397 protein-coding genes, 7 pseudogenes and 4 riboswitches (2 of these 408 only partly in view) are annotated in these 458,508 nt (G+C 74.4%); of the genes and pseudogenes, 163 read left to right on the top strand and 241 right to left on the bottom strand.

The window, feature by feature from the left end; all coding sequences use genetic code 11:
• Positions 1-1,072, top strand: partial view of a glutamate--cysteine ligase gene (locus tag OG994_RS07345; RefSeq protein ID WP_328852620.1) — the 3' portion only. Its footprint begins 407 nt before the window's first position; only the last 1,072 of its 1,479 coding nucleotides appear in the window; the start codon falls outside the window, past its left edge; it ends in the stop codon at positions 1,070-1,072.
• Positions 1,073-1,093: 21 nt separating this feature from the next.
• Here OG994_RS07345 and OG994_RS07340 read toward each other — a convergent pair whose 3' ends face one another.
• The 5 genes from OG994_RS07340 to OG994_RS07320 form a co-directional block, all read right to left on the bottom strand.
• Positions 1,094-2,038 (bottom strand): ion transporter, encoded by a 945-nt coding sequence (locus tag OG994_RS07340; protein ID WP_120326931.1) that lies wholly within the window; start codon positions 2,036-2,038, stop codon positions 1,094-1,096.
• Between the two features lie 85 nt (positions 2,039-2,123).
• Positions 2,124-3,296 (bottom strand): zinc-dependent alcohol dehydrogenase, encoded by a 1,173-nt coding sequence (locus OG994_RS07335; protein WP_328852619.1) that lies wholly within the window; start codon positions 3,294-3,296, stop codon positions 2,124-2,126.
• A gap of 26 nt (positions 3,297-3,322) precedes the next feature.
• Positions 3,323-4,279, bottom strand: a complete 957-nt coding sequence (locus OG994_RS07330) for an SRPBCC family protein (RefSeq protein ID WP_328852618.1) — start codon at positions 4,277-4,279, stop codon at positions 3,323-3,325.
• Between the two features lie 208 nt (positions 4,280-4,487).
• Entirely contained in the window at positions 4,488-9,761 is a 5,274-nt protein-coding gene (locus tag OG994_RS07325; RefSeq protein ID WP_328852617.1) for a PxKF domain-containing protein, read from the bottom strand.
• A gap of 280 nt (positions 9,762-10,041) precedes the next feature.
• Positions 10,042-11,073 (bottom strand): LacI family DNA-binding transcriptional regulator, encoded by a 1,032-nt coding sequence (locus OG994_RS07320; protein WP_120326928.1) that lies wholly within the window; start codon positions 11,071-11,073, stop codon positions 10,042-10,044.
• Positions 11,074-11,354: 281 nt separating this feature from the next.
• Here OG994_RS07320 and OG994_RS07315 point away from each other — a divergent pair, with 281 nt between their 5' ends.
• From OG994_RS07315 to OG994_RS07295, 5 genes are all read left to right on the top strand, one after another.
• The gene (locus OG994_RS07315; RefSeq protein ID WP_328852616.1) at positions 11,355-12,653 is read left to right on the top strand and encodes an ABC transporter substrate-binding protein; all 1,299 of its coding nucleotides are present in this window, start codon (positions 11,355-11,357) and stop codon (positions 12,651-12,653) included.
• A 102-nt stretch (positions 12,654-12,755) separates the two neighbouring features.
• Positions 12,756-13,685 (top strand): carbohydrate ABC transporter permease, encoded by a 930-nt coding sequence (locus OG994_RS07310; RefSeq protein ID WP_120326927.1) that lies wholly within the window; start codon positions 12,756-12,758, stop codon positions 13,683-13,685.
• A 7-nt stretch (positions 13,686-13,692) separates the two neighbouring features.
• Complete coding sequence (locus OG994_RS07305) at positions 13,693-14,652, top strand: carbohydrate ABC transporter permease (protein ID WP_120326926.1); 960 nt, start codon at positions 13,693-13,695, stop codon at positions 14,650-14,652.
• A gap of 8 nt (positions 14,653-14,660) precedes the next feature.
• On the top strand, positions 14,661-16,676 hold the full coding sequence (locus OG994_RS07300; RefSeq protein ID WP_328852615.1) for a glycoside hydrolase family 127 protein: 2,016 nt from the start codon (positions 14,661-14,663) through the stop codon (positions 16,674-16,676).
• A 16-nt stretch (positions 16,677-16,692) separates the two neighbouring features.
• Positions 16,693-20,391: an OmpL47-type beta-barrel domain-containing protein gene (locus OG994_RS07295; protein WP_328852614.1), complete on the top strand. Its 3,699-nt coding sequence runs from the start codon at positions 16,693-16,695 to the stop codon at positions 20,389-20,391.
• 108 nt (positions 20,392-20,499) lie between these two features.
• Here the strand turns inward: OG994_RS07295 and OG994_RS07290 are convergent, their stop codons facing one another.
• A complete protein-coding gene (locus tag OG994_RS07290; RefSeq protein WP_328852613.1) occupies positions 20,500-23,400 on the bottom strand; it encodes a beta-L-arabinofuranosidase domain-containing protein in 2,901 nt (966 codons plus the stop codon).
• Positions 23,401-23,692: 292 nt separating this feature from the next.
• A complete protein-coding gene (locus tag OG994_RS07285) occupies positions 23,693-26,791 on the bottom strand; it encodes a beta-L-arabinofuranosidase domain-containing protein (protein WP_328852612.1) in 3,099 nt (1,032 codons plus the stop codon).
• A 419-nt stretch (positions 26,792-27,210) separates the two neighbouring features.
• Here OG994_RS07285 and OG994_RS07280 point away from each other — a divergent pair, with 419 nt between their 5' ends.
• Complete coding sequence (locus OG994_RS07280) at positions 27,211-28,401, top strand: cytochrome P450 family protein (protein WP_328852611.1); 1,191 nt, start codon at positions 27,211-27,213, stop codon at positions 28,399-28,401.
• A 219-nt stretch (positions 28,402-28,620) separates the two neighbouring features.
• Here OG994_RS07280 and araA read toward each other — a convergent pair whose 3' ends face one another.
• The 9 genes from araA to OG994_RS07235 all read right to left on the bottom strand — a co-directional run bounded on the left by araA (position 28,621) and on the right by OG994_RS07235 (position 39,290).
• A complete protein-coding gene (gene araA / locus OG994_RS07275) occupies positions 28,621-30,132 on the bottom strand; it encodes an L-arabinose isomerase (RefSeq protein ID WP_328852610.1) in 1,512 nt (503 codons plus the stop codon).
• Between the two features lie 29 nt (positions 30,133-30,161).
• Positions 30,162-30,839 carry an L-ribulose-5-phosphate 4-epimerase gene (locus OG994_RS07270; protein ID WP_120326919.1) on the bottom strand — a complete coding sequence of 226 codons (678 nt, stop codon included), beginning with the start codon at positions 30,837-30,839 and terminating at the stop codon, positions 30,162-30,164.
• A gap of 1 nt (position 30,840) precedes the next feature.
• Positions 30,841-32,517, bottom strand: coding sequence for a ribulokinase (araB, locus tag OG994_RS07265; RefSeq protein ID WP_120326918.1), 1,677 nt, complete (start codon positions 32,515-32,517; stop codon positions 30,841-30,843).
• Positions 32,514-33,536 (bottom strand): LacI family DNA-binding transcriptional regulator, encoded by a 1,023-nt coding sequence (locus tag OG994_RS07260; protein WP_328852609.1) that lies wholly within the window; start codon positions 33,534-33,536, stop codon positions 32,514-32,516. Before OG994_RS07260 ends, araB begins: the two co-directional genes overlap by 4 nt.
• The gene (yjfF, locus tag OG994_RS07255; RefSeq protein WP_328852608.1) at positions 33,533-34,543 is read right to left on the bottom strand and encodes a galactofuranose ABC transporter, permease protein YjfF; all 1,011 of its coding nucleotides are present in this window, start codon (positions 34,541-34,543) and stop codon (positions 33,533-33,535) included. Before yjfF ends, OG994_RS07260 begins: the two co-directional genes overlap by 4 nt.
• On the bottom strand, positions 34,540-35,646 hold the full coding sequence (locus OG994_RS07250) for an ABC transporter permease (RefSeq protein WP_120326916.1): 1,107 nt from the start codon (positions 35,644-35,646) through the stop codon (positions 34,540-34,542). The genes yjfF and OG994_RS07250 overlap by 4 nt, the downstream gene beginning before the upstream one ends.
• Positions 35,643-37,202: a sugar ABC transporter ATP-binding protein gene (locus OG994_RS07245; protein WP_204985150.1), complete on the bottom strand. Its 1,560-nt coding sequence runs from the start codon at positions 37,200-37,202 to the stop codon at positions 35,643-35,645. Before OG994_RS07245 ends, OG994_RS07250 begins: the two co-directional genes overlap by 4 nt.
• Positions 37,203-37,320: 118 nt before the next feature.
• Positions 37,321-38,301 (bottom strand): ABC transporter substrate-binding protein, encoded by a 981-nt coding sequence (locus tag OG994_RS07240; RefSeq protein ID WP_120326915.1) that lies wholly within the window; start codon positions 38,299-38,301, stop codon positions 37,321-37,323.
• A 275-nt stretch (positions 38,302-38,576) separates the two neighbouring features.
• Positions 38,577-39,290: a DUF305 domain-containing protein gene (locus OG994_RS07235; protein WP_328852607.1), complete on the bottom strand. Its 714-nt coding sequence runs from the start codon at positions 39,288-39,290 to the stop codon at positions 38,577-38,579.
• A gap of 246 nt (positions 39,291-39,536) precedes the next feature.
• Here OG994_RS07235 and OG994_RS07230 point away from each other — a divergent pair, with 246 nt between their 5' ends.
• On the top strand, positions 39,537-41,303 hold the full coding sequence (locus OG994_RS07230) for an LVIVD repeat-containing protein (RefSeq protein WP_407942571.1): 1,767 nt from the start codon (positions 39,537-39,539) through the stop codon (positions 41,301-41,303).
• Positions 41,304-41,378: 75 nt separating this feature from the next.
• Here OG994_RS07230 and OG994_RS07225 read toward each other — a convergent pair whose 3' ends face one another.
• The 3 genes from OG994_RS07225 to OG994_RS07215 are packed head-to-tail and all read right to left on the bottom strand — an operon-like array spanning position 41,379 to position 43,934.
• Positions 41,379-42,089: a hypothetical protein gene (locus OG994_RS07225; protein ID WP_120326913.1), complete on the bottom strand. Its 711-nt coding sequence runs from the start codon at positions 42,087-42,089 to the stop codon at positions 41,379-41,381.
• Positions 42,086-42,997: an ATP-binding cassette domain-containing protein gene (locus tag OG994_RS07220; RefSeq protein ID WP_328852605.1), complete on the bottom strand. Its 912-nt coding sequence runs from the start codon at positions 42,995-42,997 to the stop codon at positions 42,086-42,088. Before OG994_RS07220 ends, OG994_RS07225 begins: the two co-directional genes overlap by 4 nt.
• Positions 42,998-43,022: 25 nt before the next feature.
• Positions 43,023-43,934 carry a hypothetical protein gene (locus tag OG994_RS07215; RefSeq protein WP_328852604.1) on the bottom strand — a complete coding sequence of 304 codons (912 nt, stop codon included), beginning with the start codon at positions 43,932-43,934 and terminating at the stop codon, positions 43,023-43,025.
• Positions 43,935-44,077: 143 nt separating this feature from the next.
• On the opposite strand from OG994_RS07215, the gene OG994_RS07210 reads away from it, so the two are divergent.
• Together OG994_RS07210 and OG994_RS07205 are read left to right on the top strand one after the other, a co-directional pair.
• Positions 44,078-45,262, top strand: coding sequence for a sensor histidine kinase (locus tag OG994_RS07210; RefSeq protein WP_328852603.1), 1,185 nt, complete (start codon positions 44,078-44,080; stop codon positions 45,260-45,262).
• Positions 45,246-45,905, top strand: coding sequence for a response regulator (locus OG994_RS07205; RefSeq protein WP_120326909.1), 660 nt, complete (start codon positions 45,246-45,248; stop codon positions 45,903-45,905). Before OG994_RS07210 ends, OG994_RS07205 begins: the two co-directional genes overlap by 17 nt.
• Positions 45,906-46,024: 119 nt before the next feature.
• Here OG994_RS07205 and OG994_RS07200 read toward each other — a convergent pair whose 3' ends face one another.
• Positions 46,025-46,999, bottom strand: coding sequence for a GlxA family transcriptional regulator (locus tag OG994_RS07200; protein WP_328852602.1), 975 nt, complete (start codon positions 46,997-46,999; stop codon positions 46,025-46,027).
• A gap of 326 nt (positions 47,000-47,325) precedes the next feature.
• On the opposite strand from OG994_RS07200, the gene OG994_RS07195 reads away from it, so the two are divergent.
• Together OG994_RS07195 and OG994_RS07190 are read left to right on the top strand one after the other, a co-directional pair.
• Positions 47,326-47,964 (top strand): HD domain-containing protein, encoded by a 639-nt coding sequence (locus OG994_RS07195; protein WP_120326907.1) that lies wholly within the window; start codon positions 47,326-47,328, stop codon positions 47,962-47,964.
• A 76-nt stretch (positions 47,965-48,040) separates the two neighbouring features.
• Entirely contained in the window at positions 48,041-48,979 is a 939-nt protein-coding gene (locus tag OG994_RS07190) for an NADP-dependent oxidoreductase (RefSeq protein WP_328852601.1), read from the top strand.
• A gap of 12 nt (positions 48,980-48,991) precedes the next feature.
• On the opposite strand, the gene OG994_RS07185 is transcribed toward OG994_RS07190, so the two are convergent.
• Genes OG994_RS07185 through OG994_RS07170 form a run of 4 tightly spaced genes read right to left on the bottom strand, consistent with a single transcriptional unit; the run spans position 48,992 to position 54,103 of the window.
• On the bottom strand, positions 48,992-49,636 hold the full coding sequence (locus tag OG994_RS07185; protein WP_120326905.1) for a response regulator transcription factor: 645 nt from the start codon (positions 49,634-49,636) through the stop codon (positions 48,992-48,994).
• Entirely contained in the window at positions 49,624-50,844 is a 1,221-nt protein-coding gene (locus OG994_RS07180; protein ID WP_240032781.1) for a sensor histidine kinase, read from the bottom strand. The genes OG994_RS07185 and OG994_RS07180 overlap by 13 nt, the downstream gene beginning before the upstream one ends.
• 23 nt (positions 50,845-50,867) lie before the next feature.
• Positions 50,868-53,378 (bottom strand): ABC transporter permease, encoded by a 2,511-nt coding sequence (locus OG994_RS07175; RefSeq protein ID WP_328852600.1) that lies wholly within the window; start codon positions 53,376-53,378, stop codon positions 50,868-50,870.
• A complete protein-coding gene (locus OG994_RS07170) occupies positions 53,375-54,103 on the bottom strand; it encodes an ABC transporter ATP-binding protein (protein ID WP_328852599.1) in 729 nt (242 codons plus the stop codon). The genes OG994_RS07175 and OG994_RS07170 overlap by 4 nt, the downstream gene beginning before the upstream one ends.
• A 126-nt stretch (positions 54,104-54,229) precedes the next feature.
• Between OG994_RS07170 and OG994_RS07165 the strand changes: the two genes are divergently transcribed.
• From OG994_RS07165 to OG994_RS07155, 3 genes are all read left to right on the top strand, one after another.
• Positions 54,230-54,664 (top strand): nucleoside deaminase, encoded by a 435-nt coding sequence (locus OG994_RS07165; RefSeq protein WP_120326901.1) that lies wholly within the window; start codon positions 54,230-54,232, stop codon positions 54,662-54,664.
• A gap of 105 nt (positions 54,665-54,769) precedes the next feature.
• Positions 54,770-55,438, top strand: coding sequence for a HEAT repeat domain-containing protein (locus OG994_RS07160; protein WP_328852598.1), 669 nt, complete (start codon positions 54,770-54,772; stop codon positions 55,436-55,438).
• Between the two features lie 6 nt (positions 55,439-55,444).
• Entirely contained in the window at positions 55,445-56,449 is a 1,005-nt protein-coding gene (locus OG994_RS07155; protein WP_328852597.1) for a HEAT repeat domain-containing protein, read from the top strand.
• A gap of 165 nt (positions 56,450-56,614) precedes the next feature.
• On the opposite strand, the gene OG994_RS07150 is transcribed toward OG994_RS07155, so the two are convergent.
• Both OG994_RS07150 and OG994_RS07145 read right to left on the bottom strand, forming a co-directional pair.
• Positions 56,615-58,441, bottom strand: a complete 1,827-nt coding sequence (locus tag OG994_RS07150; RefSeq protein WP_328852596.1) for a CocE/NonD family hydrolase — start codon at positions 58,439-58,441, stop codon at positions 56,615-56,617.
• Between the two features lie 191 nt (positions 58,442-58,632).
• Positions 58,633-58,893, bottom strand: coding sequence for a hypothetical protein (locus OG994_RS07145; RefSeq protein WP_328852595.1), 261 nt, complete (start codon positions 58,891-58,893; stop codon positions 58,633-58,635).
• A 402-nt stretch (positions 58,894-59,295) separates the two neighbouring features.
• Between OG994_RS07145 and OG994_RS07140 the strand changes: the two genes are divergently transcribed.
• Positions 59,296-59,499 carry a DUF397 domain-containing protein gene (locus tag OG994_RS07140; RefSeq protein WP_120326896.1) on the top strand — a complete coding sequence of 68 codons (204 nt, stop codon included), beginning with the start codon at positions 59,296-59,298 and terminating at the stop codon, positions 59,497-59,499.
• Between the two features lie 94 nt (positions 59,500-59,593).
• Here the strand turns inward: OG994_RS07140 and OG994_RS07135 are convergent, their stop codons facing one another.
• The 4 genes and pseudogenes from OG994_RS07135 to OG994_RS07120 form a co-directional block, all read right to left on the bottom strand.
• On the bottom strand, positions 59,594-60,508 hold the full coding sequence (locus tag OG994_RS07135) for an IS5 family transposase (protein WP_396844139.1): 915 nt from the start codon (positions 60,506-60,508) through the stop codon (positions 59,594-59,596).
• Between the two features lie 102 nt (positions 60,509-60,610).
• Positions 60,611-61,436: pseudogene (locus OG994_RS07130) on the bottom strand (SAM-dependent methyltransferase); the annotation flags it as partial.
• A gap of 57 nt (positions 61,437-61,493) precedes the next feature.
• Positions 61,494-62,315 carry a helix-turn-helix domain-containing protein gene (locus tag OG994_RS07125; protein WP_147427226.1) on the bottom strand — a complete coding sequence of 274 codons (822 nt, stop codon included), beginning with the start codon at positions 62,313-62,315 and terminating at the stop codon, positions 61,494-61,496.
• Positions 62,227-63,561 carry an MFS transporter gene (locus OG994_RS07120; protein WP_328852594.1) on the bottom strand — a complete coding sequence of 445 codons (1,335 nt, stop codon included), beginning with the start codon at positions 63,559-63,561 and terminating at the stop codon, positions 62,227-62,229. The genes OG994_RS07125 and OG994_RS07120 overlap by 89 nt, the downstream gene beginning before the upstream one ends.
• Positions 63,562-63,615: 54 nt before the next feature.
• Between OG994_RS07120 and OG994_RS07115 the strand changes: the two genes are divergently transcribed.
• On the top strand, positions 63,616-64,359 hold the full coding sequence (locus OG994_RS07115; RefSeq protein WP_120326893.1) for an AraC family transcriptional regulator: 744 nt from the start codon (positions 63,616-63,618) through the stop codon (positions 64,357-64,359).
• A 52-nt stretch (positions 64,360-64,411) separates the two neighbouring features.
• On the opposite strand, the gene OG994_RS07110 is transcribed toward OG994_RS07115, so the two are convergent.
• Complete coding sequence (locus OG994_RS07110) at positions 64,412-65,176, bottom strand: sensor domain-containing protein (RefSeq protein ID WP_120326892.1); 765 nt, start codon at positions 65,174-65,176, stop codon at positions 64,412-64,414.
• A gap of 164 nt (positions 65,177-65,340) precedes the next feature.
• Between OG994_RS07110 and OG994_RS07105 the strand changes: the two genes are divergently transcribed.
• Complete coding sequence (locus OG994_RS07105; RefSeq protein ID WP_328852593.1) at positions 65,341-65,715, top strand: VOC family protein; 375 nt, start codon at positions 65,341-65,343, stop codon at positions 65,713-65,715.
• 176 nt (positions 65,716-65,891) lie between these two features.
• Positions 65,892-66,527: a hypothetical protein gene (locus tag OG994_RS07100; RefSeq protein WP_120326890.1), complete on the top strand. Its 636-nt coding sequence runs from the start codon at positions 65,892-65,894 to the stop codon at positions 66,525-66,527.
• Positions 66,528-66,699: 172 nt separating this feature from the next.
• Here OG994_RS07100 and OG994_RS07095 read toward each other — a convergent pair whose 3' ends face one another.
• Positions 66,700-67,134: a nuclear transport factor 2 family protein gene (locus OG994_RS07095; protein WP_120326889.1), complete on the bottom strand. Its 435-nt coding sequence runs from the start codon at positions 67,132-67,134 to the stop codon at positions 66,700-66,702.
• A 227-nt stretch (positions 67,135-67,361) separates the two neighbouring features.
• Here OG994_RS07095 and OG994_RS07090 point away from each other — a divergent pair, with 227 nt between their 5' ends.
• The 3 genes from OG994_RS07090 (at position 67,362) to OG994_RS07080 (ending at position 69,967) form a co-directional block, all read left to right on the top strand.
• The gene (locus OG994_RS07090; protein WP_328852592.1) at positions 67,362-67,931 is read left to right on the top strand and encodes a MarR family winged helix-turn-helix transcriptional regulator; all 570 of its coding nucleotides are present in this window, start codon (positions 67,362-67,364) and stop codon (positions 67,929-67,931) included.
• A gap of 246 nt (positions 67,932-68,177) precedes the next feature.
• On the top strand, positions 68,178-69,368 hold the full coding sequence (locus OG994_RS07085) for a tetratricopeptide repeat protein (protein WP_328852591.1): 1,191 nt from the start codon (positions 68,178-68,180) through the stop codon (positions 69,366-69,368).
• Between the two features lie 104 nt (positions 69,369-69,472).
• Positions 69,473-69,967: a hypothetical protein gene (locus tag OG994_RS07080; RefSeq protein WP_120326886.1), complete on the top strand. Its 495-nt coding sequence runs from the start codon at positions 69,473-69,475 to the stop codon at positions 69,965-69,967.
• Positions 69,968-69,987: 20 nt separating this feature from the next.
• Here OG994_RS07080 and OG994_RS07075 read toward each other — a convergent pair whose 3' ends face one another.
• Entirely contained in the window at positions 69,988-70,845 is an 858-nt protein-coding gene (locus OG994_RS07075; protein WP_328852590.1) for a GNAT family N-acetyltransferase, read from the bottom strand.
• Positions 70,846-71,040: 195 nt separating this feature from the next.
• On the opposite strand from OG994_RS07075, the gene OG994_RS07070 reads away from it, so the two are divergent.
• Complete coding sequence (locus tag OG994_RS07070; RefSeq protein ID WP_120326884.1) at positions 71,041-72,093, top strand: hypothetical protein; 1,053 nt, start codon at positions 71,041-71,043, stop codon at positions 72,091-72,093.
• Positions 72,094-72,130: 37 nt separating this feature from the next.
• Here OG994_RS07070 and OG994_RS31535 read toward each other — a convergent pair whose 3' ends face one another.
• From OG994_RS31535 to OG994_RS07060, 3 genes and pseudogenes are all read right to left on the bottom strand, one after another.
• Entirely contained in the window at positions 72,131-72,220 is a 90-nt protein-coding gene (locus tag OG994_RS31535) for a mycothiol transferase (protein ID WP_407942600.1), read from the bottom strand.
• A gap of 122 nt (positions 72,221-72,342) precedes the next feature.
• Positions 72,343-72,627 (bottom strand): annotated as a pseudogene (locus OG994_RS31530) (mycothiol transferase); the annotation flags it as partial.
• Between the two features lie 60 nt (positions 72,628-72,687).
• Complete coding sequence (locus OG994_RS07060) at positions 72,688-73,275, bottom strand: hypothetical protein (protein ID WP_328852589.1); 588 nt, start codon at positions 73,273-73,275, stop codon at positions 72,688-72,690.
• Between the two features lie 298 nt (positions 73,276-73,573).
• Positions 73,574-73,783: riboswitch (cobalamin riboswitch) on the top strand.
• A 198-nt stretch (positions 73,784-73,981) separates the two neighbouring features.
• Between OG994_RS07060 and OG994_RS07055 the strand changes: the two genes are divergently transcribed.
• Positions 73,982-76,303, top strand: a complete 2,322-nt coding sequence (locus OG994_RS07055; protein ID WP_407942599.1) for a ribonucleoside-diphosphate reductase subunit alpha — start codon at positions 73,982-73,984, stop codon at positions 76,301-76,303.
• Positions 76,304-76,338: 35 nt separating this feature from the next.
• Positions 76,339-77,334 (top strand): ribonucleotide-diphosphate reductase subunit beta, encoded by a 996-nt coding sequence (locus tag OG994_RS07050; RefSeq protein WP_120327081.1) that lies wholly within the window; start codon positions 76,339-76,341, stop codon positions 77,332-77,334.
• Positions 77,335-77,423: 89 nt separating this feature from the next.
• On the opposite strand, the gene OG994_RS07045 is transcribed toward OG994_RS07050, so the two are convergent.
• Positions 77,424-77,981 (bottom strand): TetR/AcrR family transcriptional regulator, encoded by a 558-nt coding sequence (locus tag OG994_RS07045; RefSeq protein WP_120326880.1) that lies wholly within the window; start codon positions 77,979-77,981, stop codon positions 77,424-77,426.
• Positions 77,982-78,084: 103 nt separating this feature from the next.
• Between OG994_RS07045 and OG994_RS07040 the strand changes: the two genes are divergently transcribed.
• Positions 78,085-79,596, top strand: a complete 1,512-nt coding sequence (locus OG994_RS07040) for an MFS transporter (protein WP_328852587.1) — start codon at positions 78,085-78,087, stop codon at positions 79,594-79,596.
• Between the two features lie 120 nt (positions 79,597-79,716).
• Here OG994_RS07040 and OG994_RS07035 read toward each other — a convergent pair whose 3' ends face one another.
• Positions 79,717-80,739, bottom strand: a complete 1,023-nt coding sequence (locus OG994_RS07035) for a zinc-dependent alcohol dehydrogenase family protein (protein ID WP_120326878.1) — start codon at positions 80,737-80,739, stop codon at positions 79,717-79,719.
• Between the two features lie 245 nt (positions 80,740-80,984).
• On the opposite strand from OG994_RS07035, the gene OG994_RS07030 reads away from it, so the two are divergent.
• Together OG994_RS07030 and coaD are read left to right on the top strand one after the other, a co-directional pair.
• Positions 80,985-81,875 (top strand): helix-turn-helix transcriptional regulator, encoded by an 891-nt coding sequence (locus OG994_RS07030; protein ID WP_120326877.1) that lies wholly within the window; start codon positions 80,985-80,987, stop codon positions 81,873-81,875.
• 105 nt (positions 81,876-81,980) lie between these two features.
• A complete protein-coding gene (gene coaD / locus OG994_RS07025) occupies positions 81,981-82,463 on the top strand; it encodes a pantetheine-phosphate adenylyltransferase (RefSeq protein ID WP_328852586.1) in 483 nt (160 codons plus the stop codon).
• 96 nt (positions 82,464-82,559) lie between these two features.
• Here the strand turns inward: coaD and OG994_RS07020 are convergent, their stop codons facing one another.
• Positions 82,560-82,940: an ArsR/SmtB family transcription factor gene (locus OG994_RS07020; protein ID WP_120326875.1), complete on the bottom strand. Its 381-nt coding sequence runs from the start codon at positions 82,938-82,940 to the stop codon at positions 82,560-82,562.
• Positions 82,941-83,024: 84 nt separating this feature from the next.
• On the opposite strand from OG994_RS07020, the gene OG994_RS07015 reads away from it, so the two are divergent.
• The 4 genes from OG994_RS07015 to OG994_RS07000 all read left to right on the top strand — a co-directional run bounded on the left by OG994_RS07015 (position 83,025) and on the right by OG994_RS07000 (position 87,746).
• Positions 83,025-84,998, top strand: coding sequence for a heavy metal translocating P-type ATPase (locus OG994_RS07015; RefSeq protein ID WP_328852585.1), 1,974 nt, complete (start codon positions 83,025-83,027; stop codon positions 84,996-84,998).
• A gap of 1 nt (position 84,999) precedes the next feature.
• The gene (locus tag OG994_RS07010; protein WP_328852584.1) at positions 85,000-85,623 is read left to right on the top strand and encodes a methyltransferase family protein; all 624 of its coding nucleotides are present in this window, start codon (positions 85,000-85,002) and stop codon (positions 85,621-85,623) included.
• A 248-nt stretch (positions 85,624-85,871) separates the two neighbouring features.
• The gene (locus OG994_RS07005; protein WP_120326872.1) at positions 85,872-87,083 is read left to right on the top strand and encodes a globin domain-containing protein; all 1,212 of its coding nucleotides are present in this window, start codon (positions 85,872-85,874) and stop codon (positions 87,081-87,083) included.
• Positions 87,084-87,167: 84 nt separating this feature from the next.
• Positions 87,168-87,746 (top strand): GNAT family N-acetyltransferase, encoded by a 579-nt coding sequence (locus tag OG994_RS07000; RefSeq protein ID WP_204985148.1) that lies wholly within the window; start codon positions 87,168-87,170, stop codon positions 87,744-87,746.
• 81 nt (positions 87,747-87,827) lie between these two features.
• Here the strand turns inward: OG994_RS07000 and OG994_RS06995 are convergent, their stop codons facing one another.
• Together OG994_RS06995 and OG994_RS06990 are read right to left on the bottom strand one after the other, a co-directional pair.
• Positions 87,828-88,625, bottom strand: a complete 798-nt coding sequence (locus OG994_RS06995) for a YwiC-like family protein (protein WP_328852583.1) — start codon at positions 88,623-88,625, stop codon at positions 87,828-87,830.
• Positions 88,622-89,320, bottom strand: a complete 699-nt coding sequence (locus OG994_RS06990) for a helix-turn-helix transcriptional regulator (RefSeq protein WP_328853682.1) — start codon at positions 89,318-89,320, stop codon at positions 88,622-88,624. Before OG994_RS06990 ends, OG994_RS06995 begins: the two co-directional genes overlap by 4 nt.
• 125 nt (positions 89,321-89,445) lie before the next feature.
• Here OG994_RS06990 and OG994_RS06985 point away from each other — a divergent pair, with 125 nt between their 5' ends.
• On the top strand, positions 89,446-89,895 hold the full coding sequence (locus tag OG994_RS06985; RefSeq protein ID WP_328852582.1) for an SRPBCC family protein: 450 nt from the start codon (positions 89,446-89,448) through the stop codon (positions 89,893-89,895).
• A 95-nt stretch (positions 89,896-89,990) separates the two neighbouring features.
• On the opposite strand, the gene treZ is transcribed toward OG994_RS06985, so the two are convergent.
• The 3 genes from treZ to glgX are packed head-to-tail and all read right to left on the bottom strand — an operon-like array spanning position 89,991 to position 96,164.
• On the bottom strand, positions 89,991-91,727 hold the full coding sequence (gene treZ, locus OG994_RS06980; protein ID WP_328852581.1) for a malto-oligosyltrehalose trehalohydrolase: 1,737 nt from the start codon (positions 91,725-91,727) through the stop codon (positions 89,991-89,993).
• Positions 91,724-94,045: a malto-oligosyltrehalose synthase gene (treY, locus tag OG994_RS06975; RefSeq protein ID WP_328852580.1), complete on the bottom strand. Its 2,322-nt coding sequence runs from the start codon at positions 94,043-94,045 to the stop codon at positions 91,724-91,726. The genes treZ and treY overlap by 4 nt, the downstream gene beginning before the upstream one ends.
• 1 nt (position 94,046) lies before the next feature.
• Positions 94,047-96,164, bottom strand: coding sequence for a glycogen debranching protein GlgX (gene glgX, locus OG994_RS06970; protein WP_328852579.1), 2,118 nt, complete (start codon positions 96,162-96,164; stop codon positions 94,047-94,049).
• 323 nt (positions 96,165-96,487) lie between these two features.
• Between glgX and OG994_RS06965 the strand changes: the two genes are divergently transcribed.
• Positions 96,488-97,885: a glycosyltransferase family 4 protein gene (locus tag OG994_RS06965; RefSeq protein ID WP_120326864.1), complete on the top strand. Its 1,398-nt coding sequence runs from the start codon at positions 96,488-96,490 to the stop codon at positions 97,883-97,885.
• 220 nt (positions 97,886-98,105) lie between these two features.
• Here the strand turns inward: OG994_RS06965 and OG994_RS06960 are convergent, their stop codons facing one another.
• The 4 genes from OG994_RS06960 to OG994_RS06945 all read right to left on the bottom strand — a co-directional run bounded on the left by OG994_RS06960 (position 98,106) and on the right by OG994_RS06945 (position 103,203).
• Positions 98,106-99,389 carry a citrate synthase gene (locus OG994_RS06960; protein ID WP_120326863.1) on the bottom strand — a complete coding sequence of 428 codons (1,284 nt, stop codon included), beginning with the start codon at positions 99,387-99,389 and terminating at the stop codon, positions 98,106-98,108.
• 159 nt (positions 99,390-99,548) lie between these two features.
• Complete coding sequence (locus tag OG994_RS06955; RefSeq protein WP_328852578.1) at positions 99,549-101,624, bottom strand: sulfatase-like hydrolase/transferase; 2,076 nt, start codon at positions 101,622-101,624, stop codon at positions 99,549-99,551.
• Positions 101,617-103,041: a methyltransferase domain-containing protein gene (locus tag OG994_RS06950; protein ID WP_328852577.1), complete on the bottom strand. Its 1,425-nt coding sequence runs from the start codon at positions 103,039-103,041 to the stop codon at positions 101,617-101,619. The genes OG994_RS06955 and OG994_RS06950 overlap by 8 nt, the downstream gene beginning before the upstream one ends.
• Before the next feature lie 12 nt (positions 103,042-103,053).
• A complete protein-coding gene (locus tag OG994_RS06945) occupies positions 103,054-103,203 on the bottom strand; it encodes a hypothetical protein (RefSeq protein WP_192902051.1) in 150 nt (49 codons plus the stop codon).
• 188 nt (positions 103,204-103,391) lie between these two features.
• Between OG994_RS06945 and OG994_RS06940 the strand changes: the two genes are divergently transcribed.
• Positions 103,392-103,790 carry a VOC family protein gene (locus tag OG994_RS06940; RefSeq protein ID WP_328852576.1) on the top strand — a complete coding sequence of 133 codons (399 nt, stop codon included), beginning with the start codon at positions 103,392-103,394 and terminating at the stop codon, positions 103,788-103,790.
• 33 nt (positions 103,791-103,823) lie between these two features.
• Here the strand turns inward: OG994_RS06940 and OG994_RS06935 are convergent, their stop codons facing one another.
• Positions 103,824-104,513 carry a helix-turn-helix transcriptional regulator gene (locus OG994_RS06935; RefSeq protein ID WP_328852575.1) on the bottom strand — a complete coding sequence of 230 codons (690 nt, stop codon included), beginning with the start codon at positions 104,511-104,513 and terminating at the stop codon, positions 103,824-103,826.
• Between the two features lie 77 nt (positions 104,514-104,590).
• On the opposite strand from OG994_RS06935, the gene OG994_RS06930 reads away from it, so the two are divergent.
• Positions 104,591-105,442 carry an arginase family protein gene (locus OG994_RS06930; RefSeq protein WP_328852574.1) on the top strand — a complete coding sequence of 284 codons (852 nt, stop codon included), beginning with the start codon at positions 104,591-104,593 and terminating at the stop codon, positions 105,440-105,442.
• Between the two features lie 18 nt (positions 105,443-105,460).
• Here the strand turns inward: OG994_RS06930 and OG994_RS06925 are convergent, their stop codons facing one another.
• From OG994_RS06925 to OG994_RS06915, 3 genes are all read right to left on the bottom strand, one after another.
• Entirely contained in the window at positions 105,461-106,891 is a 1,431-nt protein-coding gene (locus tag OG994_RS06925) for a HAMP domain-containing sensor histidine kinase (protein ID WP_328853681.1), read from the bottom strand.
• A 43-nt stretch (positions 106,892-106,934) separates the two neighbouring features.
• The gene (locus OG994_RS06920) at positions 106,935-107,678 is read right to left on the bottom strand and encodes a response regulator transcription factor (protein WP_120326856.1); all 744 of its coding nucleotides are present in this window, start codon (positions 107,676-107,678) and stop codon (positions 106,935-106,937) included.
• A gap of 73 nt (positions 107,679-107,751) precedes the next feature.
• Complete coding sequence (locus OG994_RS06915; RefSeq protein WP_120326855.1) at positions 107,752-107,982, bottom strand: hypothetical protein; 231 nt, start codon at positions 107,980-107,982, stop codon at positions 107,752-107,754.
• 192 nt (positions 107,983-108,174) lie between these two features.
• Here OG994_RS06915 and OG994_RS06910 point away from each other — a divergent pair, with 192 nt between their 5' ends.
• The 3 genes from OG994_RS06910 (at position 108,175) to OG994_RS06900 (ending at position 110,929) form a co-directional block, all read left to right on the top strand.
• Positions 108,175-109,128 (top strand): serine/threonine-protein kinase, encoded by a 954-nt coding sequence (locus OG994_RS06910; RefSeq protein ID WP_328852573.1) that lies wholly within the window; start codon positions 108,175-108,177, stop codon positions 109,126-109,128.
• A 122-nt stretch (positions 109,129-109,250) separates the two neighbouring features.
• Complete coding sequence (locus tag OG994_RS06905) at positions 109,251-109,676, top strand: OsmC family protein (RefSeq protein WP_120326853.1); 426 nt, start codon at positions 109,251-109,253, stop codon at positions 109,674-109,676.
• A 398-nt stretch (positions 109,677-110,074) separates the two neighbouring features.
• Positions 110,075-110,929 carry a hypothetical protein gene (locus OG994_RS06900; protein WP_328852572.1) on the top strand — a complete coding sequence of 285 codons (855 nt, stop codon included), beginning with the start codon at positions 110,075-110,077 and terminating at the stop codon, positions 110,927-110,929.
• Between the two features lie 7 nt (positions 110,930-110,936).
• Here the strand turns inward: OG994_RS06900 and OG994_RS06895 are convergent, their stop codons facing one another.
• From OG994_RS06895 to OG994_RS06875, 5 genes are all read right to left on the bottom strand, one after another.
• Positions 110,937-111,479 carry an ATPase gene (locus tag OG994_RS06895; protein ID WP_328852571.1) on the bottom strand — a complete coding sequence of 181 codons (543 nt, stop codon included), beginning with the start codon at positions 111,477-111,479 and terminating at the stop codon, positions 110,937-110,939.
• Positions 111,480-111,622: 143 nt separating this feature from the next.
• Positions 111,623-112,069, bottom strand: a complete 447-nt coding sequence (locus tag OG994_RS06890; protein WP_120326850.1) for a response regulator — start codon at positions 112,067-112,069, stop codon at positions 111,623-111,625.
• A gap of 67 nt (positions 112,070-112,136) precedes the next feature.
• Positions 112,137-112,487, bottom strand: coding sequence for an STAS domain-containing protein (locus tag OG994_RS06885; RefSeq protein ID WP_407942570.1), 351 nt, complete (start codon positions 112,485-112,487; stop codon positions 112,137-112,139).
• A gap of 67 nt (positions 112,488-112,554) precedes the next feature.
• Positions 112,555-113,595 carry a cobalamin B12-binding domain-containing protein gene (locus tag OG994_RS06880; protein ID WP_328852570.1) on the bottom strand — a complete coding sequence of 347 codons (1,041 nt, stop codon included), beginning with the start codon at positions 113,593-113,595 and terminating at the stop codon, positions 112,555-112,557.
• Positions 113,592-115,154 (bottom strand): PP2C family protein-serine/threonine phosphatase, encoded by a 1,563-nt coding sequence (locus tag OG994_RS06875; RefSeq protein WP_328852569.1) that lies wholly within the window; start codon positions 115,152-115,154, stop codon positions 113,592-113,594. The genes OG994_RS06880 and OG994_RS06875 overlap by 4 nt, the downstream gene beginning before the upstream one ends.
• Before the next feature lie 355 nt (positions 115,155-115,509).
• Here OG994_RS06875 and OG994_RS06870 point away from each other — a divergent pair, with 355 nt between their 5' ends.
• Positions 115,510-115,902: an STAS domain-containing protein gene (locus OG994_RS06870; protein ID WP_120326847.1), complete on the top strand. Its 393-nt coding sequence runs from the start codon at positions 115,510-115,512 to the stop codon at positions 115,900-115,902.
• A gap of 204 nt (positions 115,903-116,106) precedes the next feature.
• Here the strand turns inward: OG994_RS06870 and OG994_RS06865 are convergent, their stop codons facing one another.
• Positions 116,107-116,424, bottom strand: coding sequence for a hypothetical protein (locus OG994_RS06865; RefSeq protein ID WP_120326846.1), 318 nt, complete (start codon positions 116,422-116,424; stop codon positions 116,107-116,109).
• A gap of 201 nt (positions 116,425-116,625) precedes the next feature.
• On the opposite strand from OG994_RS06865, the gene OG994_RS06860 reads away from it, so the two are divergent.
• The 3 genes from OG994_RS06860 to OG994_RS06850 all read left to right on the top strand — a co-directional run bounded on the left by OG994_RS06860 (position 116,626) and on the right by OG994_RS06850 (position 119,609).
• The gene (locus OG994_RS06860; RefSeq protein ID WP_120326845.1) at positions 116,626-117,606 is read left to right on the top strand and encodes a DUF2267 domain-containing protein; all 981 of its coding nucleotides are present in this window, start codon (positions 116,626-116,628) and stop codon (positions 117,604-117,606) included.
• A 105-nt stretch (positions 117,607-117,711) separates the two neighbouring features.
• Positions 117,712-118,500 (top strand): spermidine synthase, encoded by a 789-nt coding sequence (locus OG994_RS06855; RefSeq protein WP_328852568.1) that lies wholly within the window; start codon positions 117,712-117,714, stop codon positions 118,498-118,500.
• Between the two features lie 50 nt (positions 118,501-118,550).
• A complete protein-coding gene (locus OG994_RS06850) occupies positions 118,551-119,609 on the top strand; it encodes an AI-2E family transporter (RefSeq protein ID WP_120326843.1) in 1,059 nt (352 codons plus the stop codon).
• 135 nt (positions 119,610-119,744) lie between these two features.
• Here the strand turns inward: OG994_RS06850 and OG994_RS06845 are convergent, their stop codons facing one another.
• Entirely contained in the window at positions 119,745-121,046 is a 1,302-nt protein-coding gene (locus OG994_RS06845; protein ID WP_240032790.1) for an NAD(P)/FAD-dependent oxidoreductase, read from the bottom strand.
• 41 nt (positions 121,047-121,087) lie between these two features.
• Positions 121,088-123,238, bottom strand: a complete 2,151-nt coding sequence (locus OG994_RS06840) for an amylo-alpha-1,6-glucosidase (protein WP_328852567.1) — start codon at positions 123,236-123,238, stop codon at positions 121,088-121,090.
• A 118-nt stretch (positions 123,239-123,356) separates the two neighbouring features.
• On the opposite strand from OG994_RS06840, the gene OG994_RS06835 reads away from it, so the two are divergent.
• Together OG994_RS06835 and OG994_RS06830 are read left to right on the top strand one after the other, a co-directional pair.
• The gene (locus tag OG994_RS06835) at positions 123,357-124,802 is read left to right on the top strand and encodes a M28 family metallopeptidase (RefSeq protein WP_328852566.1); all 1,446 of its coding nucleotides are present in this window, start codon (positions 123,357-123,359) and stop codon (positions 124,800-124,802) included.
• Between the two features lie 94 nt (positions 124,803-124,896).
• Positions 124,897-125,061 (top strand): hypothetical protein, encoded by a 165-nt coding sequence (locus OG994_RS06830; protein ID WP_158610067.1) that lies wholly within the window; start codon positions 124,897-124,899, stop codon positions 125,059-125,061.
• 108 nt (positions 125,062-125,169) lie between these two features.
• On the opposite strand, the gene OG994_RS06825 is transcribed toward OG994_RS06830, so the two are convergent.
• The 7 genes from OG994_RS06825 to OG994_RS06795 all read right to left on the bottom strand — a co-directional run bounded on the left by OG994_RS06825 (position 125,170) and on the right by OG994_RS06795 (position 130,924).
• Complete coding sequence (locus OG994_RS06825) at positions 125,170-125,463, bottom strand: DUF6510 family protein (RefSeq protein WP_120326840.1); 294 nt, start codon at positions 125,461-125,463, stop codon at positions 125,170-125,172.
• 17 nt (positions 125,464-125,480) lie between these two features.
• Positions 125,481-126,260, bottom strand: a complete 780-nt coding sequence (locus OG994_RS06820) for a ferredoxin reductase (protein ID WP_396844500.1) — start codon at positions 126,258-126,260, stop codon at positions 125,481-125,483.
• Entirely contained in the window at positions 126,253-126,852 is a 600-nt protein-coding gene (locus OG994_RS06815; protein WP_120326839.1) for a sulfite oxidase-like oxidoreductase, read from the bottom strand. The genes OG994_RS06820 and OG994_RS06815 overlap by 8 nt, the downstream gene beginning before the upstream one ends.
• Positions 126,853-126,938: 86 nt before the next feature.
• On the bottom strand, positions 126,939-127,955 hold the full coding sequence (locus OG994_RS06810; protein WP_328852565.1) for a TerC/Alx family metal homeostasis membrane protein: 1,017 nt from the start codon (positions 127,953-127,955) through the stop codon (positions 126,939-126,941).
• A gap of 195 nt (positions 127,956-128,150) precedes the next feature.
• A complete protein-coding gene (locus tag OG994_RS06805) occupies positions 128,151-129,167 on the bottom strand; it encodes a glycosyltransferase family 9 protein (RefSeq protein WP_328852564.1) in 1,017 nt (338 codons plus the stop codon).
• Positions 129,160-130,305: a glycosyltransferase gene (locus OG994_RS06800; RefSeq protein ID WP_328853680.1), complete on the bottom strand. Its 1,146-nt coding sequence runs from the start codon at positions 130,303-130,305 to the stop codon at positions 129,160-129,162. The genes OG994_RS06805 and OG994_RS06800 overlap by 8 nt, the downstream gene beginning before the upstream one ends.
• Before the next feature lie 205 nt (positions 130,306-130,510).
• The gene (locus OG994_RS06795; RefSeq protein ID WP_120326835.1) at positions 130,511-130,924 is read right to left on the bottom strand and encodes a DUF2267 domain-containing protein; all 414 of its coding nucleotides are present in this window, start codon (positions 130,922-130,924) and stop codon (positions 130,511-130,513) included.
• A gap of 217 nt (positions 130,925-131,141) precedes the next feature.
• Between OG994_RS06795 and OG994_RS06790 the strand changes: the two genes are divergently transcribed.
• Both OG994_RS06790 and OG994_RS06785 read left to right on the top strand, forming a co-directional pair.
• A complete protein-coding gene (locus OG994_RS06790) occupies positions 131,142-131,411 on the top strand; it encodes a DUF2795 domain-containing protein (protein WP_120326834.1) in 270 nt (89 codons plus the stop codon).
• A gap of 47 nt (positions 131,412-131,458) precedes the next feature.
• Entirely contained in the window at positions 131,459-132,121 is a 663-nt protein-coding gene (locus OG994_RS06785) for a DUF1345 domain-containing protein (protein ID WP_120326833.1), read from the top strand.
• A gap of 279 nt (positions 132,122-132,400) precedes the next feature.
• Here OG994_RS06785 and OG994_RS06780 read toward each other — a convergent pair whose 3' ends face one another.
• The 5 genes from OG994_RS06780 to OG994_RS06760 form a co-directional block, all read right to left on the bottom strand.
• On the bottom strand, positions 132,401-133,057 hold the full coding sequence (locus OG994_RS06780; protein WP_120327076.1) for a nucleoside triphosphate pyrophosphohydrolase family protein: 657 nt from the start codon (positions 133,055-133,057) through the stop codon (positions 132,401-132,403).
• 169 nt (positions 133,058-133,226) lie between these two features.
• Positions 133,227-134,198, bottom strand: coding sequence for a pirin family protein (locus OG994_RS06775; RefSeq protein ID WP_328852563.1), 972 nt, complete (start codon positions 134,196-134,198; stop codon positions 133,227-133,229).
• A 321-nt stretch (positions 134,199-134,519) separates the two neighbouring features.
• Positions 134,520-135,155: a hypothetical protein gene (locus tag OG994_RS06770; protein ID WP_328852562.1), complete on the bottom strand. Its 636-nt coding sequence runs from the start codon at positions 135,153-135,155 to the stop codon at positions 134,520-134,522.
• 13 nt (positions 135,156-135,168) lie between these two features.
• A complete protein-coding gene (locus OG994_RS06765) occupies positions 135,169-136,884 on the bottom strand; it encodes a DUF4012 domain-containing protein (RefSeq protein WP_328852561.1) in 1,716 nt (571 codons plus the stop codon).
• A 199-nt stretch (positions 136,885-137,083) separates the two neighbouring features.
• Entirely contained in the window at positions 137,084-138,298 is a 1,215-nt protein-coding gene (locus tag OG994_RS06760; protein ID WP_120327075.1) for a glycosyltransferase family 4 protein, read from the bottom strand.
• A 165-nt stretch (positions 138,299-138,463) separates the two neighbouring features.
• On the opposite strand from OG994_RS06760, the gene OG994_RS06755 reads away from it, so the two are divergent.
• Positions 138,464-139,018, top strand: coding sequence for an arsenate reductase/protein-tyrosine-phosphatase family protein (locus tag OG994_RS06755; RefSeq protein ID WP_328852560.1), 555 nt, complete (start codon positions 138,464-138,466; stop codon positions 139,016-139,018).
• On the opposite strand, the gene OG994_RS06750 is transcribed toward OG994_RS06755, so the two are convergent.
• Positions 138,999-140,453 carry a polysaccharide biosynthesis tyrosine autokinase gene (locus tag OG994_RS06750; protein WP_120326828.1) on the bottom strand — a complete coding sequence of 485 codons (1,455 nt, stop codon included), beginning with the start codon at positions 140,451-140,453 and terminating at the stop codon, positions 138,999-139,001. The two genes, OG994_RS06755 and OG994_RS06750, sit on opposite strands and share 20 nt — an antisense overlap.
• 446 nt (positions 140,454-140,899) lie before the next feature.
• The gene (locus tag OG994_RS06745) at positions 140,900-141,355 is read right to left on the bottom strand and encodes a MarR family winged helix-turn-helix transcriptional regulator (RefSeq protein ID WP_328852559.1); all 456 of its coding nucleotides are present in this window, start codon (positions 141,353-141,355) and stop codon (positions 140,900-140,902) included.
• 71 nt (positions 141,356-141,426) lie between these two features.
• On the opposite strand from OG994_RS06745, the gene OG994_RS06740 reads away from it, so the two are divergent.
• A complete protein-coding gene (locus tag OG994_RS06740) occupies positions 141,427-142,371 on the top strand; it encodes an NAD-dependent epimerase/dehydratase family protein (protein ID WP_328852558.1) in 945 nt (314 codons plus the stop codon).
• Between the two features lie 345 nt (positions 142,372-142,716).
• On the opposite strand, the gene OG994_RS06735 is transcribed toward OG994_RS06740, so the two are convergent.
• The 8 genes from OG994_RS06735 to OG994_RS06700 form a co-directional block, all read right to left on the bottom strand.
• Positions 142,717-142,914 carry a hypothetical protein gene (locus OG994_RS06735; RefSeq protein WP_120326827.1) on the bottom strand — a complete coding sequence of 66 codons (198 nt, stop codon included), beginning with the start codon at positions 142,912-142,914 and terminating at the stop codon, positions 142,717-142,719.
• 116 nt (positions 142,915-143,030) lie between these two features.
• Complete coding sequence (locus tag OG994_RS06730) at positions 143,031-143,618, bottom strand: TMEM165/GDT1 family protein (RefSeq protein ID WP_328852557.1); 588 nt, start codon at positions 143,616-143,618, stop codon at positions 143,031-143,033.
• 216 nt (positions 143,619-143,834) lie between these two features.
• A complete protein-coding gene (gene egtD / locus OG994_RS06725) occupies positions 143,835-144,806 on the bottom strand; it encodes an L-histidine N(alpha)-methyltransferase (protein ID WP_120326825.1) in 972 nt (323 codons plus the stop codon).
• Between the two features lie 51 nt (positions 144,807-144,857).
• Positions 144,858-145,598 (bottom strand): ergothioneine biosynthesis protein EgtC, encoded by a 741-nt coding sequence (gene egtC, locus OG994_RS06720; RefSeq protein ID WP_328852556.1) that lies wholly within the window; start codon positions 145,596-145,598, stop codon positions 144,858-144,860.
• A 49-nt stretch (positions 145,599-145,647) separates the two neighbouring features.
• Entirely contained in the window at positions 145,648-146,985 is a 1,338-nt protein-coding gene (gene egtB / locus OG994_RS06715; RefSeq protein WP_328852555.1) for an ergothioneine biosynthesis protein EgtB, read from the bottom strand.
• Positions 146,982-148,217 carry an ergothioneine biosynthesis glutamate--cysteine ligase EgtA gene (egtA, locus tag OG994_RS06710; protein WP_328852554.1) on the bottom strand — a complete coding sequence of 412 codons (1,236 nt, stop codon included), beginning with the start codon at positions 148,215-148,217 and terminating at the stop codon, positions 146,982-146,984. Before egtA ends, egtB begins: the two co-directional genes overlap by 4 nt.
• A 243-nt stretch (positions 148,218-148,460) precedes the next feature.
• On the bottom strand, positions 148,461-149,453 hold the full coding sequence (locus tag OG994_RS06705) for a hypothetical protein (protein ID WP_328852553.1): 993 nt from the start codon (positions 149,451-149,453) through the stop codon (positions 148,461-148,463).
• Between the two features lie 16 nt (positions 149,454-149,469).
• Positions 149,470-150,096 (bottom strand): RNA polymerase sigma factor, encoded by a 627-nt coding sequence (locus OG994_RS06700; RefSeq protein WP_120326820.1) that lies wholly within the window; start codon positions 150,094-150,096, stop codon positions 149,470-149,472.
• A 509-nt stretch (positions 150,097-150,605) separates the two neighbouring features.
• Here OG994_RS06700 and OG994_RS06695 point away from each other — a divergent pair.
• A complete protein-coding gene (locus tag OG994_RS06695; protein ID WP_192902049.1) occupies positions 150,606-151,961 on the top strand; it encodes a serine/threonine-protein kinase in 1,356 nt (451 codons plus the stop codon).
• Between the two features lie 154 nt (positions 151,962-152,115).
• On the top strand, positions 152,116-153,378 hold the full coding sequence (locus tag OG994_RS06690; RefSeq protein WP_120326818.1) for a nucleotide sugar dehydrogenase: 1,263 nt from the start codon (positions 152,116-152,118) through the stop codon (positions 153,376-153,378).
• A 79-nt stretch (positions 153,379-153,457) separates the two neighbouring features.
• Here OG994_RS06690 and OG994_RS06685 read toward each other — a convergent pair whose 3' ends face one another.
• From OG994_RS06685 to OG994_RS06665, 5 genes are all read right to left on the bottom strand, one after another.
• Positions 153,458-155,941, bottom strand: coding sequence for an ABC transporter permease (locus OG994_RS06685; RefSeq protein WP_328852552.1), 2,484 nt, complete (start codon positions 155,939-155,941; stop codon positions 153,458-153,460).
• A 5-nt stretch (positions 155,942-155,946) separates the two neighbouring features.
• Entirely contained in the window at positions 155,947-156,768 is an 822-nt protein-coding gene (locus tag OG994_RS06680) for an ABC transporter ATP-binding protein (RefSeq protein ID WP_407942569.1), read from the bottom strand.
• Positions 156,769-156,915: 147 nt separating this feature from the next.
• A complete protein-coding gene (locus OG994_RS06675; protein WP_120326816.1) occupies positions 156,916-157,581 on the bottom strand; it encodes a response regulator in 666 nt (221 codons plus the stop codon).
• Positions 157,578-158,834: a sensor histidine kinase gene (locus tag OG994_RS06670; protein ID WP_328852551.1), complete on the bottom strand. Its 1,257-nt coding sequence runs from the start codon at positions 158,832-158,834 to the stop codon at positions 157,578-157,580. The genes OG994_RS06675 and OG994_RS06670 overlap by 4 nt, the downstream gene beginning before the upstream one ends.
• A gap of 63 nt (positions 158,835-158,897) precedes the next feature.
• Positions 158,898-159,593: a DUF305 domain-containing protein gene (locus OG994_RS06665; RefSeq protein WP_120326814.1), complete on the bottom strand. Its 696-nt coding sequence runs from the start codon at positions 159,591-159,593 to the stop codon at positions 158,898-158,900.
• 140 nt (positions 159,594-159,733) lie between these two features.
• On the opposite strand from OG994_RS06665, the gene OG994_RS06660 reads away from it, so the two are divergent.
• Entirely contained in the window at positions 159,734-161,176 is a 1,443-nt protein-coding gene (locus OG994_RS06660; RefSeq protein WP_120326813.1) for an LVIVD repeat-containing protein, read from the top strand.
• Between the two features lie 157 nt (positions 161,177-161,333).
• On the opposite strand, the gene OG994_RS06655 is transcribed toward OG994_RS06660, so the two are convergent.
• The 8 genes and pseudogenes from OG994_RS06655 to OG994_RS06620 all read right to left on the bottom strand — a co-directional run bounded on the left by OG994_RS06655 (position 161,334) and on the right by OG994_RS06620 (position 169,578).
• A complete protein-coding gene (locus OG994_RS06655) occupies positions 161,334-162,338 on the bottom strand; it encodes a linear amide C-N hydrolase (protein ID WP_120326812.1) in 1,005 nt (334 codons plus the stop codon).
• 81 nt (positions 162,339-162,419) lie between these two features.
• Complete coding sequence (locus tag OG994_RS06650) at positions 162,420-163,352, bottom strand: PfkB family carbohydrate kinase (RefSeq protein WP_120326811.1); 933 nt, start codon at positions 163,350-163,352, stop codon at positions 162,420-162,422.
• Between the two features lie 80 nt (positions 163,353-163,432).
• Positions 163,433-163,909 (bottom strand): DUF1203 domain-containing protein, encoded by a 477-nt coding sequence (locus tag OG994_RS06645; RefSeq protein ID WP_120326810.1) that lies wholly within the window; start codon positions 163,907-163,909, stop codon positions 163,433-163,435.
• Positions 163,910-164,094: 185 nt separating this feature from the next.
• Positions 164,095-165,699: pseudogene (locus tag OG994_RS06640) on the bottom strand (asparagine synthetase B family protein); the annotation flags it as partial.
• A 4-nt stretch (positions 165,700-165,703) separates the two neighbouring features.
• Positions 165,704-166,663 carry a DUF5715 family protein gene (locus OG994_RS06635; RefSeq protein ID WP_120326808.1) on the bottom strand — a complete coding sequence of 320 codons (960 nt, stop codon included), beginning with the start codon at positions 166,661-166,663 and terminating at the stop codon, positions 165,704-165,706.
• Positions 166,664-166,778: 115 nt separating this feature from the next.
• The gene (locus OG994_RS06630; RefSeq protein WP_328852550.1) at positions 166,779-167,657 is read right to left on the bottom strand and encodes an isocitrate lyase/PEP mutase family protein; all 879 of its coding nucleotides are present in this window, start codon (positions 167,655-167,657) and stop codon (positions 166,779-166,781) included.
• On the bottom strand, positions 167,654-168,754 hold the full coding sequence (locus OG994_RS06625) for a cytochrome P450 (protein WP_328852549.1): 1,101 nt from the start codon (positions 168,752-168,754) through the stop codon (positions 167,654-167,656). The genes OG994_RS06630 and OG994_RS06625 overlap by 4 nt, the downstream gene beginning before the upstream one ends.
• Positions 168,755-168,831: 77 nt before the next feature.
• The gene (locus OG994_RS06620; RefSeq protein WP_328852548.1) at positions 168,832-169,578 is read right to left on the bottom strand and encodes an ArsR/SmtB family transcription factor; all 747 of its coding nucleotides are present in this window, start codon (positions 169,576-169,578) and stop codon (positions 168,832-168,834) included.
• A 119-nt stretch (positions 169,579-169,697) separates the two neighbouring features.
• On the opposite strand from OG994_RS06620, the gene OG994_RS06615 reads away from it, so the two are divergent.
• Positions 169,698-171,926 carry a family 43 glycosylhydrolase gene (locus OG994_RS06615; RefSeq protein ID WP_328852547.1) on the top strand — a complete coding sequence of 743 codons (2,229 nt, stop codon included), beginning with the start codon at positions 169,698-169,700 and terminating at the stop codon, positions 171,924-171,926.
• Positions 171,927-171,978: 52 nt separating this feature from the next.
• On the opposite strand, the gene OG994_RS06610 is transcribed toward OG994_RS06615, so the two are convergent.
• Positions 171,979-172,488 (bottom strand): 2'-5' RNA ligase family protein, encoded by a 510-nt coding sequence (locus OG994_RS06610; RefSeq protein WP_328852546.1) that lies wholly within the window; start codon positions 172,486-172,488, stop codon positions 171,979-171,981.
• A 156-nt stretch (positions 172,489-172,644) separates the two neighbouring features.
• On the opposite strand from OG994_RS06610, the gene OG994_RS06605 reads away from it, so the two are divergent.
• Positions 172,645-174,450 (top strand): DEAD/DEAH box helicase, encoded by a 1,806-nt coding sequence (locus OG994_RS06605; RefSeq protein WP_328852545.1) that lies wholly within the window; start codon positions 172,645-172,647, stop codon positions 174,448-174,450.
• A gap of 56 nt (positions 174,451-174,506) precedes the next feature.
• Here OG994_RS06605 and lon read toward each other — a convergent pair whose 3' ends face one another.
• From lon to OG994_RS06580, 5 genes are all read right to left on the bottom strand, one after another.
• Positions 174,507-176,843 (bottom strand): endopeptidase La, encoded by a 2,337-nt coding sequence (gene lon / locus OG994_RS06600; RefSeq protein WP_328852544.1) that lies wholly within the window; start codon positions 176,841-176,843, stop codon positions 174,507-174,509.
• A gap of 38 nt (positions 176,844-176,881) precedes the next feature.
• Positions 176,882-177,145 carry a hypothetical protein gene (locus OG994_RS06595; RefSeq protein ID WP_120326803.1) on the bottom strand — a complete coding sequence of 88 codons (264 nt, stop codon included), beginning with the start codon at positions 177,143-177,145 and terminating at the stop codon, positions 176,882-176,884.
• Positions 177,146-177,160: 15 nt separating this feature from the next.
• Positions 177,161-178,291, bottom strand: a complete 1,131-nt coding sequence (locus OG994_RS06590; RefSeq protein WP_120326802.1) for a putative manganese transporter — start codon at positions 178,289-178,291, stop codon at positions 177,161-177,163.
• A gap of 69 nt (positions 178,292-178,360) precedes the next feature.
• Positions 178,361-179,230 carry a manganese catalase family protein gene (locus OG994_RS06585; RefSeq protein WP_120326801.1) on the bottom strand — a complete coding sequence of 290 codons (870 nt, stop codon included), beginning with the start codon at positions 179,228-179,230 and terminating at the stop codon, positions 178,361-178,363.
• Between the two features lie 88 nt (positions 179,231-179,318).
• Positions 179,319-180,053: a sensor histidine kinase gene (locus OG994_RS06580; protein ID WP_147427223.1), complete on the bottom strand. Its 735-nt coding sequence runs from the start codon at positions 180,051-180,053 to the stop codon at positions 179,319-179,321.
• A gap of 67 nt (positions 180,054-180,120) precedes the next feature.
• Here OG994_RS06580 and OG994_RS06575 point away from each other — a divergent pair, with 67 nt between their 5' ends.
• On the top strand, positions 180,121-180,762 hold the full coding sequence (locus OG994_RS06575) for a response regulator transcription factor (protein WP_328852543.1): 642 nt from the start codon (positions 180,121-180,123) through the stop codon (positions 180,760-180,762).
• Positions 180,763-180,994: 232 nt separating this feature from the next.
• Positions 180,995-181,339 (top strand): histone-like nucleoid-structuring protein Lsr2, encoded by a 345-nt coding sequence (locus OG994_RS06570; RefSeq protein WP_120326798.1) that lies wholly within the window; start codon positions 180,995-180,997, stop codon positions 181,337-181,339.
• A gap of 220 nt (positions 181,340-181,559) precedes the next feature.
• Here the strand turns inward: OG994_RS06570 and OG994_RS06565 are convergent, their stop codons facing one another.
• Together OG994_RS06565 and OG994_RS06560 are read right to left on the bottom strand one after the other, a co-directional pair.
• On the bottom strand, positions 181,560-182,831 hold the full coding sequence (locus OG994_RS06565; RefSeq protein WP_328852542.1) for a hypothetical protein: 1,272 nt from the start codon (positions 182,829-182,831) through the stop codon (positions 181,560-181,562).
• Between the two features lie 373 nt (positions 182,832-183,204).
• On the bottom strand, positions 183,205-184,086 hold the full coding sequence (locus tag OG994_RS06560) for a DUF2726 domain-containing protein (RefSeq protein ID WP_328852541.1): 882 nt from the start codon (positions 184,084-184,086) through the stop codon (positions 183,205-183,207).
• Positions 184,087-184,271: 185 nt separating this feature from the next.
• On the opposite strand from OG994_RS06560, the gene OG994_RS06555 reads away from it, so the two are divergent.
• The 5 genes from OG994_RS06555 to OG994_RS06535 are packed head-to-tail and all read left to right on the top strand — an operon-like array spanning position 184,272 to position 186,721.
• Positions 184,272-184,454 (top strand): hypothetical protein, encoded by a 183-nt coding sequence (locus OG994_RS06555; protein ID WP_328852540.1) that lies wholly within the window; start codon positions 184,272-184,274, stop codon positions 184,452-184,454.
• A gap of 15 nt (positions 184,455-184,469) precedes the next feature.
• The gene (locus OG994_RS06550; RefSeq protein WP_328852539.1) at positions 184,470-184,805 is read left to right on the top strand and encodes an Asp23/Gls24 family envelope stress response protein; all 336 of its coding nucleotides are present in this window, start codon (positions 184,470-184,472) and stop codon (positions 184,803-184,805) included.
• Positions 184,806-184,826: 21 nt separating this feature from the next.
• Positions 184,827-185,342, top strand: coding sequence for a DUF6286 domain-containing protein (locus OG994_RS06545; RefSeq protein WP_328852538.1), 516 nt, complete (start codon positions 184,827-184,829; stop codon positions 185,340-185,342).
• Positions 185,339-185,980 carry a hypothetical protein gene (locus OG994_RS06540; RefSeq protein WP_328852537.1) on the top strand — a complete coding sequence of 214 codons (642 nt, stop codon included), beginning with the start codon at positions 185,339-185,341 and terminating at the stop codon, positions 185,978-185,980. Before OG994_RS06545 ends, OG994_RS06540 begins: the two co-directional genes overlap by 4 nt.
• Before the next feature lie 12 nt (positions 185,981-185,992).
• Positions 185,993-186,721 (top strand): helical backbone metal receptor, encoded by a 729-nt coding sequence (locus OG994_RS06535; protein ID WP_328852536.1) that lies wholly within the window; start codon positions 185,993-185,995, stop codon positions 186,719-186,721.
• An 84-nt stretch (positions 186,722-186,805) separates the two neighbouring features.
• Here the strand turns inward: OG994_RS06535 and OG994_RS06530 are convergent, their stop codons facing one another.
• The gene (locus tag OG994_RS06530; protein WP_328853678.1) at positions 186,806-187,771 is read right to left on the bottom strand and encodes a TerC family protein; all 966 of its coding nucleotides are present in this window, start codon (positions 187,769-187,771) and stop codon (positions 186,806-186,808) included.
• 288 nt (positions 187,772-188,059) lie between these two features.
• Positions 188,060-188,752, bottom strand: coding sequence for a CBS domain-containing protein (locus OG994_RS06525; RefSeq protein ID WP_328852535.1), 693 nt, complete (start codon positions 188,750-188,752; stop codon positions 188,060-188,062).
• A 217-nt stretch (positions 188,753-188,969) separates the two neighbouring features.
• Between OG994_RS06525 and OG994_RS06520 the strand changes: the two genes are divergently transcribed.
• Positions 188,970-189,527 (top strand): DoxX family membrane protein, encoded by a 558-nt coding sequence (locus tag OG994_RS06520; RefSeq protein WP_192902048.1) that lies wholly within the window; start codon positions 188,970-188,972, stop codon positions 189,525-189,527.
• A 181-nt stretch (positions 189,528-189,708) separates the two neighbouring features.
• Positions 189,709-190,101, top strand: a complete 393-nt coding sequence (locus OG994_RS06515) for an FKBP-type peptidyl-prolyl cis-trans isomerase (protein ID WP_120326789.1) — start codon at positions 189,709-189,711, stop codon at positions 190,099-190,101.
• Between the two features lie 355 nt (positions 190,102-190,456).
• Here the strand turns inward: OG994_RS06515 and OG994_RS06510 are convergent.
• Both OG994_RS06510 and OG994_RS06505 read right to left on the bottom strand, forming a co-directional pair.
• Positions 190,457-190,771: pseudogene (locus OG994_RS06510) on the bottom strand (STAS domain-containing protein); the annotation flags it as partial.
• A gap of 273 nt (positions 190,772-191,044) precedes the next feature.
• A complete protein-coding gene (locus tag OG994_RS06505; RefSeq protein ID WP_120326787.1) occupies positions 191,045-192,310 on the bottom strand; it encodes a L,D-transpeptidase in 1,266 nt (421 codons plus the stop codon).
• Between the two features lie 560 nt (positions 192,311-192,870).
• On the opposite strand from OG994_RS06505, the gene OG994_RS06500 reads away from it, so the two are divergent.
• Both OG994_RS06500 and OG994_RS06495 read left to right on the top strand, forming a co-directional pair.
• Positions 192,871-193,833: a sugar phosphate isomerase/epimerase family protein gene (locus OG994_RS06500; protein ID WP_328852534.1), complete on the top strand. Its 963-nt coding sequence runs from the start codon at positions 192,871-192,873 to the stop codon at positions 193,831-193,833.
• A gap of 23 nt (positions 193,834-193,856) precedes the next feature.
• Positions 193,857-195,962, top strand: a complete 2,106-nt coding sequence (locus tag OG994_RS06495; RefSeq protein ID WP_328852533.1) for a PQQ-dependent sugar dehydrogenase — start codon at positions 193,857-193,859, stop codon at positions 195,960-195,962.
• A gap of 105 nt (positions 195,963-196,067) precedes the next feature.
• Here the strand turns inward: OG994_RS06495 and OG994_RS06490 are convergent, their stop codons facing one another.
• The 3 genes from OG994_RS06490 to pdhA form a co-directional block, all read right to left on the bottom strand.
• A complete protein-coding gene (locus OG994_RS06490) occupies positions 196,068-197,435 on the bottom strand; it encodes a dihydrolipoamide acetyltransferase family protein (protein ID WP_328852532.1) in 1,368 nt (455 codons plus the stop codon).
• A gap of 156 nt (positions 197,436-197,591) precedes the next feature.
• The gene (locus OG994_RS06485; protein WP_328853677.1) at positions 197,592-198,614 is read right to left on the bottom strand and encodes an alpha-ketoacid dehydrogenase subunit beta; all 1,023 of its coding nucleotides are present in this window, start codon (positions 198,612-198,614) and stop codon (positions 197,592-197,594) included.
• Positions 198,611-199,774, bottom strand: a complete 1,164-nt coding sequence (gene pdhA, locus OG994_RS06480; RefSeq protein WP_328852531.1) for a pyruvate dehydrogenase (acetyl-transferring) E1 component subunit alpha — start codon at positions 199,772-199,774, stop codon at positions 198,611-198,613. The genes OG994_RS06485 and pdhA overlap by 4 nt, the downstream gene beginning before the upstream one ends.
• Positions 199,775-199,879: 105 nt before the next feature.
• On the opposite strand from pdhA, the gene OG994_RS06475 reads away from it, so the two are divergent.
• Positions 199,880-200,386: an Lrp/AsnC family transcriptional regulator gene (locus OG994_RS06475; protein ID WP_120326782.1), complete on the top strand. Its 507-nt coding sequence runs from the start codon at positions 199,880-199,882 to the stop codon at positions 200,384-200,386.
• A gap of 15 nt (positions 200,387-200,401) precedes the next feature.
• Here the strand turns inward: OG994_RS06475 and OG994_RS06470 are convergent, their stop codons facing one another.
• Positions 200,402-201,370 (bottom strand): DNA polymerase domain-containing protein, encoded by a 969-nt coding sequence (locus OG994_RS06470; protein ID WP_120326781.1) that lies wholly within the window; start codon positions 201,368-201,370, stop codon positions 200,402-200,404.
• 174 nt (positions 201,371-201,544) lie between these two features.
• The gene (locus OG994_RS06465) at positions 201,545-201,775 is read right to left on the bottom strand and encodes a hypothetical protein (RefSeq protein WP_120327068.1); all 231 of its coding nucleotides are present in this window, start codon (positions 201,773-201,775) and stop codon (positions 201,545-201,547) included.
• A 128-nt stretch (positions 201,776-201,903) separates the two neighbouring features.
• On the opposite strand from OG994_RS06465, the gene OG994_RS06460 reads away from it, so the two are divergent.
• The 5 genes from OG994_RS06460 (at position 201,904) to OG994_RS06440 (ending at position 207,563) form a co-directional block, all read left to right on the top strand.
• Complete coding sequence (locus OG994_RS06460) at positions 201,904-202,635, top strand: histidine phosphatase family protein (RefSeq protein WP_328852530.1); 732 nt, start codon at positions 201,904-201,906, stop codon at positions 202,633-202,635.
• A complete protein-coding gene (locus OG994_RS06455; RefSeq protein WP_120326779.1) occupies positions 202,619-203,488 on the top strand; it encodes an NAD(P)H-hydrate dehydratase in 870 nt (289 codons plus the stop codon). Before OG994_RS06460 ends, OG994_RS06455 begins: the two co-directional genes overlap by 17 nt.
• A gap of 148 nt (positions 203,489-203,636) precedes the next feature.
• Positions 203,637-205,124 (top strand): S8 family peptidase, encoded by a 1,488-nt coding sequence (locus OG994_RS06450; protein ID WP_328852529.1) that lies wholly within the window; start codon positions 203,637-203,639, stop codon positions 205,122-205,124.
• A gap of 113 nt (positions 205,125-205,237) precedes the next feature.
• Positions 205,238-205,738, top strand: coding sequence for a hemerythrin domain-containing protein (locus tag OG994_RS06445; RefSeq protein ID WP_120326777.1), 501 nt, complete (start codon positions 205,238-205,240; stop codon positions 205,736-205,738).
• A 277-nt stretch (positions 205,739-206,015) separates the two neighbouring features.
• A riboswitch (ZMP/ZTP riboswitch) is annotated at positions 206,016-206,105 on the top strand.
• 18 nt (positions 206,106-206,123) lie between these two features.
• Positions 206,124-207,563, top strand: a complete 1,440-nt coding sequence (locus OG994_RS06440; RefSeq protein WP_120326776.1) for a glycine hydroxymethyltransferase — start codon at positions 206,124-206,126, stop codon at positions 207,561-207,563.
• Positions 207,564-207,743: 180 nt separating this feature from the next.
• Here OG994_RS06440 and OG994_RS06435 read toward each other — a convergent pair whose 3' ends face one another.
• Both OG994_RS06435 and OG994_RS06430 read right to left on the bottom strand, forming a co-directional pair.
• A complete protein-coding gene (locus OG994_RS06435) occupies positions 207,744-208,004 on the bottom strand; it encodes a hypothetical protein (protein WP_120326775.1) in 261 nt (86 codons plus the stop codon).
• A gap of 82 nt (positions 208,005-208,086) precedes the next feature.
• Positions 208,087-209,202, bottom strand: a complete 1,116-nt coding sequence (locus OG994_RS06430; protein WP_120326774.1) for an alpha-hydroxy acid oxidase — start codon at positions 209,200-209,202, stop codon at positions 208,087-208,089.
• 154 nt (positions 209,203-209,356) lie between these two features.
• Between OG994_RS06430 and OG994_RS06425 the strand changes: the two genes are divergently transcribed.
• The gene (locus tag OG994_RS06425; protein ID WP_120326773.1) at positions 209,357-209,761 is read left to right on the top strand and encodes an MmcQ/YjbR family DNA-binding protein; all 405 of its coding nucleotides are present in this window, start codon (positions 209,357-209,359) and stop codon (positions 209,759-209,761) included.
• Positions 209,762-209,787: 26 nt separating this feature from the next.
• Here the strand turns inward: OG994_RS06425 and OG994_RS06420 are convergent, their stop codons facing one another.
• The 10 genes from OG994_RS06420 to OG994_RS06375 all read right to left on the bottom strand — a co-directional run bounded on the left by OG994_RS06420 (position 209,788) and on the right by OG994_RS06375 (position 218,502).
• Positions 209,788-210,261, bottom strand: a complete 474-nt coding sequence (locus tag OG994_RS06420; RefSeq protein WP_328852528.1) for an SLOG cluster 4 domain-containing protein — start codon at positions 210,259-210,261, stop codon at positions 209,788-209,790.
• Positions 210,262-210,332: 71 nt separating this feature from the next.
• Positions 210,333-210,650: an antibiotic biosynthesis monooxygenase family protein gene (locus OG994_RS06415; protein ID WP_120326772.1), complete on the bottom strand. Its 318-nt coding sequence runs from the start codon at positions 210,648-210,650 to the stop codon at positions 210,333-210,335.
• Positions 210,643-211,893 carry a beta-ketoacyl synthase N-terminal-like domain-containing protein gene (locus OG994_RS06410; protein WP_328852527.1) on the bottom strand — a complete coding sequence of 417 codons (1,251 nt, stop codon included), beginning with the start codon at positions 211,891-211,893 and terminating at the stop codon, positions 210,643-210,645. The genes OG994_RS06415 and OG994_RS06410 overlap by 8 nt, the downstream gene beginning before the upstream one ends.
• Entirely contained in the window at positions 211,890-213,161 is a 1,272-nt protein-coding gene (locus tag OG994_RS06405; RefSeq protein WP_328852526.1) for a beta-ketoacyl-[acyl-carrier-protein] synthase family protein, read from the bottom strand. Before OG994_RS06405 ends, OG994_RS06410 begins: the two co-directional genes overlap by 4 nt.
• A gap of 175 nt (positions 213,162-213,336) precedes the next feature.
• Entirely contained in the window at positions 213,337-213,741 is a 405-nt protein-coding gene (locus tag OG994_RS06400) for a cupin domain-containing protein (protein WP_328852525.1), read from the bottom strand.
• Positions 213,734-214,471 (bottom strand): SRPBCC family protein, encoded by a 738-nt coding sequence (locus OG994_RS06395; RefSeq protein WP_120326769.1) that lies wholly within the window; start codon positions 214,469-214,471, stop codon positions 213,734-213,736. The genes OG994_RS06400 and OG994_RS06395 overlap by 8 nt, the downstream gene beginning before the upstream one ends.
• A 14-nt stretch (positions 214,472-214,485) precedes the next feature.
• Positions 214,486-215,889 carry an acetyl-CoA carboxylase biotin carboxylase subunit gene (locus OG994_RS06390; RefSeq protein ID WP_328852524.1) on the bottom strand — a complete coding sequence of 468 codons (1,404 nt, stop codon included), beginning with the start codon at positions 215,887-215,889 and terminating at the stop codon, positions 214,486-214,488.
• An 11-nt stretch (positions 215,890-215,900) separates the two neighbouring features.
• Complete coding sequence (gene accB / locus OG994_RS06385; protein ID WP_328852523.1) at positions 215,901-216,437, bottom strand: acetyl-CoA carboxylase biotin carboxyl carrier protein; 537 nt, start codon at positions 216,435-216,437, stop codon at positions 215,901-215,903.
• On the bottom strand, positions 216,434-218,164 hold the full coding sequence (locus OG994_RS06380; protein WP_328852522.1) for an acetyl-CoA carboxylase carboxyltransferase subunit alpha: 1,731 nt from the start codon (positions 218,162-218,164) through the stop codon (positions 216,434-216,436). The genes accB and OG994_RS06380 overlap by 4 nt, the downstream gene beginning before the upstream one ends.
• Positions 218,161-218,502 carry a TcmI family type II polyketide cyclase gene (locus OG994_RS06375; protein WP_328852521.1) on the bottom strand — a complete coding sequence of 114 codons (342 nt, stop codon included), beginning with the start codon at positions 218,500-218,502 and terminating at the stop codon, positions 218,161-218,163. Before OG994_RS06375 ends, OG994_RS06380 begins: the two co-directional genes overlap by 4 nt.
• Positions 218,503-218,929: 427 nt before the next feature.
• Between OG994_RS06375 and OG994_RS06370 the strand changes: the two genes are divergently transcribed.
• From OG994_RS06370 to OG994_RS06355, 4 genes are all read left to right on the top strand, one after another.
• On the top strand, positions 218,930-219,772 hold the full coding sequence (locus tag OG994_RS06370) for an AfsR/SARP family transcriptional regulator (protein WP_328852520.1): 843 nt from the start codon (positions 218,930-218,932) through the stop codon (positions 219,770-219,772).
• Between the two features lie 84 nt (positions 219,773-219,856).
• Positions 219,857-220,204, top strand: coding sequence for a TcmI family type II polyketide cyclase (locus OG994_RS06365; RefSeq protein ID WP_120326765.1), 348 nt, complete (start codon positions 219,857-219,859; stop codon positions 220,202-220,204).
• Positions 220,205-220,213: 9 nt separating this feature from the next.
• Complete coding sequence (locus tag OG994_RS06360) at positions 220,214-221,563, top strand: FAD-dependent oxidoreductase (RefSeq protein ID WP_328852519.1); 1,350 nt, start codon at positions 220,214-220,216, stop codon at positions 221,561-221,563.
• Positions 221,564-221,844: 281 nt separating this feature from the next.
• Positions 221,845-222,903 carry a helix-hairpin-helix domain-containing protein gene (locus OG994_RS06355; protein ID WP_328852518.1) on the top strand — a complete coding sequence of 353 codons (1,059 nt, stop codon included), beginning with the start codon at positions 221,845-221,847 and terminating at the stop codon, positions 222,901-222,903.
• A gap of 93 nt (positions 222,904-222,996) precedes the next feature.
• Here OG994_RS06355 and OG994_RS06350 read toward each other — a convergent pair whose 3' ends face one another.
• Entirely contained in the window at positions 222,997-223,824 is an 828-nt protein-coding gene (locus OG994_RS06350) for a hypothetical protein (protein WP_328852517.1), read from the bottom strand.
• Positions 223,825-224,077: 253 nt separating this feature from the next.
• Here OG994_RS06350 and OG994_RS06345 point away from each other — a divergent pair, with 253 nt between their 5' ends.
• Complete coding sequence (locus OG994_RS06345) at positions 224,078-224,284, top strand: hypothetical protein (protein WP_120326762.1); 207 nt, start codon at positions 224,078-224,080, stop codon at positions 224,282-224,284.
• Positions 224,285-224,703: 419 nt separating this feature from the next.
• Complete coding sequence (locus tag OG994_RS06340) at positions 224,704-225,663, top strand: TIGR03557 family F420-dependent LLM class oxidoreductase (RefSeq protein ID WP_120326761.1); 960 nt, start codon at positions 224,704-224,706, stop codon at positions 225,661-225,663.
• Positions 225,664-225,780: 117 nt separating this feature from the next.
• Here OG994_RS06340 and OG994_RS06335 read toward each other — a convergent pair whose 3' ends face one another.
• The 4 genes from OG994_RS06335 to OG994_RS06320 all read right to left on the bottom strand — a co-directional run bounded on the left by OG994_RS06335 (position 225,781) and on the right by OG994_RS06320 (position 234,014).
• Positions 225,781-227,343 carry a hypothetical protein gene (locus OG994_RS06335; protein WP_328852516.1) on the bottom strand — a complete coding sequence of 521 codons (1,563 nt, stop codon included), beginning with the start codon at positions 227,341-227,343 and terminating at the stop codon, positions 225,781-225,783.
• Positions 227,344-227,547: 204 nt separating this feature from the next.
• Positions 227,548-229,635 (bottom strand): APC family permease, encoded by a 2,088-nt coding sequence (locus OG994_RS06330; RefSeq protein WP_328852515.1) that lies wholly within the window; start codon positions 229,633-229,635, stop codon positions 227,548-227,550.
• A gap of 591 nt (positions 229,636-230,226) precedes the next feature.
• A complete protein-coding gene (locus tag OG994_RS06325; protein ID WP_120326759.1) occupies positions 230,227-230,997 on the bottom strand; it encodes a DUF5995 family protein in 771 nt (256 codons plus the stop codon).
• Between the two features lie 116 nt (positions 230,998-231,113).
• Positions 231,114-234,014, bottom strand: coding sequence for a helix-turn-helix transcriptional regulator (locus tag OG994_RS06320; protein WP_328852514.1), 2,901 nt, complete (start codon positions 234,012-234,014; stop codon positions 231,114-231,116).
• Between the two features lie 194 nt (positions 234,015-234,208).
• On the opposite strand from OG994_RS06320, the gene OG994_RS06315 reads away from it, so the two are divergent.
• A complete protein-coding gene (locus OG994_RS06315; RefSeq protein WP_328852513.1) occupies positions 234,209-236,440 on the top strand; it encodes an AAA family ATPase in 2,232 nt (743 codons plus the stop codon).
• A gap of 43 nt (positions 236,441-236,483) precedes the next feature.
• On the opposite strand, the gene OG994_RS06310 is transcribed toward OG994_RS06315, so the two are convergent.
• The 6 genes from OG994_RS06310 to OG994_RS06285 form a co-directional block, all read right to left on the bottom strand.
• Positions 236,484-237,068, bottom strand: coding sequence for a dienelactone hydrolase family protein (locus OG994_RS06310; protein WP_120326757.1), 585 nt, complete (start codon positions 237,066-237,068; stop codon positions 236,484-236,486).
• Between the two features lie 147 nt (positions 237,069-237,215).
• The gene (locus OG994_RS06305; protein WP_328852512.1) at positions 237,216-238,325 is read right to left on the bottom strand and encodes a nucleotide disphospho-sugar-binding domain-containing protein; all 1,110 of its coding nucleotides are present in this window, start codon (positions 238,323-238,325) and stop codon (positions 237,216-237,218) included.
• Positions 238,326-238,376: 51 nt separating this feature from the next.
• Positions 238,377-238,793, bottom strand: a complete 417-nt coding sequence (gene paaI / locus OG994_RS06300; RefSeq protein WP_328853676.1) for a hydroxyphenylacetyl-CoA thioesterase PaaI — start codon at positions 238,791-238,793, stop codon at positions 238,377-238,379.
• A 31-nt stretch (positions 238,794-238,824) separates the two neighbouring features.
• Positions 238,825-240,132, bottom strand: a complete 1,308-nt coding sequence (gene paaK / locus OG994_RS06295) for a phenylacetate--CoA ligase PaaK (RefSeq protein ID WP_328852511.1) — start codon at positions 240,130-240,132, stop codon at positions 238,825-238,827.
• A gap of 119 nt (positions 240,133-240,251) precedes the next feature.
• On the bottom strand, positions 240,252-240,701 hold the full coding sequence (locus OG994_RS06290) for a DUF6766 family protein (protein ID WP_120326754.1): 450 nt from the start codon (positions 240,699-240,701) through the stop codon (positions 240,252-240,254).
• Between the two features lie 151 nt (positions 240,702-240,852).
• On the bottom strand, positions 240,853-241,302 hold the full coding sequence (locus OG994_RS06285; protein ID WP_328852510.1) for a MarR family winged helix-turn-helix transcriptional regulator: 450 nt from the start codon (positions 241,300-241,302) through the stop codon (positions 240,853-240,855).
• Positions 241,303-241,435: 133 nt separating this feature from the next.
• On the opposite strand from OG994_RS06285, the gene OG994_RS06280 reads away from it, so the two are divergent.
• The 4 genes from OG994_RS06280 to crcB all read left to right on the top strand — a co-directional run bounded on the left by OG994_RS06280 (position 241,436) and on the right by crcB (position 244,517).
• Complete coding sequence (locus OG994_RS06280) at positions 241,436-242,656, top strand: MFS transporter (RefSeq protein WP_240032775.1); 1,221 nt, start codon at positions 241,436-241,438, stop codon at positions 242,654-242,656.
• A gap of 100 nt (positions 242,657-242,756) precedes the next feature.
• The gene (locus OG994_RS06275) at positions 242,757-243,515 is read left to right on the top strand and encodes a class I SAM-dependent methyltransferase (RefSeq protein ID WP_120326752.1); all 759 of its coding nucleotides are present in this window, start codon (positions 242,757-242,759) and stop codon (positions 243,513-243,515) included.
• Between the two features lie 169 nt (positions 243,516-243,684).
• Positions 243,685-244,158, top strand: a complete 474-nt coding sequence (locus tag OG994_RS06270) for a FluC/FEX family fluoride channel (protein ID WP_328852509.1) — start codon at positions 243,685-243,687, stop codon at positions 244,156-244,158.
• Positions 244,155-244,517 carry a fluoride efflux transporter CrcB gene (gene crcB / locus OG994_RS06265; protein WP_328852508.1) on the top strand — a complete coding sequence of 121 codons (363 nt, stop codon included), beginning with the start codon at positions 244,155-244,157 and terminating at the stop codon, positions 244,515-244,517. The genes OG994_RS06270 and crcB overlap by 4 nt, the downstream gene beginning before the upstream one ends.
• A 47-nt stretch (positions 244,518-244,564) precedes the next feature.
• Here crcB and OG994_RS06260 read toward each other — a convergent pair whose 3' ends face one another.
• The 5 genes and pseudogenes from OG994_RS06260 to cobN all read right to left on the bottom strand — a co-directional run bounded on the left by OG994_RS06260 (position 244,565) and on the right by cobN (position 253,806).
• Entirely contained in the window at positions 244,565-245,647 is a 1,083-nt protein-coding gene (locus tag OG994_RS06260) for a HoxN/HupN/NixA family nickel/cobalt transporter (protein WP_328852507.1), read from the bottom strand.
• 44 nt (positions 245,648-245,691) lie between these two features.
• Complete coding sequence (locus OG994_RS06255) at positions 245,692-247,029, bottom strand: cobyrinate a,c-diamide synthase (protein ID WP_240032789.1); 1,338 nt, start codon at positions 247,027-247,029, stop codon at positions 245,692-245,694.
• A gap of 140 nt (positions 247,030-247,169) precedes the next feature.
• Complete coding sequence (gene cobO / locus OG994_RS06250; RefSeq protein WP_120326748.1) at positions 247,170-247,781, bottom strand: cob(I)yrinic acid a,c-diamide adenosyltransferase; 612 nt, start codon at positions 247,779-247,781, stop codon at positions 247,170-247,172.
• 137 nt (positions 247,782-247,918) lie between these two features.
• Positions 247,919-250,108 (bottom strand): annotated as a pseudogene (locus OG994_RS06245) (VWA domain-containing protein); the annotation flags it as partial.
• Between the two features lie 29 nt (positions 250,109-250,137).
• Complete coding sequence (gene cobN / locus OG994_RS06240) at positions 250,138-253,806, bottom strand: cobaltochelatase subunit CobN (RefSeq protein ID WP_328852506.1); 3,669 nt, start codon at positions 253,804-253,806, stop codon at positions 250,138-250,140.
• A 468-nt stretch (positions 253,807-254,274) separates the two neighbouring features.
• A riboswitch (cobalamin riboswitch) is annotated at positions 254,275-254,404 on the bottom strand.
• Between the two features lie 365 nt (positions 254,405-254,769).
• Here cobN and OG994_RS06235 point away from each other — a divergent pair.
• Positions 254,770-255,477, top strand: a complete 708-nt coding sequence (locus OG994_RS06235) for an MBL fold metallo-hydrolase (protein WP_328852505.1) — start codon at positions 254,770-254,772, stop codon at positions 255,475-255,477.
• A 144-nt stretch (positions 255,478-255,621) separates the two neighbouring features.
• On the opposite strand, the gene OG994_RS06230 is transcribed toward OG994_RS06235, so the two are convergent.
• Positions 255,622-255,954, bottom strand: coding sequence for a hypothetical protein (locus OG994_RS06230; RefSeq protein WP_120326744.1), 333 nt, complete (start codon positions 255,952-255,954; stop codon positions 255,622-255,624).
• Positions 255,955-256,074: 120 nt separating this feature from the next.
• Between OG994_RS06230 and OG994_RS06225 the strand changes: the two genes are divergently transcribed.
• Positions 256,075-256,761: a hypothetical protein gene (locus OG994_RS06225; RefSeq protein WP_328852504.1), complete on the top strand. Its 687-nt coding sequence runs from the start codon at positions 256,075-256,077 to the stop codon at positions 256,759-256,761.
• Between the two features lie 156 nt (positions 256,762-256,917).
• On the opposite strand, the gene OG994_RS06220 is transcribed toward OG994_RS06225, so the two are convergent.
• Together OG994_RS06220 and OG994_RS06215 are read right to left on the bottom strand one after the other, a co-directional pair.
• A complete protein-coding gene (locus tag OG994_RS06220; RefSeq protein ID WP_328852503.1) occupies positions 256,918-257,814 on the bottom strand; it encodes an aldo/keto reductase in 897 nt (298 codons plus the stop codon).
• 108 nt (positions 257,815-257,922) lie between these two features.
• Positions 257,923-259,161 carry an MFS transporter gene (locus OG994_RS06215; RefSeq protein WP_328852502.1) on the bottom strand — a complete coding sequence of 413 codons (1,239 nt, stop codon included), beginning with the start codon at positions 259,159-259,161 and terminating at the stop codon, positions 257,923-257,925.
• Between the two features lie 147 nt (positions 259,162-259,308).
• On the opposite strand from OG994_RS06215, the gene OG994_RS06210 reads away from it, so the two are divergent.
• Both OG994_RS06210 and OG994_RS06205 read left to right on the top strand, forming a co-directional pair.
• Entirely contained in the window at positions 259,309-260,298 is a 990-nt protein-coding gene (locus tag OG994_RS06210) for a LacI family DNA-binding transcriptional regulator (protein ID WP_328853675.1), read from the top strand.
• 196 nt (positions 260,299-260,494) lie between these two features.
• Positions 260,495-261,199 carry an alpha/beta hydrolase gene (locus OG994_RS06205; protein WP_328852501.1) on the top strand — a complete coding sequence of 235 codons (705 nt, stop codon included), beginning with the start codon at positions 260,495-260,497 and terminating at the stop codon, positions 261,197-261,199.
• Between the two features lie 3 nt (positions 261,200-261,202).
• Here the strand turns inward: OG994_RS06205 and OG994_RS06200 are convergent, their stop codons facing one another.
• A complete protein-coding gene (locus OG994_RS06200; protein WP_328852500.1) occupies positions 261,203-262,327 on the bottom strand; it encodes an FUSC family protein in 1,125 nt (374 codons plus the stop codon).
• Positions 262,328-262,441: 114 nt separating this feature from the next.
• Between OG994_RS06200 and OG994_RS06195 the strand changes: the two genes are divergently transcribed.
• Both OG994_RS06195 and OG994_RS06190 read left to right on the top strand, forming a co-directional pair.
• On the top strand, positions 262,442-263,170 hold the full coding sequence (locus tag OG994_RS06195) for an HD domain-containing protein (protein WP_328852499.1): 729 nt from the start codon (positions 262,442-262,444) through the stop codon (positions 263,168-263,170).
• Between the two features lie 272 nt (positions 263,171-263,442).
• The gene (locus tag OG994_RS06190; RefSeq protein ID WP_328852498.1) at positions 263,443-264,402 is read left to right on the top strand and encodes a hypothetical protein; all 960 of its coding nucleotides are present in this window, start codon (positions 263,443-263,445) and stop codon (positions 264,400-264,402) included.
• A 13-nt stretch (positions 264,403-264,415) separates the two neighbouring features.
• Here OG994_RS06190 and OG994_RS06185 read toward each other — a convergent pair whose 3' ends face one another.
• Complete coding sequence (locus OG994_RS06185; RefSeq protein ID WP_204985146.1) at positions 264,416-265,864, bottom strand: Gfo/Idh/MocA family oxidoreductase; 1,449 nt, start codon at positions 265,862-265,864, stop codon at positions 264,416-264,418.
• A gap of 292 nt (positions 265,865-266,156) precedes the next feature.
• Between OG994_RS06185 and OG994_RS06180 the strand changes: the two genes are divergently transcribed.
• Positions 266,157-267,080, top strand: a complete 924-nt coding sequence (locus OG994_RS06180) for a 1-phosphofructokinase family hexose kinase (protein ID WP_240032774.1) — start codon at positions 266,157-266,159, stop codon at positions 267,078-267,080.
• Between the two features lie 28 nt (positions 267,081-267,108).
• Entirely contained in the window at positions 267,109-267,942 is an 834-nt protein-coding gene (locus tag OG994_RS06175; protein WP_120326734.1) for a DeoR/GlpR family DNA-binding transcription regulator, read from the top strand.
• A 53-nt stretch (positions 267,943-267,995) separates the two neighbouring features.
• Here OG994_RS06175 and OG994_RS06170 read toward each other — a convergent pair whose 3' ends face one another.
• On the bottom strand, positions 267,996-268,235 hold the full coding sequence (locus tag OG994_RS06170; protein ID WP_328852497.1) for a winged helix-turn-helix domain-containing protein: 240 nt from the start codon (positions 268,233-268,235) through the stop codon (positions 267,996-267,998).
• A gap of 312 nt (positions 268,236-268,547) precedes the next feature.
• On the opposite strand from OG994_RS06170, the gene OG994_RS06165 reads away from it, so the two are divergent.
• Complete coding sequence (locus tag OG994_RS06165; protein ID WP_407942568.1) at positions 268,548-268,823, top strand: DivIVA domain-containing protein; 276 nt, start codon at positions 268,548-268,550, stop codon at positions 268,821-268,823.
• A 113-nt stretch (positions 268,824-268,936) separates the two neighbouring features.
• Here the strand turns inward: OG994_RS06165 and OG994_RS06160 are convergent, their stop codons facing one another.
• Entirely contained in the window at positions 268,937-269,893 is a 957-nt protein-coding gene (locus tag OG994_RS06160) for a DUF559 domain-containing protein (protein WP_328852496.1), read from the bottom strand.
• 199 nt (positions 269,894-270,092) lie between these two features.
• Between OG994_RS06160 and OG994_RS06155 the strand changes: the two genes are divergently transcribed.
• Genes OG994_RS06155 through OG994_RS06145 form a run of 3 tightly spaced genes read left to right on the top strand, consistent with a single transcriptional unit; the run spans position 270,093 to position 271,817 of the window.
• A complete protein-coding gene (locus tag OG994_RS06155; protein WP_328852495.1) occupies positions 270,093-271,091 on the top strand; it encodes an RNA polymerase subunit sigma-70 in 999 nt (332 codons plus the stop codon).
• 5 nt (positions 271,092-271,096) lie between these two features.
• Positions 271,097-271,372: a hypothetical protein gene (locus OG994_RS06150; RefSeq protein ID WP_328852494.1), complete on the top strand. Its 276-nt coding sequence runs from the start codon at positions 271,097-271,099 to the stop codon at positions 271,370-271,372.
• Positions 271,356-271,817 carry a DUF6069 family protein gene (locus OG994_RS06145; RefSeq protein WP_328852493.1) on the top strand — a complete coding sequence of 154 codons (462 nt, stop codon included), beginning with the start codon at positions 271,356-271,358 and terminating at the stop codon, positions 271,815-271,817. Before OG994_RS06150 ends, OG994_RS06145 begins: the two co-directional genes overlap by 17 nt.
• A 171-nt stretch (positions 271,818-271,988) precedes the next feature.
• Here OG994_RS06145 and OG994_RS06140 read toward each other — a convergent pair whose 3' ends face one another.
• The 4 genes from OG994_RS06140 to OG994_RS06125 form a co-directional block, all read right to left on the bottom strand.
• Positions 271,989-272,459 (bottom strand): hypothetical protein, encoded by a 471-nt coding sequence (locus OG994_RS06140; protein ID WP_328852492.1) that lies wholly within the window; start codon positions 272,457-272,459, stop codon positions 271,989-271,991.
• A 281-nt stretch (positions 272,460-272,740) separates the two neighbouring features.
• Positions 272,741-275,395: a M14 family zinc carboxypeptidase gene (locus OG994_RS06135; RefSeq protein WP_328852491.1), complete on the bottom strand. Its 2,655-nt coding sequence runs from the start codon at positions 275,393-275,395 to the stop codon at positions 272,741-272,743.
• A gap of 218 nt (positions 275,396-275,613) precedes the next feature.
• Positions 275,614-277,239, bottom strand: coding sequence for an ABC transporter permease (locus tag OG994_RS06130; RefSeq protein WP_328852490.1), 1,626 nt, complete (start codon positions 277,237-277,239; stop codon positions 275,614-275,616).
• Entirely contained in the window at positions 277,236-278,180 is a 945-nt protein-coding gene (locus OG994_RS06125) for an ABC transporter ATP-binding protein (protein ID WP_328852489.1), read from the bottom strand. Before OG994_RS06125 ends, OG994_RS06130 begins: the two co-directional genes overlap by 4 nt.
• 130 nt (positions 278,181-278,310) lie before the next feature.
• Between OG994_RS06125 and OG994_RS06120 the strand changes: the two genes are divergently transcribed.
• The gene (locus OG994_RS06120) at positions 278,311-279,183 is read left to right on the top strand and encodes a TetR family transcriptional regulator (RefSeq protein WP_120326265.1); all 873 of its coding nucleotides are present in this window, start codon (positions 278,311-278,313) and stop codon (positions 279,181-279,183) included.
• A 17-nt stretch (positions 279,184-279,200) separates the two neighbouring features.
• Here OG994_RS06120 and OG994_RS06115 read toward each other — a convergent pair whose 3' ends face one another.
• Positions 279,201-279,695, bottom strand: a complete 495-nt coding sequence (locus OG994_RS06115) for a MarR family winged helix-turn-helix transcriptional regulator (protein WP_120326266.1) — start codon at positions 279,693-279,695, stop codon at positions 279,201-279,203.
• 138 nt (positions 279,696-279,833) lie between these two features.
• Between OG994_RS06115 and OG994_RS06110 the strand changes: the two genes are divergently transcribed.
• Complete coding sequence (locus OG994_RS06110; RefSeq protein WP_120326267.1) at positions 279,834-280,394, top strand: NADPH-dependent FMN reductase; 561 nt, start codon at positions 279,834-279,836, stop codon at positions 280,392-280,394.
• 62 nt (positions 280,395-280,456) lie between these two features.
• Here the strand turns inward: OG994_RS06110 and OG994_RS06105 are convergent, their stop codons facing one another.
• A complete protein-coding gene (locus tag OG994_RS06105) occupies positions 280,457-282,250 on the bottom strand; it encodes an ABC transporter ATP-binding protein (protein WP_328852488.1) in 1,794 nt (597 codons plus the stop codon).
• Positions 282,251-282,332: 82 nt separating this feature from the next.
• Here OG994_RS06105 and OG994_RS06100 point away from each other — a divergent pair, with 82 nt between their 5' ends.
• Positions 282,333-282,755: a MarR family winged helix-turn-helix transcriptional regulator gene (locus tag OG994_RS06100; RefSeq protein ID WP_120326269.1), complete on the top strand. Its 423-nt coding sequence runs from the start codon at positions 282,333-282,335 to the stop codon at positions 282,753-282,755.
• A gap of 135 nt (positions 282,756-282,890) precedes the next feature.
• Positions 282,891-284,675: an N-acetylglutaminylglutamine amidotransferase gene (locus OG994_RS06095; protein ID WP_328852487.1), complete on the top strand. Its 1,785-nt coding sequence runs from the start codon at positions 282,891-282,893 to the stop codon at positions 284,673-284,675.
• 59 nt (positions 284,676-284,734) lie between these two features.
• On the opposite strand, the gene OG994_RS06090 is transcribed toward OG994_RS06095, so the two are convergent.
• The 4 genes from OG994_RS06090 to OG994_RS06075 all read right to left on the bottom strand — a co-directional run bounded on the left by OG994_RS06090 (position 284,735) and on the right by OG994_RS06075 (position 299,942).
• Positions 284,735-285,868 carry a carboxylate-amine ligase gene (locus OG994_RS06090; RefSeq protein ID WP_120326271.1) on the bottom strand — a complete coding sequence of 378 codons (1,134 nt, stop codon included), beginning with the start codon at positions 285,866-285,868 and terminating at the stop codon, positions 284,735-284,737.
• 139 nt (positions 285,869-286,007) lie between these two features.
• The gene (locus tag OG994_RS06085) at positions 286,008-295,661 is read right to left on the bottom strand and encodes a calcium-binding protein (RefSeq protein ID WP_328852486.1); all 9,654 of its coding nucleotides are present in this window, start codon (positions 295,659-295,661) and stop codon (positions 286,008-286,010) included.
• A 219-nt stretch (positions 295,662-295,880) separates the two neighbouring features.
• Positions 295,881-298,511 carry a discoidin domain-containing protein gene (locus OG994_RS06080; RefSeq protein ID WP_328852485.1) on the bottom strand — a complete coding sequence of 877 codons (2,631 nt, stop codon included), beginning with the start codon at positions 298,509-298,511 and terminating at the stop codon, positions 295,881-295,883.
• A 231-nt stretch (positions 298,512-298,742) separates the two neighbouring features.
• Positions 298,743-299,942, bottom strand: coding sequence for an ROK family transcriptional regulator (locus tag OG994_RS06075; protein WP_328852484.1), 1,200 nt, complete (start codon positions 299,940-299,942; stop codon positions 298,743-298,745).
• Positions 299,943-300,173: 231 nt separating this feature from the next.
• Between OG994_RS06075 and OG994_RS06070 the strand changes: the two genes are divergently transcribed.
• The 6 genes from OG994_RS06070 to OG994_RS06045 all read left to right on the top strand — a co-directional run bounded on the left by OG994_RS06070 (position 300,174) and on the right by OG994_RS06045 (position 307,161).
• Positions 300,174-301,475, top strand: a complete 1,302-nt coding sequence (locus tag OG994_RS06070) for an ABC transporter substrate-binding protein (protein WP_328852483.1) — start codon at positions 300,174-300,176, stop codon at positions 301,473-301,475.
• A gap of 64 nt (positions 301,476-301,539) precedes the next feature.
• On the top strand, positions 301,540-302,529 hold the full coding sequence (locus OG994_RS06065) for a carbohydrate ABC transporter permease (protein WP_120326276.1): 990 nt from the start codon (positions 301,540-301,542) through the stop codon (positions 302,527-302,529).
• Positions 302,522-303,361 carry a carbohydrate ABC transporter permease gene (locus OG994_RS06060; RefSeq protein WP_120326277.1) on the top strand — a complete coding sequence of 280 codons (840 nt, stop codon included), beginning with the start codon at positions 302,522-302,524 and terminating at the stop codon, positions 303,359-303,361. Before OG994_RS06065 ends, OG994_RS06060 begins: the two co-directional genes overlap by 8 nt.
• Positions 303,362-303,390: 29 nt before the next feature.
• Positions 303,391-304,767: a GH1 family beta-glucosidase gene (locus OG994_RS06055; protein WP_120326278.1), complete on the top strand. Its 1,377-nt coding sequence runs from the start codon at positions 303,391-303,393 to the stop codon at positions 304,765-304,767.
• A 200-nt stretch (positions 304,768-304,967) separates the two neighbouring features.
• Entirely contained in the window at positions 304,968-305,657 is a 690-nt protein-coding gene (locus tag OG994_RS06050; RefSeq protein ID WP_328852482.1) for a TMEM175 family protein, read from the top strand.
• 274 nt (positions 305,658-305,931) lie between these two features.
• Positions 305,932-307,161 (top strand): ricin-type beta-trefoil lectin domain protein, encoded by a 1,230-nt coding sequence (locus OG994_RS06045; RefSeq protein WP_328852481.1) that lies wholly within the window; start codon positions 305,932-305,934, stop codon positions 307,159-307,161.
• Positions 307,162-307,299: 138 nt separating this feature from the next.
• On the opposite strand, the gene OG994_RS06040 is transcribed toward OG994_RS06045, so the two are convergent.
• Positions 307,300-307,707: a cupin domain-containing protein gene (locus tag OG994_RS06040; RefSeq protein ID WP_328852480.1), complete on the bottom strand. Its 408-nt coding sequence runs from the start codon at positions 307,705-307,707 to the stop codon at positions 307,300-307,302.
• A 137-nt stretch (positions 307,708-307,844) separates the two neighbouring features.
• On the opposite strand from OG994_RS06040, the gene OG994_RS06035 reads away from it, so the two are divergent.
• From OG994_RS06035 to OG994_RS06005, 7 genes are all read left to right on the top strand, one after another.
• The gene (locus OG994_RS06035) at positions 307,845-308,780 is read left to right on the top strand and encodes a helix-turn-helix domain-containing protein (protein WP_407942598.1); all 936 of its coding nucleotides are present in this window, start codon (positions 307,845-307,847) and stop codon (positions 308,778-308,780) included.
• A 47-nt stretch (positions 308,781-308,827) separates the two neighbouring features.
• A complete protein-coding gene (locus OG994_RS06030; RefSeq protein ID WP_328852478.1) occupies positions 308,828-309,379 on the top strand; it encodes a 2Fe-2S iron-sulfur cluster-binding protein in 552 nt (183 codons plus the stop codon).
• A complete protein-coding gene (locus tag OG994_RS06025) occupies positions 309,376-310,365 on the top strand; it encodes an FAD binding domain-containing protein (protein ID WP_328852477.1) in 990 nt (329 codons plus the stop codon). Before OG994_RS06030 ends, OG994_RS06025 begins: the two co-directional genes overlap by 4 nt.
• A gap of 156 nt (positions 310,366-310,521) precedes the next feature.
• Complete coding sequence (locus OG994_RS06020; protein WP_328852476.1) at positions 310,522-312,612, top strand: xanthine dehydrogenase family protein molybdopterin-binding subunit; 2,091 nt, start codon at positions 310,522-310,524, stop codon at positions 312,610-312,612.
• Between the two features lie 27 nt (positions 312,613-312,639).
• Positions 312,640-313,047 (top strand): ArsR/SmtB family transcription factor, encoded by a 408-nt coding sequence (locus tag OG994_RS06015; RefSeq protein ID WP_328852475.1) that lies wholly within the window; start codon positions 312,640-312,642, stop codon positions 313,045-313,047.
• A complete protein-coding gene (locus OG994_RS06010; protein WP_120326282.1) occupies positions 313,044-313,682 on the top strand; it encodes an SRPBCC family protein in 639 nt (212 codons plus the stop codon). The genes OG994_RS06015 and OG994_RS06010 overlap by 4 nt, the downstream gene beginning before the upstream one ends.
• 220 nt (positions 313,683-313,902) lie before the next feature.
• Positions 313,903-314,412: an NUDIX domain-containing protein gene (locus OG994_RS06005; RefSeq protein ID WP_120326283.1), complete on the top strand. Its 510-nt coding sequence runs from the start codon at positions 313,903-313,905 to the stop codon at positions 314,410-314,412.
• 145 nt (positions 314,413-314,557) lie between these two features.
• Here OG994_RS06005 and OG994_RS06000 read toward each other — a convergent pair whose 3' ends face one another.
• From OG994_RS06000 to OG994_RS05990, 3 genes are all read right to left on the bottom strand, one after another.
• Positions 314,558-316,525 carry an ABC transporter ATP-binding protein gene (locus OG994_RS06000; RefSeq protein ID WP_396844168.1) on the bottom strand — a complete coding sequence of 656 codons (1,968 nt, stop codon included), beginning with the start codon at positions 316,523-316,525 and terminating at the stop codon, positions 314,558-314,560.
• 168 nt (positions 316,526-316,693) lie between these two features.
• Positions 316,694-318,151 (bottom strand): ATP-binding protein, encoded by a 1,458-nt coding sequence (locus OG994_RS05995; RefSeq protein WP_328852474.1) that lies wholly within the window; start codon positions 318,149-318,151, stop codon positions 316,694-316,696.
• Positions 318,148-319,815 carry an FAD-dependent oxidoreductase gene (locus OG994_RS05990; RefSeq protein ID WP_240032719.1) on the bottom strand — a complete coding sequence of 556 codons (1,668 nt, stop codon included), beginning with the start codon at positions 319,813-319,815 and terminating at the stop codon, positions 318,148-318,150. Before OG994_RS05990 ends, OG994_RS05995 begins: the two co-directional genes overlap by 4 nt.
• A 161-nt stretch (positions 319,816-319,976) precedes the next feature.
• On the opposite strand from OG994_RS05990, the gene OG994_RS05985 reads away from it, so the two are divergent.
• Complete coding sequence (locus tag OG994_RS05985) at positions 319,977-322,214, top strand: hypothetical protein (RefSeq protein WP_328852473.1); 2,238 nt, start codon at positions 319,977-319,979, stop codon at positions 322,212-322,214.
• Between the two features lie 16 nt (positions 322,215-322,230).
• On the opposite strand, the gene OG994_RS05980 is transcribed toward OG994_RS05985, so the two are convergent.
• Together OG994_RS05980 and OG994_RS05975 are read right to left on the bottom strand one after the other, a co-directional pair.
• On the bottom strand, positions 322,231-322,644 hold the full coding sequence (locus OG994_RS05980; RefSeq protein WP_328852472.1) for a RidA family protein: 414 nt from the start codon (positions 322,642-322,644) through the stop codon (positions 322,231-322,233).
• Entirely contained in the window at positions 322,641-323,459 is an 819-nt protein-coding gene (locus OG994_RS05975; RefSeq protein ID WP_328852471.1) for an NAD(P)-dependent oxidoreductase, read from the bottom strand. The genes OG994_RS05980 and OG994_RS05975 overlap by 4 nt, the downstream gene beginning before the upstream one ends.
• 94 nt (positions 323,460-323,553) lie before the next feature.
• Between OG994_RS05975 and OG994_RS05970 the strand changes: the two genes are divergently transcribed.
• From OG994_RS05970 to OG994_RS05940, 7 genes are all read left to right on the top strand, one after another.
• Entirely contained in the window at positions 323,554-324,447 is an 894-nt protein-coding gene (locus tag OG994_RS05970; RefSeq protein WP_328852470.1) for a LysR family transcriptional regulator, read from the top strand.
• Positions 324,448-324,581: 134 nt separating this feature from the next.
• Entirely contained in the window at positions 324,582-325,073 is a 492-nt protein-coding gene (gene smpB / locus OG994_RS05965) for an SsrA-binding protein SmpB (RefSeq protein WP_120326289.1), read from the top strand.
• A 324-nt stretch (positions 325,074-325,397) separates the two neighbouring features.
• Entirely contained in the window at positions 325,398-325,790 is a 393-nt protein-coding gene (locus OG994_RS05960) for an SCO5389 family protein (RefSeq protein ID WP_120326290.1), read from the top strand.
• 141 nt (positions 325,791-325,931) lie between these two features.
• Positions 325,932-326,357, top strand: a complete 426-nt coding sequence (locus OG994_RS05955) for a TOBE domain-containing protein (protein WP_328852469.1) — start codon at positions 325,932-325,934, stop codon at positions 326,355-326,357.
• Positions 326,354-327,136: a molybdate ABC transporter substrate-binding protein gene (gene modA / locus OG994_RS05950; RefSeq protein ID WP_328852468.1), complete on the top strand. Its 783-nt coding sequence runs from the start codon at positions 326,354-326,356 to the stop codon at positions 327,134-327,136. Before OG994_RS05955 ends, modA begins: the two co-directional genes overlap by 4 nt.
• Positions 327,133-327,972, top strand: coding sequence for an ABC transporter permease (locus OG994_RS05945; protein WP_120326293.1), 840 nt, complete (start codon positions 327,133-327,135; stop codon positions 327,970-327,972). Before modA ends, OG994_RS05945 begins: the two co-directional genes overlap by 4 nt.
• On the top strand, positions 327,969-329,036 hold the full coding sequence (locus OG994_RS05940; protein ID WP_328852467.1) for an ABC transporter ATP-binding protein: 1,068 nt from the start codon (positions 327,969-327,971) through the stop codon (positions 329,034-329,036). Before OG994_RS05945 ends, OG994_RS05940 begins: the two co-directional genes overlap by 4 nt.
• A 61-nt stretch (positions 329,037-329,097) precedes the next feature.
• Here OG994_RS05940 and OG994_RS05935 read toward each other — a convergent pair whose 3' ends face one another.
• A complete protein-coding gene (locus OG994_RS05935; protein WP_328852466.1) occupies positions 329,098-329,511 on the bottom strand; it encodes a type II toxin-antitoxin system Phd/YefM family antitoxin in 414 nt (137 codons plus the stop codon).
• A 121-nt stretch (positions 329,512-329,632) separates the two neighbouring features.
• Between OG994_RS05935 and OG994_RS05930 the strand changes: the two genes are divergently transcribed.
• Positions 329,633-331,084, top strand: a complete 1,452-nt coding sequence (locus tag OG994_RS05930; protein WP_328852465.1) for a chitinase — start codon at positions 329,633-329,635, stop codon at positions 331,082-331,084.
• Between the two features lie 8 nt (positions 331,085-331,092).
• Here OG994_RS05930 and OG994_RS05925 read toward each other — a convergent pair whose 3' ends face one another.
• The gene (locus tag OG994_RS05925) at positions 331,093-331,668 is read right to left on the bottom strand and encodes a GNAT family N-acetyltransferase (RefSeq protein ID WP_120326297.1); all 576 of its coding nucleotides are present in this window, start codon (positions 331,666-331,668) and stop codon (positions 331,093-331,095) included.
• A 245-nt stretch (positions 331,669-331,913) separates the two neighbouring features.
• On the opposite strand from OG994_RS05925, the gene OG994_RS05920 reads away from it, so the two are divergent.
• From OG994_RS05920 to OG994_RS05905, 4 genes are all read left to right on the top strand, one after another.
• Entirely contained in the window at positions 331,914-332,927 is a 1,014-nt protein-coding gene (locus tag OG994_RS05920) for a phosphotransferase family protein (RefSeq protein ID WP_120326298.1), read from the top strand.
• Between the two features lie 100 nt (positions 332,928-333,027).
• A complete protein-coding gene (locus OG994_RS05915; RefSeq protein ID WP_120326299.1) occupies positions 333,028-333,363 on the top strand; it encodes an ArsR/SmtB family transcription factor in 336 nt (111 codons plus the stop codon).
• On the top strand, positions 333,363-333,677 hold the full coding sequence (locus OG994_RS05910; RefSeq protein WP_120326300.1) for a hypothetical protein: 315 nt from the start codon (positions 333,363-333,365) through the stop codon (positions 333,675-333,677). Before OG994_RS05915 ends, OG994_RS05910 begins: the two co-directional genes overlap by 1 nt.
• A gap of 8 nt (positions 333,678-333,685) precedes the next feature.
• Positions 333,686-335,326: a serine hydrolase domain-containing protein gene (locus tag OG994_RS05905; protein WP_328852464.1), complete on the top strand. Its 1,641-nt coding sequence runs from the start codon at positions 333,686-333,688 to the stop codon at positions 335,324-335,326.
• Here OG994_RS05905 and OG994_RS05900 read toward each other — a convergent pair.
• The 7 genes from OG994_RS05900 to OG994_RS05870 all read right to left on the bottom strand — a co-directional run bounded on the left by OG994_RS05900 (position 335,286) and on the right by OG994_RS05870 (position 343,123).
• Positions 335,286-335,786 (bottom strand): anthrone oxygenase family protein, encoded by a 501-nt coding sequence (locus tag OG994_RS05900; protein WP_328852463.1) that lies wholly within the window; start codon positions 335,784-335,786, stop codon positions 335,286-335,288. The genes OG994_RS05905 and OG994_RS05900 overlap by 41 nt on opposite strands.
• 62 nt (positions 335,787-335,848) lie before the next feature.
• A complete protein-coding gene (locus tag OG994_RS05895; RefSeq protein WP_328852462.1) occupies positions 335,849-337,666 on the bottom strand; it encodes an IucA/IucC family protein in 1,818 nt (605 codons plus the stop codon).
• Positions 337,663-338,268 (bottom strand): GNAT family N-acetyltransferase, encoded by a 606-nt coding sequence (locus OG994_RS05890; protein ID WP_328852461.1) that lies wholly within the window; start codon positions 338,266-338,268, stop codon positions 337,663-337,665. The genes OG994_RS05895 and OG994_RS05890 overlap by 4 nt, the downstream gene beginning before the upstream one ends.
• The gene (locus OG994_RS05885; RefSeq protein ID WP_120326670.1) at positions 338,265-339,560 is read right to left on the bottom strand and encodes a lysine N(6)-hydroxylase/L-ornithine N(5)-oxygenase family protein; all 1,296 of its coding nucleotides are present in this window, start codon (positions 339,558-339,560) and stop codon (positions 338,265-338,267) included. The genes OG994_RS05890 and OG994_RS05885 overlap by 4 nt, the downstream gene beginning before the upstream one ends.
• 26 nt (positions 339,561-339,586) lie before the next feature.
• Positions 339,587-341,119 (bottom strand): pyridoxal phosphate-dependent decarboxylase family protein, encoded by a 1,533-nt coding sequence (locus OG994_RS05880; RefSeq protein WP_328852460.1) that lies wholly within the window; start codon positions 341,117-341,119, stop codon positions 339,587-339,589.
• A gap of 127 nt (positions 341,120-341,246) precedes the next feature.
• The gene (locus OG994_RS05875; RefSeq protein WP_328852459.1) at positions 341,247-342,092 is read right to left on the bottom strand and encodes a siderophore-interacting protein; all 846 of its coding nucleotides are present in this window, start codon (positions 342,090-342,092) and stop codon (positions 341,247-341,249) included.
• The gene (locus OG994_RS05870) at positions 342,092-343,123 is read right to left on the bottom strand and encodes an ABC transporter substrate-binding protein (RefSeq protein WP_328852458.1); all 1,032 of its coding nucleotides are present in this window, start codon (positions 343,121-343,123) and stop codon (positions 342,092-342,094) included. Before OG994_RS05870 ends, OG994_RS05875 begins: the two co-directional genes overlap by 1 nt.
• Positions 343,124-343,338: 215 nt before the next feature.
• On the opposite strand from OG994_RS05870, the gene OG994_RS05865 reads away from it, so the two are divergent.
• The 5 genes from OG994_RS05865 (at position 343,339) to OG994_RS05845 (ending at position 348,850) form a co-directional block, all read left to right on the top strand.
• Positions 343,339-344,286: a FecCD family ABC transporter permease gene (locus OG994_RS05865; protein WP_407942566.1), complete on the top strand. Its 948-nt coding sequence runs from the start codon at positions 343,339-343,341 to the stop codon at positions 344,284-344,286.
• Positions 344,283-345,311, top strand: a complete 1,029-nt coding sequence (locus OG994_RS05860; RefSeq protein WP_328852457.1) for a FecCD family ABC transporter permease — start codon at positions 344,283-344,285, stop codon at positions 345,309-345,311. The genes OG994_RS05865 and OG994_RS05860 overlap by 4 nt, the downstream gene beginning before the upstream one ends.
• 110 nt (positions 345,312-345,421) lie before the next feature.
• Positions 345,422-346,210, top strand: coding sequence for an ABC transporter ATP-binding protein (locus OG994_RS05855; protein WP_328853672.1), 789 nt, complete (start codon positions 345,422-345,424; stop codon positions 346,208-346,210).
• Positions 346,207-348,264, top strand: coding sequence for a penicillin acylase family protein (locus OG994_RS05850; RefSeq protein WP_328852456.1), 2,058 nt, complete (start codon positions 346,207-346,209; stop codon positions 348,262-348,264). The genes OG994_RS05855 and OG994_RS05850 overlap by 4 nt, the downstream gene beginning before the upstream one ends.
• Positions 348,254-348,850, top strand: coding sequence for a GNAT family N-acetyltransferase (locus OG994_RS05845; RefSeq protein WP_328852455.1), 597 nt, complete (start codon positions 348,254-348,256; stop codon positions 348,848-348,850). Before OG994_RS05850 ends, OG994_RS05845 begins: the two co-directional genes overlap by 11 nt.
• Positions 348,851-348,923: 73 nt before the next feature.
• Here OG994_RS05845 and OG994_RS05840 read toward each other — a convergent pair whose 3' ends face one another.
• The 8 genes from OG994_RS05840 to OG994_RS05805 form a co-directional block, all read right to left on the bottom strand.
• Positions 348,924-349,793, bottom strand: a complete 870-nt coding sequence (locus tag OG994_RS05840) for a S1 family peptidase (protein ID WP_328852454.1) — start codon at positions 349,791-349,793, stop codon at positions 348,924-348,926.
• Positions 349,794-349,872: 79 nt separating this feature from the next.
• A complete protein-coding gene (locus tag OG994_RS05835; protein WP_328852453.1) occupies positions 349,873-350,703 on the bottom strand; it encodes a metallophosphoesterase family protein in 831 nt (276 codons plus the stop codon).
• Positions 350,704-350,864: 161 nt separating this feature from the next.
• Positions 350,865-351,437: a nucleosidase gene (locus tag OG994_RS05830; protein ID WP_240032720.1), complete on the bottom strand. Its 573-nt coding sequence runs from the start codon at positions 351,435-351,437 to the stop codon at positions 350,865-350,867.
• Positions 351,438-351,549: 112 nt separating this feature from the next.
• Positions 351,550-352,425 (bottom strand): SMP-30/gluconolactonase/LRE family protein, encoded by an 876-nt coding sequence (locus OG994_RS05825; protein WP_328852452.1) that lies wholly within the window; start codon positions 352,423-352,425, stop codon positions 351,550-351,552.
• Positions 352,416-353,282: a hypothetical protein gene (locus OG994_RS05820; RefSeq protein ID WP_328852451.1), complete on the bottom strand. Its 867-nt coding sequence runs from the start codon at positions 353,280-353,282 to the stop codon at positions 352,416-352,418. The genes OG994_RS05825 and OG994_RS05820 overlap by 10 nt, the downstream gene beginning before the upstream one ends.
• Before the next feature lie 53 nt (positions 353,283-353,335).
• Complete coding sequence (gene dgoD, locus OG994_RS05815) at positions 353,336-354,481, bottom strand: galactonate dehydratase (protein ID WP_328852450.1); 1,146 nt, start codon at positions 354,479-354,481, stop codon at positions 353,336-353,338.
• 100 nt (positions 354,482-354,581) lie between these two features.
• Positions 354,582-355,289 carry a FadR/GntR family transcriptional regulator gene (locus OG994_RS05810; protein ID WP_328852449.1) on the bottom strand — a complete coding sequence of 236 codons (708 nt, stop codon included), beginning with the start codon at positions 355,287-355,289 and terminating at the stop codon, positions 354,582-354,584.
• Positions 355,290-355,328: 39 nt separating this feature from the next.
• Entirely contained in the window at positions 355,329-356,087 is a 759-nt protein-coding gene (locus tag OG994_RS05805; protein ID WP_328852448.1) for an SDR family NAD(P)-dependent oxidoreductase, read from the bottom strand.
• A gap of 142 nt (positions 356,088-356,229) precedes the next feature.
• Between OG994_RS05805 and OG994_RS05800 the strand changes: the two genes are divergently transcribed.
• From OG994_RS05800 to OG994_RS05785, 4 genes are read left to right on the top strand one after another with little or no spacing between them, the layout of a single operon-like run.
• Complete coding sequence (locus OG994_RS05800; protein ID WP_328852447.1) at positions 356,230-357,525, top strand: ABC transporter substrate-binding protein; 1,296 nt, start codon at positions 356,230-356,232, stop codon at positions 357,523-357,525.
• Between the two features lies 1 nt (position 357,526).
• Positions 357,527-358,468, top strand: a complete 942-nt coding sequence (locus tag OG994_RS05795; protein ID WP_328852446.1) for a carbohydrate ABC transporter permease — start codon at positions 357,527-357,529, stop codon at positions 358,466-358,468.
• Positions 358,465-359,289 carry a carbohydrate ABC transporter permease gene (locus OG994_RS05790; protein ID WP_240032722.1) on the top strand — a complete coding sequence of 275 codons (825 nt, stop codon included), beginning with the start codon at positions 358,465-358,467 and terminating at the stop codon, positions 359,287-359,289. The genes OG994_RS05795 and OG994_RS05790 overlap by 4 nt, the downstream gene beginning before the upstream one ends.
• Positions 359,286-361,370, top strand: a complete 2,085-nt coding sequence (locus tag OG994_RS05785) for an alpha-galactosidase (RefSeq protein ID WP_328852445.1) — start codon at positions 359,286-359,288, stop codon at positions 361,368-361,370. Before OG994_RS05790 ends, OG994_RS05785 begins: the two co-directional genes overlap by 4 nt.
• 45 nt (positions 361,371-361,415) lie before the next feature.
• Here the strand turns inward: OG994_RS05785 and OG994_RS05780 are convergent, their stop codons facing one another.
• Both OG994_RS05780 and OG994_RS05775 read right to left on the bottom strand, forming a co-directional pair.
• Positions 361,416-362,015 (bottom strand): class I SAM-dependent methyltransferase, encoded by a 600-nt coding sequence (locus OG994_RS05780; protein ID WP_147427215.1) that lies wholly within the window; start codon positions 362,013-362,015, stop codon positions 361,416-361,418.
• Positions 362,016-362,122: 107 nt separating this feature from the next.
• The gene (locus OG994_RS05775; protein ID WP_328852444.1) at positions 362,123-365,197 is read right to left on the bottom strand and encodes an Hsp70 family protein; all 3,075 of its coding nucleotides are present in this window, start codon (positions 365,195-365,197) and stop codon (positions 362,123-362,125) included.
• A 180-nt stretch (positions 365,198-365,377) separates the two neighbouring features.
• Between OG994_RS05775 and OG994_RS05770 the strand changes: the two genes are divergently transcribed.
• Positions 365,378-366,070 (top strand): response regulator transcription factor, encoded by a 693-nt coding sequence (locus tag OG994_RS05770; protein WP_120326323.1) that lies wholly within the window; start codon positions 365,378-365,380, stop codon positions 366,068-366,070.
• A complete protein-coding gene (locus OG994_RS05765; protein WP_328852443.1) occupies positions 366,063-367,076 on the top strand; it encodes a sensor histidine kinase in 1,014 nt (337 codons plus the stop codon). Before OG994_RS05770 ends, OG994_RS05765 begins: the two co-directional genes overlap by 8 nt.
• 45 nt (positions 367,077-367,121) lie before the next feature.
• On the opposite strand, the gene OG994_RS05760 is transcribed toward OG994_RS05765, so the two are convergent.
• The 3 genes from OG994_RS05760 to OG994_RS05750 are packed head-to-tail and all read right to left on the bottom strand — an operon-like array spanning position 367,122 to position 369,171.
• Entirely contained in the window at positions 367,122-367,799 is a 678-nt protein-coding gene (locus OG994_RS05760; protein WP_328852442.1) for a class I SAM-dependent methyltransferase, read from the bottom strand.
• Positions 367,796-368,476: a TIGR04282 family arsenosugar biosynthesis glycosyltransferase gene (locus OG994_RS05755; protein ID WP_328852441.1), complete on the bottom strand. Its 681-nt coding sequence runs from the start codon at positions 368,474-368,476 to the stop codon at positions 367,796-367,798. The genes OG994_RS05760 and OG994_RS05755 overlap by 4 nt, the downstream gene beginning before the upstream one ends.
• Complete coding sequence (locus tag OG994_RS05750; protein WP_328852440.1) at positions 368,473-369,171, bottom strand: glycosyltransferase family 2 protein; 699 nt, start codon at positions 369,169-369,171, stop codon at positions 368,473-368,475. Before OG994_RS05750 ends, OG994_RS05755 begins: the two co-directional genes overlap by 4 nt.
• A 145-nt stretch (positions 369,172-369,316) precedes the next feature.
• Between OG994_RS05750 and OG994_RS05745 the strand changes: the two genes are divergently transcribed.
• Positions 369,317-370,705, top strand: coding sequence for a hypothetical protein (locus OG994_RS05745; RefSeq protein WP_120326328.1), 1,389 nt, complete (start codon positions 369,317-369,319; stop codon positions 370,703-370,705).
• Between the two features lie 120 nt (positions 370,706-370,825).
• Here OG994_RS05745 and OG994_RS05740 read toward each other — a convergent pair whose 3' ends face one another.
• Positions 370,826-371,890, bottom strand: a complete 1,065-nt coding sequence (locus tag OG994_RS05740) for an NAD-dependent epimerase/dehydratase family protein (protein WP_328852439.1) — start codon at positions 371,888-371,890, stop codon at positions 370,826-370,828.
• A 283-nt stretch (positions 371,891-372,173) separates the two neighbouring features.
• Here OG994_RS05740 and OG994_RS05735 point away from each other — a divergent pair, with 283 nt between their 5' ends.
• The 3 genes from OG994_RS05735 to OG994_RS05725 all read left to right on the top strand — a co-directional run bounded on the left by OG994_RS05735 (position 372,174) and on the right by OG994_RS05725 (position 375,233).
• Positions 372,174-373,523, top strand: coding sequence for a molybdopterin-dependent oxidoreductase (locus OG994_RS05735; RefSeq protein ID WP_328852438.1), 1,350 nt, complete (start codon positions 372,174-372,176; stop codon positions 373,521-373,523).
• A complete protein-coding gene (locus tag OG994_RS05730) occupies positions 373,516-374,007 on the top strand; it encodes a hypothetical protein (protein ID WP_328852437.1) in 492 nt (163 codons plus the stop codon). Before OG994_RS05735 ends, OG994_RS05730 begins: the two co-directional genes overlap by 8 nt.
• Positions 374,008-374,144: 137 nt before the next feature.
• The gene (locus OG994_RS05725; RefSeq protein ID WP_328852436.1) at positions 374,145-375,233 is read left to right on the top strand and encodes an L-dopachrome tautomerase-related protein; all 1,089 of its coding nucleotides are present in this window, start codon (positions 374,145-374,147) and stop codon (positions 375,231-375,233) included.
• Between the two features lie 179 nt (positions 375,234-375,412).
• Here OG994_RS05725 and OG994_RS05720 read toward each other — a convergent pair whose 3' ends face one another.
• The 8 genes from OG994_RS05720 to OG994_RS05685 form a co-directional block, all read right to left on the bottom strand.
• Positions 375,413-377,104, bottom strand: a complete 1,692-nt coding sequence (locus tag OG994_RS05720) for a sugar ABC transporter permease (RefSeq protein ID WP_328852435.1) — start codon at positions 377,102-377,104, stop codon at positions 375,413-375,415.
• A 126-nt stretch (positions 377,105-377,230) separates the two neighbouring features.
• Positions 377,231-377,929: a RibD family protein gene (locus tag OG994_RS05715; protein ID WP_120326334.1), complete on the bottom strand. Its 699-nt coding sequence runs from the start codon at positions 377,927-377,929 to the stop codon at positions 377,231-377,233.
• On the bottom strand, positions 377,926-378,579 hold the full coding sequence (locus OG994_RS05710; protein WP_120326335.1) for a GTP cyclohydrolase II: 654 nt from the start codon (positions 378,577-378,579) through the stop codon (positions 377,926-377,928). Before OG994_RS05710 ends, OG994_RS05715 begins: the two co-directional genes overlap by 4 nt.
• 59 nt (positions 378,580-378,638) lie before the next feature.
• Positions 378,639-379,571, bottom strand: a complete 933-nt coding sequence (locus OG994_RS05705; RefSeq protein ID WP_328852434.1) for a lysylphosphatidylglycerol synthase transmembrane domain-containing protein — start codon at positions 379,569-379,571, stop codon at positions 378,639-378,641.
• Between the two features lie 65 nt (positions 379,572-379,636).
• A complete protein-coding gene (locus tag OG994_RS05700; protein ID WP_328852433.1) occupies positions 379,637-380,446 on the bottom strand; it encodes a class I SAM-dependent methyltransferase in 810 nt (269 codons plus the stop codon).
• The gene (locus OG994_RS05695; RefSeq protein ID WP_328853671.1) at positions 380,443-381,477 is read right to left on the bottom strand and encodes a glycosyltransferase family 4 protein; all 1,035 of its coding nucleotides are present in this window, start codon (positions 381,475-381,477) and stop codon (positions 380,443-380,445) included. The genes OG994_RS05700 and OG994_RS05695 overlap by 4 nt, the downstream gene beginning before the upstream one ends.
• A 44-nt stretch (positions 381,478-381,521) precedes the next feature.
• Positions 381,522-381,920, bottom strand: a complete 399-nt coding sequence (locus tag OG994_RS05690; protein ID WP_120326338.1) for a 6-pyruvoyl trahydropterin synthase family protein — start codon at positions 381,918-381,920, stop codon at positions 381,522-381,524.
• Between the two features lie 3 nt (positions 381,921-381,923).
• On the bottom strand, positions 381,924-382,904 hold the full coding sequence (locus OG994_RS05685) for a zinc-dependent alcohol dehydrogenase (RefSeq protein WP_328852432.1): 981 nt from the start codon (positions 382,902-382,904) through the stop codon (positions 381,924-381,926).
• Positions 382,905-382,995: 91 nt separating this feature from the next.
• Between OG994_RS05685 and OG994_RS05680 the strand changes: the two are divergent.
• The 4 genes and pseudogenes from OG994_RS05680 to OG994_RS05665 all read left to right on the top strand — a co-directional run.
• Positions 382,996-383,766 (top strand): annotated as a pseudogene (locus tag OG994_RS05680) (CDP-alcohol phosphatidyltransferase family protein); the annotation flags it as partial.
• Between the two features lie 179 nt (positions 383,767-383,945).
• The gene (locus tag OG994_RS05675; RefSeq protein WP_407942565.1) at positions 383,946-385,622 is read left to right on the top strand and encodes a sulfatase-like hydrolase/transferase; all 1,677 of its coding nucleotides are present in this window, start codon (positions 383,946-383,948) and stop codon (positions 385,620-385,622) included.
• Between the two features lie 73 nt (positions 385,623-385,695).
• The gene (locus tag OG994_RS05670) at positions 385,696-386,139 is read left to right on the top strand and encodes a MarR family winged helix-turn-helix transcriptional regulator (RefSeq protein WP_328852431.1); all 444 of its coding nucleotides are present in this window, start codon (positions 385,696-385,698) and stop codon (positions 386,137-386,139) included.
• A gap of 208 nt (positions 386,140-386,347) precedes the next feature.
• Positions 386,348-386,929 carry a hydrolase gene (locus OG994_RS05665; RefSeq protein WP_328852430.1) on the top strand — a complete coding sequence of 194 codons (582 nt, stop codon included), beginning with the start codon at positions 386,348-386,350 and terminating at the stop codon, positions 386,927-386,929.
• 18 nt (positions 386,930-386,947) lie between these two features.
• On the opposite strand, the gene OG994_RS05660 is transcribed toward OG994_RS05665, so the two are convergent.
• From OG994_RS05660 to OG994_RS05640, 5 genes are all read right to left on the bottom strand, one after another.
• Entirely contained in the window at positions 386,948-387,592 is a 645-nt protein-coding gene (locus OG994_RS05660) for a dihydrofolate reductase family protein (protein WP_328852429.1), read from the bottom strand.
• A 117-nt stretch (positions 387,593-387,709) separates the two neighbouring features.
• Positions 387,710-388,393 carry an ABC transporter permease gene (locus tag OG994_RS05655; RefSeq protein ID WP_120326344.1) on the bottom strand — a complete coding sequence of 228 codons (684 nt, stop codon included), beginning with the start codon at positions 388,391-388,393 and terminating at the stop codon, positions 387,710-387,712.
• Positions 388,390-389,217: an ATP-binding cassette domain-containing protein gene (locus OG994_RS05650; protein ID WP_328852428.1), complete on the bottom strand. Its 828-nt coding sequence runs from the start codon at positions 389,215-389,217 to the stop codon at positions 388,390-388,392. Before OG994_RS05650 ends, OG994_RS05655 begins: the two co-directional genes overlap by 4 nt.
• Positions 389,214-389,552, bottom strand: a complete 339-nt coding sequence (locus OG994_RS05645; protein ID WP_120326346.1) for a PadR family transcriptional regulator — start codon at positions 389,550-389,552, stop codon at positions 389,214-389,216. The genes OG994_RS05650 and OG994_RS05645 overlap by 4 nt, the downstream gene beginning before the upstream one ends.
• A gap of 149 nt (positions 389,553-389,701) precedes the next feature.
• A complete protein-coding gene (locus OG994_RS05640) occupies positions 389,702-390,463 on the bottom strand; it encodes a DNA-formamidopyrimidine glycosylase family protein (RefSeq protein WP_120326347.1) in 762 nt (253 codons plus the stop codon).
• A gap of 113 nt (positions 390,464-390,576) precedes the next feature.
• Here OG994_RS05640 and OG994_RS05635 point away from each other — a divergent pair, with 113 nt between their 5' ends.
• The gene (locus OG994_RS05635; protein ID WP_328852427.1) at positions 390,577-390,846 is read left to right on the top strand and encodes a hypothetical protein; all 270 of its coding nucleotides are present in this window, start codon (positions 390,577-390,579) and stop codon (positions 390,844-390,846) included.
• Positions 390,847-390,849: 3 nt separating this feature from the next.
• Here the strand turns inward: OG994_RS05635 and OG994_RS05630 are convergent, their stop codons facing one another.
• The 4 genes from OG994_RS05630 to OG994_RS05615 are packed head-to-tail and all read right to left on the bottom strand — an operon-like array spanning position 390,850 to position 395,212.
• Positions 390,850-392,397, bottom strand: a complete 1,548-nt coding sequence (locus OG994_RS05630) for a long-chain-fatty-acid--CoA ligase (RefSeq protein ID WP_328852426.1) — start codon at positions 392,395-392,397, stop codon at positions 390,850-390,852.
• Positions 392,397-392,858 (bottom strand): MaoC family dehydratase, encoded by a 462-nt coding sequence (locus OG994_RS05625; protein WP_328852425.1) that lies wholly within the window; start codon positions 392,856-392,858, stop codon positions 392,397-392,399. Before OG994_RS05625 ends, OG994_RS05630 begins: the two co-directional genes overlap by 1 nt.
• The gene (locus tag OG994_RS05620) at positions 392,855-394,027 is read right to left on the bottom strand and encodes an acyl-CoA dehydrogenase family protein (protein WP_120326351.1); all 1,173 of its coding nucleotides are present in this window, start codon (positions 394,025-394,027) and stop codon (positions 392,855-392,857) included. The genes OG994_RS05625 and OG994_RS05620 overlap by 4 nt, the downstream gene beginning before the upstream one ends.
• Positions 394,028-394,063: 36 nt before the next feature.
• Positions 394,064-395,212: an acyl-CoA dehydrogenase family protein gene (locus tag OG994_RS05615; RefSeq protein ID WP_328852424.1), complete on the bottom strand. Its 1,149-nt coding sequence runs from the start codon at positions 395,210-395,212 to the stop codon at positions 394,064-394,066.
• 209 nt (positions 395,213-395,421) lie between these two features.
• Here OG994_RS05615 and OG994_RS05610 point away from each other — a divergent pair, with 209 nt between their 5' ends.
• From OG994_RS05610 to OG994_RS05595, 4 genes are all read left to right on the top strand, one after another.
• Positions 395,422-396,087, top strand: a complete 666-nt coding sequence (locus OG994_RS05610; protein ID WP_328852423.1) for a TetR/AcrR family transcriptional regulator — start codon at positions 395,422-395,424, stop codon at positions 396,085-396,087.
• Positions 396,088-396,133: 46 nt separating this feature from the next.
• Complete coding sequence (locus OG994_RS05605) at positions 396,134-397,552, top strand: aldehyde dehydrogenase family protein (protein ID WP_328852422.1); 1,419 nt, start codon at positions 396,134-396,136, stop codon at positions 397,550-397,552.
• Positions 397,549-398,622 (top strand): alcohol dehydrogenase catalytic domain-containing protein, encoded by a 1,074-nt coding sequence (locus OG994_RS05600; protein ID WP_328852421.1) that lies wholly within the window; start codon positions 397,549-397,551, stop codon positions 398,620-398,622. The genes OG994_RS05605 and OG994_RS05600 overlap by 4 nt, the downstream gene beginning before the upstream one ends.
• 147 nt (positions 398,623-398,769) lie before the next feature.
• On the top strand, positions 398,770-399,567 hold the full coding sequence (locus OG994_RS05595) for an inositol monophosphatase family protein (RefSeq protein ID WP_328852420.1): 798 nt from the start codon (positions 398,770-398,772) through the stop codon (positions 399,565-399,567).
• Here the strand turns inward: OG994_RS05595 and OG994_RS05590 are convergent.
• The 10 genes and pseudogenes from OG994_RS05590 to OG994_RS05545 form a co-directional block, all read right to left on the bottom strand.
• The gene (locus OG994_RS05590) at positions 399,539-402,328 is read right to left on the bottom strand and encodes a helix-turn-helix transcriptional regulator (protein WP_328852419.1); all 2,790 of its coding nucleotides are present in this window, start codon (positions 402,326-402,328) and stop codon (positions 399,539-399,541) included. The genes OG994_RS05595 and OG994_RS05590 overlap by 29 nt on opposite strands.
• A gap of 67 nt (positions 402,329-402,395) precedes the next feature.
• Positions 402,396-403,007, bottom strand: coding sequence for a TetR/AcrR family transcriptional regulator (locus OG994_RS05585; RefSeq protein WP_328853670.1), 612 nt, complete (start codon positions 403,005-403,007; stop codon positions 402,396-402,398).
• 90 nt (positions 403,008-403,097) lie between these two features.
• Positions 403,098-403,418, bottom strand: coding sequence for an SDR family NAD(P)-dependent oxidoreductase (locus OG994_RS05580; protein ID WP_328852418.1), 321 nt, complete (start codon positions 403,416-403,418; stop codon positions 403,098-403,100).
• 145 nt (positions 403,419-403,563) lie between these two features.
• On the bottom strand, positions 403,564-404,850 hold the full coding sequence (locus tag OG994_RS05575) for an ABC transporter substrate-binding protein (RefSeq protein WP_120326360.1): 1,287 nt from the start codon (positions 404,848-404,850) through the stop codon (positions 403,564-403,566).
• A 77-nt stretch (positions 404,851-404,927) separates the two neighbouring features.
• Positions 404,928-406,043, bottom strand: a complete 1,116-nt coding sequence (locus tag OG994_RS05570; protein WP_328852417.1) for a branched-chain amino acid ABC transporter permease — start codon at positions 406,041-406,043, stop codon at positions 404,928-404,930.
• A complete protein-coding gene (locus OG994_RS05565) occupies positions 406,040-406,918 on the bottom strand; it encodes a branched-chain amino acid ABC transporter permease (protein WP_328852416.1) in 879 nt (292 codons plus the stop codon). The genes OG994_RS05570 and OG994_RS05565 overlap by 4 nt, the downstream gene beginning before the upstream one ends.
• Positions 406,919-406,938: 20 nt before the next feature.
• A complete protein-coding gene (locus OG994_RS05560) occupies positions 406,939-407,664 on the bottom strand; it encodes an ABC transporter ATP-binding protein (protein ID WP_192902034.1) in 726 nt (241 codons plus the stop codon).
• A gap of 156 nt (positions 407,665-407,820) precedes the next feature.
• Positions 407,821-408,606 (bottom strand): ABC transporter ATP-binding protein, encoded by a 786-nt coding sequence (locus tag OG994_RS05555; RefSeq protein ID WP_120326364.1) that lies wholly within the window; start codon positions 408,604-408,606, stop codon positions 407,821-407,823.
• Positions 408,607-408,751: 145 nt separating this feature from the next.
• Positions 408,752-409,655 (bottom strand): annotated as a pseudogene (locus OG994_RS05550) (alpha/beta hydrolase family protein).
• A gap of 133 nt (positions 409,656-409,788) precedes the next feature.
• Entirely contained in the window at positions 409,789-410,523 is a 735-nt protein-coding gene (locus tag OG994_RS05545) for a YqjF family protein (protein WP_328852415.1), read from the bottom strand.
• A 244-nt stretch (positions 410,524-410,767) separates the two neighbouring features.
• On the opposite strand from OG994_RS05545, the gene OG994_RS05540 reads away from it, so the two are divergent.
• Positions 410,768-411,946 (top strand): low temperature requirement protein A, encoded by a 1,179-nt coding sequence (locus OG994_RS05540; RefSeq protein WP_120326367.1) that lies wholly within the window; start codon positions 410,768-410,770, stop codon positions 411,944-411,946.
• A gap of 9 nt (positions 411,947-411,955) precedes the next feature.
• On the opposite strand, the gene OG994_RS05535 is transcribed toward OG994_RS05540, so the two are convergent.
• Positions 411,956-413,149 carry a low temperature requirement protein A gene (locus OG994_RS05535; protein ID WP_328852414.1) on the bottom strand — a complete coding sequence of 398 codons (1,194 nt, stop codon included), beginning with the start codon at positions 413,147-413,149 and terminating at the stop codon, positions 411,956-411,958.
• A 194-nt stretch (positions 413,150-413,343) separates the two neighbouring features.
• Here OG994_RS05535 and OG994_RS05530 point away from each other — a divergent pair, with 194 nt between their 5' ends.
• Both OG994_RS05530 and OG994_RS05525 read left to right on the top strand, forming a co-directional pair.
• Positions 413,344-415,710, top strand: a complete 2,367-nt coding sequence (locus OG994_RS05530; RefSeq protein ID WP_328852413.1) for a discoidin domain-containing protein — start codon at positions 413,344-413,346, stop codon at positions 415,708-415,710.
• A 65-nt stretch (positions 415,711-415,775) separates the two neighbouring features.
• Positions 415,776-417,830, top strand: coding sequence for a glycosyl hydrolase family 28-related protein (locus OG994_RS05525; RefSeq protein ID WP_328852412.1), 2,055 nt, complete (start codon positions 415,776-415,778; stop codon positions 417,828-417,830).
• A gap of 116 nt (positions 417,831-417,946) precedes the next feature.
• Here OG994_RS05525 and OG994_RS05520 read toward each other — a convergent pair whose 3' ends face one another.
• Positions 417,947-419,521 (bottom strand): Na+/H+ antiporter, encoded by a 1,575-nt coding sequence (locus OG994_RS05520; RefSeq protein WP_192902035.1) that lies wholly within the window; start codon positions 419,519-419,521, stop codon positions 417,947-417,949.
• Positions 419,522-419,766: 245 nt separating this feature from the next.
• On the opposite strand from OG994_RS05520, the gene OG994_RS05515 reads away from it, so the two are divergent.
• The gene (locus tag OG994_RS05515) at positions 419,767-421,926 is read left to right on the top strand and encodes an amylo-alpha-1,6-glucosidase (RefSeq protein ID WP_328852411.1); all 2,160 of its coding nucleotides are present in this window, start codon (positions 419,767-419,769) and stop codon (positions 421,924-421,926) included.
• Positions 421,927-422,031: 105 nt separating this feature from the next.
• On the opposite strand, the gene OG994_RS05510 is transcribed toward OG994_RS05515, so the two are convergent.
• Entirely contained in the window at positions 422,032-423,297 is a 1,266-nt protein-coding gene (locus tag OG994_RS05510) for an MFS transporter (protein WP_328852410.1), read from the bottom strand.
• Positions 423,298-423,334: 37 nt separating this feature from the next.
• Here OG994_RS05510 and OG994_RS05505 point away from each other — a divergent pair, with 37 nt between their 5' ends.
• Positions 423,335-424,387 (top strand): LacI family DNA-binding transcriptional regulator, encoded by a 1,053-nt coding sequence (locus tag OG994_RS05505; RefSeq protein ID WP_328852409.1) that lies wholly within the window; start codon positions 423,335-423,337, stop codon positions 424,385-424,387.
• A gap of 19 nt (positions 424,388-424,406) precedes the next feature.
• Here the strand turns inward: OG994_RS05505 and OG994_RS05500 are convergent, their stop codons facing one another.
• Together OG994_RS05500 and OG994_RS05495 are read right to left on the bottom strand one after the other, a co-directional pair.
• Entirely contained in the window at positions 424,407-424,844 is a 438-nt protein-coding gene (locus OG994_RS05500; protein ID WP_328852408.1) for a nuclear transport factor 2 family protein, read from the bottom strand.
• A 90-nt stretch (positions 424,845-424,934) separates the two neighbouring features.
• Complete coding sequence (locus OG994_RS05495) at positions 424,935-425,342, bottom strand: ChaB family protein (RefSeq protein ID WP_328853669.1); 408 nt, start codon at positions 425,340-425,342, stop codon at positions 424,935-424,937.
• 291 nt (positions 425,343-425,633) lie between these two features.
• A riboswitch (SAM riboswitch) is annotated at positions 425,634-425,746 on the top strand.
• A 288-nt stretch (positions 425,747-426,034) separates the two neighbouring features.
• On the opposite strand from OG994_RS05495, the gene OG994_RS05490 reads away from it, so the two are divergent.
• From OG994_RS05490 to OG994_RS05480, 3 genes are read left to right on the top strand one after another with little or no spacing between them, the layout of a single operon-like run.
• A complete protein-coding gene (locus OG994_RS05490) occupies positions 426,035-426,907 on the top strand; it encodes an ABC transporter substrate-binding protein (RefSeq protein ID WP_328852407.1) in 873 nt (290 codons plus the stop codon).
• A gap of 40 nt (positions 426,908-426,947) precedes the next feature.
• Positions 426,948-427,727, top strand: coding sequence for an amino acid ABC transporter permease (locus tag OG994_RS05485; protein WP_120326374.1), 780 nt, complete (start codon positions 426,948-426,950; stop codon positions 427,725-427,727).
• Between the two features lie 2 nt (positions 427,728-427,729).
• Positions 427,730-428,467, top strand: a complete 738-nt coding sequence (locus OG994_RS05480) for an amino acid ABC transporter ATP-binding protein (RefSeq protein WP_328853668.1) — start codon at positions 427,730-427,732, stop codon at positions 428,465-428,467.
• An 8-nt stretch (positions 428,468-428,475) separates the two neighbouring features.
• Here the strand turns inward: OG994_RS05480 and OG994_RS05475 are convergent, their stop codons facing one another.
• The 3 genes from OG994_RS05475 to OG994_RS05465 all read right to left on the bottom strand — a co-directional run bounded on the left by OG994_RS05475 (position 428,476) and on the right by OG994_RS05465 (position 431,701).
• On the bottom strand, positions 428,476-429,297 hold the full coding sequence (locus OG994_RS05475) for a sugar phosphate isomerase/epimerase family protein (RefSeq protein WP_328853667.1): 822 nt from the start codon (positions 429,295-429,297) through the stop codon (positions 428,476-428,478).
• 92 nt (positions 429,298-429,389) lie between these two features.
• Positions 429,390-430,553, bottom strand: coding sequence for a dihydrodipicolinate synthase family protein (locus OG994_RS05470; protein WP_328852406.1), 1,164 nt, complete (start codon positions 430,551-430,553; stop codon positions 429,390-429,392).
• Complete coding sequence (locus OG994_RS05465) at positions 430,550-431,701, bottom strand: Gfo/Idh/MocA family protein (protein WP_120326376.1); 1,152 nt, start codon at positions 431,699-431,701, stop codon at positions 430,550-430,552. The genes OG994_RS05470 and OG994_RS05465 overlap by 4 nt, the downstream gene beginning before the upstream one ends.
• Positions 431,702-431,910: 209 nt before the next feature.
• Between OG994_RS05465 and OG994_RS05460 the strand changes: the two genes are divergently transcribed.
• On the top strand, positions 431,911-432,939 hold the full coding sequence (locus tag OG994_RS05460) for a LacI family DNA-binding transcriptional regulator (RefSeq protein ID WP_120326377.1): 1,029 nt from the start codon (positions 431,911-431,913) through the stop codon (positions 432,937-432,939).
• 82 nt (positions 432,940-433,021) lie between these two features.
• On the opposite strand, the gene OG994_RS05455 is transcribed toward OG994_RS05460, so the two are convergent.
• From OG994_RS05455 to OG994_RS05425, 7 genes are all read right to left on the bottom strand, one after another.
• Positions 433,022-435,118, bottom strand: a complete 2,097-nt coding sequence (locus OG994_RS05455) for a PQQ-dependent sugar dehydrogenase (RefSeq protein WP_328852405.1) — start codon at positions 435,116-435,118, stop codon at positions 433,022-433,024.
• Positions 435,119-435,168: 50 nt separating this feature from the next.
• Complete coding sequence (locus OG994_RS05450) at positions 435,169-436,131, bottom strand: LamG-like jellyroll fold domain-containing protein (RefSeq protein WP_120326682.1); 963 nt, start codon at positions 436,129-436,131, stop codon at positions 435,169-435,171.
• Between the two features lie 104 nt (positions 436,132-436,235).
• Positions 436,236-436,985: an ABC transporter ATP-binding protein gene (locus OG994_RS05445; RefSeq protein WP_120326379.1), complete on the bottom strand. Its 750-nt coding sequence runs from the start codon at positions 436,983-436,985 to the stop codon at positions 436,236-436,238.
• Positions 436,975-437,718, bottom strand: coding sequence for an ABC transporter ATP-binding protein (locus OG994_RS05440; RefSeq protein WP_120326380.1), 744 nt, complete (start codon positions 437,716-437,718; stop codon positions 436,975-436,977). Before OG994_RS05440 ends, OG994_RS05445 begins: the two co-directional genes overlap by 11 nt.
• A 236-nt stretch (positions 437,719-437,954) precedes the next feature.
• On the bottom strand, positions 437,955-439,076 hold the full coding sequence (locus OG994_RS05435; RefSeq protein WP_240032725.1) for a branched-chain amino acid ABC transporter permease: 1,122 nt from the start codon (positions 439,074-439,076) through the stop codon (positions 437,955-437,957).
• Complete coding sequence (locus OG994_RS05430) at positions 439,060-439,947, bottom strand: branched-chain amino acid ABC transporter permease (protein WP_328852404.1); 888 nt, start codon at positions 439,945-439,947, stop codon at positions 439,060-439,062. The genes OG994_RS05435 and OG994_RS05430 overlap by 17 nt, the downstream gene beginning before the upstream one ends.
• 6 nt (positions 439,948-439,953) lie before the next feature.
• The gene (locus OG994_RS05425) at positions 439,954-441,177 is read right to left on the bottom strand and encodes an amino acid ABC transporter substrate-binding protein (protein WP_240032726.1); all 1,224 of its coding nucleotides are present in this window, start codon (positions 441,175-441,177) and stop codon (positions 439,954-439,956) included.
• Positions 441,178-441,300: 123 nt separating this feature from the next.
• Here OG994_RS05425 and OG994_RS05420 point away from each other — a divergent pair, with 123 nt between their 5' ends.
• Positions 441,301-442,332, top strand: coding sequence for a LacI family DNA-binding transcriptional regulator (locus OG994_RS05420; protein WP_120326382.1), 1,032 nt, complete (start codon positions 441,301-441,303; stop codon positions 442,330-442,332).
• 96 nt (positions 442,333-442,428) lie between these two features.
• On the opposite strand, the gene OG994_RS05415 is transcribed toward OG994_RS05420, so the two are convergent.
• On the bottom strand, positions 442,429-443,220 hold the full coding sequence (locus tag OG994_RS05415) for a maleylpyruvate isomerase family mycothiol-dependent enzyme (protein WP_120326383.1): 792 nt from the start codon (positions 443,218-443,220) through the stop codon (positions 442,429-442,431).
• A gap of 280 nt (positions 443,221-443,500) precedes the next feature.
• On the opposite strand from OG994_RS05415, the gene OG994_RS05410 reads away from it, so the two are divergent.
• Positions 443,501-445,054 (top strand): coiled-coil domain-containing protein, encoded by a 1,554-nt coding sequence (locus OG994_RS05410; protein ID WP_328852403.1) that lies wholly within the window; start codon positions 443,501-443,503, stop codon positions 445,052-445,054.
• A gap of 38 nt (positions 445,055-445,092) precedes the next feature.
• Here the strand turns inward: OG994_RS05410 and OG994_RS05405 are convergent, their stop codons facing one another.
• The 5 genes from OG994_RS05405 to OG994_RS05385 all read right to left on the bottom strand — a co-directional run bounded on the left by OG994_RS05405 (position 445,093) and on the right by OG994_RS05385 (position 449,164).
• Positions 445,093-445,473 carry a DUF2267 domain-containing protein gene (locus OG994_RS05405; RefSeq protein ID WP_120326384.1) on the bottom strand — a complete coding sequence of 127 codons (381 nt, stop codon included), beginning with the start codon at positions 445,471-445,473 and terminating at the stop codon, positions 445,093-445,095.
• A 183-nt stretch (positions 445,474-445,656) separates the two neighbouring features.
• Complete coding sequence (locus OG994_RS05400; protein WP_328852402.1) at positions 445,657-446,388, bottom strand: phosphatase PAP2 family protein; 732 nt, start codon at positions 446,386-446,388, stop codon at positions 445,657-445,659.
• 129 nt (positions 446,389-446,517) lie between these two features.
• Positions 446,518-446,958 (bottom strand): VOC family protein, encoded by a 441-nt coding sequence (locus tag OG994_RS05395; RefSeq protein ID WP_328852401.1) that lies wholly within the window; start codon positions 446,956-446,958, stop codon positions 446,518-446,520.
• 61 nt (positions 446,959-447,019) lie between these two features.
• The gene (locus OG994_RS05390; RefSeq protein WP_275670802.1) at positions 447,020-447,823 is read right to left on the bottom strand and encodes an SAM-dependent methyltransferase; all 804 of its coding nucleotides are present in this window, start codon (positions 447,821-447,823) and stop codon (positions 447,020-447,022) included.
• 117 nt (positions 447,824-447,940) lie between these two features.
• Positions 447,941-449,164: a multidrug effflux MFS transporter gene (locus tag OG994_RS05385; protein ID WP_406109188.1), complete on the bottom strand. Its 1,224-nt coding sequence runs from the start codon at positions 449,162-449,164 to the stop codon at positions 447,941-447,943.
• 321 nt (positions 449,165-449,485) lie between these two features.
• Between OG994_RS05385 and OG994_RS05380 the strand changes: the two genes are divergently transcribed.
• Both OG994_RS05380 and OG994_RS05375 read left to right on the top strand, forming a co-directional pair.
• A complete protein-coding gene (locus OG994_RS05380) occupies positions 449,486-449,695 on the top strand; it encodes a hypothetical protein (RefSeq protein ID WP_120326387.1) in 210 nt (69 codons plus the stop codon).
• 74 nt (positions 449,696-449,769) lie between these two features.
• Complete coding sequence (locus tag OG994_RS05375) at positions 449,770-451,209, top strand: nitroreductase family protein (RefSeq protein ID WP_328852399.1); 1,440 nt, start codon at positions 449,770-449,772, stop codon at positions 451,207-451,209.
• Positions 451,210-451,230: 21 nt separating this feature from the next.
• On the opposite strand, the gene OG994_RS05370 is transcribed toward OG994_RS05375, so the two are convergent.
• A complete protein-coding gene (locus OG994_RS05370) occupies positions 451,231-452,727 on the bottom strand; it encodes a hypothetical protein (RefSeq protein ID WP_328852398.1) in 1,497 nt (498 codons plus the stop codon).
• A 185-nt stretch (positions 452,728-452,912) separates the two neighbouring features.
• On the bottom strand, positions 452,913-454,697 hold the full coding sequence (locus tag OG994_RS05365; RefSeq protein ID WP_328852397.1) for an ABC transporter ATP-binding protein: 1,785 nt from the start codon (positions 454,695-454,697) through the stop codon (positions 452,913-452,915).
• Positions 454,698-454,771: 74 nt separating this feature from the next.
• Between OG994_RS05365 and OG994_RS05360 the strand changes: the two genes are divergently transcribed.
• Positions 454,772-455,344 carry a TetR/AcrR family transcriptional regulator gene (locus tag OG994_RS05360; RefSeq protein WP_328852395.1) on the top strand — a complete coding sequence of 191 codons (573 nt, stop codon included), beginning with the start codon at positions 454,772-454,774 and terminating at the stop codon, positions 455,342-455,344.
• Between the two features lie 21 nt (positions 455,345-455,365).
• Here OG994_RS05360 and OG994_RS05355 read toward each other — a convergent pair whose 3' ends face one another.
• The 5 genes in view from OG994_RS05355 to OG994_RS05335 are tightly spaced (at most 39 nt apart) and all read right to left on the bottom strand, a layout consistent with a single transcriptional unit that may run on beyond the window.
• Positions 455,366-455,707, bottom strand: coding sequence for an MmcQ/YjbR family DNA-binding protein (locus OG994_RS05355; RefSeq protein WP_328852394.1), 342 nt, complete (start codon positions 455,705-455,707; stop codon positions 455,366-455,368).
• 37 nt (positions 455,708-455,744) lie between these two features.
• On the bottom strand, positions 455,745-456,290 hold the full coding sequence (locus tag OG994_RS05350; protein WP_120326392.1) for a gluconokinase: 546 nt from the start codon (positions 456,288-456,290) through the stop codon (positions 455,745-455,747).
• Positions 456,280-457,509 (bottom strand): D-mannonate dehydratase ManD, encoded by a 1,230-nt coding sequence (manD, locus tag OG994_RS05345; protein ID WP_120326393.1) that lies wholly within the window; start codon positions 457,507-457,509, stop codon positions 456,280-456,282. The genes OG994_RS05350 and manD overlap by 11 nt, the downstream gene beginning before the upstream one ends.
• Before the next feature lie 39 nt (positions 457,510-457,548).
• A complete protein-coding gene (locus OG994_RS05340; RefSeq protein WP_328852393.1) occupies positions 457,549-458,502 on the bottom strand; it encodes a sugar kinase in 954 nt (317 codons plus the stop codon).
• Positions 458,499-458,508: the 3' end of a bifunctional 4-hydroxy-2-oxoglutarate aldolase/2-dehydro-3-deoxy-phosphogluconate aldolase gene (locus OG994_RS05335; RefSeq protein WP_240032730.1), read on the bottom strand. The gene runs 626 nt beyond the window's last position; only the last 10 of its 636 coding nucleotides appear in the window; the start codon falls outside the window, past its right edge — the gene reads right to left on this strand; it ends in the stop codon at positions 458,499-458,501. Before OG994_RS05335 ends, OG994_RS05340 begins: the two co-directional genes overlap by 4 nt.

Below are 458,508 nucleotides of genomic sequence, written 5' to 3'. Positions count from 1 at the left end.
CCACCTCACCGCCCGGACGCTCTCGGCCAACCCCCGCTACGAGCTGCTCAACGAGCAGATCTTCGCCACCCGCGGCGAGGATCTGCGGATCGCCATCAACGGCGTGGAGCGGCTGGCGGTCACGGCCGACACCATCACCCCGGAGGCGGCCTGCACCAGCACGCAGTTCCATCTCCAGGTCAGCCCGCCGCAGTTCGCCGACTACTGGAACGCCGCCCAGGTCGTGGCCGGCGTCCAGGTGGCGCTCGGCGCCAACTCGCCGCTCTTCTTCGGGCGGGAGCTGTGGCGGGAGACGCGGATCCCGCTGTTCCAGCAGGCCACCGACACCCGGCCCGAGGAGATCAAGGCGCAGGGCGTACGCCCCCGGGTGTGGTTCGGCGAACGCTGGATCACGAGCGTGTTCGACCTGTTCGAGGAGAACGTGCGCTACTTCCCGGCGCTGCTGCCGGTCTGCGATCCGGAGGACCCGGCCGAGGCGCTGGCGGCCGGCGGCGTGCCGAAGCTCGCCGAGCTGCGGCTGCACAACGGCACGATCTACCGGTGGAACCGGCCGGTGTACGACGTGCTGCGCGGCCGGCCGCACCTGCGCGTCGAGAACCGGGTGCTGCCCGCCGGGCCGACCGTCGTCGACACGGTCGCCAACGGCGCCTTCTACTTCGGGCTGGTGCGGGCCCTGGCCGAGGCCGACCGGCCGCTGTGGTCGCAGATGTCGTTCAGCGCCGCCGAGGAGAACTTCACGAGCTGCGCCCGGTACGGCATCGAGGCGCAGGTGTTCTGGCCGGGCCTGGGCTACCTGCCGGTGACCGAGCTGGTGCTGCGCCGGCTGCTGCCGCTGGCCCACCACGGCCTCGACCGGTGGGGTGTGGACCCGCGGGAGCGGGACCGGCTGCTCGGCATCGTCGAGCAGCGCTGCCTGACCGGGCGCAACGGGGCGACCTGGCAGGTGGAGACGCTGCACCGGCTGGAGTCCGCCGACCACCTGGACCGGCCGGCGGCCCTGCGCGAGGTGGTGCGCCACTACGTCGACCTCATGCACAGCAACCGGCCCGTGCACGAGTGGCCGCTGCCCTGACCGGTCGGCCCGCGTCGCCCGTCAGCCGGCCGACGGCCGGCCCGTCCCCTGCCGGGCGTGCCCGTCCTCGCGGTCGATGCGCAGTTCCCGCTCCAGCTCCGCGACGACGGCCCGCAGGTCGTCCAGCCGCTGGGTCAGCGCGATGCGGTCCACCTCGTCGGGTACGCCGTCGCCGTCCTCGTCGTACCCGGGCGCCAGGCGCTCGGTCATCTCCAGACGCCGGGCCTCCTCCATGGAGTTCACGATGACCGCGATGAGGATGTTGAGCAGCAGGTTGACGGTGATGACCACGTAGCTGACGTAGTAGAGCAGCGTCCACGGGGACACGGCCATGCCCTGCTCGATCAGGTCGGGCAGGGTCTCCAGCGACAGCAGCACGAACAGGGTCAGCAGGGAGCGGCCGATGTCGCCGTACTGCTCCGGGTACGTGTCGGCGAAGATCAGCCAGCCGACCATGCCGTAGACGTACAGCGTCACCACGGCCAGCGCGAGGAACCCGGCGACGCCGGGGAGGCTGCGCAGCAGTGCCGCCACGATCGTGCGCAGCCCCGGGGAGAAGCGCACGAGGCGCAGCACCCGGGCCACGCGCAGCACCCGCAGCAGCGCCGGGTCGCCGTGCAGGCCGGGCACGAAGATCGCCAGCGTGACGAGGAAGTCGAAGATGTTCCAGCCGTGCCGGAAGAAGTCCTGCGGGCGGCGTCCGTAGGCGAGCAGCCGGATGGCGATCTCGGTGACGAACGCGACCCGGAACGCGAGTTCCAGCCAGCGCAGCACCGGCCCGGCCGTGCCGAGGTGCGGGAACGTCTCGACGCCGAGCACGACCCCGTTGGCCACGATGAGGACGACGATGGCGACCTCGAACGGCCGGGACCGCACGGCCCGGGCGCAGCGGTCGGACAGCGTCGGCCGGCCGGACGTGGACGCGCCGGTCCCCCGCCGCGGCCGGGGCACGGGGGTGCCGCTCACCGGCCGATCGGCTCCGCCACCAGCGTCCCGACACGGCGATCATGGGTGGTGGCGCGCATGGCGACAGCCTAGCGAGCCCCGGCGGTCAGACCGAGAGCAGCACCTTGGAGCACTCGTCCTGCTTCTTCTGGAAGATCTTGTAACCCTTCGGCGCGTCCTTGAGCGGCATCCGGTGGCTCACGATGAAGCTGGGGTCGATCTCCCCGCGCTGGATGCGCTCCAGCAGCGGCCGGGTGTAGCGCTGCACGTGGCACTGCCCGGCGCGCATGATCAGCGACCGGTTCATGAAGGCGCCCATCGGGAACTTGTCGACCATCCCCCCGTACGCGCCCACCACCGAGACCACGCCGCCGCTGCGGCAGGCCAGGATCGCCTGCCGCAGCGCGAAGGGGCGCTCGGTCTCCGCGCGGACCGCCTGCTTGGCCCGGTCGTACGCGTAGATGGCCGCGTTGCCGTGGTGCCCCTCCAGGCCGACGGCGTCGACGCAGGCGTCCGGGCCCCGTCCCGCGGTCAGTTCGTTGAGCGCGTCGAGCACGTCGGTGTCCTCGTAGTTGATGGTCTCGGCGCCCACGTGCTCGCGCGCGAGCCGCAGCCGGTACGGGTACCGGTCGATGACGAACACCCGCTCGGCGCCGAGCAGACGCGCGCTGGCCGCCGCGAGCAGGCCCACGGGTCCCGCGCCCCAGATCGCGACGACGTGCCCGGGCTTGATGTCGCACATCTCCGCGCCCATGTAGCCGGTGGGGAGGACGTCGGCGAGCATCACCGCCTGGTCGTCGGGCACCTCGTCGGGCACCTTCACCGGGCCGACGTCGGCGAACGGCACGCGGGCGTACTCGGCCTGGCCGCCGGCGTATCCGCCGAGCAGGTGGGAGTAGCCGAAGATGCCGGCCGGCGAGTGACCCATGATCTTCTCGGCGACGCCCGCGTTGGGGTTGGAGTTCTCGCAGACGGAGAAGAGGCCGCGCTGGCAGGAGTTGCAGTGCCCGCAGGCGATCGGGAACGGGACCACCACCCGGTCGCCGGGGCGCAGGTTGCGCACCTGGGGGCCCACCTCGACGACCTCGCCCATGAACTCGTGCCCGAGGATGTCGCCCTTGCGCATGGTGGGGATGTAGCCGTGGTAGAGGTGCAGGTCGGAGCCGCAGATCGCGGTCGTCGTGATCCGTACGATCGCGTCGCGCGGATTCATGATCGACGGCTCCGGCACGTCGATGACCTTGACCTTGTCCTTGCCCATCCAGGCGGTGGCCTTCATCGTTCCCCTCCTCGCACTCGCCCGGTTCAGCGCCGCAGGCCGGCCGGCAGCGGCTGCGCGGGCCGCTGCATGACCTGTTGCCGCACCGAGATCCCGTCGGGGCTGCCCTCGGACCGCACCACGTCCCCGGTCTCCAGCACCTGCTTGAAGCGGCGCAGGTCGTCGCGGACCTGCTGCTCGGGCTCCTCGCCGAAGAGCTTCGCCACGGCCCGGCCCACCGCGCCGCCGGGCGGCGCGTAGCCGAGCTGCACCCGGACCTCGGTGCCGCGGTCGCCGGGCGCGGGCACGAACCGGACCCGGCCGGCGTTGGGCACCCGGGCGCCGGGCAGCGACCGCCAGGCGATCGACCGGTTCGGCTGGTCGTCGACGATCTCCGCGTCCCACTCGATGTGCCGGCCGGCCGGGCCGCGTGCGATCCAGTGCGAGCGGCGCAGGTCGTCGGCGCGGACGGCCTCCAGGTGGGACAGGAAGCGGGGCAGGTTCTCGACGTCGCGCCAGTACCGGTACGCCTCGGCCGGGGTGCGGTTGACCGTCACCCCGAGGTCGACGCGGATCATCCGGCCCCGGGCGCGGTGGGCCCGGGTGGCGCCGACCGCCGCGATCAGGTCGAGGGCCGTGATGCCGGCGACGACGGCCCCGGTGAGGGCGACGCGGCGGCGCCGCTCGCCGATCCGGTCCGCCCAGGCGCGGGCGAGCAGGGTGAGATCCACGGCGTCGCCCGCCACCCGGCTCCAGGCCCAGCCGGCCCGGCCGCCGCTGAGGACGAGCCCGAGGCCGTGCCCCAGCTCGCGGGCGCCGACGGCGGGGATCAGCGTACGGGCCTGGGGTGAGTCGTCCACGCCGGTCAGCCGGGCGAGCGGGCCGGTCGCGGCCACGGCGCCCGCTCCGAGCGCGAGGCTCAGCCAGCCGAGCGCCCGGGGCAGCAGGGGGTCACGGGTCGGATCCTCCAGCTCGGGCAGGAGCACTCCGTCGATACGGTTCACGTCGGTTCCTCCACCGGGGCGGGGCCGCCGGACGGGCGGCCGGCGGTCGCGCCGCCACCGTGACGCTATGCCCTGCGCCGACCCGATGCGCCCGGTTCCGCCGATAACGCCCTGTCCCTACCCACGGGCCGGCGGCCGCTCGGTGCGAGCCGGGCGGGCAGGCGGAGGGGCCGCACGAGGCGGCCCCTCCGCGTGGGTACGTCGGTCGTTACCGGAGCGCGAACAGCGCGGTGACGCTCGACCCGTCACGTGCCGTGGCCGTGACCGTGTAGCAGGCGCCGGGGGTGGCCGGCGTCTTCCAGTTGTAGACGAACTGGCCGGCGTCCGGGTCGTACCTCAGCCCGGTGGCGCCGCTGGTGACCGTCTCGACGTCGTCCGTCCCGGTGGCGTCGCCGCACGCTACCCGCTCGGCGGCCATCGTCACGAGCGCGGGGTCGGTCAGCTCGGTGTCGCCCGAGAACACCTCGAACTTCAGGGGCACCGTGCTGCCGCCCTTGACCGTGTTGACGGCACCGCCCATGTCGACCGGCTCGTGGAAGCCCTTCACCGTCCACGGCAGCACCGTGTACGTCTGCGTGGCCGTGCCCACGTTGCCGGCGACGTCGGTCGCCGTGGCCGTGAGGGTGTGCGTGCCGACGTCGGTGCGGTAGCCCGTGACCACGCAGCCCGCCGGCCCGGAGGTGGCGTCGCTCGCGCTGCACGTCGGAGCGGGCGGCACCGCCCCGAACCGGACGATGCCGAGGGTGGCGTCGAACCTCGCGGTCGGCGCGACCGTGTCGACCTTGATCGTGACGGCCTTCGCCTCCTCGACGTTGCCGCGCTCGTCGGTCGAGCGGTACTCCACCCGGTGGCTGCCCTGCTGGTCGACCACGACCGGGCTGCCCGGGTAGGTCGTCCACGGCCCGTCGTCGAGCCGGTACTCCGTGCGGGCCACGGCGAAGGCGTCCGTCGCGGCCAGCGTGAAGGACGGGACGCTCGTGTACCAGCCGTCGCTGCCGTCCGGCTGCGCCGGCGACCGGGTGAGCGCCGTCGTGGGGGCCACCGTGTCCTCGCCGACGGTCAGCGTCAGCGTGGTCCGCGTCGCGCCGGCCTCGCTGACGTAGTCGGGCAGGACCAGGTCGCCGATGACGGTGTGACGGCCGGGCGTGTCGACCACGCTCCGGTCGAAGCGCCACTCGACGCCGATGGCCTGGTTGTCCCGGGAGCCGTCGTTGTAGGACACCTCCACCTTGTCGGGCAGGTAGGGCAGCTCACCCACCTCCACGGTCTGCGCGAACGTCTCGACGCCCTGGATCGAGATGCCGCCGTGGGACATCTCGGGCCGCACGTAGACGCGGGCCTCGGCGACCAGTCCGTACGCGTCGTTCGTGCCGTAGACCACGAACGGATCGACGTTGGGCTCGGCCACCATCTCGGGCGTGATCTCCTGCCACCTGAACGCGGCCTTGCCGCGGGCGCCGCTCGCGTAGACCGCGTCGAGCTCGCTCGGCAGGGTGGGCACCTGGCCCACCCCGGTCCGGATCAGCACGGGTGAGCGCACCGAGTCGACCGTCTCGCCGTTGGCGCGCCAGCGCAGCACACCGGTGCCCGCGCCGCTGCCCATGACGCCCCAGATGCGGATGCGCAACCGGCTCGTCGTGATCGGCGCGAAGTCGAGGTGGTTGTAGGCGTTGAGGGCCAGACCACCCGCGTACGTCGACCCCTTGGTGAGGGTGACCGGCGTCCACGTGGTGCCGTCCGAGGAGGTCTCGACGGCGTACGTCGTGGCCGTCGGCCGGCGGGTGCCGCCGTTGTCGTCGTACCAGTAGATGTCGGTGGAGGACAGCCGCACCGGCGAGGTCCAGCTGTACTGGATCCACGCCTCCCGGGCGACGCTCGTGCCGTTCTGCGGCTGGCCCCAGTTGCCCCAGCCGTTGCCGGTGCCCGGGTTCGAGTTGGCCGGGTTGGTGGCCTCGTTGACCCGCTGGTGGTTCTCCCACGACGCCGTGCCGCTGGTGGTGACCGTCGCCGAGGAGCCGAACTCCGCGGAGACCGCCCGCCTCGTGAGGGTCACGGCGACGGTCGCCTCCGACCGCTTGTCGCCGTCGTCGGCGACGAACCGGAACACGTAGTCGCCGGGTACGGTGCCGGTCACCCGGGTGGCCAGCGCCTTCGGGTCGGAGAAGATGACGCCGGCCCCCTCCGGCGCCGAGGCGGTCTCCCAGCCGAAGCGCAGTTCGTCGTCGTAGGGGATGCCGTCGTCGGACGCCGTGCCGACCAGGCGGGTGGACAGGTTGCCGTCCGCCGAGGCGTCGCGGGTGGCCGTGACGACCGGCGCCTGGTTGGCGACGGGCGGCACCTCACGGCCGGAGTCGAACACCTGGATCTCGGAGATCGCGGTGTAGTACGTCGGGCTGTTGGTGAAGGCGACGCGCAGCTTGTCCGAGGTCACGGTCGTGAAGAGCGCCTCGTTGAACTTGGCCGCCGGGACGGTCGGGTTCTTGAACTGGCCCGGCACCTCCTTCCACCCTCCGTCGCCGTCGGGCACCTGGACCCACCAGCGCGCGGGTTCGTGGTAGCCGCCGGCCTGCCGGTCGCTGACGAAGGTCACCTTCACGTTGTCGAACGCCTTGGGCGATCCCAGGTCGAGTTCGACGTAGCCGTTCTTCTCGGTGGTGCCGTGGTTGCCCCAGTACGGCTCGTTGGCGGTCACGCCGTCGGTCACGGCGGACAGGGACACCGGCCGTTCCGTCTCCCTGATCGCGCCGGGCGTGTAGTTCATCGAGGTGGTGCTCCACCCCGGCGTGTGGAACTGCCGCCACGGGGTCGGCCGGGCGCCCTGCTGGGTGTACGACGAGCTCAGCTCCGCGCCCGCCGCCAGGTTCGGCGCGTCCTCGGTGAGGTCGATGCCGGCCGTCTTGAGGTACGTGACGACCCGGTCGTCGGTGATCGGGGTGTCCACGGCGCTCGGGAACGTGGTCCCGCCGGACGCGGTGAAGGTGACGGTCAGACCGTCCTCGGCCTCCACCCTGTTGGTGTTCGGGTCGTAGGTGAGCCGGCCGAGCTTGTCGGTGCTGACCTTCTTCTCGCCGTCGAGGAACAGGCTGTAGCCGGCGCCGAGACCGTACCTGCTGCCGTCCGGGTCCCACACGACGGTGACGTCGTGCCCGTGGTAGCGCAGGTTGTTGACCATGAAGTGGTCGTAGCCGAACCGGATCGGCCACAGCTCGATCCTGTCGTCGGAGCGTGGCTGGAGACCGGCCATGTCCTCGACGAAGATGTAGTTCATGTTCCCGAGCATCACGTGGTTCGGGTTGTTGCGGTTGTAGGTCCTCGTGGTCGGGTTCCAGTTGGAGTAGTACTCCGCCTGGTTCGGGGCGCGCAGGTCGGCGTTCGGGTAGATGCTCCAGGCCATCCAGTCGAGCAGCCGCTTGGCGTACGCCGGGGTGATGTACTTCTGCTCCGGGTCGTAGTGGCGCAGCGCCGAGCGGACGCCGCGGTACTGCACCGTGAAGTTGATGTTGGAGAAGTTGTTGGAGCCGCCGATCCCGTAGGCCGCCCGGTCGTACTGGTTGGCGGTGTAGAACGGGAAGATCGGGAAGTTGTCGCCGTAGGTCAGGAACCGGAAGCCGTCGACGTACTTCTGCCACTCGTCGAACGGGATGAGGTTCTCGGCGTAGACGTCGTAGAGGTTCGACTCCTTGGCCGGGATCAGGTCGCGGGCGTCCGCGGGCAGCGGGTTCGGCCGGCCGTTGGAGCTGGCCGCCGAGGTGGCGCCGTGCGAGGTGCCGGCGAGGAACATCCGCATGTCGGGGCTCCACAGCCGGCCGAGGACGGCCGCGCGGATCTCGTCGGCCCGGGCCGCCATGGCGTCCACCGTGGCCCGGTCGGCGCCGGAGAGCTGGTACAGCTGGCGGGCGGCGTCGAACGCGCCCCAGACGTACGCCGACTCGGGACGCTCGATGGTCCGCGCACCGGGCGCGCCGGCGTTGGCCTTCGGGAAGCCGAAGCTGATGGCGTCCGCGTCGTTGCCCGGCATGTAGTTGGTGTCGTAGGCGATGAGGTTGTCGTCGTTGCCGTCGTAGTGCTCGAGCTGACCGACGCCGTCACCCTCGAAGTAGTGCGCGAACTTCCGGGCGATCTCCCGGCCACCGCCGTGCACGTTGTACGCCTCGAGCCCCGCCGTGCCGAGGTACTGCGAGTAGTGGTTGTTCCAGCTCGTGTGGCCCGGGCTGTCGAGGAAGGCCGAGGAGCCGGACAGCTCACCGATGTTGAGGATCTGGCCGTACGGCAGGTACGGCGTCCGCAGCCACTTGGTGTCCTGCAGGTGCATCGGCTGGGTCAGGGCCACGGCGTTCTGGTAGAGGTGCGACCCCTCGACCGTCGTGGGGTACTGGTAGACGTAGCCGGGCGCGTTGGCGTCGAGGGTGTTGTAGCGCTCGCCCCACCAGCGGTAGACGATGGCCTTCTCGAGCGCGGCGTCGGGCACGTCGATGTAGGGGACGTCCTGGGCCCAGCGGCGGTGGAACTCGGTGATGCCGGTGCGCACCGCCTCGGCCGGCGGCATCTGCGCGTACTGCCGGTAGCTCGTGACCGTCCCGGGCAGCGTCGCCGACGAGACGGCGCCCACGACCGACAGCGACACGGACCCGCCGGCGGGCACGGTGACCTGCCGGTCGAGGTTGCTGCCGTCGCGGGTGAAGCCGGCGCCGGTGAGGTCGATCGTGACGGTGTTCCAGGGCGTGTCGACCAGGCCGTTGTTGGCGCCGCTGGTGATGGTGCGGGTGCCGGTGAGCTCGGCCGCGCCGTCTCCGGCCCGGGTGGCCAGCGGCGAGGCGGCGCGGACGGTGAAGGTCGCCGGGGAACTGCCGGGGTTGCTGAAGTCGATGGCGGTGACCGCGACGTTGTCGTACGTGATGAACTTCGTGAGGTCGGCCGTGACTCCGGTCGTGCCGATCGTGTACCGGCTCCTCGCGTGGCTCGGCGCGTTGAACCGGTTGGCGTTGACCTCGGTGACCGTCTGGCCGGGCACCGTGACGGTGTACAGGTTGCCGAGGTTGTTGGGCCCGCCGACGTACGTGCTGCCGGCGAAGCCCATGACGGTGAAGTTGTTGTTGCTCGCGCCGCGCATGTACAGGGAGCGGCCTCGGGTCATCAGCACCGCTGACCCGAGGGTTCCGCGCACCCCGAGGACGCGGTCGAGGTAGTAGTCGGTCCCGCCGGCGGCCAGGTCCTTTTCGAAGATCGACTGGTGCATGTTGCCGGCGGTGAACGGGACCCCGGGTGCGAGCTGCGCGGCGACGTCGCCGACATTGCTGTAGACGGGGTCGCCGATGTCCATGACATGGCTTCGCCCGTCGGTGTAGCGCCCGATGTCGCTCTCGTTGCCGGGCAGGACGGGGCCGTCGGCGTGGGCGGCGGAGGGCAGCCCGACGATCCCTCCCACCATGAGCGCGGCCAGGGCCGTCCAGACCGGCCCTCTCCGCGTGCGTCTACTGGTCATCTCCTACCTCCGTGAGCCGGTGTGGGGACGGCGACGCACGGGCGCGGGGGGTCCGCCGGGATGGGAAGCAGTGGTGGTCGGACACGCTCCGTGCGTTCACGTGACCGGAGTCACTAGCGCTCACCTTGGCGTACGAAAACCTTTTCGGCAAGATGCCCGCCGATGTCAATTCGGCCGCGACGGGGTCACGGGTCCACCGGGGCGACGCCGGCGTCACCCCGCACGGCGAGGCGGCCCCCGCCGCGGCCGGGGCCGCCCGTCGCCCGCGGCGGTGGTCAGGTCACCGGCGGGCCACCGTGGAGCCACGGATGACCAGGCGGGGCGCCTGGGTGTGTACGCCCCTGCCCAGGTCCTCGCCGTCGAGGGCGGCGAACACGCGCTGGGCCGCGGACCGGCCGAGCAGTTGCAGGTTCGGGTCGATGCTCGTCAGCTCCGGCCGGGAGTTGGTGACCATCTCGTCCCAGTTGTCGAACCCGATGACCGCGATGTCGCCCGGCACCTTGCGGCCCTGGTCCCGGGCGGTGTCCAACGCGCCCCGGGCGATCTGGTCCGAGCCGCACAGGACCGCGTCGATGTCCGGGTGGCGTTCGAGCAGCACGGCGGTGGCGTCGCGGCCCCAGCGCTCCGACCACTCCGAGTACATCACCTCGCCGACCAGTTCCAGACCGGCGGCGTCGAGCGCCTCCAGGGCGCCCCGTACCCGGTCCTGGGCCGCCGCGTAGGAGGGGTCGCCCGTCACGTGCGCGATGCGCTGGCGCCCGCAGCTGATGAGGTGCTCGACGGCGAGCCGCCCGGCGGCGACGTTGTCCGGCACGAGCGACAGGTCCTCCGGATCCTCGGACGGGGCGTACACGTACACGACGGGAACCGGCAGGTCGTGGCCGATGGACGGGCGCGCGTCGGTCCGGCTCCCGACCACGATGAGGCCGTCGACCCGGCGGCTCAGCAGCGCCTTGAGCTGGTGCTGCTCGCGGATGGTGTCGCCGCGCGCGTCACACAGGAAGACGTTGACCCGGCCCGCCCCGAAGGCGTCCTCGGCGCCCATGAGGATGGGGATGACGAACCGGCCCTGAAGGTCGCTGGTGAGCAGGCCGACCGTGCCGGTGCGGCCCACCAGCAGGCCCTGCGCGAGCGTGTTGGGGACGAAGGACAGCTGCTCAGCCGCCTGCAGCACGCGGGCCCGCGTCCGCGGCGCCACCTGGCTGCGCCCGTTGAGCGCCTTCGACGCCGTGGCCACCGAGACGCCGGCAACCCGTGCCACGTCCGTCAGGGTCACGGCCTTGCCGCCCCCGGCCTGGTCCTTGCCCGCCATGCGCTCTCCTCCATCGTTGCGGCCGCTCCCTGCGTCAGGACGCCGAGTGCTTGACGAGGGTGACGTCGGCCACTACTTTACACGAAACGAAAAGGATTTCGGTGCTTTCGGCGACAGGCACCGATCACGGTTCGTTACGCGATCTTCGACGACAACGACGGACTCCGACGCATCCCGGGCCACCCGTACCGGCATCGTCGCGGGGCCGGCAAGACGGGGGCACCACACCACCACCGGGGCCGTGCAGCGGCTCCCGCTCACCGATGGGCGAAGGAGTAGCGATGAAGATATTCCACCGGCGTGGCGGTCTGCGGGCCGCCATGACACTCGGGCTCAGCGCGGCCGTCCTCGCGCTGGCCGCCTGCGGCGGCGGAGGAAACGGGACGCCGGGAGCGGCGGTCAGCGTCGCCGCGGAGGGGACCGACGACGGCAGCGAACTCACGCTCTGGACGCGCGCGCCCCTGGAGAAGCAGGCCAAGCTCCTCGTCGAGGCCTACAACAAGAGCCACAAGAACCAGGTCTCCCTCACCGTCGTCCCGAACGACGACTACGTCGCCAAGGTGGGCGCCGCGGCCGGTTCCGGCGGGCTGCCGGACCTCTTCGCCGCCGACATCGTGTACGTGCCGAACTGGGTCCGGCAGGGCCTGTTCCGCGACATCAGCGCCAACATCGACGGGCTGAGCTTCAAGGACTCGATCAACAAGGGGCACCTCGGCGCGGGCACGGTGGACGGCAAGGAGCACGTCCTGCCGTTCGTGCTCGACCTGTCGATGCTGTTCTGGAACAAGGCGCTGTTCAAGGAGGCCGGGCTCGACCCCGAGAAGGCGCCGGCGACGCTCGAGGAGTACGCCGACGCCGCCAAGAAGATCCAGGCCCTGGGCAAGAAGGACGTGTACGGGACGGCCACGGGCCTCAACTGCGGCGGGTGCCTCGTCTTCACCTGGTTCCCGAGCATCTGGGCCGCCGGCGGCCAGGTGATGAACAGCGAGGGCACGCAGGCCACCTTCACGAGCGAGCAGAGCACGAAGGTCCTCGACACGTGGCGGGACCTCTGGAAGTCCGGCGCCGTGCTGCCGTCGTCGAAGGACGAGACCGGCGCCACCTGGACCGCGGGGTTCACCGAGGGCAAGGTGGGCCTGATGTTCTACCCGGCCACGCTGCTCTCCTCGACCCCGTTCGACGCCGGCGTGGCCGGCATCCCCGGTCCCGGCGGCGGTGCGTCCACGTTCGTCGGTGGCGACGGCATCGGCATCTCGAAGGACTCCAAGAAGGCCGCGCAGGCCTGGAACTTCCTCAACTGGATGATGTCGGAGGAGGCCCAGGTCGAGGTGCTGGCCAAGAACAACGACGTCGTCTCCCGCGAGGACCTGGCCAACAACACGTACGCCGCCAAGGACCCGCGCCTCGTGACGATCAACGAGGTGGCCGGCAAGGGCCAGACGCCCGTCGCGACGAACTTCCAGCAGGCGTACAACGCCGCGAACAGCCCGTGGCTGAGCCTGGTGCGTGACTACGTGCTCGGCGACGGCGGCAAACTCCAGTCGAACAACGAGCAGATCACCTCGGTGCTGTCCCAGTAGCAGCCCACCGCCCCCGGCGCCGGGCCCGGTCCGTCGACCGTCCGGGTCCGGCGCCGCCGTGTCCCGCTCCCCCGCCCCCGCAGTTCTCTTGGAGGCCACACCATGAGTGTGTCCATGATGTCCGGCCGAGCCGGACGGTCCCGCCGGCGCTCCGGCCCGGCATCACCCGCACGACGCGGTCAGGCCGTCAAGGGGTGGCTCTACGTCTCGCCGACCGCGGTGTTCGTCGCGGTCCTGTTCGTCGTGCCGCTGCTCCTCGTCGTCAGGATGTCGCTGTCGCGCTGGCCGCTGCTCACCGGCGACCAGGGCTTCAACGCCCCGGACAACTACACGAAGGTCCTCGACAACCGGTTCTTCGCCGACTCGGTGGTCTTCACGGTCAAGTACACCGTCCTGGCCACCGTCCTGCTCATCGCGCTCGGCCTGGGCCTGGCCCTGCTCGTGCAGGAGTCCAGCCGCTGGAAGGGGCTGCTGCGGGCGTCCTTCCTGATCCCCAGCGCCCTCGGGCTCGCCTCCGCGTCCCTGCTGTTCTACGTGCTCTACTCACCGATCGCCGGTCCCGCCGCGGACCTCATGGCGAACTTCGGCTGGACGTTCCTCGGCAGCCCGAACGCCGCCCTGTTCTCCACGGTGTTCCTCATCGTCTGGCGGTTCGCCGGCTTCTACATGCTGCTGATGCTGGTGGGTCTTCAGGGCATCCCGTCCGAGCTCTACGAGGCGGCGCGGATCGACGGCGCGTCCCGCTGGCAGACGTTCCGGCGGATCACCCTGCCGCTGCTGAGGCCCACGCTGGCGTTGACCACGATCATGTGCGTCACCGGCTCGCTGCTGGCCTTCGAGCAGTTCTACATCCTCACCAAGGGCGGGCCGGACAACAGCACCATCACGGTCGTCCAGCTCATCTACATCATGGCCTTCCAGGGGCAGAACGACCTGGGCGTGGCGGCCGCGCTGTCGGTCATCGCCCTCATCGCCCTGGTCGTCATCAACGCCGTCCAGCTACGGGCCTTCCACAACCCGGACGAGAAGTGAGGGCGACATGAGCACCCACGTACCCACCCCGGCCGGCGCCCCGGTCGCCACCGAACCGGACGCCGGCCCGTCGGCACACCCCCTGCCCGGCGCCGCGAGGCCCGCGCCGCCACGCCGCCGTCCCGTCCGCCGTGCCCCCACGACCCGCGTGGCCGGCCTGGTCCTGCGCACCCCGTACTGGATCTTCACCGGGAGCCTGGCCGTCATCTTCCTGTTCCCGCTGGTCTGGACGGCCGTCTCGTCCGTGTCGCCGCAGGCCGGCACCAACCAGACCGACGGGTGGGGAGTCGGCAACTACCGCACGCTGGCCGACTACCAGGCCGGTATCTGGCAGTACCTCGCCAACTCGGCGTTCGTCTCGCTGACCACCGTCGTGCTCACGCTGGCGATCTCCCTGCTCGGCGGGTACGCGTTCGCCCGCTTCAGCTTCCCCGGCCGGAACATCCTGTTCCTCACCACCCTGGCGATCCTCATGGTCCCGTACGCGACCATGCTGATCCCCCTCTACGTCCTGCTCAACGAGCTGAACCTGCAGAACTCGCTCATCGGCGTGGCCCTGGTCCTCACGATGTTCCAGCTGCCGTTCTCCACCTTCATGATGCGGATCTCGTTCGAGGCCATCCCGCGCGAACTGGACGAGGCGGCCCTCGTCGACGGGTGCTCCTCCTGGGCCGCGTTGTGGCGGGTGCTGCTCCCGGCCGTCAAACCCGGCCTGATCACCGTCGGCCTCTTCGCCTTCCTGACGGCGTGGAACGACTTCATGGCACCGCTGATCCTGATCAACGACTCCGACAAGCTCACCCTGCCGCTCGCCGTCTCCAACCTGCGCGGGCAGGTGCAGGGAGTCGTCGACTACGGGGCCACGGAGGCCGGGGTGGTGGTGCTGGCCCTGCCCTGCATCGTCCTGTTCCTGCTTCTGCAACGTCACTACGTCCGCGGCTTCATGTCCGGCGCCTTCAAAGGATGAACCCCACGATGACCATCGCAGATCCACGGACCGCCCGCCGTCGGGCCGGGTTCGTCCCCGCCGCTCCCACGACCGGGCGGCTGCGCCCGTTGGGCCTGGACGAGGTCCACATCACCGGCGGTTTCTGGGCCCAGCGGCAGTCGGTCAACCACCGGCACACCCTGGCGCACATCGGCCACTGGCTGGAGCGGGAGGGCTGGCTCCCGAACTTCGACCGGGCCGCCGCCGGCTCCCTGCCCGAGGGCCGGCGCGGGCGGGAGTTCTCCGACTCCGAGGTCTACAAGTACCTCGAGGCGCTGGCATGGGAGATCGGCCGCACCGGCGACGACGCGCTGGAGGCCACCTTCCGGGCCGCGGTCGACCGGGTGGCCCGCGCCCAGGAGCCCGACGGCTACCTCAACACCAACTTCGGGCGGCCCGGGCAGGCGCCCCGCTGGTCCGACCTGGAGTGGGGCCACGAGCTGTACTGCCTCGGCCACCTGTTCCAGGCCGCCGTGGCCCGGGGCCGCACCCGGCCGGACGCCGACGACGGCCTGCTGGCCGTCGCCTGCCGCGCCGCCGACCTGGTCTGCGCGGTGTTCGGCCCCGACGGCGTCCAGGGCGTGTGCGGGCACCCCGAGATCGAGGTCGGTCTCGCGGAGCTGGCCCGCCTCACCGGCGAACCGCGCTACCTGCGGCAGGCCGAACTGTTCGTCGCTCGCCGCGGCACCGGCACGCTGCGCCCGATCGAGTGGGGCCAGCAGTACTTCCAGGACGACGTGCCGGTCCGCCGGGCCACGGTGCTGCGCGGTCACGCCGTCCGGGCCAACTACCTGGCGGCCGGCGCGGTCGACGTGGCCGTCGACACCGGCGACGAGGAGCTGCTCGCCGCCCTGGCCACCCAGTGGGACAACACGGTGGCCCGGCGTACGTACATCACCGGAGGCCAGGGCTCCCACCACCAGGACGAGGCCTTCGGCGAGGACTGGGTCCTCCCACCGGACCGGGCCTACTCCGAGACCTGCGCCGCCATCGCCTCGATCATGTTCAGCTGGCGGCTGTCGCTGGCCCGCGGCGACACGCGCTACGGCGACCTCATCGAGCGGACGCTCTACAACGTGGTCGCCACGTCCCCCTCGGCGGGGGGAACCGCGTTCTACTACGCCAACACCCTGCACCAGCGCACTCCCGGCACCGTGCCGGACCCGGACACGGCATCGCTGCGCGCCGAGTCCTCCCTCCGGGCCCCCTGGTTCGGGGTCTCCTGCTGCCCCCCGAACGTGGCACGCACCTTCGCCAGCCTCGACGCGCTCGTCGCCACGACCGACCCGCAGGGCGTCCAGGTCCACCAGTTCGCCACCTGCGAGATCCGGACCCGGCTGGACAGCGGCGAGGTCGTGGCCCTCGACGTGGAGACCGACTATCCCCGCTCCGGCTCGGTCCGCGTCACCGCGAGGCGCGACGCCGTCGACCCCTGGACGCTCTCGATCCGCGTGCCCGCGTGGGCCGGCGGGGCGCGACTGGTGGTGCACGACGCGGCCGGCGACGTCAGCACCGAGTCCGCCGCCCCGGGGTGGGTCACCGTGCGTCGCGCCTTCCGTGCCGGGGACGTGGTCGAGCTGGTCCTCCCGATGCGGCCCCGGCTCACCCACCCCGATCCCCGGATCGACGCGGTCCGCGGCAGCGTCGCCGTCGAGCGGGGACCCGAGGTCTGCTGCCTCGAGTCCGTCGACCTGGACCGCGCGAGCCACGGCACCGTCACCGACGTCGCCGACGTCCGGATCGACACCGCCGCCGGCGTCGACGACCAGGACGGGCGGCCGCTGGTGCGTCTCGTCGCGGCGCCGGGCGCCGGGCGGGACCGCCCCTGGCCGTACGCCGAGCGGCCGCTGGAGCCGGCGCCGTCGGTGTCGTTCGACGTGCCGCTCATCCCGTACCACGAGTGGGCCGAACGCGGCCCGTCCACCATGCGCGTGTGGTTGCCCGTCGCCACGCCGCCGGTCACGGCGGACACCACCGACGACCAGGGCTCGGCGCAGTCGTGACGAGGAGGTCGGAACCGTGAACAGCATCCGGCGCGACGCCGCGCCACGGACCCGCGGACCGGTGAGCCGCTTCCGCGCCGCGCTCGCCGCGGCGGCGGTGGCCGGTCTCGTCGCCGGCGGCATCACCGGGGTCGCCACGCCGGCCCACGCCGCCGACTCGTACACCTTCACCAACACCGGCAACCCGATCCTCGGCGACGGCAGCTACTACTCCGCCGACCCGGCGCCCGTGGTCGTGCCGGCCGGCGCCCCCGGCAACGACAGCGGCCGGGACCAGCTCTACATCTACACCGGCCACGACCAGGCCGGGCCGTCCACGAACGACTTCGTCATGAACGAGTGGGGCGCGTTCCGGACCGGCGACGTCGCGTCCGGGCAGTGGACCCACTTCCCGTCACTGATGCGCCCGGAGGCGGTCTTCGCCTGGGCGACACCGGGCCGCGCGTACGCCGGGCAGATGATCCAGGGCGTGGACGGCCGCTACTACTGGTACGTCCCGGTCTACGAACGGGACAGCCCGGCGGCCGACAGGTTCGCCATCGGGTTGGCCGTCTCCGACAGCCCGACCGGCCCGTGGAGTGACCACGTGGGCGGCCCGCTGATCTCCCAGCGGGTGCCCACGGCGAACACCATCCAGAACATCGACCCGACGATCCTCATCGACGGTGCCGCCCCGAACCAGCGGGTGTACGTCTACTGGGGCACGTTCGGCCAGCTGCGGATGCTCGAGTTCGCGCAGGACATGAAGACGCCGGTCGGCACCCAGCGTGCCGTCTCCGGCCTGACCGGCTTCTTCGAGGCGCCCTGGATCTTCAAGCGCGACGGCACCTACTACCTGGCGTACGCCGGCAACAACGCCGGCCCGACCTCGCCGTGCACCCCGGCGAACTACCACGCCTGCATCGCGTACGCGACGGCGTCGTCGCCCACCGGGCCGTGGACCTACCGGGGCACCATCCTGCGGCCGGTCTCCTCGACGACGAGCCACCCCGGCATCGTGGAGTTCGACGGCCGGTGGTACCTGGCGTACCACACCGCCGACGCCGTGGGCGGCGGCCACTTCCGCCGGTCCGTGGCGATCGACAGGCTCGAGTGGGACGACAGCCTCACCCCGCCGCGGATCAGGCCGGTCACGCCGACGCCCGTCAAGGGGCGCGACCTCACCCCTCGGCCGAACATCGCCCAGGAGGCGACGGTCACCGTCTCCAACGAGCCCGTACCCACCCAGTACTGGGTGAAGGCGCTCAACGACGAGATCGTCCGGTCCAACCCGCTGCCACCGGACATGTGGGGCACGTGGACCGGTGACAACCCGCCGCAGCAGTGGGTGCAGTACACGTGGGACCAGCCGATGCGGATCTCCGGTTCCCAGATCGACTTCTGGAACGACCAGCCGCAGGGCACCGGCGTGGGCGTCGCGGCGCCCGCGCGCTGGCGCATCCAGTACTGGAACCTCGCCACCGGGCAGTGGGTCGACGTGCCGAACCCGAGCGGCTACCCGACCGGCACCCGAGGCTTCCAGGACACCACGTTCGACCCGGTGACCACCACGCAGGTGCGGGCGATCTTCGACGCGTCGACCAACGGCAGCACCTACTCGGCCGTCGCCGTCGAGGAGTGGAAGATCCTCGCCGCACAACCGCCGTCGGTCACCCCACCGCCGATGACGGTCGAGGTGGGCGAGACCGACCTGCCCGGCACCGTCCCGGTGTCGTTCGGCGACGAGACGCTGCGGGTGCCGGTCTTCTGGGACCCGGTGACACCCGAGCAGGTCGCCGCCCCCGGCACGTTCACCGTCCGGGGCACCGTGCTCGGCTACGCCGCCGACCGCGTCGCCGCGCAGGTCACCGTGATCTCACCGGGCGACACCGAGGGCGACGAGACGGCGCCGACCCTGACCCTCACGCCCGTCGGCAGCGCCGGCGCGGCCGGGTGGTTCCGGTCCGCCGTACGGGTGCGGGTCGCGGCGGTCGACGACCGTGGCGGCCGGATGACCATCACCGCCCGCCTGGACGACGGGGAGCCGGCCGTCGCCACCGACGTGCGGTACGTCGACGTCACCGTCTCCGGAGACGGACGGCACACGGTCACGGCGACCGCGACCGACCGCGCGGGCAACGTGTCGGCGGTCGCGGACCTCGCCGTACGGATCGACGCCACCGCGCCGGTCAGCACGGGCACCGTGGACGGCGACACCCGCACGGTCACGGTGACCGCGAGCGACGCGACCTCCGGGGTGGCCCGCATCGAGTACGCCATCGGCGCCGGAGCGTGGACCACCTACACCGGCCCGATCGCGGCGCCCGACGCCGACCGGCACACCGTGTCGTTCCGCGCGGTCGACGTGGCGGGCAACCTGGGCACCGCCAGGACGGTCACCGTCCCGGCGGACCTGTCGGGGCCGCTCACCGGCAACATCGCCCCGCTCGCGACGCCGTCCGCGTCCTACACCGCCGGCTGGAACAGCCTCACCGCGCTCAACGACGGCGCCGACCCGCCGAACCCGAGCCAGGCGCAGATCTGGGGCACCTGGTCCGGCAGCCGCCCGGCGACGCAGTGGGTCCAGTACGACTGGTCCCGCCCGGTGCGGATCACCGGGACGGAGCTGAAGTTCTGGCGCGACTCGAACCGCGGCAGCGGAGAGGGCGTCGCCGAGCCCGACGGGTGGGTGCTGCAGTACTGGGACGAGGCCGGCTCCACCTGGCGCGACGTGCCCGGCGCGTCCGGCTACGGCACGAGCACGACGGCGTTCAACACCGTGACGTTCGACCCGGTCACCACGCCCCGCGTGCGGGCCACCATCCGGGCCAACGGCAACGGCACCACCTGGTCCGCGGTGGCGCTCACCGACTGGCGGGTCTTCGCCGACGACCCGGGCGACACGGTGGCGCCGACGACGACCGTGGCCTGGTCGCCGGCGGAACCGGACGGCGACGACGGGTGGTACCGGACCGTCCCGTCCTTCACGCTCACCGCGACGGACGCGTTCGGCGTGGCCGACACCCGGTACCGGATCGACGGCGGCGAGTGGACGGCGTACCCCGGCACGGCGGTCCCGGTCGACCAGCAGGGCACCCACCGCGTGGAGTACCGCTCCACCGACCGCCGCGGCAACGTCGAGGAGCCGGGATCGGCGACGGTCCGGGTGGACACGGTCGCACCGACCGCGACCTTCGACTCCACCATCGGCGTCGTCCACTTCGGCTCCGTGCCGCCCGCCCCCACGTGCACGGCGAGCGACACCACCTCCGGTCCGGCGGGGTGCGTCGTGAGCGGCTACCGCACCACCGTCGGGACGCACACGGTCACGGCCACGGCGACCGACGTCGCGGGCAACACCGCGACGGCGACGCAGACGTACACGGTGCTGCCCTGGACCGCGAAGGGGTTCCACCAGCCGGTCGAGATGGACGGCGTGCGCAACCAGGTCAGGGCGGGCAGCACCGTGCCCCTGAAGTTCGAGCTGTTCGCGGCCGACGAGATCACCGACACCGACGCCGTGACCATGACGGCCGCGCGGATCGACTGCGCCACCTCGTCCGGCGTCGAGGCCGTCGAGGTCCCCACCCCGGGCAGCACCGCCCTGCGCTACGACACCACGGCCGGGCAGTTCGTCTTCACCTGGAAGACACCCACCACGCCCGGCGCCTGCTACGCGGTCACCGCCACGGCGGACGACGGGACCGCCCTCCGGGCGCTGTTCCACCTTCGATGACGGCGAGCTGACACACGGGCGGAGGGGCTGCTCCCGGCAGCCCCTCCGCCCGTGTCGGGACGGGCCCTTCGACCGCGCGCCCGATCCCGACGTGTCTCCGGACCGGGGTCAGCCGCGCAGGTCCCGTTCGGCCCGCGCGGCGCCGGCGAGGATCGCCTGGCGTTGCTCCCGCGTGTGGCGGCCGGCCGCGAGCCACTGGCCGGAGACCTCCTCCACGCGGCGGACGAACTGGCCGTGGTTGGCGAACGGCGCCGCCTCCCAGACCCGGTCCAGGAAGGTCTCGCCGTCCTCGTCGCGGATGCCGTCGTTCGGCACACCCGTCCTGACCGATCCGAACACGACCTCCGGCTCCACCCGCTTCACGTAGGGGTGGTAGGCGTTGAACTCGCCGGGGACCGGGTCGGAGACGTAGTACGGGGCCAGCGTGTAACCGTGCGTCGTGAAGTGCATCGGGACGTCGGTCGGCGCGATGGCGGGGGCCAGGTCCCCGTCCAGCTTGAGGTCCTTGTAGAAGCTGAACTGCCGGTAGCTCGGTGTGTCGTCACGGACGACCATGAGCGTCGGCCCGTAGAGGATCGACTGGATGGCCCTGTCGTCGAGCGCCTTCTCGACGCGGAAGCTGAAGGGCATGGAGACGTCGACCACGTCCCCCTCCGTCCAGTGCCGGTCCAGCGTGACGTACGTGCCCGGAGCGGCGTCCAGGGCCTGGCGGACGCCGTTGACCGTCACCGTGTAGCCCTTGCGGGCCCAGGAGGGCACGCGGAGCTTGATCTGGAGTGGGCCGTCGCCCGTGTCGAACCTCAGCCTGGTGGCCCCCCGGGTCGGGTAGGCGGTGTCCTGGGTGATGACGAATCCCCGGCTCGGCCAGGTGAGCGTGGACGCGATGCACAGGTTGACGTAGAGCGTCGACTCGTCGGCGGACCTGAAGTAGATCGACTCCTGGTACTTCGTGTGGCTCTCCAGGCCGGTCCCGTTGCAGCAGCTGCCGTTGCCGCCGTAACGGCTGTACTCGATGACGTTTCCGATCCTGCGCGACCTGCCCGGCCACATGTTCTGGTGATAGGTCACCTCGGTGCTCGTGACGCTGTCGATGTCGCGCCGTGAACTCAGGATCTGGTTGTGCAGGGCCTTCTCGTAGTAGTCCATGTACGCCGGATCCTGCTCGTGGAAGAACAGGTTCCTCGTGAGGCGGAGCATGTTGTACGCGCAGCACGTCTCGGCGTGTCGCGGGTCCGACGAGGAGGTGAATCCGGAGGTGATGGAACCTCGCTGACGGAAGTGCTCACTCCGGCCCGCGCCGCCGTTGCTGAAGATCCGGTGCGGGACGACCATGGACCAGAAGTTCCGGGCCGCCGTGTGGTAGTCCGCCTCGCCGGTCTGCTCGTAGATCCGCAGGTACCCGATGTTGGGGGCCATGTACTGGTTGGCGTGGCGTCCGTTCAGTTCGTCGCGTCCCGCCACGGAGGCGTCGAACAGCGTGTCGAAGGTGAAGGCCTTCGCCGTCGCGAGGTAGCGGGCCTTCCGGTCCTCGTCCGACGCGAGCGCCGCGAGTTCCGCCATCACCTCGTTCATCGACCCGGCCTCGCCCGCGCTGTAGATGTCCCACATGCGGTTGAGGTCGTCCCGGCTGATGCGGCTCAGTCGCTGGTGGGCCCAGTCGCCCATCCGGAACGCGATGTCGAGGGCCTCCTCGTTGCCGGTCAGGTCGTAGGCGTTCAGGAGGCCTCTCATGATCTTGTGGCAGGTGTACCAGGGGGCCCAGACCGCGTTCGGGCCGCTGTTCGGTTGGAAGGTGGGCGGTTCGAGCCGGACGAACTGGCCCTCCGGGAACGCCGCCAGGAAGCCGGGGTAGCCGACGCCGACGATGCGGGCGTCACGGTGGTTCGCCGAGTGGTCGACGGCCGTCTCACCCTCGTCGTCGAAGCGGTACCACGCCACGAGGTCGGAGGGGGCCGGCGCGCCGTCCGAGTGCAGCGCCTGGACCTCCGCGGGGTCGAGCGCCCGGCGGTAGAGCCGGAAGTCGTCGACGGTGGCGTTCAGGAAGGGGTCGTTGTCGTTCCGGGACCGTCCGATCCAGTTGTCGACGGTCCGTCCCAGCGCGGCGGCGGTCAGCGCGAGCACCTTGGCGCCGGCCTCGACCCCGTTGACGTAGACCCGGCCGACGCCGGTCGGCGAGAGCGTCACCGCGAGGTGTGTCCACTGGCCGGCGGGAATCCCCGTGTTGCTGGTGATCTGCTGCTCGTTGGCGCTGCCGAGGTTGGTGATGGCGAACCGCGGGCCCGCGCTGTCCGCGGTCAGGGACAGGTACGAGGTGGGACTCGCGCCGAAGTGGGCGATCCGGGCGCCGGTCTGCGCGACGGCCGGGTTCACCCAGACGGCGATGGTGAGTTCGGTGACGCCGTCGAGCATGCCCGCCGGTAGCTGCACGTACTGGTTCGGGTGCGGGTCGCCGAGGCGGACCGCCCTGCCGGACCTGCCCGGCACGCGACCGAGGTTCCGCTTGTCCAGTTCCCGCTGGCACTTGCCGAGTTCCTCGACCAGATAGTCGAGCTTGTCGACGAAGACGTCCTCGCCGGTGGCGGCGTACGCCTGGGCGAGCAGCGTCAGGTAGTGACCGGTGAAGTGGCCGCGCAGCAGATGGCACGGGGTGTCCCAGCCGCCCGGGTAGGTGCCGGGGGCGGGAAGCCCGGCGTTGGCGCGGAACAGGTGCAGCATCCGGTCGGGCCCGTCGAGGACGCCTCCGGTGCCGGGGTAGTGCCGGGCGTAGTGGAGCATCCGGTCGCGCTTCTGCTGGAAGATGCCGTCCCGCAGCGCCACCTGGTTGAGCGCGAACGGTGTGACGGACCAGTTCGGGCCGACCCAGCCGGGTCGGGGGACGGTCGTGGCCGGGTCCGTGGTGGAACGTGCCCCGTGGGCGGCGGTGGCCGGAAGCAGCGACGCCACGGCGGGAGCCGAGGCGGCCAACGCACCGAGGCGCAGGGCCGACCGGCGGGAGAACTGCTTGCTCATCTCACACTCCTCATGTTCGGGTCGCCTCCACGTCCTGGAGGCGCCAGCACTGGTCGTGCCGCCGGCCCTACGCCCGGGCCCGGCGGGCAGCGGCGGTCCGTGCGGCGACGTGCCGGCGCGTGCGCGAGCTGCCGACGGCCTTCCCGCCTGGGGCGGTGTGCGGAAGGAGTGGAGACTGCCCGGCTCGCCGCCGGCAGGGGGTGGCACGGCGGTCTGACCGACGAGAGTCGGTCAGACCGCCGTCTGGCTCACGACGTCGGTCGCCACACGGTTGGCGGCGACCGCGGTGCTCCTACGGGGCGAGTTCCCTGCTCGCCCGGGCGGCGTGCGAGACCACGACGTCCTTCTCGGCGTCGGTGAAGACTCCCGCCTCGACGAACGCCTCGGCGGTGCGGGCGACGGTGGAGACGAACGCGCCGTGGGTGGCGAAGGGCGCCTCGTCCCACACCAGGTCGAGGAAGGTCGGGCCGTCGGTGCCGGGCGACGGGATGCCCGCCACGGGGACGTCGTAGTTCGGAAGGCCGTCGTTGCGCTTGCGGTTCGGCACGCCCGTGTCGACGGACCCGAACACGATGGTCGGCTCGACCCGCCGGAAGTACGACGAGACGGGCTGGGTGTCACTGATGTAGTAGGGCCGCAGGGTGAAGCCGTGGGTGGTGAAGAGCATGTCACCGGCCGGCGTGGTGCTCGCGTGGGTGATGGCCGCGCGGGCGTAGTCGCCGTCCCGCTTGAGGTACCGGTAGAGGGACAGTTCGCGGTAGCTGCCCGCCCCCGGGTTCCCGAGGATCTGCAGGAGGGTCGGGCCCCAGAAGATCGCCTGCGTGTCGGGACGGTCGATCGCCCGCTCGATCCGGATGCTGAACGGCATGCGGACCTCGATCGTGTCGCCCGGCTCCCAGTCGCGGCTCAGCGTGAGGTAGCTGCCCGGCGTGGCGTCGACGTCCTGCGCGACGCCGTTGACCGTGACGAAGAAGCCCCGCCGCACCCAGCCCGGCACCCGCAGCTTGATGTCGAGCCGGCCGCGGCCGTCGACGGTCAGCCTGGTGTGGTCCTCGCGCGGGTAGTTCGTCTCCTGGGTGACGACGAAGCCCTTGTCGGCCCACGTCAGCGTCGACGCCAGGAACAGGTTGACCCAGAGCGTCCCGCCGTCGGCGGACCTGAAGTAGATCGTGTCCTGGTACTTGGTGTGGTTCTCCAGGCCGGTCCCGCCGCAGCAGGTGCCGGTGTTGCCGTAGCTGCGGCTGGCGCCCGGCGTCAACGGCTGGAAGTAGGTGACCTGCGGGTTGCTGACGCTGGAGGTGTCGGCCCGCGAGCCGGCGATCTGGTTGATGAGGCCCCGCTCGTAGTAGTCCATGTACGCGGGGTCGTGCTCGTGCAGGAAGAGGTTGCGCGCCAGCTTGCCCAGGTTGTACGCGCTGCAGGTCTCCGCGCCGCCCTGGGCGATCGAGTTCGCGATGTTGTCCCGGTTCTGGAACATCTCGATGTTGTTGTTGGAGCCGGGGAAGTTGCCGCCCGTGCCGCCGTTCGCGTACATGCGGTGCGGGACGACCATCTTGAAGAAGTTCTTGGCGGCCTGGAAGTACTCCGGGTCCCCGCTGTGCTCGTAGACGCGCATGTATCCGACGAACTGCGGGACGTGCTGGTTGACGTGCAGGCGGTCCGGGCGGCGCCGGCCGGGGCGTGTCTGTGGCGTCGTGACGAGGATGTCGCGGTTCTCCACACAGGCCTGGAACAGCGACTCCCGGTTGTCGAAGAACCTGGCGGTCTCCAGGTGCTTCCCGTCGCCGGTGAGCGCGTAGATCTCGGGGAAGACCTCGTTCGCGCCCCCGGACTCGCCGGCGATGTAGAGGTCCCACATGTAGTTCAGGTTGTCCCGGGTGATGGGGCCGGTGTAGTCGGGGTGGTTCTTGTCCCCGACGGTCAGCGCCAGGTGGGCCCAGTTGGCCATCTTGACTACCACGTCGAGCGCCTTCTGGTTGCCGGTGTGGTAGTAGGCGTCGAGCAACCCGCGCATGATCTTGTGCTGCGTGTACCAGGGGGCCCAGGTGTTGGTGTCCTTGTTGCCGCCGTAGACCGCCCACCTGGGCGGGCCGAGCCGGAGCACCGTGTCCTCCGGGAGCGCCCCCAGATAGCCGGGGTGGGTCGGGACCCACAGCTCGGTCCCGCTCTGCACGGCCACGACTCCCGCGTCCCGGCCGTTGGGCGAGGAGTCCGTGAGGGTGGTCCCGCCCTCCTCGTCGAACCGGTACCAGGCGATCGTCCCGCCACCGGTGGTGCCGGCCGGCGAGTCCAGCAGCGACTCGACCTCCTGCTGGCTCAGCGCCCGGTCGAAGACGTGGAACTCGTCGATGGTCGCGTCCAGGAACGGGTCGCCGTACTGCGAGCGGCCGATCCACCGGTTGCCCGGGTTGCCGAGGTGCGACGGGTTGAGCGTCATGTTCGTGTTCCGGCCGGCGACCCGGCCGTTCACGTAAAGGGTGCCGGTGTTCTGCGACAGCGTGACGGCCAGGTGCACCCACTCGTTGATCGGCAGTGCCGCGTCGCCGTTGATCTGCTGCTCGCCGCCGGAACCGCTGGTCGTGATCGCGAACCGCGGCGCGTTGCCGGTGACGCCGGCGCGCGCGGTCAGGAACATGTTGACGGTGGTGTTCTGGCCGAAGTCGAACACCCGGCTCCAGTTCTGGGCGGAGGCCAGGTTCACCCAGGTGGCGATCGTGAAGTTGCCGAGCTGGCTGATCGTTTCCTGGGGAAGGGCCACGTGCTGTGCGGCGCTCGGGCCGTTCAGGCGGAGGCCCCGGCCGAACCTGCCGGGCACCCGGCCGATCGCCGGCGCCTGTGGATCCGCACCGCCCGAACCACCACCGGTGCCCATCCGGGCGGTGATCGCCTCCTGGCACGCGGCGAGTTCGTCGACCATCCAGTCGAGCTTGCTCTTGAAGATCGGTTCGCCCTGGTCGGCGTAGCTCTGCGCGAGCGCCGTCATGAAGTGCCCGGCCCAGTGGCCGCTGAGCAGGCCGCCGTCCTCCCAGCCCCCGGGGACGGAGACGCCCGGCGGGTTGGGCCGCCCGGCCTGGTTGTTGAACAGCACGAGGAAGCGCCGTTCGTCGTACTGCCGGAGGAAGTTCTTCATGCGGTCGCGCTTCTCCTGGAGCAGGCCGTCGCCCAGCCGCACGTCGCGCAGCGGGAACGGTCTGACGGGAGCGGTGCCGCCGGGACCGGGGTCCGGTGGGGTCACACCGAGCGGTGAGGGGCCGGACGCCGCCCCGGCCTCCGGCGCCGCGTGGGCGGCCGCCGTCGGGAGAGCGGTGGTGGCGGCGACGGCCACCACCCCGGCCGCCGATGCCTGGAGCAGTTGACGTCGATTGACGGAGACCTTGTCGGATTGGGCCACTTCTGGGTCAGTCCTTCCAGTGGTGTGGGGGCCAGGTCGCCGGTCGGAACGGCTCCTGGCACATCGGCATCCGCAGGACGGGTTGGCCGCGCGCGCGACGCGGCGAGCGTGCGTTCCGGGGTCCGGTCAGGAGGGTGGACGCCCCCGCCGTCCACCGCGGACCCTCGGCAGCCGAGCTCGGCCGTTGCCAGGAGTGTGAGCGTTAACAAACCCCGTCGTCAATCCCCTACGTACAAGTAGGTCTATCGATTGACACGTCCTGGAAACGCACATATGTTAACGCTCACCTTCCCCGTCGGACGGTCCTGCGGGCTGCCCTGTCGCGCCCCGCGACACCCCCCGGCGCGCCGACGCGACCTCCGGACGCGCCGGCGCGCGGTCCGCACGCCGGGCCGGATCGGACGCCCTGAGGAGGCGGTGTGGCGGCCACGTTCGGCATCTCCGAGTTGTGGGACCCGGCGGTCCGCCGCGACCCGCACGCCTTCTACGACCGGGTGCGGGACAACCCGGGGCCGGTCCTGCAGATCGATCCGGCCGGCAACCGGTTCTGGGTCGTGGCCGGACACGCCGACGTGCTGGCGGGACTGCGTCACCCGGCGATCGGGCACGAGGTCCACCGCCACCACCCCGGCCTGCCCGAGCCCGCCCGGCACCACCTGCCCGAGGTGGCGAGGATCGAGTCCCGCCAGCTCATCAACCTCGACCCACCCGACCACACCCGGTTGCGGGGGCTGGTCAGCGGCGCCTTCACCGCCCGGGCGGTGGCCCGGTTGGAGCCGTGGATCGGCGACCTCGCCGACCGGCTGGTCCGGGACGCCCGGCGGCGGGGCCGCATCGACGCGGTCACCCACCTCGCGGACCCGGTGCCGGTCAACGTCATCGCGGAGCTGGTCGGCATTCCCGAGGCGGACCGGTCACGCTTCCGCGCCTGGTCCGCCGCGATCGTGTCGGCCAGCGCGGACGGCCCGGCGGCCACCCTGGAGTTCGGCGCGTACCTCGACGAGCTGGCGGCCCGCCGCCGGGCGGCCCCGGAGGACGACCTCGTGTCCGAGCTCGTGGCGCGCTCGGACCAGGCCGACCAGCTCGACCGGGACGAGCTGGTGGCCCTGGTGCAACTGCTGCTCATCGCGGGGCAGGAGACCACCGTCGACCTGATCGTCAACGGCCTCCGCCTGCTGCTCACCCACCCCGCGCAGTGGCGGGCGCTGCGGGACGACCCGTCGCTGGCGGACGCGGTCGTCGAGGAGACGCTGCGGTTCCGGGGCCCGGTCGAGATCGTGCCACCCCGGTTCGCGTTCGAGGACGTCGCGCTGGCCGGCGGAGTGGTCCCCGCGTACGACCGGGTGGCGCTGTCGCTGTGGGGCGCCAACCGCGACCCCGCCGTCTTCGACCGGCCGCACGTGTTCGACATCCACCGCGGCGACGTCCGCCGGCACCTCGCCTTCGGCTACGGCATCCACTTCTGCCTCGGGGCGCACCTGGCGCGGCTGGAGAGCCGCATCATGGTCGAGCGGATCGCGCGGCAGCTTCCCGATCTCCGGCTCGCGGCCGACCCCGGCGCCCTCGGATCCTTCCGGCTGCACCAGGACGGGCTGCCGCTGGAGGTCTGAGCGCGCCCGGCGGGTGGCGGCCCCCCGGGTCGCCCGGACGCCTCGCGGCCGGTCGTGCCTGAGCGTCGGCGGGTTCGGGCAGCGCCGCGCAGGGCGCTGCCCGAACCCCCGGCTCAGAGCCGCACGTGCGTGCTGCCCTCCGGCACCGTCACCGTGCGGGGCTGCCCCTTGCCGGTGAAGACGCGGTGCGAACGGGTGGTCCCGGTGGTCGGGGCGGGGTTACAGGCGAGCGGCGAGGCGGTGGTACGCGGCCGTCCAGCGGAGTTCGCGCTGGAGGGCCTCGGGCGTGGTGCCGGCGTCGATGACGACGAGTTCGGTGCGCAGCATCTCGGCCAGTTCGCGGAACTCCTCGGTGCCCACCGCGCGGGAGAGGACGGTGTGGTGCGGACCGCCGGCGAGCAGCCAGCACTCGGCGGAGGTCGACAGGCTGGGCCGGGGCCGCCACACGGCGCACGCGACCGGCAGCTTCGGCAGCGCCTCGTCGGGCTCGACGACGTCGACCTCGTTGAGCGTCAGGCGGAACCGGTCACCCAGGTCGGCGATGCCCACCACCACGGCGGGGCCGGGTGCCGCGGTGAACCGCAGACGCACCGGGTCCTCCCGGTTGCCGATACCGAGCGGGTGGATCTCCAGGGTCGGCTTCCGGCCGGCGATGCTGGGGCAGACCTCCAGCATGTGGGCTCCGAGGATCTTCTCCTGCCCCGGAACGAGGTGGTAGGTGTAGTCCTCCATGAAGCTGGTGCCGCCGGGCCGGCCGGCCTCCATGGCCTTGGTGGTGCGGAGCATGACGGAGGTCTTCCAGTCGCCCTCGCCGCCGAAGCCGTAACCGTCGGCCATGAGCCGCTGCACGGCGAGGCCGGGCAGTTGGCGCAGGCCGCCGAGGTCCTCGAAGTTGGTCGTGAAGGCCCGGAAGCCGCCGTCGGTGAGGAAGGTCCGCAGGCCGGCCTCGATCCGGGCGCCGTAGCGCAGGGACTCGTGGCGGTCCCCGCCCGGGCGCAGCTCGGCCGTCACGTCGTAGCTGTCGAGGTACTCGGTCACCAGGTCGTCGACCACCGCGTCGGGAACCTGGTCGACCAGCTCGACCAGGTCGCTCACCCCGTACGTGTTGACGGACACCCCGAACCGCAGCTGCGCCTCGACCTTGTCGCCCTCGGTGACGGCCACGTCGCGCATGTTGTCGCCGAACCGCGCGAGCCGCAGCGTCCGCAGCTCGTGCGCGCCGAGCGCCGCCCGGGCCCAGGCGGCGACGCGTTCCACCACGCGCGGGTTGCTCACGTGCCCGGCGACGATCTTGCGGGCCACACCGAGGCGGGCCGTGAGGTATCCGAACTCCCGGTCGCCGTGGGCGGCCTGGTTGAGGTTCATGAAGTCCATGTCGATGGTGGACCACGGCAGCTCGGCGCCGGCCTGCGTGTGCAGGTGCAGCATCGGCTTGCGCAACGCGTCCATCCCGGCGATCCACATCTTCGCCGGCGAGAACGTGTGCATCCACGTGACCACACCGATGCACCGTGTCGCCGCGTTCGCCTCGAGCACCTGGGCGTGGATCGCGGCCGAGTCGGTGAGGACCGGCTTCCAGACCACCTTCGCGGGCACGACCCCGCTGGCGTCGAGCTGCTTGGCGATGGCCTGCGACTGTTCGGCGACCTGACGCAGCGTCTCCTCGCCGTACAGGTGCTGGCTACCGGTCAGGAACCACAACTCGGGGGCGTACTGGGGGTCAGCAGGCATGGGTGGATCTCCTCGCGTAGCCGGGCGGGTCAGCGCTGCCCGTAGACGTTCTGGTAACGGTCGTAGAGGGAGTCGATGTCGCGTGTGTCGATGGGCAGCGGCTGACCCAGCTGCCGGGCGATGTGGACGGTGCGGGCCACGTCCTCGCACATCACGGCGGCCTTGACGGCGGCCCGGGCCGTCGGGCCGATGGTGAAGACGCCGTGGTTGCGCATGAGCACGGCGGGCGACCGGCTGTGCGCGAGGGTCTCGACGATCCCGCGCCCGATGGAGTCGTCGCCGATGAGCGCGAACGGGCCGACCGGGATGTCGCCGCCGAACTCGTCGGCCATCATCGTCAGCACACAGGGGATCGGCTCGCCCCGCGCGGCCCAGGCCGTGGCGTACGTCGAGTGGGTGTGCACCACGCCGCCGACGTGGGGCATGTGGCGGTAGACGTACGCCTGGGCGTCGGTGTCGGACGAGGGGGCCAGTCCCCCGTCGACGACCCGGCCGTACAGGTCGCAGACGACCATGTTCTCCGGTGTCAGCCTGTCGTAGGCGACCCCGCTCGGCTTGATGACCAGGAGGTCGCGGTCCGGCACCCGCGCCGACACGTTGCCGGCGGTCCACACCACGAGCTCGTAGCGCGTCAGCTCGGCGTGCAGCCGGCACACCTCCTCGCGCAGGCTCCGGATCGTCGCGTCGACGTCGGCCAGGACGGTCACGTCAGCTCTCCTCTCGACCGGCGGAGATCCGGGCGGAACGGCGGATCTCCTTGAGCCGCTTCATGACGGGATTCGCTCCCCGGCCGAAGTAGTCGTGGAGCGTCAGGTACTCGGCGTACAGCGCGTCGTAGGCCGCCGCCCGCTCCGGGTCGGGCAGGTACGCGGCCCGGGTGACCCGGCCCATGGTCTTGGCCGCCGCGGTGATACCGGGGTACGCGCCGGCGGCGACCGCGGCGTGGATCGCGGAGCCGAGCGCCGGGCCCTGCTCGGAGGCGAGGACCGACAGCGGCATCCGCGTCACGTCGGCGTAGATCTGCATGAGCAGCCGGTTCCTGGTGAGGCCGCCGGCGACGATGAGTTCCTCGACCGGGACGCCGCTGTCGCGGAACGTCTCGAGGATCACCCGGGTGCCGTAGGCGGTGGCCTCGAGCAGCGCCCGGTAGGTGTCCTCCGGGCGGGTGGCCAGGGTCTGCCCGACGACGACCCCGGAGAGTTCGTGGTCGACGAGGACGGACCGGTTGCCGCTGTGCCAGTCGAGCGCCACGAGCCCGTGCTCACCCACCGCCTGGCGGGCGGCCCGCTCAGTCAGCAGGTCGTGCACCGAGATGCCGCGTCGCGCCGCCTCGGCCTCGTACGCCGCGGGCACGCCGGTCCGGGTGAACCAGCCGAAGATGTCCCCCACACCGGACTGCCCGGCCTCGTAGCCCCACAGCCCCGCGATGATCCCGCCGTCGACGACGCCGCACATGCCGGGCACCTCCCGCAGGACGGTGCTCGACATGACGTGGCACGTCGAGGTGCCCATGATGGCCACCATCTGGCCGGGCTCGGTGGCCTGGGCGGCGGGGGCCGTGACGTGGGCGTCGACGTTGCCGACGGCCACGGCGATGCCCTCGGGCAGGCCGGTCCAGGCGGCCGCCTGCGCGGTGAGCCGGCCGGCGGCCTCGCCGAGCTGGCCGATGGGATGTTCGAGCTTGTCGGCGACGAAGCCCGCGAAGGCGGGGTTCAGTCCGGCGAGGAACTCCGGTGACGGGTACGCGCCGTCCTGGAGGATGCCCTTGTAGCCGGCGGTGCAGGCGTTGCGGACGTACCGGCCGCACAGCTGCCACACGATCCAGTCGGCGGCCTCCACCCAGCGCTCGGTCGCCGCGTACACCTCGGGGTCCTCCTCGAGGACCTGCAGCGCCTTGGCGAACTCCCACTCGGAGGAGATGAGCCCGCCGTAGCGCGGCAGCCACGCCTCACCGCGCCGGCGTGCCAGCTCGTTGATGCGGTCGGCCTGCCCCTGGGCGGCGTGGTGCTTCCACAGCTTCACGTAGGCGTGCGGCCGGCGGGCGTACGCCGGCAGCTCGCACAGGGGGGTGCCGTCGGCCGTGGTCGGGAGCACCGTGCACGCCGTGAAGTCGGTGGCGATGCCGATGACGTCGGCCGGGTCGATCCCCGACGCCTCGACGGCCCGCGGCACCGCCACCCGCAGGACCTCGCGGTAGTCCTGGGGCACCTGAAGCGCCCACTCGGGAGGCAGCGTCTCCCCGGTGGGCAGGGCGTCGGTGACCACGGCGTGGGGATACTCGTGCACGGCCGACCCCAGCTCGGCGCCGTCGGAGACCCGGACCACCAGGGCCCGTCCCGACAGCGTGCCGAAGTCGACACCCACCACGTACCTGTCGTCGCTCATGTCTCGGTCCTTGTCGGAGTCGCGGTGCTCTCGCGCACCACGAGGGTGGGAACGACCAACGGCGACGGGTGCAACTCCACACCCCGGATCGCCTGCGTGACAACCTCGATCGCCCGGCGACCGACGGCCTCGAAGTCCTGCCGGATCGTGGTCAACGGAGGAATCAGATACGCCGCCTCCGGCACATCATCGAACCCCACCACCGAGATGTCCCCCGGCACCCGACGACCACACTCCTGCAACGCCCGCAACACACCGATCGCCATCTGATCATTGGCCGCGAACACCGCCGTCACCCCCGGCATCTCACAGATCCGCCGCCCCGCCACATAACCACTACGGGAACTCCAGTCCCCCGACACCGGCTCCACCGGACGCAGACCCGCCCCACCCATCGCCAGACGCCACCCGTCCACCCGCGCCCGCGCCTCCGCCCAGTTCAGCGGACCACTCACATGCACCACCTCACGATGCCCGAGCCCCAGCAGATGCTCCGTCGCCATCCGCGCACCCAGCACCTGATCCACCCCGACGGTCAGCGACGCCTTCGACAGATCCCCCTCCACCACCACGAACGGCACCCGCGACCGCTGCGTCCGCACCACCTCCAACGCCTCGTCATGACCGGCGATCATCACGATCCCCTCCACACCGACACGCATCAGATGCTCCGTGGCATCACTGAGAGCCTGCCGCGTCACCTCCGACAAACTCACCGACGTCGCGAAAAACCCCGCCGCCCGCGCCGCGTCCTCCACCGTCCGATGAATACTCATCGGACCGAACAACGTCCGGGCCGTACCGATGACGCCGATGATGCCGGAGCGCCCGCGCACGAGCGCACGGGCCGCCGTGTTGGGGCGGTAGCCGAGCCGTTCGATGGCCTGCAACACCCGCTCACGGGTCTCCGGTTTGATGCTGGACGAGCCGTTGATGACCCGGGACACCGTCTGATGCGACACGCCCGCCAAACGAGCGACATCCGCCATCACCGGCGCCTTGGCGGCGGACGTCGTCACGGCTGCCGCCGCATGAAGACCCGCTGCATCACGATGAAGAGGAGCAGCAGGGTGCCGATGGCGATCTTCGTCCACCAGGAGCTGAGCGTTCCCTGGAACGAGATCAGTGTCTGGATGACACCCAGGACGAGGACGCCGAGCAGGGAGCCGAGGACGTAACCGGCGCCGCCGGACAGCAGCGTGCCGCCGATGACGACGGCGGCGATGGCGTCCAGCTCCATCCCGACGGCGTGCAGGCCGTAGCCGGAGAGCATGTAGAGGCTGAAGAGCAGGCCGGCGATGGCCGAGCAGAGCCCGCTGATGACGTAGACGCCGACCTTGACCCGGGCGACCGGCAGACCCATGAGCATCGCCGAGTTCTCGTTGCCGCCGACCGCGTACGCCGTCCGTCCGAAGCGGGTGCGGTGCAGCACCCACACGGCGACCGCCACGATCGCCAGGGCGATCACCACACTCCAGGTGATCGAGACCGTGCCGGACAGCGGGATGGCGGCGGTGGCGAAGGTGCGGAAGGTGGGGTCCTTGATGGAGATCGACTCGACGCCGACGACGAAGCACAGCCCGCGGGCGAGGAACATGCCGGCGAGCGTGACGATGAACGGCTGGATCTCGAAGTAGTGGATGACCAGGCCCATGAGCAGGCCGAGCGTCGACCCCATGGCCAGCACGAGCAGCACCACGAGCGGGGCCGGGAGCCCGGCCTGGAGGCCGGCGGCGGTCACCATCGTCGACAGGGCGACGACCGCGCCCACCGACAGGTCGATGCCGCCGGTGACGATGACGAAGGTCATGCCGACGGCCAGGACGATGAGGAAGGCGTTGTCGATGAAGAGGTTGGCCACGACCTGGCCGGACAGGAAGCCGTCGTAGCGGGCGGTGCCCACCCCGAAGAGGAGCACGAACAGCACGAACGTGGCGATCACCGGGACGACGCGGCCGGGGACGGAGCGGCGGCCGGGGAGCGCGAGCGGGCTCTTGCCCTTGACGGGCGTCGCTGAGGTCGTCATGGCTGGGCCACCTTCTCCACCATCGCTGAGGTCGGGGTGTGCGTGCTCGGCCGCCCCGCGGCCTCGGCGTCGGGATCGGGGGGCGTGTGCCGTCGCCGGGTGCGGCGCAGCAGCACGGCCCGCGCCTTGGGCGCCTGCAGGAGGCACACCGCGATGACGACGACGGCCTTGAAGACGAGCGTGATCTCGGGCGCGATGCCCATGCTGTACACCGTCGTGGTGAGTGTCTGGATGATCAGGGCGCCGAGCATGGTGCCGGTGAGGCTGTAGCGGCCGCCGGCCAGCGAGGTGCCGCCGATCACCACGGCGAGGATGGCGTCCATCTCGATCCAGAGGCCGGCGTTGTTGGCGTCGGCCGCGCTGACGTTCGAACTGATCATCAGGCCCGCGACGCCCGCGCAGATCGCGGCGAACACGTAGACGGTCCACCGGATGGTGCGGGCGCGCAGACCGGCCAGGCGGCTGGCCTCGGGGTTGATGCCGACGGACTCGATGAGCAGGCCCAGGGCGGTCCTCCTGGTCACGAGCGCGACGAGCGCGAACACGGCGACGGCGATGAGGATCGAGACGGGCAGCAGCAGGAAGCCGGCGCCGACGGTGCGGTACGCCGGGTTGCGTACGGTGATGATCTGGCCGTCGGTGATGAGCATCGCGATGCCCCGCCCGGCCGTCATGAGGACGAGCGTCGCGATGATCGGCTGGATGCCCACGACGGCGACGAGGAACCCGTTCCAGAGGCCGAGGACGGCGCACAGCGCCAGCGCGATGCCCATGCCGGCGAAGGCCGCCCCGGCGCCGGTGGGGTCGCCCGCTCCCGCGATGTACGAGCAGGTGACCGCGCCGGAGATGGCCACGACCGCGCCGACCGACAGGTCGATGCCCCGGGTCGCGATGACCAGGCACATGCCGAGCGCGATGAGCATGGTCGGCGCGCCGTTCTTGAGGATGTCGACGAGGCTGCCGTAGAGGTGGCCGTCCTGGATCCGCAGGGCCAGGAACGACGGGCGTACGACGGCGTTGGCCGCGAGCAGCACCAGGAGGGCGACGAGGGGCCAGAGCAGGCCACTGGCGCGGAAGCGGTCCAGGGGGCGGGTGGAGGTCATGCCGCCACCGCCTCGGGACGCTCGTCGACGTGGGCGATGAGCCGCATGATGTCGTCCACTGTCGCGTTCTGGTCCAGCTCGGCGACCTTGGCCCGGTCCTTCATCACCACGACGCGGTGGCTCAGGCGCACCACCTCCTCGAGTTCGGCGGAGATGTAGACCACGGCCATGCCTTCCTGGGCGAGCTCGGCGACGAGCTTCTGGATCTGGGTCTTGGCCCCGATGTCGATGCCCCGGGTGGGCTCGTCGAGGATGAGCAGCTTCGGTTCGGTGACCAACCAGCGGGCGAGCAGCACCTTCTGCTGGTTGCCGCCGGAGAGCTTGCCGACGAGCGCGTCGGGGTTCGCCGGCCGGATGTCGAGCGCCTTGATCCACTTCTCGACGAGCTGGTCCTTGACCCGGCGAGGAATCGGGCGGGCCCAGCCGTTGGCGGCCTGCATGGCGAGGATCAGGTTGTCGCGGATGCTGAGGTCGGCCACCACGCCCTCGCCCTTGCGGTCCTCGGAGCAGAAGGCGATTCCGGCGGCGATCGCGGCGCGGGGGCCGCGCAGGTGCAGGGCCCTGCCGTCGACGGTCACCTGGCCGCTGTCGGGGCGGTCCGCGCCGAAGAGCAGCCGCGCGAGTTCGGTGCGACCGGAGCCGAGGAGACCGGCCAGGCCGACCACCTCGCCGCGGTTGATCCGCAGGTCGAACGGCGCGACCGAGCCCTTGCGACCGACTCCCCTGGCCTCCAGCACCGGAACGGTCGAGGCCTCCTCACCGGCCTGTCCGGCGAGCCGTTCGACCTCGGCCAGCGCGCCGAGTTCCCGGCCGATCATGAGAGAGACCAGGTCGAGGCGGCTGAGCTCGCTGGTGCGGTGCTCCCCCACCAGCCGGCCGTTGCGCAGCACCGTCATCCGGTCGGAGATCTCGTAGACCTGCTCCAGGAAGTGCGACACGAAGAGGATGGCGACGCCCCGGTCCCGCAGGTGGCGCATGATGCGGAAGAGTTCGGCGACCTCGTCCTGGTCGAGGCTGGAGGTCGGCTCGTCGAGGATGAGGACCTTGGCGTCCACGGCGACGGCGCGGGCGATCGCCACGAGTTGCTGGACGGCGATGGGGTGCTCGGCGAGGACCGAGCCGGGGTCGATGTGGAGGCCCATGTCGGCGAGCAGCTCGGCGGCGCGGGCCCGGGTCGCCCGCCCGTCGACGGCGCCGAAGCGCCGCGGTTCCCGACCGAGCAGGATGTTCTCGGCGACCGTCAGGTTGGGGCAGAGATTGACCTCCTGGTAGACGGTGCTGATGCCGGCCGCCTGGGCCTCGGCGGGCCCGGAGAACGACACCTCCCGCCCGTCGAGGGTGGTGACCCCGGCGGCCGGGGTGTAGACGCCGGTCAACGCCTTGATGAGGGTCGACTTGCCGGCGCCGTTCTCCCCCATCAGGGCGTGCACCTCGCCGGGGAACAGCCGGAAGTCCACCTCCTGGAGGGCCTTCACACCGGGGAACTCCACCGAGATCCCGCGCATCCGCACGAGCGGGGTGGGTTCGGCCGGTGCCTGCTTCGCGTCCACCGACATGGTGGTCCTCCATCACGTGCTGCGGGCCATGGCCCGGCCGCGGGGCCGGGCGCCGGGGTTGCGGCCCCCGCCATCGGTGTGATGGCGGGGTCACCGGTGGGCGGAGGTCCGCCCGGTCTCAGTACTTGCGGTTGGGCAGCTCGGCCTTCGCCTGCTCCTGGGTGAACGTCGTCTCCTCCGTCACCACGCGCTCGGGCACCTGCTCGCCGTTGACGACCTTCTTGGCGAGGTCCATGAGCTGGGGGCCGAGGAGCGGGTTGCACTCGACGATGAAGTTGATCTTGCCGTCGGCGAGGGCCTGCATGCCGTCGCGCACCGCGTCGACGGTGATGATCTTGATGTCGACGCCCGGCTTCTTGCCCGCCGCCTCGATGGCCTCGATGGCGCCCAGGCCCATGTCGTCGTTGTGGGCGTAGACCACGTCGATCTTCGGGTTGGACTTGAGGAAGGCCTCCATCACCTGCTTGCCACCGGACCGGGTGAAGTCACCCGTCTGGGAGGCGACGACCTTGATCTGCGGGGCCGCCTTGATGGCCTCGGCGAAGCCCTCCTTGCGGTCGATGGCGGGGGCGGCGCCGGTCGTGCCCTGGAGCTCGACGACGTTCACCTCGCTCTTGCCCGCGGACTCCTTGACCAGCCACTCGCCGGCCTTCTTGCCCTCCTCGACGAAGTCGGACCCGAGGAAGGTCTTGTAGAGCGACGTGTCCTCCGAGTCCACGGCGCGGTCGGTGAGGATCACCGGGATGTTGGCGCGCTTGGCCTCGAGCAGCACGGCGTCCCAACCGGTCTCGACGACCGGGCTGAACGCGATGACGTCCACCTTCTGCTGGATGTAGCTCCGGATCGCCTTGATCTGGTTCTCCTGCTTCTGCTGCGCGTCGGAGAACTTGAGCTCGATCCCGGCCTCCTTGGCCGAGTCCTGGATGGACTTGGTGTTGGCGGTACGCCACCCGGACTCGGCACCCACCTGGGCGAAGCCCATCGTGATGGTGCCGTCGTCGGATCCGCCTCCACCGGACGCGGACGAATCCCCGCCGCACCCGGTCAGGCCGACGGCCAGCACCACACCGGCGACGGCCGCGAGGAACCTCTTCGACATTGGACTGTCCTCCACCTTTCTGACGCCATGGTGGGCCCTCCCGTGCGGCCGGCCCTGACTCCGCCGCCTGGCAGCCACTGCCCATCTGGCGCAGAAGTGTGAGCGTTAACATCAGGAGATGTCAACCCCTCATGTCCTCTTTGTCAACGGGAGATATCAGCGCAGGTAGGACTATTGACACGATCGGAAGTCGTGCGTATGTTAGCGCTCACTTGCGGCCGTGTTAACGTTCACTTCGCCGGGCCCAACCCCGGCGGGCGTACGCGGAGCGCAGCTCAGCGCGCGGCCTCCAGCACCTGGCGCATCCGGTTGATCTCGGCCCCCTGCTCGACGACCACGCCGCTGGCCAGCTCGTTGACGATGCCGTCCACCCCGAGGGCCAGCACCTCCCCGGCCATGTCGATCGCGCCCTGGTGGTGGTCGGTCATCATGCTCACGAACATCCGGTCGAAGTCGGCGCCGCGCGCGGCGGTGAGGCGGTCCAGCGCCTCCGCCGACTGCATCCCCCGCATCGCGTGCTGGTGGTTCCCGCCGGACGTGCGGTCCAGGCCGCGGTCCGTCAACCAGGTCTCGAGCGTCCTGATCTCCGGCTCCTGAGCGGCCAGGATCCGGTCGGCGATGATCTTCAGCTGCGGGTTCCCGCTCCGCTCCCCGACGAGCCGGGCCATCACCAGCGCCTGCTCGTGGTGGGGGATCATCATCGTGACGAAGCGGATGTCGGCGTTGTTGTACGACGCGCGCGGCGCGGGCGTCATCTCGTTCGCCCGGCGACTCTCCGCCGGTTCGCCGGGACGCCCGGGCATCAGCACCGGCGCGGTGGAGTCCGGCAGGCCGGGCAGGTCGATCGACTGCGGCGCGTTCGTCCTCGCCGCCGGCCGCGGGTCACCGTCGGGCCACCAGACGGCGACCGCCGCCGCGACCGCGACGATCACGACGACGGCCAGCTCGACCAGCACGATCGTCCGCGACTGCCGGGAGAAGACCCGCATCCGTCCACCTGCCACCACTCGACTCCCGCCCTACGCCCGAGGTTGGCGGGATGGTAGCGCGGCGTTGACCAGCGACGGCAGCCTCACCGGTAGCGAAAAGGCTCGATTGCCTGACCTGCGGATATTTGAGCCGCCACAAAGTCGGCCGTGTTGCCGAAGCGTGATCTAAACCCACGCCGACTGAGTTTCGAGTCAGGGTTATCGTCCCGCTACCCATTGCTCACCCGCGACGAAGGGTGTCACTACATGTCCCAACCGATCCCCCGAGGGAGCAGGAAGCTGGCCGTCGGCCTCGCCGCCACCGGCGCCCTGCTCCTCACCGCCGTCGGCGCCGCGGCGCCGGCCAGCGGCGCCGACTCGACGGGAGCCGCAGACAACTGCGAGTCCTTCCGGGCCGCCGGAGACAACTTCGCCGAGTACTGCATCGCGGAGGAGGCGGCCAACGACGTGACCGCCGCCGCCGAGATCCCCGGCGTCGACGAGATCTCCAGCAGCGACAACATCCGGCAGATCGCCAACATCCCGAAGTTCGGCGGTTTCGCCAGCGAGGGCGCGTACAACTCGGACCTGGCCTTCCAGGGCAACTACGTCTTCGCCGGCAACTACGAGGGCTTCAACGTCTTCGACGTCAGCGACCCCACCTCGCCCGAGGTGGTCAGCCAGGTGGTCTGCTCCGGCTCGCAGGGCGACCCGTCGGTCTTCGGCAACCTGCTGTTCCTCGCTGTCGACGCGCCCCGGAGCAACGACTCGTGCAGCAGCACGAGCGCGTCCTCCGCCCTCGAGAGTTCCTGGGAGGGCATCCGGATCTTCGACATCAGCGACAAGGCGAACCCGCGGTACATCAAGTCGGTCCGGACCGACTGCGGCTCGCACACCCAGACGCTGGTGCCGAGCAAGGACGGCAAGAGCGTCTACGTCTACATCCAGTCGTACGGCCCGTCGAACGGCGCGTTCTACTGCAAGCCCCCGCACGACAAGATCTCGATCGTCAAGGTGCCGCTGGACAACCCGACCAGCGCCGCCGTGGTGGCCACCCCGGTCCTCTTCCCGGGCACCACCGGCGCCGGCTCCACGAGCGGCTGCCACGACATCACCGCGTACCCGGAGCTGGACCTGGCCGCCGGCGCCTGCATGGGTGACGGCGTCCTGTTCGACATCTCCGACCGCGAGAACCCGGTGGTCCTCAGCCAGGTCCGGGACACGAACTTCGCGTTCTGGCACTCGGCCACGTTCAACAACACCGGCACCAAGGTCGTCTTCACCGACGAGCTGGGCGGCGGCAGCAGCGCGATCTGCACCAGCAGCTACCGGACCAACCAGGGCGCCGACGCGATCTACGACATCGTGGGCTCCGGCGCCGACCGTGAGCTGGTGTTCCGGAGCTACTTCAAGATTCCGCGGTTGAACACGACCCTGGAGAACTGCGTCGCGCACAACGGCTCGCTGATCCCGGCCATGGGCCGCGACATCATGGTCCAGGCCTGGTACCAGGGCGGCATCTCGGTGATCGACTTCACCGACTCGGCCAACCCGGTCGAGATCGCCTACTGGGAGCGCGGCCCGCTCTCGGAGACCCGCCGCATCCTCGGTGGGGCCTGGTCGACGTACTACCACAACGGATACATCTACTCGAACGACATCCAGAAGGGCCTGGACGTCCTGAAGCTGGACGACCCGCGGACGAACAACGCCCGGGCGTTCTCCTTCGCGGAGCTGAACGTGCAGACCCAGCCCAGCTACCCGGCCTGCACCACCGTTCTGAGCACGCGGCAGAACGGCGGCCTCACGGTCAGCTCGGGCGTCACCTGCCTGGACGGGGCCACCGTGAACGGCGCGATCAAGGTCGCTCCGGGCGCGGGCCTGATCGCCTTCGACTCGACGCTCAACGGCTCCCTCCACGCCGCCGGCGCCTCCGTGGTGTCGATCGTGGAGAGCCGGGTGAACGGCTCGGTGGACGCCATCGGCGCCACCGTGCGCGACAGCGAGGTGAGCGGTTCGGTGCGGACGAGCTGATCGTCCGACCCGAGTGACACTCCGGCCCGGCGGGACTCCGCCGGGCCGGAGCCCACCTCGCGCCGTCACGGAGACTCAGGCGAGGTCGCGGCGTCTCCCGACGAGCAGGGCGACACCCACCGCGCCGGCGACGTACAGGCACAGGAGTCCGAACGCCACCGGCAGCGGCACGGTGCCGCCCAGGTGCGCGACCGTCGTGACGAGGCGGATCGGCAGGTAGTCGCCGATGCCGAGGGCCGTCCCGAGCAGCATCTCGACGATCTGCCACCCGATCACCGCCCCGACGGCGACGGCCGGGTGGGGCACCAGCACACCGACGGCGGCGCCCAGCGCGCTGAGGGCGGCCACGGCGGCGGTCACCGCCAGGACGCGCAGGACGGCGTCGCCCGGGCCGTCGAGCACGACGTCGCGCCCCAGGGCGATCGGTGCGGCCACGACCGTGGCCAGCAGCGCGGACAGCAGCCCGAGGACGGCGCCGACGCCGGCGAAGGCCGACACCTTGGCGGCGAGCACGGGGACGCGCCTCGGCACCGCCAGGTAGTCGAGCCCCACGGTCCGGCGGACGAACTCGCCGCCGACCAGCGCCGCCGCGAAGGCGGCCACGACCACGCTCACCACGGCGAGTGAGACGTCCATGAAGTCGACGATGCGCGTGTTGTGCTCCACGGGGTCCAGCGCGGCGTCCATCAGGGTGACGACAGCCACGACCGGCAGGACGAGGAGCACCACCCAGGTCGACCGGAGGGTGCGGAGCTTCATGAGCTCGGCGCGGGTCAGTGCGCTCATCGGATCGATTCCTTTCCAGCGGTGAGGCGGAAGTAGGCCTCTTCCAGCGAGGGCTCCTCGACGAGGAGACGGTCCACCCCGATGTCGTGGTCGAAGGCGACCCTCCCGACGGCGCGGGCGTCGTCGCCCCCGACGGTGACGGTGTCCCCGGCGCGCCCGAGGACCCGGTGGCCCCGTTCGGCCAGCAGGGCGGCGAGGCGGTCGGGCTCGGGGACGCTGATGCGCACCGTCCGGCCGCCCGCGAGCCTTCGCAGCTCGGCCAGGGGCTGCTGGACGACGAGCCGGCCGTGCGCGACGACGACGGCCTCGTCCACCATCAGCGCGAGCTCGGCCAGCCCGTGGCTCGACACGAGCACGGACCGCCCCTCGGCGGCGAGGCCGCGCAGGAACTCACGCAGCCAGCGGATGCCCTCGGGGTCGAGCCCGTTGGCGGGCTCGTCGAGCATCAGGATCGCGGGATCGCCGAGCAGCGCCGCGGCCAGGGCGAGCCGCTGGCGCATGCCGAGGGAGTAGCCACCCACCCGGCGGTCGGCCGCGCGACCGAGACCGACTCCGTCGATGACCGCCTCGACGCGTCGCGCGGGAATCCCGCCCTGGCGGGCCAGGATCCGCAGGTGGTTCCGGCCGCTGCGGCCCGGGTGCATGGCGCCGGCCTCCAGGACGGCGCCGACGGTGCCCAGCGGGTCGGTCAGCTCCCGGTAGGGTCGTCCGGCCACGTGCGCGCGGCCGGTGTCCGGCCGGATGTGGCCGACGAGGGCGCGCATGGTGGTGGTCTTGCCGGCGCCGTTGGGGCCGATGAAGCCGACCACGCGGCCGTACTCGGCGGTGAAGCTCAGTCCGTCGACGGCCTTGAGCCGACCGAACGTCTTCGTCAGGGTGTCGACCTCTATGGCGTACGCACTGCTCACGGGTTGTCTCCTTCTGGTGGGGGTGTCAGACGTTGCCGGCCGGCGGCGCGAGCACCACGCCGGGCGCCGGACGCGCGGCCCCGGTGGACGCGGTCCGCGGGGTACGGCGGGGCTCGCCCTTCGGACGCCCCCACCGGGTCCGGCCGCCGGGCTTGAAGACGGAGAGGATCACCGCGGTCCACAGCAGGGCGGCGAACAGCCCCATGGCACCGGTCAGCAGCAGCCCCGTCGTACCGGTCTCGATCACGCCGTCCGCGCTGCGGGCCTCGAGCTCCTCGATCCAGGGCCCCTCGAACGACGCGAGGAGCGGCAGGGCGAGCGCGATGGCCAGCTTGGCGAGCACCCACCAGTGCCGGAGCAGACCCCAGGGCGTGCCGAGTGAGACCACGACACCGGTGATGATCGACAGGAAGGCGCTCGGGATCGCGAGGAGAAGGTCGAACCGGTGCAGCATCAGGTAGGCGCCGTGCTGCGTCTCGTGGGTGTCGGCCGTCGCCCCGATGATCGCCAGCGCCAGCATGCCGGTGGCCACGCCCAACCAGCCGACCCCGATGCCGACGTGCAGCGTCAGCCACACCTTGCGCGACGTCCGCCCCAGCCGCGGGAAGCGGGGCCGCTGGCTGACCACGATCGCCGAGGACAGCGCCATGCCCAGCCACGGCAGCTCGTGGGCCAGCAGGAACAGGAACTGCGCCGGCACGAAGATCAGGTGGAAGACGATCAGAACCCGCCGGGCGTACGCGGCGGTCGCGGGGCGCCCCAACGCGAACCAGCCGACGATCGACAGCACGGCCGCGACCGCGTAGCCGTAGGTCGCCGCGGTCGTGAACAGCGGGTGGGGCGGGTCGGGGCGCTGCGCGGTCAGGGTGCCCGCGATGAGGGCGAAGGCTCCGAAGACGAGCTGCAGCCCTCGCGGGTCGAGGCGTTTTCTTCCCATGTGCCGAGCGTCGCCGTCGGCGGCCGCGCGGACATCGGCGGATCCGGGATGGCCGCTCGTCGGGTCGGTGAGAATCCGCGCAGGTGGCGTACAACTTTCGGCCGACGCCGGTGGCTGTCGGCGGACCCTAGGGTGGGAGCACGATGACCTCGCCTCGTCTGCACCAGGTGGTGCGTTGGTCCCGCCGCCGTCCGGTGATCGACGCGGTGGTGGCGTCCGCCGCGGCGCTGTGCGTGGCGACGGGCCAGTTCGGGGTCGACTTCTTCGGGCCCACCCTCGCCGGGTTCGAGCCGGGCCTTCCCCCGGCGTGGCTCGGCGTTCCCCTCGGCGTCGCGGTCGGCGTGCTGTCCTGGCGGCGCCGCCGGACCCCGGCGATCATGCTGGCCGGCACGCTCGTGGCCAACGTCCTCGTGCCGGCCCAGGTGGCCGTCATGCTGGCGCTCTACACGCTGGCCGACCGCACGACGGCGTGGCCGAAGGTCGCCGTCAGCATCCTGGTCTCGGTGGTCCTGGTCGGCGTCCCGATCTGGTGGTACGCCGGCGCGGACGGGGCCATCCCGGTCACCGTCGCGGTGTGCGTCGCGCCGGCGCTGCTCGGTCTGTACGTCGGCACCCGGCGCAACCTGGTCGAACGGATCCGGGAACGGGCCGAGCGGCTCGAACGCGAACAACACGAGCGGGTGGCGCAGGCCCGTAGCGACGAACGGGCCCAGATCGCCCGCGACATGCACGACGTCGTCACCCACCGGGTGTCGCTGATGGTGCTGCACGCCACCGCGCTGGAAGCGTCCGGGGGCGAGAACGCCGTGCGGATGGGGCGGCAGATCGGCGCGATCGGGCGCGCCGCGCTCGCGGAACTGCGCTCCCTCGTCGCGGTCCTCCGCGCCGACGACGACATGCCGCTGGCTCCGCAGGCCGGCCTCGCCGACCTGGCGGCGCTGGTCGACGAGTCCCGGCGGCTCGGCGTACCGGTCACCCTGGAGATGGAGAACGCCACCGGCGCGCGTCCGCCGCTCCTCGTCGAGCACGCCGTGTACCGCGTCGTGCAGGAGGCCCTGACCAACGTGCACCGGCACGCTCCGGGCGCCCGGACCCGCGTCCGCGTCCAGCAGACGCGGCGGTCGCTGCGGGTTACGATCAGCAACGGCCGCGGCCGGCCCACCCCCGGTGCGGCCCTGCCCGCCGGCGGCCACGGGCTGCTCGGCCTCGGCGAGCGCGTACGCCTGATCGGCGGGACACTCACCGCGGGCCCCACCGCCGACGGCGCGTTCGAGCTGGTTGCCGAGATGCCGATCGCACCCGAGGCGGACGATGACCGCACCGACTAGGACGCTGATCGTCGACGACGAGTGGATGGTGCGTGCCATGCTGCGCACCATCCTCGAGGCCGCCCCCGACATCACGGTGGTGGGCGAGGCCTCCGACGGCGCCGAGGCCGTCGAGCTCGCCCGGACGCTCCGGCCGGACGTGGTCCTCATGGACATCCGCATGCCGCGGACCGACGGGCTGACGGCGACCGGGCGGATCGCGAGACTCGACCGGCCGCCCTACGTCGTCGTCCTCACCACGTTCGACCTCGACGAGTACGTGCACACCGCGCTCCGCAACGGCGCCGTCGGGTTCCTGCTCAAGGACGCCTCGGCCGACGACATGCTCGCCGCCGTGCGCAGCGCGGCACGCGGTGACGCGATGATCTCGCCCCGGGTCACGCGCCGGCTCATCCGGACGTTCGCCGAGCCCACACCGGACCGTCGCGGCGACGCCGAACGGCGGCTCGCGGTGCTCACGGACAAGGAGCGGGAGGTGCTGGTCACCATCGGCCGGGGCATGTCCAACAGCGAGATCGCGGCGACGCTCTACATGAGCGAGGCGACGGCGAAGACCCACGTCAGCCGGATCCTGGCGAAGCTGGACCTCGCCAACCGGGTCCAGGCCGCGATCCTCGCCCACCAGGCCGGACTGCTCGACTGAGTGCCGCGCCCCATCCGGCGCGCGGGCGGCACCAAGCGCCTCGCAGCTGGCGGCCGGCGCGCCCGCTCCGTCAGGTCATGTCGTCACACAACCTCAACCAACGTGCCGGGGCGGGACAGCTAGCCCGCGCCGGGGCGGCGGGTCGTGCGGAACCGGCGCTGGTAGGCGGCGGGGCTGATGGACAGCTTCCGGGCAAAGACCCGTCGCATGCTCTCGTAGCTGGGGAACCCGGCGAGGGTCGCGGCCTGCGTCGCGGTGTGTCCCTGGTCGAGCAGTGCCCTGGCCATGTCGAATCGGATGCTCTCGACGTAGCGGGCCGGCGTCGTGGACAGCTCGTCGTGGAAGAGCCGGGTGAGGTGCCGGGGGCTCACGTTGAGGTGTCTCGCGAGTTCGCCGAGGGAGTGGTCCCTGCGGGGGTTCGCCGTCACCAGGTCGGTGATCCTGCGCAGAGCCGGCGAGCGGGGCGGCGGCCCCTGCAACGGCGCCGAGAACTGGGACTGGTCGCCCGCGCGCTGCATGTACACCACGAGGGCCCGGGCGACCTCGCGGGCCAGGTCGGGCCCGTGGTCCTCCTCGACGAGGGCGAGCGCCAGGTCGATGCCGGCCGTCACGCCCGCCGAGGTGTACGTGGCGCCGTCGCGGACGTAGATCGCGTCGGCCTCGACCCGGCACGTCGGGCACCACGCGGCGAGCTGGTGCGCGACCTGCCAGTGGGTGGTGGCCCGCTTCCCGTCGAGGAGACCGGCGGCGGCGAGGACGAACGCACCGGTGCAGACCGACGCGACCCGGCCGGCGGTGGCCGCCGGTATCCGCGTGGCGTCCGCCAGGTCGCCGGGGACACGGGCGCGCGGGTAGCGGTCGGATCCGGCCACCAGCAGGGTGTCCGCGGCCGGCTCCGAGGCGACGGCGCCGTCGACGGCGATGCGGACCCCGAGGTTCGACGTGACGTCCGCGCCGGTCGGCGACAGGAACACGATCCGGTAGTCGGCGCCGAACCGGTTCGCCTCCTTGAACACCTCCGCGGGACCGGCGACGTCCAGCAGGGTCACCCCGTCGTAGACGAGGACCGCGACGCGGTGGGGGGCGCTGCTCACCACCGCGCCACCCCCGGATCGGCGCGTACCTCGGAACCGGGGTCCACGCGGCGACCTGCCGGACCCTGGCCGCCGCCCGGGCGGCGACGTGGGGGGCGTGACACCGTTCATTGGTAGCACGCTCCGCGCCGGCGACGACGGGGATCCCTCCCCGGGGGTGGCTTCGGACCGCCGGTGGCGGGTGGGGCGGTGGTGCGTCCTCGTCATGTCCGGATATCGGTGGTTCCTGGCCGGAGGAAGGCGGCACCGCGGCCGGGTCGGTGGGCAGCATGAAAGTCGCCCATCCGGGCCACACCACCAGCCACGCTCCTGGAAAGTCTGAGGTCATGCCAGAGGTCATCGCGGGACTGGAGATTCCTGAGACGGCGGCGGTCGCCGAAGCGACCCGGCTCGTGCGGGAGACGACCAGCCCTCTCATCTACCACCACTCCCGGCGGGTCTTCCTCTTCGGCCTGATGCACGCCCGCGCGCTCGGCGCGGAACCGGACCCGGAGCTGCTCTACCTGTCGGCCCTGTTCCACGACGTCGGCCTCGCGAACCCCTTCTCCGACGTCGAGCAGCGGTTCGAGGTCGACGGCGCCGACCACGCGCGGAGGTTCCTGCTGGAGCGGGGGTTCCCGACGGCCGCCGCCGAGACGGTCTGGACGGCGATCGCGCTGCACACCACACCGGGCATTCCCGACCGGATGGGTCCGGAGATCGCGATCACGCAGCTCGGCGTCCTGACCGACGTGATCGGCCTCGGTCTCGACGGGCTGGAGCGGGACCGGGTGGCGGAGATCGTCGCCGTCCACCCCCGCGGGGACTTCAAGAACGAGTTCCTGCGCGCCCAGTTCGACGGGTTCAAGGACCGGCCGGAGACCACGAACGGCACCGTGAACTCCGACATCATCGAGCACTTCATCCCCGGTTTCCGGCGTACGACGACGGTCGAGCGCATCATCGGCGCGCCCTGGCCGAGCTGACCGAACAGCCAGCAGACACCCAACCCGGCGGTCGGTGCGGCACGCCGAGCCGGCCACCGCTCCCGGAAGGACTCGCATGCGAGCGATCACCGTACGAGACCGTGACGCCGGCGTCGGCGGCCTCACCCTGACGGACATGCCCCACCCCCACGCGGCGGAGAACGACGTCATCGTGCGCGTGCACGCCGCGGGCTTCACCTCCGGAGAGCTCGACTGGCCCGCCACCTGGACCGATCGCTCCGGCCGCGACCGGACACCCAGCATCCCGGGGCACGAGCTGTCCGGAACCGTGGTGGAACTCGGCTACGGCACCACCGGCCTCACGGTGGGCCAGCGGGTGTTCGGGTTGACCGACTGGGCCCGCAACGGAACGCTCGCCGAGTACACGGCGGTGGAGGCGCGCAACCTCGCGCCCCTCGCGGCCGACATCGACCACACCGTGGCCGCCGCGCTGCCCATCTCCGGACTGACCGCCTGGCAGGGGCTCTTCGACCACGGCCACCTCACGACCGGACAGACCGTCCTCGTCCACGGCGCCGCGGGCGGCGTGGGCTCGATCGCCGTCCAACTCGCCCGCGAGGTGGGCGCCCACGTGATCGGCACCGGCCGCGCCGACCACCGCGAGGTCGCGCTCGACCTCGGCGCGCACGCCTTCCTCGACCTGGACGCCGACGACCTGCGGGACGCCGGCGAGGTGGACGTGGTCCTCGACGTCATCGGCGGTGACGTCCTGGAACGGTCGACCGAACTGGTACGCCCCGGCGGCACCGTCGTCACCATCGCCGCGCCGCCCACCGTGCGGCCGCGGGACGGGCGAGCGATCTTCTTCGTCGTCGAACCCGATCGCGCCCGGCTGGCCGACCTCGCCCAGCGGGTGCGCGCCGGACGGCTCCGGCCCGTCGTGGGCGCCGTGCTGCCGCTGTCCGAGGCGGCCTCGGCGTTCGCCGGCCGCCGCCGTACGCCCGGCCGGACGATCATCCAGGTCGCGGACGAGTCGGGGTCGCGGCACCCGTGACCCGGGTGGGGGTCACTGGTTGAGGTAGGCCAGGACGGCACGGACCCGGCGGTGCGCGTCGTCGTCCGGCGGCAGGTCGAGCTTCGCGAAGATGTTCGTGATGTGCTTCTCGACCGACACCGGCGCGAGGACCAGCGCGGCGCAGATCGCCGCGTTGGACAGGCCCTGGGCCATCAGGCCGAGGACCTCCCGCTCGCGCGGGGTGAGCGCCCCGACGCCGCTCGTGCGGCTGTTGCGGGTGAACAGCTGCCGGACCACCTCCGGGTCCATCACGGTGCCGCCGGCCGCCACCCGGTCGATCGCGTCGAGGAACTCGTCGAGCGCGGTCACCCGGTCCTTGAGCAGGTACCCGACCCCGCCCCGGCCGTCCGCCAGCAGCTCCGCGGCGTACGTCCGCTCCACGTACTGGGACAGGATCAGCACCCGCCCGTCCGGGTCCCGGGCGCGGAGGTGGAGCGCGGCGCGCAGCCCCTCGTCGCGGAAGCCCGGCGGCAGCCGTACGTCGACGACGGCCAGGTCCGGCCGGTGCTCGTCGTACGCGGCGAGCAGGTCGGGCGCGGTGTCCACCGCGGCGACGACCGTGTGACCGGTGTCGGTGAGCAGCCGCACGATGCCGTCGCGCAGCAGCAGCAGGTCTTCGGCGATCACGATGCGCATGGGAACTCCGCCCGCAGTACGGTCGGCCCGCCGGGCGGGCTGGTGATGGTCAGCGTGCCGTCGAGGGCCTCCACGCGCCGGCGCAGGCCGTCGAGGCCGGCGCCGGAGGGGTCGGCGCCGCCGCGGCCGTCGTCGGTGAGCGTCACGACGATCGCCGCGTCGGTCCGGGTCAGGTCGACGACGCAGGTGGCCGCGTCGGCGTGCTTGGCGGCGTTGGCGAGGCCCTCGGCGACGACGAAGTAGGCGGCGGACTCCACGGCCGCTGGGTACCGCGCCTGCCGGTCGCCGCGCACCTCGACGGCCAGCGGGCTGTCGGCGGCCAGCGCCGCGAGGGCCGCGTGCAGGCCGCGGTCGGTCAGGATCGGCGGGTGGATGCCGCGCACCAGCCGGCGCAGCTCGGCGAGGGCCTCGTCGAGCTGGCGCCGGGCCAGCTCGACGTCGGGTCCGGCCGCCCCGCCGGTGCGCAGCTTGCGGGCCGCGAGCGCCAGGGTCATGCCCGCGGCCACGATCCGGGCCTGGGCACCGTCGTGCAGGTCGCGCTCGATCCGGCGCAGTTCCGCGGCCTGGGCGTCGACCACCCGGGCCCGGGTCTGCGCGAGCCGGGCGGCCTCCTGGACCAGCTGCGCGTGCAGGCCGGGCGCCAGCAGCGCGCGGGCGGCGGCGGTCTGGGCGCGGGCCAGGGTGCGCAGCAGCCACACGGCCAGGGGCAGCAGCGCGAGCCCGATCAGGGTGAGCCCGAAGCGGCCCGGCGTGGTGGTGAGCAGCGGCTTCATGGGAAACGGCGCGTGCGGGTTCGGCACCGCCCAGGCCCACGCCGGCGCGGTGACGGCGCCCAGGTCGACGGCCGCGATCACCGTGCCGGCGACACCGCCGGCGAGGCCGATCGGGAACAGCACCACCAGCCAGGCCACGTCCCGCCAGGTGGCCGGCTGGCCGGCGACCGCGGCGACCCGCCGCCCCACGGTGTCGGCGGTGACCGGGACGTAGGGCGACGTGATCGGCCGGTCGAGGACCCAACCGGCCCGCCGCCGCTCCAGGGTGGCGAGCCGACGGGTGACCCAGGCGGCGCCGAGGAAGGCCGGTCCGCCGAGGTGGGTCACGGCGAGCAGGCCGACCACCAGGGTCGCCGCCAGGGTCCAGACGAGACCCACCACCCCGGCGGGCACACCGCTGGCCAGGTATCCCAGCGCCCGCCCGGTCGTCCTCACCGGCACCAGGATAGCCACCATGATCAGCGACCGTCGGCCACGGCGGGCAGCGCGCGGCGGCGCAGGACCAGCCGGATCGGCAGGGCGCCGGCGACCATGCCCAGGGCCGCGACCCCGGCCAGCATGCCGGCGTACGTCACCGGGTCCACGATCAACCGGAAGACCCCGTCCTGGGCCGTGCTGAACGCGCCCACCACGATCCCGGCGACCGCCGCGCCGAGCAGCAGCCCGACGGCCACGGTGATCGCCGCCTCGCCGGTGACCATGCGGTGCACCTGGCCGGCCGTCGCCCCGGCCAGCCGCAGGTCGGCGTACTCCCGCCGGCGGGCCGCGGTGGCGATCGCGAACGTGTTGACCACGGCGATGGCGGTGAAGCCGAGGGAGATGACCACCATCAGTTCCCAGGCGCCCTGCTGGTTCTGCGCGTCACCGGCGCGGACCGCCTCGGCCGTCGGGGTGACCCGCAGCGCCGGCCACCGCTCCCGGATGCGGGACGCCACGTCTCCGTCGTAGCGCAGCGCCACGGCCGCGACCAGGCCGCGCGGGTCGTGCGCGGCGACCAGGCCGGCGGGCAGCGCCATGTCGCCGAAGCCCCGGGCCCGCTCGTACACCGCGGCCAGGCGCAGCGTGACCTGGTACCCGTCGGCCAGCCAGATCGGCACCTCGTCGCCGACCCGCCAGCCGTACTGCCGCACGAGGTAGGAGCTGGCCGCGAAGGTGTCGTCGCCACCGATCCGCCCCTCCCGGACGCCAAGGTCGATGGCCGCCTCCCGGCCGGCCAGGAACAGCCCCTGCGAGGGGTGGTCCTCCGGCTTGCCGCCCTGCGCGACGATCGCCCGGGTGGGCAGCGTCGCGGCGGCTCCGGTGACGCCGGGCAGCGCGGCCAGGTCGCCGACCGCGTCCAGTGGCAGACCGGCCGGGCCGGTCACCTGGCCGGTCGCGGGCGCGTTCCGGGCGGCGTGCTCGTCGGCGGTGAGCCTGCCGAGCAGCGAGCTGTTCAGCAGCATCGTGGCGTTGACGGCGAACATCAGCACCAGTGGCACGGCGACGGCGGCGACGCGCCGGCTCTCCACCCGGGCGACCGTGCCGGCCAGCCAGCCGGTCACCCCGGCGACCCGCGTCAGGCGGCCGACGACGGCGGTCAGGGCGCGCACCAGCACCGGGCCGAGCGCGGCCACCGCGCACAGCAGCAGCGCGGACGACACGAAGCTCATGCCCATGCCGAGCGGCCCGCCCAGCGGCACGAAGCTGAGCACCGCGACCGCCCCGCCCGCGGTGACCAGGGCGGCGAGAACGCGGACGAGTAGGCCGCCGCGCGGGGCGGTGGCGGTCTCGACCAGTGCCTGCGTCGGCGCGATCCGCACCGCCCGCCGGCCGGCGATCCGGGCCGCGACGAACGTCACGAGCACGCCGGCCGCGGCCGCCCCGCCGAGGACCAGGACGTTCACGCCGACGGTGAACTGCGCCGGCACCGCGCCGAGGGCGCGGAACCGGGCGGCCACCACCCGGGCCACCACGACACCGAGCGGCATCGCCGGCACCGCCGCGACGGCCGCGAGCACCACGCTCTCCAGCCCGAGCAGGCGGCGCAGCTGCCCCGGGGTCGCCCCCGCCGTGCGCAGCAGGGCCAGCTCGCGCAGCCGCTGCCGCACACCCAGCGCGACCGTGCCGGTGAGCACGAAGACGGCGGCGAACGCGGTGATCCCGATCGTGAAGCCGAAGATGGAGATCGGGCCGATGTAGTCCGGCAGCGCCCCGGGCAGGTCACCGCGCACCTTGTCGGCGCCGGTGAGCAGGGTCGCGTCGCCGGCCACGGCGCGTACCGCCGCCGCGAGCGCGGCGGGGTCCGCACCCGGCGCGGCGAGCACTCCGATCGCGGTGGGACCGGCCAGGCCGGACACGGCGGGGACCTCCCGGTCGGCGAGGAACACGGCGCCCTGGGCGGGCAGGCCGTCCCGTCCGGCGGGAGCGGCGACGCCGGACACGCGCAGCGTCCGTACGCCCGTCCTGGTCGTGATCGGGACCTGGTCCCCGGTGGAGAGGCCGCCGCGGGCGGCCAGGTCCGCGTCGACCACCACCTCGCCCGCCGCCGGCGGGCGGCCCTGCTCCAGGGTGTACGGGGTGAGCGCGGCGGACGCCCACCCGTGGCCGACGACGGGGGCGCCGTCCTCGCCCCGCACCGGGAACGCCACCGGGAACGCGTAGTCGGCGACCGCGTCCGCGACCCCCGGCACCGCGGCGATCCGCCCGGCCAGGTCGACCGGCAGCGTGCCGGCGCCGGTCAGCCGCTCGCTCTTGGTCTTCGTCTTGACCTTGTCCTTCTTCTTCCTGACCGTCTGGAGGGTGACCTCGCGATCGCCGGAGAGCACCACGGCGGTGGCGGCGAACCGATCGGCCGGCGGCTTGGCGGTCAGCACCGAGAAGAGCAGCAGGCCGGCGCCGGCCAGCAGCGCCACCGCCAGGAAGGCCGCGAGGAAGGTGCCCAGGTACGCGCCGCGGTGCCGGCGCAGCGAGCCGAGCGCGAGCCGCATCATCGGGCGCTCACCGCCGTCATCTGCGCCGCCACCTTCTCGACCGTGGGGTCCGCCAGCTCAGCCACGATGCGGCCGTCGGCGAGAAAGACGACGCGATCCGCCCACGCGGCGGCGGCCGGGTCGTGGGTGACCATGATGACGGCGGTGCCGAAGCCGTCCACGGCCTCGCGCAGCAGCGCCAGCACCTCGCGTCCGGTGGAGAGGTCGAGGGCGCCGGTGGGCTCGTCCGCGAAGATCACTTCCGGGCGCCCGGCCAGCGCCCGGGCGAGCGCGACACGCTGCCGCTGGCCACCGGAGAGCTGGCCCGGCCGGTCGTTCTCCCGGCCGGCGAGCCCCACCCGCCGCATGACCTCGCGCGCCCAGGAACGATCCGGCCGCACGCCCGCCAGCCGCTGCGGCAGCAGGACGTTGTGCCAGACGGACAGCGAGTCCATCAGGTTGTACGACTGGAACACGAAGCCGACCCGCCGGCGCCGCACGGTGGTCAGCTTCGGCTCGCGGAGCCCGCTGATCTCCTGCCCGGCCAGCAGCACGCGTCCGCTGTCCGGCCGGTCGAGGCCGGCCGCGCAGTGCAGCAGCGTCGACTTCCCGGACCCGGAGGGGCCCATCACGGCGCAGAACGTGCCGGCGGCGAAGCCCACCGACACACCGTCGAGGGCGCGCACGCCGGCGCTGCCCGGGTAGCTCTTCGTCACGTCGAGGACCTCGACGACCGTTGGTGTCATGGTGATCAGCCTGGTCGGCGGAGGCGCCGCACGACACATGGCGACCTTGGATCCTCGGGGTAGGGCCAGCCCTACCGTAGCCTGGCAGGCGCCGACCGCCCTGGCCCCACACCGGAGGACACGACCGTGATCACGACTGCCGACGAGGAACTCCTGCGGCGTGCCATCGCCATCGCGGCGCACGCCGTCACCCTGGGCGACGCGCCCTACGGCTCGCTGCTGGCCGGGCCGGACGGCACGATCCTCGCCGAGGCGCACAACACCGTACGGCGCGACGACGACATCAGCGCCCACCCGGAACTGAAGCTCGCCCGCTGGGCGGCCCGTGAACTGGACCCGGAGACGGCGCGGCGCACGACCATGTACACGAGCTGCCAGCCGTGCGGCATGTGCGCGGGCGGCATCGTCCGCTCCGGACTGGGCCGGGTCGTCTACGCACTGGCCACCGAGCAGCTCGTCGAGCTCAACCCGGCCTCGGGCGCCTGGCCGACCGTGACGCAGGACGGTCCCGCGCTGTTCGACGAGGCGCGCGTACCCGTCGAGGCCTACTACCGCGCCTGAGAGCGGCGCCGCTCCCCCCGGCAGGCGCGTGCCCGTCCCGCGGCGCGGCCGCGCTTGACCTTGACATAGTGACAAGGTCTTCACTGGGCCGCGGAGGTGGTCCCCATGACCGTGCCGGCGGAGGACGCGAACACGGCGCGCACACTCCAGGGGCTGGCGAACAGCAGCTCGTCGGTGCGGCTCCAGGCGGCGCTGGCGGCCGGCACGACCCCGGCGGAGCGGCTCGTCGGCCCGCTCGTCGAGCGGTGCGCGGTCGAGCCCGACTTCTACGTGCGCGACATGCTCACGTGGGCGCTCACCCGTCACCCGTCGTCGGTGACGGTGCCGAAGCTCGTCGACGAACTCCGCTCCGAGCGGGCGCAGGCACGGAGCCAGGCGTTGCACACACTGTCCAAGATCGGGGACCGGCGGGCGTGGCCGGCCATCACCCGGGCGCTCCTGACCGACGCCGACGACGAGGTGGCGCGCAGCGCCTGGCGAGCGGCCGTCGTCCTCGTGCCCGAGGGTGCGGAAGCCGGGTTGGCCGCAGTGTTGGTGACACAGCTCGGGCGCGGCGCACGCGAGACGCAGTTGAGCCTCAGCCGCGCGCTGGTCGCGCTCGGTGAGGTGGTCGTGCCGTCCCTGCGCGCCGCCTTGACGCATGCCGACCCTCGGGTGCGCCAGCACGCGAGGGCCACGGAACGGCTGCTGCGCGACCCGGACGCCGGGTTCGAGTTCGCGATCGAGGAGGCGAAGCGCGTCGTGGCCCTCGGCCCGACCGCCCAGGAGGGGTGACAGGCAGTGTTGATCGGTGACGTGGCACGACGCTCCGGGGTGAGCGCCCGCATGCTCCGGCACTACGAGTCGCTCGGCCTGGTCCGGCCGACGGGGCGCACCGGGTCCGGTTACCGCGAGTACTCGGGCGAGGACATCCGGCGCATCTTCCACATCGAGAGCCTGCGGTCGTTGGGGTTGTCGCTGCGCGAGGTCGGACGGGCGCTGGACGATCCCGGTTTCACGCCCTCGGCGCTCGTCGACGACCTCGTCCGCCGGACGCTCGCGCGCATCGCGGCGGAGACGGAACTGCTCACGCGTCTGCGCCGGATCGGCGCCGCGGAACCCGCCGACTGGGAGGACGTCCTCCACGTCGTCGCGCTCCTCCAGGCCCTCGCGTCGGACAGCGCCGGGCAGCGCCAGCGCGCCGCCCTGTCCTCGGTCGACGGGGTCCCGGTGCCGGTGGACGCCCTGGTCGAGGCCGCGTTGCACGAGACGGACCCGAACGTCGCCGGTGCCCTCCGATGGGCCCTCGCGCAGTCGGGCGACAGCGCGGTGGCGCCGCTGGCCGAGGGCCTCCGCTCGCCGAAGGCCGAGGTGCGGGAACGGGCGGTGCGGGCCATCGCCGAGATCCCGACCGACGAGGCGACGACACGACTGCGGGACGCCCTCACGGACTCCGACGTGGCGGTCCGCAGGTCCGCGGCTCTGGCGCTCGGGTCGCGTCGGGTGCCCGACGCGATCCCGACGCTCGTCGACATGGTCGTCGAGGAGGCGAACGACGTCGACGCCGCCGACGCGCTGGGCACGCTGGCGGGCGACCCCGCGGTGGCGGAGCAGATCGCCACCAGGATCGCCGACCGCCTCACGCACGGCGCCGTCGGACCGCCCGCGCGTCGGCGGCTGGCGCAGGCGCTCGCGGACATCCCGGGGGCCACGGCGTCCCGGGTCCTCGCCGACCTGTCCCGGGACGAGGACCGTGCCGTCGCGCTGACCGCCACGTACGTCCTCACGCTGCGCGACGCACGATGAGCGACGCCGCCCGAGCCGCCGTCAGGTGTGCGGGGTCGCGGCGCCCGACGGAGACCGGGGCCGCGACGGCGGGGGCCGCACCGGATGCCCGGTGCGGCCCCCGCGCCGGTCGCACGCTCCGCGCCCGGACGGCTGCCCGGCAGGGTGCCGGGCAGCCGCCGCCGGTCAGCCCTTCTTCGACACCCTCAACGGGAAGGTGGGGGCGCCGATGCTGTCGAGCGTGATGGTGTTCGCCGCCACGTACCGGTCCAGGTACGGCGACCGGTCACCCTGGGTGGGCCGGTCGGACCGCGGGTCCTGCACCTCCAGGGCGAGTCGCGCGTCGGTGACCGTGACGGTCTGACCGGAGGGAACGGGTCGCCACCCCCTCGACATGATGGTCCCGATCTGCACGCCCAGCCGGTGCCCTCGCGCGAAGGTCCAGTCCGTCGCCTTGAGGGCGAACGAGGTGGACCCGCTGGCGTCGAGCACGGCGACGTTCTCGTTGAACATCGTCGCCGTGCCGTCCGGAGCGACGTCCCACAGCCGTACCCAGACGTTGCCCTGCCCCCTGGTCTTCAGGGTGATCTCCGGCGTGCCGGTGAGCCGCACCTGCGTGGCGGCAGGCGTCGAGAAGGTCCAGTAGCTGTTGCCGGGCGCGTCGGCGCTGAGCGCCTCCGTCCGGGCGGTCGGCAGTGAGCCGGCCTCCGGCGCGTACTCGATGTCCCAGCCGTCGGCCTGCGACGTCGTCATCGGCTGGGCGGTGCGCTGCGTCTGGCCGCCGTCGTCGACGTACCGCCCGGGCGACAGCCGCGCCCTGTACGAGTCGTTGACCACCGGCCAGGTCCGCTGGGCGCGCCAGTTGCCGAGGCTGTCCTCGACCGAGAACGCCGGGTCGGTCACCGCCGGCCTGATGCCGCGCAGGTGCTGGTCGTAGAAGCGCATCACCTCGTCGAACCAGCCCGCCCGACCCATCTTGAGCCGGCCCTCGGCGTCGGTCTCGTTGCCGCGCACGTGCTCCCACTGCCCGAGCCACCCGCGTTCCGGACCGTGGTGGTTGGCCAGGTACTTCTGCATGTCCTCGGGCTTGGTGTTGTCCTCGATGAAGCCCGACGTGACGAACAGCGGCGTGTGGGACCCGGCGGCCCGCGAGGCGAAGTCACGGACACGCCAGAACTCCGACTTCGGGTCGGGGTTCTGCGTGTTGGTGCGGTTGTCGATCTCGCACTCGGGGTGGTTCTTCTCGTACTCGGCGTTCGCCCTGTAGCGGTCGCTGTCGTCGGCGAGCGGCGGCATCGTCGCGATCGAGTAGTAGCTCCGGGGGCTGCTGGTCGCGTTGGAACGCGGCACGCCGTTGCTGAACAGGTAGTTGTACCGGTTCCACGTCGGCTCCTGCGCGACGATGGCCCGCAGCGGCTTGAGCTTGAGGACGTTGGCCGCCAGCCCGGTGTTGGCGTCGTACGACTTGCCGTACATGCCCACCTTGCCGGTCGACCACGGCTGCCTCGCCGCCCACTCGACGGCCGCCTTGATGTCGGCCTGCTCCCCCGGCCCGAGGAAGTCCAGGCAGCCCGTGCTGCCGCCGAAGCCGCGCAGGTCGACCATCACGAAGGTGTATCCGCGCTCCATGAGCCGCGCGCCGTCGATGAAGTCCTGGAAGCGCGCCGACGGCCCGACCCGGTCCCACCCGCCGGGCGACGTCTCCCCCGCGTGCGAGAAGTACGGGCCCACCGACAGGATCACCGGCGTCTTCGCGTGCGGCGGCAGGTGCGCCGGGCGCAGCACGTCGGCGTGCAGCTCGACGTCGCTGCCGTCCGAGGACGGGAAGTACGCCTCCGTCCACGCGGCTCCCTTGGGAACGCGCGGGTTCTCCTCGTGGGTGATCGGGGCGTCGGCCGCCGCGGACGCCGGAGCGGCCTGCGCCACCGAGGGCAGGCCCGTGGTGAGGCTCGTGATGATGGCCAGTGCACCGGCCGCCGCGACGGGCGAGACCACCCTCCTCCGAATGTTCATCCACTCTCCACCTAACTCCAGACGAGATCGCCTGGTCAGCCACCGAGGCTAGCGATCATCGCCGCACATGGATCCCTGAGTTACCTCCCCGTGACCTTTTCTCCGGGGCACGGGCCACTCGGGACGGTGCGTGCGTGAGGAGGGCGGCGGAGGCGGGCGGCGCTGGCGGTGGAGGGTGCGGATCGCGGCGGTCAGGCGCGGAGATCCGTGGAGGTCGCCGGCTGGCGGGTGGCGAGGACCGGCGGCGGCCGGTCCGGGTCCGCCGGCGGGACGTCGTCGAGGTAGGGGTCCTCGTCGTGGCGGGGACGCAGGCTGTGCGAGGTGACCGTGTCCACCGCGGTGCCGACGGTCTCCGCCGGGCGGTACCGCAGCGTGGCGGCGGACCTGCTGGAGCAGAGGATGACGCCGGGACGCCACGAGTCGTCCCGACGTACCCACACGCGGTCGCCCACGCCGAACTCCTGTGCCGAGGCTGGGGACGTCGTCGGATGGTCCTGTGGGCGCAGCGGTGGCGCGGACATCGTCGCCCTCCTTGGTTCCACTGTGGCGGGTGCGCACCGATGAGCATGGCAGCGCAAGCCGCACCGTGCAAGATTTCACGGAGACGACATGTCACGGTGAACTCGTGCAGCCGAGCGGTCATCAGTTACTCTACGTGCGGCGCGATCTTCGAGTGAGGGCGCGCATCCAGGACGCGAGGGTCAGAGAATGGCTGATGTGCTGGGGAAACGTTCCCGATTGACCCTCGCCGCTCTCCGCGGCCGGTCACCCAAAGTGATCGCGTCGTGTGTGATTGCACAGGGGCAAGCAACGTTCGAGACGGCCGGAAACGACCGTCCACAGAGGAGCAACTGATGCCTGACAGCGATGGGTGGATGATGTCCAGCAGGTCGACGGGCAACGGTGGCAGTTGTGTCGAGGCTCGCCGTCACGCCGGGATGATCGAGGTGCGCAACAGCAAGAACCCCGCGGCCGGCATCGTGCGGTTCACTGTCGAGGAGTGGGACTCGTTCCTCTACGGCGCCAAGCGGGGAGAGTTCGACCGCTTGCTGGGCTGAGATCGCGGTCGGACGACGTCGCTCGTCCGCCCACGACGACAGGCACGACGGAGCCCGCCGGCTTCCACCGGCGGGCTCCGTCGGTCGGTCGCGACTAGGTCGTGTCTCGAAGTGCGCGTAGCCATTCGTTGATGGCGGTGACGTGGATGGTGGCTTCGTAGCGGACGGCCAGCTTGTCGTACCTAGTGGCCAGACCACGGTGGCGTTTGAGCCGATTGATGCCGCATTCGACGGCGTGGCGCTGCCGGTAAACCTCCGGGTCGAAGGCAGGTGGCCGGCCGCCTGCGGAGCCTTTGGCGCGGCGGTGCGCGTCCTGATCGACCTTGCTGGGGATGCATGCCTTGATCCCCCGGCGGCGCAGGTAGGCGCGGTTGGCGCGGGACGTGTAGGCGCGGTCGGCGATCACCCGGTCTGGTCGCACGCGAGGCCGGCCGGTGCCAAGCCGAGGCACCCGGATACCGGCCAGCACCCCAGTGAACTGCGGGCTGTCACCGCGGTGCCCCGCGGTGAGCAGCATCGACAACGGCTTGCCGCCCTGCTCGCAGGCCAGGTGCAGCTTCGTGGTCCACCCGCCGCGGGAACGCCCGAGGGCATGGTCGGCGGGCTCCGTCGCCACCCCACCGGGCGGTTCGATCTGCTGCTGTGGGCACCGGCGTGCGCCGGCGGCGTGCTGGTGGGCCCGAGCGATAGTCGAATCGACGCTGACATCCCAGGTGATCAAGCCAACCGCGTCGGCGCGGGCCTGCAATCCGGTCACGATCTGCTGCCAGACCCCGGCCCGCTGCCAACGCCGGAACAACGCGTATACCGCTTGCCAGGAGCCATAACACGCCGGCACGTCCCGCCACGGCGCACCGACCCGCACCCGCCACCGGATGCCGTCGATGAGCTGCCGCTTGCTCCACTGCGACGGTCGACCCGGCCGCTTACCCACAGGCAGCAGCGACGCCAGCACCGCCCACTGCGCGTCGGTCAGGTCGTGCCGCCTCGTCACCGCTATGGTGGCCACGAGGTCTCCGGTATTCAGGTTCTTCTTGGTCGATGAACCCTCTACCGGAGACCTCGCCATCTATCGACCACCGACACGCCGCACCCGACTTCGAGACACTGCCTAGGGGATCCGACCGACTCCGCCCAGCCCTGAGCTGAGCTTCGGGTCGTCGGCGAAGTACTGCGGGTCGTCCGGAGCCGGCCGCCACAGTGGAAGCCAGACCAGGCCCGGCTCCACCAGGTCGAGCCCGGTGAAGAACCGCTCGACCTGGGACCGGGTGCGCAGGCCGAGCGGCGTCGCGGTCTTCCGCCGGTAGATGTCGTGGGCGACGTCCAGCTCGTCCTGCTCGTGCGGCGCGTCATCCGCTGTCGCGTGCGACACGAGCAGGTAGCTCCCCGGCGCGAGCGCCGCGCGCAGCTGCCCCACCGCGTCGTACGCCACCTCGTCGTCGGGCACGAAGTGCAGGACGGCGCCGAGCAGCAGGCCGATCGGCCGGGTGAAGTCGAGCATCGACGTGACCTGCGGGTGCGACAGGATCGACCGGGGGTCGCGCAGGTCGCCCGTGATGGCGGTGGCCAGCTCGTTGCCCTCCAGGAGCTCCAGGCTCTCCGCGACCGCCACGGGGTCGATGTCCACGTAGACGACGCGCGCGTCGGGCGCGACCTGCTGGACGATCTCGTGGACGTTGCCCTCGGTGGGGATGCCCGAGCCGACGTCGAGGAACTGCCGCACCCCGGACTCGGCTAGGTGGCGCACGGCACGCCGCAGGAAGGCGCGGTTCGTCCTGGCCAGTTGCGGACCCAGCGGCAGCACCTGGAGCATCGCCTGCGCGGCCTCGCGGTCGGCCGGGAAGTTGTGGGTGCCGCCGAGGTAGTAGTCGTAGATCCTGGCCGCGGTCGCCGGCTTCGCCTCGCCGTCGCCACTCACACCAGTCATGCCGCCTCTTTCGTGGGTAGTAGTGGTACCGCCCCGGCCGTCAGGGGCCGGGCGTGTCGTCCGCGGGCTACCGGTGCTCGTCCAGCGGAACGGCTGCGTCGTGGACGAGCTGGAAGATCCGCCGGTACTCGTCCACCTCGTGCGGCTCCTCCAGGTAGAGCGCGCCGACGTGGGACTCCAGGTAGACCGTGTCCGGGTCGTCGGGGTCGTCGAAGTCCAGAATGCGGAACGCGCCGGCCATCGCCGCGTGCGCGCCGACCGAGAACGGCAGGATGCGGATCTCCGCGGCGCCGCTCGCGGCCACGTCCCACAGGTGCTTCCGCTGCTCCTCCATGACCGTCTCGCCGCCGACCGGCCGCGCCAGCACGTTCTCTCCGAGGACGAACACCAGCCGCGGCGCGGGACGGCGCGCGAACAGCGCCCTCTGCCGCTGCATCCGCAGCTTGACGTGTCGCCGCGCCGTCTCGTCGTCGGTCACCCCCTCGGCCGCGAACACGGCCAGCGCGTACCGCTCGGTCTGCAACTCGCCGGGGATGATCTCGCCGTAGTAGGTGTGGATCCGTGTGGCGCTGGCCTCCAGGCCGACGTAGAGCTTGAACCAGTCGGGGATCACCGGGTTGGCGTCCCACCACTCCTCCTGCGAGGTCCCCAGCGCCAGTTCGGCGAGGACGTCGGTGACGCTCTGGTCGACGCCGTACAGCCAGCACAGCGCCCGCACGTTCGCGGGCGTCACCGGCACCTTGCCCGTCTCGATCCGGTGCAGCGTCGGCTCGGAGATGCCCAGCCTCGCCTCGGCCACCTCACGCCGGGTCTTGCCGCTGGCCTGCCGGAGCCGGGTCAGACGTCGCCCGAGGGTCCGCCGTACCACCCGCTGACCTGTGATCGGCATGCCCGCCTCCCGCCCACCGAGCCGGTCCACCTGAGACGATCCGAGACCTTACCGCCTCCGCGTCGCCGGCGGGCGTCCCGTCGCCGGCGGGCGTCTCCACCGCGAACCGCGGCGGGGCGGGTTCGGGCAGGGTCCGGAACAGCAGCCAGCTCAGCGCCGGCATCACGACCAGGAGTGCCAGGGCCGTCCGCAGGGACGTCGCGTCCGCGACGCGGCCGACGACGGGGCTCACCAGGCCGCCGACGCTCACGGCGAGACCGAGGGTGATCCCGCTCGCGGTGCCGACCCGCGAGGGCAGGTAGTCCTGGCCGAGCGTGACCTGGAGGGAGAACGGCACGTACAGACCGGCCGAGGTCAGCGCCACGAACAGGTAGAGAGCCGGGCCCGGCACGAACACCACGCCCGCGACCGCTCCCACCGTGAGGAGGTACGACCAGCCGGAGACGGTGACCCGGTCCCACCGGTTCGCCAACGCGCCGCCCAGCACCGAGCCCACCGCCCCGCCGAGGTAGAGCACGAACAGGGCCGCCGTGCCCGCCGCGGTGCTGCCACCCATCCGCTGCTGGGCGTGCAGCGAGATGAAGGTGCTCAGGCCGACGAAGACGATCGAGCGGCACATCACGGCGAGCGACAGCTTCACGAAGGAGGCTCTGTCGTCGTCGCCGGCGCGCGTCGCCGTGGCGGTGCCGTGGGCCTGCCGCTGCCGTAGCGCGTGCAGCACGGGCAGGCACAGCACGGCGCCGACGAGCGCCGGCAGCACCAGCAGCGGGGTCCGGCGCAGCCCGCCGGCGGCCAGGACGGCGCCGACCATGAGCGGGGCCAGCGCGAAGCCGAGATTCCCGCCCACCGAGAACCAACCCATGGCGCTGTGCCGGCCCTGGCTGGCGAGCCGGGTCACCCGCGCGGACTCCGGGTGGTACGCGGCCACACCGATCCCGGAGACCGCCACGAACAGGAGGGTGAGCCCGTAGGAGCCGGAGGCTCCGCTCGCGGCGATGCCGACACCGCCGAGCAGCGTGCCGACCGGCAGCAGCCACGGCATCGCCCGCCGGTCCGTGAGGGCGCCGAACACGGGCTGGACCACCGACGACAACAGGGAGGCCGCCAGCACGACGCCCGCCACGGTGGCGTAGCCGTACCCGCGCTCGGCGACGAAGAACGGGATCAGGGCTGCCACGGCACCCTGGTACACGTCGACGCACGCGTGTCCGACGGACAGCAGACCGATTGACGTACTCCTTCGCACCTGGTCATGATCGGCGCGCGGTGCCGCGTCTCACTTCCGATAAACTGCCGAAGGATGACGCAAATCCGCCACCAGCCGGTCGCTCCGACCGACACCCGCCGGCTGGCGTCCGGCGGCGCGATCGACGCCCACCGGCACGACGACCACCAGATCGTCTACGCCCGCCGCGGAGTGCTGACGGTCACCACCAGCGCGGGCACGTGGGTCGCCCCGGCGACCCGGGCCATCTGGGTGCCGGCCGGCACCGTGCACGCCCACCAGGCCCACGGGGAACTCGAACTGCATCTGGTCGGCCTACCCGCGACCGAGAACCCGCTCGCTCTGGACGTGCCGACCGTGCTCGCCGTGAGCCCGCTGCTGCGGGAGTTGATCGTCGCCTTCACCCGGAGCCCGGACGACGACAGCCCGGAACGGGCCCGGCTGCGCGCGGTGTTGCTCGACCAGTTGCGGGCCTCACCCCAGCAACCGCTCCACCTGCCCACCCCCGCCTCTCCCCTGCTGCGGGCGGTGTGCGACATCCTCCGCGCCGACCCCGCCGACGGGCGTACCCTCGCCCAGCTGGGCCGGGAGGTCGGCGCGAGCGCGCGCACGCTGTCGCGGCTGTTCCGCGCCGACCTCGGCATGACGTTCCCACAGTGGCGCACCCAGCTACGGCTTCACGTCGCGCTGGTCCTGCTGGCCGAGAGGACGCCGGTCACCGCCGTCGCGCACCGGTGCGGTTGGTCGTCGGCCAGCGCCTTCATCGACGTCTTCCGGCGCACGTTCGGGCACACGCCGGGCTCCCACCCCACGGGTTGACCGTGCTGCGGTCACCCGTCCGCGCCGTGGAGAGTGCCGGCGACGGGGCCCGTCAGGCCGTTCCGGATCCGGTCGCCTGGTACCGGCGGACCGCGGCTTCGGCGAGCGGGACGAGGTACCTCTCGCCACCGGGTTCGTTGCCCTCCTCCTTGACGACCACCAGAGTGGTGCCGACCCGGACGAGAAGGCCGTCGCAGCCCAACGTGTGCGGACCGGACGTCATGCGGCAGCTGACGTGGACACTCTCGTCGCCCAGCCGCGGCCCCGGCGTCACCGCGAAGCGCCACGTGTCCTCGCCGCCGGGCGACACGACCGTCGGGCAGCGGCCGACGAGGGTCCGCAGGTCGGTCATCGCCCGCCGCGCACCGTCGTCGGCGTAGGTCCGGAGGACTTCGCTCCCCACCCAGAGGCTGTCGGGACCCGCGTCAAGGCTGAGGACGGCCGCGGCCATCGCTGACGGCGTCCCGGTCAGCCGTGCGGCCGACAGCAGCGGGATCATGCCGCCCGCGCAGGAGTCGGCGACGCCCGGGCGATGGTCTCCGGCGTCCGGCGACATGGTCGTCGCGATCTCGACGTCGAATCCGGGCGGCGCCGAGTCCGGGGACAGCAGGCGTGCGGACAGCGCGGCGGAGTAGCCGGGGCCGCCGGTCGGCGGGACCGCGTACGCGGGCTTCGTGGCGGTGGCCGAGCCCGTCGCCGTTGCCGTTGCCGTTGAGGGGATCCCGTCGCTCTCGGGACGAGCCGATGGCGGACCGCAGGCTGCCGCCAGGCAGACGGCCCCCACCGCGACCAACCTCCAGAGCACCAACCTGGGCACCGGGCAGACTCCACCTCTCGCGCGGGACGCGTCAGGCTACCAGCGCCGGTCACGTCGGTCGCACCCGAAACGGCGTCCGTCGTCCCGCCCGAGCGAGGATGCCGTCACCTGCGCGGACGCGGCCGGCGCGCCGCTCACGTCGGTGCCGTCGGTTAGGGTGGCGCATGATCCTCCGCCACGTCACGGTCGACTGCGCCGATCCCTACCGCCTCGCCACCTTCTGGAGCGAGGTGACCGGATGGCTGGTGTCCGACGTGGACGAGCCGGGCGACGACGAGGTGCTCGTCGAAGCGCCCTCCCCCGTGCCCGGCATCCTGTTCATCCGGGTGCCCGAGGCCAAGACGGTGAAGAACCGGGTCCACCTCGACTGGCAGCCGACCGAACGCAGCCGCGACGACGAGGTGGAACGCGTCATCGCCCTCGGCGCGAAGCTCCACGAGGACCACCGCACCGCGGACGGACGCGGCTGGGTCACGCTGCGCGACCCGGAGGGCAACGAGTTCTGCGTCGAGCAGGGTAAGGGCCGGTCGCCGGCCTGACCGGCGGCGCGTAGCGTCCGTCGTCGGTCGTCCTGGTCGCGTCCCGGGTCGGAGCACGCAGCCCGCGTTCCGAGGCGAGCCGCAGGTACGCGCGCTGCTGCGTTCCGTCGAGCGCGGTGGCCAGGGCGGCGAGCCGGTCGTCGGCTCCCGTGCGGGTGGCTGAGAGACTGCGCTCCGTGGGGAACTCGGCTGTCTACCGGATACACACCAGTGACGACCGTGAGGCCGCGTACGCGATGGCACAGCGCCTGGTGGCCCTCAGGTCGATCGACTGCCGCTGCCCCCAGGACGTCAGTGCCCGGGTGGAGACCGACAGCCATGATCTGGACCGGTACCTGGGCGTTGGACCCGCGTTCCTCGCTCTGTCCATCCCGGCCCGCTCGCTCGGCCCGGTCACGGGCGCGCTGCTGCCCCATCTGCCGGCGGGCGACCGGCCGAGCCGGGACGGCGACGGCAACGGCTACCTCGTCACGGACATGACGCCCCACATCGTGGCCGTACTCCGTCGACTGCCACGAATCGACGCCGAGGTCTCCACTCCCGAACACCCGCTGCCGAACACCGTGGCCCGCACCGTCCTCGCCGCCACGAACACCGACCCCGCGTCGATCTCGTGGCACACGTGCTGGCCGGGCCAGCACAACCGCTGCGGGTTCGAACTCGCCGTCAACGGCGCCGAACTGTGGCACGCTCCCGCACCGGCAGGCCACAGCGTCTACGTGCACGTCCACCCCGCACGACCGGAGCTCGCGTACGACCTTGCCGCGGCAGTCGGAGGCGAGGTCATGGGCCAGCCGGCGCTGGGCTGGTGACGAGCGGACACGTCCGCCTGGGGTGGTTCGTGGTGCGGCGGGCGCGAGCGCGCCGGGCCCCCACGCGCCTCTCGGCGCCACGGGCACGACGGCCCGGCGCGACTCGGCGAAGGCGCACGGCCCGCCGGCCGCGAACTCCCGGACGCCGGGGGCTCGCGGCCGGCAGGGACCCCTAGAGGGCTCGGCCGAGGGCTTCGGTCAGGGCGACCGGGGCGACCACGAGGCGGTCGAAGCGCCAGCCGTCCGCGGTGCGGCGCGCCTCGTAGTGGTGGACACCGGCCGCGACGGCCTCGGTCTTGTCGTCGATGACGAACACGGCGACGTCGTGGGCCCGCACCGTGGCGGTGTCGCCGTCGACCTCGATGACGAGGTTGGACTTGCTGTGCAGGGTGCGGGCATAGGTGTCGTGGCCGGCGCGCACGAGGTGGACGAGCGCCTCGATGCCGCGGGCCTCCCCGCGCGGCGACGTGACGACGACGTCCTCGGTGAAGAGGCGGTCGGTCTCGCCGTAGCGGCGCTCGTCGATCCAGAGACTGTGGCGGGCGACCAGGTCGGCGAGTTCGGCGCGGTCGGCGAGGGTGCGGATGACGGTTTCGGTGCTGGTCATGATGGCCTCTCAGTTCGACCAGGTGACGTTCGTGTCACTCGATGTGGGTGCGGAAGAGTTCCTCGGCGGACAGGTGCGGCACCTCCAGGCGATGTCGGCCCGAGGGACGCGGCGTGCGGTCCCGGCTCGAGGATCCAGTCGGCTTCCTAACGTTTATATGACTAACGTTTGTGCCGCGAACGGTAGCACAGTCGTTGGTGCTCCGAACGATTGGTTAGACTCGTCACATGGAGAACCCGCCCGAGGAGACGCCCGCCACCTGGGAGAGCCTGCCCAGTTGGCTGCTCACCCAGACCGCCGGCCACGCGCACCGCCTGGTGGCCGAGGGGTTCTCGTCGGTCGGCGCCCGCGGTTACCACTACCGCCTGCTCGCGACGCTGGAGCGGTTCGGTCCGGCCAGCCAGGCCGCGCTGGGCCGGCGTAGCGGCATCCACCTCAGCGACATGGTGGCGACGATCAACGAACTCGCCGACCGCGAACTGGTCGAGCGCTCCCCGGATCCCGCCGATCGGCGGCGCAACATCATCACGCTGACCGCCGCGGGCAGGCGGCAGCTGCGGCGACTGGAGAAGCGGCTCGCCGAGACCCAGGACGAACTACTGGCTCCGCTGTCACCCGAGGAGCGGCAGCGCTTGACCGAGCTGCTGACCAGGCTGTTGCACCACCACACCGGGCGAACCGGCACCGGCGACGCCGACACCGGAACGCTGGACACCCCGGTCCGCTCCCCCGGGCCTGCGCCGGCCGCCGGCCGCCGCGCGCGCGATCGAGGAAGGACCGGGTCGCGGGGAGCGTAGGCGGCCGCCTGCGCCCGTCCGAGACGCCGGGCAGCGTCCCGGACGGCCCACGGAGGCCCCCGGTTTCCGGGGCGGCGGGAGACGGGAGGCGCCAGCCTCGACGTCGCCCGACACCCGCACGCACTCGGTCCCGGCGGCGCGCCACCGCCTGAACGGCGGGTCAGGCCGGCGGGTGCCAGTTGCCGGGTCATCGCGCGCACGGCGACGCGCGCCGGGGTCAGCCGCATCAGGACGTCGCGGACCGCGATGGCCGCCGGGTGGCGCAGTTGCTGGCCGAGCCGCCCCGCCCGCCACGACGCGCGGGCGACGGCCTGGGTGCGGGGCCGGCGCAACCGGTCGTACGCGGCCAGCGCACAGTTCGTCGCGTTCGTCGACGGACTGCTCTTCGACCGGCTGGTCGGCGCGGGCGCGCTCAGCACTCCCGAGCCCGGCACGCCGGACAGCGCACACGCCGAGCCAGCTGCCCGTCGGTGGGAAACCATGACCGCGGAAATCGGGTACGGCCGTCGCACATCCAGGTCGTATGGTGCCGTCATGATCGATGGGCCGAGTGCTCCGGACGACCGCGCCGACTGGCTGGTCGAGCGGGGACGGGTGGACGAGGCGATCACGATTCTCGAGGCCCGGGCCCGCAACGGGGACTGGCGGGACGTGGACCGCCTGACCGACCTCCTCCTGGAGAACGGCCGTGTCGAGGAGGCGGAGGCGCGATGGCGGGCCGCCATCGAGGCCGGCCTGCCTGGAGCGTACGGCGGCCTCGCGGACATGCTGGCGGATGCCGGCCGCACCGAGGAGGCCATCGCCGCATGGCGGGCAGCGCTGGAGGCGGGCGAGCCACACGCTCGGTCCCGTCTCGCCGCGTTGCTCGCCAAGACAGGCCGCGTGGACGAGGCGGTCGCCGCGTACCGGACAGCCATCGCGGCCGGGGACGCGACGGCGGGTGTCGGACTGGCCAAGGTGCACGCTCGGGCGGACCAGATGGAAGAGGCGGTTCACGCCTACCGGTCAGCGATCGGTACGAAGGGTGTTCCGCGATGGCCCCTCGGTGTCCTGTTGGAGAAGCTCGGCCGCTCCGACGAGGCCGTGGCCGCCTACCGATCGGCCGTCGACGCGGGCGAGGAGCACGTTCGCGTGCGGCTACTGGCGGCACAGGGCCGCCTGGAGGAGGCGACCCAGCTCGTCCGGGACCTGCTCGCCGAACCGGGCCACAACCCTTCCTACCGGCAGCTCGGCTGGCTGCTGGCCGAGCAGCGGCGCTTCGAGGAGATCGAGGCCGAGGCGGCGCGGCTCAGCGGCAACCTGGTGGGGCTGTCGTACCTCCTCGCCGGCGCGCGGCAGTCCGCGAACTACCACGTGGACTGCCCGTCCGGCTGCACAGGCAGCACGCGGGTGGTGCGGCACCTCCCGGGGCGCTGGGACGACGTGCGGCGGGCCTGAGTGCCGGTCGCCGTGGCCGGCGCGCTTGTCGGTCCCCCTCGTGGGGGAGCCGGTTGGTTCCCCGGAGGGATGTTCCGCGGCCCGGGCCGCAGTGGAATCAGCGCATGACCTCGACGACGACGCCCAAGATCGTCTGGCTCGGGATCGCCGCGCTGGCTCCCTACGTCCTGATGAAGACCTACTGGGCGTTCGGCGGGAACGCCGGCCGGCCACCCGGTGACCTCGCCGCCGCACTGCGCGCGGACGGCGCGCCGGAGGTGCTCGTGTGGATGGAGCGGCACGGCATCGACTTCACCGTGCTGGGCGCTCTCGCCGGGGTACTGCTGCTGGCGGCGCTGACCCGGCCCTGGGGCGAGCGGTTGCCACGCCGGGCGCTGCTCGTCCTGGGCGGCGCCGGCGCCGTGACCCTGACCCCCTACGGTTTCGCCACCATCGTCGCCACAGCCGCCGGCTTCACGGTCGGCGACGTCGAGGGCTGGTCCCCGTGGGTCGGCCACGTGGGCGGACTCGCCTTCGCCGGCCTGGGTCTCTCCCTCGCCCACGGCGCCCGCTTCCACGTGCGCCGCACCCGCCGACCGTCCGTCCTCGCCCACACCTGACCACCGTCACTGCGAACACCTCAGGCGGCGGCGCGGTGCAGGTCCCGTCTCTCGGGCAACCGCTCCAGGCCCGCCGACCGGTACGTGGCGACGGCGCCCACGTTGGCGCTGGGGGTGCACACGACGACGCTGGACGAACCCAACTCCTGGAGCGCGCGGGCCGCGGCCATCGTGATCGCTCGGCCGTGTCCGTGACCGCGGTGTGCCCGGTGCACGCCCATCGGCTCGATCAGCCCGGGCCTGCCGTCGCCCGCCGACCACACCGCCACGGCCGCCACCGCCTCGCCCCGCTCGTCGCGAACGACCAGGCACCGCGCGCCGGCGTACGGCACACCTGACGCCATCGCGTGCCAGCGCTCCTCGGTGAACGTCGACCCGTCGAACGACGCCCGCACGACGGCGGCCCACTCGTGCGCCCGTTCCGGCCCGATCACCTCGACCCGAGCACCGGGATCCGGCACCGGCACGCCGAGGTCACGCCGCAGCAGCGTCCACGGCTCACCGCTCTCCCAGCCGTGCGTGGACAACAGGTCCTGGACGAGTGCGCCCACCGGCACCTCGACGGACACGGCGCCCTCGGGCAGCACCCCACGCTCGGGCGCCGACACGTCCTCGACCACCCGCCGCGCCAGCTCCTCGTCCCGTAGGGCGTCCGGCGCGAACGCCAACCGCACCAGGTCCGCGCCGTCCAGCAGTCCGACCGCCAGAACGTCCCCGGCCCGGCTCCACGTCCGCGTGGCCGTCGCCGTCCGCTCCGCACCGAACCGCCAGAACCACCCCACATCTCCCGGATGCAGCTGCACGGGCCCGCCGTCGTGCTGCCACTCCCCCAACACTCGCAGCACGTCGCCGAGTTCGTCGACCGCCGGCGTACCCATCGTGATGCCATCCCTCGATCACAGACCACCCCACCGGCCCTCGCACCCGGATTTCCCGCCGGCGGTCGGCGACCGGCGTCACCGCGACCACAGTCAGCCGTCGCCCAGCCTGCCGACGGGCCGCTCCCGGCGGCGAGGCACCGGGGATGGACGCCGGCCGCCACAATGCGTGAGGTACCAGCGAAGGAGGGCCCGGTGGACCGTACGCCGTCTCTACTGGTCGACACGTCGACCCTGCTGTGGCTGCGCCTGGACAGCTTCGCCCCCGCGCGGCACACGCCGCCGTGGGAGGCCGCGGCTCTCGAGTGTCTCGTGCTGTTCGACCGTGTCCTGCTCGACGGACCGACGATCCACGCCAACCGCGAACGACTCCAGTGGACCACCGACGTCGGCCCCGGCTTCCAGATCCTCGACCTGGACCCGCAGGCGGTCTCGGATCTCTACCTGCGCGGGGCCGAACTGTTCCAGCAGATGCCAGACGTGCGGCTCCGCGACGTCCTGCCCGGCGGTCACACACCCCCGGCGCTCGCCGCCGAGTATCCCGGGACCCACTTCTATCCGTCGACCTACTGGGACGACGTGGTGCGCGGCCTGGACCGCCGCGAAGAGACCCGCGGCGTGCTGCGGGCCTTCACCAGCGCGTTCGGGTCGCAGCCGCGCGTGTTCGGGCACGGCCCGCTGCTGCTCATCCGGCTCTTCTACTACCTCGCGCTACAGGAGAGTGCCGGCTCGGCGCTCCTGCTCGACCGCAGCAAGGCCTACCACGACGACTCGCCCGAGTACGGTCACGCCTCCCGCATCCTCGGCGTCTTCACCGAGCAGGTGCGGGCCGCCTACCTGCAGCGCAAGGAGAAGTGGCTGGGCGCCGCCCAGCCCGCCGTGCCCACGCCCGTGCTCGCGCACTACGTCAAGGCAACGGCCGAACGCCGCGGCTGGAGCCTCGGCCGCGTCATCGCCTGGCTACGCGAACAGCCCGAGGTGCACGCGTTCCGGGCCGGCATGGCCGCGCTCACGGACGCCACCGAACGCGGCGACGCGCGCACCATCGACGAGATCATGGCCGAGCTCGACGAGGCGGCGCAGCAGTGGAGCGTACGGCTCGGCACGCCGGTCCACCGGCGCACCATCCCGGTCACCGTGGCGCTGCCGTTCGTGGAGAGCCAGGTACGGGTGCCGCTACCCAACCTGCCCCGTACCCCGGGCCGCAAGCTGCTCGTCTTCATCAACATGCTCCTGAGCAGCGACTGACGACGCCCTGCCGGCGGCATGAGGCGGCGTCCACGCGCTACCGGTCGAGGAGCTGTTCCCGGAGGATGTCCGCGTGCCCGCAGTGCTGGGCGAGCTCCCGCAGCACGTGGAGATACACCCACCGCAGCGGGAGCGGGCCGCGCCGGTGCCCGCGGAGGATGTCGTCCAGACCCAGCGACGACGTCGCCCGCGGGACGCCTCGCAGGCTTCGCGGTGCGCGCGCTGGACGCTGGCGATCGTGTCGTCGTCGTCGAGGACGAACGACTCCTCCGACGTCTCGGGAATGCCGATCTCGGCGCGCGACCGGCCCGTGACGGCCTCGTCGAACCAGACCTTCTCGACGAAGGTCGCGTGCTTCACGAGACCCAGCAGCGTGGTCCGGGAGGCCACCAACGACCGGCGCGCCTGTTCCTCCGTCAACCCGTCCAGGCAGGCGTTGAGCGCGGCTCGGTGCTCGTCGAGGAACGCCTCGAACTGGGCGTGGGCGGGCAGTGCGATGATCTCGTCGGCGAAGGTGGGCGGGAAGGAAGGCATGGGCGAAGCATCCCAGATCGCCGCCCGGGGGGAGCCAGCGGACACTGCCTGGCTCGTCGATCAGCGGTACCAGGGCTGCGGGTCTGCCGGCCGGGCCGGTACGACGTCGAGCCGCGGGTCACCGACGAGCGCGTCGACGGCGGCCCGCTCGGCGCCGATGCCGGCCCAGTGCGGGTCGACGTCGCTGGCGAAGCACCAGCTGTGGTCGGCCGGCCAGACGAAGGCCGGCGGTGCGATGTTCTGCCCGCCGCCGAGGTCCGCCTCCCAGGCGTCGATGTCGGCCAGCGAACCGCGCAGCAGGGCGTAGCGGCGGTGGGGCAGCTCGACCAGTCGGCCGTGTTGCACCTCGGGCGGCAGCGGGGCGTCGGAGTATCCCTCCCAGAGGCAGAAGTAGCACTCGTCCGGGGTGGACGTGAACGGCGCGAGGAGGCGCAGCGCCCGCCGCGTCTGCGCGATGTCCGTGGGGTGGTCGTCGGGAACGTCGGCGTCCGCCTCCTGCTGGCCGGGACGGGTGGGATCAGGGATGAAGCGAAGCCGCGCGAACGCCTCGAACCCCGACGGCCCGAAAGTGATCAACTGCTCGGCGGGCGTGTCCGATCCCACGAGCCAGTCGGCGGGGGTCGTGTCCTGGCAGTAGCTGAGTCTCATCGGTAACGCCTCACCGTGCCTGGGCGGGGTCGCCTCGTCCGGGTGTCGCGCGTGCGGCGCCGCGTTCGCGGTCGGCCGGGCCCGCGGAGTATCGCCTTCAGTAGACCACGCGGGTCGCCGGCGCCCGACGCCCACGCGACGGACGACGGCGCGCCGCGGATCCCCGGGGCGGCGACACGGCCGACCCCGACCTCGGGTCACCGTCCATCGACGACCTGTGCGAGTCCCGGGTCCGCGGTGATACTGGCGACACGCCAGACACACCATGTGGTGTTGCCATGTTGGGGGCGCACCCATATATGGTGTCCGTGCAGCTGGTTCGGCCACCGGTCCACGGTGGTCGAGGCAAGAGGGAAGCCGGTGGGAATCCGGGACTGCCCCGCAGCGGTGAGTGGGAACGACCGCCGTCACCACAGCACTGGGCCACGAGGTCTGGGAAGCGACGGCCAGTAGGCGACCTCCGGTCACGCCCACGAGTCCGAAGACCTGCCAGCGCGCCGCACGCGTCGCGTGTGGCGGTCGGAGGCCGCGCGGGACGGCCGACGCCCTGAGACGCCGGTCCCCCCGACCGGCTCGCCGCCCGGCGACCAGTGGCGTTCCTCCTGCGCGCCCGTCGACCTCGGGACAGGCGTGAGGAGGGGACGTGACGGCGACACAGGACGTGGCGGTGGCCGATCAGGCGGCACCGGAGCAGCGTCGGCAGGCGATGCGGGTCCGCAAGCGCGACGGCGACACCGAGCCGGTGGACGTCAACAAGATCGTCAGGGCGGTCGAGCGCTGGGTCGCCGACCTGGACGAGGTCGACCCGCTGCGGGTCGCCACCCGAACGATCAGCGGGCTGTACGACGGGGCGAGCACCGCCGAGCTGGACAAGCTGTCGATCCAGACGGCGGCGGAGCTGATCGGCGAGGAGCCGCAGTACTCGCGGCTCGCGGCACGGCTGCTGGCCGCGTACGTGGACAAGGAGGTCCGCGGGCAGGGCGTGGCGAGCTTCAGCCAGGCGATCGCGTACGCCCACGGACTGGGACTGATCGGGGACGCCACCGCGGCGTTCGTCGCCCGCAACGCCCGCAAGCTCGACGACGCCGTCGACCCGGACGGGGATCTCCGGTTCGAGTACTTCGGCCTGCGCACGGTCACGGACCGGTACCTGTTGCGGCATCCGGAGTCCCGACTCGTCGTGGAGACGCCGCAGTACTGGCTGCTGCGGGTCGCGTGCGGGTTGTCGGAGACGCCCGGCGAGGCGATCGGGTTCTACCGGCTGATGTCGAGCCTGGCGTACCTGCCGAGTTCGCCGACCCTCTTCAACTCCGGGACGCGGCACACCCAGATGTCGTCGTGCTTCCTGGTCGACTCGCCCCGGGACGAGCTGGACTCGATCTACGAGCGGTACCACCAGGTCGCGAAGCTGTCGAAGTTCTCCGGTGGGATCGGGATCTCCTGGTCGCGCGTCCGCGGCCGCGGTGCGCTGATCCGGGGCACGAACGGCAGGTCCAACGGCATCGTGCCGTTCCTCAAGACCCTCGACGCCGGTGTGGCGGCGGTGAACCAGGGCGGCCGGCGCAAGGGGGCGGCCTGCGTCTACCTCGAACCCTGGCATCCGGACATCGAGGAGTTCCTGGAGCTGCGGGACAACACCGGCGAGGAGTCGAGGCGTACGCACAACCTCAATCTGGCGAACTGGATCCCGGACGAGTTCATGCGCCGCGTCGAGGCGGACGAGGAGTGGTCGCTGATCGACCCGTCCGACGCCCCCGAGCTGCCCGACCTGTTCGGCGAGGCGTTCGACGAGGCGTACCGCGCGGCCGAGAAGAAGGCCGTCCGCAGGGTCCGGGCCCGGGATCTGTACGGACGGATGATGCGGACGCTCGCGCAGACCGGCAACGGATGGATGACGTTCAAGGATGCCGCGAACCGGCTGTCGAACCAGACCGGCGCCCCCGGCAACACGATCCACCTGTCGAACCTGTGCACCGAGATCCTGGAGGTGAACGACGACACCGAGACCGCGGTGTGCAACCTGGGGTCGGTCAACCTGGCCGCCCACGTCACCACCTCCGGTGTGGACTGGGAGAAGCTGCGGGCGACGGTACGCACGGCGGTGGTGTTCCTGGACCGGGTGATCGACATCAACTACTACCCGTCGGCGCAGGCGGCGGCCTCGAACCCTCGCTGGCGACCGGTGGGACTCGGGCTCATGGGCCTGCAGGACGCCTTCTTCACGCTGCGCCTGCCGTTCGACTCCGCCGGGGCGCGCGAGCTGTCGACCCGGGTGCAGGAGGAGATCTTCCTGACCGCCCTGGAGACGTCGGCCGGGCTCGCGGAACGGTTCGGCCCGCACCCCGCGTACGCCGAAACCCGTGCCGCGAAGGGCGACCTGCACCCGGACCTGTGGGGCGTCGCACCGGCGCAGACCGAGCGGTGGGCCGCGCTGCGGTCGGCGGTCGCCGCACACGGGCTCCGGAACTCCCTGCTCGTCGCGATCGCGCCGACCGCCACGATCGCCTCGATCGCCGGCTGCTACGAGTGCATCGAGCCGCAGGTGTCCAACCTGTTCAAGCGCGAGACCATGTCCGGTGAGTTCCTCCAGGTCAACACGTACCTGGTCCGGGAGTTGAAGGCGCGGGGGCTGTGGACCCCGGCGGTCCGGGAGCAGATCAAGCGCGCCGAGGGCTCGGTGCAGGGGATCACGGACCTGCCCGCCGACGTGCGGGAACTGTTCCGCACCGCCTGGGAGCTGCCGCAACGGGCGCTGATCGACCTGGCCGCCGCCCGCGCGCCGTTCGTCGACCAGTCGCAGTCGCTGAACCTGTTCCTCGCCGCCCCGACCATCGGGAAGCTCTCGTCGATGTACCTGTACGCCTGGAAGTCCGGGCTGAAGACCACCTACTACCTGCGGTCGCGTCCGGCGACCCGCATCCAGCAGGCCACCGTCGCGCCGGTGATCAGCCCGGTCGTCGCGCCGAGCGACGCGGCGGCGCTGGCCTGCTCCCTGGAGAACCCCGACAGCTGCGAGGCCTGCCAGTGACCACCATTCCCGAACCGCGCACCGGCGAGCGGCACATGCTGCTCGACCCCGGCATGGACCTGACCCTGCGGCCGATGCGCTATCCGCACTTCTTCGACCGGTTCAAGGACGCCATCCGGAACACCTGGACCGTCGAGGAGGTCGACCTGCACTCCGACCTGCCCGACCTGGCCCGGCTGTCACCCGCCGAGCGGCACCTGGTGTCCCGGCTCGTGGCGTTCTTCGCCACCGGCGACACCATCGTCGCCAACAACCTCGTGCTCAACCTCTACCAGCACGTCAACTCCCCGGAAGGCCGGCTCTACCTCTCCCGGCAGCTCTTCGAGGAGGCGGTGCACGTCCAGTTCTACCTGAACCTGCTCGACACGTACGTGCCGGACGAGAGGGAACGGTTCGAGGCGTTCGCGGCGGTGGAGAACATCCCGTCGATCGCCCGCAAGGCGGAGTTCTGCTTCAAGTGGATCGACTCCATCTTCGCCCTGCGGGAACTCCGGACCCGGGAGGACCGTCGGGCCTTCCTGTTGAACCTGATCTGCTTCGCGGCCTGCATCGAGGGGCTGTTCTTCTACGGCGCGTTCGCCTACGTCTACTTCCTGCGCTCCCGGGGCGTGCTGCACGGCCTCGCCTCGGGGACCAACTGGGTGTTCCGCGACGAGTCGATGCACATGGCGTTCGCCTTCGACGTGGTGGACACGGTACGCGCCGAGGAGCCGGACCTGTTCGACGCCGAGATGGAGCGGCAGGTCAGGGACATGCTGGCCGAGGCGGTGGAGTGCGAGGTGCAGTTCGCCGCCGACCTGCTGGAGCAGGGTGTCTCCGGGTTGTCGCTGGCCGACATGCGCGAGTACCTCCAGCACGTCGCCGACCGGCGCCTGGCCGTCCTCGGCATCGCGCCGATGTACGGCAGCCGCAACCCGTTCGCGTTCATGGAGTTGCAGGACGTCCAGGAGCTGTCGAACTTCTTCGAGCGGCGGGTGTCCGCGTACCAGGTGGGCGTGACCGGCACGGTCAGCTTCGACGACGACTTCTGACCGGCTGATCGGGGCTGCCGTCCCGGGCGCGGCGCTGCCCTCGCCCCGGACGGCAGCGCCGGTCCCGGACGCTCGTGGCCCGGCAGGGGTCAGGTGGGGTCGAGCGTCAGGTCGATGAGCTGGCGGGCGAGTTCCTCCTTCTCCGCTTCGCTTGGCTCTCCGCCCCACAGGACGGCCATGCTCGCGCCGTCGGCGGCGGCCATGACGAGGCTGACGACGCGGCCGGGCAGGCCGTCCGCGGTGAGGTCGTCACGCCATCGCCGGGCGTCGGAACGGGCGATGTCGATCACCGCGGGGTTCGTGATCAACTGGGCGATCAGGATGGTGTCCTCGCGTACGGCTCCGGGATCCTGCACGTGCAGACAGGCGCGCACGTAGGCGCGGGCGAGCCGTCCGGGGCGGTCGTCGTCCGGATCGAGATGCTCGTGGACCGCGCGGCGGAACGCGTCGAGCAGCGACTCGACGAGTGCCGTGATGAGGTGGTCCTTGCTGGGGAAGTGGTAGATCAGCCCGCCCTTGGACACGCCGGCGTGCTGAGCGATCGCGTCGAGCGTGGCGGCCATCCCACGGCGGAGGAACAGGTCACGCGCGGCGTCGAGCACCATGCCGCGGGTGTCTCCCGCACTGCGACCTGCCGTTCGGCCCATCGGCAACACCTCTCCGGCACACGATGGTCAGGTGATGGATCCCACGTGGCGGGTCCACGCGAACCCGCCTAACTATACCGACCAGACGGTACAGTTTTCTGCCATGGGACTCCACGACCCCACGCCGGTGGTCACCGGCACCACCCCCCACCGTCGGCGCTGGGCCGCCCTCGGCGTGCTGGTCATCGCGATCCTGCTGCTGGCCATCGACGGGACCGTCCTGTACCTCGCGGTACCGGCGCTGACGCAGGACCTGTCGCCGAACGCGACACAGATCCTGTGGATCGGGGACGTGTACTCCCTCGCCCTGGCCGGGCTGCTCGTGACGGCGGGCAACCTGGCCGACCGCGTCGGGCGCAAGAAGACGCTGCTCGTCGGCGCTGTCGGCTTCGGGCTCGCCTCCGTGCTGGCCGCCTACGCCCCGAACGCGGGAACGTTGATCGTGGCCCGCCTGCTGCTCGGCGTCGCCGCCGCGACGATCATGCCGTCGACGCTGTCGATCATCCGCAACCTGTTCACCGACGCCCGCGAACGGACCCGCGCCATCGCCGTGTGGTCGGCCGCCTTCGCGGGCGGAGCCGCCCTGGGCCCCCTGGTCGGCGGGTTCCTGCTCGAGCACTACTGGTGGGGATCGGTGTTCCTCATCAACGTGCCGGTCATGATCGTCCTCCTGGCCCTGGGCGCGATCCTGCTGCCGGAATCCAGCGACCCGTCACCGGGCCGGTTCGACCTCCTGTCCGCGGCGCTGTCCATGGCAGCGGTCGTACCGTTCGTCTACGCGGTCAAGGATCTCGCCAAGTCGGGTCCGGACGCCGTCACCGCCGTGTCGCTCGTGGCCGCGGTGGTCGCCGGCTACCTGTTCGCCCGCCGCCAGCGGCGACTCGCCACGCCGCTGTTGGACATCAGCCTGTTCCGCCGTCCGGCGTTCTCCGGCGCCGTGCTGGCCAACTTCGTGGCGGTCTTCGCGCTGACCGGTCTGTTGTTCTTCTTCTCGCAGTACCTGCAACTGGCCCGCGAGTACGGCCCGCTGCGGGCCGGCCTCGCCGAGCTGCCGGCGACCATCGCGGCGATCGGGGCCATCGCCGTGGTCGGGCTGGTCGTGGCGCGGCTCGGCGCGGGACGCGCCATCGGGATCGGACTCGTACTCACGGCACTGGGACTGGTCGCGGTCGCCGGGGCCGAGGGCGCGGAGCACTACCTGTGGCTCGGGCTTGCGCTGGTACCCATCGGCCTGGGCGTCGGCATCGCCCAGACCCTCACCGTCGACGTGGTCGTCTCCGCGGTCCCGCCCCGCCGAGCCGGCGCCGCCTCCGCCGTCTCCGAGACGGCCTACGAACTCGGGGTCGCCCTCGGCATCGCGGTCCTCGGCTCGCTCGTCACCTTCCTGTACCGCGCGAACCTGACCCTGCCGCGCGGCCTGCCGGCCGGCGACCGCACCATGATCGAGGACTCCCTCGCCTCCGCCCTCACCGTCACCCCACCGGACTCCGCGCTCGCTCACCACGCGCGCGAGGCGTTCACGGCCGCGATGCAGACCACCTCGCTGGTCGCGGCGGCGATCACCGTCGCCGCCGCCGTCGTGGCGTGGCGCACCATCCCCTCGCACCGTGCCTGACGCCGCCGCGCCCACCGCCCGTCCCACCCCTCCCGCGACACGGCCGCCAGCGGGTTCCTGCCCCGCGCGGTGGCGCATCCGGCCCGTACGCCGCGCGTGGGTGCGGCCGGAGGGTGGCCGTCACGGGTTGAGGAGGACCTTGACGGCCCGGCGTTCGTCCATGGCCCGGTACCCCTCGGCAGCCTGGTCGAGGGGCAGGGTGAGGTCGAAGACCTTGCCAGGGTCGATCTGCCGGTTCCAGATGAGGTCGATCAGTTCGGGCAGGAAACGACGCACCGGCGCGGGGCCGCCGTGCAGGTGGACGTGGGAGAAGAACAACTCGTCGCCGGGCAGGCGCACGTCGTGGGCCACCCCGACGTAGCCGACATGCCCGCCCGGACGGGTGGCGCGGATGGCCTGCATCATCGACTCCTGGGTGCCGACCGCCTCGATGACCGAGTGCGCCCCGAGGCCGTCCGTGAGTTCCTTGACGCGGGCGACGCCCTCGTCGCCGCGCTCGGTGACGATGTGGGTCGCGCCGTAGTCGGCCGCCAGCTTCTGGCGGGGCTCGTGCCGGCTCATCGCGATGATGCGTTCGGCGCCGAGTTGCCTGGCCGCCAGCACGGCGAGCAGGCCGACGGCGCCGTCACCGACGACGGCGACGGTCTTGCCCGGCCCGACCTCGGCGGCCACGGCCCCGAACCAGCCGGTGCCCAGTACGTCCGAGGCCGCCAGGAGGCTCGGGATCAGGTCGTCCGGCGGGGTGTCGGGCGTGGCCACCAGGGTGCCGTCGGCCAACGGCACGCGCAGGTACTCGGCCTGGGCGCCGAGCCCGCCGACCGGCTCCCGGTGGACGCAGGAGGACTGATAGCCGGCCCGGCAGATGACACAGGTGTTGTCCGAGGCGAAGAACGAGCCGATCACGAACTGGCCCGGTGTGACGTTCCTGACCTCGCTGCCGACGTCCTGGACGACGCCGACGTACTCGTGGCCCATCGGCGCCGGCCCCTTGACCGCCTCGACGCCGCGGTAGGGCCACAGGTCCGAACCGCAGATGCAGGTCGCGGACAAGCGGATGATCGCGTCGGTCGGGAGAAGGATGCGCGGATCTTCGCGCTCCTCGACCCGGACGTCACCGGCGCCGTAGAGGACAGCACCACGCATGGGGATCTTCCTTTCGAGTTCGGAGTCCGGCCGAAACGGGCCACCCGTCCCGCATACCCCGGCAGGACGGGGGATTGCCGCCATCCGGGGAGTGATCAGCCGAGACGTGAGCGGCTCACCGGAGGGCCGGTGCTCGTGTGCGACGCCGTCCAGCAAACCCCGGCCGGCCCGCCTCAGGGAGTTTCCCCTGACAGGTGTACCGACAGGGCACCCTCTGGCGGAGCGGCGGCACGTACGGTCGAGACGTGGACAACCGCACCGAGGTCCGCGAGTTCCTGGTCTCGCGGCGCGCCAAGATCAGCCCGCAGCGGGCGGGACTGCCCGCCGGCACGAACCGGCGCGTGCCGGGACTGCGCCGCAGCGAGGTCGCCGCGCTGGCCGGCGTGAGCATCGAGTACTACGCGAAACTCGAACGCGGGGCCCTCGCGGGCGTCTCCCCCGGCGTCCTGAACGCCATCGCCCGTGCGCTCCAGCTCGACGACGCGGAGCGGGCGCACCTGTTCGACCTCGCCCGGGCCGCGGACGGCAGCGCCGCCCTCATGCGGCCGCGCCGCCGCACCGCCCGGCAGTGGTCGGTACGCCCCAGCCTCCAGTGGACCCTCGACGCGGTCACCGAGGGGCCCGCCTTCGTCCGCAACGGCCGCCTGGACCTGCTCGCCGCGAACCGGCTCGCCCGCGCGTTCTACGCCGAGGCGTACGCCCAGCCGCAGCGCCCCGCCAACATCGCCCGGCACACGTTCCTGGACGAGAAGGCCCACCGCTTCTACCCGGAGTGGGACCTCGCCGCCGACATCTGCGTCGCCATCCTCCGCACCGAAGCCGGCCGCGACCCCTACGACAAGGACCTCCACGACCTCGTGGGTGAACTCTCCACCCGGAGCACGGAGTTCCGCAGGCGATGGGGCGCGCACGACGTCCGGCACCACGGCACCGGCGTGAAGCACTTCCACCACCACGTCGTCGGCGACCTGACCGTCGCCTACGAGGGGCTGGAGATGGCCGCCGAGCCGGGCCTCACCCTCACCATCTACACCGCCGAGCCCGCCTCCCCGTCCGAGGACGCGCTGCGCCTGCTCGCCTCCTGGGCCGCGTCGCAGGAGGCGGACACCGACGCGCCGACACGTCTCGCCGAGTGATCGGAAGCGGCGCGGTCGTCCGCGTCGGTGCCAGGTTCGACGCCGCCTGACCGGGGCTGCCGTCCCGGGGGTCGCCCCCGACGGCGGCGAGGGAGAATGCCCCACGTGGCTCACCTTCGGTCGCTCGCGGACACGGGCGGCGTGGACGGCGTCGCGCAGCACCGTGTGGTGGCGCACCGGCGCGTGCGAGCCGTCTACCCCGGCAGCTTCGATCCCTTCACCGCCGGACACCTGAACGTGGTGGACCGGGCACGCCACCTCTTCGACGAGGTGGTCGTCCTCGTCGCGGTCAACGGCGCCAAGCACCCGCGCGCCGACGCGGAGGAGCGAGCGGCCGCCGTCCGGGCCGTCCTGCCGGCCGACTGGACCACCATCACCGTGGTGGCCTGGAGCGGGTTGACCGCTGCCTGGTGCCGTCACCACGAGGTGGGGGTGATCGTCCGCGGGGTGCGCAACACCAGCGACCTGCAGACCGAGTCCCGGCTCGCCGCGATGAACCAGTCGCTGGGCGTTCCCACGGTGTTTCTGCCCGCGCATCCCGACCTGGCCGCGGTGTCCTCGACCGCCGCGCGCAGCCGGGGGGCCTGAGGTTCGTCCAGGCCGCGGCCGGACGTCGGCGCACCCGTCGTCGGGCGGTCGCCGGTCGACCTCCCTGGACCTGCCGCGACGATCGCGCGGCCGCGGTCAGCCGCGGCTGGCCGCCGGCCTCGGCTCGTGCACGTGCGGCTGGTCGTCGTGCCGGTCGGGGTTGTCCGCGTGGTCGGCGTGGAACAGCGCTTCGGCGAGCAGGGCGCGTACGTGGCTGTCGGCCGCGGAGTAGTGCACGAAGGTGCCTTCCCGGCGACCCTTCACGAGGCCCGCGAGGCGCAGCTTGGCGAGGTGCTGGCTGACGGCGGTGGGGCTTGCTCCGACCAGGTCCGCGAGGCACGCGACGGATGACTCTCCCTGGAGCAGCGCCCAGAGGATCTTGATCCTCGTCGGGTCGGCGAGCAGCCGGAAGCCCTCGGCGGCCAGGTGGACCTGCTCCTCGTTCGGCATCTGGAAGTCGGGCAGTGACGTGTGCACGCGCCAACCATAGCCCGCTACCCCACTACTCGTCTGCATGGCTGCTTGTTTACCTTCGCATGCACGCAGGTATTGTGGTTCCTCGTGACCAGCTCGACGCTCTCGCCACCGGTCAGCGCCACCCGCCCCGCCGGGCCCGGCCTCGTCGCCCGCCTCTGGGCTCTGCCCGAGGTGCGGTGGGCCGTGGTCGCCACCGGACTGTTCGCGCTCGGCGGTGCGGCCCAGCTGCTCGGCTCGCCTCCCGCGCTGTGGTGGGCGCTCTACCTCGGGTGCTACGCGGCCGGGGGCTGGGAACCGGCACGTGCCGGCCTGCGCGCGCTCCGCGCGCGGACCCTGGACGTCGACCTGCTGATGATCGTGGCGGCGATCGGCGCGGCGAGCATCGGGCAGGTGTTCGACGGCGCGTTGCTGATCGTCATCTTCGCCACCTCCGGCGCGTTGGAGGCCGTCGCGACGGCACGGACCGCCGACTCGGTGCGCGCCCTGCTCGACCTGGCCCCCGAACGGGCCACCCGGCTCCTGCCCGACGGCGGCGAGGAGGTGGTCGACACCGCCGGCCTGACCGTGGGCGACGTCATCCGGATCCGGCCCGGCGAACGGATCGGCGCCGACGCGCTGGTGCTGGACGGCGTCAGCGACGTCGACCAGGCCACCATCACCGGGGAGCCCCTGCCGGTGACCAAGGCGGCCGGGGACGAGGTGTTCGCGGGCACGCTCAACGGGACCGGCGCGCTCGTGGCCCGGGTGCACCGGCCGGTCGGCGAGTCGGTGATCGCCCGCATCGTCGCGCTGGTCGACGAGGCCTCGGCCACCAAGGCGAAGACCCAGTTGTTCATCGAGAAGGTCGAGCAGCGCTACTCGGTGGCCGTGGTCGTGGCGACCCTCGCCCTGTTCGGCATCCCACTCGCCGTCGGGGCCGAGTTCCAGCCCACCCTGCTGCGCGCCATGACGTTCATGATCGTCGCCTCCCCCTGCGCGGTGGTGCTGGCGACCATGCCGCCCCTGCTGTCCGCCATCGCGCTCGCCGGCCGCAACGGAGTGCTCGTCAAGTCCGCCGTCGTCATGGAACGACTCGCCGACACCACCCTGGTGGCGTTCGACAAGACCGGCACCCTCACCACCGGAACCCCGCGCCTCGCCGGCGTCCACCCCGCGGCCGGCGTCGACGCCACCGAACTGCTGCGGCTGGCCGCCGGCGCCGAGAACCCCAGCGAGCACCCCCTCGCCGTGGCGGTCGTGACCGCCGCGCGGGACCGCGGAGTGCCGGTCCCGCCCGCCGGCGACTTCGGCTCCGCCCCGGGCCGCGGCGTCTCCGCCCTCGTCGAGGGCAGGCGCGTCACCGTCGGCCGGCCCGGCCCGCCCGACGAACGACCCGACCGCGACGCCGCCGACGTCCGGCGGGCGGTCGCCGACGTGCAGGACGCCGGCCACACCGCCGTCGTGGTGGCCGTCGACGGGCGGCCGTGGGGCGTGCTCGCCTTCACCGACCGTATCCGGCCGCGGGCCGCCGCCACGGTCGCGTCCCTCACCGCCCTCACCGGCGCCACACCCGTCCTGCTCACCGGGGACAACCCCGGCGCGGCCCGGCGGCTCGCGGCAGAGGCCGGCATCGCCGAGACCCACGCCGGCCTCCTCCCCGCCGGCAAGGCCGAGCGGGTACGCGAGTTCCAGGCCCGGGGACAGCGGGTCCTCCTCGTCGGCGACGGCGTCAACGACGCCCCCGCGCTCGCCACGGCCGACCTCGGCGTCGCCATGGGTCGCCACGGATCGGACCTGGCCCTGCACACGGCCGACGCCGTACTCGTCCACGACGACCTGGGCACCCTGCCGGCCCTGATCGCCCTGTCCCGCCGAGCGCGGCGGGTCGTCAAGGCCAACCTCCTGATCGCCGCCGCCTTCATCGTCGTCCTGGTGACCTGGGACCTCGTCGGCGACCTGCCCCTACCCCTGGGCGTCGCCGGCCACGAAGGGTCCACCGTCATCGTCGGCCTCAACGGCCTGCGGCTCCTGCGCCGGTCCGCCTGGCGGCGGGCCACGCCGACACCCCTGGGAGACTGACGTGCCCTGGCTCGCGCTGCTGCTCTACCTGCTCGGACTGCTGCTCGCGTTCGGCTGGCGCACCCTGTCGCAGTGGCGCCGCACCAGCGACACCGGCCTGCGCCTCGACGCCGGTCCGCCCGGAACCCTGCGGTGGTGGGCCAAACTGCTGTTCCTCGCCAGCCTCGTGCTCGGCTTCGCGGGCCCGGCAGCCGCCCTCGCGGGCCTGCCGGCACTGCCCGGAATCGACGAGCGGTGGCTGCACGTGGCCGGCCTCGTCGTGGCCGTCGCCGGCATCGCCGCCACGCTCGCCGCCCAGCTCGCCATGGGCACCTCGTGGCGGGTCGGCGTCGACCCGGCCGAGCGCACCGACCTGGTCACCGGCGGGGCGTTCGCGCTCGTACGCAACCCCATCTTCACCGCGATGGCGGCCACCACCCTCGGCCTCACCCTCATGGTGCCCAACGCCGTCGCCCTGGCCGCCTGGCTCGTCCTGATCCTCGCACTGCAACTACAGGTCCGCGCGGTCGAGGAGCCCCACCTCGTCGCCACCCACGGCGAGGCCTACCGCCGCTACGCCGCCCGGGTCGGACGCTTCCTCCCCGGCGTGGGACGGTGCGCCACCCGGCCCGGCACCTCGGCGTGATCCCCGCACCGGCCACCACGGCGGCCGGCGGCCGCGTACGGGCCGACGTCCACCGCGCTGCCCGGCGCATCGCGGTCACCGCGCGTCCGAGACCGCCCGCCGGCCCCTGCCGGCCGCGCCGCCGGTCGTCGCGGGCGCGGGGGCGGGTGTGAGCGGCGCTACGCGGTCCCGGGACCTTCGGCCCTGATCCGCGGTGTTGCGTTTCTGTTCCGTGGAGGTCGACCTCATCCACGCCGGAAGGAGTAGTCGTGCTCTCGGAATCCTCAGCCGCGGTGGTCACCGCGACCCTGCCCGCCGTCCAGGCCCACGGGGAGGCGATCACGGGCCGGTTCTACCAGCGCATGTTCGACGCCCACCCCGAACTGCTGGACGTCTTCAACCGGGGCAACCAGGCGACCGGGCAGCAGAAGGCCGCCCTCGCCGCCGCCGTGGTCGCCTACGCCGAGCACCTGACCGGCGACGGGCGCGTGCCGTGGGGTCCGATCCTGGACCGGATCGCGCACAAGCACGCCTCGCTGGGCATCACGGCCACCCAGTACACGATCGTCGGGCGGCACCTGCTCGCCGCCGTCGGCGAGGTGCTGGGCGACGCCGTCACCGCCGAGGTCGCGGCCGCCTGGGACGAGGTGTACTGGCTGCTCGCCTGCGAGCTGATCGCCCGGGAGGCCCGCCTCTACACCCTGGCCGGGGTGGCCGAGGACGGGGCGGTGTGGCGGGACTGGCGGGTGGTGGCCCGGACCCGGGAGACGGCCGACGTCGTCTCGTTCACCCTGGTCCCGGCCGACGGCGCTCCCGCGCCCGCGTTCACGCCGGGGCAGTACGTCTCGGTGGCGGTCGACCTGGACGGCGGTCGGGGGCAGCAGATCCGGCAGTACAGCCTCTCCGGCCGGCCGGGCGCTCCCGACTGGCGGATCACCGTCAAGCGCGTACGCGGCGCCGGTGACGCGCCGGACGGCATGGTCTCCACGTACCTGCACGAGCGGGTGGCCGCGGGCGACACACTGCGGCTGAGCCCGCCGTTCGGCGAGGTCAGCGCGCTCGGCGACGGCGGTCCGCTGCTGCTCGTGAGCGCCGGCATCGGGCTCACCCCGGCCCTGTCGGCGCTGGAACACCTCGCGGCCACGGAGCCGGAGCGGGAGGTGGTGCTCGTGCACGCCGACCGGACGCCCTCCGCGCACGCGCGCCGCGAGGAGTTGCCCCGGCTCCAGGAGCGGCTGCCGAACCTGTCCGTACGGCTGTGGTACGAGGACGCGACCGACGGGGAGCTGGCCGGGCTGAAGGCCGAGGTGGCCGAGGGGCTGGTCGACCCGGCCCGGATCCCGCTCTCCCCCGGGGCGCGGGTGCATCTGTGCGGGCCGGTGCCGTTCATGAGCCTGGTCCGGGGCGGCCTGCTGCGCCGGGGTGTGCCGCCGGAGCGCATCGCGTACGAGGTGTTCGGGCCGGGGATGCTGCGCGACTGACGGTCCCCGACCAGCGCACCGCGGCGGCCGGTGTCGGGAGCGCCGGCACCGGCCCGACCGTCCCGCCCTGGGAGGATGGACGCCATGGGCGGCAACGAAGAACTGTCGACCGCGCGGTTGTCCCTGCGGCGCCCCACCCCCGCCGACATCGGCGCCATCTACCGCGTCCACAGTGACCGGAGGGCATGCGCGCACAACCCGGCTGACCTGCTCACCAGCCAGGCGGACGCGGAGGACCTCTACCGCCGGTGGGACCAGCACTGGCGACACCACGGTTTCGGCTACTGGGTCGTCCACCCCCGGGAGGCCGACGACGAGCGCCTCAGCCTCGGCTTCTGCGGCCTCAAGGTGATGCACCTGGCCGGTCGTGAGGTGCTCAACCTCTTCTACCGCCTGGCCCCCGCCGCCTGGGGCGACGGGGTGGCCACGGAAGCCGCGACCGCGGTCGTCGACTGGGCCGCCACGCATCTGCCGGGTCGCCCCGTCATCGCGCGGGTCCGGCCCGCGAACGTCGCCTCCGCCACGGTCGCCACACGCAGCGGGCTGCGACGCGCCGCGTGCCTCGACACCGCCGGTGAGGACGGCCTCGACTGGATCTTCACGAAGAACTGGCCGGACGGCCGGCCGCAGTCGTCCGGCTCAGGGATCAGGGCAGGGGACTGAGCGCGGCGGCGGTCGGCACGAAGCCCACGACACCGTCCCGGCCGGTCCGGGCGGACGCGACGGTGCGGGGCCGGCCGTCGGTCAGGACGCGACCAGCACGGCGGCGAGCACGAGCAGGGAGCAGACGATCTCGATGACGCCGACCTGGGCGGGCCGCAGCCGACGGGCCGGGAGGACCGCCGCCCGGACGAGCAGCACCAGGAAGACCGGCGCGAGCAGCACGTCGAGCAGGGTCGCCGCCACGAGCGCCGCCAGGTGGTACGCGATCGAGGCGCGCAGGTAGGTGGTGCTCCCCCGCTCCCGGATCATGGTCTTGACGTAGAGGACCGTGCCGGCCAGGTAGAGCAGCAGGGCCGCCAACGCCGGCAGGACCCGCACCGGCGCCACGCCGGCGACGGTGGCCACGACGAGGAGCATCACGCCGCTCAGCGCCACGGAGGCGAGGTCGTTCAGCAGGGCCCGCTCGCGTCGCCTCCAGGCGTACCAGGCGTTGATGGCGAGCAGCACGGCGTAGGCGGGGGCGTACCAGAGCACGGCGGGCCGGGCGACGACCACCGTCAGCGCGAGGGGCGCCGTGACGAGCGCGTACACCCGCAGTTGCGCGGCGAAGCGGCGCGGCCGGCGGCTCTTGACGGCCTGGAAGGCGTAGTACGACAGCAGGTAGCCGGCCAGCCAGGCGACGAGCAGCGGCAGATGCGGCCAGCGCGGCCCGACCAGCGCGACCCCGACGACGTACGGCAGCAGCAGCATCGCCCAGGCGCCGTGCTGCGGGGGCACGAACCGGCGCACCAGGCGGCCGGGGTTGGCGCTGCGGCCGCCTGGGTCGGCCGGCGGGTGGGTACGCCGCCCCGGGCGCGTCGTGTCCGGTCGGGTGGTCATGCCGGTGGGCGGACGCTCGGCGGCAGGGTGAGTCGCACCACGCAGGCGGTCGGCGCGCCGAACGGTTCCAGCACGGCTCCGCTCGTCCCGGCCCCGGCGTGGTCGAGGACGCCGCGCACGACGCCGACGTGCAGCGCGCAGATGGCGTCGGGGTTGCGGTTCACCAGTTCGAGGAACGGACAGGTGGACAGGTGGATCTCGGTGCTCCCGTCCGCCGTGGGGTGCAGGCCGGGGTTGAAGCCCAGGCCACGGAGCACCGCCAGCAGGGTGTCGACGGGGTTCCCGCCCGCCGGGGTGGCCGCGGCGAGGTGGCGGCCCCAGTCCTGCCCGGCGCGGGTGGCCTCGGCCCGGACGTCACCCCGGCCCTGACGGGCGAGGTGGTCGAGCAGGGCGGCGGCGAGCGCCCGGTACGGCGCCGGTGCAGGGGCCTCCCCCGTGGCGGCCCGGTAGCGCCACGCCGGCCGTCCGGGCTGCCCGCCACTGGCGCGCGCCTTGACGAGGAGACCGGCGTCCACGAGCCGGTCGAGGTGGCTGCGCGCGGTGGAGGGGTGCAGCCCGGTCCGCTCGCCCACCTCGGCGATCGTCAGGCCGCCGCCGGCTTCACGCACGAGTTCGAGGATCGAGGCGCGGCTCGCGGTGCCGAGGGCCCGGTGCCGGGTGGGATCGATGGTCTCCCCGACGGGCCCCGCTCCCAGGGTTTTCACGATGAATGACGTTACAACGGCGTCCGTCGTCGGAACCACCGGGAGGAGGCAGGTCACACCGCCGTCGTTTGCCCCGGCACGGACCGGGAAGGCGTACGGCACGCGGAGGAGACGTGATGATCGAAGTCAGTCGGACCATCCGTACCTCGCCCGAGCGGGTCTTCGCCGTGCTCGCGGATGGTTGGAGCTACGCCAGTTGGGTCGTCGGCGCCGCGCACGTGCGGGCCGTCGACGAACGCTGGCCGGCGGTCGGCGCGCGGGTGCACCACCGGATCGGCCCGTGGCCCGTGCAGATCGAGGACCAGACGGTGGTCCGCGCCATGGAGCCGAACCGGCTGCTCGAACTCGAGGCGCACGCCGGACCGCTCGGCACCGCGCGGGTCCGGCTCACGCTGGAGCCGGTCTCGGACACCGCGACCCGGCTCCGGATGGGCTGGATGGCGGCCGCCGGCGTCACCCGCCTCGTTCCCGAGGCCGTGCTGTCGCTGATCCTGCGGCCGCGGAACGCGGAGACGCTGCACCGCGTGGACGACATCGCCATGCACCGGCAACTGCGCGCGGCCTAGCCGCGACACCGCCCGTCCCGCCGTGCCGGGCGGTTCCCTCGTGGTGCGCCCGCCGGCCGCTTTCCTGGTGGTGGGCCCGCCGCCTGCCGACCCCGCTACAGCGCCACGACGGCCGCCGTCTCCGCCGGCAGCTCGATCCGGTCGCGCATCACGGTGACGCCGTTCCCGGTGGCCAGCAGCACCTTCCGCACCACTCCCGGCAGCGTGATCCGCTGCGCCTTGCCGGCCAGGTTCGCCGCCACGAGGCAGTCACCCCGGCGCATCAGCAGGAACTGGTCCCCGTGCCGGACGTCGACCGCGTGCAGCCGCGGGTCCGACAGGTCGGCCCGGCTCTTCCGCAGCGCGATGAGCCGCCGGTGGAACTCGTACATCTCCCGGTGCTCGGGCTTGTCCAGCTCGGCCCAGTCGAGCCGGGAGCGGGCGAAGGTCTGCGGGTCCTGCGGGTCGGGCACCTCCCCGGGCGGCCAGCCGTGCGCGGCGAACTCCCGCCGGCGTCCGGACGCGACGGCCGCCGCCAGCTCCGGCTCGGGGTGGCTGGTGAAGAACTGCCAGGGCGTGGAGGCGGCCCACTCCTCCCCCATGAACAGCATCGGCGTGAAGGGCGCCGTCATGAGCAGCGTCGCCCCGACCCGCAGCAGGGCCGGCGACAGCGACGTGGAGATCCGGTCCCCGGTCGCCCGGTTCCCGATCTGGTCGTGGTTCTGCAGGTACGCCACGAACCGGTGCCCCGGCGTCCGCTGCCGGTCCACCGGCCGCCCGTGGTGCCGCTGCCGGAAGCTGGACCAGGTGCCGGCGTGGAAGAAGCCGCCGGTCAGCACGTCGGTGAGCGCCTCCAGCGACCCGAAGTCGGCGTAGTAGCCCTGCCGCTCCCCGGTGAGCAGCGTGTGCAGGGCATGGTGGGCGTCGTCGTTCCACTGGGCGTGCAGCCCGTACCCGCCCGCCTCGCGGGGCGTGATGAGCCGCGGGTCGTTGAGGTCGGACTCGGCGATCAGCGACAGCGGCCGACCGAGGTGCGTGGACAGGGCCTCCACCTCGGCGGCGATCTCCTCGAGCAGGTGCACGGCGCGGGTGTCGGGCATGGCGTGCACGGCGTCCAGGCGCAGCCCGTCGACGTGGTAGTCCCGCAGCCACATGAGCACCGAGTCGACGATGTAGCGGCGCACGCCGTCGGAGTGCGGGCCGTCGAGGTTGACCGTGCGGCCCCACGGGTTGCTCTGTTCGCTGAGGTAGGGCGCGAACATCGGCGCGTAGGCCCCGGAGGGCCCGAAATGGTTGTAGACGACGTCGAGGATCACCCCCAGCCCCCTGGCATGGGCCGCGTCGACCAGCCGCTTCAGCCCGTCCGGGCCGCCGTAGGGCTGGTGCGGCGCGTACCAGCAGACGCCGTCGTACCCCCAGTTGTGCTCGCCGTTGAAGGCATTGACCGGCAGCAGCTCGATCAGGTCGACGCCAAGGTCGACCAGGTGGTCGAGCTTGCCGATGGCCGCGTCGAAGGTGCCCTCCGGGGTGAAGGTGCCCACGTGCAGCTCGTAGAGGACGCTGCCGGGCAGCTGCCGGCCGGTCCACGACCCGTCGGTCCAGGCGAAGGCGTCGTGGGAGTAGACCCGGCTCGGCCCGTGCACGCCGTCGGGCTGCCAGAGGGAGCGCGGGTCGGGCAGGGCGAAGTCGTCGTCGTCGTCGAGGAGGAAGGCGTAGTCGGTGCCGGGGCCGGCGTCGGGCACCTCGGCCCGCCACCACCCGCCGGCGTCGGCGCGCATCTCGTGGTCGGCGCGGCCGAACAGGCGCAGCCGGACCCGGGCGGCTTCGGGCGCCCACACCGTGAACTCGGTCATCGGGCAGCCTCCACGGAATCGGTGGGAGCGAGGAGGGCGACGGGATAGGTGCTCAGCAGATCATGAACGAGCAGCTCAGACCCACTGTAGACCCGCCCGGTGAACATGTCGGTCACAGTGTGTCCGGGAAGTGACAGAAACGTGTCGCGCCAGCCACCGTCGCGGGTCAGCCGCAGCGGCAGCCGGGTGGCCACGGCGAGCGCGCCGCCCCGGTCGAACGCGACGGCGTGCCGTGCCGCCGGGCCGTGCGCCGGCACCGGGCGGTAGCCGGTGAACAGCTCCGGACGGTCGCGCCGCAGCCGCAGGGTCCGCGACACGACGAGCAGCTTCGCCGCTCCGCCGGCGTCGACCGGCGGGCGCCAGCCCGCGTCGAGCCGGGCCAGCAGCTCCCGGCGTACGTCGACGTCGACCGGCCGGCGGTTGTCCGGGTCGACCAGCGAGTTGTCCCACAGCTCGGTGCCCTGGTAGGTGTCGGGCACCCCCGGCAGGGCCAGCTGCACGAGCTTCTGGCCGAGGGAGTTCGACCAGCCGGCCGGCGTGATCTCCCGGGCGAACGCGGTCAGCTCGGCGTGCAGCTCCGGGTCGTCGTACATGCGGTCGACGACCGCGTGCAGGGCCCGTTCGAAGGCCGCGTCGGGGTCGGTCCAGCTCGTCGACACGGCGGCCTCGCGGGCGGCCTTCTCGGCGTACGCGTGCAGCCGCTCGCGCTCGATGGGCCACGCGCCGACGGCGGTCTGCCAGAGCAGGTGCGCGAACGCCGGGTCGGGCAGCGGGACGCGGGCCGTCCACCCGGCGACGAGCCCGGCCCACCGGTCCGGCAGCTCGCTGAGGACGGCGAGGCGGGCCCGCACGTCCTCCGACCGCTTCGTGTCGTGGGTGGAGAGGGTGGTCATCGCGGCCGGCCAGCGGACGTGCCGCGCGGCGGCGAACCGGTGGAACTCGGCGGGCGGGGTGCCGAAGTGGGCGGGGCTGCCGCCGACCTCGTTGAGCGCCACGAAGCGGCTCCACCGGTAGAAGGCGGTGTCCTCGACGCCCTTGGCCATCACGGCGCCGGTGAACTGGGGGAACCGGCACGCCAGCTCGTCGTCGGGATCCCGCAGGCGGCGGGTGAGCGCGTCCAGCACGCCGGTCAGGTCGGGGCGGCGGCGACCGGCCTCCGCACGGGCCGCGGCGAGGTGCCGGGCGCCCTCGGGCGGGTAGCCCCGGTAGACCGGGAACGCGGCCGCCAGCTCGGCGAGCCCCGCACGCGCCGCCGCCGGCTCCAGGTCGGGGGCGAGCGCGGCGAGCCGGCCCAGCTCGGCGGCGAGCAGCCGGGTGGCGGCGGCGAGCTTGGTGTCGTGGATGAGATCCGGCCAGGAGGTGCGCCGGCCGGTGAGCCGGGTGTCCAGCGCCGTGAAGTCGGCCTCGGCGTCGGGGTCGACGAAGAGACCGGAGACCGCCGCGAGGGCCTCGTAGCCGGTGGTGCCGTCGACCGGCCAGTCCGGCAGCTCCTCCCCGTACTCCAGGATCTTCTCCACGACGAGCCAGACGGGCCCGGCGGCGTCCCGTAGCCGGGTGAGGTAGCCGGCGGGGTCGCGCAGCCCGTCGGGGTGGTCGACCCGGATGCCGTCGACCTCCCCCGCCGTGGCCCACCGCAGGATCAGCTCGTGGGTGGCGGCGAAGACCTCCGGGTCCTCGACCCGCAGGCCGGCGAGGCCGGAGACGGCGAAGAACCGGCGGTACGTCAGCTCGGCGTCGCCGCGCCGCCACGAGACCAGCTCGTAGTGCTGCCGGTCGTGCACCTCCCGCGGGCTGCCGTCGCCCGTGCCGTCGGCGATCGGGAAGCGGTGCTCGTGGTAGCGCAGCTCGCCGTCGACGACCGCGAGGTCGTCGAGGGCGTCGGGCGTGTCGGCGAGCACCGGCAGCAGCAGCCGCCCCCGCTCCCAGTCGATGTCGAACCAGGAGGCGTACGCCGACGCGCGGCCGCGGCGCAGCACGTCCCACCAGGCGGGGTTGGCGGCCGGCACGGCCACCCCCGCGTGGTTCGGCACGATGTCCACGACGAGGCCCAGCCCCACGGCGCGCAGGGCCCGCAGCAGCCGCTGCCGGCCCGCCTCGCCGCCGAGTTCCGGGTTGACGGCCCGGTGGTCGACGACGTCGTAGCCGTGCGCCGAGCCGGGGGCGGCGGCGAGCAGCGGCGCGCTGTAGAGGTGCGTCACGCCGAGGTCGGCGAGGTAGCCGGCGAGCCCGGCGGTGGCGTCGAGGTCGAAGTCGGGGCGGACCTGCACCCGGTAGGTGGCGCGCACCCGCGGCACGTCCGGTCGAGGGGTGGTGGACATGTCAGCCGGCCCTCTTCAGCACCACGAGGGAGCGGTCCGGCACGCACAGCGCCCCGCCCGCCTCGACCACCGTCGTCTTCTCGGCGTCGGGTTCGGCGGTGCTGATCTCCACCTGCCAGCGCTGCCCGAACTCGGCCGGTGGGAGGGTGAAGTCCAGCGGCGCGTCGTGGGCGTTGAAGCAGAGCACGAACGAGTCGTCGTGGTGGCGCTGGCCGTACGCGCCGCGCTCGCGGATGCCCTCCCCGTTGACGAACAGCGCCACCGACCGCCCGAAGTCGTTGCCCCAGTCCTCGCCGGTCATCTCCCGACCGTCCGGCGTGTACCAGGCCAGGTCCGGCAGGGGGGCGCCGACGTCCCGGCCGCCGACCGGCAGCCCGGTGAAGAAGCGGCGGCGGCGGAACACCTGGTGGCTCCGGCGGAACGCCACCAACCGTCGGACGAACTCCAGCAGCCCCTCGTCGGCGTGCTCCCAGTCGATCCAGGTCAGCTCGCTGTCCTGGCAGTACGCGTTGTTGTTGCCCCGCTGCGTGCGCCCCAGCTCGTCGCCGTGGCCGATCATCGGGACGCCCTGGGAGAGCAGCAGGGTGGCCAGGAAGTTGCGGCGCTGCCGGGCGCGCAGGGCGCGTACGGCCTCGTCGTCGGTGGGCCCCTCCACGCCGCAGTTCCACGACCGGTTGTGGCTCTCCCCGTCCCGGTTCTCCTCGCCGTTGGCCTCGTTGTGCTTGTCGTTGTACGACACCAGGTCGGTGAGCGTGAACCCGTCGTGGCAGGTGACGAAGTTGATGCTGTGGAACGGGCGGCGCCCGTCGTCCTGGTAGAGGTCGGCCGAGCCGGAGATCCGCGAGGCGAACTCGGCCAGGGTGGCCGGCTCGCCCCGCCAGAAGTCGCGCACGGTGTCCCGGTACTTGCCGTTCCACTCCGTCCACTCCGGCGGGAAGTTGCCGACCTGGTAGCCGCCGGGGCCCACGTCCCACGGTTCGGCGATCAGCTTCACCTGGCTCACCACCGGGTCCTGCTGCACCACCTCGAAGAACGTGGAGAGGCGGTCGACCTCGTAGAACTCGCGGGCCAGGGTGGCCGCGAGGTCGAAGCGGAAGCCGTCGACGTGCATCTCGGTCACCCAGTACCGCAGCGAATCCATGATCAGTTGCAGTGAGTGGGGGCTGCGGACGTTGAGGCTGTTGCCGGTGCCGGTGTAGTCGACGAAGTACCGCCGGTCGGACTCCGAGAGGCGGTAGTAGCTCGGGGCGTCGATGCCCTTGAAGCTGAGCGTGGGGCCGAGGTGGTTGCCCTCGGCCGTGTGGTTGTAGACCACGTCGAGGATCACCTCGATGCCGGCCGCGTGCAGCGCCCGCACCATGCCGCGGAACTCCTGCACCTGCTGGCCGAGCCGGCCCATCGCCGAGTAGCCGTGGTGCGGGGCGAAGAAGCCGATCGTGTTGTAGCCCCAGTAGTTGCGCAGCCCCAGGTCGGCGAGGCGGTGGTCGTGCACGAACTGGTGCACGGGCATCAGCTCGATGGCCGTCACCCCGAGCCGGTTCAGGTGCTCGATCATGGGCGGCGAGCCGATGGCCGCGTACGTGCCGCGCAGCTCCTCGGGGATGTCGGGGTGGCGCATGGTCAGGCCGCGCACGTGCGCCTCGTAGATCACCGAGTGGTGGTAGGGGGTGCGCGGCGGGGAGTCGTTGCCCCAGTCGAAGTACGGGTTGACCACCACCGACTTCGGCATGAACGGCGCCGAGTCGGCGGTGCTCATGCGCTCCGGGTCGCCGTGCTCGTAGTCGTAGACCGCCGGATCCCACGTCACGTCGCCGTCGACGGCCTTCGCGTACGGGTCGAGCAGCAGCTTGTGCGGGTTGCAGCGCAGGCCGTTCGCCGGGTCGTACGGGCCGTGGACGCGGTAGCCGTACCGCTGCCCGGGCCCGATCCCCGGCAGGTACGCGTGCCAGACGTACGCGTCCACCTCGCGCAGCTCCACCCGGCGCTCCGCGCCGGTGTCCCACTCGTCGAAGAGACACAGCTCGACCTTCTCCGCCACCTGGCTGAAGATCGCGAAGTTGGTGCCCATCCCGTCGTACGTGGCGCCGAGGGGGTAGCGCTCGCCCGGCCAGACCTGCATGTCGCTCCTTCGTCCCGGTCATGAGCGCGCCCGCGCGTCATGAGCGCACCTCACGGCGGGCCGGGCGGTGCGCAGGCCGGGTATTGCCCCGCCACCGCCCCGCCCAATCCTGCGGCCGACACCCACAAATCCGTACGACCCGGGCGGGTCACCCGTTCGGGTGTCGTCGGTCACCCGGGCTCTCCTCGAGATGCGGTTCGTGCCCCGATGCCCTTTGCTGGTGCGGGGGACGCGCGCCCGCGCGTCGGCACCCCGGCCATCCATCACGCAACCGCGCCGCCACCGCCGCCGGCGCGTACGCCCCTGCCTGGACGGAGACGAATGTGACGACGCTGCGGGTCGGCGAGAAGCTCGCCACCGCCACGGACCGCACCTGCCGGCCCACCCCGACGCGGTCCCCGACCCCGCCGCCGGCCGGCCCCGGGACGCCCCCGCCGGCGCGGCGGATCCTCATGCTGTCGTGGGAGTACCCGCCGGTGCTCGTCGGCGGACTCGGCCGACACGTCCACGCCCTCTCCACCGCCCTCGCCGCCGCCGGCCACCACGTCACCGTCGTCACCCGCCACACCGACGGCGCACCCACCGAGGAATACACCGACGGCGTCCGCATCATCCGCGCCACCGAAGACCCCGTCACCTTCCCCCTGGCCACCCCCAGCCTCCTCGCCTGGACCATGGCCTTCAACCACACCCTCACCCGCGCCGCCCTCCACGCCACCACCACCGACACCTACGACGTCATCCACGCCCACGACTGGCTCGTCGCCCACACCGCCATCACCCTCCGCGAACACCTCGACCTCCCCCTCGTCACCACCATCCACGCCACCGAAGCCGGCCGACACCAAGGCTGGCTCCCCGACGAGATGAACCGCACCATCCACGCCGTCGAACACTGGCTCACCACCGAATCCGGCCGCGTCATCGCCTGCTCCGGCTACATGCGCAACGAGGTGACGGCCCTGTTCGGGGTGCCGGCCCCGCGGGTGGACGTCGTGCCGAACGGCGTCGAGCCGCACCGCTGGCAGGCGCCGCGGCGGGCCGTGGACGCGGCGCGGGCCCGGTACGCCGGGGACGGCCCGCTGGTCACCTTCGCCGGACGGCTGGTCTACGAGAAGGGCGTGCAGGACCTGCTCGCCGGGCTGCCGCGGCTGCGGGAGCGGCACCCGGGGCTGCGCGTGGTGATCGCCGGCGACGGCCCGTACCGGGACGAGCTGGAGGCGCTCGTGCACCGGCTCGACCTGGCCGGCGCCGTGAGCATGCCGGGCTTCCTCGGCGACGACCTGCCCGCCGTGATGGCCGCGTCGGACTGCTTCGCGGTGCCGAGCATCTACGAGCCGTTCGGCATGGTGGCGCTGGAGGGCGCGGCGGCCGGCGCGCCGCTCGCCGTGGCGGCCACCGGCGGCCTCGCCGAGATCGTCGAGCCCGGCGTCACCGGCATGACCTTCCGGCCGGGGGATCCGGACGGGCTGGCCGAGGCCGTCCACGCGCTGCTGGTCGACCGGGACCGGGCGTCAGCGCTCGCCCGCCGGGCGCGGTCGGTGGTGCGGAAGCGGTACGGCTGGCCGGCCATCGCCCAGCGCACCGCCGCCACGTACGCGGCCGCCATCGCCGGCGACCCGGCGTTCACGGCCGCCCGCACCGCCGAACGGATGGCCCAGGGCCGCGCCCTCCCGCCGGTACCCGACGGCAACCTGCTGGCCGCAGCCAACCTCCGCTGACCGCCCCACCCCCTCCCCGCGCCCGCGCCCCGCGCCCCGCGCCCCGCGCCCGCGCCGGTGATCATGAGGTTGGCGGGCCGGGATGTCCGGTTCGTCCCCGCCAACCTCATGATCACCGGGGGCAGAGGCGGGGGCAGGGACGGGCGCGGGGGGCGGGTGAGACGCGAGCGGCCGCCGGGCCCCTTCGGGGGCCGGCGGCCGCTCGTCGCTGTGGCTTGGGTCAGCGCTCGTTCAGCGGGACGAAGTTCCGCTCGGAGTAGCCGGTGTAGACCTGCCGCGGACGGCCGATCTTGGTCTCCGGGTCGTTGATCATCTCGCGCCACTGGGCGATCCAGCCCGGGAGCCGGCCCAGGGCGAACAGCACCGTGAACATCTTCGTCGGGAAGCCCATGGCCTTGTAGATGAGGCCGGTGTAGAAGTCCACGTTCGGGTAGAGCCGCCGGGACACGAAGAAGTCGTCGGCGAGGGCGATCTCCTCCAGCTGCATGGCGATGTCCAGCAGCGGGTCCGGCTTGGCCATGCGGCCGAGCACGTCCTGGGCGGCCTTCTTCACGATGGCCGCGCGCGGGTCGTAGTTCTTGTAGACCCGGTGGCCGAAGCCCATGAGCTTCACGCCGTCCTGCCGGTCCTTGACCTTCTGCACGAAGGTCCGGACGTCACCGCCGTCGGCCTGGATGCGCTGGAGCATTTCGAGGACGGCCTGGTTGGCGCCGCCGTGCAGCGGGCCGAAGAGGGCGTTCACGCCGGCGGAGACGGAAGCGAAGAGGTTGGCGTTGCTGGAACCCACGAGCCGGACGGTCGAGGTGGAGCAGTTCTGCTCGTGGTCGGCGTGCAGGATGAAGAGCATGTCGAGCACGCGGGCCATCACCGGGTCGACCTCGTACGGCTCCGCCGGCACGCCGAAGGTCAGCCGCAGGAAGTTCTCCACGTAGCCGAGCGAGTTGTCCGGGTACAGCAGCGGCTGCCCGATCGACTTCTTGTAGGCGTACGAGGCGATGGTGGGGACCTTCGCCATCAGCCGCACGGTGGAGATCTCCACGTGCTCGGAGTCGAACGGGTCCAGGCTGTCCTGGTAGAAGGTCGAGATCGCGCTGACCGCGGAGGAGAGCACCGCCATCGGGTGCGCGTCCCGCGGGAAGCCGTCGAAGAAGCGCCGCATCTCCTCGTGCAGCAGCGAGTGCCGGCGGATCCACTCGGTGAACTCGCTGAGCTGCTGATCGGTGGGCAGCTCCCCGTAGATGAGCAGGTAGGAGACCTCCAGGAAGGAGGACTTCTCGGCCAGCTGCTCGATCGGGTAGCCACGGTAACGCAGGATCCCCGCGTCGCCGTCGATGTAGGTGATCGCGGACGAGCAGGCCGCGGTGTTGACGAAACCGGGGTCGTACGTCGTCAGCCCGGTCTCTTTCAGCAGCTTGCTCACCCCGATACCGGCGGGGCCCTCGACCGCGGCGTGTACCGGCATCGACAGCTGCCCACCGGGGTGATCGAGCTTGACTTCCGTCATGTGGTTCCTCGCTTCGCCGGCGAATCTTCGTTGAATTGCCTTCGCTTTTACCGTAATCGTGGTTGCGGGGACACCGCCTGCGGTGGTTCGGGGGTGAGGTATGCGTCACCCGATTCCCGACCGCCCGGCTGGGGAAACCGGCGAATCGCGCGTCCGTGCTCAGGAGAGCGCGAGGTGGCGCAACCCACCGTCGGCGGCGATCTGGTAGACGTCGAGTCGATTCTTCCCCGCGTGGAAGAGCCGGTCGTCGGCGATCAGCGCGGCGAAGCGGCGCCCGCCCGGGTCGGGGGGCACGACCGGCACGACCGCGCCCACGCGCCCGTTCACGGCCACGGCGAGCAGCGTGCCGTCGGGGACGTCGTCCGGGACGGTGCCCCAGACCAGCGCCGGCAGCGCGCCGGCGTCGGGATCGATGTCGCGGAACGCGGCGAGGTCGGCCACCCGGGCGCTCCCGCCCGCCGGTCGCTGGCTCACGGTGGTGCCGACCAGCGGGTGTACGGCCGGCAGGGGCGGCGGCTTCGGCACCCCGTCCGGGATGGGCGTCGGCTCCCCCGGGCGGTCGTAGAAGTGCTTCTGTCCCGCCGGGCGGGGGGTGGCCCGGGCGGAACGGCCGTCCACCCGCCACGGCAGCCGGATGCCGGCCGCGTCCGCCACCGTCGGCAGCAGGTCGACGTGCTCCCAGTTGCGGTCGTCGACCCGTCCGGCGCGCTGGCCGGGCTCCTTCACGAACATCGGCACCCAGGCGACCTCGCCGGGCGCGGCCTTGATGGCGTCCATGCCGCGGCCCTGGAAGCCGGGGGTGAAGCTCACCCCGTGGTCGGCGGTGACCACCACGAGCGCCTGGTCGTAGAGGCCGGTGGCACGCAGCGTCCGCAGGGTCTCCCCGATCAGCCGGTCGGTGTAGCCGAGCTGCGCGAGGTGCCGCTGCCGGGCCAGCTCCACCCAGCCGTGGCCGTCGTTCGGCAGGTCCTCCGGGCCGTCGTAGCGCGCCCCGGAGGGCAGGAACGCCCACGGCGAGTGCGGCATGAGCAGGTGCAGGAAGTGCAGCGTGGGTCGGGACGCCGGCTTCAGCCCGGCCAGGAAGCTCGTGAACCGGGCCGGCTGGTTGTCGTCCAGGCTGTCCCAGCGGAACGTCGGGTCGTCCGGGATCGGCTCGGCCGCGTCGAGCCCGGCCTCGGCCGCGGTCTGCTCCCGGTAGGAGTCCTCGGGGTCGACGAGGCTGTCCCGCGGCGCGGTGACCTGGCCGAGCAGCCGGCCGGTCTCGCGGACCAGCACCCCGAGCCCCTGCTCGGGGGCGACCGGCTGCTCGCAGCGGCTGGGCGGGCAGAGCCGGGTGATGCTCTCCTCGGCGCGGATGTCGTACAGGCCGCCGAACGCGGTGAACAGGTTCTCCGGGTACTGCGAGTAGTGCGGGGCGACGCCCCGCTCCGGGTACCGGCCGGTGAGCATGGCCGGCAGGGCGTACGGGGTCCAGCCGCTGACCCCGGTGGCGTCGCGGTACCAGGTCGATCCGGCGGCGAGCTCGGCGAAGTGTGGGAATCGGGTCGCGTCGATGCGCCCGTCGGCGCCGAGCAGGGAGACCAGCGGCAGTTCGTCGAGGACGATCATGACCACGGGCGGGTGGACGTCGGTGGCCGCCGTGCCGGTCGCCTCGCCAGCCGCCCGGGGCAGCACGAGCACCGAGGTCGGCGACACGAGCAGGAAGAGCGCCACGAACACCGGCGGCCCGGCGGCGGCGACCCGCAGCACCCGGCCGGGTGTCCGCCACCGCCGGTGGGCCGCCGCGCCGGCCGCGCCGACCACGGCCGCGGCCAGCAGCAGCGGTACGCCCCGCAGCGGTGTGCCGTGCCGGCCGACCTGGACGGCGAGCGCGGCGAGCAGCAGCCCGACCAGCACCGTGTGCGTCACCGAACGGGCCGCCCGGCCGGCGAGGCGGGTGAGTGCGCCGAAGAGCACGACCGGCACCGTGGGCGCCAGCGCGACCAGGGCCACCAGTTGCAGGATCTGCTCCCGGTCGGCGCGGTGGAACAGGAAGAAGTCGGGGCTGTGGCCGAGCACGTCCAGCAGCGGCTGGGTGACCACGAGCCCGACGAGCGCAACGACCTCCAGCACCCGGCCCAGCTCGGACCGGAACGCCGCCGTCCACCGGGCGCGACGCCCGGCCGGGGCCGTCCCGGCGGCCGGGGTGTCCCCGCCCGGACCGGCCTCGGGCCCGTCGGTCGCCGGGTCAGCCACCCACGACCACCGTGTAGAGCGTCCGGGTGCCCGAGGGCAGTTCCTCGCGCCGCGCGATCCGGCCGCGCGTCGCGAGCAGCCGCTCGAACTCCGCCCGGTGGTAGTCGGGGAAGAGCCCCTCGGGCTTGTTGGCCAGCAGGCGGCGCGCCATCGGGTCCTCGGGGTGCACGAACTCGACGACGACGCGGCCGCCGGGCGCGCAGAGGTCGGCGAGCCACGCGACCACCTCGGGCAGCGGCACGTTCCGGCCGATCGCGAGGTGGTGCACCACGGCCAGGGCGAGCACCGCGTCCGCGGCGGCCCGGTCGGCGAAGGAGGCCCGCTCGGTGCCGCGCCATCCGCCGCCGGGCGACGGGTCGGCGAGGTCCATGACGAGCGGCAGGACGCGCCGTTCGCCCTCGTCGCGCAGCGTCCGGTAGAGGGTGTCGACGACCGCCGGGTCCTGCTCGACGGCGACCACGTGGTCGGCGTGGCGTGCGGCGAGGCGGGCGTACCGGCCGTCGTTGGCGCCGAGGTCGAGCACGAGGCGGGGCCGGGGCCCGTCGGCCAGCGCGGCGGACACGAACCGCTCCTTGCCCACCCGGTCCTCGGCGGAGTAGCCGCAGGTGCGCTGGTAGTCGTTCCAGTGGCTGGCCGACGAGGTCGGCTCCAGCCGGCGGACGAGCTTCTCGATGCCGCGTACGGTGGCGAGCGCGAGTTCCCGGGAGTAGCCGGCGGCGCGCAGTTGGGCGCGGACGTCGGTGGTGGTGGCCTCGGCGTGCCGGTTCTGCATGGCGGCGTGCAGGTGCAGGTGGGTCGGCACGCCGCGCCGGAGCCGCCGGAGGCCCCGGAACAGCGGCCGCAGCGCGTCGGCCTCGATCCCGTCGACCCGGGCCCGCAGCCAGGGCTGGAAGTCCACGCCGAGGTGCGCGGTGAGCAGCAGCGGGTAGAGCATGGTCTGGCAGAACTGGCGGTAGCCCGCCCACGGTTCCCCGTCGCGCACCGGCTCGAAGGAGCCGACGTCGATGAAGACGGGCGCGCTGCCGCGCCACTGGAGGTTGTAGGCCGACCCGTCCTTCGTGGTGAACCCGGCCGGCAGCGCGGCGCGAAGGATCTCCAGGTGCAGCAGCGCGGCGTCGCGCAGCATGGTGAAGGACCACTCGTACGGGTGGGAGACGAACGGGATGCGCTCGTGCCGCAGCACGGCCGCCCACGCCGAGTCGGCCGGGACCCGGGCGGGCTCCAGCACCTCGGTGGCGCAGACCTTGCCGGTCGCCAGCAGGGACGTGAAGAACTCGCTGCCGGCCAGCGCCCGCCAGTGCTCGGCGGCCCGCGCGTCGAGCCCGCGCAGCACCTCGTCGCCGACGTGGAAGACCCGGTTGGCCGGGTCGCGGAAGGAGCCGGGCTCGGGCCGTACGCCCGCGGGGGAGATCGCCATCGCCGGCCCGGGTCAGCGCTGGTCGGTGGGCTGGCGCCGGAACCGGTCGACCAGCCGCCGCCAGTAGAGCTTGGCGGCCACCGCGACGCCCGCCACCCCGCCGACCACCGCCTGCACGATCAGGCTGCCGGATCCCGCGTCCAGGTAGGCCAGATGGTTCACCGAGCGCTCCTTCCCTCACCGTCACGACACCGGCGTCCCGGAGGTGCAGCGCTGCGGCTTTTGACCCGGAAGGCCGGACTTTCCCCACCGTACGCCGATCACCGCCGCCGTGCGGCCACACCGGGGAGTCCGCGGCGGTCCGATTCGTTCAAGACACCCGGCGGGAGGACTTCCTAGGGTCGGGCACCATGACGCCTCGATTCGACCTGATCGGATTCGCCACCACCGACATGGCGCGGACGCTGGACTTCTACCGCCGCCTCGGCCTGGACATCCCGGCCGGTGCCGAGACCGAGCCGCACGTGGAGGTCACCCTGCCGGGTGGCCTGCGGCTCGCCTGGGACGACGTCACGATGGTGCGCTCCTTCGACCCGGACTGGACGCCGCCGACCGGCAGCCCCCGCGCCAACCTCGCCTTCCGCTGCGCCGACCCGGCCGAGGTGGACCGGTGGTACGCCGAACTGACCGACGCCGGCTACCACGGGCACCTGAAGCCGTGGGACGCCTTCTGGGGGCAGCGGTACGCGGTGCTGCACGACCCCGACGGCAACGGCGTCGACCTCTTCGCGCCCCTCCCGACCGACTGAGCCCGGCCGGCCGGCGGTCGCGCCCCGGCCGGGTCAGCCGGCGCCGAGCAGGACGGCCGGCGGCACCCCCGCGAGATCCCGCACGTCCCGGGTCAGGTGCGGCTGGTCGGCGTACCCGCAGGCGGCGGCCACCTCGGCCAGCGGCGTGCCGGACCGGGCCAGGGACAGCGCCCGGCGCATCCGCAGGATCCGGGCGAGGGTCTTCGGGCCGTACCCGAACAGGGCCCGGGACCGGCGCAGCAGGGCACGCGGGTCGAGCCCGACCTCGGCGGCGATGGCGGCCACCGGGACACCGGCCGCCGCGGCGGCCGCCACCCGGGCGCCGAGCGGATCCGGGCCGCCGGCCGCGCGGAGCCGCCGCGCGGCGAGCGCCGTCAACGTGGACGCCGGATCGGCCGCCGCCCGCTCGGCGAGCTCGGCCACCGCCCGGTCACCCCAGAGCGCCGCCAGCGGCACCCGGGTGTCCCGCAGTTCGTCGGCGGGCACGCCGAGCACGGCGGGGCCGACGCCCGGGGGCAGGCGCAACCCCACCCACCGCTCCCCGGGCGCGCTGACGCTCAGGAAGGCCGTCCGGTCGGGGCCGGCCACCCGCAGGCCGGCCCGGCTGGACCACAGCAGGTCGACGCAGCCGTCGGGAAGCACCCGGCCGGTCCGCGTGCCGCCCGGGTTGGCGCTGGTCCACAGCGTGCCGCCGGTGACACCGGCGGGACGTTCCCGGTACACGTGCCCAGCCTGCCACGGGTGGACGCGACCGGGCGAAGCGGCCACACCGCGGGCGAGGATGCCGGTACCGTGCCGGTGTGCGCTGGACCGTGGTGGACGCGCCGCTGGACTCGTCCGGCCGGGGGCGGGGCGAGCAGGAGGCGCCGGCGGCGCTGCGCCGGGCCGGCCTGCTCTCGGCGCTGCCCGCCGAGGACGGCGGCGCGGTCGACGCCCGCGTGGACGATCCCACCCGCGACCCGGAGAGCGGCCTCGTCGGCGCCGCCGCCGTCCGCCGGGCCGGCGACGCCATCGCCGCGCGGGTCGCCGACCTGCTCGCCGCCGGCCGGCGACCGCTGGTCGTGGGTGGGGACTGCGCCATCCTGCCGGGCATCTGCCGGGCCCTGCCCTTCGGGACGGACCTGTGGTTCGTGGACGCCCACCCGGATTTCTTCGACGGCGCGACCTCCGAGACCGGCGAGGGCGCCGACATGGACCTCAGCGTGGTCACCGGGCACGGTCCGGCCGCCGCCGCGGGCGTCGACGGCCCGCTGGTCGACCCGGGTCGCGTCCACCTGCTCGGGCACCGCCCGCCCACCGACGAGGCCAGCCGGGTGGAGGCGGCCCGCGTCGACCCGCGGATCCGCCAGGTGCCGGCCGCCGAGCTGCGCCGGCGCGGCCCCGGCACCGTCGGCGCGGCGCTGGCCGCCGGCGCCGGCCCCGCCTGGCTGCACCTCGACCTCGACGCGGTCGACCCGGCCGACCTTCCGGCGGTCACCTACCCGGTGCCGGGCGGGCTGCGCTGGCCCGAACTGGTCGCGCTCGTCGCGCCACTGGCCCGCGCCGAACGGCTGCTGGGGATGAGCGTGACCGACCTGAACGTCGACGAGGACCCCGACGGACGCCACACGCGGCGCGTCGTCGACGTGCTCGCCGAGGCGCTCGGCCGCTGACCACCCCACCCGTCCCGATTACGGCGAGGGGGCGGGGGACGGCAGTCGTACGGTGAACACCGTCCGGCCGGGGTGGCTGTCCACGGTGACCGTGCCGTGGTGCGCCTCCACGACGGCCGCCACGATGGACAGGCCGAGGCCCGTGCTGCCGTGCGCGCGTGAGCGGGAGCTGTCGCCGCGCGTGAACCGCTCGAAGATCTCCGCCCGCAGCGTCGGGGGCACCCCGGGACCGTCGTCGGCGACGCGGAGCACGGCCGCGTCCGGCTCGCCGCGCAGCGTGGTGGTGACCGTGGTGCCGGGTGGTGTGTGCACGCGGGCGTTGGCCAGCAGGTTGGCGACCACCTGGTGCAGGCGGGCGGCGTCACCGGTGACGGTCAGCGGCTCGTCGGGCAGGTCGAGCTGCCACCGGTGCTCCGGCCCGGCCACGTGCGCGTCGCTCACCGCGTCGACCACGAGGGCGGTGAGGTCGACCGGCTCGGCGACGAGGGGCCGGCCGGAGTCCAGCCGGGCGAGCAGGAGCAGGTCGTCGACGAGGTGGGTCATCCGGGTGCTCTCGGACTCCACCCGGCGCAGCGCGTGGGCGACGTCCGGCGGCACCTCGTCACGACCGCGTCGGGCCACCTCGGCGTACCCCCGGATGGCGGCCAGCGGGGTGCGCAGCTCGTGGCTCGCGTCGGCCACGAACTGACGGACCCGGGTCTCGCTGGCCTGCCGGGCGGCGAGCGCGGCGGCGACGTGCCCGAGCATCCGGTTGAGGGCGCCGCCCACCTGCCCCACCTCGGTCCGCGGGTCGGTGTCGGATTCGGGCACCCGTTCGGAGAGCGCCACCTCGCCCCGGTCCAGCGTCAGCTCGCTGACGCGGCCGGCGGTGGCCGCGACGCGCCGCAGCGGGCGCAGCGTGGCCCGTACGACCAGCGCGCCGGCGGTGCCGGCGACGAGCAGCCCGGCGGTGGCCACGCCGGCCTGGGCGACGATCATCCACCAGACGGTCTCCCGCACACCGGACAGCGGCAGCGCGACCACCTGGGCCCGGTCGCCGGGCCCCGCCCGGGCGACCGCCCGGTAGTCGCCCCGCTCACCCAGGTCGACGGTGCGGGGCCGGCCGTCGACGGGCAGGCGGGACAGCGCCGCGACCTCGTCGACCGGCAACGACTCCCCGCCGGGCTGGTTTCCGGTCTGGGTGAACGCGGTGGCCACCTCGCCGCCGGTGACGGTGGCGACCACCGACCCCGGCGGCAGGCCGGGTGGGATCTGCGCCCGGGCGGGATCCGGCGCCCACCGCCACGGACGTTCCGGCCCCCGCACGGCGGGAACGAGTTGGGCGTCGACCCGGTCGATCAGGACGTGCCGCAGCGCCACGGTGGTGAGCGCGCCGGTCCCCAGACAGACCAGGGCCAGCAGGGCGACCAGCGTGACGACGAGCCGGGTCCGCAGCGTCCAGCCGGACAGTCGGCGGCGCAGCGCGCCGGCGACCCGGCGCGGCAGCCCGGTGTCACTCCGCGGGCTTGAGGACATACCCCGCGCCGCGCAACGTGTGGATCATCGGCGTCCGGCCCGCGTCGATCTTCTTCCGCAGGTACGAGATGTAGAGCTCGACCACGTTGGCCTGCCCGCCGAAGTCGTAGTTCCAGACCCGGTCGAGGATCTGCGCCTTGCTCAGCACCCGGCGTGGGTTGCGCATGAGGTAACGCAGCAGCTCGAACTCGGTGGCCGTCAGTGTGACCGGCTGCCCGCCGCGGCGCACCTCGTGGCTGTCCTCGTCCAGGGTGAGGTCACCGACGGTGAGCAGCGCGTCCCGGGCGGCGACCGCGAGACCGGAGCGGCGCAGCAGCGCACGCAGCCGGGCGATCACCTCCTCCAGGCTGAACGGCTTGGTCACGTAGTCGTCCCCGCCGACGGTGAGCCCGGCGATGCGCTCCTCCACGGCGTCACGGGCGGTCAGGAAGAGCACCGGCACGGTGGGCGCGTGCTCGCGCATGCGCCGCAGCACCTGGAAGCCGTCCAGGTCGGGCAGCATCACGTCGAGCACCACGGCGTCCGGCTGGAACTGCCGGGCCGTGGCGAGCGCGCCCGTCCCGTCGTTCGCGCTGCGCACCTGCCAGCCCTCGTACCGCAGAGCCATCGAGAGCAGGTCGGTCAACGTCGGTTCGTCGTCGACCACCAGCACCCGGACCGGCTCGCCGTCGGGGCGGCGCAGTTCGATGCGGCCGTGCGCGGCCTGCCCGTCTGAGACCATGCCCCCATCGTGGGACGCTTTCCTGTGCCGCGCCCCTGTGGAACCTGTGCGCGCGCTGTGTGCCGGCCGGGAGCTACTCGGTGACCCCGATGGGGTCGGTGCGCACGTACCGCATGGTCCAGGTGCCGGTCCCGTCGGGCCGCTCGCGCTCGTACAGGTGGTCGGGGCCCCCGTCGACGGGAGCGTCCTGCCCCGGGTGCCGCATGATCCAGCGGACGGGCGGGGCACCGTCGGGGCCGGCCGGCAGGGCCCGGACCAGGTCGTGGGCCGGCCCGCCCACGAACCGTACGCGCACCTCGCTCATCGCCGCCCCCTCGCCGTGCCGGCGTCCGGCGTGACGCCGCCCCCGCGTCGGAAGCTACCGCACCCGGGTGCGACCCGCAGCGCCTCACGGTCCACCGCGCTCCGATGATCACCACGGTTTGCCCTGCTCCGGGCCCGGGTACCGCGACCGGAGGCGCCCACGGGCGGAAGGACGAGGACGAGGAGCCGGTCGATGCGGACGTTGGACGGGCGGTACCGGCTCGAACAGCGCATCGGCGTCGGCGGGATGTCCGAGGTGTGGCGCGCCCACGACGTGGTGCTGGACCGGCCGGTCGCCGTGAAGGTGATCTCCCCCGGGCAGGACGACGCGGACTCCTCGGTGGGGCGCATCCGCGCGGAGGCCCGTTCGGCGGCCCGCCTCGTGCACCCGAACGTGGCGAGCGTCCACGACTTCGGCACCTGCGGCACCCCACCCGGCCCGCGGACGCCGTACATCGTCATGGAACTCGTCGAGGGCGAGACGCTCGCCGCCCACCTGCGGACCGGTGCGCTGGACTGGCGCATCGCGGTGCGGGTCTGCGCCGAGGTCTGCGCGGCGCTGGCCGCGGCGCACGCGCACGGCATCGTCCACCGCGACGTCAAGCCGGCGAACGTCATCCTCACCCCGGCCGGGGCGAAGGTGCTCGACTTCGGCATCGCCACGCCGGCGGGCGCGCCCGACCCGACGCCGGACGGGATGGTGGTGGGCACCCCCGCGTACCTCGCCCCGGAGCAGCTGGACCGGGCGCCGGTCACGCCGGCCGTCGACCTGTACGCCCTCGGTGTGCTGCTCTACCACTGCCTCTCCGGACGGCTGCCGTACGAGGCGAGCACCGCCACGCAGCTGCTCGGGCTGCGCCGCCGGGAACCACCCCGGCCGCTGCCGGAGATCGACGGCCTGCCGCGGGAGGTGGCCGAGCTGTGCCGGCGCTGCCTGGCCGCCGCCCCGACGGAGCGGCCCAGCAGCCTCGTCGCCGCACTGCTGCTCGCCGAGGCCGTGGACGCCCGGGTGTACGTGCCGATGCCGCTGTTCACGGCACCCCGCCCACGGCGCGCGGTGGTGTCCCCGTGGAGTGAGCGGGCGGCGACGGCGGTCACCGAGGCCGTCGCGGTGCCCGAGCGCCCCGACGGGCGCCGGGAGGCCTGAGCCCGACGGGCGCCGGGAGGCCTGAGGCCGACGGGCCGGCGCACGCCCGCGGGCGGCGTCGACGCCGGTTTCACCGGTCGAGGGCCGGGTAGCCGGGCGGGTGACTGACGGGAGGAACGCCCATGTCGGACCCGAGTTCCTGGCTGCATGAGGCCGCCGCGACCGCCGAGGGCGGCCACGTACGTACCGACGACGGCGGGCTCTCCAGCTCGCTGGCGTCCCCGCTCGCGGCGCACTGCACGGGCCTGCGCCCGGAGCAGCTGCTGGCCGCGGCGTTCGCGTCCTGCCTGCACCACGCGGCCGTCGAGGCGGCCGGTCGGATCACCGACGAGGCGCACACCGTCAAGGTGCGGGCCGAGGCGAAGCTCGGGCGCGACGCCGACGGGCGCTACCGGGCCGACGTGCACGCCTCGATCGCGTCCGCCGGGCTGACCCGGCAGCAGCTGGCCGACCTGGTCGAACACGCCGACCGACTCTGGCCGTTCTCCAGCGGCGACAACAGCCGGCACCGGCTCACGGTCACGCCGGCGGAGAACGGCCGGCGCTGACGCGGCCGGGAAGACCGGCGCGGAGAACGTCCGGCGCTGACGCCGGCCGGGACCGGCGTGGTGCCCAGCCGGCGGGGTACCGGGCCGGCGTGCCGGGAGTGCCGGGTCCGGGGGACGCCGCCCGATGGGGCGTCCGTCCCACCCGGCGGGTGACCGTACGGCCGGTCGTCGTATCGGCCGTACGGCCGAGGTGCGGGACGGCGTGGGTGCGCCTGACCAAGATCACCCATCCGCCCGGCTCATCCCCCTGTTCCGGCTATATCCGCGATATCGGACAGGAGCGCTTCACCCTCTTCCTGGTCGGGTGCCCCCGATGATCCGGTAGAAGGTGGCAAATTGTGACGCATGCCACCAACCAGGCGGGTGGCTTCTGGCCGCCGACTTTTTAGCCTCGGCGGGTGCATCCCGACGACCCCTCCGAGCAGAAGCAACAGGATCCCCAGCCCACGACCCGGTCCACCGACCCGGCATCCACCGAACGGACGACTGGTCGGCACCGCGCGCCGGAACCCCCTCCGCGCCGCGGGCGGAGGCTGTTGACCTCGACGCCCGTCCGGGCCGCCCTCGCCGCCGGCGTCACCTGCTGCCTGGGTGTGGCCGCGTACGCCGGCACCCGGGACGACACCGTCGAGCGGAGGGAGCCGCTGGCGGAGGCCGTCGCCGACCGGGCGGCACTGGCCGACCAGCGGGCCTCCCGGTCGCTGGAGCGGACCGCCGCACCGACCCCCACCCCCACCAGCGCCAGCCCCAGCCCCACGCCCAGCCCGACCGCCACGAAGAAGAAGGCGCCGAAGAAGCCCCCGAAGCCGCGCAAGCCGCGGCCGGTCGCCGGGCTCACGCAGGCGCAGATGGACAACGCGAAGATCATCGTCGACGTCGGCCGCGAACTCGACGTCCCCAAGCGGGGCCTGGTCATCGCCGTGGCGACCGCCATGCAGGAGAGCAACCTCTACAACTACGCCAGCGGCGTGCTGCCCGAGTCGCAGAACTACCCCCACCAGGCCATCGGCTGGGACCACGACTCGGTCGGCCTGTTCCAGCAGCGGCCCAGCAGCGGCTGGGGCACGGTGCAGGACCTCATGCGGCCGGCGTACGCCGCGAAGGCGTTCTACCTGGCGCTGCTCGAGGTGCCCGGCTGGCAGGACATGAGCCTCACGGTCGCCGCCCAGACGGTCCAGGTCTCCGCGTTCCCCGACGCGTACGCCCAGCACGAGGAGCGGGCCACCACCGTCGTCGAGGCGCTCACCAGCTGAGCGCCGGTCAGCCCGCCCGGGCCTCGTCGCGCCCGCCGGGCGGGTCGCCCGCGCCGACGGCCGCCCCGCGGGTCGCCGGCACCCCCGACCCGGTCGTCGCGGCCGCCGCGGTCGGGGTGTCCACGGGCACCGGCTCGACGGTCACGCCGCCGAGGATCTCGTCCGCGCGCGCCTCGCGCCGGCGGCGGGCCTGCAACGCCGCCTCGAACTCCCGGCGGGCCTGCACGGCCTCGGCGTACGCCCGCTCGCGCACCTGCCGGGCCTCCTCGCGCGCCGCGTCCAGCTCGAAGCGCGCCCGGGCGAGGATCGCCGCCGCCTCCCGTTCCACCTCACCGGCGTGGCGCCCGACCACGACTGCGTCGTCCACGTCGTACCGGCGCAGCAGGCCGCAGAGCCCGGCCGCCTCCCGCCGGATCCGGTCCCACTCCCGCCCCGTCCCCGCGGTGCTCTCCGCCCACGCCGCGAGCCGGGTCAACCGGACACCCAGCTCATCGAGGCAGGAGTCGACCTGCCGCCGGTCGTAGCCGATCTCGACCACCGAGAACCTCATGCTGTCGCCCCCCAGGCAGCTGGAAACTCTTCCCCACCTGGATCCTCCGGCGCGAGGGGCGGCGGCGCGGGCGTTCGGGAGAAATGTTCAGCATCCGAGAGGCCGCCCGGCACACGGCCGGTCGCCCACCCCGGGCGTCCGGCTCAGCGGCGCCGCGGCAGCACGACGACCCGTCCGAAGAACTCGTCGATGCGGTGCACCACGTCGTTGAAGTCGTCCAGGTCGATGGGCTTGGTGACGTACGCGTTGGCCTGCAGCGTGTAGCTGCCCAGCACGTCGGTGTCGGCGTTCGAGGTGGTCAGCACGACGATCGGGATCGTCCGCAGGTCCTCGTCCTGCTTGACCTCGCCGAGCACCTGGCGACCGTCCATCCGGGGCATGTTGAGGTCGAGCAGGATGACGTCCGGCCGGACGGCGTCGCTGTGCCGGCCCTCCCGCCGGAGGAACTCCATGGCCTCCTGCCCGTCGCCGACGACGTCGATGATCTTCTCGACCTCGGAGTCCTGGAGGGCCTCCTCGATCATGAGCACGTCACCCGGGTCGTCGTCCACCACGAGGATGCGGACCGGGTTCGGGCTGTCTGCGCCCATGAGCTACCTGCCTCTGGTCGGTGGAACGGGACATCACGGTCACGTGCCGGCGGGGAAATCTAACCGATCAGGGAGCCGCTCGCGGCGCCGGGTCGCCCGCCCTCGCGTCGTAGGCGAGCACCTGGGCGACGCCGGTCAGCCGCAGCACCCGGTCGACGGCGCCGGACGCGCCGGTCAACCGCAGCCACCCGCCCTCGGCGGCGGCGCGGTGGTCACCGCGGAGGAAGGCCGCGATGCCGGTGGAGTCGCAGAACGTGAGCTCGGTGAGGTCGACCAGGAGGCGACGCTCGCCGGCGGCGGTCAGGCGGTCGACCGCCGCGTTGAACTCCTCCGCGGTGCTCATGTCGAGCTCCCCCGTGAGGCGCAGGCACGTGCCACCGCCGTCGCGCTCGGCGTACGTGACGGTGAACGGCACCATGCTCTCCTCGTCGGGGACGTTTGCAGTGGCGCAAGTATACGCAGCGGGCCCGGCAGCGCCGCCCACCTCAACGCCCGACCGGCTCGGCGGCGGACGCGAGCAGCGCCCGGCCGCCGTCGAGGAAGCCGGCCGCGCGGGGAAACTCGCGCAGCACCCCGCCGTAGTGCTCCAGCGTCGCTGCCAGCGCGGCGGCGGGCACCCCGCGGCTGGTCAGGACGGTCACCAGCCACCGCACGAACTCCGTGAAGAGGGAGCCGTCGTCCACATAGAGCGCCGCCGCCAGGAAGTCCAGGATGTGGCCGAGGTCGCTCACCGTCGCGTCGAGCCGCGCCCGGTCGTACGCCCGGGTCGCCGGCACCCGCTCCCGCAGGTCGGCCAGGGCACCGTCGACGAGTTCGGCCCGGCGCGCGACGAGCGCCGCGTACTCGTCGTCGGCCAGGTGGTCCAGACGCGCCAGCAGCAGGCGCGACAGCGCCCGCGCGTCGGCGACCAGGTCGGCCGCGGCCGGCGCGTCGGGCGCCCACAGCATGCCCAGCCGGTCTGCCCACCGGCCGTCGGCCCCGAAGCCACGCCCGCCCACCAGCACCGGGACGTCGGCGAGGCGGCACGCCTCCACCATGCGGTGGGCCTGCGGCAGCCGCACCGGCACCGCGCAGGCCAGCGCGACGGCGTGCGCGTCGTGCCGGTGCAGGTACGACACGAGGTGCGCGGCCGGGACGCTGGCCCCGAGGAACGTCACCCGCCAGCCGCGCAGCCGGAGCACCTCGGCCACGAGCCGGGGCGGCAGGGCGTGCCACTCCCCGTCCATGCAGGCCACCACGATCCGGCCGCGGGTCGGCGCGGCCCGCGTACGGCCGGCGAGCGCCGCCACCACCCGCTCGCTGACGTGGGTGGCCGCGTGCTCCTGCGCCACGCTCCACTCGTTGCGCGCCCACCGCTCCCCCACGTCCTCCTGGGCGGGCGCGACGAGGTCCAGGAGCACCCGTTCGGCCGGCACGCCGGCGTCGAGCAGGTCGACGGCGACGCCGATGGCGCCGCTCTCGTCCGCCTCGGCGAGGTGGTCCAGGTAGTCGGCGTACGCGGCGGCCGGCGTGCGGGCGGCGGTCACCGGGATCTCCCCGGCTGCCCGGCCGGGGCTGGCACCGCGTGCAGGTGCCGGCCGGGCCCCACGGCGCGGACGGCCAGCACGGCCACGTCGTCGTGGTCGCCGCGGGTCAGCCAGTCCCCGGCCACCTGCGCGATCCGCTCGGCGAGGGCGGACGCCGGCATCCGGTGGCAGCCGGTCAGGGTGTCCACGAGCCGTTGCGGCCCGAACTGCTGGTCGCCCCGGGGACCGCCGCGGGCCTCGGTGACACCGTCGCTGTAGAGCACGCACGTCTCGCCGGGCGCCAGCCGTACCGTCGCCTCCCCGATGCGCGGGTCGCCGACCACGCCGATGAGCATCCCCCGCAGCGGCACCGTCTCCACCTCACCGCCGCCGCGCAGCACCAGCGGCGGCAGGTGCCCCCCGCCGGCCATGGTGAGCGTGAGGCCCCCGTCGCGGCACGGCCGCGCCACCCCGAGCACCAGCGTCGCGAAGCGGCCCTGGCCGTGCGCCTGGACGGTCTCCAGCAGGGTGTCGTTCAACAGGGCGAGCAGCGGGCCCGGCCGCGACTCCACCCGGTGCAGCGCGTGCAGGCACTGCCGTAGCTGGCCGGTGAACACGGCGGCCTCCACGCCCTTGCCCGACACGTCGCCGAGGAAGAAGAGCGCGCCCCCGTCGGCGAGCGGGTGCGCGCCGTAGAAGTCGCCGCCGATGCGGAGCCCGGCCTGCGCCGGCCGGTACGCCGTACCCCACTGGATGCCCGGGACGCCGGGCGGCTCCACCGGCAGCAGGCTGCTCTGGAGGGTCTCGGCGACCTCGGCCTGGTCGCGGTAGAGCGCGGCGGCGGTCAGCGCGGCACCCGCCCGGGCGGCGAACGCGTCCAGCAGCTCGGTCCCGTCCTCGTCGGGCGACCCGCCGGGCGGTGGGGTGACGAGCAGGACGCCGGCCGGGGTGTCGACGCCGGGCAGCGGCACGAGCCGCGCGTGGGTGCCACCGGGGGCGGCACCGGGCAGCCAGCCGGCGCCCGTCGCCTGCTCCGACGGCCAGTCCACCGCGTGCGCTCGCACGCCGCCGAGCGCGTCGGCGACGGCCTGCGGCAGGTCACCGGCGGCCAGCACGCCGCCGTCCACCGCCGGGGCCTCGTCGCCGGACCGCCCGGCGCGCCACCAGCGCACCCGGCCGGCCCGGGGTGCGAGCACCAGCACCGCCGCGTCGGCCAGGACGGGCACGGCCAGCCGGACCACCGCCGCGGCGGCCCGGTCGGGGTGGAGCAGGCTGCCGAGCGTCGTGCCGACACCGGCCAGGAACGACGCGCGGGCGCGCTCGGCGAGCAGGGCGTCGGCGCGGTCGACGTGGTCCGTGACGTCCTCGACGTACCAGCAGCAGCGTCCGTCGGACAGCGCGACCCGGCGGGCGGTCAGCCGGCGCGACCGGTGCCCGAAACCGGCCGGGTCCGTGGTGATTGCCGGCACGCCGGCCGCGAGGGGCGTACCGGGGACGAGTTCGGGCAGCAGGCGTGCGGCCACCGGGTTGACGTGCCGCACGACGCCGCCGGCGTCGCACACGACGAGGCCCTCGCGCACATGCGGGACCACCTCGGACCAGTCGGGGGCCACGGGCGGACGGCCACCGCCGGGTTGGGAGGGAACGCCCGTGGCGGAGGGAGCGCCGGACGCTCGGGCGCCGCCCCGGCGCGTGCTCCGCCCGTCGCCCGGATCCCCGTTCCTGACGTCGGCAACAGCCACCGGGTGAGCCCCACTCCTCGTCGTCCCGCAGGTCACGGGACCGGGCTCCAGGGTCGGATCCCTGCACCCACCCTACGCCCGACCGCGTCGCCACCCCACGCGCTGGTGAACCCGCCGGTCGGCGCCGGGCGGGCCGCGCCTCCGGTTGTTACGATCCCCCCGACCCGGGCCGACCGGCGGGCTGTGGAAAGGCGTGACCGTGCTGTCCCACGGGCGGACATCCGAGACGACCCCGCTCCGCCTGTCCGTCGACCGCTCGGACCCGGCGGCGCCGCTCGTCCGGGTGGCCGGCGACCTGGCGTACGCGACGGCGGCACCGCTCCGCGAGGAGATCGACCGGCTGCTCGCCACGGCCCCGCCGGTCGTGGCCCTGGACTTCGCCGACCTGCTCTTCATCGACAGCACGGGCCTCGCCGTGATCGTGCACGCGTGGCGCGAGGGCGAGGACCGGGGCACCGCGCTCGAGCTGCGGCAGGTCCCCCGCTTCCTCCGCGCGATCCTCGACATGACCGGGGTGACCGGCCTGCTCGCCCGCCCGTCGCCGCCGGTCCGCCCGGAGACCGCCCGGCCCACGCCGAGCGCCTGACCGTACGGGGTCGCCGCCAGGACGGGGTCCCGTACCGGCGATCCGCCCGGCCGGTGACCGTCGGCGCGCCCGTGCCCGGACGTCGCCGATCGTGTCGCCGGGCCTGCGGATGAGCCCCGGCGCGGGCCGCCCCGATGTGGGGCGGCCCGGCGCGCGGGGTGGCCCCCGACCCTGGGACCGGGGGTCAGGGGCCCGGAGGATGGTCTAGGTGGCCGTCACCGGCTGGAGCCGTGGCCCGTCGCCGCGCTGCTCGCCCGCCGAGGGCGGTGGCTCCGCGTCCTCGGGAGGGCCGGTGTCCGGCGTCTGGAACAGGTACCGGACGAACTCCCCACCGGCCTCGTTGTCGTCCGCACCGGGCCACTGGCCGATGCAGTCGACGCCGATGACCTCCCGGCCCGTGCCGTCGGCCTCCTCCAGCAGGGCCCACAGGCTCACCGGGTAGCAGCGGGTGGTTCCGGGTGAGATCCGCCAGCGGGCGTACCAGCCCGGCCGTGCCGGGACGATCTCGACGATCCGCTTCATGACGACCTTCCCTTCCGCGTACCTCGGAAGAACTCCGGTCCTGATCCGATCCTGTGGCCGGGACGGGTGAGCGTCCCTCACCCCCGGCGGATGAAGCCGCCGCCGAGGCGGCCCGCGCCGGGCCCCCGGCGTCCGTTTCGTGGTCGGCGACGCCGGGAAGGCGACCGGCGGAACCACGATCCCCAGCGGAAGGGGTGCCAGATGCGCAAGCAGATGGAGGGCGACAACCAACGTCGCCGGGCGCTCGCCCGGCAGGCTCGGGAGCGGGGCCGGCAGCCGAGCGAGACGGGCGCCAGCCTGAGCGCTTCCAAGCAGCTCACCCACCTCGACCGGGCCAAGCGCGCCGGACCGCCGCCGGCGGGCAGCCGGCACAAACCGGACGCCACGCGCGGCGGGCCGGCCCCGCCGCCGGCCGGCGCGCCGGAGAACCCCCGGCCGCGGGCGGCGCCGGACGTGAACGCGGGCGGCACGACGACCGTGGGCTACCACGACCTCGTCGACGGCGTCCGCCGCCGCGCCGGCGTCGACTTCCGCACGGCCAAGGTCGGAGCCGAGGCCACGGTGCTGGTGCTGGCCTTCGCCCTGGACGAGGCCGAACGGCAGCGCCTGCTCGCCGCCGTGCCGAGGTCCCTGCACGACGTGCTCCCGGTGGGCGGCATCCCGCGCCGCCGCGACCTGCCCGGCTTCCTCGCCGAGGTGGGGCGGATCAGCGGCAACAGCCCGGAGCAGGCCCGGTACCAGGCCCAGGCGACGCTGGCCGCGCTCGCCGACGCCGACGGCGACCTCGTCGAGTCGCTGCACGTGCCGGACAGCCTGCGGGAGCTCCTGGAACCGCCGCCGGCCGGCGGCGGCGTGGTCGGGGCCGACACCTCGACGCCGCCGCTCAGCGAGGCGGACCGCGCCGCGGCGCTGGCCGACCTGCCGTACTGGTCCGGTGACGGCGGCGCGCTGCACCGGGTGGTGGCGCTGCCCGCGGACAACCTCGACCGCGTGCTGGACCGCCTCGAACGGCTGCGGCAGGAGACCGGACGGGCGCCGACGATCTCCCGACCCGGTCCGACGGCGGCCGTGCTGACCGTCCGGTCCCGGCAGGCCGGCGCGGTGACCGCCGCCGACGTGGATCTCGCCCGGAGCATCGACGCCGCCATCGACGAGGCGGGCGCCGGGATCAACGCCGGCTGACGGCGGGACCGGCGGGCCGACGCGGCCCGCCGGTCACCCCCGGGCCCGCCGTGGGGCCGGAGCCCCCGGCGGGCCGCCGGCGCGGGATCGGCTAGCGTGCCGGGCATGGACCACGCGGCCGACCGGCTGGAGCTGGTCGCCGACCCGGTACGGCGCACCGGTCGTCTCCTGCTCGCCGCCGGGGTCGAGCAGTCGTACGTCGACGTCGCCGACCCCCGCTACCTGCACTTCGAGTACGTCCGCCGGATGGCCGCCGTGGCCGACGCCGCCGCACCCCGGGGCGCGGCCCTGTCCGTGCTGCACCTGGGCGGCGGCGCGCTCACTCTCCCCCGGTACCTGGCCGCCACCCGGCCTGGGTCGCGCCAGCTGGTGATCGAGCGCGAGCCCGCGGTGGTGGAGCTCGTCACCCGCAAACTGCCGCCGCTGCCGCCCGACGTGCGCATCCAGGTCGGCGACGCCCGCGACGCGGTCGCTGACGCCCCGCCGGCCACGTACGACCTCGTGCTCGCCGACATCTACCGCGCGGCGCGGATGCCGCGGCACGTGCGGACGGTGGAGTTCGCCGCCGAGGTGGCCGCGACCCTGCGACCCGATGGCATCTACCTGGTCAACCTCACCGACCTGCCGCCCCTGGTGGCGACCCGGGTGCAGGTCGCCACGCTGCGCGAGGTGTTCGCCGACATCTGCCTGCTCGCCGACCGGCGGATGCTGCGCGGCCGGCGGTACGGCAACCTCGTGCTCGCCGCCGCTCCGACGCCCGGCCGGCTGCCGGTGGCGCGGCTGGTCACTGCGGCGGTCCGGGACCCACTGCCCGGTGTCGTGCTGCACGGCACGGCCCTGGACACGTTCGTGGCCGGCACCCTGCCCACCACGGACGCGGACACCCGCGACTGAACCTCGCCCCCAGCGGGTTTCCGGGCGTCCCGCCCGGGTAGCCGCGCCGGATGAACGACGCCGACGACGACCGGAGGACCGCCCGCCGGGCGTTGATCGTCATCGGGCTGCTGCTGGCCACCGTGCTCGCGCTGGGGCTGGTCTACGCCACCCGCCGGGTGCTGATCTGGGGCCTGGTCGCGGCGTTCTTCGCGGTGGCGCTCAAACCCCTGGTCGACCGGCTGCAACGGCGGCTGGTCCACCGGCGCGCCCTGGCCACGCTGCTGGTCTTCGTGGTCGCCTTCGTCGTGCTCGCCGCGCTCGCCGCGCTGATCGTCGTCCCGCTCGTCGACGACGTCACCCGGTTCGCCCAGCGCGCCCCCGAGATGCTGCGGGAGGCCCGGGCGGGCCAGGGCCCGGTGGGACGGCTGCTGGACCGCGTCGGCGCCCGGAACTTCCTGGCCGGCCATTCCGACGAGATCGCCCGGTACGCCGAGCGGCTGCGCCAGCCCGCGGTCGGCGTCCTGCGGAGCGTGGCGGAGGGCGTCATCGGCCTCATCACCGTCATCGTGCTGTCGTACCTCATGGTGCTGGAGGCCCCCCGGATCACCGGGTCGGTGATGGCGGCGGCCGGAGAGGCGCGGGCCGCCCGGTGGCAGCGGATCGGTCGGGAGGTCTCCCGCACGGTCAACGGCTACCTCACCGGCAACCTGCTCATCAGCCTGATCTGCGGGCTGCTGACGTTCCTGGTGCTGCTGCTGACCGGCGTGCCGTTCGCCGCGGTGATCGCCCTGCTGGTGGCCATCGCCGACCTGATCCCGCTCGTGGGCGCCACGCTCGGCACCATCATCGCGGCCCTGGCGGCGTTCGTGCACTCCCCCACCGCCGGCATCGTCGTGCTGGTCTTCTTCGTGATCTACCAACAGGTGGAGAACCACCTGCTGTGGCCGGTCATCCTGTCCCGCGCGGTCCGGTTGAACCCGCTGACCGTGCTGGTCAGCCTGCTGCTCGCCGCGGAACTCGCCGGCCTGGTGGGCGCCCTGCTGGCGATCCCCGCCGCCGGCATCGTGCAGGTCCTGCTCCGCGAGTACGCCCCGTTCCGTCGCCCACCGCCACCGCCGGCCGGCTGACGGCGGCCGGACCGGGGCCCGGGGGCGGACGTCCCGACGGCCGCCGGCTGCTGACCGGCGCCGGGGGCGGCGGACGCCTGGCGGCCGGCGGACGCGACGGGAGTGGCCGCCGGAACGGCCACTCCCCTCAGAACGTCAGCGGACGCGGACGGGCATCTCCGGCGCGGCGCTCTCCAGCGGCACGGCGTTCGCCGGCACCAGCCCGAGCTGCACCGCCGGCCGGGGCAGCGTCGCGTCGAGCAGCCAGTCGGCGCTGATCCGGGTCCGGTTGGCCGGCATGGCCAGCAGGTGGTAGCCCCGGGTGACCGCCTTCGCCGGCAGCCCCGCCATGTTGAGCTTCAACGGGTTGGCCGCCGCGTCCTTGCCGCCGAGGTCGACCACCCAACCGAGGTCGTGGTGCCGGTACGGCCGGCGGCGGCCGTGGCCGTACGACGCCGCGATGTTGTGGGCCGCGAGCTTCCCCTGGCGCTGCGCGTGCTGTGCGGTCATCGCGCAGATCTGACCGGGCCGCGTCAGGTCGGGCACGGCCGCCGCGTCGCCACAGGCGAACACCTCCGGGAACCCGGGGACGTTCAGGTACTCGTCGACGACGAGCCGTCCCCGCTCGGTCCGCAGGCCCAGTTCCTCGACGAACGGGTCGGGGCGCACACCGACGCACCAGACCAGCGAACAGGTCGGCACGTACTCGCCGTCGGTGAGCTTCACCCCGTCGGCGGTCGCCTCGGCCACGGAGGTGCCCATCCGCACGTCGACGCCGCGCCGCTGGAGGACCCGCTGTGCGGTCTCCGACATCCGCTTGTCGAGTTCGGGCAGCACGCGCGGCGCGATGTCGAGCAGCATCCACCGTGGGCGGACGGTCAGCCGCGGCCGTTGGGCGTGCAGCGCGTCGGTGAAGAGCTGACCGTGGGCGGCCACCTCGGTGCCGGTGTAGCCGGCGCCCACCACCACGAACGTGGCGCGCGCCTGCTGCTCGGCCGGGTCCTCGGCCTGCTCGGCAAGCTCGATCTGCCGCACCACGTGGTCGTGCAGGTAGAGCGCCTCGGGCAGGCCGCGGAACCCGTGGGCGTACTCGGTCACGCCGGGGATCGGCAGAAGCTTGTTGACGCTGCCGACGGCGAGCACCAGCCGGTCGTACGCGAGGCGGTTGCGGTCCCCCTCCGGCTGGGTGAAGCCCACCCACCGGTTCTGCAGGTCCACCTCGTCGGCCTCGCCGATGACCACCCGTACGCCTCGCAGCGTGCCGGCGAGCGGCACCGCGATCCGGGTGGGCTCCACCACCCCGGCCGCCACCTCGGGCAGCAGCGGCAGGTAGAGGAAGTAGTCGGTCGAGTTGAGCACCACGATCTCGGCCCGGTCGCCGGCCAGCCGGCTCAACGTCTTCGCCGCGTGGTAACCGGCGAACCCGGCCCCCACGATCACCACACGAGGCTTCGTCATTCCGCCCCGGTTCCCGGGCAGCGGCCGGACAAACGTGCGCCTCAGCCGGAGGCGAGCCGGACATGCCCGCTGGTGTCGACCGCCTCGATCTCCCACAGCTTGCCGAAGGCCCGGATCCGGTCGGCGGTGATCCGGCCCAGCTCGGCCGGAATGTCCGGGTCGACGACCAGCTTTCCGTCGACGGGCTCGATCCCCACCATCGACCGGACCAGCGCCAGCGGGGTGCCGGTGGCCCAGGCCTGCGGGCTGCACGCCGTCGGGTATGGCACCGGGAAGATGATCCGCTCCCGCTGGAACCCGGTCAGCGCCTCCGGCAGCCGGTAGTCGAAGTGCTCGGCGGCCTCCAGCAGCGCCAAACTGATCCGGTTCGCCTCGGTGCGGTAGCCGTAGCGGGTCAGACCGAGCACCGCGATGGAGTTGTCGTGCGGCCAGACCGTGCCCAGGTGATAGCCGATGGCGTTGTACCGCCGCTCGGCGCGGGACAGGGTGCGGATGCCCCACCCGGAGAACATGTCCTCCGCCATGAGCTGCCGTACCACGGTGTCGGCCCGCTCCCGCGGCACGATCCCGCTCCACAGCAGGTGCCCCATGTTCGAGGTGATGGAGTCGATCGGGGTCTTGTCGCCGTCCAGGCCGACGGCGTAGTAGCCGCCCCGCTCCTCGATCCAGAAGTCCCGGTTGAACCGCTGGTAGAGGGCGGCCGCGTCGGCGCGCAACCGCCGGGCGAGCCCCGGGTCGGCGAGCGGCCCGTCGGCCAGTTCGGCCAGACGCAGCTTCGCGTCGTACGTGTAGCCCTGGAGGTCGCTGGTGGCGATCGGGAGCACGGGGATCCGCCCGTCGGCGAAGCAGACGCCGTCCGGGGAGTCGCGCCAGCACTGGTTGCCCAGCCCTTCCGGGGACCGGGTGGCGTACTCCACGTAGCCGTCCCCGTCCCGGTCGCCGTAGTTGTCGATCCAGTGCAACGCCGCGATCGCGTTGTCCCGCAGGAACTGGACCGTCTCCTCGTCGTGGGTCCAGCGCCAGTACTCGGAGAGCAGGATCAGCCAGAGCTGGGTGGCGTCGGCGGTGCCGTAGTACGGCGTGTAGGGCTTCACCCCGGTCCGGGTCAACTCGCCGCTGCGCACCTCGTGCAGGATCTTGCCGGGCTCCTCGTCGGTGAAGTCGTCGCAGCGCCGACCCTGGAGGCGGGCCAGCGCGAGCAGGGCGCCGTGAGCCAGCATCGGCCCGCCCACGAGCGTCTGGTACGCGGTGATCAGCGTGTCCCGGCCGAAGACGGTGAGGAACCAGGGCAGCCCGGCGCCGGGCAGCAGGATGCGCTGCCCCTTCACCTCCAGGTCCAGCCGCAGGGCCGCGAGGTCGTCCCGTGACTGCCGGACGGTGCGCTCCAGCCCCTGATGGTCACTGCGCAGGACGGCCCGCTCCTCCGCCCAGCGGCGCAGCGGATCCTCGACCCGCCGGTGGAAGACGTCGGCGATGTCCCCCCGGATCGGTTCCACCACGCCCATCCCCGGTGGAAGGGGCACGTGCAGGTCCACCTCCCACTCCTGGCGTGAGGACAGCTCGATCTCCCAGACCAGCTGGTCGCCCTCGACCCGGTCGGCGGGCACGGAGGAGCGGACCCGGGTCTCGGCGGAGAACCCGTCGGCGGCGTAGGAGAAGCAGAGCCCCGCGCCGTCCGGACAGTGGTCGCGGGTGATCTGCGCCGAGCGGTCCCGGACCCCCGACTTCACCTCGAACAGGTCGGCGAAGTCGGCGTTCACGGCGAGCCGCAGCTCGAAGCGGACCTGCTCCGGCCGGAACGACACCAGGCTCACCCGCTCGTGAAAGCCGTCGGCCACGTAGCGTTGCCGGCGGATGCCCAGGCTGTCCGCGGGCAGGCCGCACGCCTCGGGGACGGTGAGCACGTACTCCGCCGCGTAGTGCTCGAGCGTCCCCGCGCGCAGCGCCAGCAACCGCGAGCCGTTGATCGAGAGCACCCACTCGCTGACCAGCCGGGTGTCCAGGTGCACGAGGCCGCCGATGCTTCCGGGTGGCACGTCCCCGCACCGGTCGGCGTACATGAAGGTGGGGCCGCTCAGGACCGCCATCGAGTCGGGTCCGAGCTCCGGCGGCAGGGCCCGCTGGTCACCGGCCTCCCGGGCGGCGACCAGTCCCGGCGTGGGATCCGCGGGCGTCGGGCGTACGGAGGTCATGCCCTCACCGTAGGAAGGCGCCGGTCCGGGAGTCATCACCCGACCCGGGTGAAAGGTCGTGGAACATCCACGCCGAACGATGTAGACAGATACGGTCGTCGATGGCGAGGATGCCGTCATGGGAACTGACGACAGCGGCCGGCCGCCCACGAGGCCCACGCGCCGCACCTTCCTGACCGCCGCCACCGCCGCCACGGCCGCCACCGTTGCCGTACCGGCGCTGGCCGACCCGGCCGCCGCGTCCGGCGGCGGTGCCCCGCCGGGCCCCGGTCACCCGGTGCGGCCGCAACCGCCGGACCGTGAGCTGCGCGACCTGCTCCGCGCCGTCGACCAGGATCGGATCGAGGCGATCGTCCGGAGGCTGGCCGCCTTCGGAACCCGGCACACCCTCTCCGCCCAGGACGACCCCGAGCGCGGCATCGGCGCCGCGCGGGACTGGATCTACGACCGGATGCGGGAGTACGCCGCGGCCTCCGGCGGGCGGATGACCGTCGAGCTCCAGTCGTACGTCCAGCAACCCGCCTCCCGCATCCCGGTGCCGACCCGGATCACCAACGTCGTGGCGACCCTGCGCGGGGAGACGTCGCCGAACCGGACGTACGTGGTGACCGGCCACTACGACTCGCGCGCCTCGGACGTGATGGACGCGGTGAGCGACGCGCCGGGCGCCGACGACGACGCCTCCGGGGTGGCCCTCGTGATGGAGCTGGCCCGGCTGATGGCCACCCGCCGCACGGCGGCGACCATCGTCTTCGCCGCCGTGGCCGGCGAGGAGCAGGGCCTCTACGGCTCCGCCCACCTCGCCCAGCAGCTCAAGGCGGCCGGCGCCGACGTGCAGGGGATGTTCAGCGACGACATCGTGGGCAGCAGCACGGCCGACGACGGCACCCGCGACCCGCGCACGGTGCGGCTCTTCGCCGAGGGCGTGCCGACCGCCGAGACGCCCGCCGAGGCGAACACCCGCCGGTCCGTCGGCGGCGAGAACGACTCGCCGTCGCGTCAGCTCGCCCGGTTCGTGAAGGACGTCGCCGAGAACGGCGCGACCGGCATGCGGGTCCGGGTGATCTACCGGCGGGACCGCTACCTGCGCGGCAGCGACCACATCTCGTTCCTGGAGCAGGGCTGGCCCGCGGGCCGGTTCACCGAGCCGAACGAGGACTTCGCCCACCAGCACCAGGACGTGCGGGTCGTCGACGGGCGGCAGTACGGCGACCTGCCGGAGTTCTGCGACTTCGCCTACATCACGCGGGTGGCCCGGGTGAACGGCGCGGCGCTGTGGTCGCTCGCGCAGGCGCCCGGCACGCCGAAGGGGGTCGTCATCGTCACCAGCGACCTCACCAACAACACCACGCTGCGCTGGCGGCGCGGCGACGAACCCGACCTGGCCGGGTACGAGGTGGTCTGGCGGGAGACCACCGCCGCGGAGTGGCAGAAGGTGATCCCCGTGGGCGACGTGACCCAGGTGACCATCGACCTGTCCAAGGACAACGTCTTCTTCGGCGTCCGGGCGGTGGGCCGCGGCGGCCTGCGCAGCCCCGTGGCGTTCCCCCGGCCGGGAAGCTGACGTCCCCTCACCCGTGGTGGGTGGGGCCGGCTCACCCGCCGCCGCGGCAACCTGTGGACGCACGTGTCGGCGCACCGAGGAGGAGGCGGCGTCCATGAACAGCATGCCGATGTCCAACGACCAGCGGCAGCCGATCTACCTGCGGCAGAGTGGGCGCAAGCAGCTCACGGCGCGGCAGCGGCGGCGGGTCGAGCAGAAGCAGGGCCGCATCGAGCGTCTGGGCGGACAGTTCAGGGAGGCACGCGGCCCGGGCCGCTGATCCACGCGGTCGGGCGGGAGTCGCCGAATCGGCGCTCCCGCCCGTCGGGTGGTGCACCTCGCGGCTGCGTGCGGCGGCCGCGACGAACCACCGCGACGCACCGAGCGCTCAGAGGGGACGGGGATGCGGCTGGTCGAGGGGCACGGGCACCTGGAGGAACGTGGTCCCGCGCAGGTCGAGCCGCGCCCAGGAGGGCGAGCGGACCAGCCGCAGCATCACCTCGGCGCAGCTCGGACAGCGCCCCACGAGGCCCGGCGCGTGCGAGTACACGCGCAGCGTGCCCATCGGGCCGACCACCCCGCAGTTCTCGCAGCGGCCGGTGGCTCCGCTCACGTCCACGGCGAACAGCTCCCGCAGCGGCCCGTCGAGCATGTTGCCGTCCAGGAAGGACATCTCCGTCATTGCTGCCTCCTCGCCGGTCAGCCGGTCGGGCCGAAGCGTTCGGTCTTCACCCGCCGTGGCTGGTGTCCCAGGCCGACGAGCAGGTCGGCCACGGTCTCCACGAACCCCGTCGGGCCGCACACGTAGTTGATCGGCTGCAGATCGGCCGGCCACCCGTGGTTGTTCACGTCGGCCAGCCCGATCCGGTGCGGTTCGCCCCGCCACCCCTCCGGCGCCCGGCGCGTGTAGAGGTACGCCACGTCCAGGCCCAGGTCGTCGCGGGCACGGCGGCGCAGCTCGTCGGCATAGATGACGTCGTCGGGCGTACGCACCGAGTAGAGCAGCCGGAACGGCACCCGGCTGCCGGCCGACCGGCGCGCCCGCAGCATCGCCATGAGGGGCACGATCCCCGAGCCGCCCGCGACCAGCAGCACGGGGGCGGTCTCCTCCGGGCGCCAGACGAACCAGCCGCCGACCGGCCCGCGCACCTCGACCGGGTCGCCCTCGGCGTAGGTGTCGATGAGGTACGGCGACACCTCCCCGTCGGGCACCCGCTGCACCGTCAGCTCGATGCGGGGCCCCGCGGGGCCGTCGACGACCGGCCCGGCCAGGGAGTACGAGCGGGCGGTCTGGTAGCCGTCGGCGGCGGTGAGCCGGACGTCCAGGTGCTGCCCCGGCAGGTGCCCGGGCCAGTCCGGCACCTCCAGCACCAGGGTGTGCGCGGTCGGGGTCTCCACCCGGCGCTCCACGAGCCGGGCCACCCGCCAGGTGAGCGGCGCGCGCGCCGGAGGGCGCACCGCCGCGGCGCGCTCAGTCACCCTGGTACCGCTGTTCGCGCCAGGGGTCGCCGTAGTCGTGGTAGCCGGCGGTCTCCCAGAAGCCGGGCTCGTCGGTGGTCATGAGCCGCAGACCGCGCACCCACTTGGCCGACTTCCAGAAGTAGAGGTGCGGCACCAGCAGGCGGGCCGGCCCGCCGTGCTCCCCCGGCAGTTCCTCACCCTCGAAGGTGTGCGCCACCCAGGCCCGCCCGCCCCGCAGGTCCTCCAGCGGGAGGTTGGTCGTGTACCCGCCGTACGAGTGCGCCATGACGTAGTCCGCGTCGGTGTCGACGCCGTCGAGCAGCGTGTCGAGCGAGACGCCCTGCCAGGTGGTGCCGAGCTTGGACCAGCGGGTGACGCAGTGGATGTCGACCTGCGGCGTCTCCTGCGGCAACGCCATCAGCTCCGACCAGGACCAGCGGTACTCCGCGCCGGTCTCGGTGGTGATGACGAACTCCCAGGTGTCCAGCGGCACCCGGGGCGTCGGGCCGGCGGAGAGCACCGGGAAGTCCTGCGTCAGGTACTGGCCGGGTGGCAGGGCGGGCTCCGACGAGCGGGGCCGACCCTGGAAGCCGGGCGATACGATTCCCACCCGTCAGTCGTACCACCTGCGCGGCCCACGGTGGAATCGTTCCGCGTACCACCCCGGTGTGGGGCGCGCAGCGCGCCCCGTCGCCGTCACCGCTGCTCGACGATCTCCCGCTGCCCCGGTTCGCTCTGCCGGGTGGCCCGCAGGCTGGTGAGCGTGACCACCACGAGGACGCCGATGATGACGCCGAGCGACGCCAGGGTGGGGATCTCCGGCACGCCCTTCCAGATGCCGTGCGCCCAGTGCAGGCCGAGCTTGACGCCGATGAACGCCAGGATGATCGCGAGGCCGTAGCTGAGGTGCACGAGCCGGCTGAGCGCCGCGTGCAGGACGAAGTAGAGCGCGCGCAGGCCGAGCAGGGCGAACGCGTTGGTGGCGAAGACCAGGTACGGGTCCTCGGTGATGCCGTAGACGGCCGGCACCGAGTCGACGGCGAAGACCACGTCGGTGGCGAGCACCGCCACCACCACGAGCGCCAGCGGGGTGAGCGCCCGCCGCCCGCCCTGCCGGACGGTCATCCGCGTGCCCTGGTACTCGTCGGTGACCGGCATGAACCGGCGCAGCAGGCGGACCGAGCGCATCCTGTTGATGTCCACCTCCTGCTCGTGGCCGGTGAGGGCGTCACGGAGCAGCTTCACGGCGGTGGCGATGAGGATGATCGCGAAGAGCAGGAAGGCGAAGTCGAGCGTCTCCAGCGCCGCCGCGCCCAGGGCGATGAAGACGGCCCGCAGCACCAGGGCGCCGGCGATGCCGTAGAGGAGCACCCGCTGGGCGAGCACCGCCGGCACCGCGAACGCGGCCAGCAGCAGCATGAAGACGAAGAGGTTGTCGACGGAGAGGGACTTCTCCACGAGGTAGCCGGTGAGGTACTGCACGCCCAGCTCGCCGCCGTAGCGGTTCCAGACCCAGGCGCCGAAGGCGAGCGGCAGGGCGATGTAGAACGCCGACCAGCCGATCGCCTCGCGCATGGACACCTCGTGCGGGCGGCGGGTGACGAGGAAGTCCAGGACCAGCAGCGCGAGCACGCCGACGATGGTCACCGTCCAGAGCGTGGGGGTGCCGACGGACGACAGGTCGGCGGCGGACAGGTACGACAGCTCGGTCATGGGGCCTCCTCGAACACGGTGCCATGTCCGAGGTCTCCTTCACCCACATCCGTGGGCAACCACCCGAGGCGTGCCGGGCACGCCGTACTGACCGGAATGGTTCGTGGGAAGTACTCCCCTCGCCGGGACAAGGTTAGGCCAGGCTCAGTCGACATGCCAGGGCGGGGGCGTCGCGCGTGTCGATGGTTGCCCAGGTCAACCGCTGTGCCCGGGCCGCCGTCCGACCACCGCCCCCACGGCGTCGGCCACCCGCGCCGGGTCCAGATCGGCCATGCAGGCAGGTCCGGACGGGTCCAGCGGGCAGCGCGCCTGCCACCAGCAGGGCTGCTCGGTGATGGCGGTGGGCTGCCGGTACGGGCAGTCGGGCAGCCCCTGGAGGTCGACGCCGCCGATGCCGTACCGGCGCGCGTCGGTGGGACCGAACAGCGCCACCGTGGCCGCGCCGGCGGCGGCGGCGAGCCGGACCGGGCCGGTGTCCGGGCCGACCACCACGCCGCCGCGGCGGGCGACCGCGGCGAACTGCCCGGCCAGGGTGGGCAGGTCGGCGCGGGGCAGCGGCGACCCGACGGGGGCCGCGACCTCCGCCGGCCCGACGGCGAGCACCGGATGCCCGCTCCCGGCCAGCGCGGCGGCGAGCCGCCGCCAGTGCCCGCGCGGCCAGTGCTTCACGGCCATCCCCGCGTCGGTGACCAGGACCACCGGGGGCGCCGGTGGGTCACCGGCCAGCCGGGCGAGGACCCGCTCGCCCGCGGCGCGGGCGTCCCTTCCCAGGTGGACGCGGGGCCGGGCCGCCCGGTCGGCGTCGGCGAGCAACCCCTCGGCGTGCAGGATCTCCAGGTAACGCTCCCCCACCGGCTGGTCCGGCGGCGGGTCGCGCCACAGGTTCGTCACCGCCCGGCCCGCCCCCTCCTCCAGCAGTCGCGGGATGTCGTCGTACCGGGTGGTGCTCACCGCGAGGTCGGGCCGGCGGGCCGCGAGCGCCTCGACCACCGCCGCGCGCTCCGCGCCCGCCCGGCCGTGCCGCGGCGTCCGCACCTCGGTGACCGCCGGATCGGCGCGGATCAGCTCGGCGCCGGGCTCGTGGGTGAGCACCCGCAGCCGCGCGCCGGGGTGGCGGCGCGCGAGGCCGTGCACGGCGGGCAGCAGCATGAGCAGGTCGCCGATGCCGCCCAGCAGGTCCACCACGAGGATGTCGGCGTACGGCTCACGCATCGACCCGCCCCAGGGTCCGCGCGTACAGGTCCCGGTGCGCGGCGGCGACACGCGGCCAGGAGTACGCGGCCGCGAACGCCCGCCCGCGCTCGGCGAGCCGCCGGCGCAGCACCGGGTCGGTGAGCAGCTTCCCCACCGTACGGACGATGGCCCCGCTGTCACGCCGTTGCCCGATCACCGCCACCGCGCCGCTGCGCCGCAACTCCGTGTCGCCGTCGGGCACCGTGACCGCCGTCGGCACCCCGTGCGCGAGCGCGGCCAGCAGCGCGCCGCTCTTCGTGCTGGCGCCCTCGGTGAACGGAAGCACCACCGCGTCGGCCGCGTGCAGCGCGGCGGACACCCGGTCGACCGGCACGTGCCCGGTGAACGTGACCGCCTCGGCGACCCCGCACCGGCGGGCCAGCGCCTCCAGCTCGGCGCGGAACGCCCGCGCCTCGGCCTCCGGCAGCGCCTGCGAGGTGAAGCCGCCCACCACGAGCAGACGCAGGTCCGGGTGGGCGCGCCGCAGGTCGGGCAGCGCCTCGATGAGCTGCCGCACCCCCTTCACGGGGTGCACGAAGCCGAAGAACGCCAGCAGCGGCGCCCCCTCCGGCAGCCCCAGTTCCGCCCGCAGTCGCCGCCCGGCGGTGGCCGCGCCGACCTGGTCGGCCACGTTCGGCGCGATCGGGATGTGCGCCGGGCCGCGGCGGGCACGCGTGGCCACCAGCGCCGCGTGGGCCGGGTTGGTGACGATGACCTCGGCGCTGGCCGGCACCAGCCGTCCGGTCTCCCGGTCCCAGAGCCCGGTCCGCTCCACAAGGGTCCACAACGGTCGGGGCAGCCAGGCCGGCGCCGCCCACCACCCGTACTCGTGGACGGTGGTGACCAGCGGGACGTCCCGGGGCAGCCGCAGCGGCAGCAGCCCGGGATGGCCGGAGAACCGGTACGCCGACGGCGCGAACTGCACGTGGACCAGGTCCGGCCGCAGCCGGCGCACGGTCCGGGCCGCGTACGCGGTGGCGGCCCGCCAACCGGCCGGGCCGTGGGGACGCACCGGGACCGGGGTCACCACCACCCCGACGTCGTCGAGCGCGCGGGCGAGGTTCACCACGTAGTCGCTCACCCCGTCGGCGTCCGGCCGACCGGGCCCGTGCAGCATGGCCACCCTGATCCGCTCCCCGACCAAGGCCACCTCCCCGCGTCGGCACGCGGTTTCCCGTACCCGTCGGGGGCAAACGCGCCGACGCGGTCCGCGCCCGGTCGTGGCGCCTCTGTCGGCGCGGTCACCGGTCGTCCGCGGTCGTCCGCCGGTCCGCGCGGTCGCCGCCCGGCCGCGGTCGTCCGCCGGTCCGCGCGGTCGCCGTTCAGCCGGCCCGGCGGAGCCCGGCCCCGGGCGCCATGGCCGGCTCGACCATCTCCCGGTAGTCGCGTGGAAGCTGGCTCATCACGTCGTCGAACTCGCCCCGCGTGATCGCCTCCCGCAGCGTGGTGAGCACGGCGCGGACGCCGCCGCGGGCCGTGTTCTCGTCGACACCGGCGCGCAGCGCGACCCGCGCCGCGAACTCCGCGGCCCCGAACCGCTCCGCCGCCTCGGTACGCGGGCTCGGCTTCAACACCACCTGCAACGGCTTCGGCAACTGGGCCGCCAGGTCCAGCACCTCGCCCCCGGTCAACCGCTCGGACAGCGTCTCCAGGGTCGCGGCCGTGAGGGCGGCGGCCCGCTCCTCGGGTGCCCTCGTCCGCTGCGCCACCTGGTCGATGAAGGTGTCGTAGTCCATCGCGTGCTCCTCGCCGGGCTGCGTCGGGGCCCGCGAGTACCCGCCGACCGCCCCGGGAAACGGTCACCCGGCGGACGGCGCCGGTCGATCTCCCGCGCGGACGGCGCCGGCGGATCTCCTGCCCGAGCGGATTTTCCCGCGCTGGCGGCGTGAGCGGCCGGGTGGCGGGTAACCGCCGCCGGTCGTGACCGGATCGATCCCCGGAGGAGTCGACACCATGGCGAGTTACGCCGACGTCCTGCAGTACCTGTCGAGCCTGGACTACCCGGCCGACAAGGACGACGTGATCCGGGAGGCCGAACGGGAGGGCGCGCCGCCGGACGTGTTGCGTGCCCTGCGGGCGCTGCCGCCGGTGGACTACGCCAACGGCAACGAGGTCGCCCGCTCCGCGGGCATCGAGGCCGCCCCGGAGGTCGGCCGGTCGCAGCGGGCGGCCCAGGCACGCGAACCACACACGCGGGTCTCGCAGCACCTGCGCGGCATCTGACCGACCGTGCCCGCGCCGACGGTCGACGGCGGCACGGGTGGCGGCGGATGAGCGCCTTCGTCCGGCCCCGCGCGCCGGACGGTCACACGCCGGCCGTCGCCCAGATCGCCATCGTGGCGCTGGTCGGGCTGGGTGTCGGCGTCGGCTTCGGCCTCCTCGTCTCGCCGCTGCTCGCCCCGCTGGCCGGCTGGGACGTGGCGGCGGCCACCTGGCTGGCCATCGTGTGGAGCAAGATCTGGCCGATGGACGCCGCCCGGACGGCCCGGCTGGCCGCGTTCGAGGACCCGAACCGCGCCATCCGCGACATCGTGCTGGTGGGCGCCGGTGTGGCGAGCCTGCTCGCCGTGGTCATGGTGATCGCTGCCGCCGCCATGGCGCCGCGGGGCGTGCCGCGTGACCTGTACGGCGCGGCCGGGGTGGTGAGCGTGCTGCTCTCCTGGCTCGTCGTGCACACCGTCTTCACCGCCCGGTACGCCCGCGTCTACTACACGGGTCCGGACGGGGGCGTCGACTTCCACCAGGCGGAGCCGCCGTGCTACGCGGACTTCGCGTACCTGGCGTTCACGGTCGGCGCGACCTTCCAGGTCTCCGACACGAACCTCACCAGCCCGGAGATGCGCCGGACCGTCCTCATGCACTCGCTTCTGTCGTACCTGTTCGGCGCGTTCGTCGTCGCGGTGACCGTGAACCTGCTGGCCGGCCTGGCGTGAGCGCGTCACGAGCCGGGGATCCGGCGCGCCGCCGCCGACCGGGGGCCGCGGGTGCCGCCGACCGGGCCCCGAAGACAGGCGGGCGCCCCGGGCCGCGAACCGCGACCTGGGGCGCCACACAGAACCTGTCCCGGTGCCGGACGAGCCCGAACCGGGCCGCAGCCGCCGGGTGGTTGATACGCCCGAACCGGGCGGGCCTGACGACCGCGATCATCATACAATGCGCATCAGCCGAATGGTCAAGAAAATTCGGCCTGTGGGCCTGGCCACTCGCACCGATCAGCTCATGACCTCCGCGTACCGCTTCTCCAGGTCGACCCGCGCCAGCGCGCCCACCAGCCAGGCCAGCCGCTCCGACTCGCCACTGCCCGCGAGCCCGGCCAGGTCGCCGGCGGAGCGTCCGAGCCCGAGCCGGCGCGCCGCGGCCAGCGCACGGCGGTCGGCGACCGGAGCCACCTCGCGCCACAGCGCCTGCGCCTCCCGCAGGAACAGGTCGACGACCTGACCGTCCACGCCGGGCAGCTCGGCGAGCAGCTCCCGCTCCAGGCGAGGGTCGTAGTGCGCCGCGGCCCGCAGCCGGCGCAGGTCGCCCCGGTACCGGTCGACGACCGTACGGGCGAGATCGCCGAGCGTGTCGGCGAGCGCGGCGACGTCACCCCGCTGCCCGGCCTCGCGCAGTACGCGCACCCGGTCCTCGTGCAGCGAGCGGGCCAGCCGGGCGGCGCTGTCCCATCCGGCGTCGCGCAGCGCCTGCGCGCTGTCCACCGCTCGCCGGAAGTCCCCCCGCCTGGCCAGCAGCACCGACAGGTAGAGGAGCTGGAAGAGGCTCGACGGGTTGTTGGTGACCTGGAAGCCGTACTGTTCGGCGAATCCGCGTCCGCTGCCGGCGAGGCGGCGCACCAGACGCTTCTTGTCCTCGATGCTGGCGATCGGCATGCCGCCGACTACCCGCGCCGCCACCGGTCACACGCGGCGCGGGCGCGGGGCTCGTCTACCCGATGCCCGGCGCCGGCTCGTGTCGAGTTCGCCGGCGCGGGCACGGCAGCTCCGCGACGCCGGGCGGCGGCGCGGGGCCGGGGCACGCCGCCGCCTCGATCGTCGGGAGTCAGTCGTGGACGCCGCCACTGCGGTCGCGGGCCTTGAGGCGCGTGGTGGGCAGCGCCGGCGCGGGCAGCGGCGGCGCGGGGTCCTCGGCGACCACGCCGAAGCGCCGCCCCGCCATCCAGTCCTCCCGCGCGGCCGCTACCTCCTCGTGCGAGCGGCCGACGAAGTTCCACCACATCACGAGTGGCTCCTCGAAGGGCGTCCCGCCGAGCAGGAGCAGCTGACTGCCCGCCGTGGCGCTCAGGGTGAGCTGACGGCGCCCCGTGCCGAGGTAGAGCAGGTCACCCGGCGCGAACGACACACCGTCGACCTCGGCCGAGCCCGACATGGCGACCAGGCCGTACTCGAAGTCGGGTCGCAGCGGCAACGCGACCGGATCCGCGCCGGCCGGTTCGAGCTGCGCGCCGACGAGCGGGGTGTGCACCACGGCCGGGGACCGCTCGCCGCCGATCTCACCGACCAGCAGCGTCACGTCGAGGCCGCCGTCGCTCCAGTGCGGCAGGTCGGCGTGGTGGGCGAAGTCGGGGGCGCCGGCCCTCGCCGGGTCCGGCAGCGCCACCCAGAGCTGCACGCCGTGCATCACCGGCGGGTGCGCCTCGGGTGAGCGTTCGGAGTGCGCGATCCCGTGCCCCGACGTCATCACGTTGAGCTGGCCGGGCCGGATCGGCTGGACGCTGCCGAGGCTGTCCCGGTGCAGGATCTCCCCGTCCAGCAGCCACGTCACGGTCTGCAGGCCCGTGTGCGGGTGCGGCGGCACCTCCATGCCGGGCCGCTCGGCGACGTCGTCGGGGCCGAAGTGGTCGACGAAGCACCAGGCGCCGACCATCCGCCGCTGGCGTTGGGGCAGGAGCCGCCGCACGGTCGTGTATCGGCCGAGGGGCACGTCGTGGCCGGGCAGGAGCACGCTGCCGGGATCGACGGCGGCCACGCCCGGTGGTCGCGTCTGCGCCGGCAATGATTCGGTACGTTCCACCGCCCGACTGTACGCCCGCCGCCACCGCGTCCCCGGGCGTTCCCACCGCCCACCACCCGGTGCGCCCACCGCCCCCGACAACTCCGGCTGATCATGAGGTTGGCGAGGCGCGTCGTCCGGTTCGTCCCCGCCAACCTCATGATCGACGGGCGAGGGCGGCGCGGGGTGGCGGACATCGACGCGCGGCTGCGGGCGGAGACGCGGCAGCGGGATCGCCACCGGCGCGGATGCCCGCCTGACCGCACGAGACTGGCGCCCGCCGGATCGGATCCGACGGGCGCCAGTCTCGTTACCACTCCGGGCACCGCCCGGCGCGGTGCCTCAGTGCGACCCCGCCCCCAGACGCTGGCGGCGCCGCCAGGCGAAGGTGAGCAGGAGCAGCACGGCGCCCGCGCCGGCGAGGCCGCCGCCGATCTTCATCGGCGTACCCAGGCTGTCACCGGTGACGGGGAGCGCCGGCGGCTGAGCCTGGCCGCGGACCTGCAGCTGGGCGGTGGCGGTGCGCTCCGAGTCGCGGCCCGTCGCGGTGAAGGTCAGCAGACCGGTCACCGACGGCTTGTACCTGCGGGTGAACTTGCCGTCCCCGTTGGTGCGCGCGGTGAACCTCAGCGGCGCGCTCGCCTGGTAGGCGACCGGGGCCATCGCGACCGTGGTGCCGTCGCTGCGGCGGGCCGGTGCCTGGTTCGCGGCCGGGGCCGCGAGCGGGGTCACCGTGACCACGATGTCCACCGTCTCCCTCGGACCGAATCGCTCGCCGATGAGGTTCACCGTGTCGCCGAGGTCGATGGACGACGGCTGGACGGTCAGCGACGCGGGTAGCTGGGGCGTGTACGGCGGTGGCTGTGGTGTGTCCGTCACGCCTGGCGTCGGCTGCGGCTGTGCCGCCCCCGCTGCCGTCGGCACGGCCACCACGGCCAGGCCGACCGTGAGCGCCATGATGATGCGGGATAGCCGCATGGTTGGTTCCCTCCTACTGGTCACAGCTTGGTGCGGTATCAACTTGGGTGGTCCAAGGGGTGGCCGTGGGCGTGAGCCACAGCTCGGCCTCACCGGTGCCGGTCTTCTTTCCGGTCAGGACGGTGAGCTCCAACGTCCGGCTGGCGCCGGGTCGGACCTCGACGTTCGCCGTGGTCACGTGGCGGCCGCGTTCGCTGCCGCCGCCCACGGCCGTCTCCGTCCCGTCGAGTCGGGCGTCGAGCACCGCCCCACCCGTCGGGGTGAACACCGACACCAACGTGCGTACGGTGTAGGGATCACCCGCCATTCCGAGGCCGAGGACCGACTCACTGAGACCGGACTTCGGCGCCGTCGACCGCAGCGTCACCCGCAACCGGAGTTCCCGGCGGCCGTCGGGTCGGCATTCACCGACCGTGAGGGTCGCCGCCGGCCGCAGGTAGTAGCCGAGCTTCGCGCCGCTGCCGTCGTTGAGGAACACGCCGACGACCGGCACGGTGTCCTTCTCCGGAAGGGCCCCGGCCAGTCGGCTTTCGCCGAACGTCCGCTGCTCCTCCGGTCGGGCACTCCAGAACAATATCCGGCGTTCGGTGATAGCACGGTCGAATACGGACAACAACACCTTCGGATCCACATTCTTCGTGAAGAAGGCGTCGAAGACCGCGGCCGCCGCCGCCGCGAAGTAGGTGTCCTGCTCCCGGGGTTCGAGCCGCTGGTACGCCTCGTTGAGCAGCGTCCGCACGACGTTGTCGCTGGACAGCGGCACGCCGCCGGGCACGACGACGGGTCCGGTCGCCTTCAGCAGGTACGACAGCACCACCGGGTCCACGGCGAGCACCCCGTCGACCGTGCTGCCGGTCTTGCGGCGGAACATCTCCCGGTACAGCGCGGCGGCCGTCGGGAAGTGCGGAGTGAGGTTCACGTCGGCCGGATACATGCCCGGCAGGTCACCCCAGAGGGCGCGGGCCTCCGCGGGCACCTTCACCGGCGGGTCGAACCGGCCGAGCGACGCACTGCTGCCCTGCCGCCCCATCTTCACCCGGCCGTTCTCGGCCTCGATCACCGCGTACGCGCCGAACATGCCGCCGGTCGAGCGCAGCTCGGCGAGATTCTGGGAGACCAGCAGGTACCGCCGCGGGCCGTCGGCGCCGAGCAACGGCGGCAGCAGGCGGGCACCCTGGTCGGCCGCCGTGGTCAACGTGGCCAGCCGGTCGATCTCGCCGCGCAGGTCGACGAGGGCCTGACGGACCTGGGCGACCAGCCCGTCCCCCGACACGGTGGCCAGGTCACGGCGAGTCTGCTGCACCGTCCGGTTGACCCCGTCGAGGTCGGCCGAGACGGTCCGCAACCGGCCCACGTCGAGTCGGCCACCGGAGGGCACCAGGCTGGACAGGTCGGCACGCAGCAGGGCCGGGAAGGCGTCGCGGGCCAGGTCGTCGACCGCCACCGCGATCCGCCGCACCGCGCCGAGGTCGTCCCCGGCGAACGGCACACGCCGGCCCAGCGCCCAGCCGGGGTCGTCGGTGGCCCGCCGGGCGGCGCCCGACTGCTCCTGCAGCGCGGCCAGGGTGCGCTGGGCCCGTGCGGTGTCGCCGCCGACGACCTGGGCGCTGAGTTCCCGGGCCAGCCCGGCGGCGTTGAGCAGGTGGGCGCGGGCCTGCCAGCCCCGGAACCCGACCCAGCCGCCGGTCAGCGCCAGCAGTGAGCCGACCACCAGCCCGGCGAGCAGCATGCGCCGCAGGCGCGCCCGCCGCCGACGCCGCGACCGGCTCCGTCGCCGACGCGGTCGTTCGCTCTCCGTCACCGCACACTCCCCGTTCCCTGGAACCGGACAGAAGACCCCATTCCTCCCGGTGTTCTTAACACTCTGGAGACGGGAATCGTGACGTTATGGCCTATCTGGATGCGTACGCGAAGTTCGCTCGCGGGCGTCACGCGGCCCGGCGGCCCGCCGCGGCCTCCTGGAGCAGCCGCTCGATCCGGTCCACGCCCGCCGGAAGCGACATCTCCCGCAGGTACGCCTCGCGTCCCCGCCGGCCCATGTCCACCCGGGCGGACGCCGGGATGGTGGCGGCCAGCCAGAACCGGTCGGCGAGGCTCGCCCAGTCCTCGGGCGGGCAGGAGAGCCCCGCCCGGGCCCGTTCCACCAGGTCGGCGGTGTCCCCGGCGGCCGAGGCGACCACGGGCGCCGCGCACGACAGCGCGGCCTGCACCTTGCCGGGCACGGTGCCGCGCAGCTCGGGCAGGTCCCGCAGCATCACCAGCTGGTAGTCGGCGGCGGCGTACAGCTCCGGCATGTCCAACGGCGAGCGCCGTTCGACGAACCGCACGTTCTCCGCGCGCAGCTCGGCGGCGAGCCCCCGCACCCGCCGTTCGTCCGCGCCGGAACCCACCAGGACCAGGTCCATGGTGCGGTCGAGGGCGGCGGCCGCCCGCACGGCCGTCTCCAGCCCCTGCCGCGCGCCGATGGTGCCGGCGTGCATCACCACGCACCGCCCGTCACGGCGGACGAGCTCCCGGGCCGCGGCGCTCGGCTGCGCCGGCCGGAAGATCCGCTCGTCGGTCCAGTTGAGGACGACGGAGACGCGGGCCGGGTCGGCGCCCGCCGCGACGACGAGGTCCCGCATGGACGGTGCCACGACGGCGACCCGGTCGGCGGTGTGGAAGGTCCGGCCCATCGCGGCCGCGATCCGGGCCCCCCACCGCCCGTCGGCGCCCGGGGTGTCCTCCGGCCAGACGTCCTGGACGTGCAGGACGGTCGGCACCCGGTTCAGGAGCCGCATCACACCGGCCGCCGCGAAGCTGACGGCCGGCATCTGGAAGACGTAGAGCGCGTCGATGCCGGCGAGGAACCGGCGGGCGACCAGGGTGGCGCTGCCCGCGAACGAGTAGTAGCCGGCCATCCGGGCGCCGGAGGAGCCGTCACCGGTCACGTAGCGGGGCACGCGGCGGACGGTCAGCCGCTCGGCCCGCGTCTCGTGCCGCCACCGCTGCCGCCAACCGGGGTAGACCCGACCGTCGGGATAGTCCGGAAAGCCGGTGAGCACGCGCACCTCGTGTCCGCGGGCCGCCAGCTCCTCGGCGAGGCTGCCCGGGATGAAGGCCGGTTCCGGCGGGAAGTGGTACGACAGGATGCCGATCCTCATCGCGTACGCACCCCCGACCGGATCGCCGGCCACGGCGCGGCAGCGCCGCCCGTGGGGCGTTGGTCCGCGTACGATGCGGGCAACCCCTCCGCGTCCGGCCGCGACCGCCGGCGCCGCACCGTCGTGGCGGCACCGCCCGCGACGGCACCGACGAGAGGGGTCCCGATGACCGACCACGTGCTGTTCGTCTGCCACGCCAACCTGTGCCGCTCGCCGATGGCCGAGTACCTGGCACGCCGGGCGCTGGCGGGCCGGCCGGTGACCGTGGCCAGCGCCGGGACCGACGCGGTGGAGGGCTTGCCGATGCACCCGTACGCCGCGGACATCGCGGCCGAGACCGGCGAGGACCCCACCGACTTCCGCAGCCGCCGGCTCCGGGCCGAGTACCTGGTCGAGGCGACGCTCGTGCTCACCGCCACCCGGCGGCAGCGCTCGGTCTGCACCGCGCTCGCGCCGTCGGTGCTGCACCGGACGTTCACCCTGCGCCAGTTCGGGCGCCTCGCGGAGGCGGCCGAGCCGCCCGGGGACCCCGCCGGCGATCCGCTGCGCGCCGCCGTCGAGGCCGCCGCCCGCGCCCGGGGACGGCTGCAACCCGCCGCCCCCGGCGCGGACGACCTCCGGGATCCGATCGGCGGCACCGCCGCCGACTTCCGCCGCTGCGCCGAGGAGATCGAACGCTCGATACGACCCCTCGCGGCGCTCATCGTGGCAACCGGGTGAGTTCCTGTGTCAGGTCGCTGACGCCGGCCCCGCCCTCGGCGTGCCGGGCGGCGCTCGCCCGGTCGCTGGGCACCGCGGGCAGCTCCGTGGCGGCGACCACCCGGTAGGCCTCGTACTGGTACGCCTCGGCCTTCGGCATCTTCGCCATGTTCAGCACGCAGCCGAGCAGCCGCACGGAGACCGCGTGCAGCGACCGGGCAGCGGCGGCCACCTGGGTCCGCGAGGTCCGCCCCTGCTGGCTGACCATGAGCGCGCCGTCGGCCTGGACCGCCACCACGACGCCGTCGGTCACGGCGAGCAGCGGGGCGGTGTCGATGATGACGATGTCGGCCGACTCGCGGAGGGCGAGCAGCAGGTCGGCCATCGCCTTCGAGCCGAGCAGCTCGCTCGGGTTGGGCGGCGCCGAACCGCTGGGAAGCACCAGCAGCGACTTGTCGCCCCACCGTTGCACCACGTCGCCGACCTGGACGTCGCCCACGAGCACGTCGGTGAGACCGACGCCGGCGTCGATGCCCAGGTACTCGTCGACCTTCGGGCGGCGCAGGTCGGCGTCGACCAGCAGGACCCGCCAGCCCGCCTCGGCGAGGGCGATGGCCAGGTTGCAGGAGAGGGTGGTCTTTCCCTCGCCCTGCAGGGCGCTGGTGACCGCGATGACCCGCGCGGGTTCGTGCACGTCGACGAAGCGGAGGTTGGTGCGCAGCTTCCGGATCGCCTCGGCCCGCGACGACGTGGCGGCGTCCCCGATGATCAGCGGCGCCGACTTCGCGCCGCTCTCGTACGGGATCTCGCCGAGCAGGGGGCTGCCGGTGGCCCGCTGGAGGCCCGCCGCGTCGCGGAGCCGGACGTCGGCCACACCGCGCAGGATGGCCAGGCCCACGCCGACCACCAGGCCGATGATGCCGCCGAGCAGGAGGTTGCGTACGGGCTGCGGGGAGACGGGACTGGAGCTGACGCGGGGGCCGCTCACCACCTCGATCTTGATCGGGGCCTTGCCCTCGGGCGGGGTCTCGACCTTCTGCACGAGGTCGACGAACTGCGCCGACAGCGTCTCGGTCACCTTGAGCGCCCGCGTCTGGTCGGTGTCGGTCACCGACGCCTTGAGCAGAACCGTGCCCGACTCGGTGGACGTGCTGACCCGGCGCTGCACCTCGTCCGCCGTGAGGCCGACGGGGTTCTCGGCGACGACGCTCTGCGCGAGCCGGTCGCTGGTCAGCAGGTCGGCGTACGACCGGACACGCTGCTGGAGGAAGAGTCCGCCCTGGTAGGCGTCCGAGACCCCCTGGTTGGGGGTGGTGACGAAGAAGGTCACCGAGGCGACGTACCGGGGTTGGGCCCGGACGGTGAGGAAGGCGCTGACACCCAGGGCCACCATCACGGTCACCAGCACGACCCACCAGTGCCGACGCACGTGGCGAAGTTGGCGGAGCAGGTCCATCAGGCGCGCCTCCGTACCGGGCCGGTAACGCCAAAGAACTTCACGAAAACCCCCAAGGTCGTCTTCAACTCGTGAAACCATTAAACCGGCTAATACGGCTTATGTCCGGAGTTGAGCGTTTTCAGTGGCGCGCGATGCGCTCGAATTACCAACCCGGGAAAGAGCCATTCGGCATCGGGCGGCCTCGGGGAAAAGTCACGGCATCCGGCCCGTGGCGGCGGGCGCGGCGGTGCGCCACGTCAGGCGGGATGCGGTCCCGGGACACCGGCGCGAGGCGCGGCGTCCTGTGGGGTGGGTCAGCGGCACGGACCGCTCGCCGGCGGTCCGAGCCGGCCGCGGGGCCTCAGCACGCACGCGGGCGTAGCCGGCGCGGTCCGGGACGCACGTGGGCCTCACCTGGCCAGGAGTTCGAGCAATTTCTCTCCCAGGGAGAGTGACGAGACGACTCAGCCCTCGGCCGGGTCACCCGCGGCGACGATGCGCTGCAACGCGTCGCGCAGGCGCTTCCGATCCTGGGGGTCGAGTGCCGCGAGCAGTGCGCCCTCGGCCTCGTCACTGGCCCGGACCGCACGACGCAGGGTCTCCCGACCGTGGTCGGTCAGGTCGATCACGTTACGACGCCGGTCCTCCTCGTGCGGGCGGCGGAACACCAGACCTTTGCCCTCGAGCACGTCGAGCACGGCGACCATCGTGGTGCGATCCACGCCCAACCGCCGCGCCGCCTGCTGCTGCGAGGCTGGTTCGTGGCTGTCGATGACGATGAGCACCCCGAGTTCGCGCCCGTCGATACCGAAGGGCGCCAACGCCCGGGCGTGGAGTTCGTGCAGCCGTATGGCGGCGTGCTTGAACAGGTAGCCCAGCCGCCTGCTCAGCTCCGGGCCTGGCCCGCTCTCGCTCGACATGGCACCGATCTTACCGCTAGGCTGATCGTCAGCTTCACTGACAATCAGCGGAGCGGACGAATGGAGGCGCCATGATCTTGGTAACCGGAGGCCTCGGCTTCATCGGATCGCATGTCGTGCAGGCACTCCTGGACGCGGGCGAGGAGTGCGTGCTCGTGCAGCGTCGGCACGCGGAGGTGCCGGCCGGCCGCTTCACCGCACCGGTCCAGCTGGAACAGGCCGACGTGACCGACCTCACCAGCCTGCGCGACATCGGCGCACGGCACCGGATCACCGGGATCGTGCACCTCGCGGGTTCGATGCCCTGGCCACCCAGCTCGGAGCCCTCGGTCGGCGCGGCCCGCCGCGCGCTCGGCGGGCTGCTCAACATCGTCCAGGTCGCCCAGGACTGGGGCGTGAACCGCGTGGGCGTCGCGAGCACGATCGGGGTCTACTCGGGCGTCACCGCGGAAGGGGCCCTCACCGAGGACCTGCCCCTACCCATGAGTTCACCGCACCTGATCCCGGCCTTCAAGAAGATCGGCGAGCTACTCAACGATCACCTGGCCGACCAGACCGGTATCGACATCGTCAACTACCGGATCTCCGGGACCTGGGGACCGCTGGGCCACCCCGACCCGTTCTTCCCGGCTCCCGAACTGGTCCACGCGGCCGCCCGCGGGCGCACTCCAGACCTGTCCGGGCTCCGGGCTCCCGCGTACGCCGAGGACGGCCTCGACCTCTGCTACGTGAAGGACACCGGTCGGGCCATCGCGCTCCTGCAGACCGCCGACAAGCTCGCCCACCGCACCTACAACGTCGGCGCCGGTCGCGCCACGACCAACGCCGAGGTCATCGCCGCGATCAAGACCATCGTCCCCGACGCGCGGATCGAGCTGCCGGCGGGCGGAACGACCACCCACGGTTACCTCGACATCACCCGCATCCGGGAGGACACCGGCTACCAACCCGTCTACGACACCGAGCGGGCCGCCGCCGACTACATCTCCTGGCTCCGAGCGGGCCACGAACGCTGAGGCGCGGCCCGGTGGCCCGCCCGGTAACGGCCCGGCCGTCCGGTTTCCGCCCTGGCCCTGCGAGCGGACCGACCGGTAGGGCAATTTCCAGTGATCATTGCGCAATTCCGGGATAGCCCGGACCGGCCCTGAGCGGCAATTCTGGCTCTGGCCGGCGCCCATGCCGCCGCACGCCGTGACCAGGACGGCGGGACCGATCCGGGGCCGTCCGCGCAACGCCAGCCCGGCCGGTCGACGCGTGGCTCCCCACGTCCCGGGACGCACGTGGGCCGCGCCGGACACCCCGGCGCGGCCCGTCGGACGGGAGCGGGCGCCCCGGAGGGAGTGTGCCCCGGGGCGTACGGCTCATCGCCGGTCGTCGGTCCCGTGCTCGTCGTCGGTCTCCTCGTAGAGGGCCTCGCTGGCGGGTTCGGTGAGGTCGTCGCCCGGGATCGCCACCTCCTCGGCGCGGTCCTGCTCGTCGGCCCGTCCACCCGGAGGCGGTTCGGGGGCGGTGGCGCCGCCGGCGAAGCCGTACTCGTTGGGCTCGTCGTGCCTGCTCATGTGGTCATCCTCCCGTTTTCTCCCGCTTCGCCTCTCACCGCCAACGGTAAGTGGTGATCGTCTTTTCCGCAGGGCGGCGGGGATTGTCGGGACGGCCGCGCGGCGTTCGCCGCCCGTCAGGTGAGTTCGGCGACGGCCTCGAAGATCAGCCAGAGGCCGGAGATCGCGAAGAGGGCCGAGGCGCCGAACCTGATCATCTTCTCCGGGAGGCGGCGGCCGAGCAGCCGGCCGACCAGGATGGCGAGGGTGTCGGCCGCCACCATGCCGATCGTCGAGCCGATCCACGTGCCGACCCAGCCGTGCTGGGTGGCCAGGGTGATCGTGGCGAGCATCGTCTTGTCGCCCAGCTCGGCGAGGAAGAACGCCACCGAGACGGCGACGACCGCCGACCTGCTGGTCTTCTCGGCCTTCCGGCGTTCCTCCTCGGTGAGGGTGTCCCCCCGCAGCGTCCAGGCCGCGAAGCCGAGGAAGGCGACGCCCGCGACCAGTGAGATCCAGTCGGTCGGCAGCACGGCGCCGAGCCCGGACCCGATGGCAACGGACGCGAGGTGCACCACCGTGGTCGCGACGGTGATGCCGATGAGGACCGGCATCGGCCGGTACCGCGTGGCGAAGGCCAGCGCCATGAGCTGGCTCTTGTCGCCCAGTTCGGCAACGAAGATGACGCCGAAACTGATCACCAGCGCGGCGAGGAATCCTTCCATGACATCCTTCCCGATCAAGCCGGGAGGAGGTACGGGGCGCCCTCGACCCGGCTGTGACAGCCTGAGCCGAAGGTCTCGCCCGCCCCGGGACGGGGCCGCGTGGCCGGATGCGTGACGCACCAGTATGTCGACCACGACATTGGGGGCTACTCCCCTTCGCGGAACCGAGCCTATCCGATCACGGCGCCGCCCCGCCGTGCGGGTGACCGAACGCCGTCAGGCGGCGCGGGCCAGCGTGACGCCGAAGAGGCCGTCCGGATCGGTCCAGAACGCGCGTCCGGCGAAGCCCGCCGCGGCCAGTTCCGCCGCCACACCCTCCGGGCGGAACTTCGCGGACACCTCGGTACGCAGCTCCTCCCCCTGCGCGAACGTCACCGCGAGGTCCAGCTCCGGCACCCGTACCCGCATCGGGCGGTCGGCGCGCAGCCGCATCTCGATCCACTCGTTCGTCGCGTCCCAGCGCGCCACGTGGGTGAACGCCTCCGGGACGAAGTCCGCGCCCAGCTCCCGGTTGACGACGCGCAGCACGTTGCGGTTGAACTCGGCGGTCACGCCGGCGGTGTCGTCGTACGCCGGCACGATGACCGAGGGGTCCTTGACCAGGTCGGTGCCGATCAGCAGCCAGTCGCCGGACTCCAGCGCGGCCCGGGTCCGGCCGAGGAACTCGGCGCGCTCGGCGGGCAGCAGGTTGCCGATGGTGCCGCCCAGGAAGAGGACCAGCCGCCTCCCCCCGGCGGGCAGCCGGTCGAGGTGGCGGGTGAAGTCGCCCACGATGCCCCGTACCCGCAGGCCGGGATAGTCGGCGGCGATCCGCGCGGTCGAGCCGCGCAGCGCGCTGGCCGAGACGTCCAACGCCACGAAGGTGCCCAGCCCGCCCCGGTCGGTGAGCGCGTCCAGCAGCAGCCGGGTCTTCTCGGAGGAGCCGGAGCCCAGCTCGATGAGCGTCTTCGCGCGGGTCAGCTCGGCGATGTCCGGCGCCCGGGCGGCCAGCACGGCCCGCTCGGACCGCGTCGGGTAGTACTCGGGCAGCCGGGTGATCTCCTCGAACAGCACGCTGCCGCGGGCGTCGTAGAACCACTTCGGCGGCAGCCACTTCGGCTCGGCGCTCAGCCCGACGCGCACGTCCTCCCGCAGGCTGCGGGCGAGGTCCTGTTCCTCGAGGTGGATCTCCAGCGGTTCGGCGCTCATGCAGGCACTTCCCTTCGCATCGGTCGGACGGTGCTCGTGGGCCGGGTGGCGCTACCCGAGTGGGCGCAGCCGCACCCGGCCGGCCGTGGCCGTGACCAGCTGCCCGTCCGGCACGGACCGCCAGGCAGGGTCGTCGTCGTGCGGCTCGGAGGCGAGCAGCACCGCGTCGGACGTCTCACGCAGCGACAGCGCGTGCCCGAGCACGCTGGCGACCGCCGTCCGGCCGTCGGTCAGCAGCACGTTGAGGCGCGACCCGGGCGCCGCCGCGGCCACCGCGCGGACGGTCGCGGCCACGGCCTCGGCCGCGTCGGCGCCCGCGCGCAGCCGGTGCCGGACCAGCGCCCACAGCAGCGCCGAGTCCGTGGCGGCGTCCAGGGTGAGCAGGTCACGCACCGGAAGCTCCGCGGCGAGCGGCACGACCGAGTCGGGCCAGCCCCGGATCACACCGTTGTGGCTGAACAACCACCGGCCCTCGGCGAACGGCGCGGCCGCGTTGTCGACCACCGCCATGCCGACGGTGGCCGAGCGGACGGCGGCGAGCACCGCGCCGGCCGAGGTGACCGCGGCCAGCTGCGCGATGGTGGGGTCGCTCCAGATCGGCTGGGCGCGCCGGTAGCGCACGGGCTCGCCGTCGCCGGCGTACCACCCGATCCCGAAGCCGTCGGCGTTGATGGTGCCGCCGCCCCGCATGTCGCGCGGGGCCCACGACTGCCGCACGAGCGAGAACGGCGGGTCGAACAGCAGCCGCGCGAGCGTGACCGGTGGCCCCAGGTAGGCCAGGTGACGGCACATCAGGTGGCACCGCCGCGCTCCGGCGGGCGGACGGCGCGCCGGCTCCCCGTCACGGCCGCGACTCCTCCGGGCGGGCGTCGCGGGCGCAGCGGAAGCCACTGAAGATCTGCCGGCGGATCGGGAAGTCCCAGTTGCGGAACGTGCCGCGGCAGGCCGCCCGGTCGGTGCCGAACGACCCTCCCCGCAGCACGCGGTAGTCGTCGCCGAAGAAGACCTCCGAGTACTCGCGGTACGGGAACGCGCGGAACCCCGGGTGGCCCCGGAAGGTGGTCGACGTCCACTCCCAGACGTCGCCGATCAACTGGTGCACGCCCAGGGGCGACGCCCCGTCGGGGTACGCGCCGACCGGTGCGGGCCACAGGTGGCGCTGCCCCAGGTTGGCGTGTGCGGCCGTGGGGTCCTCGTCGCCCCACGGGTAGCGGCGGGACCGGCCGGTGGCCGGGTCCCAGCGGGCGGCCTTCTCCCACTCCGCCTCGGTGGGCAGCCGCTTGCCGGCCCACGCCGCGTACGCCTGCGCCTCGTACCAGCAGACGTGCACCACCGGCTCGTCGTCGCGGACCGGGGCCCACCGCCCGAACCGCCGGTACGCCCACCCGTCGCCGTCGCGCCGCCAGTGCATGGGCGCGGTCAGCCCGGCCTCCGTCCGGTGCGCCCAGCCGGCCTCGCTCCACCACCGCGGGTCGTCGTACCCGCCGTCGTCGACGAACCGCCGGTACTGGCCGTTGGTCACCGGCGCCGCGTCGATGGCGTACGCGGGCAGGTCGACCCGGTGGGCCGGTCGCTCGTTGTCCAGCGCCCACGGGTCGGTGTCGGTGCCCATGGTGAACGGACCGGCCGGGACGAGCACCTCCCCGCCGACCCGTGCCCGCGGCTCCGGTGGGGGCGGCGCGTGCAGCACGGCCGGCCCGGCGCGCAGCTGGTGGGTGGCGAGCATCGTCTCGTCGTGCTGCTGCTCGTGCTGCACGATCATTCCGAAGGCGAACCCGTCGGCCACCAGCGGCCGGTCGGCGAACCGCATCCCGTCCAGCAGGTCGTACACCTTGTCCCGGACGGTCGCCACGTAGGCGCGGGCCTCGGCCGGCGGCAGCAGCGGCAGGGAGGGACGGTCCCTGCGCGGCTGTTTGAAGGCGTCGTAGAGGTCGTCGATGTCCTGCCGGACCGGCGGACGGCCGCCCACGTCGCGGACCAGCCACAGCTCCTCCTGGTTGCCGACGTGCGCGAGGTCCCACACCAGCGGCGACATCAGCGGCGAGTGCTGGCGCATCAGGTCCGCGTCGTCGACCACGTCGGTGAGCTGGGCGGTGCGCGCCCGCGTACGGTCCAGCTCCGCCGCGATCCGCGCGCGCAGCTGCTCCGGGCCGAGACGATCAGTCCTCGTGTCGGTCACCGGTCTCCCCTCTCCGCGGCGGTCCGCCGCCGTCGTACGTCTCGGTGGATCTCCTCGTGCAGGTCGTGCGGCAGGTCGAGTCGGGGCAGCCCCGCGAGGGCCAGGTCGAGCAGGCGCGCGGCGGCGGTGGCGAGCGGCCGGTCGCCCAGCCCGTGCCGGGCCGCCTGGTGCCAGCGGTCGGCGACCGGCGCGCTGACCAGGTGGGCGGCGTGCAGGACCTCCGTGTCGGCGAAGAGCGCCGCGAGGACCGCCAGCGGGACCCGCCACGCCGCGCCGGGCTGCGCGTCGAGGTAGCGCAGCTCCAGGTAGCCACGGGGTCGCACCGGGGGGAACAGCGTGCTCACGTGGTAGTCGAGGTCGTCGGTGGTCGGCGGCCGGGGCAGCGCCCCCGCGAGCCAGTCGGCGAAGGTCACGCCCGGCGGCGCCGTCCAGTCCGGCCCGGGTGTGCGCAGGCACAGCAGCGGGGCGGCGAGCACGTAGCGGGTCCAGGCGGCCACCGGGTCCTCGTCCGGTCGGGCCGGCGACCAGACCGGGCCGGTGCGGGCCGGGTCGATGGCCAGCCAGGCGGCCATGCGGGCCGACGCCCACCGCGTGCCGCGCCCGGCGTGGCGGCGGGAGGTGGCGAACGCGGCCAGCAGGGGCGGGCCGACCGTGTGCGCCACGGCCCAGCGCAGCGGCAGGTGCTCGGGCTCGCCCGCGTCCAGGCAGATCTGGAGGCCGGCCGTGCAGTACATCATCGTGCGCCCCGCCGGCCCGCGGTGGTCGAAGGCGCGGCGCATGGCGCGGTAGCGGGGGGTGTCGACGACGGGGTGCGGCCCCCGGTGGGGGTCGATGCCGGTGCGGCCGAGGACCAGCCCGGCGCCGCGGAGCAGGCCGGTGACCTCGGCGATGTCGAGTTCGGTGGCGCGGACGAGTGCGCCGAGGGACGCCCGTGGCGGTGTGGAGATCTCCACCTGCCCGCCCGGTTCGAGGCTCACCGCGCTGCCGTGGCGCAGGGGCCGGGCGGGACTCGTCTCGTCGAGGGTGGCGGGGCAGTGCCCGCCGAGCGCGGCCCGCAGTCGCGCCCGGTCGACCGGGCGGGACGGGTCGGCCGCGTCGTGCACGGTCCATTCGAGTTCGAGCCCGGTGTGTGTCGGCGGGCCCGTCTTGAAGCAGATCCGCGCCAGGTGGCGCGCCGCGGCCGCCGACTCACGCAGGATCGCGCCGCGATCGAGCTCGGGTGACGTCACCATCGGTCGGCCCCCTCCCGCGCCGGCACCCGGACGCGGTCACCGTATCGCCACCCACCGACACGGTGGCCGACGAGCGGGACCGCCCTCCCCCTGTCTAACAGACGACCGGGCGCCGGTCGGGTGGAAACGGCCACGGGCGTCGAGGGCGGGGAACCGTGCCGCGCGGCGGGCCGGCGGCGGACGGACGGACACGACCCGAACGGCGTGAGCGGTACGGAACGCGGTCCGCGACGCCGGGTCGGATCAGGCCGGGAGGTGTCCGCCGTCGCCCCGGCCGGGCGCGCCGCCGGAACGGTTGCCCGGCGCCTCGCCGTCGCCGGAACCCCTGCCGTTGCCGGACCCCGGCGCGTTCGGGTTGCCGGAGCCGTTGCTCCTGCCCGGCGGGGCGGCGTCACCGCCGTTGCCGTTGGCCTTGCTGGTGCCCTGCTTCGGCGCGCCGCCGTTGACCGGCCCGTTGCCGTTGACCGACCCGTTGCCGGACCCGTTGCCGTTGACCGGCCCCTTGCCCTTGCCGGACCCGTTGCCGGTGCCGTCGCTCTTGTCCGAGCCGTCAGCCTCGTCCGGCGTCGCGGTCGGCTCGGCTGCCCGCTCCTCGCAGTACGCCTCGACCTGCCCGGCACCGCCGGCCGCCTCGACGAGCGGCTGGAACCCCGGCGTGCTGAGCGCCTTGTCGCGTTGGGTCGGCTTCTTCGCGAGGTACGCCCGGCACAGTCCCGCCACGTCGTCCGGCGCCGGGGCGCCGGAGGGCGTGCCGGTGTCGGCGGGACTCGGCGACACGGTCGGCGCCGGTGACGGCGAGCCGCCGCCCGGTTCCCCACCGGGGGTGCCGCCGGTCGGGCTGCCGTCCGGCTGGTCGCTGCCCGGACCGGGGCTCACCGGGGTGGGCGACGGCGCCGGAGTCGGCGGTCGTTCCAGGGTGACCGCGGCGAACGCGGCGCCGGCCGTCGCGGTGGCGAGCACGCCGGCGGCCCAGGCCAGGGCCCGCGCGGTGAGGCGCCGGCGGCGTGGTGCGGGCGCGGGCGCCGGTGCGGCGCGGGCCGCCCGGAAGGCCGCCAGCGCGGCCTCCTCGCCCGCCAGTTCGTGCGCGCCCGCGGGCGCGGCCGCGGCGGCGAGCAGGTCGGTCAGCGGATCGGGCGGGACCGCGCCCGCTGTTCCGCGCGCGCCGGCGCGGGCCGCGTCGAGGAGCCGGTCGGCCTCCGCGCGGTCGGCGGGCCGGTCGGGCCGGCGGACACTCATCCTGAAACCTCTCACGTCAACCATCCGCCGGTTCGGCGTGCGGCGCCTGCCGGCGCAGGTCGCCACGCGGACGGGGTGGTGCGCCCTCGGTAGCGGCGGCGGAGCGCCGGTCGTCGCGCTCCAGCATCGCGGCGAGCCGCCGCAGCCCTCGGTGGGCGGCGGTGCGCACGGCCCCCGCCCGGCGGCCGAGCACCCGCCCGGCCGTCTCGGCGTCCAGACCGATCACCGCCCGCAGGAGGACCGCCTCCGCCTCCCGTTGCGGCAGCGTGGCGATCAGCGCGATGGCCGCCTCGGTGCCGATGGTCTCCCCGGCCCGCTCGGCGGTGTCGGCGTCGCCGGCCAGGTCGCTCAGCGCCTGCACGGGCACCGGCAACGACGGGCGGCGACGCTGCCGCCGCAGGTGGTCCATGGCCCGGTTGCGGGCGATGGTGACCGTCCACGCGCGGAACTCGCCGCCGGTGAAGCTCGGCAGGTCCCGGGCGATCTGCAGCCAGGTCTCCGACGCCACGTCCTCCGCGTCGCCACCGACCAGCGCCGTCAGGTAGCGCAGCAGGCCCGGTTGGAGGGTCCGGTAGAGGAACCGGAAGGCGTCCTCGTCACCGGCCCGCGCCGCCTCGACGGCCTCGCTCAGCTCACGGGTCATTCCGTCGCGCGTCTCCCGGCCACGGCGCGACGGGCGCCGGCGCACGCGATGCCCGTCCGGGGCGTGGACCGGACCCGTCTGCGCACCTCTCTCGCCCCCCGCCGACCTGATCACGCCCGTGGCCGCGGCGGCCCCGTGGTTTCGCCTGGACTCCCGCCACGGCGGTCGACGCAGCCGGGTGTGCCGTGGAGCGACCCGAGTTGCGCCAACGCTAGGAGCGGAGGCCGGCACCGGCAAGCGGGCTTCCGGTCACAGAAGAGTGACATTTGTCAACCGTGTGGACCGGCGCGTCGCCGTAACACTTTTCGGCTCCGGGACGCTACGCGGCCACGTGTGCTCGCATCCGCGCGCCGGTCCCACCGTACGCCGGTTGATGTGGCCGTCCGTCACGCGCCGGCCACCGACCGTGTCCGGTCCGGAGGCGGGCGCGGGGCCCCGCCCCTCGGCCGCCCGCCCGGGACGGGACCGCGCGGTGCGTGGTTCCGGACAGCTGTGGGTACGGTAATCGCGTGTTGTCATCGGAGGTCGTGCTCAGCGGTCGCTACCGCCTGGACGAGCGTGTCGCCACGGGCGGAATGGGCGACGTCTGGCAGGGCACCGACCTGGTCCTCGGCCGGCAGGTCGCGGTCAAGGTCCTCCTGCCGGCGCTGGTCTCCGACCCCGACTTCATCGCCCGGTTCCGGGCGGAGGCCCGGATCATGGCCGCCCTGCGGCACCCGGGCATCGTGCAGGTCTTCGACTGCGGCGAGGACGAGCTGCCCGACGGCGGCCGGGCCGACTACCTGGTCATGGAGTTCGTCGAGGGCGAGCCGGTGTCCCGGCGGATCGAGTCCCTCGGGCGGCTCGGCGTCGCCGAGACAATGTCGATCGTCGCGCAGGTCGCGCAGGCGCTGCACGCCGCGCACCGCCGGGGCATCGTGCACCGCGACGTCAAGCCGAGCAACCTGCTCGTCCAGGAGGACGGCTCGGTCGTCCTGGTCGACTTCGGTGTGGCCCGGTCCACCAACGTCACGAGCATCACGAGCACCAACGCGGTGCCCGGCACCGCGCTCTACATGGCGCCCGAGCAGGCCGCCGGTCGCCCGGTCAGCGGCGCCACCGACATCTACGCCCTCGGCGCGGTCGCGTACTGCTGCCTGACCGGCTCCCCGCCGTTCACCGGAGACAACCCGCTCCAGGTCGCCGTGCGGCATCTCGACGACGAGCCGCCCGAGCTGCCGCACGACATCCCGGAGGCGGTCCGCGCGCTGGTGGCGCGTGCCCTGGCGAAGGACCCCGCCGACCGGTTCAGCAGCGGTGCCGCCATGGCGGAGGCGGCGCGCGCCGCCGTGGGCGAGAGCGCGGAGCCGACGGCCCTGGTCGCGGTCTCCCCGCTGCGCGACGCGGGGCCGGACACCCAGCCGGACCTTCCCGCCGGCCCGGTGGCGCCCCGCCGCCGTGGCCGACCGGCCCTCGTGGGCGCCGGCGCGGCCGTACTGGTCGCGGTGGCCGGGCTCGTGGCGGCGCTCGGCGCGGCCAAGGACGCGGACGCGCCGGCCGTGGAGCTGACCCCGAGCACGCCCGCGGTGGCGCCCAGCCAGGACCGCAACGTGCCGGCGGTGCACGAGGACAAGCCCACCGACGACCCGGACCGGCCGGAACGTCCGCGGGCGCCCCGTACGAGCGCGCCCGCGTCGGTCAGCCCCAGCGCGAGCGTCCAGCCGAGCGAGTCGCCGACGGAAGAGTCCCCGTCGCCGGACCCCAGCTCACCGTCGCCGAGCGACTCGTCCTCCACCTCCGAGTCGCCGTCGCCCACGTCCGATCCCGCCTCACCGACTCCCACGGGCGAGACCGGGGGCAATCCGCCCCCGGCGGGGACGAACTGACCCGCGAGGCGCGACGCCGGCGGGAGTGACGGCCGGCGGATGCCGGATGGCCGACAGACCCCACCAGCCCCGATATCCCCAAAACGGACGTACGACCCCAGACGGCGCTCTACGCTCAAGCAGGTCGTTTCCACCGTCTGCCGCGGGAGCTCGGGTGAGCGCTGAGAAGTTGGTCGTCATCGGCCAGGGGTACGTCGGACTGCCACTGGCCATGCGGGCCGTGGAGGCCGGCCTGGACGTGGTCGGGCTCGACGTCGACGCCGACCGCGTGAAACGGCTCGCCTCGGGCGAGTCGTTCGTGGAGGACATCCCCACCGACCGGCTCGGCCGGGCGCTGAGCACGGGACGGTACCGGCCGAGCACGGACTACGCCGACGCCGAGGGCTTCGACGTCTGCGTGATCACCGTGCCGACCCCGCTGCGCGACGGCACGCCCGACCTGAGCTTCGTCGAGCAGGCCGGGATGGGCATCGGCCCGTACGTGCGGCCGGGCTGCGCGGTCATCCTCGAGTCCACCACGTACCCGGGCACCACCGAGGAACTGCTGCGGCCCCTGCTGGAATCGGCGAGCGGGCTGCACAGTCCCGGCGACTTCCACCTCGGCTACAGCCCGGAGCGGATCGACCCGGGCAACCCGACCTGGCGCCTGGAGAACACGCCGAAGGTGGTCTCCGGTGTGGACGCCGACTCGCTGGCCCGGGTGGACGGGTTCTACCGGCGCATCGTCGCGCGCACGGTGCCGGTGGACTCGACCCGCGTGGCCGAGCTGACCAAGCTCATCGAGAACACGTTCCGGCAGGTCAACATCGCGTTGATCAACGAGCTGACGATGCTCTCGCACCACCTGGACATCGACGTCTGGCAGGCCATCGAGGCGGCCGAGACCAAGCCGTTCGGTTTCATGCCGTTCCGGCCCGGCCCCGGTGTGGGCGGGCACTGCCTGCCCATCGACCCGTGCTACCTGTCCTGGCAGGTGAAGCGGCGCCTCGGCCGGCAGTTCCGCTTCATCGAGCTGGCCAACGACGTCAACCACGAGATGCCCGAGCACGTGGCGCAGCGGGTGATGGCCGGGCTGAACCGGTCCGGGCGGGCCGTCTCCGGCGCGCGGCTGCTGCTGCTCGGGCTCGCGTACAAGCGGAACACCGGCGACATGCGCGACTCCCCCGCCGTGGACGTGGCCCGCCGGCTGCAGGCGCTGGGCGCCGACGTCCGGGCGGTCGAGCCGTACGCCGAGCCGCACCACATCCCCGGCGGGGTGACCGTCGTGGACCTGACCGAGCGGGAGGTCCGCGAGGCCGACGCGGTGGTCGTCGTGACCGACCACGACGCCTTCGACTACGACCTGGTGGCCCGGCACGCGCGGTACGTCTTCGACACCCGCAACCGCTGCTCGGGCCCGGTGGTCGAGCGCCTGTAGGACCCGGCACCGCCCGGCCCGGTCCCGTCTCGGCGGGACCGGGCCGGCGGCGTCGACCCGCGGGACCGGGCCGGCGGGGTCACTCGTCGTGCAGCGCCTCCACCACGGGGCGGGCCAGCGCCCGCCGGGCCGGCAGCACCGAGGCCAGCAGCGCCGCGGCCGCCGCGATCCCGAGGATCAGGGCGAGCCGACCGGCCGGCAGGACGACGTGGAAGTCCCCGCCGATGCGCGCCAGCAGGGCCATGGCGGCGGCGCTCACCCCCGTCCCGAGCCCGAGCCCGAGCACGGCGCCGACCAGCGCGGTGAGCACCGCCTCGACGGCGAGCATCGCGCGCATGCGGCCCCGGGTCATGCCGACCGCCCGCAGCACGGCGTTCTCCCGGGTCCGTTCGACGACCGACAGGCTCAGCGTGTTGGCCACGCCGACCAGCGCGATCACCACGGCCAGGCCGAGCAGCGCGGTCACGAACGCGAGCACCATGTCGACGGTGCCGGTGAGCATGTTCTTGTAGGCGGCCTGGTCCATGAGGTTCGCCGTCGGGTAGCGGGCGAGGACCGCCTCGATCGCCGACCGGGCCTGCTCCGCGCCCACCCCGTCGGCGGGCTCGACCTCCGCCAGGTAGCCCCGCTCGTCGGGGAAGAGGGCGGTGAAGTCACCGTCCACGACGTCGACGACGTGACCCTCGGGCGTACGGGAGGCCGCCAGCGGCGCGGAGTCGTCGTCCACCACGGCGGCGACCCGGAACTGCCGGCCTTTCACGGTGACCGGGGCGCCGACGGTCCAGCCGCGGGCCGCGGCCAGCTCCCGGTGCACGAGCACCGTGCCCGGGCCGAACGCGTCCAGGTCCCCGGCCGACACCCCGGTGAGCGTCCGGCCGACCAGCGCAGGGTGCGCGGCGCGCACCTCGATGTCGTCGGCCACCGCGGCCCGCTGCTCGTGCACGACACCGAGTTCCGGCCGGGCCGCCAGCTCCGTGACGAGCCGGGCGGGCAGGTCGCCGCCGATGCCGGTGACCAGGAAGTCGACCCCGATCTCGGCGTCCACGCTGCGTTCGATGCCGTCCTTGGTGCTCTGTGCGCCGACCACGAACGCCGACACCAGGCCGATCCCGATGACCAGGGCGGTGCTGGTGGCGGCGACCCGGCGTGGGTTGCGCACCGCGTTGGCGACGGCCAGCCCGCCCGTGGCCCCGGCCAGCCGGCGGGCCGGCCAGCCGAGCACCCGCACCATCGCCGGGACGAGCATGGGGCCGAAGAGGACGATGCCCAGGAACGCGAGCACGCCGCCGGCCGCCACGAGCACCACCTGCCCGACCGCGGCGGCCCCGAGCAGGGCCGCGACCCCCGCCGCCAGCACCAGCGCACCAGCGGCGAGGCGGAGCGCGCCGGCACCCCGGGCGGGTTGCACGGCGGCGTCGGTGAGCGCGGCGACCGGGGGCACGCGGGTGCCCCGCCAGGCCGGCAGCAGCGCCGCGCCGACGGTGAGCACCGTCCCCAGCACGAGGCTCACCAGCACGGTGCCCGGCGTCACGGTGAGCCCGCCCCCGCCGACCGGGACGTCCCACCGGGACAGCAGGGCGCCCATCCCGGCGGCCAGCCCCGCGCCGAGCAGCACGCCGGCCGCGGAGGCCACGAACCCGACCACCGCCGACTCCAGCAGGGTGGCCGCGAAGACCTGCTGCCGGGTGGCGCCGACCAGGCGCAGCAGCGCCGTCCGGCGGGTGCGCTGGGCGAGGACGATGGCGAAGGTGTTGGCGATGACGAATGCCGCCACCACGACCGCCACGGCGGCGAAGGTGAGCAGGACCATCATGAACTGCCTCAGGTCCCGCACGGCCTCGTCGACGGCGTCGTCGAGGATCTCCTGCCGGGTCTTCACCTGCGTGCCGTCGCCGGCCACGGCGGCCAGCCGGGCGGCCAGGGTCTCGTCGTCGACCCCGGGGCGGGCCGCCACCATGATCCGTCCGTACCCCTTCTCCCCCGTGACCGCCAGCGCGTCCGGGCCGACCAGGCCGATGAACGGCCCGCCGACGTCCCGGGTGGTGCCGGCCACGTCGACGGTGCCGACGAGGGTGTACGGGCGGGCGGCGCCCCCGGTGCCGCCGACGCGCACGGGTGCGCCGAGGGTGAAGCCCTCCTCCTCCACGGTGGCCGCGTCGAGCACCACCTCGCCGGTGCGGTCCGGCAGGCGGCCGGCGACCACGTCGTACGAGCGCAGGGCCGGGTCGGTGGGGATGGCCGCGAGGACGGCGTAGCCGATCACGGGCCGGCCGTCGGAGCCGACGACGCCCGCGGTGCCGGTGAGTTCCCCCTCGGCGGCGGCCACGCCGTCCACCGCCTGCACCCGGTCGACGAGGGCGGGGGCGATCGGGTCCCGCTGCGCGTACACGCCGAGGTCGGTGTGGCGGTCGAAGGTGCCCGCCCGCTCGTACGCGGCGGCCCGCATCCCGTCGACGAAGATCAGCGTGCCGGCGATGAACGCCACGCCGAGCACGACGGCCAGCGCGGAGAGCGCCATCCGCACGGCCTCGGCGCGCAGCGAACGCAGGGTGAGTCCCAGCATGCCGGTCACCGCCGCGCCGTGGTGCCGGGCCGGGCGCCGTGCGCCGCGGACGGGTCGAGGCGGGCGAGCGCGTCGAGCACCTGCTCGGTGGTGGGCGCCGCGAGGTCGGCGACCAGCCGGCCGTCGGCGAGCAGCACCACCCGGTCGGCGTGCCCGGCGGCCACGGGGTCGTGCGTCACCATGATCACGCTCTGGCCGAGCGTGTCCACGGCCTCGCGGAGCAGGCGCAGCACCTCCGCGCCCGAGCGGGAGTCGAGGTTGCCGGTCGGCTCGTCCGCGAACACCACCCACGGCCGGGTGATGAGGGCCCGGGCGATGGCGACGCGCTGCTGCTGGCCGCCGGAGAGTTCGGCGGGCCGGTGCCGCAGCCGGTCGGAGAGCCCCACCGCGGCGACCACCTGGCGCAGCCACGCCGGGTCGGGGCGGCGGCCGGCGATGGCCAGCGGGAGGACGATGTTCTCCTCGGCCGTCAGCGCGGGCAGCAGGTTGAACTTCTGGAAGACGAAGCCGACCCGGTCCCGGCGCAGGAGGGTGAGCCGCCGGTCGTCGAGCCGGTCGAGGTCGGCCTCGCCGATCCGCACCGACCCGGCGCTCGGCCGGTCCAGCCCGGCCAGGCAGTGCAGCAGCGTGGACTTGCCCGAGCCGGACGGGCCCATGATCGCGGTGAACCGACCGGCCGCGAAGTCCAGGTCGACGCCGTCGAGGGCGACGACGGCGGCCGGGCCGCTGCCGTACCGCTTGCCGAGGGCGCGGGCGCTGACGGCGACGCCGCCGCGACCGGTGATCGTGCCGCCGGTGGCGGCGGGCGCGGGAGGTGGAACAGGCACGTGGTGCTCCCCGTCGAGGTGGACGTTCTGACGCCTCGACGCTATGGGCGCCCGTGCCCCGTCCGGCTCCACCTGCGCGCTCGACCGCGGTACGCCCCGGGTCGTCCCTGACCGGGCGGACCCGTACGACTCAGGTCGTACGGCCGCTCAGCCGCCGGGGACGACGAGCCCGTTCTCGTACGCGAACACCACCGCCTGCACCCGGTCGCGGAGCTGGAGCTTCGCGAGGATCCGCCCGACGTGCGTCTTCACCGTCGCCTCGGCGACGTGCACGGTGCCGGCGATCTCCGCGTTGGACAGCCCCTGGGCCACCAGCAGCAGGATCTCCCGTTCCCGGTCGGTGAGCTGGGCCAGCCGCGGGTCCTCGGTGGGGCCGGGACCCAGGTGGCCGGCGAACCGGTCGAGCAGCCGCCGGGTGATGGACGGGGCGACCACCGAGTCGCCGCGGGCCACGACCCGGATCGCCTGGAGCAGTTCCTCCGGCGGCACGTTCTTGAGCAGGAACCCGCTCGCCCCGGCCCGCAGCGCGGCGAACGCGTCCGCCTCGGTGTCGAAGGTGGTGAGGACCAGGACCCGGGGCGGTCCGGCGGGGCGGTCCGCGCAGAGGCGCCGCGTCGCCTCGACGCCGTCCATGGTCGGCATCCGGATGTCCATCACCACCACGTCGGCCTCGACCCGGGCGAGCACCCGCAGCGCGTCCGCACCGTCGATGGCCTCGCCCACCACCTCCAGGTCCGGCTGCGAGTCGAGCACCATCCGGAACCCGGCCCGGACCAGCGCCTGGTCGTCGACGATCACCACCCGGACCGTCATGCCGCGATCACCTCCGCCGGGGCGGTGCCCGCGGGGAGCGGCAGCCGGGCCTCGACCTGCCAGCCGCCGGCCAGGCGCGCGCCGGCGGTGAGCGTGCCGTCGTACACGCCGACCCGCTCCCGCATGCCGAGCAGGCCGTGCCCGCCGGACGGCGCGGGCGCGACCACCGGTCGGCCGCGCCCGTCGTCGACGACCCGGACCACGACGGCGTCGGCCGTGTGTTCGAGGGTCAGTTCGACGGCGGCGCCGACGCCGGCGTGCTTGAGGGCGTTGGTCAGCGCCTCCTGCACGAGCCGGTAGACGGTGAGTTCGAGCCCGGCCGGCAGCGGCGGCGCGTCACCCCTGACCGTGTGCCGGACCCGCAGGCCGGCGGCGCGGAACCGGTCGAGCAGGGCGGGCAGTTCGGCGAGGGCCAACCGGCGGTGCTCCGGGTCGCCGCCCACCGTCCCGTCGCCCGGCCCGGCGGTCGCGTCGTCCGGCCCGGCGTCCGCGGCGGCCGGCTCCGGCGGGGCGGGCTCGCGGAGGACGCTCACGAGTCGCCGCATCTCCTCCAGCGCCTGCCGGCCGGTGTCGGCGACCACCTTGACCGCCTGGCGGGCGGTCTCCGGGTCGCGGTCCAGCATGTAGCGCGCGCCGTCGGCCTGCACGATCATGACGGCCATGCTGTGCGCCACGACGTCGTGCAGTTCGCGGGCGATGCGGGCGCGTTCGCCGGCCACCGCGGCGCGGGCCTCGGCCTCGCGTTCCCGCTCCAGCGTGGCGGCGCGCTCCTCGAGGCTGAGCACGTAGAGCCGCCGGGTGCGGACGTTCAGCCCGATGAGCCAGGTCGCGGCCGTGACGAGCCCGAAGTAGATGGCTCGGCCCCACCAGGGTCCGGCGCCCTCCGTCTGGATCGCGGCGAGGGCCGCGCCCACGAGGGCGCCGATGCCGGCGAGCAGGCCGTCGCGGAGCCGGTCGGCGTACTTCACCACGCTGTAGAGCGCCACGAGCACGGCGAAGTCGAAGGGAAGCGGCCCCCAGCCGGCGATCACCTGGACGAGCCCGAGCGCCCCGACGGCCGCGGCCACCGCGGTGGGGTGGGACCGGCGGAACAGCAACGCGACCGCCATGGCCACCCCGACCAGCGTGGCCTTCCAGCCGCCCGGCTGTGCCACCACCCCGGCGAGGCCGAAGAGCACCACGGTGCCCGAGACGAACACGTCGAAGGCGACGCCGCGCAGTGGTCGGCCGAGGATCGTGCGGTTCACGGTCACCCAGCGTACGTGCCCGGGGATGCGACGGCCCCCGGCCCGGGGCGGGGGTGGCCGGGAAACCGGTCAGTCGGGGAGGATCTCGCGCATCCGGCCGATCTCCACGGCCTGCTCGGTGGCCACGGAGTTGGCGAACTCGTTGAGCTGCTGGTCCGAGCCGACCGTGAGCAGGTCGGTGGCCATCTCGATGGCCCCCCGGTGGTGCTCGGTCATCATCTGCACGAAGAGGCGGTCGAAGTCGGCGCCGCGGGTGGCGGCCAGCTTCCGCATCGCCTCCGGCGTCTGCATGCCGCGCATCGTGCCGTGGTCGTGGCCCGGAGCCTCCTCGGACAGGCCCCGGTTCTTCAGCCAGGCGCGCATCATGCCGATCTCCGGACCCTGGCTGGCGCGGATCCGGTCGGCGATGGCGCGCACGGTCGGGTCGGCGGCCCGCTCGGGGGCGAGCCGGGCCATCTCCAGCGCCTGCGTGTGGTGCGGGATCATCATCCGGACGAACCAGACGTCCATGGAGTTGTGCGGGACCGCGCCGGCGCCGCGGACCTCGCTCGGTGCGGCGGTGGCGGCCGGTTCGCCCGGCCGGCCCGGCACGATGACCGTCACGTCGGTCGGTTCCGGGCTCGTCGGCGCGGCGCTGGTGGGCGCGGCCGCCGGCGTGCCGGCCGACCCCTCGTCGCCACGGGCGCGCAGCGACACCACGACCGCCAGCGGCAGGACGATCGCCAGTGTGACGATCGCCAGGACACGGGCGCGTCGACCGGTCATGGGCCACTCCCTGAGAACGAGGTCACCGCGATGCTATCCATTGACGATCCTCCTTCCATGTGACCTGGATCACATCGACGTCCTTCATCGGACGGTAGTGTGTCCACATTCGCCACCCCCCTTCGCGAAGGGTCTCGCCGATGATCGGACTCCCCAAGCCACGGTTACGACAGGCACGGATCGTGGCCGTCGCCGCCGCCGGCCTCCTCACCGCCAGCGTCCTGGTCGCGCCGCCGAGCAGCGCCCAGGTGACGTCGCAGGCCCCGACGGCCGCCACCAACACCATCCCCGGCGTTGACGAGATCGTCAGCAGCCCCAACATCCGCCTGGTCACCAACCTGCCCAAGGTCGCCCCGCTCGACGCCACCAACAGCGACCTGGCGTTCCAGGGCAAGTACGCCTTCGCGGGCAACTACAACGGATTCGTCGTCTACGACGTCTCGCGGCCCAGTTCGCCGCAGGTCGTCTCCCGGGTGCTCTGCCCGGGCTCCCAGAACGACATCTCCGTCTACGGTGACCTGCTCTTCCTCTCCACGGACTCGTCCCGCAGCGACGACTCCTGCAACAGCACCGCGCAGGGCGCCGACGTGAAGGAGTCCTGGGAGGGCATCAAGATCTTCGACATCAGGGACAAGGCCAACCCGCGGTACGTGAAGTCCGTCGAGACGGCCTGTGGCTCGCACACCCACACCCTGGTGCCCGGCAAGGACAAGAAGACCGTCTACGTGTACGTCTCCTCGTACAGCCCGCGGGCGAACTTCCCGGACTGCCAGCCGCCGCACGACTCGATCTCCATCATCAAGGTGCCGGTGAAGACGCCCACGAAGGCGGCCGTGGTGGCCACGCCGAACCTGTTCCCGGACGGCGGCTTCGAGGGCAGCGAGACCGGCTCGGCGACCACCGGGTGCCACGACATCACCGCCTACCCGAGCAAGGACCTGGCCGCCGGCGCGTGCATGGGCGACGGCATCCTCATGGACATCCGTAACCGGGAGGCGCCGCGGGTGATCAACCGGGTCCGGGACACGACCAACTTCGCGTTCTGGCACTCGGCCACGTTCAACAACTCCGGCACCAAGGTCGTCTTCACGGACGAGCTGGGCGGCGGCGGCGCGGCGACCTGCAACGAGGAGGTCGGCCCGAACCGCGGCGCGGACGCCATCTACGACATCACCGGCCGCGGCGACCACCGCAAGATGGTCTTCCGCAGCTACTTCAAGATCCCGCGGACCAACGCCGACACCGAGAACTGCGTGGCGCACAACGGCTCGCTGATCCCGGTGCTGGGTCGGGACATCATGGTCCAGGCGTGGTACCAGGGCGGCATCTCGGTCTGGGACTTCACCGACTCGCGCAACCCGAAGGAGATCGCCTTCTGGGAGCGGGGCCCGATCTCGAACGAGCAGATGATCGGCGGCGGTAGCTGGTCGGCGTACTACTACAACGGCTACATCTACTCCAACGACATCGCCAAGGGCTTCGACGTCCTGAAGCTCAGCGACTGGCGCACCTGGACGGCCGAGCTGGTCCGGTACCAGGAGCTCAACGTGCAGACCCAGCCGACCTACCTGGGCGGCTGGTAGGCACCGCGGTAACCACCGGCGCACACGGTGAGGGCCCGGTCCCCCTCGGGGGCCGGGCCCTCACCCGTCCCGCCCGGCCGGCGCCGAGGGCGGGCCGGGTCGCGTCGCACCGGATCGGCGGCGCCGGCCGGGGGCCCGGCCGGCGCCGCGCCGGTCGTCAGCTCACCGGCAGCTGGTACCGCCGCTCGCCGCCGCCGGTCGCCGTGACCAGCCGCACCTCGCCGCTGCGCAGGCCGTACGTCACCGACCAGCGGGTGTGCGCCTGCCGCACGCCGGTCAGCACCCGGTGCGCGGCGGCGGCGTCCACCACCCCGCCGGTCTCGTCCATGGCCCGGGCGATGAGGCCGTAGCGGTGGTCCTCCCGGCGCTTCTGCTCGGCGACGCCGACGACCGGCACGTTCGTCAACGCCTGCCACGGGCCCTGCCCCCGCTCGACGCGCATCTCGCCGTCGACGAACTCGACCACGGCGGACGCGCCGGTGGCGTCGGCCACCAGGTAGTGCAGCGGCGGACCGCCGGAGAAGTCGAGGTTGTGCGCCGTGAAGACGGCGACCGCCTCGTCCACGGTGGCCGCCCGGTCGAGCACGAGGCGCAGGATGCGCACCGAGCCGACGGTGGGCTTGCCCGGGACCGGCTCCGCCCGGGCCGTGTCGTCGGCGGCCAGCCCCACCGCGAGTCCGCGTTCGTTCATCCCGTCGAAGGGCAGCAGCGGCGCGTTCAGCAGCCGGCGGTCGCCGGCCGGGTCGGCGCCGACCCCGAGGTACGACAGGTCCACGAGCGAGATGGACGCGTACCCGTCCGGCGGGTCGGTGCGCAGCACCATGGCCGGGTTGGCGTCCCAGTCGAAGTTCCGCGCGAACAGCGGCCGGCTGCGGTCGCCGGCCGCCACGAACAGCGAGCAGCCGAACGGGCTCGCCGGCGCGGCGTCCGTGCCCACTGTCGCGTCGTACCCCCCGACGTAGGTCATCTCGTACAGCGGCAGGTCGTCGACCCGGCGCAGGCTGGCCAGGGTCTGGTCGACCTGGGCCGCGTCCTGTCGGGAGGCCGTGGGCGTGCCGGTGGGTGACGCCACGGTCGGTGGGGAGCCGTCCGGCACGTCGGCCGAACAGGCGGTGAGCGCGAGCAGCAGGGCCAGGGTGACGGCCGGCAGTGTCCTCCGCATATTCACTGGACGCTATGCGGCGCGCCGCCGGTTGTCCATCGACCACCGGACAGCTCGCGTCCTCGACCGGCCGGTCGCCGCTCAGCCGGCCGGGATGCGGTCCAGTTGGTCCGCGAGGGCGCCCGGGCTGAGCGCCGGCCGGCCACCGGGGTGACCGACGGTGGCGCCCGCGGCGGCCACGGCGTACCGGGCGGCACCCTCCGTCGGCTCACCGCGCAGCAGGGCGACGGTGAGCGCGGCCACGAAGGCGTCGCCCGCGCCGGTGCTGTCGACCGTCGGTGTGTCGCTCAGCGGCAGGAAGAGCTGGCCGTCCGGCCAGACGAACGCGTTGCCCTCGCCGGGCACCTCGACGGCCACGAGTGTCGGGCCGCGCCGCACCAGCTTCCGCCCGGCGGCCAGGCCGGCGGTCGCGTCGCCCGGTGCCTCCCCCACGAGCAACGCGGTCTCCCGCGCGTCGGCGCGCAGCACGTCCGCCGCGGCGAGCAGCGCGTCGGCCGTCGCCGGATCGGGCGGCGCGCCGTCGAGCACCACCGTCCGGCCGGTCTCCCGGGCCGTGCGCGCCGCCGCCAGCGCGGCGTCGGCGGGCTGCTGGAGCTGGACGAGCACCGCGCGGGCGGCCCGCAGCGCGGCCCCGGCGCCGGCCACGTCCGCCGGGGTGAGCAGGGTCGCCGGGGGCAGGTCCTCGAGGTAGCGCCAGCGACCGCGGGCGTCCAGCAGGTCGACGATGAGGCCGCTGCGGACGCCCCGCCGGCGTACCACCGGTGCGACGTCGATCCCGTCGGCCCGGGCCTGGGCCAGCAGGTGCTCGCCGACCTCGTCGTCGCCCACCACGCCGAGCAGGCCGGCCCGGGCTCCGAGCTGCGCGGCGGCGACCGCCTGGTTGGCGCCCTTGCCGCCGAGCAGCTCCCGCCGCCGGCGCACCGGCGCGCTCCGCCCGGCCTCCGGCACGTCGTCGACCAGCAGCACGAGGTCGCGGGCCACCTGCCCGACGACCAGCACGTCCAGATCCGCCATGCCCGACAGGTACCCGGGGCCGGGCCGGGCAAGCCCCCGACCCGACCCCGCCGGCGCGGGACGCCGGCCCCGAGCCGCGGTCACTCCCCCGCACGGTCCAGCGTGAACATGAAGCAGCCGTAGACGACGTTGCGGCTGTGCAACTGGTGCACCGCCGGGTCGGCGAACAGTTCGGCGATCACCGTCTCCGGGTCGGTGCCGTCGTGCCGCCGGCCGCCGCAGATCCGGCCCCGCCGGTCGTACGCCCGCAGCACCTGCGGCCGGCCCCGCCACGCCTGCGGGTAACCGCCGCCGGGCACCGGACCCGCGCACGCGTCCGCGTGCGCGAAGACGGGGCCGACCTCCCGGTACGGGCCGGCGGCGACCGGTGGCGCGTACCCGAAGAGCAGCAGTTCCTCGCCCGCGCGGGCGTCCCGCAGGCAGCAGCGCAGCGGTTCGTCCCCCTCGGCCACGACCGCCTCCACGGGGCGGCCCGCGGAGTCCCGGCCGCCCCGGCGGACGGCGGCGAGCACGGTGGGCGGCAGCGGACGGACGACGAAACGGTTCGGTGCGGTCATGCGTCCCAGCCTGGCGCAGCGGCCCGGGGGACGCTGGCGGCGATCGGACGTCGCGTCCCTCCGACTCGATCATCCGGAGCCTCGCCGCGACGTCCCGTCCCCCGGGTTCAGCCGGGAAGCGGCGCGCCGTCACCGCGCGCGTGGCGCGGGCTCTCGTCCCCCGGGCTGACGCCGGCACCCTGGGCGCCGCGCGCGGGGCTTCCCTTCCCCCGGGTGCGGCGGGGGCCGACCAGGCGGCGCACCATCGGCGCGGCGTTCCACCGCGCGGCGCCCACCAGGTCACGGGCGTGTTCCAGCACCGTGTAGTCCGGCCGCGCCAGGCCGTCCGCGATCGCCCGGTCGAGGTCGTTGCCGCAGCGGCTCAGGACGCTGTCGAAGTCCCGCCGCACGGGTTCCAGCAGCTGGTAGCCGAACGAGCGGTGCAGCCGGGCGAAGAACGGCTTGTAGAGGCGCGCCCGTTCGTGCAGCCCCGAGGAGTACGACATGGGGTTCTTCGGACGGCGGAGCACGTAGTCGGGAAGCACGTCGGCGAACGCTCTGCGGAGGATCCACTTCTCCTGCCCGTCGCGCATCTTCAGGTCCCGCGACAGCCGCAGGGCCAGCTCGACCACGCCGAGGTCGAGGAACGGCACGCGGGTCTCCACCCCGTGGCCCATGCTCGCGCGGTCCACCCGCTGCAGCTCGGTCCGGCCCAGGTTGCGGATCCGGTGCAGGAAGAGCCGGCGGGACGCGTCCGGGCCGACCTCGTGGTACATGGGGTACCCGCCGAAGAGCTCGTCCGAGCCGTCGCCGGTGAGCGCCACCTTCACCCCGAGCTGCCGCAGCCGCCGGAACAGCGGCACCGACACGACGGCGTTGATGATGTCGCCGTACTCGGTCAGCTCGGAGATCCGGATGGCCTCCCGGACGTCGGCCAGCCGGATGTCGCGCGGGCGCAGCTCGACGACCTCGTGCGGCACGCCGAGGTCGGCCGCGAGGCGCCGGGCGTACGCCACGTCCGGGCTGTCCGGCACGCCGACCGTGACGGCCACGCAGTCGGGGTGCAGGTCCCGTACGTGGCGCAGGACCAGCGAGCTGTCCAGCCCTCCGGAGAGGACCACCCCGACGGTGAGGTCGGTGTCGACCCGGACCCGGATGCTGTCGTGCAGTGCGGCACGGACGAGAAGGGCGGCCTCGTCCGGGTCGTCGATCGGCAGCCCGTCGCCGAGGGTGAGCAGGTCCACGTGCGGCCGCAGCCGGACGGTCCCGTCGCCGTCGGCCCAGCCGTGGTGCCCGGGCGGCACCTCGACGATCGGGGCGCCGTGCCCGACCAGCGCCTTGACCTCGGAGGCGAGGTGCAGGCAGCCGGGCTTGCGGGCCCAGTACAGCGGCTTGACCCCGAGCGGGTCACGAGCGAGGTAGGCGCGGCCGGTGGCCCGCTCGACGGCCACGAACGCGTACTCGCCGCGCAGCCGGGTGACCGCCTCGTCGCCCCAGCGCTCGAACGCCGCGAGCACCACCTCCGTGTCGCTGTCGCCGCGGAAGGCGTGGCCCAGCCGGGTCAGCTCCGCCCGCAGGTCCCGGTGGTTGAAGACCTCGCCGTTGTAGCAGAGCAGCCAGCGCCCGTCGGCCGACGTCCACGGCTGCACGGCCCGCTCGCGGTCCACCACGCGCAGGCGCCGGGTGCCGGCGAGCAGCCCGTTCTCGTAGCGGGCCTCGGTCACCTCGCCGCGCGGGGCGAGCACGGCGAGCATCCGGCGCAGGATCGTCGGGTCGGCGTCCGGGCCGATGCTCAGCGCGATACCGCACATCGGCTCAGACCCCCATCTCGGCTTCGTACGCCCGGCGCAGCCGCTGCCGGGCCGAGGGTGCGAGGCAGACGTGCCACGCCTGCCCCTCGTCGACCACGTTGATCTCGCCGGCCTCCTGCCGGGCGAGCAGGACCGCGGCCAGGGTGTCGCGTACGCCGAACCGGGCGAACCAGTCCATCTCCACGTCGACGGCGTACCCGACGCAGTGGCCGCTGGGCAGCATGGCCGCGTACCCGAGGCGCCGCAGCCGGTGCTGGTGCTCCGCGCTGCGGGTCAGAGAGGTGACCCAGAGCGGCGGGGTGCCGGCCGGCGTCGACGCGGCGAATTCGCGCCCCACGTCGTTGAGCAGCGCCACCACCTCCCGGCGCGCGCGCCGGGCGAGCAGACCGGCGGTACGGGGGCTCCCGTTGGGTCGCAGCCGGCGGCGCATCGCCTGGTAGCCCCGGCCCAGCACCGTGGCCGGCTGCTCGCGGTAGCGGAACCGGAGCAGGTCCCGGCGACGCAGCCACTCGAGGTCGACCAGGTCGTGGCTGCCCTGCACCTGCGCGTCGGTGAGGAACGCCGGGGTGTCCCGCCACCACATCACGTCGATGCGCGACAACAGGTAGATCCGCACGAGCGCGGTCAGGTCCCGCGCCGAACTGCGGGTGTGCGGCTGGTAGCGGGCCATCTCGAGCAGCAGCGTCTCGCGGGCGCCGAGGAACCCCTGCGGGGTGGCGTCGAGCACCGCGGCGAGGGCCGGCTCGCGCAGCCGGTCGTCGATGAGCACCTGCCGGGCGGCGACGCTCGGCGCGTCGGCCAGCGCCCCGACCTCGACGAGCAGGTCGGCGACGGCCGCACGGTAGGCGGCGAGGTCGGGTCCGTTGGCCGGCGTGGGGCCGGACGGGGCGGGCAGGCGGTGGGCCGCGGCGGTGGGCGTGACCGGACCGGGCCGCGGTCCGGAGCTTCGGCTGGGCACTCGCATGATCGGTCCTCCCTGCGGTCACGACACCTGGTCGCTTGCCCTGCACCCACCGTAATCGGCCGGATCGGGAGAAGCCCGAACAATCCTCCTATCTACCCCGTTCGGCGATAGTAGGTCACAGCTCGCCCTCCCCACCCCACTCCACCAACCCCTGCACCTGCGCGTACGAGGGCAACTCGGTGGGTCGGCCGGGCGCACCCGCCCCGTCGGTGTCCGCCGCTCCGGCCCGTACCTCCTCCAGGGCGGACAGCGCCCCACCGAGCGCAGCCCGGAACAGCAGCGAGCCGGTGCTCACGCGGGCCACCCCGAGGCGGCCCAGCTCGGCGACGCCGGGCCCGCCGGGGAGGTACAGCACGTTGAGCGGGGCGTCGACCTCGGCGACGAGCGTGCGGACGGTGTCCGGGTCGACGGTGCCGGGCGCGAAGACGCCGTCGGCTCCGGCCGCCCGGTACGCCCGGGCCCGCGCCAACCCCTCGTCCAGCGGCTCGGGGACGCCGAGCCACCAGGCGTCGGTCCGCGCGTTGACGAAGAGGTCGGGCACGGCGGCCTTGACGGCCGCCACCCGCTCCGCGACGGCCTCCGGCGCGGCGAGTCCCCCGTCCGGCCGGCCGTCCTCGATGTTGATCCCCACCACGCCGAGCCCCGCCAGCTCGACGGCGAGCGCGGCGACCTCCGCCGGGTCGTCGGCGAATCCTCCCTCCACGTCGACGGTGAGCAGCGCCGGGAGCCGGCGCAGCCGCCCGGCGAGCGCCAGCGTCTCCGCGCGGGTCGCCGCGGTGCCGTCCGGGAGGCCGGCCGCGGCGGCGACGCCGAGGCTCGTGGTGCCGATCGCCCGGTGTCCGCGGGCGACGAGCGCGGCGGCCGAGGCGTGGTCCCAGGCGTTGGGCAGCAGCAGCGGCCGGCCGGGCCGGTGCAGGGCGCGGAACTCGGCGCACCGGGCGGCGTGGTCGCCGGCGGGCCGGTCGTGTCGGGCGGGTGCGGACGGAAGCGTCATCGGGGGATCACCTCGAGTCGGGTCGGCACCCGCAGCAGCGGGTGCGGTGCGTACGTCACCGGTTCCGGGGCACGGCGGCACCGCTCGCGCAGCACGTCCAGCACCCCGCTGGCGAGCGCCAGCGCGTGCCGTCGACCGGGGCAGCCGCGCGGACCGGCGCCGAAGGTCAGCGCCGGCACGGGCCGGCCGGGCGCGAAGGCGTCGGGCCGGGCGAAGACCGCCGGGTCGCGGTTCGCCGCGTCGAAGCGCAGCAGCAGCGCGGTGTCGGGTGGCAGGTCGACGCCGCCCAGGCGCACCGGGCCGGCGGTGATCCGGCGGGTGCCGCGGACGGGCGGGTCGAGCCGGAGCACCTCCGCGAGCAGGTCCGCGGTGTCACCGACCGGCGACACGTCCGTGACCCCGCCGGTGGCCGGTGACGCGTCCGTAACCGTGCCGGTGGCCGGCGACGTCTCCGCGGCCGTGCCGGCGGCCGTCGGCAGCAGGTGGCGGGCGCCCGCGCCGACCAGTCCGGCGGTGGCGTCGCACGCCTGCACCAGCAAACCGATCCGGTTGGCGAGCACCTCGGTCCCGGCGGGCGGGGACTGCGCCACCAGCTCCACCACGGCCGCGTCGGCCCGCCAGACCGCGACCGGGTCGGCGCCCGGCTGGTAGGCGGCGGCGACCGTGGCCACCGACGTGACGGCGGCCTCCGGGTCGGCCATCCCGAGCCGCCCGGCGAGCACCCGCACGGGTACGCGCCGGGCGAGCGCGGACGGCACGTCCAGCCGGCCGCCGGCGGCGTCGAGAGCGGCGGCGGTCGCCCGGGCGGCCTCGCGGCGCAGGTCGGCGGGATCCAGCGGGTCCAGGGCGGCGAGGCCGGCGGCCCTCCGGGCGGGGTGGTGCTCCGGGGCGCTGAACCGGCTCACGGCGCCCCGCAGCCAGGCGAGGGTGTACGCCGCCCCGGGCGGCGCGACCGGCACCCGGCAGGCCGGCTCGGTGAGCGCCGCGCGCACGTCGGCGTACCGGGTGAGGGTGGAGCCGGTGTCCGGGTCCAGCGTGGGCGGGCCGCACGGCGGGGCGTCGGGGGCGGGGGCGATGTCGGGCCAGGTGAGGGTCACGCGCCGACGCTAGGCGCGGAATCCTACGGTGGTCGCCGAAGCGTACGGCCGGTGGCGGCGGTCCGGTTGCCGCCGGGTCAGGCGCGGCCGCCACCGGTGTCGGGCGCGGCGGGCGGGGCGAGGTCGTCCGACGCGAGGTCGAGGGCGGCGGCGAGCGCCGGGCCGCCGGCCGGGGTGAGGCGTACGGCGCGGCCGGCGCCCCGGGCGAGCCAGCCCAGCTCGAACAGGCGGTCGCAGAGCGCGGCGCCGAGGGCGCCGGAGAGGTGGGGACGGCGTTCGGTCCAGTCGAGACAGTCGCGCAGCAGGGGGCGGCGGGCGGGCCGCAGCTGGGCGACGGGCAGCCCCAGGTCGGCGCACCACGCGATCCCGGCCGGGGTGAGCGCCAGCCCACCGGCCCGGTCGAGCAGGCCGCCGCGCAGCAGCGCGTCGTGCACCAGCACACCGAGCCGCCCGGCCAGGTGGTCGTAGCAGGTGCGGGCGTACGCCAGGGCGGCACCGGCCCGGGCGGCGCGCAGCGACCGGGCCGGCGGCGCGGGCGCGGACACCCGGCCGGCGAGGTCCTCGATGAGCTGCGCCACGCCCGGGTCGGCCAGCCGGAGGTAGCGGTGCCGCCCCTGCCGTTCCTGCACGAGCAGGCCGCCCTCGACGAGGCGGCTGAGGTGGTCGCTCGCCGTGGACGGGGCGACGCCGGCGGTCCGGGCCAGTTCGCCCGCCGTCCAGGCCCGGCCGTCGAGCAGGGCGAGGCAGATCCGGGCCCGGGTGGTGTCGGCCAGCAACGTGGCGAGCTGGGCCAGGGCCGGCGCGTCGGCGGTCGCGGTGTGCATCCGCCCATGCTGGCACGGCGACGTTTCGGTGGTGGCCGACAGTCTTTACAACGTTGTATGCATCGTTGTAGGAAGGGACGCGAGTCACACCGACGTCCACTCCACGCGAGGCAGGTCTGATGGGACATCTCCGCCGCGGCGGCGCACTCGCCGCCACACTCGGTCTGCTGCTGGCGGGTTCCGCCGCCGCGCCGGCCGCCGCCGAACCCCGATCCGCCGTCCCCTACCGCAACCCGATATCGGCCGGTGTGGGCGACACGTTCGCCGACCCGGTGATCGTGCGCGGTGACGACGGCTACTGGTACGCCTACGGCACCACCGACCCGCTGCGCGAGGGCGAGCGGAGCTTCCACCGCGTGCCCACGGCCCGCTCCGCCGACCTGGTCGACTGGACGTACGTCGGTGACGCGTTCGGCCCCGACCAACGCCCGCCGTACGCGGCTCCCGGCGCCGCCTACTGGGCGCCGGACGTGCGCCGCATCGGCGACCGCTACGTCATGTACATGACGGTCACCGACACCACCGTCTCGCCCGAGGGCAGCGACTACGCCATCGGCGCCGCCACCGCGCCCACCCCCACCGGCCCGTGGACGTTCGCCGACGAGCCGGTGGTCGCGCCCCGCCCCGGCGGCGGCGGGGGTTACCTGTGGACCATCGACCCCAGCCAGTTCACCGACACCGACGGCAGGAGCTACCTCTACTACGGCAGCTACTACGGCGGTGTCTCGGTCACCGAACTCTCCCCCGACGGGCTGCGCGCCGTCGGCACGCCCACGCTGGTCGCCATCGACAACAAGTTCGAGGGCACCTACGTGCTGCGCCACGACGGCTGGTACTACCTCTTCGCGTCCACCGCGAACTGCTGCGCCGGCCCCGCCACCGGCTACTCGGTGCAGGTCGGCCGCGCCCGCAGTCCCCGCGGGCCGTTCCTGGACCGCGACGGCGTCCCGCTCACCGCCTCCCGCACCGGCGGCACCCCGGTGCTCACGCAGAACGGCAACCGCTGGATCGGCACCGGCCACAACGGATTCCTCACCGACCTGTCCGGGCAGGACTGGATCGTCTACCACGCCATCGACCGCGCCGACCCGTACCTCGACGAGCCGTTCGGCATCAACGAGCGGCCGATGCTGCTCGACCGGCTGGACTGGATCGACGGCTGGCCCACCGTGAACGCCGGAGCCGGCCCCTCCGACGGGACGCGGCCGGCGCCGGTGACCACGGGGCCGGTCGACGAGCGGTTCGACCGCGCCGGCCTGGCCGGCTGGCGGCGGGTCGGCGGCGACTGGCGCGTCGCCGACGGCCGGCTGACCGGCGGCGGGACGCTCACCAGCCGTACGACGGTGGGCGGCGACGTGCGGGCGGAGGCCGACCTGCGGCTGACCGGCGCGCACAGCGCGGGGATCACCCTGGCCGACCGGGTCGAGGTCCGCGTCGACGCGGCGGCCGGCGCCCTGGTGGCCCGCGACGGCCGCCGGACGGCGAGCGCGCCGCTGCCCGCCGGGTTCGACCCCGCCCACCGGCACAACCTGGCCGTCGAGGTACGCGGCCGGCAGCTCGTGGCCGAACTCAGCCCGGCGCGGCTCGGTGACCAGGTGGCCGTGGTGGAGCTGCGGCTGGAGCGCCCGGTGGCCGGGCGGATAACCCTGCGCGCCGACGGCGGCACGGCCGAGTTCGACAACGTGAGCGCCGTCCGGCTGTTCCAGCCGGTCCGGGCCGCCGTGCCGGCGCCCCGGGTCGGGCGGGAGCTGGTCGCCTACTCCGACGAGTTCGCCGACGGCCTCGGGCCGGCCTGGAGCTGGGTCCGCGAGGACCGGGCGGCGACCGTGGCCGGCGGTGCGCTGCGCTGGCCCACGCAGGCCGCGGACCTCACCGGCACCGGCAACACGGCGAGCGTGCTGCTGCGCGACGCGCCGGCCGGCGACTACGTGGTGGAGACGAAGGTGACCCTCGACCTCGGCGAGGAGACCGTCCGCAACTACCAGCAGGCCGGCCTCGTCGCGTACGTCGACGACGACCGGTTCGCCCGGCTGGCCCAGGTGGCGATCTGGAACACCCGGCAGGTGGAGTACGGCTACGAGCTGCCGTTCGCGGGGCAGCCCGTCTACGGCGGCACCATCGTCGGCACCCCGGCCACGACGACCTGGCTGCGGCTGGCGCACCGCGTCGACCCGGCCAACGGAGAGCACGAGTTCCGGGCCGCCTCCAGCCGCGACGGGCGGCACTGGACCTGGGGTGGCGTCTGGACCTTCCCGGCCGACACCACGCCCCGGATCGGCCTGGTCGCCCACGGCGGGAACCAGCCGCCGGTGACCGCCGAGTTCGACTACGTGCGGTTCTACCGCTGAGCGTGTGAGCAGGGGCCCCTTCCGGACGCGTGCGATCCGGGAGGGGCCCCGGTCACGCGAACCGCCGCACGGTGCGCGTGGCGCTGTCGTAGCTGCGCGCCGCCACGAACTCCCCGGCCGGGCGGTCCGCACCGACCACCGCCCGGGCGCGGCGGCGGTCGGCGTCGCCGAACCGCAGCGCCAGGCTGAGGTGCGGGATCCACCGTCCGGGCTGGTGCCACGGGCGCGGCCCCGGCGCGCCGGCGAGCACGTCCCAGACCGCTCCGTGCAGGGCCAGCAGCTGCGGCGCGGGCCGGACCAGCCAGACCAGCGGGGCGCTGCCGTCGAGCACCGCCACCCGGTCGACGGTCGCGGGCACGGGCAGCGCCGCGTCGAACAGGTCGGCGAGGCGCGCCGCGGCGCCGGGCGGGAACGCGTCCACGGTGGCGAGGGTCAGGTGCGGCCGGTTGGTCGGATGCGTGTTGCGGGCGAGGCTCGGAAGGCCGGTCGCGGCCAGCCGGTCCCACGCCGCCCGCACCGCGGCGTCCAGCGCCGGCGCGCAGAGCAGTTCGACCGTACGCACCCGCTCACGGTAGCCGCGCCGCCCGGCGTAGCCGGTCGCCGTCGCGGCCCGGCCCTCCCCGTGTGCGCGCGTCGCGATCTCCGACCGGATGGCGTCCGGGGCGGGTTGTGACCGGTCGGCGCGGCGGGCCCGGGGCGGTGATGAAAGGCTTGTCACATGAGCTCGGCACAGAACCACCCCACCGGCCCGGACAGCGACGACGCGAACGGCTTCGCGGAGCTGGGGCTCCGCCGGGAGCTGCTCGGCGCGCTGTCCGCCCTCGGCTACGAGGAGCCCACCCCGATCCAGCGCGAGGCGATCCCGCCGCTGCTGGCCGGCCGGGACCTGCTCGGCCAGGCGGCGACCGGCACCGGCAAGACCGCCGCCTTCGCGCTGCCCCTGCTCCAGCGGATGCCGGCCGGCCGCGACGACGGCGACCCGGTGGCGCTCGTGCTGGTGCCGACCCGGGAACTGGCGGTCCAGGTCTCCGAGGCGTTCCACCGGTACGGCCGGGAGCTGGGCACCCGCGTGCTGCCGATCTACGGCGGGCAGCCGATCGGGCGGCAGCTGCGGGCCCTGGACGCCGGCGTCGACGTGGTCGTGGCCACGCCGGGCCGGGCCCTGGACCACATCGCGCGGGACACGCTGCGGCTGGGCGGGCTGGCCACGGTCGTGCTCGACGAGGCCGACGAGATGCTGGACATGGGTTTCGCCGAGGACATCGAGGCGATCCTGGAGCACGCGCCCGCGCAGCGGCAGACGGTGCTGTTCTCGGCCACCATGCCGTCGCGCATCGACGGGATGGCCCGCCAGCACCTCACCGATCCGGTCCGCATCCAGATCGAGCGCGAGCAGCCGGTCGCCGGGGAGGCGCCCCGCGTACGCCAGAGCGCCTACCTGGTGGCGCGGGCGCACAAGCCGGCGGCGCTGGGCCGGGTGCTGGACGTGGAGTCCCCCACCGCGGCCATCGTGTTCTGCCGCAGCCGGGAGGAGGTGGACCGGCTCACCGAGACGATGAACGGCCGCGGCTACCGGGCCGAGGCCCTGCACGGCGGCATGAGCCAGGAGCAGCGGGACCGGGTGATGGGACGGCTGCGGGCCGGTACGGCCGACCTGCTGGTCGCCACCGACGTGGCCGCCCGCGGTCTGGACGTGGAGCAGCTCACGCACGTCGTGAACTACGACGTGCCGTCCGCCCCGGAGTCGTACGTGCACCGCATCGGGCGGGTGGGCCGGGCCGGGCGGGAGGGGGTGGCGATCACCCTCGCCGAGCCCCGGGAGCACCGGATGCTCAAGACGATCGAGCGGGTCACCGGCCAGCGGATCGCCATCGACACCATCCCGACGGTGGCCGACCTGCGGACGCGCCGGCTGGAGCTGACCCAGGCGGCGCTGCGGGAGAGCCTGCTCGAGGACGACCTGGAGCCGTTCCGGGTGATCGTGGAGTCGCTCACCGACGAGTTCGACCTCATGGAGGTGGCCCTCGCCGCCGTGAAGCTGGCCCACGAGGCGACCTCGCCCGGCGCGGACGACGAGGAGGAGATCCCCCAGGTGTCGCTGCGCGGCCCGCGCGAGGGCGCCCGGGGCGAGCGGCGCGGCGGTGGCCGCCCCCGCCCGGGCGGCACCACGCAGGTCTTCGTGGGGCTCGGCCGGCGCGCCGGGGTGCGCCCGCAGGACCTGGTCGGGGCGATCACCGGGGAGACGCGGGTGAGCGGCCGGGACATCGGCTCGATCGAGATCGCCGACCGGTTCTCACTCGTGGAGGTGCCCCACGACGTCGCCGACGAGGTGATCGCGGGGCTGCGGGCCAGCACCATCAAGGGCCGCAAGGCGACCGTCCGCCGCGACCGCGACGGCGACGACCGGGACCGGCGCGAGCGGGCGCACGGCGGCGACCGCCGGGAGCGCCCCTACGGCGGCGACCGCCGGGACCGGCCGTACGGTGGCGACCGGCGCGACCGCGACGGCCGCGGTCGTCCCTGACGGATGTCACGACGGGGCCCCTGCCGACGTGTCGACAGGGGCCCCTCCGTGCCGGGTCAGGCGGCGGCGAGCGCCGGGCCGTCCAGCGACTCCGCCTCGATGTCGGCCGGGCGCAGCGCCAGGGCGAGCACGTCGGCGACGTCCGAGAGCGTGTGGATGGTCAGCGCCTCGCGGACCTCGGTGGGCAGGTCGTCCAGGTCCGGCTCGTTGCGCTTCGGGATGATGACCTCGGTCAGGCCGGCCCGGTGCGCGGCGAGCAGCTTCTGCTTCACGCCGCCGATGGGCAGCACCCGCCCGGAGAGGGTCACCTCACCGGTCATCCCGAACTCCGGGCGTACCGGCCGGCCGCTGGCCAGCGACGCGAGCGCCGTGACCATGGTGATGCCGGCGCTCGGGCCGTCCTTGGGGACCGCGCCCGCCGGCACGTGCAGGTGGATCCGCCGCCCGGCGAGGGCGTTCGGGTCCAGCCCGAGCCGGCGCCCGTTGGAGCGCAGGTACGACAGCGCGATGTGCGCGGACTCCTTCATCACGTCGCCGAGCTGGCCGGTGAGGGTCAGCCCCGGCTCGCCCTCCATGCTGGTGGCCTCGATGAAGAGCACGTCGCCGCCCGCGCCGGTGACCGCGAGACCCGTGGCCACGCCCGGCACGGCGGTACGCTCCGCCGACTCCGGGGTGAACTTCGGCCGGCCCAGGTAGCGGGCCAGGTTGTCGGTGTCCACCCGGACCGGGGTCGGGTCGGTGGCCAGCGCGACCGCCACCTTGCGGAGGATCTTCGCGAGGGCCCGCTCCAGCTGCCGGACGCCGGCCTCGCGGGTGTACTCCCCCGCGATCCGGGCCAGGGCCTCGTCGGAGACGGTCACCTCGTCGGCGGTCAGCCCGGCCCGCTCCCGCTGCCGGGGCAGCAGGTGGTCCCGGGCGATGGCCACCTTCTCGTCCTCGGTGTACCCGTCGAGCGTGACCAGCTCCATGCGGTCCAGCAGCGGGCCGGGGATGGTCTCCACCACGTTCGCGGTGGCCAGGAACAGCACGTCGGACAGGTCGAGGTCGACCTCCAGGTAGTGGTCCCGGAAGGTGTGGTTCTGCGCCGGGTCGAGCACCTCCAGCAGGGCGGCGGCCGGGTCGCCGGCGTAGCCGGCGGCCAGCTTGTCGACCTCGTCGAGGAGCACGACCGGGTTCATCGAGCCCGCCTCGCGCAGGGCGCGGACGATGCGGCCGGGCAGCGCGCCGACGTAGGTGCGCCGGTGCCCGCGGATCTCGGCCTCGTCCCGCACGCCGCCGAGGGAGACGCGGACGAAGTTGCGGCCGAGCGCCCGGGCGACGGACTCGCCGAGGCTCGTCTTGCCCACACCGGGCGGGCCGGCGAGGGCGAGCACGGCGCCGGAGCCGCGTCCGCCGACGACGCCGAGGTTGCGCTCGGCGCGGCGGTTGCGCACGGCCAGGTACTCGAGGATGCGGTCCTTCACGTCGGTCAGGCCGGCGTGGTCGGCGTCGAGCACGGCGCGGGCCGCGGCCAGGTCGGTGTTGTCCGTGGTACGCGTGTTCCACGGCATCTCGAGGACGGTGTCCAGCCACGTCCGGATCCAGCCCGCCTCCGGGGAGGCGTCACTGGCCCGTTCGAGCTTGCCGACCTCGCGCATCGCCGCCTCGCGCACCTTCTCGGGCAGGTCGGCGGCCTCGACGCGGGCCCGGTAGTCGGCCGAGCCGTCCGGCTCGTCCTCGCCGAGTTCCTTGCGGATCGCGGCGAGCTGCTGGCGCAGCAGGAACTCCCGCTGCGACTTCTCCAGCCCCTCGCGCACGTCGTTGTTGATCTGCTCGGTGACCTCCTGCTCGGCCAGGTGCTCCTTCACCCAGCCGACAAGCAGCTCCAGCCGGGCGGTGACGTCCGGCGCGGCGAGCAGCTCGGCCTTCTGCTCCAGGGTCAGCCAGGGCGCGTACCCGGCGGAGTCGGCCAGCTCGGAGAGGTCGGTCATGCGCTCCATCGCGTCGATGACCTGCCAGGCGCCCCGCTGCTGGAGCACCGAGGTCATCAGGGCGCGGTACTCGCGGGCCAGTTCCCGGGCGCGGCCGGCGGGCGCGGGTTCGGGGACCTCGGTGGCCTCCACCCAGAGCGCCGCGCCGGGGCCGGGCACGCCGGAGCCGATGCGGGCGCGGGACAGACCGCGGACGACGGCCGCCGGCTCGCCGCTGGGCAGCCGGCCGACCTTCTCGATGGTGGCGACCGTGCCGACCGGGCCGTAGTCGCCGTCGAGGCGGGGCACGGCCAGGAGCTTGCGGTCGCCGGTCGCGCGGGCCGCGTCGACCGCGGCCTGGGTGGTCGGGTCGAGGGTCACCGGGATGACCATGCCGGGCAGCAGCACGGCGTCGGTCAGGGGAAGTACCGGAAGAGTTGCCATCGAACACCTGCTATCGCATTGAGTTGAGCGTGTCAGACTCAAGTCACAAAGCGTTCCCTTTCTTCCGGGGTGTGAGCCAGACCACTCGTCGTCCCGGCGCGCGGCGCGGGGAACAGCAGTTCCCGCAGCAGCGGCCCGCCCCCGGCGAGCGCCACCGCGAGCGGGATCGCGGCGCAGGTGAGCGCCAGGGCGACGACCGTCCAGACGGGCATCCCGGCGCCCGCCGCGGCCAGGGTCAGCGCGGCGCAGACGGCCAGCTTCACCCGCGTACGGGCGATGGGGACGAACGGATGCGAGGACATGGGTTCTCCTTCCGGTCAGAGCAGGAGCAGCAGCGCGGCGCCGACGGCGGCGGCCGGAATCGTGGTGATCACGGTGGCCAGCGCGGCCGAGTGCCGCCGCAACGCGGCGAGCGGGATCAGGGCGTCGCCGTCCTGGCTGATGGCGTTGGCCACGAGGGTCGGCAGCGGGATGCCGCCGCTGACGTACAGGCCGGTGAAGACGATCTGCACGGCGCAGCCGGGGATCAGTCCGATCCCGGCGCCGACCAGCACGCCGAGCAGCCCGGTCAGGGCGAGCTGGGAGCCGTCGAAGCCGGTCGTCGTCGTGAACACCTGCCAGCCGACGTACGCCACGGCCACCCAGACGGTGACGAACGACGCCTCGTGCGCGCTGTGCCGCAGCGTCGCCCGGAACGAGGTGGGCTGCGCCGTCTCCAGGCTGTCGTCGGCGAGCCGCCCCCGGCCGGCCGCGAAGATGAGCACCGCGACGAGGGTGCCGAGCACGCCCAGCGCGAGGTACGGGTCGACGCCGCCGAAGGCGCGGGTCAGCACGCCCGGGTCGACCATCTGGAACACCACCGGAACCGACACCGCGAACGCGGGCGTCGTCAGCCCCCAGAACGCCGTGGAGGCGGGCACCCGGGGCAGCAGCCCGCCGAGCAGCCGGCGGGACGCGGCCAGGTCGGGCCCGCCGACCATCGCCAGGGCGTCCGCCGGGGCGGGTCCGGCGAGTCCGGCCGGCTCCGGGCGGGCGGCCCGGCGGCGCGGGGCGCGGACCGGGTCGATGCCGAGCGCGTCCACGACGTAGCCGGTGACCAGACCCACCGCGAACAGCAACGCGTGGATCTTGAGCGCGAACGCGGGGTTCCAGGCGAGCACCACCCAGGACGAGTCGCCCATGGTCGCGGCCAGCGCCGCGACGACGGTGCCGAACGACACCTTGCGGCGCGCGTAGAGCGGCATCAGCACGATGGCGCCACCGCAGCCGGGGCTGACGCCGAGCAGCGCCCCCACGAGCGGACCGAGCCGGGGCCGGCTGGTCAGCCCGTCGGTGACCCGGTCGCCGTAGCGCCAGCGCAGCCAGCCGAAGAGCGCCACCATGACGGCGACGTAGACACCCACCTGCATGAACGCGTCGGCGAGCGGGCGGAGCACGAGTTCGGTCACGGCACACCTCCTTCGGTACGGGTGCGGCCGGGCCGCCACCCGGCGGTCGGGCGGCCCGGCGCGGGGACGTCAGGTGAGTTCGCTCCTGGCCCTGTCGGCGGCCCTGCCGGCCATGCCCGGGTTGGTGCCGTACAGGCGCGGGTCGCCGGGCGGCAGCACCGGCTCCGGCGCGTGCGGGCGCGGGCTGCCCTCGTACCGGAACCGGCCCTTCCCGTCGGGGGACGGCCCCGACGCCCAGCGGCCCTCGGCCGCGTCGCCGTCCGGGGAGAAGTCGAGGTACGTGTAGCCGAACTGCTCGGTGAGGTCGCCGGAGTCCGGGAAGGCGTCGGGCACCGGCATCTCCTCCAGGCCGTCCTCCTTCAGCTGTTCGATGGCCGCCATCCACATGTTCTGGTGCATGGTGTCCCGGGCCAGCAGGAAGCGGAGCATCTGCTTGACGCCCGGGTCGCCGGTCATGTTGAACAGGCGGGCGACCTGCAGCCGCCCCTGCGCCTCGGCGGTGACGTTCAGCTGGAAGTCGGCCATCAGGTTGCCGCTCGCGGTGATGAAGTTGCCGTTCCACGGCACCCCGGCGCTGTCCACGGGCAGCGCCCCGCCACCGCCGTGGATGAGGTGCGCGGGGTTCGACCCGCCGTAGACGGCGGCCACCATGGGGTTGTCCTCGGCCGCCTCCTGCAGCGACAGCGGCGCGTTCTCCAGCAGCCGGGTGATCATGGTGGCGATCATCTCGACGTGGCCCATCTCCTCGGTGCCGACGTCGAGGAGGAGGTCCTTGTACTTGCCCGGCAGCCGGCAGTTCCACCCCTGGTAGAGGTACTGGTTGGCGACGGTCATCTCGCCCCACTTGCCGCCCAGGATCTCCTGTAGGCGACGGGCGAACGCGGCGTCCGGACCGTCCGGCTTGGCCTCGAACTGCAGGTCCTTCATGTGGGTGAACATGTGTCCCTCCTCGGTACCGGGCTCACCTGGTACCGAGGACACTTCCCGCGCCGCTGGCCCAGCCGGGCCAATCGGCGACCCCGCCGGGTCAACCGGCGTGGCGGAGGACCGGGCGGCGCACCTCCAGCGCCACGCCGCGCGGGTGGAGCCGGTGCACGTGCAGCGCGCCACCGTCGGCCGCGACGATCTGCCGGACGATCCACAACCCCAGCCCGGACATCCCGGCGGAGGGCTCCGGCCGGCGCAGCGCGTCGAGCAGCGCCGGATCGACGCGCCCCTCGTCGGTCACCAACAGGCTGAGATGGGAGCCGCGCAGGGCCGCGTACAGCCCCACCTGCCCGTCGGCGGGCCCGTGCCGCAGCGCGTTCTCCACGAGGTTCACCAGCACCTGCCGGGTGCGCCCGGCCGGTACGGGGAACCGTGCCGCTCCCCGGGTGGCCCGCGCCCGGCGGCGGTGCGCGGGCACCAGCGCGGCGGCCTCGCGGAGGATCCCGGCCAGCGGCACGGCGGGCTCCGGCTCCGCGGCCCGGGCCAGCGCGCCCGTGCCGGCGGTGGCGTCGCGCAACAGCGCCTGCAGGTGTACGGCCTGGTCGCGGGCCAGTTGGGTGATCGCGCGCCGGTCCTCGCCGCTCAGCTCACGGTGGTCGTCGGCCAGCGCCCGGGTCAGCGAGGTGAGCGTGCTGACGGGGGTGCGGAACTCGTGACAGAGGACCCGGAGCATCAGCTCGTGGTCGGTACGCGTCGCCCGTTCGCCGTCCGTGCCACCCGGCCCGATCCGCCGGAAACCCCGCAACAGCCCCTGCAACCCGTGCCGTCCACGCATCCGCCCCGACTCCCCTCGTACCGGCGCGTACCCGCATGATCGGTACCCGCTCGGGAACGGACCAGACATGCCCGACGCACCCACCATCCGACTCGTCGTCGTGGACGACCACCCACTCTTCGTCCGGGGCCTCGAACTGCTGCTGCCCGCCGCCACCGACAAGCGGGCCGAGGTGGTGGCCTCCACCGGGGACGCGTCGGCGGCCGCCTCGCTCGTGGCCCGCTGCCAGCCGGACCTGGCCCTGGTCGACCTGCACATGCCGCCGCCGGGCGGCATCCGCGCGGTGGCCGCCATCCGGCGGACCTCGCCCCGGGTGCGGGTGGTGGCGATGTCCGGCGACGACGACCCGGCCCCGGCGCTGGAGGCGCTGCGCGCCGGCGCCGAGGGGTACCTGCCGAAGAGCAGCGAGCCGGAGGAGCTGATGCGGCCGCTGGTGGCCATCCTCGACGGCTGGGCGGTGCTGCCGTCGGAGCTGCTGCGCGGGCTGCTCCGGCCGTCCCGCGTCGCCCCGATCGACCTCGACACCGAGGAGCGTCGACTGCTGCGGGCCATCGCGAGCGGGCGGAGCACCGTGGAGATCGCCGAGCACCTGCACGTGTCCGAACGCACGGTGAAGAGGATGACGGCGGCGCTGCTGCGGAAACTGCGCGTCACCACACGGGCCGAGGCCGCCGCGTTCGCCGGTCACGCGGGGCTGCTCGGCGAATAGGCGCCTTTGCCGACCTCGTCGCACGGCTCCCCGGTGATTGCCGTGACAACGGTCCCTGGCGGGAGCGATTCGGCGTGCCGCCGATCCCACGGGGCCGGATTCCGCGCCTCGACACCTGTTATTGATGATGGGAAAACGCGACCCGGTAATGGAGAGGGCCGTATTCTTGCGGCTTAGCCGGAGCGTACGTCAAACTTTGGACACACCAGCCCCAGACAGGGAGTAATCGGCGATGGCCAGAAAAGTAATCACGGTGCTGACCGACGACCTCGATGGCGGAAAGGCCGACCGGACGGTCGAGTTCAGCCTCGACGGCGTCGCCTACACGATCGACCTCTCCGACGAGAACACCGGAGTGCTGCGAAAGGCGCTCGACCCGTACATCAGCGCCGGTCGGCGAATCGGGCGCGGGACGACGGAGAGCGTCCGCACCGCGCGCCGCCCCGCGCGCGGCGGCGCCACCATGGATCGGGAACAGAACCGCGCCATCCGGGAATGGGCCGCCAAGAACGGTTACCGGATCTCGGAGCGGGGCCGGATTCCCGTCGAGGTCGTCGAGGCGTACAAGAACCGTTGAGTCCGGGCGGGGCGCGCCGGCCAGCCGGCCGCGGCGCGCACCCGCGAGCGCCTGAGGTCGGCCGGCCCGCGGGGGCCGGCCGACGCGTTGCCGGCCCCCGCCGACGCCACACACGCGGCCGGGCCGACCGGGGCTGTCCCGGTCGGCCCGGCCGCGCCGCGCTCCGGTGACCCGGCCACCGCCCGGCTGCCCCTGCCGCGACCCACCGCCGCGGAGCGGCTCAGTTGACCTGGATGCGCACCGCGTCGAAGGCGGGGGTCTGGTTGGCCCGCTCCATCATCGGCAGCCGGTGCGAGCCGTCGCCGGCCCAGACCGCGCACTGCGCCGTTCCGGACTCGGGCAGACCGGGCACCTGGATGGTCACCTCGTCCGGCTCGGCGCCGCCCCCGCCGTCCTCGGTGGCGACGAAGAAGGCCGGCACCTCCTGCGGCTCCGGCGGGGTGTCGAGGCTGTCGAGCATCCGGCAGGCGGTGTGGAAGTGCCCGCGCACCAGCCCCTGCTCGTTGAGCAGGGAACTCTCCACGTAGTACCCGCCCTGCCCGGCCGGGAGGAAGCGGTCCCGGACGAGGTTCCGGGTACTCACCCGCAGGGTGAACGGCTGGTTCGCGCCGATCTCCTGCGGGAAGTCGGTGATCAGCAGCGAGGGGTTGTTCGCGGCGGCGCCGACCTCGCCGAAGGCCGTGCTCACGCAGCGGTTGCCGTTCTGGAAGCCGTCGTGCGGCTGCAGGCGGCTGTCGTCGCAGTCGTTGGCGAGGACGTCCAGGCCCGAACCCGGGCCGCCGTTGTTCCCGCCGCCGTTGTTGCCACCACCGTTGTTCCCGCCACCGTTGTTCCCGCCACCGTTGTTGCCACCGCCGTTGCTCCCGCCGTTGTCGCCGCCCACCGGGGCGACCTGGCACTCGGCGAGCCGGGCCAGGTTCTGCGGACGCGGGCCGAACCGGTCGATGGCCGTCGTGATCCGCGCCAGCGTCGCCCGGCGCTTGCTGGCCAACGGCTGGAGGATGGCGGAACGGACGAACTGCTCACCCCGGCTGCCCTCGGCCGCCAGCCGCCGGTCGGCCTCGGCGATCTGGGCCTGCAACTGGCTCAGGTTGCGCTCGACCTCGGCGCGGGCCCGGCGCGGCACCTCCGGCAGCTCGCCCGCCACGTCCGGGCAGGCGATCGCGGAACCGCCGGAGCCGCTGCCGCCGCCGGAGCCCTCCTGGCACTCCCGCATCGACTGCTGCCCGTCGCCCCAGTGGTTGCGCACCCACCGGCCGTCCTGCCACGTACGGGAGGTGGAGTCCCGCCCGGCGGGCGCCGTGGCGCCGGGACTGGGCTGCACGCAGGAACCCGCGACCGGCCGGGTGCCACCGGGCCGCCGGTCCTCGGCCGACGAGATCTGGGTCACGGCCACGATCCCGCCGAAGACGGCGAGCGTGCCGACGACGGCCAGCAGCCGCTTGCTCCGCGCGTTGCCGGACGACCGGCGCGCCCGTGTGGACCTGCGCATCGAATTGTTCTCCTTCACGATCCGGTGGTGGATCCGTGCCCTCGGCGGACCGTCGGAATTGCACGGGCACGCCACGCCTGAGGCAGCCGCGAGCGCGCCGCGACACGTCGATGACCGACGATGCCTTTCCGCACCGTCTCCCGCCTCCGGTGCCGCGGACGGGGGGAGATCCTGTCCATTCCCGCTGGAGTACGGAACGCCGGAGCCCACGGTTCAACCGGTCGGCGGAAAATTGTTGCCGGCGCGTGCCGGCCGGATGTCGGGTGGCACCGGGGCATGCCTCACCCGGCCGGGCCACGGCGCCGCGTCACGGTCACCGGAATAGGCGATGTCCCGCCGGGGCGCCGTGGTGACCGCCCGCGTACGCGAAACGTCAGTCCGCGCAGAGGTGCGCGAAACCGAATCCACCCACCATCTCGTCGTGGCGATCCTTCAACGCGAGGATGTCGGCCCGCAGCGCGTCACGGGTCGTGACCCCGGGTAGCCCACCGTCCAGGTCGCGCAGCCGCTCACCGACGGCGACCGCCGCGAGGTCCTCGGCGAGGCGCGCCGGGTCGATTCCGCAGGAGAACCCGTGTTCCCACACCGACACCCGCTCCACGAGGCAGGCTCCGGGCCGGACCTCCACCCAGCTCCACCCCTCGGCGGGCCCACCGCTCCACCGCACGTGCAGGCCACGGACGATCGGGTCGGCCAGCCGGCGCGACACGTACGCGTCGAGGGCGGCGACCCGGGCCAGCGCCCCCAGGTCGTTGACGTGCCCGGTCCGCCCGTCCGGCAGCCGGCCCAGGATCTCCCGGAAGCCGACCGGCGCGGGCTCGTCGGGGTCGGCCGGTGCGGTGGCGGCGGCGTAGGCGCGGGCGTCGAGGACGTACTCGACCAGGCGGCGCCCGTGGTCGGCGGCCCGCAGGGTGGACGACTCGATGCGTAGCACCGGCAGCCCCGCCGCGGCGGCGACGGCGGCCTTCATCCGTTCGGCGCGCTGCGCGGGTGAGCCGGGCGGCGCCGCGGCGGCGAACTCGACGGCGACGAGCGGGCGGCCGGAGTCGCCGGAGCACACGACGAGGTCGTACGCCTCCCGGCTCGCCGTGCTCCACTGGTGCCCCGTGACACCCGCCGGACGGCCCTGCACGAGTTCGGCGAGCCGGTGCGCGGCGTACACGGGATGACCGGCACGGGTGAAGAGCGGAGCCCGCCCGCCCGCCACGGGCAGCGTCCGCAGCAGAACGCCCTCGTCAGTGCCGGTGATCGTCATCCGCCTGGTCCATCCGCCGATCGGTCGCCGGCGCCGAGTCTAGGGGGTGGATCATGGTGGCGGCTCGGCCGGTCCGGCCATCCTCCCGCCGCAGATTGTGACGTGGATCACACGGTCGCCACGTTCCCCCGGGGGCGGAGCGTGTATCCAGATCCGCGCCGGTCACGTGCCGGCCGGGAGGTGGCATGTCACGACAGCAGTTCGGCTTTCTCGCCGGCTTCCTCGTGGTGGCGGTCTGGGCGGCGGCCGGTCTCCGCGTCGCCGCGCTCGCGGTGCTCGCCGGGCTCGTCGGGTGGATCGTCGTGCGCGTGCTGGACGGGGCCCCCGCCACGACGGGCCTCGGTGACCGGGCCGTCCGGCGGCGGTGACCGACGGGAGGGGCGATGACCGACCCGACGGACCGGGGCCCGACGAGGATCGCTCCGGAGGCGGTCGCCCGGATCTGCGCCCGGGCCGCCCGGCAGGTCGCCGGGGTGCACGCGCTGGTGGGCGTACCGGCCCGGCCGCACGGCGTCGCGGTCCGCCTCGACGACCACGCGGCGAGCGTCGACGTCGACGTGGTCACCTGGTACGGCCACCGGGTGCCGACCGTCGCCGACGCGATCCGCGACGCGGTGATCGGCGAGGTGGAGGCCGTGACGGGGCTGACCGTACGGGAGGTCACCGTGACCGTGGACGACGTCGTCGTGCCGGGCGTGGACCCGCCGGCGCCGACGTGACCGGCGCCGCCGGGACCTGAGATGCGGACCGCCAACCGCCTGGCCACCCTCTTGCTCGCCGTCGCCCTGCTGGCCGGCGGCGTCCTGCTCGCCGTCGAGGCGCTGCTCGCCGCGGCAGGCCGGCCGGCGCTGCTCACCGACGCGGGGGGCTGGGCCGCGACCCTGGGCGACACCCGGTGGGACGACCCGGCCGTACGCGTGTCGGCGCTCGTCCTCCTCCTGGTCGGGCTGGCCGTCCTCGTCGCCGAACTGCGACGGTGGTCGCCCCAGCGGCTGGACGCCGGAGACGGCTGGCACCTGCACCGCCGCTCGACGGAGCGCCGGCTCGCCGCCGCGGCCGGTTCGGTGCCGGGCGTGCACCGGGCGCGGGTCCGGGTACGCCGGCGCGGCGGCCACTGGTGGCCGCGGGTGGTGGCCACCGGCGACCCGGCCACCCGGGCCGAGGTCGAGTTCGCCGTACGGCAGGAGCTGCACCGGCTCACGGCGTACCGCCCCGACCGGGTCGAGGTGCGCCTCTCCCGCCGGAGGGCGGCATGAGCAACGCCGCGCACCGGGTGCTCTGGACCGCGCTGGCGCTGCTGCTCGTCGCGGCCGGCGGCGTCGCGCTGGCGCTGAACCTCGGTCTGCTGCCCGGAGTCGAGCCCGGCGACGTGATCCTGGGCGCGGGACTGCGCCGCGCCTGGCGGCTCGCCGCACCGTGGAGCGCCCTCGCCGCGGCAGCCGCCGGTCTCCTCGCCGCCGCCGGCGGGCTGTGGCTGCTGCGGCGGGAGCTGCGCGCCTCCCGCGGGGCGTGGCACGGCACCCTCGCCCGCCCCGGTCGGCGTGGACGGACACGCCTGGCCGCCGCGCCCCTGGCCCGCGCGCTGGAGCGCGACCTCACCGGGGATCCGCGGGTCCGCCGCGCCCGCGTGGTGCTGACCGGCGACCCGCCGCGGCCCGACCTGTGGGTCCGGGTGGAGATCGCCGCCGACGCGCGGACGGCCGGTCTGCGCGAGCACGTGGGCACGGCGATCCGCCGGTACGCCGACACCGCGGGCTGCCGCCCCGCGCACCTGGACGTCACCGCCCGCCTCGACGCCGCCCCCGGTCCCGTCCACGTCGCCGCGTCCGGCACGATCGTGCCTCGGGAGACGTCGTGGCTCCGCCCGGGTCGGCGGGGGTCGCGAGGGCCGTGAGGGAGGTGCGCGGTGCGGGTGGTGTCCCTGGTGCCGTCGCTGACCGAGGCGGTGGCCGTCACCCTGCCCGGGGTGCTCGTGGGCGCCACCGACTGGTGCACCCACCCGCCCGGGCTCGACGTGCCCCGGGTGGGCGGCACCAAGTACCCGGACCTGGAACGCGTGCTGGCGCTGCGACCGGACCTCGTCCTGCTCAACGTCGAGGAGAACCGCCGCGTGGACGCCGACGCGCTGACCGCGGCCGGGGTGCCCGTACGCGTCACCTATCCCCGTACGGTCCCGGAGGCGCTCGCCGAACTGGCCGACCTGCTCGCCGCCCTGGGCGCGGCGGAGGAGCCCGCCTGGCTGCGTACCGCCCGCCGCGCCTGGGCCGACCCGCCGCGGCTGACGCCGGCACGTCGCGCGGTCGTGCCCGTCTGGCGCCGGCCCTGGGTGGTCCTGGGCGCCGACACGTTCGCCGGGGACGTGCTGCGCCGGCTCGGGGTGCGCAACGCGTACGAGGGGCACCCCGAGCGCTATCCCCGCCCCGACCTCGCCGCGCTGCGCGAGGCCGGCCCGGAGCTCGTGGTGCTCCCCGACGAGCCGTACCGCTTCACCGCCACGGACGGCCCGGAGGCCTTCCCCGGCACGCCGTGCGCGCTGCTGTCCGGACGGCACCTGACCTGGTACGGCCCGTCCCTCGCCGAGGCGCCGGCGGTCCTCGCCGACCAGCTGGCCCGGCCGGTGACGCACCCGGCCTGACCGGCCGCTCGGGCCGGGCACCTCCCGGGCGGGCCTGACCGGCCACTCGCGCTGAACGCCCCCGGCGGTCGGCCGGACCGGCCGCTAGGGCTGTGCGTCGCCCGGTGGCTGGCCGGCCCGGCTGGCGCGGCGGCGTCCCCGGCGCCCGGACAGCACGCTCCAGACGATCGACACCGACAGGGTCAGCACCACCACCGCGAAGGTGAGCCAGATCGGCAGCTTCCCCACCGGCGTCTCGGCCAGGATCAGCTTCAGCCCGGCGAAGCCCAGCAGGAGCGCCACGCCGTAGCGCAGGTAGCCGAAGTGCCGCAGCAGCCCCGCCAGGCAGAAGTAGAGGCTGCGCAGGCCGAGCACCGCGAACGCGTTCGCGGTCCAGACGAGGAACGTGTCGGTCGTGATGGCGAGGATCGCGGCCACCGAGTCGATCGCGAAGACCACGTCGGTCGCCTCGATGGCGACCAGCGCCACCAGCAGGAGGGTGGCCCGGCGGCGCCCCGCCGCGCGGACGGTGAACCGGTCGCCGTGGTAGGCGGGGTCCGTCGGCACCACCCGGCGGAACAACCGGACCACGACGTTGCGCCCCGGGTCCACGTCCGGCTTCCCGCGTACGGCGAGCCGCCAGCCGGTCCAGATGAGGAACGCGCCGAGCACCACACCCGCCCAGGCCAGCCGCTGCAGCAGCTGCGCGCCGGCCACGATGAAGACCAGCCGGAACAGCAGCGCGCCGACCACGCCCCAGAACAGCACCTTGTGCTGGTAGCCCGCCGGCACGCGGAAGTAGCCGAAGAGCAGGGCGAACACGAAGACGTTGTCCACCGACAGCGCCTTCTCCAGCAGGTAGCCGGAGAAGTACGCCACGGCCGGGTCGCCCCCGCGCCACAGCCAGACGAACAGGCCGAACAGGACCCCGGCGCCGATCCAGACGGCGCTCCAGACCAGCGCCTCGCGCAGCTCGATGACGTGGTTGTCCCGGTGCGAGAGCATGTCCACCGCGAGCATCACGGCGATGACCCCGCTCACCGCGGCCCACGCCCAGACCGGCGCCGACAACGTCGCCTCGCCCACCCGGCGCCCTCCGCATCGACCGCCTCACCGGGGTGCCGCTCCCGCCGCTCGCCGCGAAGTTCCGGAGCACAGGGGCGCTTTTCGAGCCTAGGCCAGCGGCGGGGCCGGCGAGCCGGCTCCGCCGAGATCCCCGCCGCTCGCGGCCGGGGTGCGGCGGCCGGTCCAGGGTCCGCCTCACGCCGACCGGACGGGCGGGTGGCGGGCGGGTCTCGCGGCGGCCCGGGTGGGGATCGGCCCCAAGGCGACCCCGGCGGCCGCCGCGACCCGGGAGTCTCACGCCACGGGCGTCACCCCGCCCGCCTCCACGAGGGCCGTGTCGTCGGCGTCGAACACGATCCGGTTCGACACCCGGACCACACCGCTGACCTGGGCCGCGAGCCGGCCCGCGAGGTCGGCGGCGGACCGCCGGTCGACCCGGCCGGCCAGGGTGACCTCACCGGCGCGGACCTGGACGGTGACCAGCCCGTCCCGCACGGCGAGGATCCGGTGCAGCACCTCCTGCACGACGTCCTCGCGGATCGCGGCGTCGCTGCGCAGATGCACCCGCAGCAGGTCGCCGCGGGTCACGATGCCGACCAGCCGACCGAGGTCGTCGAGCACCGGCAGTCGCTTCACCTGCTCGCGGTCCATCGTGCGGGCCGCGGCCGGCAGTGACGCCTCGGCGTACGTCGTGACGGGCGGGGCCGTCATCAGGTCGCGGGCGAGCAGCGCACCCGCCTTGCCGTGGGCGCCGCGCCGCCGTCGGCTCTCGAAGATCCGCCGCCGCTCCGGCTCGCCCGTGTGCTCGATCTTGTGCAGCAGGTCCGCCTCGGACACCACGCCGAGCACCCGGCGGAACCCGTCGACCACCGGCACCCCGCTGATCCCCCGCCGCACCAGCACGTCGACGATCTCCCGGTACGGGGTCTCCTCCCGCACCGTCGCGACGTCCCCCGTCATCACGTCGCCCACCTGCCACGTCCTCATCACGTCCTCCTCACCGCTGTCCACCCACGACGCTATGGCCGGAGCGCGCCGTCGGTCAGGGCCGACGGTCCGTGCCGGTCGGCCCGGCCGACCCGGGCGGGAACGGGACCAAGGACCCGGTCGAGGCGGGCCCGCTCGGCCCTGTCCGGGCCGGGCCGCCGAACGGTCCACTGGAGACGTCACCGGACAAGCGCCGTGAGGACGGACGAGAAGGGACGTGGAGACGATGACCGCGACGACTGGGCGGACGACCGCCGGTCCCGCCGCTGTGCCGGCCGGAACGACCCGGGAGAGGGCGGTCCGCTACCTGCACGCCGGCCTCCGCCTGGCCCTGGGCTGGGTGTTCCTCTGGGCCTTCCTCGACAAGCTGTTCGGGCTGGGTCTGGCCACCGAGGGCAAGGACGCCTGGATCGACGGCGGCAGCCCCACGAAGGGCTTCCTCGCCTTCGGCGCCACCGGCCCGTTCGAGGGCTTCTACGGCGGGATCGCGGGCGCGGCCTGGGCGGACTGGCTGTTCATGCTCGGCCTGGCCGCCATCGGCACGGCCCTCGTGCTGGGGATCGGCGTCCGGATCGCGGCGGTCACCGGCGGGCTGCTCCTGGTCATGATGTGGACGGCCGTCCTGCCTCCGGAGAACAACCCGTTCATGGACGACCACCTGATCTACGCGGCCGTGCTGGCGCTCCTCGCCCTCGTGAACGCGGGCGACACGCTCGGCCTCGGCCGGGTCTGGGCGGCGCTCCCCGTCGTCCGGCGGTTCCCCTGGCTGCGCTGACCTCGCTCCCTCCCCCGCCCGGCGGGCGTCACCCCCGAGGTGACGCCCGCCGGCGTCGGTCGCGTGAGGCCGGTCTGCGGACGGGCACACGGGCCGGTCGGCGGGCTGCCGCACACGCGCCCGCCGCCGTCGGGCAGGATCGGGGCTGACCGGAACAGGACGGACGGCAGGAGAATCCCGGATGAACCAGCCAGCAGGTGCCCGCTCGGGCAAGCCCGAGGTCGCGCCGATCGAGGGAGCGCCCCCGGCCGACCTCGTGATCGAGGACATCACCGTGGGCGAGGGCCCGCAGGCCCAGCCGGGTCAGCTGGCCACCGTGCACTACGTGGGCGTCGGGCACTCCACGGGACGCGAGTTCGACTCGTCCTGGAACCGGGGCGAGCCGTTCGAGTTCCCGCTCGGCGGCGGGCAGGTCATCGCGGGCTGGGACGCCGGCGTGGTCGGGATGCGGGTCGGCGGCCGGCGCCGACTGGTCATCCCGCCGCACCTGGGGTACGGAGACCGTGGCGCGGCCGGGGTCATCCGTCCCGGCGAGACGCTGATCTTCGTGGTGGACCTGCTCGGCGTACGCTGAGCCCACGCCTCGGGGCCGTCGACCGACCGTCGGCGGCCCCTCGTGCGTACGCCGCCGCGGTGCGCGGCCCCGGACCCGGCGGCCGTCGGTCCTGGTGGCCTCAGGCGGCCAGCAGCACCGGCTGAGGCGGCTCCGGCCGGGCCGGCGCGGACCGATCCGGGCCGCCCGACGACGGCTGCGCAGCGGCCACGGCCACGCTGGGCTGTGGGGCTGGAGCTGCCACGGTCGGCTGCGCCGCGGCCACGGCCGCGGTCGGCTGTGGGGCTGCCACGGCCACGGTCGGCTGCGCGGTGGCCACGGCGGCCGTCGGCCGTGGCGTGGTGGCCGGCGAGGCGGACGCGGGCCCGGACGTCTCCACCACCGGGATGACCCGGTGCAGACCGGTCACCCGGAGCACCCGCGCCACCACCGGCTCGGGATCGACCAGCACGAGCTCGCCCCCGCGAGTGCGCACCCGCCGATGAGCGGCGACCAGGGCCCGGACGCCGGCGGCGGAGAGCAGCCGGACCCCGGACAGGTGCAGCCGCAGCACGGGACGCGCGGGCGCGGCCCAGAGGGCGGAGCGCAACGCACCCACCGTGGCGATGTCGATCTCGCCCACGGCGTGCACGTCCACGCCGTGGTCGCCCACGCTGACCCGCACGTGGAAGCGGTCGCTGCGCTCTCCCATACTGCTGAATCTAGCCCCGACCACCGACGTTTCCGCCCATCCCGGGGAGTGATTCGGGGTACGCCCAGGGTCGTACCCGGGCAACCCCCGATCCACCTCAGGGACGGGTCCCGCACCCCGCCCCACCACCCCGTCGATCTTGCACTTCCGGCCCCCGGTTCGCACCTTTTCCGGCGTTCTGCCGGGGCAGAAAGTGCAAGATCGCGGGGATGAGGGCGGGCGGGCCGGCCCGCGGAGTGGGCGGGCCGGCCCGGTCGGTGTGCGCCGCGGTGGTCAGCCGCCGGTGACCGACGGGTGCGGGGCGGGCGAGCCACCCGCGACCGCGCCGGGGTGCGCCGGGCTGGCCGGCGCCGGTGCGAGACCGGCGGGCACCGGCAGGGCGCTGCCCTTGACGTACTCGGCCCAGCTGACGTTCCAGGCCGTCCAGCCGTTGCCCTCCGTCAGCGGCACCTCGGTGCCCTTGACCGTCACCAGGTCGCCGACCTGCGTGACGTTCATGAGCCAGTCGGCGGCCGCGGCGGAGACGTTCGTGCAACCGTGCGAGACGTTCGTGTTCCCCTGGTCGCCCTCGGACCACGGGGCGCCGTGGATGAACTCGCCACCCCAGGTGAGCCGCTGGGCGTCCTCGACGTCGACCACGTACGGGTCGGCCGAACCCCGGGTGTCGAACGTCGTGAACTGGTGCTTCTCCATGATCACCATCTTGCCGCTGGACGTCGGCGTGCTCGGCTTGCCGAGGCTGACCGGGATCTTGCGGATCGCCTTGCCGTCGCGCATGACCGTCATCTGCTTGGTGGCGTTGTCGATCTCCAGCGAGACCTGCCGGCCGATCGTGGACGTGGCCCTCCGGTCGGCGTCGCCGACGTACTCCTTGCCGATCGGCAGCCCCTCGAGCCCGGACCGGACGCTGATCTTCGTGCCGGGTCGCCAGAAATCGGGCGCCCGGTAATAGACCTGGCTACCGTCGGACACCCACGACCAGACGCCCGGCTGCGGTGGATCCGTCTTCACGAACAACCGGCGCTGCACGTCCGCCCTGGCCTCTTTCGGAATGGGCGGGTCGAAAGCGACCGTGACTGGCATCGCCGTGCCGTACGTCTGTTTGTCGGCGAAATAGAGAGTGCTGGTCACGGCCGGTCTGGTCGATTTCGGCGAGGTCGTGAACGTGATCGTCCGCGTGGTGGTCTTGCCGGAGTCACCGGTGGCCGTCACCTCGGCGGTGTAGGTCCGCTTCGGCGCCAGGGTGGTGCTCGGGACCCACCCCGACCCGTCCTCGCGCGGCTCGGCCTTGACCTCCTTGCCCTTGTCGTCCGTGATCCGCACCGAGGTGACCCGGCCGCCGGCCACCCGGGTGCCGATCTCGGCGCTGACCGGCACGTCCTTCGTCCTGTCCCCCGGCGTGACGGTGAGATCCGGCGGCGCGGCGTGCTTCGCCCCGTGCCCGTCCCCGGGTTTCGATTCGGAGGTACAGCCGACCAGGACCAGTGGAGTGGCCGCGACGGTTACTGCCAACAGCGTCAAACGCCGCCTCAACTTCATGATGCGTCCCCCCGTTTTCCGCTTCCCTGCGCCTCATTCTCTCCATCCCGCGTACGGCTCCCACGCAATTCGCGGAATAAGGGCGACGCAATTATGGGCGGCATGCGGACCCGTTGCGCCGAATGACGTCGACCGCTCCGCCTCGCCCCGAGTCGGACGGACCGTCGGCTACCGCCATCGGCGGCCCGCCGCGACGGGACCGTCCCGTCCGCGCCGCCGCGCGCCGTGCCGGCCGGATTCGACCCACCCGCCCGTCCCCCGGCCGACGTAGGCCCCGGGCAACTTTTGTCAGCCCCAGCAAAAGTTCCGCCCTCCCCGCGGAACCTTTGCGCTCGACCGTCGACAACGGTACGGTGTCGAGCCAGATAGAAACTTGCCCATCGGTCGATCCGCTGCCCGCTTGCCGCCAGTGGCGCGCCCCGTGTGGGCCCGTCCCCTACCCGCACGCCGACCGCGGCGTCCGCCGGAGGCCCCCTCCGGCCGGTCCGGCGTGCCCGGCCGCGGCAGCGGGTCGACCCGGAACCGCCGGACGGCACGGTCCGGCAGGGAGGGACACCACCATGGAGCAGAGCACACGGCGGTCGGAGCCACCCGAGGCGTCCGAGCCGGTCAGCCGGCGCGGGGTGCTTCGCGCGGCGACCGTCTCGGCCGCGGCGGTCGGCGCCGCCGGGCTGTTCGGCGCCTCGGCCGCGTCCGCCTCGGGTGGATCGAGCCACGGCCGGGGCCGGCGACGGGTGCCGCTGGACCGGATCAGCATCCAGCTCTACACCCTGCGCGACCAGCTCGCCGCCGACCTGCCCGGCACGCTCGCCGCGCTCCGGCGCATCGGTTACCGGCGGGTCGAGCACGCCGGCTTCGTCGGCCGGACGGCGGCCCAGTTCCGGGCCGCGCTGGACGCGGCCGGCCTGCGGGCCACCTCGGGTCACACCGGGATCCCGCAGCCCTTCGACGCCGACGCCTGGGAGCGCGCCCTCGCCGACGCGAACGTCGTGGGCTGCCGGAAGATCGTGCACCCGTGGTTCGGCCTCGACTCGGCCGGACAGCCGATCCGGGACCCGCAGGTCTACCGGGCCCTGGCCCGGGACCTGAACCGCGCGGGCCGCATGGCCGAGCGCGCCGGCCTGCAGTTCGGCTACCACAACCACCAGCTCGAGTTCGTCCCGCTGACCGACGGGCGGACGGGTTTCGAGATCCTCACCGGCGAGACCGACCCCCGCCTCGTCCACTTCGAACTCGACCTGTTCTGGGCCTGGCGCGGCGCGCGCGACCCGGTGGACCTCATCCAGGCCAACCGGGGCCGGATCCGCCAGGTGCACGTCAAGGACATGGACACCAACGCCAGCTTCGCCGACCTCGGCGACGGCCTCATCGACTTCGGGCGGATCTTCGCCCACGAGCGGGAGGCCGGCATCGAGGAGTACATCGTGGAGCGCGACGACGCCGGCACCCCGCCGCGTACGCCCGCCGACGCCCTGGACACCGCCCGCGTCGGCTTCGACTACCTCGCGTCGCTCCGCTACTGACCACCGAGACTCGGGGGACCACCGTGAAGAAGAGGACCGCCATCCTGTCCGCCCTGGCGCTGGTCACGGCCGGGCTCGCCGCGCCCGCCGGGCCGGCCGCCGCCGCGCCCACGCCCGCCGGCCCGCCGCCGGACTCCAGCTTCCAGAAGGTGACGCTCAACGACTACCCGGGCGAGCCGATGAGCCTCGCCGTCCTGCCCGACCTGCGTGTCCTGCACACCTCGCGCACCGGCGAGGTCCGCATCCACGACCCGCGCACCGGCCTGAACACCCTCGCCGCCGACATCCCCGTCTACGAGCACGACGAGGAAGGGCTCCAGGGCGTCGCCATCGACCCCGACTTCGCCCGCAACAAGTGGGTGTACCTGTACTACTCCCCGCCCATGGACACGCCGGTGGACGACCCGGCGACCCCGGACGTCAACGAGGGCGACGCGCCGCTGGTCGGCACCGAGGAGGACTGGGAACGGTTCCGCGGCGTGCTCCGGCTGTCCCGGTTCAAGCTCGAGGGGATGACGCTGAACCTCGCCTCCGAGCAGAAGATCATCGACGTCCCCGTCGACCGGGGGATCTGCTGCCACGTCGGCGGGCAGATCGAGTTCGACAGCAAGGGGAACCTCTACCTCTCCACCGGTGACGACACCAACCCGTTCTTCTCCGACGGCTACACCCCGATCGACGAGCGGGCCGACCGCAACCCGGCGTTCGACGCGCAGCGCACCTCGGCCAACACCAACGACCTGCGGGGCAAGCTGCTGCGGATCCGCGTCAAGCCGGGCGGCGGCTACTCGATCCCGCCCGGCAACCTGTTCAAACCGGGCACGCCGAAGACGCGCCCGGAGATCTACGCGATGGGGTTGCGCAACCCGTTCCGGTTCGCCGTCGACCGACGTACCGACGACGTCTACCTGGCCGACTACTCCCCCGACGCCGGTTCGGCGAACCCCGACCGGGGGCCGGCGGGCCACGGCCGGTGGATGCTCGTGGACAAGCCCGCCAACTACGGCTGGCCGTACTGCGTCACGCCGACCATGCCGTACCGCGACTACGACTTCGCCACCGGCACGCCGGGTGCGTACTTCGACTGCCGGCGCCCGGTGAACGACTCGCCGCACAACACCGGTCAGCGCCGGCTCCCGCCGGTCGAGGCGCCGCAGGTGTGGTACCCGTCCGCCGCCTCGGCGGAGTTCCCGCAGCTCGGCACCGGCGGGATCGGGCCGATGGCCGGCCCCGCGTACGACTACGACGGGCGCAGCACGTCGCGGACGAAGTGGCCGGCCTACTACGACGGGGTGCCGCTGTTCTACGAGTGGACCCGCGACTACATCAAGGAGTTCCGCCTCGACCGCCGGGGCGAGGTGCGCGACATCCGGCCGGTGGTCCCGTCGCTGGTCGTCGACAACCCGATGGACATGGAGTTCGGCCCGGACGGCGCGCTCTACGTCCTCGAGTACGGCGACGGCTACTTCGCCGAGAACCCGGACGCGCAACTGTCCCGGATCGACTTCGTGCGCGGCAACCACACCCCGATCCCGCGGATCAGCGCCGACCCGACGGCCGGCCAGGCGCCCCTCACGGTGCACTTCTCCAGCGCGGGCACCGTCGACCCGGACGGTGACCCGCTCCGCTACGCGTGGGACTTCGACGCCGACGGATCGGTGGACTCCACCGACCCGAACCCGACCTGGACCTACCGCGCGAACGGCCAGTACCAGCCCACGCTGAAGGTCACCGACCGCACCGGCCGGTCGGCCGCCGCCACGCTGCCGCTGCTGATCGGGCCGCGGGCGCCGATCGTCGAGTTCGTGACGCCGACCGCCGGGCAGCCGTTCGAGTTCGGGCAGACCGTCGCCTTCGAGGTACGGGTGACCGACGACCTGCCCGTGGACTGCGCCCGCGTCCGGGTGACGTACATCCTCGGCCACGACGAGCACGGCCACCCGCTCTCCTCGGCGACCGGGTGCAGCGGCACCATCACCACCTTCCTCGACGGCGGTCACGGTGGCGCCGACAACCTGCGCGCGGTCTTCGTGGCCGAGTACACCGACGCGCCGACCGAGCCCGGTGTCCCGCCGCAGACCGGCACCGCCGAGGTGGTGCTCACACCGACGGGCGGCAGCGCCGGCTGACCGTCACCGGCGGCGGTCGGATGCGCCCGGCCGCCGCCCGCGGCACGACCGGGCGTGCGACGGGGGCCGGCACCACACGGTGCCGGCCCCCGTGGCGTACGCCGGTCAGACGGCGGCGATGAGCAGCGCGGGCCGCTCGACGCAGTCGGCGACGTGCCGCAGAAAGCCCCCGGCGACCCCGCCGTCACAGACCCGGTGGTCGAAGGTGAGGCTGAGCTGCACCACCTTGCGGACCGCGAGCTGACCGTCGACCACCCACGGCTTGTCCACGATGCGCCCCACGCCGAGCAGCGCCGCCTCCGGGTGGTTGATGATCGGCGTGGAGCCGTCGACGCCGAACACCCCGTAGTTGTTCAACGTGAACGTGCCGCCGGTCAGCCGCGCCGGTGGCAGGGTGCCCGCCCGCGCCGCGGCCGTGGTGTCGGCCAGTTCGGCGGCGAGTTCCGTGGTGGTGAGCCGCTGCGCGTCGCGGATCACCGGGACGACCAGGCCCCGGTCGGTCTGCGCGGCGATGCCGAGGTGCACGCCCGCGGACTGGACGATCCGCTGGCCCTCGGTGTCCACCCGCGCGTTCAGCTGCGGGTAGCGGCGCAGCGCGGACAGGCAGATCCGGGCCAGCAGGGCCAGGATGCTGACGGGCTGCTCGGGCCGCGCGGCGTTGATCGCGGCACGCGTCTCCAGCAGGCCGGTGGCGTCCGCGTCGACCCAGATGGTCACCTCGGGGATCTCCCGGCGGCTGCGGGACAGCTTGTCGGCGATGACCTTGCGCACCCCGGTCAGCGGGACCACCACGTCCTCGGCTTCTGACGCGACCGGCGGCTGAGGCACCGCGGCCAGCCGGCCGGGCGTGGCGGCGGCCGCGGCCTCCACGTCGGCGCGGCGGATCACCCCGCCCGGCCCGGTGCCGGTCAGGCCGGCGAGGTCGAGGCCGTGCTCCCGGGCCAGTCGACGGACGATCGGCGAGATGACCAGCGGCGCCAGCGTCGCGGTGCCGTTGGCGACGGCGACCGGTCCGGCGACGGTCGCCGTCCCGGCGGACGGGCCGGACGCCGGCCGGGCCGCCGGGGCCGGGTCGGGGGCGACCGCGAGCCGGGGACGGCGACGGCGCCGCCCCGGCCCGTGCCCGGTGCCGTAGCCGATCAGGACGTTGCCCGAGCCCGCGCGCTCCTCCTCGCGGTAGGTGGCGTGCCCGACGGGCTCCGGTCCGTCGCCGGACGCGGGCGCCGCGCCGTCCAGCGCCGCGATCGTGATGAGCGGCTGGCCGACCGGGCGGACCTCACCGGGGGCGCCGTGCAGCGCGACGACCCGTCCGGCGTACGGGCAGGGCACGTCGACGACGGCCTTGGCGGTCTCCACCTCCACCACGGTCTGGTCCACGGTGACCGTGTCGCCGACCGCGACCCGCCACTCGACGATCTCCGCCTCGGTGAGCCCCTCCCCGAGGTCCGGCAGCAGAAAAACACGCTCGCTCATGCCGCTGCCTCCCTCCGGTCGGCACCGCCACGAGACTCAACCGCACTGCGCTCCATGATTCGCTCGCTGCGCTCGCTCATGCCGCTGCCTCCCTCCGGTCGGCACCGCCACGAGACTCCACCGCACTGCGCTCCATGATTCGCTCGCTGCGCTCGCTCATGCCGCGCTGCCCTGGGTCGCCAGGAGCCAGCGCGGGTCCGGCTCGTCGTCCCACTGGAGGCGGGCGACGGCGTCGAGCACCCGGTCCACACCGGGCAGGTGGGTGTGCTCGAGCATCGGCGCCGGGTACGGGATGTCCAGCCCGGACACCCGCAGCACCGGGGCGTGCAGGGCGTGGAAGCAGCGCTCCTGCACCCGCGCCGCGATCTCGGCCCCGACACCGGCGAAGCCCTGCGCCTCCTGGATCACCACGCAGCGGCCGGTCCGGCGCACCGAGGCCGTCACCGTCTCGTCGTCGAACGGCACGATCGTGCGTACGTCGACGACCTCCAGGTCCCAGCCCTCGTCCCGGGCCGCCTCGGCGGCCTCCAGGGCGACGGGCACCGCCGGCCCGTACGCGACGAGCGTGGCGTCGCGGCCGGGCCGGCGCACGACGGCCCGGCCGAACGGCTCGGTACGCGCCGGCAGGTCGGCGTCGGCGCTGGAGAAGTAGAGCTTCTTCGGCTCCATGAAGACCACCGGGTCGGGGTCGGCGATCGCCTCGCGCAGCAGCGAGTACGCGTCGGCGACGGTGGCCGGCGTGACCACCTTGAGCCCGGGGGTGTGCGCGTAGTACGCCTCGCTGGAGTCGCAGTGGTGCTCGACGCCGCCGATGCCACCGGCGTACGGCACGCGGATGACGATCGGCACGCTGAGCGCCCCGCGGGTGCGGTTGCGCAGCTTCGCCACGTGCGAGGCGATCTGCTCGAACGCCGGGTAGGCGAACGCGTCGAACTGCATCTCGACCACCGGGCGCAGCCCGGACATGGCCAGACCGACCGCGAAGCCGACGATGCCGGCCTCCGCGAGCGGGGTGTCGAAGCAGCGCTTGTCACCGAAGCGGGTCTGGAGGCCGTCGGTGATCCGGAAGACGCCGCCGAGCTGCCCGACGTCCTCGCCGAAGACGACCACGCGCTCGTCGTCGGCCATCGCGTCGGCCAGGGCGGCGTTGAGGGCCTTCGCCATGGTGGTGGCCATCAGGCGTCCCCCTCCCGCTCGGCGGCCAGCTCGGCACGGACCTGCTCGCGCTGCTCGACGAGCTGCGGCGTCGGCTGCGCGTACACGTGGTCGAAGAGGCTGAGCGGGTCGACGGTCGGCTGCGCGTTCATCCGCTCGCGCAGCGCGGCCGCGTACGCCTCGGCCTCGGCGGCCACCGCGGCGACCGCGTCGTCGTCCAGCTCGCCGCGGGCGCGCAGGTACGTCTCGAGCCGGCTGATCGGATCCCGGTCGCGCCACGCCTCGACCTCGGCGCCGTCGCGGTAGCGGGTGGCGTCGTCGGCGTTGGTGTGCGGCTCCATCCGGTAGGTGTGCGCCTCGACGAGGAACGGCCCGTTGCCGGCGCGGGCGTGCGCCACGGCGCGGGTGAGCACGGCCAGCACGGCGACCGGGTCGTTGCCGTCGACCTGCTCGCTGGGCACGCCGTAGCCGACGCCCTTGTACGCGAGGCTCGGCGCGGCGGTCTGCCGGGACAGCGGCACGCTGATGGCGTACCGGTTGTTCTGCACGAAGTAGACCACCGGCGCCTTGAACACGGCCGCGAAGTTGATCCCCTCGTGGAAGTCGCCCTCGCTGGTCGCGCCGTCGCCGATGAAGGCCAGCGCCACGGTGTCCCGCCCCTGGTACGCCTCCCCGTAGGCGAGGCCGGCGGCGTGCACGCACTGGGTCGCGAGCGGGGTGCACTGCGGCGCGGTGCGGCGGGCGGCCGGGTCGTACCCGCAGTGCCAGTCGCCGCGCAGCAGGGTCAGCACCTCGACCGGGTCCAGGCCCCGGGACACCAGCGCCATCGACTCGCGGTAGGTCGGGAACACCCAGTCGGTGTCGCGTACGGCGAGCATCGCACCCACCTGGCAGGCCTCCTGGCCGCGCGAGGAGGGGTAGACGGCCAGCCGGCCCTGCTTGGTGAGCGCGGTGGCCTGGGCGTCGAACCGGCGGCCCACGACCATCCGGCGGTACAGCTCGCGCAGGATGTCGGCGGGCGGCTCGGGGTAGTCGGCGCGGGTGGGCAGCGGCGTGCCGGCCGGGTCGAGCAGGCGGACCGGCTCGGCGTCCGGCAGGAGCGGACGGGCGGGGTCGGCCGGGGTGGCCGGCCGGCGACGGGTGCGCGGGGATGCCCTGCGGACCGCCTGGGGTGTGGTCGTCACGGCGGGACCTCCTGGACGTGTGGTGGACCTATGCTCCTGCCTGGCGGATGATTTGCTCAAGATCGGCCATGAACGTGGGACGAACGGCACGCGGAAGGGGCTGTGATGAGCCAGGAGACCGAAACGGAGGCGGCCCCCGCCGCGCCGGCGGGACGTTCGTCCCGCCCGCTCGACGAGGTGGACCGGAGGATCCTCGACGAGCTGGTCCGCGACGGCCGCACCTCGGTGCGCACCCTCGCCGAGCGGATCCACATCTCCCGCACCAACGCGTACGCCCGGGTCGAGCGGCTGGTCCGCGAGGGGGTGATCACCGGCTTCCGGGCCCAGGTGGCGCCCGAGCCGGCCGGGCTGGGTACCTCGGCGTACGTCGCGCTGACGATCGAGCAGAACACCTGGCGCGAGGTGTCCGCGCAGCTCGCGCAGGTGCGCTACATCGAGCACGCCGCGCTGCTCGGCGGCGACCACGACGTGCTGGCGCTGGTGCGGGCGCCGGACAACGCGGCGTTGCGCGACGTCGTACTGGGCCGGATCCAGAGCATCCCCGGCGTGCTCAGCAGCCGCACCTGGCTGGTCTTCGAGGAGTTCGACGGGGCCCGCAGCCCCTGGGTGTGACGAGCGGAGGGACGCTCACCGCTCGGGCGGCGCCTCCAGGCCCTCCCGGTCGGCCAGCTCCAGCAGGGGCTCCAGCGAGAAACGCTTCTCGTCGAGGCCGGCGTGCGGATCGCCGCGCTCGGCGAACCGGGCCGGCATGGAGACCACGTCGAAGTCCTCCGGCCGGGCGTCGTCCAGCTCGGCCCAGTCCAGCGGCGCCGACACCAGCGCCCGGGGCGTCGGCCGGATGGAGTACGCCGAGGCCATCGTGTGGTCACGGGACATCTGGTTGTAGTCGACGAAGACGGGCCGGTCGCGCTGCTCCCGCCACCAGGTGGTGGTGACCAGGTCCGGCAGGCGGCGCTGCATCTCCCGGCCCAGCGCGAGCACCGCCCGGCGGCAGTCCCCGAAGCTCCAGCGCGGCTCGATCGACAGGTAGACGTGCAGGCCCCGGCCGCCGGTGGTCTTCGGGTAGCCGGTCAGACCCAGCTCGGCGAGGAACGCCCGCACCTCGTGGGCCACCGGCACCACCTGGGCGAAGTCCACGCCCGGCATTGGGTCGAGGTCGATGCGGAGCTGGTCGGGGCGCTCCACGTCGGCCGCCGAGACCGGCCACGGGTGGAACCGCAGCGTGCCGAGGTTCGCCGCCCAGATCACCACGGCCAGCTCGCTCGGCGCGACCTCGTCGGCGGTGCGTCCGCTCGGGAAGGTGATGTGCGCGGTGCGCACCCAGTCGGGCGCGCCGGCCGGCAGCCGCTTCTGGTAGAAGGCGTCGCCGCGGTTGTCCTGCCGGGTGCCGATCTTCGCGCCCTCGAAGACGCCGCGCGGCCAGCGCTCCAGCATCGTCGGCCGGTCCCGCAGCGCGCGCAGGATGCCGTCACCCACGGCCAGGAAGTAGCGGACGACGTCCAGCTTGGTGAGGCCCCGCTCCGGGAAGTACGGCTTGTCCGGGCTGGAGACGCGGACCACCCGCTCCCCGACCCGGATCTCCTCCGCCCCCGCCACGCCTCACACCGTAGCGGTCGACGGGCTCCCGCGCGTACGCGAACAGGCCGGACGCCGGCGCGTCGGCCCGGCACCGACGCCACGGCCGGGCGGCAGGGCCGCACCCGTCGGGGCCGGCGGCCGGAGGTCAGCGGCCGGGCGGGCGCACCGCCCGCCCGGCCCGCGCACCCGTCCTCAGCGCTGTTCCTGCTGCATCCGGGCCATGAGCATCTGCTTGCCCTGGTCACCCGCCCGGCGGTTGTTGTCCTGGATCTTGCGGAACCAGTCGGCCAGTTCGCTGTCGCCGCGCTGCTCGGCGTCGGCGATGTACGTCTCCATCCGGTAGACGTGTTCCAGCGACATCTGCAACGTGCGGATGAGGTCGTAGTTCTTGTCCTTGACCGGGCTCTTCTGTTCCTTGGTCATGGTCGCCACGGCGCACCTCCCCTTCCTGCGTCTGGGCCGGGCGCTTACCCGGCCTCACCGCGATCACGCACCCGCCGGCCGGGCGGCGGGCGGTTATCCGGGGCAGGGCCGCGGGTAGGGGTTGCCGCATGGCGGAACTGGCGGGGCTCTGGATCGTCCGGCACGGCGAGAGCACGGCGAACGTGGCGGCGGCCCGCGCGGAGTCCGCCGGCGCCGAACTCATCGGCCTCGACCACCGCGACGCCGACGTGCCGCTCTCCCCCACCGGCGAGGAGCAGGCCCGCGCCACCGGCCGTTGGCTCGCCGCGCTGCCGCCGCGCCGCCGCCCGGAGGTGGCGGTGACCTCGCCGTACCTGCGGGCGGTCCGCACCGCCGAGCTGGCGCTGGAGGACACCGGAGTCCCGCTCAGCCGCGACGAGCGGTTGCGCGACCGCGAGCTGGGCATCCTCGACGGCCTGACCCCGCACGGCGTACGCGCCCGCTACCCGGACGAGGAGGCGCGGCGGCGCCGCCTGGGCAAGTTCTACTACCGGCCGCCCGGCGGCGAGGCGTGGACCGACGTCGCGCTGCGGTTGCGCGCGCTCCTCGGCGACCTGCGCCGTGACCACGCCGGGCAGCGGGTGCTGCTCTTCGGCCACGACGCGCTGGTCTTCGTGCTCAGGTACCTCGTCGAGGGGTTGACCGAGGCGGAGCTCATGGCGCTCACCCGGCAGCACGTGATCGCCAACTGCGCGATCACCGGCTGGTCGGCCGACGACGACGGCCGGCTGCGCCTGGACGGCTTCAACGAGGTCGGCCACCTCCACCAGCAGGGCGCCCATCCGACACGGGAGGACGAGGTACGTGCCGAACCGATCTGAGCCGCGGGTCATCACCCCGGCCCTGCTGCGCGACTGGGCGTTGCCCGTACCCTCCGGCGGGAAGGAGAACCGCGGCACCGTGCTGGTGGTCGGCGGGTCCCGGTTCACCCCCGGCGCGGTGCTGCTGGCGGGCGTGGCCGCCCTGCGGGCCGGCGCCGGCGTGCTGCAACTGGCCGCCGCGGAGTCCACCGCCGCCGCGCTCAGCATCCAGGTGCCCGAGGCGCTCGTCGTGGGATTGCCGGAGACCAGGGACGGCGCGCTCGCCGGTGACCCGGGCGACCAGCTCGCCGCGCTGGTCGCCGAGGCGGACGTGGTCGCCCTCGGCCCGGGACTCAAGGAGATCGAGGAGACCGCGCGCCTGCTGCACCTCGTGCGCGACGCGGCCGGTCGGCGGACGGCGCTCGTGCTCGACGCGTACGCCCTCGGCGCGCTCAGCCACGAGCCGGACCTGCTGGTCGGCTCCGGCCGGCCGGTGGTGCTGACCCCCAACCTCACCGAGGCGCGGCACCTGCTCGGGCGCGACCCCGGCGACGACCTCGACGCCGACGCCGCGGAGTTGGCCGCCCGCCACGACGCGGTGGTCTCGCTCTACGGGCACATCGCCGCACCCGACGGGCAGGGCTGGCGCGAGGAGAGCGGCGACGCCGGGCTGGGCACCTCCGGCAGCGGCGACGTGCGTTCCGGGCTCCTCGCCGGCCTGCTCTCGCGCGGCGCCGAGCCCGCGCAGGCCGCGTGCTGGGCGGCGTTCGCCCACGCGGTGAGCGGTCAGCGGCTCGTCCCCCGGTACGGCCGGATCGGTTTCCTGGCCCGCGAGCTGCTGGACGAGATCCCCCACACGATCGCCACCGTCTGACACGGATTCGCCCGACCGTCGCCGCGGTGTAACGCCGCGTCCACCTCCGGCGCTGTCCCAACGGAGGCGGCATCCTGCCCGTCTCCCGCCCGGTTGCCCCTGCCCAGGGGCACCCGAGCGGCGATGTACGGCCCCCTTGGGAGTCTGTGTGAAGGTGATCCGTCGCAAGACACTCGCCGCGGCGTCCGCGTTGACGCTCGGCATCGGTCTCGCCGTGACCGGAGGGCTGGCCCCGGCCGCCTCCGCCGCCGGCCCGGAGACCACCTACCTCGTCCTCGCCCCGCAGGGGGCGAAGACCGACCGGGCGGCAGCCCGGGTGGCCGCCGCCGACGGCACGGTGGTGGCCCGCTACGACCAGATCGGCGTGCTCGTGGCCCGCTCGGCGAACCCCCGCTTCACCACCGCCGTGGCCGGCGCCGGGGTCGACTCGGTCGCCGCCACCGCCGGCCTGGGCACCGCCCTGGAGGAGGGCGAAACCGTGGAGGTGCCGGCGGCCGACGCCGTCCGGACCACCGCGGACGCCACCGCCGAGCCGCTCTTCGCCCAGCAGTGGGACATGCCGATGATGCGGGTGCCGCAGGCGCACGCCGTCAACGCGGGCAGCCCGGACGTCGTCGTCGGCGTGTTGGACAGCGGGATCTCCAGCACGCACCCCGACCTGGCCAGCCAGATCGCCAAGGACAAGAGCGCGTCCTGCGTCGGTGGTGTCGCCGACACCACCGAGGCGGCCTGGAACCCCACCACGTCGGACCACGGCACGCACGTGGCCGGCACCATCGCCGCCGCCGTCAACGGCGTGGGCGTCACCGGCGTGGCGCCGGGCGTCAAGGTGGCCGCCGTGAAGGTGGTCAACGACGACGGCTACATCTTCCCGGAGGCGGCCGTCTGCGGCTTCATCTGGGCCGCCGAGCACGGCATGCAGGTGACCAACAACAGCTACTACATCGACCCGTGGGAGTTCAACTGCCGCAACGACGCGCGCCAGCGCCCGGTGTGGCAGGCCGTGCAGCGGGCCATCCGCTACTCGGCGAGCAAAGGCGTGCTGAACGTGGCGTCCGCCGGCAACTCCAACGTGGACCTGCAGCACAAGACGGTCGACGAGGGCAGCCCGAACAACGGCACCCCGGAGACCCGTGAGATCAACAGCGCCTGCCTCGACCTGCCGGCCGAGGCGCCGGGCGTGGTGACCGTCTCGGCGGTCGGCCCGACCGGGGAGAAGAGCTACTACTCCTCGTACGGGCAGGGTGTGGTCGAGGTGACGGCACCCGGTGGCGACACCCGGTTCCGCACCCAGGGCGCCCGGTCCACCACCACCGACGCGATCCTGTCCACCACCTTCAACACCGCCACCCGCACCAACGGGTGGGGCTACAAGCAGGGCACCTCGATGTCCAGCCCGCACGTGGCCGGCGTCGCCGCCCTGGCGGTCTCCGCGCACCCCGGCATGAACCCCGGCCAGCTGGCCGCGTTCCTGCAGAACACCGCGGTCGCCAAGCCCTGCCCGGCGGGGGTCTACAACCCCGTGCCGCTGTTCTCGGCGGCGGACCCGCACCTGTACGACGCGACGTGCTCCGGCGGGGCCCGCAACGGGTTCTACGGCGCGGGCATGGTCGACGCGTACAACGTGGTGAGGTGACCACGACGCACCGATGACGGTGGGGCCCGGCGCGACGCGCCGGGCCCCACCCGTTTCCGCACGTCACCGCCGGGGTACCGGACGACCACCCGACACACCTAGGAGGTCACCCGGTGTCCACCGATGCCATCGTCCTGCTCAAGGAGGACCACAAGGAGATGCGCCGCCTGTTCAAGGCGTTCCAGGACGCCGAGGAGGGCCCGGCGGACCAGCGGCAGAAGCTGGTCGGGCAGATCATCGAGGCGCTCACCGTGCACACCTACCTGGAGAACGAGGTGATGTACCCGGAGGTCCGCCGGCTCCTGCCGGACCTGGAGGACGACATCCTCGAGTCCTACGAGGAGCACCACGTGGCGGACGTGCTCTGCGCCGAGCTGTTCGCCATGGACGCCGAGGACGAGCACTTCAACGCCAAGACGACGGTGCTCATCGAGAACGTGCTGCACCACGTCGAGGAGGAGGAGCAGGAGTGGTTCCCCAAGGTGCGTGACGCGCTGGGCCGCAAGCAGCTCCAGGAGATCGGCGCGCGGATGATCGAGCTTCGCGACGACGCGCCGCGCAAGCCGTCGGACCCGAAGGCGGTCAAGAAGTCCCTGGACGCCGTGCGCGCCTGACGGCCGCGAACGGCACCGACGGGCCCGGCGACCGCCGGGCCCGTCGCCGTGCCGGGGGCTCCGGTGGCCGGGTCAGCTCGCCCAGCCGGGCTCGGCCGTCCGGCGGTGCTGTTCCGACGTGAGCCGGTCGGGCACGATCCTGCCGACCGCCGTGTGCACCGTGTTCCGCCTCCGGCCGGCGCCGCGTTCGCCGGCACCGCCCTACCGTGTGCCCCGTCGCGCGGCGCCCAACCCCGGCGAGGTCGTCCGGGCCTCCGGCGGCCGGTTGGGTAGGATCGGGCCGGGCCGTTACTGGCGCGTGGGGATGGAGAACCATCGGGGAGCGGCCCCGTCACGAGGACGCATGCCGAGCGCCTGGGCCTTCCGTACGTGAGTAGGAGGTCGCATGTCGTCGCCGAACGCCGAGTCCACCGCCTTCCGCAGCGCGCTCGAGGTGATCCGCGCCGTCGAACCCCGGGTGGCCGACGCCATCGCCGCCGAGCTGGCCGACCAGCGCGAATCACTCAAGTTGATCGCCAGCGAGAACTACGCCTCCCCGGCCACCCTGCTCGCCATGGGCAACTGGTTCAGCGACAAGTACGCCGAGGGCACGGTGGGCCGCCGCTTCTACGCCGGCTGCCAGAACGTGGACACCGTCGAGGCGCTCGCCGCCGAGCACGCCCGCGAACTGTTCGGCGCCGCCCACGCGTACGTCCAGCCGCACTCGGGCATCGACGCGAACCTCGTGGCGTTCTGGGCGGTGCTGGCCGACCGGGTGGAGGCCCCGGCGCTGAAGAGGGCGCAGGCGCGCCAGGTCAACGACCTCACCGAGGCGGACTGGTTCGCGCTGCGCCGCGAGCTGGGCAACCAGCGGATGCTCGGCATGTCGCTGGACGCCGGCGGCCACCTCACCCACGGCTTCCGCCCGAACATCTCGGGCAAGATGTTCGACCAGCGCAGCTACGGCACCGACCCGGCGACGGGCCTCATCGACTACGACAAGGTCGCCGAGGCGGCCCGCGAGTTCAAGCCGCTGATCCTGGTAGCCGGCTACTCGGCGTACCCCCGGAAGGTCAACTTCCGGATCATGCGGGAGATCGCCGACTCGGTGGGCGCCACCTTCATGGTGGACATGGCCCACTTCGCCGGCCTCGTGGCCGGCAAGGTCTTCACCGGCGACTTCGACCCGGTGCCGCACGCGCACATCGTCACCACGACCACCCACAAGTCGCTGCGCGGCCCGCGCGGCGGCATGGTGCTCTGCCAGCCGGAGCTGGCCGAGCAGGTGGACCGCGGCTGCCCCATGGTGCTCGGCGGCCCGCTGCCGCACGTGATGGCCGCCAAGGCGGTCGCGCTCGCCGAGGCTCGCCGCCCCGACTTCGCCGACTACGCCCAGCGGATCGTGGCCAACGCGCAGGCGCTCGCCGAGGGGCTGCTCCGCCGCGGCGCCACCCTCGTCACCGGCGGCACGGACAACCACCTGGCGATCATCGACGTCACCTCGTACGGGCTGACCGGTCGCCAGGCCGAGCAGGCGCTGCTGGACGCGGGCATCGTCACCAACCGCAACTCGGTCCCGCAGGACCCGAACGGCGCCTGGTACACCTCGGGCATCCGCATCGGCACCCCGGCCCTGACCACGCGGGGTCTCGGCACCGCCGAGATGGACACGATCGCCGAGCTGATCCACACCGTGCTGAGCCAGACCCGCCCCGGCGCGAACGCGGACGGCACCCCGTCGAAGGCCAAGTACGCGCTCGACGCGGCCGTCGCCGACAAGGTCAGCCGCCAGGCCAGCGAGCTGCTGACCGGCTTCCCCCTGTACCCGACGGTCGACCTGACCTGACCCGGCCCGACAGGCCCCGGGCTGGGGCCCGGGGCCTGGGGCCCGGGGCCTGTCGATCATGACGTTGGCGGGGTCCGGGAGCGCTCTCCCGCCCGTCAACCTCATGATCGACGGGGTGTGCGGGGGCGGCGGGCCGCCGGGGGCGCCGGCGGGTGGGTGGGTGGGCGCGGCGGGTGGGTGTCAGGCCAGGGGGCGCTTCAGGTGGTAGCGGTGCACCTCGGTGCTGCCCTGCACGTTGTTGACGTCCTCGGCGGCGGAGACCAGCTCCCAGCCCTCCCGGCCGACCCGGTTGAGGTGTGCGATCGCCGTGTCGCCGTAGGCGGTGACGTCCTTGCGGGAGCCGTCGGGGCCGTACCAGACGAACGACACGTGGAAATTGCGGCCCTGCCCCTGGTAGCGGCGGACCAGCAGGGCGTACTCCCAGGCAACCATGCCGCCCATTATGACCGTCCATCCAGGACGCCGGAACGGCGGCCGTCGCGCATTGCCATCGGGTGAACGCGGTGTGTCAGGCCGTGGCCGCTCAGCTGGTGACGAGGGTGCGCAGCTCGCGCGCCGAGGCCGGATCGGCGCACCCGGCCAGCGCGAGCGCGTCCCGCAGCTCGCCGGCGAGCAGGGCCAGCGCCTCCTCCGCGGCGGGCCGCCCGCCCGCCGCGAGGGCCCACAGCAGCGGCCGGCCGACGAGCACCCCGGCCGCGCCGAGGGCGAGCGCGCGCAGCACGTCGGTGCCACCGCGGACGCCGCTGTCGAGGAGCACCTCACACCGGTCACCCACGGCCTCGACGACCTCCGGCAGCATCGTGACGCTGGCCGGCGCCCCGTCGAGTTGCCGGCCGCCGTGGTTGGAGACCACCACCGCGTCCGCTCCCCGCGCCACGGCCTCCCGCGCGTCACGCGGGTCGAGCACCCCCTTGACCACCAGCGGCAGGTCGACCTGCTCACGCAGCCACGCGAGGTCGGCCCAGCGCAGCGCGGGGGCGAACACCGCCCCGGACCGCGCCGGGACCGGCGACACCCCGGGCGTGCCGAGGTGCGCCAGGTCGTCCCGGCCGTGGGGCAGGTTCGCGGCGACCACCTCGGCGGGCAGCCGGAACGCGTTGCGGAGGTCGCGGAAGCGCCGGCCGAGCACCGGGACGTCCACGGTGACGACCAGCGCCCGGCAGCCGGCGTCCCGGGCCCGCGCCAGCAGGTCGAGGACCAGCGAACGCTCCCGCAGCCAGTAGAGCTGGAACCAGACCTCCGCGCCGGTGGCGGCCACGTCCTCGACGGGGGTGCTGCTGAGCGTGCTGGCCAGGTAGGGAACGCCCGCCGTGGCCGCCGCCCCGGCCAGCGCCCGCTCGCCGTCGGGGTGCAGCAGCCGCTGGTACGCCATCGGCGCCACGCCCGCCGGCATCGCGTACGGGCGGCCGAGCAGGGGGGTAGTCAGGTCCGGCAGCTCCACCCCACACAGCATCCGGGGCAGGACCGCGACCCGGTCGAGGGCGGCGCGGTTCGCGGTGAGAGTCACCTCGGCGCCGCTGCCCCCGTTCACGTAGTCCCACACGTCGGCGGGCAGCACCGCCCGGGCGCGCGCGGCGAAGTCGGTCAGGCAGACCGGCGGCGTCTCGGCCGGCAGGTCGGTCACGGTCGGCTCACCCATCGGTCCCCCCGGGCCTCGGTCGAGGCAGGACCGTAGCCGCAGTCGACGCAGCCCGTCAATCGGCCCGACGGTGCGCCGGCGCCGACCGGGACGGCCCTCGCGGGTCGGCGAGCGGCGGGATCCCGACGGCGGCCGGGGGCCGTAGGCTGGGCGGATGGCCAGCTGGGACGACGTCCGCCGGATCGCCGCGAGCCTGCCGGAGACATCCGAGTACCCGTCGTACGACGGCCTGCCGGCGTGGCGGGTGCGGAACAAGCTGTTCGTGTGGGAGCGGCCGCTGCGCAAGCCGGACCTGGCCGCGCTCGGCGACGCGGCGCCGGACGGCCCGATCCTCGGCGCGCGGGTGCCCGACCTGGGCGCCAAGGAGGCGTTGCTCGCCGACGACCCCGACGTCTACTTCACCATCCCGCACCTCGACGGCTACCCGGCCGTGCTGGTCCGGCTCGACCGGATCGACACGACGGAGCTGACCGAGCTGATGGTCGAGGCGTGGTACGACCGGGCGCCGAAGCGGCTGGCCGCCGCCTACCGGGCGCAGAGCGACCCGTCGGCCGGATGACGCTCGCGCCGGCCGGCGGCCTCCGCTCAGTCCGGCAGCACCAGCCGTACGGCCTCCTCCGGGTTGGTCACCGGCACCGGCCCGGCGACCGCCGCGCCGCCGCCGTCGACCACCCGCCACCCGCCCAGCAGCACCACCGGCACGCCGCCCCGCCGCATGGCCAGCGCCACCTCGCTGAGAGTGCCCCAGGAGCCGCCCACGGCGATCACCGCGTCGGCGCTCCACACCAGCACCGCGTTGCGGGCCTGCCCCAGGTTGGTGCTGATCGTCACGGACACGTCGGCGGACGGGCCGGGGACGTTCCCGTCGTCGGGGCGTACGCCGACGACCAGGCCGCCGCGGGCGCGGGCGCCGGCGGCGACCGCGGCCATCACCCCGCCGCCGCCTCCGCAGAGGACGGTGGCACCCCGCTCGGCGAGCAGCTCACCGACACGGCGGGCCTGCGCCACCTCCGTGTCCGTCGCGTCCGCCGGCCCGCAGACCGCCACCTGGTACGCCACCGTCGGCACCACCCTTCCCGCGGGCCGACCCTACCGGCGGCCCGGCCGGACGTCGCGGCCGGCCGGGGCGCTCAGGCCGGGGTGGGGGTCTGCGCGTGGACGTGGAAGCGCAGCGAGCGGGCGTCGGTGAAGCACTCCCGCATGGGCCGGACCAGCTCCCGGTGCTCGGGACTGCGCTCCCAGCTCTCGAAGTCGGCGAGGCTGGCCCACTCGCTGGTGATGAGCCACTGCTCCGGGTCGGCCGACGACCGGCACACCTGGTCGACGAGGTGCCCCGGCACCCCGCCGGCCACCTGGTGACGGATCGCCTCGTACGCGGCCAGGAACGCCTCGGTGCGCGCGGCCGGCACCCGGACCAGGAACACCACCCGCGCCCGCTGCTCAGCCATCCTCGTCCTCCCTCGCCGGCGCGGCCCCGCGCAGGACCAGCGCGCTGTTGTAGCCGTCGAAGCCCCGGGCGCACACGAGCGCCAGCCGGGTGCGGGGGCGGCGGTGCTCCCGCAGGAAGTCCAGCTCGCAGCCGGCGGCCACCTCGTCGGGGCCGGCCGAGGCGGGCAGGGTGTCGTGCCGGAACGCGAGCAACGCGGTGGCCACGTCGAGCGCGGCGCCGCCCTGGTGAGCCCGGCCGGTGAGCGGCTTCGCGGTGCTGACCGGGGGCGGGCGGTCACCGAAGACGGCGCGCAGCGCGGTGGCCTCCGTGCGGTCATACCGGGGCACGCCCAGCGCGTCGGGCAGCACGACGTCCACGTCCCCCGGCTCCACGCCGGCGCGGTCCAGGGCGAGCCGCATGGCCCGGGCGTACTGGACCGGGTCGCCGGCGCTCTCCGGGCCGGTGTGCGCGGCGTCGTGCGTGGCTCCCCACCCGGTCAGCTCGCCGTAGACGCGCGCGCCGCGGGCCAGCGCGTGTCCCAGCTCCTCGACGACGAAGACCGCCCCGCCCTCGGCCGGGACGTAGCCGCTCGCGGCGGCGTCGAACGGCCGGTACGCCCGCTCGGGGTCCGCGACGTCGCTGAGCAGCCCGTTCGCGAGCTGGCAGGTGAGGGCGTACGGGCTCAGCGGGCACTCGGTCCCCCCGGCGATCACCACCGGCGTGCCGCGGCGCACCGACCGGGCCGCGTGCGCGAGGCTGTCCAGCCCACCGGCCGCCTCGCTGACCAGCACCCCGCACGGCCCCTTGAACTGGTGGTGGATGGAGAGCTGGCCCACGCTGGCCGCGTAGAACCAGGCGATGGACTGGTACGCCCCGACGGTGCGCGTCGGCCCGCCCCACAGCCGTTGCAGCTCCCGCTGGCCGAACAGGTTGCCGCCGGAGGAGCTGGCCAGCGTGACCGCGTAGCCGTACGGGTCGGGTGAGCGGTCGGGCAGGCCGGCGTCGGCCAGGGCGAGCCGGGTGGCCGCGAACGCCAGGTGCGTCCACCGGTCGGTCTGCACGAGCTGGCGGTTCTCCGCGTACGCGGCGGCCTCGAAGCCGGGCACCTCCCCGGCGAGCCGGGTCGGGTAGCCGGCCGGGTCGAACAGGGTGATCGGGCCGGTGCGCCGGGTGCCGGCCAGCACCGTACGCCAGTGCGCGTCCGCGCCGATCCCGCTCGGCGCGACCACCCCGACGCCGGTGACCACCGCCCGGGCGGTCACGTGGCCGCCTTCGACAGACGACGGAAGATCATCGCGGACTGGAAGCCGCCGAAGCCGCTGCCCACCGAGAGGGCGACGTCGACGGGCAGCTCGCGCGCCTCGTTCGGCACGTAGTCCAGGTCGCACTCCGGGTCCCGGGTGGTCCAGTTGGCGGTGGGCGGCACGACGCCGAACTCGATGGCCAGCGCGCAGGCCGCCATCTCGATCGAGCCGATGGCGCCGAGCGAGTGCCCGACCATCGACTTGATCGAGCTGACCGGCACCCGGTACGCGACCTCGCCCAGCGCGCGCTTGAACGCGGCGGTCTCGTGCCGGTCGTTCTGCCGGGTGCCCGAACCGTGCGCGCTGATGTAGGAGACCTGCTCGGGGGCGAGCCGGGCCTGCCGCAGCGCCGCCGCGATGGCCAGCGCCATCTCCACGCCGTCGGGCCGCAGGCCGGTCATGTGGTAGCCGTTGCTGTGGCTCGCGTACCCGGCCACCTCGCAGTAGACGTGCGCGCCGCGCCGCCGGGCGTGCCCGGCCTCCTCCAGCACCAGCACGGCGGCGCCCTCGGCGAGGACGAACCCGTGCCGGTCGGCGTCGAACGGGCGCGAGGCGTGCGCCGGGTCGTCGTTGTCCGGGCTGGTCGCCTTGATGGCGTCGAACGAGGCGACGGTGACCGGCGAGATCGGCGAGTCGGCGGCGCCGGCCAGCACCACGTCCGCCTCGCCGTCGGCGATCAGCTGGTGGGCGTACCCGATGGCGTCGATGCCGGAGGTGCAGCCGGTGGAGACGACCTGGGCCGGGCCGTGCAGCCCGTGCCGGCAGGCCACGTCGGCGGCCAGGCTGCTGGGCACGAGCGCCTGGTAGAGGAACGGGCCACCGCGGCCGGGGTCGACGAGCCAGCGCCGGCCGGAGTCGCTGACCCTCACGTACGCCTGTTCCAGCGCCATGGTGCCGCCCACCGCCGTGCCGAGCACGACCCCGGCGCGGTCGCGTTCGGCGTCGGTGAGCGTGAGTCCGGCGTCGGCGAGCGCCTCGTCGGCGCAGGCGAGCGCGAACTGCACGTACCGGTCGGCGCGCCGCCGGTCGGCCGCCGTGAGCCCGGCGGCGACCGGGTCGAAGTCGCACTCGGCGGCGATGCGGGAGCGGAACGGCGACGGGTCGAAGAACGTGATCCGCCGGGTCGCCGTGCGCCCCTCGGTGATCGACTTCCAGAACCGGTCGCGGGTGGCGCCGCCCGGGGCGACCACGCCGATCCCGGTCACCACCGTGCGGCGCCCGGTCACGACGCCACCCCGGTTCGCGGCCGCGGGGCCCGCCACCCCGGCTCACTCCTCGCGCTCACAGCGCCACCGTCGGTTCGCGACTGCGGGGCTCGCAACCCCGGCTCACTCCTTGCGCTCACAGCGCCACCTTCGGTTCGCGACTGCGGGGCTCGCCACCCCGGCTCACTCCTCGCGCTCACGACGCACCCCGCTGCTCGACCAGCTCGGTGTCGACGTGGCCGAGTTCCGGCCGGGGCGCCAGCGGTCCGAGGTGGAAGACCACCTCGGCGGGCTCGGCGCCGGTGTTGCGCAGCCGGTGGCGGGCGTTGACCGGCACGAAGAGCGCCTCCCCGGCGGCCAGCGGCACCGGGCGGTCGTCCAGGTCGACGGTGATCGCGCCCCGGGCCACGTAGAGGAACTCCTCGCTGTAGGGGTGGTAGTGCTCGGCGATCCGCTCCCCCGGGTCCAGCGTGGCCACACCCATGAACCCGGAGGTGCTGCCGACGGTGCGCGGGCCGAGCAGCACCCGCAGCGCGCCGCCCCGGCGGCGGTCGGCCGGTACGTCCCGCGCGGCGACGAGGTGCATCGTGCGCTCACTCATCGCCGGTCCCCGTCGTCTCGCCGGCCGGCGCCCCGGCCCGGGCCCGCCGCTCGATCCGCTCCTTGATGACGGCCAGCTGCACGGCGCTGTTGGCGTTGATCCGCTCGGTCATCCCGGCGTTGTCCAGGGGCGCGGTGGGCTTCATGGCGAAGTCCTGCACCCAGGTCATCCGGGTGCCCTCCGGCTCCTCGGTGTAGCGCCAGTGGATCCGCATGTACTCGAACGGCCCGGTCTCGACCCGGTGCGCGTGCACCTGCCGGGTGGCCGGGTCGGCGGTGCGTTCGCTCACCCAGCTCCACACCACGCCGTTCTCGTCGGGGTGCATGCTGAGCCGGAACCGCACCGTGTCGCCGTCGCGGTGCAGGATCTCCACGGCCGCGTACTCGGTGAACAGCTCCGTCCAGTTCGCCACGTCGTTGGTGACGTCCCACACCAGCGGCAGCGGCGCGGCGATCACGATGCTGTTCTCGGTGTGTCCCGGTTGCTGTCCGCGGCGGGCCACGAGGTCGGCCACCGCCGGGATGCTGAGCTGGGCGGCCTGCTCCGGAATCTGCACGCGGTACCGGTCGGCGACCACCGCGGAGAGTTCCAGCAGCGCCAGGGAGTCCAGGCCGAGTTCCTCCAGGGAGGCGGCGGGCGTACGGGCGGCGACCTCGGCGTCCAGTCCGCAGTGTGCCACCAGGATGTCGGTGATCTCGGCGGTCATCGGGTGGCCTCGGGTGACGGTCATCGGTCCTCCTCGTGTCAGGCGTTCGGCGGTGCGGTGGTGGCCGGCGCGGGGTCGGGCGAGCCGGGCGCGGCGGCGGCGAGCAGCCGGTCGACCAGGCCGGTGGTGTGGCGGCCCTTGCGGAACTCGGCGTCGTCGAGCACGCGCCGCACGAACGGGATCGTGGTGCGGACGCCCGGCCCGGCCACCTCGAACTCGCCGAGCGCGCGTTCGAGCCGGTCGAGGGCCAGCTCCCGGTCGGGGGCCCACACCGCCACCTTCGCCAGGAGCGAGTCGTAGTGCGGGCCGACGACGTAGCCGGGACGGCCGTGGGTGTCGACGCGCGTGAACGGGCCGCCGGGCGGGACGAAGCGGTCCAGCCGGCCGGGTGTCGGGGCGAAGCCGCGGTCCGGGTCCTCGGCGTTGACCCGGCACTCCACCGCCACCCCGTGCGGGCGGATCTCCTCCTGACGCCAGCGCAGCGGCACACCGGCGGCGATGTGCAGCTGCTCGTGCACCAGGTCGACGCCGGTGACCATCTCGGTGACCGGGTGCTCCACCTGGATCCGGCAGTTGATCTCCAGGAAGTGGAACCGTTCCGCGGCGTCGACCAGGAACTCCAGCGTCCCGGCGCCGGTGAAGCCGACCTCCAGCGCGCCCCGCAGCGCCGTCTCGGCGATCGTGTCGAGGGTGCCCGCCGAGAGCGCCGGGGCGGGCGCCTCCTCGACGAGCTTCTGGTGCCGCCGCTGCACGGAGCAGTCCCGGGTGCCGAGGTGCACCCCGTTGCCGTGCCCGTCGCACAGCACCTGCACCTCGACGTGCCGGGCGTCGGTCAGGTACCGCTCGACGTACACCCGGTCGTCGCCGAAGACGGCCTGCGCGGCGGCCCGCGTCCGCGCGTACGCCCGGGGCAGGTCGGCCGGGGACCGGACGACGGTCATCCCCCGCCCGCCGCCCCCGGCCGCCGCCTTGACGATCACCGGGTAGCCGATGCCGGCGGCCACCTCGACGGCCGCCTCCACGGTGGGCACCGGTTCGACGCTGCCGTCGGGCAGCGGCAGCCCGGCGCGGCTCATGAGGGCCCGGGCGGACGACTTGTCGCCGAGCGCCGCCATCACCTCGGGGCGCGGCCCGATGAACGTGAGCCCGTTCAGGGCGCAGATCTCGGCGAAGTCGGCGTCCTCAGAGAGGAAGCCGTAGCCGGGGTGCACCGCCTGGGCGCCGACCTGCCGGGCCGCCTCCACCATGGCGGCGGCGTTGAGGTAGCTGCGCCGGCTCGGGGCCGGTCCGATGCACACGGCCCGGTCGGCGAGGCGGACGGCGGCCGAGTCGGCGTCCGCGGCGGAGTAGACGACCGCCGTCCGCACCCCGAGCTCACGGCAGGCGCGCAGCACCCGCAGGGCGATCTCACCCCGGTTGGCGATCAGCACCGTCTCGAACATCCCGCACCACCTCAGGCCGGATCCAGCGCGATCAGCGGCTGGTCGTACTCCACCGGCTGGCCGTCGTCGGCGAGCACGGCGGTCACCCGGCCGGCCCGCTCGGCGGTGACCTCGTTCATCAGCTTCATCGCCTCGACGATCCCGATCACCTGCCCGGCCCGTACGTGGTCGCCGACGGCCACGAAGGGAGCCGCCCCGGGCTCCGGCGCCCGGTAGAAGGTGCCGACGATCGGCGCGCGGACGACCATCTCGGCGGCCAGTGGGACCGGGGACCGCTCGGCCGGGCGCGGCCCGTCCGCCGGTTGGTCGGCGGGGGGCGGTGCGGCGTCCGGCCGCGCGACCGGTGGCGGCGCGACCGGAGCGCCGTGCCACTCCACCTCCAGCACGGTCTCGCCGCTGCGCAGCCGGACGCGGCGGACCGGCCCGGCCAGCTCGGCGACCAGTTGCCGGGCGTGGCGGCGCAGCCCGGCCAGGACGGCGTCCGTGCCCGCCCGACGGTCGCCGCCGTCGGCCGCCGTCTCCGGGCCGGCCGTCCCGGGGGCGGTCACCGCACACCCCCGGCCGCGGCGCGGGCGGCGCCGAAGCGCCGGAACCGCTGGCGCCGCCGGCGGACCAGGGTCGCCGGCGGCACGTCGAGCAGCGGCAGCAGGTTGGCGCGCACCGCGTCGCGCACGGCGACGGCCGTCGCCTGCGGGTCGTCGTGCGCCGCGCCCGGGGGCTCCGGCACGATCTCGTCCACCACGCCGAGCCGGTGCAGGTCCGGCGCGGTGAGCCGCAGCGCCCGCGCCGCCTGGGGAGCCGCCGACCGGTCCGGCCAGAGGATCGCGGCGCAGCCCTCGGGGCTGATCACCGAGTAGACGGCGTGCGCGAGCATCAGCACCCGGTCGGCCACCGCGAGGGCCAGCGCCCCACCGCTGCCCCCCTCGCCGGTGATGACGGCGACGACCGGGGTGGGAAGCACCGTGAGCGCGAGGATGCTCTCCGCGATGGCGGCGGCCTGCCCCTGTTCCTCCGCGCCGACGCCCGGATCCGCGCCGGGCGTGTCCACGAGCGTGACCACCGGCAGGCCCCACCGGGCGGCGAGGCGCATGAGCCGCAGGGCCTTGCGGTGCCCCGCCGGGCTGGCCATGCCGAAGTTGCGGGCGACCAGTTCGGCGGTCGTGTGCCCCTTCTGGTGGCCGATCACCATGACCGGCCGGCCGTCGAGCCGGGCGAGGCCGCCGACCACGGCCGGGCAGTCGCCGCCGAGCCGGTCGCCGTGCAGTTCGACGAAGCCGTCGAACGCGGAGTCCAGATAGTCCAGGGTGGTCGGTCGGCCCGGGTGCCGGGCCAGCCGTACGGTCGCCCAGGGGTCGCCGTCGGTCGCGTCCGCCGGGGCGGTGTCGCGGCCCGCGCCGGCCGCCTGCTGGCGGGGTACGGGCCGGCGGGCCGCCGGCGCGGCCGGGTCGCCCGGTCCGGGCGCCGGCGTCCGCCCGCCCCGGGCCGCGGCGAGCAGCGCCACGAGCCGGGCCCGCAGTGCGCGGCGGGGCACGACCATGTCGACCTGCCCGTGCCGGAGCAGGAAGTCGGCGGTCTGGAAGCCCTCCGGCAGCGCCCGGCCGGTGACCTGCCGGATCACCCGGGGCCCGGCGAAACCCATCCGGGCGCCGCTCTCGGCGACCACCACGTCGGTGTTGGTGGCGAAGGAGGCCGCCACCCCGCCGTACGTAGGGTCGGTGAGCACGCTGACCGTGAGCAGCCCCGCCTCCCGCAGCGCGGCGACGGCCTGGCTCACGGTGGCCATCTGCATGAGCGACAGCACGCCCTCCTGCATCCGCGCCCCGCCGGAGGCGGTCACGAGGATCAGCGGCTCCCGGTCGTCGAGGGCGCGTTCCGCCGCGCGGGTGATCAGCTCGCCGACGGCGCAGCCGAGGCTGCCGCCGAGGAAGCGGAAGTCCATGACGGCGAGGGCGGCCGGGTGCCCACCGAGGGTGGCGGTGCCGCAGACCACCGCCTCGCCGAGCCCGGTGCCGGCCCGCGCGGCGGTGAGCCGGTGCGGGTACGGCACCACGTCGACGAAGCCGATCGGGTCGACGTCGGCGGGCGGGTCGGGCAGCGGCCGGAACGAGCCCGGGTCGACGAGCTGCCGCAGCCGGTCCGGCGCGCTGAGCCGGGCGTGCGCCCCGCACTCGGGGCAGACGTCGAGGTTGCGGCGCAGCCGCTTGCGGTAGAGCAGGGTGGCGCAGCCGGCGCAGCGCGACCAGAGCTGCTCCTCGCGGGGGGCGGTGGCGGTCACGGCCGCCCCCCGGCGGTGGCGGGGGCGTCGAATCGGTAGAAGCAGCGCGCCATGGCGTCGCGCGGCGAGCGCCAGGTCGGGGAGTACGGCGAGACGTACGGCCGCAGCCGCGCGCTGACCCGGTCGAACTCCGGGTGCTGCCGCGCGGCCCGCACGGCCTCGTCACCGGGCAGCTCGGTCTCCAGCAGGTGCACGTATAGGTCGTGCAGCCGGTACAGCGACCGGTGCCGCACGCCGGCCAGGCGCGGCAGCTCCGTGGCGTCGGACTCGGCGAAGATCTCGGCGACCTGCGCCTCGGCGGTCGGAACCACCTTCGCGACGATCAGCGAACGATCCATGGACAGGGCCTCCTCCCACGGCGCCCGCCGGCCGCGCCCCCCGGCGCCGGACGAGCCGGACGACTGCGGCCACGATGCGGCGGCGCTCGTCACGGCGGCGTCACCGCCGGGGGCGCATCGGGGACGATCCATGGTGACGCTGCGTTGACGTAAGCTGTGCACCGGCTATGCGCCGTTGCTTCCCGCCGATCGTCCCGGCGGCAACTATTCGCAGTTCAGAGCACATCTCATGGTCTCCGGACAGGGACCGCCGGCACCGGCACCACCATTGACCCAGAGTGACACTTATTGATAATCTTCGTCCCGGTCAGCCCGGCCGCCCGGCGCGACGCCGCGCCCACCGCGACCCGACGGCAGCGGTGTCGCGGGCAGCCGCGCCGGGGACACAGCAGACAGTCGGGACACGCGTTCCGCAGGGGGTGCCGCCGTGGCCGCTGATCCGTCCGTGCCGACCGGGGGACGCCCCGGCGCGGTGTCGCTGCACCTGCTCGGTGGCTTCCGGCTCCTGCACGGCGACCGGCCGGTGGTGGTGCCCCGCGGCCTCCAGCGGGTGATCGCGCTCATCGGGCTGCGCCCCGGCGCCACCCGCTGCCAGCTGGCCGGCCTGCTGTGGCCCGACGCGCCGGAGGAGCGGGCGCTGTCGTCGCTGCGCACCGCCCTGTGGCGGCTACGCCAGGATCCCTGCTGCCCCCTCACCGCCAGCGGCGACACCGTGCGGCTGGACCCGTCCGTCCGCCTCGACGTCGACGAGCTGGTCGGCACGGCCACCCGTGTACGCGACGGCGACGACCCCCGCTGCACGGCCCGGGCGCTCGCGGCGGGCCGGCACGACCTGCTCCCCGGCTGGTACGACGACTGGGTCCTGCTGGAACGCGAGCGCCTGCGCCAGCTCCGCCTCCACATGCTGGAACAGGTGGCCGGGCAGCACCTCGCCGCGGGCCGGCACGGCGAGGCGCTCGAGGCCGCGCTGGAGGCCATGGCGGCAGAGCCGCTCCGCGAGACCCCGCACCGCCTCGTGGTGCGCATCCACCTCGCCGAGGGGAACGCGTTCGAGGCGGTGCACGCCTTCTACGTCTACCGCGACCTGCTCCGGCGCGAACTGCGGCTGGAACCGTCGCCGGCCATGTGCGCGCTGCTCGACGACACGCTCGCCCCGATCCGCCGCGCCAGCCGCGACGGCGCCCCCGCGGCCCGCCACCGTACGGGGCCGCCCGCCCGTGCGGCGACGGGACCGGCCCGCCCGCCGTCACCGCAGCGCCGCAACGCGTGACGGGCAGGTGACAGGCCGGCGGGCACGGTGGGCGGCACAGCAGTCCCGTGGCTCCCGGCGGGGGCCACCGGCGGAAGGGGTCCCATGAGCCGTCTACTGATCGTCAGCAGGATCGCCCCCGGCGCGGAGGGCCGGGTGGCCCAGATCTTCGCCGAGTCCGACGCGACCGAGCTGCCCGGACTGACCGGCGTCACCCACCGGTCCCTCTACTGCCTGCACGACGTCTTCGTACACCTGATGGAGACCGCCGACGTCGACCCGGAGGCCCTCGCCGAGGCGCGCAACCACCCGCTCTACCGGAAGGTCAACGAGCGGCTCTCCGCGCACACCTCGCCGTACCTGCCGACCTGGCGCTCCCCCCGCGACGCCATCGCCGGCTGCTTCTACCGCTGGGACGCGGCCGGCGCGCCCGTCCCCCGCCCGGCCGGCTGAGGGGCCGCCGTGTCCGCCACCGCGCCGCGCGTGCTCGTCATCGGCGCCGGCACCGGCGGCCTGTGCCTCGCGCACGGGCTGCGCCGGGCCGGGATCGACGTCGCCGTCTACGAGCGGTACCGCACCCGCGGCGAAGGGCTGCTCGGCTACCGCGTCGGCATCGGCCCCACCGGCAGCCGCGCGCTGCGGGAGTGCCTGCCGCCGGAGCTGTTCGACATCTACCTGGCCACGTGCGCCCGCTCGCCCCGCTGGTTCAACGTCATCACCCAACGCATGCGCCGCACGGCGTCGTTCGAGCTGCGTCCGGACACCCATCCCGTCGACACCGAACGGTCGGTGGCCCGGATGACCCTGCGCCAGGTCCTGCTCACCGGCATGGAGGACGCCGTCCACTTCGACAAGACGTTCACCCGCTACGAGCAGCGCGACGACGGCACGGTCACCGCGTACTTCGCCGACGGCACGAGCGACACCGGCGACCTGCTCGTCGCCGCGGACGGCACCCACTCGGCGGTCCGCCGGCAGTACCTGCCGCACGCGGTCACCCGCGACGCCGGCACGGTCAACATCGCCACCCGCATCCCGCTGACCCCGCACACCCGCTCGCTCCTGCCGGAACAGCTCCAACGCGGCATCTCGCTGATCTTCGGCACCGGAGGGATCATGGGCGTGCTGCACGTCATGGACTTCAAGTGGGACGCCGACGGCCGGCTCAAACCCGACGTCACCCCCGCCGACGCCGCCGTGCTGTCCCGCTGGCCCGGGCGCGCCCACGACCCCACCCGGGACAACATCAACCTCGTCGTCTGGAGCACGGCGCGCCGGTTCCCCGACGACGTCATGCAGCGGCGCGGCGACGACCTGGTGGCGGTCGCGCTGGACCTCACCCGCTCCTGGCACCCGCACCTGCGGGAGCTGCTGACCCGCGCCGACCCGGCCAGCGCGCTGCCGATCCGCGTCACCACCTCCGAGCCGGTGCCACCGTGGAAGAGCACCACGGTGACGCTGCTCGGCGACGCCATCCACACGATGACCCCCGGCCGCGGGGTCGGCGCGAACACCGCGCTGCGCGACGCCGCGCTGCTGTGCCGGCAGGTGCGGCTCGCCGCCGCCGGCGAGAAGACGCTCGTGCAGGCCGTCGCCGACTACGAGGCGGCCATGCTGCCGTACGGCTTCGCCCGGGTCGCCGACTCGCTGAACCGCAGCGGCACCAACGGGGACGACCGGCTGTACAAGCCCGTCGTCGGCCGGCTCGCCCTGCTCGGCGCCCGCGGCTACTTCGGCGTCACGAGCCGGGTGCCGGCACTGCGCCGCCGGTTCGTCGACGACTTCTACACCTACCGGGGCGAGGAGGACTGAGGCCCGGTCCACGCGACCCCGACGCCCGGTGGCGTCGGGGTCGTCCCCGTGCCCGACCGGGCCGCGCCGGCTGCCCGACCGGCGACCGTCCGTACCCGCCCGGTGGGCCGTCCGGCACCCGGAACGGCACGCTCCGTCGCACCTCGGGCACCACCCGTGCCCGCCCGTCCCGCACCCCGGTTGGGTACCCGTGCCTCCCTGTCGCACCGGCCGCGCGTATGCGAAGCTGCGGCGGGTTTTTTCTCGCACGACACATCGACGAGGTGAGAGGGAGGTCTGCCGTGGCGTGGTCCTTCGGGCACTCGCTGACAGTGATACTGGTTCTGCTGCTCGGGTTCGCCGCCGGGTGGGCGGTGCGCGGCCGGCGGGACGCACACGACGCCGGTACGCCCACCGTGGACGCCGAGCCGGTCGCGGTGCGTACCGCCCCGGCGCCGGACGCCACCGTCGACCCGGACCGGCCCGCCGCGACGGTCGACCCGACGCCGAGCGCGGTCGCGGACGAGCCGACCACCGCGCCCAGCGCGGTCACCGACGAGCCGTCGGGCACGACGACGGCCGTCACCGACGAGCCGTCCGCCGTGCGGACCGGCGGAACGGCCGTGGACGACTCCCCGGCGACGGTCGACCCGGCCGACATGGCGCTGACCGGCGACCCGGTCCCCGAGCCGCGCGCGGTCCCGCCGGCGGAGCGCACCGGGGCCGCCGACACGTCCGCCGCGGCGTCCCCGGCCGAGGCCCCGGCCACGACGGTCACCGAGCCGGCGGACGCCGAGCCCGCGACCACGCCGGACGCCGCGCGGAGCGACACCGCGCCGACGGTCGCCGCGGACCGGGTGGAGACCACCGCGGAGGCCGACCGGCCGGAGACGGCGATTCCCGCCGACCCGGCCGAGACGACCGCGGCCTCCGGCCGCCCCGAGGTCGCCACGGCCGGTGGCCCGGCCGCGACCGGGGCGCCCGCCGACGGGGCTGGCGGTGCCTCGGTCCCCGACGGTGAGCCGGCCGGCGCGGATGCGGCTCCGGCGGCCACGCCGCGCCGCCGTTCCGGGGTGGCCACCCCGCCCGTCCGCCCGATGGCCGCCGCCACCGTCGAGGTGGACGACTTCCGCCGCATCCAGGGCATCGGGCCGAAGATGGCCGCGGCGCTGCAGGCCGCCGGCATCCGCACCTTCCGGGAGCTGGCCGAACTCGACGAGGCGGCGCTGCGGACGCTCATCCGCAACGCCGGTCTGCGCGCGGCACCCGGACTGGCCACCTGGCCGCAGCAGGCGAAGGTGCTGGCCGGCGCCCCCGACGAGGCGGCGGCCGTGCTGTCCGACGGGGCCCGCCCGGCCTGACACCCCCCGACCCGGGCCACCGTCCGGTCGGGTCGACCGCCACCCGGCGGTACCCGGGCTCCGGGTACCGCCGGGCAGGTCCGGTGTGGACGGTCAGACCAGGGCCCCGTCGTACGCCCGGACCCGCAGCCGGCGCGCGGCGCGGGCGCTCAGGCGCACCTGGAGCCCGAGGGGCGCGGCGGCGCGGCGCACGTCGTCGACGTGCAGCGAACCGTGCCGCTCCACGGGCAGCACCGGCGGCTCCTCCCACTCCCCCTCGGGCCGGTGGAAGGAGAGCAGCGTGACCGAGGTCGGCAGGTGGGCCGGGTACGCCGCGCGGGCCGCCGCCTCGTCGCGGTGCGCGAGGACGACGAGGTCGGGCACGTGGGCGAAGTCGGCCAGGATGCCCTCGGCCCGCCAGTGGGCCGGCTCCTCGTCCGCTCCCGTGAGATGGTGCGAGCGGTTCGCGGACGTGATGAAGAGGTGCTCCACCCCCGCCTCGGCGCAGGCCCGCGCGAAGAAGGAGTTCGACGGGCAGAGCGTTCCGGGCGCGATCACCTGGGTCGTCCGCACGCCGCCGTCGACGCGCACGAGGTGGTCGGGCAGCCGGTCGACGGCGGGGCCGCAGAACCCGAACGGGCCGGCGCCGAAGAGTCCGTCCATCAACTGCCGGACCCGCCCCTCGGGCAGCCGGGGCGGGATCCGCGACCAGTCGAACATGGCCGGTATCCGGTGGGCCGTGGCGGTGATGCTGCCCACCTGGTCGGCCGGCCGTCCCTTCGCCAGGTTGACGCGGCGCACCGTCGCCGCGTCCGGCCGCGTGACGAGGGCGTAGAAGTTCCCGAAGGCCACCGCGACGACGGCGCCGTCGGCCAGGGCGCGGGCGGCGAAGGCCACGTCGGCGGGATCGTCGACGTACCGGGTCGGGGTGCGGACGTCCATGACTCCTCCTCGGCGGTGCCGTGACGCCAGTTCTACGTCCCGGTGGGCCCGCCCCGCCGAGATCGGTCCTCGATCCGATAGTCGGCGCGACCGCCACGGTGCCCGCGGCCGATGCCGGCTCCCCCACCGGCGGTCCCCCGCCAGCCGGACGTCCCGCCCAACGCCGCCGATCGGCCCCACCGTTAGCCGTCGCACGCGACTGGGTACAACGCCCTGCACCTCGACCCACCACACCCCCGTCAGGAGGCACGCCATGCGCGGCACGTCGATACTCGGAGTCCTCGTCGTCATCTGGCTGGTCATCGGTGCCATCGCCGCGGGTCAGCGCGGCTACTACGGCGACGACGACACCAACTGCGCGGAGGCCGGGACCATCCTGGTCACCATCGTGGCCGGCCCGCTGAACTACATCGGCGCCAACCCGAAGATCGACTGCGAGCTCCCCCAGCCGTCCCAGTAGGACACTCCCGGCCCCGCGCCGACGTCGGCGCCGCACTCCTCGGCCCGCGCCCACTCCGGCGCGGGCCGTTCGCCGTCCGGGTGCCGGGTTCGCACCGCCGCCCGTGCCGTCGGTGACCGTGAACCCCGGCCCGGCGCGCCGCCGGGCTCTCCGCGCCGCCACGGTCAGACGACCGGCCCACGACCGGCGCCGCCGCGAGCACGGCCGGCGTTGCGGGCACGGACCGAGCGGTCCGCGGCCGAATCGGCCAGGTCCAGTACCAGCGGCCGCCCGGCCGCCGTGATCGCGGACCCACGACCATCGCGCGGGTCACACCGCGTACGGCGTCCTAGGAGGCTGGGTCTGCGGGGGTACGGCGTTTGCGGGAGCGCCCCAGGGGAACGGCTGCTGCTCCAGCGGACGGACGGGGAGCACCGGCGATGCAGATCGGGTACAAGCTGTCCACGGAAGGCTACGGGCCGAAGGAGATCATCCGTCAGGCCGTCCGGGCCGAGCAGGCCGGATTCGACTTCGTGGAGATGAGCGACCACTACCACCCCTGGCTGGACACGCAGGGGCACTCCGGTTTCACCTGGAGCATGCTGGGCTCGATCGCGGCGCAGACCAGCACGCTCGGGCTGGCCACCGGGGTCACCTGCCCCAGCGTCCGTTACCACCCGGCGATCATCGCCCAGGCCGCCGCGACCATGGCGTTGATCTCCGACGGGCGGTTCACGCTGGGCGTCGGCGCGGGCGAGCGGCTCAACGAGCACGTCGTGGGGCAGGGCTTCCCGAGCGTCCGGGGCCGGCACGAGCGGCTGCGCGAGGCGCTGGAGATCATCCGGCTGCTCTGGCGGGGCGGCTACCAGTCGTACGAGGGCCGCCACCTCCAACTCGAGGACGCCCGGGTCTTCGACCTGCCGGAGACGTTGCCGGTGATCGCGGTGGCCGCCAGCGGGCCCGAGTCGGCCACCATGGCGGCGGAGCTCGGCGACGGGCTCTTCGCCACCGAGGCCGACCCCTCGATCGTGCAGCGGTACCGGTCCGCCGGCGGGCAGGGCCCCCGGTACGCCGAGGTGCCGCTCGCCTGGGCCAGCGACGAGCGCCAGGCCGTGGAGGCCGCGCTGACGACCAGCCGCTGGCTCGTCACCGGGTGGAAGGTGATGAGCGAGCTGCCCAACCCGGTGAACTTCGACGCGGCCAGCGCGCACGTCGAGGAGAAGCACATCCGGCAGTTCCTCTCCGTCGGCCCGGACGCGGAACCGCACGTGGCGAAGGTCCGCGGGTACGTCGAGGCCGGCTTCGACCACATCGTGCTCCAGAACGCGGGCCCCGATCCGGACGGCTTCATCGACTTCTTCGCCAGCGACCTCGCCGGCCCGCTGCGCGCGCTCGGCTGAGCCGCCGGGCGGTCGAGGTCCGGTGACCACATCCCCGACGACACGGCCGGGCGCACCCGGTCCGCCCGCGACGATCGATCGTCACGCACGGCCGGGCGCGCCCTGACACGCGGTCGGTCAGCGGAAGCAGTGGGGCACCGGCACCCGGCTGCCCACGCAGTTGGTGGGCTCGTTGCCGGCGACGACGCTCTCGTCGTCGACGCGTACCCGCGCCTGCTGGGCGAAGATGCCACCCGGCCGGGCCGACGCGTTGTTGCCCACCACCTTGCTCGTGTAGATCGAGACCTGACCGGCCGTGGCGTGGATGCCGCCGCCCGTCGACTTGGCGCCGACCGCCCCGTTGCGGGCCACGTCGCTGCCGCGGACCAGCAGGTTGGACTTCTCGGCGTAGATGCCGCCGCCGAGGCCGTGGGTGGTGTTGCCGGCGACCACGCTGTCGTCCAGCGGGAGCAGCCCCTGGACGGTCGAGATTCCGCCGCCCTTCAGGGTGGAGGTGTTGTCGCGGATCGTCATCCCGCGCAGCACGATGACGGCGTCGGAGTTCGCGATGCCGCCGCCGACCTGGGCGGTGTTGCCGAGCACCGCGCTGTCCAGCACCTTGGTCCGGGCCGAGAAGCTCGCGATGCCGCCGCCCTGTGCGGCGCTGTTCTGCACGAAGGTCGTGTTCTCCACGTCCGCCGCGCCCCGGTAGTTGCCGAGCCCACCGCCGTAGCCGTTGGCGCTGTTGTGGTGGAACTGCGACCCCCGCAGCGTCAGCACGCCACCGTTGAGCAGGCCCCCGCCCTTGCCCGCGGTGCCGGCCGCGCTGTTGCCGATGAACCTGCTGTCGGTGGCCACGAGGTTCCCGTCGTTGAAGATCCCGCCACCGCCACCCTCGGCGGACAGCGACGTGCTGCCGACGACGGTGACGCGTTCGACGACGGCGGTCGCCCCGTGCACGATGTGCACGGCGCCGCCCTCGATCTTCGAGCGGCCGTTGCGGAGTTCGACGTCGCGCAGGAACAGTTCCCCGCCGTCGCGGACGGTGAAGAAGCGGAAGTCCTCGGCGTGCACGTCGCGTTCGATGGTCGCCCCGGCGCCGTCGATGGTGATGGGTTGGTAGATCACCGGCAGGCCGGCCTTGTCGTCGGCCGGGTTGCGCGGGGGCGCCTCGGCGTCGCCCGGTGTCTCGGCCGCGTCGGCCGCCTCCCGCGCGTCCCGGATCCCGCCGTCGTAGTCGTCGGGCTGCACGAACGCCTGGGTCAGCGTGTAGGTGCACTTCGACGCCAGCCGCAGGGAACCGCCGCCCTCGGCGTTGGCCTTCACGAGCGCCGCCACGAGCCGGCCCGCGTCGCACGGCACCTCCACCACCGGGTGGCGGCCGGTTCCGGGGCCGTCCCCGTGCCCGCGCGGCGCGCCGGCGGCGTCCCGGCCGTCACCGTCGCGCCCGTCCGGGCGGCCGGCGCCGTCGCCGGCCGGCTCACGCGCGTCGGCGCCCCCGCGCCGGTCCCCGTCCGCGTCGTCCCCCCGCTGCACACCGGCCGTCGGGAACGGGTCGAGCAGGGACGTCGCCCCCACGGCGGCGCCGGCCGCGCCCGCCGCGCCCACCACGAGGCTGCCCGCCAGCAACCCGCCGGCTAAGAACCACCGGGACCGCCGTCTGGGTCGTCCTACCCGCCGGCCCTGTTGGTACGTCGACATCGTCTCCTGCCTCTCCTGGCTGCCTGCACGGCCGCGTCCGAACCGGACGCGGGGTGGACGACGGATCGCCGGCCACCAGACGTCACGATACGGGCGCAATACGGACAATCAGGCCGTGAACGTGAACAACCTTGCCATTCACCTTCTCGGGAGAGGCGCGAGGAACGGCCGGTGGGACCGGCGTGACGGGCGGGACCGGCGGGGTCAGCCGCCCACGTGGATGCCGGGCCGGCGGGCCGGGTCGGGTTCGCTGCGGCGGATGATCTCCCGGACGACGGGCGGCGTGTCGCCCCGGCCCAGGATCAGGTAGCGCAGCAGGTGGGCGATGGGACTCCCCTCCGACCACTCGAAGTGGGCGTGCGGCCGTACGCCGGTCACGTCGCGCAACGCCAGCAGGATCGCCGCGATGGCGTTCGGCGCCGCCGGGCTGCTGGCCCGCAGCACCCGGAACCCGCCCACCTCGACCCCGTGCACCCGCAGCACCTGGCTGAACTCGGAGGGGTCGATCACGTCGATCTCGAGGAACAGCACGTCCGCCGCGCCGGGCACCGGGTTCATGGCCCGCTGGGCGCGCTCCTTGAGCGTGTACTCCTTCGCGGCACCGCCCTTGCGCTTGTTGGCGATGAGGTGCAGCCGGCCGTCGTGCGCCAGCGACTCGGCGATGAACCGCCGGGCCGGCTCGTCGAACTCGATCCGCTCCGCCCGCAGCTCGGTGGTACGGGTGACCCGGGAGACGAGCGAGACCACGATGATCCCCAGGATGAACAGGCCCGAGATGGTGATGCCGTCCGGGTGGTTGAGGACGTTGTCGCCCAGTGCGTACAGCAGCACGAGGGTGAGCACGCTGAAGCCGGCGGTGGCGACGCGCCGCCGGTGCCGCAGTGCCGAGATGGTGACCGCGACCGCACCGGAGACCATCATGGCGAGGATCCCGGTGGCGTACGCGCCTGCCTGCGCGTTGACGTCGGCCCGGAACGCGAGCGTGATCGCGACGCTCACCAGGGTGTAGACCAGCACGACCGGGCGCACGGCCCGCCCCCACTCGGGAGCCATGCCGTACGAGGGCAGGTAGCGCGGCACGATGTTGATGAGCCCGGCCATCGCCGAGGCGCCCGCGAACCACAGGATCAGCACGCTGCTGACGTCGTAGACGGTGCCGAAGCCCTCGCCCAGGTCGGCGTGCGCCAGGAAGGCCAGCGCCCGGCCGTTGGCCGCGCCGCCCGGACCGAACTCCTCCGGCGGGATCAGCACGGTGGTCACGAACGTGGTCAGCAGCAGGTACACCGACATGATCACGGCGGCGGCGGTGAGCAGCCGCCGCGTGTTGCGGATCCGGGCGGCCAGCCGGGCCTCCCGGTCCGGCCCCTTGCCGGCGACCAGCGGCATCATGCTCACGCCGGTCTCGAACCCGGAGAGCCCCAGCACGAGCAGCGGGAAGGCGAGCGCCGCGGTCAGCACGACGTCACCCGGCCCGCCCACCCCGCCCAACCGGTCGCCCCAGTCCGCGAGCGCGCCCGGGTCGTCCAGGATCCGGGTCATCGCCACCGCCACCACGATCGCGTTCAGCGCCAGGAACACGGTCACCAGCGGGATGGCCACCGCCACCGCCTCGCGGAACCCGAGCAGGAACACCCCGCCGAGGACGAGCAGCAGCGCCACCGTGACCGCCACGGCGACGCCTTGCCCGTGGAAGCCCTCGGGCAGGTACGGGTTCTCCAGCAGGTGCACCGTCGCGTCGGCCGCCGAGAGCGTGATCGTGATGATCCAGGAGGTGGCCACGAAACCGAGCAGCACGAGCACGAAGATCTTGCCCCGCCAGAACGGCAGCAGCCGCTCGAGCATCGCCACCGACCCCTGCCCGTGCGGGCTCTCCCGTGCCACCCGCCGGTACATGGGCAGCATCCCGAACAGGGTCAGCGCGACGATCAGCAACGTCGCCAGCGGCGAGAGCGCGCCGGCCGCCACGGCGGCGATCCCCGGCAGGTAGGACAGCGTGGAGAAGTAGTCCACGCCGGTGAGGCACATGACCTGCCACCACGGGTGCGCGCGGGTCTGCCCCTCGGCCGCCTCCGGGCCGACCGGCTGCACCCGGTGCCGGAAGAGCCACCGGTTCAGCCGGCCGGGCGGTGGCGCGGGACGTACCGGGCTCGCCACCCGCTCGGGGACGACGACCCGGCGACCGGAGGGCTCCGGGCGGGTCGGGTCACGGGCCGCCCGCAGCGCCGGCCCGGGCCCGTTCGACCGGCGGCGCCCCTGCGCCCGTCGCGGCTTCGCCCCGTGCTCGTCAGCCATGTCCCCGTCCCGCGTCCAGAACTCCTGCCCCGACCGTAGGTGCTGCCGCGACCGCCACCGGACGGAACCGGCGGTTCTACCGCCGTGGACGTCCCGCGGGCGCGGCGCGGGACGGGGAGCGCCGCCGGCTCACCGGGTGCCGCCGGAGCGGGTCGGGCGCGGGGCCGCGCCGCCCGGCCGCGCCGGGGCGGGTCGGGCGGGCCGGGGTCGGGCGACCGGTGGCCGCCGGGTGGGGAGCGTCATGGCCCGCGCGTACCCGGTGCGGGCCGCCCGACACCCGCCGGCGGCGCGGGCCTCCCTCCGGTGCCGAGGAACCGGCAACGGCAGGGGCGCCGCCCCCGTCCGGGGAGCACTGCCCGCTCCCCCGGGGGCACGTGCGCGGCGAGGCGGCGTGCCCCCGGCCACCACCCCGCCGCCGTACCCTGCCCGGTCAGCCGCCGCCGTGCCGTACCCCCGGACGCGCCGCGCCGTGCCGTACCCCCGGACGCGCCGCGCCGCCGGTTCCCCCCGAACCGGCGGCGCTTCCCCCGCGTCGGTGACACGTCCCCGCGTTCCGCCCCCCGGACGGAACGCGGGGACCCCCCGTCCCGGCTACTGCAGGAACGCCCCGAGGGGCGACAGCAGCAGCCGGCCGAGCGCCGCCGCCGTGGAGTCCAGCCGGCTGCGCTCGCGCTCGTGGGCGGTCGGATCGTGCCGGCACCGCCAGATCTTCTGCGCGTTACGCCAGGCGACGTCGCGCGTGTACTCGACCAGCTCCCCCTGGTACCAGTCGTCGATCTCGCCGTTGAGCATGTCGATGAGCAGCTGCCAGCGCTCCAGGTAGCCCCGGCGAAGCCCCGGGATCTTCTCGGCGAAGATGTTGTTGATCTCGAGGTAGTCGCGGTGCTGGTCGCTGCCGTCGACCGGTTCGGATTCGAGGTGGTCGAACGTGGTGACCAGGGCGAACGGCAGGTCGAAGTTGATGTGCGCGTTCACCCCGGCGGCCGCCGACGGCAGCGGCCGCGCGTCCGGGCCGCGCATCCGCTCGAAGAGGCAGGACCACGCCTTCGGGGTGCCGGGGCTGGAGTCGGTCCACAGGCGGAGGGCGTCGAAGTAGCGGGCCGCGAACTCGACGTCCAGCCGGGACAGGAAGACGGGGTCGACGAAGCGGTCGTCGTACAGGCCGTCGAGGACCGTGGTGGTGATGGTCAGGTAGAGCTTGTTGAAGTCGGCCAGCGGGCAGCTGTCCAGCAGCGGAGGGAGCCGGACCAGCAGGTCCTGCAGCTTCGTGAGGTGGTCGACCACGGCCGGCACGTCAGCGGGGTGATCGGCGAGCAGGTCGACGATGTCCCGGTGCACGGGGCCCCAGACCGGTTCGGTCATCTCTCCTCCACAGTGGTCCCCGGCACGACGTGCCGGCGGCGACAGGGCACAGCCTTGCAGCCGCCGCTGTCCGCCGGATCAGTAGAACGACGTATACGTCGCGTACGCCGGGCGGGTCAGCCGCGCCGGTTCCGCAGGTAGATGGCGCTGGCCTGGACGCGGGTGCGCACCTGGAGCTTGTCGAAGATGTGCGACACGTGCACCCCGATGGTCCGCTCGCTGATGAACAGCCGCTGGCCGATCTCCCGGTTGGTCAGCCCCTCGGCCACGGCGGCGAGCACCTCGCGTTCCCGCGCCGTGAGCGCCGCCAGCTCGTCGGCGCCGGCGACCTCCGCCGCGGCGTCCCGCCCACGCGCGGGCTCCCGCTCCTCCAGCGACACGCGCGCCCGGGTGGCCAGCGTCCGGATCTCCGAGGTCAATGGCACGGCCCCGAGCCCCTGCGCCGTCCGGTACGCCTCGCGCAGCAGCTTGCCGGCGGTCGCCACCCGGCTGCGCCGGGCCAGCAGCGCCTCGGCCTGCCGCAGCCGCGAGTACGCCGCGGGGTAGGGGTGGTTGCGCCGGTCCCACTCGGCCACCGACCGGGCCCACAGGTCCGGGTCGTTGCCGTCGAGCCGGCCCACCTCGGCGTCGCAGAGCGCCAGGAACCCGTCGACGACGTCGCGTACCGGGCGGGCGGCCTTCTCGCTCTTGCGGGCCACCCGTTCGGCCACGTCCCGCAGCCGCCGCACCGCCGTCTCGTCGACCGCGACGGTGCGGCTGGCGTGCGCCTCCGCCTCGGCGCGCAGACCGTGCCAGACCAGCGCGGCGAGGATCCCCACGTCGTCGGAGCGGCTCTCGGTCAGGCCGCGCTGCACGGCCTGCCGCGCCAGGTCGTGCCGCCCCTGCCACATCGCGAGGCCGGCGCGCAGCGTCAGCAGCGGGATGACGTGGCGGGCGCCGCCACCGGCGAGCACGGTGGCCACCGCGTCGAGGTCGCGGTCGGCCGCCTCGATGTCGCCGTAGCCGACGGAGAGCCGGCAGCGGGCCAGCAGCAGTTCGACGGCGTCGGCGCCGGACGGGCGGTGCCGCAGCGCGGCCGCCACGACCTTCTCCGCCTCCGCCCACTGGCCCACCCGGAACAGCCCGTTGGTCGCGATGGCCAGCAGCCGCGTCTCGTACGTGCGGCCGAGCCCCAGCTCGGCGACCCGCTCGGCGCCCCGGCGGGCCACCACGACGCCCTCTTCGAGGATGTTCAGCGGGCCCGTCAGCAGCTCGGCCAGGTGCAGGTACGCGCAGGCCACGTCCTCCGGCCGGCCGGCCCGCTCGGCGATGTCCAGCGCGCGGCGCACCACCGCCAGGCCGGCGTCCGGATCCTCCAGGTACGCCTCGCTGAAGCCCAGCGCGGCGCTCGCGAGCACCACCTCCGAGGTGGAGCCGTCCACCGCGGCGGCCAGCTCCAGCGCCTCCCGGGCGCGGCGACCCGCGTCGGCGTACCGGCCGAGGTGCAGCAGCAGCTCGGCCAGGTGCGCGGCGGCGGTCGCCCGCTCCCGCGGGGTGCAGTCGTCGGCCTCCAGGGCGCGCCGGTACTCCGTCTCCGCGAGCGCGGACCGGCCGGCGGCCGCGAGGTAGCGCGCCCGGCGGATGTGCAGGGCGCACGCCGACATGCCACCCGCGCGGGCCAGTTCCTCCAGCAGGGTGAGCGCCCGGGCGTGCTCGCCACAGTGGTGGGCCGCCTCGGCGGCGCGACCGAGCAGGTCGGCCCGGTCCACGGCGCGCGCGCCGACGGCCGGGCTGTCGGCCAGCTGCAGCGCCGCCGACCAGTGCCGGTGCGCCTCGGCGTAGCCGTGCAGCCGCTCGGCCTCCTGCGCGGCGGCCACCGCGGCCGGCAGCGCCCGGACCGGCTCGCCGGCCAGTCGCCAGTGGTGGGCCAGCCGGGCCTGGTGCAGCTCGGCCTCCGCCGAGGTCAACGCCTCGGCGTAGCGGCGGTGCAGCGCCGCGCGCTCGGCCGGCAGCAGCTCGTTCTCCAGCACCTCGGCCACGAGGCGGTGGCGCAGCCGGTAGCCGTCGTCCGCCCCGACCAGGAGCCGGTGCGCGACGCCCGCCCGGACGGCCTCGATGAGCTCGGTCTCCGGCAGCCCCACCACCCGGGCCAGCAGCCAGTGCTCCACCGGCTCGACGCCGGCGGCGACGGCGTGGACCACGGCGTGCGCGGGCTGGGGCAGGGCGTCCACCCGGGCCAGGAAGATCTCCCGCAGCGTGTCGGAGAGGCCGTCGCGGCCGTCGCGCAGGTCGCGGGCCAGCTCCTCGATGACGAACGGGTTGCCGCCGCTGCGCTGCCAGATCTGCTCGGCCGCCTCCGGCGTCAGCGGCCGGCCGACCACCTCGGCGGCGAGCTGCTCGGTGGCCGCCCGGTCCAGCGGGGCCAGGTCGAGCACGCGTACGGACCGCAGCCGGCGCAGCTCGGTGAGCACCCGGCGCAGCGGGTGCGCGCCCTGCAACGACTCCGCCCGGACGGCGGCCAGCACCGAGAGCTGGAGGTCGCCGAGGCCCGCGAGCAGGTACAGCAGCAGCTGCCGGGTGCTGCGGTCGACCCACTGGAGGTCGTCGAGGACCAGCACCAGCGGACGGCCCTCGGCGATGAGGTGCAGGCCGCGGGAGACCCGCTCCAGCAGCGCGCCCGCGCCGTCCGGCCCGGCGGTCTCCTCGGCGAACATGCGCAGCAGCGCGCGCACGGCCGACGACGTGCGGGTGTGCGAGGTGGACAGTTCCGCGTCGAAGCGGCGCAGCGCCTGCAGCAGGGGATGCAACGGGGAGGCGTCGCCGATGTCCAGGCAGGTGCCGGTGAGGACCACGGCGCCGGCGTCGCGCAGGTGCGTGCCCACCTCGCGCAGCAGCCGGGTCTTGCCCACCCCGCTCTCGCCGGTGAGGAAGACCGCGGCGGTGTGCCCCTGCGCGACGTCGTCGAGCAGGGCCGACCGGACCGACTTCAGCAGGTCGGCCCGGCCGACGAGCGGTGCCGTGTCCACATCGCTGGCCATGGCACGCAGCCTAGTCACAGGCCCCCGCACCGTTCTACGTCCGTTTCCCCCATGTGGTACTCCTCGCGTCGACATTGCGACCGAAGGTTGCGCGCGGCCGACATACGTCGTCCTACGGATCCCCGGTCGGCGCGGGAGTGCGAGTCTCCGAGGGTCATCAGCCGCCAACCGGGGGGAAGGGCAGGTGCGAGGCCATGTCCACGTTCGTCGCTGCCGCGCCGCGGGTCCCGTCGCCACGCTGGCCCGTGCCCGAGGAGAGGCGCACGGTCACCGTGCTGTTCGCCGACATCGTCGGGTCGACGGCGCTGGTGGACCGGCTGGACCCGGAGGACGTACGCGCCGTGCAGCGGGCGTACTTCGACACCGTGGCGGGAGTGCTGCGCCGCTGGCACGGCGTGGTGGAGAAGTACATCGGCGACGCGGTGATGGCACTCTTCGGCGCCCGCGAGTCCGACGGGTTCGACGCGTACCGCGCGGTCCGGGCGGGGCTGGAGATCCAGCGGGAGCTGGACCGGCGGCCGCTGCCGGGAGGGGCCACCCTGCGGGTCCGGGTCGGCGTGGCCACCGGCGAGGCCGTGGTCGACCTGGGCGCGGCGCGCGACGGCGGGCACGGCGCCGCGAGCGGCGCGGTCATCACGACCGCGGCACGCCTCCAGGAGTACGCCCCGCCGGGCGCGGTCGTCTGCTGCGCGGCCACCCACCGGGCCACCGCGGGGACGGTGACCTACCGGCGGCTCACCCCGGTCACGGTGGCGGGCCGGGTGCCCCCCGTGGGCGTCTGGCACGCGGTCGGGCCGGCCGGGCCGGCGGCCGTACGCCACGACGCCCCGCTCGTGGGGCGCCGGCGCGAGCTGGCCGGCGCCCGGGACCGGATCCTGCGCGCCGTGCGCGACCGCAGCCCGCGGTGGGTGTCGGTGGTGGGCCCTGCCGGGAGCGGCCGCAGCCGGCTGCTGCACGACCTGGTCCGGTCGCTCGACGCCGTCGACGGGACGCCGGTCCGCTGGTGCGTGGCGTCCTGCCCGCCGTACCCGGACGAGCCGCTGGCCCCGGTCGCGCAGCTGCTGCGCGCGCTCGCCGGCTCCGGCGCGCCGGGCGCCGGGTGGGCCGGCACCCTGGCCGGGCTGCTCCCGCCGGCCCGGCTGGCGACCGCCCTGCCGGCGCTGGAACGGCTGCTCGACGTGCCCGACGGCCAGGCCACGGCGGGCGCCGCCTGGTGCCAGGAGCTGCTGCTGCGGGTGGCGGCCCGCGGTCCCGTGGTGGTGGCGGTCGACGACCTGGACCGGGCCGCGCCCGCGGTCGACCGGTTCCTGCACTCGCTGTTCGTCGCGGCGGCCGCGCGGGGGCTGCCGCTGGCCGTGGTGACGCTGCACCGGCCCGACCGGGCCGACGTGCTGCCCGTGGCCGCACAGCGGCACCACCGGGTGCCGCTGCGCCCGCTCACCCCCGTGCAGACCGGCCGGCTGCTGCGCCACCTGCTGATCCGCGCCGAGCAGCCGCTGCGCCTGGTCACCCGCCTGCTCCCGCTGGTCGGGGGCCACCCCGGCCACGCCGCCGCATACGTGGGGGCGCTCGCCGACGGCGACGACCGGACGCTGCCACCGCTGCCGGAGGCCCTGCGCCGCGCGGTCGGGGCCGAGCTGGACCGGCTCGACGGTCCACACCGGGCGGTGCTGATGGCCGCCGCCGTCCTGCCTCCCGGGTTCACCGCGGACGAGGTGGCGCGGGTGCTCGACTGGCCGGCCGAGCGGTTGCCGCCGGCGCTGGCCGCCCTGGTCGCCGCCGGTCTCCTGGTCCCCCATCCCGCGGGTGGGCACGCGCTGGCGTCGCCCGCGCTGCGCCGGGTCGCCGCCGACCGGCTGCCCCGCCGGTTCCGGGCCACGTTCGGTCAGCGGGCCGTCGACGTGGTGCTGTCCCACCGCCTCCGCCGCCTCGACCCGGTCGGCGGCCCGGCGGCGGCGCCCGCCCGGCCCGCCCGCCGGCACGTGCCGCCCGTCCACCCGGTCGCGGCCGTCCCCGCGCCGGCGGCCGTGGTTCCCGGACCGAGGGACGCGCCGCCCGGGGCACCCGCCGTACGCCAGGCGGCGCCGCCACCGCGGGTCCGGTCCCTCGACGCGATGCCGTTCAACGGCCGCTACCCGGCGGCCGGCAGCGGGACGCCCGGGATCGACCGGTCCGCGCCGGGCCGCTGGCACGGCGCCGGACCGGCCCCGGAGCCGCCCGGCCCGATCGCAGCCGGGCGCGGCACTCACCCGCCGGCGCGGGGCACGGGACGCGACCCGGCGTCGAGCGGCACGGCCCGGGACGCGCCGGCCGGGGACGCCGTGCGGGCGCCGACCGGCGCCGCGCAGCCGCCCGTACGGCCCACCGTTGCGCTCGACCCGTCGGACACCGGACCGGCAGTGGAACCGGCGGCGGCCGCCGCCTGACCGGCACCCGACGACAGCGGAGTCGCCGGTCGGGGCGCCGGCGTCAACGGCCGGCGAGGAAGGCGAGGACGCGGGCCCAGGTCGCCACGGACGCGACCGGGTCGTGGTCGGCCACGTCCGGGTCGGTGAACAGGTGTCCGGCGCCCGGGTAGCGGTGCACCTCCAGCGCGGCCCCCGCCCCGGTCATCGCCCGCCGCCACTCGTCGACCTCCTCCGGCGGCTCGTACGGGTCCGGCTCGGCGAGGTGCAGCTGCACCGGCAGCCCGGGCCGGACGGTCGCCGGGTCGCCACCGGTGCCGTGCAGGAGCAGCAGCCCCGCCGCGTCCGGGCGGTCGGCGAGCACGGCGCCGGCCACCCCGGCGCCCATGGAGAAGCCGCCCAGCACCGTCTCCGGCGGCAGCGACGCCACGGCGGCCCGGGCCCGGTCGAGCACCGCGTCCTCGCCGACCTTCCCCAGCAGGGCGAAGCCCTCCTCGACGGTCCCGGCGGCGGGCACGCCGTAGAGGTCGGGGACGGTGACCTCGTGGCCGGCGGCGCGGAGCCGGTCGGCGGCGGCCAGGGTCGCCGGACGCAACCCGTACACGGAGTGGAAGAGCACGACGTGTCCCATCCGGACATCCTGCCGCATTCCGGCCGTCGCGCCGGGGACGCCGGGCCGCGGGACGGGCGCGGACGCCCGTGCGGCCCGGCCGCCAGGTCCACGGTCGTCGGTCCCAGGTCGCCAGGTCGCGGTCGCCAGGTCGCGGGTCGTCGCGCCCCGGCGCGTCCTCGGCGGTCAGCGCAGCGCTTCGAGCCGGCCGACCAGCGTGGCGGGGTCGGGCATCGCGGCGATCTCGTCGCCGACCTCCCGCGCCGCCCGGCGCAGCGCCGGGTCGTCGACCAGCCGGGTGAGCGCCTCCGCGGTGATCTCCTTCGGGGCGAGCGCGAGACCGGCTCCCCGGCGCGCCACCAGGTCCGCGTTGTGCCGCCGGTCGCCGGGGCCGGGGGTGGCCAGCTGCGGCACCCCGGCGGCGAGGGCGTGGTAGACGCTGCCGGCGCCGCCGTGGTGCACCAGGGCCGCGCTGGCCGGCAGCGCGGCGGGCAGCGGGATCCAACCGACCGTCCGGACGTTTGGCGGCAGTGCCCTGCCGGCCAACCGGCGGTCGGGGCGCACCAGCACGAACTCGGCGTCGACGCGGGCGGCCGCGGCCACCACGGCGCCCATCGGCCCGCCGCCGCCCGGCCCGGTGAGCGTGCTGCGGCTCACGAGCACGCGGGGTCGCTCGCCCGGCTCGCGCAGCCAGTCCGGCAGCTCGCCGCCGCCGAGGTAGGCGCCGTAGCGCATCGGCCAGCCGTCCTGCGCGAGCACGCTGGGCGGGGCGACGGCGATGGCGGCGGCCGGCGGCGGCAGCGCGGCGACACCGTGGCGGCGCAGCGCGCCGGTGAGCCGGGCGGTGGTCGCGCGGACCAGCTCCCGGCCGTCGAAGAGGGCGTTCTCCTGGCGTACGGCCGGCACGCCGAGGCGGGCCGCGGCCACCGCGCCGGCCACCGCGAACGGCTCGTGCAGCACCAGGTCGGGCCGCCACGCCGTGGCCAGCGCGACCACCGGATCGGTGAGCCGGTCGTTGAGCGCGCCGAAGAGCAGGCCCGCGCCCCGGGTGCCGGCCGTCCCGGCCAGCTCGGCCCGCGCGACGAGCGGGTGGCGGAGCAGGACGCCACGGGCGATCCGCCCGAAGTCGAACCCCGGCGCGACGTCGCGCACCGGGAGGCCGGAGCCGGCCACCGCCATCCCCTCGCCGCCGGTGGCGACCAGCACCTCGTGCCCGGCCTCGCGCAGCGCCAGCGCGAGCGGCACCAGCGGGAAGACGTGACCGACCAGCGGCGCGGAGACCACCAGGACGCGCATGCGGCGATCCTATGCGGACGGTCGGTGACGGGGGATCCCGCGCGCGGCGGGTCAGCGGCCGGCGGTCGCGTCGGCCGGGGCGCCGTCGGCGCGGGACCGGTCGGCGAGCGTACGGCTGCGGCCCCGGAACTCGGCGACCACCGCGCCGTCGTCGCGGGTGACCGTGACGTCGTAGATGCCGCTGCGGCCGTACCGGGTGCGCTCGGTGGCCCGCGCGGTCAGGACGTCACCGGCGCGTACCGGCCGGACGAAGCTGATCTCGCCCCCGGCCGCGACGGTCACCGGCCCCCAGCTGTTGCACGCCAGCGCGAACGCGGTGTCGGCCAGCAGGAACACGAAGCCGCCGTGCGCGATGGCGTGGCCGTTGAGCATGGCCTCGGTCACCGGCATCCGCGCCACGGCGGCGCCGTCGGCGGCCTCGACGAGTTCGATGCCGAGCCCGCGCGAGGCCACGTCGGCGTCGAACATGTCGTGCGCGGCGTTGCGCTCGTTCCCCACGTCAGCCCGCCCGCCGCTGGTCGACGATGCGCCGCATCTTGCCCATCGAGCGCTCCACCCCGTCCGGGGCGATCACCTCGACCCCCACGCTCACCCCGATGGTGTTCTTCACGAGGCCCACCAGCGCGGCGCCGGCCCGCTCGGCGGCGTCCACGGCCACGCCGGCCCGCCGTTCGACCCGCACCGTGAGGGTGTCCATCCGCCCCTGCCGGTCGAGCACGCACTGGAAGTGCGGGGAGAGTTCGGGCGTACGCAAGATCAGCTCCTCGATCTGGGTCGGGAACACGTTCACCCCGCGCACGATCATCATGTCGTCGGTCCGCCCGGTGATCTTCTCGATGCGGCGCATCGGGCGGGCGGTGCCCGGCAGCAGGCGGGTCAGGTCGCGGGTGCGGTAGCGCACGACCGGCATCGCCTCCTTGGTGAGCGAGGTGAGGACCAGCTCACCCCGCTCGCCGTCGGGCAGCACCTCGCCGGTGACCGGGTCGATGATCTCCGGGTAGAAGTGGTCCTCCCACAGGTGCAGACCGTCCTTGGTCTCCACGCACTCGGTGGCGACGCCGGGGCCCATCACCTCGGAGAGCCCGTAGATGTCCAGGGCGTGCATGTCGAGCCGCTGCTCCATCTCCCGGCGCATGTCCTCGGTCCACGGCTCGGCGCCGAAGATGCCGATCTGCAACGAGGTCGTCCGCGGGTCGACGCCCTGCCGCTGCATCTCGTCGATGATGGCGAGCATGTAGCTGGGGGTGACCATGATGATCTCGGGTTCGAAGTCGCGGATCAGCATCACCTGCCGCTCGGTCATGCCGCCCGAGACGGGGATGACCGTGCAGCCCAGCTCCTCGGCGCCGTAGTGCGCGCCGAGGCCGCCGGTGAACAGGCCGTAGCCGTACGCGACGTGCACCCGGTCGCCCGGCCGGCCGCCGGAGGCGCGGATCGACCGCGCCATCAGCCGGGCCCACGTGGTCAGGTCGTCGCGGGTGTAGCCGACGACGGTGGGCCGGCCGGTGGTGCCGGAGGAGGCGTGCACCCGGGCGATCCGCTCGCGGGGCACCGCGAACATGCCGAACGGGTAGTTCTCCCGCAGCTCCGCCTTGCCGGTGAACGGGAACCGGGCCAGGTCGCCGAGGTCCCGGCAGTCGTCGGGATGCACGCCGGCGGCCTCGAACGCCCGCCGGTAGTGCCGCACGTTGTCGTACGCGTGCCGCAGCGACCAGCGCAGCCGCTCGAGCTGCAGCGCGCGCAGCTCGTCCACGCTGGCCCGCTCGATCGGCTCCAGGTCCTCGGGTCGAGGGGTCCGGTCCTGCATCGGCTGCCTCCTGTCCACCCGCCGTCACGGCCGGGTCCGTGCTCGCTGACCCGGTACCGTACGCCCGCGCCGGGACGCCCGTGCCGGGGGGCGGACGGCCGTTTTCGCCGGCGGACCGGTCAGGCGGCCGGTTGCGGTGCCCCGTCCGGGTTCTCCGGGTCCATCCCCCGCTCGCGCAGCAGCGCGTCGAGCTTCGCCTCGATCCGCTCGTCGGACTCCCGGGACTGGGAGGAGCCCCAGTAGTAGAAGAGGGCGAGGCCGGCCGCCTGCCAGACGAGCTGGAGGAACTCCGACTGCCAGTTCTCCAGGGTCGACGCGAAGAACTGCGGCAGGAACTCGGTCCAGGCGAAGGACTGCCCGTGCTGGCTCGCCTCGTTGCTCTCCACGGCCATCTGGAACACGAACTGGCCGATCCAGGAGACGAGGAACAGGGCGCCCGTGACGAGCGCGAACGCGTACGCCTTGGGCCAGCGCGGCTTGCGGAAGGGCGGCCCGGAGCGGCGGCCGGAGCCCTCCCGTCCCGATGTGTGGCCGGACGCCCGGCCGGTCGACGTGGTGGTCTGCGCCATCACGAACCCCCCTCTTCGACGATCCTGGCCGGGCATGTGCCCCGGGCCGGCGACGGCGAAACGGCGGGTCGGCGTGGCGCGGGCGCGGTGGTCAGCCCGGGGGTCGGCGTGGCGCGGGCGCGGTGGTCAGCCAGGGGGGTCGGCGCGGCGGTCAGCCGGGGGTCGGCAGCCGGTGCAGCGCGTCGACGAGGGGAGCGAGTTCCGGGGTCGCCTCGGCCTCGGCCAGCGCGTCGGCGAGCACCCGGTCGTGGGTGGGCCGGGCGCGGGCGAGCAGCTCGCACCCGGCCGGGGTCAGCTCGGTGTAGATGCCGCGCCGGTCGTCGGCGCAGAGGACCCGGGTGAGCAGCCCCCGCTCCTCCAGCCGGGTGACGAGGCGGGTGGTGGCGCTGCCCGAGAGCGCCGCGGCCCGGGCGAGCTGGCGCATGCGCATGTGCCAGCCGTGCTGCCGGGAGAGCGCGTCGAGCACCGTGTACTCGACCACGGAGAGGTCGTGCTCGGCCTGCAACGCCCGCTCCAGAGCCGTCTCGATGAGCCCGTGCAGGGCGGCGAGCGTACGCCAGCCCTGCGCGCGGATCTCCACGGCGTCGTCGGCGATGCCCATGCCGCCACCTCCCGTGATGCGGATCGCTCGCCAGGCTAGCACGCTTGCGCAGGTATGAAGCGCGTGCAACTATCTCGTTGTCCACGCGTGTAGTTGCACACGCCTGCAATCTTGTTCCTCGACGGGATGGACCATGTCCGTACGTTCCCAGTCCCTGCCCGGTGGCCTGCTCGCGCTGGCCATCGGCGCCTTCGGCATCGGGCTCACCGAGTTCGTGATCATGGGCCTGCTGCCCGAGGTCGCCGCCGACTTCGCCGTCAGCGAGCCGGTCGCCGGCTGGCTGATCTCCGGCTACGCCCTGAGCGTCGCCGTCGGCGGGGTGGCCCTGACCGCCGCCGTCACCCGCCTGCCCCGCAAGCAGGTGCTGCTCGGCCTCATGGTGCTCTTCATCGTCGGCAACCTGCTCTCCGCCGTCGCCGGCGACTACCCGACGATGATGGTCGGCCGCGTCGTCGCCGCGCTCTGCCACGGCGCCTTCTTCGGCATCGGCGCGGTGGTCGCCGCCGGGCTGGTCGCCCCCGCACGCCGGGCGGGCGCCATCGCGCTGATGTTCGCCGGGCTGACCATCGCCAACGTGCTCGGGGTGCCGTTCGGCACGCTGCTGGGCCAGCACCTCGGCTGGCGCTCGACGTTCTGGGCGATCACCGGCATCGGGGTGGTCGCGCTGATCGGCCTGGCCGCGCTCGTACCGGCCCGCGCGAGCGCCGACGCTCCGGCCGGCGGGCTCCGCGGCGAGCTGCGCGCCTTCACCCACCCGCAGGTCTGGCTCTCGCTGGTGATCACCGTCCTCGGCTTCGGCGGCATGTTCGGCGCCTTCACCTACATCGCGTTCACCCTCACCGAGGTGAGCGGGTTCGCCTCGGGCGCCGTGCCGTGGCTGCTGGTGCTCTTCGGCGTGGGCCTGTTCGCCGGCAACCTGCTGGGCGGCCGGGCGGCCGACGTCTCGCTGTCGCGGACCCTCGTCGTCGTCCTGGCCGCGCTCACCGTGGTGCTGGCCGGGTTCGCCCTGACCGCCGGCAGCCGGCCGCTCACGATCGCGGCCCTGGTGCTGATGGGCGGCTTCGGTTTCGCCACCGTGCCACCGCTGCAGATGCGGATCATGCGGTACGCGAACGAGGCGCCCACCCTCGCCTCGGGCGCCAACATCGCCGCCTTCAACGTCGGCAACGCGCTCGGCGCGTGGGTCGGCGGCCTCACCATCGCGGCGGGCCTCGGCTACACCTCCCCGATCTGGGCGGGCGCCGGTCTCACCCTGGCCGGTCTCGGCGTCCTGCTCGTCGCGCTGCGCCTGGACCGGCGCCGGTCATCGCGTCCGGCGACCGAGGCGTCCCGGGAGCCGGCGACGGTGGCCTGAGCCCGCCCGACCCGCACCCGGACCGCCGTCCGAGGCTTGTTGCAAATAACTGGCAACAAGGTCTGGACGGCGGTCCGCCTGGTAACTAGCCTCATGGGGCATGAGCCCTTACATCACCGACGCGTCCGCCTGGCAGGAGAGCTGGGACCGGCAGCAGGAGGCGTACCTGCCGGACCGGGAGCACCGGTTCGCCGCCATGCTCGACGCGGTCGACGCGACCACCGACGGCGCACCCCCGCGCCTGCTCGACCTCGCCGGCGGCACCGGCACCATCTCGCTGCGCACCCTGGCCCGCTTCCCGGGCGCCGACGTGACCCTGCTCGACCTCGACCCGGCCCTGCTCGCCATCGCCGAGGCGTCCCTCGCCGGTCGCGCCACCGTCGTCACCGCCGACCTCGGCCGTCCCGACTGGGTCGCCGGGCTCCCCCACCGCGAGTACGACGCCGTCCTCACCGCCACCGCCCTGCACTGGCTGCCGGCCGACCGGCTCGCCCGCCTCTACGCCGAGATCCGTGACGTGCTGCGCCCGGGCGGCATCCTCGTCAACGCCGACCACATGCCCGACGACGCCCTGCCGGGGCTGACCAAGCGGCTCGCGGCCCGCGCCGAGGCCCGCCGCACGGCCCGGTACGCCGCCGGCGCGGCCCTGTCCTGGTCGCAGTGGTGGGAGCGGGCCGCCGCCGACCCGGCCCTCGCCCCGCTGGTCGAGCGCCGGCACGCCATCTACCCGAGCGGGCACAGCCCGGAGTGGACCCCGCCGGCGTCCTGGCACCTGACCGCCCTCACCGACGCCGGATACACCGAGGTCGGCACGCTCTGGCGCGGCGGCGCCGACGCCGCGGTCGTCGCCGTCCGCTGACCGGCCCGGCCGGCCGCGGGCCTATCCTGACCCCGCGACCCCGCACCGCCGTGCGGACGGTGGTCCCGGGCCCGGGCCCGGGCCCGGGCCCGGGCGAGGGCGACCGGCCGCGACGGCACGGGGCGGACCGCGCCGCGGGCCGGTCGCGGCGGAGACCGGGAGGGTACGGGTGGCGGACGGAGCGGGCCGGCGGGTCGACCCCGACGTCGACCTGCGGGTGCCGCGTGACCGCCGGGAGGTCGCCGCGCACCCGGCCGCCGTGCTCGGCGCGATCGCCGCGGGCGGGGTGCTCGGCGCGCTGGCGCGCGCCGGCCTCCAGGCCGCCTTCCCGCACGGCCCGGCCACCTTCGCCTGGGCGACTTTCGGCGTCAACGTGAGCGGGTGCCTGCTCATCGGCGTGCTCATGGCGGTGCTGCGGGCGGCCGGCGGCGGTCCGCCACTGGCCCGTCCGTTCCTCGGTGTCGGCGTGCTCGGCGGCTTCACCACGTTCTCGACGTACGCCGTCGACGTGCACGCGGCACTCGTCGCCGGCGCCCCCGCGACCGCGCTGGCCTACCTGGCGGCGACCGTCGTGGGGGCGCTGTTCGCCGTCTGGACCGGCGACACGCTCACCGGACGGCTGCTGTCCCGGGGTGCCCGGTGACCGTGCTCCTCGTCGCGCTGGGCGCGGCCGTCGGCGCGCCGCTGCGCTACCTCACCGACCGTGCGGTGCAGGCCCGGTTCGGCTCGGCCTTCCCCTGGGGCACGCTGACCGTCAACGTGGCCGGCTCGCTGCTGCTCGGCGCGCTGGCCGGGCTCCCGACCGGCCCGGCCGTCGGCGCGCTGCTCGGCACCGGGTTCTGTGGCGCGCTCACCACCTGGTCCACGCTGAGCTACGAGACGCTGCAACTGGCCCGGGCCGGCGGCCGACTGCCCGCTCTCGTGAACGTGCTGGGCAGCGTCGCCGCCGGCCTGGCCGCGGCCACCGTCGGCTACGCGCTCACCCGGACCCTCGCCGGCTGAGCGGCGAGCGGGGCCCATCCGTTGTGCTGGGCCCCTCGCCGACACCCTCAGTCGGCGGCGCCCCCGCCGTAGCGACGGTCGTAGCCGCGCAGCTTCCACAGCGCCACCGCGCCGACCCACGAGACCACGAAGAGCCCCACCACCACGTAGCCGAGCTGCTCGAAGTGGTCGGCGACACCGGCGTACCCGGCGAGCACCCGCACGTCCAGGTGCTCGACCAGCAGCCCGGCGCCGTAGACGCTGGCCACCACGCCGCCGACGAGCACGGTCATGCCGGTCGTGGCCAGGTTGTAGTAGAGCCGCCGGGCCGGGTGCCGGTACGCCCACGAGTACGCCCGGCTCATGAGCAGGCTGTCGGCGGTGTCCATGGCGGACATGCCGGCCGCGAACAGCAGCGGCAGCGTGAGCAGCGCCAGCACCGGCAGGCCCCCGCCGGCGGCGGTGCTGGCCGACAGGGCGAGCAGCGTGACCTCGCTGGCGGTCTCCAGGCCGAGGCCGAAGAGGAACCCGACCGGCGCCATGTGCCACGAGGAGCGCACCAGCGAGCGGGCCCGGGAACCGAGCACCCGCTGCACGAGGCCGCGGTTGAGCAGCTGGAGGTCGAGTTCCCGCTCGTCCAGCTCGCCGTGGCGCAGCCGCCGCCACAACCGGGCCAGCCCGGCGAGGACCGCCGCGTTGAGCAGCGCCACCAGCGCCAGGAACGCGGTCGCCGTGACGATCGCGACGGTCGCGCCGACCTCCCGGACGCCGGCCAGCCGGGGCCCGGTGAGGTTGGCCGAGGCGAGCCCGACCACGAGGGCCAGCAGCAGCACCACGGCGCTGTGCCCGAGCGCGAAGAAGAAGCCGACCCCGACGGGCCGCCGGCCGCGCAGCAGCATGATCCGGGTGGTGTCGTCGATCGCCGCGATGTGGTCGGCGTCGAAGGCGTGCCGCACCCCGAGCACGTACGCGAGGGTGCCCGCGCCGGCCAGCCCGCCGGCGGCCACGGGCTGGTTGTTCCAGTACAGGTAGAGGCTCCAGCCGGCGACGTGCAGCACGGCGACGGCGAGCACGATGCCGCCGAGGCGTACCCGCTCGGCGCGGCTCCACCGGCCGACCGGCGGCGCGGTGGTGAGGGTCGTCGAACTCATCGGACTCCTTCGGGGTGGTGGGGAACGCCGGACGGGCGGCGTGGTCAGCGGGCCGCCGCCTCGACCAGCCGCCGGGCGGCCCCGGGGTGGCCCGCCCAGTGCGTGTGCAGGTAGGAGGCGTGCACGAGGCCGTCGACGAAGCCGTGCGCGGCGCCGTCCCAGCGCCAGGCCGGGCGGTCGCCGTGGCGGGGATCGGTGACGGTGCGGTGGAACTCGTGGCCGCGTACCGGGTCGCCGGCGCCGGCGAGCGGCGAGTCGGCGGCGGCGACCGCCGCGCGGTAGCCGAGGGTGAGCGTGCCGGTCATCCGGGCGGCGAGGTCCAGCCGGCCGCACATGGGCACACCGTCGAGGGACCGGCCGAGGTAGAGCAGGCCGGCGCACTCGGCGACCACCGGGCCGCCGAAGCCGGCCAGCTCGGCGCGGAGCGCCGTGTTGGCGGCGAGCCGCTCGGCGTACGCCTCGGGGAAGCCGCCGCCGATCACCACGGCGCGGGTGCCGGCGGGCAGCGCCGGGTCGCGCAGCGGGTCCACGGTGACCACGCGGGCGCCGGCGGCGGTGAGCAGTTCGGCGGTCTCCGCGTACGCGAAGGTGAACGCCGGACCGCCGGCGACCGCGACCACCGGACGGGTGGTGCCGGCGGGGCCGCCGACGGCGGTGACCGGCTCCCACGCCGGCGCGGTGAGCGGCGGTGCGGTGCGCGCCAGGTCGCGCACCGCGTCGACGTCGACGGTGGACTCGACGAGGTCGGCGAGCGCGTCGACCACGGCGACGGATTCCGGCGCGCGTTCCGCGACCGGGACGAGGCCGAGGTGCCGTGCCGGCGCGGCCACCTCGGCGGTCCGGGCGAGCGCCCCCAGGACCGGCACGCCCACCTCGGCGAACGCGTCGCGCAGCAGGCGCTCGTGCCGGGGCGAGCCGACCCGGTTGAGGATCACGCCGCCGAGCCGGACGCGCGGGTCGAAGGCGGCCATGCCCAGCGCCGTCGCGGCGGCCGAACGGCCCTGGGCCGTCGTGTCCAGCACGAGCAGCACCGGGGCGTCGACCAGCCGGGCGACGTGGGCGGTGGAGGCGTACCCGCGGCGGCCGACCGCCCCGTCGTGCAGCCCCATGACGCCCTCGATGACAGCTATGTCGGCGGGGACGGGGGTGCGCGCCCCGTGCCGCAGCAGCGGCGCGATCCGCTCCTCGCCGACCAGCCACGGATCGAGGTTGCGGCCGGGACGGCCGGCCGCGAGCGCGTGGTAGCCGGGGTCGATGTAGTCGGGACCGACCTTGTGCGGGCTCACGGCGAGACCGCGGCGGCGCAGCGCGGCCAGCAGGCCGGTCGCCACCGTGGTCTTGCCGTGCCCGCTGGCCGGCGCGGCGACCACCACGCGGGGCAGCGCCCACGGCGGGGTGGGCTCCCCCGGGTGGCGGCGCGCCGCACCGGACGGCCGGGCGCGCGGCCCGGACCCGGCCGGCACGTCGGCGGACCCGGCCGGCACGTCGGCGGACCCGGCCGGCACGTCGGCGGGCCCGGGTGTCACCACTCGATGCCCTTCTGCCCCTTCTGGCCGGCGTCCATCGGGTGCTTGATCTTGGTGAGCTCGGCCACGAGGTCGGCCGCCTCGACGAGGCGGGGGTGGGCGTCCCGGCCCGTGATGACCACGTGCTGGAAGCCGGGGCGGCCGGCGAGCGTCTCGACCACCTCCTCGACGTCCACCCAGCCCCACTTCATCGGGTAGGTGAACTCGTCGAGCACGTAGAGCCCGTACCGCTGGGCGGCCAGGTCGCGCTGGATCTGCCGCCACCCCTCGAGGGCGTCGGCGGCGTGGTCGGCGCGGTCGCCCCGCTGGATCCAGGACCAGCCCTCGCCCATCTTGTGCCACGTCACCGGGGCGCCCTGGCCGGTGCGCTCGTGGACCTCGCCGAGCGCGCGGAACGCGTTCTCCTCCCCCACCCGCCACTTGGCGCTCTTGACGAACTGGAAGACGCCGATCGGCAGCCCGGCGGTCCAGGCCCGCAGCGCCAGGCCGAAGGCGGCCGTCGACTTGCCCTTCATCTGCCCGGTGTGGACGACGAGCAGCGGGCGGTTGCGGCGCTGCCGGGTGGTGAGCCCGTCGGCGGGTACGTGGGACGGCTTGCCCTGCGGCATCAGGCGACGCTCCTTCGGGTCGTCACGCCCTCGACCAACTCCGCGATCTTGCGATTTGCGCCCCTCGTTCGCCCCGATTCACCAGTTTTGTCGGGGCCGAAAGTGCAAGATCGCGGGGCGGTGGGGTGGGGGGTCGGGGTGGTCAGGGAACTGAGGGGGGTCAGGGGGGCGCGCAGGTGGGTGGCCAGGCGCTGGGCCAGGTGGAGGCGGACCGGGCCGGACTCGCAGTCCACGACGACGCACGGGGCGCCCGTGGCGGCGAGCACGGCCGCCGCCCGGTCGGCGCGCAGCAGCGGACGTTCCCCGGCCGTGGCCCGCCCATCGGTGAGCACGAGCACCAGAGGGCGGCGTCTCGGGTCGCGCAGCCGCTCCACCCGCAGCAGCTCCGCCGCGGCGAGCAGTCCCTCGGCGAGCGGCGTACGGCCGCCGGTGGGCAGCTCCGCCAGCCGGGCCGAGGCGGCGAGCACCGACGAGGTGGCCGGCAGCAGGGTCTGCGCGCCGCTCCCGCGGAACGCGACCACCGCGACCTTGTCCCGCCGCTGGTACGCGTCGGTGAGCAGCGCGAGCACCGCCCCCTTGACGGCGGACATCCGCTCCCGGGCCCCCATCGACCCGCTCGCGTCGACCACGAACAGCACCAGGTTGCCCTCGCGGCCCTCGCGCACCGCCTCGCGCAGGTCGGCCGGCCGCAGGCGCAGCGGACCACCCCGCCGGCCCCGGTCGAGCTGGTGCGGCGCGGCGGCGCGCAGGGTCGCCGGAAGGTGCAGCGCGCCCGGACGGCCGGCAGGCAGCCGGGCGCCCGTGGTGCGGCCCCGCCCGGTACGCGCCCGCGAGCGCCGGCCCGGCACGCCGTCGCCGACGCCGGGTGCGGTGAGCAGCCGCGCCCGCAACCCTCCGACGGGTACGGCCACGGAACCCGGCCGGGGCATCCCCGCGCCGGCGCCCAGCGCGCCCCGCGCCGCCCCGTTCCCGGCGGCCGGGTCGGACCCGGAGCCCGCTCCGGCGTCCCCGCCCGGGGCCGGTCCGTCCGGGCCGGACCCGCCGTCGGGGCGGCGCCGGAGGTCGGCGTCGGCGCGGTCCGGGCCGGCGTCGTCGCGCCCGGCCGGCGGCGCGCCACCGCCGCGCGGATCACCGCCGCGCCGATCACCGCCGCGTGGGTCACCGCCGTCCGGGCCGCCGCCGCGTGGGTCACCGCCGTCCGGGCCGCCGCCGCGTGGGTCACCGCCAGCGCCGCCGCCGGGCCCGCCACCGTCAACGCCGCCGGGCCCGCCACCGACGGGTCCACCGCCGTCCGGGTCGCCGCCGTCCGGGCCGCCGGACGGGCCGCCCGGCGGGTCGTCGTCGGGGTCGTCGCCGGCCCGCTCCAGGGCCTCGTCGAGCCGCTTCTCGTCCAGCCCCGGCGTGTCGAACGGGTCCCGGCGCCGCCGGTGCGGCAGGGCCAACCGGGCCGCCACCCGGACGTCCTCGACACCCACCCGGTCCCGGCCGTGCCAGGCGGCGTGCGCCATCGCGGTACGCGCCGTCACGATGTCGGCGCGCATCCCGTCCACGTCGAACGCGGCGCAGACCTCGGCGATCTGCCGCAGCGCCGCGTCCGGGAGCACCACCTCGTCGAGCCGGGCCCGCGCGGCGGCCACCCGCCCGGCGACCTCCGCCTCGGCGTCGGCCCAGCGGGCCGCGAAGCCGGCCGGGTCGGCGTCGGCGGCGAGGCGGCGGCGGACCACCTCGGCCCGGATCGCCGGGTCGCGGCTGGCGCCCACCTCGACGGTCAGCCCGAACCGGTCCAGCAGTTGGGGCCGCAGCTCCCCCTCCTCCGGGTTCATCGTGCCGACCAGCAGGAACCGGGACGCGTGGCTGACCGAGACGCCCTCGCGCTCGACGTGGCTGCGGCCCATCGCGGCGGCGTCGAGCAGCAGGTCGACGAGGTGGTCGTGGAGCAGGTTGACCTCGTCGACGTAGAGCACGCCGCGGTGCGCGGCGGCCAGCAGGCCCGGCTCGAAGGCGCGTACGCCCTCGCCGAGGGCCTTCTCCAGGTCGAGCGCGCCGACCACCCGGTCCTCGGCGGCGCCGACCGGCAGCTCCACCAGCCGGGCGGCCCGCCGCTGCACGGGCGCGCCGGCCGGGTGCGGGCCGTCCGGGCAGCCCGGGTCGGGCGCGGCCGGGTCACATGCGAAGCGGCAGTCGGCCACCTGGTCGACCGGGGGCAGCAGGGCGGCGAGCGCGCGGACGGCCGTCGACTTGGCGGTGCCCTTCTCGCCGCGGACGAGCACGCCGCCGATCGCCGGGCTCACGGCGTTCAGCAGCAGGGCCAGGCGCATGTCGTCCATGCCCAGCACGGCGGAGAACGGGAACGTGGTCACGCGCGGTCCTCCAGGTCACCCTCGCTGGCCAGGTACGTCTCGCGGAGCCGGTCCAGCGTGTCCGGCTCCGGCTCGGCCCACAGGCCCCGGTCGGCCGCCTCCAGCAGCCGTTCGGTGATGCCCCGCAGCGCCCACGGGTTGGACTCGGCGAGGAACTCCTGGGTGGTCGGGTCGAAGACGTACGCCTCGGCGAGCCGCTCGTACATCCAGTCGTCCACGACGCCCGCGGTGGCGTCGTAGCCGAACAGGTAGTCCACGGTGGCGGCCAGCTCGAACGCGCCCTTGTAACCGTGCCGGCGCATCGCGGCGATCCACTTCGGGTTCACGACCCGGGCGCGGAAGACCCGCCGGGTCTCCTCGCCGAGCGTGCGGGTGCGCACGTCGTGCGGCATGGCCGAGTCGCCCACGTACGCGGCGGGCGCGGCGCCGGTGAGGTGGCGGACCATCGCCACCATCCCGCCGTGGTACTGGAAGTAGTCGTCGGAGTCGACGATGTCGTGCTCGCGGGTGTCCTGGTTCTTGACGGCCACCGCGATGCGGGCGAAGGAGCGCTCCATGTCGGCCCGCGCCTCCCGGCCGTCCAGCCCCCGGCCGTACGCGTAGCCGCCCCACACCGCGTACACCTGCGCCAGGTCGGCGTCGCTGCGCCAGTTCCGGGCGTCGATGAGCGGCAGCAGCCCGGCCCCGTACGCCCCGGGTTTGGAGCCGAAGATGCGGGCGGTGGCCCGCCGCTCGTCGCCGTGCTCGGCCAGGTCGGCGGCCACGTGGGCGCGGACGTAGTTGTGCTCGTGCGGCTCGTCGAGGGCGGCGACCCGGCGTACGGCGTCGTCGAGGAGCGCCACCACGTGCGGGAAGGCGTCGCGGAAGAAGCCGGAGATCCGCACGGTGACGTCGATGCGGGGGCGGCCCAGGTCGGCGAGGGGCACCACCTCGACGCCGGTGACGCGGCGGGACCGGTCGTCCCAGGTGGGGCGGCAGCCGAGCAGCGCGAGGATCTCGGCGATGTCGTCGCCCTGCGTCCGCATGGCGCTGGTGCCCCAGACGGTGAGCCCGACCGAGCGCGGGTATTCGCCGGTGTCGGCGAGGTGCCGGGCCAGCAGCGAGTCGGCCAGGGCCACGCCCACGTCCCAGGCGTTGCGGCTGGGAATGGCCTTCGGGTCGACCGAGTAGAAGTTCCGGCCGGTGGGGAGGACGTTGACGAGCCCCCGGGTGGGCGAGCCGGACGGTCCGGGCGGCACGAAGCGGCCGTCCAGCGCGGCGAGGGTGTGCGTCAGCTCGTCGGTGGTCGCGTCGAGCCGGGGCACCAGTTCGGTGGCGGCGAAGCGCAGCACCGCGGCGGCGTCCGGCAGGTCCCGCCCGGTCACCTCGGCGACGACCGCGTCGGCCTTGCCGGCGTCCCAGCCGAGGGTCTCCATGGCGACGACGAGCCGGCGCGCGAGGGCCTCGATCAGGTCGACGGTGTCGGCCGCCGTGGCGGACGGGCCGTCCACGGTGTCGGTCAGAGCCGCGGGGACGGCGACGCGCTCGCCGGGAGCCGCGAGCAGCGCGGCCTCGTCCAGCCCGTACGCGGCCGCGAGCGCCTGCCGCAGCCCCGGCAGGGCGCGGGCGCCGCCCCACACCTGCGGGGCGCGCAGCACGGCGAGGACGAGGTTGACGCGGGCGTCGCCGGTTGGCGCGGCGGCCAGCACGTGCAGGCCGTCGCGGATCTGCACGTCCTTGACCTCGCACAGGTACCCGTCGAGGTGCAGCACGAAGTCGTCGAACTCCTCGGCGGCGGGCATCCGCTCGGTGTGCAGGTCGTGGTGCAGCTCGGCCGCCCGGACCAGCTCCCAGATCTGCGCCTGCACGGTCGGCACCTTCGCCGGGTCGAGCGCCTGCACGGTGGCGTACTCGTCGAGCAGCTGCTCCAGCTTCGCGAGGTCCCCGTACGTCTCGGCGCGGGCCATCGGCGGCACCAGGTGGTCGACGACCACGGCGTGCGCGCGGCGCTTGGCCTGGGTGCCCTCGCCGGGGTCGTTGACGATGAACGGGTAGACCAGCGGCAGGTCACCGAGGACGGCGTCCGGGGCGCAGTCGGCGGCCAGCCCGAGGCCCTTGCCGGGCAGCCATTCGAGGGTGCCGTGCTTGCCGAGGTGCACCACGGCGTCGGCCCCGAACCCGCCGTCGGCCGGCGGCGCGGCCAGCCAGCGGTAGGCGGCCAGGTAGTGGTGGCTGGGCGGCAGGTCGGGGTCGTGGTAGATGGCGATCGGGTTCTCGCCGAAGCCGCGCGGCGGCTGGATGAGCAGGACCACGTTGCCGAAGCGCAGACCGGCCAGCACGATGTCGCCGCCGTCGGTGTAGAGGTCGCCGGGCGGTTCGCCCCAGTGGGCGCGCATCCGTTCCCGCAGCGGCGCGGGGACCTGCGCGAACCAGCGCCGGTACACCTCGCCGGGCACCCGGGCCTCGGCGGCGGCGAGCTGCTCGGGGGTGAGCCACTCGACGTCGTGGCCGCCGGCCGCGATGAGGGCGTGGATCAGCGCGTCGCCGTCGTCGGGCGGCGGCGCGTCCCCCAGGTCGTAGCCGGCGTCGGCGAGTGCGCGCAGCAGCCGCACCGCGGACGCGGGGGTGTCCAGGCCGACCGCGTTGCCGACCCGGGAGTGCTTCGTCGGGTACGAGCTGAGGACGATCGCGAGGCGCTTGTCCGCGTTCGGCAGCCGCCGCAGCCGGGCCTGGCGTACGGCGATCCCGGCGACGCGGGCGGCGCGTTCGGGGTCGGCCGCGTACACGGACAGGCCGTCGCCGTCGATCCGCTTGAACGAGAACGGCACGGTGATGACGCGCCCGTCGAACTCGGGGACGGCGACCTGCATGACGGCGTCCAGCGGGGTCAGGCCGGCGTCGGACCCGGCCCACTGCTCGCGGGTGCTGGTCAGGCAGAGCGCCTGGACGACGGGTACGTCGAGCGAGGCCAGCGCGCCGACGTCCCAGGCGTCCTCGTCGCCGCCCGCGGAGGCGTCGGCGGCCACCGCCCCTCCGGCCGCGAGCACGGTGACCAGCAGCGCGTCGCACCGGGAGAGCAGCGCCATGGGTCCGGCGTCGGCGGCCAGCCCGCGCAGCGACCCACAGTAGACGGGCAGCGGGTTTCCGCCGGCCGCCTCGACGGCGTCGGCGAGGGTGTCCACGAAGGCCGTGTTGCCGGCCAGCGCGTGCGCCCGGTAGAAGACGATCCCGATCGTCGGCCGGTCGGCGCGCGCCGTCCGGTCGCCGTACACGCCGTACGCCGGGGTGGACGCCGGCGGCGCGAATCCCTCACCGGTGAGCAGCACGGTGTCGGAGAGGAAGCGCGCCAACTGGGCCAGGTTCTCCGGGCCGCCCTCGACGAGGTACGCGAGCGCCTGCGTGGCCACACCCACGGGCACCGTGGAGGCCGCCATCAGCTCCGCGTCCGGCGCCGGCTCCCCGCTCAGCACGACCGTCGGCACGCCCGAGGCGAGCACCGCGGCCAGCCCGTCCGGCCACGCCGGTCGGCCGCCCAGCAGCCGTACGACGGCCACGGCGACGCCGTCGAGCAGCGCGGGAACGGCCTCGGCGTCGACCCGGGCCGGGTTGGCCAGCCGGTAGTCGGCGCCGCTGGCGCGGGCGGCCAGCAGGTCGGTGTCGGAGGTGGACAGCAGCAGGATGCGCACGGGTGGCTCCGGAGAGTGACGCCCGACCGCCGTACGGGACGAGCGGGCGGAGCGGGTGGGACAGCGCGGGAGGCCGCCGGGGTTCACCGCCGGCCGGTGGCGCGGGGTGGGGTCAGGGGGTGGGGTGGCTTCCGCGCGGCGTCGACGGCCGACCGGCCGAACGGTGGGGCGCGGTGGGGACGAGCGACGTGCCGCCGCTCGGGAGGGGGCGGGTGCCGCCGACCGGGACGGCGGGGATGCCGGTGCCCGGGAGGGGGCGGGTGCCGCCGCTCGGGAGGGTGCGGGTGCCCGGGGCGGCGCGCGTGCCGCCGTCGGTCGGGGCGGGGACGCCGGTGGGTCGGGTGCGGTGGGGCGCGAACGCGCCTCCCGCTGCGGGCCGGTCGCGGCGATCGCCGCCGGCGCGGTGGACGCGGTGCGTCATCGGGTCCTCCTCGGGTGTCCACGCCCTGGGGTCACTCCCGACGGCCGAAGTATCCTGGCTCCCGGATCGACGCTCACCCCCGGCCTTCCAACCGCGCACGCACGGCCGTGACTCGCGAGGGGGGATCACTCCCCGGTGACAGTGGCGGGACCGCGCCGGAATCGCACCGGCTTCCTTCACTGCCGTCAGGCCGCGAATGCTGCCACACGGCCGGACCCCGGGTCAACGCGGCACCGAGCCGCCGGCAGCGGCGCGACCAGCCACTGTGGAGGGCGTACGCCGGCGGGATCGGCCACGCGCGGCCGGTACGACGTACGGCGCCGCCGGTCCGCGACGCGTCGGTGCGGCGTACGGCGCCGCCGGTCCACGGCGCCGTCGGCGCGGCCGGCGCGGCCCACGCGACGGCGCGTCCGGCGCGGCGTACGGCACCGCGGGCGCGATGCGCGGCACGGTCGACGGGGGCGCGATGCGCGGCACGGCCGGCGCGACGCCTAGGATCGACGGGCACAGCGCGGGAACGTCGTCGGCGGGGTGAGGTCGTCATGCGGTTCCACCGGCTCGCCGGGCGGGTCTGGCTCTACCCCGGCGATCCCGACCCGCTCGCCGTGCAGGCGGGTGTCGCCCTCGTGGCCGACGACCGCGGCAGCGTGCTCGTCGACGCGGGGCAGAGCCCCGCGCACGCCCGCGAGATCCGCGCCGCGCTGCACGCGGCGGGGCTGCCGGAGCCGCGATGGCTGGTCTACACCCACCACCACTGGGACCACGTCTGGGGCGCGTGCGTGTGGCCGGGCGTGGAGATCGTCGGGCACGTCAGCGGGCGGGAGCTGCTGCGGGAAGAGGCGGCCCGGCCGTGGAGCCACCGCTACCTGCGCGAGCAGGTGCGAGCCAACCCCCGGCTCGCCCCGAGCTTCCGGGCGCGGGCCCTGGCCGTCGACTCGTGGGACGACTTCGCGGTGCTGCCGCCGACGCGTACCTTCACCGACGAGGACGACCTGCCGGTGGGCGTGCGCCTGCGGCACGTCGGCGGCGCGCACGCGCCCGACTCGACGGTGGTGCTGGTGCCGGACTCCGGCGTCATGCTGCTGGGCGACTGCTTCTACCCGCCGCCGGCCCACCTGCGCGAGCCCGACGACGGCCCCGACCTGGCCCTGGTCCGTCGGCTGCTCGACGACCACTACGACTGGTACGTCTCCAGCCACGCCGAGCCGATGACGCGCGCGCAGGCGCGGGCGCAGGTCGACGGGGCCTGACCGGCGACGGGCGCGACGCCCGGGGCGCTCGGCGGGCGTGACGCGGCCGGACGGCCCGCGGCGTCGCCAGGCGCGTCCCGACGCGGCCGGCTCGCGGCGTCGGCGGGCGTGGCACGGCGCGACGCGGCCGGGCGGCCCGCGGCCTCAGTGGGCGCGTCGCTCCGGGTGGGCCCGGTTCCAGGCCCGCATCCGCTCCGGGTAGCCGGTACGGGCGGCCTCGTACAGCGGGACGGCGTGCCGGCGCGCGATGGCGGCCGCGGCCCGGGGCGAGCCGGTGCGGCGGCGGATCCACTCCCCGTCGTGCGCGATCGCCACGACGGTCGTGTCCGTCGCCGTGGTCTCCGGTTCCAGGTAGAACTCGACGCCGTGCCGGCTCGTGACGAACGCCTCCAGCGCGGCCAGGTCGTCCCGGGTCGCCTCCCGGTCCAGCTTCGTCGGGGTCCCGTCGGCGCGGGACCGCCGGTTGAACCAGCCCATTCCCGGCTCCTCTCCCTCGGCGTGCCTCCCAGTGCAGCACCGTTTCCTGGCAATCGGCTGCGAGCCGGGTGGGAACGACCTGACCGTCGCCGGAGGCCGTGCCGGGGCTAGGCTCGGGCCGTGCTCGGGGATCCGGCGGCGGCGCGGAACAACGCCGAGTGGTGCGACATCGTCTGCGCGAGCCACGGCCTGGTCGGCCGGTTCGACGCGGACGCCTGGTCGGTGCCGCGCCGCTCCCCGCCCTGGTACCCGGACGCCGTCACGCTGCGTCCCGGCGTCGCCGCCGAGGCGGTGCTCGACCGGATCGACGCGGGCCCCGGCGCGTCGGTGAAGGACAGCTTCACCGACCTCGACCTGCGGCCGTACGGCTTCCGGGTGCTCTTCACGGCCCGGTGGATCCACCGCCCGCCGGTGGCCGCCCCCGCGCCACCGTCCGGCGCGGCGGACGGGCGTCCACCGCTGGCTCCCGTGACCACCCCCGACCGGTTGGCCGTGTGGGCCGCGGCGCACGGCGGGGGTGAGCTGTTCCGCCCGGCGCTGCTGGGCGACCCGCGGGTGACCGTGCTCGCCGCGTGGACGGCCGGTGGCGCCGTGGCGGGCGGGGCGGTGCTCAACCGCAGCGGCCCGGTGACCGGCGTCTCGAACGTCTTCGCCAGCGGCGCCGACGCGGCCGACGTCTGGGCCGCGGTCCACGCCGCCCGGCCCGGGGAACCGCTCGTCGGGTACGAGTCCGGCGACGACCTCACCGCCGCCGTGCGGGCGGGCTTCACGACCGGCGGACCGCTGCGGGTGTGGGTACGCGACTGACCCTGCCGCACGACACCGACGGTCCCGGCCCGGCCCGATGGACGGCCCGGCCCGGCGGAGGCCCGGCCCGGCGGGGGCCCGGCCCGGCCCGACGGAAGCCGAGCCCGGCCCGACGGAAGCCGAGCCGGGCGGCGTCGTCCCCGCCCCGCCCGGGGGTCAGCCCAGCCGGGCCAGGTCCTCGGGTGTGAGCCGCAGCCCGGCGGCGGCGATGTTCGCCACCAGGTGCTCCGGGTCGCCCGTGCCCGGGATGGCGAGCACGTGCGGGCCCTGGTGCAGCGTCCAGGCCAGCCGCACCTGGTGCGGGGTCGCGTCGTGGGCACGGGCCACGGCGAGCAGGGCCTCGTTCCGCTCGGCCGTCGCTCCGGCCTCCCGCCGCGTGCCGGCCAGCGCGAAGAACGGCACATACGCGATCCGGCGCGCGCCGCAGAGCCGGACGAACTCGTCGTCCTCCCGGTACGCGTCGACCCCGTACGCGTTCTGCACGCACACCACGGGCGCGATGTCGCGTACCTCGTCGAGGTGCTCGGGGCGGGCGTTGGAGAGCCCGAGGTGGCGGATCAGCCCGGCGGCGCGCAGGTCGGCGAGGGCGCCGAACCGCTCGGCGAGCGGCACCGCGGAGGGCCGCCGGTAGAGCCGCAGGTTCACGAGGTCGAGGTGGTCGCGCCCGAGCCGGCGCAGGTTCTCCTCGACCTGGGCGCGGAGCTGGGCCGGGGTGAGTGCCTCGGTGAAGCCGTCGCGCGGGTCGTACCCGGGACCGACCTTGGTGGCGATCACCAGGTCCGCCGGGTACGGGGCGAGGGCCGCGCGGATCAGCTCGGTGGCGTAGCGGGCGGGGCCGGTGCCGACCCGCAGGGTTCCGCCGGGTGAGACGTAGAAGGCGGCGGTGTCGATGTGGTTGACGCCCAGCTCGACCGCGCGGCGCAGCACGGTGAGGGCGCGGTCCCGGTCCGGGTCGGCGGTGATCCGCATCGAGCCGAACCCCATCCGGTTGACGGTGCGGTCTCCCAGCACCCAGGTTCCGGCGGCCGCTGCGGTGATCTCTTCGGTAGGCACCCGGCGAACCTAGCCAGCGGCGGGACGCGGCGCAGTCGGCCGCGCACCCGATACCGCTGGCTCCCGATCTCCACTAGCTTTGATGATGCGCCGCGGGACCGGACCGCGTCAGGGCCGGTCGCTCGACCGAGGTTCGCGCATCACCGGCACGAGCGCCAGCGTCGGCACGAGCAGCAGCGGCACCACGAGCAGGGCGTGCAGGATGCCCACCCGGTCACCGAGCAGGCCGAGCAGCGGCGGGCCGGCGAGGAACGCGGTGTAGCCGATCACGGCCACGACGCTGACCCGTACGGCCGCCTTCTCCTCCTCGTCCGCGGCGGCGCTCATGCCGACCGGGAAGCCGAGCGACGCCCCGATGCCCCAGAGCGCGACCCCGGCGACCGCCACCGGTCCCGAGCTGGCCAGGATCGCCAGCGCGGCGCCGACCGCGGCGAGCAGGATGGTGCCGATCAGCACCGGCACCCGGCCCCACCGGTCGATGGCGACCGTGCCGGCCGTACGCCCCAGCGTCATGCCGGCCACGAAGACGCCGAACACCGCCGCGCCGGCCGCCTCGCTCAGGTCGTGACCGTCGACGAAGGCCACCGCGAGCCAGTCGTTGGCGCTGCCCTCGGTGAACGCCATGACCAGCACCACGAGGCCGACCAGCAGGGTCCGCGGCTCCCGCCACGCCGCGAGCAGGGCCCGGCGCCGGGCCGCGTTCGACTGCGCCGGCGCGTCGGCGCCGGCCACGGCGGGCGGCAGGAACAGCCGGGCGCCCAGCAGGGTGCCGCCCAGCACCACCACGGCGACGGCGGCCAGGTGGGCGGCGACCGGGACGTCGAGCCGGGCGGCCCCGGCGCCCAGGCCGGCGCCGGCCACCGAGCCGAGGCTCCAGGCCGCGTGGAAGCGGGGCATGACCGTACGCCCCAGGCGCCGCTCGACCGTCGCCCCCTCGACGTTCATGGCCACGTCGCAGGTGCCGGAGCCGTAGCCGAAGGCGAACAGGCCGAGGGCGACGGCGATCGGCGAGTGCGTGAGGCCGGTGGCCAGCCCCGCCCCGGTGAGGCCCACGGCGACCACCGCGGTCGAGAGGCGGACGGTGCGCGCCGCGCCGAGCCGCTGGCTGACCAGCCCGGCGGTGGGCATGGCGAGCAGCGAGCCGGCCGAGACGGCCAGCAGGAGCAGCCCGAGCTGCCCGGCGCTGAGCCCGAGCGCCTCGCGGGCGGCGGGAACCCGGGAGAACCAGGTCGCCACGGCGAGCCCGTTGAGGGCGAAGACGACGGCGACGCCGTTGCGGGCGGACCGCACCGCTCGGGATACGGCCGGTGCGGTCGCGTCGACGGATGGCGCGGTGGCGGGGCTCACGGGGTGCGGGTTCCTTCCTGGGGTCTTTCCGGTCACCCCGATCCGACACCTGAGAGCGCTCTCACCTCAAGCTGGTTACGGAGGTACCGCTCGTCACACCCGGGAGGGATGATGCCCGAGAGTACCCGCACCACCTGGGAGGACGAGATGACGACCGCGGCCGCACGACCCGCAACCCTGGAGGATGTCGCCCGGGCCGCCGGCGTGTCCCGCTCGACCGCGTCCCGCGTGATCGCCGGCACGGGCGCCGCGTCGCCGGAGGCCCGCGACCGGGTCGCCGCCGCCGCCGACCGGCTCGGCTACGTGCCGAACGCGGCCGCCCGGGCGCTGGTCCGCGGTGCGGGCGTCCGGCTCGCCGTGGCGGTCACCGGCACCACGTCGGCCGTCCTCGAGGACCCGTACGTGGCCCGGGTGGTGGCCGCCGCCGCCCAGGTCGGCACCCCGCACGGGATCGGGGTGAGCCTGCACTGGCTGCCACGCAGCGCCCCGCAGGCGCTGCGCGAGCTCGCGTACGACCGGGGCGTCTGCGGGATCGTCCTGGTCAACACCACCGGGTCGGTGCTCGACGCGGTGCCCCGGTCGCTGCGCGGGCGGGTCGCCTCGATCGGCATCGGCTCGCGCACCGTCCCCGCGTTCGACGTCGACAACGGCGGCGGCACGACGGCGGTGCTGCACCACCTCTACGCCACTGGCCGGCGCCGCATCGCCATGGTGACCGGTCCCCGCTGGCTGATGTGCGCGGGGCGGTCCGTGCGCGCCTACCGGCAGATGGTCCGGGAGGCGGGGCTGCCGGTGCGCCTGGTGCGCGGCGACTTCACACCGGCACGGGGGCGGGCGGCCGCCGTCGAGGTGATGGAGCGCTGGCCCGACACGGACGCCATCTTCGCGGCGAGCGACCCCACGGCGCTCGGTGTGATCGCCGGCCTGCGCCGGCGTGGTGTGCTGGTGCCGGGCGACGTGGCGGTGGCCGGGTTCGACGACATCCCGCTCGCCGAGCTGAGCACCCCCGCGTTGACCACGGCGAGCCACCCCGTCGGGCGGATCGCCACCGCGGCCGCGCAGGCGGTGCTCGACCGGCGTCCGGTCCCGCCGGCGACGTTCTTCCCGTCCGCGCTGGTGGCCCGCGACAGCGCCTGAACGCCGGCACGGCGGGCGGCGGCACCACGGCGGCGGCGACCCGTGGGCGGCGGCCCGGCGGCTGACCGGCGGCGCGCGGCGGCACGGCGGGCGGCGGCACGTGGCGGCCGACCGGCGGGCGGCGGCCCGGCGGCGGTTAACCGGCGGGCGGCCGGGTAACCGCGGCACCACACCCGACGACGAGGAGCGGTGACCTGTGTCCGAGCCCGCGCCGCCGCACCGGCAGCCGGAGGAGAACCCCCGGCACGGACGGCTCACCGCCCGGCCCGCCGCGCCCGTGGGCCCGGCGACCGCCGGCCTGCTGCCGCTCACCGACGCCGCCGGCGAGCCCCTCGCCCTCCTCTACGCCCCGGCGCCGGCCGGCGACCGGCCGTACCGTCTCGTGGTGCTGCTGCACGGCGCCGGCGGCTCGGCACGCCAGGGGCTGGACCTGCTGCTCCCGGTCGCCGACGCGCACCACCTGCTGCTGGTGGCGCCGCAGGCGGTGGCGAGCAGCTGGGACCTGATCGGCGAGGGGTTCGGTCCGGACGTGCGGCGCATCGACGCCGTGCTGGAGTCGGTCTTCGCCGGGTACCCGGTGCGGGACGTGACGCTCGGGGGCTTCTCCGACGGCGCGTCGTACGCGCTCTCGCTGGGCCTCACCAACGGCGACCTGGTGGCCGGCGTGGTGGCCTTCTCCCCCGGGTTCGCGGCGCCGCTGGTGACCCACGGCCGGCCCCGGATCTTCGTCTCGCACGGCGTCGGCGACCGCGTCCTGCCGATCGACGTGTGCAGCCGGCGGCTGGTGCCCCGGCTGCACGGCCTCGGCTACGACGTGGCGTACCGGGAGTTCCCCGGCGGCCACGAGGTGCCCGGGGAGATCCGGGACGCCGCCGCCGACTGGCTGGACGCGCTCTCCTGAGGGTCAGACCGGCGGCAGTCCGAGGGCCTGGTCGACCCGGCCGAGGACGGCGGCGTCGTCCTCCACGCCGAGCCCGCGCAGCAGGTCGATCGCGGTCGCCCGGACCTGCCCGATGATCATGGCGAGTGGCAGGGACGGGCCGGCGGCGTAGAGGCGGCCGGCCGTGCGTACGGCGTCGAGCGCGGCCTCGTCCGCCCGCGCGGCGTGCCCGTCGGCGGCCTCCTCGTGCCCCTGCAGGTCGGCGGCGAGCGCCTCCCCGGCGGCCCGGACCGCGTCGGCGAGGCAGCGCAGCGCCACCCCCAGGTCGGCGGGCACCGGCGACGGTTGCCGGCTCAGCGTCACGCCGGCGCGGGCGAGCACCCGGACGTTGCGGACGGCGTAGTCGATCTGCTGGATCGAGCTGTCGACCGAGCGCAGCCGTCCGAGGTGCCGCCGGCGGCGCAGGTTCAGCCACAGCGCCTCGCCGGCGGCGAGCACGCCCTCGCGGAGGCGGTCGATCCGGGCGTCCATCCCCCGGGCCTGGGCCAGCGCGGCGAGCGCCGCCCGTTCGTCGTGCCGGTCCAGCGCGTCGGAGATGCCGGCGAGCAGCCCGCCCATCTCGTCGAACGTGCCCCGGACCTCGGCGATGAGCGGGGCCAGCGGCCGTCGGGCGTCGACCAGTTGGCTGACGGCGAGCGCCACCGCGCCGCCGATGAGCGCGTCGACGAACCGGAACGGCACCAGCGACTCGGTGGGCGGCGCGACCACCACCAGGTAGAGGGCGGAGACGGCGGCCTGCACGAGGGTCACGCCGGTCGCGCCGACGGCCGCCGCGAGGACGACGGTGAGCAGGATCACCGTGAAGACGGTCCAGGTGCTGCCCCGACCCAGCGCCTGGATGACGACGTCGGCCACGAGCACCCCGCCGGCCACGCCGAGCACCACCTCGACGGCCCGGCGCAGCCGCTGCCCGCGGGCCTGCCCGAGGACGATCAGCGCGGCGGCCGGGGCGAAGAAGGGCTGCGGGTGCCCCACGAGCCGGGCGGCGAGGATCCAGGCGACGGTGGCGGCGACGGTCGCCTCGACCACCGGCCACCAGCGCTGGCGCAGCCGCCCCGCGGCCACCCGCAGCCAGCTCAACCGGGCCATCGCCACCTCCTTCCCACCGGTTCCCGGACGTACGCGATCGTCCACCATCGGCCGCTGGTCGCGTCGCCGGGGCGGCGCACCCCCGCCGTGGTGAAGATCGGCTATAAGTGACGCATGGACTTCCCGCCGTACCTGGGCAGCATGCCGATGCACGCGATCACGGAGATCCACGGCGAGCCCGGACTGCTGGAGCGCTTCCGGCTGGAGATCCGGTCCTTCGACGCGGCGGCCCGGCAGCGGTTGACCGCCGCGCTCGACCTCGCCGCCGAGCTGCACCGCGACGACCGGCGGGTCCGCGAGCCATACCTCAACCACCTGCTGCGGGTCGCCATCCGGATGATGCACCACTACCAGGTGCGGGACGTGGACGTGATCGTCGCCGGGCTGCTGCACGACGCCGTCGAGGACCACCCGGTCGAGCTGGCCGGCGACGCCGCCGGCGACGACCCCACGGCCGCCGCGCTGGCCGCGCTCGCCGCCCGGTTCGGTGCGCGGGTCGCGCGCCTGGTGGCGGCGGTCACCAATCCGGCGTACGACCCGGCGCGCGACCGCAACGAGCAGTACCGCGAGCACGTGGCGGCCAGCCTCGACCGGGAGCCCTGGGCACGGGTCATCAAGGTGTCGGACTTCACGGACAACGGGGTGGGCGTCATCCACACGGTCGGTCCGAAGGTCGAGTCGTCGGCGCGCAAGTACCGCCCCCTCGTGCCGGTGTTCCGCGAGCTGGTCAGCCGGCCCGACACGCCCCTCTCGGCGGACGTGAAGCGGCACATCCTCGCCCAGCTCGACCTCGCCGAGGAGCGGTTCAGCGCCATCCTGGACCAGCCCGCCCACCGCCACTGACCGGCGGCGCCCCACCGCCGGCGGCGGACGGGCGCCCGCGGACGCCGCCGCGCCGCCCCTGGCACGTACCCCCGCGGCCGGCACGACCGGCGAAGCCGGCCGGACCTCGTTGCGTGGCCGTCACTTCCCGGGGTCGGTGAGCCGTTGTTCACATGGGGGCACGACGTGGGCCGGCACGGCGCCGGGCCAGCGGCAGGACGTGGGCCGGCGGGACGTGGGCCGGCGGGGCGTCGCGGTGCCCGGGCAGCGGGTCCGGCGGAGGGAGGGGCGGCATGGCGGACAACCCCAATCCCGCCCCGGCGGCCGGCGGGGGCCCTCCCCCGGACGCCCGGACCGGGCAGCGCTGGCGCCGCTGGGGCGAGAACGCCCTCACGACCGGCGCGCGGCTGAGCGTCGAGACCGGGCAGTGGCTGTCACGGCGTTGGGGGCAGGTCGTCGCGCTGCTGCGGGGCATGGAGCCCGCCGCCGCGTTCGGGCCGCCCCCTCCCCCACCCGGGCGCCTCACCGAACGGCGCGACGCGGAACTCGCCGTCCCCGCCCAGGGCTACGTGTACGTCTTCCACGTGCGCGCCAGCCTCATGTGGTGGTCCGAGGGGTTGCGCCCGGAGGACCTGAGCTGGCACGCGCACTACTTCCAGCCGCACGCCGTCCAGAAGCTGACCCGCCTGGCCGCGGACCTCGCCCGCACGCTTCCGCCGCACCGTGCCGGCGACCTCGAGGTACGCCTCCAACGGGCGGTCGACGCGGCGGACTGGGCCTTCTCGCGGGGCGGCAAGACGGTCACGTGTGAACCGGAGATCCGGGTACGGCTCGACGAGCGGGTCCGGCGGGCCCTGCTGCCGTACTCGGAGCGGCTCGTGACCCTCGAATCCGAGTACGAGCTGCACCTGGCCCGGGCGCGCAGGGCGGAGCAGCTCGCCCGCCGCTGGACGGGCATCCTCCAGGAGTTCGCCGCCGGCCCGGTCCCCGCGGCGGCCGGCCCGACCGCGGAGGAGAACGTCGTCGACGCCGTACGCCGGATGACGGCCCTGCAGAAGATCGCCGCACGGTGGGTGGAGGAGCTGCTGAGGGACCGGCCGCGCACCGACGAGTCCCGCCCCGCCGGGCGGCGGGGCGACGCGGTGACGCGGCAACCGCCGGACCGGGCGCGGGACGTACCCAAGCAACCCGGCCCGGCGGCGGGGTCGGGCGACGCGGTCGCTCCCGACCCCGACGCACCGCGTCAGGCGTGACCGGCTGACGGTCTCAGCGCTCCGTCAGCCACGGGTCGTCGGGCTTGGGCCGGTCGAACGTGGGCCGCGCCTTGCGCCAGTGCCCGCGGGTGAAGTCCGGCACCTTGACCGGGCGCATCCGGCCGCTCTTCAACGACTCGTGGCTGAGCGGGATCACCGAGCACCACGCCGCCGAGTCGTAGACGTCGATGTCGGGGGTCATGCCGAGCCGCATCGTCTGGATGAGACGCCAGATGGAGACGAAGTCGCCGCCGCCATGGCCGCCGTACTGGTCGGCGAGGTTCTCCAGCGTGGGCCACAGCCAGTGGTCGTGCTGCCGCAGGATCGCGGTGTAGTCGTTGCCGGTCCGCCAGGTGTGGTTCTGGTGGCCGAGCGATTCGAGGTAGACCCGGGCGTTGTCCAGCTCGATCGACCCCCGCGTGCCGGTGAGGGTGGTCTCGCGGGTGTACGGGTGGGGCGAGTTGACGTCGTGCTCGACGCGGATGAACCGGCCGCTGGTGGTCGTGACGAAGCAGGTGTGCCGGTCGCCGGAGATGTAGGGCTTGTCGTCCCAGGACGAGTGGTCGGGCCCGACCCGCGGGTCCTCGGCGCGGAACAGGGCCAGCGCCTTGGGTGCGGACGCCACGGCGATCAGCTCCTCGAACCGGTCGCCCCGGTTGATGCCGAGGGCCGCCGCGACCGGCCCGAGGCCGTGCGTCGGGTAGTGCGAGGCGTTCATCCTGGTCTGCCAGCGGCGACGCCAGTGCTCGGGGTGGTACGCCCCGCCGAACAGGTACGGCCAGCGCAGGTCGTGGACGTACCCGCCGGAGGCGTGCTGGAGGTCGCCGAAGAGCCCCTGCCGGGCCATGGTGAACATGGCCAGCTCGGGTCGGAAGTAGTTGACGTTCTCCAGCAACACGCAGTGCTTCCGGGTCCGTTCGGAGGTGCGGACGAGGTCCCAGATCTGGTCGAGGTACGGCGCGATCGGCAGCTCGACGGCGACGTGCTTGCCGTGCTCCATGGCCGCCTTGGCCATGGGGTGGTGCCACTCCCAGGGGGTGGCGATGTAGACGAGGTCGATGTCGTCGCGGCGCAGGAGGTTGAGGTAGTCCTCCTCGCCGTTGGAGTAGCCGGCGGGTGGGGTGTCCTGGAAGCCCTGCTCCATGATCCGGCTGATCGTCCGGTCGACCCGCTCGGGTCGGATGTCGCAGACGGCGGTCACCGTGGCCACGGCGCCGAACCGCCGGTCTTGGTCGCCGCCCCGGTTGCCGAGGCCGATGAGCCCGACGCGTACCTGCGCGAAGCCTTCGAACGGGACGTCGACCATGCTCTTCTCGTCCCTGCCACGGGCGGGTTCGGTGCCGCCCGGGACGGCCGCCGCGGGCGCGCCGACGGCGCCGGTGAGGCCGGCCGCGGCGCCCAGCACGGCACCGGACCGGAGCAGGTCACGGCGGGACGGATTGTAGTGAGCTGGCGGGGCCACAGTGATCACTCCCAACATGACGGGGCCTGATCGAACGTGTACGGTTACGCCGATCATCGATCAGTGTCAATCACATATCGATCGATGGCAAGAGGGGAGATCCCGCGAGGCCAGCCGCTGGTCGCGTCGGCCCGTCGACGGATTGCCCGACGACCACCTGATCACTTACGCTCGCATCGCCGCAAGATCGAGCAGATTTCACACCCACCGGGAGCCAGCGGCCGGAGGTGACCCACGTGGAACACGAGACCAGCGGGCGGCCCCGCTGCCCGACCCGATCGATGGTCCGCACGTGACCGGTCGCGTCCTCACCGTCACGCTCAACGCCGCGCTGGACGTGACGTACCACGTCGCCGCCTTCACGCCGGGCGCCACCCACCGCGTGTCCCGGGTGGACGAACGGGCCGGCGGGAAGGGCCTCAACGTCGCCCGCCTGCTGCACGCCCTCGGCACCCCGGTCGTCGCCACCGGACTCGCGGGCGGCGCCTGCGGCGCACGCATCCGCTCCCTGCTCGCCGACCAGGAGGTGCCGGAGGCGTTCGTGCCGATCGCCGCCGAGTCGCGGCGGACCGTCGTCGTGGCCGAGCCGGACACCGCCACCGGCCTGTGGGAGCCCGGCCCCACGGTCACCGCCGACGAGTGGGACGCCTTCCTCGCCCGGTTCACCGACCTGGTACGCGACGCCGAGGTGGCCGTGCTCTCCGGCTCCCTGCCGTCCGGGGTGCCGGCCGACGCGTACCGCGTGCTCGTCGAGGTGGCCCGGCGGGCCGGCGCCCGGACGGTGCTCGACACCAGCGGCGACCCGCTGCGCCACGGCCTGGACGCGGGCCCGGACCTCGTCAAGCCGAACGCCGAGGAACTGGCCGGCCTCACCGGGCACGCGCCGCCGGGTCCGGCCGCCGCCGTCGAAACCGTCCGCGCGCTCGACGCGGACGCCGTCGTCGCCTCGTTCGGCCCCGAGGGGCTGCTCGCCGTGACCGGCGAGGGCGCCTGGCACGCGTACCTGCCACACCCCGTCGCCGGAAACCCGACCGGCGCGGGAGACGCCTGCGTGGCCGCGCTGACCCGGGGCATGATCGGGCGGCACGCCTGGCCCGACCGGCTCACCGAGGCGGTCGCGCTGTCGGCGGCGGCCGTCCGCGCGCCGGTGGCGGGAAGCGTGGACCTCGCCGACTACCGGCACCTGCTCCCCGCCGTGATCGTCAAGGAGCTGTGATGCCTGACTCCGGCGCCCGGAGCCCGCTGTGACCTCCACCGACGCCGCCACGGGAGGCACCGCGCCCGGCGGGGCGGCCGACCGGTCCCGACGGCTGCAGGCGCTGCTGGAGCTACTCGCCGCGCGCGGCGGCCGGCTGTCGGTGGCCGAGGCCGCGGCCGCCCTCCAGGTCTCCGAGCCGACCGTCCGCCGGGACTTCACGACCCTGGCCACGCAGCAGCTGGTGACCCGCACGCACGGCGGCATCGTGGCCAGCTCGGTGGCGTACGACCTGCCGGTCCGCTACCGCCACCGCGGCGACCGCGGCGCCAAGGAGCGCATCGCCGCCACGGCCGCCGGCCTCGTCGAGCCGGGCAGCGTCGTGGGGCTGAACGGGGGCACCACCACGTCGGCCACCGCCCGACATCTCGCGGCACGCCCCGACCTGGCGCAGGCCACCGCCCGGCCGGCGCTGACGGTGGTCACGAACGCGCTGAACATCGCCACCGAGATGGTGCTGCGACCCTCCGTGCGCACCGTCATCCTCGGCGGGGTCGCGCTCCCCCAGTCGTACGAACTGACCGGCCCGCTCACCACCATGGTCATGCAGTCCCTGTGGCTGGACGTCCTCATCCTCGGCGTCGACGGCTTCTCCACCGACGGCACGTCGTGCCACGACGAGAGCGAGGCGGGCATCGACGCGCTGATGGTCACGCGCGCCCGTCGAGTGGTCGTCGTGGCCGGGTCCGAGAAGCTCGGCCGCCACTCCTTCGCCAAGATCTGTGACGCGTCCGCCGTGGACACCCTGGTCACCGACGACGCGGCCGACGCGCAGGTGGTGGCAGACCTACGCGCCGCCGGCGTGACCGTCCTCCTGGCCTAGCCTCCGGCTGATCTCCGAGACGGGTCCACTCGGACGCGACCAGGCCCAGGAGCTCAGGGCTCGCGCATCCAGGTCTTCGGGTCGGTGACGAAGACACCCTTGCCCTGCTGCCTCCGGATGACCCGCAGCGCCTCCAAGCGGGCATAGGCCATCTGCACCGTCCCGTGGCTGACGTGGTAACGGTCACGCAGCTCGGCGATCGAGGGCAGCTTGTCCCCCGGCTTCAACCTCTTGGATCTCACGTCGGCGATCACATCGTCGGCGATGCGCCAGTAGTCCGGCACTTCTCGCATGGCACTCCTCGCGTGGCGATCCGATTCGATCACACCGCGACGCGCCTAACAAGCAGCGTTGACTTAACTGACATGTCTAGATAAGTTGGCTCTGAGCCGCTTCTCGCGTGGCAACGGGTTCGGCTCATCCCCCTGGTCGGGGCGGGTGCCGTGTGCCCGTCCCGACCCACCGGACTGCTCTGCTGTCGTACCGCTGACGCTGCGGCAGCGGAGCGGGCGGGTCGTCCGCGGCCCCCGCGCGGACGACCCGCCCTGCCCAGCGCCCACCAGCGGGACCCGTCGCGTTCCCGCGTGCCCTCCGGAAGGATCGTCGTGACTCAGGTGTATCGAGGTGGCCGGCCCTACCCCGCCGGATATCCGGGTCGGCTGACGCCGCACGAGGTGCGCACCCGCGAGTTCGCCGCGTGCCGGCGCGGTGTCGACCCGATCGAGGTACGCGAGTTCCAGGCGCGCGTAGCCGACGAGCTGGCGGTGCTCAACGAGACGGTGCGGCTGCTCACCGAGGAGAACGATCGGATCAAGCGGGCGCTGCGCGACTGGCAGACCATGCACGCCCGGGAGTGCCGGCCCAACGAGGGGCACTGGTAACGGTGCGGCCTCAGCCCAGCGACCGAACCAAGGCCGATTGTTGGCGGTTGAGCTGCCGTGTCGTCGGCGTGTCGGGTAGCTGTCCCGCCATTGATCGGCAGGGCACCGCGTCATCACGGCCGCGGGGCGGCCCGCCGGCGGGCGAGGATGGCGAGCGTCTCCCGGCGTACGGCCTCCGGCTCGCGGGTCAGTCGGCGGTGGGTGAAGCGAACGACGAGGATGCCGAGAGCGGCGAGCTGCGCGTCCCGGCGCAGGTCGACCTCGCGTTGACGCGGGTCGCCGTGGGTCGTGGCGCCGTCGAGTTCGATGTTGACGCGCTCGATCTCGGCGTAGAGGTCGAGGTAGACGTTGCGCGTGCCGATCCGGACGGGAACCTGTCGTCGGAACAGCGGCATTCCCGGGCCGGTGAAGACCCGCTCGTGCCCCCAGATCTCGAGCGGGCTGCGGCAGCCCTCGGCGAGCTGGGTCAGCAGCGTCCGGAACACGCCCCGATCCGCGAGCTTCGGCGCCGCCTCCAGCGCGGACATCAGACGCTGCGGCGTGGAAAGCCGGTTGTTGACGGCCCGGATCACGGGTGCCCGCCGCTCACCGGGCGGCAGCAGCGGCCACGAGTCGACGAGGGCCCGTTCGAGTCGGGTCACCGCCATGCCCTGCCGGCGCACGACGTACGGCGGCCGCATCAGGAACCCCTGCCGTCGGTGCACGGCTACTCCGGGACGGCTGCGAAGACCGACGCCGGCCGGCACGCTCAGGTGCAGCAGGCCGCCGGCCGCCTGCCGGTGCAGACCCCACACGGCGAGCGCGCTGAGGTGGCTGAGCGCAGCGCGCCCGCCGGCCCAGGCGAGGACCGCGCGGTTGCCGAGGGCCGGGTCGAGCCGTCCGACGAGCGGTTCGGTCACGGACCGTCCACCCAGCAGGTGCGCCGCCACGAACACCTCGGGCAGTACGCGCACCAACTGCCCCCTGCGGCACGCCCGCTCCAGGGTCCACTCCGGCACCACCTGCACGGCCGCCGTACGAGTCACCAGCCCGCCGCCGCGCCCGACCAGCTCCGTGAGCACAGGATTCACCCCGACGACCGTGGCCACCCGCCACCGGACCCGCAACCCCGAGCGCCACACCTGTGGACACCCGTCAGCGCTGTGCACAGCCCCCGTCGCGTCGCCGGATCTGCTATGGCGAGCCGCGCAACGGCACTCCGGTGATGAGTTGTCGCGCCCGTACCCGTCATACCTACGACAGGCCACGACGAGGCGGAAGGATGACGTGATGAACGCGGACACGCGGCTCGAGGAGCTGGGCGTGAGCGGTCTGGGCGAGGTCGACGAGGCGGCGTTCTCGGGGCTGGCGGAGCGGCACCGGCGGGAGCTGCACGTGCACTGCTACCGGATGCTCGGGTCGTTCGAGGACGCCGAGGACACCGTGCAGGAAACCTTCCTGCGTGCCTGGCGGCGGAGGGAGACCTTCGAGGGACGGTCGACGTTCCGGGCCTGGTTGTACCGGATCGCCACCAACGCCTGCCTCGACCTGCTCGCCAAGTGCCGCCCGGAGCCCGCGACCGGCGGCGAGGTGCGGTGGCTGCAGCCCTACCCGGACCGGCTCCTCGACGAGCTGCCCGCGGGCGACGCGGACGAGCCGGAGACCGTCGCCGTCGCGCGGGAGACGATCGAGCTGGCGTACCTCGTCGCGGTCCAGCACCTCGCGCCGCGCCCGCGGGCCGTGCTCATCCTGCGGGACGTGCTCGGCTGGCCGGCGAAGGACGTCGCGGAACTCCTCGGGGTCTCCGTCAACTCCGTGAACAGCGCGCTGCAACGGGCCCGCGCCGGCATGCGGGAGCACCTGCCCGCCGAGCGGCAGGACTGGACCGGCGGCGAGGGGGACGCCGGGACGCGTGAGCTGGTACGTCGCTACACCGACGCCAGCGTGGCCACGGACATCGACGGGCTCGCCGCACTGCTGCGCGACGACGTCCGCTGTTCGATGCCGCCCACGCCGGGCCTGCGCGTCGGCCGTGACGCCGTGGTGAACGACTGGGTCAACGACGGCTTCGAGGACCTGGGGCGCCTGCGCGCCGTCCAGACCTCGGTGAACCGGCAGCCCGCCGTCGCCTTCTACCTGTGGCGCAAGCAGGAGGGCGCGTACCTTCCGCTGACCATCGACGTCCTGCGGATCAGCGGCGGGGCGATCACCGAGATCATCACGTTCCACGACGACCAGTTCCCGCGCCTCGGGCTGCCGGAGCGCCTGCCGGCGGACGGCACCGAGTAGTGCCGGTGTGGACGCTCGCGCTGCGCGGCGGCGAGCGGGTCGCGGTGGTCGCCGCGCAGTGGTCCGACGCGTTCGGCGTCGTCACCCGGGGACGGGTGCAGCTGGAGCTGCGGGACGGCGAACCCGGGCCGGTCCTCGGACGCGACGCCGGGTTCTGGCTCCGCGGCACCGGCGTCCGGGCCCTGCGGAACCCCGACCGCCGCACAGCGAAGGTGCGCATCGTCACCCCCAGGACCCCCAGCTACCGATTGACGGAGGCACGACATGAACAGCGTGGATGACACCGGGGACGTCGCAGGTCTGACATCGGTCCCGACCAGTCACCGCCTCCGCGGGCTCGCCGGCATCGGCGTGCTCGCCACGCTCGCGGCGATGGTGGCCACCACCCTCGCCGCCGCGCTCGCCCAGGCCATGGGTGTCGACTTCGAGATCCCCGACGGCGGGCAGGCGATCCCGTTGCCCGGGTTCGCCGTGGTGACCGGCTTCTTCTCGGTCGTGGGCGTCGTCATCGCCGTCGCCCTCTTCCGTTGGAGCGGGCGCCCCGCCGACCGGTTCCTGTGGACGGCAGTGACGCTGACCGCGATCTCGCTGGTCCCGCCCCTCATCTCGGGGGCGAACACCGCCACCGCCACGGCCCTCCTCGGGCTGCACCTCGTCCCTGCGGCGGTGATGATCCCGACCCTGACGCGGAGCCTCCGCACCCGAAGCACCATGGCCGGAGAGTGACCGACGGGTCGGTCGATCGACGGTGGGGTGCGGTGCGGGCACGGATCCCGGAAATCCCGTGGGAGAGGCGCTGAACGCGCGACCCGGGGAGGTCGCCTCGACCACGCTCACCGGTCCCGCGGTACGAGACAACCACGAGCTGAAGTCTCCTGCACAAAAACGGGGAGCCGTTCAGCGAGCAGTGTCCTTCATGGTGAGGCCGGCGTCCTCGAGGACCTCCCGGCCCGCCCAGCCGCCCGCCAGCGGATAGGCGGAGCCATGTCTCATCGCGTCTTCCAACGGGAGCGCCCACAGGTGCTCGATGAGCAGAAGGACCAGATTGCTGCCCGGCGGGAGGCTGACCTTGGGATCCGGGATGGGGGTTCCCTGCACGAGGAAGCCGGAGGAATCCGCCGTGTAGGAGTTGAGAACCCGGCTAGCGCCGGCCGTTCGCAACATCCTCCGGATGAGTTCTCCGTCCCAGTCGCTGACCCCGTCGATCGCATGTTCGGTGATGGTGCGGTCCCTGGCCCTGCTGATGGCGTAGACGTCGAGCAGCCGGACGGCGTCACTGGATCGGAGCAGGTTGATCTGCTGCCCGATCTCCTGGGGCAGGTCGTCCTGCCTGTAGCCGATGGCGAGGATCTGCACGGCACCGATCACGACCGACCCCTTCCGGGCGACGATGGCGGACCCTGCGCCCACCACCGCCGACGCCTACCCGCGCCGATGCCGCACAAACAGGGCCGCGCGAGCGTCCCGAAGGGGGGCCGCGCGAGCGTCCCGGCTCGGGGAGCGGGGCCGCAGCGACGGCCGGGATCGCCAGAGCCTGCGCGACCGGAACGTCGGCTGCGGCGCCTGGGTGGCACCGCAGCCGACGTGGTCGTCCAGGCCGGTGGTCGTCCAGTCCGGTGGTCGACCCGGCCGGTCCTGACCGGCCGGCCCTACCGGAAGAGTCCGGCGAGTTGTTCGGCGCCGACGTCCTGCCCCGCGCCGTTGTACATGGCGTTCGTGACCACCGTCCAGGCGGCGCGAGGCCAGGTGCGGAAGGTGATGTGGCCGCCGGCGATGGTGGCCTCGCCCTCGCCCACCTCGAAGGTGGCGATGTTCGTGGCCCCGCCGATGGCGGCGCTGCCGTGGGCGTAGCCGCTCACGAGCAGGTCGTCCTTGTCCGGGTACGTGGCGGCCACCCGCGCGTCGCCGGTCACGGTGAAGGCAGCGTCGTTGTTGAACCAGGTCGGCCACGACTCGGGCATTCCCCAGGCCGCGGGCACGTCCGGATCGTAGCGCTGCTCCAGCAGCGCGCCGGGCACGTTGAACACGCTCCGGTCGGTGGGCGTGACGTTCCGGACGGGCAGGCCGAGCGACGTGGCGGCGGTGGTGGACGCGCTGCCGAGCGCGACGAGGTTGCCGCCGGCGTTCACGAACTGCTTGAGCTTGTCGAGCCCGTCGGGTACGCCCCGGGCCCAGTGGAACTCGGCGGGGTTCTTCGCGGGGTCGAGACCGCGGGTGATGGTGTTCGCCGAGATGCCCGGGGCGAGCACGATGGTGTCGTACCGGCCGCTGAGGTCGGCGTAGTCGTCGGCGCTGACGACCTGGTAGTTCACGCCGATCTGGTCGAACATCCACATCATCCACCCGCCGGGCATGTTGTTGGCCCCGCGGATCAGACCCACCCGGGTCTTGTCCTTCAGCTTGATCGCGTCGACCTTCGGCACGGTCCGGGTGGCGTACACCGGCAGGCCGGTCTCCTGGCTGGCCCTGGTCAGCACCTGGCGGGCCCTCGGGTCCTTGGCGGGTACGAGGAGCGCACCGGCGGGCAGGGTCCGTCCGTCGATCCGGATGCCCGCCTTGGCGCGGTACGTCGGCACGGCGGCGTCCTGCAGGTCGGCGATGACCTGGCTGAGGCCGTACGAGGTGGGGCTGAGGACGTAGGCGCCCGTCTGACCGGGGTGGCCCGGCATCTGCTGCCGCACCGGCTCGACGCCCCGCACCCGGGTCGTGACGGCCGCGAAGGGTTCCGCCACGGCGTCGACGTCGACGCCCATGAGGAGGGCGAGGTTGTCGGTGGTCTCGCTGTACGGCATGATCAGCGGGCACTGGGCGCACTTGCGTGCGCTGTCCGGGTACGTGTCGATCCGGAGGAGCTGATCGACCCACCGGCCCATCGGCTGGTGCGTCCGGAGGATGTAAGAGCCCTGCGGGTACGCCCTGCCGCCCGCGGTGAACGGCTTCGTGGCCCGGTCGATCTCCACCTGACCGAGGTCGAAGATCTTCAGCATGTCGTAGAGGGCGTACGGGTCGCGCTGGTCCGCCGGGACGACGTACGCGTACGGGCCGCCGTTCCACGTCTCGCTGTTGCGGTTCGACAGGTAGAGGTTGTTGTAGAGCCACGACGTGGGGTCGCCGGACACCGTCTTCATGCCGGAGTACGCCGCCGAGGACCCGTACTCCACGATCTGCTTGAGCGACCAGGTCTTGCGGTCGTACGGCATCACGGAGCGCAACGTCTTGTCGGCGGGCTCCAGGACGGTGTCGGACGTGTAGGTGTACGCGAGATCCCGGACCGACGCGATTTCGGTCAGCCAGGTCGACGTGCCGAGGAACGGGCTGTGGCCGATGACGTCGGCGTTCCAGAGAATGCCGTACGCGTCATTCCACTTCGAGCCCTTCTTGCCCTCCGCCACGAGGTCGCGCTGGGTCTGCTGGCCGAGGGAATTGGAGGCGGAGACGACGATCGGGTCCAACGTCTCGGACATCGGCTCGTCCCACGGCGGCGACCAGATCCGCGGCGAGTTCACTCCCGCCTGGTGCATGTAGTGCTGGGCGACCGGTCGGTACTTCTGCTCCAGCCGGACCCGGGTCCGCGACTCCTTCTGGGTCATCATGAACCAGTCCCGGTTGTTGTCGTGCCCGGCGTAGTGGTGGTACAGATCGGGATAGGTCCGGTTGAAATCGGTGCCCGCCGTCTTGTTGAAGTGGTCGACCACCAGGTGCTGTCCGTCCGGGTTCTGGGACGGGACCACGAGCAGGACCAGGTTGTCGAGGACCTGCCGGGTGAACTCGGAGTTCTCCGTCGCCAGGCGGTGCACCACGTCGACGAGGGACTGGGTGGCGCCGACCTCGGTCGAGTGGATCGTCGCCTCGATGTAGTAGACGGGCCGGCTCTTCGCGGCGAGCTGCCTCGCGTACTCGTCCATCGGCATGCGCGCCCGGCTCGCCTCGGCGCGCATGACCCGCGGGTCGGACAGGCGCTTGTTGATGTCGAGGATCTGGTCGATCCGCTTGAGATTGTGTCTGCTGCTCAGGAGCAGCACCGGGAACTCGTTGCCGAGTGTCGTCCGGTCCACGACCTGGTACTCGACCTCGTCCGAGCGGTCCGCGACGAGCTTGAAGTAGCGCTTGACGCTGCCGAAGTCGGCGAGCTTGCCCTCGTCGCCCATCTCGAAGCCGAAGAACTGCTTCGGCGTCGGCACCCCCTTGACCTTGACGTCGACCCGAGTCGATGGTCGGTCGAGCACCTGGGCCTGCACCGGAACAGCCGCGAGCCCCACCAGGGCCGTGGCAGCCACCACGGCGGTCACGTGCCGTAACCTCATCCCGCCTCCTCCCAGGGGAACTGGTGAGGACAGGGTCACGGCGAGATCACGAACCGGTCAATCATTACCAATGGGTAGCGCCGAAACAGAGACGATCTTCTTTCTGTCGACCATTTTCGCTGCCATTCGTCCGCCGGGCCGCGTCCGTTCTCGGCTTTGATCCACACCGATACGGAATCGCGGCCCGGCGCCCGGCACCCGCACGCGCGGGCGCCGGGTCAGCTCGGCACGTCGCGGTGGCGGAACGCGGCCACGCCCGCCGCGACGAGCAGCGCCGCCACCGCCACGAGCACCGCGAGCGGCAGCACGGTCGGGTCGACCGCGGGCACGGACGGGACGTGGGTGAACGGCGAGACGTCGAGCGCGGCCTGCGGCAGATCCAGCACGGCGCCGAGCTGCCCGAGCAGCAGGAACGCCAGCAGGGCCGTCCAGGACAGCACCACCGACCAGCGGGGCAGCAGCCCGAACAGCGCCGTCACCACCCCGGCCACCACGAGCAGGGCCGGCAGGCGCAGCGCCGCGGCGCCGCCCAGCGCCACCGTCTCCCCGAGCACGTCGCCGGAGACGATGCCGTAACCGAGGCCGGTCGTGGCCCCGGCGAGCAGCAGCAGGGCGAGCGCGCCGAGGACCGCGGCGGCGACCTGCGTGCCCAGCCAGCGGCCGCGGCTCACCGCGGTGGCGAGGACCGCTTCGAGGATCCCGTCGCTCTCGTCGGCGCGGACCCGCAGCAGGGCCTGCACGACGTACGCCCCGATGGTGAGCGCGAACAGCGCGAGCATCGCGGCGAGGTAGGCGTCGACGAGGTTCGCGCCGCCACCCATGGCGGCGATGGCCTCGGCGGCGGCCGGGTTCTCCGCGATCATGGTGTTGAACTCGTCGGCGGCGACGCCCATGCAGAAGCCGACGACGCCCACGCCGACGGCCCAGCCGAGCAGCGCGCCGCGCTGCAACCGCCAGGCCAGCCCGGCGGGGCTCAGCAGCGACGCCGCGGCGCGCGCCGGCCCGCGGCGCGGTGCGACGAGGCCGGCGCCGAGGTCGCGCCGCTCCGCCAGGGCGTACGCGACCGCGACCGCGACGACCAGCAGCGCCACCGGCAGGGCGAGGGTCCACCACTGCTCGCCACCGAAGGCCCGCACCTGGTTGCCCCACCCGAGCGGGGAGAGCCAGGACGGCCAGGCGCTGTCCACCCGGGTGCCGTCGGCGTTCACGTCGCCGAAGACGTCGCCCGCGGCGCGCAGGAGGAACGCGAGGCCCACGGAGGCGGCGGCGAGCGCGTTGGCGCCGCGGGAGGTGACGGTGATCTGGGCCGTGACCGCGGCGACGCCGGTGAACGCGAGGCCCACACCGCCGATCGCGGCGGCCGCCGCGACGCAGCCGGCCACCGGCAGGCCCGTGCCCGCGAGGGCGAGCGCGAGCAGGGCGGCGGACAGCACGTTCACCCCGACGACGACCAGCAGCGCGGCGGTGAGCAGCGCGTACCGGCCGACCACGGAGGCGCCGAGGAGTTCGGCGCGGCCGGTCTCCTCGTTCTGGCGGGTGTGCCGCACGACCGCGAACGTGCTGAGCAGCGCGACGGTCACCGCGAGCGTCACGTACGTCTCGGCGACCACCACGGCGCCGAGGTCCGCGCCGGCTATCGGGCCGTTGAACGCGCGGGCGACGAGGCTGGACGCCGATGTGGTGGCGTAGCCGTGGCGTGCCGCGTCGTCCGGGTAGACGCCGGACACACTGGCGGCCAGCGCGTACCCCAGCAGGGGCGTGCCGATCAGCCAGATGCCGAGCCGGACGCGGTCGCGGCGCAGGACCAGGCGGGTCAGCCGGCCGGTGCCGGCGAACGCGCTCATCGCAGGGCCGCCCGGGACTCGGAGGCCCCCGCGCCGGCCGTCGCGCGCCCGTCGTCGGCGGCGTCGGCGCCGTAGTGCCGCAGGAACAGCTCCTCCAGGGTGGGTGGGGCGCTGGTCAGCGCCCGCACGCCGAAGCGCACGAGGTGCCCGAGCAGCTCGTCGAGGTGCGCCGGCTCGACCTCCAGGTGGGTGCGTCCGTCGACGTCGCGGACGGCGTGCACGCCGGGCAGCGCCTCCAGCCCGGTCAGCGGGCGGGCGGTCTCGACGGTCACCGCGGTGCGGGTGAGGTGACGAAGCTCGGCGAGGGTGCCGGACTCGACACTGCGCCCCTCGCGGATGATGCTGACCCGGTCGCAGAGGGCCTCGACCTCGGCGAGCACGTGGCTGGAGAGCAGCACGGTGCCGCCCTCCCGCTTGATCCGCCGGACCTCGTCCTGGAACACGGCCTCCATGAGGGGGTCGAGGCCGGAGGTCGGCTCGTCGAGCACGTACAGCTCGACGTCGGAGGCGAACGCCGCCACGATGGCGACCTTCTGCCGGTTGCCCTTGGAGTACGTGCGGCAGGTGCGGGTGGGGTCGAGGTCGAAGCGCTCCAGCAGCTCGTCGCGGCGACGCCGGTCCAGGCCGCCGCGGAGCTGCCCGAACAGGTCGATCGCCTCGCCCCCGGACAGGTTCGGCCAGAGACTCACGTCGCCCGGCACGTACGCCAGCCGCCGGTGCAGCCGCACCGCGTCGCGCCAGGGGTCGGCGCCGAGCACCCGCACCTCGCCGGAGTCGCGGCGCAGCAGCCCGAGCAGGATCCGGATGGTGGTGGACTTCCCGGCGCCGTTGGGGCCGAGGAAGCCGTGCACCTCCCCCGGTTCCACCCGCAGGTCGAGCCCGTCGAGCGCGCGGACGGCGCCGAAGGTCTTGACCAGGTTGTCGATCGCGATGACGGCCATGGCCCCTCCCGGGGGTGACGCGTGAAGCCGGACGGATGAGACATCGACGCCTCCACTGTACTGACCGGCGGTCAGTCAGATCAACGGTGACCCCGGCCACCGGTCAGGACGGGCGACTAGGCTTGCCGGCATGACCGCCGAACCCGCGGACGACACCCGGTCGCGGATCCTGCGCGCCGCGCTCGACCTCTTCGCCGAGCACGGCTACCAGCGCACCCCGCTGCGTCAGATCGCGGAGCGGCTGCGGTTGACCAAGGCCGCCATCCTCTACCACTTCCCGACCAAGGAGCATCTGCTCACCGCCCTCGTCGAGCCGCTCCTGGCCGACCTGGAGCGGCTGCTGGACGCCGCCGAGCGCCTGCCGACCGAGCAGGCCCGCCAGGCGGTGCTGGAGGGCTGGGTCGACACGATGCTGACCCACCGTCGCCCGCTCGGCATGCTGTTCCACGACATCGCCCTGATCACCCGCGGCGACACGTTCCACCGTCTGATGCGGATCGCCATGCGCGCCAACCACCTCATCGCCGGGCCGGAGGCCGGGCGCCGGGCACGGGTCCGGGCCGTGCAGGCCGTGGCCATGTGCAGCGACCCGGTCGTGTTCTTCGCCGACGTGCCCGACGAGGTGCTCCGCGCCGACATGCTCGACGGCGTACGCCGGCTGCTGGCCACGCCGGCCACCGACGCCGCGACGGCCACCGACGCCGCGACGGTCGCGGACGCCGTGGCGAGCACCGGCCCGGCGCCGCGCACCGGCGCCACGGTCACCGGCGCCGCGGGGACCGGCGCGGCCGGGCGGATCGCGGCGGCCGGAGGGGGCGCGCCCACTCCACGGCGACGGCCCGGCCGGCCCCGCGCGCTGGGCCGCGAGCAGATCGCGGCGGCCCGGCGCATGCACGAGGCGGGCACCCACTCGGTGGACGCGATAGCCACCACCCTGGGCGTCTCCCGGGCCACCGTCTACCGCTACCTGGACGAGTCGGCAACCAATAACGAGACGGTTTAGCGACAATTCTGAGACGGTTACGAGGGACAGCCGGGGGGCTCGCCCCGGTCCGCCGACGTCCCGACCCGTTCCAGGGCCCGGGCCAGGCGGGCGAGGTCGATGCCCTCGAAGTGGTCGAGGAACCGCCGTCGGACGCTGGCCAGGTGACTCGGCCAGGACTCTTCGAGACGGGCGAAGCCGGCGTCGGTGAGGACGGCGTTCCACCCCCGCGCGTCCTCCTCGCTGCGCACCCGTCGCACCAGGCCCTGGCCCTCCAGCCGGCTGATGGTGCGCGTCATGCCGCTGAGCGAGAGGCGGCAGGCGGCGGCCAGCTCGCTCATCCGCATCTGCCGGCCGGGGGCCTCGGACAGGTGCATGAGCGCGAGGTACTCGGTGAGCGGCAGCTGGCGGTCACACACCATGTCCGTGTCGATCGCCCGGGGCAGGAGGTAGACGACCCGGAACAGGGCGCGGACCACGGCCTCCTCGTCGGCGTCGAGGGGCCGCAGGTGCTCCGGGGGCGTGACGGACATGCATCCATGCTAGTTGCGCCGCCGCCCGGCCCTCCCCCGCCGCTGTGACGGTGCCCATAGCCCGAATAATTGCTTGACGAAGCAAGCGTTGTCTAGCGTGTCCGCGTCAGGCACCACTTCTGGAGAGGCACCACACGCATGACCAGGATCGGCATCATCCTCGGCAGCACGCGACCCGGCCGTAACGGCGAGGCCGTCGCCCGTTGGGTCCTCGAGCTCGCCAAGCAGCGCTCGGACGCCGAGTTCGAGCTCATCGACCTGCTCGACCACCCGCTGCCCCACCTCGACGAGGCGATCCCGCCGTCGTACGGGCAGTACGCCCAGCCGCACACCAAGCGCTGGGCCGAGACGATCGCCTCGTACGACGGGTTCGTGATCGTCACCCCCGAGTACAACCACTCGACCTCGGGCGCCCTGAAGAACGCCATCGACTACCTCTACGCCGAGTGGAACAACAAGGCCGTCGGCTTCGTGAGCTACGGCTCCGTGGGCGGCGCCCGCGCCGTGGAGCACCTGCGGCTCATCGCTGGCGAGCTGCAGATGGCCGACGTGCGGGCCCAGGTCGCGCTGTCGCTCATGCACGACTTCGAGAACTACAGCGTCTTCAAGCCGAACCCCGGCCACGAGGGCGCCCTCCACACCATGCTCGACCAGGTCATCGCCTGGAGCGGTGCGCTGGCGCACCTGCGCAGGAACTGAACGCACCTCGCAACGGTGGTGGCCGCGGTCCTCCCCCGCGGCCACCGTCGTCGGCGGCCACCTCAGGCGGCCAGGGCGGCGTACCGGCCGTTGCGGCCCATGAGGCTGTCGTGGGTGCCCCGCTCGACGATCCGGCCGTGGTCGAGGACGGCGATCTGGTCGGCGCCGCGCACGGTGGAGAGCCGGTGGGCGATCGTGATGGTCGTCCGCCCCTCCGCGAGGGCGTCGAACGCCCGTTGCACGGCCCGCTCGGTCTCGGTGTCGAGCGCGCTGGTGGCCTCGTCGAGGATCAGCACGCGCGGGTCGCGCAGCAGCGTACGGGCGATGGCCAGCCGCTGCTTCTCGCCGCCCGAGAAGCGGTGGCCCCGCGACCCGACGACCGTGTCGTACCCGTCGGGCAGGCCCACGATCACGTCGTGGATGTGGGCGGCGCGGGCCGCGGCCTCGATCTCCGCATCGGTGGCGTCCGGCCGGGCGTAGCGCAGGTTCTCCCGCACCGTGGTGTGCAGCAGGTAGGTCTCCTGGCTCACCACCCCGACGATGGCGGCGAGGTCGGCCAGGCGCAGGTCGCGCAGGTCGACGCCGTCGATGGTGATCCGGCCGCTCGTCGGGTCGTGCAGCCGGCCGACCAGGGCGGCGAGGGTGCTCTTGCCCGATCCCGTCTCGCCGACCAGGGCCAGCCCGGTGCCGGCGGGCACGTCGAGGGTGACCCCGGCGACGGCCGCCGTGTCACTGCCCGGGTAACGGTAGGTGACCTCCTCCAGGCGCAGGTGACCGCGGACGCGGCGCGGGTCGATCCGGACCGGCCGCGCGGGCTCGGCCACCTCGACCGGCAGGTCCAGGTACTCGAAGATCCGGGCGAAGAGCGCGAGCGACGAGGTCAGCGAGACACCCACGTTGAGCAGCTGCATCAGCGGGCGGAACAGCCCGTTCTGCAGCGTGGTGAACGCGACGAGGGTGCCGATGCTGAGACTGCCGGCGGTGCCGGGCAGGCCGGCGCCGAGGTAGATGAGCGCCGGGACGGCGGCGAACACGACGCTCATCGAGGCCATCCGCCAGCGGCCGGCGAGTTCGCTGCGCAGCTCCAGGTCGACCAGGCGGGCGGAGGAGGCGGTGAACCGCTCGATCAGCGCCGGCGCGGTGCCGAGCGTCTTGGCGAGCTGCACGCCGCTGATCGACAGGCCCTCCTCGACGGTGACGTTGAGGTCGGCGAGTTCGCGCTGGCGGCGGGCCGTGACCTCCCGACGCAGCCGGGCGACCCGGCGGGTCAGCCACACGGCCGGCGGGAGGATGAGCAGCGAGACCAGGGACAGCCGCCAGGAGAGCGCGACCATGGCCACCACGGTGGCCACCACCGTCGTGAGGTTGGCGGCGATCGACGTGGCGGTGGAGGTCACCACCGACTGCATGCCGCCGATGTCGTTGGTGATCCGGGACTGCACCTCGCCCGTGCGGGTGCGCGTGAAGAAGTTCAGCGACTGGCGTTGCAGGTGGGTGAACACGTCGGTGCGCAGGCGGTGCATGACCTCCTGACCGACCCGGGTCGAGATCCAGGTCTGCAGCACGCCGAGCACGGCGGTGACCGCGGCCACCGCCACCATCCCGACCACCAGCCAGACGAGCAGGGTCAGGTCGCGCTCGGGCAGGGCCCGGTCGATGACGTGTCGGAGCAGGAACGGCGAGGCCATCGCGAGGACCGACGAGGCCACGATGATCGCGGTCACGGTGGCGAGCGCGGCCCGGTGCGGGGCGAAGAGTCCGGCGATGCGCCGCAGCGACACCTGCCGGGCCTGCGCCTTCTCCTCGGCGCTGACGGTACGGGGGCCGCGGTCGCGGCCGGTGGGGGTGGGTTCCAAGAGCGGGCACCTTCCGACGGGGATCGATTCTGAGGTTACCTCATCATGAGGGAACAACCGTACTGGCTGTTACCGTATTCCGGTGAACGAGGCGCACGGCGACGACGAGACCCTGGCCGAGGCGTTCTGGGGGGTGGCCCGGCAGCTGCGGCAACGCACCCGGGAGGCGCTCGCGCCGTGGGACGTCACGCCCAGCCAGGCCCGGGCGCTCGGCGTCCTGGCCCGCCACGGGGTGCTGCGCCCCGGCGCGCTCGCCGAGCACCTGCGCATCGCCCCCCGCTCGGCCACCGAGGTGGTCGACGACCTGGAACGGCGCGGACTGGCCGAACGCCGTCCCGACCCGAACGACCGGCGCGCCACGCTGGTGGCGCTCACCCCGGAGGGCGTACGCACCGGCGCCGCCATCCGGGCCGCCCGGCAGGCCGAGGCCGACCGGTTCTTCGCGGACCTCGACCCGGCCGACCGGGAGCAGCTCGCCCGCATCCTGCGCACGCTGCGCGGCTGACCCCACCCCCGTGCGGCCCGGGTTTGACCACCGACGGGCCGGGTAGCCGTGCGCGTCCGATGAACGGGACGGTGTGGGCCGACGGGAGGGCCGCGTGGTACGCCTGCTCAGCCGTGAGACCGGCGGCCGTCGCTGATGTGCGGTATCGCCGGGGAGGCCCGGTTCGACGGGTCGACCCCCGATGACGCGGCGGTGACCCGGATGACCGAGGCGCTGCGCTCACGCGGCCCGGACGGCGAAGGGCTGTGGCGCGACGGGTGGGTGACCCTCGGGCACCGCCGGCTGACCATCATCGACCTGTCCGACGCCGGCGCCCAGCCCATGGTGCGCGAGGACCTGGGCCTCGCCCTCGTCTTCAACGGCTGCATCTACAACTACCCCCAGCTGCGCGAGGAACTGCGGGAGGCCGGCCACACCTTCCACTCCACCAGCGACACCGAGGTGATCCTGGTGGCGTACGCGCACTGGGGTGAACGGTTCGTCGACCACCTGGTCGGCATGTTCGCCATCGGACTGGTCGACCGGGCCCGGCGGCGGCTGGTGCTGGTCCGCGACCGGCTCGGCATCAAGCCGCTCTACCTCGCCGAGACGCCGGGGCGGCTCCGGTTCGCGTCCACCCTGCCGGCGCTGCTGGGCGCGGGCGACGTGGACACCGGCATCGACCCCGTGGCGCTGCACCACTACCTCTCCTGGCACTCGATCGTGCCGGCGCCCCGGACGGTCCTGCGCGGGATCCGCAAGCTGCCACCGGCCACCATGCGGATCGTCGAGGCCGACGGGCGCCGCCGCGACGAGGTGTACTGGCAGCCCGACTACGCGCGCGACCCGGCCGACGCCGGCATGGACGCCCGGGACTGGCAGGCCGCCGTCGGGGACGCGCTGCGCACCGCCGTACGCCGGCGGCTCGTCGCCGACGTGCCGGTCGGCGTCCTGCTCTCCGGCGGGCTCGACTCCAGCCTCATCGTGGCGCTGCTCGCCGAGGCCGGGCAGGAGCACCTGCGGACGTTCAGCATCGGCTTCGACAGCCGGGGCGAGGAGGCCGGCGACGAGTTCACCTACTCGGACCTCGTCGCGTGGGCCTTCGACACCGACCACCAGCGGATCCGGCTCGCCGACGACGACCTCGTGCCGGCCGTACGGCGCACCGTGCTGGCCATGACCGAGCCGATGGGCAGCCACGACGTGGTCGCCTTCCACCTCCTCTCCGAGCAGGTGGCCCGGCACGTCAAGGTGGCCCAGTCCGGGCAGGGCGCCGACGAGGTGTTCGCCGGCTACGGCTACCACCAGCCGCTGGCCGGGGCGTCCCGGGAGGCCGCCGGACCGGTGTTCACGGAGGCGTTCTTCGACCGCGACCACGCCGAGCTGAACCGCGTCGTCGGCCCGGCGTACGCGCTGGACCGCGACGCCAGCCGCGACCTGCTCGACGAGCACCTGGCCGCGCCCGGGGCGCAGACGGCGCTGGACGCGGTGCTGCGGCTGGACACCCACCTGATGCTGCCCGACGATCCGGTCAAGCGGGTGGACAGCATGAGCATGGCGTGGGGGCTGGAGGTGCGCACGCCGTTCCTCGACCAGGACCTCGTGGCCCTCGCGGCCCGCTGCCCACCCGAGCACAAGGTCGCCCAGGGCGGCAAGGGGGTGCTCAAGGAGGTGGCCCGGGAGGTGCTGCCGGCCGAGGTCATCGACCGGCCGAAGGGATACTTCCCGGTGCCGGCGCTGCGCAACGTCGACGGGCCGGTGCGGGAGCTGGTCATCGAGGCGTTGCAGGCGCCCGAGGCCCGCGAGCGTGCCCTGTTCCGCCCCGAGTACGTGGCGGGGCTCCTCACCGAGCCGGACAGCGCCGAGGCCGCCGCCGGCAGCAACAAGCTCTGGCAGCTGGGCCTGCTGGAACTCTGGCTCCAGACGCACGGCGTGCGCTGACGGCCGGGCGCCGGCGGCACGGCTCAGCCCGCGACCGTCCAGGCGCCGGGCGGCACGGCTCAGCCGGCGACCGTCCAGGCGGTCAGTTGGGCGAGCACGGCGCGCAGGTCACACGTCTCGTCGAGGATCCGGCGCTGCCGGGTGGCACCGGTGCCCTCCGCGCGCAGCCGGGTCAGCTGGTCCAGCACGTACCCGAGGTCGCCGTGGCGGACCAGCGCCGGCGACACCGTGGCGAACAGTTCGTCGACCAGCTCCCAGGCCGGCCGGGCGCCACCGCCCCGCAGGTCGATCAGGTCGCCCTCCAGGCCCTCGTGCGCGGCCCGCCAGTGGGCCGCGGAGACGAGGCAGTCGCGGATGGGCGCGGCGGGCACCCCGGCGCGGGCGTCGTCGAGGACGGTGGCCACGAGGGCCCGCAGCAGCGCGGCCACCAGCACGGTGTCGTCGACGGTCGGGCAGACGTCCCCGACCCGGATCTCCACCGTCGGGTACGCCGCGGACGGCCGCGCGTACCAGTAGACCATCGCGTCGTCGAGCATCACGCCGGCGGCGATCAGCTCCTGCACCGTCCGGTCGTAGTCGTCGGCCGACGCGAAGTACGGGGTCGGGCCGAGGCTGGGCCAGCGTTCCAGCTGCATGGAGCGCCAACTGGCGTGCCCGGTGTCGTGGCAGTCGTGCAGCGGTGAGTTGGTGGCGATGGCGTGCACCACGGGCAGCCACGGCCGCAGGTGGTTGCACACCTGGACGGCCAGCTCGCGGTCCGGCACACCGACGTGCACGTGGCAGCCGCAGACGGCCGGGTCGTGCGCCACCGGCCCGTACCGCCGCGACATGGCGTGGTAGCGCGGTTTGTCCGGCACCGTCCGGTGCGGCTCGTGCATGGGGGTGGCGCCCACGGCGACCAGCCGGGCGCCGGCCGCCTCGGCCGCCGTGGCCGCGGCGCGCCGCAGCGCCACCAGGTGCGCGCGCAGCTCGGTCAGCTCGGTGCTCACCGGGGTGACCATCTCGACCATGCTGTGCCGGAACTCCTGCCGGCTCTGGTCCCGCGCCGGCCCGCGCAGCGCCGTGAGCACCCGCTGGGCCACCGGCAGGTTCTCCCCCGTCGCCGGGTCCAGCAGCAGGAACTCCTCCTCCACGCCGAGGGTCAGCGTGGCGAGGTCGGGCACCGCGGTGGCGATCGTCGGACGGTACGACATCCGTTTCGGCGTCCGTTCGTCGGGCGGCGCGCCGGGCGCCGCGCAGCCGGCGCGGGGGGTTTCCCATCGGCCGCGCGGCCAAACACCGCGCGGCCCGGACCCCCGCTGCGGGGGTCCGGGCCGCGACGTGCCGGTGCGGTCAGTCGGTGCAGGACGGCTGGTCGAAGTGCCCCGGCGTGCCGGGGTACGCCGGGCCGGCGCCGTGGTCGCGGTTGTCCTTCGGGTACACGAGGGCCAGTTCCACGAACGCCGACGTGCCGGCGGTCGTGGCGTCCGACGCGTCCCGCCCGGCGCCCGAGCCCCAGGCGACCCGGCTCAGGAAGTTCTGCATGGCCGGGCTGTGCTGGCGGACGTCGTTGAAGCCGCCGTAGGCCGAGTTGCAGTGGGTGAAGAGGTTGTAGGCGCCGTTCCAGTCGATGAGCCGGTCACCGTTGTTCGGCCCGTTCTTCGTCACGTCGCCCTGCAGCACGTCCCGGTCCCAGCCGCCGTAGATCCAATCGGTGCCGTGGTGGTGCTGGTTGTCGGCCACCTCGCCGTCGTCCAGCCCGGTCATCTCGAACCAGAGGCACGGGTCGACGGTGACGCCGCCGTTGGTCACCGGCCAGGCACCGGCCGCGCAGTCGTCCGGGTACGCGCCGCGCGGGCGGAAGTCCAGCAGGTCGGAGCCGAGGACGGCGTCCACCGCCGGGCCGCCGGTCGCGCCGGCGCCGCCGAAGAGGTGGTCCACGTACTGGTCGTGGTCACCCCGGGCGGCGGCGCTGAACGCCCCGTCCACCTGGCACTGCGGCTCGGTCGCGTCCAGCACCGGGTCGCAGCCCCTGCCGCCCCAGAGCACGTCCGCACCGTCGGCCCCGAAGAGCTGGTCGCCGCCGCTGTCGCCGTTGGCCACGTCGTCACCGAAGCCGGCGTGGATGTTGTCCGCGCCCGCGCCGCCGCGGATCCGGTCGTCGCCACCGGCCGTGAGCCCGTCGTGCGGCATGGACTCCGACGTGGACCCACCGATCCAGGCGTCGCCGTCGGTGTCGTGCCGCAGGTCCACGCGCCGGTCGTAGTCGCCGGCCCGGAACCCGGTGTACGTCTCCTGCGGCGGGGACGACAGCGTCACCGTGAACCCGAGCGCCGCCACGTCGTCGGCGTTCAGGTACTGGTTCACCACGCCGCCGCGATCGCCGAGGATCGCGTCCCGGCCGTCGTCGCCGTACAGGGTGTCGGCGCCCAGCTCACCGAAGAGGTCGTCGTCGCCGGCACCGCCCCGGATCAGGTCGTCGCCGTCCTGGCCCCAGATCCCGTCGTCGCCGGCGTCGCCGAAGAGCTGGTCCGCCCCGTACGCCCCGGCCGGCTCGCACGTGGCCTGGGCCGTGGTGCAGAACCGGGTGGACGGCCCGGGCAGCGCCGGGTCGTGGGTGCGGGAGCGGGTGGCGTCCGCCGGCACCGCGCCGGCCGGGTACCGCTCGCTGTACACCCGCTCGGCCGGCTGCCCGTCGGTCGTGACGACCGTGCGCAGCAACGAGCCGTTGTCGCCGAGCAGCACGTCCGCGGCGCCGTTGCCCTCGACGACGTCACCGGTGTCCCGGAAGCCGGGCGCCGCGCTGCCGCCGATCAGGTCGTCCTGCCCGGCCGGCTCGCCCGGCCCGGTCAGGTCCTCGGCCGCCGACGGGGAGCCCGGCCAGCCGGCGTCCGGCAGCGGGGTGACCGTGGCGTGGCCGGCCGCGCCGAGCGCGGAGTCACCGCGCAGCACGTCGGCGCCGCCGTTGCCCTCCAGGTAGTCGCCGCCGCCGTCGCCGGTCAGCGCGTCGTCGCCGTCCTGGCCCCAGAGGGTGTCGACGCCGTCGCCGCCGCTGAGGTGGTCGCCACCGTGCCGGGCGGTGTCGGCCGCCGCCCGGTCGAGCAGCACCACGATCCGCGGCCCGAACGGCGCGCCGCCGGAGCCGAGGCGGACGGTCGCCGCGGTCGGGGTCTCGCCGGGCAGCGGTCGCAGGACGGCGCCGTTGTCGCCGATCACCGCGTCCGAGCCCGGGCCGCCGAACACGGCGTCCGCGGTGTCCGGCTGGCCCGTGGTGGCCGCGCCGGAGCCGTCGTACGCGGTGCTCGACCCGCCGACGAGGTCGTCGTCGCCGTAGTTGCCCTCGACCCAGTCGGAGCCCGGGCCGCCCTCGGCGAAGTCCGCGCCGCCGCCGGCGTGCACCCGGTCGGCGTCGCCCTGGCCGAAGATCACGTCGTCGGCCGCGCCGCCGGAGATTAGGTCCCCGCCGCTGGTGCCGGCGGCCGGGTCGAACCCGAGGTCGAGCAGGGTGACCCTGCGGGGTGGCCCGGCCCTGCCCTGGGTGACCCGGGTCGCGTCGGCGTCCGCCGGGACGAAGCGGGCGTTGTCGCCGGCGATCAGGTCCTCGTCGGCGTCGCCGTACAGCTGGTCCCCGGCGTCCGGCCGGCCGGTGCCCGCGGCCGCCTCCTGGCTGGAGCCGCCCACGATCTCGTCGCGCCCGGCGTTGCCGTGCACCACGTCCGCGCCGTTGTTGCCCTCCAGCTGGTCGTGGCCGCCGTCGCCGTCGACCCGGTCGCCGCCGAGGCCGCCGTACGCCACGTCGTCGTCCGGGCCGCCGGAGATGACGTCACCGGCGCCCGCACCGGGCTCGTCACCGGCCAGGTCCAGCGGGTACGGCCCGACGTCGCCGACGCGGGCGCTGCCGTTGTCGCCGACGATGCGGTCCGGCCCGTCCTCGCCGTAGATCCGGTCCTGCCCGTCGCCCGCGCCGGCGACCCGTCCGCCGCCGTAGAGGACGTCGCCGGCCGGCCCGCCGAAGAGCTGGTCGTCGCCCGCGTTGCCCTCGACGGTGTCCACGCCGTCGCCGCCGTGGAGCCCGTCGTCGCCGGCGTTGCCGAAGAGCAGGTCGTCGTCACCGTCGCCGTGCAGCTGGTCCACCCCGTCCGCGCCCCACGCCCGGTCCGCGCCGGCGCCCAGGTGCAGGGTGTCGTTGCCGAGCTGGCCGCAGGCGAGGTCGTCCCCGCCGCCCAGGTCGGCGCGGTCGTCGCCGCCGCCGGCCGCGACCCGGTCCACCCCGGCGCCGCCGAGGATGAGGTCCCGGTCGCCCTGGTCGGACGGGGCCGGCTGGCCGTCGGCGAGGGTGGCGTCACCGCAGGTCTCGTCGGGCAGGTGCCGGTCGCCGAAGACGACCGCGCCGCCGTCGCCGCCGATCACGTGGTCCCGGCCCGCGCCGCCGACCAGCAGCTTGGTCTGCGACTGGACCCCGGTCGGCAACGGCGTGTGCACCACCTCGCGGAAGCGGCCGTACCCGTCGTCGTCGCCGGCCGGGCCGACCTCGGACGGTTCGGCGATCACGTGGTCGTCGCCGGGGCCGCCGAACACCTCGTCGGTGCCGTACCCGCCGATGAGGACGTCGTCGGCGCCGTAGCCGTAGAGCCGCCCGGTCTGGCCGTTGGCGGAGTGGGAGACGACCAGGTCGGTGCCGGCGCTGCCGTGCACGACGTCCTGACCGCTGCCGGTGTCCACCTGGTTGGTGAGCCCGGCGTCGCCGGTGCCGTTCTCGTCCACGCCGGCCGGCACCGTGGTGTCGAACGTGTGGATGGTGTCGTTACCCCGGCCGCCGTTGATGGTGTCCCCGCCCGGGCCGCCGACCAGCAGGTTGCTTCCGCTGGGCCGGTCGTCGGCGCGTACGCCGAGCACGTCGTCGCCGCCGTTGCCGTAGACGGTGTTCGCACCGTGCCCGACGGTGACGTGGTCGGCCGCGCCGCCGGTCGAGGCGGTCGGCTCGGTCAGCGTCGTCCAGTCGACCAGCCCGGTGAGGGTCTTGTCGCCCACCGACGTGTGCACGACCGTCGGCGGCCGGTTGGCGCCGCCGAGCCCGCTGTCGCCGGCCACCACGTTGTCGCCGTCGCCGGTGGTCACGGTGTCCGCGCCGGGGCCGCCGGCCACGCGGCTGACCACGCCGGGCGCCTCGGCGGTGACGATGACGTCGTCGCCGCCGCGCCCGTCGACGTAGGCCGGGCCGGTGCCGGTGCGGATCTGGTCCCGGCCGTCCGAGCCGAGCACGACGGCCGTCCGGTCGAACGCCGACGTCCTCGTGCCGTCGCCGCTGGTGTCGCCGTCGCCGAGCAGCAGCACCGACATGGCGGTCTTGCCCGCGTCGGCGACCTGGTAGCCGCGGCCGTCGACGACCACGCGGGTCAGCCCCGGGTCCAGGAACTCCTGCCGGCGGCCGAGCGCCTCGACCGCGAAGCCGTCGAAGTCGTCGGTGGCGCCCTCCTGGCCGGCGTCGGCGTAGTGCAGCGCGTACACCTTGACGACGTCGCCGGCGTAGGTGTCGCCGCCGTTGTCCCACGCGTCGTGGCCGCGCTGGTCCTTCGTGCCGAACTTGCCGGCGAAGACCACGAGCGTGTCGCCCACGGTGCCGCCGAGTTCCGGTGGTGGCGGTGAGCAGTCCGGTTGTGCTCGGAAGTCCAGCAGGGTCGCGTCGACCAGGGTGAAGTCGAACGTCTTGGAGAACAGGACCAGGTCGATGGTGATGTAGACCTTGAGGAACACCGACAGCGCGCCGCTCGTGGTGAACAGGCAGATCGGGTTGACCAGCAGCGCCTGGAGGAACTCGCTGGTGCGGAACTTGCCGTCGTTGTTCGGGTCGTTCCAGCTGAACCCGACGGTCAGCCGGATGCCGCCCTCGATCCCGGCCTTGAGGAACAGGACGTTGACCTGGGCGCCGGCGGCGATCTCGCCGCGCAGGGTGACCACCGGGACGGCGTTGCCGTTGCTGTCGGCGGTCTTGAAGTACAGACCGTCGAGCAGCTTCACGGCGTCGACCGCGGTGCCGTCGGAGGCCGCTTCGATGGCGTGCCGGATGCCGGCGGTGTCCAGGCCGGCGATGAACCGGGCGGTCACCGAGGCGCTGCCGGCCAGGGTGATCATGACGGGCGGCGGCGCGTAGACCGGGCCGAACGACTGCCGCCAGCTGAACCCGAGGGTGAGCGGCCCGGAGTCGAAGCCGACCAGCTCGACGTCCTGGCCCATGAGCAGCCCGAAGAGCGAGCCCGGGTTGTCGAAGACCGGGAAGGTGAAGCCGATCTTGTCGGCGGTGGACTTGCCGTCGCCGCCCTTGGCGAAGATCTTCTCGCCGTCCTCACCGGCGGCTGTGTCGACCGCCGCCTTGACCTCGTCGGGGGACTTGGCCTGGGTGAACTCGTCGGCCCGGTCGATCAGGGTCTCCGCCGAGGCCGGCGAGACCTCCGTGGTCAACGCCTTCTCCGGGTTGACCAGGAACTGGCCCAGCGGGATGGAGCAGCCCGCGTCGCAGTCCGGGATCCGGTTGACGAACGTGACGACGGCGCGGATGGTGTCCACGAACTCCAGGTCCGGCCCGTCGTTGAGGGTGCTGAACTGTTTGGCCAGCCAGACCAGGGTGATGTCCGGCCCGCCGGTGGCCTTCGACAGGTCGGAGAGGACGGGGATCGGCGCGTACAACGTGTCGATGACCGGCTGCAGCGGCCCGGTGACCGCCTTGAGCTGCTCGACCACCGGCTTGAGGATCTTGTCGAAGAACGCGCCCGCGTCCAGCGCGATGTCGGTGAACGTGATCCGCAGCCCGTGGTCGGGGTTGTCCCCCGCCGCCGTGAGCGCCCCGCGCTGGTGGGTGAGCTGCCAGCTCAGCCCGAAGCGGGCACTGATGCCGGGCATCGCCGAGGCGGCCTCGCCGCCCGCGTCGACCTTCGCCGCGAGCTTCCAGTCGATCTTCACCTTGGCGGTGAGGTCGGTGGCGACGAGCGAACCGAGGTCGCCGAACTCGGCCAGGGTCAGCTTGGCGTCCGGGTCGGCCACGCACTGCCCCGCCGGGAGGTCACCGAAGCAGCTCTGCTCCCCCGGCGAACCCTTGAGGTCGATGGCGAAGTACGCGCTGACCAGCGGGTCGGTGCCCTGCTTCTGCGCGTTGACCCGGATGAACGCGAGCTGCGCCGCCAGGTCCGACGGCATGTCGAAGGACGCGCCGATGGCCAGTTCCGGCGCCCCGTCGCCGGAGTGCGTGGCGACGTGGAAGCCCTCGTCCCGGTCGAGCACCAGGTCCAACCGCAGCTTCCAGCCCAGCCGGGCCTTGATGCCGTCGGTGGCGCCCTTCTCCGCCTTCAGCGACAGGCCGGGGACGCCCAGGTCCAGCGGGACGTCCACGCCGAGGCAGCCGTCGCCGGTGCAGCCCTGCTGCGGGTCCGGCGCGCCCCGGCTCGCGGTGAGGGTGATGCGTACCGACTGGAAGTCCTCGGGACCGCAGGTGTCGGCGTTGGCGCGGCAGGTGACCGTGCTCGTCGCCCCCGGCGCCACCTCGGCCAACGCCGCGTCCAGGGCGGCCTGCACGCCGGCCCGGTCGAGGGTCGCGTCGGCCAGCACCGGCCCGATGGCGGCCTTCACCTCGGCGCGCAGGTCGGCGATGAACCGCTGTCCCTGTTGCAGGTCGTCGCCGACCAGCGGGAGCTTGCCGTCGAAGCTGGCCAGCCGCAACGCCTCCTCGACCTTGGCGAGGTAGCCGTCGATGCCGACGTTGAAGTCGGTGAGCTTCAGCGACAGGTTCTCGAAGCAGGCGCTCAGGTCCGGCGTCGTGGTCTGCGCCGCGAGGTCCAGGCCGAGTTCGAGGGAGAGCTGGTTGTCCGCGCCGCCCGGGTCGCAGCCCTCCACGGAGACGGGCGCGCGGGCGCAGACGGGCGTGTCCTCGCCACCGACGCCGTCGCCGCAGTCGGTGCCGGCGGTGGTGACGCTCGGGGTGACGCCGAGCAGACCGGAGATCGGCCCGTCCGCGGCGAGCCCGCCGAGGCCGAAGCTGAGGTTGGTGCGTACGGTGCCGGGGTCGTCCTCCGTGCCGAGGTCGAGCGCGAGGGGGCCGACCCGGGCGGCCACCGCCAGGTCGGTGACGGCGCCGTTCACCGTCACGTTCGCCGACGACGTCCGGTCCAGCAGGGGCACGCCGTCGGCGCGCAGCGGCAGCAGCAGGCCGAGCTGCGCCCGCGCGTCGACGTCGACCGTGTACGCGCCGGAGGTGTCCAGGCTCACCAGCTCGCGGGCGCCGTCCCAGCCGAAGGTCAGCGGCCCGCCCGTCTGGAAGCCGCGCTTCCAGTCCAGCCCGAGCCGCAGGTACGGCCCGCCGGCCCGCTCGTCGAGCGTGAACGCGATCCCGCTGCCCTCGCCGATGGCCTTGTTGAGCACGTCGAGCGCGTCCTGGAGGGTGTCCGGCGGCGCGGCCAGCAGCCGGTCCACCGCGTCGGCCAGCTCCGGCCGGAGGGCGTACGCGGTGCCGTCGGCGGGGGTGGGCGTACCGGCGGGGTCGATCCGCAGGGTCTGCCCGTCGACCCGCTCCAGCACCCGGTACGCCTTGCTGCCGATCACCACGGCCCGGTCGGCGAGCGTCGGGGCGAAGCCGCTGCCCTCGTCGCGGGTGGTGTCCTTCAGCAGGAACGTGCTGCCGTCGGTGGTGTACGAGACGCCGGCGCCCACGCCGCTCTCGTCGCTGCCGAGCAGTTCCCGGGCGGAGCGCCCGAGCAGCGGGATCTCGGTGTCCAGCGGGCCCGTGCCGGCCGCGGGCGCGCCGAGCGCGGCGTTGACGAGCCGGAGCGCCTCCACCACCAGGGCGAAGAGGGCCTTGGGGTCGTCCGGGTTGAAGTCGAGCGCGAAGAGGCCGTCCAGCTCCGAGGTGTCGACGCTGGGCTGGCCGCCGGCGGTCCAGCTCACGTCCACCCCGACGCCGTCGCCCAGCGCCCCGGTGGCGCCGGGCACGCTCACCTCGACCCGGCCGGTGGTCCGCACCGAGTGGCTGGCCGCGAACAGGCCCGTGGGGTCGTCCTTGAGCTGGGTGAACAGGTCACCGAGGCTGATGTCCCGCGCCTGCTTGAACCGCACCTCGATCATGCGCTGCCCGGCTGCGGCCGGCCCCACGGCGAGGTTGCCGCCCAGCTTGACCTTGAGGAACCCGGCGGTGGCGTGGAAGTCGACGGCCGTGCTGATCGGGAAGTCGGCGGCGAAGAGCGGGGTGGCGGGATCGGTGCGCAGCAGGATCCGGTCGGCGTTGGCGGCCGGGTCGCCCAGGTCGCGCAGGTCGAGCACCAGGGTGACGGCGGCCGTGTAGCGCGGCGTGACCGTCGCGAAGCTGGCCTGGGCGTTGGCGGCCCGCAGGCCGACCTGCTTGCCGCCGACGGTCTTGCTGAAGGCGCTGCCGAGTTCGACGGCGCCGGTGTGCGGGCTGGAGCCGCTGACCACCCACGCGCTGTCGGCGGCCGGCTGCCCGCCGATCCAGTTCTCCGCCAGCGTGACGGTGTCGGCCGTGTTGCTCTGCACGGTGCCCGCGGACGTGCCGGCGACCACGCGCTGGCCGACGAGGCTGCCGGGGGTGAACCGGTTGCCGTCGACGCGGAAGCCGTTGGCCGTGAAGGTCGCCCCGCGGCCGGAGACGGAGGGTGCGCCGGGGTCGAGCGGCACCTCGGCCGTGGCCTCGTGCTCCAGCTTCACCCGGAACACCAGCTTGTCGTCGGCGAACGAGACGCCGTCGACGGGCAGGCCCTCGGCGGCGAGCAGCGTGAACAGCTCCTGGATGGACTCGAACTTCGGCTGGCCCGCCTTGGCCGGGTCGTCGACGCCGGGCTGGAAGTGCGGGTCCTCGGGGCGCGGGTGCACGTGCTCGCGGAGGAACGCGACGATCTTCTCGTTCACCTTCACCGCGTCGGCGACGGTGCCGCGCAGGAAGGGCAGGTCGAGGTTGCCGGCCGGCCCGCTCTGCTGCACGCCGCCGATGAGGGTGGCGAGCTGGGCCAGCCCGGTGGCCAGGTCGAGCGGGCTCATGCTGCGGAACCGGCCGATGGTCTCGTCCAGGCCGGTGGTGGTGACGGTCGGGGTGCCGACGGAGATGTCGTTCCAGTCGACGGTCACGGTCGCCGCGATCGGCGGCAGGGCGACGGGCACGCCGGAGGTGGCGGCGCCGAGCTTCACCACGGCGTGCAGCGAACCGGGGCCGGGCTCGGTCTCGGTGTCGGAGATCCGCCCGCCGCCGGAGTTGTCGAGCGCCACCTGGGCCAGCCCGGCGAGGGAGCCGGCGGCCCCGAGCTCGCCGGTGCCGGCGCCGGACGGGGTGTCGAAGGCGAGGCGGCCGTCGCCGTTCGGGTCGGTGAGGGTGACCTTCAGGTGGGTCCGGGCCTCGAGGGTGCTGCCGCCGGTCAGGGTGACGCCGAGGATGCCGACGGAGGCGGTGGCCTCGTCGAGGTCGCCGCGGAAGCGGGCCACGGCGTCGATGTCGATGCGCGGCGCGTCGCCGTCGCGCACCAGGTAGGTCTCCCCGGCCGCGGTGTGCCGGGCCCGCAGGTGCAGGGTGGCCCAGCCGGTGACGTCGACGGCGTCGGCCACGGTCACCCCGGCGACCGCGAGGTCCTCCTCGGCGATCTGGCGTTTCGTGGTGAGCAGGACGTCGAGCAGGTGGTCCCCGCCCTCCTCGGTGACGGTGCTGGTCAGCCGGGTGCCTCCGCCGAGGTCGACGTCGCGTGTCAGGTCGTCGGCGAGGGCGTCGGCGGCGGTGCGGGCCAGCTCGTCGGCCTGGACCAGCGCGCCGGGGCTGGCGTCGAGCAGGGGAAGCGGCTGGGCGAGCGCCCCGATCCGGGACAGACCACCCTCGGCCCAGGTGGCCGTGCGGTTCATCAGTCCCTTGAGGGCGGTCTCCCAGGCCTCGTCGGCGTGGGCCGGCGGCGCCGTCCACACCAGAGCGAAGGTCACCGTGAGCAGGGCCGCGAGCAGTGCGGCGGTCGTACGCCGGAGGGCCACCATGAGCCACCTCGTTCCGAAGGGGATGGCCGTTCACCGACGGCGTCGCGGACAGCACATCGATCGCGGAAATCGATCGCAACGAGTGTGTCGACTTGGTGACACAGCGTCAGACCGAACGGTCACCGCGCAGGTGGCCCCCCGGTTGGCGGCGCCGTCCGGACGCGCGGGCGGGCCCGGCCGGGCGGATCCCGGCCGGGCCCGTCGAGGGCGGTCGCGCCCCTACGGGTACGCGGTGAGGTACACCTGCTGGTTGGCGGCGTTCGCGGTGCCGCCGGTGTTGTTGATCACCCGGTTGATGGTGCCGACCCCGCCCAGGGAGACGGTCACCAGGTTGGTGAACCGCACGTTCGGGGTGGTGGGCACCTCGAAGGCCCGCTCGGCGACCACGGCCGGGTTGACGTTGAAGTAGCAGTAGCTGCCCATGCCCCAGCCCTGGTGGCTGGTTACGCCGTCGCCCACCTTGTACGCGGCGTAGCCCCGGGTCGCGCCGTTCATCCAGGCGGCCTGGTTCGGCGGGTCGTACGGCATCTCGTTCTGGTAGAAGTACGTCCGCCCGCCGTTGCCGTTCCAGACCGTCTGGTACCGCTGGTAGTGCTCGACGAAGAGGCCGTACATGGTGACGTCGTCGCCGTTGACGGTGAGCCCGGTGTCGGCGGTGTTCAGCGTCCACCCGGTCGGTACGCCGGCCGCCGCGTGGTCGGCCCGCCACAGCCACATGTGGTCGCCGATGACGTTGTCGCTGTTCACGGTCAACGTGGTGGTGGCCTTCCCGACGTGCGGCCCGCCGATGCGGAAGAACACGTCGTGCAGCGAGGTCGGGTTCGCGGCGTGGTTCGCCGACGACCCGGGCGGGCCGACCTCCATGAGGACCGGCGAGTTCGTCGTGCCGGCCTCGAACATGATCCCGGCGACCTTCACGCCGTCCACGTCGGCCACGCGCATGGCCACGGTGCCGTTGTCGGCCTGGATGGTGGCCAGGCCGAGGCCGAGGATCACCGTGTCCGGGCGGTCGACCCGGATCGGCTCGGTGACGTGGTGCACGCCGGGGGTGAACAGCAGGTGCCGTCCCTGGGCGAGCGCCGCGTTGATGGTGGCCGCGCTCGTGCCGGGCTGGACGACGTAGAACTGCGACAGGGAGATCGACGACCCGGCCGGGGTCTTGCCGTACCAGGTGGTGCCGGTGGAGTTGGCGCGCAGGGCCGGCACGAAGACCCGGTACTCGCCGGTGCCGTCGACGTAGAGGAACGGCTTCTCCCGCACCACGGGGGTCTGTGGGATGACGGTGTGGGACGGGTTCGGGAAGTGCGGCGGGGGCGCGCCGACCACGCCCTGGAAGACCATGTTCCACACCGAGCCGGTCCAGCCGTTGCCGAACTCGCTGTTGCGCGAGTACCACTGCTGCTGGGAGCCGGAGACGACGAGGCCGTCGATGCGGGTGTCGGCCATCAGCCCGCCGCTGGACCAGCCGTCGCCGCCGTTCCAGAGCTGGATCTGGTTCTGCCCGCCGCGCAGGTGCATCCGGCGGTAGGGCGCCGCCTGCGAGACCGCCCAGCGCTCCACGGTCACCCCGGCCGGCAGGGTCACCGACAGGTTCTCCGCGGCGCGCCAGAAGTTCTGGGTGGCGTTGCCGTTCATCCAGAACGCCTCGACCCGCACGTGCCCGTTGAGGTTCACGTCGTCGGGGCTCATGCCGAGGCCGGCGACCTGGGTGAAGAAGCCGAGGTTGACGTCGGCCGTGTAGGTGCCGGGCTTGAACAGCACCGCGTACCGCTGCGGGCCGAACTGGTTCTCCTCCTGCTGGGCGAAGAGGCTGTCCAGCCGGCTCTGGATGGTCGCGGTCGGCGTGCCCGGGTCGAAGACGAACGTGTTCGGCCCGAGGTTCGGGTTGCGCGGGTCGGTGGGCGGGATGGACGGGTCGCCGCCGCCGTCGGTGGTGTTGACCTGGAACTCCCAGAGCGAGTATCCGTAGCCGGTGCCCCGCGCGGTGCCGTACATCCGCACGTAGCGGCCGCTGCCGTTCACGGTCAGGCTCTGGGTGCCGCCGGTGCCGGTGGTCGTGCTGTAGACGGTGGTCCAGGCGTTGCCGTCGGTCGAGGTCTGGATCTGGAAGGCCCGGGCGTACGCGGCCTCCCAGGCGAGCACGACCCGGCAGATCGACCGGGTGCTGCCGAGGTCGACGCGGAGCCACTGCGGGTCGGCGGCGGCGCTGGCCCAGCGGGTGCCGCTGTCGCCGTCGACGGCCGCCGAGGCGGGCAGGCCCGCGTTCTCGGTGGAGGACGCCGTGGCCGGCCGCCCCTGGGCGGCGTTGGCGCTGCCGCAGGTCGGCGTGGTGCCGCCGGTCTCCCCGTAGACCTGGAACTCCCACAGCGAGTAGCCGTACGCCGTGGCCCGCGTGGTGCCGTACATCCGCACGTAGCGGCCGGCCCCGGTGACGGCGATGGTCTGGGTGCCGCCGGTGCCCGCGCCGGTGCTGTGGACGGTGGTCCAGGTGGCACCGTCGTCGGAGGTCTGGATCTGGAAGGAGCGGGCGTAGGCGGCCTCCCACGCCAGCGTCACCTGGGTGATGGTGGCCCGGGCGCCCAGGTCGACCTGGATCCACTGGGGATCGCCGAAGGCGCTGGACCAGCGGGTGGCGCTGTTGCCGTCGACGGCCGCGGAGGCCGGGGTCGCGGCGTTCTCGGTGGAGGACGCGGTCGCCGGGCGGCCCTGCGAGAGCAGGGTGGGTGCGGCCTGCGCCGGGGGCGCGGCGACCGCCGGGGTGAGGGCCGCCACGAGGGCCACGGCGAGCCCGAGGAGCGTGCGGCGCCGCCGGTGGGGAGTCCGGCGTACGGATAAAGCACGAGATGTCATGACTTTGCCTGTCGGTAGGGGGCTGCGGACGCCGGGCGCGACGGGAAGGGGGAAGGGTCGAGCCGGACCGCGGACGCCGGAGTGGAACCGCCGGGGACGGCGCCGCGGATCGCGAGAGCGCTCTCGTAGGAGTGTTACGGCGGGGTTGCGACGGCGTCAAGACATCGATCTATAACGCTGTTATTTATCCCGAAGGTCCCCTGTGACCAACTCGGTCCGCGCGGGAGACGGTCAGCGGCGGAGGCCGCCGTCGGCGAGGAAGCGTGCGATCGGGAGGGTGGCGGCGCCCAGCGCCACGGCGTCCACGCCCAGCCGGCACAGCTCGATCGAGGCCTGCTCGTACGGCTGGCGCAGCGCCTGCCGGCCGGCCGCCTCGCGGATCGCCGGGAGCAGGTCGCCGAGCGCCATCGCCGCCCAGCCGCCCAGCACCACCCGCTCCGGGTTGAACAGGTTGATGAGGTTGGCCACCCCGGCGCCGAGGTACGCGGCCGTCTCGTCGAGCACCCGGCGGGCCGTCTCGGTGGTGGCCGCCGCGTCCAGCAGGGCGGTGAGCTGGGACTCCTCGTCCTCGCCCGGCACCGGGCGCCCGCCCCGCGCCTCCCGGTACCGGTCGATGATCGCCTCCGCGCCCACGTACGCCTCCAGGCAGCCGCGGGCGCCGCAGCGGCAGGGCCGGCCCCCGTACACCAGGGTGGTGTGCCCCCACTCCCCCGCGCTGCTGGACGCGCCGCGGTAGGTGACGCCGCCGGTCACGACGGCCGCGCCGACGCCCGAGCCGACGAGGGCGAAGACGGCGTGCCGGGCGCCGCGGCCCGCGCCGAACCACATCTCGGCCTGGCCGAGGGTCTTGGCGCCGTTGTCGATGTGCAGCGGCAGGTCGGTGCCGGTGGCGATGAGCTGTTCCAGCGGCACCCGGTCCCAGCCGAGGGCCTGCGCGTCGACCACGGCGTGCTCCCCCTGGGTGACCACCCCGGAGACGCCGATGCCGACGCCGAGCACGTCGGCGGGGGCGACCCCGGCCTCGCCGGTGACCGCGTCGATCCCCGTGAGGACGTGGCCGGCCACCTCGGCCGGCTCGGTGCGGGCCGGGTCCAGCGGGTACTCGACGCTGGCCAGCAGCGTCATGGCGAAGTCGAAGAGTTCGACCCGGACCCGGGTCTCGCCGACGTCCACCCCGACGACGAAGGCGAAGCGGGGCGCCATGCGGAGCATCATGCTGGGCCGGCCGCCGTCGGACTCGGCGGCGCCGGCCTCGGCCACCAGGCCCTCCTCGATGAGGTCGCTCACCACGTTGCTGACCGCCGGCTGGCTGAGCCCGGTGCTGCGGACGAGGTCCTGCCGGGTCAGCGGGCCGTCGAGGAAGAGCTTCGTGAGCAGGGCCGCCCGGTTGCGCAGCCGGACGCTGCGGTTGGTGGCTCGCACCAGCTCCACTCGTCACCTCGATCCCGTCGGTCGCCCGAGGCGACTGTACGTGCCCCACGCTTGACGACCCACTCGCAGACCACTTTAATGACGGCATTAATTAAGCCGTGATGTAACTCCCGGTGAGCGTCGACACATCGACGCGGCCCGGGAACCCGTCCGCACCGGCCGGCCGCCCGTCCCCCCACGCGTCACGACGGGCTCCGGCGGGCCCCCACCACTGCACCGGAAGGGCTGATCGTGTCGACGAGACGACACCTCGGGATACTCGCCGCCGCCGTCCTGGCGGCGGCCTCGCTGACCGCCTGCGGCGGCTCCGGCGACGACGCCGGCGGGTCCAGCAAGACCCTCACCTACTGGGCCAGCAACCAGGGCGCCAGCCTGGAGGCCGACAAGGCCATCCTCCAGCCCGAACTCGACAAGTTCGAGAAGCAGACCGGCATCAAGGTCAACCTGGAGGTCGTACCCTGGTCGGACCTGCTCAACCGGCTGCTCGCCGCGGCCACCTCCGGGCAGGGCCCGGACGTGGTCAACATCGGCAACACCTGGTCCGCGTCGCTGCAGGCGACCGGCGCGCTGGTCGAGTTCGACGACGCCACGCTCCAGGCCGTCGGCGGCAAGGACCGCTTCGTCCCCGCCGCGCTCGCCGCGGCCGGCGCCCCCGGCAAGCCGCCGGCCGCCGTGCCGCTCTACAGCCTCGCGTACGCGCTCTACTACAACAAGAAGGCGTTCGCCGACGCCGGCATCACCGCCCCGCCGACCACCTGGGAGCAGCTCGCCGAGTACGGCAGGAAGCTGAGCACCGGCGGGAAGTGGGGGCTCGCCATCGAGGGGGCGAACCCGTCGGAGAACGCCCACCACGCGTTCACGTTCAGCCAGCAGTACGGCGGCGAGTGGTTCGACTCGTCGGGCAAGCCGACCTTCGACACGCCGCAGAACGTGGCGGCCGTCAAGCGCTACGTCGACTTCATGGCCACCGACAAGATCACGAACCCGAGCAACGCCGAGTACGCGCAGAACCAGTCGGTCTCCGACTTCGCCAACGGCAAGGCCGCCATGCTGCTCTGGCAGGCCGCCGGGTCGAACCTCAAGACGCAGAACATGGCCGCCGACGCGTACGGCGTGGCCCCGGTGCCGTTCCTGGCCAGCCCGCCGCCCGGCGGCAAGAAGGTCAACAGCATGGTCGCCGGGATCAACATGGCGATCTTCAAGCACACCAAGAACCGTGACGGCGCGCTGAGCTTCGTGAAGTTCATGACCAGCGACGAGGAGCAGACGATCCTCAACAAGACGTACGGCTCGCTGCCCGCCGTGAAGACCGCCGGCACCGACCCGGCGTTCAGCGCACCGGAGCAGAAGGTGCTCCAGGAGACGCTGTCCACCACCGCGGCCCCGCTGCCGCAGGTGCCCGACGAGAGCACGTTCGAGACCCTCGTCGGCACCGCCATCAAGGAACTGTTCGCCGACGCGGCCAGCGGTCGCCCGGTCACCGAGGAGTCGGTGAAGAAGAAGTTGAGCGACGCGCAGCAGAAGATGCGCTGACCCCGGCGTCACCGGTGGCCGTGGCAGGGCACTGCCACGGCCACCACCTGGCGAGAGGACCCTGATGGCAACCAGCACCACCGCGCCGGGCGCGGCCCGCCCCGACCGGCGTGACGCCCGGGCCGGGACACCGGAGCCCGCCCGGCGGCGCCGTCCCCGGCGCCCACTCCTGCCGTACCTTCTGCTCGTCCCGGCCATCGTGCTGGAGCTGGCCGTCCACGTCGTCCCGATGGCCGTCGGCGCCTGGATGAGCCTGCTGGAGCTGACCCAGTTCCACATCCGGGACTGGTCCACCGCCCCCTTCATCGGGCTGGACAACTACCGGGCGACGCTCGACATCCACACCGCGGCGGGGCGCGAGCTGCTGCACTCGTTCTGGGTCACCCTCGCCTACACGCTGCTGTCGGTGGGGCTGGCCTGGCTGCTCGGCATGGCCGGCGCCGTCGTCCTGCAACGCCCGTTCCGGGGGCGGGCGGTCCTGCGGGCGCTCTTCCTCACCCCGTACGCCCTGCCGGTCTACACCGCGGTCATCACCTGGAGCTTCCTGCTCCAGCGGGACACCGGCCTGGTCAACCACGTCCTGGTCGACCAGCTCGGGCTGCTCGACGACAGGCCGTTCTGGCTGATCGGCGGCAACAGCTTCTGGTCGCTGCTGGTCGTCTCCGTCTGGCGCAACTGGCCGTTCGCGTTCCTGTGCCTGATGGCCGGCCTCCAGAACGTCCCCGACGAGCTGTACGAGGCGTCCGCGATCGACGGCGCCGGCTTCTGGCGGCGGCTGCGCTCGGTCACCCTGCCCCTGCTGCGACCGGTCAACCTCGTCCTGCTGCTGGTGCTGTTCCTCTGGACGTTCAACGACTTCAACACGCCGTACGTCCTCTTCGGCGGCTCCGCGCCCGAGCAGGCCGACCTCATCTCCATCCACATCTACCGCAGCTCGTTCAAGACCTGGGACTTCGGGTCCGGCTCGGCGATGTCCGTGGCCCTGCTGCTGTTCCTGCTGGTCGTCTCGGCCGGCTACCTGCTGATCACCAACCGCCGGAGGGACCATGCGTGAGACCGCCGGCGAGCGCTGGGGCCGGCGGATCGTGCTGACCCTGCTCGCCCTCTTCGTCGTCATCCCGCTCTACGTGATGGTCACCTCGGCCGCGAAGCCGTTGCAGGACGTGCAGAACGGCTTCACGTGGTGGCCGAGCCGGCCGACGCTGCAACCGTTCGTCGACATGTGGAGCACCGTGCCGCTGGCCCGGTACCTGGTCAACAGCCTCGTGGTGTCGAGCATCGCCGCGGTCTGCTCGGTGGCCGTGGCCATCTTCGCGGCGTTCGCCGTGAGCCGCTACCGCTTCCGCGGCCGGGGCGTCTTCTCGGTGACCGTCCTGTCGACGCAGATGTTCCCCGGCATCCTCTTCCTGCTGCCGCTGTTCCTCATCTACGTCAACCTCGGCAACACCACCGGCATCGAGCTGTACGCGAGCCGCCTGGGCCTGGTCATCACGTACCTGACGTTCTCGCTGCCGTTCTCGATCTGGATGCTGGTCGGCTACTTCGACTCGATCCCGCGCGGCCTCGACGAGGCGGCCCAGGTCGACGGCGCCGGCCCGCTGCGCACCCTGTTCCAGGTGATCCTGCCGGCCGCCGTGCCGGGCGTGGTCGCGGTGACCGTGTACGCGTTCATGACCGCCTGGGGCGAGGTGCTGTTCGCCTCCGTGATGACCGACGAGGGCAGCCGCACCCTGGCCGTCGGCCTCCAGGGCTACTCGACCCAGTTCAACGTCTACTGGAACCAGGTGATGGCCGCCTCGCTGGTGGTGAGCGTGCCCGTCGTCGCCGGCTTCCTGGCGCTGCAACGCTACTTCGTCGCCGGCCTCACCGCCGGCGCCGTCAAGTGATTCGATCCACCGCAGAGGAGAACCGACCCGTGCCGGACCTGTCCAAGCTGCCGCCCGACTTCCTCTGGGGTGTCGCCACCGCGGCGTACCAGATCGAGGGCGCCGTCGACGTCGACGGCCGCGCCCCGTCCATCTGGGACACCTTCTCGGCGACCCCCGGCGCCGTCGACAACGGCGACACCGGCGCGGTCGCCTGCGACCACTACCACCGCTGGCCGGAGGACGTGGCGCTGCTGCGCCGGCTCGGGGTCGACGCGTACCGGTTCTCGGTGGCCTGGCCGCGGGTGCTGCCCGAGGGCGTCGGGCAGGTCAACGCCGCCGGGCTGGACTTCTACGACCGGCTGGTCGACCGGCTGCTCGCCGACGGGATCCGCCCGTTCGTGACGCTCTACCACTGGGACCTGCCGCAGGCCCTGCAGGACCGGGGCGGCTGGCCGGAACGCGCCACCGCCGAGGCGTTCGCCGACTACGCGGCGGTCGTCGCCGCCCGGCTCGGCGACCGGGTGACCGACTGGTGCACGGTCAACGAACCGCTCTGCGTCTCGTGGATCGGGCACCTGGAGGGCACGATGGCCCCCGGCGAGCGGGACCTCGGCCGGGCGGTGCGCACCTCGCACCACACGCTGCTCGGGCACGGCCTCGCCACCCGGGCCGTGCGCGCCAACGCCGCGCGGCCGGCGTCGATCGGGCTGGTGCTCAACCTCAGCCCGATCGAGCCCGCCAGCGACCGGCCCGAGGACGTCGCGGCGGCCCGCCGGATGGACGGGCACGTGAACCGCTGGTGGCTGGACCCGGTGCACGGACGCGGCTACCCCGCCGACATGGTCGCCACGTACGGCGTCGAGCCGCCGGTACGCGGCGACGACCTCGCCGTCATCGCCACGCCGACCGACTTCCTCGGCGTGAACTACTACTTCCGGCAGGTGGTGGTGGACGACCCGGCCGGGCCGCCGCCGTACGCCCGGCAGGTGCCGGTGCCCGGCGCCGTCGAGACGGCCATGGGCTGGGAGGTGTATCCGCCCGGGCTGGAACGGTTGCTCGTCGCGGTCAGCGAGGAGTACCGGCCCGGGAGGATCATCGTGACCGAGAGCGGCTCGGCGTGGCCGGACGCGGTCACGCCCGACGGCACGGTCGAGGACAAGGAGCGCACCGACCACCTGGAGGAGCACCTGGCCGCCTGCGCCGCGGCGGTGGCCCGGGGTGTCCCGCTGGCCGGGTACTTCGTCTGGTCGCTGCTGGACAACTTCGAGTGGGCCTACGGCTACGACAAGCGCTTCGGCCTGGTGCACGTGGACTACGCCACCCAGCGGCGGACGATGAAGGCGAGCGGGCACCGCTACGCCGAGCTGATCCGCGCCCACCAGCGGCTGGCCGGCGCGGCCGGCGCCGCCGCGCCGGTGGCCTGAGCGGGCCGACGGGGCCCGGGATCCCCGGGTGCCGCGCCGGGCGGCACCCGGGACCCGAACCGGGCCGTACCCGCGACCCGGTCCGCACGGCCGGTCCTCGCGGCCGGTCCGCCCGCGGCCGGGTCTCGCGGCCGGTCCGCTCACGGCGGGTCCGGGCGAAGGGTCCCCACCGTCGGGCGGTGGACGGTTAGCCTGCGGCAATGGCCGCGACAGACGAGGGGCTCGCAGAGCCGGACGACGGGAGCCGGATGTCGGAGACCGACCGCATGAAGGCGTTCAGCGACGGCGTGTTCGCCATCGTCATCACCCTGCTGGTCATCGAGTTGCGGGTCCCCGAGTACCACGAGGGCGGCCTGCTGGCCGGGCTGAGCCACGAGGGGCCGGCGTACCTGGCGTTCGTGATGTCCTTCGTGTACATCGGCGTGATCTGGTTGAACCACCACGCGCTGCTGCGCCTGATCCGCGGGACCACGCTGGCGCTGAGCTGGATCAACCTCGCCATCCTCTTCGGCGCCGTCATCATCCCGTTCCCGACCGCGGTGCTGGCCTCCGCCTTCACCGACGGGGACACGGCCGACCGCAGGGCCGCGGTGGCGTTGTACGCGCTGGCCGCCGCCCTCATGTCCGCGCCCTGGCTCGCGTTCTTCACCTACCTGCACCGTCACCCGGCGCTGCGGGCCACCGACGTCGACCCCGAGCACATCCGCGACCAGCGCCCTCGCCCCGTCACCGGCCTGATCCTCTACGGGCTGAGCGGGCTGCTCGGCTGGTTCGTCCACCCCGTGCTCGGGCTGGTCCTCATCATCGTCATGATCGTCTATCACGCGCTCACGAGCGAGGGCCTGCGCGCCGGGCCGCTGCGGTGGCTCGCCCCCGGCCGACGGTCCTGACCGCCGGCCGGGGCCCGGCCGGGTCGCGCCGGGCGGGCGTACGGCCGGGTCGCGCCGGGCGGGCGTACGGCCGGGTCGCGCCGGGCGGGCGTACGGCCGGCGGGTCCGCGCCCGCGCACGGCGCCACGAGGCCGGAGAGCGCTCTCTTGACACCGCCGACCACTCTCAATAGATTGTTTTCAATCTATTCTCCGGTTTCTCACAGTTGCCCGTCCGGCACCGGTTCGTCGGGCGGAGCGAGGACCGGACCCCCGAGACCGCAGGGAGGTTTCCCGTGCGCAGAATCCGTGCCATCGCCGCGCTCGCGCTCGCCGGCGTGGGGCTCAGCGTCGCGCTCACCGCGACCACCGAGGCCCCCGCCGCCGCGGCGCCCGGCGCGGTGACCTGGGTCGACGACTTCAACGGCCCCGCCGGCTCCCCACCGGACCCCGCGAAGTGGCGCTACGACATCGGCGGCGGCGGCTGGGGCAACAACGAGCTCCAGTACTACACGAACAGCACCCGCAACGCGGCACTGGACGGCAACGGCAACCTGGTCATCACCGCCCGGCGCGAGAACCCGGCCAACTACAGCTGCTGGTACGGCAGCTGCCAGTACACCTCGGCCCGCCTGCTGACCGCCGGCACGTTCGCCCAGGCGTACGGCCGGTTCGAGGCCCGCATCAAGATCCCCCGCGGCCAGGGGCTCTGGCCGGCGTTCTGGATGCTCGGCACCAGCAGCAACACCTGGCCCGACCGGGGCGAGATCGACATCATGGAGAACGTCGGGCGGGAGCCGTCCACCGTGCACGGCACGCTGCACGGGCCGGGGTACTCCGGCGGCAACGCGGTCACCGGGCAGACGTCGCTGCCCGGCGGGCAGGCGCTCGCCGACGCCTTCCACACGTACGCCGTCGACTGGGCGCCGGACTCGGTCACCTGGTACCTGGACGGCGTGCAGTACTCCCGCAAGACCCCGGCCGACCTGCGGGGCAACCGGTGGGTCTTCGACCACCCGTTCTTCATGATCATGAATGTGGCCGTGGGCGGCAACTGGCCCGGCTCCCCCGACGGCAGCACGGTCTTCCCGCAGACGATGGTGGTCGACTACGTCCGGGTGCAGGCGTGGGACACCGGCGGGGGCGGCAGCGGCGCCCCGATCGTCGGCTACGGCGGCAAGTGCGTGGACGTGGCCGGCGCGAACACCGCCAACGGCACTCCCGTACAGCTCTGGACGTGCAACGGCACCGCCGCGCAGCGCTGGACCTGGGCCGGTGACGGCTCGGTGCGGGCGCTGGGCAAGTGCCTCGACGTGTCCGGCGGCGGCACCGCCAACGGCACCCCGGTCCAGCTCTGGGACTGCAACGGCAGCGGCGCCCAACGGTGGGTCTTCACGGCTGCCGGCGACATCGTCAATCCGCAGGCCAACAAGTGCCTCGACGCGACCGGGGTGAGTTCCGCCGACGGCACGCGGCTGCAGATCTGGGACTGCACGGGCGGCCCCAACCAGAAGTGGCGACGCTGACCCGCTCGCGCCGCCCACCCCTCCCGGCCGGCTCGCGGCGGTGATCGCCGAGCGCCGCCGCCGCCCGCGTCGATCATGAGGTTGGCGGGGACGACCCGGACAATCGTCCCCGCCAACCTCATGATCGACAGGAGGGGGTCAGGACAGGGGGTGGCCGGTGGTGGCGTCGACGTGGTCCGGGATCTCGTCGTGCCGGTCACCGACCGACGACGTGCCGGTGGGCTCGAACATCAGGATCGAGGCGCCCGCGACCGACGACGGGCGGTGCTCGACGCCCCGGGGCACGACGAACACGGACCCCTGCGGCAGCACCACCCTGCGTTCCCGCACCGGCCCGCCGTCCGGCCCCTCCCGCAGCGCGATGCGCAGTTCCCCGGCCAGGACGAGGAAGAACTCGTCGGTGGTGTCGTGGCGGTGCCACACGTGCTCGCCGGCCACCTTGGCGACGCGGACGTCGTAGTCGTTGACGTGGGTGACCACGCGCGGGCTCCACAGCGCCTCGAACGACGCCAGGGCGGCGGCCAGATCGATGGGTTGACTGGTCATGCCGACCATCCTCGCCCGCGGGCGACCGACCCGGTGAGTGCTAGAAATCGCACGTGTCGCATCGTTCCTCGCACCAGCCGGCCGGCGGGGCGCACCGCGTGGTCGTGCTCGTCGACGCCGGCTCCAACCCCTTCGAGATGGGCGTGGCCACCGAGCTGTTCGGGCTGCGCCGCCCGGAGCTGGACCGCCCCTGGTACGACTTCGCCCTGTGCGCGGCCACGCCGGCGGTCGACATGCACGCCGGGTTCTTCACCCTGACCGGCGTGGCGGGCCTGGACGCCGCCGAGCGGGCCGACACCCTCATCGTGCCCAACCGCCCCGACCCTGAGGTCCCGCCGGCGCCCAAGGTGTGCGAGGCGGTACGCCGCGCGGCCCGCCGGGGCGCCCGGCTGGTCAGCTTCTGCACCGGGTCGTTCACCCTGGCCGCCGCCGGTGTGCTGGACGGCCGCCCCGCCACGACGCACTGGCGCTGGACCGAGTTGTTCGCGGCCCGCCACCCCCGCGTGCTGCTGCGGCCCGACGTCCTGTTCGTCGACGACGGCGACGTGCTCACCGCGGCCGGCAGCGCCGCGGCCCTCGACCTGGGACTGCACATCATCCGCCGGGACCACGGCGCCGAGGTCGCCAACGCCGTGGCACGACGGCTGGTCTTCGCCGCCCACCGCGCGGGCGGGCAGCGCCAGTTCATTCCCCGACCGGTCCCGGCCGTCCCGGACACCTCCCTGGCGCCGCTGCTCGAATGGGCGCGGCAGCGGCTGGACCGGCGGCTGACCGTCGACGACCTGGCCGCCCGCGCGGCGGTGAGCCCCGCCACCCTGCACCGGCGCTTCCGCGCGGAACTGGCCACCACACCTCTGGAGTGGCTGACCGGCGAGCGGGTCGCGCACGCCTGTCGCCTGCTCGAGGCCGGCGAGCAGCGTCTCGCGGTGGTCGCGCGGGCCGCCGGCCTCGGCACGGCCGCCAACCTGCGTACGCGGATGCTGCGGCACACCGGACTCACGCCGAGCGCCTACCGGCGTCGCTTCGCCACCGGCACCACGGCGCGCCCTGACCCCGCCTCACTGGCTGACTGATTAGCCGGATTCCTTCATGTTAGGACCGGTACGGGTAGTATCGGCGCGTGCGAAACGGCTCCGGTAGCGCCCCCACGGTCGGCGACGAGTACTCGTCCCGGGTCGCCGTCACCGTCAACGGCACCCGCCGGGAGCTGACCCTGGACAACCGCACGACCCTGCTCGACGCGCTGCGCGAGCACCTGGGCCTGATCGGGGCGAAGAAGGGCTGCGACCACGGCCAGTGCGGCTCCTGCACGGTGCTGCTGGAGGGCCGCCGCGTGAAGAGCTGCCTGATCCTCGCGGTCACCCTCGACGCGTGCGACGTGACCACCGTGGAGGGCCTCGCCGGGCCGGACGGCCTCTCCCCGTTGCAGGAGGCGTTCATCGCCCACGACGCCTTCCAGTGCGGCTACTGCACACCCGGGCAGATCTGCTCCGCCCGCGGTGTGCTCGACGAGGCGGCGCGGGGATGGCCGAGCGCGGTCACCGACGACCTCACCGGGCCGGTGCGGCTGACCGACGCGGAGATCCGCGAGCGGATGAGCGGCAACCTCTGCCGGTGCGCGGCGTACCCGCACATCGTCGCCGCGGTCCGCGAGACGGCGGGCACCCCGTGAGAGCGTTCCGCTACCGCCGGCCGGCGGACGTCGACGAGGCCGTCGCGCTGCTCGACGCGGACCCGGAGGCCGCGTACCTGGCCGGCGGCACGAACCTCGTCGACCTCATGAAGCTCGGCGTGCAACGACCCGACCTGCTGGTGGACGTGACGCGGCTGCCGCTCGACACGGTCGAGACCCTGCCCGACGGGAGCCTGCGGGTCGGCGCCACCGTGCGCAACAGCGACCTGGCCGCCCACCCCGTGGTCCGGCGGAACTACCCCGTGCTCGCCCGGGCGCTGCTCGCCGCGGCCTCGGGTCAGGTGCGCAACATGGCGACCACCGGCGGCAACCTGTTGCAGCGCACCCGGTGCGTCTACTTCCAGGACACCGGCAAGGCGTGCAACAAGCGCGAGCCGGGCACCGGCTGCGCGGCGCGGCACGGCCAGAACCGCGACCTGGCCATCCTGGGCTGGTCCGAGCAGTGCGTCGCCACCCACCCGTCGGACCTCGCGGTCGCGCTCGCGGCGCTCGACGCGGTGGTCGAGGTGGCGGAGGTCGGGGGTACGCGGGAGGTGCCACTCGTCGAGCTGTACCGCTCCCCGGGCGAGCACCCGGAGCAGGAGACCACCCTCCCCCGCGGCGCGCTCGTCACTGCGGTGCGGATCCCGCCGCTGCCCGCCGCCGGCCGCTCGGCGTACCTCAAGGTGCGCGACCGGGCCTCGTTCGCCTTCGCGGTCGGCGCCGTGGCCGCGGTCCTCGACCTGGACGCCGGCGTGGTGCGCGACGTCCGGCTGGCCTACGGCGCGGTGGCGCACCGGCCGTGGCGGGCGCTGCGCGCCGAGGCGGAGCTGCGCGGCCGGCCGTTCACGCCGGAGCTGGCCGGGCGGGCCGCGGACGTCGAGCTCGAGGCGGCCGTCCCGCTGGCGCACAACGCCTTCAAGGTCCCCCTCGTCCGTGCCATCACCGTCCGGGCCCTGACCCAACTGGCGGAGGCGGCGGCATGAGCGAGCGCAGCGAGCGAATCATCAGGCACAGTGCGGCACAGCCTCATGACGGCGCCGACCGGAGGGAGGCGGCGGCATGAGCGAGCGCAGCGAGCGAATCATCGGGCACCGCGCGGCGAAGCCTCATGACGGCGCCGACCGGAGGGAGGCGGTGGCATGACGGCCGTGGGGCGGGCGCACCCGCGACTGGAGGGCCGGGAGAAGGTGACCGGTGCCGCCCGGTACGCCGTCGAGTACCCGCTGGACGACGTGACGTACGGCTGGGCGGTGCCCTCGGCGGCGGTGCGCGGCCGGATCACGCGGGTGGACCCGGAGCCCGCGCTCGCGGTGCCGGGCGTGCTCGCCGTGCTGCACCACGGGAACGCGCCGCGGCTCGCTCCCGACGTGGAGCCGGAGCTGCACCTGTTGCAGGACGCGACGGTGCACTACCGCGGGCAGTTCGTCGCCCTCGTGGTGGCCGAGACCATCGAGGCGGCCCGGGAGGGCGCCCGGCACGTCCGCGTCGACTACGACACCGAGCCGCACAGCACGGTGCTCAGCGCCGACCATCCCGGGCTGTACCGGCCGGCGAAGGTGAACGCCGGCTACCCGACGGACACCGCCGACGGTGACTTCGACGCCGCGTTCGCGGCGGCCGAGGTGCGGGTGGACGCCACCTACCGGACGCCGGCGTACCACAACAACCCGATGGAGCCGCACGCCACGACCGCGCAGTGGCGGGACGGGCGGCTGCTCCTGCACGACTCGAACCAGGGCTCGACGGCCGTGCAGGCCGCACTCGCCCAGCTGTTCCGGCTGCCCCGGGAGTCGGTCCGCGTGATCAGCGAGCACGTGGGCGGCGGGTTCGGCAGCAAGGGGTACCCGAAGGCCGCCGTGGTGCTCGCCGCGATGGCCGCGCGGCACGTGGGCCGGCCCGTCCGGCTCGCGCTGACCCGCCAGCAGCTCTTCGGTCCGATCGGCTACCGCACGCCGACGATCCAGCGGGTGCGGCTCGGCGCGGACGCCGACGGCCGGATCGCCGCGATCTGCCACGACGCGATCAGCCAGACGTCGACCCTGACCGAGTTCGCCGAGCAGACCGCCGTCTACACGCGCAGCATGTACGCGGCGCCGCACCGGCGCACCACGCACCGGCTGGTCCGCCTCGACGTGCCGACCCCGTTCTGGATGCGCGCGCCGGGCGAGTGCCCCGGCGCGTACGCCCTGGAGTCGGCCATGGACGAGCTGGCCGCGGCGTGCGGCATCGACCCGGTCGAGCTGCGCCTGCGCAACGAGCCGGCGGTCGACCCGGACCAGGGGCACCGGTTCAGCAGCCGCAACCTGGTGGCCTGTCTCAGCGAGGGAGCCCGACGGTTCGGGTGGGCCGAGCGCAACCCGCGTCCCTGCGCACGGCGGGAGGGCCGCTGGCTGGTCGGCACCGGGGTGGCGGGGTCGAGCTATCCCGCCCGGGCGCGGGCGGCGGCCGCCACGGCCACGGCCCGGCCCGACGGGAGCTACCTGGTGTGCATCAACGCCACCGACATCGGTACGGGGGCACGCACGGCGCTGTGGCAGGTGGCCGCGGACGCGCTGGACGTGCCGCCGGAGCGGGTACGGATCCGCATCGGTGACAGCGACCTGCCGCCGGCCGGGGTGGCCGGCGGGTCGATGGGCACCTCCTCGTGGAGCTGGGCCGTGGTGCGCGCCTGTCAGGCGCTGCGGGACCGGCTCGGCCACCACTCGGGGGCGCTGCCGGCGGACGGGCTCACCGTCGAGGCGCACACGGCGGACGAGGTGCGGGTGCAGCGTCCGATGGCCCGCTACGCGTACGGGGCGCAGTTCGCCGAGGTGCGGGTGGACGCGGACACCGGAGAGGTGCGGGTGAGCCGGCTGCTCGGCGTCTTCGCGGTGGGGCGGGTGGTGAACCCGACGACCGCGCGCAGCCAGCTGATCGGCGGCATGACGATGGGGCTGTCGATGGCGTTGCACGAGGAGGGCGTGCTCGACGAGCGGTACGGCGACTGGGTGAACCACGACTTGGCCACGTACCACATCACCGCCTGCGCGGACGTGGAGAGCATCGAGGCGTACTGGGTGCCCGAGGAGGACCCGGACCTGAACCCGTCCGGGGTGAAGGGGCTCGGCGAGATCGGCATCGTCGGGACGGCCGCAGCGATCGCCAACGCGGTGCGCCACGCCACCGGTGTACGTGTGCGCGACCTGCCGATCCGCCTCGACAAGCTCCTCGGCGTTTCAGAGTTCGCTTAATTAAGCTAGCCCTGATATAACTGGCGGGTGCACGCCTTCGACGTCCTGGGTGATCCGGTCCGGCGCCGGATCCTCGAACTGCTCGCCGAGGGCGAGACGACCGCCGGCGCGATCGGCGCGGTGATCCAACGCGAATTCGGGATCTCGCAGCCCGCCGTGTCCCAGCACCTGAAGGTGCTGCGGGACAACGGTTTCGCGACCGTCCGGCCGGAGGGCACCCGGCGGCTCTACGCCGTCGACCCGCGGCCGCTGCGCGACGTGGACCGGTGGCTCGACACCTTCCGCCGGTTCTGGACACCACCACTCGCGGCGCTGGCCACCGAACTCGCCCGCGGCAAGCGCGAACGGCGGCCGCGCGCGCAGGCCGCCGACCCCCACGACGACCGGCCCGGCGAGCAGCCCGCCGACGTCCCCGACGACAGGAGAGAGCCATGATCGACGTCACCGCCCAGATCAACGCCGTCCGGCGCCAGGTCGGCACCCGCACGCTGGAGGCCGGCGAGGCCCGCGTGAGCACCATCAGCCAGACGTACGACGCCCCGATCGAGGACGTCTGGGACGCCTGCACGAGCGCCGAGCGGATCCCCCGCTGGTTCCTGCCGATCAGCGGCGAGCTGAAGCTGGGTGGCCGCTACCAGCTGGAGGGCAACGCCGGCGGCACCGTCGAGAGCTGCGACCCACCGCACAGCTTCTCCGCCACCTGGGAGATGGGCGGCATGGTGAGTTGGATCGAGGTCCGCCTCTCCGCGGTCGACGGCGACCGGACCCGCTTCGAGCTGGAGCACGTCGCGCACGTCGACGACGACATGTGGGCGCAGTTCGGCCCGGGCGCCGTCGGCGTCGGCTGGGACGGCGCCCTGCTCGGCCTCGCCTCGCACTTCGCCTCCGACGGCGCCGGCATCCGCCCGGAGGACGCCGAGGCCTGGATGGCCTCCGAGGAGGGACGGCGGTTCATGGCGCTGGCCAGCGAGCGCTGGGGCGAGGCGAGCATCGCGGCCGGCACCGACCCGGACGCGGCACGCGCCGCCGCCGAGCGGTGCACGCAGTTCTACACCGGCGCACCGGCCTGAACCGCCCCGGGGCCGGCGGAAGGCGCGCCCCGCCCGGACGCGATCCCGCCGGGCCGTCACCCGCGCACGCGTGCCAGCCGGGCACGCGTGCCGCCCCCGCACGCGAGCAGCCCGGGCACGCGTGCCGCCCCGCGCGCGTGCCGCCCCCGCATGCTCCGGCCCGGGCACGCGCTGCCGGGCGGAACGCGCACCCGCTCGGGCGCGGGTAACGTGCTGCGGCATGACCGGTGCGCCGTACTCCCACTGCTCGTTCTGCGGAGCCGCCTACCCGGCGGCGGCCGGCTGGCCGCGCGTCTGCCCGATCTGCGGGCAGACCGTCTGGCGCAACCCCCTGCCGGTCGCCGTCGCGGTGTTGCCGGTGCGCACCGCCGCCGGGATCGGCGTGGTGGTCGTACGGCGCGACATCGAGCCGGCGCGCGGGCTCCTCGCCCTGCCCGGCGGCTTCATCGAGTACGGCGAGGAGTGGAACCAGGCGCTGGTCCGGGAGCTGCGGGAGGAGACGGGCCTGCTCGCGGCGGCCGAGGACGCGAGCCTCTTCGCGGTGCACAGCGCGCCCGCGGGCGGCACGATGATGGTCTTCGGCGTGCTGCCGGAGCGGCCGGCGGAGGACCTGCCGCCCTCGGCGCCGACCGACGAGGCGACGGAGTGGCTGGTGCTGACCGAACCGGTCGAGCTGGCCTTCGACACGCACACCCGCGTGCTGGCCGACTTCCTGGCCGCGGCCCGCTGACGCGCCACGGGGCCCGCCGGGCACGGCCGGAACGCGCATGGTCACGCTCGAACGTGGATGTGGTGGCATCCCGCAGCGTCGGAAACCACCACATCCGGCATCGAGCACGATCATGACCTCGGGCACGCGGCGGACCGGGCGCCCGTCACCGGGTCGTCGCGGTGTCCCCCTCGGCCTCGGCCCGGTCGAGGTACCCGGCCGCCTGGAGGTCGAACAGCTCCCGGTAGAGGCCCCCGGCGGCCATCAGCTCGTCGTGGGTGCCCTGCTGGACGAGCCTCCCCTGGTCCATGACGAAGATCCGGTCGGCGTGGCGGACGTTCGCGAGGCGGTGCGTGATCAGCACGACGGCCCGGTCGGGCCGGCGCCGCAGGTGCTGGAACAGGGCGTGCTCGGCCCGCGCGTCGAGCGCGGCGGACGGCTCGTCGCAGATCAGCAGGGCCGCGTCCCGGTAGAGGCCACGGGCGGCCACGAGCCGCTGCCACTGCCCGCCGGACAGGTCCTGCCCGTTCTTGAACTCGCGGTCGAGCAGGGTCTCGTAGCCGTGGGGCAGCCCGAGGATCATCTCGTGGGCCGCGGCGGAGCGGGCCGCGTCCTGCACGCTGGGCCCCGCCGCGGCGGAGTCCCGGTCGTACCGGCCGATGCGGATGTTCTGCGCGGCCGTGAACGGGAACTTCCACCAGTCCTGGCTCATCACGGCGACATGGGCGGCGAGGGCCCGGGGATCCAGCTCGGCGGTGTCCACGCCGTCCCACCGGATGACGCCGCCGCTGGGCCGGTACAGCCCGGCCACGAGCTTGGCGAGGGTCGTCTTGCCCGAGCCGTTCTCCCCGACCAGGGCCACCACCTCGCCGCGGCGGACCGTGAGACTCACCTCGTCGACCGCCGGGCGGTCGGTGTCGGCGTAGCGCAGGCTCACCCCGTCCAGCTCGATGGTGTCGAAGCCCTCCACGGCGCCGGCGCCGCCGGTGGACACCCGGGCGCGGGCGCGTTCCAGGAAGTCGCGGTAGTCCTGGTAGTAGAGGGCGTCCTCGTAGAGCGAGTTGGTGGCGAGGACGGCCACCCCCAGACTGGTGCGGGCCGACTGGAGGGCGAGCAGGGCGGTGGCCGCGGCGGCCAGCGCCACCAGACCGCCGAGCAGCAGCGCGCCGAGGACGGCGTACACGCCGAAGGTGGCCAGCCCGGCGACGCTCGCGCCGACCACCCGCGTGCTCGTCTGGGACCGGACCAGCCGCAGCTCCGCGCGGGTCTCGACGGCCATCATCGCGCGGTACTCGCCGAGCAGGAACTCCCGCATCTGGTACGCGCGCACCTCGGCGGCGGTCTGCCGGTTGGCCATGAGCCGGGCGAGCATCCACATGCGACGGCGCCGGTTGATCCGGGCGAGCATGGCGAGGTACCGGCGTCGGGCGATGCGGACCGCGGTGACCGCCTCCGGCACGGCGGCCAGCAGCAGGCACGGCAGCAGGACGGGCTGGATGATCGCCACCGCGGCCGCGGTCGCGAGCAGGCCGACGAGGCCGGTCACCAGGTTCACGGTGTGGTCGACGATGAAGGCGGCCTCGGTCATGCCCCGCTCACGGGCGCGGTCCATCTCCTCGGCGAAACCGGCGTCGTCGAAGGCCGCCAGGTCGACGGCGGTCGTCGTCTCGAACAGCCGCAGCTCCACCGCGTAGTTGATCTGCGGGGTGAGGCGGGCCTGCGCCCACCCGGCCGCGATCATCAGCCCGCCCCGGGCGGAGACGGCGGCGGCGGCCACCACGAGCGCGGGCAGCGCGGCCCGGACCCGGTCGGGGGTCGGCCCGGCCGCGAAGAGTTCGCGCAGCACGCCGGTGGTCGCGAGCAGGCCGAAGGTGGTGAGCACCCCGGCGAGCACGTTCAGCCCGATCGACGTGGCCGTGTCCCGCCGGTTGGTGGCCCAGGCCAGCGCCACCGCCTCGCGGACCAGTCGGGGCAGTCGGCGCGCCACCGCCCAGAAGCTCGTGTGCGCGAACTCCCGGGCGTGGTGCATCCAGGAGGCGTCCTCCAGTTCGGGCAGCAGCACGGACGCGTCGTCCGGCGGCCGCTCGGCGGCGCCACCGTCGGACGGGGGACGTTGGCGGGCGACGGACTCCACGGGCGCCTCCTGCGGCGAGCGGCATCGCCGGGAGCCTACGGTCTGCTACGGGACCGCGTCAGCCGGTCACCGGCGTGGCGTGCGGCCGACCGTGTCCTCGCGCGCCGGCGGCGACCCGCCCCGCGACCGCGTCGGCCTGCGGCGGCGGACGCCCTCGAACGCGCCGGTTCAGGGCGCGGGGAGCGGGTCCGGCGCGGGCGGCCGCACGGGGTTCAGCGGCAGCAGCACCCGGAACACCGTGTCACCCGGCTCGCTGTGCACCCGGATGTCGCCGTGGTGCTTGTGGACGACGATCCGGTACGAGATGTCCAGCCCGAGGCCCGTGCCGCTGCCCACCGGCTTGGTGGTGAAGAACGGCTCGAAGATGCGGGGCCGCACCTCCGGCGGGATCCCGGACCCGGTGTCGGCGATCTCCACGGCGACCAGGTCACCGTCGCGTCCGGTGCGGACGGTCAGCGTGCCCTTCTCCCCCATCGCGGCGAGGGCGTTGTCGATGAGGTTCGTCCAGACCTGGTTGAGTTCGGCCGCGTACGCGGGGACGTGCGGCAGGCTCCGGTCGTACTCCTTGACGAGCGTGACCCCGGCGGGGATCTTGGCCTTGAACATGACGAGCGTGGCGTCGAGCAGGTCGTGGACGTCGACCACCTGGAACGGCGCGCGGTCCAGCTGGGAGTACTGCTTGGCCGCGCCGACCAGGCCGGAGATGCGGGTGACCGCCTCCCCGATCTCCCGCATGAGCAGCTCGGTCTCGACCGTGTAGGTGAGCCAGCGGATGGCCGTCTCCAGGTCGGCGGGGCCGACGGACGCCCGCACGCGACCCAGCCACTCGGTGTCCGCGCCGCCCCCGACGAGGATCGGCGCCAGGTCCCAGCCCCCGCGGACACCGTGCTCGTCGAGCCAGTCGCTCAGCGCGTCCTCGGCGTCGGACGCGGCCATCGGGCTGAGCTTCGGCGCGGCCGCCACCCGGGCCACCGCCTCCTCCTGCAACTCGACCAGGCGGTGCAGGGCGCTGCCGTCCAGCCGGCCGTCGGCGATCGCCGCGAGCTTGCTCCGCATGGCGGCCACCCGGTCGCGCAGCACCGACGTGGCCCGCACCGCCGCGGCGGCCGGGTTGTTCAGCTCGTGGGTCAGACCCGCCGACAGCGAGCCGAGGGCGAGCAGCCGCTCCCGCTCACCGACGATGGTCTGCGTGTTGCGCATGCCGATGAACAGGCCGTCCAGCAGGTGCATCGCCATCGGGAACCAGGACCGGACGGCCTCCGCGAAGTCCTCGGCGGGGAGCACGAAGAACTCCGCCTCGGTGATCGCCCGCATCGTGTTGCGGTAGACCCGCGGGGTGTCGACGTCGAGGTACGCCTCGGTGGCGCCGCCGTAGACGCCGCGCTGGTCGGTGCGGGCGAGTTCCAGTTCGGCGCCCTGCACCCGCCGGCTGAGGGTCACCGTGCCGGAGAGCAGGACGAAGAAGCACGTGGCGGGCTCCCCCTCGCCGAACACCACGGTGTCCGCGGCGCGCTGCTCCACCCGGCCGGTCTCCGCCAGCCAGGCCAGCTGGTCGGCGTCGAGCGCCTCGAAGAGGAACAGGGTGCGCAGCTGCTCCGGCGTCAGCCGGTCGCCGGGGGTGGTCACTGTGCCTCCAGGTAGCGGTGCACGAGCGAGACGGCCATCGCGCCCTCGCCGACGGCGGAGGCCACCCGCTTCACCGACTGGGAGCGGACGTCGCCGGCGGCGAACACCCCCGGGAGGCTGGTCTCCAGGTGGTACGGGTCGCGCGACAGCGACCAGCCGGACGGCCGCTTCCCGTCGACCACCAGGTCGGGCCCGGTGACGATGAAGCCCCGCCCGTCACGCACCAGCACGCCGTCCAGCCAGTCGGTTCGCGGCTCGGCGCCGATGAAGACGAACAGCCAGGACGTGTCGACGGTGCGCCGCTCGCCCGTACGCCCGTTGCAGAGTGTGAGCTGCTCCAGGTGGTCCCCGCCGGCCGCGCCGACCACCTGCGTGTGCGCGTGGACGGTGATCCGGTCACTGCGCTCGATCTGGTCGATCAGGTAGCGCGACATCGAGGCCGTCAGGTCGGGGCCCCGGACCAGCAGGTGCACGCGGGCGGCGTACCGGGCGAAGTACACGGCCGCCTGACCGGCGGAGTTCGCCCCGCCGACGATGTAGACCTCCTGGTCGACGCAGCTCGGCGCCTCGGTGGAGACGGCGCCGTAGAAGACGCCGCGCCCGGTGAAGTCGGCGACGCCGGGGGCGTCGAGCACCCGGTAGGAGACGCCGGTGGCGAGCACCACGGTGTGCGCGGCGATCTCGACACCGTCGTCGAAGCTCAGCAGCCGGGCCCCACCGGCCTCCCGCAGGCCCACCACCTCGCGGGTGCTCAGCAGCTCGGCGCCGAACTTCAGCGCCTGCCGCCGCGCCCGGTCGGTGAGCTGGGCGCCGGAGAGGCCGTCGGGGAAGCCCAGGTAGTTCTCGATGCGGCTGCTCTGGCCGGCCTGCCCCCCGGTGGCGCGGCGCTCCACGAGCACCGTGCGCAGGCCCTCGGAGGCCGCGTACACGGCCGAGCCGAGGCCGGCCGGGCCGCCGCCGACCACCACCACGTCGTAGAAGTCGGTGGCTGGCTCCACGGTGAGCCCCACCACGCCGGCCAGCTCGGCGGTGGTCGGGGCGACGAGGGTCTTGCCCTCGGCGGTCACCACGAGCGGCACGTCCGCCTCGGTGGCGCCCGCGGCGGCGAGCAGCCGGGCGCCCTCGGGATCGTCGGTGAGCAGCCAGCGGTACGGGACGAGGTTGCGGGCCAGGAAGTCGCGGACCTTGAAGGAGGGGGCCGACCAGCGGTGCCCGACGACCCGGATCTCGGTCAGGGCCGCGTCCGGCGTCTCCGCCCACGCCTCCAGCAGGCCGTCCACGACCGGGTAGAGCTTCTCCTCCGGCGGGTGCCACGGCTTGAGCAGGTAGTGGTCGAGGTCGACCACGTTGATCGCCTCGATGGCGGCGTCGGTGTCGGCGTACGCGGTGAGCAGCACGCGGCGGGCGGCGGGGAACAGGTCCATGGCCGCCTCGAGGAACTCGATCCCCGTCATGCCCGGCATCCGGTGGTCGGCCAGCAGCAGCGCCACCCGCTCGCCGCGCAGTTTGATCTCGCGCAGCGCGTCGAGCGCCTCGGGGCCGGAACCGGCGCGGACCACCCGGTACCGCTCGCCGTACCGCCGACGCAGGTCGCGGGCCACCGCCCGCGAGACCACCGGGTCGTCGTCGACGGTCAGGATCACCGGGTTCGCCATGGCGCCCATGAAACCACCTCCCCGGGCGGCGCACACACACCGGCACCACGACCGCCGGGGCGGATCCCGCCGCCGCGACGGTTGGCGGGCGTTCCTCCGGGTAACCCGGGCCGGGCGCCGGCGGTGGCCGGACGCCCGGGCCGGGCTGCCGTAGACACCTCGGGGGGCCGATGTCGGAGACGCCAGCGCCGTCGAGCGGGCCGGCGGCGTCCGGCGATGTCGTCGAGCTGCGCGTGCACGGGGTCTCCGGGGCGGGTGCCGAGCAGGTCCTGGGACGGCCGCACGCCCACCAGGTCGCCGGTGACCGCAACGGCGGCTTCTACCGCCCGCGTCCCGGCTATCCCGACACCGCCGGCCCGGCCGGGGTGACGCTGGAGGCGTACCGCTGGAGCGACCTGCCCTCGGGCACGGCGGTACGGACGTTGTCGCTGGTGTTCCTGCTGCCGTTCATGCTCTGCAACGTGGCGGTCTGGATGCGCCCGGACACCCCCCGCTCCCACGCCGCCATGAAGGCGCTGTGCCGGGTGCTCGGGCTCACGCTGACCGTGCTCTACGTGCTCTCCATCGTCGGAGTCGCCCTGGACCTGGTCGCCTGGCAGTGCATGGCCGTCCCGCGGTGCGTCAGCAACCGGGACTGGCTCTCCTGGCTGGGCGAGCGGCCGACGGGACAGCGCCTCGCGGTGCTCAGCGTCGTCCCGGCGGCCGCCATCGGCCTGCTGTGGTGGCTCGGCGCCCGGCCCGGCCGCCCCTTCACCGCCTTCCGGTCGCCGCTGGCGGCCCGGGTCAGCGTGCAGGAGCTGAGTGCCGTGGGCCAGTGGGACACCGCACCGATCGTGGGCAGACTACGGTCGATCCACGTCGCGACGGCGTTCGCCACGCTGGACGCGACGCTGCTCGCCGCCCGGGCCCGACCCGGCTCGTCCGTCGCCGCGCAGGTGCTGGCCCTGGTCGTGGGAGCGCTCCTGCTCGTCTGCGTGGCGTTGGTCTGCGCCCATCGCATGATCGACGAGGCCGAGCCCGGCGCGCGGGTGGACCGGCTCACCCGCAGCCTGCGCACGGTGGCGTGCGGGTTGACCGTCCTGGTCGTGGTGGTCGTCCTCGTCGACCCCGCGCCGTGGCCGCCGGGCGTCGGGATGCCCGGGTACGGGGAGACGGTCGCCTCGATCTTCATCACCCAGACGGTGCTGCTGGCCGCCATCGGGCTGCTCGTGCTGCGCCAGCGTCGAGCGCGGGGCGTCCCGCCGCGCGGGCGTGGCGCCCCGGCGGTCGCGGCCATCGCCACGGGTCTCGCGGTGGCGTTCTCCGCCGAGCTGGTGTACCGGGTCGCGGACCTGCTCAACCGGAACCAGCCCACCCCGGGTCAGCTCCTGATGAGTCCGCCGGTGGCGTACATGTGGGCCATCTTCGGGTTCGTGCTGGCGGTGGTCGGCACGCTGGTCGTCGCCGGTCTGGTCACCGTCGTCTCGGGCCGGAGTCGGTTCCGCGACGCCGCCGCCATCGTCGCCCGGGACTTCCCCGACGCCCCGCCCGAGGCGAACGACCGGCTGCGCCAGGTCGAGCGTGCGATCGCCCGGGCCCGGTTCACCGAGCGGCTGGAGTCGCTCACGGTGGTGTACGCGTCCCTCGTCGGGCTCGGCCTGGCCACCAGCGCCTTCGGCTTCATGGGGCACTACCCGGCGGACCTCGTCCAGGGCTACATCGGCGTGCCGGGCGACCTGGTGAACTTCCTCGTCGGCGTGGGCAGCTGGGTGATCGCCGGCCTCCTCCTCGGCCTGGTCGTCGGCGGCATCTTCGCGTACCGGACCGCCGAGTTCCGCCGCTACGTCGGCGTCATCTGGGACCTCGGCACGTTCTGGCCCCGCTCGGCCCACCCGTTCGCCCCGCCCTGCTACGCCGAACGGGCCGTGCCCGAGCTGGCCCGGCGGATCACCTACCTGACCGGGCGGGGCGACCGCGTCCTGCTCTCCGGGCACAGCCACGGCTCGGTGCTGCTCGCCGCGACCGTGCTCCAGCTCCCACCAGAGGTGACCGACCGGGTCGCCCTGCTCACCTACGGCTCGCCGCTGCGTCGGCTCTACGGGCCGCTCTTTCCCGCGTACGTCGGCGAGGAGACCCTGCGGGAGGTGGGGCGGCGGGTGGGCTGGCGATGGATCAACATCTGGCGGGAGACCGACCAGATCGGCGGCTGGATCTTCTCGCCCCGGCGGCAGGACGACCCGGCGCCGGCCGACGACCCGGCGGCGATGGTGGACCGGCGGGAGATCGACCCGCCCGACGTGGTCGTCCCACCGAGCGACAGCGTGCCCCCGCAGATCCTCGGGCACTGGCCGAACGAGACCGACGCGCGGTTCGTGGCTGCCGTGCGGGAACTGGCCGACCGGCTCCAGGCCGACACCGGCCGGCCGTAGCCCCGCACCGGCCGGGTCAGCGCGCCGCCGGCACGGCGGCGGTGACCTCGACCTCGATCACCGCCCCGGGCAGGAAGAGCCGGCTCACCTCGACGGTGGTGCTGGCCGGTGGTGGCGTGGCCGTGAAGAGCCGGCGCCGGACTGCCGCGTACCCGGGCAGGTCGTCGAGGTCGGTGAGGAAGCTGCGGATGTGCAGCACGTCGGCGAGGCTCGCCCCGTGCGCGGCGAGCACGCCGCCGACGATCTCGAAGATCCGTTCGGACTGCGCGACGACGTCGCCCGGCGCGACCACGTGGCCGTCGTCGTCGACGCCGACCTGCCCGGCGAGGAGGAGCAGCGCGCCGCCGCCGACGTCGAGCCGGGCCACGTGGGCGAACCGGTCGCCGAAGGGCGCGGCGACGATGCGGGGGTTGTCGAGGGTGGGTCTCACAGGAGTTCTCCGTTGGTCAGGGTGGCGATGTCGGCAGTCGGGTCGGGTGCGGCGGCCAGGGCCGCCCGGGCGGCGTGGACCAGGGGCGCGGGAGCGCCGCCGAGCGCGGTGAGGACGAGGCCGAGGTCCTTGTCGGCCAGCGTGATCGGGAAGTCGGCGTCCGCGCTGGTGGCCCGGGCGACGGCGGCGCCGAGCGGACCGCCGCCGAGCAGGTCCAGGGCGGTGTCCCGGTCGATCCCGACGGCCCGCGCCACGGCGAGCGCGTCGGCGACCCCGGCGACGCCGATCAGCAGCGCGGCGTTGAGCACGAGCTTGGCGGCCGACCCGCTGCCGGTGGGCCCCAGGTGCCGTACGGCGCCGAGCGCCAGCACCGGGCGGACCCGCGCGACGGCCGCGGCCGGGCCGCCGGCGTACACCCGCAGGCGTCCGGCTGCCGCGGCCGACACGCTCCCGGCCACCGGGGCGTCCACGAGGTCCACACCGTCGGGGAGCCGGCCGGCCACGGCCCGGACGGCCTCCGGTCCGATGGTGGACATCTCGACGAGGCAGGCGCCCGGGGCGAGGCCCGGGGCGGCGCCGCCCGGTCCGAACAGGACGGCGTCGACGGCGGCCGGATCGGCCAGCATCGTGACGGTGACGTCGGCTCCGGCGACGGCCTCGGCGGGCGAGTCGGCCACCTGCCCACCGGCCGCCCGCAGCGGATCGGTACGGGCGGCCGTGCGGTTCCAGACCGTCACCGGGTGCCCGGCGGCGAGCAGGCGGCGGGCGATGGACGCGCCCATCCGTCCGGCGCCGAGTACGGCGATCTTCAGCATGCCCGGAACGCTATGCCACTCCGCGCGATGCGACCAGCGAATGATGTTCATGGCTGGCATGCGTGTGCCGCATGGCAGCGGCTATCGTCGCGGCATGCAGATCGAGGCGCTCGACGTGCTGCGCACCGTCGTCCGGCACGGATCCATCACGGGGGCCGCCCGCGAGCTGCGCTACACCCAGTCGGCGGTGTCCCGGCAGATCGCGGCGCTCGAGGCGGAGTTCGGGGTGGTGCTCTTCGACCGGTTGCCGCGGGGCGTGGCGCTCACCGAGGAGGGGCGGCGGCTCCTCCCCCACGTCGAGGCCGTCCTCGACCGGCTCACCACGGCCCGCCGCGAGTTGGACGCGCTGCGCGGGCTGGGTGGCGGGCGGCTGCGGGTGGGCGCCTTCCCGACCGCGGTGGCCGCGCTGGTCCCCCGCGCCCTGGCGGCGTTCCGGGCCGCGCACCCCCAGGTCGGCCTCTCACTCGTGGAGGGGCGTACGCCGGCCCTGCTGGAGCGGCTGCTCGCCGGTGACGCGGACGTCGCCGTGGTGAGCGCGCCCCCGGACCAGCCGCTCGACGCCGAGCGGTTCGACCTGCACCACCTGCTCGACGAACGTCTGCTCGTCGCGGTGCCCCGGCGGCATCCACTGGCCGGCCGCGAGACGGTCCGGTTGGCCGAGCTGGCCGGCGAGTGCTTCATCGCCGGGTCGGCGGACGGGGCCGACCCGTTGATGCGGGCCGCCATGCCGCCGGGTTTCCGGCCCCGCATCGACATCGTCTCCGCCGACTGGACCGGGAAGCTGGGCTGCGTGGCGGCCGGGCTGGGCGTCGCGCTCGTGCCCGCCCTGGCCGTCCGGGCCGCCCCGGCGGACCTCGCCCTGCTGCGGCTGCACCCCGACGACGCGCCGGCGCGGCGGGTGTACGCGGCCACGGTGGCCCACCGGCACCGCGCCCCGGCGGCAGCGGCGCTGCTCCCCGTCCTGACCAAGGTGGCCACAACCCTATGACCCCGGACCCCCGCGGCCGATCTCCCCGCGATCTTGCAGTTTCTGCCCCGGCGTTTCGGGCGTAACGGCGCAGAACACGGACCGAAAGTGCAAGATCGCGGGGGGAAGGGCGGGGCGCGGATATCCTTCGCCGGGTGAACGCCTCCCGGCAGCCGTCGCGCCAGCTGATCGCCTCGAACAAGAAGGCGCGGCACGACTACACGATCCTCAAGACGTACGAGGCCGGCATCGTGCTGGTGGGCACCGAGGTCAAGTCGCTGCGGGAGGGACGCGCGTCGCTGGTCGACGCGTTCGCCCAGGAGCGCAACGGCGAGATCATGCTGTACGGGCTGCACATCGCCGAGTACGGCTTCGGCAGCTGGACCAACCACCAGCCGCGGCGCACCCGGAAGCTGCTGCTGCACCGCGTGGAGATCGAGCGGATCCTCGCGAAGACCCGCGAGGGCGGCATCACGCTGGTGCCCCTGTCGATGTACTTCGAGAACGGCTGGGCCAAGGTCGAGCTGGCGCTGGCGCGGGGCCGCCGCTCGTACGACAAGCGCCAGGCGCTCGCCGAGCGCGACGCCAACCGCGAGATCGCCCGGGAGATGGGCCGACACCTCAAGGGTCGTACGCGCCGGTCCTGACCGCGTCCCGCCACCGTCGGCGCCGGGGATCCACCGGCGCCGGCCTCCTGCCTCGCGGCCGGTCGTTGCCGCCGCGCGTGCCACCGCCCGTCCGCCGGTCGGCACCGCTACCCGCCGCGCGTGCCACCGCCCGTCCGCCGGTCGGCACCGCTACCCGTCGGTCGGCGCTGACCCGCCCGTCGGTCGCACCGGCCCCGCCCGGCCGGCGCGTCGGCGTGTCCCGGGCCGGCGCGCCGACGGGCGGTTGACCGCCCTCCTCCGTCGTGCTGTGCTCGGACCACGACCGTTATTGGAAACGGTTGTCGTTTTGAATGGAGGATGACCATGTCTCTCACCGTCCCACCGGCCCTGCTCGACACCGCCCAGCGGGGCCCGGTCGACGACGCCGACTTCGTCGCGTGCGTCCGCGATTCGCTGCCGTACGCCTGGCAGACCGTGAGCCGCGTGGTCGCCGAACTCGACGCCACCGGGGCCGAGCACGCCGACGACGCGCTGCCCCCGCCGACCGAGGCCGAGCGCGGCCAGTTGCTCCGGGCGCTCGCGAGCGACGCCATCCGCGGCGGCCTGGAGCGGCACTTCGGCGTGCGACTGGCCTTCCAGAACTGCCACCGGGTGGCCGCGTTCCGCCCGGCGGCCGTCGACTCGGCGGCCTACCGCGACTTCGTCTCGCCCCGGGGCCAGCTGCTCAACCAGTCGCCCGAACTGCGCAACTGCTGATGCGCGCGCCCGCCGTCCCTGCGCTGGCGGGGACGGCGGGCCTACGCGACCGCAGTTGCGGCATCGCGTCGCTATCACCCCTCGCATCTGCGAGGACGTCGGCCCCTTGGCCTCCGCAGCTGCGGAGGCTAGGGTGCTCCCGTGGGATCGTTCCGGATCGGGGAGGCCGCCGAACTGCTCGGCGTCAGCGCGGACACGGTCCGCCGGTGGATCGACGCCGGCCGGTTGCCGGCCGGCCGCGACGAGCACGGGCACCGCGTGATCGCCGGTGTCGACCTGGCCGCCTTCGCCCGCGGTCAGGGCGCGGACCCGACCGAGGGCGCCGAGTCCTCGTCGGCCCGCAACCGGCTGCGCGGCATCGTGGTCAACGTCGTGAAGGACACGGTGATGGCGCAGGTCGACATCCAGGCCGGGCCGTTCCGGATCGTGTCGCTCATGAGCCGGGAGGCGGCCGACGAGCTGGATCTCCAGGTCGGGTCGGTGGCCGTCGCGGTCATCAAGTCGACCACGGTCGTGGTCGAGCGGGCCGCCCCGGCGGCCGGAGCGCGGGGCAGGGCCGGCGCGTGAGGCGGGCACGGGTCCGCGCGACGGTGGCCACCGCGCTGGCGGTCGCCGTGGCGGCGAGCGGTTGCGGCGGTGGCGACAGCCCGGGCGGCGGCGGGTCCGGGATCTCCGGCACCGTGACGGTCTTCGCCGCGGCGTCGCTGACCGAGTCCTTCACCCGTATCGGCGATGACTTCGAGGCCGCCAACCCGGGCACCACGGTCGTGTTCAACTTCGGTGGCAGCTCCGGCCTCGCCACCCAGATCAACGAGGGCGCGCCGGCCGACGTGTTCGCCGCGGCCGCGCCCCGGAACATGGCGACCGTCACCGACGCCGGCAACGCCGACGGCACGCCGAGCATCTTCGCCCGCAACCAGTTGGTGATCGCGGTGGCCCGGGGCAACCCCAGGGGGATCCGCGGCCTCGCCGACCTGGCGCGGCCCGGGACGGCGGTGGCGCTCTGCGCCGAGCAGGTGCCGTGCGGGGCGGCCGCGCGGACGGCCCTGGACGCCGCGTCGGTGGACCTGACCCCGGTCACCCTCGAACAGGACGTGAAGGGCGCCCTCGCCAAGGTACGGCTCGGCGAGGTCGACGCGGCACTCGTCTACCGCACCGACGCGGCGGCGGCCGACGACGACGTCAGCGCCGTCGAGTTCCCCGAGTCGGCCCGCGCCGTCAACGACTACCCGATCGTCGCCCTCGCGGACGCGCCGAACCCGGCCGGCGCGCGGGCCTTCGTCGCGTACGTCCGCTCCGACGCCGGCCGGGCCGTGCTCACCGGGGCGGGTTTCCAGACGCCGTGACCGCGACCCGCGACGCCCCGCCCGCCGCGCCGGCCGTCCGGCGTACGCCCTCGCGGCGCACCCGGATCCCCCTGCCGCTGCTGCTCCCCGCCGCGCTCGGCCTGCTCTTCCTCGTCCTGCCGCTGGGTGGACTGCTCGTCCGTACGCCGTGGTCCACCCTGCCGCAGCGCCTCACCGAGCCGGGCGCGTTGACGGCGCTGCGGCTGTCGTTGCAGACGGCGACGCTGGCCACCGGCCTCTGCCTGCTGCTCGGCGTCCCCCTGGCGTGGCTGCTCGCCCGCGTCGAGTTCCCCGGCCGGCGGATCGTCCGCGCCCTGGTCACCGTGCCCCTGGTGCTGCCGCCGGTGGTCGGCGGGGTCGCGCTGCTGCTCGTCTTCGGGCGCCGGGGGCTGCTCGGCGGCTGGCTCGACGCGACGTTCGGGATCACCCTGCCGTTCACCACCGCCGGGGTGGTGCTCGCGGAGGCGTTCGTGGCGATGCCGTTCCTCGTGATCGCCGTCGAGGGGGCGCTGCGGGCCGCCGACCCGCGCTACGAGGAGGCGGCGGCCACCCTGGGCGCCGGCCGGTGGACGACCTTCACCCGTGTCACGCTCCCGCTGGTCGCGCCGGGCCTCGCCGCCGGCGCGGTGCTGTGCTGGGCGCGGGCGCTCGGCGAGTTCGGCGCCACCATCACGTTCGCCGGCAACTACCCCGGCCGGACGCAGACGATGCCACTCGCCGTCTACCTGGCGCTGGAGACCGACCTCGAGGCCGCCATCGTGCTCAGCGTCGTGCTGCTGGCCGTCTCCGTCACCATCCTCGCGGCGCTGCGCGACCGCTGGATCAGTGCGCCGTGACCGCCGCGCTGCTCGACGCCCGGCTCGTGGTCGACCGGGGAGCCTTCCGGCTCGACGTGCCGCTGCGGGTGGCCGCCGGCGAGGTGGTCGCGCTGCTCGGCCCGAACGGCGCCGGCAAGACCACGGCGTTGCGGGCGCTCGCCGGCCTGCAACCGCTCACCGACGGGCACGTCACCCTGGCCGGCACGGATCTCGACCGGCCGGCGCGGGGCAGCTGGGTGCCCACCGAACGGCGCCCGGTCGGCGTGGTCTTCCAGGACTACCTCCTGTTCCCGCACCTGACGGCACTGGAGAACGTGGCCTTCGGGCCGCGGCGGCGCGGCGCCGACCGGCGGGCGGCTCGCGACACCGCCCGGGAGTGGCTGCGCCGGGTCGGGCTGGCCGGGCACGAGCACCGGCGGCCCCGGCAGCTCTCCGGCGGGCAGGCGCAGCGCGTCGCCCTGGCCCGGGCGCTCGCCGTGGCGCCGTCGCTGCTGCTGCTGGACGAGCCGCTCGCGGCGCTGGACGCGCGGACCCGGTTGGAGACGCGGGCGGAGCTGCACCGGCACCTCGCCGCGCACCCCGGGGCGACCCTGCTGGTCACCCACGACCCGCTGGACGCGCTGGCGCTGGCCGACCGGCTGGTCATCGTGGAGGGTGGCCGGGTGGTGCAGGAGGGCGACGCCGAGAGCGTCACCGCCCGGCCACGCACCGACTACGTGGCCCGGCTCGTCGGCCTGAACCTGTACCGGGGCCGGGCCGACGGCGACCGGGTACGCGTGGCCGACGGACTGCACCTGACCGTCGCCGACCGGGTCACCGGCGAGGCGTACGTGGCGTTCCGGCCGGCCGCGGTGGTCGTGCACCCGGCCCGCCCCGACGGCAGCGCGCGCAACGCCTGGCCGGCCACGGTGAGCGGGGTGCAACGGCACGGCGACTACCTGCGGGTGCGCCTGGACGGGCCGATCGCCGTGGCCGCGGACGTCACGCCGGCCGCCGCCGCGCAGCTCCACCTGACCCCCGGGCAGGAGGTGTGGGCGGCCGTGAAGGCGGCCGAGACCCACGCCTACCCGGCCACCGGCTGACCGGCGGGGCCGCCGGAGGACGCCGGCCCACGGCCGACCGCCGGGGACACCGGCGGCGGGCTCAGTCGGCGAGCAGGTCGGCGTGGGCGGCGCGGAGCCGGGCCAGGGCCGGATCGCCGCCCGGCGCGGCCCGCCGGTCGAGTTCGGCCCACGCCTGCGCCAACGCGGCGCGAAGCGTGCCCAGCTCGGCGGCGTGCCGTCTGCCGCTCTGGCGGCGCAGCTCGTCGAGGCGGCGGGCCCAACCGCTGGTGACGGCGGCGAGCCGGTCGGCGTCGGCCCGGGTCTGCGCCATCGTGCGGGCGGCGGCGGCCGGCACGATGGCGGCGACGGGACGCGGGTCGCCGTCGCGGGTCACCACGGTGACGGTGTCGGCCAGCTCGGCGAGGGCGACGAGCTGGGTGAGCCGGGTGCGCACCTCGCGCAGCGGCAGGGTGCGCGGCTGGTCGGAACGAGGGGTCGAGGCGGGGACAGCCATGGATGCATGGTGCCGCCGGGGTGCGACAGAACGGGGAGCCCGGAGCCCTGGACATCTACAGTTAACAATCCTAATAATTGTGCATCCGTCGATCCGACGGCCCTCGTACCGGGAGGTCCGGATGCGTCGTCATGCCCGTACGCTGCTGGCCGCCGCGGCCGCGCTCGCCACCGCCGCCGCCGTCACCCTCGCCGTCGCCGCGCCCGCGCAGGCCGCCGGCCCGACCGCCACGTTCGTGAAGACCGCCGACTGGGGCACCGGGTGGGAGGGGAGGTACTCCTACTGGGACGCCACCGTGAGCAGCTCCGGGCAGCGCCACACCTTCACGAACCGGTCGTGGAACGGCACCGTCGCGCCCGGGGCGTCGGTCACCTTCGGCTTCCTGGCCACCGGCTCCGGCTCCCCCACCGACTGCACGCTCAACGGCGCGCCCTGCGGCGGCGGCACACCGACCACCCCGCCGACCACGACGCCCCCGCCCACGACGCCCCCGCCGACGACCCCTCCCCCGACCACCCCGCCACCGACCACCCCGCCGCCCGGCGGGCTGCCCCGCCACGCGCTGATCGGCTACCTGCACGCCACCTTCGCCAACGGCTCGGGCTACCTGCGGATGGCCGACGTGCCGTCGGACTGGGACATCATCAACCTCGCCTTCGGCGAGCCCACCTCACCGACCTCCGGTGACATCCGCTTCGCGCTCTGCCCCGCCAGCGAGTGCCCCGGGGTGGAGACCGAGGCCGAGTTCGTCGCGGCGATCCGCGCGAAGCAGCAGCAGGGCGGGAAGGTACTGCTCTCCATCGGTGGACAGAACGGCCAGGTGCAGCTCACCACCACCGCCGCCCGCGACACCTTCGTCCGCTCCGTCTCGGCCATCATCGACCGCTACGGGCTCGACGGCCTCGACATCGACTTCGAGGGGCACTCGCTCTACCTGAACGCCGGCGACACCGACTTCCGCAACCCGACCACGCCGGTGGTCGTCAACCTGATCGCGGCCATCCGCACCCTGAAGCAGCGCTACGGCGCGGGCTTCGTCCTGACCATGGCGCCGGAGACGTTCTTCGTCCAGCTCGGCTACCAGTTCTACGGCCCGGGCCCGTGGGGCGGGCAGGACCCGCGCGCCGGGTCGTACCTGCCGGTGATCCACGCCCTGCGCGACGACATCACCGTGCTGCACGTGCAGGACTACAACTCCGGCCCGATCATGGGGCTCGACAACCAGTACCACACGATGGGCAACGCCGACTTCCACGTGGCGATGACCGACATGCTGCTCGCCGGCTTCCCCGTCGCCGGCAACACCTCCGCCGTCTTCCCGCCGCTCCGGGAGGACCAGGTGGCCTTCGGCGCGCCGTCCTCACCGAGCGCCGGCAACGGCTACCTGGCCCCGGCCGGCGTGCAGGCGGCCGTGAACTGCCTCGTACGCGGCCAGAGCTGCGGCGCCTACGTCCCCCGCAGCGGCACCAACCCCGCGTTCCGCGGCCTCATGACCTGGTCGATCAACTGGGACCGCTACTACGCCTGGGAGTTCCGGCTCAGCCACGGCCCCTTCCTGAGGGCGCTGCCCTGAGCGGCGGCTCAGGCGGACGCCCCGGGCGGCCCGGCCGGCACCGCCGCCCGCCACTCGGGGGCGAGCACCGACCAGACCTCGAGGTCGATCCGCCCGGACGGGCCGGGGTAGACCTCGCGGAGCGTACCGTCGTGACGCAGGCCCAACCGGCGCGCGAGCGCGATGCTGCGCACGTTGGCCGCGTTGGTCCGCCACTCCACCCGGTGGATGCCGCGCTCGCGCACGGCCCAGTCGATGAGCCGCCGCGCGGCCGGGAACACCAGGCCGTGCCCCTCCGCGGCGGGCTCCAGCCAGCAGCCCACCTCGCACACCCCGAGCGCGACGTCGAACGAGACGAACATGACCCCGCCGACGAGGTCGCCGCGCCACCACAGCCCCCAGATGCCGCCGGCGTCGCGGGCCCACCGGTCGGCGTACCGCTGGAGGACGGCACGGGCCGACTCGAGGTCGGTGGCCACGAAGGACGGTGACACCCACGGGCTGATGTGCTCCCGGGCGCGGTCGAGGTGGGTGAGGAACTCCTCGGCCCGCCACGGTTCCAGCGGGCGCATCTCGAGGTCGGTGGTGAGCGGCAGCGTGAACATCGGGGCTCCGCGGGCGGTCGGGGGTGTCGGGCCCGCACCATCCTGCCCTCCCGCGCCGCCCGGCCCTCCGCCGGGTGGGCCTCGTCGGTCGGGTGGGCCGCCGGCGGCCGGGTGGGTTTCGTCGGTCGCGCGGGTGCCCGAACACCGACCGATCGCGGGACCACGCGAGCGCCGGGCGGCGTCTACGGTGGCCCTGTGCCGCAGCACGTGATCATGCCCGCGCCGGCGCGCCCGGACGGCCCCCGGTGAGCGCCCACAGCCCGACCCAGCGCCGGCTCACGCCCGACGAGGTGGCCCGGCTGGTCCGCGCCTCGTTCGGTCCGGGGCCGGCGGTGGCCGACTGCGGACCGCTCGGTGGGGGCGGGTTCGCCGCCGTGTGGTGGGTACGCCTCGACGACGGCCGCGAGGCGGTGCTGAAGGTCGCGCCCCCGCCGGACGCGCGGCTGCTCCGGTACGAGCGCGACCTCTGCGCGGCGGAGGCCCGCTACTTCCGGCTGGTCGCCGCCCACGCGCCGCGAGTGCCGGTGCCGCCGCTGCTGCACCACGGCGCCGACCCGGCGTACGGCGAGTGGCTCGTGATGGGCCTGCTGCCCGGCCGGTCCCTGGCCGACCTGGCCGCCGACGGCGGGGTGGACGACGGACCGGCACGGTTCGACAGCGGCGTGGCGCTCGCCGCCCTGCACACGGTGACCGGTGCCCGGTTCGGCTACGACGACGCCCACCGACCGTCCGGGGCGACGTGGCGGGAGGCGTTCGGCGCCATGGTGGACGCGCTGCTCGCCGACGCCGCCGACTGGGACGTCCGGCTACCGGCCGCACCCGAGTGGATCCGCGCGCTGGTCGGGCGGCACGCCCCGGCGCTGGACGCGGTACGGCGGCCGGCGCTGCTGCACTTCGACGGGTGGGACGGCAACGTGCTCGCCGCCCCGGGTCCCGACGGGCGGCTACGGCTCACGGGCCTGGTGGACGGCGAACGGTTCCTCTACGGCGACCCGCTCATGGACCTCGTCTCGCCGCTGCTGCTGCGCAAGGTGGAGGACGAGCCCGATCACCCGGTGCTGCGCGGCTACCGCAGCGCCGCGCCGCTCGACCTCGACGCCGCGGCGGCCCGCCGGCTCAGCCTCTACCGGATGTACCTCTACCTGCTGATGGTCGTGGAGATGCCCAGCCGCGGCATGACCCCCGACAGCCATCCGGAGCGGCACACCGACCTGGCCGACCTGCTGCACCAGGAACTCACCGACCTCGCCCGGGACTGACGCGACGTCGTCGGCCCCGCCTTGACACCTCCGTGCCCAGGGTGTCAGCATCTTCTGACAGGGGGATGTCAGAGATAGCTGACGCCGGGAGGGCTGACGAATGGACGCCGCGCCGCCGACCGGCACGCAGCTGCTCGCCGTGCTCGCCGCGCTCGCGAGCCCGCATCGGCTGCGGATCGTCGCCGCGCTCGCCGAGGGCCGCAGCTACGTGAGCGAACTGGCGCGCCGCCTCCAGATGAACCGGCCTCTGCTCTACATGCACCTGCAACGCCTGGAGGCGGCCGGACTGGTCGTCGGCACCCTCGAGACGGCGCCCGACGGCAGCTCCGTGAAGTGGTTCGAGGTCGTGCCCTTCGCGCTCTCCCTGACACCCGCGACGGTCGCAGCGGCCGTGCCGACATTGGAAGCCGGTGGCTCCGGAAAGGACGAGAAGTGATGACGGCAGCAAGCGACGACATCGCCCAGGTCGGGATCATCACGTCGACCGTGATGGTGATCGCCCTGGTGGCGATCACGGCGTTCGTGGCGCTGGGCGTCTACCGGGCCCGGCACTCCGCCGCCCGGGAGGCGCACTACCGGGGTCTCGCCGAGCAGGCCGGCGAGACGCAGGCCCGGCTGGCCGAGGACTCCCGGCAGACCGTGGCGGAGCTGAAGGGGCTGCGGTCGGACGTCCAGGCCACCCAGGCCGAACTCGGCCGGGTCCGGGAGCGCCTCACCGAACTCGAGCGCCTGCTCAGCCAGATCGGATGAGCGCGGCCGTGAGGCGCCCGGTACAGCGGCTCCGCCGCGCGGCGGCCCTCGTCGCCGCGGCCGCCTGCCTGGTCCCGGCCGGCGGCCCGCCGGCGTACGCCGCCGCCGACGACACCGCCCGGGTGCGCGCGTACCTGGACCGCTACCGGGACGCCAACCACATCCCGGGACTCGCGGTGGCCGTCGTACGCGGCGACCGGGTGATGCAGGAGCACACGCTCGGTGTCACCGGCGACGGGACACCGGTGACACCCCGGACCCCCTTCCTGCTCGGGTCGGTGAGCAAGCCGTTCACCGCGCTCGCGGTGCTGCAGCTCGCCGAGGCCGGATCGGTCGACCTCGACGCACCGGCCCGCGCGTACCTGCCGTGGCTGCGCCTCGGTGACGAGACGACGAGTGGGCGGGTGACCGTCCGGCACCTGCTCACCCACACGAGCGGGCTCCCCGAGGTGGCCACGAGGGGCCTCACGGACCGTTTCGACAACAGCCCGGGCGGGCTGGCCCGGTCGGTGCGGGACCTCGCCGACGTGCCGCTGGCCGGGCCGCCGGGCGGCCAGCACCGGTACAGCGACGGGAACTACCTGGTGCTCGGCGCGATCGTCGAGGCGGTCACCGGCCGCACGTTCGCCGAGCAGCTCCACCGGGCGGTGCTCGACCCGTTGCGGATGCGGCAGGCGGCTGCCACGGCCGACGAGGCGGAGCGGGTGGGGCTACCCGCCGGGCACCGCCGCTACCTCGGCCGGCCGCAACGCTTCGACCCGCCGTACGACACCTCCGGCGTCCCGTACGGCTACCTGGCCGCCAGCCTCACCGATCTCGGCCACTTCGCGATCGCCCAGCTCGACGACGGCCGGTACGGGTCGACGCGGGTGTTGTCGCCCGCCGGCGTCACGCGGATGCACCAGGGTCAGGTCACCGCCGGCGGCGGCCGGTACGCCCTCGGCTGGCGGGAGAGCACACTGGACGACGTCGGCGGGACCCGGCTGGTCTGGCACGCGGGCGCCACCCCCGGCTACTTCACGCACCTGGTGCTCGTCCCCGGCACGGACCTGGCCGTGATCGTGCTGGCCAACCTCTACCATCCGGCGGCCGACCCGGCGCTCGTCTCCGCCGGCTTCGACCTCGTGCGGATCCTGCTCGGCGCACCACCCGCGCCGGCGGCGGAGGACGGCATGCTGCTCGCGGTGGCCCCCGCGTTGTTCGGCGTCGCCGGCCTGCTCCTCGTCGTGATCGCCATGACCGTCGTTCGCGGCGTGCGCCGGCGCCGCGACGGGCCGCCACCGGTCGTCCGGGCGCTGGTCACGGCCGCCGTCTGGGCGGTCGGCTGCGCCGCCCTGGCCGGCGCCGTGCCGTGGGGGCTGCCCGCGTACCTGGGCGGGCTGGGCACGGTGCTGCTGTGGGCGCCGGACGCCGGTCACGCGGCGGTGGCCGCCGCCGTGCTGGCGGGCGCCCTCGGGCTGACCCGGGTCACGTTCGCCCTCGCCGCCGTACGGGCCGCCCGTGGCCGCCGTGTGGCGGCGCCGGCCGACCGCGATGGAGCGGGCGGCGGGCCGGGCGACGGGGGCGGCGGGCCGGGCGGCGGCGCTGGCGTCCGGGGCGGCGAGTCGGTCAGCCGGCGACCCTACCGTGCGCTACCAGGGCCCAGGTGAGCAGCGCGAACGCGGCCGTCGAGGCGAGCGCCCGCACCAGGTTCCACCGGATCCAGGCGGGGGCGAACCGGTCCCGCACCGCCGGGAGGTCGGTGAGCCGGTCGGGGTCGCCGGCCCGGGCGAGCGCCTCGTTGAGCGGCACGTTGACGGCCATGGTGACCACCAGGACGACCACGTAGAGCAGCAGCGCCGCGACGATCCACGGCAGCACGGGTGTCCACGCGCCGCCCAGGTGCAGCGCGGCGGCCGCGCCCGTGAACACCAACGCGCCGAAGAAGCAGACGAAGAACCAGCCGTTCAGGATGGACTCGTTGATGCGCTGCATCGCCACGACCAGGGTCCGGTCGTCGGCCCGGGCCAGGCCGGGCATGACGGAGTAGGCGAAGGCGGCGAACAGGCCGGCCATCAGCCCGGTGGTCACCGTCGCGGCGATCAGGGTCAGGGTGCGCAGCAGGATCATGCCCGCCATTCAACGCGGTGGCCGCCACCGGGCCGCGTGCGGGTGGATCATGGACGGCCGCCTCACCGCCCCGGCGCGTACGGCGCGAGCGGGTTGGCCAGCGTGCCGACGAGCTGGAGCGCCGCCGACGGGTCGGCGAGGTCCACCATCTGCTGGTTGTCGCGCAACTGGAGACGGTTGAGACAGGACAGCGCGAACTCGGGGGCGAACAGGTCGTACCGGCGGGCGCGCTCGGCCAGGTGCGGGACGCTCGCCAGGTAGTCGGCCGCGCAGGCGGCCACCGTACGCCAGAAGGACTCCTCGCCGAGCGTGCCCACCTCGTCGAGGATCGCGGCGAGGTGCCGCAGGAAGCAGTCCACCACGTCGGTGAAGATGGACAACAGCTTCATCTCCTCCGGCACGTCGGCCCGGATCCGCTCGACCGCCGGGGGCAGCGGGCGGTCGGCGCTCATCACGACGATCTCCTCGGCGATGTCCTTGAAGATGACCCGCTCGACCGTGTCCCGCTCGTCGAGCACCATGATGACGTTCTCGCCGTGCGGCATGAACGCCAGGTCGTAGGCGTAGAAGGCGTGCAGCAGCGGAGTCAGGTAGGCGTCCAGGTACCGGCGCAGCCACACCTCCGGCGCGAGGCCCGACCGGTCGATCAGGGCCGCGGCGAGGGATCCGCCGTCGCGGTCGACGTGCAGCAGCGCGGCCATGGTGGCCAGCCGCCGGCCCGGCGCCAGGCTCGGCACGGGGCTCTCCCGCCACAGCGCGGCGAGCATCTTGCGGTACGGGGAGTAGCGGTCGGTGGCCGCCTCGTACTGCGGGTGCCGGTAGCCGACGGCGGCCCGCTCCCGGATGATGCTGATGCCGGTGGCGGCGAACACCTCGTCGCCGGCCACCAGGTCGGCGAGCCAGTCGTTGATGGCGGGCGTGGCCTCCATGTACGCGGCCGACAGGCCCCGCATGAAGCCCATGTTGAGCACCGACAGCGCGGTCTTGACGTAGTGCCGCCGCGGCTCGGTGAGGTTGAAGAAGGTGCGGATGGACTGCTGGGCGAGGTGCTCGTCCGGGCCGGGGCCGAGGTGGACGAGGCGGCGTCGGGCCACCTCGCCGGCGAAGGTGACGGACAGCTTGTGCCGCCACTGCCACGGGTGGACGGGGATGAGCAGGTAGTCGGCGAGGTCGAGGCCGAGGCCGGCCATGACGGCGGCGAACCGGTCCAGCGTCTCCGCGCCGAGCTCGCCCGCCACGAGGGTGTCGTAGTCGAGGTCCGCGGCGGCGCTGAACGACGCGTGGTCACGGTGGGCCGCGAGCCAGACGAGCCGCACCGGCCGGCCTGCCTCCGGCGCGTACCGGTGGTACTCGTCGATGCCGAAGCCGAGGCGGCCGTTGTTGGCCACGAAGCAGGGATGCCCCTCGGTCATCGAGGTCTCGATGGTCTGGAAGTCGGCGACGGCGAGTTCCTTCGCGGTCACCGGCGGCCGGTCGAGCTTGTAGGCGATGCCGGCCAGGGTGGACGTGATCTCCTCCAGGTAGACCGGCAGGACCCGGTCGGAGAGCCCGAGCGACGCGCGCAGGTCGAGGACGAGGTCGACGGCGTCCAGCGGGAGTTCCCCGCCGTCGCGGTGGCGGGTGATGCTCGCCGCGTCGATCTGCCAGTGTTCGAGGGCCCGCACCCGGGCCGCGAAGCGGTAGGTGACCGCGCCGTCGTCGCTGGCCACCGCGTACCACCGGGCGCCGGCGGCGGGCGCGGCGCCGGCGGGCGCGGCGACGGGCCGCGGGGTGAGCAGCCGTTCGTGGGCGAACTCGGCGAGCGCCTTGCGGACCAGCAGGCGGTTGGCGCGCGCCCAGTGCGCCGGGGTGAGGTGGGCGACGGGGTCGAACGTGCTCACGCGGGCACTCCGTCCGTGCGGGAGGCCGGCGCGGCGGGGTCGCCGAGGCCGGTGGCGGCGTGGAAGCGGTCGCGGGTGCAGATGCTCAACAGGGCGTCCTTCTCGGGTTTGGCGACGGTGCCGACGACCTCGAAGCCGACGGCGGCGTTCAGCGCGTGGACGGCGGTGTTGCGGACGTCGGGCTCGACCACCACCCGGCGGGTCGCGGGGTCGGCGAAGAGCCAGGCCACGACCGTCGTGATCACGGCGCGGGTGAAGCCGTGCACCGGGGCGTCGGTGGGCGCGCAGAGGAAGTGCATGCCGACGTCGCCGGGGCGGGCCTCGTACAGGCCGACGAGTTCGACGTGGGCGGGGTCGTAGCGTTCGGCGAGGAACGCGGGCTCGCCCCGCCAGTGCCCGAGGTACGCGTCGTGGTGCGGGTGGTCGGCGATGCGGCGGTACTCCCGCGCCACCTGGGCCACGTCGGCGTCCTGCATGAGCCAGAACACCGCCTTCGGGTGGGTCACCCACCGGTGCAGCAGCCGCGCGTCGGCGTCCGGGTCGACCGGCCGGAGGGTGAACTCCCCCAGCCTCGGGTCGCGCCTCGTGAAGACCGGGCTCACGGCGCCACCCCCGCCGGCGCGCCGAACTCCTGGAAGGTGATGCTCTTCTCGATCGGGTAGTGCTCGCGGCCCAGCAGCTCCCGGATGATCCACGAGTTGCGGTACGGCCCCATGCCCAGGTCGGGCGAGGTGATGCTGTGCGTGTGGGTGCCGGCGTTCTGGAGGAAGATGCCCCGTCCGGTGTGGTCGATGCTGTAGTTGCGGGCCACGTCGAACCGGCCGTGCGCGTCCCAGCGGATCCGGTCCCGCACCGGCTCCAGGAACGCCGGGGTCCGGTAGCGGTAGCCGGTGGCCAGCACGAGCGCCTCGGTGCGCAGGGTGAAGTCGCGCTCCTGCTCCACGTGCCGCAGCCCGAGGGTGTACGTGCCGGTGGCCGCGTCGTGCGCGGCGGTGACCAGTTCGGTGTTGGTGAGCAGCCGGGTGTTCACGGGGCCGGGCACGCTGCGCTCGTACAGCAGGTCGAAGATGTCGTCGACGAGGTCGGCGCTGATCCCCTTGAACAGGCCCTTCTGCTCGGACTCCAGCCGGTAGCGGGTCGCCTCCGGCAGCGCGTGGAAGTAGTCCACGTAGTCCGGTGAGGTCATCTCCAGCGTGAGCTTGGTGTACTCGAGGGGGAAGAAGCGGGGCGAGCGGGTCACCCAGTTGAGCTGGTAGCCGTACGTGTCGATGTCGCCGAGCAGGTCGTGGTAGATCTCCGCGGCGCTCTGCCCGCTGCCGATCACCGTGATACTCCGCTTCGTCCGCAGCGCCGCCCGGTGTTCGAGGTAGCGCGACGTGTGCACCGGATCGCCGCCCAGCCCCTCGCAGGCGGGCGGCACGTACGGCGGGGTGCCGGTGCCGAGCACCAGGTGCCGGGCCCGGTACGTGACCGTCTCTCCCCCGTCGACCCGGGCGTGCACGACGTACCGGTCGTCCGCCGGGTCGTACTCGACAGTCGTGACCTCGTGGTCGAACCGCAGGTTGGGCAGCTTCGCGGCGGCCCAGCGGCAGTAGGCGCTGAACTCGCTGCGCAGCGGGTAGAAGCTCTCCCGGATGTAGAACGGGTAGAGCCGGCCGGTCTCCTTGAGGTAGTTGAGGAACGAGAACGGCGAGGTGGGGTCGGCGAGGCTCACCAGGTCGGCCAGGAACGGCGTCTGCAACCGGGCCGAGGACAGCAGCATGCCGGGATGCCAGTCGACGCCCGGCCGGGCCTCGAGGAACACGCCGTCCAGTTCGGGGATCGGCGCGGTGAGACAGGCCAGGCCCAGGTTGTACGGGCCCAGGCCGATGGCGATGAAGTCGTGCGTGGACATCCGGCCCTCCCGGGGGATCACGGTGGTCAGCCGACCTGGCAGGCCAGCTCGGTCCGCTCGCGCACGTACCGGCCCGCGTGCTCGGCGATGAGCTGGATCACGTGCCCGACGTCGTCGAGGGTGGTCTCGGGGTTGAGCAGGGTGAACTTGAGGAACTGCCGGCCGTCCACGGTGGTGCCGGCGATCAGCGCGGCGCCGCTCGCGGCCAGCGCCTCCCGCGCGTACAGGTTGGCCGCGTCGGCCAGGCCCCGGCCCGGGCCGGTGGGCAGGTACCGGAACACAACGGTGCTCAGCGGCGAGCGGGTCACCACCTCGAACCGGGGGTCCTCGCTGATCAGCTCCCAGGCGCCGGCGGCCCGCTCCACCACCTCGTCGAAGAGGGCCCCCAGCGCGTCCGGGCCCATGACGCGCAGGGTGAGCCAGAGCTTGAGGGCGTCGAAGCGGCGGGTGGTCTGCAGGCTCTTGTCGACCTGGTTGGGGATGCGCTGCTCGACCATCCGGGCCGGGTTGAGGTAGTCGGCGTGGTAGGTGGCGTGGCGCAGCACCCGCCGGTCGCGGACCAGCACCGCGCTGGAGCTGACCGGCTGGAAGAAGGACTTGTGGTAGTCGACGGTCACCGAGTCGGCCCGCTCGATGCCGTCGAGCAGGTGCCGGCGGGTCGGCGACACCAGCAGCCCGCAGCCGTACGCGGCGTCGACGTGCAGCCACACCCCGGCCGCCGCGCAGATCGCGGCGATCTCGTCCAGCGGGTCGATCGAGCCGAAGTCGGTGGTGCCGGCGGTGGCCACCACGGCCATCACCACCGAGCCGTCGCGCCGGCAGCTGTCGAGTTCGCGGCGCAGCGCGGCCGGGATCATCCGCCGCTGCGCGTCGGTGGGGACGGTCACCACCGCGTCCGCCGCCAGCCCGAGCAGCTTCGCCGACTTCTGGACGCTGAAGTGCCCGGCCGTCGAGGTGAGCACGCGCAGCCGGGGCAGCAGGTCCCGGCGGGCGTCGTGGCCCTGCGCGGCCGCGCAGGCCTCCTCCCGGGCCAGCAGCAGCGCCTGGAGGTTCGACTGGCTGCCGCCGCTGGTGAAGACGCCGTCGGCGGCGGGGCCGAGCCCGATCCGCTGCGCCGTCCAGTCGACGAGCCGCCGCTCGATGAGTGTGGCGCCGGCGCTCTGGTCCCAGGTGTCCAGCGACGAGTTCACGGCGCTGAGCACCGCCTCGCCGAGCAGGGCGGGGATCACCACGGGGCAGTTCAGGTGCGCCAGGTAGCGGGGGTGGTGGAACCAGACGGCGTCGCGCAGGTAGACGTCCTCCAGTTCGTCGAGGGCCGCGCCGGCGTCGCCGAGCGGCCGGTCCAGGTCGATCCCCGCGACCCGCGGGGCCAGCTCACCCGGTGCCACGCCGGTGAACGGCCGGTCGGCGCCGGCCACCCGCCGGGCCACCCGGTCGACACCGTCGGCGACGGTGGCGCGGTAGCGCGCGACGGTTCCGGCGTTCAGCAGGTGGGCCCGGGCGGCCGACGGGCCGGGTGGGGCCGCCGGGGCCTCGGCGGTACGTCCCGACAGACTCATGGGCAGGTCCTCCACGCTCGGTTGCGGACGGTGGATGCCGGGCAGGCGGCATCGGCCGCCGGGGTGCGGCGGCGGGGCGGGACGGTGGCCGTGCGGGCGCCTGCCCGCACGACCGGTGCGGGGGTGGTCAGGCGGCCACGGCGTGCGCCTCGGCGCGGAGGGCGTCCTCCGAGGCGCCGCGGCGCCAGTAGCCGGAGAAGGTGACGCGGCGCCTGTCGACGCCGCGTTCGTTCACGAGGTGCCGGCGCAGCGCCCGGACCATCGACGACTCGCCGGCGATCCAGGCGTACGGGGTGGGGACGGCCGGCAGCCGGGCGGCCCGGACGGCGTCGACCAGCAGGCCGCTGCCGGGCGGGGTGGCGCCCCGGACGATCCAGCTCACCTCGGCCTGCGCCTCGGTGGGTAGCCGCTGGATGTCGGCGGCGTCGGGCACCTCGACGAAGGCCCGGACGCGGGCGCCGGCGGGGAGCCAGTCCAGGATGCCGCCGACCGCCGGCAGCGCGGTCTCGTCGGCGGCGAGGAGGATCAGCCCGGTGTCGTCCGGCGGCTGGAAGCAGACGCTGCGGTTCTCGGGGACCGCCGGGCCGAGCAGGACCACCCGGTCGCCCCGGCGGGCGCGGTTGGCCCAGCGGGTGGCCGGGCCGGTGTCGCCGTGGCTCACGAAGTCGATGTCCACCTCGGCGGACTCCGGGCGCTGCGCCCGGACCGTGTACGAGCGCATGACCGCCCGCACGTCCGGGTCGAGCGCGCGGTACGCGCCGAACCAGTCCTCCCCCTCCTCGACGGGGACGACCGGGGCGGCCTGGCCCGGGTGCGGCAGGAACAGCGAGACGCTCTGGTCCCGGCCGCCGCCGGCGAACCCGGCCAGGTCGGGTCCGCCGAAGGTGACCCGGATGGTGCTGGCGCCGATCCGCCGCACGCCCGCGACCTCGGCGGTGTAGAAGCGGTACTGGAGGGCGAGAGCCGTCCCCATCAGCTGACCTTCTTCGCGGACCGGATGGCGGTGGCCAGGTTCTCCAGCAGCGGGGCGGCGCCCGCGTACGAGAAGCGCGGCACCGCGTCCCACGGCGTGACCTGGTTGGCCTTGACCGCCGGCAGCTGCCCCCAGGTGGGCTTGGCGGCGAGGTCCTTCGGCTGCAGGGCGGTGCTGCGGTTGTCGAGCAGGATCAGGTCGGCGGGGAACTTGCCGGCGTTCTCCCAGCTGAGCGCCTCGAAGTAGTCGCCCGACTCGAGCTTGGTGGGCACCACGATGTCGACGCCGAGTTCGGCGAAGTACATGAGGTCGGTGCTGACCTTCGGGTTGGAGACGTAGAACAGGTCGGGGCTGCCGGAGGCGGCCATCACCTTGAGGCCCGGGTTGGCCTTCACGGCCTGGCGGACCGACTCGGCCGCCGCCTCGAAGCGCGCCTTCGCGTCGGTGACCTTCTTCGCCGACAGGTCCGCGCCGAGGGACTCGGCGAGCTGCGCGTACCGCTCGATCGGCGTGGTCATCGGCACGCGGGCCGTGGTGATCGCCACGCTGGGCGCCAGCGGAAGGATCTTGTCCTTGCTCTCGTCCGGCACGTACCAGAGCGCGCCGGGGTCGTACATGTGGGTGACGAGCAGCTCGGGGCGCAGGGCCGCGTACTTCTCGACGCTGAACTCGCCCCACACGTTGCCGAGGATCTCCACGCTCTCGACGTTCAGGTCGCCGGCCTGCGGGTCGGCCGTGCCGTCGGCGCGCTTCGTCTCCCCGAACACGCCGACGATCTGCTTGTCGAGTCCGAAGTCGACGAGCGCGGCGGCGGTGCCGGTGAAGGCCACGACACGGGTCGGGCGGCTCGCGGCGCTCACCTTCTCGTTGCGGTCGTCGGTGAACGACCAGGGCCCCCCGCTTCCGCTCGCGTCCGGTTTGGCGGAGTCGCCGTCGCTGCCGCAGCCGGCCATGAGGAGGGCGAAGGTGGCGGCCCCGCCGGCCAGGAGGCCACGACGGGAGAGGCGACGTGCGGACAGGGAGTCAGGCATGGCGGAGTCTTTCCATCGGGGTCGAGCGACCGTGGACAGCGCGGTTAGGTTAACCTAACCTAAATCGCTGTCAAGTCGCGTTCGGCGTTTCTCTCACCCCGGAGCCCACACTGTCCGTCCTCCAGTCATCAGCGCCGAGTGTCGGCGCGGCGGAGTCCCCGCCCCCGGCCCGGCGCGGCCGGAGCGCGCTGCGGGGCGTCGGCCTCGCCGCCGCGGTGGCGCTGCTCGCGGCCGTCGCCGTGCTCAGCGTCGCGGTGGGCGCGAAGCAGCTTCCCGTCGCCGACGTCTGGTCGGGCCTGTGGCACCCCGACGCGGCCGAGTACGCCGTCGTCCACCAGATGCGGCTGCCGCGGACGCTGCTCGGCCTGCTCGCCGGCACGGCGCTCGGCCTGGCCGGCGCGGTCATGCAGGCGCTCACCCGCAACCCCCTCGCCGATCCGGGGCTGCTCGGCATCAACGCCGGGGCCTCCGCGGCGGTGGCCACGGCGGCGCTGCTCGGCGTGACCGCGCTCAACGGGTACGTGTGGTTCGCGCTGCTCGGCGCGGCGGCCGTCACCGCGCTCGTGTACGCCGTCGGTGGCGGGCGGGGAGCCACCCCGGCCCGCCTCGCGCTGGCCGGGGCCGCGCTCAACGCGACCCTGTACTCGTACGTGAGCGCCGCCATGCTGCTCGACGCCGCCTCGCTGGACCGGCTGCGCTTCTGGACGGTCGGCTCGCTGGCCAGCGCCGACGCGGCGACCGTCCGCCGGGTGGCCCCGTTCGTCGCCGCCGGGCTGCTGGTGGCGCTCGCCACCGCCCGCCCGCTCAACGCGCTGGCCCTCGGCGACGACGCGGCCCGGGCGCTCGGCGCGCGTCCGGCGCTGATCCGGGCGGCCGTCATCGCGGCGGTCACGCTGCTCTGCGGCGCGGCGACCGCCGCCTGCGGCCCCATCGTCTTCGTCGGCCTTCTCGTGCCGCACCTGGTGCGCGCCGTCACCGGGCCCGACCTGCGCTGGCTGCTGCCGTACTGCGCGGTGCTGTCGCCGGTGCTGCTGCTCGGCGCCGACGTGCTGGGCCGGGTGCTGGGCCGCCCCGGCGAACTCCAGGTGGGCATGGTGACGGCCGTGCTCGGTGGCCCGCTCTTCCTCTGGCTGGTGCTGCGCAGGAGGGTGGCCCGCCCGTGACCGTGCTGCGTACCCCGGGCGGGCTCTCCCTGCGGTTCCGCCCCCGCGCGCTGGTCGTCGGCGCCGGCTGCGCCCTGCTCGCCGCCGGCCTCGGCGTCCTGGCCGTCGCCGGCGGCGACTACCCGATGAGCCCGGCCGACGTGCTGCGCACCCTCACCGGCGGCGGCACCCCGGCCGAGGAGTTCATCATCCACGAGCTGCGGCTGCCCCGGCTCGTCACGGCCCTGCTGGTCGGCGCGGCCCTGGCGCTGGCCGGCGCGGTCTTCCAGTCGCTGGTGCGCAACCCGCTGGGCAGCCCCGACATGCTCGGGTTCACCCAGGGCGCGTCGACCGGCGCGCTCGTGGTGGTCGTGCTGGGCGGCAGCAGCCTCGCCCTGTCCGGCGCCGCGGTGGCCAGCGGGCTGGCCACCGGCCTGCTCGTGTACGCCCTCGTCGCCCGCACCGGCGTGCACGGCTACCGGCTGGTCCTGGTCGGCATCGGCCTCAACGCGATCCTCACCGGGATCAACGGCTACCTGCTCACCCGGGCCCCGCTGATGGACGCCGCCCGCGCGGTGCTCTGGCTCACCGGCAGCCTCGACGGGCGGGGCTGGTCCGACGCCACCCCGCTGCTCGTGGTGCTCGCGGTGCTCACCCCGCTGGTGCTGCTCGGCTGCGGTCCGGCGCTGCGGATGATGGAGATGGGCGACGACACGGCCGCCGCGCTCGGCGTCCCCGTACGGCGGCTGCGCCTCGTGCTGCTCGGCGCGGCGGTGCTGCTGGTCGCCTTCGCGGCGGCGGCCGCCGGGCCGGTGTCGTTCGTGGCGCTCACCGCCCCGCACCTCGCCCGGCGACTCACCCGCTCCCCCGGGCCGAACCTGCTCCCCGCGATGTGCGTGGGCGCCACCCTGCTCGTGGGGGCCGACCTGCTGGGGCAGCGGGTGTTCGCCGACCACCAGCTCCCGGCGGGCGCGATCACCGGCGCCGTGGGCGGGGCGTACCTGGTGTGGCTGCTGGCGGTGGAACGAAGGGCCGGGCGGCTGTGAGCGCGAGGAGTGAACCTGCGAGCCCCGCGAACACCGACGGCGCGGTGACGTACGACGAGAACGGAGCACCACTGATGGAGGCCGGCACCTCCCGCCTGAGCGGCACCGGGATGACCCTCGCCTACGACCGGCGCACCATCGCCGAGGGGTTGACCGTCGCCGTCCCGGACCGGTCGTTCACGGTCGTCATCGGCCCCAACGCGTGCGGGAAGTCGACGCTGCTGCGGGCGCTGTCCCGGATGCTGAAGCCCACGGCCGGCGCGGTGCTGCTCGACGGCGAGGACATCCACCGCCGGTCGGCCCGCCAGGTGGCCCGCACGCTCGGGTTGCTGCCGCAGTCGTCCATCGCGCCGGACGGCATCACCGTGTCGGAGCTGGTGGCGCGGGGCCGCTACCCGCACCAGGGCCTGCTGCGGCAGTGGTCGCGCGAGGACGAGCGGGTGGTCGAGGCGTCGATGGCCGCCACGGGCGTCGACGACCTCGCCGACCGGGCGGTGGACGAGCTGTCCGGTGGGCAGCGCCAGCGGGTGTGGCTCGCCATGGCCCTGGCCCAGCAGACGCCGCTGCTGCTGCTCGACGAGCCGACCACCTACCTCGACATCGCCCACCAGATCGAGATCCTCGACCTCTGCGCCCGGCTGCACGAGGAGCAGGGGCGCACCCTCGTCGCGGTGCTGCACGACCTGAACCACGCCGCCCGGTACGCCACGCACCTGATCGCGATGCGCGACGGCCGGGTCGTCGCCGCCGGCCCGCCCGGCGAGGTGGTCACCGCCGAGCTGGTGGCGGAGGTCTTCGGGCTGCCCTGCCGGGTGATCGACGACCCGGAGACCGGGACGCCGCTGGTCGTCCCGTCCGCCCGGCGGCGGGCCACGACCCTCGCCCCGGAGCCGGCGTGACCGTACGCGTCCTCCGCGACCCGTGGGGCGTCCCACACCTGCGCGCGGCCGACGCCCACGCGCTCGTGGTGGCGCAGGGCCGGGTGACGGCGTACGACCGGGCGTGGCAGCTCGAGGTGGAGCGGCACCGCGCGCAGGGCACCAGCGCGTCGTTCCTCGGCGCCGGGGCCGTGGGGTGGGACCGCTTCGCGCGGCAGGCGAGGTTGGCCGACACGGCCCGCCGCTGCTACGCGGCGCTCGATCCCGCCACCGCCGCCTGGGTACGCGGCTACGTCGACGGGGTCAACGCCGGGCTGCCCGCCGGGGCCGCCCGGGCACCCGAGTTCGCCGCCGTCGGGCTGGCACCCGGCCGGTGGGAGCCGTGGACGCCGCTGGCCGTGTGGCTGTCCCACCACGTCCTCTTCGCGAACGTGCCCACGAAGCTGTGGCGGGAGCACGTCGCCGGTCGGCTCGGCGAGCGGTGGATCTCCCTGTTCGCGGCCGACTCGCCGGCCACCGCCGGCAGCAACGGCTGGCTGCTGGCCGGCGACCGGACGGCCTCGGGCGCAGCGCTGCTCGCCGGTGACCCGCACCGGTTCATCGAGGACCCGGGCGTGTACCAGCAGATCCGGTTGGCCTGCCCCGAGTACGACGTGGTCGGCCTGGCCGTTCCCGGGGTGCCCGGCATCGCCCACTTCGGGCACACCGGCGGCGTGGCCTGGGCCATCACCAACGCGATGGCCGACTACCAGGACCTCTACGCCGAGCGGTTGCGCCGCCGGGGTGGCGCCGTGGAGGCGTACGGCCCGGACGGCTGGGAGCCGGCCGCCGCGCACACGGAGGTCGTGGAGGTGGCCGGCGGCGGCCCGGTCGAGGTCGAGGCCGTGGAGACCGCGCGGGGGCCGGTGGTCGCCGGCGGCCCGGACGACGGGACGGGAATCAGCCTGCGCCACCCGCCCCGGGTGCGGGCCGACCTGGGCTTCGCCGCGCTGCCGGCGCTGCTGCGCACCCGCACGGTGGCCGACGTGGACGCGGCGGTCGACCACTGGATCGAGCCGGTCAACGTGCTCCAGGCCGCCGACACCGCCGGTGGGCTGCTGCACCGGGTGGCCGGGGCCGTGCCGCTGCGGCACCCGGCGAACCGGCTGCGCGTGGTGCCCGCCTGGGTGCGGGAGCACGCCTGGCGGGGCTGGTACGCCCCGATGCCCCGCGCCGAGGTGCGCGGCCGGGCGGTGATGGCCAACGCGCGTGAGCTGGCCGCGCCGCTCGGGGTCGAGTTCGCCCCGCCGTACCGGGCGGACCGGATCCGCGAGCTGCTCGACGCCGGATCCGACTGGACGGCCGAGGCGATGGCGTCGGTGCACACCGACACGCACCTCGGCGCGGCGGAACCGCTGCTGGCCCGGCTCGGCGCGCTCACCGGGCTCGGTCCGGCGGCCACGGCGCTGCGCGACCGGCTGCTGCGCTGGGATCGCCGGATGGCCGCCGACAGCCGCGACGCCGCCGCGTACGCGCTGGTCCGGGCCGCCCTGGTGCGGCGGGTCGCGGCGCACCCGGCGCTGGCCCCGCTCGCCGACCCACCGGCGTACCCCGAGGTGTTCCAACCCTGGCTGGCGCTCACGCCGCGGGTGGCCCTCGCGCTGGAGGCGGTGCTGGCCTGCGGGCTGCTGCCCGACGGCGACCCGGAGGCCCTGGTGCGCGCCGCCGTCGAGGAGGTGGCCGGCGCGTACGCCGACGGTCCGCCGCCCTGGGGTGAGCTGCACCGGCTCGCCCCGTGGCGGGCGCTGCCCGGGCCGGACGAGGGCGCCGGCCCGCCGCTGGCGGGTGACCACGACTGCGTCCTCGCCACCTCCAGCACGCCCGGGGTCACGCACCACTGCCTGCGGGGGCCGGCGGCGCGCTTCGTGTGGGACCTCGGGGACCGCTCGCGCAGCCGCTGGGTGGTGCCGTTCGGCGCCGCCGGGGCGCCCGGCCACCCGCACCACCGGGACCAGACGCCGGCCTGGCTGGCCGGCGACCTGCTGCCGGTGACCACCGACTGGGACCAGCTCACCGAGGAGCGCGATGTCCACTGACCCGGCCGACGCCGCCACCCGGGCCGGCGCTGACGCGCGGCACCACGACGACCGGCTGGTCGCCGGGCTCGGGCGGGTCACCATCCGTCCCGTCGACCCGGACCGCGACGCCGACCTGCTGCACGGCTGGGTGACGCAGGAGCGGGCCCGGTTCTGGGGCATGCGCGACGCCAGCCGGGAGCGGGTCCGGGAGATCTACGCGTACCTGGACTCGCTCACGACGCACCACGCCTACCTCGTGCACCGGGACGGGCGGCCGGCGGCGCTGCTGCAGACGTACGAACCGGCCGCCGACCCGGTCGGCGCCTGCTATCCGGGGCGGCCGGGGGACCTCGGGCTGCACCTGCTCGTGGGCCCGCCGGAGCGGGTCGAGCCGGGGTTCACCGGGCGGCTGCTCGGCGCGCTGCTGGATTTCGTCTGGGCCGACCCGGCCCGGTCGCGGCTCGTGGCCGAGCCGGACGCGCGCAACGAGAAGATGATCGCGCGGCTGCTGCGGACCGGATTCCGGCTCGGCCCCCTCGTCGACCTGCCGGACAAGCGCGCCCGGCTGCTCTTCCTCGACCGGCCGCCCGTGGGTGGGTCGTGAGGCGACCGCGTCGGCAGGGCCCCCTCCACCGGGTCCGCTCGGGAGGGGGCCTGCTCGCCCGGGCCGGTCGCCGTCAGGGGATGGTCAGCCCGTACGCGGCGAGGATCTCGCCGATCGGCTGGTAGAAGCTCGTGCCGCCGCTGGTGCAGTTGCCGCTTCCGCCGGAGAGGAGACCGATGATCCGGCCCGTGGCGGCCACGTAGAGCGGGCCGCCGCTGTCGCCCGGTTCGGCGCAGATGTTGGTGCGGATGAGGCCGTACACGGCACCCTCGGCGTAGTTGACCGTCTGGTTCAACGCCGTGATGACGCCGCACCGCACACCGGTGGTGGACCCGCTGCGGCAGACCGCCAGGCCGATGGTGGCGCTGGCGGTGCCGGTGACGGTGAGCAGGCCCGGGTAGGTGTACACGGCGCTCGGGTGGGCGACGGTGCCGGTGTAGCGCACCACGCCGTAGTCGTTGCCGGGGAAGCTGCTGCCGGTCCGCACGCCGAGCACGGTGGCGCCGGCGGGGTCGGCGTACCAGGTGCCGGCGATGCTGGCGCAGTGTCCGGCGGTGACGAAGTACCAGGTCGTGCCGCTGCGTACGTTGGCGCCGAGCGAGCATCGGCCACCGCCGCCGTAGATGGCCTGTCCACCCGCGATCAGGGTGCTGAGGCGCCCGGGTTCGTGGCGGAGCACGGCGCCGGCCCGGGCCGCGGTGTCCCGCAGCGCGGCCAGGTCGCGGCCGGTGACGGTGTCGTCGACGGTGAGGGTCATGCGGCCGGTGGCCGGATCGAGGCCCCAGGTCGTGCCGGCGGTGTGGATCTCGGCGAGGATCCGGGCCGCGGCGGCCGGGTCGGGCCGGGCCTGCGCGGCGGCCGGGTCGGGCCGGGCCTGCGCGGCGGCCGGGGTGCCGACGAGTAGGGCGGTCAGGACGAGGACGACGAGCGGGAGTCGACGCATCGGACCTCCAATCAATCGTTGATTGTCGATGCGTTCCCAGCATCCGCCCGGCCGGCGGGGTCCACAAGCCCCGGTGCTCTCAGGGCGCGGGCAGCACCACCCGGGGCAGGGCGGGGGTGCCGCGGGGACGCCACTCCCGCGGGTAGCCCAACGACACCTCCTCGAAGCGGACGCCGTCGTGCCAGGTCGTCCGCGGGATGTGCAGGTGGCCGTAGACGACGGCCGTCGCGCGGAAGCGCAGGTGCCAGTCGGCCGTGCGCGTGGTGCCGCACCACTGGGCGAACTCCGGGTGGCGCAGCACCCGGGTCGGCTCGCGGACCAGCGGGAAGTGGTTGACCAGCACGGTCGGCAGGGTCGGGTCGGTGGCGGCGAGCCGCCGCTCGGTCCACGCCACCCGGGCCGCGCACCAGGCGTCCCGGCTCGGGTACGGGTCGGGGTGTAACAACACCTCGTCGGTGCAGATCACCCCGGCGTCGTACGCGCGGCGCAGCGACTCCTCCTTCGTGGACGTCCCGGGTGCGTGGAAGGAGTAGTCGTAGAGCACGAACAGGGGCGCCACGATCACCGGGCCGCCCGGGCCGGACCACACCGGGTACGGGTCCTCGGGAGTGTGCACGTCCACCTCCCGGCACATGTCGACCAGCGCCCGGTACCGGGCCTCGCCCCGCAGCGGGACGGGATCGTCGCGCAGTGTCCACAGCTCGTGGTTGCCGGGCGCCCAGACCACGGTGGCGAACCGGTCGCGCAGCGACGCCAGGGTGTCGCGGACGTCGGCCACGCGCTCGGCCACGTCACCGGCGACGATCAGCCAGTCGTCGTCGGACTCGGGGCGCAGCCCGTCGACGATCGCGCGGTTGTCGGCGTACCGCACGTGCAGGTCGCTGACCGCGAGGAGCCGGCCCCCGCTCACCGCGCCCGTCCCCCGTCGGCGAGGCCGCGCCCACCGAACCGTCGTACCCGCACGCCCGCACCCCCGGCTCCCACCCGCGTGATCATGACGTTAGCGGCAGCGGCACCGGCGTGTCGCCCCCGCCAACCTCATGATCGCCGGGGTGGCGGGGGTCGGGGCGCTCAGGGCAGCTCGTGTCTCACCCAGGCGGCGAGGTCCCGGGCGCAGTCGTCGACGGCGTCCCGCCAGGCCCGGTCGGCGCCCTCGCCGGCCTCGTCGCTGACCCGCTTGACCATCCGGCAGGGCACGCCGGCGCGGGCCGCCGCCCAGGCCACCGCGTACCCCTCCATGTCGACCAGGTCCGCCCGGCGGGCGAGCCGGGCCCGGGCGTCCTCGTCGGCCACGAACGTGTCGCCGGTGGCGAGCACCGCGGTCCGCGTGCCGAGGGTCAGCGGCGCGCCGTAGACCTGGCCGGTGAGGGTGCGCAGCAGCTCGGTGTCGAGGTCGTGCTGGAGCACCGTGCCGATCTCGTGGAGGCCGGCCCACCCCGGGCGCAGCGCCCCGGCGGTGCCGAGGTTGAGCACCAGGCTCGGTTTCGGGCCGGACGCCAGCACGGTCGCCACCGCGGTCGCCGCGTTGACCTTGCCCATGCCGGTGAGCAGCACCGGCAGGTCGTCGCCGAGATGCGCGGCCTCCTCCTGCACGGCAAGCACCAGCAGCGGCGCGTCGGCCCGGATCTCACCCCGAAGAATCACGGGGCGCATCGTACGGTCCGGCCGGGTCGCGGCCGCGGGCGGACGCCGGCGCGGCGACCGCCGTCACCCGGGGCGGCGTCACCCCGCCGGGCACCGGCGCGGGCGTCCACGGTCAGCCGGCGGCGACCGGCGCGGCGGGGCGTCCGGCGACCGGCACGTCCACGGCGAGCAGCGCGCCGTCGAGCGGCCCCGGGTCGGCCAGGCCGTACCGGGCGGTGGTCACGAACAGCCGGTGCAGGCCCGGCCCGCCGAGGCAGACGCTCGTCGGCTGCGCGGCGGGCAGCCGGACCTCGCGGTCCAGCGTGCCGTCCGGCCGGTAGCGGCGCACCGCGGCGCCGCCCCACAGCGCCACCCAGAGGTGGTCCTCCGCGTCCACCGTCATGCCGTCCGGTGCGCCCTCGGCGGGGTCGAGCCGCAGGAACGGCGCACGGTCGCCGAGCGCCCCCGTGGCGGGGTCGACGGTGAAACGGTCGACGTGCCCGCGCGGGGTGTCGGCGAGGTACAGGGTGGCGCCGGCGCCGTCGAACGCGGGACCGTTGGCGATCGTCAGCCCGGTCACCACCGGCACCGGGGCGGCGCCCGGGTCCATCCGGTAGAGGGAGCCGCCGCCGGGCACCCCCGCGTACGTCATGCTGCCGGCCCAGAACCGGCCCCGCGGGTCGGCGGCCCCGTCGTTCATCCGCGCCGGCTCGCTCCGGCCACCCTCCAGGTCGGCGACCGGCCGCCGCCCACCGTCGGCCGTCAGGCGGACGACGCCGGTGCCGGCCGCGGCGAGCCACTCCCCCGGCCGTCCCGCCACCGGCGCGACCGCCCCCAGGGGCACGTCCAGCCGCAGCAGCTCGGCCAACGGCGCGGGACGCGCGGCGTCGGTGGTGAGCAGCCGCCCGGCGAGCAGGTCGACGAGGACCAGGCGGTCGTCCACCCAACGGGCTCCCTCGCCCAGCTCCAACCGGTCGTCGCTCCACGCGGTCGGCTCGGTCAGCTCCATCTCTCCTCCTCGTGGCGCGGCGGGACACCCGGGGCGGGCCGGTCCGGTGCGGTGGCCGGCCGGTGGGCGGAGACGGTCAGCCGCCAGGCGACCTCCCCGGTGGACGGCACGGTCGCGGCGTCGTCCGGCCCGGCGTCGGCCAGGTCGAAGGCCGCGCCGAGCATCGGTTCGACGCCGACGCTGCGGTAGGGGCGGCCCTCGGGCCAGCCCCGCAGGTTGCGCCAGAGCCCGAGGCCACGAGGCTGGTCGGCGCACTCCAGCTCGAACGTCAGCGCGTCGGGCGGGTCGACGACCCGGACCCGGGAGCAGCCCACGAGCACCGCGCCGACGGCGGTGCCGTCGTCGGGACCGAGCGCGTCCAGCGCCAGCCCGGCCGGCGCCGGCCAGTCACCGGTCAGCCAGGGCCGTCCCGACGGCCACGCACCGGGCGGCAGCGACGCGGCGGCCTCCGGATGCAGCCGGGTCGGGGTGCCGGCGGGCGCGTCCAGGCGGGCGGCCGGCGACAGGTCGAGCAGGGCGTGCGCCGCCCAGAGGAACCGGTAGCCGGGGTCGGCGGCGAGACGGTAGTCGGCCACGACGGCCCCGGAGCGTACGGCGATCCGGCGGGTGAGGGTGAAGCGCGGGCACTCGACGACCGCCTCGCCGGGGCCGGTGTCGCGCCACGGCCGGGACCAGGCGTCCCCGTGGTCGGGCGTGCCCCGCACGGTGGGCACGCACTCCTCCAGCCCGCCGGCGTCCACGAACGCCGCGCCCGGCGACACCGTGTCGCGGCCCGGCTCCGGCCCCCGCCAGAGCCACTCCCTCCCGCCGCCGCACAGGCTCGTCCAGCGCCCGCCCAACGCCGTGTCGACGTCCACCCGCAGCGGCACCGTCCCCGGTGGAACCGCACCGGAGGGCGTCGCCGGTGCGCTCACCATTCGGCGAAGGAGCCGTCGGGGTGGCGCCAGACCGGGTTGCGCCAGGCGTGCGGGGACTCCCCGGCCCGACGGACCGCCGCCTCGTCGATGGTGATGCCGAGCCCGGGCCGGTCGAACCGGAGGATGTGCCCGTCCACGAACCGGAACGGTTCCGGGTCGACCAGGTAGTCCAGCAGCTCCGAGCCGGCGTGGTAGTGGATGCCGATGCTCTGCTCCTGGATGAGGAAGTTCGGTGTCGCGAAGGCCACCTGGAGGCTGGCCGCGAGCGCGATGGGGCCGAGCGGGCAGTGCGGGGCGAGCAGCGCGCCGTACGTCTCGGCGAGCGCGGCGATCCGCCGTACCTCGGAGATGCCCCCGGCGTGCGAGAGGTCCGGCTGCACCACCGACACGCCGGCCTGCAGCGGCGCGAGGAACTCCGACCGGCCGTAGAGCCGTTCGCCGGTGGCGACCGGCACCGGCGAGCAGGTGACCACGTCGCGCAGGTGGTGGGCCTGGTCCGGGAGCAGGGGCTCCTCGACGAAGAACGGGCGCAGCGGCGCCAGCTCCGGCAGGATGCGGCGTACGGCGGCGAGCCCGGCCCGGCCGTGGAAGTCCAGCGCGATGTCCCGCTCGTCGCCGAGCACCGCCCGGGCGGCGGCCACCCGGGCGACCACCGCGTCGATCTCGGCCGGCGTGGGGATCGGGGAGAGCTGGCCGCAGGCGTTCATCTTCAGCCCGGTGAGCCCGGCCGCCACCTGCGCGGCCGCCGCGTCGGCGATCTCACCGGGCTCGTCGCCGCCCACCCAGGAGTAGATGCGGACCCGGTCGCGGACCGGGCCGCCGAGCAGGGCGTGCACCGGCACCCCGTACGCCTGCCCGGCGATGTCCCACAGTGCCTGGTCGAGCCCGGCCACGGCGCTGGAGAGCACCGGGCCGCCCCGGTAGAAGCCGCCCTTCGTGAGCACCTGCCAGTGCTGCTCGACCCGCAGCGGGTCCTCGCCGAGGAGGTACTCGGCGAGCACCTCGACCGCCGTGCGGACCACCTCGGCGCGGCCCTCCACCACGGGCTCGCCCCAGCCGACCAGGCCCGTGTCCGTCTCCACGCGACAGAACAGCCACCGCGGCGGGACCAGGAAGGTCTCGATCCGTGCGATCTTCACCGGACCCGCCGCCCGTCCGGGACCGCCGGGCTCGCAGTCCGCGCGCGCACCGCGCCGCCTTCGCCGGTGACCGCGGGGCTCGTCAGCTCACTCCGCGCGTTCACCGCGCCGCCCCGCCGCGGACCTTCTCCACGTCCCGGACGGCCTTGGCGAGCAGGTCCCGCATGGCGCACTCGGCCGCGCCCTCGTCCCCGGCGCGGATCGCGTCGACCACGGCGCGGTGGCTGGGGACGGGGTCGTCGTCGCTGTCGCGGCCGTGGACCAGCCGGTCGCGCTCGGCGAGCCCGGTCTTCATCACCACCTCCATGCGGACCAGCAGCTCGTTGTGGGTGGCGGCCAGCAGCGCGCGGTGGAACGCGAGGTCGGCCTCGACGGCGGCGACCGGATCGCCGTGCGCGTCGGTCATCTCCCCCAGCGCGGCGTCGAGGGCCGCCACGTCCTCGTCGGTGGCGCGGGCGGCGGCCAGGCGCGCGGCCGCCGGCTCGATGATGCCGCGCACCTCGTGGAGCTGGTCGATGAGCAGCGGGTCGGCGCCGTCGGCGAACTGCCAGCGGATCACGTCGCCGTCGAGCAGGTTCCAGTCGGCGCGGGGCCGTACGAAGGTGCCGCGCTTCTGCCGGGCGTCCACGATGCCCTTCGCGGAGAGCACCTTGAGCGCCTCGCGGAGGGCCGTGAGGCTGACGTCCAGCTCCTCCTGGAGCGCGGCGATGTTCAGGGTGGCGCCCTCGGCGATCTCGCCGGTGAGGATGCGCCGGGCGATCACCTCGACGGTCTGTCCGTGGACGCCACGGCCTGCGTACTGTGCCAATGCTCTTCGCGCCTTCTTCGCTCGTCGGTCTCGATCTGTTCAGGCCGAGGCTTTCACCGCGGTCCAGCCGCCGTCCACCACGAGGCTCGTGCCCGTGACGTACGCGGCGTCCGGCGAGGCGAGGAACGCCACCGCGGCGGCGACCTCCTCGGGCGTGCCGAACCGCTTGGCGACCGTCTCGGCGACGCTGCGGCGGCGGTCCTCCTCCCCGATGCCGTCCCAGGCGCCGGTGAGGATGGGGCCGGGCAGGACGCTGTTGACCCGCACCCGCGGCCCGTACTCGACGGCCAGTTGGCGGCCGAGGGCGACGAGCGCGCCCTTCGCGGCGGCGTACGCCGGCCGGCCCGGCAGCCCGACCAGCGCGTGCACCGAGGAGACCAGCACGACCGCGCCGGAGCGCGCGAGCAGGTCGTCCAGACAGGCCCGTACGCCGAGGAACGCGCCCGTGAGGCTGACCCCGAGCTGGTGGTCCCACGACGCCCGGCTGGTCCGGTGCGCGGGTGCCACCTCGACGGCGTACGCGTTGTTGACGAGGATGTCCACGGGGCCGAGCCGGGCGCGCACCGCCTCGACGGCGGCGGCCCAGTCCGCCTCGTCGGACACGTCGGCCACGACGGCGAGCGCCTGCCCGCCGGCGGCGGTCAACTCCTCGGCGACCGGCGCGGGATCGCGGACGTCGAGCAGGGCGACGCGGGCGCCCTCGGCGGCGAGCCGGCGCGCGACCGCGGCGCCGATCCCCCCGTGGGCGCCGGTGACCACCGCTGTCCTGCCGTCGAACCGGCGCGCGTGGGGACCCATCGACCACCTCGGAGTCGTTTAACCATTAATTACGAATACATCTTGACAGCCGGAGCGGGCCGGATGCAACCTTCTGGTCACACCGTTAACAGGACCGACACAGAGCCCGCGCGGCGGCGTGTCGATGAGGAAGGGACCTCCCGTGACCGACTTCGATCCCGGTCGCCGCCGATTCCTCGGCAACCTCGGCCTCGCCGGCCTGGGCGCGCTCGGCGCCGGTTCGCTTCTGAGCGCGTGCGCCAGCTCCGCCAGCGGACCGGCCAAGGGCGGCTCCTCCGGCGCCGTCACCCTTCAGTCCAACCTCTCCTCGCCGCAGGCCAAGACGGCGATCGAGAAGCTGATCGAGACCTTCAACAAGCAGGGCAAGGGCACGGCGACGGTCAACACCATCGCCTCCGAGACCTTCCGCACCCAGCTGCCGACCTACCTCACGTCGGCGAACCCGCCGGACGTGTACACGTGGTACGCGGGCTCGGTGGCCAACGACTACGCCAGCAAGGGGCTGCTCCTCGACGTCTCCGACGTCTGGCAGGGGCTCGGCGAGTATCCGCAGTCGCTGCGGACGCTCTCCACCGACGCCACCGGCAAGCAGGTCTTCGTACCGATGACCAACTACTGGTGGGGCTTCTTCTACCGCAAGAGCAACTTCGCGAAGTGGGGCGTGCAGGAGCCGAAGACCTGGGCCGACTTCCTCGCGCTCTGCGAGACCCTCAAGGGCAAGGGCGTCCCCCCGATCGGCATCGGCCTCGGCGACACCCCCTGGGTGGCCTCCGCCTGGTTCGACTACCTGAACATCCGCATCAACGGCGCCCCGTTCCACCGCGACCTGCTCGCCGGCCGCCAGCGCTTCGACGACCCGAAGGTCAAGGCGGTCTTCACCCGCTGGCGCGAGGTGCTGCCGTACTTCGACCCGAAGGGCAAGGCGTACCCCTTCCAGGAGGCGACCACCGCGCTGCTGGCCGGCAAGACCGGCATGTTCCTCATCGGCACGTTCTTCGCCGACGCGGCGCCCAAGGACGCCCTCGGCGACCTGGACTTCTTCCGCTTCCCGATCATCGATCCCGCGGTGCCGGTCGCCGAGGAGGCGCCCACCGACGGCTTCTTCGCCAGCGCCAAGACCCGCAACCCCGACGGCACGAAGGCGCTGCTCACGTACTTCACCACGGCCGAGGCGCAGGAGGAGTACGTCCGGTCGAGTTCGGGCATCGTGCTCCCCGTCCACCCGAAGGCGAAGGCCGCCGACTCGCCGCTGGTGAGCAAGGGCAAGGCGATGCTGGCGAGCGCCGCCGAGCTGACCCAGTTCTTCAACCGCGACTCCAGCGACGCGCTCCAGCCGACGGCCGACACCGCGCTGACCAAGTTCATGGACAAGCCCGACCAGATCGACGCGATCCTGCGCGAGTGGCAGGCGGGCGCCGAGAAGGTCTTCAAGGGCTGACGTGAGCGTGTCCACCATCGCCGAGACAGCCGGGACGGAAACGTCCACGGTGGCCGGCACACCCCGGCGACGGCGACGGTCGCAGCGACTGTCGCCGCTGCTGGTGGCGTTCGTGCTGGTGCCCTTCGCGGTCGAGAGCATCTGGGTGTTCTGGCCGGCGCTGCAGGGCTTCTGGTTCTCGCTGACCAGTTGGGACGGCCAGACGCCGCCCGAGTTCATCGGCATCGACAACTACGCCGAGCTGGCCGGGGACGCCACCTTCCGTGGCGCCCTCGTCAACACGGTCATCTGGCTGGTGCTCTTCGGCGGGCTCTCCGTCGTGGGCGGCTTCGGGATGGCGCTGCTGCTGCAACGCGAACGGCGCGGGGTCGGCTTCTACCGGGCGGCGCTGTTCACGCCGGTCGTCTTCTCGCTGGTGGTGACCGCGCTGGTGTGGCGGGTCTTCTACCAGCCCGACGGCGTGGCCGACCAGATCCTGCGCGCCGTCGGACTGGAGCACCTCGTCCGGGCCTGGCTCGCCGACCCGCAGACCGCGCTGTACGCGGTGATCCTGCCGGCGCTGTGGCGGCAGATCGGCTACGTCATGGTGCTCTTCCTGGCCGGGCTCAAGGCCATCGACCCGGCGCTGCACGAGGCCGCCCGGGTCGACGGAGCCAACGGCTGGCAGCGGCTCTGGCGCGTGACGATCCCCCAGCTCAAGGGCGTCAACGCGGTCGTGCTGTCGGTCATCGTCATCGACTCGCTGCGCTCGTTCGACATCGTGTGGTCGCTGACCCGTGGCGGCCCCTACCACTCGTCGGAGCTGCTCAGCACGTACATGTACTCGGCCGCCTTCCAGAGTCTGCGGCTCGGGTACGCCTCGGCCATCGCCGTGGTGATCTTCGTGCTCGCCCTCGCCGTCATCCTCGGCTACCTCGTCCGCGCGTTCCGGGAGGAAGCGTGATCCGCAAGCTGCGCACCGGCACCTTCCACACCGGGATGACGCTGCTCTCGCTGCTCTGGCTCGCCCCGGTGCTCTGGGTCGTGGTCATGTCCGTCCGCAGCTTCGACGACATCGCCACCAACGGCGTGGGCAGCCTGCCGCACTCGTTCACCCTCGACACGTACCGGCAGGCCTGGACCGACGGCGGCGAGCTGCGCGCGCTGGTCAACAGCCTGCTGGTGACGGTCCCGTCGGTGCTGCTGAGCCTCGGGCTGGCCGCCGTCGCCGCGTACGCGCTGAGCCGCTACCGGATCCCCGGGCGGCGGACCATCCTGCTGCTGATGCTCGCCGGCAACCTGCTGCCGCCGCAGATCCTGCTCATCCCCGTGCAGAAGTTCAGCGAGCTCACCGGCCTGTACGACACGCTCTGGGCGCTGATCGCCGTGCAGGTCGGCTTCGGGCTCGGCTTCTACACGTTCGTGCTGCACGGCTTCATGCGGGACCTGCCCGGCGAGATCCAGGAGGCGGCGACCATCGACGGCGCGGGGCCGGCGCAGATCTTCGCCCGTGTGATGCTGCCGCTGACCCGGCCGGCGCTGGCCGCCCTCGGGGCGCTGTCGTTCACCTGGATCTTCAACGACCTGCTGTGGGCGATCACCGTGCTGCGCACCGACGACCGGATGCCGGTCACCCCGGCGCTGCTCGCGCTCCAGGGCCAGTTCGTCTCCTCGTGGAACGTGATCGCCGCCGGCACGGTGATCGCGGCGGTGCCGACCGTCGCGGTCTTCCTGCGCTTCCAGCGGCACTTCATCTCCGGGCTGGCGATCGGGGCGGTCAAGTGAGCGGGGACGCGCGGCGGTGGGCGCTGCGCGGCGCGCACACCGAGTACGCGGTGACCGTGCCGGCGCACGGACGCTGGCTGGAACTCGTCGCGTGGGGGCCGCACGGCGTCGCCGACGGGCCCTCCCCCGTCGCGTACGACGGGCCGGTGCCGTTCCTCACCGCGGGCGACGCCGCCCCCGTCGAGTACGCCACCGACGCCGACCGCCCCTTCACCGGCGCCGACCTGGTGGTGGAGACGGCGACCGGGCACCGGCGGGTGGGCTTCGGCTTCACCGGCGCGGCGCACGACCCGGCCGCCGGAACGCTCGCCGTCACGTTCGACGATCCGGTCACCGGGCTCCGCGCCGTGCTGCGCTACGCCGTGCCGGCCGGCGCCGACGTCGTACGCCGCTGGGTGGAGCTCACCAACACCGGCGCGGCGCCGCTGCGGCTGGTCCGCGCCGGCTCGGCCGGGTTCTGCGTGCCGACGCCGCACGGCGCGCTGCTCAGCCACCAGTGGGGCCAGTGGGCGCAGGAGTTCCAGCTCGACCACGTCGACCTCGGCCACGGGGCGTTCACGATCGGCAGCAGCCAGGGGGTGCCCGGCCACCTGCACGTGCCGTGGCTGGCCGTGCGGGACCGGGCCGAGCCGGACGGGTCGGTGTGGAGCGTGGCGGTCGCGTGGACCGGCTCGTGGGAGATCACCGCGGAGCGCGACACGGGCGGGCTGACCCGGGTCCGGGCCGGCCGCCGGCTGCCGGACGGGCCGCTGGAGCTGCCACCGGGCGGGGATCTCACGCTGCCGGAGGTGGTCGGCGCGTACAGCCCCGACGGGCTGGACGGGCTGGCCCGGGTCTGGCACCGCTACCAGCGGCTCCTCGCCGGGGACCGGCTCACCCCGCGGCCGGTGCTCTACAACTCGTGGGAGGCGACGTACTTCGCGGTCGACGCGAAGAGCCAGCTCGAACTCGCCCGGATCGCCGCCGACCTCGGCGTGGAGACGTTCGTGGTCGACGACGGCTGGTTCGTGGGCCGCGACGACGACACCGCCGGCCTCGGCGACTGGACGCCGGACCCGGCGGGCTTCCCCGACGGCTTCGAGGCGTTCGTCGCCGAGATCCGCGCGCTCGGGCTGCGGTTCGGGCTCTGGGTGGAACCGGAGTGCGTCAACCCCCGGTCGCGGCTGTACGCCGAGCACCCCGACTGGGTGTACCAGGTCGACGGGCGGCCGCTCACCCCGATCCGCAACCAGTACCTGCTCGACCTCGGCCGGCCCGACGTCGCCGAGTTCGTCCACTCCACCCTCGACGGCCTGCTGCGCCGGTACGACATCGCGTACCTGAAGTGGGACTTCAACCGGCCGCGGACCGAGCCCGGCCGCGTCGGCGCGGACGGGCCGCGCGACCTCGACGGGGCGCACGTGACCAACCTGCACCGCATCTACGAGCGGCTGCGCCGGGACCACCCGCACGTGCTCGTCGAGTCGTGCGCCGGCGGCGGCGCCCGAACCGACCTGGCCATGGCGGCGCGGGCCGACATCTTCTGGCCCAGCGACAACACCGGCCCCCTGGACCGGCTCGCCATCCAGTACGGCTTCCTGCACGCCAACGCCCCGCACCTGCTCAGCTCCTGGGTGACCGACGCGCCGGGGCTGTTCGATCCGCGCCCGCGGTCGCTGGCGTTCCGGTTCGTGCTGGCCATGGCCGGTGTGCTCGGCGTCGGCGCGGACATCCGGCGGTGGACGCCGGAGCAGCGCGCCGAGGCGGCCGGGTGGATCGCCCGCTACAAGGACGTCCGCGAGGTCATCACGCACGGCGACGTGCACCTCGTCGGCGGGCCGGACCAGCCCCGCTGCGCCGTCCAGTACACCTCACCGGACCGGCGGCGCGTCGTCGTGCTGGCCTGGCACACGGGCCGGTCCGACGGCCCGGGGCTCCTGCCGTCGCGTCCCGTGCGGCTGCCGCTGCGCGGCCTCGACCCCGACGCGGGCTACCGGCACGGCGAGCGCCGCTACTCCGGCAGCCACCTCACCGCCGTCGGGCTGCCGGTGACCTGGACGCCGGACCACGACGCCGAGCTGATCGTCCTGGACCGGGAGTGACCTCGCGCCCGCCCGGCCACCCGCCCGGGGTGGCCGGGCGGCCCGTCACCGCACCGGCGTGCCGGCCACGCAGGTGAGCACCCGCCCCGCGCCGCTGCGCGCGACGGTGGTGGCCGTCGCGAAGCCGTGCGCGCGCAGCAGGCCCTCGACCGAGGTGACGATCGCCGTCGGGCTCGCGGACTCGGGGCGCTCGCCGAACACGTAGAGCGCGCCGCCCGGGGCGAGCAACGTCGTCATCCGGTCGATCTGCGCGGCCTCCGCGCCCAGCCAGAACAGGTTGACGTTCACCGCGAAGATCTTGGTGAAGTGGCGCTCCGGCAGCTCGGCGGACTCGAACGCGGCACGCCGGATCTGGGCCCGGCCGGCGCGGACGTGGTCGGCGTTGCGTTCCGTGGCCAGCCGCACCATCGTCGCCGAACGGTCGATCGCGACGATGGTGCCGGTCGTGAGCCGCTCGGCGACCAGCGAGACGGCGGCGCCCCGGCCGCAGCCGATCTCCAGCACCCGGTCGTGCGGCGCCACGGCCATCGTCTCCACCGCCCAGCGCTGCCGCCGTGTCGCCACGGTCGTCCGCACCGACTCCGGCGGCAACGTCACCTTCCCGGCGGCGGGACCCGCGCCCAGGATCGGTAGGGGGCATCTCACGCGGTCACTCACATCCACAAACTCGAAGGCGTCCGTCGTCACCCGTCCGCCTACCCCTGCCGGGCGTGACGATGCCACGTCGGGCGCGAAAAGGCCACGCCCTCGCGTCAGTCCGGTGCGAAACGGTAGATGACGAAGTCCTTCTCGGCGCCGCAGACGATGACCCGGGTGTTCCAGGAGCAGCTGCTGCTGCGTACGCCGGGAAGCTGGCCCAGCTCCGCGGCCACCTCGCCGTTCTCGGCCCACACGCCCGCGAGGCTGCGGTCGTCCTCGAAGGTGCTCGGCGGCTTGTCGAAGACCAGCAGGTTCCCGGCGTCGAGCCGGGCCGCGACGCCGCGCCGGTCGCGCAGCAGCGGCGTGCCCGTCGCGTCGAACAGGGTGCTGGTCGCCGACGAGTCGCCGGTGCGGACGAGCAGCCGCTCGCCCAGCGGCACGAGCACCGTGGCGTCCGGCGCGCCCCAGCTCTTCGCGGCCTTCCCCTCGGCCGCCGCCACCACGGTCGTCTCCTCGGCCTTCCCGTCGGGCACCTCCAGCAGGCAGGCCCGGTGTTCGCCGCAGGCCACGAGCGCCTTCGGCCGGCGGCGCTCGTCGGGGGCGCGGTAGAGCACCACCGGCTCCGCCGAGAGCGCCGTCAGGTCGTACGCGAGCAGCTGGTAGCCGCCCTCGTCGGCGGCCACGTAGAGCCGGTCCTCGTGTGCCACGACGAGGTCGTCGAGGTCCGCGACGTTGCCCCGCTGGCCGACGATCCCCCCGCTGTCCATGTCGAGCACCCGCACGGAGCGGTCGGCGCCGACCTGGACCAGCCGGCGTCCCTCCCCCTGCCACGGGTCGCGCGGCCCACCGTCGAGGTACGCGGGACCGGCCGCCGCCTCGTCGGTGTGCACCGGCAGCACGGTGGTGCGGGCGCCGTCGTACTGGTCGCGGGGATTGGGCCGGCTCCACGCCTCCCGGCCGGTGCGCAGGTCGAGGCCGACGACCCGCTTCTCCGTCCGGTCCACCAGGACCGCCGTCCGGTCGGTGAAGTAGACCTCGTCGTCGCCGCGGACGGGTCGGCTCCAGCGTTGCGTGCCGGAGCCGCCGTCCAGCACCACCATGTCGCGCGGAGTGCTGGTGCCCGGGGCGTCGGCGAACGCGACCACGGCGCCGGGGACCGCGACCAGCCGGTCCCAGTCGGCGGCGGTGACGCCGGTCGGCTCGCGCCACAGCCGCTTTCCCGTCCCGGCCTCCACGGCGGTCACCACGAGCCGGCGGTCGGCGCCGGGGAACGCCAGGTAGGCACGGTCCCTCAGCACGGCCGTCCACATGCCGGAGGGGCGCTCGTCCCCGGCCGCCGGGCGCTCGACCTCCGTGAGCGAGTCGAACTCCAGCCCCGGGTAGCGGTCCCGGGTCAGGTAGAGCACCGCCGCGGTGGCCACCCCGGCAAGGGCGACCACGGCCCCGAGGGCCACCCACCAGGCCCGCCGCCGGCCGGCCCGCGCCCCCGAGAAAGCCGGCCGGGGGCCGCCCGGGGCGTACGCCGGAGCGGGGCCGGCCGGCGCGTACGCCGGGCCGGGGCTCGCCGGGGCGGCGCTCGCGGGGCCGTACGGCGGGGCCGGGCTCGCCGGGACGGCGCTCGCGGGGGCGTACGCCGGTGCCGGGCTCCCGGGGGCGGCGCTCGCGGGCGCGTGCGGCGGGGCCACGTGCGGGTACGACGGCGGCGGGCCCGCCGGGGCCGGCGCACCCGGCAGGGTGGGGCCGGCGTCGACGAGGGTCCGGCCCGGCGTCCCGGCGTCCGGCAGGGTGACGCCGGCGCCCGGGCCGGGAACGCCGGCGTCGAGGAGCGTGGCGGCCGGGCCGGGCGCACCGGCCGCGGCGGCGGGCACCGGGGCGCTGCCCGGGGCGAACGCCGGGACGCCCTCCGGCCGCGTGGCGGTCCCCGGCGCGGGCGCGGCGGCCGGTGCCGCCTCGCCCGGTGCCGGCGCGCCGGGCGGCTGCTGCGCCCCGGCGGCCGGGCTGCCGGGCGGCGCCGCCGGGGCCGCGACGGCGTACGGTGACGCGTCGCGCCGGCGCAGCGGCAGGTCGGTCAGCGCGCCCTCGGCCACCGGAAGTTCCGGCTGTTCGAGGACGGTGGGCGCGATCCCCAGGTCGGCGTGGAGCATCCGGGCCACGAGCGGGATACGGGAGGAACCGCCGACGAGGAAGAGCCCGGCGAGCCGGTCGGGCGTGAGGCCCGCCTCGGCGATCACCTCCCGCGCGGCGGACACGGCCCGTTCCAGCAGGGGCCGGGCGGCGTGCTCCACGTCCTCGCGGGTCAGCCGCACCGGCTCGGCCACCCCGGGCACCGCCACCGGCGCCACGCTGCCGCGCGAGAGCAGCTCCTTCGCGCCGCGTACGGCCTCCCAGAGCGCGATGGCGTCGCGGCGCCCCACCGCGTCGGCGGGGGCGGTCAGCCGCGCCCACCGCTGCGGGTGCCGGTCGGCCACCAGCTCGCCCACCCGGGCGACGAGCGCCGCGTCGACGTCGAGGCCACCGAGGTCCGGCAGCCCGCCGCAGGAGATCACGGTGAAGCCGGAGTCACCCCACGGGTCGGCGCCCTCGTTGCGGACCACGGCGACGTCGAGGGTGCCGCCGCCGAAGTCGAACACGGCGATCGCGCCGCCGACCGGCACCGGCCGGCGCAGCACCTCGGTGTAGTAGCGGGCGGCGGCCACCGGCTCGCGCAGCAGCCGGGTGCCCGGCGGTGTGGGGCCGGAGAGGGTGTGCTCGGCGGCCTGCGGCCAGCCGGCGCGCATCAGCGCGTCGCCGAGCACCTGCCGCCGGGAGTCGTCCCACGCGGCCGGGCAGGTGACCACGGCCGGCGGCAGGAAGCCGACCGCCTCGACCGCGGTCCGCCCCACGACGTGCAGCACCGCACCGAGCAGCTCCGCGGGCGCGACGTCGCGGTCGCCGAGGCGTACGGTCGGCTCGTCGATGCGCCGCTTCGGGTTCGGCTCGTACCGGGCCGGGTCGGCCTGGGCGAGCCGCCGGGCGTCCAGGCCCGCGTGCAGCCCGCCGTCCGGGTCGGCGTACACACCGGAGGGCAGGATCGGCTGACCGTCCACGAGCAACGGCCGGGTGCGCCCGTCGGGCCAGCGGAGCACCGCCACCGTGTTGGACGTACCGAGGTCGACACCGAGAGCGAAGCCCTCGTGCTGGCCTGCCATCTACCGATACCTCCGCCGTGACGATGCCCGACCCCGCATCGTACGCAGCCGCCACCGCCGCCCTGACCGGCCGGTCAGCGGCCCGGGACGCGCCCGCCGGGCGCCGGACGTAAGGAACCCGCAACATCTCGCCCCGGTCCCCCGGCGGGTGGCGTCGCTAGGCTGGCCCGGGAGGTGCGCGTGGGTCAGCGGGTGCTCGTGGTGGACGACGACCGGACGGTCAGCGACGTGGTCTGCCGCTACCTGGAGCACGCCGGCTACGAGGTCGACCACGTCGGCGACGGCCTGGCGGCCCTCGAGGCGGTGCGCGTACGCCGGCCGCACCTCGTCGTGCTGGACCTGATGCTGCCCGGCCTGGACGGGTTGCAGGTGTGCCGGCGGCTGCGGGAGCGGCCCGACGGCGTACCCGTCATCATGCTCACCGCGCGCGGTGACGAGGCCGACCGGGTGCTCGGCCTGCAACTGGGCGCCGACGACTACCTCGGCAAACCCTTCTCGCCGCGGGAGCTGGTGCTGCGGGTCGGCTCGGTGCTGCGCCGGGCCGGCGAGCCGCCGCCACCGGAGGCGGAGGTGTTCGTCGACGCCGGCCTGGAGGTGGCGACCGGGCCCCGGGTGGCCCGGCTGCACGGCCGGGAGCTGGCGCTGACGCTGCGGGAGTTCGACCTGCTGGCCCACCTGATGCGGCACCCGGCCCGCGCGTTCCGCCGCGCCGAACTGCTCGAACGGGTGTGGGGCTGGACGTTCGGCGACGAGTCCACGGTGACGGTGCACGTGCGGCGCCTCCGGGAGAAGATCGAGGACGACCCGGCGGCGCCGCGGCGCATCCTCACCGTCTGGGGTGTCGGCTACCGCTACCAGCCCCGCCATGCGTGACCTCGCGCTGATCTTCGCGATGGCCCTCGTGGCCGCGCTCGTCGTCGGGACCGTCGGCGCGCTCACGCTGCGGCTGCTGCGGCACCGGTCGATCACCGTCCACGTGTGCGTGCTGCTGACGGTCACGGTGGCGGCCGTGGCGGCGGGCGTCGCGGTGGTCGCCCAGGCCATGTTCCTGTCCCGGCACGACCTCCAGGTCGTGCTGCTCACGGTGGCCGCCGCGGCCGTGGTGAGCCTCGCCGTCGGCTGGTACTTCGGCCGGCGTCTCGCCGTCGCCGCGGTCTGGGCCGACCAGGCGCGCGAGCGGGAGCGCCGGATCGAGAAGGGCCGGCGCGACCTCGTCGCCTGGGTGTCGCACGACCTGCGGACGCCGCTGGCCGGCCTGCGCGCCATGGCCGAGGCCCTGGAGGACCGGGTGGTGGACGACCCGGCGACCGTCGCCGAGTACCACCGGCGCATCCGCGTGCAGACCGACCGGATGACCCGACTGGTGGACGACCTGTTCGAGCTGTCCCGGATCAACGCGGACGCGCTGCGGCTCTCCCCGGCCGCGGTGCCGCTCGGCGAGGTGGTCTCCGACGCCCTCGCGGTCGCCGCGCCGCTGGCCGCCGCCCGCCGCATCACGCTGGTGGCCGCCGAGTCGGGCTGGCCGACCGTGCTCGCCAGCGAGCCGGAGCTGGCCCGCGTGGTGGGCAACCTGCTGCTCAACGCCGTCCGCTACACGCCCGAGGACGGCACCGTCCACGTCGACGCGGGCCGGGACCGGGACGACGCCTGGCTGGCCGTCGCGGACACCTGCGGCGGCATCCCGGAGGAGGACCTGCCGCACCTGTTCGACGTGGCCTTCCGGGGCGAGCCGGCGCGGACACCCCGCACCGGGGAGGGCTCCGGCGGGCTGGGCCTGGCCATCGTCCGGGGGCTGGTGGAGGCGCACGGCGGCCGGGTGGACGTGCGGAACGTCGGCGGCGGCTGCCGCTTCGTGGTGCGCCTGCCGGCCGCCGCCTGACGCGGGCACGGGCGCGAGGCCGGCGGGCGCGGGTGCGCCGCGCCGTCACCGGATCCGGCTGGCCGCCGGGGCCGCCGTGGCCGCGACGGTTAGTTCGCCGAACCAGCGGCCGTCGCGCCCGAACACGTCGCGCACCGTGAACCCGGCCCGGTGGGCGACGGGGTGCACCGCGCGGGTGTCCAGCCGAGCCCAGCGGAACGCGGGCCCCAGGGCGGGCCGTCCCGGGCGGCGCGGCGAGACCACCCGGGCCCGTCCCTGCCACAGCCCCGGTCCGGGCGGCTCCAGCTCCACGAGCACCGTGCCGGCCGCGTGCAGCAGCGCCCGGCAGCGGCCGAGGAGGGCCACCGGGTCGCCGCCGATGCCGATGTTGCCGTCGAGCAGGACGGCGTGCGCCCAGTGCCCCTCCGCCGGCAGGGCGTCGAACAGGTCGCGGTGCAGCGCCACGGCGCCGCGGGCGCGGGCGGCGGCGACGGCGTACGCGCTGACGTCCACCCCGACCGCGGTGACCCCGGCGCGGGCCAGGGCCACGGTGAGCCGTCCGGGGCCGCAGCCGAGGTCGAGGGTCGGGCCGGTGCAGCGGGCGACCACGGCGGCGGTGGCCGGCTCGGCCGGGCCGTGCCAGCGGCGCACCGGCAGCCGGTGGCGGGCGCCGTCGCCGTGCAGGAGCCAGTGGCCGTCGGTGCTCCCGCCGAGCAGGGCCGCCGCGAACCCGTCGGCGCTCACCCCCGCCCCTCGGGGATCAGCGCGCGGCGGACCGCGTCGACCTGACGGGCGAACCGTCCCGCGGGCGCCTCGGCGGCCACGGCGAGCGCGTCCGGCCACTCGTCGACGTCGCGCACCAGCGGCAGCGCCGCGGCGCGCACCCCCTGCTCACGCAGGGCCGACCAGGTGAGCCAGCCGGTCCGCGGCGTCGACATGGGCACCGTCCGCAGCACCGCGGCGTGGCGCGGGTCCCGCAGGCCCAGGGCCCACCAGCCGCCGTCGAGGGCAGCCCCGAGCACCGCCTCGGCGCGCTCCAGCCGGCGTACGGCGGCGGTGAGCGCGGCCGGCGTCACCTGCGGCGTGTCCATGCCGACCTGGAGCACGGGGCGGCCCGGGAAGGCCGCGGCCACCTCGGCGTACGCGGCGGCGAGCCGGTCACCGAGGCCGCTGCCCCGCTGCGCGAGCACCGTCCAGCCGTGCAGGGACGTGACGAGCCCCGCGGCGTCCTCGGCGTCGGTGAGCCGGCCGGCGCAGGCGAGCACCGGCGTCACGCCCGGGGTGGCCCGTACGGCGTCGAGGGTGTCGCGCAGCGCGGCCGCGGCGATCCGGGCGGCCTGCACGGGGTCGGCCGGCGGGCAGAGCCGGGTCTTCACCGCGCCGGGCACGGGCGCCTTCGCGGCCACCAGCAGGACGGTCATCGGGAGCCGTCCACGGTGCGCAGCACGCCGGCGAAGTCGCGGGTGGCGCGCAGGGTGCCCCGGACGGACCCGGAGACCTTCGAGCGGGTGCCGGCGGCCCGGGGCGCGTACCGGACGTCGAGCTCGTGGATGCGCCAGCCGGCGGCGGCCGCCCGGATCAGCAGTTCCAGCGGGTACCCGAACGCCCGGTCGGTGACGCCGAGGGCGAGCAGCGCCTCGCGGCGGGCCACCCGGATCGGGCTGAGGTCGCGCAGCGGGACGCCCCGCCGGCGCAGCAGCGCGGCGACCAGGGCGGTCCCGGCGCGCGCGTGCCACGGCCACGCGCCCGCCCCGACGGGCCGGCGGCGGCCCACGGCCAGGTCGGCGAGCCCCGCCGCCACCGGCGCCACCAGCGCCGGCAACTCGCCCGGGTCGAACGACCCGTCGGCGTCGAGCACGCAGACCAGGTCGGTGCGGGCGGCCTCCAGCCCCGTGTGCACGGCGGCGCCGTAGCCCCGCCGGGGTTCGTGGACGACGCGGGCGCCGTGCCGGGCGGCGACCTCCGGCGAGCCGTCCCGGGAGCCGTTGTCGACCACGATGGCCCGGTAGCCGGGCGGCAGGGCGGCCAGCACGCCGGGCAGCGCGGCGGCCTCGTCGAGGCAGGGCAGGACCACGTCGATCCGGGGTGGCGCGCCGTCGTCGAAGCAGGTCGGCATACGGCCGACGCTAGGACGCGACCAGGGCGTCCGGGGCCGGAACGTCCTTACCGAACGCTTACCGCACGGGCGATTCTTACCGGACGGTGACGGCGTGGCCGTTCGCCCACCGGAGGGTCCCGTGCCGCCGTACCGTCGCAGGGTCATGGCCACCGCACCCGTACTCGCCGACGCACCGGGCCGGACCCCGGCGCACCGCGACCGGGCCGACCTGGTGGTGCTCGCGGTCGAGGCCGCGCTGCTCGCCGCCGCGGTCGGCGTCGGGATCGTGCTCAACGCCCGCGGCGTGGGCCTGTACGCGGACGCCGCGCCGCTCTACGCCACCTGGCGACCCCACGCGGGCTGGGGCACCCCGGCCGCGCTGCTGGTCGCGGTCGTCGTGCTCGCGTGGGGTGTCCGCTGGGCACGCACCGCCCGGTGGGGCGCCCTGCTGGCCGCCGGCTGGCTGGCGTCGGTCGCCTGGACCCTGTCGCTGGCCCTGGTGGACGGCTGGTCGGCGGGCCTCACCCGACGCCTGACCGTGCAGGCGGAGTACCTGCACGAGGTGCCGGGGGTTGGTGACGTCGCGGGGCTGCTGGCCGGGTTCACCGGCCGGATCCTCGACTTCCAGCCGGACTCCTGGTCCACCCACACGGCCGGCCACCCGCCCGGCGCGCTGCTGCTGTTCGTGTGGCTGGACCGGGTCGGCCTGGGCGGCGGCACGGTCGCCGGCCTGGCCTGCGTGCTGGTCGGGGCGACGGTCGCCGTGTCGGTGCCGGTCACCCTGCGGGCCCTCGGCGCGCCGGACGCCGCCCGGGCGGTGGTGCCGTTCCTGGTGCTGCTGCCGGGCGCGGTCTGGGTGGGCGCGTCGGCCGACGGGATCTTCGCGGGCGTGGTCGCCGCCGGTCTGGCGCTGCTGGTCGTCCGGGGACCGGTCACCGCCCTGCTCGGCGGCGTGCTGCTCGGTTTCGCCCTCTACCTGTCGTACGGGTTCGTGCTGGTCGGTGTGCTGGCGCTGGCGGTGCTCGCGCTGCGCCCGGCGGCCCGGCTGCGGGCGCTGCTGGCCGGCGCGGCCGGGGTGGCGGCCGTGGCGGCGGCGTTCACGCTCGCCGGCTTCCGCTGGTGGGAGGGGTACGAGCTGGTCGTCGCGCGCTACTACCAGGGCTGGGGCGCCGAACGTCCGTACGCCTACTGGATCTGGGCGAACCTGGCGGCGCTGCTCCTCTGCGCCGGGCCGGTGCTCGGGCCGGCGCTGCGCCGCGCCGTGTCGGGCGTCGTGGCCGCGGCGCGCACCGGCTGGCGCCGGGCGGCGCTGGCCACCGGGGTACGCGCGGCCGGGCCGGTCGTCCTGCTGCCGCTGGCCGCCGCCGTGGCGGTGGCCGGCGCTGACCTGTCCGGGCTCAGCAAGGCGGAGGTGGAGCGGATCTGGCTGCCGTTCGCCGTCTGGCTGCTGGTGGCCGCCGCGCTGCTGCCGGCCGGCGCCCGCCGCTGGTGGCTGGCCGGCCAGGCGGCCACGGCGCTCGCCGTCAACCACCTGCTCTGGACGGTCTCCTGACGGTCGCCGGCCGGGCCGCGTGGGCCCGGCCGGGGGACGCCGCCGCGGCGAGGCGGAGGCACGCCGGTCGCCGGGACGCGGGCCGGCGCACGGGGGCCGGGGTGCGCGGGGCCGGTGCGGTCAGGCGGGGAGCGCCGCGGGTTCCCGCAGCGGGTCCGTGGCGAAGGCCGACACGCCGTCGGCGAAGGCCACCCGGGCGGTGTAGCCGAGCAGGTCGGCGGCGCGGCCCGGGTCCGCCACCACGTGCCGCACGTCGGCCGCGCGGGCGCCGCCCACCACGAGCGGCGCGGGCCCGCCCATCGCCTCGGCGAGGGTCGCCGCCAGCTCGCCGACGGTGTGCGGCTCGCCGGAGCAGACGTTCACGGGCACCAGCGCCGCCACGGGCGGGGCCGCCGCGAGGGCCAGCAGGTTCGCCCGCGCCACGTCGGTGACGTGCACGAAGTCGCGCCGCTGCCGGCCGTCCTCCAGCACCCGGGGCGGCCGGCCCGCGGCGAGCGCGGACCGGAAGATCGAGGCCACTCCGGCGTACGGGGTGTCGCAAGGCATCCGTGGTCCGTAGACGTTGTGGTACCGCAGCGCCCACACTCCCCCGCCGGTCTGCCGGGCCCACGCGGCGGCCAGGTGCTCCTGCGCGAGCTTGGTGGCCGCGTACGTGCTGCGGGGCTCCAGCGGGGCGTCCTCGGGCACCAGCGCCGAGGTGAGCGGATCGCCGCACCGGGGGCAGGTGGGGTCGTACCGGCCGGCCGCCACGTCCTCGGCCCGGCGCGGGGACGGCCGCACCAACCCGTGAGCGGCGCAGACGTAGCGCCCCTCGCCGTAGACCACCATCGAGCTGGCGAGCACGAGGCGGGACACGCCGGCCCGGTACATGGCGGCGAGCAGGACGGCGGTGCCGAGGTCGTTGTGTCCCGCGTACGCCGGCGCGTCGGACGGGTCGAGGCCGTGCCCGACCATGGCGGCCTGGTGGCAGACGGCGTCGACCCCGCGCAGCAGTCGGTCCAGCACGCGGGCGTCGCGGACGTCCCCGCGGACCAGGTCGTGGCGGCGGGCCCACCCGGGCGGCTCCGCGCCGTGCGCCTGCGGCAGCAGCGCGTCGAGCGCCACGACCTCGTGCCCCTCGTCGGCGAGCAGGTCGGCGACCTGCGATCCGATGAACCCGGCCGCGCCGGTGACCAGTACCCGCATACGGGTCACCGTAGGCGGCGCGGGCGCCCGCCGAGCCGGTACGGCGCCTCGCGTAAGGAGTTCGCAACAGCTTCCGCCCCGCCTCGCCCCACCTCGCCCCGTCTCGCCCCGCATCGCCCCGTCGATCATGAGGTTGGCGGGGCGTTTCGTCCGGTCCGTCCCCGCCAACCTCATGATCGTCCAGGTGGGGGCGGTAAGCGTTCGGTAATGCGGCAAACCGGGCCGCCGGGGCCCCTGGTCGGCCACGATTCGAGAAGACGCCGGCCGACAGAGGAGGTACCCGGTGCCCGCGCCCGACCCGTCCACCCAGGACCCGGCCGACACGGGCCGCTACGGCGCGCCCCGGCGGCTGTGGCGGGCACTCGACCGGCACCGGCCGCCCGGCACCGACACGGTCACCAGGGGATGGCGCAGCCCGCTGCGGGGGCCGTGGCTGACCTCGGTGTACGGGCTCGCGCTGCTCGTCACGCTCCCCCTGGTCGTCGTCACCGGGCTGCTGGACTACGCCGCGTACGCGCCCCGGTTCGGGCAGGCGTTCCCGACCGACGTCGGCTGGCTGCGCCTGCCGTACTTCGACTGGCCCACCCGCCCGGCGTGGCTGTTCCGACTCACCCAGGGGCTGCACGTGGGGCTCGGGATCGTGATCGTCCCCGTGGTGCTGGCGAAGCTCTGGTCGGTGATCCCGAAGCTCTTCGACTGGCCGCCGGCCCGCTCGGTGGCACAGGTCCTCGAACGGCTCTCGCTGCTGCTGCTCGTCGGCGGGATCCTCTTCCAGATCGCCACCGGGCTGCTCAACATCCAGTACGCGTACGTCTTCGGCTTCGACTTCTACACGGCGCACTACTTCGGCGCCTGGGTGTTCACGGCCGCGCTCGTCGTCCACGTGGTGCTGAAACTCCCCCGCCTGGTCACGGCGCTGCGGTCCCGGTCGCCCGGCGCCGAGCTGCGTACCCCCGTGGCCGCGACCCGGCCGGAGCCGCCCGACCCGGACGGGCTCGTGCCGGCGCGGCCCGGCCCTCCCACCGTCGGCCGGCGCGGCGCTCTCGCCCTGGTCGGCGGCGGATCGCTGCTGCTGGCCGCGCTGACCGTCGGGCAGAGCTTCGACGGCCCGCTGCGCCGCACCGCCTGGCTGCTGCCGCGCGGACAGGATCCCGGCGGCGGCCCCAACGGCTTCCCCGTGAACCGCAGCGTGGCGGCGGCCGGAGTCCGGCCCGAGGAGACCGGCGCCGCCTGGCGGCTCACCCTGCGCGGCGGCGGCACCACGGCCACCCTCGACCGGGCCGCGCTGCTGGCGATGCCCCAGCACACCGCGCGCCTGCCGATCGCCTGCGTCGAGGGCTGGTCGACGGTGCAGACCTGGACCGGCGTACGGCTGCGCGACCTGGCCGCGCTCGCGGGCGTGCCGGAGCCCGCGTCGGCGCACGTCCGGTCCCTGGAGCGCACGGGCCTGTTCCGGCAGGCCACGCTCCAGGGCAACCAGGTGCGCGACCCGGACTCGCTGCTGGCGCTGCGGGTCAACGGCGCGGACCTGTCGGCCGACCACGGCTTCCCGGCCCGGATCATCGTCCCGGCGCTGCCCGGCGTGCACTGCACGAAGTGGGTGTCCGGCATCGACTTCCGCGCCGATGGCTAGGTGGCTCGCCCGGCTGCGGGCCGCGTACGGCGCCGGGCCCCGGCACCTGCTCGTCCTGCTGCTGTGCTTCGCCGTCACCGGCTGGGTGGCGCTGCGGGTGTCGGGCGAGGCGACGTGGGGACGGATGCTGCTCTGGTTCGTGGGCGCGGTGATCGTCCACGACCTCGTGCTCTTCCCGGTGTACGCGACGGCCGACCGGGCGCTGCGCGGCGTGCTGGGCGTGCGGACGCGGCCGGCGGGCGACGGCGACACCGCGCCCGACCCGCGCCGGCTCGCCCTGCTGAACCACGTGCGGGTGCCGGCGCTCGCCTCCGCGCTGCTCTTCCTGGTCTTCCTGCCCGGCCTGCTCGGCTGGGGCGCGGACACCTACCGGGCCGCGACCGCCCAGGAGCGGACGCCGTTCCTGCTGCGCTGGCTCGCGGTCACCGGGGTGCTGTTCCTGCTCAGCGCCCTGCTGTGGCTGCTGCGCCGCGCCCGCCGCTGACGGGGGACGTTTCAGGCGGGCCTGGCGGGGAAGCACCGGGCGGTCCGTCGCGGCCACCGGGTCCGCGGCAGCACCCGAGGGGGTACGTCCATGGCAAGCCTCGTCCGGCCTCGTGGCGGTGCGGTGTGAACGGGCCGGTGGGCGACGAGCCCGTCGGCGAGCTGGAACTGGTCCACACGTTCACCGGGCCGATGCCCACCGGCGTGACCGTCTCGCACCGCGGCCGGATCTTCGTCAACTTCCCGCAGTGGGGTGACGAGCCACCGGCCACCGTGGTCGAGCTGCGCGACGGCCGGGAGGTGCCGTTCCCGGACGAACGGTGGAACTCCCCCAGCGGCGTCGACGACGCGCAGGCGTTCGTGTCGGTGCAGTCCGTGGTGGTCGACCCGGCCGACCGGCTGTGGGTGCTGGACACCGGCAGCCCGATGTTCCGGCCCACGAAACCGGGCGGGCCGAAGCTGGTCCGCGTCGACCTGGACACCAACGACGTCGCGCAGGTGATCACCATCCCGCCGGAGGTGGCGCTGCCCAGCACGTACCTCAACGACGTGCGGTTCGACCTGCGCCGCGGCACGGGCGGCCTCGCGTACGTCACCGACTCGGCCACCGCCGGCCCGAACGGCATCATCGTCGTCGACCTGGCCTCCGGCCACTCCTGGCGGCGCCTGCACGACCACCCGTCGACGAAGGCGGAGTCACTGCACGGGTACCGGCCCATGGTCGAGGGACGGCCCCTGCTGGAACGGCCGCCGGACGGCCCGCCGAAGCCGGTAGCCATGGGCTCGGACGGGATCGCCATCAGCGCCGACGGGTCGCGGCTCTACTACTGCCCGCTGGCGTCCCGCCGCTGGTACAGCGTCTCCACCGACGCGCTCGCCGACGCGTCGCTGCCCGACGAGGAGGTGGCCGACTCCGTCGTCGACGAGGGCGACAAGGGCACCGGCTCCGACGGCCTGGAGAGCGACGACGCCGGGCGGATCTACCTCACGTCGTACGAGCACAACGCCGTCTTCCGGCGGCTGCCCGACGGGCAGTTCGAGACGCTGGTGCACGACCCTCGGCTGCTCTGGCCGGACACCATGTCGGTCGCCGTCGACCGGCACCTCTACGTCACCGCGAACCAGCTACACCGGCAGGCCACCTACCAGGGCGGGCAGGACCGGCGGCGCAAGCCGTACGCCCTGTTCCGGACCCCGATCGACGCCGGCCCGGTGCTGCTGCGCTGACCCGCGCTCCGACGGCCGGCCGCGCGGACGGCCGGTGCCGCCGCGTCGACCTGACCAGCCGGCGGTCGTACCGTCGCCCTGACCAGCCGGCGGTCGTGCCGTCGCCCTGACCAGCCGGCCGTGCCGGCGGCGCACCCGCCGGCACGACCGGGACGGCCGGTATCCGGGAACCCCGGACGTCACCGTGGCGCGGGCTGGTCGTCGGGCGCGGCGACAGGTGCCACCGCCCCGCCGGCACGGATGACCAGCCGGTCCAGGTAGAGCAGCTGCAACGCCACGAAGGCCGCCAGGAACAGCAGCAGCAGCGGCAGCGGCAGCACCTGGGCGAGGAAGCCCCGCGCGGCGTCCGCGTCGCCGAAGGTCGCGGTCACCCGCAGGACGACCAGGGACGTCGCCGGCGCGTGCGCGACGTCGTGGACGGCCAGCTGAGGCCACAACCAGCCCTGCGCCGTGACCAGCCAGCCGAGCAGCCCGGCGCCGGCCAGCATCGGCAACGCCGGCAGCAGCATGGTGGACGCGAACCGGCCACCGGCCTCCCAGCGCTCCCGCTGCCCCCGGAAGAACAGGGTGAAGACCACGAGCGCGGGGATGGAGAGCCAGCCCGGCGGGATCAGCCCGGCGAAGGTGTTGAACTGCTCGGCGTCCCGGACACGGAGGAAGTGGGCGACGGCCAGCGGGCCGTCACCGACGAACAGCCACGGCGCGAACGGCAGCAGGAGCAGCTCGCTGGCCCGGCCCAGCGGGCGCATTCCGCCGATGGCGAAGCCGGCCAGGGCGGCCAGCGCCACCCCGACCACCGCCGAGACCAGCGGCGGAAGCCAGGTGTTGGCCTGGATCCGGCCGGTGCTGACCCCGGACGGCAGCGGCGCGTCGACCGTCAGCGTCCGCCACCACGGCGCCGACACGTAGGCCACCAGGGCGAGGAACGCCAGCAGCCCCACCACCAGCATCCCGAGCGCGACCGGGTTCCGGCCGCCGACCTCCGCGCCGGCCGCGCGGTCGCGCCATCCGGTGAAGGCGATCCTGGTCCGGGTGGCCACGAGCAGGAGGACGGCGAGGATGCCGCACACCCCCAGCAGAGCCAGCAGCAGCACGCTGCCCGCGGCGCCGACCCCGGGCTGCACCTGCGTCAGGCTCTCCCGGACGATCCGCACCACGGGACCGCTGCGGTCGTCCCGCCCGGCGAGGAGCGGCCACTGGAGGGACCAGGACTGCACGGCCGTGGCGACGACGGCCAGCCCCAGCACACCCCCGACGGAGAGGATCGCCAGGCCCGGGCGGCCGCCGCCCGGGCGGCGGCGCAGCACGCTCAGGAAGAGGGTGGCGCCGACGGCGATCACCAGCCCGGCGGTCAGCAGCGAGACCGTGCGTACGGCGGTCAGCGTGGGAGCCTGCTCCCAGGCCGACCGGTCGGCCTCGATCCGGTCCAGGCTCCAGGCCACCCCCACCGCGACCGGGGCGTAGGCGGCCAGCGGCAGGGCGAGCAGCGCCCGGGCGACCAGCCGCGGCACGCGACCGGCCCGCTGCGCGGCGAGCGCGAGCAGCGGGGCGACGAGCAGCGCGAGCAGGAGCGGCACGAGGGCGAGGAGCAGCGCGAACCCCAGGTCGCCGAGGAACCCCCGCTCCACCACCTGCGCGTAGTTGTCGCCGCCGGCCGACTCGACCGGGCCGCCCCACAGCTCACCGCGGCGGAAGCTGTGCAGCAGTGTGCTGACCGACGGCACCACGTACGACCAGACCAGCGCGAGCACCGCGGGCACCAGCAACAGGAGCCCGGTGACGACCTGGGCGCTCCGGCCCATCCCGATGCCGCTCGACGGAGCGGGGCCGGCCGCCGGCCAGGCGGGATGGTGGGCCTTCGGATCAGGCACGAATGTCGGGCTGGCGGACACGCAGGCACCCTTCGGTCGACCGTGGACAACGCCGCACAGGCTATGACACCGGTCCGACATCGGGCACCGTGCCGGCGGCGCGGCAGGAGGGCGTGCCCCCGGCGGTCAGCCCGCGCAGCGGTCGGAGAGGGCGTAGCGGACGAGCACGACGTCACCGATCTGGCGGACCTCCGCGACGGTGGCCCGCCGCCCCGGATGCCACGGGTACCGGCCGTCGGAGACGAAGCGCGGCGCGCGGCAGTCGCCCACGAAGAATGGCGCGACGACGAGGTGCAGCTCGTCGGCGAGGCCGGCCGCGAGGAACTGCGCGTGCACGGTCCCGCCGCCCTCCACCATGAGCCGGCGTACGCCCCGGGCCGCGAGGTCGGCCAGCACGGCGCCGAGGTCCACCGGCTCGCCGGCGTCCACCACGTCGGCCAGGCGGCCGACCCGCTCCCGGGTCTTCTCCAGCGCGCCCGTCGCGCAGTACACGACCCGCTCCGCCTCCCCCGCCGTGAAGAACCGGGCGGCCGGGTCGAGGTCGCCGCGGGCCGTGATGGTCACCTTCGCGGGCGTGGCGGGCAGGCCCCGCTCCGCCCGGTCGGCGCGGCGCCGGGCCGACCGCACGAGCAGCCGCGGGTCGTCGCGGCGGACGGTGCCCGCGCCGACCATGATCGCGTCGCAGCTGGCCCGTACGGCGTCGATCCGGTCGAGGTCGTCGTCGTTGGAGAGCAGCAGCCGCTGGTCGGTGGCGTCGTCGATGTAGCCGTCGATGGAGGTGGCGCAGCTCAGCAGCACGTACGGCCGCGCGGGCCGGGCCGTCACCGGACGGCCGGGAGGTCGGGGGTACGCGCCGCGCGGCTGGCCTTGGCGGCCAGGTAGTCGGCGTTGGCCGGGGAGAGATACAGCCCGGTCGGCACCCGCTCGGTCACCGCCACGCCCAGCCGGTCGAGCTGGACGGCCTTCTCCGGGTTGTTGCTGAGCAGCGCGATGCCCGTCACGCCGAGGGTGGCGAGCATCTGCGCCGCCGCGCTGTAGTCCCGCTCGTCCTCGCCGTGCCCCAGTGCCACGTTCGCCTCGTACGTGTCCAGCCCGGCGTCCTGGAGCGCGTACGCGTCGAGCTTGGCGTACAGGCCGATCCCCCGGCCCTCCTGCCGCAGGTAGAGCAGGAAACCGCCGGCCTCGGCGATGCGCTCGACCGCCTCGCGCAACTGCGGGCCGCAGTCGCAGCGCTGGCTGCCGAAGACGTCGCCGGTGAGGCACTCGCTGTGCGGGCGTACCAGCGGCGCGGGGCCTCCCGCCGCGTACCGGTCGAGCGCGCCGGCCCAGTCGCCGAGCCCGAACGCCACGTGCTCCCGGCCGTCCACCAGCCCCTTGAAGGTGAACAGGCGGGCGCTCGTGGCGTACCCGTCCGGGAACTTCAACGGCACGGTCACCTGGGTGCGGATGGTCGCGACAGGGAGTGCTTCGGGCATGCTTCTCCTTCGTCCGGCGCGGCCTGGCCCGACCGCGCGTACCGGCACCGTGTGAACACTCAACCACGCACGGCCGTTTCTCGCCGTGCGAGCGGCGCTCGGATCCGCCGACCGAGCAGCACGACGGCGCCCGGCAGGCTCGCCACGAGCACCAACGCGCCGTACACGGTGGCGGTCGCCACCCCCTGCGCGGCGGTGAGGCCGGCGGCGCCGAACGCCCACGCGGCCACGCCCTCGCGCGGGCCGAAGCCGGCGACGTTCAGCGGCAGACCCATCGCCAGCAGGGCGAGCAGGGTCAGCGGCAGCAGCCGGGACAGCGGCGCGGTGGCCCCGGCGGTACGCGCCGCGAGCAGGAACGTCGCGAGGTGCCCGGCGACCATCACGGCCGAGGCGAGCAGGACGCCCAGCCAGGTGCGCCGGGCGAGCAGGCCGGCGCGTACGTCGGCCACCACCGCCCGCGCCGCCCGCGCCCCGCGGGACCGGCCGGCGTCGGGCACCGCGCGGGCCAGCAGCGCCGCGCCGAGGCCGACGGCCACGAGCACGAGTGCCGCGACCGGCAGGTACGGCCGCACCGGCGACGGGAACGCCGCGAGCAGCACCAGCGCGAGGAGCACCTGCACGACCTGACCGGCGCCGCGCTCCCACACCACCGCCCGGACGCTCCGACCGACGTCCCCCGCGTCACGCCCGTGCCGCACCGCCCGGTGCACGTCGCCGAGCACCCCGCCGGGGAGCGTCGCGTTGAGGAACACGGCCCGGTAGCAGTGCGCCACCGCCGTTCCCAGTGGCAGCCGCACCCCGAGCCCACCGGCGACCAGGCTCCACCGCCACGCGCCGCACACGGTGGTGAGCGCGCCGATGGCGAGCGCCGCGGCGACCACACGGCCGTCGATCAGCGCCAGCCCCGAGAGGAACGGGCCGCTGCCCAGCTGCCACAGCAGCACGCCGAGCAGCCCGATCCCGCCGAGCGCCCGCGCCCACGCCCAGACCATCCGCCCGGCCTCCCGTCGAAAAGATCGTTCTCTCTCCGTAGGCACGGGCGGCGGGCCCGAACGGTTCACCCGGCGAGCAGGTCCCGGTGGTCGACGAGCACCCGGAGCCGGCCGGCCGCCGCCTCGGCGAGCCGGCGCCGCGCGTACCCGGCCGTCCGGTCGGCCAGGTCGGGCCGCTGCTCGCAGGCCGCGCCGAGCCACCCGCGGAACCACTCGGCGGCAAGCTCGGCCTGCTCCGGGCCGAGCCGCCACGGGCTGCGTCCCGCCCGCACGGGCACCCCGTGCGCGGCGAAGGCGGCCGCTGCCGCGTCCACCGCGTCCGGCCCGAGCAGGCGGCGGCCGTCGACCGTGCGGCGCTGGTGGTCGTTGAACGCCGCGGCGACCTCCGCGTCCAGCGGGTCGGCCGGGGTGAGCCGTACCCGCCCGGTCACCGAGATCATGAACAGCGTCGGATGGCCGGCGCAGGCCGCCACGACCCGGTCGACCTCCTCGGCGGTGAGCATGTCGAGCAGCGCCGAGGCCGTCACGAGGTCCGCGCCGGCCAGGTCGGCGGGGGTGAGCCGGGTGAGGTCCGTGCACCGGGTCACCACGGTGACCGGGAGACCGTCGGCCGAGGTGACGGCGCCGGCGGCGGCCCGGGCGAGCAGCTCCGGATCACGGTCGTACAGGACCCAGTGCTGCGGCCCGGGCAGGCGCGGTGCGAGCCAGCGCAGCAGCGACCCGGTGCCGGTGCCCAGGTCGTGGATCGCGAGGGGTTCGCCGGCCGGCAGCCGCTCGCGGACCGCGTCGACCAGGGCGGTGTCGCGGGCCGCCGCGTCGGCGGCCTCCCGCAGCCCGAGCCAGGCCGCGAAGGGCAGCAGGACGTCGGTGCTCACGCGGCCACCCCCGCCAGCACCGTGGCCACCCGGGTCGCCGTGTCCGACCAGGTGGCGAGCGTGGCGCGCCGGTCCCGGGCGGCGCGGGCGAGCCGGTCGCGCAGGGCCGCGTCGCCCAGCCAGCGCCGCAGCGCGCCGGCCAGCGCCGGCGGGTCCTCGGGCGGTACGAGCAGCCCCGGCAGCTCGCCGTCCGGCGCCCGACCCAGCGCCTCGGGCAGCCCGCCCGTCGCCGTGCCGAGCACCGGGATCCCGCGCGCGAGGGCCTCGGTGACCACCATGCCGTACGTCTCGAAACGCGACGGGAGCACGAGCAGGTCGGCGGCGTCGTACGCGGCGTCGAGCGCGTCGCCCGTCCACGGGCCGACGAGGCGGACACGCTCGGTGAGGCCCGTGGCGGCCAGGCGGCCGCGCAGGTCGGCCACGAAGTCCTCGTCCCGGGTGAGCGACCCCGCGCACGTGCACGTCCAGGGCAGGTCGGCGGCGAGCGCCAGGGCCCGGACCAGCACGTCGTGCCCCTTGGTGGGGGTCACCGCCGCGACGCAGAGCAGCCCGCCGCCGGTGCCCGTGCCGCTCGCCGGCGGCGCCGGATCCACTCCGGGCGTCGCGACGTGCACCCGCCCGGCCGGCAGGTCGTACCGGTCGAGCAGCCGGTCACGGGTCCAGCCGCTGGTGGTCACCACCGCCCGCGCCGCGCCCAGCGCCCGGGCCTCCGCGTCGTCGCCGAGCGGCATGTGCACGAGGACGACGAGGCGCAGCCGGTCCGCCTGCGGCGCCAGCACGTCCGGCGTGGCCGAGGCCACCAGCCCGTCGACGAGCACGACGGCCCCGTCCGGCAGCGCGGAGAGCACCCCGGCGAGCGCCGCCCGGGCGGCCGCGTCGGGGCGCGGCCAGTCACCGGCCACCGCGTGCTCGCGTACGGCCCAGCCCCGCTCGGCCAGGCCGCGGCAGAGCCGCCGGTCGTAGTGGTTGCCGCCGCTCGGCGAGGCCGGATCGTCGATGTCGTTGGGCAGGACGACGTGCACCACGCCCACGGCGGGCGCGTCCCGGCCGACGGCCGTCGCGGCGTTCGCGCCCCTCACAGAGTCCGCTCGTAGCTGGCCCACGCCACGTGCGACTCGTGCAGCGTCACGGTGAGGCCCGCGAGGCCGCGGGCGCCCTCGCCGAGCCGGCCGGCGTGCACCCGCTCGGCGAGCCGGTCGGCGACCGTGCGGGCGAGCACCTCGGTCGTGGTGTTCATGCCGGCGAACGCCGGCTCCTCGTCCAGGTTGCGGTAGGTGAGCTCGCCGAGGATCTCCTTGAGCTGCTCGGTGGCCAGGCCGATGTCCACCACGATGCCGTCGGCGTCCAGTTCGGCACGGCGGAACGTGGCGTCGACCACGAACGTCGCGCCGTGCAGGCGCTGCGCGGGTCCGAAGACCTCCCCCCGGAAGCTGTGGGCGATCATCATGTGGTCACGGACGGTCACACTGAACACGGATCACTCCCCGTCGTAGGCGATGAGGTGGCACAGGGCGGGCAGCTCGCCCGACGTCAGGCGGGTGAGCACGTCGGGCAGCTCCACGAAGCGGGACTCGCCGGTGATCAGCGCGTCGAACGCGGGATCGACGAGCAGGTCCAGGGCGATCGCCAGGCGGTCGGCGTAGCTGCGGCGGTCCCGCCGGGCCGGCGAGACGGTGCCCACCTGGCTGCCCCGGATGGTGAGCCGGCCGCTGTGGAAGACGCCGCCGAGCGCCAGCTCCACGGGGCGGTCGCCGTACCAGCTCAGCTCGACGACGGTGCCCTCGGGCACGAGCAGGTCCAGCGAGCGTTGCAGGCCCGCCGCGGTGGCGCTCGCGTGCACCACCAGGTCCCGCCCGCCGGCCGTCTCCTCCGGGAGCGCGAAGTCGACGCCGAGGGCGGCGGCGACGTCGGCCCGGGCCGGATCGGTGTCGACCAGTTGCACGCGCACCCCGGGGAAGCGGGCGAGCACGGCCGCCACGCAGCAGCCGACCATGCCGGCGCCCACCACGGTGACCCGGTCGCCGACCAGCGGCGCCGCGTCCCAGAGGGCGTTCACGGCGGTCTCCACCGTGCCGGCCAGCACGGCCCGGGCCGGTGGCACGGCGTCCGGCACCGGGACGACCGCCGAAGCCGGCACCACGTACGCCGTCTGGTGGGGGTGGAGGCAGAACACGGTGCGCCCGCGCAGCTCGGCCGGGCCCTCCTCGACCACGCCGACGTTCAGGTAGCCGTACTTCACCGGCGCCGGGAAGTCGCCCTCCTGGAAGGGCGCCCGCATCACGGCGTACTGGTCGGCGGGCACCCGGCCGGCGAAGACCAGCGTCTCGGTGCCCCGGCTCACCCCCGTGAAGCGGGTGCGGACCAGCACCTCGTCCTCGCCCGGGTCGGCCAGCCGCACCGGGCGGATCTCGCCCTCGCCGGGCGAGCGGAGCCAGAAGGCGTACGCCTCACGGGTCACCGGCTGCTCCTCACTGCGCGCCCGACCGAACCGAACGCTCGCGATTTCCGTGTTCCCTGACAGGGTCGTCGATCATAAACACGGAGGCACGGTGCGAACGGTTCGAACTGGTCCGATTGTCGGGCTGATCGCGCAGCTCGCCCTCCTCGCCGTGCTGGACACGACGGTCGGGCTGGGCGCCGCGGCGTGGTGCGCCGGCGCCGCGTACGGCGTGGGAAGCTGCGGCGCGCTCGCCCGGGGGCTGCGCCGGGCTGGCGCCCGGGGGCTCGGGCCGGCGGACCGGGTGACGCTCACCCGGTCGGTCCTGGTCGGCGCCGTGACCGCACTGGTCGTGGACGGGTTCGACCGGCCCGTACCGGTGGGGCTCCTGGTGGCCCTCGCGGCCGTCGCGCTGCTGCTGGACGCGGTCGACGGCCGGGTGGCGCGGCGGACCGGCACCGTGAGCGCCCTCGGCGCCCGCTTCGACATGGAGGTCGACGCGTTCCTCCTGCTCGCGCTCAGCGTGCACGTCGCACCGGACGCCGGCGCGTGGGTGCTGGCCGTCGGCGGGATGCGGTACGCGTTCGTGGCCGCCGGGTGGGTGCTGCCGTGGATGCGGGCCGCACTGCCGCCCCGGCGGTGGCGCAAGGTGGTCGCCGCGACCCAGGGGGTCGTGCTGACGGCGGCCGCCCTGCTGCCGGCGCCCGCGGCCACGGTGCTGCTCGTCGCCGCCCTGACCCTGCTCGTCGAGTCGTTCGGTCGGGACGTGCGGTGGCTGTGGCGGCACCGCCCGCGGCCCGCGCGCCCGACCCCGGTGCCGCTGGGCGGCCCGCCGGCCCGACCGCCAGCGCTGGCCGCGCACGGCGGCGACGGCTGGGGGCGCTGATGCCGCGGCGGGACGGCAGCGGCGTTCCGGGGCGCGCCGGCGGGCGCCGGCCACCCACGACAGCGCCCACGGAGACGGCGATTCCGGCGGAGGCTGCGCCGGCGGTTCCGGTGGAGACGGCGCCGGCCGTTCCGGCGGAGGCTGCGCCAGCCTCGGTTTCGGCGGATGCGGCGCCGGTGGCACCGCCCGCGGAGGTGGTGCCGTCTCCGGTCCCGGACGCCGGTGCCGGCCGGAGGTGGCGGCGCGTCGCCTCCGGGGCGCTCACCGCACTCGCCGGGCTGCTGGTCCTCGCCGTCCTGCTCGCGCCCGACCGCACCGACCGGCTCTCGGCCGGCACGTTCCTGCGGATCCCCCTCGAAGCGCTCCTCGGCCTCGCCCTCCTGCTCGCCCTGCCGGCGCGGGGGCGGCGCGTGGCCGTGCTGACCGCCGGGCCGGCGCTCGGCGTACTGGCCGTCCTGAAGGTCGCCGACCTGGGCTTCCACGCCGCGCTGGACCGGCCGTTCGACCTGGTGCTGGACTGGGCGCTGCTCGACGACGCGGTCGGCTTCCTCGGCGACGCGGCCGGGCGGGCCGGCGCGCTCGCGGCGGCGGCCGGCGCGGTGCTGCTCACCGGCACGCTGCTGGTGCTCCTGACGCTCGCCCTGCGGCGGGTGGCCCGGCTGGTGGCGCGGCACGACCGGGCCGCGACCCGGACGGTCGCCGCGCTCACCGTGGTCTGGGTGGCGTGCGCGGCGTTCGGCGTCCCGGTGGCCGACAGCGGGACCAGCTCCCTCGTCGGGGCGCACGCCGCCGAGGTCCGGGAGCGGCTGCGCGACCGGGGCGCGTTCGCCACCCGCATCGCCGCCGACCCGTTCGCCGACACCCCGGGCGACCAGTTGCTCACGGGCCTGCGCGGCAAGGACGTGGTCCTCGCGTTCGTGGAGAGCTACGGGCGCAGCGCGATCGAGGATCCGGGGCTCGCCGCCGAGGTCGGTCCGGTGCTCGACGCCGGCTACCGGCGGTTGCGGGCGGACGGGTACGCGGCCCGCAGCGGCTTCCTCACCTCCCCCACGGCCGGTGGCGGCAGCTGGTTGGCGCACGACACGCTCCTGTCCGGCCTCTGGGTCGACAACGAACAGCGGCACCGGTCGCTGCTCGCCAGCGACCGGCTCACCCTCAACGGCGCGTTCCGGCGGGCCGGCTGGCGCACCGTCGGGGTGATGCCGGCGGCCACGCAACCCTGGCCGGAGGGCGCGTTCTTCGGGTACGACGGCTACTACGACACCGCGCGGCTCGGCTACCGGGGTCCGACGTTCGCGTACGCGCCGATGCCCGACCAGTACACGCTCGCCACCTTCGAGCGCACCGAACGGGCGCCGGCCGACCGGCCCGTGATGGCGGAGATCCCGCTGATCTCCAGCCACTCGCCCTGGACCGAGGTGCCCCGCCTGATCGGCTGGGACGAGGTGGGCGACGGCTCGGTCTTCGCCGGTGCCGCCGCCCGGGACACGCTCCCGGGGGACACGGTGGGGCGGGCCGAGGCGCGGGCGGGCTACCGGCGGGCGATCGCGTACTCGCTGCGGACGCTGGTCTCGTACGTCGAGACGTACGGCGACGACGACCTGGTGCTGGTGTTCCTCGGCGACCACCAGCCGGCTCCGGTGGTGACCGGCCCGCACGCCGGCCGGGACGTGCCGGTCACCGTCGTGGCCCGGGATCCGGCCGTCCTCGACCGGATCGCCGGCTGGGGCTGGCAGGAGGGGCTGCGTCCCGGGCCGGACGCGCCGGTCTGGCCGATGGACGCCTTCCGGGACCGCTTCCTCACCGCGTTCGGGCCGGCGGGCCACGCGGCGGCCGCCCACCCGGCCCGCTGACCGGGCGTGTTCCACGCCTCACAACCGTCAGTCTGAACGGCTCAGTCCAGGCTGACGGTTCTAGCGTGCGGGTGTGGCCGGTCCCGACCTCTCCTCCGACGCCGTGCGCGCCGCGCACGAGCTGCGGGTGGTGTTCAGCCGACTCCGCCGCCGGCTGCGCGAGGTGCCCGACCGGGGCGGCCTCACCGCCTCGCAGACCTCGGTGCTGAGCCGGCTCGCCACGACGCGCGCGGCGTCGGCCAGCGACCTGGCCGCCGCCGAGCGGATCCGTCCGCAGTCGATGGCCGCGATCCTCGCGCCACTCGTCGAGCAGGGGCTCGTCGCGCGCACGCCCGACCCGGCGGACGGTCGGCGCCAGCTCGTCTCGCTCACCGCCACGGGCTGGGCGGCCGTGCGGGGCGACCGGCAGGCCCGCGAGGAGTGGCTGGCCCGGATGCTGCAGGAGCGGTACACCGACGCCGAGCGCCGCACGATCGTGCGCGCGCTGGCCCTGCTGGACCGGCTGACCGGGTCGTGACCACCCGCGCCACCCCACCACGGGCGGCGCGGGAGACGGCCCGCCACCGACGGCCTGCACGAACTCGCGCTCGTCATGGTCGCCAGCGCCGCGCTGCTGCTGCTCGTCGTCCTGCTGGACCGTTCCCTGCGCCGGATCGGCGCGCCCGACGGGGCGCCGGCTCCGGGCTGACACCCGCCGCCCACCACCCGAACCGGAAGGACACCCGATGGCCCTCACCACGCTCGACCCGCGCACCGCGCTCGTCCTCGTCGACCTCCAGCGCGGCATCGTGGCCGCCCCCACCGCGCCGTACCCGGCGGCCGAGGTGGTGGCCCGCGGCGTCCGGCTCGCCGACGCCTTCCGGGCCCACGGCCTCCCGGTCGTGCTGGTCCGCGTCACCACCGCCCCGGACGGGTCGGACGCCGCGCCCGGTCGCACCGAACGCCGGTCGGCCGGCACCCGCCCGGAGGGCTGGGACACGCTCGTCGACGAGCTGACCGGGCACCCGGGCGACGTCGTTGTCACCAAGCGCAACTGGGGCGCCTTCTACGGCACCGACCTCGACCTGCAGCTACGCCGCCGCGGCGTGACGCAGATCGTGCTCGGCGGCATCGCCACGAGCATCGGCGTGGAGTCGACCGCCCGGGCGGCGTACGAGCACGGCTACCACGTCACCCTGGCCACCGACGCGATGACCGACCTCGACGCCGACGGGCACCGCGCCAGCGTGGAGCGGATCTTCCCGCGGCTCGGCGAGACCGGCACCACGGAGGAGGTCGTCGCGCTGCTGGCGCGGACCCGGGGCTGACCCGGCACGGCGTCGGCCTCAGTCGCCGCTCCCGACGCCGCGGTCGGGTGCGCTCATGTCCCCCGTCCCGGGCGTGCCGTCGGCGAGCCCGTAGCGCAGGTACACGGTGCCCTTCGGGCTAGATGCCGGCGGTTCGAGGAGCGTGAGGTTCGTGGGCACCGCGCCGCCGTCGAACACCTTCTTCCCGACGCCGAGCACGATGGGGTGCACCCAGAGATCGAGCCGGTCGAAGAGCTTCTCGCGCAGGAGGGTCTGCACGAGGTTCAGGCTCCCGACCACCTTCACGTGCTCGTGCCGGTCCCGGACCTCGCGCACCGCGGCGGCCAGGTCCGGGCCGAGCTGCGTGGACCCGGCCCACGACAGGTCGGGCCGGCCGTGGGAGGCCACGTACTTCGGGATCCGGTTGAAGAGCGCGGCGATCTCGCTGTCCTCGCCGCCCTCGTGGTGCGGCCAGTAGGCGGCGAAGATGTCGTACGTCCGCCTGCCGAGCAGGAGGGCGTCCGTGCCCTCGTACGCGGCGCCGACCTGCGCCCCGGATACCTCGTCCAGCAGGGGCGCCTGCCAGCCGCCGAACGGGAACCCCGCCGGGTCCTCGTCAGGGCCGCCGGGCGCCTGCCCGACGAGGTCGAGGGTCGTGAACAGCTCGATGTGGATGAGGCCCATGTCGTACTCCCGCTCCGTGGGTGGTGTCGGTCGGGAGGTAGACCTGCCGGTGCCGGCGAACTCATCGCCGCGAGAGCACCCGATGTCGTCGACCCCGCAAATCGACCGCGGACTGCCCTAAGCGAACCGCAGGTGCCGGCGCTGCCGCAGCCGGACGGCGGCGGCGACCGCGACGAGCAGCGTGAGGGCGACCGCGAACGACAGCCCCTGGACCAGGCCGCGGGTCAGGTAGCCGCCGTCGGTGTGGTCGATGGCGTACGTGCCGATCTCGCGGCTGAACCAGAACGGCAGCGCCCGGGTGGCGGTGCTGGCCGGGTCCATCACCATCTGGAGGCCCACCACGGTGAGCAGCACGAGCGTGCCCTCCAGCTCGCGCGGCAGGACGGCGCTCAGCAGCAGGCCGAAGGGGACGGCCACGAGCACGGTCAGCGCCATGACGAGGGCGATCGCGCCGTACCGGACGTCGTGCTGGTCGACGAGGATGAGCAGGAAGTACGGCGCGGACAGCAGCACGCCGACCGTCCAGAGGGCGAGCAGCCGCCCGAGCACCAGGTGCAGGCTCCCGTACCCGGAGAGCCGCAGCCGGGGTTCGATGCCGCGCGCCGCGCTGCCGGCGAAGAGGGCGGCGGTGCTCAGCGCCCAGCCCAGGCCGAGGCAGACGAACCGGATCGACTGGCCGAGGTGGTCGCCGCGGCGGCTCAGGTAGAAGGCCAGCGGGAACAGCAGGAGGATGATCAGCACGGTGCGGCGGCGCACCAGTTCACGCAGGGCGGTCTCGGCGACCACGAGGATCCTGGTCATGCGTCGCGCTCCCGGGAGGCGGTCAGGTCGAGGACGGTGTCGACACGGTCGAGCTGGTTGAGCAGGTGGGTGACGACCACGACGGCCTTGCCGGCGTCGCGCCAGCGCCACACCTCGTGCCAGAAGTCGAGGTAGGTGCCCCGGTCGAAGCCCTGGTAGGGCTCGTCGAGCAGCAGCACGTCCGGCTCGCCGAGCCGGGCCAGGACGAGGTTCAGCTTCTGCCGGGTGCCGCCGGAGAGGTGCCGCGCCTGGGTGCGCGGCGGCGGCGTCCACTCCAGCGCGGCGGCGCCCGCGCGACCGGCCCGCCGGGCCGCCGCCCGGCCCAGGCCCCGGCCCGCGCCGATCAACACGAAGTGCTCGTCGGGGTTGAGGAACTCGGCGGTGCCCCCGTCCTGCGGGCAGTAGCCGAGCGTGCCGTGCACCGCGACGGTGCCCGCGTCCGGGCTCAACAGGCCGGCGCAGATCCGCAGGAAGGTGCTCTTGCCGGCGCCGTTGGCGCCGACCACCGCCGCGATCTCCCCCGCCCGGACGGTCAGGTCGACCCGGTCCAGGACCGTCCGCCCCCGGTAGCGCTTCGTGATGCCCCGCGCCGCGAGCCGCACCGGGCCCGGGTGGCGTCGCGGCGGGCGCATGTCGGGGCCGCCGAGGCTGTCGGCGACCGCCCGGGCGTACGCGTCCGGCGGGCCGAAGACCCGCAGCGGCGACTCGCCGCTCTCCGCCAGATGTGTGGCCGCCTCGGCGACGACGTGACCGGTCAGGTCGGGCCCCACCCCGTGCCGGCGCAGCTCGCCGGTGAGGGCGGCGAGCCAGGCGTTGTGGTTCACCGCTTCGGCTCCTCGCTCAGTATCGCGCCCACGCTCGCCGCGAAGGCGCTCCAGTCGATCGCGGCCGCGCGCAGCGCCGCGCTGCCGGCCGGGCTGATCCGGTAGTACTTCCGGGCGGGCCCGGTCTCGCCCTCCCGCCAGTGCGCGGTGAGCAGGCCGGAGCGCTGCAACCGCAGCAGCACCGGGTAGAGGGTGCCGCCCTGCACGGTGCCCAGCCCGTGGGCCCGCAGCGCCTGGGACAGCTCGTAGCCGTAGGACTCGCCCCGGCTGAGCAGCGCGAGCACGCACAGGTCGAGCACCCCGCGCAGCCACTGCGCCCGCCGTTCCTGGTTCATCCCGGCCGGCCCACCGCTCGAAAGATCACGGCCAGACCCTAGCGCCACTACCTAGCTAGCGCAACAACCTAGCCCGCGCCGGCCACTCCCCCGCGATCTTGCACTTTCGGCCCCCGTGACGCCCCTTTGGCCCGGCTTTGTCGGGGCGGTTAGTGCAAGATCGACGAGGTGGGTTGGTCCACGGGGCAGGCGTACGCCGTGCGGCCGCCCAGGGTCCAGCGACGCACCGGGGCGCCGCAGCGCCGGCACGCCTCCCGCTTGTAGACCCACCGCTCGTCGGGCGCGGCCGGGTCGCTCACGACCTGCCCGGCGTCCCGGCCCAGCGCCAGGTGACGCACCGCCAGCTCCCAGAGCCGCCGCGCGGTCTGCGGCCCGACGCCGCGCGCGTCCGGGTCGACGCCGGCCAGGAAGAGCAGTTCGGCCCGCCACGCGTTGCCGATGCCCGCCCAGACGGACTGGTCGAGCACCGCCGCCCCGACGGCCCCGCCCGCGGCGACCAGCCGGCGTACCGCCTCGTCGGCGTCCGCGTCGGCCCGCAGCGGGTCCGGGCCCAGCGAGGCCCGCAGCGCCCGCTCGCCGTCGGCCGGGAGCGGTTCGCACCGGATCGGCGCGATCAGGTCGTACGCCACGGCGTCCGTGGCGAGCCGCAGCCGCACCCCCGCGCGGGGCGGCACGGCCGGGTCGTCGTACCGCAGCCAGAGGCCGCGCATGCCCAGGTGCACGTGCAGCACGGGGCGGTCGTCGACGTGGTACAGCAGGTGCTTGCCGTACGCCTCGACGGCCCGCAGCGTCCGGCCGGCGTACGGGCCGGGGTCGAAGCGGCCCTGCGGGCTGGACAGCCGCGGCACCCGGCCGGCGAGGTCGGCGTGCTGCTCCCGCGCGTACCGGTGGATGAGGTGGCCCTCGGGCATGGGCCCGGGTACCCGGCGCCCGTGTCCTCTTCACCCCCGGTGCCCGGGTTTCCGGCGCGTCATCGGGGAACTAAGGAGGCGACCCACCACCGATGTGCCCGGAGGGATGCGAGATGACCGTCGACCCGGACGACCCGCTGCGCGAACCGCCGGAGGCCGACGCCCTGGAGCAGCGCCAGCCGGTGGTGGACGACGCGCAGCAGGACGTCACCCCGACCACCCCGCCGGTGGAGGCCAGCGAGGCGGACGTCGCCGAGCAGGGCTCGCCGCCACCGGGCGAGCAGGACTCGTTGACCTGGCTGCCCGAGGACGCGAACCCGGCGGACGCCCTGGAGCAGCGCGAGGCGATCATCCCGGACGACGAGGACCACCGGGAGGAGTGAGTTCTACGCGGGCGGGGCGGGGGCCAGGGCGCGGCGGAGTTCCCGCTTGAGCACCTTGTGGCTGGGACCGATCGGCAGCGCGTCGACGTACCGGACCTGGCGCGGGTACTTGTGCCGGCCGAGGTGCTCCCGCGCCCAGTCGATCAGCTCCTGCTCGCTCGGCACGTCCGCCGCCGGGTCGGGCACCACGACGGCGCAGACCTCCTCGCCGTGGCGCGGGTCGGGCAGGCCGATCACCGCCACCTGGCCGACGGCCGGGTGCCGGGCGAGGGCCTCCTCCACCTCGCGCGGGTACACGTTGAAGCCGCCCCGGATGATCAGATCCTTCTTCCGGTCGACGATCGTGACGAACCCGTCGGCGTCCTTGCGGCCGAGGTCGCCGCTGCGGAACCACCCGTCCACCATGGCCTCGGCCGTGGCCTCGGGCCGGCCCAGGTAGCCGGCGAAGACGTTGTGACCCCGGATGACGATCTCGCCGAGTTCGCCGGCCGGGAGCAGCTCGATCCGGTCGTCCACGTCGGCGCGGGCGATCTCCACCTCGACACCCCAGATCGGGTGCCCGATGGTGCCGGCGCGCGTGCCGAAGTGCGGCTGGTTCGTGGTCGCCACCGGGGAGGTCTCCGACAGCCCGTACCCCTCGTAGACCGTCGTGTCGAACGCGGCGTGGAAGCGTTCCAGCACGGCCACCGGCAGCGACGCGCCGCCGGAGATGCACAGCCGCAGCCGGGGCAGCTCGCCGCGGCCGCGGGCCGCCTCCAGCAGCGCCACGTACATGGTGGGTACGCCGTGGAAGACGGTCACGCCCTCGCGCAGCATCACGTCGATGGCCTCCGGACCGGTGAACCGGGCCAGCAGGACCAGCGTCGCGCCGATGCGGAACGTGCCGTTCATCGCCACCGTCTGGCCGAAGCTGTGGAACAGCGGCAGGCAGCCGAGCACCACGTCGCTGCTGCGCGAGTCGTTGGCGTCGAAGACGTTGACGGCCGCGTTCATGACGAGGTTGACGTGGGTGAGGACGGCGCCCTTGGGCACCCCGGTGGTGCCGCTCGTGTAGAGGATCACCGCGGGATCCTCGGCCTGCCGCGTGACGTACGACGGCAGTGGCGGCACGGTCTCGCCGGCGTCCTCCAGGCGGGGCGCCGGAGCGCCCGGCACGGCCGGACCGACCGTCACGAGTCGTACGCCGGCCGCCTGCGCCGCCGCGGCGCCGAGGGCGAGCTGCGAGGTGTGGCAGACCAGCACGCTCGACCCGCTGTCGCGCAGCACGTGCGCGGCCTCGTCCGGGGTGAGCAGCAGGTGCACGGGCACCAGCACCGCGCCGGCGGCGAGCGTGCCGTAGTAGACGCGGGGGAAGTCGGCCACGTTCGGGGCGAGCAGGGCCACCGCGTCGCCCGGGGCGACGCCGAGCTCGCGCAGCCCGGCGGCGTAGCTGCGCGCCTCCAGCCACAGTTCGGCGTACGTCACCCGGATGTCGCCGTCGACGACGGCGACGGTGTCGGCGTGCCGGCGGGCCGACTCGGCCAGGACCATGGCCAGCGACAGCGCGGTCATCAGGCCACCTCCCGGTACAGGCGGCTGACGGTCTCGGCGACGCAGACCGGTTTGCCGCCCGCGTCGCTCTCCACGGTGACCGCCGCGACCACCTGGACGCCGCCGTCGACCGGGGAGACGTCGGCGAGCGTGGCGCTGGCCCGTACCCTGCTGCCGACCCGCACCGGCGCGGGGAAGCGCACCCGGTTGAGGCCGTAGTTGACCCCCATGCCGACGCCCCCGACCCGCCAGAGCCCGCCGACCAGGGCCGGCAGGAGCGACAGGGTGAGGTAGCCGTGCGCGACGGTGCCGCCGAACGGGCCGGCGGCGGCGCGCTCCGGGTCGACGTGGATCCACTGGTGGTCGTCGGTGGCGTCGGCGAACAGGTCGACCCGCTTCTGGTCGATCGGCAGCCACGGGCCGGGGCCCAGGGTCTCGCCGACCGCGCCGGCCAGCTCGTCGACGGAGGCGAACGTCCTCATGCCAGGTGCCCTCCCAGCTTGGTGTAGCCGCGCAGCAGGTCGCGGGAGATGATGAGCCGCTGCATCTCGTCGGTGCCCTCGAAGATCCGGTAGAGCCGGACCTGCCGGTACCACCGCTCGATCGGCAGCTCGCGGGTGTAGCCCATGCCGCCGTGGATCTGCAGGACCCGGTCGACGACGCGGTTGACCATGCCGGCGCCGTAGAGCTTCGCCATCGACGACGCGTGCCGCGGGTCCATGCCCTGGTCGACCGTCCAGGCGGCACGCAGGATGAGCCACCGGGCCGCCTCCAGCTCGGTCTCCGAGTCGGCGATCATCCACTGGATCGCCTGGTTCTCCCCGATCGGCCGGCCGAACGTCTCGCGGGTGTTGGCGTACGCGATGGCCATCCCGAGCGCGCGCTCGGCGATGCCGACGGCGTGCGACGGGATGGTGTAGCGACCCTTGCCGATCCACTCCATCCCGAGCGCGAAGCCCTGCCCCAGCTCGCCGAGGATGTTCCGCTCGGGCACCCGCACGTCGTCGAAGACCAGCGACGCCGGGCCGCCCTCGCCCATCGTCGGGATGAACTCCGAGCGCCACCCCATGTCCCGGTCCACGAGGAACGCGGTCGCGCCGCCGCGGCGGGCGCCCTTCTCCGGGTCGGTGACGGCGATGACGATGGCGAAGTCCGCCTCGTTGCCGCCCGTGATGAAGGTCTTCTCGCCGTTGAGCACCCAGTCACCGCCGTCGCGGCGCGCGCTGAGCCGGATGTTCGCGGCGTCCGAACCGGCGCCCGGCTCGGTGATGGCGAAGCAGCTCGACCGCTCGCCCTCGATGGTCGGCAGCAGGTACTCCCGCTTCTGCTCCTCGTTGCAGTAGAAGAGGATGTTGTCGGCCTCGCCGCCGAAGCGGAACGGCACGAACGAGCGGCCGATCTCGGTCCAGATCAGCGACTGGGTGACGGCCGGCAGGTCCATGCCGCCGTACTCCTCCGGCGTCGCGAGGCCCCAGAAGCCGAACTTGCGCGCCTTGAGCTGCAGCTCGCGCAGCTCCCCGCGGTCGAGGCCGGGCCGGTGCGCGCGCTCCCGCCGCAGCAGCTCCTGCTCCAGCGGCATGACCTCCCGGGCGATGAAGTCGCGGGCCGTGTCGCGGATGGCCCGCTGCTCGTCGGATAGCGCGAAGTCCATGGTTCCTCCGGGTGGTGGGTGGGGGCTTCCCCCTCGTCAGAAGGCGCTCACGCCGGTGAGCGCGCGGCCGATGAGGAGCTGTTGGATCTGGCTGGTGCCCTCGTAGAGGGTGGTGACGCGGGCGTCGCGGAGGTACCTGCCGACCGGGTACTCGTCGATGTAGCCGTACCCGCCGAAGATTTGCACGGCGTTGTTGGCGGCGCGCACGGCGGCCTCGCTGGCGAAGAGCTTGGCCATGGACGCCTCCGTGGCGTAGGGCTCGCCGCGGTCGAGGAGGTCGGCCACCTGCCAGACGAGCAGCCGCGCCGCGGCCGTGTCGACCGCGATGGCGGCGATCATCTGCTGCACGAGCTGGTGGCCGGCGATGGGCTTGCCGAACTGGGTGCGCTGCGCGGCGTACGCGACGGCGGCGTCCAGGCAGCCCTGGGCGATGCCGACGCAGCCGGCGGCGACCGACATCCGCCCCTTGGCGAGGGTGGCCATCGCCAGCCGGAAGCCCCCGCCCTCCTCGCCGAGGCGGGCGGAGTCGGGCACCCGTACGCCGTCGAAGCGCAGCTCACCGGTGGCCTGGCCGCGCAGGCCGAGCTTGCCGTGGATCTCCCGCCGGGCCAGCCCGGGGCTGTCGGTGGGCACGAGGAACGCCGTGATGCCCCGGTGACCGGGCCCGCCGGTGCGGGCGAAGACCAGCGCCACGTCGGCCGTGGTGCCGTTGGTGATGAACGTCTTCGTGCCGGTGAGCAGCCAGTCGCCGCCGTCGCGGACGGCACGGGTCGCCAGCGCCGCGGCGTCCGACCCGCTGTCGGGCTCGGTGAGCGCGAAGCAGCCCAGGGCCGCTCCCGAGCAGAGCCGCGGCAGCCAGTGGGCCCGTTGCTCGGCCGAGCCGTGCCGGGCGATCGACGCGGCGACCAGGCCGAGCGAGACGGAGACGATGCCCCGGACGGCCGAGTCGCCCCGACCCAGTTCCTCGAGCACCAGGCAGTACGTCAGGTGGTCGCCGCCGGAGCCGCCGTCGGACTCGGGGATGGTCAGGCCGAGGAAACCGAGGTCGCCGAGGAGCCCGACGATCGCCGGGTCGACCGACTCGCGCCGGTCCCACTCCGCCGCGTGCGGCCGCACCTCCCGGTCGACGAACTCGGCGGCGAGCCGGCGGACCGCCGCCTGTTCCGCGGAGAGACCCAGGTCCATGGAGATAAACTAGCGGTGCAAGTTAAATGAAGTCCAGACCCGCTGTGGCAGAGTTTCCGGCGGACCACCGGGCAGCCCGCCGACCTCGCGGACCGGCGGGACGGGCCCCGGCGGGGCACCGACCCGGCGACCGGCCGGCGGGGCACCGCCCAGGTGGCCGCCGACGGCGACACCGCGCCGGTCACCGTCACCGAGGGAAGGAGGACCGGATGCCCCGGCCGCGGCAGGCGCTGCTCAGCCGGCAGCGGATCGTCGAGGCCGCCGCCGCGCTGATCGACGCCGAGGGGCTGGAGGCCTTCTCGACCCGGCGGCTCGCCGCCGAACTCGGCGTACGTGGCCCCTCCCTCTACAACCACTTCGCCACCAAGGACGAGATCCTCGACGCGGTGGCCGACAGCATCACGGCGCAGGTGGACGTGTCGTTCTTCGGCCGGGTCGACTGGCGGGAGGCGCTGCGCCGGTGGGGACACTCGTACCGGGCCGCGCTCGCCGCGCACCCGAACATCGTGCCGTACCTGGCCCGCGGCCCGGGGCGCCGGCCGGCGGCGCTCGCCATGGCGGACGCCGTCTACGGCGGCCTGGTCGACGCCGGCTGGCCGCCGGCCCGGGCCACCCACATCGGGGCACTCATGCGCTACTTCGTGGCCGGGTCCGCGCTGGGGTCGTTCGCCCGCGGGTTCGTGGAGGACCCCGGCCTGTACGCCGAGCAGTACCCGCACCTCACGCAGGCGCACCGCCTCGCCGAGCACCAGCAGCAGGTGGACGAGGGCGCGTTCGCGCTCGGCCTCGACGCGCTCATCGACGGACTGTCGCGCACGTACGAGCGCCAGGTCGGGCCGCTGCCACCCCTCCCGCCGCCCGCGGAGGCGTACTAGGGTCCAAACTTGCAGCGCTAGTTTGGCGACGTACGTGAGGGGCGCCATGGATCTCGCACGGACCGACTTCTATCTCGACGGCCGCTGGGTCACCGCCTCCGGCGGCGAGACGATCCCGGTGCACAACCCCGCGACGGAGGAGGTCATCGCGGCCGTGCCGGCCGGCACGGCCGCCGACGTCGACCGGGCCGTGGCCGCCGCCCGGGCCGCCTTCGACGGCTGGGCCGCCACCCCACCGGCCGAGCGTGCCGCGTACCTGGACCGGCTGCACGCCGCCCTCTCGGCGCGGGCCGACGAGATCGCCCGCACCGTGGCCCTGGAACTGGGCGCGCCGCTGAAGCTCGCCACCCGCGTCCAGGCGGCCCTGCCGCTCACCGTGCTGCACAGCTACGTCGAGCTGGCCGCGCACCCGGCCACCGAGGAGACGGTCGGCAACTCCACCGTCGTCCGCGAGCCGGTCGGCGTGGTCGGCGCCATCACGCCGTGGAACTACCCGCTGCACCAGGTGGTCGCGAAGCTCGCCCCCGCCCTCGCGGCCGGCTGCACGGTGGTGCTCAAGCCGAGCGAACTCACCCCGCTGGTGTCGTACCTGCTCTTCGACGCGATCCACGAGGCCGGCCTCCCGCCGGGCGTGGTCAACCTGGTCACCGGCACCGGCCCGGTGGTCGGCGAGGCCATCGCCGCGCATCCGGACGTCGACATGGTCTCCTTCACCGGCTCCACGGCGACCGGCCGGCGGATCTCGCACCTCGCGGCGGACCGGATCGCCCGGGTGGCGCTCGAACTCGGCGGCAAGTCGGCGAACGTGGTCCTCGACGACGCCGACCTGGTCACCGCCGTGAAGGTCGGCGTCGGCAACGCGTTCCTCAACTCCGGTCAGACCTGCACCGCCTGGACCCGCATGCTCGTCCACCGCTCCCGGTACGACGAGGCGCTGGAGCTGGCCGCCAAGGTCGCCGCGGGCTACCGGCTCGGGGACCCGTTCGACCCGGCGACCCGGCTCGGCCCGCTCGTGTCCGCCGCGCAGCGGGAGCGGGTGCGCGGCCACGTCACCCGCGGCCTCGCCGACGGCGGCCGGTTGGTCGCCGGCGGTCCGGACGCCCCGGTGCCGGACCGGGGCTGGTACGTGGCGCCCACCGTGATCGCCGACGTCGACCCGGACAGCGCCCTGGCGCAGGAGGAGGTCTTCGGCCCGGTGCTCGCCGTGATCCCGGTGGACGACGACGACCACGCGGTGGCGGTGGCGAACAACTCCCGGTACGGCCTGGCCGGCGCGGTCTGGTCGGCGGACGAGGAACGCGCGGTGCGGGTGGCCCGGCGGATGCGCACCGGCGCCGTGGACGTCAACGGCGCGCCGTTCAACCCGCTCGCGCCGTTCGGCGGCTACAAGCAGTCCGGGATCGGCCGGGAGCTGGGCCGCCACGGGCTCGCCGAGTTCCTCCAGACCAAGTCGATCCAGCGGTGAGGGCGCTCGTCGTCCGCGGGGTGGGTGAGCGGCCGCGGGTCGAGGAGGTCGTTCTGCCCGCCCCGGGGTCGGACGAGGTCCGCGTGGCGGTCCGCGCCGCCGGGGTGTGCCACTCCGACCTGTCCATGGTGAACGGGACGCTCGCCGCGCCGTACCCGCTGGTGCTCGGGCACGAGGCGGCCGGCGTGGCCGTCGAGGTGGGCGCGGACGTCACCCGGGTGCGGCCGGGCGACCACGTGGTGCTGAACTGGGCGCCGCCCTGCCGGCGGTGCTGGTTCTGCGGCCACGGCGAGCCCTGGCTCTGCGAGCGGGGCGGGGCGCCCGCCGCGGCCCGGGGCGCCACGGCGGCCGGGGAACCCCTGCACGTGACGCTGGGCCTCGGCGCCCTGGCGCAGGAGGTGGTGGTGCCCCAGGCGGCGGTGATCCCGGTCCCGGCCGAGCTGCCGTTCGAGGCCGCGGCGCTGCTCGGCTGTGCGGTGCTCACCGGGGTCGGCGCGGTCCGCCGTACCGCCCGGGTGGCCGCCGGCGAGTCGGTCGTGGTGATCGGCCTGGGCGGTGTCGGCCTGGCGGTGGTGGGCGCGGCCCGGGCGGCCGGCGCCGACCCGGTGCTGGCCGTCGACGTCTCCCCCGCCAAGGCGGAGCTGGCGCTCGCGGCCGGCGCCACCGAGTTCCTGCTCTCCGGCGACTCGCTGAGCAGGGCGGTCCGCGAACGGACCGGGGGCCGGGGCGCCGACCACGCGGTCGAGTGCGTGGGGCGGGGCGGGACCATCCGCGCCGCGTGGCGGGCCGCCCGGCGGGGCGGGACGGTCACCGTGGTGGGCATGGGCGCCAAGGACGACGTCGTCCCGCTCGGCGCGCTGGAGATCTTCCACTCGGCCCGTACGCTGCGCGCCTCGGTCTACGGCTCGTCCGACCCGGACCGCGACGTGCCCGAACTGGCCCGGTCGGTGCTCGACGGCTCGCTCGACCTCGCCCCGCTGATCACCGACCGCACCGGTCTGGACGGCGCCACGGCGGCCCTGGACCGGATGGCGCGCGGCGAGGGCGCGCGCACGGTCGTGGTGCCCTGAGCCGGCCGTAGACGACCACGCGGGACGGCGGGCCCGGACGGGCGACCGGCACGCGGACGGGCCGGGGCCCCGGCGACCGGGCCGGTCCCGGCCGACGTGTGGTCGGGCCGGCGCTCGCGCCCCGTCCCATCCCGATACGCTCCGCAGATGATCAACTCTTGGACGGACCTCGACGACGCCGGGGTCGCGGTCGCCGCGGCGCGCGCCGGCGCGGACGTCGTCCGCAGCATGTACGGCCAGCGGCTGAGCCGCGTCGACAAGGGCGGCGGCGACTTCGCCACGGCCGCCGACGTGGCCGCGGAGCAGAGGATCGTCGAGGTCATCCGCGCCGCCCGGCCCGGGGACGCGGTGCTCGGCGAGGAGGGCGGCCGGCGGGGCGCGGCCGACGCGGCGCGCCGGTGGTTGGTGGATCCCCTGTGCGGCACGCTGAACTACGCCGTCGGCACCATGCTGGTGGCCGTCAACGTGACCCTGCCCGGCCGGGCCGCGGCGGTCGCCGACCCGTTCGCCGACGAGGTCTTCGTCACCGACGGCACGGCCGCCTGGCTGCGCCGCGACGGCGTCGACACACCGCTCGCGCCGTCGGCCGCCACCCGGCTGGTGGACGTCAACCTCGATCCGCCGTTCCCGGGCGCGCCCGCCTTCCGTGCCGTCGACCTGCTGGCCCACCCGGGGTTCGCGCGGTGGTTCCGACCCCGGGTCGTGTCGACGACGCTCGCGTTGGCCTGGGTCGCGGCGGGCCGGCGCGCCGCGTACGTCACCGACGGCGACGACCTGTCCGCCAGCGTGCACTTCGCCGCCGGCATCGCGCTGTGCCGGGCCGCCGGGTGCGTGGTCACCGGCCTCGACGGCACCCCGGCCGGGCCGGGGGTCCGCGGCCTCGTGGCGGCCGGCGACGCCGAGACGCACGGCCGGCTCATGTCCCTGATCCAGGACCGGCGCTGACGCGCGTCCCGGCGGCGCTTCGGGCCCCGACCGGCACGTCCTGGTCCAGCGCCCGAGCGAGCTGGGTGCGCGACCGGATGCCGAGCCGGTGGAAGATGTTGCGCAGGTGGTGGTCGACGGTCCGGGTGGAGAGGAACATCCGGGCGGCGACCTCGCGGTTGGTGGCCCCCTCGGCGACCAGGCGGGCAATCCGCAGCTGCTGACCGGTGAGCAGCCGCGCGGCGGCCGGGTCGGGCGCGGCGACCGACTCCCCGGCCGCGCGCAGTTCGGCGGTGGCCTGGTCGGCCCAGGCGGTCGCGCCGAGCAGCGTGAACGTCTCCCACGCGTCGTGCAGGTGGTCCCGGGCGTCCCGGCGTCGGCGCGCCCGCCGCAGCTCACGGCCGAAGAGCAGGGCGGTGCGGGCGCGTTCGAAGGCGTCCGCGTCGGCCGGGTGCAGCCGCAACGCGTCGCGGAACCGTTCCTCGGCCTCGGCGCTGCCGCGGGGGGCGAGCAGCGCGTGGCAGCGGGCCGACAGTGCGCGCCGGGACGGGCTGGCCGTGCTGCTGGCCCAGCGGTCGAAGACCGCGAGCGCGGCGGCCGCCGCCGGCCGGTGCGGCAGGTGGGCGGCGGCCTCCACGAGGTACGGGGTGGCCATCACCTGCACGAGGACCTGCCCCCGGCCGGTGGCGGGGCGGGCCAGCTCGGCGAGCCGGGTCGCTGCGGCGGCGTGCCGGCCGGCGGTCAGGTCGAGCACCGCGAGCGCCCACTGTGCCAGCGCCCGGGGCCGGCGGTGCGGCGCCGGCTCGTCACGGATCTCGCGTAGCCGCCGCAGGCAGGTCTCCCGGTCGGCGCGTACCGCCGCGAGCACCGCGAGCAGCCCCAGGTGCACGTCGGCCGCGTTGACCTGTCCGGTGGCGCGCGCGACGCGCAGCCCCTCCCGGCAGCTCTCCGCCGCCGCCCGGTGCCGGCCCAGCCAGTACTCGGCCGTGGCCCGCAGCTCCAGCGCGCGGGGCAGTGCGGCGAGGTCGTGCGTGTCGCGGGCCAGCTCGACGGCGCGCTCGGCGAGACGGTGGGCCGCGCCGTCCACGGCCACCAGCAGGCCGGCCGACGCCGCCCAGGTCAGCGCGGCCGGCGTGAGCGCCTGCCCGGTGAGCTGGCCGCCGCGCACGACGACGCGGCGCAGGGCGGGACCGGCCTGTTCCAGGTCGCCCCGCAGCGTGGCGCCCACCCCGGCGAGGTAGGTGCTGGTCAGCTCGGTCGCGGGCGGATCTCCGGGGCGGGCGAGGGCGCGGGCCCGCCGGGCGAGGTCGGCGTAGCGGTACTGCTCGCCGGAGAAGCAGAGCACCTCGCCGGCCCGCGCCAGCGCGGTGAGCGCCAGCGCGCGGTCGGTGCCGGCCAGCGCGTCCGCCGCGGCGAGCAGCGCCCGCATGGCCGCCGGGGTCCGGCCACCGCGCAGTTCCATCTCGCCGCGGAGCAGGTCGGCCCGCCCGGCGACGGCCGGCGGCACCGGCCCGAGGCCGGCCAGCAGCAGCCGGGCCCGCCGGGCGTCGCCCGCACCCCAGGCGTACGCGGCGGCGCCGACCCGTCGCCGCGCGGCGCACACGGGGTCGTCGCTCAGCTCGGCGGCGCGCTCCAGGGCGGCGGACGCGCGGAGTCCGCCGTCGTGGCCGGCGGCCCGCTCCAGTTCGGTGGCGAGCCCCGGTTCGGGGCCGGCGGCGGCCGCCGCGAGGTGCAGTGCCCGGCCGAGCCGGTGGGCGGGGTCGTCCAGCACCCCGGCGAGGCGCCGGTGCGCGGCCCGGCGCGCGGCCAGCGGGGCGGCGTCCGCCACCACGGCCCGGGCGGCGGGGTGCGGGAACGTGACGCGGTGCGCCGCGACCCGGACCAGCCCGGCCAGCTCGGCGGGGGCGAGCGCGGCGATCGAGGTGCCGCTGGCGAGCGCGGCGCGGACGAGGGTGTCCGGCGCGCCGTCCTCGTCGAGCGCGGCGAGCAGGAGCACCCGCCGGGTGTCGCCGGGCAGTTCGTCGAGGCGGGACCGGTAGGCCCGTCCGAGCGCGCCGTCGGGCGGCGGGGCGTCCGGCGGCGGTTCGTCACCCCGGCACTGGGCGGGGCTGAGCCGGCCGGCGAGGTCGACGAGGGCCTGCGGGTTCCCGCGGGCGGCCGCGGCGAGCGCCGCGGCCACCGGAGGGATCGGCGGCTCGGGCAGCCGGTCGGCGAGGAGGGCGGCGCTCTCCCGCTCGGTCAGGGGGCCCAGCCGGTAGGTCGGCAGGCCGGCGGGGGGCGTGGCGGTCGTCGTGAGGATGACGGCGACCCGCTGCCGACGCAGCCGCCGGGCCACGAACGCGAGCGTCTCGGCGGTCGCGCGATCACCCCGGTCGACGTCGTCCACGGTGCACAGCAGCGGACGCTCCCGCGCCGCGGCGGCGAGCAGCCCCAGGACGGCCAGGCAGAGCGCGAGCCGGTGCTCGGGCGGGCAGCCCGCGCCGGCCAGTGCCCGGCGCAGCAGGTGCGCCTGCCGGCCCGGGAGGTCGCCGGCCCGGTCCAGCACGGGGTCGAGGAGGCGTTGCAGCCCGGCGTACGGCAGGGCCGCCTCCTCCGCGAGACCGGCCGCGGCGATGGCGGCGCATCCGTCGGCGTGCCGGTGGGCGTGGTCGAGCAGCGCGGTACGGCCCGATCCCGGCTCGCCGTGGAACACCAGCGCGCCGCCGCCGTCGGCCAAATCGCCGAGGAGCCGGCGGATCGCCCCGCACTCCTCATCCCGGCCCGGCAGCGCGGTTATTTGCACTGTTGATGCACTAACCATGCATCGAGTGTCACCTATGCGTAACGGGTTGGAAAGAGGCCGGGATGGCTCAGTTCTCGGCGACCTGGGCCAGCAGGGCGCCCACGGTGCGGGCCATCACGGCGCGGGCCGAGGCGGCGCTGAGCCCCAGGCCGTCGCGGAGCATGGACCAGGCCGGCCACATGCTCGCCGCCACGATCGCGTCGACCAGCTGCTTGCGCCCCCGGCCGGCCCGGGCCAGCTCGGCGGCGAAGAGGGTCTCGACCTCGTCGCGCACCCGGGCGATGTGCATGAGGCGGTTGCGGTGCAACTGCTCCGACACGGGCTCCCGCATCTGCGCCGCCCGCGCCGACGGCGCGATGAGCTGGAGCAGCCGGGCCCGCTGCCGGCAGTACGCCTCGATCCGCCTCGTCAGCGGCAACGCCGGCGAGATCGGCCGGTAGGCCTCGTCCTGCCGGCGGAGCACCTCCGCCCCGCTGGCCTCGAAGAGGGTCTCCATGTCCTTGAAGTTGGTCCAGAGCGTCCGCAGCGAGATCCCGGCCCGCTCGGCGATCCGCTCCCCGGTCGGCCGCAGGTCGCCCTCGGCGATGAGCGCGAGGTGCGCGTCGACGATCGCCGCACGGGTCCGTTCCGAGCGCAGCGTCCGCCCGTCGACCCGGCCCGGCGCGGCCGTCCCGCCCATCGGCTCCCGTCCCCTCACCACCGCCGCGACCCACCCGGCGACACCGGCGAGTCTAGACGCGCCATGATCAGCGGGTTCACGGCGGCGCACTCACCCATCGCCGCCCCGCTCACGGCACGGCTCCGCGCGGGCGCGCGCGCCGTGCGGCCCCGTCTTCACCACCCCCGGGGCGACCGCGTTCACGCGGACCGCCGGTGCGAGCGCCCTCGTCGGCCCGGCCGCCACCATCTCCGCGTACGCGGGGCCGCCCAGCGCGTCGACCGCCTCGGCGAGCGCCTCGGGACGCCGGGCGGTCAGGCCGACGCGGGCGCCCTCGGCCACCGGTCGCCGCGCGATGGCGGGGCCGATGCCGCGACTGGCACCGGTGGCGAGCGCGACCCGGCCGGCCAGCCGACGGGAATCTGCATCCACAGTGCAGATAGTAGGAGCCGCGTCCCGTACGGTCAACGACCACCGTGGATGCCGGCCGCACGCACCGCGGCCCGCCGGGCCGGGAGACGGACAGGGCGGGGCCCGGTCACGGCGGGTCGTGCCGTGACCGGGCCCGGTCGTCGGGTCAGGAGCCCGTCGGCACCCCGTTCGCGGGCGGCGCGACGGCCGGGGCGGTGTACTCGTTCACCGGCCCGTCACCCTCGTCGGTCTCGTACGCCGGCCCGAAGTAGCTCTGCACTCCCCCGCTCACCCGGGTCAGCCGCTCCCCTCCGTAGCCGGAGTGGTCGGTGGCGGAGAAGCGCAGCGGGGCGAGCCCGGGGCCCTGGAAGCCGCCCTTCTCCACCGCCTCGACGATGGACTCCCGGGTGAGGTCCTTGCCCGCGGCGAGCAGTGCCTGCACGAACAGGTAGCCGACCGCCATCCCGTAGACGGTGTTGCCGTTGAACCCCGCGTTCCCGTTGTACTCCTTGTTGATCCGGGTGAAGAGCTGGATCCACGGGTTGGCGGTGTCGTTCTGCATCGGCAGGTAGTTGACCCCGATCATGCCCTCCAGCAGCGGGGCGGCGTCACCGAGCTGCTTCGTCAGGGTCGCGTGGTCGGCGCCCACGTTGGAGACCAGCCACTGGGGCCGGAAGCCGAGCTTGGCGGCGGTGCCGATGGACAGCGCCGTGAAGCCGGGCACCGTGGCGAGGACGACGACCTGGCACCCGGCCGCCTTGAACGCGCCGATCTGCGGTCCCACGTTGGTGTTGCTGGTGACGTAGGTCTGCTTGACGGCCACCGCGCCGGCGCCGAGGATCTTCTCCACGCCGAGGAGGCTGTCCCGGCCGAAGTCGTCGTCCTGGCCGAGGAAGCAGACCTTCCGCCCGGCCAGGTTGGTCTTGATGTGGTGCGCCAGGATCTTGCCCTCGACGGTGTAGTCGGGGTTGAAGCCGAACGTCCCCGGATACTTGTCCGGCTGGTCCCAGCTGCGGCTGCCGGAGGCGACGAAGAGGTCGGGCACCCGGTTGGTCTTCAGGAAGTCGAGCACGCCCGTGTGCGTCGGCGTGCCGAGCCCGTTGAGGATCGCGAAGACCTTGTCCTGGAGGACCAGCTGGCGCACCACCTGCTGGGTGTTCGCCGGGTTGTAGCCGTCGTCCATGATCTTGTAGGTGATCTTGCGGCCGTGCACACCGCCGTTGGCGTTGACGTAGTCGAAGTACGCCTTGGTCGCCGGCGCGATCTCCGAGTAGCCGGCGGCGGCCGGGCCGGTGAGCGGCATGTGGGTGCCGACCACGATCTCGGTGTCGGTGACGCCGGGCACGTTCGCGCGCCCGGAGCCGGAGCCGCCGTCGTCGCCGCACGCGGCGGTGGCGGCGAGCAGAGCGATGGTGCTGGCGATCGCGAGACCGCGTCGTGCCATCCGGTGCATGGGAACACCGACCTTTCTCGCTGGGGGTTTGGTGGTGGGGGTGGGGCGCCCGGCCCGGGGGAAGGCCGGACCAGGAGCTAGGACCGGCGGGCCCGCCAGCGGGCGAGCACCGCGCGGCCGAGCCGGGACAGCAGGCCCTGCACGCCGCCGGGCGCGACGATCATGACGACGATCAGGGTGGTCCCGAAGATCGCCAGCGGGAGGTTCCCCTCCAGCCGCTGCGCCGCGGCCGGCGAGAGGGTGAACAGCTCGGTCACCGAGTGGCTGAGGTCGGGCAGGGCGACCAGCAGGACGGCGCCCCACACCGCCCCGGCCAGCCGCCCGAGCCCGCCGATCACCACGGCCATGAGCAGGAAGAGCGACAGGGTCATCGAGAACGCGCCGGGTGACACGCTCTGCGCCAGCACCGCGAGCAGCGCGCCGCCCAGGCCGGCGGTCGCGGCGCTGACCACGAAGGCGAGGACCTGGGTGCGGGCGACGTGGATGCCGGCGAGCCGGGCGGCCACCTCGTCGTCGCGCACCGCCCGGAACGTGCGGCCGTAGCGGCTGCCTACCAGGTTCGCGAGGAGCACCAGGGCGAGCAGGGTGGCCGCGCCGGCGACCCAGAGCTGCCACCGCTCGTAGGGGAAGTACGGGCCGAGCGCCAGCGGGGGTGGCTCGACCGGCACCGACAGCCCCTGCTCGCCGTTGAAGACGCCGTCGAAGGTGACCGCCAGCGCCGGCACCACGATGGCGACGGCCAGCGTGACCCCGGCCAGGTACGGGCCGCGCAACCGGGCGGCGGCCACGCCGACGACGGCGCCGACCGCGACCGTGGCGACGACCGCCGCGGCCAGCGAGACGGGCAGCAGCCAGCCGCCGGTGAGCCCCCGGTCGTAGAACGCGTTCTGGCAGAGGGCGACCGTGTAGGCGCCGGTGGCCATCAGCGCGCCGTGCCCCAGCGCGAGCTGGCCGTTGAGCCCGGTGAGCACGGTCAGCCCCGCGACGGCGCAGAGGTAGGCGGCCACCGTGGCGAGCTGGAAGTTGCGGAAGGGCTCGACGGCATAGCTCACCCCGACCAGGAGCAGCCCGGCGACCACCGCCACGGCGAGGTGACGCAGCAGCGTGCCGCCGCGACGGCGCGGCGCGCCCGGCCGTCCGGCGGCGCCGACGGGGGACTCCTGGGGCGGCGCGACCGCCCGGGTGGCGCTCACACCCGCCTCGCCGCGACCGTCGAGAAGAGCCCGCCGGGGCGCACCAGCAGCACCGCCAGCAGCAGGACCAGCACCGCGAGCGGGGTGAGGTCGCTGCCGGCGTAGCCGCTGACGTACGAGAGCAGCAGGCCGACCGCCAGACCGCCCACCACCGCCCCTGGTGGACTGTCCAACCCGCCGACCACCGCCGCGGTGAACGCCGAGACGAACACGAGATCCATGGCGTGCGGGTGCAGGCCCAGCTCGGTCGGGATGACCAGCATGGCGGCCAGCGCGCCGACGCCGGAGGCGAGCGCCCACCCGAGGGTGAGCATCCCGCCGACGTTCACCCCGAGCAGGCGCGACACCTCGGGGGCGAACGCCGCCGCGCGCATCCGCAGGCCGACCGCGGTCCGGGCGAAGATCCAGGCGAGCGCGCTGACGACCACCCCGACCGCGGCGAAGACGAACAGGTCGTACGGGGAGAGCACCGTGAGCCCGCCCACCGTGAACGCGCTGCGGGAGAAGGGCACCTCGGCGGGCCGGAACTGGCTGCCGTAGATCATGCCGAGCACGGCCTGGATCAGCAGCACCAGCCCGAGCGCGACGATCACCGGGTTGAGCGGCGACGCGTGGTTCACGTGGCGCATCACCACCCGGTCGACCACGGCGCCGAGCAGCAGCCCGGCGGCGAGGGCCGCCAGGAAGCCCAGCCAGTAGGAGCCGGTCGCCGCGGTGACGCTGTAGGCGACGTACGCGGCGGCGACGGCCATCGCCCCCTGGGCGAAGTTGACGACGCGCGCGGCACGCCAGATCAGCACCAGCGCGAGCGCGAACGCGGCATAGACCGCTCCCCGGGACAGGCCGTCCAGGGTGAGGAAGATGAAGCGGTCCACGGTGCTCCCTCCGGGGATGGTCAGAAACCGAGGTAGGCGTGCCGCAGGTCGGCGTCGTCGCGCAGCTCGGCCGCCGGGGCGGTGGCGGCCACCCGCCCCAGGGACATCACCACGCCCTGGTCGGCGACCGAGAGCGCGCTGCGCACGTTCTGCTCCACGAGCAGCACCGCGAGGCCCGTCCGGTCGCGCAACTGCCGCAGCAGAGCCATGATCTGGGCGACCACCCGGGGCGCGAGGCCCAGCGACGGCTCGTCGAGCAGCAGCAGCCGGGGCCGACCGACCAGCGCCCGGCCGAGCGCGAGCATCTGCCGCTCCCCGCCGGAGAGCTGATGGCCGAGGTGCCGCCGGCGGCGGGCCAGCGGCTCGAAGAGCTGGTAGACCTCGTCGAGCGCCCGGGCGGCGTCGGCCCGGTCACGCCGCCACAGCCCGCCGAGGCGCAGGTTCTCGTCCACGCTGAGTTCGCCGATCACCCCGCGTCCCTCCGGCACGTGCGCCATGCCCCGCCGCACGAGCTGCTCCACCGGCGTACCGCGCAGGTCCTCCCCGGCCAGCTCGATCCGGCCGGCGAGGGGGCGCAGCATGCCCGAGACGGCGCGCAGCAGGGTCGTCTTGCCGGCGCCGTTGGCCCCGACCACCGCCGAGATCGAGCCGGGCGCGACGGTGAGGTCGACGTCGTGCAGCACCGGTGCGGCACCGTAGCCCGCCGAGAGGCCGCGCACCACGAGCAGCCCACCCAATTCGCTCATGCCGCCGCCTCCCTCCGGTCGGCGACGGCACGAGACTCAACCGCACTCCACCCGATGATTCGCTCGCACGGCTCGCTCATGCCGCCGCCTTCCTCCGGTCGGCGACGGCACGAGACTCAACCGCACTCCACCCGATGATTCGCTCGCACGGCTCGCTCATGCCGCCGCCTCGTCGACCTCGGCGCCGAGGTACGCGTCGGTGACGGCCGGGTCGTCGCGGACGTCGTCGGGCGTGCCGGCGGCGATCACCCTGCCGAAGTCCAGCACCACGATCTCGTCGCAGACCGCCATCACCAGGTCCATGTGGTGCTCGACCAGCAGGACCGCGCACGGGTCGGTCTCGCGGCGCGGCAACCGCCGGATCAGCTCGGCCAGCTCGGCGATGTCCTCGGCGCCGAGGCCGCCGGCGGGTTCGTCGAGCAGGAGCAACCGGGGCCGGGCGGCGAGCGCGCGGGCCAGGGCGACCCGCTGGCGTACGGCGAACGGGAGCGTGCCCGGCGCGGCGTCGGCGTGCCCGGCGATGCCCAGCCCGTCCAGGACGTCGAGGGCCTCGCGCCGCAACCGCTCCTCGTCCCGGTCGCTGCGGGGCAGCCCGAGCAGCGCCGGAAGGAAACCGGCCCGTGCGGTGTGCGTGGCGCCGGCCATCACGTTCTCCAGCACGGTGAGCCCCGCGAAGAGCCCGGTGCCCTGCAGCGTCCGGGCGATGCCCAGCCGCGTCAAGCGGTGCGGCCGGGGCCGCAGCGGCCGGCCGTCCAGGGTGAGCGAACCCGAGTCCGGCGTGATGAAGCCGCAGATCACGTTGAACAGGGTGGTCTTGCCGGCGCCGTTGGGGCCGATCACACCCACGACCCGGCCGGGAGGCACCCGCAGCGAGACGTCGTCGAGGGCGGTGAGGCCTCCGAAACGCACCCCGATGTGGTGCAGTGCGAGCCCTTGCTCCATCACCGGTCCCTCGGGTCGTGGCGGAGTTATTTACACTCGCAGTGTACGTTTCTCGGATTCCGCGTCAATACCTTCGATGTCTCGGCTCGGGCACGACGGCGCAGGGTGGGGCGGCCGCGACCGCGGCCGCCCCACCCGTCGGCGGTCAGGCGCTCGGGCAGGTGTTGCGGTACTCCTCGATCGCCAGGCCGCTGGGGCCCGGGCAGAGGAACTGCTCGTTAGCGGGTGTCGTTGTCGACGAAGCGCTTCAGCCAGGCGACCATCTGCCGGGCGGTGGGCGTGTTGACCGTCTGCGGGAAGAAGTGGCTGGCGTTGTTGAGCTCCAGGTACGCCTTCTCCGCCGAGGCCGGGATGCTCGTGTAGAACGGGATCGAGTGGCTGGCGACCGGGGCCACGGTGTCCGACTCGCCGCCGATGATGAGCGTCGGCACCTGGAGCGTGTTCCAGGTCTTGTCCGTGTTCCACGGCGCGAGCGGCACGGCGGCCTGCAACGAGGGGCGCAGCGCGGCCGCCTCCAGGCTGCCGCCGCCGCCCATCGAGTGGCCGGCCACGGCGAGCCGGCTGCCGTCGATCCGGCCGCGCACCGAACTCCGCTCCACCAGGTAGTCGAGCGCGGCCAGCAGTTGCCGGCCGCGGCTGTCCGGCTGGTCGAGCCGGGTGTTGGTCTCGATGCCGATCACCACGAAGCCGTGCGAGGCGACGCGCGGGCCGAGCCAGTCGATGCTGGACCACGAGGCCGTGAACCCCGGCGAGATGGCGATGGCCCCGAACGTGCCCTGGCTCGTGTCGGTCGGGTAGTAGATCACCCCGCCGCCGAAGCCGGTGACGCTCAGCGAGGAGACGGTCTGGGACGCCGTGGCGAAGGGGCCGCGGCTGGCCTCCAGCAGGGCGACCGTCGGGGCCGGACCCCGCTCGTACGGGTTGTCGGCGGCCTGCGCGGCGCCCGGCGACGCGGCGAGCGCGCCGCCGGCGACCAGGACGGCGGCCGTCACCGCCCGTGCGACGCGGGTGAGACGTGGACGGGTACGGGTGGTGGTTGGTGTGGACACGTCGGGAACTCCCTAGCGGTGGGGGATGTATCGACGTGCATCAGTCTTCGGCGGATCGCGGGCGCCCCGCATCGGTGAAATCACCGGTCCCCGGCCCGACGGACCGGGCGCCTCCACGGGTCCGGGGTGGCGGTCAGCGCACGGTGGTGGGGGCGCCGAACCGCACCGGCACGCCCGGGGACCACAGGACGCTCACCGGCGCCGACGCCGACACGTCCAGACCGGCCGCGCCCACCAGGTGGTCGTCGAGGTGCACCAGCTCCGCCCGGTGCAGCGGCCAGCGCGGGTGGACGTTGGGCAGGTGCAGCGTGCGCCCGAACGCGCGGGTGTGCAGGCCCCAGCGGGCGGTGAGGAAGTGGTCGAGCGGGCTCGGCTCGGTGATCGCCTGGCCGACGCGTACGGTGAGCGCGCTGCGCGTGCCGCGAGGGCCGGGCCACCGCCGGCGGCAGGTGTAGGTGCACAGGTCACCGTCACGGCGCAGGCGCATCCGCGACCAGAGGTACGGCAGCCGCAGGCTGGCGCGCGCCGCGAGGACGGGCAGGAGCCGGGCCGCGTCGAGGGAGCGGAACACGACGGCCCGCCGGCCGGCGGTGTCGACGCTGTACACCCTCACGTTGGTCTCGCAGAACGTGCCCAGGTAGGGCAGGCCGGGGCCGGCGAGCGGGCCGAGCCGCACCATGCGGAACGCGACAAGACCGACGTACGTGCGGCCGTCGAGCACGTCCGGCCGGGTTCCGGGCGGCAGCAGCGGCGCCACCACCTCCGGGTCCACGGCCCAGTGCAGGAACGCGAGGTACTGCCACCGCTGCACGAGAACCGGCCGGCGGACGGGCCGGACGGCCTCCGCCGTCACCGCCTCGGCGTCCATCCGGGCATTGTCGCCCGGTTCGTGGCCGGCGCCCCGCCGGGACCGGCCGGCGTGTCGGCCAGGCGCTCCGCCGGGGCCGGCCGGCGTGTCGGCCGGGCGCTCCCTCCGGGTCGCCCGGACGGCGCGTCGACCCCCGCCCGGGTGGGCCCGGCCGTTTCCGGCGCGCCGCCGCCCGGGCCCTCGGTAGCGTGGCAGGTGGCCCGAGACCGGTCGCGGCGCCCGCGCACCAGAGGAGGCAGACGCGGTGACGTCGAGTCCGCTCCCCCGCATCCTGCGCCGGCGCGGCGAGCCCGAGCATCCGACCTTCCTGGAGCTCTTCTTCGACCTGGTCTACATCTTCATGCTCTCCCGGATCTCGGCCGGACTGGCCGACGACCTCACCGTCCCGGGCGTCACCACGGCCGCGATCCTGCTGGCGGCGGCCTGGTGGGTGTGGGTGCTGACCGCCTGGCTCACCGACCTGTTCAATCCGCGCCTGCCGATCATCCAGGCGACCGTCCTGGTGGTCATGTTCGGCGCCCTGCTGATGGCGATCGCCGTGCCGCACGCCTCCGACGACTACGCGTGGCTCTTCGTCGCGGCGTACTTCGCCATCCACGTCGCCCGTGACGTCGTGCTCATCCCCGGCACGCGGGTGAACCCCGCCATCCAGGCCCGCAGCATCCGCGTGTTCTTCTGGTTCGGCGTCACCGCCGCGCCGTGGGTGGCCGGGGCGTTCGTGGACGGGACGGCCCGGCTCGTCCTCTGGGGGCTCGCGGTCGCTGTCGACCTCGGCTCGGCGCGGATCGGCTGGCCGACGCCCCGGCTGGGCCGCACCGACCTGGCCAGCCAGATCTTCACCGGGTCGCACCTGTCCGAGCGGCACCGGGAGATCTACATCGTCGCGGTCGGCGAGCTGATCCTCTCCGTCGGCACCGGGCTCGCCGCCAGCGACTTCGAGGCGGCCCGGGTCGCGGCCAGCGCGGTCGCGTTCGCCGCGGGCGTCCTCCTCTTCCAGCTCTACTTCCACCGGGTGCGGCAGCTCCTGGCGCCGCGCACCGTCACGAGCGTGGAGCGGGTGCGGCCCGGCACCGCCGCCTCGTACAGCCACCTCACGATGGTGGGCGGGGTGCTGCTCGTCTCGACCGGCGTCTCGCTCGTGATCGAGCGACCCCTCGGCGCCACCCCCGTCGCCTGGCTGCTGGTCCTCCTCGGTGGGCCGGCGTTGTTCCTGTTCGGGAGCTGCCTCTTCGACGCCGTGGTGACCGGCCGACCGCTGTGGTCACGGGCCCTGGGCGTGGTGCTGCTCGCCGCCCTCGCGCCGGCGGCGGCCCCGCTGCCGCCGCTGGCCGTCCTCCTGCTGGCGAACGTGGTGCTGCTGGTGATCCTCGTCGGCGAGACGGCCGCCCCGCGCTCGCGCATGGTCCGCGTCCCGACCGGTTGAGGCGGCCGGTCAGGCGTGCCCCGGCGGCGCCGGTACGCGGGCGTGCAGCCGGGTGCTCACCAGGTTCGCCGCGGCGATCATCGCGAGGATGCCCGTGGCGAGCAGCGCCACCATGACCGGCGGCAGCACGGCCGACGCCGGCGCCGCCGCGCCCAGCAGCACGAGGCCGGCGACCCGGGAGCGCGAGACCCGGCCGAACACGGTGTAGTCGAGCAGCCCGCGGCCGACCAGGAACAGCGCCGGCCCACCGAGGATGACCGCGGCCCAGGACGGCGGAGTGTCGCCGAACGGGCGCACCACGACGAGCTGGCTGGTGACGGCCGCGCCCCCGATGCCCGCCACCATGATCAGGTGGGTGACCGCGGCGGACTGGGTGAGCAGCGACGGGTTTCTCGAGCGGCCGATCGCCTCGGTCAGCAGCTCGCCGGCCCGGTAGATGTAGATCCGCCACATCAGCACCACCGTGGTGAACACCACCGCGAGGGCCCACCCGCGGTCCAGGGTGTAGGCGCCCTGCGTGTACGTCGTCCCGCTGACGAGGACCGCCACGCCGAGCGCGACGATGACGAACTGCCGGTACCGCTCGGCCACCCGCTCGCCGACGAGCCGCCACTCGGCGGCCTGGGAGCGTCCGAGCCGCGGCACCGGCCAGCCGAGCGTGGCCGCTGTGTACTCGACGGTGACGGCGAGCGCCCAGAGCACCAGCCGCGCCGTGCCGTGGACCAGCGCCCCGGCGATCCAGCCGACACCGGCGAGCGCCTCCCAGAAGGCGACCCGGCTGCTGCGGCGCGGCTCGGCCGTGTCCCGCGCGAACGACAGGTAGTACGCGCTGGATCCGAGATGGATGGCGAGGTAGGTGACCGCGAAGAGGAGGCCCCGCTCGCCGTACGCCTCGGGCACGGCGGCGGCGAGGAGCAGGCTGGCCGCGGCCACGCCGACGACCTGCACCTGCACCACCGGGCGGTTCAGGTCGATCGTGTCGGCCGCCCACGTGGTCAACGCCCAGACCAGGGTGAAGGCGAAGAGCAGCACCAGCGTCCGGGCCGTACCGCTCCAGGTCAGGTCGGCGGCGAGCGTCTTGGTGAGGGAGACCAGCGCGAAGACGTAGACCAGGTCGAAGAAGAGTTCCAGGAAGGCGGGGCGGCCCCGGTCCCGGCGGGTCGCACGGGCCGCCTCGGCGCCACCCTCCGCCGCCATCGCCATCGCGTGTCACCCGGCCCCGCCGCACCGCCGTCTCCCCGGAGGTTACGGGTCACGGTGCGCGACCGCCCATAGCATCGAGTTCTTACAGGCGTATAGCCGGGATCTTTCATGCATCGGTCGGACTATTGCGACGGCATGTCGGTCGCTGGCATGATGGCCGTCAATTCCCTCCGACCCCCGAAGGAGCGGTTGTCATGGCGCTCACCCGGCGCACCCTGATCGGCTCCGTGGCGGCGGGATCCGCGCTCGCCGCTCTCCCGGAGCTGGCCGCACCCACCCCCGCCGCGGCGGCCAGCCCGCCCGGCGACGTCGTCGGCAAGATCACCGTCGGCTACCAGGGCTGGTTCAGCTGCCCGGGCGACGGCGCCCCGATCGGCGGCTGGTGGCACTGGAGCCGCGACCGCTTCCAGCCCCCGTCGCCGGCGAACACCACGATCGTCTCCTGGCCCGACATGCGGGAGTACGCGCACGGCTACACCACCGCGTACCCGAACCTCGGCAACGGCCAGCCGGCCCAGCTCTTCTCCTCCTACGACCAGCAGACCGTCGACACGCACTTCCGGTGGATGCAGGAGCACGGCTGCGACACCGCGGCGTTGCAGCGGTTCAACCCGTTCGGCGACGAGGGGCCGACCCGCGACGCCATGGCCGTGAAGGTGCGCGGCGCGGCGGAGCGGTTCGGCCGCAAGTTCTACATCATGTACGACGTCACGGGCTGGACGTCGATGCAGTCGCAGATCAAGCAGGACTGGACGACGAAGATGTCGGCGCACACCGCCTCACCGGCGTACGCCCGGCAGAACGGCCGCCCCGTGGTGTGCGTCTGGGGCTTCGGCTTCAACGACGACGGGCGCCCGTTCGCGCCCGAACCCTGCCTCGACGTGGTCCAGTGGTTCAAGGCCCAGGGCTGCTACGTCATCGGCGGCGTGCCCACCTACTGGCGGGAGGGCATCAACGACTCCCGGCCCGGCTTCGGCGCCGTCTACCGCGCCTTCCACATGATCTCGCCGTGGATGGTGGGGCGCACCGGCACGCTCGACGGCCTGGACTGGTTCTACACCAACGTCAACGTGCCCGATCTCGCCGACTGCGCGGCGCACGGCATCGACTACCAGCCGTGCGTCATGCCCGGCGACCTGTCGGCCGGGCACCGCCGGCACGGCGACTTCTACTGGCGGCACCTCTACAACATGGTCCGCCTCGGCGCGCAGGGCCTCTACGTGTCGATGTTCGACGAGTTCAACGAGGGCAACCAGATCGCGAAGACCTCCGAGACGCAGGCGACCACACCGGCGGGCGCGGGCATCCGCGCCCTCGACGAGGACGGCACCGCCTGCTCGGCCGACTACTACCTGCGCATCACGGCGGACGGCGGTCGGATGCTCAAGGGGCAGCTCCCGCTCACTCCCGTCCGGCCCACGCCGCCGGTCCCCAGCGGCGGCCAGCCCCCGGGCGGCAACCTGGCCGCCGGCCGGCCGGCGACGGCGAGCAGCCAGAACGGGCCGTACGTCGCCGGCAACGCCGTCGACGGCGACCGGGGCAGCTACTGGGAGGCCGCGGCCAACGCGTTCCCCCAGTGGTGGCAGGTCGACCTCGGCGCGGCCCACCCGGTGAACCGCCTCGTGCTGGCCCTGCCCGCCGGGTGGGAGGCACGCACCCAGACGATCTCCGTGCAGGGCAGCGCCGACGGCGCCACCTTCACGACGGTCGCCGCACCGGCCGGCGTCCGGTTCGACCCGGCGACGGGCAACACCGCCACCCTCACGCTGCCGGCCACCTCGGTCCGCCACGTCCGGGTGACGATCACCGGGAACACGGCGTGGCCGGCGGCGCAGCTCGCGCACGTCGAGGTGTACGCGGCCACCGGCTCCACCACCCCGCCGACGCCGCCGACCGGCCTCACGGTGACCGGGCGCACCGCCACCAGCGTGTCGCTGTCCTGGAACGCCTCCACCGGCGGTGTGGCCGGCTACCAGGTCCGCCAGGGCGGGCAGACGGTCGCCTCGGTCAGCGGAACCGCCGCGACCGTCACCGGTCTGAGTCCAGCCACCACGTACACCTTCACGGTCGTGGCGGTCGACGCCGCCGGCACCCCGTCCGCGCCGTCCAACGCGGTCACCGTGACCACCGACGCCCCGCCGCGGACCGACCTGGCGCGGGGCCGGCCGACCGCGCAGAGCAGCCAGACCCAGACGTACGCGAGCGCGCACGTCGTCGACGGCGACCCGCACAGCTACTGGGAGAGCGCCAACGGCGCCTTCCCCCAGTGGGTGCAGGTCGACCTCGGCGCGACCGTCGCGATCGGCCGCGTCGTGCTCCGCCTGCCCCCGTCGCCCGCCTGGTCGGCCCGGACGCAGACCCTCTCGGTGCAGGGCAGCACGGACGGCGCCGGCTGGAGCACGATCGTCCCCTCCGCGGGCCGGCGCTTCGACCCGGCCGCCGGCAACGAGGTGACGCTGACGTTCGCGGCCACCTCGACCCGGTACGTGCGGATCCACGTCACCGGCAACACCGGATGGCCCGCCGGCCAGCTCTCCCAGCTCGAGGTCTACGCCTCCTGACCCCCGGCCGCCGGCACGCCGGCCGCCGGGCGCACCACACACCACCGACCAGAGATGAGCCGCCCATGAACCGGACCCACCGCGCGGTACGGCCGCGCACCCGCGCGCGACGCCGGGCCGTCGCCGCCGTGACGGCGCTGGCCACCGCGCTCGGCGTCCTCGCCGGCGCACCCGCCGGGGCCGCCACGCGCGGCGCCGACCCCGACGGCCACAGCGACGCCCGCCCCGTGGTGACCCGGGCCGCCCTCGATCCGGCGCTGGTCGCCGGCCGGGGTGCGCGGGTCGCCTTCGAAGAGCAGGAGGCGGAGAACGCGGCCACGAACGGCGAGGTCATCGGCCCGGACCGGACCGCGTACACGCTCCCCTCGGAGGCCTCCGGCCGGCGGGCCGTCCGGTTGACCCCCGGCCGGTACGTCGAGTTCACGCTCCCCGCCGCGGCCAACGCGATCACCGTCCGGTACAGCATTCCCGACGCGCCCGGGGGCGGCGGCATCACGGCGCCGCTGGACGTGTCGGCGAACGGCAAGCGGATCCGGACCATGACGCTCACGTCGCAGTACGCGTGGCTCTACAACCAGTACCCGTTCACCAACGACCCGGACGCCGACCTGCTGCACCCCGACTGGTGGATCACCGAGTGCTCCTGCGTCCCCGCCCAGACCACCCCGTACCCCAGCATCCAGAAGCCGTTCCGGCCCAGCCACTTCTACGACGAGCAGCGCCTGCTGCTCGGCCGCACGTACCGGGCCGGTGACCGGATCCGGCTCACCGCGCCGAGCCGCACCAACGCCGCCTGGACCGTCATCGACCTGCTCGACTCCGAACTCGTCGGCCCGCCGCGGATCCGGTCCCGCGCCGCGAACGTGCTGGCCTTCGGCGCCGACCCGACCGGGCGGCGGGACTCCGCCCCCGCGATCGAGCGGGCCATCGTCGCCGCCCGGCGCACCGGGCTGCCCGTCTACCTGCCGCCGGGCACCTACCAGGTGAACCGGCACATCATCGTGGACGACGTGACGATCGAGGGGGCCGGCAACTGGTACACGATCGTCAGGGGCCGCGAGGTGGCGTTGCCCGAGCCGGCGCCGGACGGGTCGGTGCACACGGGCGTCGGCTTCTACGGCCGGGACGCGGCCGACGGCGGCAGCCGCAACGTCCACCTGTCCGGCTTCGCCATCGAGGGCGACGTCCGCGAGCGCGTCGACACCGACCAGGTCAACGGCATCGGCGGTGCCATGAGCGACTCGACGATCGACGGGCTCCACCTGCGCCACACCAAGGTGGGCATGTGGTTCGACGGGCCGATGCGCAACGTCCGCATCACCAACAACATCATCGTCGACCAGATCGCCGACGCGCTCAACTTCCACACCGGCGTGACCGACTCGCTCGTGGCCCACAACTTCGTCCGCAACACCGGCGACGACGGCCTCGCGATGTGGTCGGAGACGACCGCCAACGCGCGCAACACGTTCGCCCGCAACACCGTGCAGTCGCCGGTGCTCGCCAACGGCATCGCCGTCTACGGGGGCGCCGACAACACCGTCTCCGGCAACCTGATCGCCGACCCCGTGCGGGAGGGCAGCGGCATCCAGGTCGGGTCGCGCTTCGGTGCCGAACCGTTCACCGGGCACCTGCGCATCAGCGACAACACCGTCGCCCGTGCCGGCACGTACGAGCTGAACTGGAACATCGGCCTCGGCGCCATCTGGTTCTACGCCCTCGACCGCAGCATCGACGCCCGCGTCGACGTGGTCGGCGACGCGTACCTCGACAGCACCTACAACGCGATCATGCTGGTCAGCGAGTGGGCGGTGAAGGACCTGTACTCGATCAGCAACGTCCACTTCCGCGACATCCGCGTGGACGGCACCGGCACCTCGGTCGTGAGCGCCCGCACGGCGGGCGCCGCGTCCTTCCGCAACGTCGACGCGCGCAACGTCGGCGCGGTCGGCGTGAACAACTGCGGGTCGTTCCACTTCACCCCGGAAGGCTCCGAGTTCCGCCTCACCGACCTCGGGGGCAACGACGGGGGCTGGCTCGCCGACTGGCAGCTGCCCAACACGATCACCTGCGACGACCGCCCGCCGGTCGTACCGCCCCCACCGCCGTCCCGGTGGTGAGGTCGGGCGCCGCCGGCACCTCCGGGCGCCGGCGGCGCCCCGGCAGAACGCCGTCCGTGGGCTGCCCCCACCGGTCACGGCGACCGCCCACCGCACGCTGCGTGGCGGCCCGCGCGCTACTCCGGCACGCTCGGGCCCAGCAACCGGATCTCCTCGATGTCCAGGGCCGCCTGGAGTTCACGCAGCACGACGTCGTCGATCTCGTTGGCGTCCCGCATCCGGGTGATCTCCCGGCGTTTGTGCTCGAGCACGCCCAGCCGCAGCTGGCGCTCGATCTCCCGGGCGCGCGGCGCGCCCTCCTCGCTCTCGGCGGCCCGGATGTCGGCCAGGAGCGCCTCGTAGTCGGTCCGGACGCGGCTCACCACGTCCTCGTCGGCGCCGACCTCGGCCGCGATGTCGGGCAGGGCCGCCAGGCCCGCCTGCCCGGCGCGCACGCGGGCCCGCCGCGCCTCGTCGACGCGCTGCTGGTCGCCCATCAGGCCGGCCCACCGCACGATCAGCGGCAGGGTGGTGCCCTGCACGAGCATGATCGACAAGATCGCCACTGCGGTGCAGAAGATGATGAGGTCGCGCTCCTCGACGGGGTGGCCGTCCGCGTGCAGGGGCACCGCCAGCGCCGCGGCGAGCGAGACCGCGCCGCGGAAGCCGGTCCAGCTCGCGACCAGGCGGACCCGCCACGTCGCCCGGGCCGCACGTTGGGCGCTGCGGCGGTCGACCGCCCGGTAGACGTAGGCGAAGAGCATGATCCAGGCCGTCCGGGTCAGCACCACCACCAGCGTCACCACCGCGGCGATGACCACGGCGCGGCCGATCGAGACGCTGGTGACGCTGCGGACCGCGCGGGGGATCTGCGTGCCGAGCAGCACGAAGAGACCACCGTTGATCAGGAACGTGGACAGCTCCCAGAAGTCGAACGCCAGCACCCGGGAGCGGGCCCGGATCACGCGCGGACCGGCGTAGGAGAGGACGAGCCCGGCCACCACCACCGCCAGTACGCCGCTGGCGTGCACGCTGTCGGCGAGGAGGAACGCCGCGAACGGGGTCAGCACGCTGAGCGCGCCCTCGGGCAGCGGGTCGTCGATGCGGCGGCGCACCAGCACCACGAGACCGCTCACCACGAGTCCGGCGGCGATGCCGCCGAGGAACGAGAGGGCGACCTCCCCGGTGAGTTCGAGCGGCCCCGGCACGGAACCGCTGGCGAGCAGGCCGAGCGTGACGGAGAAGAGCACGAGCGCCGTACCGTCGTTGATCAGGCTCTCGGCGTGCAGGGTGGTGAGGAGCCGCCGGGGCATCCGCTTGGCCAGGCCGGAGACGGCCGCCGCGTCGGTCGGGGCGAGCACGGCGCCGAGCACCCAGGCCGGCGCCGGGTCGACGCCGAACGCCTGGGCGGTCAGCGACACGGTGACCATCGTGAGCACCACCAGCACCACCGCGAGCAGGCCGATGATCAGCAGGTTGGCGCGGATCTCCCGCAGGCTCGTGGTGAGCGCCTCCCGGTAGAGGATGGCCGGCAGGAACAGCAGCAGCACCACCTCGGGTTCCAGTTGCACGTGCGACAGCGGCGGGAGCAGCCCCAGCAGGGCGCCCATGCCGATGAGCAGGACCGGCGGCGCCACCCGGTAGCGGCCGCCGAGGGTGGTGCCGACCAGCACCGTGACGGCCAGCAGCACGAGCAGCAGCAGACCTTCCACCTCGCACCCCCCGCCGTCGCCGCGGTCGACCTCCCGCCACCACTGTCGCCGCTCGCGGCGGCGGCCGGAGGCGGAACGGGCGCAGCGCCGGGCGGATCACCGGTGCCGGGGAGTCCGCCGTCACCGCCGGACCGTCCACGCCACGCCCGGCCTCGCCGCTCGTGTTCGTCGATGCCGACGCGCGGCCGACCGGCGCGTGCGTAGGGTCGGCGGTGACGGGTCCGGTTCGCGCGCTCGGGGGGCACGTGACGGCTGGGGAGCGACGACGCACGCCGGCCCGGCCGTGGCCGGAGCGGGAGCCGGACGGCCGGGTGAGCAGCGGCGCCTGCCGGGAGCTGCCGCCCGAGCTGGGGCCGGACGCCGTCGGCGTCCTCGAGGGCCGGACGTTCATGTTCTCGAACGCGGCGGGCGACGTGCCGAAGGGTTCCATCGGCGGTCTCGTGCACGACGACACGCGGTTCCTCGACCAGTGGGAACTCACCATCGGCGACGCTCCGCTGCTCGTGCTCGGCTCGGGAACCGTCGACCCGTTCTCCGCCGCGTTCTTCCTCGCCAACGCCGACCTGCCCGGCCTGCCGCCGAACCGGGTGGGCGTCCGGCGCCAACGGTTCGTGGGCGACGGCCTGTACGAGCGGATCGAGCTGCGCTACTTCGGGCTCGAGCCGGTCGAGTTCCGGCTGCGCCTCGCCGTCGGCACCGACTTCGCGGACCTGTTCGAGATCAAGGAGTCCGGGCGGGACCGGTCGGCCGAGATCCTCCGCCGCCACGAGAGCGACGGTTCCGGCCTCTCCTTCGGCTACCGCAACGGCGCCTACTCCACCATGGTCCGGGTGGAGGCCGACCCGGCCGCGCACGAGGTCGACGGCGACTCGCTGGTCTGGCACCTGCGGCTGGCGCGGGGGCAGGCGTGGCGGTGCGAGCTGAGGGTCCCCCTGCGCTGCGGGGACGAGCGGATGACGCCGGTGGCCCGCAGCTTCGGTGACGTCTTCGAGCGCGCCCCGGAGGAACCCGCCGCCCGCTGGCTCGCGGCGGTGCCCCGGTTGGTCACCGCGTCGGACCGGCTGGCCGCCGTCTACCTCAAGTCCGCGGCCGACCTGACGTCGATGCGCCTGGAGAAGCGCATCCGCGGCGAATCCGTCGTGCTGCACGCCGCCGGACTGCCCTGGTTCATGACCGTGTTCGGCCGGGACACGCTGATCACGGGCTACCAGACGATCGCCTTCGGCGCGGCGATGGCCCGCGGCGCGCTGCTGGTGCTCGCCGACCACCAGGCGCGCGACCACGACGACTTCACCGACCGCGAGCCGGGGAAGATCTTCCACGAGTACCGCTCGGGCGAGCTGACCCAACTGGGGCTCAAGCCGTACCAGCCCTACTACGGCGGCGCCGACACCACCCCGCTCTGGCTCGTGGTGCTCTCCGAGTACTGGCGGTGGACCGGCGACGACGAACTGGTGCGGCGGCTGCGGCCGAACGCCGAGGCCGCGCTGCGGTGGATCGACGAGTTCGGGGACCTGCACGGCAGCGGATACGTCGGCTACGCGACCCGCTCCCGGGAGGGGTTGGGCAACCAGTGCTGGCGCGACTCGCCCGACGGTGTGCAGTTCGCCGACGGCACCATCCCGGTGCTCCCGATCGCCACCTGCGAGACGCAGGGCTACACGTACGACGCCAAGCTGCGCATGGCGGAACTGGCCGACGGGCCGTGGCGGGACCCGGCGCTGGCGGGACGGCTGCGCGCCGAGGCCACGGCGCTGCGGGACCGGTTCAACCGCGACTTCTGGCTGCCCGAGCGGGGCGGCTACTACGCCGTCGGGCTGGACGGCGACGGGCGCCCCATCGACTCGATGACGTCGAACATGGGGCACCTGCTGTGGAGCGGCATCGTGCCGCCGGAGCGGGCGGAGCTGGTGGCCGCCCAGCTGATGTCCGACGAGATGTTCTCCGGCTGGGGCGTCCGCACCCTCTCGACCGCCGACCGTGGCTACAACCCGATCGGGTACCACCTCGGCACGGTCTGGCCGCACGACAACGCCATCCTCGCCGCCGGTCTCGCCCGCTACGGCCGCCACGCCGACGCGCAGCGGATCGTCTCGGCGATGCTGGAGGCGTCGTCCTACTCCGAGCACCGGCTGCCCGAGGCGCTCTCCGGCTACGACCGCGCGTTCGGCCGGCGGCCGGTCCCCTACCCCACCGCGTGCAACCCCCAGGCGTGGGCCAGCGGGGCGCCGCTGCTGTTCCTGCGGACGCTGCTCGGGCTGGACGCGGTCGACGGCCGGCTCGTCGTCGACCCGCACCTGCCGGAGTCGTTCGGCACCGTGCGGCTGCTCGGCGTGCCCGCGGCCGGTCGCCGCTGGAACGTGCTCGCGGAGGGCACCCGGGGAGAGGTCCACCCCGCCGACTGACCGGGCACACCCGGCGGACCGTGACACCACACCGGCGGTGCCCGACGCGAGCCCGCCTCGGCCGCGCCGACCGAGGTCCCGGCCACTGTGAGCGGCCCGGACCGGCTATGGCGCGTACTGGCCCATCCGATCGCGGACCGGGGGCGCCACCTCGTCGACCGTCACGCCGGTACGGCGGCCCAGACCGCTGAGGCGCAGCAGCGCGGGAGTGAGGACGAACAGGCCGACCGCGAGGGCCGCGACCGCGACCAGGGCCCCGCGCAGTCCTACGGCGTCGGCCCACAGTCCGACGTAGACCGGACCGGCCAGGAACCCGAGGTAGGACACGGTCGTGACGACCGACGTCGCGCGGCCCCGGTGGGACTCGTCGACGTTCCGCGACACGATGCCGACGAGGGTGGGGAACAGCACGGCGGTACCGGCAGCGGCCACCGCGAGACCCACCCCGGCGACGAGCAGCGTGGGTGCGACGGCGATGAGGGCCGTCCCGGCCGCGGCGGCCGACGCGCCGGCGAGGAGGACGGCGCGAGCGTGGGCGGCCTTGAGGCCACCGGTGGCGAACCGCGTGACCGCCACCGTGCCCGCGAAGACCGCGGGTGCGACGGCGCTGAGTCCCGGGCCGGAACCGAGCTCGTCGTGGGCGAAGACGGCGCTCCAACTCTGGTGCGCGTTCTCGGTGGCGAACGCGAGCGCGCCCAGCACGCCGACGAGCAGGAACGGGACGACCCTCCACCGGTCGGACGGCGCCGGATCCGCCCCGGTGCGGTGCTCCGGACCGGACGCCGGCTCCGCGGCCCGGTCGACGCCGGACGGCAACGTCCTGAGCAGGGCGGCGCCGGCGAGCAGTGAGAGAACGGCCACGGCGGTGAACGGGACCGCGAGCGGCAGCGACGCGGCCGATGCCACGCCGGTGGCGAGACTCGCGAGGACCACGAGGCTGGAGAAGACACCGTGGGCGCGGGTGATGACAGGACGACGGGCGGTCTGCTCGGCGCGTCCGGCGACCGCGTTCATGGCTACGTCGGCGGCTCCGCTGACCGCGCCGACGACGGCCAGCCCCACGCACAGGCTCGCCAGGTTCACCGCGGTGAGCGCCAGCCCGGCGCCGACGACGCCGAGGGCCCCGACGAGCACGGCCGCCACCCGCAGCCCCCATCGGTCGAGGGCCCTGCCCGCGGCCAGCATCGCGGGAAGGGCGCCGGCGCCCACGAACAACAGCGCGAGGCCGAGCTGACCGTCACCGATGCCCGCCTGGTGCTGGACCCTGGGCACGGAGGCACCCCAGACCCCCCAGAAGGAACCGAAGGCGGCGAAGGCCACGAGCGCCGCGACGATCAGGTGGCGCGGCGGGCCGCTGGGTGTCCGTGTCATCTGTGTAACGATACACATGCTCGGCTAGGCTGGCATCGTGGAATCACCCGTCGGCTCGAAGCGGGTGACCCTCGCGCAGGTGGCCGAACTGGCCGGCGTGTCGGTCATGACCGCCTCCTACACGTACAACCAGCCGAGCCGGGTGTCGGAGCGGTCCCGGTCCAAGGTGCTCGCCGCAGCGGCCCAGCTCGGATACGCCGGCCCCGACCCGAGTGCCCGGTCGCTGCGCCGGGGCAGCACCCGCACGCTGGGTGTCGTGATGGGCGAGCACCTGAGCTACGCGTTCGAGGATCCGGAGGCGGTGTCCTTCCTCGCGGGGATCGCCGGTGTCTGCGCCGACCGCGGCTACGGCATGACGATCCTGCCGATCACCGGCGCCGCCGATGACGTCCTGCGCGTCACGGGCGCCGCCGTCGACGGCTTCATCGTGTGGACCACGTCGGACGACGATCCGGTCCTGGCAGCCGTCCGGGCGACGAAGCGTCCTGCCGTTGTCCACGGTGGGCCGGCGGTCCCCGGGTTGGGCCTGGTGAGCATCGACAACCGGGCGGCGGCGTGCGCGGTCGGCGCCGTCGCCTTCGCGGGTGCCACCCGTCCGGCGGTGCTGAGTTTCCCGCTCTCCCGCGAGCGGATCAGCACGATCACCCGCGGCTCGGGCATCGCCGATGTCCTCTTTCCGGTGACGCGTGAGCGTCTGGAGGGCTACCGGCAGGCGGCCGAGGAGGCCGGCATCGCGTGGCGGGACGTCGTCGTCGCGGTGTGCTCGCGCAACGACGCGGCCGACGCCGAGCGGACCGCCGCGACCCTGCTGGCGTCCGCCGAGCCGCCCGACGCGATCGTCGCGATGAGCGACCAACAGGCGGCCGGCGTCCTCCGCGCGGCCCGGGCCGCCGGTCGCGCCGTCCCCCACGAGGTGGCGGTGACCGGGTGGGACGACTCGGCGTTGGCCGCACAGCTCGGGCTGACGACCGTCGCGCAATCCCTGCGCGAGCAGGGAGCGGCCTGTGCGCAGGCCGCACTGGGTGGTCGGACGCCGGTATCCCGGACCGCGCCCTGGTCCGTCGTCCGCCGAGGCAGCACCCGCCCGTGATCGGCGGCGCCACCGCGACCTACGGCTCGCCAGCGCCGTCCACGGCGTCGACGTCGATCCGCCAGAGGTCGTTGAAGGCGATGCTGTCGAAGAAGGCGGTGGCGTCGACGACCTTGCCGTCGCGGAAGGTCAGGAACCAGGCGTACGTGTTGGCGTACGTGGCGCCGGTGACGGTCACCCCGGCGCCGTCCCAGAGCACCACGACCGTGCCGGCGTCGGCGTCCTCGTAGATCGCCCGGACGGTCACCGGGCGGAACGGCGTGTCCGTGCCGAACCGCGCGTTGAACGGCCGCAGCACCTCGCTCACGAACTCCTCGGCCGTGTGGTACGTCCGGGCCGCCGCCGAGTTGCCGACGATCTCCCAGCGCATGTCGGGGGCGAAGATGTCCGTGATGCCGCCGGTGCCCGCGGACCAGTCCGCGAAGGCGCGGGCGACGATGTCCCGGTTGGCCGTCATGGCGACCACCTCCCTGCCCGCCGCCGCCCGGCGGGCCCGCCGGCATCATCCCACCGCCGCGCCCGCCCGGAATCCGACCGGCGGGCGGTGTCAGCTCCGCCGGCGGGCGCGGGACGTGGCCCGGGCGTTGGCCTTCTCGATGGCCCGGACGAGATCGTCCTTCGCCATGTCCTGCGGACGCGCGATGCCGACCTTCCGGGCCACCTCGTCGAGGTGGCCCTTGCTGGCGTTGGCGTCCACGCCCTGCGCGGTGTCCCGGGGCCGCGAACGGGACGCGGGGGTGCCCAGCTCGGCCTGCGGGTCGGACGGGCCGGGGTGCTCCTTGGGCTCCCAGTGGTCGCCCACCTTCTCGTGGGTGTGCTTCAGCGAGGCGAAGGCCGTGCGGTGGGCCCGCTCCCCGTCGCCGTAGGTCTCCTCGGCCGACTCGAGCGTCTTCTTGTACGTCCGCACCGCCTTGTCGTCGGAGCGGGCGACGGTCGAGGGCACGTCCGGACGCATCCGTTCGGCCTGCTCGTGCTTGTCGGTCACGGCGCGCTCCTCCCCCGGCGGTGCTCGTGTCCGCCGGGTACCCGGTCCCGGCCGGACCACACCGGCGGACCGGGGCAGGACCGGGCGCCGCGCCGCCCGGTCCGGCGGGACCCGACCCGGTGACGTCGCGCCCCGACAAGGCCGCCCGCCGCCCGGTCCCGCGGGACCCGACCCGGCGCCGTCGCGGCTCGACCCGCCGTCGCGTGAGGGTGGTCATATCGGCTGGACGATGCCCGGCGGTGGGCTGCTAGCCTCTGCGCAGGTCATGAGCGCCAGCGCGTAGCCCCGGCTTGCTGGCCGGCAACCCTCCTCCGCGGTGGGGTGCCCCGGGTGAGGACCGGGCACCGGAGCGACATCCGGTGCAAGCGTGGCCTGGTTCCCAGGTCAGCAACGACCCAGGAGAGCCAATGTCGTGTGAGCACACCATCCCGTCCGTCGGCCTCGGCGCGCCCGACGCGTCCGATCGCTGGCCGCTGTCGCCGCGTCTGACCCGGCGCCGACACGTCGACATGATGTGGGTGTGCAGCGCCGCCTGTCCGCGCGGCGCCCGGCGCTGACGGCGCCCCTTCCCGCCACACCGATCCGTCCAGCGGCCCACCCGTCGGGTGCGCCGTCGGCGGCGCACGCCCGTGCCCCGCCGTTGACCGACTCCGGAGACACCTGTGCGAATCCTTCCTGCCCTGACCCGGCTGGCCGCCCTCGGCGCGGCCGCGATCCTCGGCGCCGCCACCCTCACCGCCTGCGGCGACGGCTCCTCGTCCGGCGCCGCCGACAACCCGTACCACCTGCTCCAGCCCGGCGTGCTGCGCGCCGGCACGCTCACCGACGCCCCGCCGAACGTGTACCTGAAGGACGGCGAGTTCACCGGCTTCGACAACGACCTCCTGCGCGCGGTCGCTGGCAAGATCGGCCTGAAGGTCGAGTTCGTGGCCACCGACTTCTCCGCCCTGCTCTCGCAGGTCAACAACCGCAAGTTCGACGTGGGCAGCTCCTCGATCACCATCACCGAGGCGCGGAAGAAGACCGTCGACTTCGGCAACGGCTACGACTTCGGCTACTTCGGACTCGACGTGCCCGCCGGTTCCCCGATCCGCAGCTTCGACGAGCTGCCGGGCAAGCGTGTCGTCGTCGTGCAGGGCACCGTCCAGGACGACTACGCCACCAGCAAGGGCCTCGACCCCGTGCGGGTGCCCGACTACAACGGCGCGATCAACCAGCTCAAGGCCGGCACCGCGGACGCCTGGATCGCCCCGGCCGAGATCGGCGACAAGTCGGCCGCGGACAGCGGCGGGAAGATCGTCGTGGCCGCGAAGCTGCTGAGCCCCGCGCCGACCGCGTACGCGGTGGCGAAGGGGAACGACGCCCTGCGCGAGGCGCTCAACAAGGGCCTCGACGAGGTCATCGCCGACGGCACGTGGAGCCGGTTGCAGGCCCAGTACTACCCGGGCCGGCCGATCCCCGAGGACTTCAAGCCGGGCAGCGGCACGGTGGCGGTCCCCGCGGCGCCGAGCGCGTCGGCGTCGGCGGCGTCCTGACGGAAGAAACGAACGAGCGGAGCGGTAGGAGACACGGCCGATGGATCCGTTGCGCACCCTGTGGGAGACCTTCTTCGACTGGGAGTCGATGCGCGAGGCGCTGCCCGAGATGCTCACCGTCGGGTTGCCCAACACGCTGATCCTCGCGGTCTCCGCCGCCCTGCTCGGCTCGGTGCTGGGCATGCTGCTGGCCATCGCGGGCATCTCCCGCACCCGGTGGCTGCGCTGGCCGGCCCGCGTCTACACCGACGTGTTCCGGGGGCTGCCGGCCGCCGCGACCATCCTGCTGATCGGCGTCGGCCTCGCGCCCCTCGGCATGCAGGTGTGGGGGCCGAACCCGTACCCGCTGGGCATCCTGGCGCTCTCCCTGATCGCCGCCGCCTACATCGGAGAGATCTTCCGCTCCGGCATCCAGTCGGTGGAGGCGGCCCAGTTGGAGGGCGCCCGGGCCCTGGGGTTCTCCTGGGGCGAGGCCATGCGGGTGGTCATCATCCCGCAGGGCGTACGCCGGGTCCTGCCGGCCTGGGTCAACCAGCTCATCGCGTTGATCAAGGACTCCAGCCTCGTCTACTTCCTCGGCCTGGTGGCCAGCCAGCGGGAGCTGTTCCGCATCGGGCAGGACTACGCCGCCACGACGGGCAACGAGTCGGCGCTGCTGCTGGCCGGGCTCTTCTACCTGGCGCTCACCGTGCCGTTGACCCACGTGGTCAACGCGATCGACCGGCGGCTGCGGCACGGGCGGCCCGCCGCCGGGCCGGCCGACGACATCGACGACACCGACCTGGCGCTGCCCGGCGCGGCGGGAGGGAACCAGCGATGAGCATCGACACCACCACGTCGGTCAGCCTGGGCGTGCGCGACGTCCACCTGGCCTTCGGCGCCAACCGGGTGCTGCGGGGCGTGGACCTCACCGTGGCGCGCGGCGCGACGGCGTGCGTCATCGGGCCGTCCGGCTCCGGCAAGTCGACGTTGCTGCGTACGATCAACCGCCTCATCGAGCCCGACCGCGGCGACGTGCTCCTCGACGGCCGCAGCGTGCTGGCCGACGACCCGGACGCCCTGCGGCAGCGGGTCGGCATGGTCTTCCAGCAGTTCAACCTGTTTCCGCACATGAGCGTCCTGCGCAACGTCACCCTGGCGCTGCGGCGGATCAAGAAGTTGCCCGAGGACGAGGCGGTGGCGATCGCGCGGGCCCAGTTGGAGCTGGTGGGCCTGGCCGGCAAGGCGGACGCCCGCCCGGGGCACCTGTCCGGCGGGCAGCAGCAGCGGGTGGCGATCGCCCGGGCGCTGGCGCTGCAACCGCAGGTGATGCTCTTCGACGAGGCGACCAGCGCCCTCGACCCGGAGCTGGTCAAGGGCGTGCTCGGTGTGATGGCCGACCTGGCCTCCGGCGGCATGACCATGGTGGTGGTCACCCACGAGATGGGCTTCGCGCGGCAGGTCGCCGACACGGTGGCCTTCATGGACCGCGGCGTGGTGCTGGAGGCCGGCGAGCCGGCCGCGATCTTCGAGACGCCGGAGCACCCCCGGCTGCGCCGCTTCCTGTCCCAGGTCCTCTGAGGGGCCGCTCAGTCGGGCAGGACGTGGGTGACGTACCGGCGCGCCAGCGTGGCCACCACCGCGTCCGGGTCGGCCGCCCACACCTCGGCGTTGAAGATCTCCACCTCGATGTCGCCGGCGTAGCCGGCCTGTTCGACGGCCCGGCGCAGCAGCGGGAAGTCGATGTGCCCGTCGCCCATCATGCCGCGCGAGAGCAGGGCGTCCGGCGGCAGCGGCGTGATCCAGTCGCAGACCTGGAAGCTCGCGACGCGGCCCCGGGCGCGCCGGATCTGGCCCAGCACGTCCGGGTCCCACCAGACGTGGAACGTGTCGACCACGACACCGACCTGCTCGGCGGGGAACCGCTCGGCGAGGTCGAGGGCCTGCCCGAGGGTGGACAGCACACCCCGGTCGGCGCAGAAGATCGGGTGCATCGGTTCCAGGGCCAGCCGTACGCCCCGGCCGGCCGCGTACGGCGCGAGCTCGGCGATGCCCTCGGCCATCCGCTCCCGCGCGCCGGCGAGGTCGCGCGACCCCTCGGGCAGGCCGCCGACCACCATGACGAGGCAGGCCGCGCCCAGCTCGGCGGCCTCGTCGACGGCGCGGCGGTTGTCGTCGAGCGCCCGCCGCCGCCGCGCCGGGTCGGCGGCCGTGAGGAACCCGCCCCGGCACAGCGAGGACACCCGCAGACCGGCGTCGGCCACGAGGCGGGCGGCGGTGGGCACCCCGATCGCCTGGACGGGTTCGCGCCAGAGCCCGATCGACGGCAGCCCGGCCCGGACACAGCCGGCGACCGCCTCGGCGACGGACCACCGGTCCGTGGTCTTCTGGTTCAGCGACAGCCGGGCCAGCCGCGGGTCGCCCGGACGCGGGGTGGGCACGGCGGCCGGCCGGCCCGACGGCACGTCCACGGCGACGTCGCCGGTCACCGCCGCGCCGCCGGTCACCGGGACACCCCCGCGACGTCGAGGAACGCGCGCAGCCGCGCCGCGGCGAGGTCGGGATCGGGCAGCAGCCGCGCGTCGTCGGCGAGCCGGGCCAGCTCGGCGAGGTGCACCACCGACCGGCCGCTCTGCAGGCCGCCCACCATGGTGAAGCCGGGCTGGTGGCCGCAGAGCCACGCGAGGAACGCGATGCCGGTCTTGTAGTACCAGGTCGGCGCGGTGAAGATGTGCCGGGCCAGCGGCACGGTCGGCGCGAGGAGGGCGTCGTACCGCGCCGGGTCGCCCGCGTCGAGGGCCTGGAGCGCGGCCGAGGCGGCCGGCGCGATGGCCGCGAACACCCCGAGCAGGGCGTCGCTGTGGTGCACGCCGTCGCCGCGGATCAGCTCCGGGTAGTGGAAGTCGTCGCCGGTGTAGAGGCGTACGCCGGACGGCAGCGCCGCCCGCAGCCCCCGCTCGTGCTCCGCGTCGAGCAGCGACACCTTCACCCCGTCGACCCGGCCCCGGTACCGGCCGATCAGGTCGAGGAGCGCCGCCGTGGCCGCCGGCACCTCGGGTGAGCCCCAGTAGCCGTGCAGCGCCGGGTCGAACATCGGCCCCAACCAGTGCAGGATCACCGGTCGGGACACCTGGTCGAGCAGCCGCCCGTACACCTTCGCGTAGTCCTCCGGGCCGCGGGCGATCCGCGCGAGCTGGCGGCTGGCCATGAGGATGACCTGCGCGCCGCTGGCCTCCATAACCTCGATCTGCTCCGCGTACGCGGCCGTCACGTCGTCGAGGGAGGCGAGGTCGGCCGGGGCGTGGTCGGTGCCCGCGCCGGCCGCGATGCGCCCGCCGACCGTGCGGGCCTCGGCCGCGCTGCGCGCGACGAGTTCTCGGGTGGTGGCCCAGTCCAGCCCCATGCCGCGCTGCGCGGTGTCCATGGCCTCGGCCACGCCCAGCCCGTACGACCACAGGTGCCGCCGGAACGCGAGGGTCGCCTCCCAGTCGACGGCGGCCGGCGCGCCGGGGGTGTTGTCGCCGAGCGGGTCGGCCACCACGTGCGCGGCGGCGAAGGCGACCCGGGAGGCGAGGGGCCGGGCCGGGCGCGGCCAGTCGGCGGGCCCGGCGAGCCGCCGCTCCTCCACCGTCCCGTCGGGACGCGGCAGGCGTACGACCGCGCTCACGCCGTCAGCTCCGGCAGCTCGACGCGGCGGCCCTCCCGCGACGAGCGCAGCCCGGCCTCGGCGAGCTGCACGCCGCGAGCGCCCGAGAGCAGGTCGTACGGGTTCGGCGCGTCCTCGACGACGTGCCGCACGAACTGTTCCCACTGCGCCTTGAAGCCGTTCTCCAGCACGGCGTTGTCCGGCACCTCCTGCCACTGGTCGCGGAAGCGCTGGGTCTCCACGAGGTCCGGGTTCCACACCGGTTTCGGGGTGACGGCCCGGTGCTGCACCCGGCACCGGTGCAGCCCGGCCACCGCGCTGCCCTCGGTGCCGTCCACCTGGAACTCGACCAGCTCGTCCCGGTTGACCCGGACGGCCCACGAGGAGTTGACCTGCGCGACGATCCCGCCGTCGAGCTCGAAGATGGCGTACGCCGCGTCGTCGGCCGTGGCGTCGTAGCGGTGGCCCTGCTCGTCCCACCGGTGCGGGATGTGCGTGACGACCCGCGCCGTGACGGCCCGCACCCGGCCGAAGAGGTTCTCCAGCACGTAGTTCCAGTGCGGGAACATGTCCAGCGCGATGCCGCCGCCGTCCTGGGCGCGGTAGTTCCAGCTCGGACGCTGCGCGGGCTGCCAGTCGCCCTCGAAGACCCAGTAGCCGAACTCGCCGCGCACCGACAGGATCCGGCCGAAGAACCCGCCGTCGACGAGCCGCTTGAGCTTCACGAGGCCGGGCAGGTAGAGCTTGTCGTGCACCACCCCGTTCTTCACGCCGGCCCGGCGGGCGTGGCGGGCGAGGTCGAGCGCCCCGGTCAGCGACTCGGCGGTCGGCTTCTCGGTGTAGACGTGGCGGCCGGCGTCCATCGCCCGGATGAGCGACTTCTCCCGGACCTGGGTGACCTGGGAGTCGAAGTAGACCGGGTAGTCGGCGTCGGCCAGCGCGGCGTCCAGGTCGGTCGTCCATCGTGGGAGGTCGTGCCGCCGCGCGATCTCGCGCAGCTTGGTGGCGTTGCGGCCGACCAGCAGGGGTTCGAGCTGGACGCGGGTGCCGTCGGCGAGCGTCACACCGCCCTGCTCCCGGATGGCGAGGACGGATCGGACGAGGTGCTGCCGGTATCCCATCCGACCGGTCACCCCGTTCATCACCACGCCGAGCTTGCGACCGCCCATCGACGGACCTCCTTGGGAAAGCGCTTACCGGAACGGTATGGCAGAGCGCGCCGGGGGTGCAAGACCCGAGCCCGGCCGCCGCGACCCGGGCCGGAAACCCGGCGACGCGGGACGCGGAAGCGCAGGTCACCGACGTTTGACGCGCTGATCGGCGAGTTCCTAGGCTGGCGGCGGACGAATCCACACCGGCGTCTGCGGAAGGACCTGTCGTGACCGGTTCCGTCACGCTGCACGACGTGGCACGCCGCGCCGGCGTCTCCCTGGCCACCGCCTCCCGCGCCCTCAACGGCAGCGCCAACCGCGTGGTGGGTGAGGCGCTGCGCGAACGGGTGCTGCGCGCGGCGGCCGAGCTGCGCTACTCCCCCAACGCCCACGCCCAGGCGATGGCCCGCCGCCGCACCCGGATCATCGGCCTCTCCCTGCACGACATCGCCGACCCGTACTTCTCGGCCGTGGCGGCCGGGGTCATGCGCGAGGCCGAGACGCACGGCCTGCTGGTCACCATGGCGAGCACCGGCCACCGGCCAGGGGCCGAGACCGACTACGTGGGCGCCTTCCGGCGGCACTGGGCCACCGTGGTCATCGTGGTCGGCAGCCGCACCGACGACCGGGCCGCCACCGACCGGCTCGCCGAGGAACTCGCCGCGTTCGAGGCCGAGGGCGGGCGGGCCGTGGCCGTCAGCCAGCCCCGACTGCCGGTGGACACCATCTCGATCGACAACCGGGCCGGCGCGCGCGACCTCGGCCACACGCTCCACGACCTCGGGCACCGGCGGTTCGCCGTGCTCGCCGGCCCCGCCGACCTGCTCACCGCCGCGGAACGGGTGGACGGCTTCCGCGAGGCGGTGGCCCACCGCGGCGGCCGCCTCGCCCCGGAGCACGTCGTGCCCGGGCCGTTCACCCGCGACGGCGGCTACGCGGCCATGCAGCGCCTGCTCGACGAGGAACCCGACGTCAGCTGCGTGTTCGCCGTCAACGACGTCATGGCCGTGGGCGCGATGGCGGCCCTCCGCGACCGGGGTGTCGACCTGCCCGCCGGGATGGCGGTCGCCGGGTTCGACGACATCGCGACCCTCCGGGACGTCAGCCCCGCGCTGACCACCGTGCGGATCCCGCTGGAGGAGATCGGCGCGCTGGCCGTCCGGCTGGCCCTCGACGAGGGCGCCGACCGCCCCCGCCTGCGCCGGGTGGCCGGCGAGGTGGTCGTCCGCGCCAGCACGCCGCGCCTGCCGGCCTGACCCACCACCGCGCCCGCCGCCGGGATGGCGGGGAGCGGCGGACCTGCCGCCGCTCCCCTGCCCGTGTCCGGTCACGACGGCGTCAGGCCGCCGGGGTGCCGCGTACGGTGAGGTCACGCAGCCGCCCGATGTTGTCGAAGGAGCCGAAGCCCACCCGACCCGAGGTGAACGTGGTGTCCCGGGCGGTCATGAGCGGGTCCTTCGCCCCGTCGACGTAGACGGCGATCTCGCCGGTCGCCGGCAGGTGACGCACCCGCACGGTGTGCCAGTCCGCGTCCACGACGGCCGGTGCCGCACCACGGGAGCGCCCGTTCCACTGATGGTCGATGCGTTCCCGGTCGGCGTTGTCGACCTTGAAGATGCCGTTGTGCGGCAGGATCGTGTTGTCCGTGGACAGGTGCGCGTAGTAGAACTCGGTGTCCGAGCGGTAGCCGAACACGATGATCACGTCCCGGTTGGTGACCTCGACCGGGGTGTCCAACCGCACCTCGGCCGTGATGTCGACGGCGCCGAACTCCGGGCCGGCGGTCAGCACGGCGTACTCGAACGGGCGGCGCGGGCCGGGCCGCTGCTCGCCGGCTTCGGCCAGGATGACCTCCTTGCCGGTGAACCGCCACTTCGACGGCGTCACCGGCGCCCAGTTGCTGGGCCGCATGGTGTCCCGGACCGTGGTCGTCCCGGGCTTCCCGGCGGCGAACTGCCGCGTACCGGTCACCTTCCAGACCTTTCCGTTCGCCTTGGCCAGGATGTAGAGCTCGCCGCGCGCGTCGGTGCCGAACCGCAGGTCGACGCGGTTCGGGTCGCCCGGCGCGCCGGGGCCGGAGAGGTCCTGCATCCGCACCGGGGTGCCGTCGGCGTCGAACAGCGCCAGCCGGTGGATGGGCGCCAGCCCCGCACCGCGCCGCATCTGCTTCGCCTCGGTGTAGAGCACGCGACCGTCGACCAGGTCGCCGAAGACGTACTTGCCGCGCAGCGCCGGCACGTCCCGCCCCCGGTAGACGAAGCCGCCGGCCACCGCGACGCCGACGTCGGAGGTGCAGTTCCAGCCCGGCGCCGGGTCGTGGTCGTACGCGGCGACCGGGTAGGTGTACCCGTACCGCTCGTCGTCCTCGGGCAGCGGGAACAGCTTGTCGCAGGGGCGCGTCGAGGTCTTGTCGAACACGAACTGGCCCTCGCGCTCGCTCCACCCGAAGTTGTCGCCGGCGCGTACCTCGTAGATGGCCTCGATGGCGTGCTCGCCGATGTGGCCGAGGTACATCTTCCCGGTCTGCCGGTCCCAGCTGAACCGGTGCGGGTCGCGGAAGCCCACCGCGTAGATCTCGCCGAGCACGTCCGGCCGGCCGACGAACGGGTTGGACGGCGGGATGCCGTACCGCCCGCTCGCGGCGTTGGTGCCCAGCGGGTCGATCCGCAGCAGCTTGCCGTGCGGCAGCGCGAGGTTCTGCGGGTCGCTGTTGCGCACGCCGAGGCCACCGTCACCGGCGGCGATGTAGAGCATCCCGTAGTCCGGGTCGCGCTTCTTCGCCGTCGGGTTGAAGTTGATCTCCTGGATGCCGTGGACCTGGCCGCCGAAGCCGAGACGCAGCACCTCGCGGCGGGTGCCGGAGAACGTGTCGGCGGCGGGGTCGTCGGCCGTCCACTCGGTGATGATGCCGTGGTAGATGGTGCCGCTCTGCGACCAGTCGGGCACCTCGGTGGCGAGCGACGCCTGCTCGGTGTGGACGGTGTAGAACTTGCCGTTGCGCGCGAAGTCGGGGTGGAAGGCCACGTAGCCGAAGCCCTGGCCGAGGCCGCGACCGGAGAAGAACTTGGGGGCGAAGGTCGCCGCCACGTCGAGGTAGACGTGTGGGACGCCACCCTGGACGACATAGAGCTTGCCGTTGAGGTCGGGCACCGCCCGGCGGCCCGAGCCGTCGGGGATCTCCATGATGGTGTTGATGCGGGCGTGCCGCATGAGCCGGGTGTCGGTGGGCGCCGGGGTCGGCTCGGACTTCGGGAACGAGGCGTACTCGGTGAGGACGAGCCCGAGGCGGCTCTGTGTCGGCACCTCGGGGATCGGGTCGTAGACGGGGTCGGCGGCCCGGGCGGGCGCCGCGGCGACCAGCGAGAGGGCGAGCGCGGCGGTCGCGAGCGCGGCCGTCGTCACCGATCTGCGCGGGCGGCGAGTGGAGATGCGCACAGGTCACTCCATTCTCGGGGGACGGGTGGGTGGTGGGTTGGCGGTCGCGGTCAGCGCCCGCGGGCCATGTGCCGGTACTGCCGCTCGACCTCGCGCGCGGAGAGCACGCGGTCGAGGAACATCAGCGAGTCCATCCGGCAGTCGCACGGGTTCTGCTCGCGGGTGTCCTGCGGGTAGCTGCCGCCGATCTTGATGCCCCGGGGGTCGGAGGCGGTGGTGACGTGCGGACCGGGGCCGGCGACCAGCCACGGGTCGTCGGTGCGGGTGTAGAAACCGGCCAGTGGCTGGCCGTCGCGGTAGAGCGCCATCGTGCCGGCGCCGAAGTCGAACGTCGCGGCGAGGTGCACCCACTGCCCCGCGGGCAGCAGCGTGCGCCAGTCCTGCGCCGCCGCGAACGTCTGGGAGTTGCCGCCGTCGAGCCGCCGGCCGAGGGCGACCAGCCGCAGCTCACCGTTCACGTCGATGAGCTCCAGCAGCGCGCGGACGCCGTGGCCGTCCGAGTCGCCGGTCAGGACGCCGGCGAGCCCGATCGCGTTGTACCGGTCGTCGGGGTTGGCGGTGTTGGAGTTGGGTCGGGGCTCGGTCATCTCGACCTTGAACCAGCCCATGACCGTCGTGCCGTCCACCGCGTTGAAGGCGCGCAGGGTACGCACGCCGCTGGCCGAGTAGATGCCGGCCTTCCAGTCGTCGTTCCCGGCGACCGTCGGCGAGACCTGCCGGGTCTGCAGGGCCCGGCCGCTGCCCGGGTACGCCCGGTCGCGTACCCGCATGTCGGCCCCTCCGTTGACCAGTTCGATCTCCGTGCCGGACCGGCCCCGGTCCCGCTCCAGCGCCTCGTCGCCGGGCACGGGATGGTCGAAGTCGTAGAAGGCGACCAGGTTGTCTCGTAGGGACGGGTGGACGTCGCGCGGGCCGGATCCGCCGGCCGACGCGGGTGGCGCCGCGGCACCCGCCAGCACCCCGGCCGCCACGACGGCGGCGGTGGCGGCGGCGGCGCGTCGTGCTCTCGACATCGCGTACACCTCTCTCGTGCCACGAACCTCGTCGGTCCGGTGCCGGTAAGCGCTTACCGGACGGGCCGGACCTCGCTATGTCGGTGGTGCGGTGGTGCCGTGGGTCAGCGCTTCGGGGTGACGGGCGGCTCGGCGGGCCGTCCGCCGAGGTAGAGCTCGCCGAGCTGCGGATCGGCCAGCAGCTCGGACGCGGGGCCGGAGATGTGCACCCGGCCGAGGTCGAGGACGCACCCGAGGTCGGCGGTCTCCAACGCCCGGCGGGCGTTCTGCTCGACGAGCAGGACGGCCGTGCCGGCGTCGCGCATCCGCACGACCTGCTCGAAGACGGTGGCGGTCGCCTTCGGGTCCAGGCCCATCGACGGCTCGTCGAGCAGCACGACCTTCGGGTCCACCATGAGCGAGCGGGCGAACTCGACCTGCTTCTGCTGCCCGCCCGACAGCAGTCCGGCGAGGCTGTCCCACCGCTGCGCCACCACCGGGAACAGCTCCTTGACGAACTCGACCCGGCGGGCCAGGAACGCCTTGTCCCGCAGCGTGTACCCGCCGAGGAGCACGTTCTCGGCCACCGTCATCTCGCGGAACACGCTGTGGCCCTGCAGGACGTGCGCGACCCCGGCGGCGAGCATCGCCTGTGGACCCTGGCCGGTGATCTCCCGGCCGCCGACGAGGATCCGTCCCGAGCGGGGCTTGAGCAGCCCGCTCGCGACCTTCAGCACGGTGGACTTGCCGGCCCCGTTCGGGCCGACCAGGCAGACGATGGTGCCGGCCGGCACGGCGACGGACAGGCCGCGCAGCACCGGGGCCGCGCGCCCGTAGCCGGCCTGGATGTCGACGAGTTCGATCTCAGACGCCAAGGTAGGCTCCCAGCACGCGTTCGTCCGAGCGGATGACCGACGGCGGCCCCTCGGCGATGGGGCGGCCCCGGTCGAAGACCACGATGTGGTCGCTGATGCTCATCACCAGGTCCATGTTGTGCTCGACGATCACGAACGTCCGCCCCTCGGCGTTGAGGTCCCGCACGAGGGTGCCGATGCGGTCGAGCAGGGCCGGGTTGACCCCGCCGGCCGGCTCGTCGAGCAGCACGGTCTCCGGCTCGCTCATGAGCACACCGGCCAGCTCCAGCAGCTTCTGCTGGCCCCAGGACATGTTCCGCGCCTCCACGTCGGCGAGGTGCTCGATGCCCAGCCGGGTCAGCCAGCCGCGCGCCCGGTCGACCTCGGCCCGGCCGCGGGCGCCGCGCAGCTGCCCGAGCAGACCGGACGGTCGCACGGCGGCGAGCACGTTGTCCAGCGCCGACATCCGGGGGAACACCCGGCAGAGCTGGAACGTGCGGCCGATGCCGGCGTGCGCGACGGCGTGCGGCGCGGCGCGCGTGATGTCCCGGCCCCGGTAGGTGGTCCGGCCCGAGTCGGCCCGGATCATGCCGGTGACGCAGTTGAAGAACGTCGTCTTGCCGGAGCCGTTCGGGCCGATGAGCGCGTTGACCCGGCCGTGCTGGAAGGCCACGCTCGCGCCGTCGAGGGCCACCACGCCCCCGAACGCCTTGGTCAACCCCTCGGTGCGCAGCGCCCCCCTCTCGTCGCTCATGCCGCCGCCTCCCTCCGGTCGGCGCCGCCACGAGACTCCACCGCACAGTGCCCGATGATTCGCTCGCCACGCTCGCTCATGCCGCCGCCTCCCTCCGGTCGGCGCCGCCACGAGACTCCACCGCACAGTGCCCGATGATTCGCTCGCCACGCTCGCTCATGCCGCCGCCTCCCTCCGGTCGGCGCCGCCACGAGACTCCACCGCACAGTGCCCGATGATTCGCTCGCCACGCTCGCTCATGGCCGCTCCTTCGTCGACGGTGCGCCGGGGCTGGCCCCGGCCAGTTCGGGCGAGGCGGCGTCGCGCTCCCGCTGCTCGCGAAGCTCGGCCGCCGTCACCTCGCGGATCGACTGCTGCGCCGGACGGAACCGGTCGAGCCCGGCGGCCAGCGCCGGTAGCACGCCGTCGGGCATGAACAGCACGACGAGCGCGAGCAGCAGGCCGGTGGCGACCAGGTGCAGCGGCGTGTTGCCGTACTCGACCTTGAAGTACTCCAGCGCCGTGCCGACCACCAGCGCGCCGAGCAGCGGGCCGAACAGCGTGCGTACGCCGCCGAGCAGCGCCATGAGCACCATGTAGGAGCCGGTCAGGATCGAGAACTGGAAGACCGGGTCGAGGTCGCCGAACCAGAGCGCGTAGAGGCCGCCGGCGGCGGCCGTGAAACCGGCCGACACCACGAAGACCACCAGCTTGTACGCGAACGTGGGGATGCCCAGCGACTCGGCCTTGTCCTCGTCCTCGCGGATCGCCTTGAGCCCGAGACCGAACCGCGATCGGTCGATCAGCCACCAGGCCAGCAGCGCGACGGCGAGCAGCCCGGCGAAGAGGAACCAGAACACCCGGTGGTGCTCGGGTCGCAGCAGGTCCGGGAAGGGGCGCGGCACGGTCAGGCCGCGGGACCCGCCGGTGAACGACGCCCAGCTCTGGAACACCAGCAGCAGGACCAGCACCAGGGCGATGGAGACGATGACGAACGAGGCGCCGCGCACGCGCAGCGCCGCGTAGCCGATCGGCACGGCGAGCGCCGCCACGGCGAGGGCCGCGATCACGAGGGCCAGGAAACTCGGCACGCCGGCCCGGGTGACGAGCAGGCCCGTGCCGTACGCGCCGAGCCCGGCCAGGGCGCCGTGCCCGAGCGAGATGTAGCCGGTGAAGCCGCCGACGAAGTTCCACGAGGTCGACAGCAGGGCGTAGTTCAGCACGACGATGCCGGCCGAGAGGATGTACGGGTTCGGCGCGAGCGACGGGAACGACGCGACGGCGGCGACGAGCGCCACCAGCAGGACGCCCCGGGCCACCCGGCCCGGGGTGAACCCCGGCCGGACGGCGGTGCGGGTGAGGTCAGAAGCGCTGGGCAAGCCGGCCTCCGAAGAATCCCTGCGGGCGGAACGCCAGCGTGGCGAAGAGCGCGAGGTAGAAGATGGTCTGCGCCCAGGTGGTGTTGAGCGGGATCTGCAGCAGGCTCTGCGTGAGGCCGAGCAGCATGGCGGCGGCCGCGGCGCCGGGCACGCTGCCCAGCCCGCCGACCACGATGATGGCCATGAGCGGCCCGATCCAGTGCCAGTGCAGGGACGGGTAGATGGTGGTGTCGAGGGCCAGCGCGGTGCCGCCGACGGCCGCGGTGGCCAGGCCGATGCCGAAGCCGTAGCCCGCGACGCGGTCGGTGTCGATCCCCACGAGGCGGGCCGCGTCGCGGTGCTGGATCGTGGCGCGCAGCGACCAGCCGAAGGTGGTCTTCTTCAGCAGGAGGTAGAGCGTCAGCAGCGCGACCGCGGCGAGCCCGAACGCGATGAGCTTGACCACGGCGATCCGGGCGCCGAACAGTTCCAGGTTCGCCGCGCCGTAGCCGAGCTGGATGCGCCGCTGGGTGCCGGTGAACGCGTACCCGAGCAGCCCCTCGATGACGACCGCGATGGCGAAGGTCAGCAGCACCGACATCATGGTGAGCGTCGCCGGTCGCAGCCGGGACAGCAGCAGCCGTTGGAGCAGCACGCCCGCCCCGAAGAAGAGCGGCACCGTCACGACCAGGGAGAGCAGCGGGTCGACGCCCAGCCGGGTGTGTGACCACCAGGCCAGGTAGGCGGCGAGGATGAGGAACGCCGAGTGGGCGATCATCACGACCCGCATGATGCCGAAGTAGAGCGTCAGGCCCGAGGCCAGCAGGGCGTAGAGCCCGCCCAGGAGCACGCCCAGGACGACGCTCTGGAAGATCAGCGTGCCAGAGGACATCGGCGCCTACCAGGCCGGCTTCGGGTAGACGATGTCGGTCTCCTTGGCGTCGGCCGGGAGCACGATCTGGATCTCGCCGCCGACCCACTGCTGGATCATGTGGGCGCCCTGCGGCTTGCCGGTGGCGTCCCAGCTCAGCGGGCCGACGACCGTCTCCACGGTGTTGTTCCGCACCCAGTCGACGAGCTTCTGCTGGCACTCGCCCTGCTCGGCGCAGCCCACCGCCGTGACGGCCGCCGCGACGACCTGGCCGGTCGTGTAGGCGTTCGCCTCGTCCTCCTCCGGCGGCGAGCCGAACTGGGCGGTGTACTTCTCGACGAACTCGACGTTGCTCGGGTACGGCGCCTTCTGCGTGTAGCCGGTGGGCGCGAGGATCCCCTCGGTCTTGTTGCCGATCGCGGCGGCGAACTCGGGGCTCGTCGGCGCCGTCGAGAACGCGGCGAGCTTCGGCTGGTAGTCCAGTTGCTGGAGGGCGACGATGAGGTTGACGCCGTCCTGGTACTGGGAGCCGCCGACCACGATGTCCGCCTTCGAGGACGCGATCTTCGCGGCGATGCCGCTGAAGTCCGTGGTGTTGGGCGGGTACACCTCGTCGACGACCGTGCGGACGCCGCCCTCCTCCAGCTTCTTCTTCAGCCCGTACGCGGTGCCCTGGGCGAACGGGTCGTCCATGGCGGCGTACGCGGCCGTGGCGGGCCGCTGACCCGCCGGCAGCCCGAGGATGTACTCGGCGAGGTGGTTGTAGTGGTCGTCGGCCACGGCCGGGGCGGCGTAGAACAGGTTCTTGAAGCCCTGCTCGAAGACCTCCTTCGCCGCGCCGGCAGGCTCGACGAACAGCATCCCGTACTCCTCGGCGACCCGGGCGGCCGGCACGACGAGCCGGGTCGAGAAGGGACCGACCACGATGTCCACCTGGTCCTGGCCGATGAGCTGCTCGTAGTCGGAGACGACCCGGTCGGCGTTGGACTGGTCGTCGAGGATCTTCAGCTCGACCTGGCGGCCCAGCAGGCCGCCCTTGTCGTTGACGATCTTCGCCCAGGCCTGGTAGCCGCGCTGCACGCCCTTGCCGGGCTCGGAGAAGTCTCCCGTGAGTGGCAGCGAGATCCCGACCACGATCGGATCGTCGGAGGACGAACCACCGTCGTCACCCCCACTGCAACCGGCGAGCGCGAGCACCATCGTCGCGCCGAACGCCGTCGCCCATCTCATTGTCGTCATCCGGGTGGTCATGCTCGGACGCTCCTTTGCTCCGGGCCGAAAGCGCTTACGAAAGCGCTTTCGTACTCTAGGCTGTGTCCTGCGTCACTGGCAATAGCCGGAGGTGCCTGCATCGATGTCTCGGGAGTGTCACTGATGCCGAAACCTGGCTCGAGGTTGCGCCTCGTCGACGTCGCCGAGCGGGCCGGCGTGTCGCTGGCGACCGCCTCACGCGCCCTGTCCGGCCGGGACGGCGTGAGCGAGGAGGTGGCCGACCGGGTGCGGCGGATCTCCCAGGAGCTCGGCTACGTGGCCAACCCGTACGCGCGCACGCTGGCCGGCGGGGCGAGCTCCACCGTGGGCCTCGTCGTGCACCAGGTGGACGACCCGTACTTCTCGGAGATCGCCGGAGGGGTCATCGAGGTCGCCGCCGAGCAGGGGCTGCTCGTCCAGATCTGCCACTCCGGGCGCGACCCGCACTTCGAGCTGCGCCAGATCCGGCACCTCATCGCCCAGCGGGTCGGCATCATCCTGGTCGCCGGCTCCGGCTACACCGACCAGCGGATCGAGGCGGAGACCCGGGCGGAGCTGTCCGCGTACCAGAACCTCGGCGGGCGGGTCGCGGTGATCGGCCGGCACTCCCTCGGCGTCGACGCCGTGCTGCCCGACAACGAGGCCGGCGGCCGGGCGCTCACCGAGCACCTGCTGGCGCTGGGCCACCGGCGGATCGCCGTGGCGGCCGGCAGCGCCGACCTCACCACCGTCGTCGACCGCCTCGCGGGCGTCGGCAAGGCGCTGCGGCAGCACGGGCTCGACCTCGCCGACCTGCCGGTGGTGCACACGGACTTCACCCGCGAGGGCGGGCGCCGGGCCGGCGAGCAGATCCTCCGCGACCACCCGGAGACGACTGCCGTCATCGCGCTCAACGACGCGATGGCGATGGGCGTGCTCGCCGTGCTGCGCGCACACCGCATCCCCGTGCCGGAGCGGATGTCCGTGGTCGGCTTCGACGACGTCTCCGTCGCCGCCGACCTGGCGCCCAGCCTCACCACCGTCCGGCTGCCGATGACCGACATGGGACGCATGGCCCTCGCCCTCGCGCTCAAGCCCCGCTCGGTCCGGCCCCGCCGCCGCTCCACCGGCCACACGCTCGTGGTCCGCGACTCCACCGGCCCGGCGCCCGCCTGACACCGCCCCCGCGCCGGCCGGGATCGCGCCGCATCCTGGTCGTCGTGGCCCCACGGCGCCACGACGACCAGGACCGCGCGTCATCGGTCCCCCCGGTCAGAAGCCGGGGAAGACGCCCCGCAGCTCGTCGAGGCTCACCGGCCCGCTCACGCGTACGCCCTCCGGGGTGTACCGCGGGCCCAGCCGCCCCACCGTGAGCCGCAGCCAGGCCTCGGCCGGGGCCACCAGCTCACCGTCGGGCCGCGCCGGGGCGTCGGTCAGCTCCAGCCGCTCGCCCAGGCGCAGCCCGTAGGTCCGCTCCGGGTCGTGCAGCCGTACGGCCAGCACCGCGCGCCGCCCACCCAGGACGTCCGGCCGGCCGGTCCAGGCGAGCATCCCCCCGACCTGGTCGAGCAGCAGCGGCACGGCGTCGGCCGCCACCGTCGCGGACGGGTCGAAGCCGACCTCGACGTCCCACCGGTGCAGCGCGAACTCGCTGAGCCGCAGCCCCGCCGCGCCGGCCACGTCCACCGGCTCGGGCAGGAAGCCCAGGTCGATGCGCAGGTCGGCCCGGGCGGCCGGGTCCAGCTCCTCGTACGCCCGCACGAGCCGCTCGTTGGCCTCCAGGAAACCGCTGGCGTGCTCGGCGGGCGGCATCGCGTCCCACCGCGCCCACACCGACTGGTTGAACTCGCCGCCGGGCGCGGGCTCGCCGGCCTGCGCGGCACGCAGCGCCGCCAGGTTGATCTCCGCGCCGCTGCCCAGGTGACTGAGCACCTGGGACACCTGCCAGTCGCTGGCGCCGGACGGCCGGGTCAGGTCGTCCGGGCCGAGCTTGCCGACGAAGGCGGCGAGGGCGTCGTGCCCGCTGCGCAGTGCCGCTATCGTCCGGTCCGCGATCGAAGACATCTCTCTCCTGTCGATGGTCGGGCGCCGCCCGCGTCCCCGCTGCGGACGCTCCGGGTGAACGGCACCGGCCCCCATCATGCCCCCACCCGGCGGCCGGGCGATGGCGCTCGCCGCGCACCACACGAACCGTCCGCACCGGGCCGGTGCGGTGACGCAGCGCGAGCGGCCGGTCGCGCGTACGGCGATGGCCGGGCCGGGACGACACACCGCCCCCGCGCGGCGGTAGCGTTGCGCGATCCCATGGCCCGTGGGGGCCGCAGGACCGTACGGAGGTTGGCGGATGTCCATCGGCGCTGAGCCGTTCGCGGTACGCGAGGACGGCACCTCGCGACCCACCTTTGAGCTGACGCTGCGCGGCTACGACAAGCGGCAGGTCGACCGGTACGTCGAGCACCTCGACGCCCAGCTCGCGACGGCGCGGGCCGAGCGGGAACGGGCGGCCGGGCAGGTCCGGGAGCTGACCGCGCAGGTGCAGCAGCTGCACGCGGAGGTGACCGAGCTGCGGCAGCGCCCGTCGCAGCCGGACCGGGCGTCGTTCCGAGACCTCGGCCCGATGGTCGACCAGATCCTCGCCCTGGCCGAGAAACAGGCCGGGGTCATCACCGACACGGCGGCACAGCACGCGGCGGAGCTGCGGGCCGAGGCGGAGCGGACGCTCACCGAGGCGCGGGAGCGGGCCACCCGGGCGCTCCAGGACCTCGACGAGGAGCTGTCCGCGCGCCGTGCCGAGCAGGAGAAGGCGTACGAGGAGCGGCGCACCGCGGCCGAGGCCGAGCTCGCCGAGATCCGCGAGGCGGCGGAGAAGCTGAGGGCCGAGGGGGAGGCCGCCCACGAGCGCGCCCGCCAGGAGGCGAAGCGGATCAGCGAACAGAGCGCCCAGCAGATCGAGCAGGCGCGGGCCGCGTCCGAGGCGCTGACCCGGGCCGCGCGTACGCAGATCCAGCAGGAGTTGCAGGCCGCCCGGTCCAAGAGCCAGCAGGAGCTGGCCCAGTGGCAGGCCAACATCGAGCGGGACATCAACGAGCGCCGGGCCGCCGCCGAGCAGGAGATCGCCGAGCAGCGGGCCGCCGCCGAGCGGGAGGTGGCGGGCCAGCGCAGCGCGGCCGAGCAGACCATCGGTTCGCTCATCGCCGAGGCCCAGCAGTACGCGACCGAGGTGCGGCAACGGGCGGACGAGCAGGCCGCCGCGCACCAGGAGCAGCTCACCCGGGTGCAGCAGGAGATCTCGGCCCACCAGCAGGCGCTGTCCCGGTTGCAGTCCGAGCTGGACGCCGCACGGCAGCAGCTCGCCGAGTCGCGCGGGGAGCAGGAGGCGGCCGAGCGGGAACTCGCGGAGGCGCGGCAGCGCCTGGTCGAGGTCCGGCAGGAGCTCACGGCCGAGGCGGAGCGCCTCGACGAGGCGCGCCGGGCCGCCGACTCGGCCGACCGGCACGCCAAGGAGGTCCGTGCCCGGGTGCAGCGCGAGGCCAAGCGGGTGGCCGACCTGGCGGCGGCCGCCGTGATGGCCGCGGCGGCCGGTGGCGCGGCGACCGCCGAGTACCCGGTGGTGGCGCGGGACCCGGAGCGTCCGCGGGCGGCGGAGGTGCCCGGGCGCCCGCGGCCGGAGCAGCCGGTCGCGGAGGCGGGAGAGCCGGCCGCGGAGGCGGGGCAGCCGGTCGCCGAGGTGGCGCCGCAGGTCGCCGAGGCGCAGCCGCCCGCGGTGGAGGCGGAGGCGCACCAGCCGATGCCCCGGCACGGGGCGCCGGCCGACGAGACCGGGTACGCCGAGGCCGACCCGCTCGTCGGTGAGCACGCCGAGGCGCGGGCCGGGGAGGTCGTACCGGAGCGGGCCTGACCGGCGGGTCCGCCCCGGCGACGGGGCGGCCGCCGTCGTCAGGCCGGGTTGCCGAAGAGGGCGGCGTAGCCCGACGGCAGCTGGGTCATGAGGTCGTTGAGTTCGCCGTCGGTGATCGCGTCGGCGACGGTCGACAGCACGGCGCCGGCGTCCCACTCGGCGGTCCGCGTGGTGGCGCCGGTTCCGGCGGCGATGCGCTGGAGGAACTCCTGGACCGACAGTTGCCGCGTCGGCTCCCCCGCCTCCTCCAGGATCTCGGCGATCCCGTGCGGCAGCTGGGAGGCGAGGTCGTGGGCCTCGTCCGGGGTGAGGCGCGAGGCGAGCACGCCGAGCACGGCACGGATGACGTCCTCGGCCTCGGCCGCGCTGCCGTACTCACCCCGCTGGCGTACCGCGGCGACGAACTCGTGGTACTTCACGACGATGTCCCTTCCTGAGCCTGGGTGGGCGACCCGCACCGGAGGGGACGGCGGGACGGGGCCGGTACGGCCCGGACGGGGCACCCTGCCCGGGTGCCCGACCGCCCGACGCCCTCGCGCCGTATCGAGTCTGGCACACGGCGCGCGGGCGGGAACGGCGATCGCCGTCCCTTCCCCCGCGGCTCACCCGGTCGACCCCGGGCGCTCGCGGACCGCCGACCGGTCCAGCCACCGGGGCAGCGGCATCGTCCGCCACGGCACCCGTAGCAGCAGCCGCACGATCAGCAGGCCCAGCAGGTAGCCCCCGATGCTGTCGGTGAGCCAGTGGTAGCCCAGGTAGGTGGTGCCGATGAAGGTCAGCACGCCGGGCAGCCACTGCAGGACCCGGCGGACGAGGACGGGGAGGTACGGCGCGAGCAGCATGGCCAGCACCCCGTAGTAGACGATGCCGTTGCTCACGTGACCGGAGGGGTAGTACTCCTCCCAGCCGTCGCTGAACATCTCCACCGACCCGTGGTGCGGGGCGCCGCGCGAGGTCCACCGCTTGAGGCCGACGATCAGCACCGTGCTGATGATCGGGGCCAGCCCGGCCGGGATGATCGGGCGCACGGACCGGTGCCGCCAGGCCAGCCAGAACGACACCGCGACGGTCACCGTGGTGAGGATGCCGCCCTGGCCGAGGTGGTCGAAGAACCACATGATCCCCGACACCGGCGGGGGCCGGCGCGCGTCGCACCAGTCGCGTACGGCGATGTCCAGGTCCAGCAGCGGACGCCACCAGACCAGGGCCGCCGTGAGCCCGGCCAGCGCGGCGAGCAGCACACCGTCGAGCCACCAGCCGGCCGGCACCGGCGCCAGCACGGGCACGCCGAGCGGCCGGGGCGGGCGGCGCCGCGACGGTGTCCCCCCTGGCATGGTCTCTCTCCGCTCTGCCGCCGGCGGCACCCGGTCCAACAGTGCGAAAATATCCCAGACCGCATCAGGACGGCCGGAGAGCCGCCAATCACGCGCCGCTCCGGCCGTCCGGGGCGCCCGGCGGGCGCCTCAGCCGGCGTCGACCTCGGCGAGGATCCCGGTGCCCTGACCGAGTTCGATCAGGTAGCCGTCGGGGTCCCGGAGGTAGCAGCGGATCTCCACACCGTGGTCCTTCGGTTCGGTGAGGAACTCCCCGCCCCGGGAGCACCACAGCTCGTAGACCGCGCGGACGTCGGTGACCCGGACGTTCATGGCGCCGCTCAGCACGTCCGGGTCCGCCGGGGCCTGCGCCCGTACGCTCGGCTTGTCGTCGGTCGGGCCGCCCTCGTCGTTGATGACGATGTAGCTGTTGTGGAAGCGCAGGATGGCCGGTCGCCGCTCCCGCACCACCGTCGCGCCCAGGACCCGCTCGTAGAACTCCCGCGAACGGTCCACGTCCCGCACGATCAGCAGGTGCGTGAGCACCATGCCGTGCTCGGGCCGGAAGTAGTCCGGCGCCTCCGTCGCCATCCGCGCCTCCCCGGGGTCGTCCCTGGATCGGGCGGGTACCCGCCGGCGGCGCCGGCACACCTCACGGCTTGCGGGCGAGACCCGCCCAGTAGTAGGCGGCGTGCGGGTCCTCCGGCTCGCTCTCCGGCCGCCACGCCATGACCGGCACGACACCCGGGTCGACCAGCTCCCACCCGTCGAAGAACCGCTCCACCTCGGCGCGGGTCCGCGGCACCAGCGTCATGTGCCCCTGGGTGGCCGCGGCCACCGCCGCGTCCATCTCGGCGGGGTTGAAGTCCCCCGTCGGGTGGGTGATCGCCAGGTAGCTGCCGGAGGGCAGGGCCTCCATGAGCGTACGCAGCCTGCCCGCCGGGTCGTCGCTGTCGCGCAGCAGCATGAGCACCGCGATGAGGGTGAGCGCCACGGGCCGGTCGAGGTCGAGCGTCCCGGTGAGGCGTGGATCGGCGAGGATCTTCTCCGGCTCGCGCAGGTCGGCGTGGATGTACTCGCTGCGGCCCTGCTCGGTGCTGATCATCAGCGCCCGGGCGTGCGCCAGGACGATCGGGTCGTTGTCGACGTAGACCACGCGGGTCTCCGGCGCCACCGCCTGCGCGACCTCGTGCAGGTTGGGGCGGGTGGGGATCCCGGTGCCGATGTCGAGGAACTGGCGCACGCCCGCCTCCCCCACCAGGTAGCGGGCCACCCGGTGGACGAACGAGCGGTTCTCCTTCGCCATCGTGCGCAGCGTCGGGATCGCCTGGATGAGGGCCGCGCCCATGGCCCGGTCGGCCGCGAAGTTGTCCTTCCCGCCGAGCCACCAGTCGTACACCCGGGCGGAGTGCGGGATGGACGCGTCCACTCCCGACGGCGGGATCTCCTCGCCCACGGTCTCGGTGCCGGTGTGCGACACGATCGTCTCCCCTCGATCGGCCGGTGTCGTCGTGCGCAGCCTAGAGGATCCGCCGCGAACCGGCGCTCCCACGACGGGCGGGCGCTCCTGTCGTCAGTGCGCCACCACGGCGACCGCCGACGGCGCGATCTCGCCGAGCCGCGCCGGTCGCACGACGGCGACCAGGACGCCGAGTGCCGCGAGCATGCCGCCGGCCACCACCGCCGCCATCGCGACGCCCCCGTTGCCCAGCGCGCCGACCAGGGGCGCGGCCAGCGCCCCCACGCCGAACTGCACGGCGCCGAGCAACGCCGAGGCGGTGCCGGCCGCCTCGCCGTGCCGGGTCAGGGCGAGGGCGGGCGCGTTCGGCAGGGCGAGTCCCGCCGCGCCGAGGACGACCCACAACGACGCCAGGACGGACGCCAGACCGCCGAAACCGGTGGCGGCGACGGCGACCAGCACGAGACCCGCCGCCGTGCCCACGACCAGCGCGGCGACGAGGATCCGCTGCGGGGTGTACCGGCGCAGCAGCCGGACGTTCAGCTGGGTCGCCGCGATGAGGCCGACCGCGCCGGCGCCGAAGGCCAGCCCGAACTGCTGCTCGTCGAGGCCGTACCGCTCCTGGAACACGAACGACGACCCGGCGACGTACGCGAAAAGCGCCGCCATGGCCAGGCCCGTGACCAGGACGAGCCCCACGAAGGTGCGGTCGCGCAGCAGGGTGGCGTACACGCGGGCGGTCGCCCCGACGCCACCGCGTCGCCGGCTCGCGGGCGGCAGGGTCTCCGGCAGCCCGAACGCCGCCACGGCGACCAGCACGACGCCGAACACCGCGAGGGCCACGAACACCCCCCGCCAGTCCGACCAGCGCAGCAGCCCGCTGCCGAGGGTCGGGGCGAGGATGGGCGCCACGCCCATGACCAGCATGAGACGGGAGAACAGCCGGGCGAAGGCCGCGCCGTCGAACAGGTCCCGCACGACGGCCGTCGCCACCACCGAGGCGGCCGCCACACCGAGTCCCTGCAGCAGCCGCAGCACGCCGACCGTGGTGATCGTCGGCGCGACGACGCACAGCACGGACGCCACGATGTGCAGCGCGACGCCGGCCAGCAGCGGAGCCCGCCGTCCCACGGCGTCGGACAGCGGGCCGATCAGCAGTTGGCCGACGGCGAGGCCCGCGAGGGTGCCGGTCAGTGTCAGTTGGACGGCCGCCGACGTGGTGTGCAGGTCCCGGGCGATGTCCGGGAGCGCGGGCAGGTACATGTCGATGGTGAGCGGCCCGATCGCGATCAGCGAGCCGAGCACGAGGACGAGGCGCAGGCGTTGCCCGGGGCTCATGAGGTCACCGGGCGTCGGGGGCGCGGCTTCCACGGCGGCGGTCACGGCCGCTCCCCCGGCTCGGGGCGTACGGCGGCGGGTGTCGATGCGGTGATCACACCTGGCAGCAACCGCTCGCGGCGCGTCTCATTCCCGTGCGGGGCGAAGGTAATCCACCTCACGCTCCGGCGCGGCGGTATGATCCGCCCATGACTGCCGGGTCGGCCTCGCGCCGTACACAGAACGGACACCCGGCCGCCGGTTGAACACCTCGCGGGCCAGAGGCCCGCCCCGTCACGAGACGTGCTGTCCCGCCGCTCGTGACGGAAGGAGGTGAGAGAGATGGGTTGGCAGGAGTTCGCCGCCCGGCACCGGGTCGGTGACGTCGTGGACGGCGTCGTGACCCAGCGGCTGCCGTTCGGCTCGTTCGTCGAGGCTGAGGGCTGCACCGGTCTGGCGCCGCAGCGGTCCTGGCCGGTCGGCACGCGGGTCCGGGCCCGGATCGTCGAGATCGACTCCGTGAAGCAGCGGTTCAGCCTGGCCGCTGCGTGAGTGGACGCTGGTCCGGGGAGGGCGCCGCCGTCCCCGGGCCAGCCCCGGCGCACGCGCGCTGGCAGGATGGCCGCATGGACCTGGAATCCGGAGCGGGGCTGCTGCACCGCCTCACCTCGTACGTGCCCGGTCGAGAGTGGGACGTGCCCGCCGACGACCCGCGGGTGCGTCACGACCTGGTCCCGAACGACCCCGCCACGCTGCCCCCACCGGTGAAGAGCTACCCGGACGGGCTGCCCGTGGTCGACCTCCCCCGCGACCTGCCGGATCCGGGGGTGTCCGCCACGGCCGTCCTCGCCGGCACGGCGTCCCCCGCGCGGCCCGTCGACGCGGCCCAGCTCGGCCGGGTGCTCTTCCTCGGCGCCGGCGTCGTGCGCACCGCCGTCCGGGACGGTCGCACGTTCCTCTTCCGCGCCTCCGGATCGGCGGGCGGCCGCTTCCCGCTGGAGGTGTACGCGAGCACGCGCGGGGTGGCCGGCGTCCCGGACGGGGTGCACTGGTACGACCCGGTGCGGCACGCCCTGGTCCGGGTCGCCCCCGCCGCCACCGGAACGGTCACCACGATCGTCGTGACCGGTGTGCCGTGGCGGACCGGGTGGCGCTACGCGGAGCGGGGATGGCGGCACCTCTACTGGGACGCGGGGACGTTGCTCTCCCAGCTCTCCGCGGCCGCGGCGAGCGCCGGCCTCGCGCCGCGGCTGCGCTCGCTCTTCCCGGACGCCACGGTGCGCCGGCTCGTGGGTGCGGACGGGGTGCACGAGTACCCGCTGGCCCTGCTCTCGTTCGGTGACGGCGAGCCGGCGATCGGGCCGGCCGGCCCGGCGGTGCCCGGCGAGCTGCCCCCGGTCGAGCTGCCGCTCTGCACCGCCGCGCAACGCGCCGGTGAGCGCGACGTCCTCGGCGGACCCTGGCCGGAGGCGCCCGCCCTGACCGACGTGCCGCCGTCGGCGTCCCTGGACGAGGTCGTCCGCCGCCGCGGCTCGCAGCGCCTCATGGACCGGTCCCGGACGGTGTCGCGGACCGTGCTGGAGTGGCCGCTGGCCGCCGCCCTGCGCGGGGTGCGCGTGCCGCACTGGGTCGCCGTCCACGGCGTCGACGGCGTGGCGCCGGGCATCTACCGGTGGCCCGACCTGTCCCGGCCCCGCCGCGGCGGGGACCTGCGTGACGACCTGCTGCGCGTCTGTCTCCACCAGGGGCTGGCCGCCGACGCGGCGTACGTCGTCGTGGCGGCCACGCCGCTGTCCGGAATGGACGACCGCGGCTACCGGGACGCCCAGCTCGCCGCCGGGCTCGTGGAGGGCCGGCTCCACCTCGCGGCGTACGCGCTGGGGGCCAGCGCCTCCGGGATGACGTTCGTCGACGCGGAGGTGCCGGCACTGCTGGCGGAGCCGGACGATCTCGCGGCGCTGCTGTTCACCTGCGTGGGCGTGCCGGCGTACCGGTCGCGGGCCGGCGGTGGGCCCGGCGCTCCGGTGACCTTCCGGCCGGTCACCCCCCGCCTCGTCGAGCCCTGACCGGGCCGGTCCCGACGCCGCTCAGTCCGACGGTTTCGGGGTGCCGCACAGCTTGGTGCCCGGTGGGGTGATCTCCTCCTTGCTCCAGATCTCGAACGGGGGCGGGCCGATCTTGTTCTCGCGGGCGATGGGTTTGACCTTGATCAGGCTCAGGAACTCGTTGATGAGGTCGACCACCGGTTGCAGGATGCTGTAGCCCACGCCGTACCGCCCCCACACCCCGAGCCCGACGCCGCGGCACTCCACGAAGTGCGACCCGAGGGTGCCGACCGCCCCCAGGGCCGACCCCAGGGTGGTGCCGTACGCGGTGCTGAGCTCGAAGAAGACGCCGGCCTTGAACACGAAGGCGTTGAACCCGACGGTGAACTTCACGCGGTGCTCGATGAGCAGGCCCATGACGCCGACGGGGACGCCGGTGAGCGAGTCGATGAGGCTGCTCTTGCGCTTCACGTTCTCGGTGACGCGGGGACCCCATCTGCCGTTGGCGTAGCCATACCCGAGCGATCCCGCGAGGGAGAACTCCCCCGAGCCCTTGATGGTGCCGGCCTTGGCGCCGAACGCCGTCTTGACCTTCAGCGTCTGGCCGATCGTGAGCGTGAGCGGCACACCGAGGACCGTGCCGATCGGGAAGCCGGCCTCGACCGGGAGCGGAAGGTCGGCCTTGATGTTCTGCCCGCCCTGGATCCCCGCCTCGAACGACACCCGGATGCCGAACCCGCCGGTGACCTCCAGTTCCGCCCGCGTCACCTTGCCGCCGCGGATGCTCAGGTGGAAGTCCGCGTTCGGCGCCTTGAAGGTGAGCGTCGCCCGCCCGCTCAACTTCAGCCCGCCACGGTCGTAGTGGAAGCTGACGTCGGCGCCGTCGCTGAAGCTCACGCCGTGGGAGAAGTTGGCGGCGACGGCGCGGGCCTCCCGGTCGCGGGTCGGCGGGGGCTGCGCGGGCCGCGCGGGCGCCGGGACCGCGGGGGCCGCGCGCAGCGGGACGCTCCTGCCGAACCGGCCCGGTGACGGCGTCGCCGTCGGGGCCTTGTCGGTGTCGGCCCAGAACGGCTCCCCGGCCTGGTAGAGGACGGGGTTCTCGAGCCGCAGCCCCTCCTTGACGAACGTGCCGTCCCGGATCACCTCGGTGAGCGTCACCGGCCCGAGTGTCACGAGCAGGTCGCCGCCGTCCCGCTGCACGTGCAGCACCCGGCCGACGCCGCGGCCGGTCACGAACATGACCTTGCCGACGGTCACCTCGTCGGCGCGGTCGGCCCTGCCGTCGATGCGCCAGGTGAGCCCGTCCGCGGTGACCGACCGGATCGACCGGCCGCCGCCGCCCACGATCACCACGTCGGGCTGCAGCGTGACGTCGGGGTGCGGGGCCGGCGCCAGCCCGTACCGCAGGGCCGTCTCGCTCCACGGATCCTCGTCGCCGGGGCCGGCGGGCGGGCCCGCGTCGCACGCCCCCGTCGCGAGCAGCAGCACCACGGTGACGACGACCGATCCAAGCTTGCGCAGGGCGGCTCCTCGGGTCATGGGCCGACGCTACGGCGACGCCGGCCCCGGGGAATCGGGTGTTTCCCTACGTTCCGGCGCCGGCCGGCGCTCCGATGTGGCCCCCGCCCGCACCGCCGGCGCGGGGCACGCCGGCGACGGCGAGTACGACGGACCGGGGCGCGCCGGGTGCGACCGCACGACGACGCGGCCCCGGCCGGGCGGGGCTAGGGCGCCGCGGCGGTCGCCACGTCCTGCTCGGCGGCGATGCGCAACGCCTGGACCAGCCTGCGGTAGAGGTCGTCGCCGGCGAGCAGTTCGGCGTGCGTGCCCCGCGCCCGGATGCGGCCCTCCTCGAGGACGACGATCCGGTCCGCGTCGAGCACCGTGGACAGCCGGTGGGCGATGGTGACCACGGCACCGGCCGCGGCGCGCTGGCGGATGCACTCGTGCAGGGCCGCCTCGGTGAGACCGTCGAGCTGGGCGGTCGCCTCGTCCAGCAGCAGGACGTCCGGGGTGCGCAGCATCGCCCGGGCCAGTGCGATGCGCTGTCGCTGCCCGCCGGAGACCTCGGTGGACGCCAGCGGCGTGTCGAGGCCGTCGGGCAGCGAGTCGACCTTGTCGTCGAGGCGGACGGCGCGCAGCACCTCCCGGATCTCCGCGTCGGTGGCGTCGGGGTGGGCGAAGCGCAGGTTGTCGCGGATGGTGCCGGGCACGACGGGGGTCTCCTGCTCGACGTACGCGAGCCGGGCGCGCACCTGGTCGTGGGTGTAGCTGTCGTACGGCCGGCCGTCGAGCAGCAGCTGACCGTGTTCGGGTTCGAGGAAGCGGAGGACGAGCGAGAAGAGGGTGGTCTTGCCGGCGCCGGAGGGTCCGACGATGGCGGTGTGCCCCCGCCGGGGGATCTCCAGGGTGACGCCGCGGACGGCGGGTGGGGCGTCCGGCCCGTACCGGGCCGTGACGTCGCGCAGGGCGAGGATCGGTCCGCCGGCGTCGGCCGCCGTACGGTGCGCCGGCACCGGTGCGGTGACCGGCGCGGTGGCCTCGACCCCGATGGCGTCGACCTCGCGGATCCGCCCGGCCGCGGCGATGCCGGCCTGCAACGCCGTGACGTTCTGGGTCAACTCGCTGATCGGCCCCATGAGCTGGAAGGTGTACAGCAGGAAGGCGATGAGGCTGGAGATCTCCAGCAGGTCGCGTTGGGCGCGCCAGGCGCCGATGCCGAGGATCACGATGACGGCCAGCTGGATGCCGGTCCACGCGATCGTCCAGACCGAGGCGGCGGTCCGGGCCGCCCGGACGCTGTGCGCCGCCGCGTCCCGGGCCTCGGCGACGACCAGGGCGCCCAGCCGAGTCTCGGCCCGGCTGGCCTTGACGGTCCGGATGGCCCGCAGCGCGCCCTCCAGCGTCCCGCCGAGGCGCCCCACCGACTCCTGGGCGGCCGTGGTCGCCTTGCCGATGGACGGCAGGAGCGCACCCATGATCGCGGCGACGACGGCCACCGCCGCGAGGGTGCAGCCGAGCAGGAACAGGTCCAGCACGCCCATCAGCACGAGCGTGCCGAGCAGGGCGATGGCGCTGTTCACCAGCCCGACGATGCTGCCGGACGCCTGGTGCAGCAGGGCCGCGTCCGAGGTGACCCGGGTGACCAGCTCGCCGCCGGGGCGGCGTTGCAGCTCGGCCAGGCGCGCCCGGAAGTAACGGGTGATCATCGCCGTCCGCGCGTCGAGCACGATCCGCTCGGCGAGCGTGCCGAGCAGGCGCCACTGCCACAGGGTGATGGCCGCGCCGACCACGACGAGCGCCAGCAGCGCCCCGATCGGCCGGGCCATCGACTCCCCGGCGCCGAGGGTGTCGAGGACCCACTTGGTGACCATCGGCGTGGCGAGCCCGGCCGCGTTGGCGGCGAGACCCAGCACGAGCCCGAGCAGCATCGTGGCCCGGTGCGGGGCGAGGAAGGACAGGAGCAGCCGCAGGCGCGGCAGGACGGCGGCGGGTGCGGAGGACGGCATGACCCTGATTGGAACATCGGTGTTCCGTTTCGGGCAAGCGGTTTACCGGATCAGCGCATTGCTATCCTCGTCCGGTGACCGAGGCGCAGGTGTCCGGCAGCCGGGCGCGGACCCGGCAGGCCATCATCGACGCGGCGATCGACGTCCTCGGCCGCAACCCGGCGGCCTCGCTGGGCGACATCGCCACGGCCGCCGACGTCGGCCGCACCACCCTGCACCGGTACTTCGCCGACCGGGCCGACCTCCTGAAGGCCGTGGGCGCCGAGGCCGACGCCCGGCTCGCGCGGGCGACCGCCGCGGCCCGGCTCGCCGAGGGCACGGGCGCCTCCGCCGTCCAGCGCCTCTGCCAGGAGTACTTCGACCTCGGCAACGTGCTCTCGGTCGTGTTCAACGCGGCGCTGGGCGCCGGCGACCCGGAGCACGCCGAGCCGGCCGGGTGCGACCCGGAGTTCGCCGCCATGGTCGAGCGGGGGTACCGGGACGGCACCATCGACCCGGCGCTGCCCGCGGACTGGGTGCAGAGCCTCATCTGGTCCCAGCTCTACGCGGGCTGGGCGTACCAGGGCGAGATGGGGGCGTCGCGGCACGAGGTGCTGCGTCTCATCCTGCGCACCGTCGCCGGCGCGATCGCCGTCCGGCCCGCCTGAGGGTAGTGCGGGCGGCGCCGGTCAGGCGCCGAGCCGTTGCCGGGCCAGGAACTTCGGCACGCACATCCGCCACGCCTCGGTCACCAGCTCGGTCATGTACGCGTGGTCGAGCCGCGAGGTGTGGCAGCACACCCAGTTGAAGCGCAGGTCGGACGGGCGGGGCAGGAAGAACAGGTCGGGCTCGGCGGCGATCAGGGCGTCGCGCTCCTCCTTCGGGTAGCCGAAGCCCATCGTCGCCTCGTCGCGGCTGAACGCCACGTAGACGATCGACCCGACCCGGAACTTCACCCGGTCGCGGATCAGGTGTTCGCTGCTGCGGGGCAGCGTCCGGGCCAGGGCCCGGACGTCGGCGACGGTCACCACACGACGACCGTAGCGACCGCCACCGACGTTTCCCGCGCTACCGCTCCCCCACCGGGTTCACGGCGGGCAGGCCGAGCCCCTCCACCGCCGCCGCGACGAGTTCCTCCGGGCTCAGCGCCACGTCCAGCACCAGCACCGACTCGTCCGGCTGCGGCCGTTCGAGCGTCGCGATCTGCGACTCGAGCAGGCTCGCCGGCATGAAGTGCCCGGTGCGGCGGGACATCCGCTCCCGGATGACCTCCGCCGACCCGTCCAGGTGCACGAAGTCCACCGAGGGTGGACCCGCGCGCAGGACGTCCCGGTACGACCGCCGCAACGCCGAGCAGGCCAGGACCGTCGACCGGCCCTCCGCGCCGCGCGCCGCCATCCACGCCGCGAGATCCCGCAGCCACGGCAACCGGGCCGCGTCGTCCAGCGGCACGCCGGCCCGCATCCGCGCCACGTTCGCCGGCGTGTGGAACTCGTCCGCCTCGGCGAAGAGCAGACCGGTCGCCTCGCTGATCCCCCGCGCCACCGTGGTCTTGCCGGCCCCGGACACGCCCATCACGACGACGTGGCGGGTCGGGTGGCGCTCACCAGTCATGGACGGTCCCGTCCTTGAGCCGGTTGAACGGCAGGTACGCCGGCACGTACGGGAACTTCGCGGCGGCCGCCTCGTCGAGTTCGACGCCGAGGCCGGGCTGCTCACCCGGGTGCAGGTAGCCGTCGGTGAACGTGAACGACTGCCGGAAGACCTCGTTGGTGAGGGCGCCGTGCTTCATGTACTCCTGGATGCCGAAGTTGTGGATGGCCAGGTCCAGGTGCAGTGCGGCGGCCATGCCCACCGGGGAGATGTCGGTGGGGCCGTGGATGCCCGACTTGATCTGGTACTGGGCGGCGAAGTCGAGCAGCTTGCGCATCGCGGTGATCCCGCCGGTGTGGGTGACCGCGGAGCGCACGTAGTCGATGAGCTGCTCCCGGATGAGCGTCTGGTAGTCCCAGACGGTGTTGAAGACCTCGCCGATGGCCAGCGGCGTGGTGGTGTGCTGGCGGACGAGGCGCAGCGCCTCCTGGTTCTCCGCCGGGGTGCAGTCCTCCAGCCAGAACAGGTCGTACGGTTCGAGCGCCTTGCCGAGCTTGGCGGCCTGGATCGGGGTCATCCGGTGGTGCCCGTCGTGCAGCAGCGGCAGCTCGGGGCCGAACTCGTTGCGGACGGCCTCGAAGACGCCGGGGAGGTGGCGCAGGTAGGCGCGGGTGTCCCAGTCCTCCTCGGCGGGCAGCGGGGTGCGCTGCGCCGGCTCGTAGTCGTAGCGCTTGCCGTCGACGCTGGGCTGGGTGGCCACCCCGTACACGGCGTTGATGCCGGGCACCGAGGTCTGCACCCGGATCGAGCGGTAGCCCTCCTCCAGGTGCCGGCGGATCGAGTCGAACAGCTCCGGCAGATCCCGGCCCGAGGCGTGGCCGTACGCCATGATGCCGGTGCGCGACGCCCCGCCGAGCAACTGGTAGAGCGGCATGCCGGCGGCCTTGGCCTTGATGTCCCACAGGGCCACGTCCACGGCGGCGATGGCCGCCATGGTCACCGGGCCGCGTCGCCAGTACGCCGAGCGGTACAGGAACTGCCAGGTGTCCTCGATGCGGTGCGGGTCTCGCCCGATCAGCAGCGGGACGACGTGGTCGCGCAGGTACGACGCGACCGACAGCTCCCGCCCGTTGAGGGTGCCGTCACCCAGGCCGGTGAGCCCGTCGTCGGTCGTGATCTTCAGGGTGACGAAGTTGCGGTCCGGGCTGGTGACGATGACGTCAGCGGCGGCGATCTTCACGAGGGGTGGTGCCTTTCTTCTGCTGTGGTGCGGCGGCGGTCAGCGCAGGACGCTGCCCGCCTCGTGGCCGTCGAGGAGGGAGAGTTCGGCGCGGCGGGGCAGCCCCTCGCAGTCGCCGCGGGTGGAGACGGCGAAGGCCGCGACGGTGGCCGCCCGGCGCAGGCGGTCCGGCAGGTCCAGCCCGTCGAACCAGCCGGACAGGTAGCCGGCGGTGAAGGCGTCCCCGGCCCCCACGGTGTCGACGGCGGTCACGGGGAGCACGCCGGCGTGCGCGACGCCGGTCGGGGTGTGCGCCCGCGCGCCGTCCGCGCCGAGCTTGACGAGGACCGTCGTGACCCCGCGCGCGAACAGCTCCGCCACCGTCGTGGACTCGTCGGCCCCCGGCTCGCCGACGAGGTCGAGTTCGTCGGCGGAGGCGACGACGGTCGAGGCGTACGCCGCGAGCGGGGTGAGCACCGCCCGGGCGGCCTCGCGGGACCAGAGGCGGGCACGGTAGTTCACGTCGAGGCAGACGGGGATCCCGGCCGCGGCGGCGGTCTTCGCCGCCCACTCGGTGGCCTCGCGCGCGCTGTCCGACAGCGCCGGGGTGATGCCGGTCAGGTGCAGCATCCGCGCCCCGGCGGCGAGCGGGGCCCGCAGGTCGTCGACGCGCAGCGCCGAGCCCGCCGACCCGGCCCGGTAGTACTGCACCCGCGTCAGGTCGGCCGAGCGCTGTTCGAGGAACATGAGGCCGGTCTGCCGCTCGGCGTCGCGGGTCACCCCGTCCACGCCGACGCCCTCGGCGCGCAGGTGGCGCAGGACGTACTCGCCGAACTCGTCGGTGCTCACGCGCCCCACCCAGGCGGCCCGGTGGCCGAGCCGGGCCACGCCGACGGCCACGTTGGACTCGGCGCCGGCCAGGTGCATGCTCAGCGCCGCGCCCGTCGCGAGCGGGCCGGCCGCGCGCAGCGACACCATGGCCTCGCCGAAGGTGAGCAGGTCGACGGCGCTCACGCGCGC

The organism is Micromonospora globbae, assembly GCF_036184225.1.
GTDB lineage: Bacteria > Actinomycetota > Actinomycetes > Mycobacteriales > Micromonosporaceae > Micromonospora > Micromonospora globbae.
The sequence above is the reverse complement of the archived record's forward strand: the minus strand, read 5'-3'. Positions and strand labels throughout refer to the sequence as shown.

Excerpts from the sequence above, each read along its gene's own strand:
- OG994_RS07335 (WP_328852619.1), bottom strand. The coding sequence starts at position 3,296 with ATGAAGGCCACCGCCTGGATGGGCAAGGACAAGGTCAAGGTCATCGAC.
- OG994_RS07325 (WP_328852617.1), bottom strand. The coding sequence starts at position 9,761 with ATGACCAGTAGACGCACGCGGAGAGGGCCGGTCTGGACGGCCCTGGCC.
- OG994_RS07320 (WP_120326928.1), bottom strand. The coding sequence starts at position 11,073 with ATGGCGGGCAAGGACCAGGCCGGGGGCGGCAAGGCCGTGACCCTGACG.
- OG994_RS07315 (WP_328852616.1), top strand. The coding sequence starts at position 11,355 with ATGAAGATATTCCACCGGCGTGGCGGTCTGCGGGCCGCCATGACACTC.
- OG994_RS07310 (WP_120326927.1), top strand. The coding sequence starts at position 12,756 with ATGAGTGTGTCCATGATGTCCGGCCGAGCCGGACGGTCCCGCCGGCGC.
- OG994_RS07305 (WP_120326926.1), top strand. The coding sequence starts at position 13,693 with ATGAGCACCCACGTACCCACCCCGGCCGGCGCCCCGGTCGCCACCGAA.
- OG994_RS07300 (WP_328852615.1), top strand. The coding sequence starts at position 14,661 with ATGACCATCGCAGATCCACGGACCGCCCGCCGTCGGGCCGGGTTCGTC.
- OG994_RS07290 (WP_328852613.1), bottom strand. The coding sequence starts at position 23,400 with ATGAGCAAGCAGTTCTCCCGCCGGTCGGCCCTGCGCCTCGGTGCGTTG.
- araA (WP_328852610.1), bottom strand. The coding sequence starts at position 30,132 with ATGCCTGCTGACCCCCAGTACGCCCCCGAGTTGTGGTTCCTGACCGGT.
- araB (WP_120326918.1), bottom strand. The coding sequence starts at position 32,517 with ATGAGCGACGACAGGTACGTGGTGGGTGTCGACTTCGGCACGCTGTCG.
- yjfF (WP_328852608.1), bottom strand. The coding sequence starts at position 34,543 with ATGACGACCTCAGCGACGCCCGTCAAGGGCAAGAGCCCGCTCGCGCTC.
- OG994_RS07250 (WP_120326916.1), bottom strand. The coding sequence starts at position 35,646 with ATGACCTCCACCCGCCCCCTGGACCGCTTCCGCGCCAGTGGCCTGCTC.
- OG994_RS07245 (WP_204985150.1), bottom strand. The coding sequence starts at position 37,202 with ATGTCGGTGGACGCGAAGCAGGCACCGGCCGAACCCACCCCGCTCGTG.
- OG994_RS07240 (WP_120326915.1), bottom strand. The coding sequence starts at position 38,301 with ATGTCGAAGAGGTTCCTCGCGGCCGTCGCCGGTGTGGTGCTGGCCGTC.
- OG994_RS07235 (WP_328852607.1), bottom strand. The coding sequence starts at position 39,290 with ATGCGGGTCTTCTCCCGGCAGTCGCGGACGATCGTGCTGGTCGAGCTG.
- OG994_RS07230 (WP_407942571.1), top strand. The coding sequence starts at position 39,537 with ATGTCCCAACCGATCCCCCGAGGGAGCAGGAAGCTGGCCGTCGGCCTC.
- OG994_RS07225 (WP_120326913.1), bottom strand. The coding sequence starts at position 42,089 with ATGAGCGCACTGACCCGCGCCGAGCTCATGAAGCTCCGCACCCTCCGG.
- OG994_RS07215 (WP_328852604.1), bottom strand. The coding sequence starts at position 43,934 with ATGGGAAGAAAACGCCTCGACCCGCGAGGGCTGCAGCTCGTCTTCGGA.
- OG994_RS07210 (WP_328852603.1), top strand. The coding sequence starts at position 44,078 with ATGACCTCGCCTCGTCTGCACCAGGTGGTGCGTTGGTCCCGCCGCCGT.
- OG994_RS07205 (WP_120326909.1), top strand. The coding sequence starts at position 45,246 with ATGACCGCACCGACTAGGACGCTGATCGTCGACGACGAGTGGATGGTG.
- OG994_RS07195 (WP_120326907.1), top strand. The coding sequence starts at position 47,326 with ATGCCAGAGGTCATCGCGGGACTGGAGATTCCTGAGACGGCGGCGGTC.
- OG994_RS07190 (WP_328852601.1), top strand. The coding sequence starts at position 48,041 with ATGCGAGCGATCACCGTACGAGACCGTGACGCCGGCGTCGGCGGCCTC.
- OG994_RS07185 (WP_120326905.1), bottom strand. The coding sequence starts at position 49,636 with ATGCGCATCGTGATCGCCGAAGACCTGCTGCTGCTGCGCGACGGCATC.
- OG994_RS07175 (WP_328852600.1), bottom strand. The coding sequence starts at position 53,378 with ATGATGCGGCTCGCGCTCGGCTCGCTGCGCCGGCACCGCGGCGCGTAC.
- OG994_RS07170 (WP_328852599.1), bottom strand. The coding sequence starts at position 54,103 with ATGACACCAACGGTCGTCGAGGTCCTCGACGTGACGAAGAGCTACCCG.
- OG994_RS07160 (WP_328852598.1), top strand. The coding sequence starts at position 54,770 with ATGACCGTGCCGGCGGAGGACGCGAACACGGCGCGCACACTCCAGGGG.
- OG994_RS07150 (WP_328852596.1), bottom strand. The coding sequence starts at position 58,441 with ATGAACATTCGGAGGAGGGTGGTCTCGCCCGTCGCGGCGGCCGGTGCA.
- OG994_RS07140 (WP_120326896.1), top strand. The coding sequence starts at position 59,296 with ATGCCTGACAGCGATGGGTGGATGATGTCCAGCAGGTCGACGGGCAAC.
- OG994_RS07125 (WP_147427226.1), bottom strand. The coding sequence starts at position 62,315 with ATGCCGATCACAGGTCAGCGGGTGGTACGGCGGACCCTCGGGCGACGT.
- OG994_RS07115 (WP_120326893.1), top strand. The coding sequence starts at position 63,616 with ATGACGCAAATCCGCCACCAGCCGGTCGCTCCGACCGACACCCGCCGG.
- OG994_RS07105 (WP_328852593.1), top strand. The coding sequence starts at position 65,341 with ATGATCCTCCGCCACGTCACGGTCGACTGCGCCGATCCCTACCGCCTC.
- OG994_RS07095 (WP_120326889.1), bottom strand. The coding sequence starts at position 67,134 with ATGACCAGCACCGAAACCGTCATCCGCACCCTCGCCGACCGCGCCGAA.
- OG994_RS07090 (WP_328852592.1), top strand. The coding sequence starts at position 67,362 with ATGGAGAACCCGCCCGAGGAGACGCCCGCCACCTGGGAGAGCCTGCCC.
- OG994_RS07085 (WP_328852591.1), top strand. The coding sequence starts at position 68,178 with ATGGCCGCCGGGTGGCGCAGTTGCTGGCCGAGCCGCCCCGCCCGCCAC.
- OG994_RS07080 (WP_120326886.1), top strand. The coding sequence starts at position 69,473 with ATGACCTCGACGACGACGCCCAAGATCGTCTGGCTCGGGATCGCCGCG.
- OG994_RS07075 (WP_328852590.1), bottom strand. The coding sequence starts at position 70,845 with ATGGGTACGCCGGCGGTCGACGAACTCGGCGACGTGCTGCGAGTGTTG.
- OG994_RS07060 (WP_328852589.1), bottom strand. The coding sequence starts at position 73,275 with ATGAGACTCAGCTACTGCCAGGACACGACCCCCGCCGACTGGCTCGTG.
- OG994_RS07055 (WP_407942599.1), top strand. The coding sequence starts at position 73,982 with ATGCGGGTCCGCAAGCGCGACGGCGACACCGAGCCGGTGGACGTCAAC.
- OG994_RS07050 (WP_120327081.1), top strand. The coding sequence starts at position 76,339 with ATGCTGCTCGACCCCGGCATGGACCTGACCCTGCGGCCGATGCGCTAT.
- OG994_RS07045 (WP_120326880.1), bottom strand. The coding sequence starts at position 77,981 with ATGGGCCGAACGGCAGGTCGCAGTGCGGGAGACACCCGCGGCATGGTG.
- OG994_RS07040 (WP_328852587.1), top strand. The coding sequence starts at position 78,085 with ATGGGACTCCACGACCCCACGCCGGTGGTCACCGGCACCACCCCCCAC.
- OG994_RS07035 (WP_120326878.1), bottom strand. The coding sequence starts at position 80,739 with ATGCGTGGTGCTGTCCTCTACGGCGCCGGTGACGTCCGGGTCGAGGAG.
- OG994_RS07000 (WP_204985148.1), top strand. The coding sequence starts at position 87,168 with ATGGGCGGCAACGAAGAACTGTCGACCGCGCGGTTGTCCCTGCGGCGC.
- OG994_RS06995 (WP_328852583.1), bottom strand. The coding sequence starts at position 88,625 with ATGACCACCCGACCGGACACGACGCGCCCGGGGCGGCGTACCCACCCG.
- OG994_RS06985 (WP_328852582.1), top strand. The coding sequence starts at position 89,446 with ATGATCGAAGTCAGTCGGACCATCCGTACCTCGCCCGAGCGGGTCTTC.
- treZ (WP_328852581.1), bottom strand. The coding sequence starts at position 91,727 with ATGACCGAGTTCACGGTGTGGGCGCCCGAAGCCGCCCGGGTCCGGCTG.
- treY (WP_328852580.1), bottom strand. The coding sequence starts at position 94,045 with ATGTCCACCACCCCTCGACCGGACGTGCCGCGGGTGCGCGCCACCTAC.
- glgX (WP_328852579.1), bottom strand. The coding sequence starts at position 96,164 with ATGCAGGTCTGGCCGGGCGAGCGCTACCCCCTCGGCGCCACGTACGAC.
- OG994_RS06960 (WP_120326863.1), bottom strand. The coding sequence starts at position 99,389 with ATGACGGAAGTCAAGCTCGATCACCCCGGTGGGCAGCTGTCGATGCCG.
- OG994_RS06950 (WP_328852577.1), bottom strand. The coding sequence starts at position 103,041 with ATGGCGATCTCCCCCGCGGGCGTACGGCCCGAGCCCGGCTCCTTCCGC.
- OG994_RS06940 (WP_328852576.1), top strand. The coding sequence starts at position 103,392 with ATGACGCCTCGATTCGACCTGATCGGATTCGCCACCACCGACATGGCG.
- OG994_RS06920 (WP_120326856.1), bottom strand. The coding sequence starts at position 107,678 with ATGGTCTCAGACGGGCAGGCCGCGCACGGCCGCATCGAACTGCGCCGC.
- OG994_RS06915 (WP_120326855.1), bottom strand. The coding sequence starts at position 107,982 with ATGAGCGAGGTGCGCGTACGGTTCGTGGGCGGGCCGGCCCACGACCTG.
- OG994_RS06910 (WP_328852573.1), top strand. The coding sequence starts at position 108,175 with ATGCGGACGTTGGACGGGCGGTACCGGCTCGAACAGCGCATCGGCGTC.
- OG994_RS06905 (WP_120326853.1), top strand. The coding sequence starts at position 109,251 with ATGTCGGACCCGAGTTCCTGGCTGCATGAGGCCGCCGCGACCGCCGAG.
- OG994_RS06895 (WP_328852571.1), bottom strand. The coding sequence starts at position 111,479 with ATGAGGTTCTCGGTGGTCGAGATCGGCTACGACCGGCGGCAGGTCGAC.
- OG994_RS06890 (WP_120326850.1), bottom strand. The coding sequence starts at position 112,069 with ATGGGCGCAGACAGCCCGAACCCGGTCCGCATCCTCGTGGTGGACGAC.
- OG994_RS06885 (WP_407942570.1), bottom strand. The coding sequence starts at position 112,487 with ATGGTGCCGTTCACCGTCACGTACGCCGAGCGCGACGGCGGTGGCACG.
- OG994_RS06865 (WP_120326846.1), bottom strand. The coding sequence starts at position 116,424 with ATGAAGCGGATCGTCGAGATCGTCCCGGCACGGCCGGGCTGGTACGCC.
- OG994_RS06860 (WP_120326845.1), top strand. The coding sequence starts at position 116,626 with ATGCGCAAGCAGATGGAGGGCGACAACCAACGTCGCCGGGCGCTCGCC.
- OG994_RS06855 (WP_328852568.1), top strand. The coding sequence starts at position 117,712 with ATGGACCACGCGGCCGACCGGCTGGAGCTGGTCGCCGACCCGGTACGG.
- OG994_RS06850 (WP_120326843.1), top strand. The coding sequence starts at position 118,551 with ATGAACGACGCCGACGACGACCGGAGGACCGCCCGCCGGGCGTTGATC.
- OG994_RS06845 (WP_240032790.1), bottom strand. The coding sequence starts at position 121,046 with ATGACGAAGCCTCGTGTGGTGATCGTGGGGGCCGGGTTCGCCGGTTAC.
- OG994_RS06840 (WP_328852567.1), bottom strand. The coding sequence starts at position 123,238 with ATGACCTCCGTACGCCCGACGCCCGCGGATCCCACGCCGGGACTGGTC.
- OG994_RS06835 (WP_328852566.1), top strand. The coding sequence starts at position 123,357 with ATGGGAACTGACGACAGCGGCCGGCCGCCCACGAGGCCCACGCGCCGC.
- OG994_RS06830 (WP_158610067.1), top strand. The coding sequence starts at position 124,897 with ATGAACAGCATGCCGATGTCCAACGACCAGCGGCAGCCGATCTACCTG.
- OG994_RS06825 (WP_120326840.1), bottom strand. The coding sequence starts at position 125,463 with ATGACGGAGATGTCCTTCCTGGACGGCAACATGCTCGACGGGCCGCTG.
- OG994_RS06810 (WP_328852565.1), bottom strand. The coding sequence starts at position 127,955 with ATGACCGAGCTGTCGTACCTGTCCGCCGCCGACCTGTCGTCCGTCGGC.
- OG994_RS06805 (WP_328852564.1), bottom strand. The coding sequence starts at position 129,167 with ATGCGTGAGCCGTACGCCGACATCCTCGTGGTGGACCTGCTGGGCGGC.
- OG994_RS06800 (WP_328853680.1), bottom strand. The coding sequence starts at position 130,305 with ATGCTGCACGGGCCCGGTCGGCCGGACGCCGACGGGGTGAGCGACTAC.
- OG994_RS06795 (WP_120326835.1), bottom strand. The coding sequence starts at position 130,924 with ATGGACTACGACACCTTCATCGACCAGGTGGCGCAGCGGACGAGGGCA.
- OG994_RS06790 (WP_120326834.1), top strand. The coding sequence starts at position 131,142 with ATGGCGAGTTACGCCGACGTCCTGCAGTACCTGTCGAGCCTGGACTAC.
- OG994_RS06785 (WP_120326833.1), top strand. The coding sequence starts at position 131,459 with ATGAGCGCCTTCGTCCGGCCCCGCGCGCCGGACGGTCACACGCCGGCC.
- OG994_RS06780 (WP_120327076.1), bottom strand. The coding sequence starts at position 133,057 with ATGCCGATCGCCAGCATCGAGGACAAGAAGCGTCTGGTGCGCCGCCTC.
- OG994_RS06770 (WP_328852562.1), bottom strand. The coding sequence starts at position 135,155 with ATGCGGCTATCCCGCATCATCATGGCGCTCACGGTCGGCCTGGCCGTG.
- OG994_RS06765 (WP_328852561.1), bottom strand. The coding sequence starts at position 136,884 with ATGCTGCTCGCCGGGCTGGTGGTCGGCTCACTGCTGGCGCTGACCGGC.
- OG994_RS06760 (WP_120327075.1), bottom strand. The coding sequence starts at position 138,298 with ATGAGGATCGGCATCCTGTCGTACCACTTCCCGCCGGAACCGGCCTTC.
- OG994_RS06755 (WP_328852560.1), top strand. The coding sequence starts at position 138,464 with ATGACCGACCACGTGCTGTTCGTCTGCCACGCCAACCTGTGCCGCTCG.
- OG994_RS06750 (WP_120326828.1), bottom strand. The coding sequence starts at position 140,453 with ATGGACCTGCTCCGCCAACTTCGCCACGTGCGTCGGCACTGGTGGGTC.
- OG994_RS06745 (WP_328852559.1), bottom strand. The coding sequence starts at position 141,355 with ATGTCGAGCGAGAGCGGGCCAGGCCCGGAGCTGAGCAGGCGGCTGGGC.
- OG994_RS06740 (WP_328852558.1), top strand. The coding sequence starts at position 141,427 with ATGATCTTGGTAACCGGAGGCCTCGGCTTCATCGGATCGCATGTCGTG.
- OG994_RS06735 (WP_120326827.1), bottom strand. The coding sequence starts at position 142,914 with ATGAGCAGGCACGACGAGCCCAACGAGTACGGCTTCGCCGGCGGCGCC.
- OG994_RS06730 (WP_328852557.1), bottom strand. The coding sequence starts at position 143,618 with ATGGAAGGATTCCTCGCCGCGCTGGTGATCAGTTTCGGCGTCATCTTC.
- egtD (WP_120326825.1), bottom strand. The coding sequence starts at position 144,806 with ATGAGCGCCGAACCGCTGGAGATCCACCTCGAGGAACAGGACCTCGCC.
- egtC (WP_328852556.1), bottom strand. The coding sequence starts at position 145,598 with ATGTGCCGTCACCTGGCCTACCTGGGGCCACCGGTCACGCTCGCGCGG.
- egtA (WP_328852554.1), bottom strand. The coding sequence starts at position 148,217 with ATGGTGACGTCACCCGAGCTCGATCGCGGCGCGATCCTGCGTGAGTCG.
- OG994_RS06705 (WP_328852553.1), bottom strand. The coding sequence starts at position 149,453 with ATGAGTGTCCGCCGGCCCGACCGGCCCGCCGACCGCGCGGAGGCCGAC.
- OG994_RS06700 (WP_120326820.1), bottom strand. The coding sequence starts at position 150,096 with ATGACCCGTGAGCTGAGCGAGGCCGTCGAGGCGGCGCGGGCCGGTGAC.
- OG994_RS06685 (WP_328852552.1), bottom strand. The coding sequence starts at position 155,941 with ATGCTGGGACTCACCCTGCGTTCGCTGCGCGCCGAGGCCGTGCGGATG.
- OG994_RS06675 (WP_120326816.1), bottom strand. The coding sequence starts at position 157,581 with ATGACGGTCCGGGTGGTGATCGTCGACGACCAGGCGCTGGTCCGGGCC.
- OG994_RS06665 (WP_120326814.1), bottom strand. The coding sequence starts at position 159,593 with ATGACCGGTCGACGCGCCCGTGTCCTGGCGATCGTCACACTGGCGATC.
- OG994_RS06660 (WP_120326813.1), top strand. The coding sequence starts at position 159,734 with ATGATCGGACTCCCCAAGCCACGGTTACGACAGGCACGGATCGTGGCC.
- OG994_RS06655 (WP_120326812.1), bottom strand. The coding sequence starts at position 162,338 with ATGCGGAGGACACTGCCGGCCGTCACCCTGGCCCTGCTGCTCGCGCTC.
- OG994_RS06650 (WP_120326811.1), bottom strand. The coding sequence starts at position 163,352 with ATGGCGGATCTGGACGTGCTGGTCGTCGGGCAGGTGGCCCGCGACCTC.
- OG994_RS06645 (WP_120326810.1), bottom strand. The coding sequence starts at position 163,909 with ATGACCGCACCGAACCGTTTCGTCGTCCGTCCGCTGCCGCCCACCGTG.
- OG994_RS06635 (WP_120326808.1), bottom strand. The coding sequence starts at position 166,663 with ATGCGAGTGCCCAGCCGAAGCTCCGGACCGCGGCCCGGTCCGGTCACG.
- OG994_RS06630 (WP_328852550.1), bottom strand. The coding sequence starts at position 167,657 with ATGACGCTTCCGTCCGCACCCGCCCGACACGACCGGCCCGCCGGCGAC.
- OG994_RS06620 (WP_328852548.1), bottom strand. The coding sequence starts at position 169,578 with ATGCACACCGCGACCGCCGACGCGCCGGCCCTGGCCCAGCTCGCCACG.
- OG994_RS06615 (WP_328852547.1), top strand. The coding sequence starts at position 169,698 with ATGGGACATCTCCGCCGCGGCGGCGCACTCGCCGCCACACTCGGTCTG.
- OG994_RS06605 (WP_328852545.1), top strand. The coding sequence starts at position 172,645 with ATGAGCTCGGCACAGAACCACCCCACCGGCCCGGACAGCGACGACGCG.
- lon (WP_328852544.1), bottom strand. The coding sequence starts at position 176,843 with ATGGCAACTCTTCCGGTACTTCCCCTGACCGACGCCGTGCTGCTGCCC.
- OG994_RS06595 (WP_120326803.1), bottom strand. The coding sequence starts at position 177,145 with ATGTCCTCGCATCCGTTCGTCCCCATCGCCCGTACGCGGGTGAAGCTG.
- OG994_RS06585 (WP_120326801.1), bottom strand. The coding sequence starts at position 179,230 with ATGTTCACCCACATGAAGGACCTGCAGTTCGAGGCCAAGCCGGACGGT.
- OG994_RS06580 (WP_147427223.1), bottom strand. The coding sequence starts at position 180,053 with ATGCGTGGACGGCACGGGTTGCAGGGGCTGTTGCGGGGTTTCCGGCGG.
- OG994_RS06575 (WP_328852543.1), top strand. The coding sequence starts at position 180,121 with ATGCCCGACGCACCCACCATCCGACTCGTCGTCGTGGACGACCACCCA.
- OG994_RS06570 (WP_120326798.1), top strand. The coding sequence starts at position 180,995 with ATGGCCAGAAAAGTAATCACGGTGCTGACCGACGACCTCGATGGCGGA.
- OG994_RS06565 (WP_328852542.1), bottom strand. The coding sequence starts at position 182,831 with ATGCGCAGGTCCACACGGGCGCGCCGGTCGTCCGGCAACGCGCGGAGC.
- OG994_RS06560 (WP_328852541.1), bottom strand. The coding sequence starts at position 184,086 with ATGACGATCACCGGCACTGACGAGGGCGTTCTGCTGCGGACGCTGCCC.
- OG994_RS06555 (WP_328852540.1), top strand. The coding sequence starts at position 184,272 with ATGTCACGACAGCAGTTCGGCTTTCTCGCCGGCTTCCTCGTGGTGGCG.
- OG994_RS06550 (WP_328852539.1), top strand. The coding sequence starts at position 184,470 with ATGACCGACCCGACGGACCGGGGCCCGACGAGGATCGCTCCGGAGGCG.
- OG994_RS06545 (WP_328852538.1), top strand. The coding sequence starts at position 184,827 with ATGCGGACCGCCAACCGCCTGGCCACCCTCTTGCTCGCCGTCGCCCTG.
- OG994_RS06540 (WP_328852537.1), top strand. The coding sequence starts at position 185,339 with ATGAGCAACGCCGCGCACCGGGTGCTCTGGACCGCGCTGGCGCTGCTG.
- OG994_RS06525 (WP_328852535.1), bottom strand. The coding sequence starts at position 188,752 with ATGAGGACGTGGCAGGTGGGCGACGTGATGACGGGGGACGTCGCGACG.
- OG994_RS06515 (WP_120326789.1), top strand. The coding sequence starts at position 189,709 with ATGAACCAGCCAGCAGGTGCCCGCTCGGGCAAGCCCGAGGTCGCGCCG.
- OG994_RS06505 (WP_120326787.1), bottom strand. The coding sequence starts at position 192,310 with ATGAAGTTGAGGCGGCGTTTGACGCTGTTGGCAGTAACCGTCGCGGCC.
- OG994_RS06500 (WP_328852534.1), top strand. The coding sequence starts at position 192,871 with ATGGAGCAGAGCACACGGCGGTCGGAGCCACCCGAGGCGTCCGAGCCG.
- OG994_RS06490 (WP_328852532.1), bottom strand. The coding sequence starts at position 197,435 with ATGAGCGAGCGTGTTTTTCTGCTGCCGGACCTCGGGGAGGGGCTCACC.
- OG994_RS06475 (WP_120326782.1), top strand. The coding sequence starts at position 199,880 with ATGAGCCAGGAGACCGAAACGGAGGCGGCCCCCGCCGCGCCGGCGGGA.
- OG994_RS06465 (WP_120327068.1), bottom strand. The coding sequence starts at position 201,775 with ATGACCAAGGAACAGAAGAGCCCGGTCAAGGACAAGAACTACGACCTC.
- OG994_RS06460 (WP_328852530.1), top strand. The coding sequence starts at position 201,904 with ATGGCGGAACTGGCGGGGCTCTGGATCGTCCGGCACGGCGAGAGCACG.
- OG994_RS06440 (WP_120326776.1), top strand. The coding sequence starts at position 206,124 with ATGTCGTCGCCGAACGCCGAGTCCACCGCCTTCCGCAGCGCGCTCGAG.
- OG994_RS06435 (WP_120326775.1), bottom strand. The coding sequence starts at position 208,004 with ATGGGCGGCATGGTTGCCTGGGAGTACGCCCTGCTGGTCCGCCGCTAC.
- OG994_RS06430 (WP_120326774.1), bottom strand. The coding sequence starts at position 209,202 with ATGGGTGAGCCGACCGTGACCGACCTGCCGGCCGAGACGCCGCCGGTC.
- OG994_RS06425 (WP_120326773.1), top strand. The coding sequence starts at position 209,357 with ATGGCCAGCTGGGACGACGTCCGCCGGATCGCCGCGAGCCTGCCGGAG.
- OG994_RS06415 (WP_120326772.1), bottom strand. The coding sequence starts at position 210,650 with ATGGCTGAGCAGCGGGCGCGGGTGGTGTTCCTGGTCCGGGTGCCGGCC.
- OG994_RS06400 (WP_328852525.1), bottom strand. The coding sequence starts at position 213,741 with ATGAGTGAGCGCACGATGCACCTCGTCGCCGCGCGGGACGTACCGGCC.
- OG994_RS06395 (WP_120326769.1), bottom strand. The coding sequence starts at position 214,471 with ATGACCGTCACCCGAGGCCACCCGATGACCGCCGAGATCACCGACATC.
- OG994_RS06390 (WP_328852524.1), bottom strand. The coding sequence starts at position 215,889 with ATGTTCGAGACGGTGCTGATCGCCAACCGGGGTGAGATCGCCCTGCGG.
- OG994_RS06375 (WP_328852521.1), bottom strand. The coding sequence starts at position 218,502 with ATGGATCGTTCGCTGATCGTCGCGAAGGTGGTTCCGACCGCCGAGGCG.
- OG994_RS06365 (WP_120326765.1), top strand. The coding sequence starts at position 219,857 with ATGAGCCGTCTACTGATCGTCAGCAGGATCGCCCCCGGCGCGGAGGGC.
- OG994_RS06350 (WP_328852517.1), bottom strand. The coding sequence starts at position 223,824 with ATGGACGTCCGCACCCCGACCCGGTACGTCGACGATCCCGCCGACGTG.
- OG994_RS06345 (WP_120326762.1), top strand. The coding sequence starts at position 224,078 with ATGCGCGGCACGTCGATACTCGGAGTCCTCGTCGTCATCTGGCTGGTC.
- OG994_RS06340 (WP_120326761.1), top strand. The coding sequence starts at position 224,704 with ATGCAGATCGGGTACAAGCTGTCCACGGAAGGCTACGGGCCGAAGGAG.
- OG994_RS06335 (WP_328852516.1), bottom strand. The coding sequence starts at position 227,343 with ATGTCGACGTACCAACAGGGCCGGCGGGTAGGACGACCCAGACGGCGG.
- OG994_RS06330 (WP_328852515.1), bottom strand. The coding sequence starts at position 229,635 with ATGGCTGACGAGCACGGGGCGAAGCCGCGACGGGCGCAGGGGCGCCGC.
- OG994_RS06325 (WP_120326759.1), bottom strand. The coding sequence starts at position 230,997 with ATGACCGAACCGGTCTGGGGCCCCGTGCACCGGGACATCGTCGACCTG.
- OG994_RS06320 (WP_328852514.1), bottom strand. The coding sequence starts at position 234,014 with ATGGCCAGCGATGTGGACACGGCACCGCTCGTCGGCCGGGCCGACCTG.
- OG994_RS06315 (WP_328852513.1), top strand. The coding sequence starts at position 234,209 with ATGTCCACGTTCGTCGCTGCCGCGCCGCGGGTCCCGTCGCCACGCTGG.
- OG994_RS06310 (WP_120326757.1), bottom strand. The coding sequence starts at position 237,068 with ATGCGGCAGGATGTCCGGATGGGACACGTCGTGCTCTTCCACTCCGTG.
- OG994_RS06305 (WP_328852512.1), bottom strand. The coding sequence starts at position 238,325 with ATGCGCGTCCTGGTGGTCTCCGCGCCGCTGGTCGGTCACGTCTTCCCG.
- paaI (WP_328853676.1), bottom strand. The coding sequence starts at position 238,793 with ATGTTCGACGCCGACGTGGCCTCGCGCGGGCTCGGCATCGAACTCGTC.
- paaK (WP_328852511.1), bottom strand. The coding sequence starts at position 240,132 with ATGCAGGACCGGACCCCTCGACCCGAGGACCTGGAGCCGATCGAGCGG.
- OG994_RS06290 (WP_120326754.1), bottom strand. The coding sequence starts at position 240,701 with ATGGCGCAGACCACCACGTCGACCGGCCGGGCGTCCGGCCACACATCG.
- OG994_RS06285 (WP_328852510.1), bottom strand. The coding sequence starts at position 241,302 with ATGGGCATCGCCGACGACGCCGTGGAGATCCGCGCGCAGGGCTGGCGT.
- OG994_RS06280 (WP_240032775.1), top strand. The coding sequence starts at position 241,436 with ATGTCCGTACGTTCCCAGTCCCTGCCCGGTGGCCTGCTCGCGCTGGCC.
- OG994_RS06275 (WP_120326752.1), top strand. The coding sequence starts at position 242,757 with ATGAGCCCTTACATCACCGACGCGTCCGCCTGGCAGGAGAGCTGGGAC.
- OG994_RS06260 (WP_328852507.1), bottom strand. The coding sequence starts at position 245,647 with ATGAGTTCGACGACCCTCACCACCGCGCCGCCGGTCGGCCGGTGGAGC.
- cobO (WP_120326748.1), bottom strand. The coding sequence starts at position 247,781 with ATGCCGCAGGGCAAGCCGTCCCACGTACCCGCCGACGGGCTCACCACC.
- OG994_RS06235 (WP_328852505.1), top strand. The coding sequence starts at position 254,770 with ATGCGGTTCCACCGGCTCGCCGGGCGGGTCTGGCTCTACCCCGGCGAT.
- OG994_RS06230 (WP_120326744.1), bottom strand. The coding sequence starts at position 255,954 with ATGGGCTGGTTCAACCGGCGGTCCCGCGCCGACGGGACCCCGACGAAG.
- OG994_RS06210 (WP_328853675.1), top strand. The coding sequence starts at position 259,309 with ATGACGACCGCGGCCGCACGACCCGCAACCCTGGAGGATGTCGCCCGG.
- OG994_RS06200 (WP_328852500.1), bottom strand. The coding sequence starts at position 262,327 with ATGGCCCGGTTGAGCTGGCTGCGGGTGGCCGCGGGGCGGCTGCGCCAG.
- OG994_RS06195 (WP_328852499.1), top strand. The coding sequence starts at position 262,442 with ATGGACTTCCCGCCGTACCTGGGCAGCATGCCGATGCACGCGATCACG.
- OG994_RS06190 (WP_328852498.1), top strand. The coding sequence starts at position 263,443 with ATGGCGGACAACCCCAATCCCGCCCCGGCGGCCGGCGGGGGCCCTCCC.
- OG994_RS06170 (WP_328852497.1), bottom strand. The coding sequence starts at position 268,235 with ATGCGAGAAGTGCCGGACTACTGGCGCATCGCCGACGATGTGATCGCC.
- OG994_RS06155 (WP_328852495.1), top strand. The coding sequence starts at position 270,093 with ATGAACGCGGACACGCGGCTCGAGGAGCTGGGCGTGAGCGGTCTGGGC.
- OG994_RS06145 (WP_328852493.1), top strand. The coding sequence starts at position 271,356 with ATGAACAGCGTGGATGACACCGGGGACGTCGCAGGTCTGACATCGGTC.
- OG994_RS06135 (WP_328852491.1), bottom strand. The coding sequence starts at position 275,395 with ATGAGGTTACGGCACGTGACCGCCGTGGTGGCTGCCACGGCCCTGGTG.
- OG994_RS06130 (WP_328852490.1), bottom strand. The coding sequence starts at position 277,239 with ATGAGCGCGTTCGCCGGCACCGGCCGGCTGACCCGCCTGGTCCTGCGC.
- OG994_RS06125 (WP_328852489.1), bottom strand. The coding sequence starts at position 278,180 with ATGGCCGTCATCGCGATCGACAACCTGGTCAAGACCTTCGGCGCCGTC.
- OG994_RS06120 (WP_120326265.1), top strand. The coding sequence starts at position 278,311 with ATGACCGCCGAACCCGCGGACGACACCCGGTCGCGGATCCTGCGCGCC.
- OG994_RS06115 (WP_120326266.1), bottom strand. The coding sequence starts at position 279,695 with ATGTCCGTCACGCCCCCGGAGCACCTGCGGCCCCTCGACGCCGACGAG.
- OG994_RS06110 (WP_120326267.1), top strand. The coding sequence starts at position 279,834 with ATGACCAGGATCGGCATCATCCTCGGCAGCACGCGACCCGGCCGTAAC.
- OG994_RS06095 (WP_328852487.1), top strand. The coding sequence starts at position 282,891 with ATGTGCGGTATCGCCGGGGAGGCCCGGTTCGACGGGTCGACCCCCGAT.
- OG994_RS06090 (WP_120326271.1), bottom strand. The coding sequence starts at position 285,868 with ATGTCGTACCGTCCGACGATCGCCACCGCGGTGCCCGACCTCGCCACG.
- OG994_RS06085 (WP_328852486.1), bottom strand. The coding sequence starts at position 295,661 with ATGGTGGCCCTCCGGCGTACGACCGCCGCACTGCTCGCGGCCCTGCTC.
- OG994_RS06080 (WP_328852485.1), bottom strand. The coding sequence starts at position 298,511 with ATGACATCTCGTGCTTTATCCGTACGCCGGACTCCCCACCGGCGGCGC.
- OG994_RS06065 (WP_120326276.1), top strand. The coding sequence starts at position 301,540 with ATGGCAACCAGCACCACCGCGCCGGGCGCGGCCCGCCCCGACCGGCGT.
- OG994_RS06060 (WP_120326277.1), top strand. The coding sequence starts at position 302,522 with ATGCGTGAGACCGCCGGCGAGCGCTGGGGCCGGCGGATCGTGCTGACC.
- OG994_RS06050 (WP_328852482.1), top strand. The coding sequence starts at position 304,968 with ATGGCCGCGACAGACGAGGGGCTCGCAGAGCCGGACGACGGGAGCCGG.
- OG994_RS06040 (WP_328852480.1), bottom strand. The coding sequence starts at position 307,707 with ATGACCAGTCAACCCATCGATCTGGCCGCCGCCCTGGCGTCGTTCGAG.
- OG994_RS06035 (WP_407942598.1), top strand. The coding sequence starts at position 307,845 with ATGGGCGTGGCCACCGAGCTGTTCGGGCTGCGCCGCCCGGAGCTGGAC.
- OG994_RS06020 (WP_328852476.1), top strand. The coding sequence starts at position 310,522 with ATGACGGCCGTGGGGCGGGCGCACCCGCGACTGGAGGGCCGGGAGAAG.
- OG994_RS06010 (WP_120326282.1), top strand. The coding sequence starts at position 313,044 with ATGATCGACGTCACCGCCCAGATCAACGCCGTCCGGCGCCAGGTCGGC.
- OG994_RS06005 (WP_120326283.1), top strand. The coding sequence starts at position 313,903 with ATGACCGGTGCGCCGTACTCCCACTGCTCGTTCTGCGGAGCCGCCTAC.
- OG994_RS05990 (WP_240032719.1), bottom strand. The coding sequence starts at position 319,815 with ATGGGCGCCATGGCGAACCCGGTGATCCTGACCGTCGACGACGACCCG.
- OG994_RS05985 (WP_328852473.1), top strand. The coding sequence starts at position 319,977 with ATGTCGGAGACGCCAGCGCCGTCGAGCGGGCCGGCGGCGTCCGGCGAT.
- OG994_RS05975 (WP_328852471.1), bottom strand. The coding sequence starts at position 323,459 with ATGCTGAAGATCGCCGTACTCGGCGCCGGACGGATGGGCGCGTCCATC.
- OG994_RS05970 (WP_328852470.1), top strand. The coding sequence starts at position 323,554 with ATGCAGATCGAGGCGCTCGACGTGCTGCGCACCGTCGTCCGGCACGGA.
- OG994_RS05960 (WP_120326290.1), top strand. The coding sequence starts at position 325,398 with ATGTCTCTCACCGTCCCACCGGCCCTGCTCGACACCGCCCAGCGGGGC.
- OG994_RS05935 (WP_328852466.1), bottom strand. The coding sequence starts at position 329,511 with ATGGCTGTCCCCGCCTCGACCCCTCGTTCCGACCAGCCGCGCACCCTG.
- OG994_RS05930 (WP_328852465.1), top strand. The coding sequence starts at position 329,633 with ATGCGTCGTCATGCCCGTACGCTGCTGGCCGCCGCGGCCGCGCTCGCC.
- OG994_RS05925 (WP_120326297.1), bottom strand. The coding sequence starts at position 331,668 with ATGTTCACGCTGCCGCTCACCACCGACCTCGAGATGCGCCCGCTGGAA.
- OG994_RS05915 (WP_120326299.1), top strand. The coding sequence starts at position 333,028 with ATGGACGCCGCGCCGCCGACCGGCACGCAGCTGCTCGCCGTGCTCGCC.
- OG994_RS05910 (WP_120326300.1), top strand. The coding sequence starts at position 333,363 with ATGACGGCAGCAAGCGACGACATCGCCCAGGTCGGGATCATCACGTCG.
- OG994_RS05900 (WP_328852463.1), bottom strand. The coding sequence starts at position 335,786 with ATGATCCTGCTGCGCACCCTGACCCTGATCGCCGCGACGGTGACCACC.
- OG994_RS05885 (WP_120326670.1), bottom strand. The coding sequence starts at position 339,560 with ATGTCCACGCACGACTTCATCGCCATCGGCCTGGGCCCGTACAACCTG.
- OG994_RS05880 (WP_328852460.1), bottom strand. The coding sequence starts at position 341,119 with ATGAGTCTGTCGGGACGTACCGCCGAGGCCCCGGCGGCCCCACCCGGC.
- OG994_RS05875 (WP_328852459.1), bottom strand. The coding sequence starts at position 342,092 with ATGGGGACGGCTCTCGCCCTCCAGTACCGCTTCTACACCGCCGAGGTC.
- OG994_RS05870 (WP_328852458.1), bottom strand. The coding sequence starts at position 343,123 with ATGCCTGACTCCCTGTCCGCACGTCGCCTCTCCCGTCGTGGCCTCCTG.
- OG994_RS05855 (WP_328853672.1), top strand. The coding sequence starts at position 345,422 with ATGACCCTCGCCTACGACCGGCGCACCATCGCCGAGGGGTTGACCGTC.
- OG994_RS05845 (WP_328852455.1), top strand. The coding sequence starts at position 348,254 with ATGTCCACTGACCCGGCCGACGCCGCCACCCGGGCCGGCGCTGACGCG.
- OG994_RS05840 (WP_328852454.1), bottom strand. The coding sequence starts at position 349,793 with ATGCGTCGACTCCCGCTCGTCGTCCTCGTCCTGACCGCCCTACTCGTC.
- OG994_RS05825 (WP_328852452.1), bottom strand. The coding sequence starts at position 352,425 with ATGGAGCTGACCGAGCCGACCGCGTGGAGCGACGACCGGTTGGAGCTG.
- OG994_RS05805 (WP_328852448.1), bottom strand. The coding sequence starts at position 356,087 with ATGGGTCCCCACGCGCGCCGGTTCGACGGCAGGACAGCGGTGGTCACC.
- OG994_RS05775 (WP_328852444.1), bottom strand. The coding sequence starts at position 365,197 with ATGGCAGGCCAGCACGAGGGCTTCGCTCTCGGTGTCGACCTCGGTACG.
- OG994_RS05765 (WP_328852443.1), top strand. The coding sequence starts at position 366,063 with ATGCGTGACCTCGCGCTGATCTTCGCGATGGCCCTCGTGGCCGCGCTC.
- OG994_RS05755 (WP_328852441.1), bottom strand. The coding sequence starts at position 368,476 with ATGACCGTCCTGCTGGTGGCCGCGAAGGCGCCCGTGCCCGGCGCGGTG.
- OG994_RS05750 (WP_328852440.1), bottom strand. The coding sequence starts at position 369,171 with ATGCCGACCTGCTTCGACGACGGCGCGCCACCCCGGATCGACGTGGTC.
- OG994_RS05745 (WP_120326328.1), top strand. The coding sequence starts at position 369,317 with ATGGCCACCGCACCCGTACTCGCCGACGCACCGGGCCGGACCCCGGCG.
- OG994_RS05740 (WP_328852439.1), bottom strand. The coding sequence starts at position 371,890 with ATGCGGGTACTGGTCACCGGCGCGGCCGGGTTCATCGGATCGCAGGTC.
- OG994_RS05730 (WP_328852437.1), top strand. The coding sequence starts at position 373,516 with ATGGCTAGGTGGCTCGCCCGGCTGCGGGCCGCGTACGGCGCCGGGCCC.
- OG994_RS05710 (WP_120326335.1), bottom strand. The coding sequence starts at position 378,579 with ATGCCCGAAGCACTCCCTGTCGCGACCATCCGCACCCAGGTGACCGTG.
- OG994_RS05705 (WP_328852434.1), bottom strand. The coding sequence starts at position 379,571 with ATGGTCTGGGCGTGGGCGCGGGCGCTCGGCGGGATCGGGCTGCTCGGC.
- OG994_RS05665 (WP_328852430.1), top strand. The coding sequence starts at position 386,348 with ATGGCCCTCACCACGCTCGACCCGCGCACCGCGCTCGTCCTCGTCGAC.
- OG994_RS05660 (WP_328852429.1), bottom strand. The coding sequence starts at position 387,592 with ATGGGCCTCATCCACATCGAGCTGTTCACGACCCTCGACCTCGTCGGG.
- OG994_RS05655 (WP_120326344.1), bottom strand. The coding sequence starts at position 388,393 with ATGACCAGGATCCTCGTGGTCGCCGAGACCGCCCTGCGTGAACTGGTG.
- OG994_RS05645 (WP_120326346.1), bottom strand. The coding sequence starts at position 389,552 with ATGAACCAGGAACGGCGGGCGCAGTGGCTGCGCGGGGTGCTCGACCTG.
- OG994_RS05640 (WP_120326347.1), bottom strand. The coding sequence starts at position 390,463 with ATGCCCGAGGGCCACCTCATCCACCGGTACGCGCGGGAGCAGCACGCC.
- OG994_RS05635 (WP_328852427.1), top strand. The coding sequence starts at position 390,577 with ATGACCGTCGACCCGGACGACCCGCTGCGCGAACCGCCGGAGGCCGAC.
- OG994_RS05630 (WP_328852426.1), bottom strand. The coding sequence starts at position 392,397 with ATGACCGCGCTGTCGCTGGCCATGGTCCTGGCCGAGTCGGCCCGCCGG.
- OG994_RS05625 (WP_328852425.1), bottom strand. The coding sequence starts at position 392,858 with ATGAGGACGTTCGCCTCCGTCGACGAGCTGGCCGGCGCGGTCGGCGAG.
- OG994_RS05620 (WP_120326351.1), bottom strand. The coding sequence starts at position 394,027 with ATGGACTTCGCGCTATCCGACGAGCAGCGGGCCATCCGCGACACGGCC.
- OG994_RS05615 (WP_328852424.1), bottom strand. The coding sequence starts at position 395,212 with ATGGACCTGGGTCTCTCCGCGGAACAGGCGGCGGTCCGCCGGCTCGCC.
- OG994_RS05610 (WP_328852423.1), top strand. The coding sequence starts at position 395,422 with ATGCCCCGGCCGCGGCAGGCGCTGCTCAGCCGGCAGCGGATCGTCGAG.
- OG994_RS05605 (WP_328852422.1), top strand. The coding sequence starts at position 396,134 with ATGGATCTCGCACGGACCGACTTCTATCTCGACGGCCGCTGGGTCACC.
- OG994_RS05595 (WP_328852420.1), top strand. The coding sequence starts at position 398,770 with ATGATCAACTCTTGGACGGACCTCGACGACGCCGGGGTCGCGGTCGCC.
- OG994_RS05585 (WP_328853670.1), bottom strand. The coding sequence starts at position 403,007 with ATGGGCGGGACGGCCGCGCCGGGCCGGGTCGACGGGCGGACGCTGCGC.
- OG994_RS05575 (WP_120326360.1), bottom strand. The coding sequence starts at position 404,850 with ATGCACCGGATGGCACGACGCGGTCTCGCGATCGCCAGCACCATCGCT.
- OG994_RS05560 (WP_192902034.1), bottom strand. The coding sequence starts at position 407,664 with ATGAGCGAATTGGGTGGGCTGCTCGTGGTGCGCGGCCTCTCGGCGGGC.
- OG994_RS05555 (WP_120326364.1), bottom strand. The coding sequence starts at position 408,606 with ATGGAGCAAGGGCTCGCACTGCACCACATCGGGGTGCGTTTCGGAGGC.
- OG994_RS05545 (WP_328852415.1), bottom strand. The coding sequence starts at position 410,523 with ATGGACGCCGAGGCGGTGACGGCGGAGGCCGTCCGGCCCGTCCGCCGG.
- OG994_RS05535 (WP_328852414.1), bottom strand. The coding sequence starts at position 413,149 with ATGGCGATGGCGGCGGAGGGTGGCGCCGAGGCGGCCCGTGCGACCCGC.
- OG994_RS05530 (WP_328852413.1), top strand. The coding sequence starts at position 413,344 with ATGGCGCTCACCCGGCGCACCCTGATCGGCTCCGTGGCGGCGGGATCC.
- OG994_RS05525 (WP_328852412.1), top strand. The coding sequence starts at position 415,776 with ATGAACCGGACCCACCGCGCGGTACGGCCGCGCACCCGCGCGCGACGC.
- OG994_RS05510 (WP_328852410.1), bottom strand. The coding sequence starts at position 423,297 with ATGACACGGACACCCAGCGGCCCGCCGCGCCACCTGATCGTCGCGGCG.
- OG994_RS05500 (WP_328852408.1), bottom strand. The coding sequence starts at position 424,844 with ATGACGGCCAACCGGGACATCGTCGCCCGCGCCTTCGCGGACTGGTCC.
- OG994_RS05495 (WP_328853669.1), bottom strand. The coding sequence starts at position 425,342 with ATGCGTCCGGACGTGCCCTCGACCGTCGCCCGCTCCGACGACAAGGCG.
- OG994_RS05485 (WP_120326374.1), top strand. The coding sequence starts at position 426,948 with ATGGATCCGTTGCGCACCCTGTGGGAGACCTTCTTCGACTGGGAGTCG.
- OG994_RS05465 (WP_120326376.1), bottom strand. The coding sequence starts at position 431,701 with ATGGGCGGTCGCAAGCTCGGCGTGGTGATGAACGGGGTGACCGGTCGG.
- OG994_RS05450 (WP_120326682.1), bottom strand. The coding sequence starts at position 436,131 with ATGTCGAGAGCACGACGCGCCGCCGCCGCCACCGCCGCCGTCGTGGCG.
- OG994_RS05440 (WP_120326380.1), bottom strand. The coding sequence starts at position 437,718 with ATGAGCGACGAGAGGGGGGCGCTGCGCACCGAGGGGTTGACCAAGGCG.
- OG994_RS05430 (WP_328852404.1), bottom strand. The coding sequence starts at position 439,947 with ATGTCCTCTGGCACGCTGATCTTCCAGAGCGTCGTCCTGGGCGTGCTC.
- OG994_RS05425 (WP_240032726.1), bottom strand. The coding sequence starts at position 441,177 with ATGACCACCCGGATGACGACAATGAGATGGGCGACGGCGTTCGGCGCG.
- OG994_RS05420 (WP_120326382.1), top strand. The coding sequence starts at position 441,301 with ATGCCGAAACCTGGCTCGAGGTTGCGCCTCGTCGACGTCGCCGAGCGG.
- OG994_RS05415 (WP_120326383.1), bottom strand. The coding sequence starts at position 443,220 with ATGTCTTCGATCGCGGACCGGACGATAGCGGCACTGCGCAGCGGGCAC.
- OG994_RS05410 (WP_328852403.1), top strand. The coding sequence starts at position 443,501 with ATGTCCATCGGCGCTGAGCCGTTCGCGGTACGCGAGGACGGCACCTCG.
- OG994_RS05400 (WP_328852402.1), bottom strand. The coding sequence starts at position 446,388 with ATGCCAGGGGGGACACCGTCGCGGCGCCGCCCGCCCCGGCCGCTCGGC.
- OG994_RS05395 (WP_328852401.1), bottom strand. The coding sequence starts at position 446,958 with ATGGCGACGGAGGCGCCGGACTACTTCCGGCCCGAGCACGGCATGGTG.
- OG994_RS05385 (WP_406109188.1), bottom strand. The coding sequence starts at position 449,164 with ATGAGCCCCGGGCAACGCCTGCGCCTCGTCCTCGTGCTCGGCTCGCTG.
- OG994_RS05380 (WP_120326387.1), top strand. The coding sequence starts at position 449,486 with ATGGGTTGGCAGGAGTTCGCCGCCCGGCACCGGGTCGGTGACGTCGTG.
- OG994_RS05375 (WP_328852399.1), top strand. The coding sequence starts at position 449,770 with ATGGACCTGGAATCCGGAGCGGGGCTGCTGCACCGCCTCACCTCGTAC.
- OG994_RS05370 (WP_328852398.1), bottom strand. The coding sequence starts at position 452,727 with ATGACCCGAGGAGCCGCCCTGCGCAAGCTTGGATCGGTCGTCGTCACC.
- OG994_RS05365 (WP_328852397.1), bottom strand. The coding sequence starts at position 454,697 with ATGCCGTCCTCCGCACCCGCCGCCGTCCTGCCGCGCCTGCGGCTGCTC.
- OG994_RS05350 (WP_120326392.1), bottom strand. The coding sequence starts at position 456,290 with ATGACTGGTGAGCGCCACCCGACCCGCCACGTCGTCGTGATGGGCGTG.